Genomic DNA, 455,157 nt, shown 5'->3' with positions numbered 1-455,157 from the left:
CCATAGGCCTGGGCCTCGTCCGCGGTGAGGATCTTGTCACGTTCGATGTCGTTGTTGACCTGCTCCGACGTGCGCCCGGAGTGCTGGGCCAGCGTGTCCTCGAGCCAGGAACGCATCCGCATGACCTCGGCGGCCTGGATCTCCAGGTCGGAGGCCTGGCCGCCCTGGCCGCCGGAGAGAGCCGGCTGGTGGATCAGGACACGGGCGTTGGGGAGAGCGAGGCGTTTGCCCGGAGTACCCGCAGCCAGCAGCACCGCAGCGGCGCTGGCGGCCTGGCCCAGGCAGACTGTCTGGATTTCGGGCCGGATGTACTGCATGGTGTCGTAGATCGCGGTCATCGCGGTGAACGAACCGCCCGGGGAGTTGATGTACAGCGTGATGTCCCGGTCCGGGTCGGTGGACTCGAGGACCAGCAGCTGGGCCATGATGTCGTCGGCTGAGGCGTCGTCCACCTGCACGCCGAGGAAGATGATGCGGTCCTCGAAGAGCTTGGTGTACGGGTCCTGGCGCTTGAAGCCGTAGGGCGTGCGCTCCTCGAACTGCGGCAGGACGTAGCGGCTGGATGGAAGATTGCCGGCGGACCACCCGAAGTTGTAGTTCATTGTGTTTGCTCCTGATCGAAAGGGTTCTGGTTGCCGGTTAGTTCTGGGACGCTGATTCGCCGGAGGACCCGTTGGAGGTTCCGCCGCCGCCCGACACGGAGCCGGCGTGCGCGGCGATCTTGTCGAAGAAGCCGTATTCAAGGGCCTCGGTGGCCGTGAACCACTTGTCACGGTCGTTGTCCTTGAGGATGGTCTCCACGGTCTGTCCGGTCTGCTCTGCCGTCAGCTCCGCCATGACCTTCTTCATGTGCAGGATGAGCTCCGCCTGGATCTTGATGTCGGAGGCGGTACCGCCGATGCCGCCCGAGGGCTGGTGCATCAGGACGCGGGCGTTGGGGGTGGCGTAGCGCTTGCCCTTGGTGCCGGAAGACAGCAGGAACTGGCCCATGGATGCGGCCAGGCCGGTCGCAACGGTCACGACGTCATTGGGAATGAACTGCATGGTGTCGTAGATCGCCATGCCGGCCGTGACTGAGCCGCCGGGAGAGTTGATGTAGAGGTAGATGTCCTTTTCCGGGTTCTCGGCAGAGAGGAGCAGCAGCTGTGAGCAGATCGCGTTGGCGTTGTCGTCCCGCACCTCCGAGCCGAGCCAGATGATCCGCTCCTTGAGGAGGCGGTTGTAAATGTAGTTGTCCTGGGCTGCAGGATCGACAGTCGCCATCCGGGGGGCCTCCTGGTGCTGTGACATGTTTACTTACCTCTCGCTGGTGACGGTGACATCACTGAAAATCACTACTTGGACACTAACCGGTTTCACCGACATTTTGTTCGCGTCCCAGCGGCTGTTCGCTGACGGCGCACGATGATCGGACCCCGCGCCGCCAGGCCCCGCCAAACGGCAACGGCCCCCGGATCACGGGGATCCGGGGGCCGTTGCTCTGGCGTGGTAAGGACTAGGCCTTGGCTGCTGCAGTGTCCTCGGCCTCGGCAGCTTCGGCCTCAGCCTCGACAGCTTCGGGAGCCTCTGCAGCCGGAGCTTCTTCACCGGCGGGGCGGACGAAGTCGCTGAGGTCAACGGCGTTGCCCTCGGAGTCGGTCACCGTGGCCTGGCCCAGCACGACTGCCAGGGCCTTGCGGCGGCGGACCTCGGACACCATCATGGGGACCTGGCCGCTCTGGTCGATGATCTGGGCGAACTGGTTCGGGTCCATGCCGTACTGGCTGGCCGTGCTGACGATGTAGTCGATCAGCTCGTTCTGGCTGACGTTGACTTCTTCCTTCTCCGCGATGGCGTCGAGGATGATTTCGTTCTGGAAGGCGCGGGCCGTGTTGGCACGGACCTCTTCGCGGTGCTCTTCGGTGTCGTGCTCGCCCTCGCCGTGGCCGTTGCCCTCCTGGAAGTGGGCTTCGAGCTGCTCTTCGACGACGGAGTCCGGAACGGGCACCTCAACCAGCTCGACGAGCTTGTCCAGGACCTTGTCGCGGGCTTCAACGCCCTGCTCAACGATCTTGGAGCTGGCTGCCTGCTTGGCCAGGTCTTCGCGCAGTTCGGCGATCGTGTCGAACTCGGAGGCCAGCTGGGCGAAGTCATCGTTCGCTTCGGGCAGTTCGCGTTCCTTGACGGCCTTCACGACGACCTTGACCTGCGCGGCTTCGCCGGCGTGCTCGCCCCCTACGAGGGTGGTGTCGAAGATGGCGTCCTCGTCGGCGCTGAGGCCGGTGACGGCTTCGTCCATGCCTTCGAGCATGGTGCCCGCGCCCACCTGGTAGGAGAGGCCGGAGGCCGAGTCAACTTCTTCGCCGTCGATGCTGGCGGTGATGTCGATGGTGAGGAAGTCACCTTCGGCAGCCGGGCGGTCAACGGACTTCAGGGTGCCGAAGCGGCCACGCAGTTCGTCCAGGGCCTTGTCGACGTCGGCCTCGGAGGACTCGGCGGCGGCCACCTGGACCTCGATGCCGGCGTAGTCCGGAAGTTCGATCTCGGGGCGGACGTCCACCTCGGCGGCGAACTTCAGGCCGCCGTCGGTGGCGGAGGGGTCCGGAACCTCGGTGATCTCCACCTCGGGACGGCTCAGCGGGCGGATGCCGGATTCCTGCACGGCAGCCTGGTACCAGCCGTTGAGGCCGTCGTTGATGGCGGTCTCCAGGACGTAGCCGCGGCCGACGCGCTGGTCGATGAGCTTGGCGGGAACCTTGCCCTTGCGGAACCCGGGAACCTGGATCTGCGACGCAACAGTCTTGTAGGCCGAGTCGATGCTGGGCTTCAGTTCCTCAAAGGGGACCTCAACATTGAGCTTGACCCGCGTGGGGGTGAGGTTCTCGACAGCGCTCTTCACGGTCTAAGTACTCCTGGGTTGTGGGATGGGGTTCTGCAAACGCAATATGTCCGGAACCGAAGGGTCCGGGCCGCAGAGTCGGGGTGACAGGATTTGAACCTGCGACTTCCTGCTCCCAAAGCAGGCGCTCTAGCCAAGCTGAGCTACACCCCGTTAGTGCACAGGCAAGTCTACGGTGATACGCGTCGCGATTGCACATTTGACACGTAGGCCATGGATTAGGTTTAGTTGTATCCGGCTTGGACAGCCAGCCCGAAGTTTCCGCCAAAACGGATCTTCCTTCGGGGACGTAGCTTAATGGTAAAGCCTCAGTCTTCCAAACTGATTACGCGGGTTCGATTCCCGTCGTCCCCTCCAGTTACCCAGAAGGCCCCCTCGATCGAGGGGGCCTTCTGTGCATCCAGCTCAAGTGCAAGCCATCGCGGGGCACATTGAGGGGCGCCACGCGTTGATTCCCGACGGCGGGCGGCGTGTCCGTGTCGAAGTGCCCCGTTTCGGCCTGGGGCCTGGAAGTGGCCGGGCCGCCGCTAATCCGGCGACTGGCAGGCTGGGCACCAGTAGAGGTTGCGTCCGGCAAGGTCCGCCATCAGCAGGATGGTCCGGCAGACGCGGCAAGGCAGCCCGTGCCGCTTGTAGACGAAGTGGGCGTCGTCGCGTCCCGGGAAGCCTGCGTTCCTGGGCGGGACGGGCAGCCCCGCAGCGGCCGCTTTGGCGGCCGTGGTGCCATCGAAGGCCCAGTACTTGGGCGGCGTGGTGATGATGCGCCCGTCCGCTACGCCGTCGTTCATGACGGCAGCAATGTCGCGCCAGAGCCTGCGCGCCACGCCCTCCGGTACCGCGGCGCCGGGCAGCCAGGGATCCAGCCGACGGCGGAACAGGACTTCCGCGCGGTAGACGTTCCCGACGCCGGCAATCACCTTCTGGTCCATCAGCAGTGCGGCCAGCGGGGTCTTCTTGCCTTGGAGATTGGCTGCGAACCGGCCGGCGTCACCGCGCAGGTTGCGCAGCGGGTCCGGCCCCAGACGGGCCAGAACGGCCTCGGCCTCGGCAGTGGTGATGGTTTCGCACGTGGTGGCGCCACGCAGGTCCGCCCAGCCGTGGGTTCCGGCGAGCCTGACCCGCACCGCCCCCACGGGTGCCGGCGGGCTGGCGTAAGGTGCGTTCCCGCCGTCGTCCCCGCCAGCAAAGGACTCCTGCTCCCCCAGCCGGCGCGGGGCGCCGATACTCGAGGCGCCGGTGAAGGTGCTGTCCCCGCCAAAACTCCAGGCGCCGTACAGGCCGAGGTGGACGTGCAGCACCAGCGCGTTGTCGAAGTGCAGGAACAGGTGCTTGCCGTGGGCTTCGGCGGCGAGGAGGGTATGTCCGTCCAGCAGCGCCGCTCCCCCGCTGAACCTGCCCTGCGGGCTGGAAACGGCCAGTGCCTCGCCGGCGAAGACGTCGCCGAACTGCCGGGCGAGCCTGCGGACGGAATGGCCCTCGGGCACTACTCGATGACCTCGCCGGTTGCCTCGAACACCGCGATCTTTTCGATCCTGCGGATGTGGCGCTCGTCATTACTGAACGGCTCGGCAAGGAACGCCTCGACCAGTGCGGTGGCTTCCTCAACGGTGTGCTGGCGGCCGCCCAGGGCGACCACGTTGGCGTCGTTGTGCTCGCGGGCCAGGGTGGCCGTGGAAAGGTTCCACGCGAGGGCCGCGCGGATGCCCTTGACCTTGTTGGCGGCGATCTGCTCACCGTTGCCGGAGCCGCCCAGTACGATGCCGAGGGCGTGGATGCCCGCTTCCCGGTCGGCAACCACGGCAAGCGCGGCGTTGATGCAGAACGACGGGTAGTCGTCCTGGGCGTCGTAAACCTTGGGTCCGTGATCCACCACCTCGTACCCTTTGCCGGTCAGGTGGGACACAAGGTGGGCGCTGAGCTCCATGCCTGCGTGGTCGGTGGCGATGTGGACCCGCGGGGAATCAGGGGCAGTGGTCACGTGCTAAGTCCGTTCATTGGTGGGGCTGGCGGGGGCTGTCGAGGCTGGAACGACACCGATAAGGATACTAGGACTGCCCGGCCTGCGGGTTCGGGCCACCCGGCGCAGGCGGACCTGCAGCGCGGCGGGCCCGTGCGGCCACCCGGGTGAGGACTTCCGCGAGCCGCGCGGCGGAGGCCGGACTGCCGCCGCTGACGGCGAGGCGCTGGCCGTCCGTCTTGCTCACGACGACGGCGGGGCCGCTGCTGACGAGCATGGCGGCGGTACCGCGGTGGTGCCGGTAGCCCCACCCGCCATAGTCGGCCGCCCGCACATCCGCGGCGCTGGCGTCCGAAATTGCGGCGGCGGGGACGTCCATGACAGGCACGACGCCGGCGAGGAGCACCTTCAGCCCGCGCCGGTCCGCCCTGATCCGGGCGCAGAGGAACGCGGCGCCCACGACGACGAGGACCACGAGCAGGATGCCAAGCCACGGCACGGCAACGGTGATGAGTGCCGCCGGGAACAGGACGATGGTGATCATGACAAAGACGGAGCTGCGGGCGTGCACCCAGAGCCGGATGCTGTCCCGGGCAAGATCCGGGTCCAGTTCCCTGGTGATGGCGTCCTGGAGGGCCCGGTCGTCGTCGGGCGACCACTGCCGGTCTGCCTTGTAGACCATGGCCATGGTGACCCCGAGGGAGACGGCAGCGCCGCTGCCGAGCGCCAGTACGGTCATGTCCACCCGCGATTCGTGGGCGTCCGCCAGGCCGGCCTGGCCCACCAGCCCGGCGGCGAGGGCGGAGGTGATGAAAAGGCTCAGGAAGAGCCCGGCGCCCATCATGATCCTGCGCATGAGCACCGGCCTGCTGAGCGGCACAGCCTGCAGCAGGACCAGCCAACCCGCGACGATAACCGCGGCGGCGCCCACCCCCACGTAGGCGCCGAAAGGCGCAAAGGAGGCACCGCCGTCGTCCGTCCACCGGATGGCGAGCGGCTCCGGCAGGTCCTTGCGCAGCAGTGACGCGCAGAAGACGAAGGCCGCGGCGAGCACCACCGGGAAACCGATGGCGAAACGCAGGGCCTTGCCGTCCACCGAATCCAGGAACTTACCCATGCTTTAACGCTACCCCTGTGCGGTACGGCGGGCGGCAGTGGACCAGCCGCCCGCTGTGACCGGCATAACTTGCCAAGCGGTCAGGGAATGGAAGAATGCATCACAGTGCCGGGCACGGGATTCCCGCCGGCAGCCGAACTTCTCTGGAGGCCCCCTTTTGCCAGGCATGAACCTGACGCGCGCCGAAGCCCGTGAGCGCGCCGAACTGATCACCGTCGAGTCCTACGATGTCAGCCTGGACCTGACCCGCGGCACAGAAGTCTTTGGCAGCACCACCACCGTAAGGTTTACCGCGTCGCCGGGGACCGCCAGCTTCATCGACGCCGTGACCCGGACGGTGCACAGCGTCACCCTGAACGGCGCCGCCCTTGATCCGGAGTCCGTGTCCGACGGCGTGCGGATCCAGCTGCCCGGCCTGGCGGAGCACAACGAGCTGACCGTCGTCGCCGACATGCCCTATATGAACACCGGCGAGGGCCTGCACCGCTTCGTCGACCCGGTGGACAACGAGGTGTACCTCTACACGCAGTTCGAGGTTCCCGATTCACGCCGGATGTTCGCCGTCTTCGAGCAGCCCGACCTGAAGGCCACCTTCGCGTTCACGGTCACGGCCCCGTCGCACTGGGATGTCATCTCCAACTCCCCCACGCCTGTCCCGGCAGACGCGGCGCCGGCGGAGGACGGGACCGCCCGGTCCGTATGGACCTTTTCCCCGACTCCGCGGCTGTCCTCCTACGTCACTGCGCTGATTGCCGGGCCGTACCAGGCCGTGCGCAGCGAGGTCACCAGCTCGGATGGCCGCACCATCCCGCTTGGCATCTTCGCGCGGAAGTCCCTGATGCGGTACCTGGATGCGGAGAACATCTTCGAACTCACCCGCCAGGGCTTCGGGTTCTTTGAGGATCAGTTCGGCTGCCCCTACCCGTTCGAGAAGTACGACCAGCTGTTCGTGCCCGAGTTCAACGCCGGCGCGATGGAAAACGCTGGTGCGGTGACCATCCTGGAAGGGTATGTCTTCCGGAGCAAGGTGACCGGCGCGCAGGTCGAGCGGCGTGCCATCACGGTGCTGCACGAGCTGGCGCACATGTGGTTTGGGGACCTGGTGACCATGCGCTGGTGGAACGACCTCTGGCTGAACGAGTCCTTCGCCGAGTACATGTCCCATCTTGCCGCCGTGGAAGCGACGCCCTTCACCAGCGCCTGGACCACCTTCGCCTCCGTGGAGAAGTCCTGGGCCTACCGGCAGGATCAGCTGCCCACCACGCACCCCATCTTCGCGGAGATCAACGACCTGCAGGATGTGGAGGTCAACTTCGACGGCATCACCTACGCGAAGGGGGCCTCGGTCCTCCGGCAGCTGGTGGCCTGGGTGGGCCCCGGGCAGTTTATGGCGGGTGTCCGGGAGTACTTCGCCAAGCACTCCTGGCAGAACACCGAGCTGGGCGACCTGCTGGTGGAGCTGGAGAAGGCCAGCGGCCGCGACCTGGACGCCTGGGGCCGGCAGTGGCTGGAAACCGCGGGCGTGAACACCCTGGCACCGGAGCTGGAGGTGGATGCCGACGGGACTCTGCGGTCCTTCGCCATCGTGCAGTCCGCGGTGCCGGAATGGCCCACCATCCGTCCGCACCGCCTGGCCGTCGGGTTCTACAACCTTGACGGCGCGGGCAAGCTTGAGCGGGTGCACCGCGAAGAGCTGGACGTCGACGGCGAACGCACCGAGGTGCCGTCGCTTGCCGGGCATGCCCAGCCGGACCTCATCCTGCTGAACGATGACGACCTGGCCTACGCCAAGGTACGGCTCGATCCGAAGTCGCTCGCGACGGCGACGGCGCACCTGAAGGACTTCGGGAACAGCCTGCCCCGGACGCTGGTCTGGAATTCCGCCTGGGACGCAGCGCGGGACGGGCAGACCCCGGCGCGCAAGTACGTGGAGCTGGTCCTGGCCAACGTCGCCGCGGAAACCGACTCCTCGGTCATCCTGGTCCAGCTCCGCCAGCTGGCCACCACCCTGAACTTCTATGTGGCGGAGGAACACCGGGAAGCCACCACGGCGGCTGCAGTGGACCGGCTGTGGCAGCTGGCTTCCGAGGTTCCGGGCGGCTCCGACGCCCAGCTGCAGTTCATCAAATCCGTCGCCCTGCTGGCCTGCACTGATCCCCAGCTGGACAACGTGGGCGGCCTGCTGGACGGCTCGGTGGTTTTGGATGGACTGGCCGTGGACCAGGACCTGCGCTGGGAGCTCGTGGCGTCGCTGGTGGCCGGCGGCCGGATGGGGCAAGACGGGATCGACGCCGAACTGGAGCGCGACAACACGTCCACCGGGCAGAATGCGGCCGCCCTGGCGAAGGCCGCGATTCCCACCGCGGAGGCCAAAGCCGCGGCCTGGGAGTCGATCGTGGTCAAGGGCGAGCTGTCCAACGCCCTGCAGGGTTCCGCGGTGACCGGATTCATGCGGATCCTGGACCGGACACTGCTGGAGCCGTACTCGGAAAAGTACTTTGCGGCTGTGCCCGGCATCGTGGCGACGCGCACCCACGCACTTGCCCAGCAAATCGTCGTCGGACTCTACCCTGCGCTGCTGACGACACAGGCCACCATCGACCGCACCGACGGCTTCCTCGCCGCGCTGCCGGCCGAGAGCGCGGCCCTGCGGCGCATGATGCTGGAAAACCGCGACGGCGTTGCCCGGGCGCTGCGGGCCCGCGCCGCCGACATCCTGCCGGGCGGCGATGCCTAGTGGGCCTGGGCGAACACCGGTATTCCCTGTCAGTCCAGTGGACCGGCAACAAGGGTGAGGGGACGTCGTCGTACCGCAGCTACTCGCGGGACCACGACGTCCTTATCCCGGGCCTTCCGGTCCTCAAGGGTTCCGCGGACCCCACCTTCCACGGGGACCGTGGGCGGTACAACCCCGAGCAGCTCCTTTTGGCGGCCCTGGCCCAGTGCCACATGCTGTCCTATCTGCACGTGGCCGTGAAGCACGGCGTGGTGGTCACCGACTACCGGGACGAGGCGTCGGGGCTGATGCGGCTCAACCGGGACGGCAGCGGCCAGTTCGAGCGCGTCACCCTGCACCCCACGGTGACGGTGGCGGACGCCGCACAGCTGGAGCTGGCCGGATCCCTGCACCACGAAGCGAACCGGGTGTGCTTCATCGCCCGCAGCGTGAACTTCCCGGTGGAGCACGCGCCCGTCACGGTGGCCGCCCCCCGGTAGCGCCGCGGAGCCCCTCCGGCGGCGCTAGGGTTAAAGGAGAAGCAAAGCCCAACCCCCCAAGGAGCTATACCCCTTCATGGTCAGCATGTTGTCGATCCTTCCCCCCGCGAGCCAGCCGGACGGCGTCAGCATTCCGGGCATCGTGATCAGCCTGGGCATTGGCGTGGCTGTCTGGCTGGTGGCCACGTTCGTCATTTCCCGCATTACCAAGCGGGTCGCGGCAGGAAGCAACTTCTTCAAGAAGCCCAGGTTCAAATGGGTGGCACCGGCGCTCCGGGCCCTGGACCATGAACGCCGCGTGCAGCGCGCCGAGACCATCGGCTCGCTGCTGAGCAGCGTGGTGGGCGTCCTGGTGGTGATCATCACCGGCATGTACGTGCTGCAGAACCTTGACATCAACATCGCCCCGCTGCTCACCAGCGTCGGTATTCTGGGTGTCGCGATCGGCTTCGGCGCCCAGCAGCTGATCCGCGACTTCCTGGCCGGGATCTTCATCACCATTGAGGACCAGTACGGGATCGGCGATGTCATCGAGACCAGCGAAGTGGTGGGCGTGGTGGAATCCATGGGCCTGCGCATCACCCGCGTCCGCTCCGACGACGGCGCCATCTGGTACCTGCGCAACGGCGAGATCCTGCGTGTGGGCAACCGCTCGCAGGGCAACTATGTGCCGCTGCATGAGGGACCCGACGGCACCACGGACCAGGGATCCGCCCACGGCCCGGAAACGACGAAGACCAACCAGCAGGCCGGAGAGTAGCCATGACCATCCCCATCGAACCGCAGCGGCCCAAGCAGCTGATGCAGAACGACCCTTTCAGCCAGCCCGGCTACACGGACAGCTTTTATGACGCCGTGGGCGGCCATGAGACGTTCGTGAAGCTCATTGACGTCTTTTACGACGGCGTCGCCACAGACCCGCTGCTGCGGCCGATGTACCCGGAAGAGGACCTGGGGCCGGCCAAACGGCGGTTCCTGATGTTCCTGGAACAGTACTGGGGCGGACCCACCACGTACGGTGAAGAGCGCGGCCACCCCCGCCTGCGCATGCGCCACATGCCGTTCAAGGTGACGCCGGAGGCGAAGGACCGCTGGCTGTTCCACATGCGCGCCGCCGTGGACGCCCTGGAGCTGCCCGCGCTGTACGAGGGAACGCTGTGGGACTACATGGAACGGGCAGCCCTGTCCATGATCAACAGCCCGTCCGGAGACTGAAGCGCCGGGCCTTCCGCGTGGCCCGGAAGTCCGGCTTTCGTGCCGTATTTGTCCTGCGCGTTTTTCATTTGTCCTGCGCGTTTTTCCGCGCCGCCGTCCCGTGGTGTGCTGCTATAGCAGGCCGCTGCCGGTCCGGGCGAGGACGTGCCCGCGGGGACCAGTGAGCCGGAACCAGCGTCCGGCGCGGTAGAGCTTTTGGTCGCCGTCGCCCAGGAATCCCAGCGCAAGGGCAGCGAAGGCCGCGCCCAGTGGCAAACCGGTGCTGTCCAGTTCCCGGCCCCAGACGGCAGCACGTGCATTGTTCACGATCAGGGCGCCCGGCTTTTCCGGAACGATCCCCGCCACCTCTGCGATGCCCGCTTCAGCCGCCGTCCGCACGGCGGCGTCGTCCAGGGAACCCACCAGCTCCCATCCGCCCCGGGGGGCGCCCACGCCCGTCCAGGATTCGGTGACGGTGGTGGGCGGAACCGGCAGTTCAACGTCGTCCGCGCCCGCGCGTGCCAGCCGGTCCAGGACCGCTGAGAGCTGGACGGTGACGTCCGTGCCCGACGGTTCGGCGAGGGCCATGGTGCGCAGGCCGAGGATGGTGGGGGTCGATTCGCCCAGCAGCCGGGGCCGCAGCACGCACACGTACGCGGCCAGGACGGAACCGGCGGCCTGAAGCCGGATCGCGCCGTCCTCAATGGCTTTGGCACGGGTGGCGAAGGTCTTCAGGTCGGCCAAATCCCGGGGATCGGCGAAACGGAAGGACGAAGTGAGAAGATCAGACACACCAAGAACACTACCGGCTGTGTCCCGGTTGAGTGGTGCAGGGGCGCCGTCTAGAGTCGGACCATGACTGAAGCCGACGCCGGAATCCTGGCGCCCCCCGCCGGAGACCCCACCTCCTCGTTGATCGAACTGCTTGACCTTGGCCAACTTGAGGGCGCCCGGACCGACGAGGATATCTTCCTCGGTCCTTCCCAGCAGCAGCCCCACCACCGCGTCTTCGGCGGGCAGGTGCTGGCACAGTCACTGGTCGCCGCCACGAGGACAGTGGACCCTGGACGCTTTGTCCACTCCATGCACGGCTACTTCCTGCGGCCGGGCGATGCGAACCAGCCCATCACGTTCGGCGTCCAGCGCCTCCGCGACGGCCGGTCCTTTTCCGCCCGGCGCGTCCATGCCTACCAGGACGGGGTGCCCATCCTGTCCATGATCGCCTCGTTCCAAGGAGTGGACGAAGGGATCGACCACTCCTCCACCATGCCCGCAGGAATGCCGGACCCCGAGTCGCTGCCCAGCACGGCCGACCTTCTGGGAAAATTCGACCATCCCGTGGCGCGGCACTGGGCCTACGAGCGACCCTTCGACATCCGGCACGTTGACCCGGCGCTGTACGTCTCGGCCAGCGGGCCAAGGGAGGCGCGCAACGCGGTGTGGATGAAGACCTTCGGCCCCATGCCTGACGACGCCAACCTGCACCGCGCTGCCCTGGCATACGCGAGCGATTACACGCTGCTGGAATCCATCCTCCGCCGGCACGGCCTGAGCTGGATCACCCCGGGGATGAGTGTGGCGAGCCTGGACCACGCCATGTGGTGGCACCGGCCGCCCCGCGTGGACGAGTGGCTGCTGTACGTCCAGGAGTCCCCCAGCGCGCAGGGTGCCCGCGGACTGGCCACGGGCAGGATCTTCAACCGGGACGGGCAGCATGTTGCCTCCGTGGCGCAGGAGGGCATGATCCGCGTTCCCGGCGCCGCGCCGTCCAGCTAACCCTTCTTTCCGGGCATGCGGCAGGCCGGCACCCGAGGGGTGCCGGCCTGTCGTTGTTTCCTTGCTGCCGCCGCCGGGTAACCGGCGCGGCCCGACCCCTAGTCCCGGGTCAGGCGGCGGTGGGTGACCCGGTGCGGCTTGGCGGCGTCGGGGCCCAGGCGGTCCACCTTGTTCTCCTCGTAGGATTCGAAGTTGCCTTCGAACCAATACCACTTGGAGGGGTTTTCCTCATCACCTTCGTAGGCCAGGATGTGCGTGGCCACCCGGTCCAGGAACCAGCGGTCGTGCGAGACCACCACGGCGCAGCCGGGGAACTCGAGCAGCGCATTCTCCAGGCTGCTGAGCGTTTCGACGTCGAGGTCGTTGGTGGGCTCGTCAAGGAGCAGGAGGTTTCCGCCCTGCTTGAGAGTCAAGGCGAGGTTCAGGCGGTTGCGCTCACCACCGGAGAGCACGCCGGCCTTCTTCTGCTGGTCCGGGCCCTTGAAACCGAACGCTGCCACGTACGCACGGGACGGCATTTCGACATTGCCCACCTGGATGAAGTCGAGCCCGTCGGAAACGACCTCCCACAGGGTCTTGTTGGGGTCGATGCCGCCGCGGCTCTGGTCCGCGTAGGAGATCTTGACGGAGTCACCGATCTTCAGCTCGCCGCCGTCGAGCGGCTCCAGGCCCACGATGGTCTTGAAGAGTGTGGACTTGCCCACGCCGTTGGGACCGATAACGCCGACGATGCCGTTGCGCGGCAGGCTGAAGGAGAGCCCGTCGATGAGGACGCGGTCGTCGAAGCCCTTCTGGAGGTTCTTTGCCTCCAGGACCAGGCCACCCAGGCGGGGTCCCGGCGGGATCTGGATCTCCTCGAAGTCCAGCTTGCGGGTGCGGTCCGCTTCGGCGGCCATCTCCTCGTAGCGGGCCAGGCGGGCCTTGGACTTGGTCTGGCGGCCCTTGGCGTTGGAGCGGACCCATTCGAGTTCCTCAGCGAGGCGCTTGGCCTGCTTGGCGTCCTTCTTGCCCTGGATCTCAAGGCGGGCGCGCTTCTTCTCCAGGTAGGTGGAGTAGTTGCCTTCGTACGGGTACAGGTGACCGCGGTCCACTTCAGCAATCCACTCGGCCACGTGGTCCAGGAAGTAGCGGTCGTGGGTGACGGCGAGGACGGCACCGGGGTAGCTGGAGAGGTGCTGTTCGAGCCACAGAACGCTCTCGGCGTCCAGGTGGTTGGTGGGCTCATCGAGGAGCAGCAGGTCCGGCTTCTGCAGGAGAAGCTTGCACAGCGCCACGCGGCGGCGTTCACCACCGGAAAGGTTGGTCACGTCGGCATCGGCCGGCGGGCAGCGGAGGGCGTCCATAGCCTGCTCCAGCTGGGAATCAAGGTCCCAGGCGTCTGCGGCGTCGATGGCCTCCTGCAGCTTGCCCATTTCCTCGAGGAGCGTGTCATAGTCAGCATCGGGGCTGGCCATTTCCTCGGAGATCTCGTTGAAGCGCTGGATCTTGCCGTAGATCTCACCGACACCCTCCTGGACGTTGCCCAGGACGGTCTTTTCCTCGTTGAGGGGCGGCTCCTGGAGCAGGATGCCCACGCTGTAGCCGGGGCTGAGCCTGGCTTCACCATTGGAGGGCGTATCCAGCCCGGCCATGATCTTCAGGATGGTGGACTTACCGGCACCGTTCGGGCCCACAACACCAATCTTGGCGCCCGGGAAGAAGGACATGCTTACGTCATCAAGAATGAGTTTTTCGCCAACGGCCTTACGGGCCTTGGTCATTGTGTAGATAAATTCCGCCATGGTCTCAAATCTAGTGGGTTGGCGGGCAGATCTCACATTTGCAGCGGGAAAGTCCGTGCGGTCAGGAGCCCACGAAGCACTTGCCGCTCGCCAGGACGGGAAGGACCGTGACGGTCACTGCACCTTCGCGCACCTGGCCGATGACGCAGTCCTTGCCTTGGCGGACGGCTGCTTCGATGGCGTCCGCCTCCAAGCCTGTGGGTGTACGGCTCTGCGAAACCTGGAGCGCGCCGGGGTCGATGCCTGCTCCGGCGAGCGCCTCGCCCACTTGGGCAGTGGCAGGCTTTGGGCTTCCGGCCGCCAGCCTGGTGAGCGCGTCGGTGACTGTCCGCTTCATCGCTTCCGTGGCCGCGGCATCTGCCGCTGAAGGACCGGCAGAGGTGTCCGCGGGTGACCCGCCGCTGCGCCCTTCGCCTGGCGCCGCTGAACGCGAAGCCTGGGCCCGGTCCTGGGCCGTCGCCGCCTCCGTGGCCGCCGCCGGCGTCGAAGCCTTTCCGCCGTTGCCCTCCATGGCGGGTTGGTCCGCGGAAGGACCGGGAACACACCCTGACAAGAGGGCTGCCAGGACGGCGCATGCGAGCGCTGCACCGGCCCGGTTGTTGTGCCAGTGGTGAGGGGTGTGACGCATGAGGTCATTCTGCCATGGCCACACGGGACCCCTGGCCGGTTGGGTGGACGGCCCGGCCTCACGGAGGGCTGCGACACGGGGCGGCCGGAATTGGCGGGCGGACGGGAATTGGCGGGCGGACGGAAGACGGCCGGGGGGTGCCGCCGTTCCGCCCGCCGCGTTTGAGGGGGAACGCCGATGCTGCTGTTTCGTGGACTTTGTTTCCTGGATGTCCGCGCTTGCTGGGCCCGGCGTTTCCTGAACGTCCGCGTTTCCTGAACTTCGGCGTTTCCTGGACGTCCGCGCTTGCTGGACTCCTGCGTCTCAGGGCTTCGGTGTTTCCTAAACTTCGGCGAGCTCGCCCGTTTCGAGGTCAAGGGAGGCGAGGCCGCCGTCGTTGTCCTCGATAACCACCGCAGGATGGCCCTCGTCGTCGGGATGTTCGTCATCCCTGTCCTCCGGCTCGTCCGGGAACTGCTCAGCGCCGGGCTGGATGTCCGCAGACGCAGATGATTGTTCAACGAGCGAAAGAACGGGCTTCGATGCCGTCCGGATGAAGTTGGCCGACCCAAAAGTGAGGTCATGCCCCACGGCGTCGGCGTCAATAATGGTGGAGTGGTACACACGTCCGTCCTTCTCCCAGGTGCGGATCTTCAGCTTGCCAACCACGATGACCGGCTGGCCTTTCCTGATGCTGCAGCCCATGGTTCCCGCGAGCTGGCGGTATCCCTGGACCGTGAACCAGTTGGTGTGCCCGTCCGACCAGGTCTTGGATTCACGGTCGAAGCGGCGGGAGGTGGAGCCGAGGCGGAAAGAGGCCGTGGCCACTCCCCCCGGCGTGGTGGAACTCGTTATCTCGGTGGCCACAAAACCCCGGATGGTGATCGTTTCGCTCATCTCTTCGTCCTGTCTCAATGGTGGCGCCCTTAGCAGGCACGACCAGCATGGCGCTGGCTGGCTGCGGACAGGAGGCACGGATTGGCCTATGTGGATAAAGGGCGTTTCCTGCACCTGTGTGGAGGGGAAGTGGCTCCTTGATGACACCGCCGGCAGCCCGGGCAATGTAGACTTTTTGAGGCGCCGGCCTGCAGGCCGGAAACCGATGCCTCAGTAGCTCAGGGGATAGAGCAGCGGCCTTCTAATCCGCCGGTCGGGGGTTCGATTCCCTCCTGGGGCACCTCACTACGGACGCCCCGGTCTCTGGACCGGGGCGTCGTCCGTCCAGGGCTAGGCATGGAGCCGGTGCGGCGCCTCAACAAGTGAGCGGATGACGCTGCCCGCAGCACCCAGCAGAGCGCCCGACTCACCCACGGCCGACACGGTGACCTGCTCCGGGGTGTACTTGCCGGGCGCGTATTTCTGCAGGCTTTCCAGCAACGGTTGGCGCAGCCAGGGTTCGAGGACCGCAAAGTGTCCGCCCAGGACCACCGAGTGGATATTGACCACCCTCGCCGTGGACGCCAGTGCTATGCCAAGGGCCCGGCCCGCACGCCTGACGGCGGACAGCGCCTTGGTTTCCCCGGCCTCCAGCGCCTGCCGGAGGGCGGACATGCCGGCAGAACGTGATGCGCCTTCCAGGGCCAGACCGGCGGCGGCGAAGATGGCATCCTGCCCGGCGATGGTTTCCAGGCAGCCCGTGCCTCCGCACGAACAGCGGCCGCCGTCGGGGTCCACCACGATATGTCCCACTTCTCCGGCATGTCCTTCCGGGCCAGTGAACAGCTCGGACCCAATGACGATCCCGCCACCGACACCAACTTCACCCGACACAAAGAGGAAGTCGGAGGCGCCGTCCGGCCGGTGGCGAAGTTCAGCCAGTGCTGCAGCATTGGCCTCGTTGAAGAGCGCGACGCCCAAGGGAGTTTCGGGCAGCAGGGCATCGAGGTCGAGGTCTGCGTCCACCCAGCCCAGGTTGGGAGCTGTGAGAACCCGCCCCGCGGCAGGCTCTACGAGTCCCGGCACCGCCAGTCCACCACCGAGCACCTCCACCCCCTGCTCCCCCGCCGTACTGCGCACCCGGCCGGCCAGGGCTGCCAGGGCTGCCAGCACGGGGGCATCTGCGCTGTTGCGGTTATCGCGCTCCCTCACCTCGCGGATGACGACATTTCCGGCCAGGTCCACCGCGGCTGCCGAGATGTAGTCCACGTTGACTTCCATCCCCATGACTGCGCGGCCGGGGTTCAGCTCCAGCCCGACACCGGGCCGCCCGCGCCCCTGCGGGTTCAGGCCTACCTCGCGGATGATTCCGGCGGCCAGGAGATCGAGCACAAGGCTGGAGACGGAGGCTTTGGTCAATCCGGTGGCGGCCGCTATCTGGGCCCGGCTGGGACAGGTGCCGGGGGGAAACTCGGCAATGGCGCCGAGGACCAGGGCAAGATTGCTGCGCCGGACATCCCCCACGCTTCCAGGGGCTGCTCCTCCGGGTCCCGCCACTGCGGGTGCCGGCATCACCATCACAAGCTCCTCGGTTCAACGCTGCGTCAATTTTTCCGGCTGTCGCAAGCTGGACTATTGACCCCACCCTACGTCCCCTCATAAAGTTCAGGCAATGAACTAAAGCTTCGCAACCCTGCGGAGCGACCGATCGCAAGGACGCATCATGACTCTCTCCCCTAGCCCTGCAGACAAGTTCACCTTCGGCCTGTGGACCGTCGGCTGGACCGGTGCCGACCCATTCGGCGTTGCCACCCGCTCCCCCCTTGACCCGGTTGAAGCAGTGCACAAGCTCAGCGAGCTCGGCGCCTACGGCATCACCTTCCATGACAATGACCTGGTTCCCTTCGACGCGAGCGCCTCTGAGCGGGACCTGATCCTGAAGAACTTCCGTGCGGCCCTGGCCGAAACCGGGTTGAAGGTTCCGATGGTCACCACCAACCTGTTCAGCCACCCGGTGTTCAAGGACGGCGGCTTCACCTCCAACGACCGTTCCATCCGCCGCTTCGCCCTGTCCAAGGTCCTGCGCAACATCGATCTGGCTGCCGAGCTCGGCGCCGAAACATTCGTCATGTGGGGCGGCCGCGAAGGCAGTGAATACGACGGCTCCAAGGACCTCGCCGCCGCCCTCGACAGGATGAAGGAAGGCGTGGACACGGCTGCGGGCTACATCAAGGAGAAGGGCTACAACCTCCGCATCGCCCTCGAACCCAAGCCGAACGAACCCCGTGGCGACATCTTCCTCCCCACCGTCGGCCACGGCCTGGCGTTCATCGCCCAGCTGGAGCACGGCGACATCGTGGGCCTGAACCCCGAGACCGGGCACGAGCAGATGGCGGGCCTGAACTTCACCCACGGGATCGCGCAGGCCCTGTGGGCCGGCAAGCTCTTCCACATCGACCTCAACGGCCAGCGCGGCATCAAGTACGACCAGGACCTCGTCTTCGGCCACGGCGACCTCACCAGCGCCTTCTTCACCGTGGACCTGCTCGAGAACGGCTTTCCCGGCGGCGGCCCCAAGTACGACGGCCCCCGCCACTTCGACTACAAGCCCTCCCGCACCGACGGCTACGACGGCGTCTGGGAATCCGCCAAGTCCAACATGGCCATGTACCTTCTCCTCAAGGAACGCGCCCTCGCCTTCCGCGCCGACCCGCAGGTCCAGGAAGCCCTGGCCGCCTCCGGCGTCTTCGAACTCGGCGAGCCCACCCTCGCCGCCGGTGAGAGCACCGCGGACCTGCTCGCAGACGCCGCGGCCTTTGAGGATTTCGACGCCGACAAGGCCGCCGAGCGGTCCTTCGCGTTCGTCCGCCTCAACCAGCTCGCCATCGAGCACCTCCTGGGCGCCCGCTAAGCCATGGCCCTGGTCGCAGGAATCGACAGCTCCACCCAGTCCTGCAAGGTGGTGGTCCGTGACGCGGACACCGGAGCACTGGTCCGCCACGGCAGGTCGTCCCACCCCGAAGGCAGCGAGGTCCACCCGGACCACTGGTGGACTGCGCTGCAGAAGGCCATTGCCGAAGCCGGTGGCCTGGACGACGTCAGCGCCGTTTCCGTTGGCGGGCAGCAGCACGGCATGGTGTGCCTGGACAGCGACGGAGACGTCATCCGGCCGGCGCTGCTGTGGAACGACACCCGCAGCGCCGGCGCGGCCGCCGAGCTTGTCACGACAGCCGGCGGCGGCGATCCCGCCGCCGGCGCGCAGTACTGGGCCGACGCAACCGGAACCGTCCCGGTGGCTTCCCTGACACTGACCAAGCTCCGCTGGCTCGCGGAGAACGAACCGGACAACGCCGCAAAAGTGGCCGCCGTCTGCCTTCCCCATGACTGGCTGACCTGGCGGCTCGCCGGCTACGGCCCTGGCAGCGGAGCTGAGGGACTGGCCGCCCTCGCCACCGACCGCTCCGACGCATCAGGCACGGGGTACTACTCCACCGCGCAGGGACATTACTTGCCGGATGTCCTGGCCGCGTCCCTGGGCCATGTTCCGGCCCTCCCGCGGGTCCTCGGTCCGCTGGAGGCAGCCGGCAGGACCCCGGGCGGCGCACTGCTGGCCGCAGGTGCCGGGGACAATGCCGCGGCTGCCCTGGGTGCAGGGGCGGCGCTCGGGGACGTCGTCATGTCGCTGGGTACGTCCGGCACCGTTTTCGCCGTCTCCAGCAGGCCGGCGGCGGACCCGTCCGGCCTCGTTGCCGGATTCGCAGATGCAGCCGGACACTATCTGCCGCTGGTGTGCACCCTCAATGCCACCCGGATTTTTGACGCAACGGCAGCCCTGCTGGACGTGGACCTGCCCACGTTCAATGAGCTTGCGCTGTCGGCCGGGCACGGCGCCGGAGGACTGACCCTGGTCCCCTATTTCGACGGTGAGCGCACCCCCAACCTGCCGGACGCCACCGGCTCGCTGCACGGCATCACGCGCGCCAACTACACGCCGTCGAACCTGGCCCGGGCCGCCGTCGAGGGTGTGGTCTGTTCGCTGGCCGACGGCCTCGCGGCACTGCAGGAGCAAGGGGTGGAAGCGCGGCGCATCCTCCTCGTTGGCGGTGGAGCGCAATCCACGGCGGTGCAGGCCGCCGCGGCGCGGCTTCTTGGAACCACGGTCTGCGTTCCCCGGCCCGGTGAATACGTCGCGGACGGTGCGGCGCGCCAAGCCGCCGCGGCCCTCACGGGACGATTCCCGGACTGGACGCTGGACGCCGTCGAACTTTCCCCCGGTACGGACGACGGCGGCGTGCTGGCAAGGTACCGCCGGTTCGCCTCGCTGTACACCTAGGAAAGCACCATGCAGAAGGTCCGGACCGCTGGTGAACTGCTCCCCGAAAGTTGGACTGAAAAATCAGTTCTGACTTTCGGGGAGCAGTTTTATGCATGGAAGAAGTTCGTTGTCCGAGGAACAGCGCGAGGCCGCGGTGGCGCTGTTTGAGATCGGGTGGGGCTCCAGAGCTGTAGCAACCAGGCTCGGGGTGCGTCGGAAGCCGATCCTCCGGTTACACGACAGATGGCGCGTTCGTGGGGATACTGCTCTTGTGACCAAACCAGGCAACCGCGTGTATTCATTCGAGCTCAAGCTCAACGCCGTGCAGCGATATATCTCCGGCGAGACCAGGGTCGCACTGGCCAAAGAGCTCGAACTATCCTCGCCACACCTGATAGCCGTGTGGGCAATGCAGTACCGGGCTCAGGGCGAGGAAGGCCTCCGTCCGAAACCTAAAGGCCGCCCAAGGAAGAACCCAGATACCCCGCCGCAGCAGGAACCGGAGCTGCAGCGGCTGCGACGTGAGAACGAACGCCTGCGTGCAGAGGTTGCTTTCCTGGGAAAAGTAAACGCCTTGAGGGGCAGGGAGCAGCGCTAAAGGTTCGCGCTGTCATCGCTCTCAAGGCTGAGCACCGATTAGAGGTTCTGCTGGACGTGGCCGGGTTAGCCCGGTCCACGTTCTTCTACCACCAAGCCAAACTCAATGGCCCCGATCCACGGGCGTCCCTGAAGGCCGCTGTCACTGACATTTTTACGAAGAACCACGGCCGGTACGGGCATCGCCGGATCCATATTGAACTGTTGAAGCAAGGATGGACGGTCGCTAAGAAGACGGTTCTGAAGCTGATGCGTTCCCTCCGGCTGGTCTGCAAGGTCCGAAGCAGGAAGCGATACAACTCCTACCAGGGCGAGCAAGGCATCGTGGCCCCGAACCTGCTGAAACGCCAGTTCGACGCGGACGCCCCAAACCAGAAGTGGGTGACCGATGTGACCGAGTTCAGCGTCGGCGACAGGAAGCTCTACCTCTCACCGATCATGGACCTGTTCGACCGGCAGATCATCTCCTACGCCATTGGGACCTCGCCCAACCTGGAACTGACCAACTCCTCATTGCGCGGCGCCTTGGCCACGCTGGAGAACGGGCAGAAACCCCTCGTCCACTCAGACCAAGGGTTCCAGTATCAGCACAACTCTTGGCGCACACTCTTGGCGAACGCCGGCGCCGTCCAATCGATGTCACGCAAAGCCAACTGCTACGACAACGCCGTCATGGAGAACTTCTTCGGACACCTGAAGGAAGAGCTCTTCCACCGCGTCCGGTTCCTCAACACCGACGCACTCGCATCAGCGCTGCACGCATACATCAGCTGGTACAACACCGAAAGAATTTCCACCAAGCTCAAGGGCTTGAGCCCGGTACAGTACCGTGCTCAGATGCTTGCGGCTTAGGTCCCAATTAGAAGCACAGCTGGACTAGGGTCCCCCCATTAGACCGCAGCCAAACGCGCCCTTGCCTGTCTGCACGACGATAAAAACTCTGGCTTCGGCAGAAGGCTCCTGAGCAAATATCTCGCCCCCTCCGGCTGTCCTACCTTGAGAGGTTAGGGCGGATACATCGTGTTCGGCGGGCTGTGGGTTGGGACCACAGTTATATTCGCGGTCGGCAAACTGCACTCTGGACGGAACTTCCTTGGGCGACAGGACCCAGTCCGATGTCTGTTGATGGACGTTCCATAGCCGGACGCCAGCAAAAATGCCCGCCAGCACCAACACGGAAACCATCAAAGACAAAGCGATTCGCGTCCCCCGGCTCATGGACCAAACGATCCACGAATACGGCATGAAGGTCAATGAACGGGCTAAACCCAGGTGCAGCTCTCGCCCCCCTGGCTTGGCAGGTGGTTCAAACACGCAGAAGTCCCCGTCCCACTTGGGACGGGGACTTCTGCGAACAGCCGATAGCTGGCCGCTAAAGTGGATACATCGCATTTGCGAGTCCAACTTTCGGGGACCAGTTCATGGCGGTCCGGACCTTCTGCATGTGGGGCGCAGGCTTCTGCCGGTCACTTTGGAAACGCGGCAGGAGCCCGCGGTCTTGAATCAGGAGTACGGCAGCACAAGCTCGGCGTAGCGCTCCTTGACCGTCGCCAGGACCGTAGTGCCATCCGTGTCCCAAATCTCTTGATTGAAAATTTCCACCTCGATGTCGCCGGTGTATCCGGCGTCGCGCACCCAGCTGCCGATCGTGGCGAAGTCCACCACGCCGTCGCCCATGTACCCGCGGGACAGCAGCGGGTCGGCGGCGATGGGCATGTTGAAGTCGCACACCTGGTAGGAAGCGATCCTGTTCTCCCGGCCGGCGCGCTCGATCTGCGCCTTCAGTTCCGGGTCCCACCAGACGTGGAAGGTGTCGACGGCGACCCCCACCGTTGCGGCGTCGAAGGGCGCTGCGAGGTCCAGGGCCTGCCCAAGGGTGGAGATCAGGGCACGGTCGGCTGCGTACATGGGGTGCAGCGGTTCCAGCACCAGGCGGATACCGTTCCCTTCCGCGAACGGAACCAGGTCGGCCAGGCGGTCCGCGACGCGCTGCCGGGCCGCCACCACATCCTTCTCCCCCGGCGCGAGGCCGCCGACCACCAGGAACAGCTCCCGGGTGTCCAGGGCTGCCGCTTCGAGGATCGCGGCCCGGTTGTCGGCGAGCGCCGCGGCCTGGCCATCTGCGTCAGCCGCGGTGAGGAACCCGCCGCGGCAGAGCGAGGAGACCCGCAGCCCGGCATCCTTGATCAGGCGTGCCGCCTTGTCCAGGCCTGCTTCCTCGACGCGGTCGCGCCAGGGTCCGATGGCGGGGATTCCGGCGTTGACGCAGCCCTCAACCACCTGGGCAAGGGTCCATTTCTTGGTGGTGGCGCTGTTGATGGACAGGCGGGAAAAGTCGCTCATACTCCCACCCCGTTGATCCGCAGGTAGTCGGACATCCGGAAGGCTGCCAGGGCCGGGTCGCGCAACAGGCCGGCCTGGTCGGCCAGTTCGAAAGTCCTGGCCAGGTGGCAGACCGAACGGCCGGAGTGCAGGCCGCCCACCATCTGGAAGCCGGGCTGTTTGCCGTTGAGCCAGGACATAAACGCGATGCCGGTCTTGTAGTAGAAGGTGGGGGCGCTGAAGATGTGCTTGCCCAGTTCCCTGGTGGAGTCCAGGATTTCGCGTGCTTTGGCGGCGTTGCCGGCGTCGTAGTTCTGCAGGGCCACCGAAGCGGCCGGGTAGATCGCGGCGAAGATGCCCAGCAGGGCGTCCGAGTGGTGGTTGCCGTCGCCGTCGATGAGTTCGGGATAGTTGAAGTCATCACCCGTGTAGAGGCGGACGCCTTCGGGCAGCGCGGACCGCAGGGCTACCTCATGGCTTGCGTCCAGGAGCGAGACCTTGACGCCGTCCACTTTGTCCGCGTTGTCCTTGATGAGGTCCAGGAAGGTTTCCGTGGCGGTGGCGACGTCCTCGGAGCCCCAGTAGCCGGCCAGGGCGGGATCGAACATGGTGCCCAGCCAGTGGAGGATGACCGGCTGGTCCACTTCCTGCAGCAGGGTGGAGTAGACCTTCAGGTAGTCCCCGGGACCAGTGGCAACCTTGGCCAGGGCGCGGGAGGCCATGATGATGACCTTCGGCCCGGCCTCGCTGATGACGGCGATCTGCTCGCGGTAGGCCTCGAGGACGGCCTTGATGCCGGCGTCGCCTGTTGGCAGGGCGTCGATGTCCAGCTGGTCGGTGCCGGCGCCGCAGGAGACGAGGTCCCGGACCGATTTGCCGGCGGTAGCCGGGTTGTTGGCGGAGACGACGGACGCTGCTTCTGCACCGGTGCGCTTGATGAGCTGCTGGGTGGCGACCCAGTCCAGGCCCATCCCGCGCTGGGCGGTGTCCATGGCGTCGGCCACGCCGAGGCCGTAGGACCAGAGCTCGTGCCGGTAGGCCAGGGTGGCGTCCCAGTCCAGCTGGGCGGGAGCGCCTGGGGTGTTGTCGGCCAGGACTTCGGGAATGACGTGGGCCGCGGCGTAGGCGCGGCGTGCGGTCAGCGGCGCGGTGGGACGGGCCCACGTGGTGCCGCCCTGGAGCCGGTATTCCCGGGTACCCCCGTCGGAGGAGGGAAGGATGAGTGATGTCATTAGAGGGTGATCTCCGGGATGTCGATGGTGAGGCGTTCGTCGTTGGAGCGCAGGCCGAGCTCGGCGAGCTGGACACCGCGGGCTGCGGAGAGCAGGCCGAAGCGGTGCTCGCGGCCGGCGACGACGTCGCGGAGGAATTCCTCCCACTGCAGCTTGAAGCCGTTGTCCAGTTCGGCGTTGGCGGGGACTTCCTGCCACTGGTCGCGGAAGGATTCGGTGACGGGCAGGTCCGGGTTCCAGACTGGCTTGGGGGTGTGGGCGCGCTGCTGGGCGACGCACTTGTTCAGGCCGGCGACGGCGGAGCCGTGGGTGCCGTCCACCTGGAATTCGACCAGTTCATCGCGGTAGACGCGCACGGCCCAGGAGGAGTTGATCTGGCCGACGACCTCGTCGCCGGCCGGGGTCTCCAGTTCGAAGATGCCGTAGGAGGCGTCGTCGGCGGTGGCCTTGTATTCCTTGCCGGCTTCGTCCCAGCGGGCGGGGATGTGGGTGGCGGTCTTGGCGTTGACGCTCTTGACCTTGCCGATGATGCCCTCGAGGACGTAGTTCCAGTGGCAGAACATGTCCGTGGTCATTCCGCCGCCGTCCTCCTTGCGGTAGTTCCAGGAGGGGCGCTGGGCGGCCTGGATGTCGCCTTCGAAGACCCAGTAGCCGAACTCGCCCCGGATGGAGAGGATGCGGCCGAAGAAGCCTTCGTCGACCAGCCGGCGGAGCTTGACCAGGCCCGGGAGGTACAGCTTGTCGTGGACAACGCCCGCGGTCACGCCCGCTTCCTTGCCGATCCGCGCCAGCTCGATCGCTTCCTCAAGGGTTTCGGCCGTGGGCTTCTCGGTGAAGATGTGCTTGCCGGCCTGCATGGCCTTCTTCAGCGTTGCGGCGCGGAGGCTGGTCATGGAGGCGTCGAAGACGACGTCGACGGTGGGGTCGTTGATGACGGCGTCGAGGTCGGTGCTCCATTCGGCGACCTTGTGCTTTTCGGCGAGTTCCCGGATCTTGGCTTCGTTGCGGCCCACCAGGATGGGCTCAACCTGGACACGGGTGCCGTCCTCCAGGGTGAAGCCGCCGGCGTCCCGGATGGGGAGGATGGAACGCAGCAGGTGCTGCCGGTATCCCATTCGGCCGGTGATGCCGTTCATGGCGATGCGGATTGTTTTTGTTTCGAAGCCCATGTGTCCTCCACGGTGAGTGAGCGGGTTTGGTAAAGCCGGTCGGGAAAGCGCATTCCCACTGCTTCAATGATGCACGCGCGGCCGCCGCTTGGCAAGCGCTTTCCGAAAAGTGGTGCCGGCTGCCATAATGTGCTTACGTTCGATCCCCTACTGACAACCAGGAGATGGCATGGCCGCAAGTACCCTTACCGAGGTGGCCCGCCTGGCGGGGGTGTCCCCCGCCACGGCGTCGCGCGTGCTGAACGGCTCCGCGCGCAAGCCCGGCCCGGACATCGCGGAGCGGGTCCGGCAGGCGGCGGAGTCCCTGGGCTATGTCCCCAACGCGCAGGCGCAAGGGCTGGCGAAATCCAGTTCGGGGTTGATCGGCTTGATCGTGCACGACATCGCCGACCCCTATTTCTCCGCCATTGCCAGGGGGGTGCAGGAGGCTGCGCGGGAACAGCGCAAAATGGTGCTGCTTGCCACCACCGGAGGAGGCCCGGCCGAGGAGAAGGAGGCGGTGGCGGCATTTGCCGCCCGCCGCGCCGACTCGATCGTGATCGCCGGGTCCCGCTCGCGCCGCCCCGGGGACACGGAGGGCAATGCCGAACTCGCCGCGGAACTGGACCGGTACTGCCGCAACGGGGGCCGCGTGGCCGTGGTGGGCCACCCCGTGGTGGGTGCCACCGCACCGGAGGGGTACCACGTGGTGCAGGTTCCCAACCAGGAACTCGCCGGACAACTGGCGACCGAGTTGGCGAAGGACTGGGACGGAAAGTTTGTCATCATCGGCGGCCCTGAGGGACTTTTCACGTCGGATGACCGGATCCGCGGCTTCCAGGAAGGCCTCGAGCGGGCAGGGCGGCAGCCGGCCGAGGTGCTGCGCAACTCGTTCAACCGGACCGGCGGCTTTGAGGCGGGTCTCCAGTTGGCGGCCCGGATCAAAGCCGAGCAGTCCGAAGGCGGGGAGCATACGAAACTGTGCATCTTTGCCGTCAACGACGTCATGGCGATCGGCGCTGCGGCAGCGCTGCGGGCCGAAGGACTGCGCATCCCCCGCGATGCGGCCATCGCCGGCTTCGACGACATCGAAACACTCCGCGACTTCCGGCCTGCCCTCTCCACCGTCCGCCTGCCGCTGGAAGAGATTGGCCGGATTGCCACCCGTGCCACCGGGCGGCCCGGGGGCCACAGTGCAGACCAGGACAAGGACCATGACCAGGAGTTGGAGCCCGCCGGTACGATCCGTGGCGAGGTGACTCTGCGCCGCAGCACCGAGGTGGCGGCGTGATGGAACCGCGCGGACTGTCTGCCGTTCCGGCACGTACAGCAGCCCCAGGTCCCCGTCCGGCCATCCTTGTCCTGCCTGGCGGCGGATACGCGCGCCAGGCCGGCCACGAGGCTGAGCCGGTAGCGGAATGGCTGGCCTCGCTGGGCCTGCATGCGTTCGTGCTGCGCTACCGCGTTGCCCCGGACCGGCACCCGGCGCCCCTCGAGGACGCCAAAAAGGCCATGCTGCACATCCGCAGCGGCCGGCACGGGCTCGCCGTTGACCAAGGCCGGGTGGGCGTCCTGGGGTTCTCCGCCGGCGGACACCTGGCAGCCACACTGTCTACCGGAGTTGCCACCGGAAGTCCTGGCCTGGATGTCGCCGCCGCCGTCCCGGACCTTTCCGTGCTCTGCTACCCCGTGGTGTCCTTCACCGGAAACGTCCACCCGGGCTCGGTGGACAACCTGCTTGGCGACGCGCCGCCGTCGAACCTTCTCACGGCTCTGTCAGCCGAGCTGCACGTCACGGCCCGCACCCCGCCGGCATTCATCTGGCACACCGCCGATGACGAGGCGGTGCCCGTAAGCCACAGCCTCGCCTACGCCGGAGCCCTGTGCGGGGCCGGGGTGGCAGCTGAGCTGCACGTCTTCCCGGAGGGGCGCCATGGCCTGGGCCTGGCAGGTGGCGAGCCAGGGCCCGGGCAATGGCCGGCGCTGTGCGCGGCCTGGCTGGAGCGGGCGGGGTGGGTGCAAGCCCTTAGTTCATAGCGCCCGAATGGTCCACGCCGCTGAGTGGGACTGGCCGGGCTGCAGGTGGATCAGATCGGTCCCTGAATGCAGTGCGTCCGGCGGGCAGGTCATGGGTTCCACAGCCAACCCCAGCCGGTCGGGTCCCACGGGCTTGTCCCCCGTGTGCACCTGGACCCAGGGCCACTCCGTTCCCCATTCCAGCTCCACGCCTGTACCTGTTGGATCGAGCACCCGCACCCGCGCCAGTCCGTCAGCGTCGCGGGAGATGTCGGTGAAGGCGTGATCGATTTCGACCGGTCCCAGGCGGCGCGGCGAACGGAAGTCGAAAGCGTCCCCCTCCACCTTCCGCAATCCCACCGGGAGCAGCCGGTCCGGCGTGACCTCCAGATACGTATTCGCGGGAAGTTCCAGCGACCAGTCATCGAGGGGGGACGGACCAGCCACCACATAGGGATGCGGGCATACTCCGTACGGCGCGGAAACGGAGCCTGTGTTGACCGCCCGCACCGTCCCATGGAGTCCGTCGTCCGAGAGGGCGTACGTGACCGTGAGGTCAAGGGTGCCAGGGTAATCGGGGCCGGCCGGTATGCGGCAGCGCAGGACCGCCCGGTCAGCGGCCGCCTCCTGGACCTCCCATGGGAGGTGAATCGCCAGGCCGTGGAGGGCGGATCCCCGTTCGGGCTCATTGACGGCGGCGGCATAGGACTTGCCCGCGTAGGTGTAGGTGCCGTCAGCGAGGCGGTTGGGCCACGGCGCGCAGATGACGCCCCGGTAGTCGGGCACTGCACCTTCCGCCCCAAACCCCACAACAAGGTTCCGGTCCCCGAAGCGCAGTTCACGGAGCGCTCCGCCCCGGACGGTGACGACGGCGGAGTAGCGTCCGTGGGTAAGGTGGACTTCAGTTCCGGTCATGGGTTCCCTCTGGCTCAGAATGTGTTAGCGCTCACCAGCGTACCGCACGCCTTGCGCCGATACTGGCTAAAGTGGCCGCATGGAAACGGCCGCCGACCAGGACCTCGTTGACGCGGTCCGGAGTGCGCTGCGGGACCTCGCCGATCCGGAACGGGCCGCCGGCGCGCAGGCCTACATGAAGTCCTCACTTCCCTTTCTCGGTGTCCGGGTTCCCGCCGTGCGCCAGACCGTGGCCCGGGCCTCCCGGCAGTTTCCGCCGGCCTCCGCCGCACAGCTCCGCGCCACTGTGCTGGAACTGTGGCGCACGGCGGCTTTCCGCGAGGAGCGGTACGCGGCCATCGACCTGACGGACCACAGGCTGGCAGCCCGGGACCTGGAGATGCTGCCGGTATACGAGGAGATTATCCGGACCGGCGCGTGGTGGGACCTCGTGGACGGCGTGTCTGGCCGGATCTGCGGCCTGTTGCAGGCACACCCGGCGGAAATGTCCCGGATCCTCCGGCGGTGGAGCCTGGATCCGGATCAGTGGGTCCGAAGGGCGTCCATCACGTCGCAGCTTCGGGCGAAGAAGGCGACGGACCCGTTGCTGCTGGCGGCCGTCATCGAACCGAACCTCCCGGACCGGGGGTTCTTCATCCGGAAGGCGATCGGGTGGGCCCTGCGGGAGTATGCCAAGACGGCAGCGGAGTGGGTTGAGGCATTCGTTGCCCGGCATGCGGCCACCATGAGTCCGCTGTCGCGAAGGGAAGCCCTCCGGCGGCCGGCGGCCACACCTGCAACGGAATAAGGGGGACGCCTAGATGTATTGACCACGGAGGTTAGGAACATGCGGCGTGGTTAGGTGACAAAAAGAAGACCTCCAAGTGGAGTGGGGCTTGTCTAAGAGTCCGGTCCACAAGGAGGTCTTCAATGTCCCATGCTAACGCGCTTCTGACGCCGAAGGGACGGCTCCGGCTGGCCCGGTGCATCGTCGATGACGGGTGGCCGCTGCGCCGTGCTGCTGAGCGGTTCCAGGTGTCGGTGACGACCGCAGCGCGGTGGGCGGCCCGTTACCGGGAGCACGGGGAGCACGGGATGGGTGATCGTTCCAGCCGGCCCATCAACTCCCCGCGTCGGACCTCCACGCGGCGGGAGCGGCGGATCGTCGCGATCAGAGTCAACCGGCGCTGGGGCCCGGCACGGATCGGCTATCTGCTGGGCATTCACCCCTCCACGGTGCACCGGGTGCTGTCCCGGTTTGGGCTGGCGAGGCTGGCGTGGATGGACCGGGCCACGGGCCGGGTGGTTCGCCGGTACGAGCACCACAGCCCCGGGGACCTGGTCCACGTCGACATCAAGAAACTTGGACGGATCCCTGACGGCGGCGGACACCGCAGTGTCGGCAGGGCCGCCGGAAACCGGAACAAGACCGGTACCGCGGCAAACCGGAGACCGGGTCACGCCTTCTTGCACAACGCCGTCGATGATCACTCCAGGCTCGCCTACACGGAGATCCTGACCGATGAGAAAAAGGACACTGCGGCCGGATTCTGGGAACGCGCCAATGCCTACTTCGAGTCCCACGGGATCACTGTCAAACGGGTCCTGACCGATAACGGATCCTGCTACCGCTCCTACGCATTCAAAGACGCTCTGGGCCCGGACATCAAGCACAAACGCACCCGACCCTACAGGCCTCAGACAAACGGCAAAGTCGAGCGCTACAACCGCACCATGCTCGACGAATGGGCCTACGCCCGTCCCTACGCCTCAGAGGCCGAGCGTGTTGCCGCTCTCGCCGACTGGCTCCATCACTACAATCATCATCGAGGCCACACCTCACTCAACGGTCAGCCACCGGCCAGCCGCGTCACCAACCTCTCAGGTCAATACACCTAGATAACGGGACGTTCGACGACGGGCTCGTGCGTCTTGCGGAAAAGCCGGCGGGTGCGGGGGTCCCAGAAGATCAGGTACAGGGCGAACAACAGGGCGGTCACCGCGGCGGCAATCCGCGCCAGGGCAAGCGCGAAGCCCAGGTCCTGGGTCTGCAGGTACGGGAAGACGTCCAGCTGGTCCGAGATGGCGTAGATCATGAAGAAGGACACAATGAAATACAGCGCCTTGACCTGCCAGTCGTTGCGGATGCCCGTGACGGCGAAGAGCGGGATCAGCCACACCACATACCAGGCCTGGATGATAGGGGCCAGCAGGACCACGGCGGCCAGGCCGAGGGCCAGGCGGCGCATCAACCGGTCGTATTCCCCCCTGAACATCTGCCAGGCGACGACGCCCACGGCCAGCAGCTTGCCGGCGTCAAACACCCACCCGGCAGGCACCGACCCGTCCAGTCCGAAGGCGTTGGCCAGCGAGCCCACTACCATGCCGATCAGGCCTACGGGGGCGTACCAGATGGAGATGCTGCCCGGAGCCGACAGCCCGTTGATCCAGCCGAATCCGAATCCGTTGACCAGGCTCAAGGCCGCCAGCACACCGAGGCTCAGGGCGGCAGTCAGGGCCCAAAACACGCCCTTTCGCACCCAGCCGGCGTCCTTTCCGGCCCACAGGAGCCCGATGAACGGCAGGAAGAGGATCGTGATGGGCTTGACCGCAATGGAGAGCGTCACCAGCAGGATGCCACGGATGGGGCGGTGCGTCGCGGAGTAGTACAGCCCGGCCAGCGCGAGTCCGATCATGAGGGAGTCGTTGTGCACGCTGGCAATGAAATTGGTCAGGAAAAGCGGGTTGGCCACCGTCAGCCAGAGGGCCCGGTGCGGGTTGACACCGTGCAGCTCCGCGAGGCGGGGGACGTAGATCACGCAGAGCACCACGCCCGCCAGTGCCACAAGCCGGAACAGCATGATGCTCGCCTCGGGTTGGACATTGGTCAGCCACACCACGAACTGCTCGATCCACAGGAACAGCTGCCCGTACGGCACCGGGGCTTCGGTCCACATCTTGTCCGCACCCAACTGGAAGTAGTTGGAGAGGGCGGAGATGCCGTTTTCGTAGGGATTGAAGCCCTCGACCATCAAACGGCCCTGGCCGATATAGGCGTATACGTCGCGGCTGAACAAGGGCACGCAGAACATCATGGGCAATCCCCAGGCCACCACCGCGGCAAGGGTAGCCCGCCGGGCCTGCAGGCCCCACACCCGGACCTTCTGGCCCAGCCGCAGCCAGGCGCGCACCAGCAGCATGCCCCCCACTGCCAGCAACACGATCGACAAGGCGACGCCGGGCGCTTCAGTGCGCATCCAGATGAAGAGGGGCATGCGGCGCAGTTCCGAAACGGGGGCCAGCCAGCCAACGCCGATGGAACCGAAAAGCATGAAAAGGGAACCGAGGAAGCCGGCAAGCAAGGACGAGCGGGGATTGTCCACTTCGGCACCCCTTGCGCCGGGGATACCGTCCGCCGCCATCTCCCCCGCTGCGGGCACAGGCGCCGTCATCTCAGGATTGTCCAATCTTCTTGCGTTACCGCGTCACGTCCCGTTGTCCGGGGCACGCTCCAGGGCGGAGGGCGACCCGCCGCGTACCCGAAATCCTAGCATCGGCCGGTGGCCGGAGGCTGTAAAGGTAGGCTGGTCCGGTGCCTATAACTAACGAACGAATTGTCTGGATCGACTGCGAAATGACCGGTCTGGACATCAAGAACGACGCCCTCATCGAGGTCGCAGCCTTGGTCACGGACTCGGAACTGAACATCCTGGGTGACGGCGTCGACGTAGTGATCAAACCGGACGACGCGGCAGTGGCCCAGATGTCTGACTTTGTCCGTGACATGCACACCAAGTCCGGCCTGCTTGCCGAACTTCCGCACGGCAAGACCATGGCCGAGGCCGAGGCCGCCGTGATGGAGTACATCTCCGCCTGGGTTCCGGACCCCCGGAAGGCCCCGTTGGGTGGCAACTCCGTTGGCACGGACCGTGTGTTCCTCTCCCGCGACATGCCCGCCGTCGTGGAGCACCTCCACTACCGGGTGATCGATGTCAGCACCATCAAGGAACTCTCCCGCCGCTGGTTCGCGCGCGCCTACTTCCAGTCCCCGGCGAAAAAGGGCGGCCACCGCGCCCTCGGCGATATCAAGGACTCCATCGACGAACTCCGCTACTACCGTGAAGCGGTGTTCGTGCCGGCGCCCGGACCCGACAGTGCTGCCGCCCAGAAGATCGCCAGGCGCATCACCGGCGGGGATGCCGGAGCGTAATCTGCGCCACGTTTGCAGGAAATTTGGTGGAAATCGCCAAAAGTGGACAAAGCACCCCTTTCGAGCAGGTAAGCTATTTGAGTTGCGTTTCCAGGGAGCCGGTTGAACGGCCTTCCTTGAAGCTCATGGTGGGCGTAGCTCAGTTGGCAGAGCGCCTGGTTGTGGTCCAGGAGGTCGCGGGTTCAACCCCCGTCGCTCACCCTCACAGGGCGGCACATGCAGCCGTCAAGAAGGAGGCCGCACCGGATATCCGGTGCGGCCTCCTTTGTCATGCATCACTTTTTGCACTGGATACCGCCGGAGGGCTGCGAGATGACCGTTCTGCCGATCACCATCTGGGGTGAGCCCGTCCTGCACCGGCGGGCCGCCGAGGTGGAGGTTTTCGACGACGAACTCCGCACCCTGATTGCCGACATGTTCGAGACCAACGACGCCGCCAACGGCGTGGGTCTCGCGGCTCCCCAGATTGGGGTGGGCAAACGCATCTTTGTCTACAAATATGCCAATGACGACGGAGCTCCCCCCACGGGCGTGCTGGTCAATCCCGTGCTGACCCTGTCCAAGGTCTCCGGCGCTGCCCCCGACCCGGATGAAGAGGAAGAGGGCTGCCTGTCCTTCCCCGGGGAACAGTTCCCGCTCAAACGCGCCGAGTGGGCACGCGTGGAGGGGTTTGACGGCTTTGGCCGGCCAGTGAAGTTCGAGGCCACCGGCTGGTTTGCCAGGGTCATCCAGCACGAGTACGACCATCTCGACGGCAAGCTGTACGTCAACAGGCTGATTGACCGCTACGCCCGCAAAGCAAAGAAGCAGGCAAAGAAGAACGGCTGGGGCGTGCCGGGGCTGACCTGGCTGCCGGGCGTCGACCCTGACCCGTTCGGCCACTGACCATCCGCGGCGGGGGTCGGCATGTACTGATGGTTGGCGTCAGCGCGTACTGATGGTTGGCTGCTCCGGGCAGGAGGAGAGGACCCGCTTCATGGCGTCCTTTTCCGCTTCCGTGACCCACAGTCCGTAGGCGGCCTTCACCGAAATCTGGCGGGCCACGTAATGGCAGCGGATCGCGGTGTTCTTCGGCAGCCACGTAGCAGCATCGCCCGAGCTTTTTTGCTGGTTCGCCGGACCATCAACGGCAATGAGGTTCAGCGGATCGTTGGCCAGGCTCTGCCGGTCCTTGGCAGCGAGCCCCTGCGCGCCCTTCTGCCAGGCATCGCCCAGGGCCACCACATGGTCGATCTGCACCGCGCGGCTGCTCTCTGAGCCGCGCCGGAAGTCCACCGCCTGGCCTGTATAGGGCTCCCTGAAATGCCCCGCTGTCACCCTGCAGCGCGATCCTTCCGCGAACACCACATCCGCGAGGTCCCGCCGCAGGATGTCATTGCGGGTGTCGCAGCCGTTGCGGTCAACATCCAGCCAGGCCTGGCCGAATGCCTCACGGTCGTAGCCGGTGTTCGCAGCCCGGCCCTTCACGGCCAGCCTGTCCAGCGCGGAGAGTGCCGGACCGGCGGGAACCGCATGCGGTTGCGCCACCGGTTTCATCCAGGCGGGGTCGATGACCGGCGCCTCCGTGGGCGCGTCCGGCGCAGGTCCGGCGGCGGCGAACTGGCCGGCGGTGAAAAACCAGAAGACGGCGGCGAGTACTGCTGCCGCGCACGTTGCGAGGACAGCCCAGGCCTGGCGGGAACGCCGGCGTGCACGGCGGTAGGCGGACCAGCTGATGCTCATGCGGCCAGGGGGCGGGAGTCAGGCATCCCATGAGCCTAGGACACAGGATGTGCCAGGCCGCCGATATCCACACTGTTGAGGACGAGTGATGGATCACACCCTGCCCTGCTATTGCTCGCGCATGACCCTTCGCAGGTCTTCCTCGGCGATGGCCAGGAGCCCCTCAAGCTGGCGGACCCGGTCCTCGGTGACATCGCCGGTCTTCTGCGCGGCCCGGGCACGCTCAAGCAGCCGGACGGCTTCCTTGTGGTTGGCCTTGGCCACGTCGAGTGCGTGTTCCAGGGTGGTCTCGTGCTGAAGCGTCGATTCGTTGTCCATGGGAACAGTGTGGTCCCCTTTCCCGGCTGATTCCAGAGAACCAGCCGGGAATTCGCTGGAACGTGCTAGACGGCGATAGCTGCGAGCGCCGAAGCCGTTTCCTTCGCGGGGAACGACGGCGGGTTCACGCCGGCCATTTCCTCCATGACGCGGACCACCTGGCAGCTGTAGCCGAACTCGTTGTCGTACCAGACGTAGAGGACCAGGTTCTTGTCCGTGGATACGGTGGCGAGGCCATCGACGATGCCGGCGCGGCGGGAGCCCACGAAGTCGGTGGAGACCACCTCGGGAGAGTCGATGTAGTCGATCTGCTTGCGCAGGTCGGAGTGCAGCGACATTTCCCGCAGGTAGTTGTTGACCTCGTCCTTGGTGGTGCCGTTTTCCAGGCTGAGGTTCAGGATGGCCAGGGAGACGTCCGGGGTGGGGACGCGGATGGAGCTGCCGGTCAGCTTGCCCAGGAGTTCGGGGAGGGCCTTGGCCACCGCCTTGGCGGCGCCGGTCTCGGTGATCACCATGTTCAGGGCGGCGGAGCGGCCGCGGCGGTCGCCCTTGTGGAAGTTGTCGATCAGGTTCTGATCGTTGGTGAAGGAGTGGACGGTTTCCACGTGGCCGTGGACCACGCCGAACTTGTCGTTGATGGCCTTCAGGACCGGAGTGATGGCGTTGGTGGTGCAGGACGCAGCGGAGACGATCGTGTCACTGTCCTCGATGTCCCGGTGGTTGATGCCGTGGACGATGTTTTTCAGCTCGCCCTTGCCCGGTGCAGTCAGCAGCACCCGTGCAACACCCTTGCTCTGCAGGTGCTGGGAGAGGCCTTCGGCATCGCGCCAGCGGCCGGTGTTGTCCACCACCAGCGCGTTGTTGATGCCGTAGGCGGTGTAGTCGATCGTGGCGGGATCATTGGAGTAGATGACCTGGATCCGGACGCCGTTGGCCGTGATGGTGTTGGCCGCCTCGTCGATCCGGATGGTGCCCTCGAAGGAACCGTGGACGGAGTCCCGGCGGAGCAGGCTGGCGCGCTTGGAAAGGTCGTTGTCGGATCCGCGGCGTACCACGATGGCGCGCAGGCGCAGGCCGTGCCCACCACCGGCCTTTTCGATGAGGAGGCGCGCCAGCAGGCGGCCGATCCGGCCAAAGCCGTAGAGCACGACGTCGGTGCTGGTGCGCTCGTCTCCGCCGCGCTTGCCGACGATCTCGGCGAGCTCGCCGCGGAGGAACTCTTCGAGGGAGGCGCCGTTGCCTTCCTCCTTGAATTTCTGGTTCAGCCGGGCGATGTCGATGGCGGCCGCACCCAGTTCAAGGCCGGCCAAGGTGTTCAGCAGGGGTGCTGTTTCCTCCAGGAGCAGCTCGTCCTTGCTCATCCGGCGCGCAAAACGGTGCGCCTTGAGGATGTTCATGGTGGACTTGTTGATCAGGCTCCGGCCGTGGATGCTGGTCACCACGTTGTTTTCGCGGTACAGCCTGCCGATCACCGGGATCATGGCCTCGGCGAGGGCCTCCCGGCCCATCCACGTGTCAAGGCAAGAATCAGACGTCTGGCTCACAGAAATACCTTCCTCGGTTCAGCCGTGTACGTCCTCGTACACAGATGTAGGCCACCTGATGATGTCCAGGGGCACCGGCGCCTGCAGGGGTCGGCCCCCAGGCACCTGGATCGCTGCAAAGAAAAACCGCCGGTTGCGAACGCAATTCCCGGCGGAAGAACTCCTGCGTCCTTCCACTATTCTAATTTGGCCCGCACCCCGGAACAGGACCGTATCGCGTGAAATCACTCACACAGCCCCCACCGGATGCGGGCTCTCAGTTGTGGAGTGCCGAATAGAGGTTCAGGCTGGCGGAGAAGACCACCCAGGAGAGATATGGCAGCACCAGGAGCCCGGCGCCGGCACTGGCGGGGCCGAAACGCAGGACCAGGAATGCCAGGGAAACGGCCAGGGCGCAGATCACGGCGAACGCCGCCCATAAAGCGGCCGTTCCCAGGATCGGGAAGAGGCCAAAGAAAGTCGCCGGCCAGGCGGCGTTGAGCAGGAGCTGGGCTGTGTAACCGGCCAGGGTGCCGCCAACCATCGCTCCCCTGCGCCAGACCAGCCACGCGGCGACGGCAACACCGGCATACAGTGCCATCCACATCGAGCGGAACATCCAGCCCGGCGGCATCCAGGGTGCGTTGGCGGCAGCAGCGAACCAGCCGCCAAGATTCAGGATGATGGGGATGGAGGCAAGCGCCCATGCCGCCGCGGAAAGGGCCAGGAAGCCGATGAAGGCGACGGCCTGGAGGCCGTGCGACGGGAGCTGCGGATGGACTTCTGCGGTCACGGTCGGGGGGTCGGTGTTTACGGCCACGGTCCAGCATCCCCAACCCGCAGTGTCAGGTCAAACCGGGATGCCGGCTTGACCCGGGTGTGCGGATGGGACAGCCGGTACGCCGGGTTCTGTTCCCCCGTCCCGTTACCGGAACGGGGGCGACGGCCATCCATCTACGAGTACCGTTGCCGGCACCCTCCAGCGGCCTACCCGGACACTTGGGCGGGCAGCCCTCAAACGTGTCCTGTCTGGCCTTGCTCCGGGTGGGGTTTACCTAGCCTTCCCGGTCACCCGGGAAGCTGGTGGTCTCTTACACCACCGTTTCACCCTTACCCGCGCTCCCCTGTCCGGGGACGGGGAAGGCGGGCGGTCTGTTTTCTGTGGCACTGGCCTGCGGGTTACCCCGAGTGGGCGTTACCCACCACCCTGCCCTGTGGAGCCCGGACGTTCCTCGAGCCACCTGCGTGGCGCGCGGCCGTCTGGCTGTCCCATCCGCCATCCAGTCTACCGGCGCCGGAGGCGATCCCTGTCGCCGGTAGGATCGGACGGTGCTGATTCTGCTTCCCCCTTCCGAAGGCAAGACACCCGCAGTCCGGGGATCCGCCGTCGACTGGCCGTCACTGAGCTTCCCCCAGCTGAACGCGTACCGCGCAAAAGTCCTGGACGCCCTGGGCACGGTGAGTGCGCACGAGGATGCCCTCGCGCTGCTGGGCGTGGGGGCTTCGCTGAAGGACGACGTCGAACGCAACACCCGCCTGCACGCAGAACCGGCCGCCCCGGCACACCGCATCTACTCCGGCGTCCTCTATGACGCCCTGGGCTACCAGTCCCTGACGCAGACCCAGCGGCGCAAGGCGGACGAGTGCGTGCTGGTGGTTTCAGCGCTCTGGGGCGCCATCCGCCTCGGGGACAGCGTGCCCGCGTACAGGCTGTCCATGGGGACCCCGCTGCCCGACGTCGGGCGGCTTGCCACGTTCTGGAAGCCGCAGCTCACCGATGCGCTCAGGGAGGCTGTGTCCGGCCACCTGCTGGTGGACTGCCGGTCCACCACCTATGCGGCGGCGTGGGCTCCGCCGGCGGAGCAGACCGTGACGGTCAACGTCTTCACGGAGGCAGGCGGGGTGCGCAAGGTGGTCAGCCATTTCGCCAAGCACACCCGCGGCGAACTCGCGCGGCACCTGCTGGCGCGCCGCGGAAAGGTGCCCGCAACGCCGTCGGACGTGCTGAAGGCTGCGCGGGAGAAATGGGACGCGGAGCTGGTGCCGGGGTCCGCGCGAAAGCCGCACGCCCTGAACATCATCCTGCCGGGCTGACCTTGCGGCTCAGGACCATTCGTCCGAGCGGACCAGGATAGCGCCGGAGTCAGGGCAAAAGACGACGTCGTCCGCCGCGGCCGTCTTGATCTCCGCCAGGTCGCCGGGGCTCAGTTTCATGCCCGACGCCTCGGAGGTGCCATGGAAGAGCCGGGCCGCACCCACGCCGCGCCTGGCCAGGGTCTTTTCGTAGACGGCCAGCAGGCCGGCGTCCAGGCCCCGGGCGAATTCGTTGCGCCTGTCCTGGACGCCCCGGGCCTCGGCGTCAACCTCTGCCAGCGCGGCGTCAAGCTCCCCGCGGATGCCGGCGAAGGAACCCTGGATGTCATCGACGATCCGCTGCTGGGTGGCCTGCCGCTCCCGCAGCGTGTCCAGCCGCTCCAGGACCTCCAGTTCCACATCCTCCAGGTCCGAGCGCCGCTTGGTCAGCGAGGCGATGTCCTTCTGCAGCGCCACGAGGTCCTTCGACAGGCCGGTGCCGCTGTTCAGCCGCGCCTCGTCGCGTTCGATGCGGGAAGCAACCTGCTCGACGTCGGCCTCCGCCCGCTTCAGTTCGGCCTCGGCATCGTGCACAGCCACCTTCGCCGCGCCCAGTTCGCCGTTGGCGACTGACAGGGCGGCCTCAAGGTCCTTGATCCGGGGGTCGTTTTCCAGCGTGCGGCGGCGGGTGGCGAGGGCTTTCAGGCTGGCGTCCAGGCCCTGCAGTTCGAGCAACTTCAACTGTTCCGCCGGTGCTGCCTTGGCCACTGTTACCTCCGCTTGAGACCTGCCGGCCGGGGCCGGGCGCCTGACCGGCGCTTCCTAGACTCTAGCGCGTGTCCTGTTCCCCTGCCTCGCCGTGCCCCGGGGTTAGCCCGGGGTCAGGATGAAGTCCCAGGGGTCGCTGTTGGTGGTGCTGACCTGGATCTCAACGTCATGGCCCTGGTCCGCCAGCACATTGCCGAGTGCTGCCGCGGCGGCCGGCAGCCAGAGCCATTCGCTGGCGAAGTGCGAGACATCCACCAGGTAGGGCCGGCCGTTGAGGGCAGCTTCGCGTGCCTCGGAAGCGGGATGGTGCCGGAGGTCGGCGGTGACATAGACATCCGCGTTGCTGGCCCGGACCTCGCTGAACAATGAATCGCCGGCCCCGCCGCAGACGGCGATGCGCCGCACGAGGCCGTCCTTGTCGCCCGAGACGCGCACTCCCCCGGCCACGGATGGGAGGATCCCGAACACCCTGGCGGCGAAGTCGCCCAGGCTCATGGCGTCCGCCAGGTCCCCGACGCGCCCGATGCCCTCTTCCGGCAGCCCGTTGGCGGACACGGCCAGCGGTGCAACGTCCTGGAGGCCCAGGGCGTCGGCAAGGACGTCGGAGACGCCCCCGACGGCGGAGTCCCCGTTGGTGTGCACGGTGAGCAGTGCTGTTCCCGACTCGATCAGCCGGTGCACCGCGCGGCCCTTCGCGGTTGTGGCGGCAACGGATGTGACCCCCTTCAACAGCAGCGGGTGGTGGGTGATGAGCAGTTCGGCGCCCCATTCCACCGCTTCCTCGATCACCTCCAGCGTGGGATCGACCGCGAACATGACCTTGGTGACCGGAGCAGCGGGATGGCCTGCCACCAGGCCCACCTCGTCCCAGTTCTCGGCCAGGGACTCGGGCCAGAGTTCCTCCACGGCCAGGAGCAGTTCGCCCAGCGTGGGCGCGCCCATGCCGGCGGCCGGGCCGCCGGAGGAGCCGCCGGCGTCGTGATCTTCGGCGTCGCGATCTGCCGGGCCGGTAACGTCGGTGTCCACAGGTTCCATAGTCTTAGTTTTACCCCATAGCCCTTGCGCCGCCTTATGTTGCCCGGTCCGGCGCCGGCGCCCGGGAATCATCCGGCGCCGCCAACCATTGAAGAGGTCATGAAAACTTTTGTTCTTGGCGGAGGCTGCTTCTGGTGCCTTGACGCCGTCTACCAGAAGACCAGGGGCGTCAGCTCAGTAGTGTCCGGCTACACCGGCGGCCACGATCCCCAGCCTGACTACTACTCCGTCTGCAGCGGAACCACCGGGCACGCGGAAGTGGTGGCGGTGACCTTCGATGAGGAGGTCATTCCGTCCGAGGTCATCCTTGACATGTTCTTCGCCCTGCACGACCCCACGACCCTGAACCGCCAGGGATACGACGTCGGCACGCAGTACCGCTCGTCCATGTTCTACGAGACCACGGAGGAGAAGATCCTGTTCGAGGAGGCCATCGAACGGAACCAGGCGCTGTGGGCGCATCCGATCGTCACGGAAGTCAGCCGGCTGCCCCGGTTCCACGTGGCCGAGGAGTTCCACCAGAACTACTACGCAAAACACCCGGAGCAGGGGTACTGCCAGGTGATCATCAACCCCAAGCTCGCCAAGGCGCGGAAATATTACTCTGCATGGCTTAACGCTTAGCCACCGTTACGCGGCCTCGTTAGGCTGACCTCAGTATTCACCCTTCAGAGATAGGCGTATGTACATGGCACGGATCTATGACGATGTAACGCAGCTGGTAGGCGGAACCCCGCTGGTCAGGCTCAACCGGCTCAGCGAGGGCCTGGGCGCCACCGTCGCCGTCAAGCTGGAGTTCTACAACCCGGCCAACAGCGTCAAGGACCGCATCGGCGTTGCCATCATCGACGCCGCGGAAAAGTCCGGGGCCCTCAAGCCCGGCGGAACCATCGTCGAAGGCACCTCGGGCAACACCGGCATCGCGCTGGCCATGGTGGGTGCTGCCCGCGGCTACAAGGTCATCCTCACCATGCCGGAGACCATGTCCACCGAACGCCGGGTCATGCTGCGCGCCTTTGGTGCCGAAATTGTGCTGACCCCGGGTTCGGAAGGCATGCGCGGCGCGGTCGAAAAGGCCCAGGAGATCGTTGCCAACACGGAGAACTCCATCTGGGCGCAGCAGTTCGCCAACGAGGCCAACCCCGAGATCCACCGCAAGACCACCGCTGAGGAGGTCTGGGCTGACACCGACGGCGAGGTTGACATCTTTGTCTCCGGCATCGGCACCGGCGGGACCATCACCGGCGTCGGGCAGGTGCTGAAGGAGCGCAAGCCGGGCGTCCAGATCGTGGCCGTGGAGCCCAAGGATTCCCCGATCCTCAACGGCGGCGCCCCCGGCCCGCACAAGATCCAGGGCCTGGGTGCCAACTTCATTCCGGAACTGCTCGACACCAACGTCTATGACGAGGTCCTGGATGCCACCCTCGAGGACTCCGTCCGCGTGGCCCGGGAGCTTGGCGTCAAGGAAGGCATCCTGGGCGGCATCTCCTCCGGCGCCATCGTCTGGGGTGCCCTGGAGCTGGCAAAGCGTCCGGAAAACGCCGGCAAGCTGATCGTCGCGGTGGTCTGCGACTTCGGCGAGCGTTACATCTCCACCGTGCTCTATGACGACATCCGCGGCTGATTCCAAGCCGTCCTCCGCCCGTTTCCTGTAGAAAGAACTTTGTGGGCTTTTTCGCAAGACTGAAGGAAGACCTCGACGCCGCCCGGTCCCACGACCCGGCGGCTCGAGGTTCTTTTGAGAACTTTTTCGCCTATTCCGGCCTGCACGCCATCTGGATCCACCGGCTGACGCACCGCATGTGGCAGAACCCGGCGCTCCGGTTCCCGGCACGGCTCCTGTCGCAGCTGGGGCGTTCCTGGACCGGCATCGAGATCCATCCCGGCGCCACCATCGGCAGGCGGTTCTTCATCGACCACGGCATGGGCGTGGTCATCGGCGAGACAGCCGAGATCGGTGAAGACGTCATGATGTATCACGGCGTGACGCTCGGCGGCCGGTCGCTGGCGCGGATCAAGCGCCACCCCACCATCGAAGACCGCGTGACCATCGGCGCGGGTGCCAAAATCCTGGGCCCCATCACCATCGGCCGTGACAGCGCCGTCGGAGCCAATGCCGTAGTGGTCAAGGACGCCCCGCCGGAATCGATCGTCACGGGCGTTCCCGCCAAGTGGCGCCACAGGGATGCGCAGCGGGAGACCAAACCCGCCGTCGACCCGGCCGAGTACGACATCGAATACCGCATCTGACACCTGGCCGCGGGCCGCTTCGCCGCAGCCACCGCCAGCCATGCAAAAGGCGGGCAGTTCCCGGATTTTCCGGGAACTGCCCGCCTTTCGTGCTGCTGCTGCAGGTCCTAGTGGGTGTCCACCGCAGCGATTTCGGACTTGTCCTCGCCCCAGAGGGTGTGGAACGTACCCTCGGCGTCAACGCGGCCGTAGGTGTGGGCGCCGAACAGGTCGCGCTGGCCCTGGATCAGGGCGGCGGCCACGCGCTTGCGGCGCAGGCCGTCGTAGTAGGCCAGGGAGGAAGAGAAAACCGGCACCGGGATGCCGAGCTGCACCGCCGTGGCAACCACGCGGCGCCATGCCGGCAGGGCCTCGGCAATCGCCTTGGTGAAGGCGGGGGCGAACAGCAGGTTGGCCGGCTTTTCGTCCGCGGCGTAAGCCTTGGTGATGTCCTTGAGCAGTTCGGCGCGGATGATGCAGCCCGCACGCCACAGGGAAGCAATCTCGTCCAGCTTCAGGTCCCAGCCGTACTCCTTGGCTGCGGAGGTCAGCATGTCCAGGCCCTGGGCGTAGGAGACGAGCTTTGACGCGTACAGCGCCTGGCGGACGTCCTCCACGAAGGTTTCAGGGATTTCGACGGCGGATTCCCCGCCTTCGAGCAGTTCCTGGCCCAGCTTGCGCTGCGCAGCCTGCGAGGACAGCGCACGGGCGAAGACCGATTCGGCGATGCCGGAGACCGGGGAGCCCAGCTCAAGCGCGGAGATGACGGTCCAGCGGCCGGTGCCCTTCTGGCCCGCGGCGTCCACCACGACGTCGACGAACGGCTTGCCGGTCTTCGCGTCGACGTGGCCGAGGACTTCGGCGGAGATCTCGATCAGGAAGGACGACAGGTCGCCCTTGTTCCACTCGGTGAAGATCTTGGCCTGCTCGGCGGGCTCAATGCCGGCACCGGAGCGGAGCAGGTCGAAGGCCTCGCCGATGACCTGCATGTCGGCGTATTCGATGCCGTTGTGGACCATCTTGACGAAGTGGCCCGCGCCGTCGGTTCCGATCCATGCACAGCAGGGTTCGCCGTCGACCTTGGCGGAGATCTTTTCCAGCAGCGGGCCGAGGGCCTTGTAGGACTCCTTCGATCCGCCGGGCATGATGGACGGACCGTTCAGCGCGCCCTCCTCGCCGCCGGAGACGCCAACGCCGACGAAGTGCAGGTCCTTCTTGGCCAGCGCGGCCTCGCGGCGGCGGGTGTCCTCGTAGTGGGAGTTGCCGGCGTCGATGATGATGTCACCCGGCTCCAGGAGCGGCTCAAGCTGCTCGATGACGGAATCAACCGGCTTGCCGGCCTTGACCATGATGAGCACGCGGCGCGGCTTCTCCAGGGAGTCGACCAGTTCCTGCAGGCTTTCGGTCCGGATGAAGTCGCCCTCGGAGCCGTACTTCTCCAGCAGGGTGTCGGTCTTTTCCACCGACCGGTTGTGCAGGGCAACCGTGAAGCCGTTGCGGGCCAGGTTGCGGGCCAGGTTGGCGCCCATCACTGCGAGGCCGGTGACACCGATGTGTGCAGACATCAATAACTCCAATTCATTGTGTGCGACGGATGCTGCCTTCCACGGGCGGAAGACGCCGAGGCATATCAGGGGGTCGGAATAAAGCATATATATTCCGGCGGCGACTGGAAAGTAACGGCCGCGTAATGGAACTGTTTGTGTCGCGGCCAGTCTACGACCGCTGCCGCCCGGCATCGCCGCCCGCACTAGGCTTAGCAGCATGACCAGCAGCCTGCACCACCGTGCCATCGAGAACCTTGGCACCCGCATCATCTCGGGCGACCTTCCCGCTGGCCACATCATGCTCGCCGAACAGCTGGAGGACGAGCTGAAGGTATCCCGGTCCGTGGTCCGCGAAGCGGTGCGGGTCCTGCAGTCACTGGGGCTGGTGGAGACCACCAAACGGGTGGGCATCCGGGTATTGCCGCCGAGCCGGTGGAACCCCTTCGATCCGCAGGTCATCAGGTGGCGCCTGGCCAGCGACGCCCGAGGTGCCCAGCTGCGCTCCCTCGCGGAGCTGCGCGCCGCCGTCGAACCCGCCGCCGCTGAGCTCGCCGCGCAAAATGCCCCGGCGCCACTGCGGCTCGAGCTCGTCGACGTTGCCCGCGCCATGCGCGAAGCCGGCAACAACGGCGAGACCGCACGCTTCCTGGAACTGGACATCCGGTTCCATTCGCTGCTGCTCTCCGGGTCCGGCAACGAAATGTTCGCCAACCTCATGGGGCAGGTGGCTGAGACCCTGACGGGCCGGACCGTCCATGGCCTGATGCCGGACCACCCGCACCAGGCGGCGCTGCAGTGGCATGTGGACGTGGCAGAGGCGATCGCACGGGGCGACGCCGCGGCTGCACGGGAAGCTTCGGACCGCATCATGCGCCGGACCATGTCCCAGATGTCGGACACCTGGACCGAGCAGCCGCGGGTCTTCATTCCCGTGCACCACTGACCACAAGCCGCACGCCGCTGCCTGTTCAGTACTTTTGCCGCTATTCAGTATGATGAACAGCATGACTCCAATTACTACCGTGGCCATCGCCGTCCCGCTCGAGGCCGAGTTCGTGGACCAAATCCGCGCCGTGGACCCCTCCGTGACTGTCCTGTACGAGCCCGACCTGCTGCCGCCTGAGCGGTACCCCGCCGACCACGCGGGGGACCCCGCCTTCCAGCGGACCGCCGAACAGGAAGAGCGCTACTGGGACATGCTGAACAGCGCCCAGGTGCTGTTCGGCTTCCCGAACGAGAGCCCGTCGGGGCTGGCGCGCGTCGCCGTCGAAAATGGACACCTGCAGTGGGTCCACGCGATGGCCGCCGGAGCAGGCGGAGCCGTGAAGGCCTCCGGACTGGACCAGGAGGTCCTGCAGAAATTCAAGGTCACCACCTCGGCCGGCGTCCACGCCCTGCCGCTGGCGGAGTTCGCGGCCATGGGGATCCTCAACGGCTTCAAGCGCACTGCCGAGCTGGTGCGGGACCAGGAAGCCAAGGCCTGGCCCGCGCTCCGCACCCCGACCCGGCTGGCCAGCGGCTCACGGCTGGTGATTGCCGGCCTCGGAGAAATCGGCCTTGAGACAGCGCGCCTGGCCCGCGCCCTCGGCATGCGGGTCAGTGGAACCAAGCGCACGCTGGAGCCCCTGGAAGGCATCGCGGAAGTGGCCGGCAACGAAGCCCTGCCGCGCCTCCTGGCCACCGCCGACGCCGTGGTTAACACCCTTCCCGGAACGCCCTACACGGAGAACCTCTTCAACCGCGACGTCTTCGCCGCCATGAAGCCCGGCACCGTCTTCGTCAACGTGGGGCGGGGAACCGTGGTGGATGAGGAGGCGCTGCTGGAAGCACTGGACAACGGCCAGGTCTCCTACGCCTGCCTGGACGTCTTTGCCGTGGAGCCGCTCCCCCACGACAGCCCGCTGTGGAGCCACCCCAAGGTCCTGGTTTCTCCGCACACCTCCGCCTTGAGTGCAGCGGAAAACCGGCTGATTGCCGAAAGGTTCTGCAGCAACCTGCGCACCTTCCTGGACGGCGGCGAACTGCCGCACCTGGTGGACACAGTCCACTTCTACTGAGCCCCGCAGCTGACAGGCCCAGCGCCTGCCCAGCAGCAAAACGCCCGGCCGGAGTAAACCGGCCGGGCGTTTTAGTGAAAGCTGTCAGCTGGCGTCCTCGACCAGGACCAGGTCCCGGCCACCTGCTTCCGGAGTGAAGAAGGTGGTGAGGAACGAGATCAGCGCAAGCACCAATGAATACAGCGCGGGCACCAGCCAGGAGTGGTTCGTGGCGGCAAGGAGTGCGACGCCGATCATGGGGGCGAACCCGCCGGCGAGGACGGCGGAGATTTCCCGGCTCAGGGCAACACCGGTAAAGCGGTGCTGGGAACCGAAGAGTTCGGGCAACAGGGCGCACTGCGGACCAAGCATGGACTGTACGCCTAAAGCGATGCCCACCACCATGACCACCCAGACGAGCGCCACGTTGCCAAGCGTTACGAGGTAGAACGCCGGAAGCGCGATGACGGCCTGGAACAGTGCGCCATAACGGTACACGGGGACACGGCCGTAACGGTCGGACAGCGCACCAAAGGTAACCACCATGAGTGCAGCGAAGGCTGCGGCGATGAGGAGGCCGGTGGGGCCGATGAACTTGTCCCCGGCGAAGACGCCGGCAGGCATGCTGATGAACGACACCAGGAGGGCGGAGTAGATCGAGGAGTTACCGTTCTCCCCCATGCGCAGGCCGATGCCCACCAGGACGCTTTTCTTTGAATGCTTCCAGATCTGGCCGACAGGGTTCTTCACCACAGCCTGGTGCTTTTCCAGTTCCTGGAAGACGGGCGTCTCCTTCAGGCGCAGGCGGATGAATACCGCAATCACGATCAGGATAAAGCTGGCCAGGAACGGCACGCGCCACAGCCAGCCCTGCAGGACGGCCTTGTCGGCCAGGGCCATCAGCGCGAACGTTCCGGCCCCGAGCAGGGTACCCAGTTGGATGCCGACGAACGGCAGTGAAGCGAAGAAACCACGACGGCGGCGCGGCGCCACCTCGGAGATCAGGGTGGTTGCGCCTGCCTGCTCAGCACCGGCCCCCAGCCCCTGGATAATCCGCAGGGTCACCAGGAGGACCGCCCCGAGCATGCCGGCCTGTTCAAAAGTTGGCAGCAGGCCGATGGCAAAGCTGGCCATGCCCATCAGGCCGATCGTGAGGATCAGGACCATCTTGCGGCCGAACCGGTCCCCGACATGGCCGAAGACGATGCCGCCGAACGGCCGCGCCGCAAATCCCACACCATAGGTGGCAAAGGAGGCGATGACCGCTCCACTTTCGCCGAGCGGAGCGAAGAAGAGCGGCCCGAAGATCAGCGCCGACGCCAGGCCGTAGATATAAAAGTCGTAGTACTCCAGAGCGGAACCGACAGAGCTGGCAAGAGTTGCCCTTCGCAGCTGGTCCGGATCGACAGCGGTATCGTCGGCGGCCCGCGGTGCATTAGTACGAGTTGTCACAAGAACTCCCTCATCACGCGCCAGGCCCCCGTTGGCCTGGCAGGTCAGCGACAGCATCGACCATGCTGATCACTATGATGAACAGAGTACAGCAAGTTGAACACGTGGCAAGTGGCGGACCCGATATGTTGCCCGCGGCTTCTTCTCCGTTACGAACCCATGGGGTTGCCCAGCGAGTGGGCCAGTTCCCGCAGTTCCTTGACCATCTGCGCTCCCTGCGCCGGGGTGTACGTTGCCTTGAGTGCGGTGACGGACAGGCCCAGGCTGGGCCCGTGGGCGCCCCTGGTGGGAACGGCTACGCCCAGGCAGACCACGCCAGTGGTCGATTCCTCATCCTCGAAGGCGTAGCCCTGCTCCCGGATGACCTGAAGCTGGGCCTTGAGTTCACGACCGGTGCGGAGGGACTTGGGTGTCATTACCGGAAGCTGCGCATCATCGGGGAACATGTCGTCAAGGTCGTGATCCCGCAGCCTGGCGATCAGGGCCTTGCCCACGGCGCACAGGGACACAGGCATCTTGTCCCCGATGTTTGACGTCAGCCGGACGGCAGGATGGCCTTCGTACCGGGCGAGGTAGATGACGTTGGTACCGTCCAGCATGGCGATCCGGACGGTTTCACCTGACAGGGTGGGTGCCTGCTCGCAGTACCGGTAGAACTCCTGGACCTCGTCCAGCCGGCTCAGGTAGGCGGCGCCCAGCTCCACGAGCTTGCGTCCCAGGGTGAATTCGGAACCCTGCCGGCTGATCAGGCGGGCCTCCTCCAGCGCGAGCAGCAGATTGGACGTGGAGGATTTGGGAATGCCAAGTTCGCGGGAGAGGTCGCTGAGGGTGAGCCTTCCGCCCGCCGAGGCGGCAAGGGCATCCAGCACGGCAGCGGCGCGGGTAACGGCCGGCGCCGGCGACGAGCTTCCCAGTCCGTCGGAAGAGCGGGTGGTGCGGGAATCGGCCATGATTCTCCTTCGGTAGGCGCCTGCGCTTGTGGTGCTGTCCATCCAGCTGAACACTAACCATGATAGTGGCGGGGCGAAGGCCTCCTGCGGCCGCGAAAGGCCAAGGGAGGCATGGGCGCGACATGAAACGGCGCGTGACTTTTTGTTTCCGGCGGTTCACGGTATATTCATCCCAGGCCCTCCACCGCGGCATCCCCCAATAGCCGCGGTGGAGGGTTTTCCAATGCCCGAAAGCCCTGGGTCACGCCGCGTTAACAGTCGATTCGCGGAGCCGCCAGCCGCCGCCGAGGCCGTCCCGCTGCAGGTACATCGTGGTGAGGGCGGACCTGCTGTTGCTTCCCAGCCTCACCTGCAACTGAAGGACTTCGACGTCCACCCTGCTGTTGCCCTTGGGCATCCTGCGGCTGGTCTCCCACCAGTTGACCCGCTCGAACCACCTGACCGGCTCGGCGCCCACAGACCATTGCCTGCCTTGGGCCAGTACCGCGGTCGGCATCCCATTGTTGTCAGTGCGCACTATGACGTGTTCCATGCCTGCAATCTAGGACAGGGGTCCGACAATCACGCCGGGCCCCCGGGGGCGACGGCGGACAAGCAAAAAACCCCGCTGTACCCGCGGGCAGCGGGACAACGGGGTGTTTCCTGTGGGTCCTACCGGGATCGAACCGATGACATCCACGGTGTAAACGTGGCGCTCTACCAGCTGAGCTAAAGACCCAAAATCTGTGGTTTCCGGCGATTCCCGCCGCAACCAACGAACATAGACTCTACCCGACGTCCGGCCCCAAACGCGAATCCGCACGAATGCCGGCAGCGGCTAGCGGGGCGGAAGTTCGCCTGCCAGGTAGGCGAGGGCCTGGCTGACCCCGGCTTCAAGCTTGATGGTGGCTTTGTCATCGCCGCGCGTGGCTCCCCTGTTGATGATGACGACGGGCTTGGCTTCCTTGGCGGCATGCCGGACGAACCTCAGCCCGCTCATCACCGTCAGCGACGAGCCTGCCACCACCAGTGCCGCCGCTTCATCCACCATGGCGTAGGACCGTTCCACCCTGTCCTTGGGAACGTTCTCGCCGAAGTAGACGAAATCAGGTTTGAGCGTCCCGCCGCAGGCGGGGCACACTGCAACCACGAAACTGCCGATGAGTTCCTGGTCCTCCACCGTTGAATCGGCATCCGGTGCCATTTCCACCAGGCCGCTGGCTGCTGCCCGCTCCAGGAACCCGGGGTTCAGTTCCTCCAGCATGCCGGCCACCAGGCGGCGCGAATACGTCCGCCCGCAGTCCAGGCACACCACCTGGTCGTACCTGCCATGCAAATCCACCACGTTGGAGCTGCCCGCGTCCTGGTGCAGCCGGTCCACGTTCTGCGTGATGAGGCCGGTCAGATAGCCGCGGCGCTCCAGCTCGGCGGCGGAGTAGTGGCCCTGGTTGGGGTCCGCGTGGCGGAGGTGGGACCAGCCGATGTGGTTCCTTGCCCAGTAGCGCTGCCGGTTGCCGGCCTCCCGCACGAACTCCTGGTAGGTCATGGGTGAGCGGGGCGGCGAGTCCGGGCCGCGGTAATCCGGGATGCCGGAATCCGTGCTGAGGCCGGCCCCGGTCAGCAGGGCAAAACGGGAGCCGGCAAGCAGGTCACGGATCCGGACCAGCACCTCAAGGTCGCTGGCGGACGGCGGGTCCGGCACGACGGGCGGCAGGCTGGCAAACCCCGTAAGGCCTGTCCCCTGCCGCCGCCCAGCCACGGTTCCCTTAGGCCCGTTTCACGCCGGCGAGGGCGGAGCGGTACTCGGCGAAGTCGCGGGCCTGGCCCCGGGGATTCACGACGCTGTAGCGGACCTTGCCCTCGGCATCAATGATGAAGGTGGCACGTTTTGCCATGCCGCTGTCTGCATCGAAGACGCCATAGGCCTCGGCGACACCACCGTGGGGCCAGAAGTCGGCGAGCAGATCAAAGCCGTAGCCCTCCTGTGCCGCGTAGGCCCGCAGGCTGAACTTGCTGTCCACCGACACTGCCAAAACCACGGCGTCGGCATCCTCGAAAGTGGCGAGGTTGTCCCGTATCTCGCAAAGTTCGCCGGTGCAGATGCCGGAAAAGGCAAATGGATAGAAGACCAGTGCCACATTCTGCCCGCGGAAGGACGACAGCCTGACCGGCTCACCGTACTGGTTGGCGAGCTCGAAGTCCGGTGCTGCCGACCCGAGGGCGGGAAGAGCTGCGGTAGCTGCCTCGACCGCTGCCGTCACTTGTTCTTCCTGCTGACCAGGCGGGTTGCGCTCCAGTCCTTGGAGACGCCGGCCGAAGTGGTGACGTGCAGGCCGGCGGTGGGAGCGGCCTCCTGGATGTCCGCGGGCGAGACGTACCCGTCCCTTCCGGACTTGGGGGTAAGAATCCAGACAACGCCCTTTTCACTGAGGGTGGTGAGGGAATCCACCAGGCTGTCCACCAGGTCCCCGTCGCCCTCGCGCCACCATAGGATGACGGCGTCAGCTACTTCGTGATCGTCCTCGTCCAGCATTTCCGAGCCGGTGAAGTCCTCAATATCGTCACGCAAGTCGAAGTCGACATCGTCGTCGTAACCGAACTCCTGAATCAGATCCCCATTCTTGAAACCCAATTTTTCCGCCACATTTACCGAAGTGGCGGCGTCGGCCTCGCTCACGTGTACCTCCAATACCTCATTTATGCGGTGTGCATAGTGATTTCCGTTACTCCCAAGCCAACACCCTTTGTGCCTGCGCTTCAAGCTGCCGCCCCCGGAACTGCGCATATTCTGCGTCACATCCGGTTCCGGAAGCCTTGCCGCAGCGGCTTTTCGTCACACACCAAGTATGACGAACGAAATACAACCGCAGGGTCCGGGCCGCGGCTACGCATCGTGTTGTGGTCAGGGCTAGAGTGGCTGGTGACAACTATGCCTGCGGACGACGACCTTGTGACTCCGCGCGGACATAGGAGCGCTAGGAAGCTGCCCGGCACACATGACCGGGCTGTTGTAACCGATACGTCGCACATGGCGTATGTACGCCGGGCAGTCACCCTGCCTGGCCTGAGTGCGCCGATTCATGCGCGCAAAGAGAGGTTGGACGTGGCTGCAGGAGAAGATACCTCCCATATCCTCAGCGGGTTGACTAACCAGCTGCCTGATCGTGATCCGGAAGAGACTGCCGAGTGGGTTGAGTCCCTGGATGCGTTGATCAGGGAACAGGGCACCGAGCGTGCCCAATACATCATGCGGAGCCTGCTGCAGCGCGCGGGCGCGCAGAGCGTCGGGGTGCCGATGGTGACCACCACGGATTACGTGAACACGATCCCGGTGGACCAGGAAGCCGAATTCCCCGGCAACGAGGAATACGAGCGCCGCTACCGGGCCTACATGCGGTGGAACGCCGCGGTCATGGTGCACCGGGCGCAGCGGCCCGACATCGGCGTTGGCGGGCACATCTCCACCTACGCCGGGGCGGCGACCCTGTACGAGGTCGGCTTCAACCACTTCTTCCGCGGCAAGGACGCCCCCGGCGGCGGGGACCAGGTGTTCTTCCAGGGCCACGCCTCCCCCGGCATGTACGCCCGGGCATTCATGGAAGGCCGGCTTCTCCGAGGAAGACCTGGACGGCTTCCGGCAGGAAAAGTCCAAGGAAGGCCACGCCCTCTCCTCCTACCCGCACCCGCGCCTGATGCCCAAGTTCTGGGAATTCCCCACCGTGTCGATGGGCATCGGGCCGATGAACGCGATTTACCAGGCCCAGTCCAACCGGTACCTGCACAACCGCGGCCTGAAGGACACCTCCGACCAGCAGGTTTGGGCGTTCCTGGGCGACGGCGAAATGGACGAGCCCGAGTCCCGCGGCCTGCTCCAGCTCGCCGCGAACGAGAACCTGGACAACCTGAACTTCGTGATCAACTGCAACCTCCAGCGCCTGGACGGGCCTGTGCGCGGCAACGGCAAGATCATGCAGGAACTCGAAGCGTTCTTCCGCGGCGCGGGCTGGAACGTGATCAAGGTCGTCTGGGGCCGGGAATGGGATGACCTGCTCACCCGCGACACCGACGGCTCGCTCGTGAAAATCATGAACGAAACCCCCGACGGGGACTACCAGACCTACAAGGCCGAATCCGGCGGGTTCGTCCGCGAACACTTCTTCGGCAAGACCCCGCAGACCAAGGACCTCGTCGCGGACCTGACCGATGACCAGATCTGGAACCTCAAGCGCGGCGGCCACGACTACCGCAAGGTCTACGCCGCCTACAAGGCAGCCACCGAATTCAAAGGCAAGCCCACCGTCATCCTCGCCAAAACCGTCAAAGGCTACGGCCTCGGACCGCACTTCGAGGGCCGCAACGCGACCCACCAGATGAAGAAGCTGACCCTGGATGACCTGAAGAAGTTCCGCGACCACCTGCGCATCCCGGTCACCGACGAGCAGCTTGAGAACGACAACTACCGTCCGCCGTACTACCACCCGGGTACTGACGCACCGGAAATCAAGTACATGATGGAGCGCCGCGCCGCCCTGGGCGGGTCGGTGCCGGAGCGCCGGTCCACGCACGCCGAGATCGTGCTGCCGGACGCGAAGTCCTACGAGGTGGCCAAGCGTGGCTCCGGAAAGCAGCAGGCCGCCACCACCATGGCGTTCGTCAGGCTCCTGAAGGACCTGATGCGGGATAAGAACTTCGGCAAGCACATCGCCCCGATCATCCCCGACGAGGCACGCACGTTCGGTATGGATGCGTTCTTCCCGACGGCGAAGATCTACAACCCCAAGGGCCAGAACTACCTGTCCGTGGACCGCGACCTCGTCCTGGCCTACAAGGAATCCCCCGCGGGCCAGCTGATCCACCCCGGCATCAACGAAGCCGGCGCCGTCGCAGCGTTCACCGCCGCAGGCACCGCCTACGCCACCCACGGCGTGCCCCTGGTCCCGGTCTACGTCTTCTACTCCATGTTCGGCTTCCAGCGCACCGGCGACGCCTTCTGGGCCGCCGCCGACCAGATGACCCGCGGATTCATCATCGGCGCCACCGCAGGACGCACCACCCTCACCGGCGAAGGCCTCCAACACGCCGACGGACACTCACCCCTGCTGGCCTCCACCAACCCGGCCGTCATCACCTACGACCCCGCCTACGGCTACGAAATCGGACACATCGTCCGCTCCGGCCTGGAACGGATGTACGGGGAAGGCTCGACGGATAAGAACGTCATGTACTACCTCACCGTGTACAACGAACCCATCGTCCAGCCCGCAGAACCCGAGAGCCTCGACATCGAAGGCGTCATCAAGGGCATCTACCTGCTCGCCCCGGCAAAGATCGACGGTCCCCGCACCCAGATCCTCGCCTCCGGCGTCTCCGTGCCCTGGGCCCTCGACGCCCAACGGATCCTCGCCGACGACTGGAACGTCTCCGCAGACGTCTGGTCCGTCACCTCCTGGAACGAACTGCGCCGCGACGGCCTCGCCGCCGAAGAGGAAGCCTTCCTCAACCCCGGCCAGCCCGCCCGCGTCCCCTTCGTCACCCAGCAACTCGAAGGCGCCACCGGCCCCGTCGTCGCCGTCTCCGACTACATGAAAGCCGTCCCCGACCAAATCCGGCAATTCGTCCCCAACGAATTCGCCACCCTCGGCGCCGACGGCTTCGGCTTCTCCGACACCCGCGCAGCAGCCCGCCGCTTCTTCAAAAACGACACCCACTCCATCGTGGTCCGTGCCTTGGAGATGCTGGCGCGCCGCGGCGAAGTGGACGTCGACGCCCCGGTGAAGGCGATCGAGAAATACAAGCTGCTCAACGTCAACGCCGGCACCACCGGCAACGCGGGCGGCGAGGCCTAGCCTCCCGCCCGGCAGCAGAACCAGCCATGGACGACGGCGGCCCTCACCCACAAGGTGAGGGCCGCCGTCGTTCGTTCCAAAAGGTGCTGCAACCCTGTGACGCAGCCCCTGGCGGATTGTAGCCTTCGCACAAATGGAGGTTGCGGGGCGCTGGCCGTATGCTCAAAGAATGCCAGCACCAGCAAGCCCGTCCGCCAAGCGGAAGCCGTCCCCGCCGAAGGTCACCCCGGAGAAGTCCGAAACCCTCAAGCAGCTGCGGGCCAACGTGGGCCAGCTCTCCACCACCACCATGCGGAAGCTGGAACAGTCGCTGCCCTGGTACAGCAGGCTCAGCGCGGATGAGCGCTCGGCGCTGGGGATGGTGGCGCAAAACGGCATAGCCGCCTTTGTTACCTGGTACGAGCGCCCGAGCTCGCCGTCATGGATCCTGACCGACGTCTTTGGGACGGCTCCCACCGAACTGACCCGCTCGATCAGCCTACAGAAGGCGCTGCAGCTGATCCGGATCGTGGTGGAGGTGGTGGAGGACCAGGTTCCCGTCATTGCGCCCGAGGCCGACCAGCCCTCCCTGCGCGAGGCCGTCCTCCGCTATTCACGGGAGGTGGCCTTCGCCGCCGCCGACGTCTACGCCCGTGCCGCCGAGTCCCGCGGTTCCTGGGACACCCGGCTTGAAGCCCTGATCGTGGACGCCATCCTCCGCGGGGAAAACACCGACGCCCTGCGGTCCCGGATCGCAGCGCTGGGATGGAAGGCGCAGGAGCGCTTCACCGTCATGGTGGGCAATTCGCCGTCGGAACCCAGCGCCAGCTACGTCAGCGAACTGCGCAGGATGGCGGGGCGGTACGCGGAGGACGCGCTCGTGGGCATCCAGGGCGACCGCCTGATCCTCATCCTGGGCGGCGTGCAGGACCGCGAGACCGCCTATGTAAAGCTCAGCGACATGTTCGCCCCGGGGCCCGTGGTCTACGGCCCGGAGGCAGGGTCGCTCCTGGAAGCCAGCGGTTCTGCGCAGTCCGCGTTCGCCGGGCTGACGGCTGCCCGCGCGTGGCCCTCCGCACCCCGTCCCGTCGCGGCGGACGACCTGCTCCCCGAACGGGTGATCTCGGGTGACGACGCGGCCCGCCGCTCCCTGGTCAAAAACATCTACCGGCCCCTCCTGGCGGCATCAAACGGGCTGGTGGAGACCCTCGGCACCTACCTGGAACTGGGGCATTCGCTGGAGGCGACCGCACGGGAACTCTTTGTCCACGCCAACACTGTCCGGTACCGGCTCAAGCGCGTCTGCGACGTCACCGGCTGGGATCCGCTGCTGCCGCGGGAGGCGTTCGTGCTCCAGGCAGCGCTCGTGGTGGGCCGGCTTTCCGCCCCGCCGAAGGCCGCCACGGAACGCCAGGCGTCCCGGAACCAAGGCTGACACGTTGTAGACTTCCTACAACCTGACCCCGTGAGCTTGGTGCGGAGAAACACCGCTGGATCACACAGTAATTTGGAAAGCTGGTTACGTGCTTGCAATAGTCTGCCCTGGACAGGGCTCGCAGACCCCGGGTTTTCTGGCCCCCTGGCTGGAACTGCCCTCGGTGGCAGGCCAACTGGCCTCCCTCAGTGACATCGCAGGCATCGACCTGATCGCTCACGGGACCACCTCCGACGAGGAAACCATCAAGGACACTGCCGTCGCGCAGCCCCTGATCGTTGCCGCCGGCCTCGTCACGGCGGCTTCGCTCTTCGACGTCGAACTCAATTCCCTTCCGGTGATCCTTGCCGGGCACTCCGTGGGTGAAATCACCGCGGCCGCACTCGCCGGCGTGCTGACCGAGCAGGAAGCCATGACGTTCGTCCGCGAACGCGCCAACAGCATGGCTGCAGCCGCTGCGGTTACACCCACAGGCATGAGCGCCGTGGTCGGCGGTAACCCGGCGGAAGTACTTGCGGCCATCGAGGCGGCCGGCGCCGCCCCCGCAAACGTCAACGGGGCCGGCCAGACTGTTGCCGCCGGAACCTTCGAGCAACTGAAGGCACTGGCCGACAACCCGCCGGCGAAGGCCCGCGTCATCCCCCTCAAGGTTGCCGGCGCATTCCACACCAGCCACATGGCGCCCGCAGTCAGCGCGCTGAAGGCACTGGAACCCCAGCTCAACCCGGTAGCCCCGAAGGTGCCCCTGCTGTCGAATTACGACGGCGGCGAAGTCACCGACGGCGGTGCCGCCGTCGAAAGCCTGATCGCCCAGGTTTCCCGTCCCGTGCGCTGGGACCTCTGCATGGAAACCATGGTCAAGCGCGGCGTCACCGGCGTCATCGAACTGGCTCCCGCGGGCACCCTGGCCGGACTGGCAAAACGCGGCATGCCCGGCGTCAAGACGGTAGCGGTCAAGACCCCCGAGGACCTGTCCGCCGCCCTCGCGCTCTTCGCGGAACTGGAAGGCAACGCATGAGCGTCCCCACGCTGAAGCAGGCTCCCCTGCAGGAGCACACCCGGATTCTCGGGCTGGGGGCTTACCGGCCCGATGTCATCGTCACGAATGAGGATGTCTGCCAGTGGATCGACTCCTCCGATGAGTGGATCCGCCAGCGCACCGGCATCGTGACCCGGCACCGCGCCCCCGCCGGCGTCAGCGTGATCGACATGGCAGAAGGCGCTGCGCGTGAAGCCATGCAGAAGGCGGGCATCGAGGCCTCCGAACTCGGCGCCGTCATCGTGTCCACGGTGACCCACCCCTACGCCACTCCTTCTGCAGCTGCCAGCCTGGCTGACCGCCTGGGCGCCACCCCGGCGCCGGCTTTCGATATTTCCGCGGCCTGCGCCGGCTATTGCTACGGCATCGCGCAGGCTGATGCCCTGGTCCGCTCCGGCGCCGCAAAGTACGTCCTGGTAGTAGGCGCCGAGAAGCTCTCGGACGTCATCGACAACCGGGAACGGACCATCTCCTTCCTGCTCGGCGACGGCGCCGGCGCCGTCATCGTCGGACCCTCCGACACGCCGGGCATCGCACCATCGGTGTGGGGCTCGGACGGCAGCAAGTGGAACGCCATCGGCATGACGCGTTCCCTGCTCGATGTCCGCGACCTGGGCCTCGCCGCGCGGCAGTCCGACTCCACCGGCGACCTTGCCCTCCTCGAGGAGGCGCAGGAGCTGTACCCCACGCTCCGCCAGGACGGCCAGACGGTCTTCCGCTGGGCCGTGTGGGAAATGGCCAAGGTTGCCCAGCAGGCACTCGATGCCGCAGGCGTCAAGGCCGAGGACCTGGTGGCGTTCATCCCCCACCAGGCCAACATGCGCATCATCGACGAGATGGTGAAGAAGCTGAAGCTGCCCGAGACGGTTACAGTGGCACGGGACATTGCCGACGCCGGCAACACGTCCGCGGCCTCCATCCCGCTTGCAACGCACCGGCTCCTGCAGGAAAACCCGGCGTTGAGCGGCGGGCTGGCCCTGCAGATCGGCTTCGGCGCCGGACTGGTCTTCGGTGCGCAGGTAATTGTCCTTCCCTAAGTACGCCCAAGGGTCCGCAACCGCGGCCCCGACCGTTTCCGGCAGCCCCTGCCGGCAATACAAGAAAAGGAGCCATCAATGGCTAGCAACGAAGAGATCCTGGCCGGCCTGGCTGAAATCGTCAACGAAGAAACCGGCCTGGCCCCCGAGGCTGTCGAGCTGGACAAGTCCTTCACCGAGGACCTGGACATCGACTCCATCTCCATGATGACCATCGTGGTCAACGCCGAGGAAAAGTTCGGCGTGCGCATCCCGGACGAAGAGGTCAAGAACCTCAAGACCGTTGGCGACGCCGTCAGCTTCATCGCCGGAGCGCAGGCCTAGTCAAGGCTCCCGCCGTTTATTCGGCTTGGCGGGCTGCCGGTCCGGACTGACCGGACCGGCAGCCCGCCGCATTTATCCGGCACAATCCCCCACCGGGAATGGGCCGATCATCAACACGTGCGGGACCCTGCGGACGCAGGCGGATTCCCCACCGACGAAAGAGTGATCCCATGACACGCAAAGTAGTCATTACCGGTCTGGGTGCCACCACGCCCATCGGCGGCGATGTACCCACCATGTGGAACAACGCGCTCAAGGGGGTCTCCGGTGCCCGCACCCTGGAGGACGACTGGGTAGCCAAGTACGAGCTCCCCGTCCACTTCGCTGCCCGGTGCAGCACCCCGGCCCTGGACGTGCTCAGCCGCGTCGAGGCCAAGCGCATGGACCCCTCCACCCAGTTCGGCGTCATCGCAGCCCGCGAAGCGTGGGCAGACTCCGGCATCACTGAAATCGACCAGGACCGGCTGGCTGTCGCATTCGCCACCGGCATCGGCGGCGTCTGGACACTGCTGGATGCCTGGGACACCCTGAAGGAAAAGGGCCCCCGCCGGGTCCTGCCAATGACTGTCCCCATGCTGATGCCCAACGGTGTCGCCGCGGCCGTGAGCCTGGACCTGGGCGCCCGCGCCGGTGCGCACACGCCCGTCTCGGCCTGCGCATCCGGCACGGAAGCCATGCACCTCGGCCTGGAACTCATCCGCTCCGGCAAGGCCGACGTGGTCATGTGCGGCGGCGCCGAAGCAGCCATCCACCCCATGCCGCTGGCAGCATTTGCCTCGATGCAGGCCCTCTCCCGCCGCAATGATGAGCCCGAGCGCGCTTCCCGTCCCTACGACACCGCACGTGACGGGTTCGTCATGGGCGAAGGTGCCGGTGCCCTGGTCCTCGAGGCCGAGGAACACGCCCTGGCCCGCGGTGCACGCATCTACGCCGAGCTCGCCGGCACGTCGGTCACCGCTGACGCCTACCACATCACCGCTCCGGACCCCGAGGGACTCGGTGCAACCCGTGCCCTCAAGGCAGCCATGTTCGATGGCCGGATCCAGGCCGAGGACGTGGTGCACGTCAACGCGCACGCAACCTCCACGCCTGTTGGGGACAAGCCGGAGTACACGGCCCTGCGCGCCGCCCTCGGCACCCACGTGGACAACGTGGCCGTCTCCGCCACCAAGTCCCAGATGGGCCACCTGCTGGGCGCCTCGGGTGCGGTGGAAGCCGTCCTGACCGTGCTGGCCGTCCATGACCGGAAGGCACCGGTCACCATCAACCTCGAGAACCAGGATCCGGAGATCCCGCTGGACGTAGTGACCTCGGCCCGCGACCTGCCTGCGGGAAACATCGTGGCACTGAGCAACTCGTTCGGCTTTGGTGGCCACAACGCCGTGGTGGCCATCCGCAGCGTCTGAGTTTGTTGTCCCGGGGTATGCCCCGGATGCAGGAGGAGGCCCCGCCGGTATGGCGGGGCCTCCTCTTTTTGCTATGGAAGTTTGCGTGTGGTGTTCCTGCTGGAAGCACGGCCGACGGCGGTCAGCCCACCTGGTGGAGCCAGCGGACGGGTGCGCCTTCAGCGGCATGGCGGAACGGTTCCAGCTCCTCGTCCCAGGCTTCGCCCAGCGCGAGGGAGAGCTCGTGGTAGACGGCTGCGGGGTCGCCTGCACCTGACTCATAGGCGTAGCGGATCCGGTCTTCGGAGACCATGATGTTGCCGTGGACGTCCGTAACGGCGTGGAAGATTCCCAGCTCCGGCGTGTGCGACCACCGGCCGCCGTCCACGCCCTGGCTCGGCTCCTCGGTGACCTCGTAGCGGAGGTGCGCCCAGCCGCGGAGGCAGGACGCCAGCTTCGAACCCGTGCCGGGGGCGCCGGTCCAGGACAGCTCGGCCCGGAACATTCCGGGCGCGGCTGGCTGCGGGGTCCACTCAAGGTCCGTCCGTTTGTCCACCACGGCGCCGACTGCCCACTCAACGTGGGGGCACAGCGCCGTAGGGGCCGAGTGAACGAACAACAGACCGCGGGTCATTGCAACAGACATTCCATCCTCCATAGCTCTAGGTACGTCTTCCCCAACGACCTCTGCCTGGATGGAACTGCCGTGCATTGCTTTGCGGCGGTGGTTCCCTGCGCGGTATTCAGATGTGTCCAGCTGTATCGGATTAAACAGTGTCCGGACTTGCCGCGCCGCATTAAGCTCAGGAGCTTCAAGCGGCACTTGAAAGTTGCCGGACGTGACTCTTATTGTGCCGTACCCCGTGGAATTACGCCAGTGCGATTAGCCACACTGATATGAGGGTGAGAGGGCTGCTCAGGCCCGGGGGTGGGCCTGCTGGTAGCTTCGCCGCAGCCGGTCCACGGAGACATGGGTGTAGATCTGGGTGGTGGCCAGGCTGCTGTGGCCCAGGATTTCCTGCACGGCGCGCAGGTCGGCCCCGCCGTCGAGCAGGTGGGTGGCCGCCGAGTGCCGCAGGGCGTGGGGGCCGGACGCCGAGGTGTCCCCCAGCTCACCGAAGAGCCCGTTGACCAGGGCGCGGACCTGTCGCTGGTCAACCCGGCCGCCGCGGGCGCCGAGAAAAAGCGCGGGGCCGCTGGTCTCCTTGGCCAGCAGGGGGCGGCCCCGCCGGAGCCAGTCGTCAACGGCCACGGCTGCAGGAACCCCGAACGGAACCGTGCGTTCCTTGTTGCCTTTGCCGATGACGCGCAGTGTCCTGCGGTCGGGATCGAGGTCATCGATGTCCATTCCGGCCAGTTCGCCAACGCGCACACCGGTGGCATAGAGCAGTTCGACCATTGCCCTGTTGCGCACGGCCAGGGGTTCACCCTCGGCGGCGGCCGCTTCGAGCTTGTCGAGCAACCGGGTGAGCTGGGTTGGCTGCAGGACTCCCGGGAGGGAGCCTTCCCGTTTAGGTGCCTTCAACCGCAGTGCTGGGTCCGCCTCGATCAGTTCCTCCCTCAGGGCCCATGCGGTAAAGGTGCGGGCAGTCGCGGAACGGCGTGCCAGGGTTGCCCTTGAGGCGCCGGCCTGGCTCTGGCTGCCCAGCCAGCGGCGCAGGGTGCCCAGCTCGATGTCCTTGGGCCCGGCGGCGCCTTCGGCGGCTGCATGGGCAAGGAGGCTGTGCAGGTCGCCCAGGTAGGCCCGCTTGGTGTGCTCCGACACCGCCCGCTCACCGGCGAGGTAACCGGAGAAAGCATCATATGCCGCGCCGAGTTCCCGGGGCAGTCCGTCATGTTCCATCCCTCCACTGTCCCAGCCTGCGGCCACGAACGGGCGCTGGACACGGTCATCCTTTGCCCCGTTTCCAGCCGCCGCGCTCCGATACCGCCAGGCCCAGCAGCCCGAGCCGGCCCAGGCCCGCCCGAACGGATTCCTGGCCCAGGCCCGCCACCGAGGTCAGCTTCTCCACCGAGGTGGTGGAGCGCAGCGGCAGCGCATCCAGGAGGATCAGGTCCTCCAGCGTGAGCCCGTCCTGGACGGCCGGCTGCGTGTGCCGCGGTTCAGGCATTGCCGTGCCGCTGGGCCCGGCCAGCTCGGCGACCTCCGCCGCGTCGGTCACGCAGACCGCTCCCCCGTCCCGGAGGAGCCGGTGGCAGCCGGCCGAATTGGCGCTGTGGACGGACCCTGGCACTGCGCCGACGGCGCGGCCCAGCGTTTCGGCGTGATGGGCTGTGTTCAGTGCACCTGAACGCCAGCGCGCCTCCACCACCACTGTCACGGCCGACAGGGCAGCGATGAGGCGGTTTCTTTGCAGGAAGCGGTACCGGGTGGGAGCCGATCCCGGTGGTACCTCGGCGAGGACGGCGCCCTGGTTGGCGACGGCCCGCAGCAGGTCGTCATTGCCGGACGGATAGAACCGGTCAACGCCGCCGGCCATCACGGCGATGGTAGGGACAGTGGAAGAACAACCGGCAAGCGCGGCACGGTGGGCATGGGCGTCGATCCCGTACGCGCCGCCGGAGACCACCGTGAACCCCCGCTGCGCCAGGGAGTACGCGAGGTCGCCCGTTACCGAGGCCCCGTAACTGGTGCTGTCGCGGGATCCGACCAGAGCGATGGCCTTGTCCGCTGCCGGCAGCGGCTGTTCCTGGCCGCGCCACCAGAGGCAGATCGGCTCCTGGATTCCGAGGTCCGCCAATTGCGCCGGCCACAGCTCGTCGGAGGGAACGATCAACCGGCCACCCAAGCGCGCCATGGTGGCGAGGTCCCGCTCGGGCGCCACGTCCGGCAGCCGGGGCTGCCAGCGCTTCAACGCCGACGCCAGGCCTGCCCAGCCGGTGGCTGTGCCGCCGTCCGCCAGCAGTGTGCTGATCTCCTGCTCCAGTCCGGGACCAGCCTTTACCTGGCCGGTGGCGATCCGCAGGGCATCCGTTGCTCCGGTCAGCTGCACGAGCGCCAGTCCCGCTGCGTCCTGGGGCTCCATCAGCCTGGACAGGGCTGCCCGTGCAAGCCGTTCGCCGTCCTGGGGTGCTTTCCGGAATTCCGCAATGTTGCTCTGATCCACCATGTTGTCCTGATCCGCCATGTTGCTCTGATCCACCATGTTGTCCTGATCCACCATGTTGTCCTGTTCGGTCGTAGCTCCTTGTCCCGTCATGCGGCCACCGCCGCTGCCTGGCGGAGGCCCAAAGCCTGCCCGATGTCATCCGAGTCGGGTGTTTGCCGATGTCCCAGGTCGGCCAGCGTCCACGCCAGGCGAAGGACGCGGTCGTAGCCGCGTGCCGTCAGCACGCCCCGTTCAAGCGAAAGGTCGAGGATCCGGGTGGCGGCTGGAGCCAGCCGCAGCTTTCCCCGAAGGATCCGGCCCGGCACCTGTGAGTTGGTCTCCAGCCCAAAGGCGTGCAACCGTTCGGACTGCCGTGAGCGCGCCTCCAGGACGCGGCAGGCTACCGAGGCGGTGTCCTCTTCTTCTGCCCCGGCCTGTCCAAAATCTGCCAGCGATACACGTTCCACCTGCAATTGGATGTCCACCCGGTCCAGGAGGGGCCCGGACATGCGCGCGAGGTACCGGCGGCGCATCATGGGGGTGCAGGTGCAGTCCAGGCCTTTCCCTGCAGCCTTGCCGCACGGACAGGGGTTGGCGGCAAGAACCAGCTGGAACCGCGCCGGATAAGCGGCAGTCCCGGCAGAGCGGTGGATTACCAGTTCCCCGCTTTCGAGCGGCTGCCGCAGGGCATCGAGGACCCGGCGCTCGTATTCCGGTGCCTCGTCGAGGAAGAGTACGCCGCGGTGGGCGCGGGACGCAGCGCCGGGCCGGGGCAGCCCGGAACCGCCACCGATAATGGCCGCGGCAGTTGCGGAATGGTGCGGGTTCTCGAAGGGCGGCCGGCGCAGCAGCTGTACCTGAGACGCCGGCAGCCCACAGAGCGAATGGATTGCCGTCACTTCCATTGATTCGTGGTCCCCGAGGTCCGGCAGGAGTCCGGGCAGCCGTTCTGCCAGCATGGTTTTGCCTGCGCCAGGCGGTCCGGTGAGCAGCAGGTGGTGCGCACCGGCAGCTGCGACTTCCAGCGCCCGCCGGGCGTCGCCCTGGCCGGAGACGTCGGCCATGTCGGGGCAGGGAGCCGGGTCCGACGGGCCGTCGGGCGCGTCCTGGGCGTCATCCGGTTCGAAATCCAGGGCGAGCTCCTGGGGGTCGGCGCCGAAGTCAAGAGCCAGGCGGGCCAGGGTGCGGTATCCGCGCACTTTCGCGCCGGGGACCAGGGAAGCTTCGGCCAGGTTTGCCTGGGCAACCACGATCTCCGGATAGCCTGCCTGCACGGATGCCATCACGGCCGGCAGGATCCCCCGGACCGGGCGCAGGCGGCCGTCGAGCCCTAACTCGGCGATGAAGACCGCGCGTCCGGTGGGCTTGATGTCTCCGGCGGCCCTGAGCACGGCCATGGTCACCGCAAGGTCGAATCCCGAGCCCCGCTTCGGCAGGGAAGCCGGAATGAGGTTGGCCGTGATTTTCCTTCGGCTCAAGGGGATGCCCGAGTTTTTGGCCGCCGACCGGATGCGTTCCTTCGCTTCGTTCAACGAAGCGTCAGGCAGCCCAAGGATCACGAAGGCGGGGAGCGTCTGGCCAATGTCGGATAATTGACACATGAAAGAAGCAACACCCAAACGCGCAATATTGTATCTCCGCCTCAGCGTCACCAAAGACGAAAGCGTCTCCATCGCCAACCAAAACAAGCAGCTTCAAGCCCTCGCCGAGAGGGAAGGCTGGCAAATAGTCGAGACGTTCACCGACGACGGCCTCAGCGGCGGCAAGCCCCGCGCCAACGCCGAGAAGGCCCTCCGGATGCTCCGCGAGAACGCCGCCGACGTAATCGCCGTATACAAGTTCGACCGCTGGAGCCGCATGGGCGCCCGCGCTGTCGCCGACTTGCAGGACGTACTCGACGAACGCGCCGCGTCCGGCTCCCCCGCGTTGTTCCTGGCTCTCGCCGATGGCCTCCGCTCGAACAGCCCCGCATGGGACATTCAGGTGGCACTCATGGCCGCGTTGGGCCGGACGGAGCGCGAACTGATCCGCTCCCGCGTGAAGGCCGCCCGCGACTATCAACGGCAGACACGCCGCCACTCCGGCGTCCCGCCCTACGGCTACCGCCCGATCCCCCACCCTTCCGGCAAGGGCCGCGCCCTCGACGTGGACCCCGACGAAGCGAAGGTGGTCCGCCGCATGGTCGACGAAGTCCTCTCCGGCGCCACCGGCTACGCCGTCGCCAAGGGCCTCAACGCCGACGGCGTCCCGCCGCGCAAGGCCGCAAAGTGGACCGCCGCGACGGTCGCCGACCTGCTCCGCGGCGACGCGATCCTCGGCTACATGACCCACCGCCGCCCCGGCGATTCGTCCCGTGTCAGCCGCCCGCTCCTCGGCGAGGACGGCCTCCCCGAGCAGGTATGGCCCGCAATCATCACGACAGAAGAATCCGCCGAACTGCGGGCGCTCCTGTCCCGGCGTCCCGACTGGAACACTATGCCCGGTGCTGGCCGGAAACGGGCGAGCCGCCTCCTCTCCGGACACGTCGAGTGCGCGACCTGCGGAAGCGTCATGCGCGTGAACTACACCGACAAGCAGAAGGACGGCTCCCGCACGGCTCGTTACGTCTGCTCCGCGTCCGCTGGAGCCTGCCCCCGCAAGGTCAGCGTCCACGCCGGAATGCTGGAGGCCCGCGTCGTGGAGGAGTTCCTCCGCGTCTTCGGCAGCTTCGACGTTTACGAGGTGCGCGAGTCCTCGACCCGCGACGCCGGAGAGCTTGCTCAGGTCCAGCAACTTATCTCCGCAACCGCGGCTGATATGGCCTCCCCCGGCGCTGACATTCCCACCCTGGCCGCACGCCTGACAGAGTTGCACGCCCGCCGTGAGGCGCTGGAGGCGGCTCCCGAAGTGACCACGGCGAACACTGTGGCAACCGGCGAGACCTTCGCCGAAGCATGGGAGGCCCGCGACACGGCAGGACGCCGGAAGCTCCTTGCCTCGGCGCTTGCCGGCCGCATCGTTGTCAGCCCCGCCGTTAGAGGCTCACGGAAACTGGACGAGTCCCGGCTGAGCATCCCGTGGCGCTGGAACGAACCCGACTACCAAGAGGAGAACTACTACGACGACTAACGAACCCAACCACGCCCGCGACCGTATATACGGCAGCGGCCAGCCCTTCGAGCTCAGCTACCAACCCGGCGAGGAAGACTGGAAGCGCTGGCTCCGCGCCGACGCCGAGCGCACCGTCCGCGCCGAGGAGGAGCGTTTACACGACCCGACCAATGACGAGTGACCCCGAGAGAGGCCCCCGGCTACCGCTGGCGGGCCTCTTTTCCATATTCGTGGCCCTCATTCTGAGCAGAAACACTCCTTCTGGCGGACTCCTATGTTGAGGAGAAAACTCATTCGGCGCCGAATGAGCACTCGGGACTGATTGGCGCACTTCTCTTGTGAGAGAAGTTTTTCAGCGCCGACTGAGCAATCGGTCCCGACTGGCCGACCTCTCCCTTGGAACCCCTGCTCTGCGGGTGCCGTGCCAGGCACGCCCGCTCGAAAGCGTGTAAACGCAAGCGCCGGAGGCGGGCGCCGCCCCGTTGCCCTCGCTTCCGGCGTAATCACCGAGGAGAAGCCGGAGAGTGGCTCAAACGTGAAAGGTGACGCTTTTCGTCACTCCTCCTATTACTTCATCGAGAGAGTGAGTGCTCGAAAAAGTAATCAGTAAAAGACGCAGAAACGTCACCTTTCAGGTTTGAGCCACTCCCCATGCTCCCCAAACTTTTCCCTCCATCTGGGCCGTCACCGGCCTGCCCACCAACCGAAAGGAACTCGCAGTCATGAACCCGCAAGAAGCCGCCCTCGCCGCCCTCCGCGACGGACGCCTTTACTCCCACCCCGCCGAAAAGCCCGTAAAACTGAAGACCGAGTCCGGCGTATCGCTGGAGATCCCCGGTCCACGGCTCCTCGCCCAGACCTATGCCCTCCCCTGGCTCCTCGCCCGCGTCGAGGCTTACCGCTCCGGCTCGGCGATCCTTACACGGCCCCTAGGAAGTGCCGAAAAACCCACGCCCATTCACCAGGGCGAACTCTCCGAGAGCCTCCTAGCGGCACTGGAGGCCCTCCCAGCGGAAAGTACTGCGGGCCGCCCCTACAAAGACTTCCGGTTCTTCCTCGCTGAAGCCACACCCGACCGCCGAGCCGCCTACTTCGCCGACGCTGTCACCCACCTTCGGCGCCTCCTCCCGGCATGGCGACCCGCCAAGGAACGCGCCCCGCGAGGCCCCGCCAAGACCGCAGCCGAGCACGTCGCCGCCCACCGCGAGCGCGTCGAGGCCGACGAAATGGCAAGCGCCCGCGAGTGGCTGGAAAACTACCTCGGCTATCCGGACGACCGCCCCGCCCCCGGCTCCCGCATCGTGGCCCACGAGCTCTACGAAGAGTGCGCCGACACCATCGAGTCATTCGTCGACGGCGAGGAAGAGCGCGAAGACGGCGGCAGCTACCGCATCCCGCGCCAGCGGATCTTCTACGCCGCCGCCGACGAGCTCCTCGGGCCTCGGCGCCGAGGCACTAACGGCTCCGCCCGCGTCTATCTCGTCCCCTCAACATGAAAGGCACCCCAGTGTTCCCGACCTACTACCGCTACTCGATCGGCAGCCCCCAGCTACCGAAGGCCCTCAGCGCCGAGAAAGCCGTCGCTCACCTACGAGAGAGCCTCTTCTACCACGCCCACAATCACGCCTTCTGGCGAGCCCGCGCCAAGGCCCTGGAAGCCCGTCTAGAAGCCTTTGAAGAAGTCGCTCCCGGCGCCCGCAAGTAACCACCCCACCCCTCCCCGGCGCACCTGGCGCCACCCCTCACAGATAGGACCAAGCACCTTGACCACCATCGACCGCTCCACCCTCCGCTCCATGATCAGCCGCGACGTTCACGCCGGAGGCGGCGGGGGCGCTTACTTCACCGGAGGCTCCATGCCTGATCCGGCGTTGGCCGAGATTTACCCCGACGTCGCCGAGGCCCTCGAAGCCTTCGAGGCGTTCAAGCCTGAAGCCGCCAAGCTGTCCGCCGAGCTCACCAAAGCCCGCGCACGCCGCACCGAGCACAAGAATCACGAGGACGCCGTTCACACGAACGACCCCAACCTCGGCCTCGTCTTCAGCGACCCGGAAGGCGTTCGCCTTCAGAACCGCGTCAGGGAGATCGAGAAGGCGCTCGAAGTCCTCAGCGCCAAGGCCAAGCGTGCCCTCCTTGACTACCTCGTCGAGGCGTTCACCCGCCTCCCCGAAGCCCGCAGCACCTTCCGCCAACGCGCCAAGGACAAGGACGCGGAAGTGCAAGAGCTCGCCGCCGCGCTGACCGAGGCCCTCGCCAAGCGTGAGCGGTACTGGGCACTCGCCGGTCAGCCCTTCCCCGGCGTCTCCGACGCGGCACTCCCCGCCGTCACGACCCGCCGCGTCGCCGAGCAGGACCAGCTTTCCCGCGACCTGAAGCTCGTCCTCGATCGCATCCTGCCCTTCCCGAAGCTCTAACCAACCACCGCCCCGAAAGGAACCCATGAACTACAACATCGTCGCCGACCTCGTCCGGAAAACCCTCCGGGCTAGCCCCTTGCCGGAGAACTTCCGCGATCTCTCCGACCGCGACCAGCGCCCCTTCATCGACCGGGCCAACGCCGAAGGAAAGCGCCCCGAGGATCTTTACGAGGTCGTCCGCGCTCAACAGGCCGAAGACCTGAAGGACGCTGGCGAAGGCGGCTTCGACCCCGCGGCTATCGCCCGCACCGTTCGCTCCGGCCCCTTCGGCGGCCCCAGCACCTAACCAACGTTCACGCCGGAGAGCCTGCCCCGTACCACAACGAGGCGGGCTCTCGGCGTCCCCGCAACCGAAAGGAAACCCCACCCCCATGAGAGAACGTGACTACAGGCGCGACCATGGACGGATCGTCAAGTCGAAGATGTACGCGGCAGAGCGCTTCATCGAACTGTCACCCGAGGAATGCCCGCGTGGCGTTCGCGGCGACCTCACCGCTGCTCAATGGATCAGGTTGGCGCCGGACGAGCGACGGACCCATGCTCTGAGCAACGCCCGCAAACAGGCAACCGAGGAACTTCGTATGAAGTACGGATATGACCCGCGCCCGTCAATCACTATGGCCGAGCTCGCAGCCCTGACGATCGAGCACGCAGAGCAGAGCGCCGACGACCTGAAGCAGATCCTCAACGGCACGCCCGACCAAGTCGAGAAGATCGTCGCCGCGTCAATGCCGCGTCTTAGGTGCGACGCCTTCGAGCGGCTAACCCATAAGTACAAGATCCTCGCCGAAGCCTGACGCCGAGCTGACCCGGCCTGGGGCGCCCGAACCTTCACGGCGACGGCGCCCACCTACCCCCTGGGCCACCCCTCCCCCTACCCCTTTCTCTCTCACCGAAGGGGCATAGCGTTCGCCACCGCGCGCGGGTCTGGGCCTTTTAGTAAAAACGCACTTCCTCGCGCTTTTAACAAGCTCTAATTCCGGCTGTTTCCCACCGGACTCCGCAATTAAAGCGTCGGCAATCATTTCAGTCGTCTTCAGTGCCAAAGCTGCAAATCCCCCTAGGGAGACGAGTCCCTGGGCCGCCTCCTTAGGGGTACGCAAAGGGGGGGGTACCTCCATTGACGAAGGTAGGCCGACTATAGCAATCTCATCCCACGGGAGACTCAGTCCTTGGTCTTAGCCCTCTGTTTGCAGGAGGAGGCGGCGCTAAGCAAACGCGCCTGAAATTAGCCGCGCCGCTTTGCAGGTGATTCGCAAGCCACCGAGAGGCTCTGCCGTGTCTGGCGGCCAGTGGCTACCCGCGGGGGACGCTCATAGAAAGTTCTCTCAATGCACGAACGAAAGCGCCCGTTTCGCGGGCCTACCCACCTAGAACTTCTCCCGAGGAGCGGTGGGACAATACATAGGCGAGGCCGAATGACAGGGTGGGCCGCCTGCGTTGCAGCTCTTGCCTTCGTCGGCGCGGTCCTGTCCGCCGTTCCGGCGCAAGCGGTCACCGGCTACCACGTTGTAGTTGGCTCCCTTGGCGTCAATGCACGCTCAGGCCCCGGCACGGGATACTCGATCGTGGGCAAGCTCTACAACGGGCAAGCCATTGACATTGCTTGTCAGACCAAGGGGTCACTGGTCGGCGTAGGTCTGCCCGGAACGCCTACAGACGTCTGGGACCAGCTAACCAATGGCTGGTACATCACTGACTACTACACGTCGACAACCGGGCTGAATGGAAGCTACACACCCGGCATCCCGCAGTGCGGCACGGTGGCACCGCCCCCACCAGCACCGGCGCCACCGCCACCAGCACCGGCGCCGCCTGTCGTCAACCAGCCGTCAGACGGGTGCGCCCAGGTACGGGTTATCGCCGCCCGAGGCATGGGCGAGAACCCATTCTCAAACGACAACGGCCTGGGTGGGGAACTCAATAGGTTTGTCACAGATTTGCAAAGATCGCTGCCCGGCGTCGACGTTCGGTATTGGGCAGACCCGTACCCTGCAGACAAGAGCGGGGAAGTTGCAGATCCGCAGAACTACCACGGGTCCGTCTACGCCCAGAGCGTCGAATGGGGAACGCTCTTCGCTGAACATTACCTCTATGATCATTTGCACGGATGCCAATCGGAGCACGTGATCATTGCCGGATACTCTGAAGGCGCCAACGTGATGCACATGGTGTGGAACAACTATGCGGGCAACGGCGGGCTCGACACTTGGCGAGGACGCCTTGATGGTCTTGTGTTGTTCGCAGATCCACTTTTCGATGCTTCGCAGCAAACCCAAGTCCCCGCCTACAGCTTGGACATCGGCACTTTCACTAGGTCAGGTCACGGCGGAATTTTCGGAAGTGTCGCCGTTGTTTGGACTCCTCAACAGGAAACAAAACATTTCATGCATTCCTATTGCCGTGGAGGAGACCCAGTGTGCGATTTTCCTAATACAAATGTGAGCATACACACGTCCTATGTTGCGGCAGGAATTCCCCAATCGGCTGCACAAAGTCTGTCGAGGTGGCTCATCGGGCACTATTTCCACTGACAGAGGCGGGAGCCACGACCCCCGGGGGCACAATCCATAGGGAAAGTGGCAGCCTACACCGTTAAGTTCATCTTTTGTCATAGCAATCAGGAATGAAGAAGGCCCTTCTCCGAGCCCCGATAGTCACACTCGGGCCGCGAGGGAGGCCTTTTTCCATTTCCCAGATAGGGTGCAGAAACAACCTGTCTTTGCAACTGGGGGAACCATGAAAAAGCTTGTCATGAGCGCTGCCGCTCTTTCACTCGTCGCAGTTTTGTCCGGCTGCGGCGGCGCCGCCGAAAGCGCAAACCCAGCAACAACCAGCACGGCCCCGGCGCCGACTCCAACTGTCACGAAGACGGTCACGGTCACGCCGACGCCGACACCCCCTCCCGTCAAGACGACAGGCTCCTATGCCGCAGACCTCGCCGCTCTCGGCGTCGTTCCTGACAGTGTCCAGCGGTTCGCTGATTACATGAAAAAGGAAATTTGCGACCAAACCGGGGACAACCTGGGGGTATCCGTGCGCTCCATCGGCGGCAACAAGACCGGAGGCGGCCCCGACGGCGTCCGGCTCACCGTTGCCTACTTCTGCCCCAACAAATCTCAGGAAGTCGAGTCCTATCTGGCCTACTTCAAGAAATAGTCAAATCGCCCATGAACGAAGATGCCCCTCCCCTAGCACAGAGTAAGGGAGGGGCTTTTCACGATCTGCAGCTATTTAGCAGGGCAGTTCCGCTTGTCGTGCCCGTGGTAGTTACACACGCTGCACGCCCCAGCGAACTGCGATACAGAGCATGACCTCCTGTCGTGCCCCGAAACTCCGCACCACGAACAGGTCCGACTCCCCGCCATTTCTTCCCCTTTGGCTATTTCAAATGCTTGACGGCCCATGTTATCGCGTCCGCCTCGACCACTCACGCGTAACCGAAGCCCTCCGCACTAGCTAAACCTCGTCCTCGCAGCGGCACCGACAGCTTCGGCGTCAGCATACATCCCGTCCCCGAGCATGATGTTGCACCATCGGTGGGCGGTCCTGAGGTTCTCCGGATCGTCGTCTCGTCCGAACACAGCAATGGACGCAATGTGGTCCAGCGTCGGGTACCTGTCGTCGGATAACCTGGCGTTGGGATCGGTAGGGAGCCCGCAAATTTGGCAAACATAGTTGTCCCGTTCCAGTACCAACTTTCTATGCTTGCTGTGACCACTAGATGATCCTCGCTTACGGGCAGAAGGCGGGACTGACAGAACATCTGTGATACCTTTCCGGCGCTTGCACTCGGCGCATCGGCAATTATCTGACCGTCCCCTCTTGTCCAGAAGTGTTCGACGGCAAACCTGGTGTTCCTTTACAAAATCTGCCCGCGACTGGCCCGCCTCAGTGGCCTCTGCCCGGCGATAAACTCCGCATCCGTAGCAGAAACCCAACGAGCTGGCCGCCCCCCGCCTCATGATCCCGCAAAGGTTCGAGCAGTAGTCGCGGCTCCTCTGGTGGGACTCAAACTCGATCCCGCACCCGTTGCAAACCACCTGCTCACGAAAGGGCGGTCTTGGGGGCCGGGGCACTACTCCGCCTTTCCTACCGTCTTGGCAAACGACCTAAGCTTCGGAATGGCAGGAAGGTCCACCCACATGCGGATCGAGTTCGGCGCTGGCGCCGTGCCGCCGACTCGGTAGGCGCCGAATCCGAGCTCGTCAAAGATGGGAGCCAGGGCAGCGGCCTTCGCTTCCGTCAGGTGACCGATTTTGCGCCCCTTGCCGTACACGGCGACGGCATTGGCGTCCCACTTGTTCTTCGGCTCACGGATGAGCAAATACTCAGTCCCCCCATGCTTGTAGCGGCCGGAGTCGGTGACCCAGTACGCCGAGCCGACGATTCGGAAGCGGCTGGACGGTAGCTCGCGGAGGTCAAGTACCGAAAGGTCCGCCTCGTCGAGCATGACTTTCCTTACCCCCGCAGGTCTGGTCTCGACTCCATTTTCTGCCTCGGCCCGTGGCTCGACCACCTGCGGCGGCGCTTGCGGCCCCGGCGACGGGAGCGCCTCGCTGATGGCTTCCTTCGCCGGTGCTGAAACCTCCGGGACCGGCGACGCCGTTTGGCGCACTTCCGTCGCCGTGGTTACCCCACCTTCGCCGCGAAAAGCTGTCATGAACTTCTGAATCATCCCCATGCCGGAAGCCTACATCGCTGATTCTGCCTCCCGGCGCGGCGACGTTCTCATTGGCTCACAGCCGACCGGAACCTAGGTAATCTAAAGTAATGGCCTCACTTCCGGAAAGCGTCACCAAGAGCAAACAATGGCCCATGTGGGCAGGCTCAGCCACAGATTTGGAGAGGATTCTCCGACTCGTGCAAAGGCAGTACGAGCCGCTCCTCGAAGATCACATCGTCACCTCAACAAAATACCCTCGTCAGGCGCTGGCCTCAAAGAAGTCTTTACTAACGGTTCTGGAAACAAAGGCATCCAATTCCATCGACGCCGCGTCTCGATTGGCGGAAGTCGTGGCTGAAGTTGAAGACCGGCAGAAGTCCCTCGAAGACGCCGAAGTGGAGGCGGGCAACGCGGGCCGCATAGACCTAACAGTTACCGGCCGCGAAGATGAGCGCCGGTCTGTAACGGGTACCGCTACGGAACTGGTGGAATATCTAGACGGTCGCCACATAAACGCGCTGGAGTTTTCGGCTCCGAGCGGCAGCATTCCTAACCACACGATTACGATTCGGGCCGACCGCAAGGACGGTATTTACGCACGAGCATCGTCCACTGACTCGCAATGGTCCATCGCCGCTTTTTCGGAACTATCCGACGAGATCAAAAAACAGGTTCCTAGATGGCCCTTCCTTCGGAATGCAATTTTTCTTTACATCACTTACATCATCATGTTTGGCGTGGCCTTGTGGTTCCTGGCGGACACGATAGCCATATGGTCAATGCCATCGCATAAGTTCTCCCCAACGGTCCAAAGCACCATAACTTCTGCTATCGGATGGGTAGCGCCCGCTCTCTCATTTGGCGCTGTCTTTTTAACGCGGAGGCTCATTCCAGCTTTCGAAGTAGTGGAGAGCGGGAAAAGTTCGCGTGGAAAACGAATGTTAGCCGCAATCGGCTCAGTCGTCGTAGCCCTCGTCCTCGCCGTGATTGGCAACGCCGTGTCGAAAGCCGTTCTCGGCTAATAATTTGATGTGTCTTTTACTTGACATCGTCTGGCCAATGTCTGCCTCCACTTCCACCATGTAGCCGTTCAGGCCGACCAGGGCGATGGAATAGGTCCTTCCCAGTGCCATCACCCCACCCCCTTGAGGTGTTCCAGCGTGGGCTCCCCGCCGCCGTCGTCCACCACGGCGATGACGTCCACGCGGCGCAAGGGCATCCGCAGTTCCCGGTCGCGGCACCATGCGGCACCGAGCCTGTGCAGACGGGCGAGTTTCTCCGGGCCCACCGCCTCGAACGGATGGCCGTAGTCCAGCGACCGGCGGGTTTTCACCTCGGCAATGACGAGGGCGTCGCCGTCGAGGGCCACAATGTCGATCTCGCCCTCGCTGCAGCGCCAGTTACGCTCGACGACGAGCATGCCAAGGGCTTCAAGATGGCCGGCTGCGAGGTCTTCCCCGCGGCGGCCCAAAAGGTCCTTCGATTTCATTTCCACCTCCGCAACCAGCCTGCGGGAGCGTGGCAGCGGAGGGCACCCGGATCCTGCCGTATGTGGACAGGACCGGGTGTGGAGGGAGGGTCAGGGCGGGCCTAGTTGCCCAGGTCCACGTCCTTGGGCAGGGCCAGTTCCTCGTTGCGGGGCAACTCCTCGACGTTGACGTCTTTGTACGTCAGGACCCGGACGCTTTTGACGAACCGGGCCGAGCGGTAAACATCCCAGACCCAGGCATCCTGGAGGGTCAGGTCGAAATAGACTTCGCCGTCGGCGCTGCGTGCCTGGAGGTCCACGTGGTTCGCGAGGTAGAAGCGCCGCTCGGTCTCGACAACGTAGCTGAACAGGCCGACGACGTCGCGGTACTCACGATAGAGCTGAAGCTCCATGTCGGTTTCATAGTTCTCAAGATCCTCAGCACTCATGCTTCCATCTTGCACCATGTCCGGCATGGCTGGCGCCGGGCACAGGGACTCAGTCTTCGCCCGGGCTGTCCGCGTCGGGATCGTCTGCGTCCTGCAGTTCCCCGCCGAGCAGCCGCCAGCTGACCCGGTGGTAGGGGGTGGCGCCGGCCGCCCGCAGGACATCCCGGTGCGCCGCGGTGGCGTACCCCTTGTTGATGTCCCAGCCATACTCGGGGTATTCCTGGTGAAGCTCCCGCATGTGGTGGTCGCGCTCCACCTTGGCAATGACACTCGCGGCGGCGACGCTCAGGCACTGCATGTCCGCCTTGATCCTCGTGTGGACCGGAGCATTGCAGTCTGCCTCAGGCGCGGGCTGGTCGAACAAGGACGGCTGCTCCGCCGGGGAGAGCCAGTTGTGGCTCCCGTCCAGGAGCACCAGTTCCGGCAGGACACCAGCGGCCAGGATGCTCCGCCAGGCACGTGTACCGGCAAGCCGGAGGGCTGCGATGATTCCCAGGGCGTCGATCTCCTGGGCGCTGGCATGGCCCACGGCCGAGGCGACGCTCCAGCGGCGTACCAGCGGCTCCAACCGTTCCCGTTCGGCAGGGCTGAGGAGCTTGCTGTCCCGGACGCCGGGCAGCGGTTTTTGGCGTTCGAGGTCCACGACGGCGATGCCCACGCTGACCGGGCCTGCGAGGGCACCCCGGCCCACCTCGTCCACCCCGGCCAGGAAGCGCACGCCCTGGGCCTTGAAGGAGCGCTCGTGCCTCAGCGTGGGCGCCTTCCCGGTGCTTGCGGACGCCCTGGACGAACCGGACCGAGTCTTTGCCGAAGCCCTTGTTGCCGGGGCTTTTTTCGGTGGAACCTGCAGGGCATCGGCCCCTGCAGGTTCCGTCTCTACGGCGGAGGACATGGTCAGCGCGCAGCCGGGACGTTCCTGAACACGTCCGGGTAGTTGTCCAGGGTCTTGATCCTGTTCAAAGGCCAGGCGATGACGGCGGCTTTGCCTTCGAGGTCCTTGAGGTCAACGAATCCGCCGTCGGTCTCCATGTGCGCCCGGGAGTCAGCGGAGTGGTTGCGGTTGTCGCCCATCACCCATACCTTGCCTTCCGGGACGGTGACGTCAAAGTTGCGGACCTGCGGTACTTCGGCGGGATTGATGTAGGCCTCGTCGACTGCCGCGCCATTGATAGTCAGTTTACCGCCGGCATCACAGCACACGACGTGGTCGCCGGGCAGGCCGATAACCCGCTTCACCAGGTGCTGCTCCGAATTGTCGGGCAGGAGCCCGACGAAAGTGAGTCCGTCCTGGACCCACGTAAAGGGTCCCTCCGTCTTCGCCGGGGCGGGCGGCAGCCAGCCCTTGGTGTCCCGGAATACCACCACGTCGCCGCGGCTGAGCGCGAACGGTTCGGGAACCAGCAGGTTGACGAAGATGCGGTCGTCCACGTCCAGGGTGTTCACCATGGACTCGGACGGTATGAAGAAGGCCCGGAACAGGAAGGTCTTGATGAGGAAGGACAGCACCACCGCGATGACCACCACCGTGGCAATCTCCTTCAGCCACCCCAGCAGGGGGTTGCCTGCGGATTTGCCTTCAACCTTGGCGGCGGACCGGCTTTTCGCGTGCACCGGTGCGGCTGGAGCTGCAGCGGGCGCGTCGGGGGCCGGAACGGCCGGGACCTCCGAAGCGCCGTCGTGGCGGGGCTCGGGATTCGGCGCGTGGTTCTCGGGCATTTACCGTCCGTTCTCTGTCGTCGACCCCGCTGCGGGCGGCCGGGATACTGGAGCAAATCTATCAAGGGGCCAGAGGATCTGGACCGGCCGGCCAATCACCCGGTCCAGTGGCACCAGGCCCCCGCCAGGGGCGCCGAGAAGGCTGCGGGAGTCGGCGGAGACAGACCGGTGGTCCCCCATCAGCCACAGCCGGCCCTCCGGCACCACGGCGGTGAACTTTTGCGTGCTGGGGCTGTCTCCGGGGAAGATGTATGGCTCGTCGAGCGGTGCCCCGTTGACGGTCACTTTCCCTCCGGCGTCGCAGCAGGCCACGGTGTCACCTGGAACTCCGATGACGCGTTTGACGTAGGTTGTGTCGCTTCCGGTCAGTCCCAGCCACTGGGTAACGGCGGCGGCAGCGTCCACCAGGGGGCCCTTGCCGCTGTTCAGCGGGGCAAACGTTCCCCGCCCGTCGAAGACAACGATGTCCCCGCGGCGGACCGGTTCACCCTGGAAGCCGGTCCGGGAGACCAGGATCCGGTCGCCCCCTTCCAGGAGCGGCTCCATGGATTCCGACGGAATGAAGTACACGTCCAGCCACAGCGAGCGGACCAGCCCGCTGGCCGCGATGGCCAGGACAAGCGCCAGGAACGCAAAACGCCAGCCCACGCTGCGGGGCTGGCGTTTTGTCTGGTCCATGGTCCGTAATCCTGGCGCTGGTGCATTGCTCCGGCGCTTGCCGGCACGGCCGCGTTCCAGATGTGTGCGGGTCCGAAAGGACTTACTTGGCGGCGGTGAAGTCGCGCTTTTCCTTGATCTTCGCGGCCTTGCCACGCAGTGCGCGCATGTAGTACAGCTTCGCGCGGCGGACGTCGCCCTTGGTGACAACCTCGATCTTTTCGATGATCGGGGAGTGGACCGGGAAGGTACGCTCCACACCCACACCGAAGGAGACCTTGCGGACCGTGAAGGTCTCGCGCACGCCGTCGCCCTGGCGGCCCAGGACGAAGCCCTGGAAGACCTGGACACGGGTGTTCTTGCCTTCGATGATGTTCACGTGCACCTTGAGGGTGTCGCCCGCGCGGAACTCGGGAACATCGTTGCGCAGCGAGGCTGCATCGACAGAGTCGAGAATATGCATGATTGCACTCCTGGTGAACGCCACAGGTCATTCACTTTGGGTCACGGCGGCCAGGCCCGGCTGCTCGAAAGCACACCGGCAACTGCCGCCGAAAGTTGAATGGTCCGGCCGCTTCAATGCTTGACGGGGCCGGTTGCCTTGCTGTTGGCCGCGCTACCCCCTGTGGCGGGTGCGGACCCAGCAGACACAAGGTCTAATTTTGCCACAGTGGTCCGGCAACAGCCAATCCGGCAGCAGTGCGGACCGGGGACGGAGCGGGAGCCGTCAGCCCTGTTCCCGGTTGGCCGTCCCAGGCCGGCGCACCAGCCGGCCGTCCACGATGTCGTAACCCAGGTCCTGCAGTGCGGTGCGGTCGGCACGCGGGAGGCTGCCGGCGTCGAACTCCTGCAGCAGGTCGGGGCGGCGCTCCGCCGTCCGCCGGTACTGTTCGTGGCGTCGCCACTGGGCGATCTTCCCGTGGTTGCCGCTGAGCAGCACGGCCGGCACTTCCCGGTCGCGCCAGACGGAAGGTTTTGTGTATACGGGGTACTCAAGGAGCCCGTCGGAATGCGACTCCTCGACCAGGGACTCGGGGTTGCCCACCACTCCCGGGAGGAGGCGCCCGATGGCCTCCACCATCGCCAGGACAGCCACTTCCCCGCCGTTGAGCACATAGTCACCCAGGCTGACGGGGCGCACGGTGAAGTGCTCCTGCGCCCATTCGATTACCCGCTCGTCGATGCCTTCGTAACGGCCGCAGGCGAATACCAGGTGCTGTTCCTCGGCCAGTTCGTAGGCGAGGGCCTGGGTGAACCGCTCCCCTGCCGGCGACGGCACGATCAGGACGGGTTTGCCCTCCGCGTCCTGCTGCCCCTCCGCCACGGCGGAGAGTGCCTGCGCCCACGGCTCCGGCTTCATGACCATCCCGGCACCACCGCCATAGGGTGTGTCGTCAACGGTGCGGTGCCTGTCCGTGGTGAAGCTGCGGAGGTCGTGCACCTGCAGGTCCAGGATTCCGTCCTGGCGGGCCTTGCCGATCAGCGAGAGTTCAAGGGGCGCCAGGTACTCGGGAAAGATGCTGACGACGTCGATCCGCACCTTAGTCCCTGCCTTCCGTATCGCCGGCGGCGGCTTGCTCGGAATTCAGTTCGAAGAGTCCGTCCGGCGGGGTGAGCAGGACAAAGCCTTCCCCGATGTTCACTTCGGGCACGATCTGTTCCACGAACGGGATGAGGACCTCTTCGCCGCCGGGGGTGGTGACCGTGAGCAGGTCCTGGACCGGCATCGTGTTCAGCGCCGTTACCTTGCCCACCACCTGCGACCCGACCCGGGCCTCCAGTCCGACCAGTTCATGCTCGTACCAGCCCTCGTCGTCGTCCTCGTCAAGCTCCTCGGTTTCGATGAAGAGCTTGGCCCCGCGGAGCGTCTCCGCCCGGTTGCGGTCCGCCACTTCCGCAAAGCCGAGCAGCAGGATGTCCTTGTTCCACCGCGCACTGCTTACCGTCAAGGGACCGGACGCCGCAGGCTCCAGCACCAACTGCGTTCCCGGCACGAAACGGTCCTCAGGGGCGTCGGTCAGGACCTGGACCGTGACTTCCCCGCGAATTCCGTGCGGCTTGCCGATCCGCGCCACCTGAAGCTGCATGTGTTCCCCTGTTCCCGATTGTGGTGTTTGTATAAAAGAACTCCGGCCCCTCCACCTGCAGGTGGAGGGGCCGGAGCAAAAGCTGGTGTTGCCGTGCGCTCAGCGGCGGCGGTCGGTGTCGACGACGTCGACCCGGACCGGTTCGCCGCCGGCCAGCGCTGCCACCACCGTGCGCAGTGCGCGGGCGGTGCGGCCCTGGCGGCCAATCACCCGTCCCAGGTCGTCCTGATGAACACGCACCTCGAGGGTATCCCCGCGGCGGTTGCTCTTCGAACTGACCTTGACGTCATCCGGGGAATCGACGATTCCCCGGACCAGGTGCTCCAGCGCTTCTGCCAGCAATCTACTCAGCCTCGGTGGTCTCAGCTTCGGCGTCGGCCGGGGCCTCGGCAGCGTCAGACTTGGAAGCCTTCTTGGTGATGGCTTCCGGGATGATGACGGAGCCCTTCTCGGGGGCAACGAAGGCTTCCTTCTCGACCTTGGTCTTGAGGGTGCCTTCCTGGCCCGGCAGGCCCTTGAACTTCTGCCAGTCACCGGTGATCTTCAGGATCGCGGCGACCTGCTCGGACGGCTGGGCGCCGACGGACAGCCAGTACTGTGCACGCTCGGAGTTGACCTCGATGTATGAGGGCTCTTCGGTGGGGTGGTACTTGCCGATCTCTTCGATGGCACGGCCGTCACGCTTGGTGCGTGAGTCCGCGACGACGATGCGGTAGTACGGGGCGCGCATCTTGCCGAAGCGCTTAAGGCGAATCTTTACGGCCACTTTTGTGGTCACTCCTGTTTCAGAAAAGGGGTGAACCCGGCTTTCTGCACCCGTGGGGCGGGCCGTACTTGCGGGCTCGAAGGACAGGATCCGGACACGGAGAGAGGGGCCGCGCGGATCGAGTACCTGTCCATTGTGCCAGATCAGTGGCGTTATTTCGACTTGGCCCGGTCACACGGGTCAGGCCGACCAGACGTACAGCCCGGTGCGCTCGGAATCATCGATGCCGGCGGCAAGTTCCGCCAGCTGCTGGACGTAGGTCCGGGCCTGGGCGGCGCCGAAGGGCATGTCCTCCTGGCCCGCCCACTGTTCCGCGACGTCGTCAAGGACGTTGCCCTCACCCTCCGTCTCGTAGGTGAGCAGGTCCGCCAGGGCGCGGACCATGGCGGGCGGCACCGCCAGGAGCGAGTCGCTGGCCACATCCACCATGGTCAGCTCATAGTCGGCCCCGCCGGCATGGACGGCAGTCCCGGCGAGGTCCCCCAGCTGTTCCACTTCGAAATCGCTGATCCCCTGGATCCGCACCGCCCCGCCTGCGGGAGCCGCGGCAGCCCCGGCGCGGCCCTCGTCGAGGACGCCGGCGCGCTTCAGCGCTGCGTCATGGGTGGCGACAAAGATCTCGGTGAAGCCCATGGGTGTGCCCTTCTTCCGTCGGCAAAGCTGCGTTCCGGGCACCTTTGGGGCCCCGGGCGTACGGCATCAGCCTAGTAGCTGCCGGCGGCCGTGCGCACGCGCTGCCCTAGCGGACCGCCACCCGGAGCCTGTTGCGCCACGGATCCTCGAAGCGCAGTTCGGCGCCGGTGTGGTGCGCCGGCACCCCGGCGACCTTGAGGCGGTCGGCCAGCGCCGCGACGTCGTCCCCGGTGGGAACTTCGATGAGAACCTCGCCCAGGCCGAGCGTGTCCTTGCGGGGGCCGGCGCCGCGGCTGTTCCAGACGTTCATGGCCATATGGTGGTGGTACCGGCCCGCGGAGACGAACAAAGCCTGGCCGTGCCAGCCTGCGGTTTTTTCGAACCCGAGGGTTCCGACGTAGAAGTCCCGCGCGGTCTGGACGTCGCCCACCTGCAGGTGCACGTGCCCGACGCCGGCGGCGGCGGTGCGCTGGCCTTCGAGCGACTCCTCGGTGAGGTGCTGTTCTAGGTACCGCTGGGGAGGCAGCGCCAGGCTGTCCATGACGACGTCGGTGCCGTTCCAGGACCAGTTGCTGCGGGGCCTGTCCCAGTAGAGTTCGATGCCGTTGCCCTCGGGGTCGGTGAAGTAGAAGGCCTCGCTGACGAGGTGGTCGGCACTGCCGGTGAAGGCCCGCGGCTCGTACTGGGCGGCTGTGGCGATGGTGGCCGCGAGCGAGGCCTGATCCTCGAACAGCAGAGCGGTGTGGAAGAGGCCGGCTTCACCCCTGCCTGGAAGGTTCAGCCCCGGGGCGGGCGCCAGGTGCACCAGCGGCTTCTGCAGGCGGCCGAGGTAGATGCCCCCGTCCTGCTCGGCGACGACGTCGAGGCCGAGGGCCCGCTGGTAGTAGTCGGTCATGACCTTCATGTCGCCCACTTTGAGCATGACGGTGCCCATGGCAAGGTCGGCGGGAAGAAGGTCCTGGGTGGCGGCTTCTGTGGTCATTGAATGCTCCCTGTGATGGAGGCCCTCCGGATGTGACGGCCACTTATTAAAATTACTTGAAGCTTCAATTTATTCCAAGTGCCGGCCGAAGATTTCCGCTCAGCGGATGACGCGCCCGCCCAGCACCACGTGGGCCAGCACCCTGATCGTCTCCGGAACCATCCGCGGGTCTTCCCGGCACACCACGACGTCGGCCCGGGCACCTTCGGCAATGCTGTCGGCTCCCAGCCAGGCGCGGGCCGACCAGCAGGAGGCGTCCAGGGCGGCGGCCATGGGCAGGCCCGCGGCGTGCAGGGCAAGGATCTCATCCGCGATCCGCCCGTGTCCGATCACGCTGCCGGCGTCAGTCCCGGCGAAGATCCGGACGCCCGCTTCGTAGGCCTCCCCCACCCGTTCGGACCGGCGTTCCCACAGCGCCCGCATATGCGCGGCGTAGCGCGGAAACTTCGGCTCAGCCTGTGCGGCAATGTCGGGGAATGTCGCGATGTTGATGAGGGTGGGCACGATCGGTACGCCCTGCTCGGCGAAGCGCGGCAGGTGGCGGGGCAGGAGCCCTGTGGCGTGCTCGATGCAGTCGATTCCGGCGTCCAGCATCTGGTCCAGGGTGTCCTCGGCAAAACAGTGCGCCGTCACCCTCGCGCCTTCGTCATGGGCCGCCTGCACGGCATCGCGGACGACGGCGGCGGGAAAGCACGGGGCCAGGTCACCGATGCCCCGGTCGATCCAGTCCCCCACCAGTTTGACCCAGCCGTCGCCGTCGCGCGCCTGCTTGCGGACAGCCTCAACGAGTCCGCCCGGCTCAACCTCCTCCGCGAAACCGCGCAGGTAGCGGCGCGTCCGCGCGACGTGCCGGCCGGCACGGATAAGGACCGGAAAGTCCCGGCCGCCCTGCATCCAGCGCGTGTCCGCGGGTGAACCCGCATCCCGGACCAGGAGCGTGCCGGCGTTGAGGTCTGCCCGGGCCTGTTCTTCAGCGGTGGCGGAATCGACCGGCCCGCCTGGACCCAGACCGATATGGCAGTGCGCATCCGCGAATCCCGGCAGGACCCACCCGGCGAGGATCCTGCCCGGCGGTGCTGCAGGGCGGCTGAACGTGAGACGCCCGTCCACCGACCAGAGCCCGTGCTCCATGGTCTCCGGCCTGGTCAGGACGGGACCGCTGAACTCGATTACTTCTGGCATCCGGACTTCCTTTCGCTGCCCGCACAGGCTAGCACCGGCGAATGTTACAGGGCTCGCCGCGTTTGTCCCTGCGGGGCGTGTGGTAGCTTCGTTCCTGACCACACGGGTGCCCCTGCAGGGGCTGAGATCGGGCTGATGCAGCCTGCGACCGTTGAACCTGTCCGGGTAATGCCGGCGAAGGAAGTGAGTATTCCTTGAGTACACAAAACACCCAGTTGAACCCTGCCCCGATTCCGTCCGAAGCAGCGCTGGCGGGAGAAGAATCCGGTCCCCAGGTGACCCAGTCCCTGAAGTCGCATTCGCTGGCGTTCATCGAAGACCCGGGGAACGGGATCCGCGTTCCGGTGACGGAAATTGCGCTGGAGGACTCGCCGAACGGCCAGCCGAACGCGCCCTTCCGGACCTACCGGACAGCAGGACCCGGCAGTGATCCGGTACGCGGCCTGCAGCCCTTCCGGGAGCAGTGGATCGCGGAGCGCGGGGACACCGAGGCCTACAGCGGCAGGGAGCGGAACCTGCTCGACGACGGCCGCTCGGCGATGCGCCGCGGCGCCGCCTCTGCGGAGTGGAAGGGCGCGCAGCCGGTGCCCCGCCGCGCCGTCGAAGGCCGCACGGTGACGCAGATGCACTATGCCCGGAAGGGCATCATCACCCCCGAAATGCGGTTCGTCGCGCTGCGCGAAAACTGCGACGTCGAACTGGTCCGCAGCGAGGTGGCGGCCGGCCGCGCCATCATCCCAAGCAACATCAACCACCCGGAATCCGAACCGATGATCATCGGCAAGGCCTTCCTGGTGAAGATCAACGCCAACATCGGCAACTCGGCAGTCACCAGTTCCATCGCCGAAGAGGTGGACAAGCTGCAGTGGGCCACCCAGTGGGGCGCCGACACCGTCATGGACCTCTCCACCGGTGACGACATCCACACCACGAGGGAGTGGATCATCCGCAACTCCCCCGTACCGATCGGCACCGTGCCCATCTACCAGGCCCTGGAAAAGGTCAATGGCGAAGCCAACGCCCTCACCTGGGAGATCTTCCGCGACACCGTCATCGAACAGTGCGAGCAAGGCGTGGACTACATGACCATCCACGCCGGGGTGCTGCTGCGGTACGTGCCGCTGACCGCCAACCGCGTCACCGGGATCGTCTCGCGCGGCGGCTCCATCATGGCCGGCTGGTGCCTGGCACACCACCAGGAGAACTTCCTGTACACGCACTTTGATGAGCTGTGCGAAATCTTCGCCAAGTACGACGTCGCCTTCTCCCTGGGCGACGGCCTGCGCCCCGGCGCCACCGCCGATGCCAACGACGCCGCCCAGTTCGCGGAACTGGACACCCTGGCGGAGCTGACCCAGCGGGCCTGGGAATACGACGTCCAGGTGATGGTGGAAGGCCCTGGCCACGTTCCGTTCCACCTCGTCCGGGAGAACGTGGAGCGCCAGCAGGAACTCTGCAAGGGGGCCCCGTTCTACACGCTGGGGCCGCTGGTGACCGATGTTGCCCCCGGCTACGACCACATCACCTCGGCCATCGGCGCGACGGAGATCGCGCGGTACGGCACGGCGATGCTCTGCTACGTCACCCCGAAGGAACACCTGGGCCTGCCCAACAAGGACGACGTGAAGACGGGCGTCATCACCTACAAGATCGCGGCCCACGCCGCGGACCTGGCCAAGGGGCACCCCGGCGCGCACGAACGCGATGACGCCTTGTCCAAGGCCCGCTTCGAGTTCCGGTGGCGCGACCAGTTCGCGCTGTCCCTGGACCCGGAGACCGCCGAGGCGTTCCACGATGAGACCCTTCCGGCGGAACCCGCCAAAACGGCCCACTTCTGCTCCATGTGCGGGCCGAAGTTCTGCTCGATGCGGATCAGCCAGGACATCCGGGACGAGTACGGTTCAGCCGACTCGCAGGCCGCGCTGGCGGAAATGGCGTCCGGAATGCGCGAAAAGAGCCAGGAATTCCTGGCGTCCGGCGGAAAGGTCTACCTGCCCGAGCTGCAGGTCCCCGCGGGCAGCTAGGACGCCCGGGCAGTCTGGCTTCGACTGACCTGGCTGATGAACTGCCGGATGGCCCGGTCCCCGTCCGGCGAATCATGGGGCCGGTGCCCGCCCGCTGCAACGCGGTGCAGGGCACCGGTCTCCCGCAGGTAGCCGGCAATCTCTTCGTACAGCGGCTCCCAGCCGCCGGTCAGGACCAGGGTGGGAACGCCCGGGACAATGTGCAGCGGCGCCTCCCAGGACGGCGCCTGGAGCCGGAGCCGGCGGGCAGACCGCTTCTCCTCGGCGGTGGCGGGCTGCTGCAGGTCCGTGGCGTAGACCCGGCGCACGAACTCACGCTGGAAGTCCTCGTCACTGAGCTGGTGCCGGACCTCAAAGAGGGGCTGCATCAGGCTGATGTGCGCGCCCGTGGCCGGCAGTTCGGCGGTCAGGGAGAGGCACGCCGGCTCCACCAGGGTTAAGGAATAGACGAGGTCGGGGCGTTCAACGGCGGCCATCATCGCAGCGATGGCTCCCTGGGCGTGTGCCACGACGTGTCCCCCGGCGGCTCCCCGCCCGTCGTCGGCCAGGGACCGCAGCACGATGGCGGTGTCCTCGGCGAAGGAGGAGGCCAGGGGCTCGGTGGCCGCATCGTAGCCGTGCCGGCGCAGGAACAAGGCGTCGTAGGACAGTGCCATGCCGTGCTGGCGCGGCCAGGCAGCGGCACCGAAGCTTCCGGCGCCGTGCACGAACACTACCCTTTGCTTGAACATGTCCCAACCCTATTCCACGGCGCCGTCATCTTAAGTGAGTAGCGCCAGGTGTCGTTTTGAACCGTCAAAACGACACCTGGCGCTACCTAGCTGGGTCTCGGGGCTACTTGCCGAGGAACTTGTCGAACCCCTTGGGCAGGTTCAGCTGCGAAGGGTCGAAGTCGCCGCCCTGCTGGCCGAAGGCTGCCCCGGTGGGCAGTGCCTTGGCAGCGTTGGCACGCCGGGCTTCCGCTTCCTTGCGCTCCTGCGCGGCCTTCGCCGGGTTGCCGGACTTGGCCTTCTTCTTCGGGGCGTTCTTGGCGTTCTTCCGGGCACCGCCGCCGGCGCCGGGCATGCCTGGCATTCCCGGCATTCCCGGCATGCCGCCCTGCGCCATCTTCTTCATCATCTTCTGGGCCTGGGCGAAGCGTTCCAGCAGGCCGTTGACCTCGGAGACGTGGACGCCGGAGCCGCGGGCGATGCGGGCGCGGCGGGAGCCGTTGATGATCTTCGGTGCCAGCCGCTCATGCGGGGTCATGGAGCGGACGATTGCCTCGACGCGGTCGATTTCGCGTTCATCGAACTGCTCCAGCTGCTGGCGGATGTTCTGCGCACCCGGCATCATCATGAGCATCTTCTTCATCGAGCCCATGTTGCGGATCTGCTGCATCTGGGCCAGGAAGTCCTCGAGGGTGAAGTCCTCCTGGTCGGCGAACTTCTTCGCCATCCGGGCAGCTTCATCCTTGTCCCAGGCCTTCTCCGCCTGCTCGATGAGCGTGAGGATGTCGCCCATGTCCAGGATGCGCGAGGCCATCCGGTCCGGGTGGAAGAGTTCGAAATCATCCAGCCCCTCGCCCGTGGAGGCGAACATGACGGGCTTGCCGGTGACCGATGCGACGGACAGCGCGGCACCGCCGCGGGCGTCGCCGTCGAGCTTGGACAGCACGATGCCGGTGAAGTTGACGCCTTCGTCGAAGGCGAGGGCCGTGTTGACGGCGTCCTGGCCGATCATGGAGTCGATGACGAAGAGGACTTCGTTGGGGACGATGGCGCGGCGGATCTGGCGGGCCTGTTCCATCATGTCCGCATCCACGCCCAGGCGTCCGGCGGTGTCAACGATGACGACGTCGTGCAGCTTCTGGCGGGCTTCCTCGACGCCGGCGCGTGCAACGGCGACCGGGTCGCCGGCGGGCTGGTCCAGCTCCTGGGAGGTGGCTCCGGGGTGCGGGGCGAAGACCGGAACGCCGGCGCGCTGGCCCACCACCTGCAGCTGGGTGACGGCGTTGGGGCGCTGGAGGTCGCAGGCCACCAGCATGGGGCTGTGGCCCTGGGCCTTCAGCCACTTCGACAGCTTGCCCGCAAGGGTGGTCTTGCCCGCGCCCTGGAGGCCGGCGAGCATGATGATGGTGGGGCCGCTCTTGGCCAGGCGGATGCGCCGGGTCTCGCCGCCGAGGATCTCCACGAGTTCCTCATTAACGATCTTGACGATCTGCTGGCTGGGGTTCAGCGCTGCCGAGACCTCGGCGCCGAGCGCGCGTTCGCGCACCCGCGCGGTGAATTCGCGGACGACCGGAACTGCGACGTCGGCGTCCAGGAGGGCACGGCGGATCTCCCGGACGGTGGCATCGACATCGGCCTCCGTGAGGCGGCCCTTGCCGCGGAGATTCTTGAAGGTTGCTGTCAACCGGTCAGAGAGTGAATTGAACACGCGCCGTGAACTTCTTTCAGGAGATGATCGGGACTCGACTATCTAGGGTATCAAGTCGGGCACGGTAGGTGGCATGCTGGCCCAATGACGAGCCAAACAACTGTGAAGACCCTGCTCATCCTGGGCGCCTCAGGCGACCTCACCGGACGGTTGCTGCTGCCCGGCCTGGCACGCCTGGTCGCGGCGGGCCGTGCGGAGGGCCTCAGCCTGGTGGGGGCCGGCTCGGACCCGTGGACGCCGGAACAATGGCGGGAGCGGGTCCAGTCGTCGTCGGCAGCGGCGGCCGGTGGCGCGGACAAGTCCGGTAAAGAAGCCTTGGAAAGGCTGCAGAAGGACACCGTCTACCACCAGGTGGACGTTACGGCCCAGGGGGCGCTGGCGCGGCTGCTCGCGGACCTGCCGGGGCCGGTAGCGGTCTACTTTGCCCTTCCGCCGCGAATTAGCCAGCAGGCCTGCGAGGTGCTCCGGCCGGAGGACGTGCCGGAAGGCACCCGCCTGGTGATGGAGAAGCCGTTCGGCTCGAGCGAGGAATCAGCCCGTTCCCTGAACCAGACCCTGGCGCGACTGGTCCCGGAGGAGCACATCCACCGCGTGGACCATTTCCTGGGCAAGGCCACCGTCCTGAACATCCTGGGGCTGCGGTTCGCAAACAACTTCCTGGAACCGGTGTGGAACCGGCAGCACGTGCAAAAGGTGGAGATCTTCTTCGATGAGGACCTGGCCCTGGAAGGCAGGGCCCGGTACTACGACGACGCCGGTGCCCTCCGCGACATGATCCAAAGCCACCTCCTGCAGGTCATGGCGCTGATGGCCATCGAGCCGCCGGCCACCATCGGCGAGCGCGACCTGCGGGATGCGGTCTCGGCTGTCCTGCGGGCCAGCAGCGTGGGCGCCCCCTTCACGAAGACGACGCGGCGGGCGCGGTACACGGCCGGGACCGTGGGAGGCAAGGACGTGCCCGACTATGCGAAAGAGGAGGGCGTGGATGCCGGCCGGGAGACCGAGACCCTGGCAGAGATCCAGGTGGGCATCGACAACTGGCGGTGGAAGGGCGTGCCGTTCATCCTGCGGTCCGGCAAGGCCCTCGGTGACAAACGCAAGGAAGCGGTGGTCACCTTCCTTCCGGTGCCCCACCTTCCACAAGGCTTCACGGGCGTGGACTCCCCCAACCAGCTGCGGATCGGTTTCGGCCCGGACACCCTGGCGTTCGACGTCGACGTCAACGGCCCGGGGAACATCTTCAGCCTGGGCCGGGTCACCCTGGAAGCGGAATTGAGCGCCTCCGACCTGCTCCCCTACGGCGAGGTTCTGGAAGGTGTGCTGGCCGGCGACCCGCTGCTGTCCGTGCGCGGCGACACCGCCGAGGACTGCTGGCGCATCGTGGAACCGGTGCTAAAGGCGTGGGACCAGGGCGAGGTGCCGTTGGAAGAGTACGACGCCGGCTCTGCCGGGCCCGCATCGTGGCCCACCAACCGGGGCAAGGGCTGAGCCTTCCGGCCAGGGCGGCAAAGGCACCATTTAACGGCAGACAGGACGGGCGGGAACCTTTCGGTTCCCGCCCGTCCTGTCTGTGCCTCGCGGCGCAGGGGCCTGCCTAGATCGCAGCCACTCCGCGTTCGCCGGTGCGGACCCGCACTGCCTCGTGGACATCGATGGTCCAGACCTTGCCGTCGCCCGCCCGGCCGGTGTTGGAACTGGCGATGATGACGTCCAGGATGTCATCCGCCTGTTCGTCGGTGGCCAGGACTTCCACCCGGATCTTGGGCAGCAGGTCCACGTTGTATTCCGCTCCCCGGTAAACCTCGGTGTAGCCTCGCTGCCGTCCGTAGCCGCTGGCTGCGCTGACCGTCAGGCCCTGTACGCCGTAGGCTTCCAGTCCTTCCCGGATGGCTTCGAGCTTTTCCGGCCTGACGATTGCGGTGATCAGTTTCATGCCCCCACGCTTTCCTTACCTGTTGCTGACTGGCTCTTCTGTGCACCGGCTGCCGGGGCGGATTCCGCCTGGGTCTTGCCGGTGATCATGTCGTGCAGCGGCTGGAAGCTTCCGCCGTGGCCGCTGAGGCCGAATTCGTAGGCGGTCTCGGCGTGCAGGCTGAGGTCCACACCCACCGTTTCCTGTTCCTGCGAGACCCGGAAGCCCATGGTCTTGTGGATGGCCAGCGCGATGATGGCCGTCAGGATCGCCGAGTAGGCGATGGCGATGCCTGCTGCTGCGAGCTGGGCCCACAGCTGGGCCAGGCCGCCGCCGTAGAAGAGCCCGCCGCCCACGCCGTCGGTGGGCAGGGCGATGAAGCCCAGGGCAACGGTGCCGATGATGCCGGAGACCAGGTGCACGCCGACGACGTCCAGGGAGTCGTCGAAGCCCCAGCGGAACTTCAGGCCGACAGCCAGTGCGGAGGCCACGCCGGCCACGATGCCGAGGCCAAGGGCACCGACCGGGCTGACGTTGGCGCAGGCCGGGGTGATGGCAACGAGGCCTGCGACGACGCCGGATGCGGCGCCCAGGGAGGTGGGGTGGCCGTCGCGGATGCGTTCGGTAACGAGCCAGCCGAGCATGGCGGCGGCGGGGGCTGCCAGGGTGTTGATCCAGATCAGGCCGCCCTGTTCAGCAGTGGTGGCAGCGCCGCCGTTGAAACCGAACCAGCCAAACCACAGGATGGCCGCGCCGAGCATGACGAACGGGATGTTGTGCGGCCGGTGGTTGGGGTCCTTGCCGAAGCCCTTGCGGTTGCCAATGATGAGGACGAGGATCAGCGCGGCCACACCGGCGTTGATGTGGACAACGGTGCCGCCGGCGAAGTCGATGGCGGGGCCGAGCGCCTTGCCGATGGCACCTTCGGGGCCGAACAAGCCGCCACCCCAGACCATGTAGGCCAGCGGGCAGTACACCAGGGTGACCCATACGGGGACGAACACGGACCAGGCACCGAACTTGGCGCGGTCGGCGATGGCGCCGCTGATCAGTGCCACCGTGATGATGGCGAAGGTGGCGGCGTAGCCGACCTTGATGAGCCCGTCGGGGGTGGTGATTCCTTCAAGGCCGAACGTGGCGAACGGGTTGCCCACGATTTCCAGGAACCCTTCACCGGAGCTCATGGAGGCTCCCCAGAGGACCCACACAACGCCGACCATGCCGATGGAGATGAAGCTCATCATCATCATGTTCAGGGCTGCCTTGGCGCGGGTCATGCCGCCGTAGAAAAATGCCAGACCGGGTGTCATGAACAGCACGAGCGCTGCCGCCACCATGACCCAAACGTGACCTGCGGTAAGTTCCATGGTGCACGTCCTCTCTCATCGAATCTTGCGGATCGCTCCGCCTGCCAACGCCTTTTTGCGTCCTGTAAGAAGTGTGTCGGCGGCGTGTTTCGGCCGCGGAGGATTTAGATTGCCGGCCTGTTACAACAACCTCTAGGAAGTAAATGGTGCATATCCGCCTTGTTACGGTTATGTTTCTGCGTTCGCGCAACCGCCCCGCTTCCTGTTCAGCAAGGACTTTCGCACCATGACGGCAACACCCCGCGGAAGCGGCGCCACTTCAAGGATCCTGGCCCGGCTGCGGCCCCAGCGGGAAAAGCTTCCCCGGGACATCCTGGTGATGCTGGCAGCGGCGTTCCTGATTGCGCTTGGATTCGGGCTTGTTGCGCCCGTATTGCCGCAATTCGCCACAACCTTTGGCGTCGGGAACACCGAGGCCGCGGTGATCGTGGCGATCTTCGCCTTCATGCGCCTCGCTTTCGCCCCCGCCGGCGGCTACCTCATCGGCAGGTTCGGCGAGCGGCCCGTCTACGTGGCGGGGCTGCTGATTGTGGCGCTGTCCACGGCGGCCTGCGCCTTTGCCCAGAGCTACTGGCAGTTGCTGCTGTTCCGCGGCTTCGGCGGCGCCGGTTCAGTGATGTTCACGGTGGCGTCCATGGCGCTGGTGGTCCGGCTGGCGCCGCCCAGGAGCAGGGGCAGGGTCTCGGGCGCCTACGCGTCGGCGTTCCTGATCGGCAACGTGTGCGGACCGATCGTAGGCGGACTGCTGGCCGGGCTGGGCCTTCGGGTTCCGTTCCTGGCCTATGCCGCGGCCCTGGTCGTCGCAGCCCTCGTCGTGCAGACCCAGCTCAGCCACGAGCGCCGCGGGGCGGACGGGGCCCAGAAGCGGGGTCCGGTGATGCGGTTTGGCGAAGCCCTGGCAACCGGGACCTACCGGTCGGCGCTTCTGTCCAGCTTAGCCAACGGCTGGGCCACGTTCGGTGTACGGATGGCAACCGTGCCCTTGTTCGCCGCGGCTGCGTTCGGTGCCGGGCCGCAGGCGGCCGGGCTTGCGCTGGCGGTCTTCGCCGCCGGCAACGCCGCCGCCCTGAGTTTCTCGGGCCGGCTGGCGGATTCGCTGGGCCGGAAGCCCATGATGATTTCCGGGCTGCTGGTGGCCGGCCTGGCAACCGCCGCGATTGGCGCCACCCATGACCTGCCGTGGTTCCTCGCGGCGTCGACGCTGGCGGGCGTCGGTTCGGGCCTGTTCGGTCCCGCCCAGCAGGCCGCCGTGGCGGACGTCATCGGCAGCGAGCGGTCCGGCGGCAAGGTCCTGGCCGTGTACCAGATGACGTCCGACGTCGGGGCGATCGTGGGGCCCGTGGTGGCCGGGCTGCTCGCCGACCGGCTGGGGTTTGGCTGGGCGTTCGGGGTGACCGGCGGCATCATGGTCGTTGCTGCCGCCGGCTGGCTGGCCACCCGGGAACCACTGCGCAATGCCAGCTCCTGACCGGCCTGGTCCGGACGGCCAGGAGCCTGCCCGCTAGTTCAGCAGGGCGTCGACGAACCCTTCGGTGTCGAAGGGGGCGAGGTCGTCGGCGCCTTCGCCCAGGCCGATGAGCTTCACGGGCACACCGAGCGACTTTTGGATGGCGACGACGATGCCGCCCTTGGCGGTGCCGTCCAGCTTGGTCAGGACGATGCCGGTGATGTTGACCACCTCGGAGAAGACCCGCGCCTGGTTCAGGCCGTTCTGGCCGGTGGTGGCGTCCAGCACCAGCAGGACCTCGTCCACCTCGGCCAGTTTCTCCACCACCCGCTTGACCTTGCCGAGCTCGTCCATCAGGCCCACCTTGTTCTGGAGGCGGCCCGCGGTGTCGATCATGACGACGTCGACTTCCTGGTCGATGCCTGCCTTGACGGCTTCGTAGGCAACGGAGGCGGGATCGGCGCCGTCGATGTCGGATTTCACGGTGGGAACGCCGACCCGCTGGCCCCACGTCGCCAGCTGCTCGGCGGCGGCAGCCCGGAAGGTGTCCGCGGCGCCGAGGATGACGTCCTTGTCCTCCGCGACCAGTACGCGGGCCAGCTTGCCCACGGTGGTGGTCTTGCCGACGCCGTTCACGCCCACCACCATCATCACCGCAGGCTTGTCGCCGTGGCGCTGGACGTTGAGGCTCCGGTCCATGGTGGGGTCCACGATCTTGACCAGCTCTTCGCGGAGCATGGCTTTGACGTGCTCGGGGGTCCTGGTTCCCAGCACCTTGACCCGTTCCCGGAGGGCGTCCACGAGCTGCATGGTGGGCTCGGTGCCCAGGTCGGCGAGGAGGAGGGTTTCCTCCACCTCGTCCCAGACGCTCTCGTCGATCTTGTCGCTGGACAACAGGGCCAGCAGCCCCTTGCCCATGATGTTGTTGGAGCGGACCAGCCGCTCCCGAAGGCGCGTAAGCCGCCCGGCGACGGGCAGCGGGGTTTCAACGGGGATGACTTCCAGCCCGGCGGCGTTGTCCGGAACGGTTGTGGTGTCCAGCCCTTCAAGGTCGACGCCGGACGGGGCCGGGCGCTCGATGGTTCCTTCGCGGTCCAGAACTGCCGTGCTTCCGCCGGAGCGGATTTCGGGGTCGTTGGCGTCGCGGGTGCCGGGGTACCGGTTGATGTTCCTCCGCGTCTTGAGCAGGACCGGAATCAGCCCGCCAATAACCACCAGGGCAGCAAGGATGGACAGGATTATGGGAAGGATGTCATTCACTCCCCTAGCTTCTCACAAAGAATCCGCCCGGCTCCGGCGGGGTGCAGGCGCCGGCACCCGTTGTGCTGCCCCGCGCTAGACCCCGGCGCCGAGGCGCTGGCTGATGACGGTGGAAACGCCGTCGCCGCGCATGGTGACGCCGTAGAGTGCGTCGGCCACTTCCATGGTCCGTTTCTGGTGGGTGATGACGATGAGCTGGCTGGATTCCCGGAGCTCTTCGAAGATGGTGATCAGGCGGCCCAGGTTGGTGTCGTCCAGGGCGGCCTCCACTTCGTCCATCACATAGAAGGGTGAGGGCCGCGCCTTGAAGATGGCCACCAGCAGGGCCACGGCGGTCAGGGACCGTTCACCGCCGGACAGCAGGGATAACCGCTTGATCTTCTTGCCGGCGGGCCGGGCCTCCACTTCGATGCCGGTGGTGAGCATGTCGCCGGGGTCGGTGAGGACCAGGCGTCCTTCGCCGCCGGGGAAAAGGCGTTCGAAGACCCGCACAAACTGGGCCTGGGTGTCTTCGAACGCTTCGGTGAACACCCGCTGCACCCTGTCATCAACCTCTTTGATGATGTCCAGCAGGTCCCGACGGCTGGCCTTCAGGTCCTCCAGCTGCGTGCTGAGGAACTGGTGGCGTTCTTCGAGCGCGGCGAACTCCTCAAGCGCCAGGGGGTTCACCTTGCCCAGGCTCGCCAGGTCGCGTTCGGCCTTGCGCAGCCGTTTCTCCTGTTCCTCCCGGACGAAGGGCTTGCCTTCCCGGATCTCGTGGCCGGCATCATCAACCGGGGCACGGAGCGCCGCCCACTTGTCGCCGGACTCCTCCGCCGGCACCGGCACCGGAACGTGCGGCCCGAACTCGCTGACCAGCGCTTCGGGGGCAATGCCCAATTCATCCACGGAACGGGTTTCCACCGCTTCGATCCGCGCCCGCTGCTGGGCGCGGGCCAGTTCGTCGCGGTGCACGTTGCCGGTGAGGTCGGCCAGCTCGCGGGCCAGGGCATCGTTGGCCTGCCGGACATCGCGCAGGCCGCGGTCCCGGAGTTCGCGGTTCTCCTCGGCCTGGTCCCGTTCGTGCCGGGCAAGGTCCACCGATATGTCGACGTAACGGAGGGCAAGGTCGACGGCGGCGGAAACGGCCCCCGCCCGCCGCGCCTGGATGCGCCGGCGCCGGGCGCGTTCGGCCGCCTCCTCCCGGGCACGGCGTTCGGCGGCAGCGGCGCGCTCAAGGGACACCACCCTGTTCCGGGTGGCCGCGAGCTGTTCTTCGGCGCTGCGCAGGGAAAGTCGCGCTTCCACCTCTGCAGCCCGTGCGGTGGACGCGGCGCGGGCCAGGGCGTCGCGCTGGTCGGTGGAGGGTTCCTGCTCCACGGGGACCTCCTGGGCGGCAGCCAACCGTGCGGTGATGGCTGCCAGCGCTTCCTCCTCGGCCGCGACGTTTTCCTCGGCCCGGGCCAGGGACGCGGCGAGCCGGTCGCTCTCCCCGACGGCGCTGCGCAGGACGGAGTTCAGATGGCCCAGCCGTTCCGCCACGGCGGCCAGTCGTGCATCCGATTCATGCAGCTTGTCCAGCGCGGTGTCCGCTGCCTCCTGCGCCGCGGCGCGCCGTGCCTCGGCAGCTGCCAGGGCGAACCGGTTGCGTTCCAGGCCGGCGGTGACGGCGGACAGTGAACGCCCGGCGTCGTCCACGGCTGCCTGGACCTCCAGGAGGGACGGTGCCGTGGCCGATCCACCCGTCACGGTGACGGCAGTGAAGACGTCACCGTCGCGCGTGACTGCCGTCAGGCCGGGCCTGGCTGCCACGAGTGCGGCCGCTGTCTCCACGTCGTCGACGACGGCGGTCGCGGCCAGCAATTGCCTGACCGGCGGGAGGTGGCTGGCCGGGCCCTCCAGCAGGTCCGCTGCCCACCTCGCCCCTTTCGGGAGGGGCCCGCCGCCGGCGTCCCCTTCGTGATCCGCGGCGGCGGACGCGAGGAGCAGCGACGCCCGCCCGGCGTCGTCGTCCTTCAACAGCTGCAGCACCTCCGCCGCGCTGGCCTGGTCCCGCACCAGGACGGCCTCGGACACTTCCCCGAGGGCTGCGGCAATAGCAGTCTCGAAACCTCCTTCGACGGTCAGTGCGGCTGCGAGGCTCCCGTCCACCCCGGCGAGCCCTGCCTCGAGTGCGTGCCGGGCGCCGTCCTTGCGGTCGAGGCCGAGCTTCAGCGCCTCCAGGCGTGCTGCCAGCGCATCGCGCTTGCGGATTCCCTCGTTCACCGCGGCCTTGAGGTCGGCGATTTCCTGCAGTACGGCGTCCAGGACTTCGCTGGCGGCCTCGTACTCGGCGTCGAGGGACTCCTCCCCTTCTTCGACGCCTGCCACCTGGTTTTCCAGCGCGGTAAACTCTGCCTGGGCACGGGCCCGGCGCTCCGTTCCGGCAGCGAGCGATTCCCTCAGCCTCCCCAGTTCGGCCTGCGCGGACTCCACCCGCGACCTGGCTGCGGCGACCTGCCCGGCCAGACGCGCAAGCCCTTCCCTGCGGTCCGCCAGCGCCCGCAGTTCAGCCGTGAGCCGCCGGTCCTCCGCCAGGGACGCCTGCTCAGCGTCAGCCTTCGCAGCAGTAGCTGCTTCCAGGGCGCTCCGCCTGCCGGCGATGTCCTGTTCCAGTTCTGCGAGCTCCTGCCGGACCCTGGCTGCCTGCCGTTCCAGTTGTTCCGGGTCGCGGCCGGAAGCCGGGGCCGCGTCGTCGGATCCCAGCAGGCGGCTGCGTTCGGTGGCCAGGGAACCGAGCGAACGCAGCCGCTCGCGGGCGGTGGACAGCCGGTACCAGGTATCCCTGGCGGCATTCAGCCGGGGGGTTGCCTCGGCGGCGAGTTGTTCCAGGGCGGCCTGTTGCCTGCGGCCGGCCTCGAGTTCCTGCTCGACGGCGGTCCGGCGCGACTTCAGCGCTGCCTCGTCCGCCACGTCTTTCTCCAGCGCCAGCTGCAGCTGGACGAGGTCGTCGGCGAGCAGGCGGGCGCGGGCGTCGCGGACGTCGAACTGGACGCGCTGGGCGCGCCGGGCCACCTCTGCCTGCTTGCCCAGGGGCGTGAGCTGACGGCGGATCTCGCCGGTGAGGTCGGTGAGGCGCTGGAGGTTGGCCTGCATGGCCTCCAGCTTGCGGACAGTGCGTTCCTTGCGCCGGCGGTGCTTGAGGATCCCCGCCGCCTCCTCGATGAAGCCGCGCCGGTCCTCGGGGGTGGCGTGCAGGACCCGGTCCAGCTGGCCCTGGCCGACGATGACGTGCATCTCCCGGCCGAGCCCCGAATCGCTGAGCAGTTCCTGGATGTCCAGCAGCCGGCAGGCGGCGCCGTTGATCGCATACTCCGAGCCGCCGGTGCGGAACAGTGTCCGGGAGATGGTGACTTCGCTGTACTCGATGGGCAGTGCACCGTCGGTGTTGTCGATGGTCAGCGAAACGTGGGCGCGCCCCAGGGGCGGGCGGCCGGACGTGCCCGCGAAGATGACGTCCTCCATCTTGCCGCCGCGAAGGGTTTTGGCGCCCTGCTCCCCCATGACCCAGGCCAGGGCGTCCACGACATTCGACTTGCCGGACCCGTTCGGGCCCACGACGGCGGTGACCCCGGGTTCGAACTCGAACGTGGTGGCGGACGCAAAGGACTTGAACCCCCGGACGGTGAGGCTTTTGAGGTGCAAGGCTTTTCGGATCTCCTGAGTGGCTGAAGCGGCTGCTCGGCTCCCCTCAATCTACTGCCTGGCCGCGGAAATTCGGGGGATATCGCGGGCAAGGGCGCAGCGGCGGGGCTACCAGCGCCCGTTGCGGGGACGCGGCTGGCAGACGGGGCAGGTGTGCGAGGAGCGGTTCATGAACTGCTCGCGGCGGATGGTCGCGTGGATTCCCGCTGCGGCACACCGCTTGCACGGTTCGCCTTCACGGCCGTAGGCATTGAGGGACCGGTCGAAGTATCCGGACGCACCGTTGACGTTCACGTACAGGGAGTCGAAGCTGGTGCCGCCGGCTGCCAGGGCGTCGAGCATTACCTCGCGTGCACTGTCGATGACACGCTGGGCCTCGGCACGGCGGAGCGTGTCCGTGGGGCGGGCGAAATGGAGCCGGGCCCGCCACAGCGCTTCGTCGGCGTAGATGTTTCCGATGCCGGAGACGAGGCCCTGGTCCAGCAAGGCCCGCTTCAGCCCGGTCTTCCGCGTCCTCAGGCGCCGGTAGAAGAGTTCGAACGAGAAAGCGGGATCCAGGGGATCGCGCGCAATGTGCGCCGCTTCCCCGGCAATCAGCGGAAGGGGGGATTCGGCGAGCCCGCCCGGCCCGGCGTCGTCCGTGGGAACCAGCGAGGTGACGAACAGCCCGCCGAAAATGCGCTGGTCGACGAACCTCAACTGCCCGGGCATGCCCTCCTGGGGACTGAGGCGGAACCTGACCTTGAGGTGCTTCTCGTCCGGCACACCGGAGTCCTGCATCAGCAGCTGGCCGCTCATGCCCAGGTGGGCCATGAGTGCCACGTGCGGCAGCGCCACGCGGGTGGCGCCTTCGCCGGCGGCGCCAACACCGTCCAGCAGCGGCAGCCAGAGGAACTTGCCGCGCCGCACGACGTCGGCCACCACGGCGCCTTCGAGGTTGCCGGCGAAATCGTCGGCGCCAAGGGCGTGGCGCCGGATGGAGCGCGGGTCGAGGACCTCGACGGCTTCGATGGTCCTGCCCCGCACCCAGCTCACCAGGCCGCGGCGCACCACTTCCACCTCGGGCAGTTCCGGCATGGCGGTGCTACTTCGCGGCTACGGAGCCTGCGGCTTTGCCGGTGCCGTCCAGGCTTTCCGCCCCAGTGAGCACGCGCCAGCCGTCAGCTGCCGCTTCCTGCTCGGCTTCCTTTTTCGAGTGCCCGGAGCCCTTGCCGTAGGCGGTTCCACCAATGCTCAGCACGGCAGTGAACGTCCTGGCGTGGTCCGGACCGGCACCGTCCACGGCGTAATGGATGGTGCCCAGCTGGCGGCTGGCCGCGAGCTCCTGGATGCTGGTCTTCCAGTCGGTGCCGGCACCCAGGACAGCCGCATCCTTGAGCAACGGGCCGACCAGGCGCATGACCAGCTGGCGTGCCGTCTCGATGTCATTGGAGACATAGGTGGCCCCGATCAGGGCCTCCATGGTGTCCGCGAGGATGGACGCCTTGTTCTTGCCCTGGGTGAGCTTTTCGCCCTGCCCCAGGTAGATGTACTCGCCGATGCCCAGGCTGCGTCCGATGTTGGCCAGCGCCCGGGTGCTGACGACCGCCGAGCGGCGTTTGGCGAGGTCACCTTCGGGCAACTCGGGGTTGTCCCGGTAGAGGGCATCGGTCACGGAGAAGCCCAGGATGGAGTCGCCCAGGAATTCCAGGCGCTCGTTGGTGGGTATGCCGCCGTTTTCATATGCGTACGAGCGGTGGGTGAGCGCAAGACGAAGCGTCCCGGCGTCAATATTGACACCGAGACGCTTCAGAAGCTCTTCAGTTGAAGACATCCTTCCAGCCTGTCGGCCGATTAGACGTCAGCGACCTTGCGGCCCTTGTACTCAAGGAACAGCGCGGTGCCAGCAGAGTCGGTGACGACCTTTGCCTGGTGCGGCAGGCTGTAGGTGACCTGGCCGTTTTCAACGGTCTTCACCAGGTGGGGGGCGGTCGCCTTCCACTGCGAGCGGCGGGCGCGGGTATTCGAGCGAGACATTTTCCGCTTGGGAACAGCCACGGCTAACTCATTTCTCTCTAGACAAACACGTACAAATCAATTTTGCCGGTCAGGCTTAGCCATATCAGCTAGGGCAGCCCAGCGAGGATCCAGGACCTCGTGGTGGTGCCCCGGCTCGTCTTCCAGGCGAACTCCGCATTCGGAGCAAAGGCCCTGGCAGTCTTCCCGGCACACCGGCTGGAACGGCAGATTGGTGACAACCGCGTCCCGCAACACCGGTTCAAGATCGATTACATCGTGCTCGACTCGACGTTGCTCTTCATCATCTTCTCCGTCCGAAAGCTCAGCGCCCTCGTAGAAGAAAAGTTCTTGCACATTGACCTCAAGGTCATACGCAAGGGGATCCAGGCATCGGCCGCATTCGCCGGTTACACCGACGACAACGGTTCCAGATACCAGAATTCCTTCGTGTACGGCCTCAAGCCTCAGGTCGAACTCGACATCCGAGCCTTCCTGAACACCAATGAGCGCCACACCAAGATCACCCGGTGCGGGTACATGTTCCTTCAGCGTCCGCATGCTTCCCGGACTGCGCCCGAGGTCCTTGACGTCGAACGCCAGGGGCGAACCAGCATCTCTTTTAATGAGAACTCCTGTTGAACATATGACCGACGTACCATCTTAGCCCGAAGAGCCATAACGACTCAAACTGGCTGGCGGCGGCGCCGAAGTACCGGACAAGCTTACCGTCTTGGCTGCTGGTCGGCCGAAGACTCGCCGGTCAGCATCCGGCGGTGCACGGACCTCGGCACGTAATCGGTGATGTTCCCGCCCAGGGATGCCACCTCCTTGATCAACGTGGAGGACAGGTGCACGTAGCTTGCCTCGGCCGGAAGGAATACCGTCTCCACTCCGCTCAGCTGACGGTTCATGGTGGCCATGGGGTGCTCGTAGTCGAAGTCCGACGACGACCGGAGCCCCTTGACGATGGCGGACACTCCCCGCTGGCGGCAATACTCGGCCAAAAGCCCCTCGCCCACCGGTTCAACGACGATGCCTTTGAGGGAGGCGAGGGTCTCACGTGCCATCTCGAGCCGCTCGTCGAGGGTGAACATGTACTTCTTCGCGAAGTTCGTGGAAATGGCCACGATGACCTCGTCAAAGAGCCCGGCGGCACGTGCGATGACTTCGAGATGGCCGTTGTGGATGGGGTCGAAGGATCCGGGGCAAACAGCGCGTCTCATGCTCCGAACCTACCCCATGGCAAGGCCGGGATACCATGACTGGATGCATCCTGCACGGGAACTTTCCACGCCCCTGGCACCTGCCCCATGGCAGCGCACCGCACTTGGTGCCAACCTCCTTTCACCCGATGGCAGCCTTGGCGTGACCATCTTCGAGGAGATGACAACCCTGGCCCTGCAGACCGGCGCCATCAACCTCGGCCAGGGCTTTCCGGACGAGGACGGCCCGGCCGATATCCGGGAAGCCGCCCGAGCGGCCATCGCCGCCGGAGCCAACCAGTATGCGCCGGGGAAGGGGATCCCCGAACTCCGGGAAGCCGTTTCCGCACACCAGGAACGCTTCTACGGGCTGTCAGTGGATCCTGCCTCGGAGGTCATCATCACCACGGGCGCCACGGAAGGCATCGCGGCCGCCCTCCTGGCGTACGCCCGGCCGGGCGACGAGGTGCTGACGTTCGAGCCGTTCTACGACTCGTACGGGGCAATCATTGGACTGTCCGGCGCCGCCCACGTGACGGTGCCGCTGGCGGCCCCGGACTTCATGCCCGACCTGGACGCCCTGGAGGCCGCCTTCAACGAGCGGACGCGGGTGGTGCTGCTGAACAACCCGCACAACCCTACGGGGGCGGTGTTCCCCCGGAACGTCCTGCAGCGCGTCGTGGACCTTGCGGCCCGGCACGGCAGCATCATCATCACCGATGAGGTGTACGAGCACCTCACGTTCGGCGTCGCCCACACGCCGGTGGCTTCACTGCCGGGAGCCGGGGAACGCACCATCACCATTTCCTCGGCAGGAAAGACCTTTTCCCTGACAGGTTGGAAGGTGGGTTGGCTCAGCGGGCCCGCGGAACTCGTTTCCGCGGTGCGCACCGTGAAGCAGTTCCTCACCTACAGCTCGGGCACCCCCTTCCAGTTGGCAATCGCCCAGGGCCTGGCCCTGCCGGACACTTTCTATGACGGCGTTGCCACAGCCTTGGAGCAGAAGCGCGACATCCTCAGCCAAGGGCTGCGCGCCGCCGGTTTCGACGTCTTCACCCCGCAGGGCACCTACTTCGTCAACGTAGACACCGCCCCGCTCGGCATCACCGACGCGCTGGACCTCGCCAGGCGGCTGCCGGCGCTGGTGGGCGTGGCCGCCATCCCGGTCCCCGTGTTCTGCCATGAGGAAGGTGCCCAGCGCACCCGAAGCCTGCTCCGGTTCGCCTTCTGCAAAAAGAATGCCGTCCTGGAGGAAGCCGCGGAGCGGCTTGCCACGCTGCGTGGCAAGCTCTGATGTCTTCGCGGTTCCTGCGGACCACCGGCCAGCATGCCACCATCGAACCGGACGCTTTCACCGACGGCGGCTTCGTCCTGAGCATCGGCGGCGCTGAACAGTCGCACGTCAACCTCGAGCGGCCCGCCGAGATCTTCTACGAGTACCTGCGCAGGATCGGGCACCTGGTGGATCTTGCCGCTCCGGAAGGCGCGCCGGTCCGGGCGCTGCACCTGGGAGCGGGCGCCCTGACGCTGGCCCGGTACATCCAGGCCACCCGCCCAGGCTCGGTCCAGTACGCGGTGGAACTCGAGCGTGAGCTGCTGGACTTTGTCCTGAAATACCTGCCCCTTCCCGAGGGCACGGACCTGACCACCATCATCGGCGACGCCAGGGATGCACTCGGCGCGCTGGACCCCGACCTCAGGTTCGACGTCGTAATCCTGGATATTTTCTCCGGACCCGAGGCACCCGCCCACATCGCCTCCAGCGGGTTCTACCGGGAGGCGAAAGCACACTTGGGTCCGGACGGACTGCTGATCGTCAACGTCGGTGACGAACCGGGGCTCACCCTGGTACGGAGCCAGGTAGTGGCGCTGCGTGACGTCATGGGGGACGTGGCCGCCTTCGCGGAGGCCGGGATGTTCGAAGGCCGGTACCCCGGCAACATCATCCTTGCCGGAACCCTGGGAAAGTGGCCGGAGCAGTGGACCGCCGAGCTGCTTGCCCGGGGCCCGCATCCGGCCAGGGTCCTGGCGGGAGTCGACCTGGACGCGCTGGCAGGCTGACCCGCCTTATCCCTCCGTGCCGGGCTCCCGTTCGGGCTCCCCCCGCGCTGTCCCGCGCGCCGTCCTGTGTCACGCGCCGTCCTGGGACAGGGGAACATCCTCGGCGTCGATGGCGTCCGGGACGAACGGCTCTGCGAACCACAGCCTGGTTTCCCCGTATTTCTTCTCCGCGAACCGCGTCATCGCTTCGGGCCAGCCAGGCTCCGGCGAACGGGAGGACCGCTCCACCACGACGACTGCCCCCGGAGACAGGTGGGCGCTCAGCTTTTGCAGCACCGATGTCACTGCCGCCTCCTCCAATGGATACGGCGGATCCAGGAAGACGAGGTCCCACGCCGCGGCTTCGGCGGCACGTTCCAGGAAGGGCTCGACCTTGGAGCGGTGCACGGTGACCGCCTTGCGCCCCAGGACACCATTAATAAGGTCGGCATTGCGCTGGCACACGGCGCTGGCCTTGGCATCCGACTCCACCAGGTCCACGGACGCCGCACCCCTGCTGCCGCTCTCCACGCCCAGGGACCCGGAGCCGGCGTACAGGTCCAGCACCCGGGCGCCGGCGATGGCCTCGAAAGCATCAAGCCGGGAAAACAGTGCTTCCTTGACCCTGTCCGTGGTAGGCCGCGTCAACGATCCCGGGACGGCCGTCAGCGGTGTGCCGCCCGCGGCTCCCGCGATGATCCGGGTCATGCCGCCCACCGCGTCTTCCGGCCGCGAACGGCGCTTTCCTTGCTAGCCGCGTTCAAGGAACGCCTCCTTTTCGGGGTTGAGGTATTTGTCGATGGCATCAGCGAGTTCCGGATGACTGGACAGGAAGGGGTCGTCCCGGACAACGCCCTGCGCGTCTTCCCTCGCCCTGGCAATAATGTCTTCATGGTCCAGGACCCGCAGCAGCTTCAGGGTTGAGCGGCCGCCGGACTGGGAGGCGCCCAGGATGTCCCCCTCACGCCGCAGCTTCAGGTCTTCCTGCGACAGGACGAAGCCATCCGTGGTGGCGGCCACCGCCTCCAGCCGCCGCCGGCTGGGATGTCCGGGCTCGAGGGCAGTGACCAGCAGGCAGGTCCCGGGCAGGCCGCCGCGGCCCACACGGCCGCGGAGCTGGTGAAGCTGGGAGATCCCGAACCTGTCGGCGTCCAGGATGACCATGAGGGTGGCGTTGTGGACGTCCACGCCCACCTCGATCACGGTGGTGGACACGAGCAGTTTGATGCGGTTGGCGGTGAACCCGGCCATGGTGTCGGTCTTCAGGTCCGGGTCCTGGCGCCCGTGCAGCGGAGCCAGCGGCACCCCGGACAAGGATGGCTCCCCCAGCAGATGCTCGACGACGGCTGTTACGGAGGCGGACTCCCGCGCGGTGTCGTCGGCGTCGAGCCCTGGCGGTTCGGCTTCACCCGGGGTGAAGTCGCCGTCGTCGTCGGTACCGATCTTGGGGCAGACCACGTACACCTGGTGGCCCGCGTCGATTTCCTCCCGGGCGCGTGCCCAGATCCGTGCCGCCCAGGCGGGGTTCTCCGCCAGGCCCACCAAATGGGTGGTGATCGGCGCCCTGCCCTGGGGCAGTTCGTCGAGGGTGGAGGTTTCCAGGTCACCGAAGACGGTCATCGCAACGGTGCGGGGAATGGGGGTGGCGGTCATGACCAGCAGGTGCGGGGGCTTGCGGGCCTTGGCCCGGAGCGCGTCGCGCTGCTCCACGCCGAAGCGGTGCTGCTCGTCCACCACAATCAGGCCAAGGTCGTAGAAGGACACGTTGTCGCTGAGCAATGCATGGGTTCCGATGATGATGCCCGCCGTGCCGGAAGCGGCGTCCAGCATGGCCTGTTTCCGTGCGGCCGTGGGCATGGAACCGGTCAGGAGCGTGACCTGGACGGACGGTCCTGCACTTCCGGCCAGCCCGCCCAGCAGCCCGTCCGCCGAAAGCCGGCCAAGGGTGCGGCGGATGGAGTCGTAGTGCTGGGCGGCGAGCACTTCGGTGGGGGCCAGGAGGGCAGCCTGTCCCCCGGCGTCGACCACCTGCAGCATGGCCCGCAGCGCCACGATGGTCTTGCCGGATCCCACTTCGCCCTGCAGCAGCCGGTTCATAGGGGTGTCGCGCGCAAGTTCGGCGGCGAGGGTCTTTCCGATGGCGGCCTGGCCGGCAGTGAGCGTGAAGGGCAGGTTGCTGTCGAAGGCGGACAGGATGCCGTCCTCTGCAGGGCGCCGGGCGGTGGCTTCCTCGGCGGCGAGTTGCGCCCTGCGCCGCGCCAGCGCGGACTGCAGCACGAGGGCTTCCTGGTACCGGAAGCGGTCCCGGGCCCGCTTCCAGTCCGTGGCAGACTGGGGCGCGTGGATGAGCCGGTAGGCATCCGCCAGGGGCAGGAAAGCTTCCCGCGCCGCGACGCCCGCGGGTACCGGATCCGGCAGGGAGCCGAGGTCCACGGTTTCCAGGAGGGCGGCGATGACCTGCTGGATCTTCCAGCTGGGCAGCTTGGCCGTCGCCGGGTACACGGGGATGGGCATGGCGGCGAGATTCTCCGGATCTCCGCTGCCCTGGCCGAAGGGGTCGTCGTCCAGGATGAGGAAGTCAGGGTTTGTCAGGCCCAGTTGGCCCTTGAAACTGCTGACTTTTCCTGAGAAGAGGGCGCGCCCGGCCCTGCAGCAGCTCCGCCTTGGCCTTGTAGCCGTTGAAGAAGCTGATCTTGAGGGTTCCCGGCACTTTGCCGCGGAAGTCGCGGCCGCCCACCAGCCGAAGCCCCTGCTGCCCGTCGTCGTCGGAAACTATGACGTCGGTGATGGTCCCGCGGCGTGCCTGCATGCTCCGGGTGCTGCTGGAGAGCACCCTGGCAATCAGGGTGACTTCCTCATCGAGTGGGAGTTCACTGATGGGCGTCAGCTCACCCCTGGTGAGGTAGCGGCGGGGGAAATAGCTGAGGAGCTCTTCGACGGTGGTGATGCCGAGGTGCTTTTCAATGACCGCCGCGGAGCGTTTCCCGATCCGCCGCTCCAGGGCGAGGTCCAGTTCAGCGTTCATGCCCGCTGGTGTTCACTGCGTCCGCCTCAGGATCCCGCGGCAGCGCCAGTTCGCTGAAACTGATCTGCGACGGTTCGCCCAGGGACTTGATGATCTCCACCGCCGGGTCCGGGTCCGGGACATGGACGTGAACGCGCCAGCGGTAGTTTCCTTCGGCATCCGGGCCGCCGCCAACCTGGCTCATGATCACTGACTCGCCAATTTCGTCGAGCCGCTGCCTGAGCGTGGCCGCGTTCAACGGCGACAGGCTGATGGTGCACATGACTTCCACGCCGTCGTCGTCCGGCATGGAAGCGTGGATGTGGGGATCCGACACGTCGTAGCCATGCAGGCCGTCCAGGAGCTCGCTTTGCAGTTCCTGGCCCATGACCGCGGAGCGGAGGCAGTCCAGGATCAGCAGCATTCCCACGCCGCCGGCGTCCACCACATGGGCGGACTGCAGCGCGTCGAGCTGTTCCTCCGTGTGGATTACCGCCGCCAGGGCGCCCTCAACCGCGGCGTCGAGCGCCAGTCCCAGCGCATGGTTGCTGTCGTCTCCGTTCTGCCCTGCGTCCACCGCGGCCGCGGCGCGGGCCGCCGCTTCCATGACCGACAGCATGGTCCCGGGTACGGGGTCGCTGAGGGCGGACCAGGCGCGGATCTGTGCCCGGTTCAGGGCTGCCGCCAGCAGGGTAGAGGTCAAGCGGGTGTGTCCGGCCAGCGGCTCGGCGGCGGCGCACAGGAAGACTGAAAAGAGTGTTCCGGAGTTCCCCCTGGCTTCCTCCATGGCCGCCTGCCCTGCGGTGGCAAGGATGGCCCCCACATCAACCGGGGCCGGCTGGTCTTCGCTGAGCACGAGGGAGCGGGCGGCGGCGCGCACCGTGAGGTAGAGGTTGGTGCCGGTATCACCGTCAGCCACCGGGAAGATGTTAATGGCATTGAGGCGGTCGCTGTGGTTGCCGAGGGCAGTTTCAGCCTTGCCCAGCCACCTCTTCATCGCCAGCCCGTTGGCGGCAACCTTAGTGTGCAAAGTGATCCCATCCCCCGGTGTCCGCGGCCCGGCCCGCTATCAGGACTCCCGGGCCTTCATCGGTTCCGAGTGCTTGTATCGAGCCTATCGCAGTGAATCCGGGAGGCAGCCGAACGCCGGCCGGGAATGTGGCCAGCAGGCCATGGTCCTCTCCGCCGCCCAGCACCCACTTCGCGGCGTCCGTGGCCAGCAGCGCCGCGGCCGGCTGGAGGAGTCCGGCAAGGTGCTGCAGCACGGCGGGGTCGAGGTGGACGGCGACATTGCTGGCAGCGGCCAAACGCTTGCCGTCGCGCAGCAGGCCGTCGGAGACGTCCAGCATCGCCGTGGCGCCGGCTGCACGGGCGGCCGGCCCTGCCGCCAGCGGCGGCCGGGGGCGGGACTGCAGGTCAAGGAACACGCGTTCGGCAGGGCTGAGGCTGTCCACTGCAACGCTCGACTCCAGCAGGGCCAGGCCAGCCGCGGCGTGGCCGACCGTTCCGGCCAAAGCCAGGACGTCGCCTGGTTGCGCGCCGGAGCGCAGGACTGGCCGGCCGCCGTCGAGCGTGCCCGTGACGGCGACCGTCACGGAGATTTCGCGGCCACGGCCCAGGTCGCCGCCGGCCACTGAGCAGGCGTTGGCGCCCAGGGCGGTAATTCCCGCGGCAAGCCCGTCGGCGAGCTCCTCCACCCAGCTGACCGGGGTATCCACCGGAAGGGTGAGGCTTACCACCATGGCCGTGGCCCGCGCCCCCATGGCATTGATGTCGCTGAGGTTCTGCGCGGCCGCCTTCCAGCCGACGTCGAATCCGGTGGTCCGGTAGCCGTTCGGCCACAAAAGGCGGAAGTCCTGGTCCTGGACCTGCGTGTCGATGCTGATCACGGTCCTGCCGTCCGGGGCGGCCACGATGGCGGCGTCGTCCCCCGGCCCCAGCAGCGTGGCTGCTGCATGGGACTCCCCCATCCGCAGGCGCGGGAAGATCAGGGAAAGCAGGTCGGCTTCGGACAGGCCGGCGACAGTGGGCTGGCAGGCAATGCGGTCAGGGAGGTCTACAGGCACGCCACTACGCTACCGCGCCCCGCCGACATCGTGTCCCGGCGGGGCCAGTGGCGGCGATAGGCTGGAAGGATGCACCGTCTCCAGCCTTCCCTGTACGCCCGCGCCGCCGGGATGGCACTGATCGGGGGAATTGTTGCCCTTCCGCTGGCCGCCTGTGCCCCGGCCGTGGACGTCACGGCGGCCAGGGACGCGGCCAACCCGGCGTGTGCACCCATGATGGTGGCCCTGCCGGACGCGATCGGCGATTCGAAGCTGCGCAAGACCAACAGCCAGGCCACCGCCGCCTGGGGTGATCCCTCGCTGGTGATCCTGCGGTGCGGCGTCAACGTGCCGGGGCCGACGACGGACCGCTGCGTCACGGTCAACGGCGTCGACTGGGTGATCAAGGAGGGCGACCCGGTGTGGACCCTCACCACCTACGGCCGTGAGCCTGCCACGGAGATCCTGATGGACCCGGACAAGATCAGCTCCGCAACAGTACTGGCGGACCTGTCGGCCGCGGCAGCCAAGGTTCCGGCGGTGCGGAACTGCGTAGGCCAGGAGGAACTGCAGAACCTGCCGAAGAGCCAATAGGTTTCGACAGGCTCAATCCCCGTGGGCCCACGCCGGCAGGGTTCCCTGACCGACGCGAAGCGAGGTTAGGGCGCCGGTGGGGATCAGCGAAGGCCGGTCTTGCGGTTCAGGGCCAGGTAGATGAGCTCATCGATCAGGTCCGCGTAGTCCAGGCCGGAGGCGGCCCACATCTGCGGGTACATGCTCTTGGGCGTGAAGCCGGGCATGGTGTTGATCTCGTTGATGATCAGTTCGCCCTCGGGAGTGTAGAAGAAGTCCACGCGGCTCAGGCCTTCGGCACCCACGGCGTCGAACGCGGCAGCGGCCAGTTCGCGGACCCGTGAAATGGCTTCCGCGGGGATGTCCGCCGGGCAGCTCAGCGCTGCGGCATCGTCCTCGACGTACTTGGCGTTGAAGTCATAGAACTCGTGCGTTCCGCCGGCCACGGAGATCTCACCAGGCATGGAAGTCCGAGGCGAGTCGGTACCCCGGCCTTCGAGGACGGCGCATTCGATCTCCCGCCCGACGATTCCGGCCTCGATGACGAGCCGAAGGTCGTGCCGCCGGGCTTCTTCGATGGCCGCGTCCAGTTCCTCCAGTGAATCCACCTTGGAAATACCCATCGACGAACCCGCGCGCGCCGGTTTGACGAAGACGGGGAAGCCAAGCCGGTCCACCTGCTTGCGGACTGACTCCGGGTCCTTGAGCCACTGCCGGTCCGAGACCGACACGTAGGGGCCAACCCTCAGGCCGGCGGCCTCGAAGACCACCTTCATGAAGTGCTTGTCCATGCCGACGGCCGAGGCCAGGACACCGGCGCCGACATAGCGGGTGTCGGACAGTTCCAGGAGGCCCTGGATGGTGCCGTCCTCACCGAACGGTCCGTGGAGCAGCGGAAAGACGACGTCGACGGCGCCGAGCTCCTGCGGTACCTCATTGGGTGCCGCGACGATCAGCTGGTGCTCCCCGCCGATTTCGGCCAGGGTAACCGTCCGGGCGGAGGGCACCACTTCCGGGAGCGACGACGCCGCGAGGGACCACTGGGCGGTATCGGCGGGGGCCAGGACCCACTGTCCCGTCTTGGCGATCCCGATGGGGATCACCTCGTACTTGTCCTTGTTGATGGCGCCCAGCACTCCGGCCGCCGTCACGCAGCTGACGGCGTGCTCGCTGGAGCGGCCGCCGAAAAGCACCGCTACCCGCGGCTTTCGCGTGCTCGCCGTTTCCCCCGTGGTGGATATGTCTTGTGACATGGTCAGTAATCGCCTTCAGGTTTCAATTCCCGGGACAGCAGGACCGGCCCCAGTTGGTCAACGGACAGCTTGCCTGCCAGCACCGCAACGACAGCGGCAGTGATGGGCATTTCGACGCCGAGCTTGCCGGCAAGTTCGTGGACGGCCTGGCCGGATTTGATGCCTTCGGCGGTCTGGGTCATTTTCCGGCCCACCTCGTCCAGCGTCAGCCCCTGGCCCAGGAGCCGGCCGGCGGTGTGGTTCCGGGAGAGCGGGGAGGAACAGGTGGCCACGAGGTCCCCGAGCCCGGCCAACCCCGCCATGGTCTTCGCGTCTCCGCCCAGGGCCAGCGCCAGGCGGGACGTTTCCGCCAGCCCGCGGGTAATGACGGAAGCCTTGGTGTTGTCGCCCATCTCCTTGCCTTCGCAGATCCCGACCGCCAGCGCAATCACGTTCTTTACGATGCCGCCGATTTCGACGCCCACGACGTCGGCCGTGGTGTACGGCCGGAAATAGGGGGCCGTGCAGGTCCTCGCGATCCAGCCCGCGATGGCCGAATCAGTGCAGGCCACCACGGAGGCGGTCGGCTCCTCGCGGGCGATCTCCATGGCGAGGTTGGGTCCGGAAACCACCGCGATGCGCTCCAGCGGCAGGTCCAGCTCCTGGGCAATGACCTCGCTCATCCGGGCGTCGGTTCCCAGTTCCAGGCCCTTCATCAGCGACACGACCACCGCGCCCGGCGCGATCATGTCCTTCCATTCGCGAAGCTGCGGACGCAGGGACTGGGCCGGGACGGCCACCACCACGAGGTCGGCCCCCGCCAGCACCTCCCGTACATCCGTCGAGGCGGTGATGCTGCCGGGCAGGACGATGTCCTTGAGGTACTCGGAGTTGCGGTGGCCGCTATTGATCTCGTCCACGATTTCCGCGCGCCGGCCCCAGATCCTGATGGAACGGGGAGTCCCGGCGGCGGTGGCGGCATCGCCGAGGATTTTCGCGAACGTCGTACCCCAGGAACCCGCGCCCAGGACGGCGACGCTGCGGGCCGAAACCGCGAGCTTTCCTTCAGCGGTCACCGAGCATCCGTTCCGGCCTCGGGCTGCTGTCCGCGCTCCACGAAGCGGCCATGCTTGGACTGCTGCTGCTTGGCCGGATCCCAGCGCTCAGCGGGAGGCTGCTCGCCGCGGAGCCCGGCAAGGAGTTGCGTAATGGCGTCCATGATGGCGTCGGTGGCTTCCGTCAGGGTCGCCTTGTCGAGGGGACGGCCGGCGAAGGCGCTGAGGTCCACCGGGTCTCCCACCACCACCCGCGAAAGCTTGCGGGGGAAGATGTGGAACGTCTTGCCGTACCGGGGGAAGACCTCGTGCGCACCCCAGTGCGCGATGGGAACCACGGGGATGCCGCCCTCCAGGGCCAGCCTCGCCGCGCCGGTGTGTCCCTTCATGGGCCAGAGCCCGGGATCGCGGGTGAGGGTGCCCTCCGGGTAGATGATGATCGCCCCTCCCTCGGCCACGATCTCCTGGGCGACCTGCAGTGAGCGGTTCGCTCCCGCCGTCGAACGTTCCACGGGCACCTGCTTGGTGGCCCGCAGGAGCCAGCCAAGGCCGGGAACCTTGAACAGGGCCGCCTTGGCCAGGAAGTGCGGTGCGCGCTTGTTGTTGTAGAGCATGTGGCCCACCACCAGGGGGTCAATTTCCGTGCAGTGGTTGGGGGCGGCGATGAACCCGCCGGCGGGAAGTTTTTCGGTTCCCTCCCATTTCTTGCTCATCATCGCTGTCATCAGGGGCCGGACAATCCCGGCAATGAAAACGAACGTGGCCTTGCTCTTGGCCGATTCCTTCACGGTCCCGCTCTACTTCGTAGTGGTGATGTCGAAGTCGGCGCCGAGTCCCGCGAGCTTCTCGGTGAAGCGTTCATAGCCGCGGTTAATGATGTCGATGCCGGTGACGCGCGAGGTGCCGGTGGCAGCCAGGGCGGCGATCAGGTGGCTGAACCCGCCGCGGAGGTCTGGGACATCGATATCGGTGCCCTTGAGCTGGGTGGGTCCGGAGATCACAGCGGAGTGCAGGAAGTTGCGCTGGCCGAACCGGCAAGGCACACTGCCCAGGCACTCGCGGTGGACCTGGATGCTGGCACCCATGCGGATCAGGGCGTCGGTGAAGCCGAAGCGGTTCTCGTACACCGTCTCGTGGACGATGGACACGCCTTCAGCCTGCGTCAGCGCGACGACGAGCGGCTGCTGCCAGTCCGTCATGAAGCCGGGGTGGACGTCGGTTTCGAGGACCAGCGGGTTCAGCTTTCCGCCGCGGTGGTAGAAGCGGATGCCGTCCTCGCCGATGTCCATGCCGCCACCCACCTTTCGGTAGGTGTTCAGGAAGGTCATCATGTCGCGCTGGGAGGCACCTTCAACGAAGATGTCGCCGCGGGTCACCAGGGCTGCCGATGCCCAGGAGGCCGATTCGTTGCGGTCCGACAGGGCGCGGTGGTTGTAGCCGCCCAAATCGCGGACGCCCTCGATGCGGATAGTCCGGTCGGTCTGGACGCTGATGATGGCGCCCATCTTCTGCAGCACGGCGATGAGGTCGATGATCTCCGGCTCGGTGGCGGCACCGGAGAGCTCGGTAATGCCTTCGGCCCGGGTGGCGCTGAGAAGGACCTGTTCGGTGGCGCCAACGGACGGGTAGGGCAGGGAGATCTTGGCCCCGTGGAGCCCCTTGGGCGCGGAGATGTGGATGCCGCCCGGGCGCTTTTCCACCACTGCCCCGAACTGGCGCAGCACGTCGAGGTGGTAGTCGATGGGCCGGTCGCCAATCTTGCAGCCGCCGAGGTCGGGAATGAAAGCCTCGCCGATGGCGTGGATCAGGGGTCCGCAGAGCAGGATGGGGATGCGGGAGTCACCTGCGTGGGCGTCGATGGCGGTGCTGGGCGCGGTCTTGGCGGCCTTGGGATCCAGGGTGAGATCACCGTTGACGGGGTCTTTCTCAACCGTCACGCCGTGCAGCTGCAGCAGGGAGGTGACGACCTCCACGTCCTTGATTTCCGGAACGTTCCGCAACACCGAGGGTTCGTTGCCGAGCAGTGCCGCCACCATTGCCTTGGGGACGAGGTTCTTTGCCCCCCGGACGCTGACGCGGCCTGTAAGCGGGACTCCGCCGCGGATTGTCAGAACACTACTCATATACCGGTTTCCTCACGATCACTAGCCCACAAATCCTTGCGAAGGCTCCAACCAAGCATAGGAGGTCGCGTTACCGAACCGAAATAAGGGGCTGCCGAAGGCGGGGCGTGGCGGCCTCCAAACAGCTCCGGCCCCGGCCCCGCGCCTGCGGGAAGGGGGCCGGAGGGAAAGCCCGGCCTAGGAAACCCGGGCCGGCAGCGTTTTCGGCTTGAAGCTGGGGCGGGTGGCTTCATACGCAGTGATGTCCGCCTCGTGCTGAAGCGTCAACCCGATGTCATCCAGGCCTTCCAGCAGCCGCCAGCGGGTGTAGTCGTCGATCTCGAACGGCGCCACGATGTTGCCGCACACCACGGTCTTGGATTCGAGGTCTACGGTGACCTCGGTTCCCGGCGCGTTTTCGAGCTCTTTCCAGATGAGTTCGATGTCGTCCTGCGCCACCTGCGCGGCCAGCAGCCCCTGCTTGCCGGAGTTGCCGCGGAAGATGTCGGCAAAGCGGGAAGACAGCACGGCCTTGAACCCGTAGTCCTTCAGGGCCCAGACGGCGTGTTCGCGGGAGGATCCGGTGCCGAAGTCCGGGCCGGCCACCAGCACCGAACCGGCGCTGTAGGGCTCCTGGTTCAGGATGAAGGAGGGGTCCTTGCGCCAGGCGGAGAACAGGGCGTCCTCGAAGCCGGTGCGGGTGATGCGCTTGAGGTAGACGGCGGGGATGATCTGGTCGGTATCGACGTTGCTCTGGCGCAGCGGGACGCCGATGCCGGTGTGCTTGGTGAACTTTTCCATGGTCTTGTCCTAGGCTGCGTCGATGCGGATGGCGGCGGGTTCGGGGGCCGGTTCAAGGTCCGACGGCGAGCTCAGGGTGCCGCGCACGGCAGTGGCTGCCGCGACCACCGGTGACACCAGGTGGGTGCGCCCACCCTTGCCCTGGCGTCCTTCGAAGTTGCGGTTGGAGGTGGAGGCGCAGCGCTCCCCCGGTTCCAGCTGGTCCGGGTTCATGCCCAGGCACATCGAGCAACCGGCGAAGCGCCATTCGGCGCCGAAGTCCTTGAACACGCGGTCCAGTCCTTCGGCCTCGGCTTCGAGCCGGACGCGGGCGGATCCGGGAACCACCAGCATGCGGACGTTCGGATCCTTCTCGCGGCCGCGGATGATATCGGCAGCCGCCCGAAGGTCCTCGATCCGAGAGTTGGTGCAGGAGCCCAGGAAGACGGTGTCCACGCGGATGTCCTTCATGGGGGTGCCGGCTTCCAGTCCCATGTACTGCAGGGCGCGCTCGGCGGCAGCCTTGGCGTTTTCGTCGCCGAAGTCCGCCGGGGACGGCACGGACTCGGACAGGGACACGCCCTGGCCCGGGTTGGTGCCCCAGGTGACGAACGGCTCCAGCGTGTCGGCGTCCAGGTCCACCTGGGCGTCGAAGGTGGCGTCGTCGTCGGTCTTGAGCGTATTCCAGTACTCGACGGCGGCGTCCCAGTCAGCGCCTTCCGGCGCGTGCGGGCGGCCCTTCATGTACTCATAGGTGGTTTCGTCAGGCGCCACCATTCCGGCACGGGCACCGGCTTCGATGGACATGTTGCAGATGGTCATGCGGGCGTCCATGGACAATGCCCGGATGGCCGAGCCGCGGTATTCCAGGACGTAGCCCTGGCCGCCGCCGGTGCCGATCTTGGCGATGACTGCCAGGATGATGTCCTTGGCGGTGACGCCCGGACGGAGGGTGCCCTCAACGTTGATGGCCATGGTCTTGAATGGCTTCAGGGACAGTGTCTGGGTGGCCATGACGTGCTCCACCTCGGACGTGCCGATGCCCATCGCCAGGGCGCCGAACGCGCCGTGCGTGGAGGTGTGCGAATCGCCGCAGACCACTGTCATACCGGGCTGTGTGAGGCCCAGCTGCGGCCCCACCACGTGCACGATGCCCTGCTCGGCGTCGCCGAGGCTGTGCAGGCGGACGCCGAACTCCGCGCAGTTGTTGCGCAGCGTCTGGATCTGGGTGCGGCTGGTGAGATCGGCAATAGGCTTGTCGATGTCCAGCGTGGGGGTGTTGTGGTCCTCGGTGGCGATGGTCAGGTCCGGGCGGCGCAGTTTCCGGCCGGCCAGGCGGAGGCCTTCGAAGGCCTGCGGGGACGTGACTTCGTGGACCAGGTGGAGGTCGATGAACAGAAGGTCGGGCTGGGCGTTGGCACCGTCGCCGTCACCTTTGCGCACCACATGGGCGTCCCAGACTTTCTCGGCCAATGTCTTTGCCATGGCCATCTCCCTTCACTGCTGTTTGGCTGATTAGTCCAACTGAATCAGGACGGCTCCGCGCTGCGCCAGCCGAAAGATTTGCATCTCAGATATTGAGACGGCAATATCATTACATGGACAATTCTAGTGGAGTCGGTGTCATTGATAAAGCGGCCCAGGTGCTCGACGCACTCGAGGCCGGCCCCACCACCCTGGCCCAGCTCGTGGCTGCTACCGGCCTGGCCCGGCCCACCGTCCACCGCCTCGCTTTGGCGCTCGTCCACCACCGCCTTGTCAGCCGCGACATCCAGGGCCGGTTCGTCCTTGGCAGCCGCCTCGTGGAGCTCGCCTCGGCCGCCGGCGAGGACCGCCTGATCGCCTCCGCGGGGCCCGTGCTGATGCAGCTCCGCGACGCCACGGGCGAAAGCGCCCAGATCTTCCGCCGCCAGGGAGACTGGCGCGTGTGTGTCGCCTCCGCCGAACGTCCCATCGGGCTGCGCGACACCATCCCCGTCGGCACGCAGCTGTCCATGAAGGCAGGCTCCGCCGCCCAGGTGCTGCTTGCCTGGGAGGACCACGACCGGCTCCTTGAGGGCCTGCAGTCAGCCCGTTTCACGCCCACCGTCCTGGCAGGCGTACGACGGCGGGGCTGGGGACAGAGCCTCGGCGAACGCGAGCCGGGGGTCGCCTCCGTCTCGGCCCCGGTACGAGGCCCCTCCGGCAGGGTGATCGCCGCCGTCTCCATTTCCGGCCCGATTGAGCGGCTGACCCGCCAGCCGGGGCGGCTGCATGCGGAAGTAGTCTGCAATGCCGGCCGGATCCTGACCGAGGCCCTCCGCAAGAACAACGACTGAGGCAAGAACAACGCCTGACGCCCGGGACCTGCCGCTAGGCTGTGGCCATGGGCAGCTATGCAGTGTTCCTCCGCGGCATCAACGTGGGCGGCATCAATATCAAAATGGCGGACCTTCGGGAGGCACTGAAGAACTGCGGTTTCGCGGACGCCAAGACCTTGCTGGCGAGTGGAAACGTGGTGCTCTCCAGCAGCCTGGATGCAGCTGGCGTCAAGAGGCAATGCGAAAAGTGCCTCCGTGGGGCGTTCGGCTACGAAGCGTGGGTGGTGGTTCTGGACGCCCGGAGGGTGGCCGGGCTGGTGGCGGCCTGCCCCTACCCCGACGACGACAAGTCCACCCACAGCTACATCACCCTGTCATCGGACACGGCTGTCCTTGATGAGCTGGAAGCGGCCGGGTCAGCGCTGGAGAGCCATGACCAGCACCGCCTGGGTCCAGAGGCCCTGGCCTGGCTCGCTCCAGTCGGCGGAACCCTGGACAGTCCCTTCAGCAAAATCAGCGCCAAGGCCAAATTCAAGGCCGCCACCACCACCCGCAACCTGCGCACCATGATCAAAGTCAGGGACGCAGCCGCCGGTCTCGCGGGCGGCGGCTGACCGGCGCTGCCAACTTCGGGGCCGCCAACTGAGGGACGCCTACGCCGCCGTCTTCAGCGCCGCATTGAACGCGGACAGCCGGGCGATCTCCGCCTCCACCGGATCAACCACCATCTCCTGCGCCACGGCAGCAACAGCAGCGTTGAGCCGCCTCCGTGCCCGCGCGGCCCGGGCCCTGGCCGCAGCGGCAGCGATGAAGCGGCCCGTAATGGCGAGGAAAATCCCTAACACAACACCAAAAGCGATCATGAGGGTGGGCACGGGCCAGCCCTCCACCCGCGGCACCTCCGGGACCGGCATCTGGAAATAGCCCAGGGCGGCCAGGACGCCAAGCCAGCCCAGGCCGCCCAGCACCGTCAGCAGCGCCAGCCACTGCACCACGTTGAAGACGCCCCACCACCACGCCCTGCGGTTGGCGCCGAGGTCCGCGCCGGCAATCGCCTGGTCGAGGGCATCCGGCAGCCGGTCCCTGCCTTCCCTGGCGGCACCCCTGATTGCTGCGCGCCAGGGGCCGGGAGCCCCGGCGCTGGCGGCGTCGGCGAACTCCCTGACGGCTGCGTCCGTCCGGGCCCGTTCCGGCGCTCCGGCCGGCGGCAGCGAGGTCCGGTTGAGGCCGGCCGGCGCGTTGCTGCGGAGGTTGAGCCGCCTCAAGGGGTCCGGCCGGAACCTGGAGAGCCAGCGGGTGACCGGCCAGCCCGTGCAGCGCACCGACTCGAGCCGGTATGACTGGGACACGGCCTGCACCACGGCGGGAACGTTTGCGGCCACGGCGAGTTCCTCGGCGAGCCGGGCTTTTGCCGCTGACCGCACGCCTGCGGCTTCGCCGTCCCCCGAAGCGTTGTGGAGTCCGCCGGCTGCACGGGATACGTCGGCTTCCAGCCGCCGTGACCGGGCCTGGCGCTCGAAGGCCACCTTCCGAATGGCGTCACGCACCCCGCCTACGCCCGCTCCGGTGACGGCGGACGACGCGAGCACGCGCACCTTGCCCAAGCCTTCCCCTGCGAGGATCCCGCGCAGGGAGTCGAGCACGGGCTCCACGTCGCGCTCCGGCAGCCTGTCCACCTGGTTCAGGACCACAAGGGTGACGGCGCCGTGGGAGGCGTGCGGCGCCAGGAAGCCGTTGTGGACCGCCGCGTCTGCATACTTCTGGGGATCGAGCACCCACACGAGGACATCCACCATGCCCACCATCCGCTGCACGATTTCACGGTTGGCGGCACGGGTGGAGTCGAAATCGGGAAGGTCCAGCAAGATCAGGCCGCTTTCCTCGTCGGCAAAGCCCTTCACCGGGGCCGCGTGGTGCCGGCGCCCCACCTCCAGCCAGTCAAGCAGGGCATCGCTGCCCGCTGCTCCCCAGACCCCTGCCAAAGGCTCGGACGTCGTCGGCCGGCGAGCCGCCGCCGTCGCGATTTCCGCCCCGCTGACGGCGTTGAAAAGGGAGGACTTGCCGCTGCCCGTCGCCCCGAAGAACCCCACCACAGTGTGGTCAGCGGACAATGAGCGGCGGGAGCTGGCCCGTTCCAGGACGCGGAGGGCCTCCTGGAGCGGTTCGTCGGGGAGGACTCCCTCGCCGAGGGTGCACGCGTCCTGGAGCGCCTGCAGCTGGCGGTCCAGGGAGGACTGCTTCCTGGCTCCGCTGTGCCGGCTCATGCGTTGTCCGCCAGCCGGGCCAGGGCACGGGACTGCGCCGCGAGCGTCTCCGCTGCGGCCGGGTTCTCCTCCGGCAGGCGTTCGAGGAACTTTTGCTGTTCCTCCTGCAGCAGCCTGCGGCAGCGTCCGGCCAGGTCCGTGCGCGCTTTCTCCGCCATGCGCCGGACGGCGTCCTCGCCGAACACCGCCTCCAGCAGCCGCTGGCCCACGACGGCGGTACCGCCGGCTACCCCGATCTCCAGGCCCGTCAGGCCCGCGGTCATCGAGAAAACCACGATCATCAGCGCGGCCCCCAGGCCGTTTATGCCGAAGGACAGCCAGCGCGCCTGGGTCCGGCGCCCCTGGCCTTCCGTGCGGATCAGCTCCATCAGCCCTTCCTGCCAGGCCCGGATTTCCGCTGCCGCCCGCCCCGCGAAGCCGGCAGACGTTCCTGAGAGGTCATCCGTACCCAGCAGCTGCCGGCCCGCGGGGTCGGAGCGCCACCGCTGGTCGGTATCCTCGGCGGCATTGGCGGCCTCATCGAGGATCACCGCCTGCAACCCGGTTTCGATGGCGGCCTCAACCTTCACTGCCGGCGCCGGCTCGCCCCGGAAGAAGGCACCCAGCCGGTCACGGAAGCGGCCCACGTTCTGCTCAAGCGCGCGGAAGAACTCACCGGTGCCCACAAAGTCCTGCCAGCGCGCCAGCACCTCGCCGCGCAGCAGGGCGCCGTCGCGGGTGGCGTCCAGAATGCGTCCGGCCGCGTCCTCGTAAGCGGCGACGGCGTCCGCTTCGAGGCGGGCCGCTGCGCGCTCCTGCTCCCGCGCAGCCTGCCCGAGCGTTTCGATGCGGGTGGCCAGCATGCGCACAGTTCCGTTCAGGGTACGGCGGGCCACGGCGGAGCGGCCGGCCGCATCGGCAGCCAGCCGGCCAAGCCACTCCCCCAGCTCGGTGACGGCACCCGCCGGCAGCATGCCCTGCGGATCCAGGGCCGTCTCCGGAATGATGAACAGCGGGCTCCCGCCGAGCCCTTCCCGGTCCAGGAGGGCCCGAAGGTCCTGGCTCACCTCGGCCTCCGCGCCGGGAGGCACCCTGTCCAGCACCACGGCCACGGTTATGTCCCGCCCGGCGGCATCCAGGAGCAGCGTCCACGGGACGGCGTCCGCGTAACGGTTTGCGGTGGTGACAAACACCCACAGGTCGGCGGCGGCCAGCAGCTGGCCCGCGAGCAGCCGGTTGTGGTCGGAAATGGAGTCAACGTCAGGTGCGTCCAGGAGTGCGACGCCGGCAGGCACCGCGGCGTCGGCAAGCAGGACAAGGGACGTTGCAGAGTCAGGGTCCGTCCGCGATGTTCCCCCGCCCGGGACGACAGCTCCACCGGCAAGGGCACCGCGGATGCGGCTGAACCCGGGCAGGACGCGCTGCCCTTCGAACCAGGCGGCTTCGTCTGGATGGTGCAGCAGGATGGGCTGGCGGGTAGTGGGACGGATTGCGCCCGCGCGGGTCACCGGATGCCCCACGAGGCCGTTCACCAGCGTAGATTTGCCGGCGCCCGTGGAACCTCCGACGACGGCGAGCAGCGGAGCATCCAGGCTCCGGTACCGCGGAAGGATGTAATCGTCGAGCTGCGCTGCTGCTGCGGCAACTTCGCGGCGGGCCTGCTCAGCGCCCGGCAACGCCAGCGGCAACGTGACCCCGGCCAGGCCCGCACGGATCTCCTCCAGCAGCGCCACCGCCTCTGCGGTGCGTGCTTCCAGCCGTGCGGCGCCTGCATGCTCGTTCCGGGAGGTCACACCAACATCATGCCAGTTCAGGCCCGGCCGGCGGCTGCCGCGGCGCGTCGCCCCCTCCAACCCGCCATCACCTTTCGCCGCTCCCCCGGCAACGCCACGTCATGTTGCAAGGATTCGTGCAGGACGTGATGGGGCGTTCCCTAGGAAAGGATAAACGGGGAAATGAAAAATGGCCCCGGGCGTCTGCCCGGGACCATTTCGGTGGTGACCCCAGCGGGATTCGAACCCGCGTTACCGCCGTGAGAGGGCGGCGTACTAGGCCGCTATACGATGGGGCCGCGTACTTTTTCCAGCGTTTCCGCTGTTCAAGCTCAGTGAGTATTTCACACACTTTGCTTTGGTTTCAAATCGGCGGACCGGCTGGAAACCTTCCGATTTGCGGGCTGGAACAGCCTGCAATCCAGAGCTGGGATACCAGGACTCGAACCTAGAATGACGGTACCAGAAACCGTAGTGTTGCCAATTACACCATATCCCAATGGCACTTTCGGGCCGGTTTTCAGGGCTTTTTCCCTGCTCCGTGCGCCTCAGCACGAGAAATTACTTTACCCGAGACTTTCGGCTCGCACAAATCGACGTCCGCCACACTTTCCGGATGCCGCCCGAACCAATCGGGCAAAACCCTTGCCCACCCTCCCACCCTGTGGTTACTCTCGAGTAAGTTACTCATCAGTAACAATCTCCCTCCCCAGTTTTCAGGGAACCCACGAGGAAACGGGAACCCCTTACCAACAACGGTCCACACCGCAGGGCAGCGTCGTCAGGCGGAGAGTTAGGAAGTGTCAGCGTTGACAACCCGCACAGCAACCATCGCCTCAGCCAGACCCAAGGTCCGTTCGCAGTCCGTCGCCATCATCGCCCTGTCCCTGTTACTGGTTCTGTTCCTTGCCTTCTACACCTACCTCACAGGCCAGATCTCCAACGGCGCTGCGCAGCTGATGGACGGAGCCGTACAGGCCGCGGCCGGAGCCGCCCAGCTCAAGGACGGTTCGGGCCAGCTGGCCACGGGCGCAGGAGCCGCCAACAAGGGCGCGGTCCAGGTGAAGGACGGTGCGGGCAAGGTTAAGGACGGCAGTACGGAACTCAATGCCGGTGCCGCGGCCCTGGAGTCGGGCGCCGGCAGGATCTTCACTGGTGTCCGCGACCAGTTGGCGCCGGGGGTGGACAGGCTTCATGCCGGTACCACCAAGCTCCAGAACGATGTCCTGAACAAACTCGTCCCGGGTGTGTACCAGGTGGATGACGGCGCGCGAAAGCTTAGGGCCGGCGCCGTCGCGCTTTCCGCGGCACTGACCCCCACGGCATCCGGAAACGCGCCAAACAACCTGGCTGACGGCGCGGGGCAGCTGGCAGCGGGGACCAACCAACTAGCGGCGGGAGCCGGACAATTGGATGCCGGGGCTGGCAGCCTCAACGCCGGAACTGCGGCGCTGAAGAACGGAACAGCCCAGCTCAAGGGATACCCGGGGGCGGGAAATGATCCCACCAAGGGCGACGGGCTCGCCGCCCTCAGCCAGGGACTGGACCAACTTGAAGCGGCTGCCAACGGGCCCCAGGGCCTGGTGCCCCTTGCGGTGATAAAGGACCAGATCGCCAAACTGGCCGACGGCGGCCGGCGGGCCTATGCAGGGGCGGGCCAGCTCGACGCGGGCGCCGCAAAGCTGAACGACGGCGCCGGGCAGCTGAAGGCGGGAACGGTCAGGTTGAGCACGGGGGCCAGCCAGTTGGACGACGGCGCGGGGCGGCTGAAGGCAGGCTTCGCCACCTTGGCGGAAAAGCTCAACGCCACGGACCCCCAGAATCCCGGCGTAGTCCTGGGCACTTCGATGCTGGCCGACGGCACGGCCAAAATCAGGGTGGGAATGGACGGCGTTCCCGGTAACCCGGACAGCCCGGGCCTGATTTACGCCGCCAACAACCTGCAGGACGGCACCACCAAACTCAGCGCCGGAATCAACGGGGATGGCGACCCGGCAAACCCCGGGCTGCTGGCTGGAACCCAAGCCCTCTCCGACGGCACAACCACGCTGAGCCGGGGAACAGGCCAGCTGCAGTCGGGCTCAACCCGGCTGGCTGACGGAACCGGACAGCTCGCCGAGGGAAATGGCAAGTTGGACGACGGTTCGGGCAAACTCGCCGAGGGTGCCGGCAAGCTGGCCGACGGCAATTCACGGATCGCGGCCGGAACCCAGGAGCTGCACACGAAGGTTGCCGCTGTCTCGCCATCGTCGTGGCTCAACGACCCTGTAACCGCACTGTTGCTGGCGGCACTCCTGGTGGCTGCCGCCGTCGCCGCCTACCTGGTCCTCCGCAGGCGTGCCCTGCGTTTCAAGGCCGCCTGACGGCCGAGGGCAATTCGCTGGCGCGACGGCCGCGGTCCTTTCGGCCGCGGCCGTCGCATTCTGCGCCTATTGCAGCAGCTGGGGCCTATGGCAGCAGCTGGTTCAGGGAAGCCACCATGCCGCCCTCGAAACCCTCCACGACCTCGCCCGAGCGGTTAAGCCACACACCCAGCAGCCCTGCCGCCGTGGAACCCTCCGCGTCCAGCAGCCGGTTGTCGCCGACATAGAGGGTTTCCCCCGGCGCGGTGCCCAAAAGCCTCACGCCCTCGAGGTACATGGCCGGATCAGGCTTTGCCACGCCCAGGGTGTCTGTGCCCACCAGGTGGGTGACCCGTTCCAGACCGGCGCCGTCCAGTTTGGCCCGCTGGTAGTCATGGACATTGTTGCTGACCGCCCCGTAGGGGATGCCAACACGGTCCAGGACGTCCAGCAGGGGAAGCACATCCGGAAACGGCTTCACGTAGGACGGCTGCTTCTCCATGTACGCCGAGAGCCAGCGGTGCGATTCCTCCCCCTCGGCCAGTTCGACACCGAAGTGCCCCAGCGCGGCGCGGCCCCGGAGCAGGCGCTGTTCGTTGAAGGTCAGCTCACCCGCCAGATACCGGTCGTAGTAATGCGTGGTCTCGTGCGTGAAGATGCGGCCGAACCGCTCCCACCCGGCCTGGTCGAGTCCGGGCAGGAGATGTTCGCTGACTTCCCGCAGCGCCGTGGTCATCGAGTACTCGAGGTCCACCAGGGTGTCATCGATGTCGAAGAGGACGCCCCGGACCGTCCCGAAACGGGTTTCGAGGACGCCCGCGCGAGCCTTGCTGGGAGCCGACATCAGCCGCGGAAAGCCTGGAGCCTGCGCAGGGATGACTCCTTGCCCAGGATCACCATCGACTCGAACAGCGGCGGGGAAATGCGGCGGCCGGAAACAGCCGTGCGCACGGGCCCGAACGCCAGCCGGGGCTTAATGCCCAGGTCCTCCACGAGCGCCTGCTTCAATGCGGTCTGGATGTCCTCCGCCGTCCAGTCATCCACGGCGTCCAGCGCGGCGATGGCGGCGTCCAGCACCTCGGTGAGGTTGGCGGGCAGTCCCTTGCGGGCGTCGTCGGCAATGTCGATGGCGTCGTCCGCCTTGAACAGGAACGCCAGCATGTCCGGCGCCTCGCCCAGCAGGGTGATGCGCTCCTGGATCAGGGGTGCGGCTTCAGTGACGATTTCCTCTTCGCGGTCGGTCAGGATCTCCCCCACCAGGCCCGCTTCGCGCAGGTAGTGCACCACCCGGTCCCGGAACACCCCGGGGGCGAGCATCCGTACATGGGTGCCGTTGATGGCCTCGGCCTTCTTCAGGTCGAAGCGTGCCGGGTTGGCGAGGACGTCGTGGATATCGAAGTGCTCAACGAGCTGTTCGACGGTGAAGATGTCCTCGTCGGCGCTGAGCGACCAGCCCAGCAGGGACAGGTAGTTCAGCAGGCCCTCCGGAATAAAGCCCCGCTCGCGGTGCAGGAAGAGGCTGGACTCGGGGTCCCGCTTGGAGAGCTTCTTGTTGCCCTGCCCCATCACGTAGGGCAGGTGGCCGAATTCCGGCATGTATTCGGCAACGCCGATCGCGTACAGCGCCCGGTACAGGGCGATCTGGCGGGGCGTGGAGCTGAGCAGGTCCTCGCCGCGGAGCACATGGGTGATGCCCATGAGGGCGTCGTCCACGGGGTTTACCAGCGTATACAGGGGCGCTCCATTGGCCCGCACCACCGCGAAGTCGGGGACGGATCCGGCCTTGAAGGTGATGTCGCCGCGGACCAGGTCGGTGAAGGTGATGTCCTCGTCCGGCATGCGCAGGCGGAGGACCGCCTGGCGGCCTTCAGCCTTGTACTGGGCGAGCTGCTCCTCGGTCAGGTGCCGGTCGAAGCCGTCGTAGCCCAGCTTCGGGTCCCGGCCTGCCGCGCGGTGGCGCGCCTCGATTTCTTCCGGGGTGGAAAAGGACTCGTAGATGAATCCGCCGTCGTGCAGCCGCTTGATGACATCCTGGTAGATGTCGCTGCGCTGGGACTGCCTGTAGGGCTCGTGCGGGCCGCCCACCTCAACGCCCTCGTCCCAGTCGATACCCAGCCACTTCAGCGCATCCAGCAGCTGGTGGTAGCTTTCCTCGCTGTCCCGCGCCGAATCCGTGTCCTCGATCCTGAACACCAGGGTGCCCTTGGTGTGCCGGGCGTAGGCCCAGTTGAAGAGGGCGGTCCGGATCAGGCCGACGTGCGGGGTGCCCGTAGGCGAGGGGCAGAACCGGACCCGGACCGGGGTCTCGGCGGTGACAGGCGGGATGGAGGCGGCAGGCGACGAGGAAGCGATAGTCATAGTGGCTTCAACTTTACCGCCTCGGCCAGGGCCCCGTTCTTTGCCCTGCGGGTGGGATCAGCGGCGCACGATCGGGTTGGAAAGCCGGCCGATGCCCTCGATCTCCACTTCGAAGCGGTCGCCCTCCTTGACCAGGCCGACGCCTGCCGGGGTGCCTGTCATGATCACATCGCCGGGCAGCAGGGTGAACGCCTGCGAGACCACGGACACCAGTTCCCGGACGCCGCGGATCATCTGGCTGGTGCTCCCGTCCTGGCGCACCTCACCGTTCAGCCGGCCTACGATCTGGAGGTCTTCGGTGTCGAGGTCGGTCTCGATCCAGGGGCCCAGCGGGGCGGAGGTGTCGAAGCCCTTGGCGCGGGTCCACTGCAGGTCGGTCTTCTGGACGTCGCGGGCGGTGAGGTCGTTGCCGCAGGTGTACCCGAAGATGACGTCGTCCACGCGGTCTTCCGGCACGTCCTTGCAGATCCGCCCGATCACCACGCAGAGTTCGGCCTCGAAGGAGACTTCTTCGGAGAATTCCGGCAGCACCACGGGATCGTTGGGACCCACGACGGCGGTGTTGGGCTTGAGGAAGAGCAGCGGCGAGGCGGGTACCTCGTTGCCCAGTTCATGGGCGTGCTCCACGAAGTTCCGGCCGACGCCGATGACCTTGCTGCGAGGGATGATCGGTGCCAGCAGCCGGACGTCTTCGAGCTTGTGGCGGACGGACGTGCGCTCCACGCCGTTGAAGAAGGGGTCGCCGTGGATGACAGTGATCTCCTCACTGCCGGGCTCACCGTCCACCACGCCGTAGAGGGGATCGGAATCGACAACAAATCGGGCAATACGCATGGCTCCTACCCTACCGTTACGCCGGTGGCCTCCCGCCGCCTGCAGCGCCCGCGCCGCGCAGGTAGGAAAGCTGAGCGGCGACGGACATTTCGGCAGCGCGCCGGACTGAACGGTCGACGTCGGAATAGACCTCGTCGGCCACCTCGCCTACGGATGCGTCCTGCCCCAGCCGTCCCAGCACGGCGCGGATCTGCGCCAGGCGTTCCTCCCGGTGCCGGCGGTAGTCCCGGACGACACCTTCCAGTGAGGGCAGCACCGGGCCATGCGCGGGGAGGACGGTGGCCGGTCCCAGCGCCTCCAGCCGGTCGAGGGACGAAAGATAGTCGCCCAGGGTTCCGTCCGGGTAGTCCAGCATGGTGGTACCCCGGCCCAGGACGGTATCGCCCGTCAGGACCGAACCGTGCGCCCCGTCCCCTGGCAGGTGGAAGCAAACGGAGTCGGAGGTGTGGCCCGGCGTGGCCAGCACCGCGATGTCCAGGCCGGCTGCGTGGATGGTTTCGCCCGGGAGCAGCGGCGCTCCCCCGCCGTGGCAGTGGGCAGGGTCCGCCGCCCGGACCGGCGCCCCGGTGAGTTCGTGCAGGCGGGCGGACCCTGCCGTGTGGTCCGCGTGGCGGTGGGTCACCAGGACGAGTTCGACGGCGCCCGCCCGGGCAAGTGCGTTGAGGTGGCTTTCGTCGTGCGGGCCGGGGTCGACGACCACCACGGTGGGGTGGCCGGGGGCACGCAACAGATAGGAGTTGGTGCCGTCCAGGCTCATGGGCCCCGGATTGGGAGCGAGGACGAACTGCGTAAGGGTGGAGCTGCGCTGCAGGACGGGACCGGAAGGTGGAGTCACCCATCCATCCTTGCATCAACGGCGGGAATGCATTCCAAAAGCAGGGAATCTGGACAACGATTGGCCTCAATGGAATCCCCCCGGGAAAAGGTGCCGGCGCTTTATCAATGCGGTTCATCCTGTCCTTGGGCAGGGCAAAGACCCGTCCTAAGAAAAATGGATGCGAATGAGGGGCGGGGCTGTACGGCATGAGACCATTTAGCGTTCAGTAAACACAGGGGGTTTCCCCTGATTTTGGGGGGCTTCGTGAATAGAACAATTGGTACATTATCCTGGCCCGTAAGCAGGGCATCCTTCCCGCTCAGGGGGCGGCTTCTCTCGGCTTTCGCGTGCGCACTGCTTCTCTTTGTGGCCGGTGCCGGCAGCGCTGTGGCAGCCACTGCACCTCCTGCTCCCACGCCACTCCAATACTCGCAAACGGCCATCGAAAAGGCCTATGCGGAGAATCATGCGGTCCTCGGTGAACCGGCTGGAAACGTCGAATGCCGGACAGGTAGTTACCCGTGCTGGCAAACGTTCACCAATGGCGGGCTCTACGTCGTTGCGGAATTCCAGCAGCCCATCATGGTTTCCGGTGCCATCTACCTGAAATGGAATACCGTCGGGGGCCTGTTGGGTGAAAAGGTTGGTTCGCCTGTCCGGTCGACGGTATGCGATGCAGCCCTCAACTGCCGCCAGACATTCCACAGTGGCACCATCTATGTCCAAGGCGCGGGCCCTGCCATCCTGGTGCCGGGTGATAACCAGGTCTACAACTCTTACGTGAACCAGCTTGGCTGGCCTTTGGCAGATCCCGAGTGTTCCTCCGGCGCCGTGTGCAGCCAGACGTTCGAGCGCGGCCTCACCTACACACGTGGAAATGGACTCACTGCTGTGACCTTCGGTGGTGTCTACACCTACTTCATGGAACATGCAGCAGCACTGGGCGGCCCGTACGGCGCCCCCGAGTGCTCCGAAAAAGGGTGCCGCCAGGCTTTTGACCGCGGCATAGTGTTCGCCTCACCCACGCTCGGGACATTCACCATGACGGGGGCAATCGATGCCTTCTATCGCTTCAGCGCGGGATCCGGGCTTGGGTGGCCCACGTCTGAGGAGCAGTGCGGCCTCGCCGGCGGTGGCTGCGTGCAGCACCTGGAAGCCGGCCGGGCATACTGGGCCCCTGTAGTAGGCCCGTCAACCGTCAGTGGTGGCATCCTGAGTGCCTGGTCTTCGTCAGGGGCAGAGCGGGGCGCCCTTGGCTATCCGATCCGCCAGGAATTCTGTCACTTGGGTCTTTGCTACCAGCGATTCCACAGCGGCGCGTTCCTGGTATGGAGTCCTGCCGCAGGTACTCAGCTAACTGCCGGTGCGATCGGGGCTAAGTTCGAGCGCTACGTCACCTATTTGGGGGCGCCCACGACATCGCAGGAGACCTGTGGGCTGCAATCCGGCGGATGCTTTCAGCAGTTCGCCCTCGGCAGGATGTATTGGGCTCCGGGACTCGGGGCTTGGCCAATCCGCGGAGGAATGGAAACCCGTTGGAGGATGGCCGGAGCAGAAAATGGTTACTTGGGATACCCCGTCAGCCCCGAGTATTGCCGGCTGGACGGCACCGGGTGCGCCCAGTACTTTCAAGGCGGCCAGCTGGTCTGGGGCACCGGCCTGGGCACCGAAGGAGGGTATGCCCCGTAGCCGGTAGCGACCGCGCCGCTGCACGGACAAATGACTACGGCGGGTGCCCGGCTCTCAGCCGGGCACCCGCCGTCGTACTTTTACAGGTGGACTACGCCAGGCGGGTCAGCCAGCCGTGGGTGTCGGGTTCGGCGCCGGTCTGGATGCCAAGGAGCTTTTGGCGGATGGCCATGGTGGTCTCCCCCGCCTTGGCGTCCTCGGAGCCGATGAACTCGGTGGCGTCCTTCAGCACGCCGATCGGGGTGATGACGGCGGCGGTACCGCAGGCGAACACCTCGGTGATCTCGCCGGAGGCAACGCCGTCGCGCCATTCGTCGAGGGTGATCTTGCGCTCGGCCACCTCCCGGCCCATGTCCTTGGCGACCTGGATCACGGACATCCGGGTGACGCCTTCCAGGATGGTGCCGGTGAGCGCGGGCGTAACCAGCGAGCCGTCCTTCATGACGAAGAACACGTTCATGCCGCCCAGTTCTTCCACGGCGTCGTCGTTGAAGTGGTCCAGGAAGAGGACCTGCTTGCAGCCGTTGGCCTCCGCCTCCTGCTGGGCGATAAGCGAGGCAGCGTAGTTGCCGCCGCACTTGGCATCGCCGGTGCCGCCGCGGCCGGCGCGGGCGTACTGGCGGGAGATCCAGATGGAAACGGGCTTGAGCTCGCCGCCGAAGTAGTTCCCGGCCGGCGAGGCGATCACCCGGAAGGACACCTCACGCGCGGCGCGGACGCCGAGGAACGCTTCGGTGGCAATCATGAACGGCCGCAGGTACAGGGCCTCGCCGTCGCCGGTGGGGACCCATTCCTTGTCAGCTGCCACCAGTTCGCGGATGGCGCCAAGGAAGTATTCGGCAGGCAGCTCCGGAAGCGCCAGCCGGCGTGCGGACTTGTTCAGGCGCGCGGCGTTGGCCTCGGGCCGGAAGGTCCAGACGGAGCCGTCGGCGTGGCGGTAGGCCTTGAGCCCTTCGAAGATCTCCTGGCCGTAGTGGAAGACCGCGGCTGAGGGGTCGAGGACGATCGGCCCGTAGGCTTCGATCCGGGCATCGTGCCAGCCGCCGTTGCCGTCCGCGTCGACACTGTAGTCGACAATGGCGGTGTGGTCGGTGAAGTAGTTGCCGAATCCCGGGTTTGCCAGGATGGCTGCACGCTCTTCAGCAGACTTCGGGTTGGCCGAGGGCTGCCGGGTGAATTCGACGCCATGGGCGGTCTGAGTCATGGTTCCTCCACGATCGGCCGCCCGGTGGTTCAGCGCTGAACAACAAGGCGGCATTTGGTGATTCGAGACAAGCTTACGCCCGAAGCCGGCGGCAACCCGCCGGGGCAGTACAGCTACAGGCCGGCAGCGATGGCGTCGCCGATGGCACTAGTGCTGCGTGCGGTGCCGTCGCGCTTTTCGACGTCGGCGGCCACGGCGGCCTCGATCCTGCGGGCTGCTTCCGCGTAGCCCAGGTGGTCCAGCAGGAGGGCGGCGGAGAGGATGGCTGCCGAGGGGTCTGCCTTGCCCTGGCCGGCAATATCCGGAGCGGAGCCGTGGACCGGTTCGAACATGGACGGGGCGGTGCGGTCCATGTTGATGTTGCCTGATGCGGCCAGGCCGATGCCGCCGGTGACGGCAGCGGCGAGGTCGGTGAGGATGTCGCCGAAGAGGTTGTCCGTGACGATCACATCAAAGCGGGAGGGGTCGGTGACCATGAAGATGGTGGCGGCGTCCACGTGCAGGTAGTCGTGGGTGACCTCCGGGAATTCCTGGGCGACGGCCTCGACGGTGCGCTTCCAGAGGTGCCCTGCGTAGACCAGGACGTTGTGCTTGTGGACGAGGGTGACGTGCTTGCGTTCACGGGCGCCGGCACGGCGGAAGGCATCACGGACCACGCGCTCCACGCCGTGGGCGGTGTTCAGCGACACCTCGGTTGCCACCTCGTGCGGGGTTCCTGCCCGCAGCGTACCGCCGTTGCCAACGTAGGGGCCCTCGGTACCTTCGCGGACCACGATGAAGTCGATGGTGCCGGGGTTGGCCAGCGGGCTGCCCACTGTTCCGTACAGCCGGGACGGCCGCAGGTTGACGTAGTGGTCCAGGCTGAACCGCAGCTTCAGCAGCATCTCGCGCTCGATGAGCCCGGACGGGATCCGGGTGTCGCCGGGTGCGGCGCCGACAGCGCCGAACAGGATGGCGTCGCGCGTTTTGAGGTCCTCCAGGACATGGTCCGGCAGGGTCTCCCCCGTGGCCAGCCAGTGCCCGGCGCCGAGGTCGTAGTGTGTCTGCTTGAGTTCGACACCCTCAGCGGCCACTGCCTTTTCCAGGACTTTGACTGCCTCGGCAATGACTTCGGGGCCGATGCCGTCGCCGGGAATTACTGCAAGATCAATGGAGGATGCGCTCATGCTTTCAGGGTAGCCAAGACATCCATATGCTGGTCAAGCCGTCTCAGCTTTTGGACATGGGCGCATCCGCCAGGGTGTGGGGGCTCCTTACGCCGCGGGTTCCTCGAATTTGGGGAACACGGGACTGGGAGCGGGCAGGGCAGTGCCGGCCGCGATGGGCGTTCCAATCGCGGAGAACTGGCGGGCGTCTCCTTCCGGCTGTCCCAGCGCGTCCAGCAGCTTCGCCGTGGCGTTCGGCATCACGGGCTGGGCCAGGATCGCCACGATCCGCAGCACCTCCAGTGTCACGTACAGCACGGTGTTCATGCGTTCGACGTCGGTCTTCCGCAGCACCCACGGGGCCTGCTCGGCGAAGTACGCGTTGGTATCGCCGAGGACGTGCCAGATGGCTTCCAGCGCCCGGCTGAACTCCTGCTTGTCGAAGGCGGCACGTGCGGCGTCGAGCAGTCCGTTGGCCTTGGCCAGGATGGCGTTGTCCGCCTCGGTGAACTCCCCAGGAGTGGGCACTGCCGCCCCGCAGTTCTTGGCCACCATGGACAGGGAGCGCTGGGCGAGGTTGCCGAAGTTGTTCGCCAGGTCGGAGTTCATCCGCCCTACGATCGCCTCGTGGTTGTAGCTGCCGTCCGCACCGAACGGCACCTCGCGCAGGAAGAAGTAGCGCACCTGGTCCAGGCCGTACTGCGCCACGAAGTCCGCGGGGGCCACCACGTTGCCCAGCGACTTGGACATCTTGACCCCGTTGTTGTGCAGGAACCCGTGGATCATGACCCGCTTGGGCAGCTCCAGCCCGGCGCTCATCAGGAAGGCCGGCCAGTAGATCGCGTGGAAGCGGGAGATATCCTTGCCGATGATGTGGACGTCGGCGGGCCAGAACTTCCGGAATTTCTCTGAATCGACGTCCGGGTAGCCAACACCCGTGAGGTAGTTGGTCAGCGCGTCCACCCAGACGTACATCACGTGCTTGTCGTTTCCGGGGACGGGGACACCCCAGTCGAAGGTGGTGCGGCTGATGGACAGGTCCTCGAGGCCGCGCTTGACGAAGCTGATGACCTCGTTGAACCGGTACTGGGGGGCGCCGAATTCCGGCTGCGCCTCGTACAGTGCCAGCAGCTTGTCCTGGTAGGCGGAGAGCCGGAAGAAGTAGCTCTCCTCGGCCGTCCACGTCACCTCCGTGTCCGTCTCCTTCGAGTACCGCACGCCGTCGTCCTTGACCACGGTGTCATCTTCGCTGTAAAAAGCCTCGTCCCGGACGGAATACCAGCCCTCGTACTTGGAGAGGTAGATATCGCCGTTGGCCTCCATCTTCTTCCAGAGCGCCTGCGAGGCCGTGTAGTGGTCCTCGTCGGTGGTCCGGATGAAGCGGTCGTAGCTGATCCCCAGGGCGGAGTGCGCAGCCTTGTAGATGTCCGCGTTCCGGTTGACCAGTTCCTTGGGAGTGATGCCTTCCTTCTCCGCGGTCTGGGCGATCTTCATGCCGTGCTCATCCGTGCCGGTCAGGAACATCACGTCATAGCCGTCCAGGCGCTTGAAGCGGGCCATGGCGTCGGTGGCTATGTACTCATAGGCGTGGCCGATGTGCGGCACGCCGTTGGGGTAGGTGATGGCCGTGGTGATGTAGAACGGCGTTTTCTCTGGAGCAGTCACGGTTGGACGTTTACCTTCGGTGCGGAGGGGCAGGCTAGATCAGTTCTGTCAGCGTATCGCTCAGACGGACCAGTTCGTGGTCGTGCGAGGCGACCAGGACGGCGATACCGTCCGACGTGGTGTCCTTCAGGATGCTGATGATGCGGTTTGCCGAAGCACGGTCCAGGCTGGCGGTGGGTTCATCCACCACGAGGACCCGGGTCCCCAGGATCAGGGCGCGCGCGATGGCCACGCGCTGCCGTTCACCGCCGGAGAGCTGCGCGGGACGGTGCCGCATGCGGCGGCCCAGGCCCACCAGGTCCAGCAGGTCCTTGGCCATGTCCCGCCGCTGCTCCACCTCACCGTCGGGGACGGCGGGCAGCAGGACGTTTTCAAGCGCGCTCATGCCGCCGATCAGGGCACCGCCCTGGTCCACGTAACCGATCAGGGCACGACGGCGGTCGGCGATTTCGTCGTCGCCCATGCTTTCGAGGGAATCGCCTTCCCAGAAGACGCGGCCCGAGGTCGGCAGGGTGAGTCCCGCGCCGACGGTCAGGATGCTCGTCTTGCCGGAGCCGCTCCGGCCGGCGACGCAGTGCATCTCGCCGGCATGCAGGGTCAGATCGAAGCCTTCGACCACGCTCACGGCCTCGGCACCGCCCTTACCGCCGCCGTAGCGGATGGTGATGTCGCGCATTTCCAACGGGGTGGCATGGTCCGCGGACTTGACGATGGTGTTGGCCCGGGTCTGCAGGGGGACCTCGTTGGAGCCGCCCCTGCGGCTCCGCTGGAGGTTCGTCGGGTTTGTCATTGGACCACTTTCGTTGCAATCGGTATCCAGCAAAGTACAGCCACCAGCCCGGCCACGGCAGCCCAGAGGGCCGCGTAGGGGGCCAGCAGCAGGCCGATGCCGAGGGCGCCCAGCACGCCCAGCGGCAGGGCCACGGTTCCCACCAGCGCATTCTCGAACAACCGGACCTGCCGCAGCATGTCAGGGTTCCAGCCCATTGCCTGGAGGATGCCCAAGTACTGGCGCTTGGCGTTGAGCTCAAAGCGCCCGGTGACCAGGGTGAGGACAAGGCCCACGGCTACGCCTGCCAGTGCCAGCAGGATGCTCGGCAGGGTGACGCTGGCCGCGGCCAGCCCGCTCAGCGCGCTGGCACCCGCGGCGCGCGGGATGTCGATCAGCAGTGCGATCAGCCCGCCCACCGCGGCTCCGAAGACACCAACGGCGATGGCAAGGGACAAGGTGTTGAACTTGTTGGTGCTCAGCTGCCGGTTGGCAAAGGTCAGCGGGGAATCGACCGGGATGAGCCGCTCGTCGTGCTGCGGCTCCTGGTCGATCTCATCGCGGTGGCGGAGCTGCTGCGCGGCGAACAGCGCCGCACCCACGTACAGGGCCAGGACGGCGGCGCACACCAGCGCTGTGGCCAGGCTCCAGCTCACCAGGCCCAGCACGATGCCGACGGCGGCGAGCAGCACGGCTCCGACGCCGAATTCCTCCAGCACCCAGCTCCGGATCCGCCGCTGGGTCCAGCCCATGGCGCGCAGGGTTCCCGCCTCACTGCGGCGCTTGCGGATGTAGCTGACCGTTGACGCCCCGGTCAGCAGGGCAGCCCCGCAGAGAGTCAGGAAGAGGAGGGTGACGTTGGTGCCGGACAGCGCTCCGGTCACGGCGTCGGCGGCGTTCTGCCGGACCCAGGACTGCTGGACGGTGCCCAGCGCCGATTCCTTGCCCGCTCCATCCTTGGAGTAACCGGGTACGAAGATGCTGGTGTCCTCACGGGCAGAACCGGCCACCACCGTGGCGTCCAGGCCCATGTCGCGGATCTCGGAAGCAAGCTTTTCCACCTCCGGCTGGGCGTCCTTCCAGCTGCCCGGCGCCTTGGCGCGGACGCGCACGGCGTCGATGACTGCGGCGTTCTGCTTGTAGCCGCGGGCGGCCGCCAGTCCGTAGTAGTCGGTGATGGCGCCGGCAGACTGGCCTGCCAGCCCGGTGGCGCTCAAGGACGGCTTCAGTTCCGCCCCGGGAACGTCCTTGCCTGCGGCGTCCTTGACCAGGGTGAACGGGGTGGGGTCGTAGCCGCCCAGGGGAAGCTTGTTGACGTCGCCGGACGCGGCAGCCACCGTGGCCGGATCGAACGTGCCGTAGACCATGGGCATCGGCGTTGCCGCCTGCTGCTGGCCCGTGGACAGGTTGTCCCGGTAGGAACGCTCATCCACCGGCTCGCGCTGGGTCTGGTCGACGGGTGCGCCGTTGGCAGCCTTCTCCGGGAGCCGGTTGACCGTGACCCACTCACCGGGGACTGCGGTCTTGTCAACGGCGCCGTTGGACGCGGTGTCGCCCTCCGTGTACTTGGGTGCGCCGGCGAAGTTGGTGCTCCACTTGGCGGGCGTGTACAGCCCCTGGTTGAAGTTCCCGTTGCTGCCCAGCAGCGAGGTGTGGTCGGTGGAACCGGGCCAGGACAGCGCGAAGGGGTCCTTGGACACGAAAGGCAGGTAATCCTTGCCCAGCGATTTCGAAACGGTACCGACGTCCTTGACTACCTTGCCGGCGTCGTCAATCTCTTCGATCTTGACGTTGTACTTGAGGTCCAGGGACGTGCCGGAGCGCACGATCAGCGGAACGGCCTGGGAACCCGTGGTCAGCTGTCCTGTGCGCTTGGCCTGCTGGTACTGGGTCATCAGGGGGGCCCAGTACTTGAGCTTGACGCCCAGGAAGTCAGGGCCCTCCTTCAGCTGGTCCATGCTGATGCCGCTGGTGAACAGCCCTTCCAGGTACCGGCCCACCGCACCGGCGTCCCGGGCATCGGCGGGCGGCGCCTTTTCCAGCGGGGCCAGGAAGTCGCCGGCCGAACCCAGCAGCGCGCGCTCGGCGGCGGGGTCCACGGCCACTACCGACTCGGTGACTTCGGGTGCGAGCGGCAGGGCGACGGAGAGATTGAAGAGATTGTGTTCAGAACCGCCGGCGGGGGCGGGGAACTTAATGCCGGTCTCCCCCGCGGGCGGGGCGATGCGGATGCTGCTGCCGCCCTGCGTCTTCTCCTCGACGAGGCGGGCCTTGCCCAGGGTTCCCTCGGCGCTGGTCTTGAACAGGGTCTGCTCCGAGTTGCCGTCCGAGCTCACGGCACTGGCGGTCAGCCGGTACTTCTTGGCCTTATCGCTGAGGACGGATTCGGCGGCCGGCCACTTGTCCGGAGCCGTGGCGCCCGCGGCCTGGTCCGCAGTGGCGGTGCCGGCGAGCCCGGCGTTGTAGCCGAGGTAGTCCATGGCGTCGAGGCGCGGTGTCTCCAGGTTCTGCGTGACCCTTGAGACGAGGCTGATGGGCGCCGCCACGGATGTGCCGGACAGCTTCCTGATGGAGTCCAGCTGGTCGAAGCCGATGCCACCGGCGCCGTTGGCGATCTCCGGCTGCAGGAGGGCCCCGGACGGCGCCTTGGCCTGGACCAGGATGTCGTAGAGCCCCCTCGAGTTTTCATCAACCGTCCGGTTGAGTGCGGCCTGTGACTGGCTTTGGACGAGGACCGACAAGCACATGGCTGCGATCAAGATGGCCGCGGTCAACAGCAGCACCCTGCTTCTGATGAACCTCTGGACGGCGTTCATGGAACTCCCTGAAACCTGGATTGCGTGCGCACACTTCCATCCGCCCGGGCAGACGTGGTCAATGACGGACGGATGTGCAAAAGGTATTGGCCGGTCTGCCGGCTACGGTCCTGAATCAGGACCATGCCATTGTAAGCAGACCGGCCAATCTTATGTATTTCCGCCCGGACACGCCGGGCGAAGGAGCCGCCGCGGTGTTTCCGCCGCGGGTGTCGGGACTAGTCCTCGAGGTCCACTTCCCGGACCATCTCGGCGCCGATTCCGGCCTTGATAGCGTCCAGCACCTGCTGGGGAACGGAGCTGTCGATAGTCAGCAGGGCGAGGACCTGGCCGCCCTCGTTGGAGCGGGCAACCTGCATGCCGGCGATGTTGATGTTGTTCATGCCCAGGATGTGGCCGATGGTTCCGATGACGCCGGGACGGTCGGTGTAGGCAACCACCACCAGGTGTTCGCTGATCGGGATCTCGACTTCGAAGCCGTTGATCCCCACGAGTTTTTCGATCTGCTTGGGACCGGTCAGGGTACCGGCCACGGAGATCTGGCTGCCGTCGCTCAGGGCGCCCCGCAGGGTCAGCACGTTGCGGTAGGACTCCGTCTCGGGCGTGGTGATGAGCCGGACGTTGATCCCGCGCTGTTCGGCGATGACGGGGGCGTTGACGTAGGAGACCTGCTCGGTCACGACGTCGGCGAAGATACCCTTCAGCGCCGCCAGTTCCAGGACCTTGACGTCCAGGGAGGAGATTTCACCGGCCACCTCGACGTCGAACTGGGTCAGCGACGCGTGGGTCAGCGCGGTGAAGATGCGGCCCAGCTTTTCGATCAGCGGGATGCCCGGGCGGACGTCGGGGGCGATGACGCCGCCGGCCACGTTGACGGCGTCGGGCACCAGCTCGCCCGCGAGGGCCAGGCGTACCGACTTGGCGACGGAAACGCCGGCCTTTTCCTGCGCTTCGTCAGTGGAGGCGCCCAGGTGCGGGGTGACCACGACGTTGTCGAGCTTGAAGAACGGGAGGTCCGTGCTGGGCTCCTTGGCGAAGACGTCCACGCCGGCGCCGGCGATTTCGCCGTCCTGCAGGGCGGTAAAGAGGGCTTCCTCGTCCACCAGGCCGCCGCGGGCGACGTTGACGACGTAGGCGGTGCTCTTCATCTTCTTGAAGGCGTCCGCGCCCAGCATGCCCACGGTTTCCGGTGTCTTGGGCATGTGGATCGTGATGAAGTCGGACTGGGCCAGGAGATCGTCCAGGGTGACCAGCTGCACGCCGAGCTGCGCGGCGCGGGCGGAGGTGATGTAGGGGTCGTAGGCGAGGATCTTCGTGTCGAAGCCCTTGAGGCGGGCTGCCACGAGGGCGCCGATCCTGCCCAGGCCAATGATGCCGATCTTCTTCTCGAACAGTTCGATGCCCGTGTACTTGGAGCGCTTCCATTCGCCGTCCTTGAGGGCGGCGCTGGCCTGCGGGATGTGGCGGGCAAGGCTGAGGATGTGCCCCACGGTGAGCTCAGCCGCCGAGACGATGTTGGACGTGGGCGCGTTGACTACCATCACGCCGGCCTGGGTGGCGGCCTTGATGTCCACATTGTCCAGCCCGACGCCGGCACGCGCGATCACCTTCAGGTTCTTGGCGGCGGCGATGGCTTCGGCGTCAACCTGGGTGGCGGAGCGGACCAGGATGGCGTCTACGTCACTGATCGCCGAGAGCAGCTGGGAACGGTCGGCGCCGTCGGTCTGGCGGATTTCAAAGTCCGGGCCGAGGGCCTCGACGGTGGCGGGGGAAAGTTCTTCGGCGAGCAGTACTACGGGTTTTGACACGGCTGATCCTCTGCGTTGCAGTCCTGGGGATGGAACAAGTCTAGGCCGACGGAAAGGCCGGGCTCACATTGTTAAGTGTGAACCCGGCCTCACCGTGGCACGCTATGCGGTTGGGCCTGCGGCCTTAGCGGGCTGCGGAGCCTTCCACGTAGTCAACGTCCTGCTGCTGCCAGGAGAACAGGGAGCGCAGCTCGCGGCCGACAGCCTCGATGGGGTGCTGCTCGGCCTTGGCGCGCAGCTCCTTGAACTCCACGGCGCCGTTGTCCTGGTCCTCGATGAAGCGCTTGGCGAATGCGCCGGACTGGATGTCGGCCAGGACGGCCTTCATGTTTTCCTTCACCTCGGGGGTGATGACGCGCGGACCGGAGACGTAGTCACCGTATTCGGCGGTGTCGGAGACGCTCCAGCGCTGCTTGGCGATGCCGCCCTCCCACATGAGGTCGACGATGAGCTTGAGCTCGTGCAGCACCTCGAAGTAGGCGATCTGCGGCTGGTAGCCGGCCTCGGTCAGGGTTTCGAAGCCGTACTGGATCAGCTGGGACACGCCGCCGCAGAGGACAGCCTGCTCGCCGAACAGGTCGGTTTCGGTCTCTTCCGTGAAGGTGGTCTTGATGACGCCGGCGCGGGTGCCGCCGATGGCCTTGGCGTAGGACTTGGCCAGTTCCCAGGCGGATCCGGAGGCGTCCTGCTCGACGGCGATGATGTCCGGGATGCCGCGGCCGGCTTCGAATTCGCGGCGGACGGTGTGGCCCGGAGCCTTCGGGGCAACCAGGATGACGTCAACGCCCTCCGGTGCCTGGATGTAGCCGAAGCGGATGTTGAAGCCGTGCGCGAAGGCGAGGGCCTTCCCCGGGGTCAGCTTGTCCTTGATGGAGTCGTTGAAGATCGAACGCTGGTGCTGGTCCGGCGCCAGGATCATGATGACGTCGGCCCATTCGGCGGCGTCGGCGACGTTCTTGACGGTGAAGCCCGCGTCCTCGGCCTTGGCCCTGGACTTGGAGCCTTCCTGCAGGGCGATGACGACCTCGACGCCGGAATCGCGCAGGTTCAGCGCGTGGGCGTGGCCCTGGGAGCCGTAGCCAACGATGGCTACCTTGCGGCCCTGGATGATCGCCAGGTCTGCGTCGTCGTCGTAGAACATTTCAGTCACTTGCGTAACTCCTCTTGAGTGGTTTCCAGATAGTGGTCTTGCGGTGCTGCGGTTACGGGCGCCAAGTCCCGCCAGGGCACGTGCGTGTCCTAGGCGGAGCGGAGCGCCCGGTCACTCATGGAGCGGGATCCCCGTCCAACGGCCAGGGTGCCGGACTGCACGATTTCGCGGATGCCGAACGGCTCCAGCACTGAGAGCAGGGCTGTGAGCTTTTCGGGGTGGCCGGTGGCTTCAATGACGACCGAATCGGTGGAGACGTCGACTACTGAGGCACGGAACAGGTCTGCGGCCTGGGTCACCTGCAGACGTGTCGCGGCATCCGCACGTACTTTGACCAGGATGTGGTCGCGCTGTACGGAAGATTCGGGGGTGAGCTCAACGATCTTGATCACGTTGACCAGCTTGTTGAGCTGCTTGGTGACCTGCTCGATGAGGTCGCCATCGGCGTCGACAACCACCGTCATGCGGGAAACACCCGGCACTTCGGTGGGGCCAACGGCCAGGGAATTGATGTTGAAGGCGCGGCGGGCAAAGAGGCTCGCAACACGGGTCAGGACGCCGGGCTTGTCTTCAACCAGAACGGAAAGTGTGTGGCGGCTCATGGTCAGTCTTCCTCTTCCCATTCCGGGGTCATGTTGCGGGCAACCTGGATCTGGTCGTTGCTCACGCCGGCGGGCACCATCGGCCACACCATGGAGTTGGGGCTCACCACGAAGTCGATGACCACGGGGCGGTCGTTGATTTCGAGGGCCTTCTGGATGGTGGCGTCGATGTCTTCTTCGCGTTCAACGCGGAACGAGGCGCAGCCGTAGGCCTCCCCCAGCTTGACGAAGTCCGGGATGCGGACGGTGTCGTGGCCGGTGTTGAGGTCGGTGTTGGAGTAGCGGCCCTCGTAGAAGAGGGTCTGCCACTGCCGCACCATGCCCAGCGACGAGTTGTTGATGACGGCAACCTTGATGGGGATGTTGTTGATGGCGCAGGTAGCCAGTTCCTGGTTGGTCATCTGGAAGCAGCCGTCGCCGTCGATGGCCCAGACCACGCGGTCCGGCTCGCCCACCTTGGCGCCCATGGCCGCCGGAACGGCGTAGCCCATGGTGCCGGCGCCGCCGGAATTCAGCCAGGCGTGCGGGCGCTCGTACTTGATGAACTGCGCAGCCCACATCTGGTGCTGGCCCACGCCCGCCACGTAGACGCCTTCGGGCCCCGTCAGCTCACCGATCCGCTTGATGACCTTCTGGGGTGCGATGAGGCCGTCGTCCGGTTCCGTCCAGCCCAGCGGGTAGGTTTCCTTGAGGTTGTTAAGGAATGCCCACCACGTGGTGAGATCCGGAGTGCCGGAAGCCTCGAACTGGCTGCGCACGGCCTCGGTCAGCTCCGGGATGATCTCCTTGACGGACCCGACGATGGGCACATCAGCGGTACGGTTCTTGGAAATTTCGGCAGGATCGATGTCCGCGTGGATGACCTTGGCGTTGGGTGCGAAGGTCTTCAGTACGCCGGTGACGCGGTCGTCGAAGCGGGCACCGAGGGTGATCAGCAGGTCGGACTGCTGCAGGGCGGTGACAGCGGAGACGCTGCCGTGCATGCCGGGCATGCCCACGTGCTGCGGGTGCGAATCCGGGAAAGCGCCCTTGGCCATCAGGGTGGTCACCACGGGAGCGCCGGTAGCCTCGGCGAGGGCGAACAGCTCTGCCGAGGCGTGCGCCTTCACCACACCGCCGCCCACGTACAGGACGGGTTTGGTGGAAGCGGCAATGAGCTTGGCGGCCTCCCGCACCTGCTTGTTGTGGCCGCGGGTGACCGGCCGGTAGCCGGGCAGGTCGATTTTCGGCGGCCAGGAGAAGGTCATCTGGCCCACCTGGGCGTCCTTGGCGACGTCCACCAGGACGGGGCCAGGGCGGCCGGTGGAGGCCAGGTGGAAGGCCTCGGCCATCACGTGCGGGATATCGTTGGGGTCGGTCACCAGGAAGGAGTGCTTGGTGATGGGCATCGTAATGCCCACGATGTCGGCTTCCTGGAACGCGTCGGTGCCGATGACGCCGCTGGACACCTGGCCGGTGATGGCCACCATCGGCACGGAGTCCATATGTGCATCCATGATCGCGGTAACGAGGTTGGTGGCACCGGGGCCGGAGGTGGCGATGCAGACGCCCACCTTCCCCGTTACCATGGCGTAGCCTTGCGCGGCGTGGCCGGCTCCCTGTTCGTGACGGACCAGCACGTGATTCATGGTGGAGGCCATCAAGGGGTCGTAGGTGGGCAGGATCGCGCCACCGGGCAAACCGAAAATGTCGTCGACGCCGAGTTCTTCGAGCGAGCGGACGATCGCTTGCGAGCCGGTCATCACCGTCGGGGGTACGACGTTGTTCGGCCCAAGGACAGGAGAGACGGCAGCAAGATCGGCGACGACGGCGGCATGGTCAGCCGTCCGGTCGGCACGTTCCGGAGCCTTGGGGGCTCCAGGGGACTTGGTGGCCATCAGCGAGGGGCTGATGGGCGATCCTTTGCTCATCGGACTCTTCCTTGTGGATCTTCTCTGGTTATGGGACTGCGGGAAATAAAAAAACCCCTCAGCCTGGTAGCTCTGTGAGGGGTTCGCGCGTGACGGTTCGTTACCAGGGGGCTGTTATGCCACGCGCTTGGTAAGGACGACGACGGTGCCGACGGTAACGAAAGTCATGCGTTCAGTCTTCCCTCTTGGCAAGATGAGTGTCAACGAGCAACAACCCTATCTCACCATGTGGACCACACTGTCCACGGAATGACCCTACCCCAAACTTCCGGCGCGAGCGCCCTCAGCCCGGGGCCCCTCGGGTCACCCCTTATTAAGCCCTGCCGCCTAAAGTGGGCAAGGTCCCGGGACGGCCCTCCCAGGCGACTCAATATCAGCCGGTCCAGGCTCCCTGGCTCGCGCTGTGCACCAGCTTGGCGTATTTGGCGAGCACTCCCTTGGTGTACCTGGCAGGCAGCGGCTGCCAGCCCACCTTGCGTGCCTCAAGCTCGGCGTCGTCCACCAGCAGGTCGAAGGTGCGGGCGGCGATGTCCACCCGGATCCTGTCCCCGTCCTTCACGAAGGCGATGGGGCCGCCGTCGACCGCTTCCGGGGCAACGTGGCCGATGCACAGGCCGGTAGTGCCGCCGGAGAACCGGCCGTCGGTGAGGAGCAGGACGTCCTTGCCCAGGCCCGCACCCTTGATGGCGCCAGTAATGGCGAGCATTTCGCGCATGCCGGGCCCGCCCTTGGGGCCTTCGTAGCGGATGACGACGACGTCGCCGGCCTTGATCTCACCGTTGTCGAGTGCATCCAGGGCACCCTGCTCACGTTCGAAGACGCGGGCCGAGCCCTCGAAGACGTCGGCATCGAACCCGGCACTCTTGACCACGGCTCCCTCCGGAGCCATGGAACCGTGCAGGATGGTGATGCCGCCGGTCTTGTGGATCGGGTTGTCCAGTGCACGCAGGATCTTGCCGTCGACGTCGGGCGGATTGATGGCCGCAAGGTTTTCCGCAACCGTCTTGCCAGTGACGGTGAGGCAGTCGCCGTGCAGCAGGCCGGCGTCGAGCAGTGCCTTCATGATGACCGGCACGCCGCCGATCCTGTCGACGTCGGTCATGACGTAGCGGCCGAAGGGCTTGAGGTCGCCCAGGTGCGGGATCTTGTCGCCAATGCGGTTGAAGTCGTCGAGGGTAAGCTCAACTCCGGCCTCACGCGCGATGGCCAGCAAGTGCAGCACGGCGTTGGTGGAGCCACCGAACGCCATGGTGACGGCGATGGCGTTCTCGAACGCTTTCTTGGTCATGATGTCGCGGGCGGTGATGCCCAGGCGGAGCAGGTTGACCACCGCCTCGCCGGACTTGCGGGCAAATTCGTCACGACGGCGGTCCGCCGAGGGCGGGGCGGCGGACCCGGGCAGTGACATGCCCAGCGCCTCGCCGATGCAGGCCATGGTGTTGGCGGTATACATGCCGCCGCAGGCTCCTTCGCCCGGGCAGATCGCCTTTTCAATGCGGGTGAGGTCCTCCATGCTCATCTTGCCGGCGGCGCAGGCACCCACGGCCTCGAAGGCGTCGATGAGGGTGACTTCCTTTTCCGAGCCATCCTCGAGCTTGACCCAGCCGGGCATGATGGAGCCGGCGTAGAGGAAGACGCTGGCGAGGTCCAGGCGGGCTGCGGCCATGAGCATGCCCGGCAGGGATTTGTCGCAACCGGCCAGCAGGACCGAGCCGTCGATCCGCTCGGCCTGCATGACGGTCTCGACGGAGTCGGCGATGACTTCGCGGGAAACCAGGGAGAAATGCATGCCTTCGTGGCCCATGGAAATACCGTCCGAGACGGAGATGGTGCCGAACTGCATTGGGAACCCGCCGCCGGCGTGGACGCCTTCCTTGGCGCCCTGGGCCAGACGGTTAAGGGAAAGGTTGCAGGGGGTGATTTCGTTCCACGAGCTCGCGACGCCGATCTGCGGCTTGGCGAAGTCGTCGTCGCCCATGCCGACGGCCCGGAACATGCCGCGCGCAGGGGCTGCGTGGATGCCATCGGTCACCACCCGGCTGCGGGGCTTGATGTCGGGCTTGCTCACAGTCTCGGTCCGGGCGTCGCTCATAGGGGAAAGTCTAGGGCGCGGCACCGCGGCGAAACGACCATCAGCTCCCCTTTTCTGACAAATGCCGGGATTTCTCCGCCAGATAGTGGACTTCCGTCTCATATTCTGAGATCGGGCGCCTCGCTTCAGGGCTGTGCAAGCCTCTCACCTGCGCCTTCTCCTCGCCCTTCCCCGCGCCCGCGTCTCTGGACAGAGGTGGTGACCCGACGTAGCGTCGGGGCAGGACATCAACCCATCCGTAACCGAAGGGCTTGCCATGGACATTGTCTTCTGGATCATTCTTCTCGTCGTCATCGCCGTCGTCGTCTGGTGGCTGCTGAACCGCAACAAGGCCGGCAACCCGCCTGGCCCCGGGCAGTCGCGTGCCGACGGCGCCCTGGGGGGCGGAAGCGCTGCGGCGTCCGCAGAGGCAGCCGGGACCTCCGGAATTCCCTCCGCTGCCGGGTTCGGCAAACCAGCTGAACCCGCCGCACCTGCAGCGGCGGAAGAACCGGTGGACGCAGCCGGCCCGGCTTCCCCGTCTGCCGGCGCCGGTGTGCCGCAGGCTGCGCCAGGTAACGCCGGCACGGGCGAGACCGGCACTGGCGAGGCAAGCACTGGCGAGGCAACGCATGAGGAACGCCGGCGCCAGGACGAGGCCGAATGGGAAACCCAGTGGTCCGAAGCTGCTTCTCCAGCACCCCGTGCTGGATCCTCCGCAACTGGCACCGGCGCCGCATTGCACCCGGTAGCTGCGGACACACCGGAGCCGGCATCGGCGCCAGCGCCAGCGCCGTCGGCGCCTGCGCACCCTGCCGGCGAAGCAGAATCCCCGGCCGCGCCGCCGGTCCACCATGACGAGTACACGGGGCCGCATGCCCCCACCCTGCCGGGTGCGGAAACTGCCGCCGTGGAAGAAACGGACGACGCCGGGACACCACTGGGTGCCGTACAGGAAGCGGGCACTCCGGTACAGCAGGAGCCGGCAGGCACGGCGGCGACCAGTGCCGGCGCCACCGCCGCCCCGTCCACCGCCGCCCCGTCCACCGCTACTCCCCCCACCACTGCACCGTCGGGACCTGCTCCTTCCAGTGCCGAAGGTGCCTCCGGTGATGCCGCCACGGCGGAGACGCTCGACCGTGCGCAGTCTTCGGCCGTCGTTGAAAACGGGGCCGACCATCATGCCAGTGTCCCGGCCGGGCAGGGCGCAGCACTTGCCGAACCCGCGGGGCATCTGGCCGCCGACGAACCCTACGGCGCAGGCTCGGCCGCGCCGGGCCCCGATGGAAGCGGGCCTGCCGAATTCACCGTGAAGGGCGACGCCGGCGCCATGGTGTACTACGAAGAAGGACACCCCGACTATGAGCAGACCCGGGCAGAGGTGTGGTTTGAGTCTGCCGCGCACGCCGAGGCCGCCGGCTTCCGGGCGCCGCGCCGGAAGCGCCTCTAGCGGCCCAGGCGCCCGCCCGGCGACCCGCTCCTGGACGATTGCCTGCCTGGTTTTGTTCCTGGCGGCATGCACCGGAAGCCCCGCGCCCGCGCCAACGGGAAGCGGGGGGACGGCTCCAGGCACCGCTCCGGAGCTGCAGGTGGCGGAACGGCTGGACCTGCAACTGGATATCCCCTGGGCCGCGGTCTTCCTGCCCGACGGCACGGGCATTATTTCTGAGCGGGACAGTGCCCAGCTTAAGGCGGTCCGCGACGGAAAAGCCACGGACCTCGGCAAGGTTCCAGGCGTCGTGCCCGGCGGGGAGGGAGGCCTGCTTGGCCTGGCGCCCTCCCCGCAGTTCGCCGCCGACCGCTACCTTTACGCCTACCTGACAGCCAAGGACGACAACAGGGTGGTGCGGCTGGTTGTCGAGGACAACGGCAGCGGTTCCTTCAGGCTGGGTGAGCCCGAGGCTGTCTTCACCGGAATTCCAAAAGCCGGAACCCACAACGGCGGCAGGATCCGTTTTGGCCCCGACGGATTCCTCTACGTTGGAACCGGCGATGCCCAGCGCCGGGAACAAGCCCAGGACCCGAGCGCCTTGGGCGGCAAGATTCTCCGGCTCACCGCCGACGGCCGCCCGGCGCCGGGCAACCCGTTTGGCAATGCCGTGTACAGCCTCGGCCACCGCAACGTGCAGGGGCTGGCCTGGGACCGTTCCGGAAGGCTGTGGGCGAGCGAGTTCGGGCCGGATGTCAATGATGAGCTGAACCTGATCCAACCAGGGGCCAATTACGGGTGGCCGGCAGTCACGGGCGCTCCGCACCGCGCGGAGTTCCAGGATGCCAAGGTGGTCTGGCCCGCTACGGGCGAGTCATCGCCGAGCGGCCTGGAAATAGTCGGGGACACGGCCTACCTGGGAGCGCTCCGGGGCCAGCGCCTGTGGGCCGTCCCGTTGGCCGGGACGGAGGCGGGCAATCCTGTGGCCTATTTCACAGGCGAGTATGGGCGGATCAGGGACGTAATCCGGGCCCCCACCGGACGCCTTTGGCTCCTGACCAACAACGAAAACCCTGATTTCGTGCTGGTTTTGCGGCTGTTCGAGTGATGGGGAGCCCGCTGTACGAGCCGATTTCACTTGCACCAAAAGTTCGTGTAGAGTTTCATGTCGTTGCGGAGATCAACGGGAAAGAAAAAGCCCGGAGATGAACGCAAAGAAGATGCACCTCTAGCTCAATTGGCAGAGCAATTGACTCTTAATCAATGGGTTCCGGGTTCAAGTCCCGGGGGGTGCACCACTCGGAAAACAGCCTCTGGCCCGCGGAAACGCGGACCGGGGGCTGTTTTGTTTTAGGTTGTTCAAACTGCTGCGGCCCGTCCCGCATATGATTCTCGAATGGGGGAAGAACTCGCAGGGACGGCGCGGGGACGGCGGAAGCCGATCTACGTGGAAATCGGCATTCGGGCCTCCATGGACCGGGTGTGGATGCTCAGCCAGGACCCGGCACTGCATCCGCGCTGGGACCTCCGTTTCTCCCGCATTGTCCCGGATGCCGGCGACGGGCACGATCCTGTTCATTTCCGCTATGAGTTCCGGTTGCCGTTCCACACGATCCGGGGAACCGGGACATCGCTGGGGCATCGGTGCCGCGACGACGGCCAGGCGACCTCGGTCCTCAAGTTCGATACCGCCGACGTTTTGTCTCCCATCGGCGCAGGATCCGGCTACTGGCGCTATATCCCGGCAGAAGAAGGCCTCCGGTTCGTCACGGGTTATAACTACCGCCCCGGCATGGGGCGGGTCGGAGAGGCCCTTGACGCTGCGGTGTTAAGACCCGCGCTGGGTTGGGCCACGGCCCTAAGCTTCGACCGCCTGCGTCTCTGGGCGGAATCGCACGTCGACCCCCGGGACTCGCGCAACAGGTGGATCCTGGATGCCGCCGGAAGAGCAGGCGCTGTGCTGGGCGCGGGGCACGTCCTCGTCCATGCCCTGGCAGGCAAAGGGTCCGGCCGCACCTTCGTCCTGGGCGCGGGCCTGCTGGCGTCCGTATTCCTCCCTTCGCACTGGACGGTCCCCAGGGCGTCGCGCTGCAGCCGGCAGCCATCGGATGCCCGAGCCGGACGTGCCCCATCCGCTTTGGACGGGCTGCCCTCCCCTGCCGCCCGTGTCGAGCAGCAAGCCTGAACGCGGAGACCGGAACATGCCTTCAATCTTTGAATTGGCTCTGGGCGAGGATTTCCAGAAATTGCATCCGATGTTGCAGCAGCGCTTCGGCATAGACGTTGACCGCAGCCATGCCTGCGTCGGCCGTGGAGTCTTTTCAGAGGTACGCCGCGGCGCCTGGTGGACTGTTCCTTTCCTTCACCTGGGGGCCTATCGCAACATCCTCTTCCCGGACCAGGGCCGGGACATCCCGTTCACCATCGAAAACTACCCTTACACAGACGCTTACGACAGGCCCACCGTTACCTTCGTCAGGACGCTTGAACTGGCCCGCTTGGGGAAGTCCAGGCGCTTCGACGCCACCATGGTCTACAGCCGGCAACGGAACTGCATCGTGGACTACCTCGGAACACACCAGCACTTGGCGACTGACCTCAAGGTGGAGGTCCTCGGCGACGGATCCCTGCACCTCCAATCGACGGCCCAGCGCTTCTATGAGGGCTTAGTGGCGTTCACGGTACCCTCAGTGCTCACGGGCACCGCAGAGCTTCACGAGAGCTTCGACGACGAACGCGGGGTCTTCACCATCCAGATGCAGGTAAGGAATCCGCTGCTGGGGTTCCTGTTCGGATACCGGGGCGAATTCACCTGCACCTTCCCTGATCTTGCAGCAGGCGCGCCCTTTCCCGTGCATCTCAAGCCGGTAAGGGAGGAAAGCCGGGAGTAGGAGCCGGGGTGAGGAAAAGCGTCACAGTGCCTTTGATGTGGGGGACAAGACGGCCCGGCGCAGAAAAGTGGCCCCGGTCCTCCCGGGACCAGGGCCACTTCTGCAGTCTGCTGCGGTGTGCTTATTTTGCCGCGTTGTCCATCAGGGCCCCGGCATTGTTGGGTGTGGTGGCGAACTGGCTTGCCAGCTCGCGGACCACGGCCTGGAGTTCCTGGCGCAGGACCTCGGGATCAATGGATGCGGATGCCAGGACCGAGCGTTCCATCTCCACGGCGGCCGCAACGGCTTCCTTGCCCCGCTCGGTGAGAGACACCACGTGGCTCCTGCGGTCCGAGGTGCTCCGGACGCGGGCGATGTGGCCATGGGACTCCAGACGGCTCAGGGTCTTGCCCATGGTCTGCGCCTGAACGCGGACGTACTGGGCAAGCTGGGCCTGGGTCATGGGACCCTGCGCATCCAGCACTTCAATGGCTATGACGCCGGCGTGGGTAAGGCCTATGGCGCCAAGTTTTTCATTCCAGGAATGTTCGACGAGGCGGGCGGCAGTGGACAAGAGCCGCCCCGTGGGCCAGTGATCCATATCAGGCATAGCAGCAAGTATAGCCAAATGCCGATTAGCACTGGGCCCTGGTGCTTACTAGGCTGTTGTGTCCCGCCTGCAACAAGGAGAAAAACAATGGCTGAAAGACTCGTTATCGGCGACAAGGCACCGGCTTTCACGCTGCAGGATTCGACCGGCAAGGACGTCAGCCTCGCCCCCCGGCCCGGCCGCTCCACCATCGTCTACTTCTACCCGGCCGCCTCCACTCCCGGCTGCACCAAGGAAGCGTGCGATTTCCGCGACAGCCTTGCTTCCCTGCAGGCGTCCGGCTACGACGTCCTGGGCATCTCCCCCGACCCGGTGGCGAAACTCGCGAAGTTCGCTGCCAACGAATCGCTGACCTTCCCCCTGCTCTCCGACGCAGACCACGCGGTGGCCGAGGCCTACGGCGCCTGGGGCGAGAAGAAGAATTACGGCAAGACCTACGAGGGCCTGATCCGCTCCACCATTGTGGTGGACCCGGCAGGCAACGTGTCCCTGGCCCAGTACAACGTCAGGGCCACCGGACACGTCGCCAAACTCCGCCGGGACCTGCAGCTGGACGCCTGACCCGCTTCCCTCCTGCCCGCGCCCTGCGGACGCGACGCTACAATGGAACCTGGCATCCGCCGTCGTACGCTTTTGCGTTCACGAACGGAAGCCTTGGCGCGAGTGGTGAAATTGGCAGACACGCAGGATTTAGGTTCCTGTGCCTTCGGGCGTGGGGGTTCAAGTCCCCCCTTGCGCACCAACATCAAGGATCCCCCGGCTCAGGCCGGGGGATCCTTGCGTTAAAGAGGTCGACGGCGGGGGCGCACTTTTCGTGCCGCGCCGAAAAACTTCCCGGGTCCACCCATCCGCCCCGGTCCTCCAACCGAATTGCCAGTGAGACACCGGCCAAGGGTTGGTGCTTACCGAAAAGGCAGACTGCACAGCCCGCACATAAAGTCCGGGCGGCAGGCAAACCATCCAAGGAGAACCGAAAATGCAGACCATCAAGCGCACCACTTTCACCGTCGCAGGCGTTGCAGCGGCCGCTCTGCTCAGCCTCACCGCCTGCGGTGGTTCAGGCAGCACCTCCGGGTCGGCAGCTTCATCGGCGCCGATGTCCCAGGCCCCCAGCTCCAGCATGGCGTCGCCGTCCGCCAGCGCCTCCGCCAGCGCGTCGGCAGGCATGATGGATCCCGCAGCCAACCTGGTGGGCCCGGGCTGCGCAGCCTACGCCCAGCAGGTTCCCACCGGCGCCGGATCGGTGGAAGGCATGGCACTGGATCCCGTAGCCGTCGCAGCCTCCAACAACCCCATCCTGACCACCCTGACCGCGGCCGTCTCCGGCAAGCTGAACCCCAAGGTGGACCTGGTGGACACGCTCAACGGCGGCGAGTTCACGGTCTTCGCGCCCGTGGATGACGCCTTCAAGAAGATCGATCCCGCCACCATCGAAACCCTCAAGACGGACGACGCCCTGCTGAGCAAGATCCTGACCTACCACGTGGTGCCCGGCCAGATCACCCCGGACAAGATCGCCGGTACGCACGCCACCGTCCAGGGCGGCTCCGTCACCGTGACCGGCAGCGGAGACTCCCTCAAGGTGGACAACGCCAACGTGGTCTGCGGCGGCGTCAAGACCAAGAACGCAACTGTCTACCTGATCGACTCGGTCCTGATGCCGAAGTAATCCTTTAATCCTTACCCCCGCCTCCACACCAGGCCGGGTCCGCTGGCAGCCAGCGGACCCGGCCTTGGCGCGTCACGCGCCAGCCTGGGGACCGCCCCAATCCGCGTCCTTTAGACTGGACCCCGGCCCGCAAGAGGCGGAGCCGCCGGGATCCAGGGGTGGTAGACGAGTGTCCAGCAGTACATCGCGGCGGACGGTCATCAAGGCCGGAGCCGTCCTCATGGCGCTGGGCGTAACCTCCTGCACCGGCACGCCAGCGCCATCGCCGACCTCCGGATCCCCCAGCTCCACCCCCGCAGCAGAGCCGGACGCCACCTTCAATTTCGGCACCGCCGCCCAGCCCCTGGGCCTGGACCCGGCCCTGTCCAACGACGTCGAGTCCCAGCGCATCACCCGGCAGATCCTCGAAGGGCTGGTGGGCGTTGACCAGACCACCGGCAAGCCCACACCCCTGCTGGCCACGGAATGGAACGAGTCCAACGAGGGCAGGACCTACACCTTCAAGCTCCGCACCGGCATCTCGTTCCAGGACGGCACCCCGTTCAATGCCGACGCCGTCTGTGCAAACTTCAACCGCTGGTTCGCCTTCCCCGCTGAGCTGCGGCGGCAGGCCCCCGGCAGCTCCTTCAAGAGCGTGTTCAAGGCACACTCGGACGAGCCCGGGCTGTCGATCTTCAAAAGCTGCACCGCTGTCTCTGCCGACACCGTGCAGATCGACCTGACGCAGCGGTTCACCGCCTTCCTCCAGGCACTGACCCTGCCGGCGTTCGCCATTGCGTCCCCCGCGGCCCTTGCCGCCGGCAAGGCCGACGTTCTGGACCAGAACCGCGGCGGCCAGCCCTTGTCGGCCTTCGCCACGAACCCCGTGGGGACGGGCCCCTTCACCCTGTCCGCCTGGGGCACGGACAGCGTCACCCTGACCACCAACAAGGCGTATTGGGGGAACCGCGGCCAAATCGCCACCATCAACTTCCTCGCCTACAACCATCCCCAAACCCGCCTCCAGGCCCTGCTGGACGGCAAGATCGACGGCTATGACTCGGTGACCGTGGGGAATTTCGACCAGCTCGTCAAGCGCGGAAAGCAGATCGTCCAGCGCGATCCCTTCTCGGTGATGTACGTGGGCATGAACCAGGACGTGCCGGTGCTGCAGAACCAAAAAATCCGGCAGGCGGTGGAACTGGCCATCGACAAGGAAACCCTGATCCGGAAATTCTTCATCGACAACACCGCCAAGGCCACGCAGTTCGTCCCGCCAAAGATCAGCGGCTTCAACAACGATGCCCCGGAGCTCGGCCACGACCCGGCCAAGGCCAAGGCCTACCTCAAGGAGGCCGGCTATGCCGGCGAAGAGCTCAAGTTCTACTATCCGCTCAACGTCACCCGGCCCTACCTGCCGACGCCCGAGAAGGTGTACGCCGAGCTCAGCCGGCAGCTGACTGCGGTGGGCTTCAACATCCGGCCGGTCCCGGTGGACTGGTCGGACGGCTACCTCCAAAAGGTCCAGTCCCCCGGCGACCATGCGCTTCACATCCTGGGCTGGAACGGCTCCTACTCCGACGCCGACAACTTCGTTGGCCCGCTCTTCGGGGAGAAGAACGGGGAGTTCGGGTACCAGGACCCCCAGGTATTCTCCAAGATCAACCGCGCCCGGGGTTTGCCCGAGGGCAAGGAACGTGATGAGCAGTATCACACCATCAACGCCCAGATCGCAGCGACGGTACCGGCCGTGCCGATTGCCTTCCCCATCTCCGCGCTGGCCCTATCCGACCGGGTCCTGGGCTACCCGGCGTCACCGGTCTTAAATGAAGTTTTCACGAAGGTCCAACTAAAGCCTTGACGGGCCGGTCCAATTTCAGTATGCGGGCAGGGCGGGGATATTCTGTGACAGCCAGAGCCGCTGCAATCGGAGACTGATCGTGACCTTCATTTCCAAGACCCCACATGCCGACGTCGTCCTGATTGGCGGCGGCATCATGAGCGCAACGCTGGGGGCATTCCTCAAGCAGCTGGAGCCGGACTGGACCATCTCGCTGTTCGAACGGCTGGACCAGCCCGGCCTTGAAAGCTCCGGCCCCTGGAACAACGCCGGCACGGGCCATGCCGCGCTCTGCGAGCTCAACTACTCCCCTGCAGCCAAAGACGGCTCAGTCAACCCGGCAAAGGCGCTGCTCATCAATGAACAGTTCCAGCTGTCCCGCCAGTTCTGGTCCCACCTGGTGGACCGAAACCTGATCGGCTCCCCCAAGGGCTTCATCAACACCGTCCCGCACATGAGCTTTGTCATCGGCGAAGACCACACCCGGTTCCTGAAGACCCGCTACGAGGCGCTGAAGCCCCACACCCTCTTCCGGAGCATGGAATACTCCGAGGACCACGCACAGATCGCCAAGTGGGCGCCGCTGATCGTCAAGGGCCGCGACCCCAAGCAGCGCATCGCCGCCACCCGCGCCGCCGAGGGCACCGACGTCGACTTCGGGGCCCTGACCCGCGAGCTGACCACGTACCTCGGGAACAACGGCGTCGAGATCAACTACGGCCACGACGTCACCGGAATCTCCCGGGCGTCCGACGGCGGCTGGGACCTGTCGCTGAAGTACCCCAAGTCGGGCGAGCACGGCAAGATCCACGCCAAGTTCGTCTTCGTCGGCGCCGGCGGCGGCGCACTGCACCTGCTCCAGGCCTCCGGTATCCCGGAAAGCAAGGGCTACGGCGGGTTCCCCGTCTCCGGGCAGTTCTTCCGCTGCACCGACGAGACCATCGCCGCCCAGCACAGCGCCAAGGTCTACGGCCAGGCGTCCGTGGGCGCTCCCCCCATGTCGGTACCGCACCTGGACACCCGCTACGTCGACGGGAAGCGCTCGCTGCTGTTCGGACCGTACGCCGGCTTCTCCACCAACTTCCTGAAGAACGGTTCCTACCTGGACCTTCCGCTGTCCATCCGCCCGGGCAACATCATCCCGATGCTGGCCGTGGCCAAGGACAACATGGACCTCACCGCCTACTTGGTCAAGGAAGTGGTCAAGAAGCACGACCAGAAGGTCGAGGCGCTGCGCGAGTACTACCCGGAAGCCAAGAGCGGGGACTGGGAACTGATCACCGCCGGCCAGCGTGTACAGATCATCAAGAAAGATCCGCAAAAGGGCGGCATCCTTCAGTTTGGAACCGAAGTGATTGCCGGCCGCGACGGCTCCATCGGCGCGCTCCTGGGCGCGTCCCCCGGGGCCTCCACCGCTGTCCCCATCATGATCGAACTGCTGCAGAAGACGTTCCCCAAGAACTTCAAGGGCTGGCAGTCAAAGCTCAAGGACATGATGCCCGGCTACGGGGTCAAGCTCGACGAAAACCCGGAGCTTGCCGCCGAGCTGGAACGGGCCACGGCCAAATCCCTCCAGCTGGAGAGCGTTTCCGCCAGCCGCTGACCCTGCAGGGGCCACCGGCTGGCACCCCAGGGCCTGTACCAGTCACTTAACCCCTCAGGAGACCAACAATGTTCCGGCTGGCACACCTGTCACTGGGAAACCGGGCCCTCATCGCGCTGATCACCGTTTTCGCTTCGGTCTTTGGCGTGATCACCATGTCCTCGTTGAAGCAGGAGCTCATCCCCTCGATCGAGTTCCCGCAGATCACGGTGCTGACCGCCATGCCGGGCGCCTCGCCCGAGGTGGTGGACAAGCAGGTCAGCGGGCCGCTGGAAAAGGCACTGAACGGCGTGGAGGGGCTGGAATCCACCTCCTCCACGTCGCGCAACGGCGTCTCGCAGATCACGATGGTCTTCACCTACGGCTCCAACCTGGACCGGGCGAGGAACCAGATCGACAGGGCAATTTCCAACGCCAAGAGGACACTTCCCAGTGACGTCCAGCCACAGGCGATCGCCGGGAGCATCAGCGACTTCCCCATCGTGTTCCTCGCGGTATCGTCCGACAAGCCGCTCAGCGACCTCAACGCCGACCTGCAGCGCCTGAGCGTTCCCCGGCTGCAGAAGATCGACGGCGTCCGGAGCGCCGACGTGACGGGCGGCGCCTCCCAGCACATCGAAATCCTCCCCCGCCCAGATGCCATGGCAGCATCGGGCGCCGGCGTGACCGCCATCAGGGACGCCCTCTCCAACAACGGCGCCCTGGTTCCCGCCGGCACACTGGAGGACCAGGGCAGGACGCTGTCCCTGCAGATCGGCAGCCCGGTCGATTCCCTCGACGCCATCAAGGCACTTCCGCTGGCCGGCGCGAAAAACGGCGCCACCATCGGCTCGGTTGCCGACGTTTCGCTTAAGGACGACGAACGCACCTCGATCACCCGCACCAACGGCGCGGAGACCCTGGCCGTCTCTGTCACCAAGAAGCCCGAAGGTGACACAGTGGGAATCTCCCACGCCGTGCGCGACAGCCTTAACGAGCTGGAGGCCGAACTGGGCTCCAACGCCAAGTTCACCCCGGTGTTCGACCAGGCGCCGTTCATCGAGAAGTCCATCAAGGACCTCACCACCGAAGGCCTGCTGGGGCTGGGCTTCGCCGTTGCCGTCATCCTGCTCTTCCTGATGTCCACCCGCTCCACCCTGGTCACGGCGGTGTCCATCCCGCTGTCACTGCTGATCACGTTCATCGGCCTGTCCGCCACCCGCTACTCGCTGAACATCCTGACGCTGGGGGCGCTCACCATCGCCATCGGCCGCGTGGTGGACGACTCGATCGTGGTCATCGAGAACATCAAGCGGCACCTCAGCTACGGCGAGGAGAAGTCCGCCGCCATCCTGGCTGCCATCCGTGAGGTGGCCGGAGCCATCACAGCCTCGACCCTGACTACCGTGGCCGTCTTCCTGCCGATCGCGTTCGTGGGCGAACTCGCCGGCGAACTGTTCCGGCCCTTCGCCCTGACCGTCACCATGGCGCTGCTGGCATCACTGCTGGTCTCCCTGACCATCGTCCCCGTGCTGGCCTACTGGTTCCTCAAGAACCCCGGCGCCGTCCCCGGCGGCCTGCCCGCAGGCTCGCTTGAGGGCCGCCGCATCGCCGCGGAGGCGAAGGCAAAGGCCCACGACGCCGAGCAGCGCAGCCGGCTGCAGCGCGGCTACCTGCCCATCCTCCGGGGCACGCAGAAACACCCCGTCATCACCTTGCTGGCCGCCGTCCTGGTGCTGGGGGCCACCGGCGCCATGACGCCCCTGCTGGCCACGAACCTGCTGGGGAACTCTGGCCAGAACAGCATGACCGTGCGCCAGGTGCTGCCCGCGGGCACCAGCCTGGCGGACACCAGTGCTGCTGCCATCCGCCTCGAGGAAGTCCTTCGCGGCATCGACGGCATCAAGGACGTGCAGGTGACCTCCGGAAATGCCCAGGCCGGCTTCGCCGCGCTCACCTCCACCGGGTCTTCCAACTCCACCTTCACGGTGGTGACCGATGAGAAGGCGAACCAGGAACGCCTGCAGGAGACCGTACGCTCGGAGCTTGCCAAGGTGCCTGACTCCGGCAAAATTTCCGTGGGCACCCAGCAGGGCGGCTTTGGCACCTCGTCCACCGTCGACATCACCCTGAAAGCCGCCACCAGCGCCGACCTGCAGGCAGCCAGCGACGCCATGGTCTCAGCCATGACCGGTGCACCGGGAACCAGCGAGGTAGCCAGCAACCTCGCTGCCAGCAACCCCGTGGTCCAGGTCAAGGTCGACAGGGCCAAGGCGGTGGCCGCGGGGCTGAACGAGCAACAGGTGGCGGGCGTCCTGGCCTCCACCATCAGCCCCATCCCCGCCGGCACGGTGCGGATCGACACCAACGACTTCCCGGTCCGGATCGGCCAGGGCACGAAGTTCACCAGCATCGACGCCGTGCGGAACATCCCGCTGCCGGCGGCTGGGCCGCCTGTCACGCTCGGCAGCATCGCCTCCGTCGAGCAGGTGGACGTCCCCGTCTCCATCACCGCCAGCAACGGCCAGCGCACCGCCAAGGTGTCCGTTACGCCGTCGGGCGCCAACCTGGGTGCGGTCAACAGCGAAGTCCAGCAGCGCCTGGCCGGCGTCCAGCTGCCGCCGGGCGTCACCGCCGAACTGGGCGGCGCCACCACCCAGCAGGCAGAATCCTTCCGGCAGCTCGGCCTGGCCCTGCTGGCGGCCATTGCGATCGTGTACGTCATCATGGTGGCCGCCTTCAAGTCCCTGGTCCAGCCCTTGATCCTGCTGGTCTCGGTTCCTTTCGCAGCCACCGGTGCCGTGGGACTGCTGCTGCTCACCGGCGTCCCGCTGGGCCTTCCGTCGCTCATCGGCATGCTGATGCTGGTGGGGATCGTTGTCACCAACGCCATCGTGCTGATCGACCTCATCAACCAGTACCGGCAACCGCACGACGGCCGTCCCGGCATGAATGTTGCGGATGCCATCACCCACGGTGCGCGGCAGCGCCTGCGGCCCATCCTGATGACCGCCCTTGCCACGGTGTTCGCCCTGACCCCGATGGCGCTGGGCCTCACGGGCGGGGGCGGCTTCATTTCCCAGCCTCTCGCAGTGGTGGTGATCGGCGGCCTGGTGTCCTCCACCGCCCTGACCCTCATCCTGGTTCCGGTGCTGTACCGGCTGGTGGAGGGCCGGCGCGAAAGGAAGGCGCTGCTCCGGGACATGCACGCCCGCCCGGAGTTCGGCCCGGCCGCCGACGTCGACGCCGAGTTCCAGGACTGGACCACCGGCCAGGTTCCCAAGGTCAGCGGCCGCCGTGCCGCCCCCGGCGGAGCCGAATAACCTGCATCTTCCCGTCATGCCCGTGCCGCTCCAGCGGTGCGGGCATGGCTGCTTTAACGCCCGTCCCGCCGCCGGCCAGGGCGGGGAATAATCCCGGCGCCACCACGTTACAGTAGGCGATAGATGCAAATGCATCTAAATTGGTTTAGACTGGAACCAAGCCCAGCAAGTCCAGGAACGGAAAGAGGCACATCATGCAGATCGGTGTTTTCAGCGTCAGCGACATCACCGCGGACCCCACCACGGGCCGCACCCCCACCGAGCACGAACGCATCAAGGCCTCGGTGGCCATCGCCAAAAAGGTCGAGGAAATCGGCATGGATGTCTACGCCCTGGGCGAGCACCACAACCGCCCCTTCTTCTCGTCCTCCCCCACCACCACCCTCGCCTACATCGCCGCCCAGACCGAGCGCATCATCCTGTCCACGGCCACCACGCTGATCACCACGAACGACCCCGTCAAGATCGCGGAGGACTTCGCCATGCTCCAGCACCTGGCGGACGGGCGCGTGGACCTGGTCCTCGGGCGCGGCAACACGGCGCCCGTGTACCCGTGGTTCGGCAAGAACATCCAGGACGGCGTGGAACTGGCCATCGAGAACTACAGCCTGCTGCGCAAGCTCTGGGACGAGGACACCGTGAACTGGTCCGGCAAGTTCCGCACGCCCCTGCAGAACTTCACCTCCACACCGCGCCCGCTCGACGGCGTGGCTCCCTTCGTGTGGCACGGCTCCATCCGCACCCCGCAGATCGCGGAGGTGGCCGCATACTTCGGCGACGGCTTCTTCGCCAACAACATCTTCTGGCCCAAAGAGCACTACCAGCAGCTGATCGGCCTATACCGTGAGCGCTACGAGCACTACGGCCACGGCAAGGCGGACCAGGCGATCGTTGGACTCGGCGGCCAGTTCTTCATGCGGAAGAACTCACAGGACGCCGTGAAGGAGTTCCGCCCCTACTTCGACAATGCCCCCGTCTACGGCCACGGCCCGTCACTGGAGGACTTCACCTCCCAGACCCCACTGACCGTGGGCAGCCCGCAGGAAGTCATCGAGAAGACCCTGACCTTCCGTGAGCACTTCGGCGATTACCAGCGCCAGCTGTTCCTGATCGACCACGCCGGCCTGCCCCTGAAGACCGTGCTGGAGCAGCTGGACCTGTTCGGCGAGGAAGTCCTGCCGGTCCTCCGCAAGGAGTACGCGGCCCTCAAGCCCGCGCACGTTCCGGAGCCGCCCACGCACGCCGGCCGGGTTGCCGCGCTGCTGGCAACGCAGGAAGCCGATACCGCGGCTTCGGAGGCGTGATGGCTGCCGCGGGCTCCGAATCGCCCGTCCGGCTTGCTGCCGAGATGTGGGAGTCGCTCTTCCGGGCGCAGGTGGCGGTGATGCGCAAGCTGCAGTCCGGGCCGGCCTTCCGGAAGCTGGCCGTCAACGAATACGACGTCCTGTTCACGCTTTCGCGCTGCCCGTCCGGCTGGCTGCGGCTCAACGAGCTCAACGACAACGTCCTGCTGAGCCAATCCAGCCTGAGCAGGCTGGTGGAACGGCTGGAGAAGCGCGGACTCATCGCCCGCATGCCCGCGCCGGAGGACGGCCGCGGCGTACTGCTCAAACTGACGGAGGAAGGACGGGAACTCCAGAAGGAGATCGGCCGGGAGCACGTCAGGGACATCTCAGCCTTGGTGGCTCCAGCGCTGACGCCGGCCGAGCAGAAGGAACTGGTCCGGCTGACGGAAAAGCTGCGGAACTCGCTGGGTTCCCTGCCCCGGAAGGCCTAGCTAGCCCAGCGCCACCAGCTGCGTGGGGTCCTCCACGGGAAGGGAACCGTCCACCACTGCTGTCACCCGCAGCTGGTTGAGGGTGAGGCTGCCTCCCACGGTGGAGAGGAAGGCGGTGTCGGACGAGTCCCGGCCGGCGGTGATGCGCAGCATCGACCCCCGCGGGGCAAGCCCCGTGGGGTCGATGACGTGCCAGGCCCCCTCCACGTAGGCTTCTGCCACGGCATGGAAATCCATCGGACTCAGGCCCGGTGCATACACGGCAGCGAGGCGGGCAGGAATGTCCTTCGAACGCAGCAACGCGATGGCCAGGTGGGCGAAGTCCCTGCAGACGCCGCGCCTGCTCAACAGGGTTTCCACCGCGCCGTCGGTACCCCGGGAGGAACCGCTGAGGTACCGCAGTTCCCCATTGACCCAGTTGCGCACGGCGTGCAGCAGGCCGGCGCCCTGCACCCCCTCGAATTCCGCGTAGGCGGTGGGCAGCAGCCGGTCCGATTCGGCGTAGCGGCTCGGGCGGACGTAGCGGATCCGGTCCGCCAGGCTGGCCTCTTCGGGCTCGCCGCGTCCGGCCACGGTGGCGGAATACTCCACGGTGACCTCGGCCGGCTCGGTGAACTCCATGTAGTGGAAGCGGCCACCGTGGTGGTCCGCGATTTCGGTCAGCGGCACTTCGTTGCCGCCGGCTGTGACGGACAGGGTCTCGTCGAAGGATGAATACCCGCTGTTCCTCGCTGCGGCGATGGCCATGGCCACTTTGGTGTGGGGGGCGGTCCTGAAGACCAGGCGTGCGGAAACAGAGCGTTCCATGTCTCTCCGGGGATGTCGGGGGCGGACGGAAAGTCGCGTGCCCCGGCACCTCGTGGGGGCGGGCAGCGGGACTAGTTTTTGACCTTCAGCGACATTAGCATCCGCTGCACGTTGGCGAAGTCGGAGCTTTCGTTCACGTACTGGGCGGCCTGGCCCAGGGTGTCGAATGCCTGCGCGGGAGCTACTTTCTCGTCCGGAGCGAAGGCCTTCAGCGAAACCACGTCGCCGAAGGAGTAGTCCCCCTTGCCGGCCGGACCGCGCACCACGTTGCGCAGCTCGCACGCCTGCCCGTCCGCGCCGCCCACAACGTTGGTGATGCCGTACGAACCGAAGAACCGGTAGCCCTGGATCACCCGGTAGACCATCCGCGGCGGGATGGTCCCCTCCCCGCCGGCGGCCGGGAGTTCCATGGGCACGCTGCTGATCACGGTGTAGGGGCGCCGTGCGGCTTCGGGGCAGTCAGCAGACGACGGTGGCAGTCCCGTCCGCAGGGCTGCCACGAACGTTCCGTCGGGCTTCTTCACTTCCACCTTCAGCGCACCGGCAAGCGCACCGTCCTCCGGGGCCACCGACTGTGCGATCCAGTCCTGCGGCAGGTCGAAGCTGACGGTCTTGCCGGGGTCCGAGAAGGTCTTCCAGGACGGTGCAGTGGGAACAGCCTGCGGCCCTGTGGGTGACGCCTGGCCGGACGGGGACGCAGCGGTGGATGCGGCCGGCCCGGATGTTCCGGGGGCCGGCGCGGCCGTGGACGGGGATTCGGAGCCGGTACCGGCCCCCGTTTGCGCCGTCCAGCCGGGGTCCTTTGGCTGCGGGCCCGCACACCCCGCCAGGAGCAGGCCTGCGAGCAGCAGGGACGCGCCGGAAACAACCCTCGATGCTGCCTTGCCTCTCATGCAAGCCAGCCTAGTGGCGCGGGCGGCCATCACGTGGCCACCACGCTGGCATGTCCCGCCCGGCCGGCACGTGGCCCTGCCGCCCCCGCGGCCCGGCGTGTCGCCGTCGTACGCTTCCTGCCGCGGCCGGGCACTAGGCTGGAGGCTATGGCGGAAGAGCAGCACGGCGCAGCCGAAGAAAACCCCGCGGACATCTCCGCCCTGGATATCGCCGACTGGCGGCTGCGCACCTTCGCGATGTACGACAATGTCCGCAAGATCGCCGCCGACGACCCGGCGGAGGCGCACTCGTACTGGCGGCACCAGCGGGACCTGATGTTCGCCACGCACCCGGCGTCCCCGCTGACGCGGGCAGGACGGGCAAACTTCGCCGGACTGAAGACCGCCTACTACGATCCGATCTACCGCTTCCACGTGCCCCTCACCAAGGAGGGCGCCGGCCGGGAAATGAGCGTGGACACGGGAACCGACGGCGTGGTCAACTTTGTCCGGCTGGGCACCTTCGACCTGCCCGAGATGGGCCAGCTGGCGGTATGGAAGATCCATGGGTATGGCGGCGGAATCTTCGTTCCGTTCCGCGACGCCACCGCCGGCCAGCCCGGCGGCAGCTACGGTGCGGGGCGCTACCTGCTGGACACCATCAAGGGCGCCTTCCACGGCGTCAACGGGACTGGGCCCGACGCCCGGTTCGTCCTTGACTTCAACTTTGCCTACAACCCTTCCTGCGCCTACAACGAGGCCTGGGCATGCCCACTCGCCGGCCCCGCCAACCGGCTGGCCGTCGACATCCCTGTGGGCGAGCTGTACTGACCCATGGCTTCTCCTCCCCGGCGCCTTGCCCGCGTCCGCCCGCTGTCCGCTGCGTGGCCCGGCGAGCAGTTCTTCGTCACCAGCGGCGGCGGGACCACCTGGACCGTCGCCGAGTCCCCCTTCCCGGATTCCCGGGCCAACGCTTCCAGCCCCTGGCGCGACGGCTGGCGGCCCGGAGCTGCGGTGCAGCAGGATGCCTTCGTCTTCCTCGCCCCAAGCGCTCCGGCCAACGTCCTGGGCATGGCCCACAATACCGGCCAGGCAGGCCGGAACCTTCCGCCGCAGGCTTTCCACAAGGCAACCACCAGCGTGATTGGCCCCGGCGAGGAGATTCGGCTGGCACCCGGAATGACGCAGGTGGAGCCCGAGGCCGAACTTGCCGTGGTGATCGGCAGGACGGCCAGGGCACTGACGCCGGCCACGGCCCGGGATGCAGTGTTCGGCTTCACCATCGCGAACGACGTCACCTGCCGGGACCTGCAAAAGACCGACGAACTGTGGTTCGCGGCCAAGAGCCAGGACACGTTCACGCCGGTGGGGCCGTGGATCGCCGTGGGGCTGGATGACTCGGACCTGGAGATCGGCGTGGCGGTGAACGGCACGGCGCTGGCGACGGCCAGCACTGCAGACCTGGGCTGGACGGTGGATGAGATCCTGGTCTACCTGACCTCCGTGCTGACCCTGCATCCCGGCGACCTGGTGCTGACCGGATTCCCCGCCGCCACCGCGCCCCTGTCCCCCGGCGACTCAGTGGCGTGCCGCGTCCAGGGGATCGGTGAGCTGGCCAATCCGGTCGCCGCGTCGGCATGGCCCGGGGTGCCCGGCAGGATCGGGCCCGGCGGGATGCAGGCGTGAGGGAGGGCGCACCTGCCCCGGTTGCGCTGGAGGCGTCCACGCGGCGCCAACCCGCCACCAGGCACTACCGGGGCATCCTGCGCTTCCCGGTGGTCCGGCAACTGATCCGGTTTTCCGGCGTCGGCGTTGTCTGCACCGCGGCATCCCTGGCCCTGTACGCGCTGCTGCGGCCGTGGCTGGGCGCCCAACTGGCCAACGCCGTGGCGCTGGTGGTGACGTCGCTGCTGAACACCGCGTTGAACCGCAGGCTGACGTTCAAGATCACCGGGCAGCAGCGGCGCACCCGCGACCACCTCCACGGGCTGGTGGTGATTGCCGTGGCGCTGGTGATCACCGGCGGCAGCCTGGGCGTACTGCACTGGTTCAACCCCAACGCCACGGTGGGGGACGAACTGACGGCAACGACGCTGTCCGGGTTCCTGGCCACGGCCGTGCGCTTCAGCCTGCTGCGGCACTGGATTTTCCGGCGGGCACGCCACCGCTAGCCCGCGTGGGAGTGCACAGGCTGCAAAGGCTCAGCGCGTTCCCAGCGCTTTCACGCCGGCGACGGCGGTCCGGACGGCCGCGGCAGCCGCCTCCAGGTCGTCCCGGGTCACCGAGGCGTCAAAGCTGAAGCGTACTGCCGTTTGGGCGACCACGGCGGGGATCCCCAAGGCGGTGAGCACGGGCGAGGGCGCATCCGAGCCTGCTGCGCACGCCGAGCCGCTGGAGCACACGATGCCCTGCCGCTCCAGTTCCAGGAGGACCGCTTCGCCGCTGGTTCCCGGGAAGCAGAACGAGGCGATGGACGGCAGCCGTTCCGTGGGGTGCCCGGTAAGGACTGCGTCGGGGACTTCGGAGAGCACGGCGTCGATGAACCCGTCCCGCAGGGCGGCCACCCTCCCCTGCTGCTCCGCCTGGCGGCCCTGCGCCAGCGTCAGTGCGGTGGCCATGCCCACTGCTCCGGCCACGTTTTCGGTGCCCGACCGGCGGCCGCGCTCCTGCCCGCCGCCATGGACCAGCGGTTCCAGCCGCGTGCGGCTGCGGACGAACAGCAGTCCGCAGCCCTTGGGAGCACCGAGCTTGTGGCCCGAAATGCTCATGGCGTCCACCCCCAGCGCCCGCACATCCAGTGGCAGCCAGCCGGCCGCCTGCACGGCATCGGTGTGGAACGGGATACCGTGCGCGTGTGCGAGTTCCGCCAGTGCGGCGATGGGCTGCACGGTGCCCACCTCATTGTTGGCGTACATCACGCTCACCAGTGCCGTTTCCGGCCGCAGCACCGCGGCCAGCGCCTGCGGCGTGACCCGCCCGGTGCTGTCCACCGGCACCACGTCCACCGCGAACCCGTGGAAGCGTTCGAGGTAGCGTGCGGATTCCTCCACCGCGGGGTGTTCGACGGCGCTGATCACCACCCGGTCCAGCTCCGGCCTGGCTGCCTGCCGCGCCAGGGCGATGCCCTTGACGGCGAGGTTGTCCGCTTCCGTCCCGCCGGAGGTGAACACCACTTCCCCCGGCCGGCAGCCGAGGACTGCGGCCACCGATGCGCGGGCGCCTGCGAGCGCGGCTGCCGCCGACCCGCCCAGCGCGTGGTGGCTGGACGGGTTTCCGAATTCGCCCGTGAGGTAGGGCCACATGGCGTCCAGGACCTCGCGGCGGACGGGGGTGGTGGCGGAGGCATCCAGGAAGATCACGGGTCAGCCGGCCGTCAGCTCGACGTCCAGGCCGAGATCCAGGGCGGCCACCGTGTGCGTGAGGGCGCCGACGGAGATCACGTCCACGCCGGTGGCCGCTATGGCCCGGACGGTGCCCAGGTTCACATTCCCGCTGGCTTCCACCCGTGCGCATCCTGCCACGAGGGCGACGCCGGCCTGCAGTTCCTCCAGCGTGAAGTTGTCCAGCATGATGGTGTCCACGCCGGCGGCGAGGACGGGTTCGATCTGGTCCATGCTGTCCACTTCCACTTCGAAGTGCGTGGTGTGGCCCAGCTGCGCCTTGGCGGCCCGCAGGAGTTCCGTCAGCCTGGCGGGGTCGCCGCCGGTCATCACGGCGAGGTGGTTGTCCTTGGCCAGTACGGCGTCGGAGAGGCTGTACCGGTGGTTCATGCCCCCGCCGCAGCGGACGGCGAAGCGTTCAAGGACCCGCAGGCCGGGGGTGGTCTTGCGGGTGTCGGTAATGCGGGCGGCGGTGCCTTCGGTGAGCCGGACGAACTCGGCGGTTTTCGTGGCAATGGCGGACATCCGCTGGACCAGGTTGAGCGCCACCCGTTCTGCCAGGAGCACCGAGCGCGCGGTCCCGCTGACCCGTGCAAGGTGGGTGCCGGCGTCGAACGTTTCTCCATCCGCCACCAGCAGCTCGACCTTCGTGGCGGGGTCCACCAGCTGCATGGCATCACGGAACACGGTGGCCCCGCTGAGGACGCCCGGCACCCGGGCGTTCAGGACTGCGGTGGCCCGCGCCGCGGCCGGGATCAGCAGCTGGGAGGTGATGTCGCCGGAGGGCGCGTCCTCGGCGAAGGCGCGTTCCAGGATCTCCCGTACGGGAGCCACCGGCAGGGTGAGGTCCAGTGCCGGCCGGACGGGCGCAGCCTGGTCGAGTACGGCGGGTTCAGTCATGGAGGAGGCTCGCTTTCGGGCGCAGGGAGTACGTGTTGTCGGGTTCGGCAGCGGCAGGTTCGTCGTTCCGGTAGTGGGCGCCAAGGGATTCGGTCCTGCCCAGGGCTGCCTGGACGAGCAGCTGCGCAGCCAGCAGCAGATTCCGGTCCTCGTGCACCAAGGGGTCGCCGGAGTCCGCAACAGCCAGAGGATGCACGACGCCGGCCCACCGCTCAAGCGTCCGGCCAGCCTCGCGCAACAACTCCCCGGAGCGAAGCACCCCGGCATGCGACGTCATGAGGCGACGAAGGGCATCCCGCGAAAAGGGCTCCCCGGCCCCCTCACCCGCACCGAAGCTGGCCGGCCCACCCTCGCGCTTCGCTTCCAGTCCGCCCGCGGCCGAGACAGCGAGCGGAGGAGCGCCGTCAGGCGCCACCCAAGTACCGCCGTCGAGGTCACCGGAGAGGCAGGATGCAACAGCGCGGCGGCCGAAGACGAGCCCCTCGAGGAGGGAGTTGCTGGCCAGCCGGTTAGCCCCTTGGACCCCTGTGCACGCAGCCTCGCCGGCAGCGTAGAGGCCGGGGACGCTGGTGCGGCCGGAGTGGTCGGTGGCGATCCCGCCCATCCAGTAGTGGGCGGCGGGTGCGACCGGGACCAGTTCGCGGGTCCAGTCGATGCCGGCGTCGAGGGTCTTGCCTGTGAGCGTGGGGAACCGCTGGCGGAGGAAGCCGCTGCCCTTGGCCTGTTCGAGGGCGCGGGCGTCCAGGTAGACATGGCCGGTGGGGTCGCCGAGCTTGGCCAGGTGCAGGGCGATGCTTCGCGAGACGACGTCGCGGGGCGCGAGTTCGGCGTCGGGGTGGTAGGCCTTCATGAAGCGGCGTCCGCCGGCATCCACCAGGACGGCTCCTTCGCCGCGGACGGCTTCGGAGATGAGCAGCGGTCCGCCCGTGCGGGCCTGCCCGGCGGTGTCAACCAGGCAGGTGGGGTGGAACTGGAAGAACTCCAGGTCTGCCACGGCGGCTCCCGCACGGACGGCGAGCGCCAGGCCGTCGGCAGTGGCCACCGCAGGGTTGGTGGTCTGGGCGAACAGTTGGCCGGCTCCCCCTGTGGCCAGCAGGACGGCGTCCGCGTCGAGGCCGGCGGCAGGCCGGCGTGGAGATAGTCCACCCCGGTGACGGTTCCCGCGCTGGTGCGCAGGGCGGTGGCGTGCGCCTCGGAGATGATCGTGAGTTCCCCGGCATCCCGGCGGGCCAGTACCGCCTGGATCAGGGCGGCGGCGACCCGGGCGCCGGTGGCGTCCCCTCCCGCGTGCAGGATCCTTGGGGCACTGTGTGCCGCTTCGAGGCCCAGGGCCGGGCCGCCGTCGTACTTCGTGCCTCCCTGCACGGCGGCACCATGCCCGGCGTCAAAGCTGACCCCGTAATGCTGCAGCCCCGCGATGTCGCCGGCGGCGTCGGTGCACATGAGCTGGACGGCAGCTGCGTCGCAGTGCCCGGCCCCTGCCCGGAGGGTGTCGGCGATGTGCGCGGCAACGGTATCGCCGGGCGCGGGCGCGCCAAGCACTGCGGAGATGCCGCCCTGGGCGTACCAGGTGTTGCTCTGCTCCAGCGCACCTTTGGTCAGCAGCACTACCTCGGCGCCTGCGTCCGCTGCCTGCAGTGCCGCGTACAGGCCCGCGATACCGCTTCCGACGACGGCAAGCCGGCGCGGCGGCAAGGCGGCACGGGGCTGCGGGGTCACTATGGCCTCGCTGCCAGCATGCGCTCGAGCGCAGTCCTGGCGTTCGCCTGCACGTCGTCCTCGACGGTGATGCGGTTGACCACGCGGCCCGCCACCAGTTCCTCGAGCACCCAGGCCAGGTAGCCGGGGTGGATGCGGTACATCGTGGAGCAGGGGCAGATCACCGGGTCCAGGCAGAAGATGGTGTGCTGCGGGTACTCGGCGGCGAGCCGGTTCACCATGTTGATTTCGGTGCCGATGGCGAACGTGGTGGGCTCGGTGGCCGCCGCGATGGCCTTCTTGATGAAGTCCGTGGAGCCTGCGGAATCGGCGGCGTCCACCACCTCCATGGGGCATTCCGGGTGCACGATCACCTGCACGCCCGGGAAGTCGGCGCGGGCCTTCTCGATCTGCGCCACGCTGAAGCGCTTATGCACGGAGCAGAAGCCGTGCCAGAGGATCACGCGGGAGTCCAGCAGGGCCTGTTCCCCATTGCCGCCGAGGTCCTTGCGCGGGTTCCACATGGGCATCTGCTCCAGCGGCACCCCCAGTGCTTTCGCGGTGTTCCGGCCCAGGTGCTGGTCGGGGAAGAACAGGACGCGCTGTGCCCGCTGGAAGGCCCACTCCAGGACAGTCCTGGCATTCGAGGACGTGCAGACGATGCCGCCGTGTTCACCGCAGAACGCCTTCAGCGCGGCGGAGGAGTTCATGTAGGTAACGGGGATCACCGGGACGCGGCCCCCGGCGTCCGGTTCCGTTCCGAAGATCTCCTCCAGCTGTTCCCAGCACTCCGCCACGGAGTCGGCATCAGCCATGTCAGCCATGGAGCAGCCGGCGGCGAGGTTGGGCAGGATGACGGCCTGCTCCGGAGTGGAGAGGATATCGGCCGTTTCCGCCATGAAATGGACGCCGCAGAACACAATGGCTTCCGCATCCGGCCTGGTGAGCGCCGCGTTGGCCAGCTGGAAGGAGTCGCCCACGAAGTCGGCGTGCTGGATCACTTCGTCCCGCTGGTAGAAGTGGCCCAGGATCACTGCGCGGTCGCCCAGCGTGGCCTTGGCCGCGCGGATCCGCTCCGCGAGTTCGGCGTCGCCGGCAAGCTTGTACTCCTCCGGCAGCTGCCCCTGGCGGGGGGTGGCCGCGGGTGCGACGTCGGAGCTGGACGCTCCCGGGCCGTAGGCCGGGATGCCGGCGAGCGCTTCGGCCAGGTCGTAGTCCCACGGCCCCTTGGCGAGGGCAGGGCTGCAGGTGCTGCGGGTGGCGGCAGCGCCCTGTTCGGCCTGTTCGCGCGTGATCAGCTGGATCGCTGTGTTGACGCTGCTCATGGTGTGCTCCTGTTGTCGGGGTCGAGGCCGGGGCGGCCGGTGTAGCGGTAGAGGCGTGGCGGGCGGTGTTTGCCGCCCTGGAGGAATTCGCCGGTTTCTTCGATTTCGGGCGTCGCTTTGAGTTGCCGGCGGAAGTTGGCAGGGTCCAGTTCGCGGTCCAGGACGGCTTCGTAGACTTCCCGGACCTGGGCCAGGGTGAAGTACTCCCCCAGCAGGTGGTAGGCCACCGAACCGTAGGCCAGCTTGTTGCGCAGCCGCCACAGCGCGTAGTCGACGATGGCGTTGTGGTCGAAGGCCAGGCCCCCCAGGCGGTCGGCGCGGAACCAGCGGACATTTTCCGATTCGTCGGCCAGGGCGGCCTCCGTGGGCTGGACCAGTGCCCAGTACACGATCGACACCACCCGCTGGGTCGGGGACCTGTGCAGGCCGCCGAACGCGTACAACTGCTCGAGGTAGCTGGGGGCGAGGCCAGTGGTCTCCCGCAGGTTGCGGGCGGCGGCGTCCTGCAGGGACTCGCTATGGCTCAGCGGGCCGCCCGGCAGTGCCCAGAGGCCTTTGAAGGGTTCCCGGATCCGCCGCACCAAGGGAAGCCAGAGGGTGGGCCGGCCTGAGCTTTCACTGGGCCGGAGGGCAAAGATCACCGTGGAAATCGCGAGCGACGGCGGCGCAGCCTGCCGCTCGGAGACATTCGCCGAGCTGGAGTACACCCCTTCACCGCCCTCCATCGTCCTTGACCGCCGGTCCGGCCGGATCCTTACTTATAGTCACTTTGACCAAAACTAATAATACGTCCGGTAAGGCAGGAAGAGGAAATATTTCCCGCGCTTTAAGCTGCGCGCCTGCCGCAGTCGCGGACCAACGGTCAGCGGGGCGCCACCCGAGGCGGTAAATTCAAGAGGTCCCACAAGGAACGCCCCGCCGAACCACGCCCCAAGAAGGTTTACCGCCCATGACGATGAAGTCCGCCACCGCCACCGCTCCAGGACCGCACCACAGCGGCCCCGCCGCCCACAGCATGAAGCCGCGCCAGCTCACGATGATGGGGCTCGGCAGCGCCATCGGAGCCGGCTTGTTCCTGGGATCCGGCGCCGGCGTGCAGGCGGCGGGACCGGCAGTCCTGGTCTCCTACCTGGTGGCCGGGACGCTGATCATCCTGGTGATGTGGGCGCTGGGCGAGATGGCGGCCGCGAACCCGAACAGCGGTGCTTTTTCGGTCTACGCCGGTCGCGCGCTGGGCCGTACGGCCGGCGCCACCATCGGCTGGCTCTGGTGGCTGCAGCTGGTGGTGGTGATCGCTGCCGAGGCGCTGGGCGCCGCGGGCCTGCTGTCCTCCGTCTGGCCGGTGGTTCCGGTCTGGGCGCTGGCGCTGCTGTTCATGGTGGTGTTCACGGCCATCAACCTCACCGGCGTCCGCAACTTCGGCGAGTTCGAATTCTGGTTCGCCATCCTCAAGGTCGCTGTCATCGTCCTGTTCCTTGCCATAGGTGCCGCCCTGCTCCTCGGCCTGCTGCCCGCCGTCGCGTCGCCCGGCCTGGCAAACCTCAGCGCCGACTTCGCGCCCCAGGGCCTCGGCGGGGTTGCCGCGGCCCTGTTCGTGGTGATCTTCGCGTTCGGGGGGACGGAGATCGTCTCGGTTGCGGCCGCCGAAACCGAGGATCCCGAACGCAGCGTGGGCAAAGCTATCCGGACCGTCGTGTGGCGCATCCTGGTGTTCTACATCGGCTCCGTCTTCGTCATCGCCGCCGTCCTTCCTGCAACGTCCAAGAGCCTTGCCTCGCCCTTCGCGGGGGTCCTCGACGCCGCCCGGATCCCCGGCGCCTCCGCTGCCATCACCCTGGTGGCCGTCGTCGCCCTCCTCTCGGCACTGAACGCCAACCTCTACGGGGCCTCCCGCATGGCGTACTCCCTGGCGCGGCGGGATGAGGCGCCGCGCGCCCTGACCCGGCTCAACGGTGCGGGCGTCCCCCTCCTTGCGGTGGGCGTATCGGTGGCCTTCGGCTTTATCGCCACCGTGCTGGAGCTGTTGTTCCCCGAGCGCATCCTTCCCGCACTGTTCCAGCTGGTGGGCTCGACGTGCCTGGTGGTTTGGGGCAGCGCGCTGGTGTCGCAGGTGATCCTGCGGCGGCGCGCCGACCGGGACGGCATACAGCTTCCCCTGCGGATGAAGGGCTTTCCCGGGCTGACGTACCTGGGCCTTGCACTGCTGGGCCTGATCTTCGCCGTTGGCTTCAGTGCCGAGGGCAGCCGCGTGCAGCTCGTGAGCACCTTTGGACTGGTGGCCGGGATCGGACTGGCCTGCGCTGCCGGTGCCCGGGTGGCCGCCGGACGCCGCGCCTCCGGCGGGTAGAGTGGTGCCCACCTGCGGGGCAGCTGTTGGCGGGCCCCGGCATGAGAGACGCACCGAAGCGCCGGGTCAGCCCAGGCGCAGAACCTGATGAGGACTGAGAGCATGAGCGGCAGGCACACCGGACAGCAGCACCCGCACACCGTGGAAGGCACGGACCCGCAAATGTATGTCGCGGTCCACGAGCCCGCCAACGACGCCGGGCTGCGGCCCGTACTGTTGCTGCACGGGTTCTCCTCATCGTCCAAGCTCAACTGGGAGGACACCGGCTGGGTAACGGCGCTGCTCGACGCCGGCCGGCGTGTCGTCACCGTGGACCTTCCGGGCCACGGCCGCAGCGGCGCACCCGAGGACATGGACTCGTACTCCCCCAGCAGGATCCGGGCGGACCTGCTCCAGGTTGCGTTCGACGCCGGCGCGCGCCCCCTGCACGAGGGCGATCCTTCCAGCGGACTGGACATGGTGGGCTATTCCCTGGGTTCCAGGCTCGCATGGGAGTTCGCCGCAACCCAGCCCGAGCTGGTCCACCGGCTGGTGCTGGGCGGGCCCAACACCTCGGATCCGCTGGCCGAGTTCGACCTCATCGCCGCACAGGACTACCTTGCGGACGGCACGCCCATCAAGGACGAATCCACGGCCCAGCTGCTCAAGATGGCCCTGCTGCTGCCGAGCAACAACATCTTTGCGCTGCTCTCCCTGGTGGAGGCCATCAAGGCCGAACCCTACGACCCCGCCGAAGCAATCCCGCACGTTCCGGTGCTCCTCGTGGCCGGGGACAAGGACGAACGGCTGGCCAGCCTGCCCAAGCTTGCGGAACTGGCCCGGAGCGCCGGCTCCATGGCCGAACAGCTCGTCTTGCCGGGCCGCAACCACACCAATGCCATCACCAGCCGGGCATTCAAACAGGCCGCCATCTCCTTCCTGGCCGTTTGACTGGCACCGGGTGTTTGACCGGCACAGGGTGTTCGACCGGCACCGGGTCCGCCACGCTCCGGCGCGAACATGAAGGGGGGCGGGGAACACATGGGCACGCGTTTTGAAGACCGGACGGAGGCCGGGGAGCGCCTGGCAACGGTCCTGGCGCAGTTCCGGGAGCAGCCCGACGCCCTGGTCCTTGGCCTGGCGCGGGGCGGGATCCCCGTTGCCGCTGCTGTCGCCAAGGCACTTAGGCTGCCCCTTGGCGCCATGCTGGTCCGGAAACTGGGCATCCCCGGCCACGAAGAAACCGCCTACGGCGCCCTTGCCTGGATGCAGGGCCGCACGGTCGAGGTGGTGAACAAACCCCTCCTGGACCGCGTCCTCAAGCACGGCGTGCGGCAGGAGTGGCTTGATGAGGTGGAAAGCCGCGAGCGCGCCGAATTGCTGCGGAGGGCAGGACTCTACCCGGAGGCCGGTGATGATGTTGCTGGCAGGACCGTCCTGTTGGTGGATGACGGTCTTGCCACGGGCGCCACGATGCGGGCCGCCGTCGAAGCCGCCCGGGCGGGAGGCGCTGCCGCCGTCGTCGCCGCCGCTCCCGTGGCGTCCGTTGACGCCGAAGCCTCGCTTGAGCGCGTGTGTGATGCCGTGTTCTGCCTTTACCTTCCGGGCAAGTTCCGTGCGGTGGGCAGCTCCTACCGGCACTTTGGGCAGCTGACGGACGACGACGCCGTCGCCTTCCTCACCCGGTGACGCCGTCCGCACCCGACCGCCGCTGAAAACGCTGCAGGCCCGGACATCGGTCCGGGCCTGCAGTGGTTGGGCAGTCGTTAGTGATGGGCGCTGACCCCGAGCGGGCGGCCCTTGGTTTCCTTGGCGAGCACCACTCCGACGGCGGAAATGACGCACAGCACCATGATGTAGATACCGATCGAACCGGTCCACTTGGTGGACTGCAGCAGCGACTCCGCAATGGTTGCGGCAAAGGCGCCGCCCAGGATGGCACCGAACGCGTAGCCAATGGAGATGCCGGAGTACCTGACGTTGGCCGGGAACATCTCGGCGTACATGGCGGACATGGGGCCGTAGGACAGGCCCAGGCCGATGGTCAGGACGAACAAGGCGACGCCGTACAGCATGATGTCCTTCGTGTCGATCAGGGCGAACATCGGGATCATCCAGGCGAAAACGATGGCGTAGCCCAGGAGGAAGGTCTTGACCCGGCCAATGCGGTCGGACAGCCAGCCGCCCACCAGGGTGAAGATCAGCCAGCCGAAGGACGCCAGCGTGGTGGCCAGCAGGACCTGGGGCGTGGGCATCTTCAGGGTCTTCGTAGCGTACGAGATGAAGAACGCGATCAGCAGGTAGCCTGCTGCGTTGTTGCCGATGAAGATCAGGGTGGAGTAGAGGACCGGCAGTTTGTGGTTCCGGATCAGCTCGCCCAAGGGCGCCTTGCTCTCCTTTTTCCGCAGGGCCATCTCCTGGAAGACCGGGCTCTCGGCCACGGCACGGCGGATCAGGTACCCGACCACGATCAGGACGATGGAGAGCAGGAACGGCACGCGCCAGCCCCAGGCCGCAAAGTCTTCCTTGGACATGCTGGTGTTGAGGAAGAACAACAGGCCGGTGGCCAGGATCATACCCACGGGCACGCCGATCTGCGGATAGGCGCCAAACAGGCCACGGCGGTTCATCGGCGCGTGCTCTACGGCCATGAGGGCAGCACCGCCCCATTCACCGCCGGCCGAGAAGCCCTGGATGACGCGCAGCAGGATCAGCAGCACCGGAGCCCAGGCCCCGATCTGCGCATAGGTGGGGAGCATGCCGATCAGGGCCGTGGCGGCCCCCATCATCACGAGGGTGAAGACCAGCATCGCCTTGCGCCCCAGGCGGTCCCCCAGGTGTCCGGCAATCACGGCTCCGAGGGGGCGGAACAGGAAGCTGATGCCGATAAGGGCGAAGGACAGGATCTGCGCCAGCCCCGGGTTGGACTCGTTCAGCGGTGCCAGGAACAGCGGTGACAGCAGCGTTGCGGTCAGCTGGGCAAAGATGAAGAAGTCGTACCACTCGATCGTGGTGCCGACCAGGGTACCGGCGAGGACCTTGCGCTCCTCGCGCCGGCTGCTGGGGCCGGCGAGCGTATCCACCTTGGAGGGTGTGGTCATTGAAACTCCATTGTTTATTGGGCGGCAGTGCGCCCGGTCGCCTTCAGGATTACCGACAGAACGGTCAGTTAGTTAGTAGGGTACTACGAAAATGTGATGCTGAACACGCGGGCGGCAAATTCAGTTGCTGATGGACGGGAGAGGAGTCGAGTTCTATATTTGAATAGCCAGTTCGCAATGAGGACACTACCGCTATGCGTTTGCCAAAACAAGAGTCGCAGGGCCCCGGCTCCAGCCACCTAGGATGGAGTCCATGACCCCTCCAGCCGCAGCCCGGGCGGGAGCCGCGCCGCAGCAGGCTTCTGCGCCGCCATCCCAGACGCTCTCGCGCGGTATCCGTGCCCTCGAAATCCTTGCAGCGGCCCCGGGGCCGCTCACCATCGCCGAACTCGCCGACGCCATGGGCGTCCACCGCTCCGTGGCCTACCGGATCCTGCGCACCCTGGAGGACCATTCGCTCCTGGTGCGCGACGATGCAGGCAAGGTCCAGCCCGGACCCGGGCTGGCGGTCCTGGCCCGGGGCGTATCCCGGAACCTGCAAAGTGCCGCGCTGCCCGAGCTCACCCACCTCGCCAACCTGCTGGACATGACCGCGTTCGTAGCCGTTTGGGACCATCACGACTGCATCACGCTGGTCACCGTCGAGCCCCGGCACTCCGGGGCGACCGTGGCCCAGCACCCCGGAACGAGGCATCCGATCAACGCCGGCGCTCCCGGGATCGCCATCCAGTCCGCCATGTCCGAGGCCGAGTGGGACCGGCTGGACACGGGCATCGCCTACCGCCCGGAGGCAGCCGAGGCGCGCAGGAAGGGATATTCCGCCAGCCACGACGAAGTCATTGCCGGTGTTTCCTCCCTTGCGGCGCCGGTCCGTGTACCGGGCGGCCGGCCGGCGGCCCTTGCCGTCGTCTACATCCGTTCCGCCCACGACCCCGCGGCCGTGGGCACCGCCCTGGCCGAAAGTGCGGCGCGGATCGAAGGCCAACTGGCCTAGCGCCTGCCCCCCCTGCGCCGGGCTGTCCGGAACGTGGGGGTGCAGCCGTCAGTGACGCCGGCGAAGGACGACGGCGGTTCCCGCACCCAGCAGCGCCAGCGCCCCCGCGGCGCAGACCGGAACAAGGAGCGCGGTGCCGTGGCCGTGGAACTGCGCCAACTGGCCGCCGATGGAGGACCCGAGCGCCGTCCCGGCGACAATGCCGCTGGCCAGTCCGGTCATGACCGTGCCGAGCCGCCGGGCAGGGGCGAGCGCACCGCCCACGGCGAACACGGTGACCATGACCGGCCCCACCGGCAGGCCCAGGACCAGCAGGACCACAGCCATCCCGGCGAGGGAAGCGGGCAGCAGCAACAGGACAGCCAGCGCCGCCATCAGCCCTGCGCACAGCATCCACCGCAGGGCCAGGCCGGCGCGCCGGGGCCAGTAGGCCACCGACAGCGCTGCCACCGCCGAACTCAGGCCCATCACCGCGTACAGCAGCCCTGCGATCTCCGCGCCGGCAAGGCCGGCCGAGAATGCGCTCAGGGCAGCCTGGGTGGAGCCAAAGAACGTTCCCATGCAAACCATCGCGGCAATGGGCAGTGCAACGGCCCAGGGCATCCTTCCGCCGGTTGCCGGGCCGCGGTCCCGCCCGGCCGCGGGCCGCCGTGCCACGGGCACTGCCAGGTGTGTGGGATGCGCGGCAAACGCGGGAACCAGCGTGATGGTCATTGCTGCCGCCAGTGCCAGGGGCAGCCACGGAACGACGGCGCTGGCGAGGACGCCCACCAGCGCCGGGCCCAGGACGAAGGTCACCTCGTCGGCGGTGCTTTCGTAGGACAGTGCGGTGTCCAGGTCGCGGTCCGGGCTCTCAGGCCGGTCCGGGGCAGTGGCCGTCAGGGCCATCCAGCGGACCCGGGCCAGGGGACCCACCTGGGGGCTGCTGGCACCGGCGGCGAAAGCTGCGGCCAGCAGGGCCAGCGGGAAGTCTTCGTCCCGTTCCAGGGCGCAGGCAGCGAGGATCAGGAGCACCACCGCCGCCGCGTTCAGGAGCGCGGACAGCAGCAGCACCGGGCGCTGGCCCCGCCGGTCTGCCAGGGATCCCAGGACGGGGGCACCCAGGGCCGATCCGATGCCTACGGCCCCTGCCGCAGCACCGCCGGTGGCAAAGGAGCTGCTGGTGGAAGTGACCAGCGTCAGTGTTCCCATGGTCAGCATGGCCAGGGGCAGCCGGGCGAAGAGTCCCAATGGCAGGAAGCTCTTCCCGGCCAGCAGGGGAAGCCGGGCGAAGCGTCCTTCGCGTGCAGCTCCCGCCAGGCTCCTGGTGGCAGCTTCCTGCGTGGCTGAAGGTGATGTTTGAGAAGTCAATTCCGGGCTCGTTCAGTCAGCGCGCATCGTCCCTCCTCCCGATGCGCCCAACCCGGTAACGGGTCCAAGTATATCGGCCGCCGGGGCGGACAGCCGGTACTGCCGCCGGCCGGCGCCACGTTCGGCACCATCCCTGCGCCGTCAGACGACGGCGTCCAGGCTTTCCGAGATCCGGAGCGTGGAGCCGTTGCGGCCCTTGAGCACCTGGAGCTGGGTGCCGATCCGCTGCTTCATCTCGGCGACGTGGCTGACAAGTCCCACCACCCTGCCGCCGTCGCGGAGCCCTTCAAGGGCGTCCATGACCTGCTCGAGGGATTGCTCGTCCAGGCTGCCGAACCCTTCGTCCACGAACAGCGTCTCGATCTCTACGCCCCCGGACTCCTGCTGCACCACGTCCGCGAGGCCCAGCGCCAGCGACAGCGATGCCATGAAGGATTCCCCGCCGGAGAGGGTGGAGGTATCCCTCCGGTAACCCGTCCACTGGTCCACCACTTCCAGGCCGAGTCCCGATTTGGCTCCCCGGGCGGCCTTGGCGTCGGTGTGCTGCAGGAGGTACCGGCCGTCGCTCATGGCCACGAGGCGCTCGGATGCCGCGAGGGCCACCTGCTCCAGCCGGGCCGCCAGGACATAGCTGTTGAGGCTCATCCGGTAGGTGTTGTCGCCCCTGCCGGCCGCGGCGTCGGCCAGGGACGCCAGCATGTGTGCCCGCTCTGCCGGTTTCCGGGCTGAACCGGCAAGAACCTCGTACTCTGCGGCGATGGAAGCCAGGGAGGCCAGGCAGCGGCGGGCAAGGCCGGCGGCCAGGTCGGCGGCACGGGCATCCTGCTGAGCGGCGTCCGCTTCCCGGCGCAGTGCCGTCAACCGTTCCCCGTCCACCTCGAAGCCGCCCGCTGCTTCCTCCCGGGCCAGCAGGATGTCCTCGGACGCGAACAGCTCGGCGACCCGGGCGGCCTCATCCTGCGCCGCCCGTATTCCGGCCTCCAGCGAAGCCACCTCGGGTGCGGCAACGAGCTGGCTGCGGACTTCCCCGGCCGTGGCGAAGCCTGCTCCCGGGAGTGCCAGCTCAAGCTGTTCCTGCGCGTCCGCCGCCTGGCTCCGGGCTGCTGCGAGTCGCGCCTGGGCTTCAACGGCCTGGTTCAGTGCTGCGACGGCGCCTTCAAGGGCCCGCAGCCGCCGGGACAGGTTGGGGTGTTCCCCCCGCAGCGCCGCCAGCGCCTGGTCCAGCGATTCCTCCTGTTCCGCCAGGTCGGCGAGGGTCGCAGACGCCTGGGAAAGCCCTGCCTCTGCGTCGGCCACCTTTCCCCGGTTTCCGGCGATGTCGGCGTCGAGGGCTTCCAGCCGCCGGTGGGTCCCAAGGAGTTCCTCGGCGGCTTCCTCGGCATCGGCCGCTGCCGCGAGCGCGCGCTCGGCGCCGGCACGCGCCTCCTCCGCCGAGGTGTTCCCGCCTTGTCCGGCGAGGACGGCAACCAGTTGCCCGGCTTCGGCCAGCTCTGCGGCCACGGCAGCATGGGCCGCCTCTGCGTGCTCATACGCGACGTGGGCGGCTTCCTCGTCCTGGGCCAGGCCGGGCCCTTCACCGCCGGCAGCCGCAGGATGGGGGTGCTCTTTGCTGCCACACACGGGGCACAGGCCGCCGGGGGTCAGTTGCGCGGCCAGCTCGGATGCCGCGTTGGCGAGCCGCTCTTCCCGGAGGTCCAGCCAGCGGCGCTTGGCCTCCAGCAGGTTTTCCCGGGAATCGTCATGGCGCAGCTTGATCCGGTCCCTGGCCTGGCACGCTGTGCCGTACCGGCGGACCACGTCCAGCAGCTCCTCCGCGGCCGCTGCCTCCTTGCGGCGCAACGCGGCGTCGCCGGCACGCAGTTCCAGGTGCTGCATCCCCGCGGCAAGGCGTTCCCGTTCCGCCAGGAGCTGCCCCGCGCGGGCCTCCAGCATCCCGGCGGCGGCATGGAGTTCCGCCTGCCGGTCAAGCAGGCTGCGGCGCCGTTCGCGCAGGGACTGAAGCCTTTCCTCGTCCGGCAGCCGGGCCTCGACAACTGCCAGCAGTGAACGGAGGCGGCCCAGTTCTTCCGCGGCATTCGTCACGGCCGGCCGGGCGCGGGCGGAACCACCGCCGGCAGCACCGGCACCGTGAAGACCCCTTGCAGGATCATCCACGGCCCCGTCATCCGCGGGCGACAGGTCCAACTGGGCCAGCTCACCGTCCTCGGCGGCGGCGAGCCGGAGCAGGGTCATGGCGGACTCGGCTGCGCGCTCGGAACTGCGCACTTTGGCCGCTGCGGCGTCCACGGCCTGCAACTGGCCCGCTAGGACCTCGGCCTGCCGGTGCCGGGCCAGCCGGGCGGAGAGGCCCTCCAGGCGCGGCGCGGCTTCGGCCACCGCAGCTTGCCGCGCCACCGCTGCTTCGAGCTTGCCGTGGCGCTCATGCCGTGCAGCCTCGGCGTCGGCGGCGTCCCGGCGCTCCCGGCTCACGGTTTCCGCGGCCTCCGCCAACCTGCTGAGTTCCTGAAGGCGCAGGTCAACGGCGCCCTGCAGCCACGCGAGCCTGCCCGGAATGTCCTCCACGGGGGGCGCAGCGGCGTCATCGAGCTGCAGCTGGACGGCTTCTGCCTCGGCGCGCGAGGCAAGAAGTCCGAGTTGCGCGGTGAGGGCGGCGACGTCCTCCCGTGCGGCGGCTGCCTGCCGGGACAGCTCCTGCTCCAGGGCTTCAAAGCGCTGGGTGCCGAAAAGCTTCTGCAGCAGGTCCAGCCGGTCAGTGGCCTTGGAACGCAGGAAAGCTGCGAAGTCACCCTGCGGCAGCATCACAACCCGGGTGAACTGGTCGCGGTCCATGCCCAGCAGGGCCATGATCTCAGCACCCGCCTCGTCATTGCGGGCGGACTTCTCCACCCAGGCCCCGCCCACCCGCTCGCGCAGGAGCGTCTTGGCCTGCTGCAGGGTGAAGCCGTTCCTGCCCCTGGCGCTTGGCTTTTCCCATGCCGGTGAGCGCGTCACTTCGAAGCGGCGGCCCTGGGCGGAAAACTCGCAGGTCACCGCGGGTTCCTGCGAAGGCTCGGCGTGGTCGCTGCGCAGCCGCTTGCCGTCCTGCCGCGCTCCGGGCACAGATCCGTACAAGGCAAAGCAGATGGCATCCAGCACGCTTGTCTTGCCGGCACCGGTTGGACCGTTCAGGAGGAACAGGCCGTGGGCGCTGAGCCGGTCGAAGTCGATGTCCTCCGTTCCCGCGAAGGGGCCGAACCCGGATATTTTCAGGTGGTGGATCCTCACCGGGAGACCTCCAGGAGCCGGACGTTTTCCAGCGCCGCGGCGAGCGCAGCCTTTTCGGCGTCATCGGGAACCCGTCCGCGCACGTGCTCCAGGAACCCGCAGCAAACGGAGAGGTCGTCCGGCGCCTCAGCGAGCCTGCTGCTGTAGGACGCCTGGCTGGTGGCCTCGGCCCCCTGGGGGTCAAAGGAAAGGACGAGGGTGTCCGGGAACCGGGAGCGCAACCGCTCCATGGCCCGCGCAGGCCTCTGCGCATCGGTCAGGGTGACCTGGCAGTAGGCGGTCTCCGCCCAGGCGTGGTCCGGCGATTCCAGGAGCGCGGACAGTTGTCCGCGCAGCACGGCCAGGGCGCGCGGCGCTTCCCAGCAGACCTCCTCCACGGCGGTCACTCCGTCGGCGCCAATCTCCACGAGCCAGGCGCCTTTCCGGTGTCCTGCTTCGGAGAAGGAGTAGGCCAGGGGCGATCCGGAATACCTGACCCGGCCCGATAAGGTCTGCCGGCCGTGCAGGTGGCCCAGCGCGGTGTAGCTGAACCCCTCGAAGAGATCCAGCGGCACGGCGCCCACGCCGCCGATGCTGAGGTCCCGTTCGCTGTCCGAGCTGATTCCCCCGCTGGCGAAGGTGTGGGCCAGGACCACCGGATGGACGGCAGCGGCATCCGAGCGTCGCCCGACGTCCTCCCGGATCCGTGCTGTTGCCGCCCGCGTGACTTCGAAGTGGCTTGCCGCCTCCACGCCCAGCTGCTCGGCAGTGAGCCGGGGCTCAAGCCAGGGGATGCCATAGACGGCCACGACGGCTTCCCGTCCCGCGGCGTCCGTCCCCAGGGGCAGCAGCAGCGGTTTGTCGAGGTCCTCCACCCGGGTGCGCAGGTGCACTCCCCCGCGTTCGAGCAGCCGCGAGGCGAAACCCAGGCGGATGGCGGAGTCATGGTTGCCGCTGGTGAGGACCACCTGTGCGCCGGCGGACGTCAGGCGGACCAGGGCGTCGTCGAGCAGGTGGACTACGTCCACCCCCGGCAGCGCGCGGTCGTAGACGTCTCCTGCGATGAGGACCACATCCACGTTGTGCCGGGCAACGGCCGCAACCAGCTGGTCAACGAAGCCGCGTTGGGCTTGCAGCATGCCCACGCCGTGGAAGGAACGGCCCAGGTGCCAGTCCGAAGTATGAAGTAACCGCATATTCCTAAGCTATCGGCAGCCACTGACAGTATTGACACCGGCTCACCGGCCTCATGCCGGCGCCGCAGCCGTCATCGCCGCTTGCCCTCGAAAAACTCCTGCGCCTCACTCACGCCCGCCGCCTTGTCCCGGTCGGTGCGCGCGTCCTGGGCCAGCTCTTCCACGTCCGCATCCAGGCCGTCGTCGTCAATGCTGCCCGCGTGGCCATCCCCGGTGCCGTTCCCGGCGGTTTCCACCCGAACGGCCTGCCCGGAACCTGCCTCCGCGGCCGTTGCGGCACCGCGGAATACCAGCCCTGCCAGCGCTGCCCCCAGCAGGGGCGCCGCAAGGAATACCCACAGCTGCTCCAGGGCCCAGCCGGAGCTGAACACTGCCGACGCCAGGGCGCGCGCGGGGTTGAACGGCAGGTTGCCCACCGACTGGCCCAGCTGCAGGAGCGCCGCAAAGGAGAGTCCGACGGCGACCGGTGCCACGGTGCGCAGGCCGCCGTCCCGTCCGGCCGCGCCAAGGAAGACGGCCACGATGATGGCCGCCCCCAGCACCTCCAGGAGCAGCACTGCGGCCATCGGCGCCTGGATGATGGAGTGTTCGCCAAAACCCGCGGCGACGGTGTCGAAGGCTGTCCTGCTGTCCTGGATGCCGGGAAGCGTGCTGAGGATCCCGAGCAGGGCCAGGGCGCCGAGCAGCGCACCCACGGCCTGGGCAAGGACGTAGGCTGCTGCCGCGCCGGCGCGGATCCTGCCGGCCAGGAGGTGTCCGAGGGTGATGGCCGGGTTGAAGTGGCCGCCCGAGAGATGGCCGAACGCCAGCATCGCGGCGGTCACTGCAAGGCCGGCGGCCAGGGCGGCCGGGACGGGACTGGACTGCGGAATGCTGAACAGCGGCACGCCCAGTCCGGCCACTGCTAGGAAGAGGCTGCCGAACGCCTCGGCCGACAGCCGGGGCAGCAGCGCGGGCCGCGCGGCAGCCGGGGCGCCTGGCTGCTGTGTGTCACGGCCGGGAACAAGGGTGCTCATGGTGGAACCTTCAGTCGGGGGTGGTTTCAGGGCTGCGCCGGGCAGCCCCAGCAGTATTCCATCCCAGGCTGTGCGTTTGCTGGACACCTGCTGGAAAGGGCGGCAAGCCCGGTGCCGCGAAGGGCGGGTGCCGCCGCCACGGTAAATTTACTGCATGAGTACTGATCACCCCGTCCCCGCGCCAACCCTGAAGTCCCGCATCCACGGCTGCCTTCTGGGCGGAGCGCTCGGGGATGCGGCGGGCTACGCGGTGGACGTTCCGGGCGGCCTGTTCTCCGACGACACCCAGCTGACCCTCTACACCGTGGACGGGCTCGTGGAAGCCTTGGAATGGGCCAATGCGGGAGTGGGCGCCGACGTCAACGCGTGCCTGTGGCTGGCGTACCTGCGCTGGCTTGCCACGCAGGGCGAGGATGCGGGGCCTTCCGCGCCGGTCCCCCAGCCCCGTTGGATCGATGGTAACGAGGTCCTGCGCCGGCGCCGGGATCCCGAGCAGGACTGCATCTCCGGCCTCGCCACCGGCGAAATGGGCACTGCAGCCAGGCCCGTCAATCCTTCGTCGAAGGGCCGCGGAACGGTGATGCGTTCGGCGCCGTTCGGCCTGGTGCCGCACATTGCGCCCGACGCCGTCTACAAGTTGAGCGTGGACGCCGCCGCGCTGACGCACGGGCATCCCGCCGCCCGCCAGAGTGCCGGAATCTTCAGCCTCCTGATCCACCGCCTGGTGTCCGGCGAAGAGTTGCGGGCCGCCGCCGAGGCCGTCACGGCGCACGCGGCCGGCCTCCCTGATGTGGCACCGGAACTGCCGGAACGGCTGGAGGCGGCCCTCCGCCTCGCAGGCTCAGCCCCTGCGCCCGGGGAACTGGCTGAGGCGCTGGGCGGGGGTGAGGCAGCCGAAGAAGCCCTCGCCGTCGCGCTTTACTCGGCACTGGCAACCATCCCGCGGGGTGACGGCACCCTGCCGTCACAGCACTTCAGCGAGGCTGTGGCGCTGGCGGTGAGCCACGGCAGCGCACGGGATACGGCCGGCGCCCTGACTGGCGGCATCCTGGGGGCCAGCTACGGGGAGGACTGCCTGCCGGTCCAATGGCTGGAGGTGCTGGAGGCCGCCGACGTGGTCCGGGGCATGGCGGACCAGCTGGTGGGGGTTACGACCGGCGAAGGCTGATGTTGTTGCACGCCTCGCAGACATCCTCCGGGATGACGCCCCGGCGCTGCAGGAATCCGAAGATGGTGCACCCGAGGCAGAAGCCGGCAAACGCTTCCAGGGAGGCCGCAACCACCAGGATCCCCAGCAGGGTCCAGGCTGCCGGGGCCGCACCTGAGGAAAGCAGGAGCAGGGCGGCGGTGGACACCGCGGCGCCGATCCCCTGGGCGAAGCGCTTTGGCGGCCCGGGCACCAGCTTCACCTTTCCCAGGCGCGGTGTGATGACTTTCACCGACAGCAGGGCCAGGGGCGAGATCCGCGGGCCGAAAAGCACGCGCAGCCAGAATCCGGCGGCGATGGCGAGCAGACCCCAAAGGGAGCCGGTGGCGGCGGTAACGACGGCCAGCAGCACGACAAGCCCGGCCGTCACGCGGGCTGCGTACTCGTTGACGGGATTGGGAAAAGCGAACAGGGTGCCCATGAGGCAAGGCTAGGAGGCGGCGGCCGGGACGCAAAGATTTGTTGCGCCGGATGACCCGTCCTGCGGTCCGCCAACCATCTGCAGGAACTCCCCCTCGGACAGCACCTCGATCGCCTGTCCCCGCTCGTGGAGCTCAAGGACGCGCCGCGCTTTGCCGGTCAGGCGGCCGGAGCGCAGGTCGGCGGCGACGAACCCGTCGCCCACCACCAGGACGGTGGTGCGGCCGGTCACGCGGCTTTCCGTCCGGGCGCCGCAGCGCGCCGAACGCTGTTTCGCATCGGGACGGGCAATGGACAACTGACCGGTGAAGACGACGGTCTGGCCGTACAGCGGATGGCCGGGCTCGGCGTCGGGGTCGGGGTCCGGGTTCAGCCCCTCTTCCGGCCAGCCGGACTGGAACCGGCGCACCAGCGCCGCCCCGGTGCCGGCGGCACCGGACATGGCGGCAAGGCTGGGCTTTGAGAGGCTGCCGGTGGCCGGATCGAACGCCTGCTGCCGCGGCATGGCCAAGCCCAGGGACAGGTAGAGTTCGGCGATGCTGTTGGCGCCGTTGCGGGCGGCGATGTCGATCAGGATGCCGGCGCAGGCCCGGGCATCCTCGGCGGCGTCGTGGTGGTTGACCAGCGGCACGCCGGCCTCCTCCGCGGCGAACGGCAGCGAGTTGGACACCAGCGAGTAGCAGCGCCGGGACAGCATGACCGTGCAGACATAGTCGTAGGCGGGACCGGGCAGGTCGGAGACTTCCAGTGCGGAGCGGATCACGCCGAGGTCGAACGCTGCGTTGTGGGCGGCGAGGACGTCATCGCCGATGAAGGCCCCAATCTCCGGGAACAGCTCCCCGAAGCGGGGCTGCCCTGCCACGTCGGCGGGAGTGATCCCGTGGATGCGCACGTTGTGGTGGTCGAAGTGGTCGTAGTTGGCCGGCGGGCGCATCAGCCAGGATGCTTCGGCCACGATCTTCCCGCCCCTGACCTTCGTCAGTCCCACTGAACACGGGGAGCCGCGGAAGCCGTTCGCTGTTTCGAAGTCAATCGCCGTAAAGTCCAAACCCACGGCCCCCACCTTACCGCCGGAAGCGGCGCAGCCCGGGACGCACAGGCCCGTCAAGTACCCTTGAGGGGTGAACTTTCCTGTGATGAACGACCTCGCTGTGTCCATGCTGGGCGGTGCGGGACCGGTCCAGCCGCAGCTGGCCTCCTTCCTGCCCGACTGGCTGAACCCCCAGGTGTTCCTGGCCGATCCCGCCCTTGCACCGTGGGTGGTCCTGCTGGTGTGCGGGATCGTTTTTGCGGAGACCGGCCTGCTGGTGGGGTTCTTCCTGCCGGGCGATTCCATGCTGTTCACCGCGGGCCTGCTGGTGGCTACGGACACCATCAAGTTCAACGTGTGGCTGCTGGCCCTGCTGATCGTGGTCTCGGCCATCATCGGCAACCAGACGGGGTACCTGATCGGTTCCAAGGCCGGACCGGCCATCTTCAACAAACCCAACTCGAGGCTGTTCAAGCGCGAAAACGTTGAGAACGCCCACGCCTTCTTCGAAAAGCACGGCGGCAAGGCCCTGATCCTGGCCCGCTTCGTGCCCATCATCCGCACCTTCGTTCCGGTGATCGTGGGCGTCGCGCAGATGAGCAGGAAAAAGTTCTTCCTCTACAACGTCATCGGGGCAGTGCTCTGGGGCGGCGGCGTCACGCTGCTCGGCTACCTGCTCGGCGACAAGGTCCCGTGGGTCCGCGACAACCTGGACATCATCTTCATCGCCATCGTGCTGGTCTCGGTGATCCCCATCGGCATCGAGGTCCTGCGCGGTCTGTCCGCCAAGCGCCAGGCCCGGGCCTACGGCACCGACGCCGTGGACGAGTACATCGAAGAGCACGAGCCGCAGGAGGAGCGCAAGACTCCGCGCAATATCCACGGCACCCGCCAGGAGTAGCAGCTCCCCAGGAGCAGGCGAAAAGGTGCGCGCCCCGTGACGGGGCGCGCACCTTTTCGTGTTTCTACTCCGCGGCCTGCAGCGCCGCCACAATGGACGGAAGCAACGCACGGAAGGCCTTCCCGCGGTGGCTGATGGCGTTCTTTTCCTCGGCAGACAGTTCCGCGCAGCTGCGGTCCTCGCCGGCCGGCTGGAGCACGGGGTCGTAGCCGAAGCCGCCCTCCCCCCGGGGCTCCCGCAGGAGGAACCCTTCCAGCTGGCCGTACTCCACCACTTCACGCCCCGGGTCGCCGGCGTTCCCGGGCACCGCCAGGGCCGCCGCGCAGACGAACGCTGCCCCGCGGTGCTGGTCCGGCACGTCGGAGAGTTGGTTCAGCAGGAGCTCCAGGTTGGCAGCGTCGTCACCGTGGCGCCCGGCCCAGCGTGCGGAGAAGATTCCGGGGGCGCCACCCATCACGTCCACTGCCAGGCCGGAGTCGTCGGCGATGGCCACCAGGCCCGTGGCACCGGCCACCGCACGCGCCTTCAGCAGCGAGTTCTCGGCGAAGGTGACGCCGGTTTCGGCGACGTCGGGCGCACCCGCCGCCGCTGCATCCACCACCTGGGTGTCGACGTCGAGCCCGGGCACCTGCCCGCGCAGCAGTTCCCTCAGTTCGCGGAGCTTGCCCTTGTTGTGGGTGGCGAGCACCAGCCGCGCAGCAGGGACGCTCACAGGGTGTCCGCCAGGGTTTCGCGCTGGATCGCTGCCAGCTGCGTGGTGCCCAGCAGTGCTAGGTCCAGCAGCTGGTTCAGCTCCTCGCGGTCGAACGGGGCGCCCTCGGCGGTCCCCTGCACCTCGACGAACTTGCCCGAGCCGGTGACCACGACGTTCATGTCCGTCTCGGCCCGGACGTCCTCGACGTACGGCAGGTCCAGCATGGGGACGCCGTCGATGATGCCCACCGAAACGGCGGCAATGGTGTCCAGGAGGGGCTGTGCGTTCTTGGCGATCAGCTTGGTCTCGCGCGCGAAGCGGATGGCGTCGGCCAGCGCCACGTAGGCGCCGGTGATCGCGGCCGTGCGCGTGCCGCCGTCGGCCTGCAGGACATCGCAGTCCAGGACAATCGTGTTTTCGCCCAGGGCCTTGGTGTCGATGATGGAGCGCAGCGACCGGCCGATCAGGCGCGAGATCTCGTGGGTGCGGCCGCCGATCTTTCCCTTGACGGATTCCCGGTCGGAGCGGGTGTTGGTGGCGCGCGGCAGCATGGCATATTCGGCGGTGACCCAGCCGCGGCCTTCGCCCTTGAGCCAGCGCGGAACTCCGGCGGTCAGGGAGGCCGTGCACAGCACCCGGGTGTTGCCGAATTCGATCAGTGCCGATCCCTCAGCCTGGTTGGACCATCCGCGGGTGATGCTGATGGGCCGGAGCTGGTCGGGGGCACGGCCGTCGGCGCGCACGATGGGCACTGCTGTTGCTTCAGGTGTCATGCCTTTAGCTTATCGAGTGGCCGCCCGGACGGCGCGCGGGGCACCCTTCAGGAGGCTGCCCCTAGATCGTGTAGTGCACGCCCGCCACGGCAACGGCCACGTCGCCGGGGAAGACCGGGCGGGCTTCCGCCATGACGGTGGTTTGGGACGTCCAGACGGGGATGTGGGTCAGCAGCAGGCGGCGCGCACCGGCGGCAGCGGCGGCCTCGCCCGCCCGCTTGCCCGTAAGGTGGACGTCCTTGATGTCGCTGTCCCTGCCTTCCTCGAAGGCCGCCTCGCACAGGAACAGGTCGGCGTCCCTGGCCGCTTCCTCAAGCCCGGGACAGGAGTCGGTATCGCCCGAGTACGTCAGCGTCCGGTGGACCGGGGTCCCGTCCCTGCCGGGCTCCGCCACGTCCACGCGCAGCGCGTAGGCCTCCTCGATGGGATGGTTCACCGCGTACGGGGTGACGGTGAAGGGTCCCACGGTGACGGGCTTCCGCTCCGCCCAGTTGGTGAAGTCGAACTCCTCGTGCATCCCGGGGTCCAGGTCCAGGCCGTACGCCGTGGCCATCCTGTCCGCCGTGGCCGCGGGGCCCCAGACGGGAATCCGGCCGCGTCCCCAGCCGCCGGGCTTCCAGCGGATGGCCACATGCAGGCCGCACAGGTCCATGCAGTGGTCCGGGTGCAGGTGGGTGAGGAAGATCGCGTCGATGTCCTCCAGGTCGGTGTAGCGCTGGATGGCGCCCAATGCCCCGCTGCCAAGGTCCATCACCACCTTCCAGGTCCGCTCGCCGTCGGTGGCGGTCAGCAGGTAGCACGACGCCGGGGAGCCGGGCCCGGGGAACGAGCCCGTACACCCCACAATGGTCAGCTTCACAGGGCAGGTCCCCCGGCGCGGCCGGAATTTGCGAGGCCGCCGCCCACGAAGTTCGAGATGCGGGGGCGCTGCCGGGCGCTTTGGGCTGCCGCGATCATCTCGGGGGTGATGCGGGCCAGGCTGCCGGTGGGGTACTGGGCCGCCACGTGGTCGACGTGGCGGACGGACAGCACCTCGGGGCCAAGGAACCGGCGGGCCAGTGCCTCGAACTGCCCGGCGTCGCCGGTGGCCACGAAGTGGTGCTCGGGCGGCGCTTCAGAGGTGCGCTGGAGGTTGTGGGTGGCCAGGGCGCGGTAGACGTCCTTGGCGGTTTCCTCGGCGCTGGAGACGAGCGTGACGTCGGCGCCCATCACGTACGAGATCACGCCGGTCAGCAGGGGGTAGTGGGTGCAGCCCAGGACCACCGTGTCCACGGCGGCGGCCTTCAGCGGTGCCAGGTACTCCTCCGCGACGGCGAGCAAGGCCGGACCGGTGGTGATCCCGGCTTCCACGTAGCTGACGAACTCGGGGCACGCCACGGAGGTGATGTCGAGGTCCGGGGCTGCGGCGAACGTGTCCTCGTAGGCGCGCGAACCCACGGTGGCGGACGTGCCGATGACGCCCACCTTGCCGGTGCGGGTGGCGGCGACCGCACGCCGCACCGCGGGCTGGATCACTTCGATCACCGGGATGCCGTACTTGGCCGTGTACCGCTCACGGGCGTCGCGCAAAACAGCGGCCGACGCCGAGTTGCAGGCGATGGTCAGCAGCTTGACTCCGGAGTCCACCAGTTCGTCCATCACGCCCAGGGCGTTGGCGCGCACCTCCGCGATGGGAAGGGGGCCGTACGGCCCGTGGGCGGTGTCCCCCACGTAGAGGATCGACTCGTTGGGGAGCTGGTCGATGATGGAGCGGGCCACGGTCAGGCCACCAACTCCGGAGTCGAAGACGCCGATCGGCCGGGTTGCCAGGGCGGCGGCCGGAAGGTCGCCGGCCGCGGGCGCCGGTTCAGTTCGCGCTGACGGGTCCATGCTCGAGGCTGTTGTCATGATTATTCGAGGATAGGTGCTCCCCGATGTGTCAGGCATCATCTTGTGGCCTGCAACTCGTGTCTGATCTGTCACAAGGACCCCGGGAACGGCAACTGCCGTTGCTCAACGCCGGGATTCCAGCGACTGCAGCATGGCCTGGACCAGGGACTCCTGCAGCCACGTGGTGAAGTTGTACACCAGCGCCAGGTAGCTTTCCACATCCTCGGCCTGGGACCAATCCTGCATCCGGTGGACGTGCTCCGCGTCGGCCTCATCCCGGATGTCCAGCCGTTCGGCCAGGACCAGCCGCACATCGTTCAGCGCCATGGACCAGTGCCCTGCCCCCTCGGGCGTCAGCACGATCTCGTCCTTGTCCAGGTCCAGGGCGGCTGCGCGCAGGGCCCCGATCTTCGTTTCCCGCAGCGAACGCTCGGTGAGCTGGCGGAACTCAAGGCTGGCCGCGCCGTCGTCCTTCACCGCGTTGGGCAGCAAACGCCGGACGGCACGGTCCGTGGGCTCGGCCACGTCCATGTCCAGGCCGATCAGTGCCGCCAGCGGGTCCTGCCCGGTGCGTTCCTCGGGCTGGAGCATGGAGATGACATCGTCGATCAGGCTGCGCAGCAGGTCCCGTTCGGCCGGTTCCAGGTAGCCGGTGATGCCCTTGAGCCCGTATTTGAATGCCTTAGCCACGTTTCCCCTTGCCCTGGCCCGGACCGCCGGACTTGCCTGAATTGCCGCTGTGGCCGCCGCTTGCCTTCTCCACCGTGGCCCACAGGCCGAAGCCGTGCATCGCCACCGCGTGCCGCTCCACCTGTTCCTTGCTGCCCGAGGCCACGATGGAGCGGCCCTTCTTGTGGACTTCCATCATCAGCTTGTTGGCTTTGCTTTCGGAGTAGCCAAAGTAGCTTTGGAACACGTAGCTGACGTAGCTCATGAGATTGACGGGATCATTCCAGATCACCAGGTTCCAGGGGATGTCCGGCGCGGTCAGCGAGTCGGTGGACTCTGCTGTGCCGGTCCGGATGCCCTCCTGTGTATCAGGGCCGGGCGCAACGCTTATGGTCATCTGTCCATTCTATGGGGACGCCCGATAGAGTGACTTTCGTGAGCACCTCAGCCGGCTGGGACCATCCCCGCACGTCCTTTTACACCGACCACTACGAGCTGACCATGCTCCAGGCGTCCCTCCATTCAGGCGCGGCACACCGCAGGTCCGTGTTCGAGGCGTTCGCCCGGCGGCTGCCCGACGGCCGGCGCTACGGCATCGTGGCAGGCACGGGGCGCCTCCTGGAAGGCATCGCCAACTTCCGCTTCGGTGAGGCTGAACTGGAGTTCCTGGAGCGCACGAAGGTAGTGAACGCGGAAACCCTGGAATACCTGGCCAATTACAGGTTTTCGGGCGATATCTGGGGCTACGCCGAAGGCGAGGCGTACTTCCCCAACTCCCCGATCCTCATTGTCGAGGGCACGTTCGCAGAGGCCTGCATGCTGGAGACGTACATCCTCTCGGTCCTCAACCACGACACCGCCATCGCCTCCGCCGCATCCCGGATGGTCAGTGCCGCGCACGGCCGGCCCTGCATCGAAATGGGGTCACGGCGCACGCACGAGGAAGCCGCCCCCGCATCAGCACGGGCCGCCATCATCGCCGGCTTTGACAGCACCTCCAACCTTGAGGCCGGGATCCGCTACGGTGTGAAAACCGTGGGCACCGCGGCCCACTCGTTCACGCTGCTGCATGACACCGAGCGGGACGCCTTCGAGGCGCAGATAGCCTCGCTTGGCGAGGGCACGTCGCTGCTGGTGGACACATACGACGTCGAAAAAGCTGTCCGCACGGCCGTTGACCTGGCCGGGCACCGGCTGGGCGCGGTCCGGCTGGACTCCGGCGACCTGGTGGACCAGGCGCAGTGGGTGCGCCGGCTGCTGGACGACCTCGGCAACGAAAACACCAAGATCGTTGTCACGTCCGACCTTGACGAGTACGCCATCGCGGCCCTGCAGTCCGCCCCCGTGGACTCCTACGGCGTGGGCACCTCGCTCGTGACAGGTTCGGGGGCCCCCACGGCCAGCATGGTCTACAAGCTCGTCAGCCGCACGGACGACGACGGGAACTTCGTGTCCGTGGCCAAGGCAGCCAAGAACAAGGCGAGCGTTGGCGGGCGCAAGTACGCGCTGCGGAAGCTGGACGAGCGCGGTACCGCCACCGCCGAGGTGGTGGGGGTGGGACATCGGCCCGAGGATGACGGCAACGACCGGCCGCTGCTGCAGCAGTTCATGAAGAACGGCGAGCTGCTGCCGGGATGGACCGGCCACGAGGGAGTAGTCCGGGCCCGCCAGCGGCACGCGGAGTCAATGGCGGAACTGCCGCCGGTGGTCAACCGGCTCCAGCGCGGCGAAGCTGCGATCCCCACTCTCTACGAAGACAACTGAGGAGAACTGATGTCCCGGGCCTTGATCATCGTTGACGTCCAGAACGATTTCTGCGAGGGCGGATCGCTCGCTGTCCCCGGCGGGGCGGCCGTGGCCGGCGCCATCAGCGAATACCTGGACGCCCACCACGGCCAGTTCGACCATGTGGTCGCCACCCAGGACTGGCACATTGATCCCGGCAGCCATTTTTCCGACACCCCCGACTACAAGGACAGCTGGCCGCCGCACTGCGTGGCCGGCACCCGGGGCGCGGAGCTTCATCCCGACCTCGACACCGAATACATCCAGGCCTACTTCCGGAAGGGGCAGTTCGCCGCCGCGTACTCCGGTTTCGAAGGGCTGCTGGCACCCGAGGACGCTGTCCCCACCGGCGAACGGCAGGCCGGCGGCCTGGCCGCCGCCGCTGACGCGGAACGGCTGGCCGAGGGGGACGCCATCGGACTGGATGACTGGCTGCAGAGCCACGACGTCGAGGACGTGGTGGTGGTGGGCATCGCCACCGACTACTGCGTGAAGGCCACGTCGCTTGACGCAGTCCAGGCCGGCTACGGCGTGACCGTCATCAGATCACTGACCGCAGGCATCGCCGAAGACCTCGAAGAGGCCGTTGCAGAAATGGAGCTCGGCGGCGTGGACGTCGCCTAGTTTCGACGTCCACCTACCGCTACTTGCGGCCGACGAACCAGTCCTGGAGCTTGCGCAGCCGGGACTTCAGCTGCTCTTCGTTGGCCTGTGCCACCGGCGGTCCGCCACAGACGGTCCTGAGCTTGGTATGCACCACGCCGTGCGGCGTCCCGGTCCGGGCAGCCCACGCCGCCACGTTCTTGGCCAGTTCGTTCCGCAGGTCCATCAGCATGCGGTGGTCCGGGACGGCGGGGGCAGCGGGCTCCGCCGCCGGCGCCTTCCGGTTCTTCCGGTTCAGTTGCTCGTGCTGGCGCTGGCGCAGGAGCGTGCCCACCTGCTCGGCATCCAAAAGCCCGGGGATCCCCAGGAAGTCCATCTCGTCGTCGGACCCCACCTCGCCGCCGGTGCCGAACTCACCGCCGTCAAACAACACGCGGTCGAAGGAGGCCTGGGAATCCAGGGCCTCGAACTTGCCCTTGGTGAGGCTGTCCGAGGCCTTGTCCTCCCGGTTCGCCTCCGCCATAAGGGAGTCTTCGGGGTTGAAGAGCCCGTCCGGGTCCTCCTTTTCCGGCCGGTCCAGGGCGTGGTCCCGCTCCATCTCCATGGAGTTGGCCAGTGCCATCAGCTGCGGCACGGACGGCAGGAACACCGACGCCGTCTCGCCCCGTTTACGGGCACGCACGAACCGGCCAACGGCCTGGGCGAAGAACAGCGGAGTGGAGGTAGACGTGGCGTAGACACCCACGGACAGCCTCGGCACGTCCACGCCTTCGGATACCATGCGGACCGCAACCATCCAGCGTTTGTCGCCGGCGGAGAACTCCTCGATCTTGCTGGAGGCCTTCGCGTCATCGGAAAGGATGACCGTGGGCGACTCCCCCGTGATCCGCTTCAGCTGGCCGGCGTAGGCGCGGGCGTCCTCGTGGTCGGTGGCAATGACCAGGCCGCCGGCGTCGGGCACGGTGCGCCGTACCTCGCTGAGGCGCTTGTCCGCGCCGGCCAGGACGGCGGGGATCCACTCGCCGGCGGGGTTCAGGGCGGTCCGCCAGGCATGGCTGGTGATGTCCTTGGTGACCGCGGCCTCGCCCAGCGACGCCGCCATCTCCTCGCCGGCGCTGGTGCGCCAGCGCATCTGGCCGGAGTAGGCCATGAACATCACCGGCCGGACCACATGGTCCCGCAGCGCGTTGCCGTAGCCGTACGTGTAGTCCGCCTTGGAGCGCCGGATGCCGTCCCGGTCCTCGGCGTACTCCACGAACGGGATGGGCGAGGTGTCCGAACGGAACGGCGTACCGGTCAGGGACAGCCGGCGCACGGCGGGGTCGAACGCCTCGCGCAGGCCGTCACCCCAGGACAGAGCCTCGCCGCCGTGGTGGATCTCATCCAGGATCACCAGCGTGCGGGCGGCCTCGGTCTTGGCCCGGTGCAGCAGGGGCTTGCTCGCAACCTGCGCATAGGTGACAGCGACGCCGATGAACCCGCGGCCGTGCTGGCCGTCGGAGTTCTTGAAGTTGGGGTCGATGGCGATGCCCACCCTGGCGGCGGCGTCCGCCCACTGCCGCTTCAGGTGGTCGGTGGGTGCCACGATCGTCACCCGGTTCACGGCACCGGAGTCGATGAGCGTTGAGGCAATCCGCAGCGCGAAGGTGGTCTTGCCGGCGCCGGGGGTTGCCACCGCGAGGAAGTCGCGCGGGCTGTTCTTCAGATAGAGGTCAAGGGCTTCCTGCTGCCAGGCACGGAGTTTCGGGGCGGTTCCCCAGGCTGCACGTTCCGGGTAGGCCGGAGGCAGGGTGGGACCGCCAAAGAGCGTCTCCGTCACTACTGGTTGCTGCCCGAGTCCCCTCCGGGACCCTTGCCGCCGTCGTTGCCCGGGCGAAGGCCCTCATAGACCTCTTTGCACGTGGGGCAGACCGGGAACTTCTTCGGGTCCCGGCCCGGCGTCCAGACCTTGCCGCACAGTGCGATGACGGGCTCCCCGGTCATCGCGGACTCCATGATCTTTTCCTTGCGCACGTAGTGCGAAAAGCGCTCCCGGTCCCCCGGTTCCACTTCCTGGCGCAGTTCTTCGCGCTCAATGGTGGCCGTGGACGTTCCAGCCCCGGAAAGCTCGCGCATCGGGTCGTTTTCGAGAGGGTCCGTCATGCTAGTCATGCCAACCATCTTAGCCGTTCCGCCGGCCCGGCGTCCGACGGCGGCGCGTGCCGTGCCGGACGAAACCCACCCTCCTGCGCTGGCCGCCGTCGTCCTCTTCCGGAGGGATGGCGCCGGCCGCGCCCGGGCTACAGCCCCTGCCAGGCCGGCTTGTGGTCGTAGGTGTGCCGGTAGAAATCGGCAAGCCGGAGCGCGGAGGCGGCGGCCTCGTCCAGCAGGATGGTGGCGTGCGGATGGAACTGCAGTATCGAGGCCGGGCAGATGGCTGCCACCGGCCCCTCCACGAAGTCGCGGACCGCCTGCGCCTTCTGCGCGCCGGTGGCGAGCAGGATCACATGCCGGGCATCCATGATGGTGCCCAGGCCCTGTGTCAGGACATGGTGCGGCACCTCTGCCAGGCTGTTGAAGAACCGGGCGTTGTCGCGGCGCGTCTGTTCAATGAGGCTTTTGATCCGCGTGCGCGAGGCGAAGGAGGAGCCCGGTTCGTTGAACGCGATGTGGCCGTCCGTACCCACCCCGAGCAGTTGCAGGTCCACTCCGCCCGCCGCCCGGATCGCCTCCTCGTAGGCAGCGCACGCAGCAGGGATGTCGGCGGCCGCGCCGTCAGGACCGTGGACATTCCCGGGGGCGATGTTCACCCGGTTGGTGAATTCCCTGCGGATCACCTCCCGATAGGATTCCGGATGCCCGGCCGGCAGCCCCACGTATTCATCGAGGGTGAACGCGGACGCCCGGCTGAAGTCCAGGCCCTGGGCGTGCCGGGCTGCAAGTTCGTCGTAAACAGGCAGCGGCGATGAACCCGTCGCCAGGCCCAGGACCGCATCAGGCTTGCGCCGGACCAGGTCCTCGATGGCGTCCGCCGCCAGCCTGCCAAGCTGTTTACTGCCGCCCAGGATCACTACTTCCATGCCATTTCCTTCCGGTGGGTTCTCAGCGATTAATGGAAACCTGCGCCAGGAGGTCCGGCCCCCGGGCATCGAGCCACCTGCCGCCCAGCCGGACTCCGGCCAGGAACAGCGCCAGCCCCAGCACAATGCCGGCCGCAAGGTTCAGCCAGCCGAAGAGGGCGTTGCCCGTGAGCGCCTCGGCGAGCAGCAGCGCAGCTTCCGGCAGCACCAGGACCCCAAGGACCGCCATGCCGAGGAACTGCACAGCAAGGGTCTGGCCAACGTTGCCCGGCGGCTTCTTGAACGGGCTGTCCCCCGGCAGCGGAACCGTCACCGTGTACCGGGCCGAGACCACCGAGGACAGTCCGAGGCCGGTGAACAGTATTCCCAGGCTCAATCCCAGCCGGCCCGGCAAGGCAGCCCATTCGTGGGAGAACGCGGCGTAGCCCACCGCGAAGACCAGCACCACCGGCAGCGCGAACGCCATGCATGCCAGCGCCCTGCCCAACCGGTCTGCCACCCCGGACACGCCGGTGGCCAGGTGCAGGGCGAATGCGGTGTTGTCGTAGGAGACGTCGGCGGAGATCGACCAGGCCAGGATGAAGGCGGACAGCGGTGCCAGGAACGCCAGGCTCCCGTAGTTCCCGGTCTGCGCTCCCTGGAAAGCAAGGACCACCGGGAGCAGCGGGATCACCACCAGGGAGCCCGAATACCGCGGATCGCGGAGCCAGTAAATGAGCGAGCGAGCCATCACGGCACCGGCGGGGGTGGCAGGCAGCACGCCCAGGAGTCCCAGCCGGCTGCCCTTGCGCTTCGCGCCGCCGGCATACGGGGGCGTCACCAGCGCGCGCTCCAGGAGCAGCTTCCAGCACCAGGCGAGCGCGGCGAGGGTGGCCAGGGACACCAGCAGTTTCAGGGCAGCGGCCCCTGCACGGCCCGCCGCCACATCGCCGGCCAGTGCCCACGGAGCCCCGAGCGGGGTCCACGAAAGCGTGCGGGCAAAATCCGGCAGGAAAGCCGCGGAGGCGGAGATGCCGCGGCCCACCGCTGCCACGATGGGGCCCAGCAGGACCAGGGGCACCATGAACGCGATGGAACTGGTGTCCTTGAACCGCCGGGACGCTGCAAGGCTCGCGGTCGCGGTGGTGGTCACCTTGGCCAGCACCACGCAGGTGAGGACGCCCAGGCAGGCACCCAGCAGGGCCGACAGCGCAGGCAGCACCCCGCGGGACCACGTCACCACGGTGGACAGTGCCACCAACAACGTGGCCAGCCCGGGGATCCCGATCAGCCCGCCGAGTGCCAGGCCGGCCAGCAGCTGCGGCATCGGGATCGCGAAGGTGGTGAAGCGCGCCGGGTCAAGGGTCATGTCCGTGGCAGATGCCACCAGCGGAACAACGCCCCAGCCCGCCACGGCGGCCGCGCCGCCCAGGACCACGGCTGTGTAGGCGATTTCCTGGCTGGCGTTGCGCAGCAGGACCAAGGCAAGGATCAGCGTCGCCACCACACCGAGCGCGTACAGCCCGGCAATGGCTATTCCCACCAGCTGCCAGCGGCTGCGGCGTAAACCGTTGCGCAGCAGCGTGAGCTTGAGCCTTAGAAGGTGCGCAACCATTCCAGCCCTTCCGTGTGGGTATGGCCGCCGACCAGCTGCACGAACCGGTCCTCCAGGGAAGCTCCCGCACGGACCTGGTCCACCGTTCCGGCCGCCAGCAGCCGGCCGCGGGCAACAACCGCCACGTGGTCGCACATCCGCTGGACCAGGTCCATCACATGGCTGGACACGATGACGGTGCCGCCGGACGCGACGTAGCGGTCCAGGATGGAGCGGATGTTCGCTGCCGACACGGGATCGACAGCCTCAAAGGGCTCGTCGAGGACCAGCAGCCGGGGCGCATGGATCATGGCCGACGCCAGGGCGATCTTCTTGGTCATGCCCGCGGAGTAGTCCACCACCAGCGTCCCGGCGTCCCCGGTGAGGTCCATGGCCGCCAGCAGCTCCCGCGCCCGGGCGGACACCACGTCCCGTTCCATCCCCCGCAGCAGCCCCGCGTAAGTGATGAGCTGTTCACCGGTGAGCCGGTCAAAGAGCCGTACCCCGTCGGGCAGGATTCCCATGAGGCGCTTGGCCTGCAGCGGATGCTGCCAGACGTCCACGCCGTGCACCAGGGCCGTGCCAAAGTCGGGACGCAGGAGCCCGGTTGCCATGGACAGGGTGGTGGTCTTGCCGGCACCGTTGGGTCCCACAATTCCGAAGAATGATCCGGCAGGGACCTCCAGGCTGAGCCCGTCCACGGCGATCTTCCCGCCGAACCTCTTGGCCAGCCCACGGATGGAAAGGGCGGCGACGGGTGCCGCCTCCGGGGCCTGGGCTGGTATCGGCGTTGTCATACCGCCAGCCTAGCCGCCAGGCCCGCAGTCGGTGCCAGACTAAACAGATGGATATCGCGCTGGGCCTGCTGGCCATCGTTGCGGTGGTCTGCGCCGGAAGTGCCCTCGGCCGCCTGGTCAACGTACCGGTCCCGCTGCTGCTCGTCCTGGCGGGCATTGCCGGCTCATTCCTGCCGTTCATCCCGCCGGTGGACCTGAACCCCGAACTGGTGCTCGTTGGCTTGCTCCCGCCGCTGCTGTATGCGGCCGCGTTCAGGACGTCATTGTTCGACTTCAGTTCAAACCGGCGCTCCATCGGGTTGCTGTCAGTGGGCTACGTCGTCTTCGGCACGCTGGCTGCGGGCCTGGTGGTGTGGTGGATCTTTCCCGAAATTCCCTTGGCCGCGGCGTTCGCGCTTGGGGCTGTGGTTGCGCCGCCTGACGCCGTGGCGGCGACGGCGATCGCGCGCAGGGTGGGCATGCCGCGGCGGATCGTGAACATCCTGGAGGGCGAATCGCTGGTCAACGACGCCACGGCGCTGGTTTGCCTGCGCGCCGCAGTGGCGGCCATCGCCGGCTCCGTCTCTGTCCTCGACGTGGCCGGCGGCTTTGCGCTGGCCACAGGTGGCGGCCTGGTGGTCGGCCTCGCCGCCGCATACCTCCTGACCGAAATCCGGAAGCGGGTCAGCAACGTGGCGATCAATACGTCGACGTCGCTGATGGCGCCCTTTGTGGCCTTCCTCCCGGCCGAGGCCATCCACGCGTCCGGGGTGCTCGCCGTCGTCGTCACCGGCCTTGTGATGGGCACCAAGGCACCGGCCATGCCCAATGGCGCCGCACGGCAAAGCGCCCGGAGCAACTGGGACACCGTGCAGTTCCTGCTGGAGAACTCCGTGTTCCTGCTGATCGGCCTGCAGGTGCGGGCCATCGTGGAAAGCGTCCAGGACGATTCCCTGGGCGTGGGCCGGGTGTGGCTGGGCTGCGCCGCGATCCTGCTGGCGGTGTTGGTGCTGCGCCCCGCCTGGGTTTTTCCCACTACCTACCTGCCCCGCCTGATCCCGGCCGTGCGCCGGAAGGATCCGGCACCGCCGTGGCAGTTCCCCGCCATCGTGTCGTGGGCGGGCATGCGGGGCGTGGTCACGCTGGCCGCCGTCCTGACGCTGCCCGATGACCTTGAGCACCGCAACGTGCTGGTCCTGGCCGCCATGGTGGTGGTGGCGGGCACGCTGGTCCTGCAGGGACTGACGCTGCCGGGCCTGGTCCGGGTGCTGGGGCTGCCGCGGCCGGACAAACGGGAGGACGCGTTGAACCAGGCCTCGTTGATGCAGCTGGCCACCGCCGCGGGCCTGGAGCGGCTCGAGCAGTTGCGGCGGGAGGGCGACCCGCCGGAGGTCATGGACATGCTCCGGCGGCGGACGCAGGAGCGCGGGCTGGCGGCCTGGGAGCGGCTGGGCAGGCCCGGCACCGAGGCGGCCACCCCGAGCCAGCGCTACGCCCAGCTGAGGATGGCGATGCTCGAGGCCGAGCGGGACAAGGTGCTGGAACTGAGGAGCGGCGGGGACTTCGCACATGAAGTCCTGAGCGAGGTGCTGGAACGCCTCGATGTCGAAGAGTCCATGCTGGACGCTACCCTCCACGAACTCGGCTCGGGCGTGGAGGGCGGCGGCGAGGGACTGTCCCAGCCGGGCGGGGCCTGCGACCACCTGGCCACCGCACTGCCGTCGCCGGTTCCCGCCAGTCCTGCCTGCGCGGAGTGTGCCAGGGAAGGAACCACCCCGGTCCACCTGCGGATGTGCCTGGGATGCGGAAATGTGGCCTGCTGCGACTCATCCCCCGGCCGGCACGCGAGCCGGCACTTCAGGGAATCCGGCCACCCCGTCATGCGCAGCATCGAACCCGGCGAGCAGTGGCGCTGGTGCTACGTGGATGACCTGCTGGGCTGAGCCGCAGGCACGAGCCGGCCGGCTTCAGTGGCCGTCAGCGGACCTTGCGGATACGGATCGGCCCCTTGGCAGTGGCGGGATCCACCGCAGAACCGCCCTGCGTGATTTGGACTGCACCGGATTCCACCAGCCGCCGTGCCGCTTGGCGCACCGGCTCCATCAGGGTCCGCCACTCGTCCCCGCCCACCGCGCGGGCAGCATCGGACGGGCAAATGGTGGCCGCCGGGGCGCGCGAGGCCAGAAGGCCCAGGATGGTGGCTTCAAGCTCCTGGTCCGTTGGGCGTGGCGCCCCGTGCGGGGGCTCGCGGGTCATCTGCAGCTCGCAGGCTCAGAAGGTCCGCCGGGGAACGGCGCGCTCGTATTGTGGCGGCCAGGCGAGATCGTGGCCCAGTTCGAAGGCCGCGCGGAGCCACCAGTGCGGGTCCCTCAGTGCCGCCCTTGCGATGAAGACGCCATCAGCCTGTCCGGTGGCGATGGCATGCTCGGCCTGGCCGGGAGTGGTTACCAGTCCCACGGTGCCGGTGGCGACCCCCGCCTCTTCCCGGATGGCGGCGGAGAACCCGGTCTGGTAGCCCAATCCCGGCTTGATCTGCTGGTGGGCCACTGCCCCGCCGCTGGAGACATCCACGAGGTCCACGCCATGTGCGGCCGCCTCGCGGGCAAGCCGGACCGAGGCGCCCTGGTCCACGCCACCCGGCGCCCAGTCCGTGGCCGAGATCCGCAGCAGCAGTGGCATGGAATCGGGAATAACAGCGCGCACGGCGTCAACCACGGCCAGCATCAGCCGGTTCCGGCCCGCTTCGTCCCCGCCCCACTCGTCGTCACGCTGGTTGATCAGCGGACTCTGGAACTGGTGCAGCAGGTAGCCGTGGGCCCCGTGGATCTCCATGGTGTCGAAGCCTGCATCCACCGCACGGACCGCTGCGGCGGCAAAATCGGCGATCACCCCCTGGATTTGGTCCACGGTCATCGCAGCAGGGGCGGCGTAGCCTTCGAAGGAGGTCGTGGACGGGCCCAGCGTGTCCCAGCCGCCCTCGGAGGCCGGAACGCTCCCGTGCTTGCCGGAGAACGGCCAGTACGTGGACGCCTTGCGCCCCGCGTGGGCCAGCTGCACGCCGATCCGGGCGCCGGCAGCACCGTTCTGGTGCACAAAGGTAATGATCCGCTCCCAGGCGGCAGCCTGTTCGTCGTTGTACAGCCCCGCATCACGGGGGCTGATCCGGCCCTCCGCGTTGACGGCCGCCGCCTCGGTCAGGATCATGGCCGCACCGCCCACCGCGAAGCCGCCCAGGTGCACCAGGTGCCAGTCGTTGGGGACGCCGGGGGCGGCGTCGGGATCGCAGCTGTACTGGCACATGGGCGAGACCCAGCCCCTGTGCTGCAACTCCAGCGACCGCAGCGCCAGGGGATCAAACAGGCCGGGCACTAGAAGAGCACCCGGGCCAGCGCCTGCCGGGCTTTGGCGACGCGTTCGTCAGCAGCACCGACGACGTCGAACAGTTCCAGCAGCCTGACCCGTGCGGTCTCGCGCTCCGGGCCGAAGTTCCTGCCGATAAAAGCCACCAGCCGGTTCAGCGCGTCTTCCACGTGCCCGCCGGCGATGTCCAGGTCCGCCACGGCAAGCTGCGCCTCAAGGTTGTCGGGTTCGTTGGCCGCCAGTGAGCGAAGCGCTTCGCTGTCCTGGGCTGACATCGGCTGCAGCCGCCCCATCAGCTCCACCTGCGCCAGCCCGGCCTTGGCCTCGTGGTCTGACGGCATTTCCTTCAGGGCCCGGCGGTACGCCTCGGCAGCGGCCGGGTAGTCGCCGGCCTCGATGGCGTCGAAGGCGGCCTGGTGCAGCGGAGGAAGCGGCGCCGGCTCCTGTTCTGCGGCTGCTCCCGCGCCCAGGCTTCCGGTGACGCCGTTGGCAGCGGCCACCTTGAGCAGTTCATCGAACAGGCCACGCACCTGCTGTTCGTCCGCACCGCCCTGGAACAGCGGCACGGGCTGGCCCTTCAGGACGGCGACGGCCGTGGGCACGGCCTGCACTTGGAAGGCCTGGGCGAGCTGCGGGAACGCTTCGATGTCGGCCGCGCCGAGGACCAGGCGGCCCCCGTAAGCGGCCACCACGCGGTCCAGGGTTTCGAGCATCCTGGCGGACTCCGGCGAATAGGAGGCCCACAGGGCGAAGACCACCGGCACCTGCGCGGAGAGTTCCACCAACTGCTGGAAGTTGGCCTCGGTCACGTTCACCTTCAGCTCCGGCCCGCCGCCCTGTCCACCGGGCTGCGTTGCGGGAGGCGCCTCCCCGCCGGAACCTGGCTGGGCTCCGGAAGGAGCTGCCGGGCGCTTCAGCGAGGAAAGGTCGACGGCGCCACGCAGGTTAAGCGGGTTGGCGGCGGCAGGAGGAACTGGACGGGAAGCTGGCGAACTCATGTTTCCCACTCTAGCCACTCCGGCCGCCGCCGGTGGTAATGCCGCCAGGGGCTACTTGAAGCTGGCCCCCACCAGGCCGCGGGTGGCGGCAACAAGCTTCATCGGGTCGCTGGAACCGGCCGGCGGAACGTACACCGCCATTGACTCTGCGAAGTTCAGGACCATCCCCGTGGTGGTCTCCTTGCCGCCGGCCAGTGCTGCGGCGTCGTCACCGATGGTGAGCTTGTCGCCGGCAGCCTTGGGGGTTCCCTCGAAGCCGAAGTTGATCCTGCCCAGGACCAGCGCGCCGCCGTCCGAGGTCCGGAACACCACGGTGCTCTCCGGGACCACCTTGTGGGTGAAGGTGAAGTTGCCGTTCTGGCCGGCCTTGACCACCTCGGCCTGGTAGGACAGGGTGTCGGCGATGTAGGGCGAGGACTCTCCCTCCACCAGCTTGTCCTTGAAAGGCGAGTCGGCGGATGTGAGCCTGTCGGCGAGCCCGGACATGGCCTCCTCGCCGCTGTACAACAGGCCGGCCTTATCGGCGGGGGCCAGGGTCTGGGTGCCTCCCCGGCTGATGTTCGGGAAGGTGGTTCCGGGCTGGAGCGGGGTGGTCTCCACCAGCTTGTAGTTCTCGCGCGGCGACTGCTGGACCAGCGTGAGGATCTGCGGGACCACGTTGCCCTCGCCTTGGGTGACGGCCAGCACCGAACGCGGCCAGTCCCGGTCGCTGGTGACCACCGTGGTGAGCAGCTTGGTGGAGCGCACCGGCATGCGGGGCTCGTAGGAGCCTACCTGCGAGCGGATCTTGTAGTTCTGCGTGCGGACTTCGAGTTCGGGACCGGCTACGCGGTCTGCAAGCTTGGCCGCGTCTTTGGCGGCGTCGCCCGCGTCGGTTGCGCTGGAGACCTGCTCCAGGATGCGGCGGAACTGCGAATCCAGCAGCACCGGCAGGCCGCCGGAGGTTGCCGGCGCGGAAGCATTCCCGGTGGCCGCCGGGGACGGAGTGGCGGCCTGGGCGGCGGGCGCGGTTCCCGCCAGCACGGCGGCCGTCATGCCGGCGGCCAGCATGGTCAGCCGCGACGGGGAGGACTTCGCCTGGCTGCGGGCACGGGCACGCTGCGCAAAGCTGCTGCTCCCGCCCTCGCCTTCGCCGTCGGCCCCGCCGTCCTTCCGGCGGCCGGAAAGCACGGCCAGGGCGATGCCGCCCAGGATCAGCAGACCGCCGATGACCATCAGGGGGACGGCCCAGGGGGTGGAGGTATCGTTCGGGAACGTCATGGACACCGATGCCGGGGCAGGCTTGGTGCCGTCGGCGGCCAGCAGCAGGGACCAGTCCCCGTCAGCGGGCGGGGTCCAGGTGTACTCCAGTCCGCCGCTGGCGTTTTCGCTGGCGGCCCAGAGGTCCGACCCGGCCGGGTTCGGCGCCGTGGCGTCGCCGTCGGCGTGTTCAACCTGCAGGGACTTCCCGTCCTCGGAAACCCCGGAGATGGTGTTGTGGGCAGTCGGGCCGACCCAGGCCTGGACGTCGTCCGGCCTGCCGGCGGCCAGGATGAAGTTTCCGTCGCCCTGGACGGTCACCTTGACCGGTCCCTCGTGGAGGGTCCGCAGTTTTTGGTCGATGACGGTCAGCGGAGCGGCAGCGGCATCCGCCGGGACGGCAGCAGTGAACGTCTCCGATGGAGCCCAGATGGTCCTCTGGCCGATGCCGGCCAAAAGTGTCAGGAGGCCGAGCAGCACGAGTGCGACTGCAGTCTTTAAACGCAAGGGAAACACCTATCATCAGCGGGGGTTTGCCTTCAATAGTAACCTTTTTGTTACCACGGGCCCGGTTTCCACCGTCCGGGGCGGGACCGCGGCGCCTCCCGGACGGCGCCTTCCGCTCCCGTTGACAAGCCTGCTGATAGTGTTTGCGATGATCATCACACCGGCCCGCCGAGGCGGCGCCTCGCACGGAACAGGCCCCAGAACCAGTGACTGACAAGACGGACCCGTCCTCCGCGGAAGCCGGAAATTCCAGGGACTCCAGGGGCGCGGCCCCGGCCCCGGTGGTCCCGGCAGGCATGGCAGCAGCCCGGCGCAGGGGCACCGCCGCAGCGACCCTGGGCCAGGTGGTGCGCAGGCTCCGGCAGCCCCTGCCCGGCGCCCAGCCCCGGCTCAGGTTCGAAATGCCGCCAGAGTATGCAGGACAGGCGCCCGAAGCGGACCACGACAACGACGAGGAACCGCAGTTCGGGCACCCCGGGCCCCGCATGTCCCCCCAGCATCCGCTGTACATGGGATTCATGGGCACCGTGGGCGTGGGACTGGCGTTGCTCGTCTACTGGATTGGCTCCCACACCACGCAGTTGCTGCTGTGGATCGTGGCGGCGCTGTTTATCGCCCTCGGCCTGGAGCCGGTGGTTGGCTGGCTGGAAAACCGGAAGATTCCCCGCCCGGCCGGAATCCTGGTCTCGGTGGCGGTCCTGATGGGCGCCGTCGTCGGCTTCTTCGCCACCCTGATTCCCACGATCGTGGAACAGGTGTCTGAAATCGTCCAGCAGGCGCCCGACTGGGTGCGCAACTTCATGGACTCGGACTTCTTCCGCGGCCTGGACAACCAGTTCGGCATCAGAGACCGTATCACCGAGGAACTGGACAAGTTCGTCAAGGATCCCGCCGCAATGGGCGGTATTTTCGGCGGCGTGGTGGGCTTCGGGTCCACGGTGGCCAACGCCCTCTTCGGCACACTGATCGTCCTGGTCCTGAGCCTCTACTTCCTGGCGGCACTTCCGGCCATGAAGAAATGGGGCTACCGGCTGGCACCGCGTTCGCGCCGGGAGCGCGTGGCCGCGCTGTCGGAGGAGATCACGCGCTCAGTGGGCAACTACGTCATCGGCCAGGCCTGCGTGGCCCTGCTCAACGCCACATTCGCCTTCATCGTCATGTCCATCGTGGGCGTCCCCTTTGCCCTGCTCCTGGCGTTCGTGGTGGCGCTGCTCGCGTTCATCCCCCTGGTGGGCGGCATGATCGCCGGCATAGTGGTGGTGCTGGTGTCCCTCACGGAGGGCTGGCAGGCGGCCGCGGTCTACGCGGTCTGCTACTTCGCCTACCTGCAGTTCGAGGCCTACTTCATCTCGCCGCGCATCATGCAGAAGGCGGTGGCGGTGCCCGGCGCCGTGGCGGTGATCTCCGTGATCGCCGGCGGCAGCCTGCTGGGCGTGCTGGGCGCCCTGATCGCCATCCCCACCGCCGCCGCCGTCATGCTCCTGGTCCGGGAGATCTACATCGTCCGGCAGGACCAGCACTAGCCTGCCTACGTAGCCGCTGTCGCCGTCGGGCCGTCCCATTCCTGCGGGAGCGAAGCGCCGGCGGCGTCCGGGCTGACCAGTGACACGATGTCATTGAGCACGCGCGCGGCGTACTTCTCCCCCACCCACAGATGCTTGGCGCCGTCCACGCCCACCACCCGGGCCTGGGGCACCAGGGCAAAGCGGGCGGCTGCCTCGGCCGGCTGCAGGAAATCGTCGTGCTCGGGCACCAGCACCGTCAGCGGCTTGCCCGACTCCGCCCACTGCTGCAGGTGCTTGTCCGTGGCACGGTGCAGCGGCGGCGACAGAAGCACGGCGCCCTCGATCTGCGCGGCCACCGGCTCCACAGCCCCGTACATCAGCGCCAGTTCCGTCCCGAAGGACCAGCCCACCAGCCAGCGGTTGGGCAGGCCACGGTCGACGGCGAAGCGGACGGCCGCCTCGACGTCGTACCGCTCGCCGATGCCCTCTTCAAAGCCGCCGGTGCTGGTGCCGCGCGGCGACTCCGTGCCGCGGGTGTTGAACCGCAGCACGGCGATGCCGGCGAGCGCGGGCAGGCGGTAGGAGGCCTTGCGGAAGACGTGCGAGTCCATGAACCCGCCGTGCGTGGGCAGCGGATGGAGTGTGATCAGCGTGGCCTTGACCGGCCCCGATTCCGGAAGTGCCAGCTCGCCCACGAGGGTGTGGCCGTCCTCCGTCTGCAGTTCGATGTTCTCCCGGAGTGCTGGCAGCACAGTGGAGGCACGGATGGGAGCGGGGCCCGCGGACGGAGTGAAGTGGTACGACGCCGGATCAAAAGTCATGCCTGCCAGCTTAGCGAGACCCGGGCGGCGCTGCGGCAGGAGACATCAGCGGTAACGGTAGCTGCGCGACACCCAGCAGTTGGTGTGCCAGTGCCGGCGTTCGGCCAGGCCGGCGGCGGCACCGAAGAGGTGGTCGTCCTTCCAGACCACCAGGTGCGCGACTCCGGGCAGGACGGCCGTGGAGCATTCGGGGCAGATGTAGGTCTTTTCGGCGTTCTTCGCGGTCATGGTGCGGACCCTCCACTCGCCGTCGGGAGCGCTCTCCCGGCGGGCGATGCCGGCCCGTGCCCGCTCAAGGTCCAGTTCGGGTACGTCGGTGCTGTTCCTGCGTCCCGCTCCCCTGCCAGAGGCGGCACCCTTGCCGGAGGCTGGACGGCGGGGACGGTTGGAGCGCGGCATGTATCCATTCTGCCCCAGGCGGCCGGCAGGACAGGGCGCCGGCACGGCCCTCGGGCCCCACGCGGTAGTCTGTACGGCGTGCGACTTGTCATAGCCCATTGCTCCGTTGATTACGTTGGCCGGCTCAAAGCCCACCTCCCGCTCGCTACCAGGCTGCTGCTGGTGAAGGCGGATGGTTCGGTGCTGGTGCACTCGGACGGCGGCTCCTACAAGCCCCTGAACTGGATGAGCCCGCCGGCCACGCTCCGTGTCTTCTCCCCCGACGACATCGACCTGGAGCATGGCGTCGTGGAGCAGTGGACGGTCCAGTCGGCCAAGACCGACGACCGGCTGATCATCAACATCCACGAAAAACTCAGCGAATCCTCGCACGACCTCGGGGTGGATCCGGGCCTGATCAAGGACGGGGTGGAGGCGGACCTGCAGCGGCTCCTGGCCGAACAGATCGAAACGCTGGGCCCGGGGTACTCCCTGATCCGGCGCGAGTACTTCACCGCGATCGGGCCGGTGGACATCCTGGCCCGGGACGCCGACGGCGCCACGGTGGCGATCGAGCTCAAGCGCCGGGGGGACATCGATGGCGTGGAGCAGCTGACGCGGTACCTGGAACTGTTGAACCGGGACCCGCTGCTGGCTCCGGTCCGGGGCATCTTTGCCGCCCAGCAGATCAAGCCGCAGGCCAAGGTCCTCGCCAACGACCGCGGCATTGACTGCGTCACCCTCGACTACGATGCCATGCGCGGCGTGGACGACATCGAATCGCGGCTTTTCTAGTCCCCTTTCCAAGGTTCCTGTTCGCTCTTCCGCGGAACTCAGGGGCTCCCGGAACGCCTTGTTTCGCGTTACCGGCTTTTTACCCAAAATTTATCCCTTTTCCTGTTCGAGCCGTTGACCTGCGGGAACGGGCATGAAATTCTTGTCTCAGTCTTTGTGTAGGTGTTTTTCATGCTCGCAAGACATGTTGCGAGCGCGAAGCTCCTGCAGCGCCGGACCCTTTCAGGCAAGGCAATCCAGGATTCTTCTCGCGGAGTGACCAAGACCGGTACGAAGTGTGCCGATCTTAAATAAGTTCCACAATGAGGAGAAATAAATGGCACAGGGAACCGTCAAGTGGTTCAACGCTGAAAAGGGCTTCGGCTTCATTACCCCGGATGACTCCGACGGCGATGTCTTCGTTCACTACTCGGAGATCCAGACCGGCGGCTTCAAGACCCTCGACGAGAACCAGCGTGTTCAGTTCGAGATCGGCCAGGGCGCCAAGGGTCCCCAGGCTACCGGCGTAACCGTCGTCTAGTCTGACCCCGTCAGCCTTACCCGTCCGGCCGCCGCGTGCGGCCGTCAGCGGAGAAGATGGTCCCCCGGCGAACGCGCCGGGGGACCATTTCCGTTACGAGACCAGCTTCCGCACCAGGCGGGCCCCCTGGGCCAGGGAAAGTCCGGGGAGGTAGGCGCGGGTGAGGGCCCTGCCGATCGCCGGCAGGTGCAGCGGGTCCTGGTAGTACAGGTAGAGCGCACGGTACTCCGGCTTGAACCGGGACTTGAAGGCCGCGAGCGAGCGGAACCCGTAGACAGGTTCCAGGGCATGGCCCACCAGATCCAGGATCCGGACCAGGTTCTCCGCCTCCTCGTCGCGCGCGCCTTCGCCTGCCCCGCCGTCCGCTCCCGCCTCCGCCGGGACCTCCGGCCTGCTGGCCAGCGGTGAACCCGACAGCGAAATCACCTCCACGGAATCACGCAGCTCCAGCACTGCGGAGGCGATCAGGAATTCCATCACGCCGGGGAATCCCTCGGTTCCCCGGCGCATGACGTCAAGTGTCCTGCTGACCAGCCGCCCGCCGTCGTACACGGGAAGCCAGCTGGTCACCCCGTGCACCGTCCCGTTGCCGTCCACGGCCAGGCAGCACAGGACCTCCTCGTCATCGAGCTCGTCCACGCCGCCCAACGTGAAGCCCATCTCGGGAACCGACTTCCCGGCTGCCCATTCCTCGGATACTTCATTCAACCGGGACCGCAGCGCTGCGGGCAGCGAGTGGTACGAGCCCCACACGGCCTCGACCCCCAGCTTGGCCGCGCGGTTCAGCGCGGTGCGGACGTTTTGCCATTCCTTGCCCTTGAACTCGAGCTCGTGCAGGGCAAGCCGCGTCTCCTGTGCCACCGCCACCCGCGAATAGCCCCGCTCACGCAGGACCGGCCACAGGGTGTCGTCGCAGGAGTACAGCGCAGGTATCAGCGCCTGGCTGCGGCAATAGTCCAGGAATCCCTCCGTGACCGCCTGCTCTGCCCGGCGGTCCCCGAACGCCCCGCCCAGGGTCAGCGCCACCGTGCCATGCTGCTGGAACGCCACCGCGCCTTTGCCGTCGGGGCTGAACCAGTAGGTGTTGGGCTCCCACAGCGCCATCCAGGACAGCGGACCACCGCCCTGGTGGAGGAGTTCCCGGGCACGGTCCCTGTCCTGCCCGCCCAAGACGTGCCCGTGGTGGCGGCCGACCAGCACCCACCACACCGCCGCCAGGGTGACGAGCCAGAAGATGGGGCCGGAGTAGGCAAAGAGGAACGCCTCGGCACTGTCCCGGGCCCCGAAGACCCGGCGGAAGTTCTGCGGAATGGGCACCGGGACATACTGCCGGGCCAGTTCGGCCAGCAGTCCCAGCACTCCCCCGTCGCGGGCCAGGCCGCCGGAACCAAGCCAGGCAACGGTGTAGAAACTGGCAAGGGTAAGCCAGGTCCCGCCCACCACCACGCCAAGCGTTCGCCGGGCTCCCGGCTGGGTCTGCACGCGGAACTGCCGGCGGTTGAGCCACAGCACCACCGACAGCAGCAATGGCACCACAACGAGGGGCAGCACATGGGCGAAGGCGGAGGCCAGGGGCGTGGCGTGCGGACCCTGCAGCCGTGACGGGACCAGCGCGAACAGGGTGAGGTACACAGTCGCCAGGGCTGTCACCGCCAGCTGGATGGCAAGCGCGATGTTCAGCGCCAGCCTGCGGCCGCGGCGCATGCCGTCCGCGCAGATCAGCAGCAGGATGACAGGGACAATGGCCAGCGCCAGTCCGAACGGCCCCGCAAACCCGGCACGGCCCGTCTCGAGGCAGGAGGGATCCACGGTGGCGCCGCAGTTGAACACCAGCTGGCTAAGGGTGGGCATCGGGCTAAGCACCACATCGCGCAGCAGGGCCAGAGGACCGGTGGGGGCCCGCGTGATCCCGGTCAGGATCGGCCCTACGGCAAACACGGCCACGGTGAGCGCCAGCAGGTTCCTCGTCTCGCGGCCGGTGGACCGGTGCCGGTGCAGCCGTCCCTGGTCGCCCTGGATCCACCAGCCGGCGAGGAGGCCCAGGAGCGCACCGATCAGGCCGATGACTGTCTCCGCGTGCCCCACGTAGAGGACCAGCAGGATCGAGATCGAGAGTACCGCGGTACGGAGCCGACGCTGCCACAGCAGGGGGATCCGGGCGCTGGCAGCCAAACCCGCCGTAAGAACGGGAGCGTAGGGCCCGATCAGGCGGTCGTTGACCATCCTGTCCAGCCACCCATCACCGCCATAGACTGCCAGCTGGGTGACCAGCAGGAAGAGGGTCACGGCGGCGAACTGGCCACCGAAGAACAGTCCGACGGCGGCGCGCCGGCCCAGCCTGCGCTCGGCCAGTCCCAGCAACAGGACGATCATGAGGGACGCGGTCAGGTACGCGAGCGGATTCGTGGCGAAGAAGATGCTGGTGAACAGCTGCCACCAGTTGCCGGCCCGCAGGTCCGGGCCGCTGACGGAGGCCAGCCACAGGAGCCTCTCGGGCGGCCCGTCCAGGTAACTGCCCGTCACGGCACCGGCTGCGAGGAAGGCGGCAAGGACACCCAGGGTGAGCGGCATCGATCTCAGCGTGACCAGGGCTTGCCGGAGCGCCGGGCGGCCCACGCTGGACCACATCAGGGTGACCGTACGGTCCCTGGTTGGGACATTCACGGCTGCATCCTCCACCGGTCGGCCAGGAACTGCAAGGCATCCGCTATCCGTTTCGACGAGGTATCCCAGGAATGGCCGGTGTGTTCAACCTCGTATGCGCGCACGGTGAAGCCGGCACCCTCCGCGGCGGTGGCCAGGGTGTGGAGGTACCCCACGAATTCGGGGTCGTTCTGGCCCGCGGTCAGGTACATGCCGCTGGCCTCGAACCGTTGGTGTTTCATGATCTCCAGTGGCAGCTGTTGGGTGAATTCCTCCGGATTTCCCGGGAAGGAGGCGTCTATGGTCTTCTGCCGCTCCTTGGCTATGGCGGGCTCCGCTTCACTGGAGAAGGCCAGGACGTCCGCAAAGACGTCAGGATGCCTGGTGCCCATCTGCACGGCACACGTTCCCCCGAAGGAGAATCCGCCCACCGCCCAGTGGCTGTGGTTGGTATCGATGGCCAGGGTGGAGCTGATCCAGCGCGGCACGTCCTGCGACAGGTAGGTGTCCGCCTTGGCGATCTTGCTGTCCATGCACATGGTGTTGGCCGACTGGGAGCCGTTGGGGTCGGGGATCACCACTACCGGTGCCAGCCCGCCGTGGGCCGCCGCAAAGGAATCCAGGTGCCCCCGGATGGCGCCTCCGGTCAGCCAGTCCGCGGGGCCCCCGGGCTGGCCGGCCACCAGGACCAGGACCGGGAGGGCGGGACGGTTGCGCGCGAAGTAGGCGGGGGGCAGGTAAATATAGGCGTCACGGTTGTTCATCCCGGACGAGGTGCCGGGGATCGGGGATTTGCGGAGGACTCCGCCGGCCGGCAGCTCGCCGTCGGGCTTCCATCCCTGCAGCGGCACGCCGTCGGACTCGCCGGAGCGGCGCATGAGGTCCTGCTCCAGGGCCGGGATGCGGGCCAGGGCGGTCCCCATCAGGTCACTGACGGTCCGGTTCAGCCCGAAGTAGGCATTGATCTGGAGGGCCGAAAGCAGCACCACCAGCAGTGCGGCCAGGATTGCTCCCCCGCGTCCAGGCCAATTGGTCCGCGGCAGCCGGAGCAGGGCCAGGAGGAGGGCCGTAACGGCGGGCACCAGCCACATCAGCACGGGATCCGGCAGGTCTTCCGGAAAGACCGTAAAGACATTGATGAGGGCCCAGTGCACGGTTGCCACCAGCGCGAACGCTGCACCGGCCGCAACAACGATCCGGGCGAGCCACAGCCTCGCCGGGGCACACCGGGGCGGCACCAGGAGCAAGGCTGCGGCGCCTGTTCCCAATACCAGGACGGACCAGTACAGTGGCCCGTCCGTGAGCCGGATGTCTGAAAACCAGTCCACGTTGGCTAGCGCCAGGTGCCCACGCCGATGACGGGTCCCGCTTCCAGCCAGGATGACAGGCCGGTGTAGGCATCGAACTTCATGGCCAGGCGCAGGTCCTGTCCCTCGTACCGCAGTTCGACAATCACCACGTTCGGCTGCACCTTCACAGCTTCCGCCTCCGTAGGTTGCCGTCGGCCCAGCAGCTCCAGGGAACTGCGCCTGAACGTGTGTTTGGGCCGCACGCTCAGGGAGATCAGCCGGAACCATTCAAGGCAGTCGTCCTGATAACGACAAACCCCCATCTGCCAGCTGTTTCCAGCCATGCAAATGGAGGCGTCCACGGTGCCGAGGGCACGCCGCAGGTTGAAGCGGCGCACCCCCGAAAGGCACAGTGCAAAAATCAGCAATCCGAAAGTGACTGCCAAGGCGATGAACGGAAAATCTGCTGCGTCCATCAAGGTCGTGCTAGCGGATCCCAGCGGTAGCCGAGCCGCCCAGCTGGGCGTTGTCAGCAACGATAACCACGCGGTTGTTGTCGACGGAGAAGAATCCGCCGTCGACATCTACCGCAATACGGTCCCCGGATACCGGCTGGATTGCCAGCTCACCTTCGGCCAGGATCGCCAGCAGGGGCGAGTGGCCGGGCAGGATTCCGATTTCACCATCGCTGGTGCGGGCCTTGACCATCTTGGCCGCTCCGGACCACACGAAGTGGTCCGCTGCGACAATCTCAACCTCAAGCTCAGCCATATTACTTGGTCTGTTCCTGGATCTTGGCCCACTGGCGCTCAACGTCATCGAGGCCACCGACGTTGAAGAACGCCTGCTCCGCGATGTGGTCGAGATCGCCGTCGCAGATCGCGGCGAAGCCTTCGACGGTGTCCTTGATGGAGACCGTGGAGCCTTCGACACCGGTGAACTGCTTCGCGGTGTAGGTGTTCTGCGACAGGAACTGCTGGATGCGGCGTGCACGCGACACGACGATCTTGTCCTCTTCGGAGAGTTCATCGACACCGAGGATGGCGATGATGTCCTGGAGTTCCTTGTTCTTCTGCAGGATCTGCTTCACACGGACGGCCGTGTTGTAGTGGTCCTTGCCGATGTACTGGGGGTCCAGGATGCGCGAAGTGGACGTCAGCGGGTCAACGGCCGGGTACAGACCACGGGAGGCGATTTCACGGGACAGTTCCGTGGTCGCGTCCAGGTGTGCGAAGGTCGTGGCCGGAGCCGGGTCGGTGTAGTCGTCAGCGGGGACGTAGATGGCCTGCATCGACGTGATGGAGTGGCCCTTGGTCGACGTGATGCGCTCCTGCAGGAGGCCCATCTCGTCAGCCAGGTTGGGCTGGTAGCCCACGGCGGACGGCATGCGGCCCAGCAGGGTGGAAACCTCGGAACCTGCCTGGGTGAAGCGGAAGATGTTGTCGATGAAGAGCAGCACGTCCTGGTTCTGGACATCACGGAAGTATTCCGCCATGGTCAGCGCGGACAGGGCCACCCGCAGACGCGTTCCCGGCGGCTCATCCATCTGGCCGAAGACAAGGGCGGTGTCCTTGAGGACGCCTGCCTCTTCCATTTCAACCCAGAGGTCGTTGCCCTCACGGGTACGCTCGCCGACACCGGCGAAGACGGAAGTACCACCGAAGTTGCGGGCAACACGGGTGATCATTTCCTGGATCAGAACAGTCTTGCCCACGCCGGCGCCGCCGAACAGGCCGATCTTTCCACCCTTGATGTAGGGGGTGAGTAGGTCGATGACCTTGATGCCCGTCTCGAGCATCTCGGTGGAGCCTTCGAGCGAAGCGAAGCTCGGTGCCTTGCGGTGGATGGGCCAGCGTTCGCTGATCTCCAGTTCCGACTCGGCAACGTCGAGGGGCTGGCCCAGGACGTTGAAGATGTGGCCCTTGACGCCGTCGCCGACAGGCACGGAGATCGGGGCACCGCTATCCACTACCGACGTGCCGCGGACGAGTCCGTCGGTGGCCTGCAGGGAGATGGCGCGGACGAGGTTGTCACCCAGGTGCTGGGAGGTCTCGAACGTGATGGTCTTGGTCTCACCGTTGAGAGTGATCTCGGTGGTGAGTGCGTTGTAGATGGACGGGATTGCGTCAGCCGGGAATTCGACGTCGACAACCGGGCCGATTACGCGCGCAATGCGGCCGGTAGCACCGGACGTTGCGGCTACGTGTTCGGTAGCAGTGGCAGTCATCTCTCTCACTTCACTCAGTAGATGGCGTGGGGTTAAGTTTATCTGTGGTGGTGCAGGTCCAGCGGAACCGAGGGCGGCAGACGCTACGACGCGAGGGCGTCAGCGCCGGCAACAATCTCGGAGAGTTCCTGCGTGATTTCGGCCTGGCGGGCCGTGTTGCGCAGACGCGTGTACTTCTTGATCAGGTCCGTTGCGTTGTCGCCTGCCGACTTCATCGCCCGCTGGCGGGCAGCCAGCTCGGATGCGGCGGCCTGCAGCATTGCTGCGAACAGGCGTGCCTCGATGTAGCGCGGCAGCAGCGCGTCAAGGACCTGCTCGGTTTCCGGCTCGAACTCGTAGAGCGGCAGCAGATCCGATTCGGAAGCCTGCTCTTCCACTACTTCCAGCGGCAGGAGGCGGATGACCGTGGGCTCCTGGGTAACCATCGACTTGAAGCGGGTGTAGACAACGTGGATTTCGTCCACGCCGCCGTCTTCGAAGTCAGCCGCGAAGTCGTTCAGCAGCGCTTCGCCGATTTCGCGGGCGGTGCCGAACTCGGGGGCATCGGTTCCTCCGGTCCAGACCCGCGCATACTCACGGCTCCGGAAATCGAAGTAGGCCTGGGCCTTGCGGCCCACGAGGTAGGTCTTGACTTCCTTGCCTTCGGCGTGGAGCAGCTCGTTGAGACCTTCCGCCTGCTTGAGGACGCTGGCCGAGTAGGAACCGGCCAGGCCGCGGTCCGAGGTGATTACCAGGACGGCGGCGCGGCGGATCTGCGCGGGCTCAGTGGTCAGCGGGTGGTCGATTTCGCTTTGGCTGGCGACAGCAGAAACGGCGCGCGTGATCGCGTTCGCGTAAGGCAGTGAAGCTGCTACGCGCGCACGGGCCTTCCCGATGCGCGAGGTAGCGATCAGTTCCATCGCCTTGAAGATCTTGCGCATCGACGTGGTCGAGCTGATCTTCTGGCGGTAGACCCGGATCTGGGCTCCCATACTTATCCTTTCCTAACATTCCGTCGCCGGGTGTGCCGGACCTTGCGGCCCGGCACACCCGGACGATGCGGAACTAGCGCTTCTGCTTGACGATCTTTTCCTGGTCAACGTCGCCCTCGGAGATAGCTTCATGCTCCTCGTGGCCGGCGCCTACCAGCTGGTTGTCGCCCTCGCCGAAGAAGCCCTTCTTGAAGTCGACAATCGAGGACTTCAGAGCGGCAACGGTGTCGTCGTCCAGCACGTTGGTCTGGGCCAGCGTGGTGAGGATCGAGGACTTGTGGCGCAGGTGCTCCAGGAACTCAGCCTCGAAGCGGCTGATGTCCTCGACAGGAACGTCGTCCAGGTAGCCGTTGGTGCCGGCCCAGATGGACACAACCTGGTCCTCGACCGGGAACGGCGAGTACTGGCCCTGCTTGAGCAGTTCCATCAGGCGGGCGCCACGGGTCAGCTGCTGGCGGGATGCGGCGTCCAGGTCGGAGGCGAACATCGCGAACGCCTGCATGTCGCGGTACTGGGCCAGGTCCAGCTTCAAGGTACCGGAGACCTTCTTCATGGACTTCACCTGGGCGGCACCACCCACGCGGGACACGGACACACCCACGTCAACAGCAGGACGCTGGTTGGCGTTGAAGAGGTCCGACTGCAGGAAGATCTGGCCGTCGGTGATGGAGATGACGTTGGTCGGGATGTAGGCGGACACGTCGTTCGCCTTGGTCTCGATCAGCGGCAGGCCCGTCATGGAACCGGCACCAAGGTCATCGGAAAGCTTGGCGCAACGCTCCAGCAGGCGGGAGTGCAGGTAGAAGACGTCGCCCGGGTAGGCTTCGCGTCCCGGCGGGCGGCGGAGCAGCAGCGACACTGCGCGGTAGGCCTCTGCCTGCTTGGACAGGTCATCGAACACGATCAGGACGTGCTTGCCGCCGTACATCCAGTGCTGGCCGATGGCCGAACCGGCGTACGGTGCCAGGTACTTGAAGCCCGCGGGGTCGGAAGCGGGAGACGCCACGATGGTGGTGTATTCCAGCGCGCCGTTGTCCTCGAGGGTCTGCCGGATGGCGGCAATCGTGGACGCCTTCTGGCCGATGGCGACGTAGATGCAGCGGACCTGCTTGGTCACGTCACCGGAGGCCCAGTTGGCCTTCTGGTTGATGATGGTGTCGATCGCGATGGCGGACTTGCCGGTCTGGCGGTCGCCAATGATCAGCTGGCGCTGGCCGCGGCCGATCGGGATCATCGCATCGATGGCCTTCAGGCCGGTCTGCATCGGCTCGTGAACCGACTTGCGCTGGGTCACGCCGGGAGCCTGGAGCTCCAGCGCGCGGGTGGTTTCAGCCTTGATCTCGCCGAGGTCGTCGATGGGCACGCCCAGCGGGTCGACCACGCGGCCGAGAAAGGCGTCGCCGACGGGGACGGACAGAACCTGTCCCGTGCGGTGGACTTCCTGGCCTTCTTCAATGCCGGTGAAGTCACCGAGGACGATGACGCCGATTTCGCGGACGTCAAGGTTCTGGGCCAGGCCCAGGGTGCCGTCCTCGAAGCGCAGCAGCTCGTTCGCCATGACCGAGGGAAGGCCCTCAACACGGGCGATGCCGTCACTAGCGGTGGTTACGCGGCCGACCTCTACGCGCTCTGCGTTTCCGGGTTCGTAGGACGCCGCGAACTCGTTCAGCGCATTACGGACGTCGTCGGCGTTGATGGTCAATTCGGCCATCTGCAGTCCCTGCTCTCCTGTTTTTGTGATCACCGTTAGATGACCGGGGTTTCTATCAGTTTGGTTGTGCTTGTCCGGCTAGCCGGCCAGCTGGCGTTGCAGCTCGTTCAGCCGGGCAATCACCGAAGCGTCGAGCACTTCGTCACCGACCTGGACGCGGATGCCGCCAATGAGTGCCGGGTCAACGTTGACGTTGACCTTCAGTTCCCGCCCGTACAGCGCGTTCAGGCCCGCCTGGAGGCGGGTCAGCTGCGTTGACGTCAGGGGGCGGGTCACGCTGACCGTTGCAATCCAGCGCTGCTGCCGCTTGGCCGCCAGCTCGGCGAACCGTTCCACAAGGCGCGTGGCCTTGATGCCGCGGGGCTGGGTGACCGCCTGGGTGATGAGGACTTTGGCTTCCTCACTGGCCCCGGGCACCAGCTTTTCGGCAAGCGCAGCCTTGGCGGCGGCACTGGCCTGCGGTTCGGACAGAGCACGTTGTACCTCGTGGCTGGAAGCCACAGCCTGGTTGAAGGAGAACAGTTCGTTCTCCAGCTCTTCCAGGCCAGTGATGCCGGAGGCAGAAACGGCCGACTTGTTTTCAGCAACGGAAATGACCACCGTTGCGGCAAGAGTCTCGAGTGCATCGCCGATGTCCCGCGCCGATGCCCAGCGTGAACTGGCCAATCCGCCTGCGATCTCTGCGGCATCAGCGGAGACTTTTCCGCCAACCAGCTTCCTGACCAGCGCTGACTTCTCGTCACCGTTCCGGGACGGATCAGTCAGGGCACGGCGCAAGCCAGCCGAGCTGTCCACCATTTCCAGGATTCCGAAGAGTTCCTTTGCCAGCTGCAGCGACGCGGTAGGAAGCTTGGCCTCCAGCGCGGTCAGCGCTGTTGCCAGCGATTCGCTCGATACGCCTGCCATTACTTAGCTGCACCTGCGTTCTGGGTCTCCAGATCTGCCAGGAAACGGTCAACAACCCGTGCTGCACGCTCGTCGTCGTTGAGCGCTTCGCCCACGATGCGGCCGGCAAGGGTGGTGGCCAGGGTGCCTACCTCGGCGCGCAGGGACACAACGGCCGCCTGGCGCTCGGACTCGATCTGTGCGTGGGCCTGCGCAGTGATGCGGGCAGACTCGGCGGCAGCCTTCTCCTTGAGGTCCGCAAGGATCTGTGCACCTTCGGCGCGGGCTTCCTCACGGATGCGGTTTGCTTCGGCGCGGGCGTCGGTCAGCTGCTGCTTGTACTCTTCGAGTGCAGCAGACGCCTCAGCCTGGGCCTTTTCAGCCTTTGCGATGCCGCCTTCAATGGCCTCGGCACGCTCGGCGAAGGTCTTTTCGAACATCGGGACAACGAACTTGACCACGATGAACAAGAGGATGAGGAAGCCCACGAGGACAACGCCCATTTCCCAGAGATTGGGCATCAGGGGGTTGACTTCGCCCTCAGTGGCGGCTGAGATGATCAGCTGATTCATGTTTCACCCGTCCTTTTCTACTCGGTTCTGAAAGTTCGCTTCGCTCTAGGACTAGAGAACGAAGGCGAAGACCAGGCCGAGGATGGCGAGGGCTTCGGTCAGCGCAAGGCCAAGGAACGCGATCGGCTGCAGCACACGCTGCGCCTCAGGCTGGCGTGCAACGCCGTTGATGTAGGCAGCGAAGACGAGGCCAACACCGATACCACCGCCGATTGCGGACAGACCGTAACCTACGAGGTTGAGATTGCCTTCCATTTTTCTTCCTTTCAAGATGCCACCCATGTGGCAGGTTGTTTGGGTTGCTTCATCCCCGCGAGGGGAATTCTGTAAGTGCCGCCGGAGCCGGGCTCCCGGTGGCGTTGGCCTAGTGGCTGTCGGCGTGCAGGGCACCTTCGATGTAGATCGCGGTGAGCAGCGTGAACACGTAGGCCTGCAGGACCATGATCAGGGCTTCAAGCATGTACATGGCGATGGCCCCGGCCAGCACCAGCACGGAGGTGCCCTTGAGCAGGACGTTCTCCTGCATGACCAGGAACTCGATGCCGGATCCGGCGATCATCACGATGAGGTGGCCTGCGAGCATCGTGGCGAACAGACGGAGGCTGTGCGTCACGGGCCGGACCAGGAAGTTGGAGATGATCTCGATGGGGATCACGATCGGCAGGATGAACCACGGAACACCGGAGGGAACCGTGGCCAGCTTGAAGTAGCGCAGGCCATTCTTCTTGACGCCGATGGCGATCCAGGTGAAGTAGACGAGCCCGGCCAGCACGTAGGCACCGCCAACGTGGGAGAACGTGGGGAGCTGGATGAGCGGGATCGCTCCGTAGATGTTGTTCACCAGGATGAAGAAGAACAGGCTGAACAGCAGGGGGACGTACTTGATGAAGTCCCTGCCGCCGATGATGTCCTTGGCGATGCCGTTGCGGACGAAGCCGTAGGCGGCCTCGCCGGCGAACTGGAGCTTGCCGGGCACCAGCTGCTGCTTGCGTGCGGCAAGCACGAAGAAGGTGGCGATAATTGCGACAGAAAGGAGGACCAGCAGCATCTGCTTGGAGAATCCCTCTGCGGCACCCCACGGCAGGATTGCCGGCAAATGCATTTCGTTAATACCAGGAGGAGTGAACTCTCCTGAATCTTGGGCCGGGAGCGCAAGCGCGATCAACGCGTTTCCTCTCTGCAGTGTCCATCATTGGGCGTTGGGCGGGGACCAACGGCTTGGCGGCCTGCTGTTCCCCCTGTGAAATTATTTGGCATTCGTGTCGCCGTCCTTGGACGGCCCGCTGGCAGCAGGACGCTCACCAGTTTTTTTGCGGGAACTGGTGAGGCCATGCATGTGGGAAAGGTAAAAACCTCCGACGGCTCCAAGCAGAGCGCCTGCGAGCACAATCCAGCGCGTTCCCCACAGATAATCCAGTCCCCACCCTATCAAACTCCAGACGATGATTCCGCCAATGATGTAGCTGAAGACGGCCATGCCGGCGTTGTATCCGCCGTCGGAGTTATCCCCGGAAACGCCGGGAGCGGATGGACCGGAACCCGTGTTGGCGTTTCCGGCGGCACCACCTTTCCGTGCGTTACGCATTGGGGGCCTCCTTCTCCTCTGGATCGTTGTAGATCTGCAGGCGGGCTTTGCTGAAACCATGGATCTCAGCAGCCTGCCACAGGACGACGGCGACGACTGCCCCGATGACGAACCAGCGGCCATCAAGCCAGTCAGGGGTGCCGACGACGAACAGGACGGCGGCGAAGCCGACGACCTTGATGAAGTAGGTGGCCACGAACATCCCGATCGCACCGGACGGGTTGTGCCGTCCCACGAAATGGCCCACCAGCAGGCTGATGCCGAAGAACAGCATCACCAGCAGGCCTCCGAGGAGACTGGATAGGGCGCCGCTGCCTCCGTTGAGGAGGCCAGCAGGGACCGCGCACAGCACGAGTCCGGCCAGGGCGGCGATGGAGCTGCGCCTCAGCAGGTTCAGCCAGAGCGAACGGGTGGGACCGGAAGCGCCAACGGGGTGATGGCCGGACGCAGGTCCGGACTCGGCGTTGGAGGTCATTCGATCCCAATCGTCGGCACCACATGGCACATCGCCAGGAGGCTGGGGGTGGAGTGGCAGCTTGGGCTGCCCTCAAATTCTACACGAGATAGAACACGGCTAGGTCACCGGCAGGCGGGTCACCTTGGACCGGCGCCGGTACCGGCGGATCAGGTCGGGGCTGGCCAGGTAGAGGACGAGCACCAGCAGGCTTGCGCCCACGCACAGGGCCACGACAGGAAGCGGCGCAGTGGCGGATATGAACCCGAGCATGATGACGGCAGCGGTGCAGGCCGTCACGGTGGCAGCGGACTGGAGGTGCGTGAAGCCGACGTCAGTGAGGCGCTGGTAGACGTGTTCGCGGTGCGACGCGTACCACCGCTCCCCCGCCTTAATCCGGCGCAGCAGGGTGTAGCCGGTGTCCGCGGCATAGACCAGGATCGGTGAGAGGACGTATTCGACGTAGACGCCGCCCAGGAAGCCGGCCACTGCAAGGGCCGCCACGGACGCGCCCAGCAGGTAGCTGCCGACGTCGCCCAGGAAGACCGAACCCCGGCCCAGGTTCCACGGCAGGAACCCGAGGAAGGACATGGCCAGTACCGCTCCGCCTGCGGTCAGCCAGGGCTGCTCTGACAGCATCCCTGCCGCCGCGTAAGCGCCGCCGGCCGTGACGCCATGCAACCCCGAGATGCCATTGACGCCGTCCATGAAATTGGCGATATTGACGTACGCAGCGATGGCGACCGCAGCCAGCGGCAGCCACCAGAAAGACTGCCCGGTGAGCAGGATCAGCAGCGCCGAACCCACAGCGCCGATGCCCAGCTGCGCCGCTGCCCGGCCCCGGATGGACATGCCGCGCAGGTCCTCGATCCAGCCCACCACGGCACACGCGGCAATGATCCCCAGCATGACGGCGGACAGTGAGCGGTCCACCGTGACAACACCCAGCAGCACCGCGGCCCCATAGCCGATGGCCGTGGCGAGCGCCGCGGCGACACCCATGCCGCGAATGGTCACTGTGACGTGCGACGAGCGGGCCGACGGGACGTCCACCACCCCCATCCGCACCAGCCATGGTTTCACCGCAAAGGGAAGCAGCAGGCTGGCCAGCAGGGTGATCAGGGCGACGAGGACCAGCGGCGTCATGACGCCACCCGGATCTCGCCCGCTTCGTCGGACTCGTCGTCGGGAATGACCGCGTTGCTGCCTTGCTCAGCCTCGCAGCGGGCCAGCCAGACCTGGAGGTCCAGCTTGTCCGGATCCTGCTCGGTGGCGCGCGTGTGGGAAATCTTCGGATGCAGCGGCCGTTCGTCCAGTTCGCCCGTGCCCACCAGTTCCTCGTGGAGTTTCTCGCCGGGGCGCAGGCCGGTGTAGATGATCTCCACGTCCCGGCCCGACATCGCAATCATGCGTTGCGCAACGTCCAGGATCCGCACCGGCTCGCCCATGTCCAGGATCATCACATCCCCGCCGGCGCCGATCGCACCGGCCTGGATCACCAGCTGGCACGCCTCGGGGATCGTCATGAAGAAGCGGGTGACGTCGGGATCGGTGACAGTGACGGGACCGCCAACCCTTATCTGCTCGGTGAACAGCGGCAGCATCGAGCCCCGGCTGCCCATGACATTGCCGAAGCGCACGGAGACGAACGTCCTGCCGGTCTGGCCCGCCATCCACGCTGTCAGCTTTTCGGCCACCCGCTTGGAGTGGCCCAGGGCTGTGGTGGGGTTCGCGGCCTTGTCGGTGGAGATGTTCACGAAGTGCGAGACACCGGCCTGCTGGGCGGCGCGCAGCACGTTCAGGGTGCCGCAGACATTGGTCTTCCAGGCTTCGACCGGATACTGCTGGAGCAACGGGGCATGCTTTAGGGCTGCGGCATGGAACACCACTTCGGGCCGGCGGTCCTCGAAGATGTCCCGGAGGGCCTCACCGTCACGGATGTTGGCCAGCACGGTGTCGCGGCCGGCCAGCAGGCCGCGGCCGGTGATGGAGATCTGGGTCTGCTGCAGGCCGGTTTCGTCGTGGTCCAGCATGATCAGTTCCGCAGGACTGAACTGCACGATCTGGCGGCAGAGCTCGGAGCCGATCGAGCCACCGGCGCCGGTGACCAGCACGCGCTTGTCCTTGATGTAGCCGGCGATCTCATCCACTTTGATGTCGACGGGGCGGCGGCCGATCAGGTCCTCGACGGCCACGTCGCGGAAGTCGGAGAAACCCGCAGGGGCTCCGCTGCCGAGCATGTCCCGCAGGGGCGGCAGCACGAGCACACGGACGTTCAGCCCGGCCACGGCGTCGGAGATGCGGCGGACCACCGAGGCTTCGACGTTGGCGAAGGCCACAACCAGGACGGTGGCGCGGGTGCGGCGGATGATGGCGGGGAGGTCGTCGCCGCGGCCCTGCACCTGGACACCGGAGAGGCGGAGGTGCTTCTTGGCAGGATCGTCGTCGACCAGGCCCACAGGAAAGTACGGCGAGTCGGGGTCCTGCAGCATCCGGGTCACCAGCGAGTTCCCCAGGAAGCCGGCGCCGTAGATCAGGGTGTTCTGCGCCCCGTCGCCGGGACGGGCCTTGCCCTCCACATAGAGCCGTTTGGCATAGCGTGCCGCGCACATGAACAGGCAGGCAAAGGGGAAAGCGATCAGGCCCACGCTGCGGCCGATGTTGATGGCTTCGTACAGGACCAGCAGGCTGGCGGTAATCGAGGCGGCGGCGATCACGGTGACGAAGACCAGGGCCCTGGCCTCCTGGAAGCTGCCGAACGGGTACCTGCCCCGGTACAGGGCCAGGGAGTAGCCTGCTCCCACCTGCGCGACAATGGCGATGGCGGAGATGACCAGCGCGCCGGCGAACTGTTCGACGCGGATGCCCATTTCGTAACGCAGCAGCAGCGCCAGGACGATGGCCACGACCCAGGACATGGAGTCCAGGAAAAGCTGGATCCAGATCCAGAGGGCGGGCTTTTCGTCCCGTACTGCGGCAGGTGCGCGCGTTTCAGATTTCGTACTCAACGGAAATTGCAACCGACTTCCACTACCACGGCGGCCAGGCGCCTGTTTCAAAATACCCCGCCGCAACACTGTCGGACGGCGCCGGGGCCTAGAACGATACTAATCTCTTCCGGTGCCGCGCCCCGGATATGCGGGCAAGGCAGGCATCGGCGCCCAGCCGGCGTCGGCGAGGATGCTGCGGGATTGGCGCCACCCCTGCCACAGCGCCCCGGCCCCCTTGAGGGTCCGTTCGACGAGGACCAGCCGGACGAGTTCCTTCAGGAAGGTCAGGGCGGTTCCGGCCGCAAAACCGGCACGGTTGTACTTTCCGTGGGCGCGCAGGTACTGCGCCACGAGCCCCCGGTTGCGCATGACGTAGCGGCGGCTCAGGTCCGAGGAATCGTTGAGGTGCCGCAGGCCCAGGTCCACCTGCCGCTGTGCGCGGACTTTCCTGATGACGAAAGCGTTGACGTACACCACCGGGGTCTTTTGCGCTGCGAGCCAGCCGTAGATCAGGTCGTCCCAGGTGATGAAGAACCGGGGGTCGGGCAGGCCGATGGACCGGGCCACGGAGGCACGGATCAGCATTCCCTCGAAATTGCCCACGTTGGTGCGGAACACGTCGGAATGCTTGAACACATCGCGCGATACGGGCAGGAAGATGCCCAGGGCCTCGACGAAGTGGTGCTGCCAGAAGAACGGTTTGCCGTTGGCGTCGTACCGTCGCCCGATCATGCACGAATAGTCCGGGGTGAATCTGTCCAGGGCCTCCACGGCGCCGGGGAGTACCTCGACGTCGTCGTCCATGAGCCACAGCCATTCGGCGCCGGCCTCCAGCGCCAGTTCCACGCCGCGGGAAAACCCTCCCGCGCCGCCGGCGTTCCGCTCCAGCCGTTCGTACTGGATCGGGGGTCCGCCGGCATCCGCCGCACGCGCGACGACTTCGGCCGTATGGTCGGTGCTGGCGTTGTCCACCACGAGGATCCGCGCCGGGGCGGTGCTGAGCCGGGCAAAGGAATCGAGCAGGTTCTGCAGGAAGTCGGCCCGGTTGTAGGTCACGACGACGGCGAACAGGTTCTCCACGGCGGCCTAGCTGTTGGCCGACATCAGTTCCGCGGGCGAGCCGAAGCCCTTGCCGCGGAAACCGGTGGAGTAGGCCCGGAACCATTTCGCCAGGCCTTTGAGGTCCCCGGTCTTCAGGAAGTAGTAGGGGAAACCGACGATGTCGGCGCTGAACCAGCGCAGGTTCCGGTACTTCCGGGTGAGGTATCCCCGGTTCCGGAAGTAGCAGTAACGCTTGAAGTCGCCCTCCGGAATGACGGGGGTGATGAACCCGCCGAACACAGGCTTCATCTCGGTCCAGGTGGCGGGATGCTGCACAGCCACGGTGGCCAGGGTGCCGTACTTCAGCCCTGCTTTTTTCACGCGTGACAGGAAGTCCACTTCATCACCGCGGATGAAGAACTTCACGTCCGGGATCCCGATCTTGTAGAAGACGTCGGTCCGGATCAGCGCGCCGTTGAAAAAGTGCACCATGTCGGGCAGGTAGCCCATGGGCGCCAGGCGGGACCGGTCGTTGGTGAGCAGACCGTTGATGCGGAAGTTGAAGGAGAGCCGGTTGGGATCGGCCGTGGCGGCGACCAGCGGGCTGACGATGTCCAGCTGGTGCTCGGCGGCCGTCCGGAGCAGCTCGGCCAGGCAACTGGCGTCTTCCGGGTGGCCGTCATCGTCCATCAGCCAGACCCATTCCGCGCCGCTGGCCATGGCGGCCAGGATGGCGTAGGCGAAGCCGCCAGCACCACCGAGGTTCGCCTCGGACCGGAGGTAATTGATGTTCTTCGCTCCCCCGGCCTTGATGACGTCCGTGGCCGGAACAGTGCCGGAGTCCACGAGGGCGATCGAGTGGATCGGCGCGGTCTGGGCGGCCAGGCCCTTCAGGAGCAGGCCGAGTTCTTCGTGGCGGTCGAACGTTACGGCCGCGACGGCCACTTTGGGCTGCATATCAGTTCCCCGGAAGGTTGTCGGTATTGACGGCGCTGCTGCCGGCGGCGGTGGTTGCCTCCGCCTCCGGCGCATCGGGTTCTTCCGCCATGGGGATCTCCCCCAGGCCAAGGACACCGGGCACATGTTCGCGGAGCTGGTCCAGGCTGACCGCCCCGTTGCGGACCACGCGCAGGCGCGGGCCGGTGGCGTCCACGATGGTTGACGGCACGCCGGCCTCGCCCTCGACGGGGCGGGGGCCCCCTTCCAGGTACACCTCGACGGAATCCGCAAGCTGCTCACGTGCGGCGGCGGCGGTCTGGGCCGGCGCCTGGCCGGTGCGGTTGGCGGAGGAGACGGCGAGCGGCCCCGTGAGCGTCAGCAGTTCCAGGGCGACGTCGTCCGCCGGCATCCGCAGCGCCACCGTGCCCTTGGTTTCACCGAGGTCCCAGTCCAGCGACGGCTGGGCGTGCAGGATCAGGGTGAGGCCGCCGGGCCAAAAGGCTTCGGCTAGCTTGCGGGCATCAGCGGAGACCTCTGTGGCAAGGCCGTCCAGGGCGTTGATCCGGGGGATCAGCACGGGCGGGGGCATGGTGCGGCTGCGTCCCTTCGATACCAGCAGCATCGTGACGGCCTGCGGCGAGAAGGCATCCGCCCCGATCCCGTACACCGTGTCCGTGGGGAGAACCACGCACTTCTTTTCGCTGATGGCACGCTGTGCATGCTCAAGTCCCTGGGCACGCTGGTCGTCGGTGCTGCAGTCGTAGGTTGTTGTCACAGGCCTATTCTTTCATTCCGTGTGGTCCGGACCGGCAAGGACAGCGCTGGTGGCGCGCTCCTTGCCGTTGAGGTCCAGATGCGTGCTGATACTGGTCCAGGGTCCCCTGCCGAGCATTGTGGCGATCCAGGCGGCCTGGACTTCGGCGTGCTCCATCACGAAGTAGCCCCCGGGACGCAGGAGCCTGGCAGCGGAGGCCGCTGCCGCCGTCGGAAGTTCCATGCCGTCCGCTCCCCCGCCGTACAGCGCTTCCGGCGGGTCATGCAGGGCTACTTCGGGTTCGTTGGGGACGGCTTCAGCCGGTATGTACGGCGGGTTTGACACCACGACGTCGACTGTTCCGTTGAGCTCCGGCAGCGCGTTGCGCAGGTCCCCCAGGACGAGGTTGACGCCCAGGGGCGCGAGGTTCTTCGACGCCCAGGCGTGCGCGAGTGCACTGTATTCCACGGCGTGCACCTCCGCACCCGGCACTTCCGAGGCGATGGAACCGGCGATGGCTCCAGAGCCCGTTCCGAGGTCGACGATCCGCGGCCGGGCCATGCCGCGCACGTGGTCGATGACCAGTTGCACGACGGACTCCGTTTCGGGGCGCGGAATGAAGACACCGGGACCCACCGCAAGTTCGAGGTAGCGGAAGTGGGCCACGCCGGTGATGTGCTGCAGCGGCACCCGCCCGGCCCGTTCGGCGACGAGTTCAGCGTAGCCGTCGGGCACGGGCGTGTCGCCCAGCATCAGCGCGCGGAGCCGGCCGAGCCCCACCTTCAGCAGGTGGTCGGCGAGCAGTTCGGCGTCCACGCGGGGACTGGGAACCCCCGCATCCCGCAGGACTTCGGTTGCCTCGGTGATGGCGTCCGCGAGGGACTGGCCTTGCCCTGTCGTCATGCCGCGGGTGCTAGTCGCCGATGGCGTCCAGCCGCGCCTGTTCGTCCATCTCGATGGCGGACTGGATGACCGGCTCCAGGTCGCCGTTCATGACCTGGTCAAGGTTGTAGGCCTTGTAGCCGGTGCGGTGGTCCGCAATCCGGTTTTCGGGGTAGTTGTAGGTGCGGATGCGCTCGGACCGGTCCATGGTGCGGATCTGGGACTTCCGCTGTTCGGAGTTGGCGGCGTCAATCTGCTCCTGCTGGTGCGCCAGGATGCGTGCGCGGAGGACGCGCATGCCGGCTTCGCGGTTCTGCAGCTGCGATTTCTCGTTCTGCATGGCCACCACGATGCCGGTGGGCAGGTGGGTGATCCGGACGGCGGAGTCGGTGGTGTTCACGGACTGGCCACCCGGACCGGAGGACCGGTAGACGTCGATCTTGAGGTCGTTGGGGCTGATCTCGAGCTCTTCGGGCTCATCCACTTCGGGGAGCACCAGCACGCCTGCGGCGGAGGTGTGGATGCGGCCCTGGGATTCCGTAACCGGGACGCGCTGGACCCGGTGCACGCCGCCTTCGAACTTGAGCCGGGCGTAGACGCCTTCGGCGGGGTCGTTGGAGTTGCCCTTGACGGCCACCTGGACGTCCTTGTAGCCACCCAGGTCCGACTCCGTGGCGGAGATGATCTCGGTCTTCCAGCCGCGGGATTCCGCGTACCGGGTGTACATCCGCAGCAGGTCGCCGGCGAAGAGGGCAGCCTCGTCGCCGCCTTCGCCGCCCTTGACCTCCAGGATCACGTTGCGGGCGTCGTCAGGATCGCGCGGAATGAGCAGCCGGCGCAGCTTGGCCGCAGCCACCTCCAGCGACGCTTCCAGTTCAGGCACTTCGGCGGCGAATTCGGGATCCTCGGCAGCCATCTCCTTGGCGGCAGCGAGATCGTCCCGGAGGCCCTCCCACTTGTGGTAGGCATCAACAATGCCATTGAGCTGAGCCGACCGCCGCCCCAGCTTCCGGGCAAGCCGCTGGTCGGCATAAACAGCAGGATCCCCCAGCTGCGCCTGGATGGCATCATGCTCATCAAGCAGGCCCTGTACGGACTCAAACATTTTTCAAAACCTCTTTCGACTTGTACAAGTCTAGTGACGCACACAGCGGCAGGTGACGTGCGGCCGTCGGCGCATTTTTTGCCGGCCAGGGAGTGGCATCGGGCCTGTCGGAGCGTTGCGGCCGACGTACGCAGTACGTCAGCCGCAACGCGAAGGGGCGGGGCCGGCAAAAAATGCGCCGACCCCACCCCGGGCAAAGCTATTTGTCGTTGTCCGACTTCGCACCAAGCGTCGTCTTCTGGACCTGCATGAGGAACTCGACGTTGCTCTGGGTTTCCCGGATCTTGTTGGTGAGCAGTTCAAGGCTCTGCTGGGTCTCGAGTCCGGAGAGGACGCGGCGCAGCTTCCACATGATCTTGACTTCCTCAGGCGAGAGCAGGTTCTCTTCGCGGCGGGTGCCGGAGGCGTTGACGTCCACGGCCGGGAAGATGCGCTTGTCAGCCAGCTGGCGGGACAGGCGGAGCTCCATGTTGCCGGTGCCCTTGAACTCTTCGAAGATGACCTCGTCCATCTTGGAGCCGGTCTCCACGAGGGCGGTGGCCAGGATGGTGAGCGAGCCGCCATTTTCGATGTTGCGGGCGGCGCCGAAGAAGCGCTTGGGCGGGTAGAGGGCTGCGGAGTCCACACCACCGGACAGGATGCGGCCGGAGGCCGGTGCTGCCAGGTTGTAGGCGCGGCCCAGGCGGGTCATGGAGTCCAGCAGGACCACCACGTCCATGCCCATTTCCACGAGGCGCTTGGCGCGTTCGATGGAGAGTTCGGCCACGGTGGTGTGATCGTCGGCGGGGCGGTCGAAGGTGGAGGCAATGACCTCGCCCTTGACCGTGCGCTGCATGTCCGTGACTTCTTCGGGGCGTTCGTCGACCAGCACCATCATGAGGTGGACCTCAGGGTTGTTCGTGGTGATGGCGTTGGCGATGGACTGCAGGATCAGCGTCTTGCCGGCCTTCGGCGGGGACACGATCAGGCCACGCTGGCCCTTGCCGATCGGGGCCACGAGGTCGATGACGCGGGGACCGATCTTCTTGGGGTCGGTCTCGAGGCGCAGGCGCTCGGACGGGTAGAGCGGAACCAGCTTGGCGAATTCGACGCGGTCCTTGAGTTCTTCGGCGGTCTTGCCGTTCACCGAGGTGACGCGGACCAGGGCGTTGAACTTCTGGCGGTTGGACTGCTGGCTGCGGTCCTCGCCTTCGCGGGGTGCGCGGATGGCGCCGACGACGGCGTCGCCCTTGCGCAGGTTGTACTTCTTGACCTGGGCCAGGGAGACGTAGACGTCGTTGGGGCCGGGCAGGTAGCCGGAGGTGCGGATGAACGCGTAGTTTTCCAGGACGTCCAGGATGCCGGCCACCGGCAGCAGGACGTCGTCCTCGGTGATTTCGACGTCGTCGACGTCCGGTCCCTGCGAACGTCCACGGCGGCGGTCGTTGCGGTCGCGGAAGCGGTCGTTGCGGGAGTTGTCCCGGTCCTGGCCGCCGGAACGGTCATTCCGGTCGCGGCGGTTGCGGCGGTTGCGGCGGCTGCCGCCATCGGAATCCTCGTTGTCGCGGTTGTCTCGGCCCTCGCGGCCGCCTTCACGCTGGCCGGCTTCGCGGCTGCCGGCGTTGTCGCGGCCTCCATCGGAGTCGCGGGAGGCGTTGTCGCGGCCACGGGTGCGGCCGCCTTCGCGGCGCTCGGTGCGCTGTCCGGCGTCGCCGGCTTCAGCGGGTGCGGCTTCAGTGCGCTGCTCGGCGCCGCGCTGGTCCGCCGCGGGCTGCTCGGCGGGCGCTTCTGCCGGTGCTTCCTGCACGGAAGCTGCGGCTGCTTCGCTGCGGCGGCGGTTGCGGGTGCGCGGCTGGCGGCGCTCGGCGGCACCTTCGGCTGCCTCGGGGGCTTCCACGGGAGCAGCCGACGGCGCTTCGGCACCGGCGGCGGCAGGTGCAGCGGCGGTTTCGACGGCGGGAGCTTCGGTTGCGGGAGCAACGACGCCATCGCTGACGGCCCGGCGGCTGCGGCCGCGACCGCGTGCACGGGTGCCTTCCGCGGCGGGGGCCTCAGCTGCTGCAGCCTCCGGAGCGGACGCCGGCGCGGCCGCGGGAGCCACGGGGCTTTCGGCGGCCTTCTCCGCTGCCTTGGCAGGGGCCTTGGTGGTCACGGTGCCTGCACGGTGCGCGGAGATGGCCGAGACCAGGTCCCCCTTGCGCATGCGGGATCCGCCGGAGATGCCGAGCTGGCTGGCAAGGGCCTGCAGCTGGGCGAGCTTGAGGCCGGCGAGGCCGCTGCTCTTGGCGGTCGCAGCCGGCGCACCGGCTGCAGAAGATGATAGTTCCACAGCTGGCGACAGCTCAGTGGTTTCGGTCACGAAGGATCCTTCCCCCTCGACGGCGTCCAGACTGGGAGCTGGACGCGATGATTTGATCTGGGCTGCAGTTCAGATCTGCAGCCGGGATTTCGGCCTTGCCGGTTGGATTTCGGCCAGCAGGGCCGGATACTGATTCACCTTGCGCTGCGCCCGTGGCGCAACACCGGGCTGACGGTTCAGGGGCAGTTGGATGCTGCAGGTTCCTGCGACAGACCAAGCAGGCGGCACCGGAATACATTCACAGTCGTAGATCAAAAAGCAACTGAATGCAGGAGCAGATCAGATAGGCGGAATTACCGCCGGTGCAAGTCCACCTTAGCACCTTCAACGTCCACTGCGAGCTTCAGAACACGCCAGCCGATGTCGGGCGTGTTCGCTGCGGTGAAGGTTTCGATGAAGCCCAGGGCATCGGCGGCCTGGCCGGCGCCGTTTGCGAGCACCAGCACGGTGGGCCCGGCCCCGGAAACCACCGCCGCGTAGCCTGCCTTGCGGAGGGCCCCGATCAGCGCTGCGCTGGGGCGCATTGCCTCGGCGCGGTAGCTCTGGTGCAGATAGTCCTCGGTGCCCGCCAGCAGGAACTCAGGCTTGGCGGTGAGCGCATGGATCAGCAGCGCGGCGCGCCCGGAGTTCATGGCGGCGGCGTGGTGGCCTACCGACGCGGGCAGCAGCGCACGGGCCGCCTCGGTGGACAGTTCGTAGTTCGGAACGGCAACGATGGGAATGACCGATTCAACGACGTTCGCACTGGTGCTGCTGTACTGCTCACTGTCCTGCCATGACAGCGCCAGTCCGCCGAAAATGGCGGGTGCGACGTTGTCCGGATGGCCTTCCAGTTCGCTGGTGAGCTGGAGGATCCAGTCCTTCCCACGCCTGCTTTCGGCCGGAACCATCGCGTTGGCAGCCGAAACAGCGGCAACCACCGCGGAGGCGGAGGAGCCCAGCCCCCGGCCGTGCGGGTTGACGTTCTCGGCAGTCACCTTCAGGCCGCCGTGGCGGTACCCCAGCCGTTCGAGCGCTGTATCCATGGCCCGGACCACCAGGTGGCTGGCGTCGCGCGGCAGGGTTTCGGCGCCTTCCCCACGCAGGTCGAACACCAGTTCGTCGGTGTCCAGGCTCTCGACGGTCAGGGTGTCATGCAGTGCCAGGGCCAGCCCGAGGCTGTCGTAGCCGGGGCCAAGGTTGGCCGTGGTGGCGGGGACGCGCACGGTGACGCGCTGGCCCGGCTCAATGAGTTGCAGTCCGACGGCGGCCTGCGAGGTGGTGTCCAAGGCTATTTTTCTTCCAGTCCCAGTTCGGCTGCCACGGTGACGACGTCGTTGGGGACCTTGACCGGCTGGACGTCGCTGCCGTCTTCGGTGCGCAGGGCCCACTGGGGGTCCTTGAGTCCGTGCCCGGTGACGGTGATGACAATCGTCTTTCCGCTGGGGACCTCGCCTGCGGCATGCTTCTTGAGCAGGCCAGCCACACCTGCCGCGGATCCGGGTTCCACGAAGACGCCTTCCTTGGCGGACAGCCAGCGGTGGGCGTTCAGGATTTCCTCGTCCGTGACGGCGTCGATGAGTCCGCCCGATTCGTCACGCGCGCCCACGGCGCCGTCCCACGAAGCAGGGTTGCCGATGCGGATGGCGGTGGCGATGGTGTCCGGTTCCGTGATCGGGTGGCCGGCGACGAAAGGCGCAGCCCCGGCGGCCTGGAAACCCCACATGGCGGGGGTCTTGGTGGACACGGCGGCGAGGGTGCCTGCGGTTTCCGATTCGAAGGGTGCGGAGTACTCCTTGTAACCCTTCCAGTACGCCGTGATGTTGCCGGCATTACCCACGGGCAGGACATGGATGTCCGGGGCGTCGCCCAGGGCGTCAACCACTTCGAAGGCACCGGTCTTCTGGCCCTGGATGCGCGCGGGGTTGACCGAGTTGACCAGGAACACCGGGTAGGACTCACCCAGCTTGCGGGCGATGTCCAGGCAGTTGTCGAAGTTGCCGTCAACCTGCAGCAGGGTGGCACCGTGGGCAATGGCCTGGCTGAGCTTGCCCATGGAGATTTTGCCTTCGGGCACCAGGACGGCGCACTTGAGGCCGGCAGCGGTTGCGTAAGCGGCGGCGGAGGCGGAAGTGTTTCCGGTGGAGGCGCAAACCACGGCCTTCGCCCCGGAGGCCACCGCGGCCGTCATGGCCATGGTCATGCCCCGGTCCTTGAAGGACCCGGTGGGGTTCATGCCCTCGACCTTGAGGTAGACCTCCGAGCCGGTGAGCTCGGAAAGCTTCTGTGCGTGCACCAGCGGGGTGCCGCCCTCCCCCAGGGTGATGACCCTGGTGGATTCCGTCACGGGCAAACGGTCAGCGTATTCGCGGATGACGCCGCGCCATTGGTGAGCCACTTAGACTCCTTCTACCCGCAGAACGGATGTAACAGAATTGATGACGTCCAGGCCCTTCACGGCCTCGACGGTGGCTGCGAGGGCAGCCTCTGACGCACGGTGGGTGACGATCCGCAGCTCGGCGCTCTCCACGTTGGATTCCGCGTCGCGGTGGATGGTCTGCCGCATAATCTCGATGGAGACGCCGTGTTCGGCGAAGAGCTGGGCGATCTTCGCGAGCACGCCGGGCTGGTCTGCGACGTCAAGGCCGATGTAGTAGCTGGTGGTGGCCGCGTCAATGGGCAGGGCGGGGACGTGGCCGGTGGTGGTCTCGGTGCGTCCGGGGTCGCCCAGGACCAGGCGGCGGGCAGCGGAGACGAGGTCGCCCAGGACGGCGGAAGCCGTGGGGGTTCCGCCGGCGCCCTGGCCGTAGAACATGAGTTCGCCGGCGTTTGCGGCCTCGATGAAGACGGCGTTGAAGGCGCCGTGGACGGCGGCCAGCGGGTGCTCCCTCGGCAGGAGGGTGGGGTGGACGCGGACGGACACGCCTTCCTTGCCCTCCTCATCAACCAGTTTTTCGGCGATGGCCAGCAGCTTGATGACGAAGCCTGCGTCCTTTGCTGCCGCGATGTCCGAGGCGGTGACGGACGTGATGCCTTCGCAGTGGACATTCTCCAGCGCGAACCGGGTGTGGAAGGACAGCGAGGCGAGGATGGCGGCCTTCGCGGCGGCGTCGTGGCCTTCGACGTCTGCCGTGGGGTCCGCTTCCGCGTAGCCAAGGCGCTGGGCTTCGGCGAGGGCATCGGCGAACTGGGCGCCGGTGGTGTCCATCTGGTCAAGGATGAAGTTGGTGGTGCCGTTGACAATGCCCAGCACCCGGGTGATCCGGTCGCCGGAGAGGCTGTCGCGGATGGGGCGCAGGATCGGGATGGCACCGGCCACGGCGGCCTCATAGGAGAGCTGGACGCCGGCTTTGTCTGCCTCTTCGTACAGGGTGGGGCCGTCCTGGGCCAGCAGGGCCTTGTTCCCGGTGACCACGCAGGCGCCGTTGCGCAGCGCGGAAAGGATCAGCGTGCGGGCGGGCTCGATGCCGCCCATCAGCTCGATCACCAGGTCGGCGTCCTTGACCAGGGTTTCGGCGTCGGTGGTGAAGAGTTCCTGGGGAAGTTCCACCTCCCGGTCTGCGTTGACGTTGCGCACCGCAATCCCGCTCAGCTGCAGGCGGGCACCGGTGCGGGCGGCAAGGGCGTCGGCATCCTCAATGAGAATCCGCGCAACCTGGGCCCCAACGTTGCCACAGCCCAGCAGGGCTACTTTCAGGGTTCGCATTTCCGTCATTCAGGCTCCCATGTCGCGGTTCAGCAGATCTTCTTCGGTTTCCCCGCGGACAATCAGCCGGGCAGATCCGTCGCGCACCGCGACAACGCCCGGCCGGGCCAGATAGTTGTAGTTGCTCGAGAGGGCCCAGCAGTAGGCGCCGGTTCCCGGTACAGCAAGCAGATCACCGGCTGCCACGTCCTCGGGCAGATATACATCTCTAACAACTATGTCGCCGCTCTCGCAATGTTTGCCCACCACGCGGGACAGCTGCGGGGCCGCCGCCGACGTGCGGGACGCAAGAATCGCGGAGTAATCCGCGTCGTACAGCACCGGCCGGGCGTTGTCGCTCATGCCGCCGTCCACCGAAACATAGCGGCGCGGATACGTAACGTTGTTGCCCCCGTCACGGTCGCCGGAAGCTGCCGGGGCGTCGACGCGGACGGTCTTGAGCGTGCCCACCTCATACAGGGTGAAGGTGGTGCTGCCCACGATCGCGCGTCCGGGCTCGATGGAGATGCGGGGCGCGGCAATGCCCAGCTCGGCGCAGGTGGAACGCACGACGGCGGCCATCGCCGTCGCGATTTCAGCCGCGGGGCGGGGGGTGTCCACCGGGGTGTAGGCAATGCCGTACCCGCCGCCGAGGTCCAGCTCGGGCATGGTGATGGAGTACTTGTCCTGCATGGCTGCCAGGAACCGCAGCAGCTTTTCGGCGGCCAGCGCGAAGCCGTCCGGCTCGAAGATCTGCGACCCGATGTGGCAATGCAGGCCGAGCAGCTCGATGCCGGAGTGGACCGAGGCGGCGGCCACTGCTTCCTCGGCAGCAGAGACGCCGGCGACGTCGGTGGTGTCGGCTGCCATGGAGAGGCCGAACTTCTGGTCCTCGTGGGCAGTGGCGATGAACTCATGGGTGTGTGCGTGCACACCGGGGGTGAGCCGCAGCATGACCTTTGCCCGTTCACCGCGGCCCTCAGCGATCGCACCGACGCGTTCCAGCTCGGCCAGGCTGTCCACCACGATGCGGCCAAGCTTCATGTCCAGCGCACGGTTGATTTCGGCGTCGGATTTGTTGTTGCCGTGCAGCGCCACCCGCTCCCCCGGGATCCCGGCGCGGGCCGCGACAGCCAGTTCGCCGCCGGAGGCGGTGTCCAGGCGCAGCCCTTCTTCCTCCACCCACTTCACCACGGCAGTGCACAGGAAGGATTTGCCGGCGTAGTAGACGTCCACGCCGCCGCAGATGTCGGCGAAGGCGGCATCGAAGGAGTCCTTGAAGGCGCGGGCCCGGGCGCGGAAGTCGGACTCGTCCATGACGAACAGGGGCGTGCCGAACTGCGCCTTGAGTTCCTGGACGTCCACTCCCCCCACCGTGAGGACGCCGGCGTCGTTACGGACCACGCTGCCGGCCCACAGGGGTTCATGCAGTGCATTGAGGTCGGCCGGGACCTGCAGCCATTCCGGGGCAAGCGGGGACGCAGCGGTGTTCGAAGCTACTGACATGTGCTTACATCCGTTCCGGCGCGGAAACGCCCAGCAGATCCAGGCCGTTGGCCAGCACCTGGCTGGTGGCATCGTTGAGCCATAGCCGGGTGCGGTTGAGGTCGGTCACGGCTTCGTCGCCCATGGGAGCAATCCGGCAGGCGTCGTACCAGCGGTGGTACGCACCGGCGATGGTTTCGAGGTGGCGGGCCACGCGGTGCGGTTCGCGCAGTTCCGCCGCCTTGGCAATGACCGAGGGGTAGCTGCCGAGGTAGGACAGAAGCTCGTTCTCCGTGGCGTGGTCCAGCAGCGAGGCGTCGAAGCTCTCCTGGCCGTCCACATGGCGCTCGACACCTGCAGCTACAGCGTTGCGCGCTGCTCCCCGGGAGCGGGCATGGGCGTACTGCACGTAGAACACGGGGTTCTCGTTGCTGTGCTTCTTGAGCAGCTCCGGGTCCAGCGTCAACGGCGAGTCCGCGGGGAAGCGCGCCAGCGAGTAGCGCACGGCGTCCTTGCCGAGCCAGTCGATCAGGTCCTTGAGCTCGATGATATTGCCGGCCCGCTTGGACAGCTTGGCACCGTTGACGGACACCAGCTGGCCGATAAGGACTTCGATGTTGACCTCGGGGTCGTCGCCGGCGGCGGCCGCGATGGCCTTGAGCCGGTTGATGTACCCGTGGTGGTCGGCGCCCAGGAGGTAAATCTTTTCGGTGAAGCCGCGGTCCTTCTTGGACAGGTAGTAGGCGGCATCGGCGGCGAAGTAGGTCGGCTCGCCGTTGGCGCGGATCAGCACGCGGTCCTTGTCGTCGCCGAAGTCCGTGGTCCGCAGCCAGACTGCGCCGCCGTCATCGAACACGTGGCCCTGCTCGCGAAGGCGCGCTACGGCACTTTCGATCGCGCCGGCGTCGTGCAGTTCCTGCTCGGAGAAGAAAACGTCGAATTCGACGCCGAAGTCCGCCAGGGTGGCCTTGATGTCCTTCATCTGCGCCTCGTAGGCGGCGGTGCGAATGACCGGCAGCGCGGCAACTTCGGTGAGTTCGCGGATGTCCGGGTGGGCGGTGAGGACCTCGTGGCCAAGGTCGGAAATGTACTGCCCCGGGTAGCCGCCGTCGGGCACGGGAAGGCCGTGGAGGCGGGAGTAGACGGACGTGGCGAAGGTGTTCATCTGCGAGCCGGCGTCATTGATGTAGTACTCGGCTGTCACGTCCGCGCCGGAGGCGCGCAGCACCCGGGCAATGGAGTCGCCCAGGGCGGCCCACCGGGTATGCCCGATGTGGAGCGGCCCCGTGGGGTTGGCGGACACGAACTCCATGTTGACGGTTCGTCCGGCGAGCGCGGCGTTGGTCCCGTACTCCTTGCCGGCCTCCACAATGGTCTTGGCCAGGGCACCGGCCACGGCGGCGTCCACGGTGATGTTCAGGAAGCCGGGGCCGGCAATGTCCACTGCGGAGACGCCGTTGATCGACTTCAGCCGGGCGCTGAGCACGTTCGCGAATTCGCGCGGGTTGGTGCCGGCCTGCTTCGCCAGCTGCAGGGCAATGTTGGTGGCCCAGTCGCCGTGGTCCCGGTTCTTGGGTCGCTCCACGCGCACGTCCTCGGGAACTGCTGATGCCGCAAGGGCAATCTCGCCGGCGGCGACGGCGTCCTTGAGGCAGGCGGATATGGCGAGGGAAAGTTCTTCGGGAGTCACCCCTCTAGACTACCGGGGGCCGGTGACAGCAAAGAATTTGGAGCCCGGCCGCTGCCTGCCGGTGCTTTGGCCTGTGAAGCGTGGCACCGGGTGAACCAATCGCGCCCCTCCGGCGTTGACAAGACCGTAGCCACAGGCGCGGGACGTAACCGATGAACGAAACGGGAGCCTTGATGAGACCCTCCATGCCGAAAAGCACAGCCAACAAGGGCGCAACAGCTGCAAGCGCAGTGGGCAAAAGCGTCTTTGTTGGGATTGCCGGCCTGTCCCTGGCAGGAACCGTGGCCGGCTGCGCACCCACCGCCGCCGAAACCACTCCTGCCGCCCCCTCGGGCGGAACGTCCACGCTGGCGGGCAGCGGGGCCCAGTACAAGGACGGGACCTACAGCGCGGACGGAAACTACGTATCGCCCAACGGCACGGAGACCGTGGGCGTGCAGCTGACGCTCGCGGCAGGCAAGGTCACGGACGTCCGGATCACCCAGCATCCGTCCAACCCGAACACCCGCAAGTTCCAGGGCGAATTTGCGGGCGGCATCGCAGCGCAGGTGGTGGGCAGGAACATCGACGAACTCAAGGTGTCCAAGGTCAGCCGGCTCGTCGCTGACCAGCGGCGGGTTCAACCAGGCGCTTGAGAAGATCAAGGCGGAGGCGCAGTAAGGCGTGTCCGCCGGCCGGGAGGACTTTGCGTTTACGGGGATCGGAACCCACTGGGTCATCTCCACTTCCCTGCCGCTGCCGCCGTCCCTGCGGGCGCGGCTGCTGGACAGGATTGAAAGGTTCGACGCCGCGTGGTCCCGCTTCCGGCCCGACTCCCTGGTGGCGGCAATGGCGCGGGAACCCGGCAGCTACAGTTTCCCGGCGGAGGCCGCCGCCCTCGGCGACCTGTACGCAACGCTGTACCGCGTTAGCGCCGGCGCCATGACGCCCCTCATCGGCGGTAGCCTGGAACGCCTGGGCTACGGCGCCGGTTATGCCCTGGAACCCGCCGGGCCTCCGCTGCCGGCCCCTGCCTGGGAATCGGTCCTGGCGTGGGAGGGAACCACCGTTACCGCGGGCGCCCCGGTGGTGCTGGACATCGGCGCCGCGGGCAAGGGCCTGCTGGTTGACCTGCTGGCCGCCGAACTCGCCGCCGCCGGGGTGGAGAACTTCGTGGTTGACGGCAGCGGAGACCTTTTGGTGCGGGGAACGGAGGGCGTCCGGATCGGTCTCGAGCATCCGTACAACCCTGCCCAGGCCATCGGAATCGTTGACCTGGCGGACCGGTCCCTCTGCGCTTCTGCCGCCAACCGGCGCGCCTGGGGGGACGGACTGCACCACGTCCTCGACGGGACCACCGGGCAGCCGGTCCGGACCGCCGTCGCCACCTGGACGCTTGCGGACTCCGCCATGGTGGCCGATGCCCTCGCCACCGCACTGTTCTTCGTCGCCGGCGCAGTGCTTGACGAAGTGTTCGATTTCTCCTGGCTGACCGTATTCTCAGACGGCAGCGCCACCTATTCGCCCGGATTTGAAGGGACGCTGTTCTCATGACCCCCGTGGAAACCCCGGCTGCCGCTGCATCCCTGGCCGGGCGCATGGCCGGCGCCGTTAACCGGTACACGGTGTACCGGCTCATCCTGCTGGTCCTCGCTGCCCTCGCTGCGTACAGCCTGCTGCTCAACGTGCTGGGCTGGCTGACCTTTGGCGTTCCGGAAATGCTGGCGCACCTGGTGCTGTGCCTGGGCCTGACCTACGCCTCCAACCGTGCGCTGGCGGCGCTCTTCCGGGTGAACCCGCATTCGGAGTCCTCCCTGATCACCGGGCTGCTGCTGTATTTCCTGTTCTGGCCGTCCCTGCAGCCAATGGACCTGGCCGGCGTGGCGCTGGCCTGCGTGCTGGCATCGGCGTCGAAATACGCCCTGGCCTGGCGCGGGCGGCACATCTTCAACCCGGCTGCCGCCGGAGCCTTCGTCACCGGACTCACCGGGCTCAACATCGCAACGTGGTGGGCCGCAACGCCTGCCATGCTGTGGGTGCTGGTTCCGGGCATTGCGCTGGTGTTCTACCGGACGCGCAAGTTCCCCATGGGCCTGGTGTTCATCCTGGTTGCCACGTCCATCATCACCGCGGAGCTGATGCGCTCCGGCATGTCAGCCGGCGCGGGTCTGTGGCAGGCACTGGCCCAGCGCCCCGTGCTGTTCTTCGTGGGGTTCATGCTCACCGAGCCCCTGACCCTGCCTCCCCGCCGCTGGCAGCAGCTGGCACTGGCCGCCGTGGTCGGGGTGGTCTTCGCCATCCCCTACAACCTGGGCTTCCTTGCCAATTCGCCGGAGGCTGCCCTGCTGCTCGGCAACCTCCTCGCCTTCATTGCGGGCCAGCGGGGCAGCGTAAAGCTGCAGTTCACGGGCGTCCGTCCGCTGACGCCAAGCACCGCAGAGTTTTCCTTCAGGCCCTCGCGTCCGGTGCGCTTCCTGCCGGGCCAGTACATGGAGCTGGACCTTCCGCACACCGGATCCGACGGAAAAGGCCGACGCCGGGTGTTCAGCCTTGCAGGTTCCCCGCAGGAACGTGCGGTGAAGTTTGGCGTGCGGACAGCCGGGCCGTTGTCCCACGCCAAGAGGGCCCTCCTGGCATTGCAGCCCGGCGATGAGGTGATGGCCACCTCGGTGGGCGGGGACTTTGTCCTCCCCCGCGATCCGCAGCAGCCCGTGCTGCTCATCGCCGCCGGAATCGGCATTACTCCCTTTGTCTCACACTTGTCATCGGGGGGCCTGCAGCAGCGGGACGCCGTACTGCTGTACCTCGCCAGGAGTGCGGACGAAATTGCCTACGCCGAGGAGCTCCGCGGGTCCGGCATCCGGGTGCTGGTGCAGCTGGCCGACGGTTCGGAGCCTCCTGCCGGCTTGACTGCTGCGGGCGGCCGCAGCGGGACTGCGGGCATCAGGCTGGACGGGGATGCACTGCTGGCCCTCGTCCCCGATATCGCCGGTCGCGAGGTCTACGTTTCGGGGTCGCCGGCCAGCGCCGCCTCGCTCCGCCGGGCCGCCAAAAGCGCCGGTGCACGGCGGGTGCATGTCGATTCGTTCTCTGGTTACTGAGGTGCTAAGCTCTAGGACGTCCCGCCGGCAACGGCAGGATATCCGGATTGCCCTCGTAGCTCAGGGGATAGAGCGTCTGCCTCCGGAGCAGAAGGCCGTAGGTTCGAATCCTACCGAGGGCACCACCTGAAACCCCCGCCGTTCAAACGGCGGGGGTTTTTGTTTGCTGCCGCGGCAGCACCGCCGTCGAACGCCGCCGGAAACGGCGCAACTAGAAGCGCAGCGTGGCCTCATCCATCGTCGCCAGGGTCAACACGGCTTCCTCCACGGTGGCGTGGTCCTCCAGGTCCCGTTCGATCCGGCGCAGGGTCCGGGCCACTTCGTGCTCCGGGTGGTCCCCCTCCAGGTCGACTGCGGCAACGAGGTACAGCCGGCGCGGACCCACGAACTCCAGGTGCAGGTAGGTGAGCCGGGCGATCTCCCGGTGCTCCAGCAGCCGCTGCGCCATGGAGCGCTCGATGTCGGGGGTGACGCCCTGACCCACCAGGAAGCGCCGGTTGCGGTCGATGAGGACGACGGCGACGACGGCCAGGAGCACGCCCACGACGATCGAGCCCACGGCATCCGGCAGCGGCGAACCGGTGACCTGGTGCAGGAAGACCCCAAGGAAGGCCACCACCAGTCCAATCAGCGCGGCCGAGTCCTCTGCGAACACGGCACGCAACGTGGGGTCCGAACTGATCAGTACCTGTTCCAAAGTGTGCCGTTCCAGCTCGCGGGCCGCCTTCCGGGTCTGCCGGAAGGCCTGGACGAAAGAAATGCCCTCCAAGACGAACGCCACGCCGAGCACCACGTACGCCACCGTGAAGTCGGCGGCCGGCTCCGGCGAAATGATCTCCTGGATGCCGTGCATGATGGACACCACCGCGCCCGCCGTGAAGAGCCCGAAGGCGGCGAACATCGACCATACATAGGCCTCCCTGCCGTACCCCATGGGGTGTGCCTCGTCCCGCGGACGGGCCGACCGCCGCTCGGCGAGGAACAGGAACACCTGGTTTCCGGTGTCCGCCCAGGAGTGCGCTGCCTCCGCGGCCATGGAGGCCGACCCGGAAAGGACCGCGGCCACCGACTTCGCTGCTGCAACGAGGAAATTCGCCAGGAAGGCGATGATGACGGTCAGCAGGGTGGAACCGGCTTTGTTCCGCTTCTGGGTCTGTGCCATGGGCCTACCGTACCCACGTGGGCTCCCGGCAGGCGGGCGGAAGGCTGCTGAATTTATGCAGGCGGCCTGCCGTTGATTGTCGGTGCCCCCTCATAGGCTGGCACCACCTAGCTGCTGAGGGGGTTACGCCATGCACGCTCCATTTTGTTCCATCGTTCCGCCGTACCTGCTGCGGCGCCTGGCACGGCAGGACTCACCGGGGTTCTCGTCCGCCGCTGCCGCCGCCCGAAAGGCCCTGGGCCACGTCGAATCCTTCCACGTGGCCCGCGCCCGGCCGGTTCCCGCCATCCCGCCCGGCATGCTTCCGAGGAAGCCGGGGCCGGTGAACCGCACCATCTACGACGCCCGCGGCACTGAAACGCTCCCGGGTGACCTGGCCCGGGAGGAGGGAGGCCCGGCAACGCAGGATGCCGCCACCGATGAAGCGTACGACGGGCTCGGCCACACGCACCGGCTCTATGCCGATGCCTTCGGCCGTGACTCCATCGACGGGCTCGGGCTGCACCTCAACGCCACGGTGCATTTCGGCAGGTCTTACGACAATGCTTTTTGGAACGGCAGCCAGATGGTGTTCGGCGATGGAGACGGCGAAGTGTTCGAACGCTTCACCAAGTCCGTGAGCGTGATCGGGCACGAACTTGCCCACGGCGTCACGCAGTTTTCCGCGGGTCTGGCCTACCGGAACCAGGCCGGCGCCCTGAACGAATCCATGTCCGATGTCTTCGGCGCACTCGTGGAGCAGTACGTGAAGAACCAGGCCACGTCCGAGGCCAGCTGGCTGATCGGCGAAGGCCTCTTCACCCCGCAGGTGCAGGGGCGCGCCCTGCGCTCCATGAAGGAACCGGGAACCGCGTACGACGACGACGTGCTGGGCAAGGACCCGCAGCCGGACTCCATGGACTCCTATCTGCGAACCGGCGCGGACAACGGCGGGGTCCACATCAACTCCGGCATCCCCAACCGGGCCTTCTACCTGGTGGCCGAAGCCCTGGGCGGCTACGCCTGGGACTGTCCCGGCCGCATCTGGTACGAGGCCCTGACCGGCGGTTCGCTGCCACCGGCGGCAACGTTCACCGTCTTTGCACGGGCCACGGCGCGGGCAGCCACGGAGCTTTATGGTGCAGGATCGGCAGAGCATGACGCCGTGCGGCAGGCGTGGGAGACTGTGAAGGTCAAGGTTTAGCCACAGCCAGGCTGCCGGAAACCGGCAGCCTGGCTCCACGGAAGCCCGGGGACCAGGCCATGAAAATCAAGGTGGAGCGTACCGGGGGGATCGCGGCGGCCACACGGATATGGACCGTGGAGGCCCGGACGGACACGGACCTCAACCAGTGGCAGCCCATCGTCGAGGCTTGCCCCTGGGATGCGGTTCCGAGGACCCACCGGGCGGCCGCCGCGGCCTTTGAGTCCCCACAGCCGGACCGCTTCTTCTACTCCATCAGTGCCGGGCAGCGCCGGGCAGCCTTGCCGGAGCAGGCTCTCACCGGCCCCTGGCGGACCCTGGTGGACACCGCACGGGCAGCGGCTGAGCAGGACGGGGCGGTGTCACAGGGCGACGGATGAGCGGACCAGTAGCCTAGCCAACGCCGGCCAACTGCCCACGAAAGGCCCGCCGGTAGGACTGCGGGCTGGTGCCCAGAACCTTGGCGAAGTGATGCCGCAGCAGGACGGGGTTCCCGAAGCCCGATTCCCTGGCTACTTCGTCGATACCCAGGTCGGTTGATTCCAACAGTTCCTGTGCGCGCAGCACGCGCTGGGAGTTGAGCCAGGCAGCCGGCGTCGCCCCGGTTTCCGACCTGAACTTCCGCGCGAACGTCCTGGCGGACATGTGCACGCGCCCGGCGAGGTCGTCGACGGTGTGCTCACGGTCCAGGTTCCCGACCATCCACCGCAACAGCGCTTCGATGGGCGCGGAGCCGCACGCGGGTATGGGCCGCTCAACGAACTGGGCCTGGCCACCGTCCCGGTGTGGAGGAACCACCATGTCCCGTGCAATGGCCGTTGCCGCCCGGGCGCCAAGTTCGACCCGGACGAGGTGCAGGCAGGCGTCAATTCCCGCAGCGGTCCCGGCCGAGGAGATGATATTGCCATCCTGGACGTACAGCACGTTCTCATCGACGCGGGCTGCCGGGTACCTTGCCGCAAGTTCCGCGCAGGAGCGCCAGTGGGTGGTGCACCGGCGGCCATCAAGCAGGCCGGCGCGGGCCAGGCCGAAAGCTCCAGAGCAAATCGACATGACCCACGCGCCCCTGGCGTCCGCGGCCCGCAGGGCCTCAAGGACGGAGTCGGGCAACTCCTGGTCCGAACCATACGGACCCATGATGACCAGGTCGGCGTCTTTGGTGGCCTCAAGGCCCAGGCCAACTTTCATCGACAACCCTGACTCCAGCCGGACGTCGCCCGGCGAGGGGGTGCACACGCGGAAATCGAATGCCGGCACTCCCGTGCCCCGCCCGGACCGGTCGATCCCGAAGACCTCGAACGCCGTGCCGAACTCGAACATCGAAAAGTTTGGAACCACGATCACAGCCACGGTTTTAAGCATGCTTAAAGTATGGCAGGAATTAATGCTTTTTGGTCATTCCTGCCACTGTCGGGGCGCCGCTTCCAGGACAAGCATTAATGGCATGGAGATCCTCGCAACCATCATTGTCATCGTCCTCTTCCTCACCGCATCCACCGCAGCGGCCCTCCTCCGTGACAGCCGGGGACACAGGCCCCCTGCCGCCCCTTACGAGGGCTGGTCCGCGCTGGATCCGCCGAGCTCCAGCTACACCCTCCGCATTTTCTAGGCAACCCCCAGCGCCGCAGGCAGTCGAAACGGAAAGGCCTTCCCTTGCCGCAGTAGACTGTCTGCAGCCATGACTTTTCATATTTCCTATCCCGCCGAGCTGCCGGTGTCCGAGCGCCGCGACGATCTGATGGCAGCGATCGCCGCCAACCAGGTGACCATCATCGCCGGCGAGACCGGCTCCGGAAAGACCACGCAGATCCCCAAGATGTGCCTGGAACTGGGCCTTGGGGACAACGGACTGATCGGCCACACCCAGCCGCGGCGCCTGGCGGCACGAACCGTGGCCGAGCGCATCGCCGAGGAACTCGGGGTGGAAATCGGCCAGGAAGTGGGCTTCCAGGTCCGCTTTACCGGTGAGGTCAGCAAGGCGACCAAGGTCAAGCTCATGACCGACGGTATCCTGCTGGCCGAGATCCAGCGCGACAAGCTGCTGCGCAAGTACAACGCGATCATCATCGACGAAGCCCATGAACGCAGCCTCAACATCGACTTCATCCTGGGCTACCTCAAGCGCATCCTCCCCCAGCGGCCGGACCTGAAGGTCGTCATCACCTCGGCCACCATCGATCCCGAGCGTTTTGCCAACCACTTCGGCACTCCGGGGAATCCCGCCCCCATCATCGAAGTCTCGGGCCGGACCTACCCCGTGGAAATCCGCTACCGGCCCCTCTCCCAGCCGAAATCGGACGAGGACGAATCCTCGGACGACGACCTCGAAGAGGACCGGGACCCGCTGGATGCCGTCTGCGACGCCGTCGACGAACTGGCCACGGAGGCGCCCGGCGACATCCTGGTGTTCTTCTCCGGCGAGCGCGAAATCCGTGACGCCGCGGAGGCGCTGCAGGCACGCATCCAGGCCAACCGCCGCCTGGCCAATACCGAGGTGCTCCCCCTCTTCGCACGCCTGAGCCTGCAGGAACAGCACAAGGTGTTCCACCCGGGCAAGAAACGCCGGATCGTGCTGGCCACGAACGTGGCGGAAACGTCACTGACAGTGCCGGGCATCAAATACGTCATCGACACCGGCACCGCCCGCATTTCCCGGTACTCGCACCGCACCAAGGTCCAGCGCCTTCCCATCGAACGGGTATCGCAGGCCTCGGCGAACCAACGGTCGGGACGCTGCGGCCGTGTGTCGGACGGCATCGCCATCCGGCTGTACTCCCAGGAAGATTTCGACTCCCGCCCCCAGTTCACGGATCCCGAGATCCTGCGGACCAACCTGGCCGCCGTCATCCTCCAGATGACCGCCATGGGCGTTGCCCGCGGGCCGAAGGGCGTGGAGGACTTCCCGTTCGTCGAGCCGCCGGAGACACGGGCAATTAACGACGGCGTCACGCTGCTGCGCGAACTCGGCGCCTTGGCCGCGCCGAAGCAGGGCAAGGGCGAAGGTGACGGACGAAAAGGCGGCGGGCTCACCGCCGTCGGGCAGAAACTCGCCCAACTGCCGGTGGACCCCCGGCTTGGCCGGATGATCGTCGAGGCCGGAAAACGCGGCTGCGTGCGGGAGGTCATGATCCTCGCCGCGGCGCTCACCATCCAGGATCCCCGCGAGCGCCCCACGGACAAGCAGCAGCTGGCCGCGGAAAAGCACAACCGCTTCCGCGACGAAAACTCGGACTTCACGGGCTACCTGAACCTGTGGAACTACCTGCAGGAAAAGCAGCAGGAGCTCTCGTCGTCGGCCTTCCGCCGCTTGTGCCGCGCCGAGTTCATCAACTACCTGCGGGTCCGGGAATGGCAGGACCTCTTTGCCCAGCTCCGCCAGCTGGCCCGGCCGCTGGGCATCAGCCTGGACAACAAGCGGCTGGCGGACCCCGTGGGCAACCACGACGGTATCCACATCAGCCTGCTCTCCGGGCTCCTAAGCCATATCGGCATCCTCGATGAGCGCAAGCGCGAATATGCCGGCGCCCGCGGCAGCCGCTTCGCGATCTTCCCCGGATCGGCGCTGTTCAAGAAGTCCCCCACGTTCGTGATGGCAGCCGAACTGGTGGAAACCAGCAGGCTCTGGGCCAGGGTGGCAGCCAGGTTCGATCCGCTGTGGGCCGAGCAGGTGGCACCGGACCTGGTCAAGCGCAGCTACAGCGAGCCACACTGGTCCACCCGGCAGGGCGCCGTCATGGCGTACGAGAAAGTGACCCTTTACGGCGTCCCGATCATCGCGCAGCGCCGGATCAACTACGGCCGGGTCGACCCGGTGGTTGCACGCGAGCTGTTCATCAGGCACGCCCTGGTGGAAGGCGACTGGCGCACCCACCACAAGTTCTTCCACCGCAACAGGGCGCTCCTGAACGAAGTCGAGGAACTCGAAGCGCGCATGCGCCGCCGCGACCTTCTGGTGGACGACGAGACATTGTTCGAGTTCTACGATGCCCGTATCGGTCCGGACGTGGTCTCTGAACGCCACTTCGACAAATGGTGGAAGGACGCCCGCCGGGAGCAGCCGGACCTGCTGGACTTCGACAAATCGCTGCTCCTGAGCGATGACGCCGACGACCTGGACGAGTCCGCCTATCCCAAAACGTGGCTGCACAAGGGTTTCGAACTGCCCCTGACCTACGAATTCCACCCGGTGGCGCCGGGCGCGGCGCCGGATCCGTCCGACGGCGTCACTGCCGAAGTGCCGGTGCTGTTCCTTAACCAGCTGGAGGATGCGCCGTTCCGCTGGCTGATTCCCGGTCAGCGGGTTGAGCTGGTGACCGCCCTGATCAAGTCGCTGCCGAAGCAGGTGCGGAAGAACTTCGTCCCGGCCCCCGATGTCGCCCGGCAAGCGGTCGCCGTCCTGGAATCGGACTTCGATCCGGCCACGGACGCGCTGGAGCCTTCGCTGGAGCTCGCGCTGCGGCGGCTTCGCGGCGCAATCATTCCCCCCGGTTCCTGGAACTGGGACGCGGTGCCCCCGCACCTGCGCGTGAGTTTCAAGGTGGTGGACAGCAAGGGCAAGGTCCTTGGCGAGGGCAAGGACCTTGCGGAACTGCAGGAACAGCTCGCACCCGCCACCCGCCGCGCCATTGCCGAGTCGCTCGGCGCCACCCCGGCATCCACCGCGGCGCGCAACGGCAAGGTACAGAGGGAAGCCGGCGGGACGAACCTTGCCGCGTCCCCGGCAGCCGCGCGGGCCGGCAGCAACCAGGCGGCCGCCGCCACCGGGTTCGTGGAGCAGGACGGCCTGACGGAATGGACGTTCGGCACCATCGAGCGGCAGGTCAGCAGCCTGGTCAAGGGGCACACCGTCACCGGCTATCCGGCGCTGGTGGACCAGGGGACGTCCGTGTCCCTCCGTGTCTTCCAGTCGCAGGAGGAACAGCTCGACGCCATGCGCGGCGGCGTCATCCGGCTGCTGGCGCTGCGCGTCCCGGCACCGGACCGTTACGTCCTGGAACACCTGAGCAACACGGAGAAGCTCACCTTCAGCCAGAATCCGCACGGCTCGGTGGCGGCGCTGATTGCCGACTGCGCGCTTGCCGCCATCGACAAACTCACCCCCGTGGAACTGCCCTGGGACCGCAAGGCTTTCGACGCGCTCTATGAGCTGGTGCGGGCCGAGCTGATCGACACCGTCTTCACCGTGACCGCCGTGGTGGAGCGCATCCTGGCGAGCACCCGGCGAATCGAAAAGCAGTTGAAGGGCACCACCAGCCTCGCCCTGATCAGTGCGCTGAACGACATCAAGAGCCAGCTCGAACAGCTGGTCTATCCGGGTTTTGTGGCACGCACGGGTTACGTCCAGCTCAGCCAGTTGCCCCGCTACCTGGCGGCGATCGAAAAGCGGCTCGAACGCCTGCCGGGCAACGTCCAGCGCGACGCCCTGAGCATGGGGGTGGTGCAGCGGCTCGAGGACGACTACGACGATGCCGTCTCCGCCCTGTCGCCGGGGCGCCGCGCCGGACGCGAATTAACCCAGGTGCGCTGGATGATCGAGGAACTCCGGGTGAGCCTGTTCGCCGTCGAGCTCGGCACCGCCTACTCCGTATCAGAGAAACGTATCCGCACCGTGCTCAACAAGGCACTGGCCCCCGCCTGACCGCGGTCCGCCCCGACGAGAGGAATTCCATGAAGCTCACGCTTGCCCAAGGCCCGGCAGGGACAGAGATCGCCGGGCTCGGCCATGCCCAGCCCGCCCGGGTCATGGACAACCATGAACTCGAAGGCATGATGGACACCAGCGATGAGTGGATCCGCCAGCGGACGGGCATCATCACCCGGAATATCGTCGCCGGGGGCGAGACGGTGGTGGACCTGGCGATCCCTGCGGCCCGGATGGCGCTGGCCGATTCGCGCGTGCCGGCCTCTGACATCGATCTCGTGGTGGTGGCGACGACGACAGCCGCCGAGCGTTCCCCCAACACCGCCGGACGCGTGGCCGAGGCGCTTGGGCTTGGAAGGGAGGGCCGTGGCCCGGGCATCATGGATATCAATACAGCATGTTCGGGTTTCGAGTACGCGCTCGGCGTCGCCGACCAGGCCATCCGCACCGGCAGCGCCACCCACGCCATCGTCGTCGGGGCGGAGACGCTGTCGACCGTCACCGACTGGACGGACCGTGCGACGGCGGTACTCACCGCGGACGGTGCCGGCGCCGCCGTCGTGCGCCCGTCCGAGGCACCGCGGATTGGACCGGTGGTGTGGGGATCCGAAGGCGGCATGGCCGACGCCGTCAGGATCTCACCGCCGTCCGGAAGGTTTTCCCAGAACGGCCGTGAAGTGCTCAGGTGGGCCCTCACCAAGGCACCGGACCGCGCCCGCGAGGTGGTGGCCCGCGCGGGCCTGGCGCTGGACGACATCCAGGTCCTGGCCGCCCACCAGGCCAACCTCCGCATCATCGAACCCTTGGCGGACGCCCTGGGCATGTCGGACCGTGTGGTCATTACCGACGTCACGGAGTCGGGGAACACGTCCGCGGCGAGCGTTCCGCTCGGGCTCTCCAAGTGGTGGCACGCCGGCAGGATCCCGGCGGACGTCCCTGCGCTGTTGTTCGGCTTCGGGGGCGGGTTCACCTATGCCGGCATGGTGGCGATGACCCCGCGGAGGGACTGATCCTGCCTGCGCCCGCCACAGGGCAGCGACACAGGGCAGCGACACAGGGCAGCGGCGGGCGCAGCCCTGTCACGAAGCCGGAACGAATTCTCCGTACCCTGCTGCGCGAAGACCAACCCGCAGCTTCTCCGCGTTGGCGTCCAGGACGTCCGGGTCCGGGTTCTGGTCAGCGGAGCCGAAATCGAAGTCGGCCATGCTTTGCGACGGCCACACGTGCACGTGCAGGTGGTTGATCTCGTAGCCGGCCACGATGAGGCCGGCGCGCCGGGCACCGAAAACGTCCACCTGGACCGCACCGATGCGGCGCGCCACTTCCATGACCCGGGCGAGGGTCTCCGGCGAGGCGTCCGTCCAGCGGTCCACTTCTTCGGTGGGAACCACCAGAGTGTGGCCATCCGCGAGCGGGCCGGTGGTGAGGAACGCGGAGACATCGTGCTCGCGCCACACGAACCGGCCGGGGATCTCGCCGTTCAGGATCCTGGTGAAAAGCGTGCTCATGCGTCTGCCTCCTCGGCGGGTGCCTGCAGGGTGCTGGTGTCCAGCACGAACCGGTATTTTACGTCGCCTGCAACCATCCGGTCGTAGGCCTCATTCAGCTGGCCGGCGCCCACCACCTCGATGTCTGCCACCACGCCATGCTCGGCGCAGAAGTCCAGCATCTCCTGGGTTTCGGCGATCCCGCCGATCAGCGACCCGGCGTACGCGATCCTGCGCCGGATCAGTGCACCGGGGTTGACGGGAGGCATGGCCTCGGACGGGAGCCCGAGCTGGAACAGCGCCCCATCGACGCGCAGGGTGCGGAAGAAGGGGTTCAGGTCGTGCGGGGCGGCCACGGTGTCGATGATCAGGTCGATGGTGCGGTCAGCGGCGGCCATGGCAGCTTCGTCGCGGGAGAGCACCACTTCGTCGGCTCCCAGTTCCAGCGCAGCAGCGACTTTCGAGCCGGACGTGGTGAAGACCACCACCTTCGCTCCCATGGCCTTGGCGAGCTTGACTGCCATGTGGCCCAGGCCGCCAAGGCCCACCACGCCCACCACGTCGCCTTCCGCCACATCAAAGTGCCGCAAGGGCGAAAAAGTGGTGACGCCGGCGCACAGGAGGGGGGCGACGGCGGCCGGGTCCAGCGATTCGGGGACCCGGAGGACGTACCGGCGGTCCACCACTATGGAGGACGAATAGCCGCCCTGGGTGGTGCCGCCGTGGCGCCGGTCCTTCGCACCGTAAGTGCCGGTCATCCCGATTTCGCAGTACTGTTCCAGGCCGTCGAGGCAGCTGTCGCACTCGCGGCAGGAGTCCACCATGCAGCCCACGCCCACCCGCTCGCCCACGGCGAAGTCAGTGACGGCCGAACCCACCCGGCTGACGGTTCCGACAATCTCGTGTCCGGGAACCAGTGGGTACACTTTGCCGCCCCACTCCCCACGGGTCGCGTGCACGTCCGAGTGGCACAGCCCGCAGAATTCGATGGCGATCTCGACGTCGTCCGCTGCGGGTGCCCGGCGCGCAACGGTCAGGGGCACCAGGCCGCTGTCACTGGACACCGCACCGCGGGCTGCGGCCAACACGCCGGCAGCGTCCGTCCCTGCTCCTGCGGACGGGCCGTCGGGGGCGGGGTATACGGGTTTGGCGAGGGGTGGCGGTACGGGTCGTCCTGGAGTCATAGTGCGACGCTACCCTTGCCTCCTGCGAAGTTGCCAGCCGGGGCGGCGCCGTCCCCGGGTTCCGGCCCATCCCCTGGTTCCGGGCCGGTGGCCACCGGCAGCCCCGGGCGGTTGGACCATTCGGAGAACGAGCCCGGAAAGAGCGCTGCGGCGAACCCGGCAATCTCCAGTGCTGCCACCTCATGGGCTGCCGTGACCCCGGAGCCGCAGTAGACGGCGACCTTGCCGCCGTCCTGCACGCCGAGGGCCTCGAACCTCCGGCGCAATTCCGCGGGCGGAAGGAACCTGCCGGCGTCGTCCACGTTTCCTGCTGTCGGCGCGCTGATGGCCCCCGGAATGTGTCCCGCGCGCGGGTCGACGGGCTCAACCTCGCCCCGGTACCTCTCCCCCGCCCTCGCGTCGAGCAAGGTGCCGTGCTGCGGCCAGGCGGCGGCAGCACCGGCGTCGGCCACGGGCATGTGCCCGCTGCCCAGCTGCACGTCACCCGCGCCAGGGTGGACTGGACCCGACTCGAGCGCGAGTCCGGCTGCCCGCCAGGCGGCCACGCCGCCGTCGAGCAGGTAGACCTCGGCGAGGCCGGCGTCACGCAGCATCCACCACAGCCGGGCCGCCGCCATGTTGCCGCTGTCATCGTAGGCGACCACCACGTCGCCGTTCCGGATGCCCCAGCGGCGGGCCGACTCCTGGAACTTCTCCCGCGACGGCAACGGGTGCCGCCCCCGGTCCGGAACTGCCGGATCCGAAAGCTCGGTGGCCAGGTCAACGAAGACCGCGCCCGGAAGGTGTCCTGCAAGGTAATGTTCGTGCCCGTGCGGGTCACCGAGCGCCCACCGCACGTCCAGGAGCACGGTGCGGCGGCCTGCGGCCAGCCGGGCCTGGAGGGTGGAAACGTCCATCAGCGTATTCATCGGACTCCTTATGCAGCGGGCCAGGCCACCGCGCAGCCTCTGCTGGATGCGCGGCCAACGCTTTCCACTCTAGAGGGCCGGCGCCCGCTACCGCCGGTAGGCTGGTCCGGTGATGATCGAGGGCAGCGGAAATGGCGGCGCAAGCCGGAGCGGCGCAAGCCGGAGCGGCGCGGACCGGACGTGGGCGGACAATGCCATCCGCACCATCAGGGCGGAGAACAACCGCTCGGCTGACACCCACCTCTACGCTGTGCCGCTGCCTGAGCACTGGGGAATCCAGCTCTACCTCAAGGACGAGTCAACCCACCGTTCCGGCAGCCTCAAGCACCGGCTGGCCCGCTCTCTGTTCCTGTTCGGCCTCGTCAACGGCTGGATCCGGGCGGACACGACCATCGTGGAGGCCTCCAGCGGCAGCACCGCCGTCTCCGAGGCATACTTCGCCCAGCTGCTGGGGCTGCCCTTCGTGGCCGTGATGGCCCGCACCACCAGCCAGGAAAAGATCGCACTGATCGAACAGTTCGGCGGGTCCTGCCTGCTGGTGGACAATGCATCGGACGTGTATGCAACAGCCGAAGAAGTTGCCGCCACCTGCAACGGCCACTACATGGACCAGTTCACCTACGCCGAACGGGCCACCGACTGGCGCGGCAACAACAACATTGCCGAGTCGATCTTCGGCCAGCTGGCCATGGAACAGCACCCGGTACCGGACTGGATCGTGGTGGGCGCAGGCACCGGTGGGACCAGCGCCACGATCGGCCGGTACCTGCGCTATCACAGCCACCCCACGCGGCTGCTGGTGGTGGACCCGGAGGACTCCGCGTTCTACCCGGGCTGGCTCGCTGCCACGGACAGGGGCGGCGGAACCGTCCAGCCACGGCCAGGCCGGCCCTCCAGGATTGAAGGGATTGGCCGTGCCCGGATGGAGCCGAGCTTCATCCCGTCCGTGATCGACCACATGGTCCAGGTTCCGGACGCGGCGTCTGTTGCCGCCATGCGCCACCTCCGCGCCTACGCCGGCCCGGCCTGCATGCCGGCCCGTCAACCGGCACCAACCTCTGGGGCGTGTGGCAGACAGTGGCACAGATGCTGTCCGAAGGCCGGCAGGGCAGCATCGTTTCACTGATGTGCGACGGCGGCGAACGCTATGCGGGCAACTACTGGAACCCGGAGTGGCTGGCGTCCCAGGGACTGCACCCGGAGCCTTACGAAACAGTGATCAGCCGCTTCCTCGACACAGGCCAGTGGTCCGTTCCCCCGGCGTAGCTGTACTGCCAGCGCCGGTGGACTAAACCTCCACGGACTCCCGCGGGGCCAGGTGCTTGTACTCCGTGCCGTACTTTGCGCCGATCCGCCGGACATGGCCCTCGACGATCCCCAGGCCGTTGTCGTTGAGCAGACCGTCATGGATCTGGAAAGCCCGTGGTGCCCGCACCCCAATGACGAAGTCCACCACTTCGGCCGACTTGCTCCACGGCGCGTGCAGCGGAACCAGCAAGGTCTGGACCTTGATGCCGTCCGGGATGACGAAGGAGTCTCCCGGGTGGTACACATTTGAGTCCACGAGATAGCCGATGTTGGCCACCATGGGGATCTGGGGGTGGATCAGGGCGTGCTGGCCGCCAAAGCTGCGGATGTCGAAGCCTGACACCTGGAAGGTTGAACCCGGCTCCACCGCATGGATGCGGGCTGCCGTGCCCGGCGCTTCCGCGCGCAGCTTGCCGGCCACGCTTTCCGGCGCATAAAGGACCAGGCCCGGATCGCCTTCGAGCGCTTCCACCACCGCCGCCGTGTCGAGGTGGTCCGGGTGTTCATGGGTCACCAGCACGGCCTGGGCCCCCTCCATGGCCTCAGCAGCCTCGGAGAACGTGCCGGGGTCGAGGACAATGACGCCGCCGCCATCCTTTTCGAGCCGGACGCAGGCGTGGGTGTATTTGGTCAGCTTCATGGCGCCAGCCTAGGGTGCGCCGCCGAAGACTGTCCACGAGGCCCCGGCTGGTAATCTTGATGTTTGCCACCCACCCCCACGGAAGCGAGTTCGTCCATGCCGATCGGCGCCAAGGCTGGTCCCCCTCTGCCGTCCCCGGCGAGCGGCGGCAAGGAACAGCGCATCACCAAGCAGCGCCGGGCGGTCAGTGCAGCACTGGATGACCTGGACGACTTCGTCAGCACCCAGGAGCTCTACCGGATCCTGCAGAACCAGGGCGTGTCCGTGTCGCTCGCCACCGCCTACCGGATCCTGCAGTCACTGGCCGACGAGGGCCTGGTGGATGTGCTGCGCAATGGTGACGGCGAGGCGGTCTACCGGCGCTGCGCGGTGACCGGCCACCACCACCACCTGCTGTGCCGGAACTGCGGGAAAGCAGTGGAGGTGGAAGCCCCCGCGGTGGAGACCTGGGCGGCCCGGACAGCCGCCGACCACGGGTTCACCGAAGTGGCGCACACCGTGGAAATCTTTGGCCTGTGCCCGGACTGCAGTTCGCTTAGGGCTGCGGGGAAGCTTTAAGGACCCGGCCGTTGGCTCCCTGCCGGAGCCGCAGGGATCCAATAGCGCGGCACACCACGTAGATCAGGAACGACAACGTGGTGACATAGGGGCTGATGGGGATCCGTCCGCCCAGCGCCAGCAGGATTCCACCGACCGTGGCCGTGACGGCAAAGACCACGCTCAGCACCACGGTGGCCCCCGGCGAGGACGTAACGCGCATGGCCGCGGCCGCGGGCGTGATCAGCAGTGCGAGCACCAGCAGGGCGCCCACCACCTGGATGGACAAGGCCACGCTGACGCCCAGCAGGACCATGAAAACGAGCGCAAGGGTACGCACGGGAACCCCGCGCGCCTCGGCGACCTCGGGATCGAGGCTGGCGAAGTTGAGCGGGCGCCAGATGGCCAGCAGGACGGCGATAACGGCGACGGCGGTGCCGGCAAGGGCCTGGAGCTGAACGGTGTCGACGGACACGATCTGCCCGGTCAGCAGGCCGAACTTGTTTGCGGCGCGGCCTTGGTAGAGCGACAGGAACAAAATCCCGAGTCCCAGCCCGAACGGCATGATGACGCCAATGATCGAATTCTTGTCCCGGGCCCGGACACCCATCAGGCCCAGCAGCAGCGCGGCCGCCACCGAGCCGACGAGAGAGCCGAACACCACGTCCGTGCCCACCAGCAGGGCAAAGGCCGCACCCGCGAAGGACAGCTCGGAAATTCCGTGGACGGCAAAGGCGAGGTCACGCTTCATCACGAAGGTACCCACCAGCCCGCCGAGGAGGCCCAGTATGGCGCCGGCCCAGATCGAGTTCTGGACCAGGACCAGCAACTCGCCGTAATTGTCAAAGCTGAAGATCGCCCCCAGGATGCTGTCGATGTCCATCATGCCACCTCCCGCGCCAACTCGTGGTCGTGGGTGTGGTGGTGCGTAGTGGCGTCCGGCAGGCCAACCACCACGATCCGGCCGTTCGCGCGGATGACCTCGACGTTGCTTTCGTACAAGTCGGAGAGGACCTCGGTGGTCATCACATCCTCCGGCGTACCTACTTTGAACCGGCCGCCGGCCAGGTAGAGGACCCTGTCCACGTAGTCGATAATTGGGTTGATTTCGTGTGTCACGAAGACCACTGCGCTGTCGTGTTCGCGGCACTGCCTGTTGATCAGGGCGCTCACGGCCTGCTGGTGGTGCAGGTCAAGGGAGAGCAATGGTTCATCGCACAGCAGGACCTGTGGGTCCGTGGCCAGCGCCTGGGCCACGCGGAGCCGCTGCTGTTCACCGCCGGAGAGCTGGCCCACCGGCACCTTCGCGTATTCCGTGGCGCCCACCACCTCCAGGAGTTCATCGATCCTGCGGTTCGCCTTCGCCGGGGACAGCCGCAACCCCCAGCGGTGGCCGTCCACGCCGAGGCCCACGATGTCGCGGGCGCGCATGGGCGTGTCAGCGGGAAAAGACTTCTGCTGCGGAATGTAGCCGATCAGGCGGCTGCCGCGCTCCACTGCCCGGCCCCCCAGGGTGGCCTGCCCCGACTGGAGTTTCTGCAGCCCGAGCAGGACTTTCAGGAAACTGGTCTTGCCGCTTCCGTTCGGGCCCAGCACGGCGAAGAACTCGCCCGGCCTGATGTCCAGGTCCAGGTCCTCCCAGAGCGTCCGCTGGCCGAACTTAAGGGACGCCCCGCTGAGGCTGACCACGGAATTCACCTGTTTGTCTCCAGAACCTTGCCGATGTTGTTCACATTGTCCGTCATCCACTGCACGTAGGTCTTGCCCTCGGGGAGGGTTTCGTTGAAGTCCACCACCGGAACGCCGGCAGCTTCGGCCGCCTTCTTCAGCGATTCGGTCTGCGGGCCCTCCGTCTGTTCGTTGTACGCCAGCAGGCGCACCGACCGCGAGGCCACCAGGTCCGTCGCCTGCTTCAGCACGGCGGGCGGGACATCGGCGCCCTCCTCAATCGCAGCAGTGTATTCCTCAGGGGTGGCGTTCACCAGCCCGGCATCCTGGAGGAGGTAGAGCGGAACCGGCTCGGTGACCGCCACCGGGGCATTGGCAGCGCGGGCCTTCAGTCCGTCGAGCTGGCCGTGGAGGCCTTCCAGGGTGGACTTGAAAGCGTCGGCGTTGGAGGTGAACGTCGCGGCCGACGCGGGATCGAGCGCTCCAAGCCTGCCTGCGATGCTGTCCGCCAGCCGTTCCATGGCGGGCAGGCTGTACCAGACGTGCTCGTTGAACTCACCGTGGTCGTGTTCTTCGGCCGGGGCCGTAGCTTCAGCCGTGGCCTCCCCGGGGTGGGCAAGGCCGGAAATTTCGACGGCGCTCAGCACCGCCCCTGCGTCAAGCTTGCTGCTTTCCACCAGGGTATTAAGGAAGTCGTCGTAGCCGCCGCCGTTGCCAATGACGAGTTTGGCCTTGGAGACGGCAAGGCGGTCCTGCGCGGTTGCCTCGTAGGAGTGCGGGTCCTGGCTCGTCTTGTTGATGATGGCGGTGACCTCCACCTTGTCCCCGCCGATGGTCCTGGCGATGTCCCCGTAGACATTCGTGGACGCCACCACGGTGATCCGCCCGGCGCCTTCCGGGGCCTGCGCCGGCTGCGGGCTGCATCCGGCGAGCAGGAGGCCGAGCCCGGCGAGGGCGGCGAGCAAGGACGGGGCAGCGGTTCGACGGCGCACGGAAGGACCTCAGATCTGGGGAGCGGAAGCAATATCTCCAGCCTATACCTAAATAGGAATGATTCCTATTTAGAAAACGGGCAGCTGCCTGCCCTCCAGGGGAGGGCAGGCAGTCAGCTTCCGTTGGGCTGGCCGAGCCTCCTGATCCCGGTGGCCTGGGTGGCGTCGCGGATCTCGCCGACCAATTGTTCGATGACATCCTCCAGGAAGAGCACGCCACGGGTTTTGCCGTCGGGACCGATCACGCGGGCCAGGTGCGAGCCCGTGCGCTGCATCACCGACATTGCCTTTTCGATCTCGTCGCCCAGCGCGAGGTTGGCCAGCGACCTGATCCGGCTTTCCGCGATCGGAAGTTCGTAGGCCGCCTCCGGGATCTGCAGGACGTCCTTGACGTGGAGGTAGCCGTAGAGCATGTCCTCGTCGTCCAGCATGGGGAACCGGGAGAACCCGGTACGGCTTACCGCCTTTTCGAACTCCACGGGAGTGGTGGAGGCCCGCAGCATCACCAAGTCTTCCAGCGGGACCATGATGTCGCCCGCTGTGTGCTCGGAAAACTCCAGCGCACCGGTGATCAGGCCTGCGTCGTCGTCCACGAGTCCATGGCGCGTGGACTCCTGCACGATCGACTGGACCTCCTCCAGCGTGAAGGAGGACGTCACCTCGTCCTTGGGCTCGATCCGCATGAGCTTGAGGATGTGGTTGGCCGACCAGTTCAGGACGGAAATCACCGGGTGGACCAGCCTGGCAATGAACAGCAGCGGCGGGGCCAGGAGCAGGGCGGCCTTGTCCGCCACGGACACCGAGATGTTCTTGGGCACCATCTCGCCGAAGGTGACATGCAGGAAGGTCACCAGCATCAGTGCCACAGCAAAAGCTGCCACACCGGCCGCCTCCGCAGGCAGGCCCACCGACTCGATCGGAACGGCCAGCAGATGGTGGATGGCAGGCTCGGCGACGAGCAGGATCAGCAGCGAGCACACCGTGATGCCCAGCTGCGCGCAGGCGAGCATGAGCGACACGTTTTCCATGGCACGCAGGGTAGTCTGGGCGCGTTTCGATCCGGCATCAGCCAGCGGCTCCACCTGACTGCGCCGGGCCGACATGATGGCAAACTCCGCTGCCACGAAAAAGGCGTTGCCGAGCAGCAGGAGGCCCAGCCACAAAATTCCGGCCCAGTCGCTCATTTCTTGCTCCCGTCGCCGGGTTCGTGCAGCCCCGGTTCAGGCGCGGGCCGGAAACAGATCCGGTCAATCCGGCGTCCGTCCATCCTGGTGACGCTAAGGCTGCCGCCGCCAACGGGCACAGTGTCTCCGACCACCGCGATCCGGCCGAGCTGGCTCATGACATAGCCGCCCACGGTCTCGTACGCCGCTTCGTCCGGCACGCTGAGCCCCGAGATCTGTTCCGACAATTCATCCGGGCGGAGCAGTCCTGGAAAGTACCAGTCGCCGGAGGCGCTTTGCAGGAGTCCGGGCCGAACCTTGTCATGCTCATCGGCTACCTCGCCGACAATCTCTTCCACCAGGTCCTCAAGGGTGGCGATCCCCGCGGTGCCGCCATATTCGTCAAGCACCACAGCCAGCTGCAGGTTTCCTTCCCGGAGTTCGGCCAGGAGCGCATCGAGGTGGATGGTCTCCGGCACCCGGAGCACGTCAGTCATGATGGCTCCGGCTTCAAGGTTTTGCCGGCGTTCCCAGGGAACGGCGACGGCCTTCTTGACGTGCACCAGCCCCCGGATGTCGTCGGCGGAGTCACCGATGACCGGGAACCGGGAGTACCCGGTCCTGCGTGCGGCGTCAACGACGTCGGAGACGGGCTGGTCGGCATCGATAGTCTCAAGCCGGATCCGCGGCGTCATGACGTCGGCCGCCGTGCGGCTGGAGAAGTTCAGCGTCCGCGCGATGAAGTTCGCGGTACCGGCGTCGAGCGTTCCCATCGCCGCCGACCGGCGGACCAGCGACGCGAGTTCGGCCGGGGTGCGCGCACCGGAAATCTCTTCTTTGGCCTCGAGCCCAAAGACGTGCAGCACCTTGTTCGAGAAGCCATTGAGCAGCACGATGGCGGGCTTGAAGATCGTGGTGAACACCAGCTGGGGCCCGGCCAGGGCCCGGCCCACCGGGAATGCAAGGGCAATCGCCATGTTTTTCGGCACCAGCTCCCCCAGGAGCATCGACAGCAGCGTCGCAACCACCATCGCGAGGACCAGGGAGATGGAATCGACGGCCACACCGGGAAGCCCGACGGCGGAGAGCGGGGCCTGGAGGAGATGGCCCAGCGACGGCTCCATCACGTAGCCCGTGAGAAGCGTCGTCAAAGTGATGCCGAGCTGGCAGCTGGACAGCTGGGTGGACAGGGATTTGAGGCAGGTGAGCAAAGGCACTGCGCCCGTATCGCCGTCGTCAATGGCCCGCTGGACGGTGGGCTGGTCCAGGGCAATGAGGGAGAATTCGACGGCAACGAAGAAGCCTGTCCCGGCGATGAGCAGCAGTCCCGCTGCAAGAAGAAGCCATTCCATTCAGCATCCCGCCTTGGCGGCGGCGGTCGCGGGAGAAGGACCCAATGCAGGGGACGGGAAGCTGCTTCGTTCCGGCGGAGGATGGTCGGCTGATACCGATGCCTGGCCCCTGCGGGTGGCGGCAGGCTGGGCCGGGGTCTGGTGATGGGCGCGTTGTCGGGGTTTGCCGGCTCTGGGGGCGGACTGCGCGGCGGCTCTCTTCAAGCTCCGCTGACAGCGCCCAGGCCGGCACCTAGATTTACTGTCCATAAGAATTCCAGTCTACAGGAGCAGCCCCTGCCGGGCGGAGCGCGAACGGCCCCGCCCGGCCGGAATGAAGGGCCACGTACACGCCCCCACGGACTGCCCGCTCAATCGGCGGTGCCGCCACAAACAGGCCTGCCTTCGTCACTTCATGATTTGAGTCACCCTTATTGGCAGTTAACGCAAAATGCTCACTAGACTTGCAAAGGTCTGGGTTCAGGGGACGCAGAGACTGGTTCGAACGTAGTGCTGAAGCACCGGGGGGCCAAAGAGAAATCAAACTCATGGAAGAGGCGTATTTCATTGCCAGAGCAGCCAAGCCACCGTCTACCAGAGGAATTTGGCGGAAACGAGTGGCTCGTTGACGAACTGTACGAGCAGTACCAGCAGGACAAGAACGCCGTGGATGCCAAGTGGTGGCCTTTGTTTGAATCCTTCGACTCGGGTAACGGTTCTTCTTCCAACGGAAATACCGCGCACCCGCCCACCCGCGAACTTCCTGTTGTGAAAGCTGCACCCGCTGCTCCGGCACCGTCGCCGGCCGCAGCCCCTGCCACTCCCCCGGTGCCTCCTGCCGCCCAGGCGCCCGCTCCTGCAGCGGCACCGGCGCCTGCACCCGTCAAGAAGGCCCCCGCAACCGTGGCCCGCGACGGCGGCAAGAAGACCGAAGCCGGCACCGGCTCGCAGCCCATCCCGGCGCAGCTGCCCAAGAACGTCAAGGCCCCCACGGCGCCCGAAGAGGACGTTGTCTCAGTCCTGCGCGGGCCGGCCAAAGCCATTGCCACCAACATGGTCACCAGCCTCGAGGTGCCCACCGCCACCAGCGTGCGGGCCATCCCGGCGAAGCTGCTCATCGACAACCGCGTGGTCATCAATTCCAACCTGGCCCGCGCCCGCGGCGGCAAGGTTTCCTTCACGCACCTCATCGGCTACGCCGTCATCCGCGCCCTCTCCCAGTTCCCCTCCATGAACGTCTACTACGACGAAGTGGATGGCAAGCCGGTCGCTGTCCAGCCGGCGCACGTCAACTTCGGCATTGCCATCGACATGCCGAAGCCCGACGGCACCCGCCTGCTGATGGTCCCGAACATCAAGAAGGCCGAGACCCTCAACTTCGCCGAGTTCTGGCACACCTACGAGGACCTCATCAAGCGCGCCCGCAACGGCAAGCTCACGGCCGAGGACCACCAGGGCACCACCGTGTCGCTGACCAACCCCGGCGGCATCGGCACCGTCCACTCCGTGCCGCGCCTCTCCAAGGGCCAGGCCGCCATCATCGGCGTCGGCGCCCTCGACTACCCTGCCGAGTTCCAGGGCGCCAGCGAGAAGATCATCGCCCAGAACGCCATCAGCAAGGTCCTCACCCTGACCTCGACGTATGACCACCGCGTCATCCAGGGAGCCGGCAGCGGCGAGTTCCTGAAGCTCGTCCACTCACTCCTGCTGGGTGCGCAGAACTTCTACGACGAGATCTTCGAAGCCCTGCGCATCCCCTACGAGCCCGTGCGCTGGAGCGCCGACAAGCAGGTGGATCCGGCCGACGAGATCAACAAGGTGGCCCGGATCCAGCAGCTGATCCACTCCTACCGGGTCCGCGGACACCTGATGGCGGACACCGATCCGCTCGAATACGTCCAGCGCAAGCACCCGGACCTCGACGTCCTGACCTACGGGCTGACCCTGTGGGACCTGGACCGCGAATGGCCCACCGGCGGCTTCGGCGGCAAGCCGATGCTGAAGTTCCGTGACATCCTCGGCGTCCTGCGCGATGCGTACTGCCGTACCACCGGCATCGAATACATGCACATCCAGGAGCCGGCCGAGCGCAAGTGGTTCCAGGACCAGCTCGAGCACCCCTACTCGAAGCCCAGCCGTGAAGAGCAGCTCCGGATCGTCTCCAAGCTGAACGCCGCGGAGGCTTTCGAGACCTTCCTGCAGACCAAGTTCGTGGGCCAGAAGCGCTTCTCGCTTGAGGGCGGCGAATCGCTGATTCCGCTGCTGGACGCCATCATGTCCGACGCAGCCGACGACGGGCTGGACGAAGTTGCCATCGGCATGGCCCACCGCGGCCGCCTCAACGTCCTGACGAACATCGCCGGCAAGACCTACGCCCAGGTGTTCCGCGAGTTCGAGGGCACCCAGGACCCGCGGTCCGTGCAGGGCTCCGGTGACGTCAAGTACCACCTGGGCACCGAAGGCACCTTCACCTCGGACAACGGCAAGGAAACCAAGGTCTACCTTGCCGCCAACCCGTCCCACCTCGAAGCCGTGGACTCCGTCCTCGAGGGCATCGTGCGGGCCAAGCAGGACCGCCTGGACCAGGGCGAAACCTTCCCCGTGCTGCCCATCATGGTGCACGGTGACGCCGCGTTCGCCGGTCAGGGCGTGGTGGCCGAAACCCTCAATCTGTCCCAGCTGCGCGGCTACCGCACCGGTGGCACCATCCACGTTGTGGTCAACAACCAGGTGGGCTTCACCACCGCTCCGTCGTCCTCGCGTTCCTCCACGTACTCCACCGACGTCGCCAAGATGATCCAGGCACCGGTGTTCCACGTGAACGGCGACGACCCCGAAGCCGTCGTCCGCATCGGCCAGCTCGCCTACGAGTTCCGCCAGCGGTTCCACAAGGACGTCGTGATCGACATGGTGTGCTACCGCCGCCGCGGCCACAACGAAGGCGACGACCCGTCGATGACGCAGCCGCTGATGTACAACCTGATCGAAGCCAAGCGCTCCGTCCGCAAGCTGTACACCGAATCCCTCATCGGCCGTGGCGACATCACCGAGGAAGAAGCCGAGCAGCTGCTGCGCGACTACCAGGAGCGGCTGGAGCGCGTCTTCGCCGAGACCCACGCAGCACAGACCTCGCCCATTCCGATCGTCACCGCGGATTCCGCTGCAGTGTCCGACATCGAGCGGCCCATGGCCCAGCAGTCCGACTCCAGCGTCAACGCCCCCGTCTCCACGGCCATCAGCGCCGAGACGCTGGCCCGGATCGGCAAGGCCCACGTTGAAGTCCCCGAGGGCTTCACGGTCCACGCAAAGCTCAGGCAACTGTTGGAAAAGCGCGAGCAGATGTCCCGCGAGGGCGGCATCGACTGGGGCTTCGGCGAGATCGCGGCCTTCGGCTCCCTCATCATGGAGGGCGTCCCCGTGCGCCTGGCCGGCCAGGACTCCCGGCGCGGCACGTTCGTCCAGCGCCACGCCGTCTTCCACGACCGCGCCAACGGCAAGGAATGGCTGCCGCTGGGCAACCTCTCCGACGACCAGGCCAAACTCTGGATCTACGACTCCCTGCTGTCCGAATACGCTGCCATGGGCTTCGAATACGGCTACTCGGTGGAGCGCCCGGACGCCCTGGTCCTGTGGGAGGCCCAGTTCGGCGACTTCGTCAACGGCGCGCAGACCATCATCGATGAGTTCATCTCCTCCGCCGAGCAGAAGTGGGGACAGCGCTCCTCGCTGGTCCTGATGCTTCCGCACGGCTACGAGGGCCAGGGGCCGGACCACTCGTCCGCGAGGATCGAGCGCTTCCTGCAACTGTGCGCGGAAGACAACATGATCGTGGCCAACCCCACCACGGCGGCCTCGCACTTCCACCTGCTGCGCCGCCAGGCGTACAGCCGCCCGCGCAAGCCGCTGATCATCTTCACCCCCAAGCAGCTGCTGCGCCTGAAGGCTGCTGCCTCGGCGGTGGAGGACTTCACCAACGGCGCCTTCCGCCCGGTCATCGGTGAGCATGAGCAGCTGGCCGCCAACGCCGTCGAGCGCGTGCTGCTGGTGTCCGGCCGCCTGTACTACGACCTCCTGTCCACCCGGCAGAAGACCGGCGACAAGACCACTGCCATCATCCGCGTGGAGCAGCTCTACCCGCTGCCGCATGCCGAGATTGCCGCGGAACTCGCCAAGTACCCGAACGCAGAGGTCGTGTGGGCCCAGGACGAGCCCGCCAACCAGGGCCCCTGGCCGTTCATCGGCCTGCACCTGCCGGAAATCCTTGACCGCCGGGTACGGCTGGTCTCGCGTCCGGCGTCGGCCTCGACCGCTGCCGGTTCCATGAAGCGGCACGCCGCGGAGCAGGACGTCCTGCTGAAGCAGGCATTTGCACGGAAGTAACCAGTAAGGCTGCCCGGCCGGACGTCGAAATACCAGACTCCGGCCGGGCAGTTCTGTTTAATGGATGGACAGCGCCGCCCCGGACCGCACCAGCGGCGGCGGTGGCAGCCGCCAGTACCGAAGCAACCCGGACCGAAGTAAAGAGGAACGCGTGGAAGACAGGAAGCTGCGGATCGCAGCTGTGGGAGACGAACTGCTGGCCGGACTGGGTGATCCCCGTGCACTGGGCTGGCTGGGCCGCGTCCTGGCCCGCACTCCCCAGGACGGCATGGTGCTGGAGAGCTACTCCCTTCCCTGCCCGCAGGAAGGCACAGAGGGGCTGGCCGCGCGCTGGCTGGACGAAGCCGGACGGCGTTTCAGCGACCAGGCCGAAAACCGGCTGGTGATCGGCCTCTCGGGCCGCGACATCGAATTCGGCCTGTCAACCGCAAGGAGCAGGCTGAACCTGGCCAACATCCTCGACTCAGCCTCGCAGAACAGGGTCGAGGTCTTCGTCGTTGGCCCGCCGCCCGCCCTGGATCCTGCCCAGAACCGCCGGCTGGACGAGCTGAACACGGCGTTTGCGGATGTCACCACGCGGCGCAAGCATCTGTACGTGGATACCTTCTCGCCCCTGCTGAACCACGAGCAGTGGCGGCAGGACCTTGCAGCGAACGGCGGTACGCCCGGCCAGGCTGGTTACGGGTTGATGGCATGGCTGGTGCTCCACCGCGGCTGGTTCCAGTGGCTGGGGATGGACGCCCCCCAGTAAAGCCCACACGCGATATATCTTGACCATCCGCCAGGGCGGCGGTACCTTGGACTTCACGATATATCGTCTTTCGGAGGTGCCATGCCTGACGCAACCTGGAGTGTCAACAGCCCCCAGACCCTCGACCTGGACGGCGTCACGTCATTGAAGCTGGGCATGGTCCGGGGCAGGTTCGATGTGGTGAGGCATGCCGAGCCGGTGGCCCGGGTGGAAATATCGGATGTACACGGGGATCCGGTAGCGGTGTCCCTCAACGGCGGCAGGCTCGAAATCAGGCACCAGCTGCACGGCGCCCACGGCTGGTTCAAGAACCTGATGGAATCCGTGAACCACAACAGCGACAACTCCGCCACCATCAGCATCGCCCTCCCCGAGGGTGTCGACGTGGAGGCCGGAACGGTCAGCGGTGACGGCCTCGTCTCCGGCATCTCGAGCCACGTCCGCCTGAATACCGTCTCCGGCTCCGTCATGGCTGACGGCACTTCGGGGGAACTGCAGGTCAATACGGTCAGCGGGGAGGTCAGTGTCCGGAACCACACCGGCGTCCTCACCGCGAAAAGTGTTTCCGGCGAGGTGACCGCCTCAGGCTACTTCACCAACGTCCGCACGAACACGGTCAGCGGCAACCTCAGCTTCGACCTGCTCGGCTTCACCCATGACTTCGGGTCGAACTCGGTGTCGGGAGACCTCACCATCAGGCTGCCGCACGACGTGGGCGTGGACATTGTTGCCAAGTCGGCCAGCGGGGCCGTGGTCATCGACGACCAGCAATGCTTCCTGACGAACGGGAAGGTGGAGACCATCGCCGGTCCCGACGGCCAACTGATGCTCGTACGGACCAACTCGGTGTCCGGCCGGACCGCCATCTTCCATTCCCCTTCCTCCGATGGCGGGAACGCGGGGCACTGATGCCGCCGGTCTTTGCGCACGGGGCGTTGCGCCTTTATCTCCTTGCGCTGCTCGAAAGCGGCCCCAAGCACGGCTACGAACTCATCAGGGCACTCAAGGACCGGTTTGGCGGGACCTATTCGCCCAGCGCCGGCACCATCTACCCGCGCCTGGGCAAGCTTGAAGAAGAGGGCCTGGTGGCTACCGAATCGGCAGGACGCCGAACGAACTACCGCATTACTCCCGCCGGCCTGGCGGAGCTGAACCGGCGGCGGGACGAACTCGCCGGCGTGGAGAAGGACATTTCCGCCTCCGTCCAGCGCCTGGCGGACACCCTCCGGGAAGACATCCGCAGCAGCATGCGCGGCCTGCGCGCCGACCTCGCAGCGACTGCTGAAGCGGCCCGCACCGCGGCGGCTTCCGGCGACCTGCGCATCACGGGCGGCCGCCCTTTGGCAGGCCACAGGCAGCTCAAGGAGGCGGAGATGATGCTGCAGACTTTCCGCGACGACGTCCGCTCTGATCTGCGCCAGGGGTCCCGGCTTCAGCCCATCAGCGATGTCACCCTGGAGACCCTGCGGACAGTGCTGGAACAGGCGCGGGCGGCGGTCCGCGGCACGCTCCAACCCTGAGTGGCCGGGCCGGAAAGACCAGGCGCAGGTCACAGGCGTTTCCCGGTTCGCGGGGCGTGGCGATCATGTGGGAGACTGGAGGGCAGCTCTTTTGAGTACCAACAGTAAGGAGGCCAGCTATGAGCAAGCGTGCACGCAAGCGTCGTGACCGTAAGCGTGGCGGCGCGAACCACGGGAAGCGCCCCAACACCTAGGCACATGCCAGGAACTACGGTTCAGGCAAAGGACCCCGGAAGCTATTCGGCTTCCGGGGTCCTTTGCTGTGTGCCGCCCTCGATCACTGTGTCGGCAGGGCACCACGCGTTCGCTACGCCTCCACCGGACGGATGGTGTGGATCCGGTCAAGGATGGCGTTCTTAAGGTTGTCCGGGGCCGATTCGGTGCAGGAGCGCTTGACCATGTTGCGGATGACGCATTCAAGGTCGTACTGCTGCGTGCACTCGGGGCAGTCGTCGAGGTGGCTCTTGATTTCCGAGAGGTCCTCCCGGGTCAGCGCGCCGTCGAGGTACTCGTAGATGCGTTGCATCCGTGTGTCGTCGCAATCGCCCAATCCCTGGCAGTCGCTCATTTCCTGTTCTCCTGTGGTTTGCTTGCTGCCGCGTCCGGTGCATCTGCGGCCGTTTTGAATCCCCGCTCGGCGGCATACTCCGCCAGCATGTCCCGCAACATCCTCCGGCCGCGGTGAAGCCGTGACATGACCGTGCCGATCGGCGTGTTCATGATGTCCGAGATTTCCTTGTAGGCAAAGCCCTCGACGTCGGCGAAGTAAACGGCCAGGCGGAACTCTTCCGGAATGTCCTGCAGGGCGCGCTTGACGTCGGAATCCGGCAGGTGGTCCAGAGCCTCGGCTTCGGCTGAACGAAGGCCGCTCGACGTGTGGGACTCGGCCCGCGCCAACTGCCAGTCCTCGATGGTGTCCGAGTTCGACTGAAGTGGTTCGCGCTGCCGCTTGCGGTACAAGTTGATGTACGTGTTGGTCAGGATCCGGTAGAGCCATGCCTTCAGGTTGGTTCCCGGCTTGTACTGGTGGAAGGCCGAGAAAGCCTTGGTGTAGGCCTCCTGCACCAGGTCCTCGGCGTCCGAAGGGTTCCGCGCCATGCGCATGGCGGCCGAATACAGCTGGTCGACGTACTGCATGGCGTCCCGTTCAAAGCGCAGCCGGCGCTGCTCAACGGTTTCGGCCGATACATCCAGTGTGGCGTCTTCATTCTCCAGTCCGGCCTGTGAAGAGCCGGAACCAGCCTCCCCGGCATGCTCCGGCACGGCCTGCGTGCCCTTCACTTCGCTGGAGGAAGCCTCGTACATGGCCGCGACGGCCGGATCCAGGGTGCTCATTGCCTTCAAGTCTACTGTCAGGCTCCATGCCGGGGGCATGCCATACTGCGGCGCACCGCCGGCGAGGGCCTCCACCGCCACCGGGCCTGGCCGCCTGGTTCCGTCAAACACGGTTCCGTCCAACACGTGCCTCAAGGCCCAACTCCGCTCTGTTTACGTGAATGATGTCGTCAATGATGTGTGGACCCGTCCCGTGGACCCAGTCTCCATAACCCCGTCCCGCAGGCAAATATTCCCCAAAAGTGCAAGACTAGGACGGACTCCGCCGCGTGACGCGGTCCGTCCATCCAGGAGGAAAAGCCATGTCCTTTGTCCGCACTCTCGCACGGCCCATGCTGGCCTCCAGTTTTGTCCTCGCCGGACTGGATAAACTCAAGAACTCCGACGACACCGCCCAGCAGCTTTCGCCCCTGCTGCGCAAAGCTGCAGCCACCCTGCCCTTCCAGGCGGACGAAAAGACCCTGGCCCGCGTCATCGGCGGAACCCAGGTGGGAGCCGGCGTCCTGTTTGGCCTGGGTAAGTTCTCCCGGCTGTCAGCCACGCTGCTGACCGTGGTGTCCCTCCTGAACACCTTCGTTGAATGGCGCAGCGCGGACATCAGCAGCAAGGAAGCGCGGGAGACCCGCCGGAACCAGCTGCTCAAGAATCTTTCGCTGAGCGGTGGCGCCCTGCTCGCCTCCGTTGACACCGCAGGCAGGCCCGGCCTGGCGTGGCGCGCCGAGCACCTCGCCGCCGACGCCCGCCGGAATGCCGCGCACCTGGCCGCAGACGCCCGCAAGACCACCAACAAGAAGCTGCACAAGGCGGACAAGGCTGTGCGCCGCGCCGTCGAGCACGCCACGGGAGCATAAGGACGCATGACCGCAGCAGCTGCCGCCACGGACGGACCCGCCGTGCCTGTTGAGCATTGGGCCGCCCCCTTCGCATCCCGGCCTGTTGACGCCACCGTGACGGTGCCGGGGTCAAAGTCACTGACCAACAGGTACCTCGTGCTGGCTGCGTTGGCCGACGGTCCTTCGCGCCTGCGCGCGCCCCTGCACTCCAGGGACTCCGCGCTGATGATCGACGCACTCCGGCAGCTGGGCGCCACCATCACGGAGGTACCCGGCGACGGCGCCTTCGGCCCGGACCTGGAGGTAGTTCCGCTGCCCGCGGCGGCAGGGGCAGCCCGGACCAGGATCGACTGCGGGCTCGCGGGCACGGTCATGCGGTTCGTGCCGCCGCTCGCGGCGCTCCGCAACGGAGCCAGCGTGTTCGACGGCGACCCGCACGCCCGCAAGCGCCCCATGGGAACCATCATCGAAGCGCTCAAAGCCCTCGGCGTAGCCGTCTCAACCGAAGACGGGAGCGCTCCGGCATCCTTGCCGTTCGTCGTGGAAGGTACTGGCAGGGTGCGCGGCGGCCACCTGGTGATCGATGCCAGCGCCTCCTCACAGTTCGTCTCCGCCCTCCTCCTGGTGGGTGCCCGGTTCGAGGAAGGCCTGCACCTCGAGCACGCCGGCCGGCCCGTGCCGAGCCTGGACCACATCAACATGACCGTCGCCGTCCTCCGCGGCGCCGGCGTGTCCGTGGACGATTCCGTCCCCAACCACTGGGTGGTCTCCCCCGGCCCCATCCGCGCTTTCGACCAAAGGATCGAACAGGACCTGTCCAACGCGGGCCCCTTCCTCGCCGCGGCCCTGGCATCCCGTGGTACCGTCCGGATCCCGAACTGGCCGCTGGAAACCCAGCAGGTGGGAGACCTGTGGCGCAGCATCCTCGCCAAAATGGGCGCCAGCGTCACCCTCGAGGACGGCATCCTCACCGTCACCGGCGGCCCAGAGATCACGGGCGGCGACTTCGCGGACACCAGCGAGCTTGCCCCCACGGTGGCGGCGCTGTGCGCCCTGGCCACAGGACCCTCCCGGCTCACCGGGATCGCGCACCTGCGGGGCCACGAAACGGACCGGCTCGCGGCACTCGTGGCCGAAATCAACAGGCTCGGAGGCGACGCCGAGGAAACCAGCGACGGCCTGGTGATCCGGCCCGCCCGGCTGCACGCCGGCGTCGTCCACAGCTACGCCGACCACCGCATGGCCACCGCCGGGGCAATCCTGGGCCTGGCAGTGGAAGGCGTCCAGGTGGAGGACATAGCCACTACGGCAAAGACCATGCCTGACTTCCCCCGGCTCTGGGCAGAGATGCTGGACCAGGACGCCGCCGGACCCGGGGAGCCCAGCGGTGGCGCGGCGCACTGACTCCTGGGACGAATCCGACGTCCGGATCCGGCCCAACAAGAAGGGCTCCAGGCCGCGCACCAAGGACCGGCCGAGCCACGACGACGCGGTCACCGGACGCATCATTACCGTGGACCGCGGCAGGTACACGGCCGTAGTGGGTGAGGATTCGGACAACGAGCGCGTGGTCATCGCAGCACGTGCCCGGGAGCTGCGCCGCTCGCCGGTCGTTGCCGGCGACTTCGTCTCGCTCGTGGGGGATGTTTCCGGCGCCCCCGACACCCTCGCCCGGCTGGTGAAGATCCAGGATCGGCACACGCTCCTGCGCCGCAGCGCCGACGACACCGACCCCGTGGAGCGGGCCGTGGTGGCCAACGCGGACCAGCTGGTCATTGTGGTGGCCGCCGCCAACCCTGAGCCACGCACCGGCTTTATCGACCGGGCGCTGGTGGCGGCCTACGACGCCGGAATCGAGCCCATCCTGCTCGTCACCAAGGCGGACGTCCGGGATCCCGCTGAGCTGCTGTCCAACTACACGCACCTGGACTTCCCGGTGATCATCAGCCGGACCGCCGATGAGCAGGCCTCCGGCATCGACGCCCGCTCCGACGACGGCCTGTCGGCTCGGCTCGACAGCACCGCAGTGGCGGCGCTGCGGGCCCACCTCGACGGCAAGGTCACGGTAATGCTTGGCCACTCCGGCGTCGGCAAGTCCACCATGGTGAACGCCCTGACAGGTGCCGAGCGGGCCACCGGCGGCGTCAACGCCGTGACCGGACGCGGACGGCACACGTCGTCGTCGGCCCTGGCCCTGCGGCTCGCCGAGGCCCCGCCCGGCAGCTGGATCATCGACACCCCCGGCATCCGGTCCTTCGGCCTGGCGCACGTGGATCCGGACAGGATCCTCCGGTCCTTCCCGGACCTCTCCCCCGGCATCGAAAATTGCGAACGCGGGTGCAAGCACACCGCCTCCGCAGTGGACTGCGGCCTGGATGACTGGGTGAACAACGGGCATGCGGGCCCCACTGGTCCCGCCCGGCTCGCGTCCCTGCGCCGGCTGCTCGGAACGGATCCGAGAATGGAAGCACAGGAAACCAAGGAACTCGGCAGCGTCAACTGACGCAGCCGAAGGTCCCGGAAGATGCCGGGACAGACGGTAGTTTGGAACCATGATCCAACCCGCTTCGAGCTACAACGACGACCTGCGCCTGGCCCATGTCCTGGCCGACTCCGTGGACGACCAGACCATGAGCCGCTTCAAGGCCCTGGACCTCCACGTCGAGACCAAGCCGGACCTGACGCCGGTCACCGATGCGGACAAGGCCGCAGAGGAGGCCATCCGCGGCCAGCTGTCCCGTTCTCGCCCGCGCGACGCCGTCCTGGGCGAGGAATTCGGCAGCACCGGCCATGGCTCGCGGCGCTGGATCATCGATCCCATTGACGGGACCAAGAACTTTGTCCGCGGCGTCCCGGTCTGGGCCACCCTGATTGCCCTGGTGGACGAGGGCGAACCCGTGGTGGGCGTGGTCAGCGCCCCGGCCCTTGGCAAACGCTGGTGGGCGGCAAAAGGCATGGGCGCGTACATGGGCCGGTCCCTCGCTGCCGCCACGCGGCTCCGCGTCTCCAACGTATCGAAACTTTCGGATGCCTCCCTCTCATACTCCAGCCTGACGGGCTGGAAGGAACGCGGGAACCTGGACGAGTTCCTGGGCCTGACGGAAGACGTGTGGCGGACCCGCGCATATGGCGATTTCTGGTCCTACTGCATGGTGGCGGAAGGTTCGGTGGACATCGCCTGCGAGCCGGAGCTGAACCTCTACGACATGGCCGCCCTGGTCCCCATCGTCGTGGAGGCGGGCGGCCGGTTCACGTCCCTGGAAGGCGAGGACGGCCCGTTCGGCGGGAACGCGCTGGCCACCAACTCGATCCTGCACTCGGAGGTTCTGCACCGCCTGAACCCCTACCTGGACGATCTGCTGTAACGGTCGTCGTATCGCCCTGGATCCGAATATTGCGACGCCGGACACCTCCTGAAGGAGGCGTCCGGCGTTCTTTATTCGGCAGGCGTAACAAATGCCTTAACAATTGGCCCGGCTTCAGTCCGGGCCGTTCCATGTTCTACGCTTTTATGCAGGTCACGAGTGCCAGCGCAAAACCCCGGTTTGCTGGCCAGGCAACCCTCCATTCGCGGTGGGGTGCCCCGGGTGACGACCAGGCCGGTCCGGAGCGGATGCGGCAAGCGCGGATTCCTGTGATGTCGGGGTCCTGATTCAAGTGAGGTCTCTGTGACAACTGCCACCGTCTCCCCCAGCACTGCCATCGCCGAAACTGCGGCCGCCTTCGACGCACGCCAGGCCGCCGCCGGCCACCCCCTCGCCGCCGTCACCGGCGCCGAGATCCAGGCGCCCCTGATCACCGGCGGGCATGTCCGCTACGCCAACCTCGACTACGGCGCGTCCGCACCGGCACTGTCCCTGGTCTCCGCGTACCTTAACGAAATCCTGCCGTACTACGCGAGCGTCCACCGCGGCGCCGGCTACGCCTCCCAGATCAGCACCTCCGTGTACGAGAACGCGCGGAGCATCGTCCGCGACTTCGTGGGCGGCCGCGCCGACGACTCGGTGATCTTCACCCGGAACACCACCGATTCGCTCAACCTGCTGGCCGGCTGCCTGCCCGTCACCGACGGCCACCCTGCCGGGGAGGTCCTCTACCTGGACATCGAGCACCACGCTAACCTCCTGCCGTGGCAGGGGGTGCCGCACCGCAGCATCGTGGCCGCGGACACCATCGCGGGAACCATCGAGGCCGTCAGGGCGGAGCTGGAGCAGGGCGGCGTCAGCCTCCTTGCAGTCACCGGCGCCTCCAACGTCACCGGCGAAATCCTCCCCATCCGCGCACTGGCCGCGCTGGCCCACCAGCACGGCGCACGGATCGTGGTGGACGCGGCCCAGCTCGCCCCGCACCGCCGGGTGGACATCAGCGCCGACGACGTCGACTACCTCGCCTTCTCCGGGCACAAGCTCTACGCGCCCTTCGGCGCCGGCGTCCTGGTGGGGCGCCCCGACTGGCTCGACGCCGGCACTCCGCACCTCGCCGGGGGCGGTGCAGTCAAAGAAGCAAGGCTCGACGGCGTCAGCTGGGCCACCGGGCCGGCCCGCCACGAGGGGGGCTCGCCGAACGTGCTCGGCGCCGCCACCCTTGCCCGCGCCACGCAGGTCATTGCCGGGCTGGACCAGGACCGCTGGCACGCGCACGAGTCCGCCATCCGGTCCTTCCTGGTGGAAGGCCTCCAGGACATCGAGGGTGTCACTGTCCACCAGATCTTCAGGGACACCAACCCGGAAACGGACACCATCGGCGTAGTCAACTTCTCCGTGGAGGGTTATGACGCCGGTCTGGTGGCCGCCTACCTCTCGGCCGAACACGGCGTGGGACTGCGTGATGGCCGCTTCTGCGCGCACCCGCTGCTGAAGCGGCTCGGGCTGCCGTCCGGCTCCCTCCGCGCCAGCTTCGGCGTCGGATCCAGGCTGGAGGACGCGGAGCGGCTCCTCGACGGCATCCGCACCCTGCGCAGCAGCGGGCTGGGCTGGGACTATGTCGTGGATGCAGGCCGCTGGGTGCCGGCCAATGACTTCCGCACCTACCCGCACTGGGCGCCCAATACGCCAGGCACCGCTGGCGCCGCGCCCTGCACGGAGGACTGACCGGGCGACGTACCCGGGCCAAGCCCGGCGATTGGCCCCGCACTCGCTCCCCCTTTGCCTGCGCCGCCATGCGGTAAATTCAAAAGGTATCCATCGGCAGCAGGTGAAGGAGGCCACGCGTGGTCCGGGGCGGTCCCAAACTCGATCACGGGCGGCGGCAGGAGCTTGGGCAGAGCTTCCAGGACGGCGGCAGGCACTACCAGCGGGTCCGGCCCGGCTATCCCCCGGAATCGGCCCGGTGGCTGGTTCCCGAGCACGCCCGCGACGTCCTGGACGTCGGCGCCGGTACCGGAAAGTTCACTGCCTTGCTGCTGGAGATGGGCCTGGACGTCACGGCCCTCGACCCCTCTGCGGACATGCTCGCACAGCTGAAGGCCCACTGCCCTGCCGCCACGGCTGTGACGGGGACTGCCGAGGCGACCGGCCTGCCCGGGGCGGGCTTCGACGTCGTTACCGTGGCCCAGGCCTGGCACTGGTGCGACCCCCTGGCCGCGAGCACTGAGCTCGCCCGGGTCCTGCGGCCGCACGGAACCCTCGGCCTGGTCTGGAACCAGCTGGACACGTCCGTGCCCTGGGTGCACCGCCTGTCCAGGATCATGCACGCCGGGGACGTGTACCGGCCGGGCCACAAGCCCGTGGTGGGGCCTGAATTCCACCGGCTCGAAGGGCACGTGACGCATTGGCAGGATACCGTGACCACCACCGACCTGATGGAACTCACCAAGTCCCGCAGCTACTACTTGCGCGCCGGTGAGGCGACGCGGGCCAAGGTCCTGGCCAACCTTGACTGGTACCTGCACGAACACCTCGGCCACACCGCTGACCAGGAGCTGGAGCTTCCGTACCTCACCCTCGCCTGGCGGGCCGTAAAGGCATGACCGGACCCGCTTGGAGGTCGGCCGGGCCGCACCTGCCTGCCGGAAGCCGGTAGGCTTGGACCTGTGAAGACCAGTGCGCCCTCCTCCTCAATCGAGGACTACGTCAAGGTCATCTACTCATTCACCGAATGGCAGGACAAGCCCATCACGTCCTCGCAGCTGGCCCAGCGCCTGGGCGTGGCCAACTCCTCGGTGTCCGAAATGGTCCGCAAACTCAAGGACCAGGGCCTGGTGGACCACAAGCCCTACAGCGCCGTCACCCTGACCGCCCCTGGCCTCCGCCTGGCGCTGGCCATGGTGCGCCCGGCACCGGCTGATCGAGACCTACCTCGTCCAGCAGCTGGGTTACAGCTGGGACGAGGTCCACGATGAGGCCGAACTGCTGGAACACGCCGTCTCGGATACGTTCATCGAACGTGTGGCGGCCAAGCTCGGGAATCCCAGCCGGGATCCGCACGGCGACCCGATCCCCACCGCGGACGGGCAGGTGCTGATGCCCCGCGCCCACCTGCTGGCGGAGCTGGACGAGGGCCACACCGGCAGGATCACCCGGATCAGTGACGACAACCCGGAGCTGCTGCGCTACCTTGCCGCCGAGGACATCGACCTGGATGCCGACGTGGAGGTCATGGGACGCAGGCCGTTTGGCGGTGCCCTGGTGGTGCGGATCAGCGGCTCGCGCGGCGCCCGGGACTTCGACCTCGCGGACGAGATCGCGTCGGCGCTCTGGGTTTCCAGCACCACTCCCCACCCGGGCTGCGTCCTGGACGCAGTCTGACTGCGGCTTCCTGGACACAGCCGCGGGACAGCGATTTGGCCCGTTCCCGTACCGTGGACATTGATGATCAGCAGACGTGACGCGGCAATAGCCCTGGATGTTCCCCTCGAAATGGCGCAGCGCCACGGCCTGCCCAAGTGGATGACGGAAGCGGAACTCCGCACCATCCTTGACAACCCTCCGCCCTGGCTCGTGCAGTCCCGGGCCAACCGGACAGGGAAGCGGCCGGTGTGGGTGCACCTCGAATGCGCCGTCTGCGGGTACGAGGAAGCTGCGCGCCCCAAGAAGTGGTGGCCGGACTTCACCTACGTCGTATGCGGGCATCATGCCCCCTCCGATGTTCCGTCCCTCCGCCCGGGCTTCGTCCGCAGCGAGTACGACGGCGTGGGCACACGTTTCGTGGGCATCGCGGACGTGGCGGCGCCCGCCCCCTAAGCCGGGTTCCGCCGCCGTCCGGTATGCCGGCGCCCCCCTGCACCTACCCGCCGTTGCCGGTCATTTCCTCCGGGACCGCCGTGAGGTGGATTTCGGCGCCGTCGCGGAGGACGGCGATGTCGAGCGGCTCGCCGATGGCGTCGGCGAACAGCAGCCGCTGCAGGCTCTCCGCGTTGCTGACCGACTGGCCTCCCGCTGCCAGCAGGATGTCCCCCGGCGACAGTCCGGCCTTGCCGGCCGGCGAACCGGGCAGCACCTCCACCACCCGCAGGCCTTCCCGGTGCCCCGTGCGCACCACGGCGCTGGCGCTGAGCTGGATCGGCGTACTCACCAGGCCCAGGTAGGCCCGCCGGACCCTGCCATTGGACAGCAGCGCCGAGATGATCCTGCGGGTCGTGGCATTGATCGGGATGGCCAGTCCCAGCCCGGCACCCGCCACGGCAGTGTTGATGCCCACGATCCTGGCGTGGGTGTCCGCAAGTGCGCCACCGGAATTTCCAGGGTTCAATGCCGCGTCCGTCTGGATGACGTCCTCAATGACGCGCCGGTTGCCGCCGGACCAGACGGGAATGGCACGGCCCAGCCCGCTCACCACGCCGGCAGTCACGGACCCGGCCAGGCCCAGGGGGTTTCCGACGGCGACCACCAGCTGTCCCACGCGCAGGGACTCCGCCGCTCCGAACTCCGCGGGCGGAACCTTGGGACGCGACCCGTGGACCACGGCGAGATCGGACAACGGGTCGGCGCCTACAAGTTCCAGCTCCATCCTGCTGCCGTCAGCGAAAACCGCATGCCCGTGGCTGGTGCCCGCCACAACATGGGAGTTCGTGAGCAGGTAGCCATCCTCGGTGAAGAGCACAGCGGATCCGGCGCCCACCCGCACCCTGCCGTTGCGGCGGGCCGCGGACATTTCGATGGCTGCCACATGCGGGGTGACGGCCGCCGCGACCCGCATCACCGTCTGGGAATATGCGTCCAGGACGTCGTCGTTGTCAGGGATGGGTTCCCGCGCCTGTTCCATGGCGCACCTCCAGCTTCATGCCGATCCCGGCGGAGGTGTTTGCCCGCACCGGGTCCTTACGGGGATTAACGCGGGAACGGGGCCTGCAAGTCCCGCTGCCCCTACGCCATCGGTGAACGCCACCACGGGTGAACTCCGGGTCTCCGGTGCGCGGCGGCTGCCCAGCCCCTAGGATCGGTAGCATGAGTGATTCCCCCGCCGGGTCGAGAACAGAAGTCCTGGACCCGGAAGAATGCTGGCGGTACCTTCGGTCCTCCTACGTGGGCCGCCTGGCTGTCATCAACGGCAGCGTTCCGGAGATCTTCCCCGTGAACTTCACCGTTGCCGGGGCAATGCTGCTGTTCCGCACGGCGCCGGGCACGAAGTTGCGGGCCCTGCTCACAGGTGCCGTGGCCGCTTTCGAGGTTGACGGCCTCAACCCCTATGCCACCGAGGCCTGGAGCGTAGTGGCGAAGGGCAGGCCCGAGCCCTTCGATGAAACCCGGATGCAGCTTCCCGCTCCCGACGCCGACCGCGAACCCTGGGCGCCCGGCAGCAAGGAACACCTGATCAGCATCACGCCCACCGAGATCAGCGGGCGAAGGTTCGCGGTCACGCCGCGCACGCGCTGGTGGCCGCCGGTGGATTTTTCGGCAGACTGGCTCTAGTCACTGCCGATCGGACCTGCGTGCCGGAACGCCGGAGGCCGGGCCTTTATGCCCTTCCTGCCGCGACGGCGTCCGCCTACGCTGTGGCCTATGAGCGACACGAAGAACATACCCGAACCAGAGATCCTCGATCCTGAAGAGTGCTGGGCGCTCCTCTCCCAAACCGGGGTGGGGCGCCTGGCCGTGATAGTGGATGGCCATCCCGATGTCTTTCCCGTCAACTACAAGGTTGACGGGCAGAGCCTTGTCTTCCGCACGGGCGGCGGCACCAAGGAGCAGGCAATCCGGTCCGATGCCACTGTCGCCCTGGAGGCAGACACCGTCAGTTCGGAATTCGGCCTCGCATGGAGCGTGGTGGTCAAGGGCAAGGCTGCCGAAACGACTCCCACCGGGCCTGACCCGGACAACATCCGCCGCGCAACGTTCCCCTGGCAGGGCGTTGGGCAGGAGCACTTCATCCGGATCGTCCCGGAGTCCATCACCGGGAGGCGCTTCACCATGAACGCGCCCCTGTTGTGGCGGTCGTCCCTGGACGATGCAACCCGCGCCGGCTTTGAATAGGCGAGGCCGTTAGGAAGCGGCGTGCTTGCCTGGTGGGTGGGTGAACCCGGCCCCATAGCTGCCCGTCCCCTGGTCCTGGGGCAGCGGGGCACCCCGAGGCCGGGTCCCCGTGAAGTGCTGGTGGACGTGGTTGTCTGCGGGGTTTGCCGCACGGACCTCCATTTGGCGGAGGGGGACTTGGCGCCGCATCATCCGCATGTGGTGCCCGGCCATGAAGCGGTGGGCATCGTCGTCGGCATGGGCGCGGACTGCACCCGGTTCCGTCCGGGTGACCGGGTGGGCGTGGCCTGGCTCGGCGGAGTCTGCGGCAGCTGCGCGTATTGCCGCCGAGGTGACGAAAACCTCTGCTCCGCGCCGGTTTTCACCGGCTGGGACAGGGACGGCGGTTATGCAGAGCAGCTAACGGTCGCCGAGGATTTCGCCTACCCGCTGCCTCCCGTGTTCACCGACGAGCAGGCCGCACCTTTGCTGTGCTCGGGGATCATCGGATACCGGGCCCTGAAGCGGGCCGCGCTGCCGGCGGGGGGACGGCTGGGCATCTACGGCTTTGGCAGTTCGGCGCACATCACCGCGCAGCTGGCACTGCACCAGGGTGCCTCCCTCTACGTGATGACGCGTTCCGCGCAGGCCCGTGCCTTGGCGCGGGAATTGGGCGCGGCGTATGTTGGCGATGCCTACGACGTTCCGCCGGCACCGCTTGACTCCGCCATCCTCTTCGCTCCGGCCGGGGACCTCGTCCCGGTCGCACTGCGTTCCCTTGACCGCGGCGGCACCTTGGCTATCGCCGGGATCCACCTCAGTGCCATTCCCCCGCTCAATTACGGCTCCGAGCTCTTCTTCGAGCGCCAGGTGCGGAGCGTGACCGCCAACACCCGGGCGGACGGACACGAATTCCTGGACCTCGCCGCACGGATTCCCGTTTCCCTGACCACCACGGTGTACCCGTTCGACGCCGGGGACAAAGCGCTGGAGGACCTGGCCACGGACAGGATCACCGGATCAGCGGTACTCCGGATCCGTTCCTGACAGGCAGCCGCGAGCGCCAGGGCAGTACCCCACCCCAAGCCGCACCTTACCCAAACAGGACCGCGGCTTCCTGGTAACGGGCCTCCGGCACTGTCTTCAAGGCGCCAAGGGCCTGTTCAAGTCCGACGTTGACGATGTCGGTGCCGCGGAGTGCAACCATGGTGCCCCACCTGCCTGCGGCCGCGGCTTCAACGGCGGCCATGCCCAGCCTGGTGGCGAGGACCCGGTCGAAGGCGGTGGGCTCGCCGCCGCGCTGGATATGGCCGAGGATGGTGGCCCTGGTCTCGATCCCCGTCCGTTTCTGCAGCTCTTCTTCCAGGAACAGGCCAATTCCGCCGAGGCGTGGCCGGCCGAAGGTGTCGAGGCCGCGCGGCGCATAAGGTGCAGCATGGCCAACAGGAGCGAACGCTTCGGCCACCACGACCAGCGGTGCCCGGCCACGGTCGCGGGCCGACAACACCCAGGCGCAGACCTGCTCCAGGGAGACGGGATGTTCCGGTATCAGGATGGCGTGCGCACCCGAAGCCATGCCCGCATGCAGGGCTATCCAGCCGGCGTTCCGGCCCATGACCTCGGCGATCATGCACCGGTGATGTGATTCACCGGTAGTCCGCAGCCGGTCGATGGCCTCCGTGGCCGTTTGCACCGCCGAATCGAAGCCGAAGGTGTAGTCTGTCGCGCCCAGGTCGTTATCGATGGTCTTAGGCACGCCCACGACGTTGATGCCCCGGCTGTTCAGCTCCCGTGCGGCGGCCAGTGTACCTTCGCCACCGATGGCGATCAGGCCCTCCAGCTCGTTGCGGCGGACACTGGCGCGTACCGCTTCCATGCCGTCCCCCGCCAGCGGGTTGGTCCTGGACGTCCCCAGGATAGTGCCGCCAAGGCGGGCAATGCCGCGGACGCTGGTCCTGGGCAGGGGGACAACGTCCTGCTCCAGGACTCCCCGCCACCCGTCGCGGAAACCAAGGAACCCGTACCCGTGCGCCACGGCTCCGCCCAGGACCGCTCCCCGGATCACCGCGTTCACGCCCGGGCAGTCTCCTCCGCTGCTGAGGATCCCAAGCTGCCTCATGATGCTGCCACCCCCGGTGTGCCGGCAGCCAGCGGGACATGCCGGGCCTGTCCCGGCGGCAGGACCAGCAGGCTGCCGTGCACGCGCACGTTAATCGGCCCTGCGTTGCCGGGTGCCGATGCAATATCCAGGTGCCCCTCGGTCAGGTGGATCTTCAGCTTGTGCCCCCTGTACAGCACTTCAAAGCCCACGGCGCGCAGGCCGGTGGGCAGGTTGGGGGCGAACAGGATGGTGTCACCGCTGAACCGCAGGCCCGCGAAACTGCGCTGCACCACGTCGATGGTGCCGGCCATTGCGCCCAGGTGGATCCCGGTACGCGTGGTGCCGTGCTGGGTGTCGTCGAGGTCGGCGTCGAGCGCTTCCCTGAAACTGTCCCACGCACGGTCGGCGTCCACGGCCGCAAGGACGGATGCGTGGGCGACCCGGCTGAGGGTGGAGCCGTGCGCCGTCCGGGCCAGGTAATAATCGATGGTCCTGTTGAGCTGTTCCTGCGAGAACCCGTAACCCAGGCGCTTGAGGATATTGACGAGGCCTTCATGCCCCAGCAGGTAGGGCAGCATCAGCACATCTGCCTGCTTGGCGAGCTTGTAGCTGTTGGTGCCGTCGCCCTCCGCTTCCAGGATCAGGTCCAGCCGTTCAATGCTGCCGTAGGTGTTGCGGTAGCGTTCCCAGTCGAGTTCCCGCAGCTGCTCGTAGCCGTCAAACTGGCTGATGACCCCGTCGGCATGGATGGGGACGTACATCCTGGCGCCCATGTGCTCCCACCCGGCCACTTCCAGCTCCGTAGCTCCCAGGCGCTCCATGAGCCCGGCGCGCTCGCTTCCGTCAAGGAAGGCCATGATGCCTGATGCCTGGTGGCACACCCATGCCGCCATCACGTTGGTGTAGGCGTTGTCGTCGAGGCCCGGAGTGGCCCTGCCCGGATAGCCGGTGTGGTATTCGTCCGGTCCCACAACGCCGCGCAGGTGGTACCGGTCGGCCTTCGGATCGTACTCTGCGAGGGAGAAGAAGAACCGGGCGACGTCGATCACCAGTTCCGCCCCTTTTTGCAGGAGCCACAACTTGTCACCTGTGGCCTGGAAGTACTGCCAGGCGTTGAAGGCCACCGCCAGGCCCGAGTGCACCTGCAGGTGTGAGTGGTCCCGCATCCACCGCCCGGACCTGTCGTTGTACAGCCATTTCGGCGTTTCCTCGGTCCCGTCACTGCCGCTCTGCCAGGGAAACATAGCGCCGGACAGTCCCCTCAGGGCTGCCGCGTAGCGGGCCGCCGGGAGCCTGCGCCAGCGGTACTCGATCAGTGAACGGGCCACGCCTGGAGTCCTGGAGGTGAGCAAGGGCAGGACGAACAGTTCGTCCCAGAAGACGTGGCCGCGGTAACCCTCGCCGTGAAGGCCGCGCGCCGTGACGCCGGCGTCCAGTTCGGCGGTGTGGTGGCTCAGGGTCTGCAGGAGGTGGAAGATGTGCAGGTTCAGGACCAGCCGGACCTGGACGGGCGCGTCGATGTCCACCATGAACGGTTCCAGTTCCCGGCGCCACGCCTCGTGGTGGGCGGACATCAGTTCCTCGAAGTCGTCACCTGTGCGTGCCAGGACGGCCCGCGACGCTGTTTCCGGTGATGAGATGGCACGGTCGCGGGAGGTCACGACGGCGACAGTCTTGGTGATCCGCACGGGCAGCCCGTCGGTCAGCTGGATTTTGAACGTCCGGAAATGGAGCGCCCCCTTTCGCCCGCCCTCCCCCGGGCCTGCGTCTGTGGAGATAAGGGTGCGTGACGCCGCGGCAATGCGGATCAGGCTTTGGGTCGTCTCCGCCTCGACGACGAAAGTCCCATCCGGGCTGGTTCCGGGACTGTCAATCGTCCTGTCGGCGAGGTGCACGTCCGAACCCTGGGCCCGCTCGGGCAGGTTTGCGTTCCGGACCCCGGCGTTAATGCCGCTGCGCACCTCGAGTGTCCCACTCCAGCCGCGGGCTGTGACGGTGGTTTCAAACGCCAGCAGGTGCGGTTCGGCCATCGACACAAACCTGGTCTGCACCACTTCCATGCGTTGCCCATCGGTGCCTTCCAGCAGCAGGCGCCGCTCCAGCACAGCCCTTTTCAGGTCCAGCACGCGCCGCTCCCGGACGGCGGCGAGGCCTCCCTCGGACCACCACCGCTTGCCGGCCAGGCGCATGTCCAGGGACAGGCAGTCAGGGGCGTTGACCATGTGTTCTTCCATCAGCTCCTCGCCGGCCGCTTTCGCCGTGACCCGGTTGTAGACGCCCGCCAGGTACATTCCCGCGTAGCTGGACGCCCCGCCTTCCGGGGCGGCTCCCCGGACGCCCATATAGCCGTTGCCCAGGGTAGTCAGCGCCTCCCGGTGGCCTTCATGGCCGGCGTCGAATCCTTCGTAGACGAGGTGCCAGGCATTGCCGATGACTTGCCCGAGGTCGAGCTCGCCCACATCATTGAGTACCGTCCCCGCACCGGCGGCTTCCAGTTGGCGGCGGCTGCCGCTGCGATCGATTCCGACGACGAGGCCAAAGCCGCCGCGCCGTCCAGCCTCAACGCCCGCGGCGGAATCCTCGATCACCACGGCGTGTGCAGGTGGCACGCCCAGCCTGGACGCGGCTGCCAGGAACACATCCGGAGCGGGCTTCCCTTCCAGGCCCAGCCCGGCTGCCGTCGTGCCGTCCAAAACCTCAGTGAACAACTGCCGGATCCCCGCGGCGTCCAGCACGCGTGCAGCGTTGCGGCTCGAGGTGACCACCGCTGTTGGAACGCCGGCGGCCGAAAGCCTCTGCAGCAGTTGCAGTGTCCCCGGATACGTTTGGACGCCGTCGTGCTTCAAGTGCTGGAGGAACAGGTCGTTCTTCAGGGCACCGAGGCCGAACCCGGTCCATGCCCCGGGCCCGTCCGACTCCGAGCCCCGCTCGACGTGGACTCCCCTGGCGGCCAGGAAGTTCACCACCCCCTGCTCACGCGGCCTGCCGTCGATGAAAGTGAGGTAGTCCGAGCGGGTAAGGGGCGCGCGGTTGGCACCGGCCGGTACCCGTGGGTCCTGGAGGATTTGGTCGAAGGCGTCCTTCCATGCGGCCTGGTGGACCAACGCCGTGTTGGTGACCACCCCGTCCAGATCAAAGATCACGGCATCGAACGGCGGCTTGGCGGCGACTGCGGTGGGCGACCCGATCATAGGTCAGTGCTACCAGCACAAGAGTTGATTTGGACAGGGCCGTAGGGCCTGCACACCCTGGCCGCCATTTCTGCTGTCATGTAGGAGCCGCTGTCACTTGAGCCCGGTGCCAGCAGGATGCTCCACGTGGTTCCACCAGGTCAGCGGCGAGGTCACCGTGAACCGGCGGCCGGTCACCGAGGTGGGAACGACGCGCACAAAGTAGTCTTTGTCCCCGGCCTGCCAGGGAAACAGGGTGAGGCCGACCCCGGCCAGGAGTTCGTCTGAAGCTTCCAGGATGTCGGCCTTGCCCTTGATGAGGACACTCCAGGCCTTGCGGCTGGCATCGTCCAGGCCGTCTGCTTCAAGCGCGACAGCGAGTGGACCTGCTGCGGCCCGGAGCTTCGTTCCTTCGCCCGTGCGGAATACAACAGATTGGTGGTCCACCTTGTAGTTGACCGGGAAAACCTCTGGGTAGCCGTCCACCAATACAGCGAGGTGGCCGACGGAAACCCCCCGAAGGAGGTCCCAGCAGGCCGAGGCGTCCAGTACTTCTGTGGGAGTTTGCGGTGGATCATTGTGCATGGCGTTGAAGCTACCGCCTGCCAGCCGGGCTCCGCTAGGGGATTTAGGCCCGGCCGGGCACGGACCCGGGCCAACACCGGGCAAAGAAAAACACCCCGGTCCGAAGACCGGGGTGTTCCTGGTGACCCGACTCATCCCTGAAGGATGTGCCGACCCACCACAAATGTGGAGATGGGGGGAATTGAACCCCCGTCCGATGTCGTGTTGTCAGGGCTTCTCCGGGCGCAGTTTGCGTCGGATTTTCTCGGCCCCAGCCATGCTGCAAACAGCTGGCTGATCCGGGCCCAGTCACCTAAAAGTCCCGTTCACCCCGATGACGAGGGTAAACAGCAGTGGCTATCTAAATGACGCCAGGAACCGGGGCGATAGCATCCCCGGGCTGACGGACTGTCTTACTGCTTAGGCAGCAAGAGCGAAGTCAGTGCGCGTTTGTTTGGCACTTATTGTTTTGCAGACAGCGTTAACGAGATAATTCTGCATCCTCGGCCCGCTTCACCTGTCGCGACAAACACCGTCGAAACCGATCATCCCCATATTTTGTTACCAAACCGGCTGGCAAGCCTGCCGGACTATCAATACTAACGCACGCCGCACGAAAATAATTCCTAGCGCCGCCGGTTGCGATCGCGCATCTCCCGCTGGGCCTCGCGGTTGTCCTGCTGCTCGCGCAGCGTCTGCCGCTTGTCGTATTCACGCTTGCCCCGGGCCACACCGATCTCCACCTTGGCACGGCCGTCAACGAAGTACAGCTGGAGCGGGACGATGGTGTAGCCGGACTCCCGGACCTTATGGGAGATCTTGATGAGCTCCTCGCGGTGCAGCAGCAGCTTGCGACGCCGGCGGGCGGCGTGATTGGTCCAGCTGCCCTGGTTGTACTCGGGGATGTGGATGGCTTCCATCCACAGTTCGTCGTTGTAGAAAGTGCAGAATCCATCCACCATTGACGCGTGGCCTTCACGCAGGGACTTCACTTCGGTGCCCATGAGCGCGATGCCGGCCTCGTAGGTGTCCAGTATGTGATAGTCATGCCGGGCCTTGCGGTTGGTGGCCACCACTTTACGGCCACTTTCTTTGGGCACGGGGAAACTCCTCGGGTTGAGCCTGGATGTCCTCCGCGCCAGCGGCGCGGAGTCTTACCAGTCTACAGCGGGGCGGTACGGCCTACAGCAGCCTCATGGGGTCGACGGCGGCGCCGTTCAGCCAGGTTTCGAAGTGCGCGTGGCATCCTGTGGAGTTGCCGGTGTTGCCCGAGTAAGCGATCAGCTGGCCCTGGGACACCCTTTGCCCGTTGGAGACCACGATGCTGGAGTTGTGGTAGTAGATCGTGGTCAGGGAGTTGCCCTCCACCACCCCGTGCGAGATCTTGACGCGCCATCCTCCGCCGTCCGCGGAGTTCCAGCCCGAGCTGAAGACTTCCCCTGCCGCTGCCGCGTACACGGGGGTTCCGCAGGCAGCGCCGAAGTCGATACCGGTGTGCAGGTAGCCTCCGGTTCCGTAGAAGTCGATGGTGCCCGGCGGGGTTGCGCGCCAACCGAAGCCGGAGGTAATGGGGATGTTCCCGTCGAACGGGTGGCGCAGACCGAAGGCCGACGGCGATCCGGTGCTGGGTACGAAAGGCTGGACGGGCGGGGCCGGGCGGTTGGCTGCGGCCGCTGCAGCGGCAGCAGCCGCGGCGGCCGCTTCAGCCTGCCGGCGCTGTTCCGCTTCCCAGGCTTCCCGCAGTTTGCGGTCCCGTTCGGCGATTTCGTTGGCAACCTGGTTCTGGCTGGCCTGGACACCGGCGAGTTGTGCCTGGATGCCGGGCTTGGCGGCCTGGAGTTCTGCGTCCAGCCGCGTGGTGTCGGCGATCAGCTGGTCGACCTGCGCCTTCTTGGCGGCCGCTTCGTCGCGGGCAGCCTTTTCCCGCTCGAGCGCTGCGTCCGCTTTGGACTTAAGGTCCTTGATCTCCGCTTCCACGGCCTGCAGCCGGGCTTCAGAGTTGACGTTGGTGGCATTTTGCTGGGACAGCTTGTCCATGGCGGCGTTTTGGCTGCGCATCGCCTGGTCGGCGAGGTCCATGGTCTCGGTCAGGCTGCTGCCGGCATTGGAGCCGAAGAAGAGTGACAGGTTGGAGGGCACGCCGCCCGACTTGTAGGCCTGGGTGGCGATCTGGCCGATCAGCTTCTTGGTGTCCGCGATCTTCTGCTTGTCCGTCTCAAGCTGCTGGGTGATCTTGGCTTTGTTCTGCTGCGCCATGTCCACACGGGCGGCAAGGGCTTCGACTTCCTTGACCGCACTGGCAACGCGCCCCTGCGCTTCGAGGAGTGCCTGCTGGGCCCCGGGCAGCTGGCCTTGGTAGATCACCAGGTCGCCGGCGGCCTTGGCGATCCGGGAATCGACGAACTCCAGGGACTGCTGGACACGGGCGGCCTCGGCTTCGAGGGCAGCCTTGCGGTCCTCGAGGTCGTCGGCGAAGGCCAGCGGCGTAGGCGCGGCAAGCCCCGCGGAAAGCATGACAGTAAGCACGCCGCTGATGATTCCCAGCCGGCGGGCGGCCGCGGGCCCACGGCGGAGTCGGGGCCGCGGGGAAGTGTGATCGGTTAGGTTCATGGGCATTCCTTGGTCGGTTTGCATAGCCTAAACGCGCAAATATCTGCGTAAGGTCAAGAGAGACGAAATTCCTGCCAAGGATGCGCCAAGGATCAGCAGCGCCGGGGCGAGGATGAGGGTCTGGCCAGAGGAGATGAAGGCGGTGTCCGGGTACTGGCGGGACATGTAGTCGCCCAGAAAGAAGTGCGCCACCGCCCACAGGGTCCCGGAGGCCAGGGCCGCGCCGATGACCGCGGCGATGACGCCCTCCAGGATGAAGGGCAGCTGGATGACGGTCTTGGAGGCCCCGACGAGGCGCATGATGCCGGTTTCCCGGCGCCTGCTGAAGGCGGAAAGCCTGATGGTGGTGGCAATCAGCAGGATGGCGCAGACAATCATGACGCCTGCGATGCCGACTGCGACCAGGGAGGCGCCGTTCATCACTGAGAAGAGGCGTTCGAGCAGCTGCCGCTGGTCGATCACTGTTTCGACGCCCGGCTGCGAGGAGAACGTCTCGCTGATGATCTGGTACTTCTCGGGGTCCTTCATGTTGATCCGGAAGGACGCCGGCAACTGGTCGGGGGTTACGGAGTCGACGATCGGCGAGTTCGAGAACTGGTCCTTGAAGTGCTTGTAGGCCTCTTCCTTGGACTCGAACTGGAAGTCATTGATGTACTGCGCCACGGCCGGCGATTCCAACAGTGCGTTGAGGCTCTGTTGCTGCTCCGGCGTGACGGACCCTGTGGCGCAACCCGGCGCCGTCGAACCTTCACTGCAGAGGAAGATGGCTACCTGGACCTTGTCGTACCAGTAGCCCTTCATCTGGTTGATCTGCATCTGGAGCATCCCGGCTGCGCCCACGAAGGTGAGGGACACGAAGGTCACGAGGATGACGGAGACCACCATGGAGACGTTGCGGCGCAGGCCGCTGCCAATCTCGGAAAGGATGAATGCAAGCCTCATCGCTGTGCCTCGCCTTCACGGCCTTCGCCCGGCAGGCCGTCGTCGTGCGCCTCCCTGCCGCTGGCGTCCTTCAGGCGCCGCGACTGGCCGACGACGGGAATCATCGAGGTGTAAAGGGCCCTGGCCTCGTCGCGGATGACCACGCCGTTCTTCAGCTCCACCACGCGTTTGCGCATCTCGTTGACGATGTCGTCATCGTGGGTTGCCATGACGACGGTGGTTCCGTTCTGGTTGATCTTGTCCAGGACACCCATGATTCCCATGGACGTAGTGGGGTCCAGGTTTCCGGTGGGCTCGTCGGCGAGGAGGATTCCGGGGCGGTTCACCACGGCGCGGGCGATAGCCACGCGCTGCTGTTCGCCGCCGGAGAGCTCGTGCGGCATGCGGTGTTCCTTGCCCTCCAGGCCTACAGTCTTCAGGACCTCGGGCACGGTGTCGCGGATGACGCTGCGGCTCTTGCCGATGACCTGCATGGCGAAGGCTACGTTGGCGAACACGTTCTTCTGGGGCAGGAGGCGGAAGTCCTGGAAGACGACGCCGATGCCACGGCGCAGGCGGGGGACGCGCCAGCTGGAGATCTTTGCGACGTTCTGGCCGGCGACGTAGACGGCGCCGGAGGTGGCGCGGTCTTCCTTCAGCACCAGGCGCAGGAAGGTGGACTTTCCGGAGCCGGAGGCGCCCACCAGGAAGGCGAATTCGCCGCGGTCAATCTCAAGGTTGACGGAGTCCAGCGCAGGCCGGGCTGTCTGGTCGTAGACCTTGGTGACATTTTCGAATCGAATCATGGCCCTAAGTACCCTGCAGGGCATGGCTGATTCTTTTTAGATGCAGCCCAGTTCTGCAGCCGGTGCACGGGTGTTCTCTTGGGGGAAGTGGGCCCCGGCCCCTTGACTATACTCAGGACCGCCCTTCGTTTGGCAGGCTATCGGGGGCGTGTCGCGGGATAGGAAGTTGCCGGGCCCGGCACCGGTGCCTGCCCCGGCTTATTTTTCGGCGTTGCGGTTGTCGGTGCGCCAGCGGATGCCGGCGTCGATGAAGTCGTCGATCTCGCCGTCGAACACTGCCGCCGTGTTGCCCACTTCGTGTTCGGTGCGCAGGTCCTTGACCATCTGGTACGGGTTCAGCACGTAGGAGCGCATCTGGTCGCCCCAGGAAGCCTTGACGTCCCCGGCCAGCGCCTTCTTCTCCGCGTCTTCCTGTTCCTTCTTGAGGAGCAGGAGCCGGGACTGAAGCACGCGCATGGCCGCGGCACGGTTCTGCAACTGGGATTTTTCGTTCTGCATCGACACCACGGTGCCGGTGGGAATGTGGGTCAGCCGGACTGCGGAGTCAGTGGTGTTGACCGACTGGCCGCCCGGACCGGACGAGCGGAACACGTCCACCCTGATCTCGTTGTCCGGGATGTCGATGCTGTCCGTCTGTTCGATCAGCGGGATCACTTCCACCGCCGCAAACGAGGTTTGGCGGCGGCCCTGGTTGTCGAAGGGGCTGATCCTGACAAGGCGGTGGGTTCCGGCTTCCACACTCAGGGTGCCATAGGCGTAGGGCGCCTTGACTTCGAAGGTGGCCGACTTGAGTCCGGCTTCCTCCGCGTAGGAGGTGTCCATGACGGTGGTGGGGTATCCATGGCGTTCCGCCCAGCGCAGGTACATGCGCAGGAGCATTTCGGCGAAGTCTGCCGCGTCCACGCCGCCGGCGCCCGCGCGGATGGAGACCACGGCTTCGCGCTCGTCGTACTCGCCGGACAGCAGGGTGACGACTTCCAGGTCCTTGAGGGACTTCCTGATCGACTCGAGTTCGGCGGCGGCCTCCCCCATCGAGTCGGCGTCGTCCTCGTCCTGCCCCAATTCCACCAGGACTTCGAGGTCATCGATCCGTGACGCCAGGTTCGTGAGGCGTTCCAGCTCCGACTGGCGGTGGGAGAGCCGTGAGGTGATCTTCTGGGCGGCTGAGGGATCGTCCCAGAGGTCCGGCTCCCCTGCCCGTTCGCTGAGTTCGGCGATGTCTTCCTTGAGAGCCTCCACGTCGGTAACGCGTTCGATGGACTCGTAGGTGGCGCGGAGCGCGCGGATTTCAGCGGAAAAATCAATATTGGCCATGGTCGTTTAAGCCTACGCTATTGGGGCAGATGGCCTCGCGCGGCCGGTTTCCAAGGTCCTGGGTCCTGATGCAGCGGGTCAGGGGTTCAGCGGGCAGGGGTTCAGCGGGTCAGGCGTGAGCGGGCCGTCGAGGTCGCCTCGATGCGGATGCCATCGGGAACCAGGAAGTTCACCACTGGCGGGTGCACGGACGCCGTCAGGACCACGACGGCGGTTGAGCCGTCCGGTGTGCCCGTCGCCCCTGTCACCGCGAGGTCAGAGAAGCGTTGCGCGGCGGGGCTCTGGGCTACGAAATCGGCAGCCACGTTCCTGACCCGTGCGGGGTTGAGAACGGCCGAGGGCGTTCCACCCCTCGAATCAACTTCGCCGAGCGTGTAGCTGTCCGCTGCAGCAAGGGATGCCCCGTCCGCCAAGGACAGGAGACGCTTGTGCTCGAGGTATACGGCCGAGATTCCCATGACCACCGTGGCCACCAGGAGAGCCAGGGCCACGTAGCCGAGGATCATGACCGTTATCTGTCCGCTTTCGTCGGCCGACCCGGGTCTCACTTGTAGCGTCCCACCAGTTGCGTGGACGCGGCCTCCACCTGCGTGGCAGTGAGTCCATCAGCGAACGGCACGAAGGGAAGGGCTACGCCCAGCCGGACGGTGACGGTCACAGCTGCGCCGGCCGCCTGGCAGTCGGTCTTGCTGCACGTCAAGGCCATGCTGGCTTGCTCTGCGGGGTGACCGAAATCCGCGAGGGCGAGGGCGACCGCCTGTTCGGCAGCTGCCTGGGCCGCGGAGGCATCGGGTTGGGCAACGTAGACCTTGGCTGCCTGGTCGGCTGCTCCGACAACGGCGAACGACGCGCCCTGGATCTGTCCCACGGTGATGATGAAGTACACCACGGGCACCATCAGCAGGAGGGCCAGGAACGTAAACTCCACCACCGCACTCCCCTGTTCATGTGTCTGCGCAGTCAACGGGCCTAAGCGCCTCTGCTGAGGGGTGCCGGCGCACCGTGGGCGCCCAGCGACCCCCGTATGGACCGGACGCCGCCGGAGGCAAAGTGCCTCGTTCAGGCGGGAGTGGAAGCGCCGTACCGGATCACCCTTGAATAGCCGCATGTCCAGTCACCTCCAGCACGCCGCGGGGTCCGATGAGTCCGATCACCGGCAGTGGCGCCCGGACGGTGACTTCCAGGACGCGCATGCCTTGCATATCCGTTTCACTGGTACTCACATCCTCGGCAAAGCTGCTGGTCAGGGCAGTCCCGATGAGGCTGCGGGTCCGCTCTGCCGCGTCGGAAGCATTCCGGTCTGCAAGGGTGCCGTAGCGTGCACCGGAGGCGGCAGCATCGATCAGGGTATTGCGGACGTGCAGGGCCAGGGTCAACTGGATGACCGCGAGGAAGAACATGGTCAGCAGCCCACCTACCAAGACAAAGTCCACCACCGCCGAGCCCCGTTCGCCCGCCCGGCACTGCCCACGGGGTACCGGCGGCGACGCGGCGGGTTTGCCCATGCGTCAGCCTCCCACCTTGTCCATCGCCTGGTTGAACATGGTTTCAAGGGCTGGGCCGGCGAGCGCCAGCAGGGCCGCCACCAGGACCGCTGACATGAGGGTAATCATCACCCAGCCGGGGACGTCACCGCGCTCCGGGTGGTCGTGGGGAGGGCGGCCGCCGCGACGCCGGCAGCCATGCGGGACTCTTTCCTGGCTGGGCCGGCGTTCCGCGGCGAGAGGCCACGCGCCGCTGTTTGAGCGTGCCATCCCCACGTGGAGGAGCGCTGCGAGGCCAACAAGGAGCATCGTGCAGCGGGCTACCATCATTTTCAATTTCCTGACCTCTTCCTTGGTTCCTGCGGTGGGATGGGCACGGATGCGCCTGATTCAAAAGCCCAGGTTGATCGCGGCGATACCGGGGAAGACGGCAAAGACCACGGTCAGCGGGAGTACGCCAAAAACAAGCGGCACCATCATCGCTATTTCTTTCTTGCCCGCAGCCTCCATGAGGTCGCGTTTGGCAGTGTCGCGGACGTCCTGGGCTTGCGCCCGGAGCACGTCGGCAAGCGGCGTGCCCCGTTCCACCGCAACAATGATGCCGTCCACGAACCTGACCAGGGGAGCAAGATCAGTTCGTGCGGAGAATTCCTGGAGCGCGAGAACCAGCGGCTTGCCTGCCCTTGTTTCCGCAAGGATTTTCGAGAACTCCTTGGAGAGCTCTCCCCTGGCGCTCCGGCAAATCCTGTCGAGGGCGCCGGTTGCACTTTCCCCTGCGCTGACGGCCAGCGCCAGCAATTCAGCCAGGCTGGGGAATTCTGCCATCATGCGTGCTTCACGGCGGCGAACCTGGACCCCGAGCCAATAATCCCGCAGGACAAAACCAATGCCCGCGCATCCGACGATCGCCACGGCAGCGAGGAGCGGGTTGAAGCGGCCCCCAGCCGCGCCCATCAGAATCACGCCAAGGGCGGCGACAAAGCCGCCCGATGCCCACAGCAGCTGTTCTGCACGGAAGTCAAGGGCAGACTTGTCGATCCCTGCCTGAACCAGCCGGCGTTCGGTTGCCCCCGGCGACGGGTTCAGCCGGCCCAGGGCGCCTATCCAGTCATGGAGTACCGGCCGAAGAATTTTCCCGAGCGGCCCGAAGGGTGTGACGTTCTGTTCACCTGCGCGCAGTAGCCGCGATTCAAGGTTCTGGGACTTGAGCTGGGGTTCGATGCGTTCAGCCAGCGTTGTTGCCCGCATCGGCGGCGACCTGAAGATAACAAGCCACAAACCAATGCCCAAGGCAACTCCACACACGACCCCTGCCGGGGAGACAGGGGTCATCGGAGCACCCTTTCGTCCTGGGGAAGGGCACCAATCCGCAGCATGATCGTGTAGCAGATCAGCGACACCACCAGGCCGCCCAGCAGGACTGCCGCGCCGAGGGGCGTGTTGTAGGCCTGGATTGCTTCCGGCCGGGTCGCGAGAAGAATCAACACGATCCAGGGAGCCGCGACAGCAAGCCGCGCGGCGTTGATCGTCCATGACTGGCGTGCTTCAAGCTCACTGCGTGTACGGGCGCTTTCACGAAGGAATTCGGCCAAAGTGCCCAGCAGCCGGCCAAGGTCGGAGCCGCCTACCTCCCGTGTCAACCGCAGTGCTTCGATGATGCGGTCCGCAACGGGATCGGCGAGCCTGTGTTTCAGTTTGTTCAGGGAGCCGTCGAACTGGCCACCGGCTCGGTAGTCTCCACCGAACTCCCGGAAGACGGGCCGCAGCTCTTCGGGTCCCTTCTCGCCCAGCTGTATAAGGGCCTCGGGCAGGGGCAGGCCTGCGCGGATGGCCGATCGGAGATGATCGACGACGTCAGGCCACAGCTGTCGAAGCATGGCGCGCCGCTTCTTCGCCCGCCAGCGGAGCAGCGCGATGGGCAGCCAGCCTGCAAAGAGGCCAAAGCAGGCCCCGATGGGCCAAGACCGGCTCAGTGCGAAGAAGACCAGCGCCACGAACAACGCCAGCCCAAGGCAGGTTCCGACCAGGCCCGTGGTTGAGACTCTGTCAACTCCTGCAACCGCCAGTAGGTCGGATAGGCGGCTGGGTCTGCGTTCCCGGTTCCCCCTATGGGGCATTTCCCAGCACGACCACCAGATGAGGAAAAGCCCGGCCCCTGTGGTCGCACCGAGCAGCGCGGATATCAACGCGGATCCAAGAGCGCAGCGACGTCGTACCCGGCTCTGGAGAATTTCCCGGCTGAGGGCATGGAGTTGGCGCGTGGCTGCAGGACGCCGTTGTCCGTGGCGAAGACAAGGGATGACTCGATGATGCCGTTTTCCACCCGGCGGCCCAATGACAGGATTTCCGTGACCTGCCGCCGTCCATCAGACTGCCGGCTGCAATGCACTACAAGATCGATGCAGGAAGCCACGGTGGGGACCACGAAGGCACTGGAAATGTTGTCCCCGGCAAGCAGCGGGAGCGTGCAGATCTTCGTGACAGCATCGTGGGCTGAATTCGCGTGGACCGTGCACATTCCCGGCAGCCCAAACTTTGTTCAGGCACAGCCCTCTCAGGGCTCGGGTGTACCCCTTTGGATCGCCTGTCGAAATGCTTCACGATGATCCTGAAGGGCTGTCTTGTAGGGGCTACAAGGGGCCTTCTGAATGTTCAGCGGCGGCAAGAGGTGGCCGATGATCATCGTCTCAATGGCGTCAACGTCCTCCGGAGCAACCACCGCATGTGTGAACAAGATATGTTCCTTCATCCACCGCGTTAGTTCCTTCTCGGCATCGGCGTGGAGTTTCGTTTTCTCGCCCTGCATCCGAGCGCCAATAGCCAGGTCAAGCTCTCGGTAAAGGAGGGCGGCTAGAGACAGCCGTGGAGAGGACTGACCAATGCGCCTAGAGTGCCGACGGTGGAACCGCTGCGCCAAGTTTGTCCCGGCCATACCCACGTAGAGGGGCTGCTGATAATCCACAGTCGGAAAACCCGGCGGATAGAAGCGCTCCAACTCTCCGCCTAGGTCCCACCAGGCATACACGACTGGTTCCGCAACCTTCAGCAGCGACTCCATTGGCCGGGGCATTTCCTTCAAAATGAAACTCTGAGCCTCAATCCAAGTAATTGGCACAATTGGCACTCTCTACTTCCCGTTCGCATAACCGATTTCGTAGCCTATCTGTAACTAAATCCATCGCGCTGGTGTGCTCTGCAGATCAGATATGTGAGCGGTAATTGTTTTTTCTAGTAGTCGATCAATGGATGTCGAAAGCGCCTCCAGGAAAGCAATTGTTTCGGCGATTTCTCTATAACCAATCGACGGCGATTGACTGGTATGCGCACAGATATTTCTCCACGAAAGAATGGAGTCCAGTTCGCTGGAAGGCGACGGAATGGCCTTGTGCGTAGGTTCGGAGTTCAGATGCGCACTCCATAAGGGACTGAACTCCTGTTCGAGCTTCTGCCAACATTGCTTTACACCTAACAGCCCGAGGATGTCCGCGACCGTTCTCGATCCTGGATTTGATTGTGTGTCAATGGCATGGTCACCCCAAATTGCGTCATTGACAATTCGACGAGCCACGTCTTGAACATCTCGCTTGATTTCCGAGGGACGCCGTTCGGCGCCATGGAGTGACTTCTGCACAGCAGCAGAGATGTTGCGACGCATAATCGTTACCTGAAGTTCTACGTCGAGTTGCGATCTTTGGACTGGGGGCGTAGCCCTGGAGTACATCTGCAGGGCTCTTTCTGCGGCACCTTTGAGATATTCTTCAAACCTAGCCACGCAAAGTACGGTAGCCCCCGATGTGGCCGCCGAAATAATGTCCAGCCCCAACCCAAAGCCAGTAAGTTTTCTGACGTCCATCGAGGCTATTTCGACCACGGCACCGAGCTCCTTGGCCGCTTGTAACGAACGGTGAAAGGCCGCCAGATCCACTACGAGGACGCCACTGCACGTCGGACCATCTCGCTCACCATAGCGATTCGCGTCTTTACAAAACGCGGTGTGTTGGTCTGGGAGGCAATGGCTCTTGCGAACTCCTCCACGGAGAAGAGCGTGAGCATACCCGACTTAATCGCATCCGACGCACGCTCAAGTTCCAATAGCGAGAAGGGCTCTACCGCGATCATCTGAGCGTCAAACAATGTCGCCAAGACCTGGCGTCCCACGCGGCCAGTTTTGGGATCGAACCTCTTAAAAGCGAGCTCCCCAAATCCGGCGGCGACTTTGTCCGTTGCCGCCTCAAACTTCTCAATCCTGTATTCACGCTCCAACTTATCCATGTGCTGATGGACCGCCATAAACTGATTCATGGCACCTCCCAAGGAACCAGCAAAGTGCTCCCAAGTGTCCTTCAGCGTCAGGTATCTCAAGACGAGTTCAACATCCCGCATCTGCTGCCAAATTGCTGCCTTAGCCTTGCCCGCGTCAGTCAGACCAAGGAGTCTCGTGAACTGCTTGTACCCCGAGGCTTCAACAATCGCATCATTCAATGGTCCCGCGAAAGTAACGTTCCGCACTTCCTGAGAATTTAGCCTTACGCCGCCGGTATTCAAGCGCTGGAATACGTGATATTTGATCAGCGGATCTGAAAGCCTTAGAAGTATGATCGCGCGAAGGCTGGCACGCGTCTGCAATACCGATTGAAGCGATGCGTCTAACTCGGAAAACCTAAGGCCATTTGCTTCGCTGAAGATACCGAGTCCGTCAAGTTGAAACTGATCGGTTAGAAACTCAGAAACTGTTGTCAGACGTTGCTTGCCGTCGATAATCGAATATTGGCCATATTCGTCTTCATTAAGAAAGACCGGAGGCAGCGGCACATTCATGAGGAACGACTCGATAAGAAGAGATTTCCGCTTCACATCCCATCTATCCCTGCGCTGGAACGATGGGCTTAGGTCTATGCGACCGTCAGCCACGAGGCCAGCGATTGTCTGAAGGTTGTAATCCAGGGTAGTTGTGATTAGGTCCCGCTGGGCTTGCAGCCAGCGGTCTTTTGTCACGTCTACAGGTTCCTCGGATTCAAATCCGAGCTTGAACAAGGAGTCTTCAGTCATTTGACCAGCATAGGGCTATCGCAAACCAGAGTTTTGCTTCTAGTCAGCGGAGGGCGTGAGTCCCCAATACCATCAGGGCGACCAGACAAGCGCCCTGTCCTAATGCGGCGCTGAACGCAAGTCCTTCGCATCTTGGGCCCGCAGTTCCTCAGTTCCGCCTTGCTGCTCTTGGGCCTGCCCTCAAACCCTCGACTTCCCGTCTTCGGGGAGTGACTGGAACTTTTGCCCCTTGTTGCCTGTGGATTAACGGTGGGGCCATCCAGACAATGGAAAGGTGAAAAGCCCGGACGCTTGACCCGAAGCGGCCCGGCCTTTGGGGCCGGGACCACCCCAACCTCAAGCCTCAGATGAAGGCCGCCTAAAGGGCCGTCTATAAGGAAAGAACGGGAACCAGAACACCGCACTTCCCGTAAGTCGACTTTCCAGCGCCAGTACGCCGAATGGGGCCACTGGATCTAAATGTCGGACAACTCAAAACGCGCATACGAACAAGGAGTTCTTCTGCCCAAAACACCTCTGCGGACATGCACCGTGGTCGGCTGTACCTCACGGCACCACTCGCACGGACTCTGCGCCGCACATGCACGGAAGCGTCTGCACGCGCAGGACAAATGCATCGAACCGGGATGCAACACCAAGGCCATAAAGCTCGACTACTGCCGGCGGCATGAGGGCCGCCTGCTGACAAACCTAGCCCCTGGCGAGCTGGAGCAGTTGCTTGATGACGTGGCGGCTCAGATTGTGGCCGACCCCGCTTCCGGTTGTTGGCTTTGGACCGGAAGCGTCAACTCAGATAACTACGGCAGGTGCAAGGTTGCCGGGAAGGATTGGTCGGTGCACCGACTCATGTATCTGATCTTCATAGGTACGCATCCGCAAACCCGGGAGCTTGACCACTTGTGCGGAGGCCCTTCAGCTGACGGGTCGACCGAATATGAGCGTCGGAGGTGCGTTAACCCCCGTCACCTTGAACCTGTAACTGCCAAGGTGAATGGACGACGACGGGCTAGGCGAGCCCGTCACCCTGGCGCGGACTTCTGGGTTGATGCCGACGATCACGGGAAGACGTCCATTGCGCTCATATTGTGGGCCGCCCGCCACGGCCTCCCGGGCGCAGTTCCGGGTCACTGGCGCGTCAGGGATTACAGCACTACTAGCAAGGCATAGGAGCCTCCATGAATGAATGCAACGATCGCTACGACCACTTCCGCAAGTTGAAGACGGGCGTTGAGCATCTGGCCGAAGCCGAGGCGGCATGGGACCCCACCCCGCCGCCTGACCCGAATACGCTCAACTGGAAGCCTGCCGAAGTTGCCCCCGGTTACTGGAAGGTCCCTGGCATTAGCAAGGTATTTCGCTCCGAGGACGACGCCCGCCGCGCTGGGCTTAGCGCTGACTCGCGGGCTCAGCGGGAATACTTCAACTACATGAACGCCCTGATCCTTCCTCCGAAGACGCCGGGCCAGGAGAAGGCGGAAGAGTACGAAGCGGCGAAGGCTAAGGCGCTTGCCGATGGCGTTACTCCTGACGCCTGGAACAACTCTCCGGATGTCCGCGCCCAGTACCTGCCCGACGGCAGGACCGGCGCGGAACTGTGGGAGGAGCACAAGCGCCAGAAGCGCATGAGGTAGCTCTCCCCTACCACGACAGGCCGGGCCGCTGGGGGCCCGACCCGTCGCCTCCCCGTGCCGGGCTTTCCAACCCGTACAGCAACACAGGCGCTAACACCCCCGGGCAGGACTCCGCCCTCGGCGCGGGTCCTCCCCCACCCCTCCCAAGCACCCTGGCTTGGGGCCCTCCCAGTAAGGAACAGGAACACCCCGAATGCTCTTAGTCTCAAACCGCTTAATCACGCTTGAAGTACACACAAGGCGGGAACGTAAGGCCGCCGCTGCAGCTGCTGCGGCAATGGATGCCAACTGCCGGGCACTCGCCGCTCTGCTGGATCGAGCGGGCATCTCGCATCAGGCGACCGGCCACAGCGGTAAGGTCCGGCGCGTTGTCATCTACTACGCCTCGTCTGACCGCTCCAAAACTGAACGTTTCGCGACCTTAGTTGGAGCTGTCTTGGGATGCACGCCGCCCGCAGTTGGGTTCAGCAGCCCAAAGGTGTTTCAAGTAAAGGTGGCAGGAAGTAAGGCTGAAGCCCTGTTCGCGTTGCTCCGTGATTACGTGCGTCCGGAAACTGCGGAGCAGATGGATAGGGTTGCAGCCTTAGTTAGGGCAACCCGTAGCGCTGGCCCGGCCTAAAAGGGCCGCCCGATTCGAGGGCGCAGGAGGCTCTCAGACCGATTGCGGCTCTGTCTTGAGGTGATTGGTTCGTCCAGGCCAATTTGAGCCCCCAGGGGGCCAGCAAAGCGCGAAGAGACGGGGCTGTTTACGCCGGGAGGTAAAGCGACCAGATATTGGCTGCCAGTCCTGCAAACAACCCAAGGCCGACGAGAGCGACCTGCGGCCCGAGTCCGCTTGCTGCATGTCGATAAATTAGCTCTTTGACCATCTCAGGTGCGTGCTGCAGGTCCCCGTATGTGAACATCGTCTTCCCAGCTTCGCGGTACTCGGCAAACTTCTGCGGAGTGTCCTCTCGACCACCGGGGACAGACCGTGCACCTTCGGCATGTTTTACGTCAATCTCACGAAGCCGCGCAAGCAGCTCCGAGTTTTCTCGTATGTCTTTGCGAACCACGAACCAGGCCCACAAGATCGCACCGAAAGAAGCCGCAAACGACAGGATGTTGAGAAGCACCACGAGAGTCTTCATGCAGCCGAGTATCACACAGCTTCGGAGGATCGTGGTCTGCCCGATTCGGCGACACCCCCGTAGGGCCGCCTCATGGCGCGGCGTAAGTAACCAGTGAGGCCCTTACATTAGGCCAATGGATATTCCCACATTGCTGGCAAGTGCTGGAAGCAGCGCCATCGTAGGCACCATCGTCTCCCTCTTGGCCGTATCACAGGTGACCGTCGGCAAGATGCGTGCCGAACGGGAAGAGGAATCCCGGCGGACTATCCGGGCCTTCGTGAGGAAGCTCAGTAGGGACGTGGTTGCCTACCAGGCCGGGGAGGCGGCGCATCTCCAGCGGGATACGTCGCCAGCCCACTTGCAGGATGCGGAAGATGCGGCCACGATCCTCGCCGCTGCACAGGACTTGCGCTTGTGGCCGCGAATAGTCTTGAGGTTGCGAACTCGCCGAATTTTCGGACGACAACTTACTGCCCTCGCTGAACGCTACCCCTCAGCAGAAGAAAGAACCTTCGGCGCGATGCTCGCGCCCATGCTGAGAAAACAACTCCAGAAGACTCCCGGGAGTAAGCCTGTAACCATGCTCGACGGACTGCTCCATCGCGCCCTTTCATCTGCCCCGAATCATTGGCGCGTGCGGCAGTTGCGCCTTGAGCTTTACCTGCTCGGGTTATGCGGCTGGATCTGACGCTCGCACCCTCGCAGAGGAAGAGATAAGGCGTCTCGCAACGGATCGGTTAGGAGACAGTCGGACGAGACACTTTGCCGCCCGCAGGAATTAAGCCTAGCAACTGTCTTACTACTATGTCTCGCAAGTAAGTGTTAATCTTCTTGTATCCATCCACTCTTACGAGACACATTGGAGGTAGCAATGGGCAAGCTGATCGGATACGCCCGCGTATCCACGAAAGGGCAGGACACGGACCGGCAGGAAGCTGACATTCTTGCGGCGGGCGTCCGTCGGGACGACCTCTACACAGACCGGGGCGTCAGCGGTGCAAGGGCGCACCGCGCGGGGCTGGACCAAGCGATCTCTGCCCTTCAGGACGGCGACACGCTTGTTATTGCCACGCTTGACCGCTTGGGGCGGTCGACGCAAAACATGCTTACTCTCGCTACGGAGCTTAAGGACCGGGGCGTAAATCTCCGCGTGCTCAACCTCGGGGGCGGCGACGTGGATACTGCCACGCCCATGGGCCAGATGATGTTCACAGTCATGGCGGGGCTGGCCGAGATGGAGCTTGCGATCAAACGCGAGCGCATCAACGACAGCGTGAGCAAGCGTCGGGCAAAGGGGCTCGATCTCGGAGGCCGCAAGGCACAGTTCACTGACAGCCAGATTCAGAACGCCAAACACTTGATCGAAGGCGGAAAGCCTGCCGCACAGGTTGCGCGCGACCTCGGCATGTCCAGGGCAACGCTCTACCGCAGGATAGCCGCGCTTCCTTCCTCTTAGTCGTGAGCGTCTACGGAGCCGCTGTCGGCCTCACTATCAGGCGGCCACTGCACGTCTCCGAACTCACTCAAGATCGCGATAGCGTCCTCCCGACTGCGGAAGCCGGGAACAACGTCGAAGCGCATGACACCTTCGGAACGGACCAGCGTCAGCCCCGGAATGTCGATCAGTACCTCAAAGTCTTGGTCACTGCCCTGCATTGCCGTTCCACTCCTCCCCCACCTTGTTGGGCTCAATCATTTCCGCACCTTGCTCTCGGGCGGCAGGATGCCAGCCTCACGCCACGCAGCCATAAGACCCGGCAATTCTTCCTTTGATAGCGGGCCGCGAGCGTCCCACTTCGTTTTCAAAACAACTTGTACCGTGTGGGGATCGAATACCCTCGGTGAGCCCTTCCCGTGGGGCAGTAGGACCACGTTGCAGACCCTCCTCACGTAGTCTCTCCGGTCGTCAATGGCGCTCTTAAGCCACTCCCGCGCCTCGGGGGTCTGCATGTCGGGCACGGCTAGCTGAAGGCTCTCAGCGGGCAAATGTGCGGTTGCCGCCAGGAGTTCGAGTTGCAACTCCATATCTTCCAGAGTGGTCCGTATCGCGGCCGTGGAAGTGACAAGCTGACCAGTAGTAATGCTGCCGTTGGCAGCCAGCAACGCAAGCTCGTTCAGGCGCTCCCGCAGGGCAGCCGCCTCGTTTTCCAACCACTGAGCTTCCCCGGATCTTTCAGCGTCAGCGTTACTGCGCTCACGAGCCGCAATCAGGCGGTAGGCGACCATATGTCGGTTCACCACAGCATCCACCAAGTCGACGCGCTTGCCAACGTGCCCTCGGCCCTTCTCCGGGCAGCGATACACCGTGTACTTATTACCGGCCCGACCAGATACCGTGGCGGAGCGCACCAGTGCTCCGCAGTGGCATTGGGCAATACCTGCGAGCAAGTGCTTTGCCTTGTTGCTCTGGGACCTTCTTCGATTAGGGTCCTTCAAGATCGACACAACAGCCCGCCATACGTCTTCGGAAACCAGCGCGGGGAAAGTGGACGGGCCGACCACTTCGCCTTGCCAGACGGCGAGACCGGCATTACGGGGTCGCAAAAGCATCTGCCGCAACTGCGCGTAACCCCACGGTTTCCCAACGCTCGTAGTGATCCCGGCGGCGTTTAACTCAGCAACGATTGAACCAAGGCTGCGGCCTTGGAGCACCGCTTCAAACACGTCTCGAACAACTGAGGCCTCTAACGGGTCGGGCTCTGGCGTACCGTCAACAAAGCGCCAGCCAAACGGGCGTGCACCGCCCAGCCACTCGCCCTTCATGGCCTTCTGCTGCATGGCCCGCTTGACGCGGTCCGCCTTATGGGCCGACTCGTAGCGCGCAACCTGCCCCAGCAACCCAGCCCTCAGCATCCCCTCCGGGGTACTGAGGTCTACTTCGCCGCCTTTTACGGTGTAGTTCTGGACGCCAAATTCGCGGCAGATTGAGATGTACTCTTCAAGTTCCAGCGGGCTCCGGTGCAACCTGTCTGGATGCCAGTAGATGACAACGGACGCTTCGCCGCGTTTGAGCGCGGCGAGCATCTCGGTATAACCGGGACGCTTCTTGCCTGAGTACGCGCTGACGTCGTTGTCCACGAACACCCTGACGACGGACAGCCCCCGTTCCTCCGCCAGCCTGCGGCAGTCTTCCTCCTGCCGGGCGACACCCAGCCCCGCACCGTCGCGGTCCTGGCTGATACGGCAGTAGATGAAAGCATCGTTGCCCATGCCCGCATCTTAATCTGCACTGTGCCTGAGAAGCCATAGGGAAGCCCCGAGTTGAGGGCAATGAGCATGTCCAGGCTCTCGGCTTCGCGGACCTCCCCCACCACCAACCGGTCGGGGCGCATACGCAAGGCCTCCTTCACCAGGCGGCGAAGCGGGATTTCACCCTCGCCTTCAAGGTTCGGCTGGCGGCATTGCAGGCCCACGACGTCGCGCAAAGGAAACTGCAGTTCAAAGATCTCCTCAACGGTGATGACGCGTTCCCGGCTTCCGATACTGGCAGCAAGGCAGTTCAACATTGTTGTCTTGCCGGCCTGCGTTGCGCCGGAAACGAGGATGTTCAGGCCGCTGGACACTGCCGCACCCAGGAACCGGGCAGCTTGTGGCGTCAGTGTGCCCAGTTCCACAAGGTGCTCGAGCCTGCTCGCCTTGACCACAAACTTTCTGATGTTTACTGCCCAGTGGCGGCGGGTCACGTCAGGGATGACCACGTGGAGTCTGGAGCCGTCGGGCAGTGCAGCGTCGACGAAGGGAGAGGACATGTCCAGGCGTCGGCCGGAGCTCTTGAGCATGCGCTCCACGAGGTCGCGCACCTGTTGTTCGGACAGGCTCAGCGAGGTCAGCTCTGACTCGCCGTTGCGTGCGACATAAATTTCGTTCGGAGCATTGAGCCAGACCTCTTCAATGGAAGGATCATCGAGCAGCGGCTGGAGGACCCCGAAGCCTGCCACTGCATCAAACAGGAAACGGCGCGCGGCGTCCAAGGGGCCGAGGGGCGGCAGCGGACCCAGGAGGGCGCGCTCGTCGTAGTCGGTGACCGCTGCTTCCACCAGGCGACGGACCTCGCCTGCCTGCTTTAACGGATCAAGGCCGCGGCGGCGGATAAGTTCGCGGACCTCATCCTCAACGATTCCCAGCGCATCCATGTTTCCCCCAGACAACTGCCGCCCCAGCGGAGGCAGTACGACTGGCTACAGCCTAGGGAGACTGACCGGCCTTAACAAGTCAATCCAGCGAAGCTGTGGACAAAGCAGGCAAAAACTGGTGCCAGCCGGTTCTGAGTACAAAGACACCGGACCCTAGTAGCCAGCACCAGGCAAGTGAGGTACCCACTACCCGTGCCCGGGCAGTTGCACACGGTGTTAATGGTCAGCGGGGGCACCAGCTTCCTTAGGGGCCTGGATGCGGCAGCGTTTGGGGCTGAGAGTTAAGGAGAATCGTGAAGATACGGACAAGACGCGCTCTGAGCCAAGGACTCACAGCAGTCCTCTTGCTTGCCGGTGTGGGCGTGGGAACCGCGGGGCCGGCCGGCGCAGCCACGGCACCCGATTATGGCACGTTGAGCATCAGCTATACCGGAGCGGCCAATCCTCCCACCGCCGACAAACCGGAAAGCAAGCTGTGGTGGAATGACGGTTCCTGGTGGGCAGATATGTGGACCAGCGGCAGCGGCTGGCACATCTACAAACTGGACCGGGCCAGCAAGAAGTGGGTGGACACCGGCGTCCCCATTGACACCCGGGCAAATACCCTCGCCGACACTCTTTGGGACGGTACACACCTGTACATCGCATCCCACGTTGTCACCGCCTCTTCGGAGACCGTGACGGAACCCTCCCTCCCCAACCAGCCGGCCAAGCTCTACCGGTACAGCTACGCCAACGGAACGTACAAGCTGGACAGCGGATTCCCCGCTACGATCGCTACCAAGAGCAGCGAGTCAATGACCATTGACAAGGACAGCACAGGCGTTGTCTGGGCCACTTGGACGGAGGTCAACGCAACTGCGACAGGCAGCTACACCAGCAGCGTGATGGTGAACAATTCGGGGCCTGATGGAGCAAGCTGGGGAACTCCGTTCGTTCTTCCAGTCAACAACGTCCACCCGGCAGTGGACGACATTTCTGCAGTAGTGGCGTTCAACAAGAAACAGATCGGGGTCATGTGGTCGGACCAGACCACGGGCTCGGTCTGGTGGGCCACCCGCACCGACGGCACGGCAGCCACTTCATGGAAATCCCAGCCGGCAGTGCAGCGCAAGGGCATCGCCGATGACCATCTGAACCTCAAATCGCTGCAGGCAGACACTGCCGGCCGTGTCTACGCGGCCGTGAAGACAAGCCTCGACGAGATCACTACCGACAAGACCCAGCCGCAGCTGCAGTTACTGGTGTTTAAGCCGGGCACGGGAGCGTTTACCAAGTCCACCATCTCAACGCTGGCGGATTGCCAGACACGCCCACAAATCGTGCTGGATCCGGATAACAACAAGATCCACGCATTCCAGACAGGACCGTCCACCAACGTCAGCGGGTGCCCCTTCGCCGGAGTTTCAGGCAGCATCTATGAGAAGACCGCTGACATGGACAACCCCGTGTTCGGGTCTGGCCGCGGAACGCCTATCATCCAGAACGGCTCCTCGGCCACCGTCAACAATCCGACGACCACCAAGCAACCCGTCACCAGCACCAGCGGCATCGTGGTGCTTGCCAGCGACGACGCGGCGAAACGTTACTGGTTCGCTGACCTTGCGGTAAAGAGCTCCCTCCCGTATCCGGTTCAGGGTCCCATTGGCGATAAGTATGCCGAGGTCTCTGATCTCGTTGGGCTTCCCATCGCCAATGAGGTCACGAACCAACGGTTCGGCGGCTCATACCAGAAGTTCGAGCACGGAATCATCGCCTACCTGCCTGGCTCGGGCGCCTTCGCGGTGGTCAACGGGATCAACACGACGTGGACGGGCAGTGGAGCGCAGGACGGCGATCTCGGCTACCCGACGTCTGATGAGTACGCGCCGATGGCCGGCGGTGTGATGCAGGACTTCCAGTTCGGCAAGATCTCCTGGAACGCAGCCACCGGGTCCAGGATCACGAAGGGCGGCATCGGTGCCACCTGGGACAACGCGGGCGGCCCGCTCAGCGGCCTCGGCTACCCCACCACCGACGAGTACGCTCCGATGCCCGGCGGCGTCATGCAGGGCTTCCAGTACGGAAAGATCTCCTGGAACGCCGCGACCGGCTCCCACATCACCAAGGGCGGCATCGGCGCCACCTGGGACAACGCCGGCGGCCCGGCCAGCGGGCTCGGCTATCCCACAACCGACGAGTACGCCACCGCCAACGGAGGAGTGACGCAGGCGTTCCAGTACGGGCAGATTGTTTGGTCACCGGCTACGGGCTCGCACATCATCAAGGGCGGCATCGGCCAGACATGGATCAACGCCGGCGGCCCGAACAGTGGGCTCGGCTACCCGACGTCGGACGAAATTGGGGGGCTTGTCTCCGGAGGTGCCAAGCAGTACTTCCAAGGTGGAGAGGTCGTTTGGTCTCCCACTACGGGCGCACGCATTGTCACTGGTGGTATCAGGTCCACGTGGGTCAGCCTCGGCTCCGAGCGGGGCCGCCTCGGCTACCCGACCACCGGAGAGTACTCGGCCGGCGGAGGTGCCTATGCCCAGGACTTCCAAGGCGGGCGCATCACCTGGCGCTCGGGCAGCGTAAGCGTGGCGTACGCCTAGCGGCACAGATGCAGCAGCCTGAACAGGTTGGCCCCGGACGTTGGCAACGTCCGGGGCCAATTACTGGAAAAGCTCAGTCATAAATCGAGACACTAACCGCAGAATCGGGCAATCCTTAGCGAATAGAAATTCCTTCAGCATAATGAGCTAGGCGTCGAGTCACGACGACTTTAAGCACTATTCTTTTGGGGGAACCAATGGCACGCTTTCGTGCGAAATTATCTGCCTTGGCAGTCACATGTGCACTGTCCTTGTCCGGCGGCTTGGCCGCTGTAGCTTACACGCCCACCAGCTACCCAGTGGCCGGGGCAATTGGTGCGAAATATGAGTCCATGGGCGGCAGGAGTTCAGCGCTGGGAGACTCTACCTGGTACGAGCAAACTGTATCCGGCGGGGCTGAACAAGAATTTCAGTTTGGGCGAATCTTTTGGTCACCGGTGGGTGGCGCGCATCCTCTTTGGGGGGCCATAGACAGCAAGTGGTACAACGGGCACGCTTCAGGCTACCCAATCCGCGACGAAGAGCCTTTGGGCGGGGGCGCAATCGCCCAGCATTTCACGAACGGAACCATGTACTACACGCCGCAGATCGGCCTCCACTACATCGGTGCCGGTATTCGTGAAGCGTGGTGGAACAAAGGCGGTCAGACAGGAGTGGCAGGCTACCCGATATCAGACGAAAGCTACTGGTACGCCGGGGGTGCCGTTCAGGTCTTCCAAGGTGGCACCTTCTACTTCACTCCGCAGTACGGCACGCGTCTGCTGCAGGGGGCTATCCGCTGGGAATATGAAAACAGCGGTGGCTACTTCTATATGGGCCGTCCCGTGACTGATGAATACTCCGTGAACGCGACGACGCGGGCACAGCGCTTTGAGGACGGGATCATTTACTGGTCCAACGGCAGAATCTGGACGCAGCGGTACTGACACGTCCGCCCAGGAGTATGAAGGCCCGGCCACCCTCTAAGGGGGCCGGGCCTTCCCACTCCTGGGAAGGAATCCCCACCGGGGTCCGCGGGAGCTAGCCGCCTGGCACCGGGAATCACGCCAGCAACAACTGAATCACTAGTCCCACATGTAACTGGGGTGCTATGGTAGGCGCACAATTTACCGATCCACCGACTGCCGGATCCTGTTCCTGGGGGAACCGCCCGTGCAGCAACCTAATGAGCGCCTGTGAAGCGCCACATTGTCTCCGGAGCAAAAATGAAGCGGAACCCGTCTCAGTCCCGTCGCCCCGCAATGAAGTCCTTGGGGATAGCGCTGCTGGCAGTCAGCTTGTTTGCAGGACCCGGCGCAGCCCTGGCTGTGGAACCCTCCCCCGCAACCGCAACGGCCCAGCCCACGCAACTGCCCTCCGCCACAGCTGAACCTGCCCCCACGCCGTCGGCCTCTCAGGGCGCTACCGGGGCACCGCAGCCAACCGGAGCCGCAACTCAAACGGCGTTGCCCTCGCCGAGCCCCACGGCGCAAGCGCAACAGTCCATGGCTGAAGCTATCGGGCCCGGAGGGGCAGAGATGGGTCAGCGCTCAGCGCGCGTGGCCGCCCAGGGCCCGACGCCCAAGACCAGTGCCGAGACGCTCACGAGCCAGGGCACCTGGACGCCAACGTTCGGGGTGCAGGGACTTGACGTCAGCGGCCACCAGACGAGCGTCGACTGGCAGCAGCAGTGGAACATGGGTGCCAGGTTTGCTTACGTGAAGGCATCTGAAGGCAACTACTTCACCAACGACCTCTTCAGCTCGCAGTACCAGGGCGCACGCAACGTGGGGATGATCCGGGGCGCCTACCACTTTGCAATCCCGAACTGGTCCTCCGGGGCGGACCAGGCACGGTACTTCGTTCAGAATGGGGGCGGCTGGTCTGCTGACGGCTACACGATGCCGCCCGTTCTCGACTTCGAATTCAACCCCTACGAGGGCAGGACCATCAACGGTTTCTACTTCGGGAACACCTGCTACAACATGTCGCCGGGTCAGCTGTCTTCGTGGGTACAGGACTTCGGCAATACCGTTCGGGCAATGACCGGCCGTCTGCCCGTGATCTACACAAATACAAGCTGGTGGAACCAGTGCCTGGGAAACCCCGCAGGCTTCGGTGATTACCCGTTGTGGATTGCTGCATACCCGAGCTCATCCACGAACAATGCGGGCCCAGTTCCTTCAGGCAGCTGGGGAACCTACAGCATCTGGCAGTACAGCAGCACAGGCCCCTTCGCCGGTGACTCGAACGTGTGGAACGGGGACTACCCATCCCTCCAGCGCTTTGCACTGGCCGGTGACAACATAGAAGCTGCCTTCAACCAGGAATACCAAGCCTCCAAGTCGTGGCTTGGGAACCCCTGGGGCCCAATAGCCTGCGGACTGGTCAATAACGGCTGCTACCAGATCTACCAAGGCGGAACGATCCAGTGGTCTCCAGCTACGGGTGCGCACGCCATCCGCGAAGGCGCAATCCGGGGCACCTACCAGCGGTCCGGATCAGAAAACGGGCTGTTGGGCTACCCGGTCGTGGGGCCTGAAATATGCGGACTGAAGGCCGGCGGTTGCTACCAGATGTTCCAAGGAGGTGCCATCATCTGGAACTCCGGCACCGGCGCCCAGATCAGCCCCGCAGGCCCGATCCGGGACCGCTACGCGGCCATGGGCTTTGAAAACGGCATCCTGGGTTATCCCGCCTCAGGCCAGGTCTGCGGATACGCAGCGTCCGGTTGCGTGCAGATGTTCCAAGGAGGGGACATCTACTCGTCACCGGCGTCTGGTGCCTATGCAGTCACAGCCGGTGCAATCCGTGCAAACTTCCAGCGGCTCGGTTCGGAGAATGGCCAAACAGGATATCCGGTCAGCAATGAAGTATGCGGCTTGAAGGACGGAGGCTGCTACCAGTTCTTCCAGGGGGGATCCATGATCTGGTCATCCGCCACCGGAGCGCACTTCAGCCCGTTCGGGTCCATCCGGTACGTGTGGGCGACCCAAAACTTCGAAAACGGCTGGCTCGGATACCCCTACACTGACGAATACTGCAATGCTTACAGCGAGTGCCGGCAGGACTTCCAAGGCGGCTCGCTGATCTGGACTCCGACTACCGGAGTCAGCGTATACCGCCGCTAACGGCGGGATCACTGACGCCGTTGCGGCGGTGCAGGTGAACTGCTCCCCGGAAATTACGCTGAAACCTCAGAGTAATTTCCGGGGAAGCAGTTTTTTCCGTTTAGGCACCAGCTTCCTACCTCACACCGTCTGGTTTCTTGATCCTTTGGGGTCGGCGTCAAGCGGTCGTTGCAGCACGTGAGCTTTAGCAGTTGCAGTTGGGGCAATGCGAGCACCAACAGAGTCTTCGGGCGCCCTTCCCTGGAACGCTGCCAGAGCTGATCTGAGGTCCGTGGCATACGTGTGTTAGCGGCCATGAAAAACTGCCCATAGGCGGCCTGTAAGCGGCAACTTTAAACTGACCGGAGACGGCAAAACTGGTTGACCGTTCGCGGCAGTGGTTTTGACCAGCGGCGGCAAGCATTTTTGGACAGCAGTAGGCCACGGTGTGTGGCTAGGCGTGCTGGGATTCCTCTTGTCCATCCCTCGTGTCGTTACGGGGAGAGCCCCTTCCTTCCGCGGTGAAATGGCGATGCCAATCGTCTGTGTTTCACCCGTTGTGGGAAGGAAGGGGCTCGTTGTGAAGTCTCCAGGAGAGTTCATGGAAATTTTAGCTGCTTACGATTTAACCCGGTCGTACCGGGATGCCGCGAAGATCTGCGGCGTCTCACACAACACGGTCCGCTCTTATGTGAAAGCCCGCCAGGACGGTGCGCAGGCGCCGGTGGCCCGGCAGCGCGGCCGGATGACTGACCCGTTCCTGCCACAGTTGATCTCCTGGGTCGAGCAGTCCCGCGGGAAGATCCGCGGCGATGTGGTGCATGAGAAACTTGTCGCTTTGGGGTTCACCGGGTGTGAGCGGACGACCAGGACCACGCTGGCTGAACTGAAGGCGAAATACCGGGCCCGGAACGTGCGTGTGCACCGTCCTTGGACTCCTGAGCCGGGTCTGTGGCTTCAGTATGACTACGGCGACGGACCCGTCGTTGACGGGGTGAAGACCGTGCTGTTCGTGGCCTGGCTGGCCTTCTCCCGGTTCCGGATTGTGATTGCTTTGCGGGATAAGACCATGCCGAGCGTGTTCGCCGCCCTGGACAGGGCGTTCCGGCTGATCGGCGGGGTTCCGAGAGGGTGTTTCATTGAGTGTGTAAGGGTCCGGTCTCTAACTAGGGTTTGACCTGCGGTTTTACCCTTGAAAGGACGGGCCCTCTTGGCCGAAATTAGTACGACAACCAACCCCTTGGAAGGCGTTTTGAGCGCCGACCAGATCGACGCTCTTGTCACCGCGGCGGAGGACCTTGGAGAGGGCCGCAATGGTGTTGAGGAGCTCCTCTCCCGGATGACCCGCGCGGTCCTGGAACGGGCCCTGGAAACCGAGATGAGCGACCACCTCGGCTACGAGTCCGGGGACCCTGCCGGGCAGGGCACGGGTAACTCCCGCAACGGCAAAACCACCAAGAGCGTGCAGACCCTTCAGGGGCCGGTGCAGGTCACCGTGCCCCGGGACCGGAACAGTTCCTTCGAGCCGGTGATCGTGCCCAAGCGGGCCCGCCGGCTGGGCAAGGTCGAGGATATGATCCTCTCCCTCTACGCCCGCGGCATGAGCACCAGAGATATCGGCTCCCACCTTGATGAGATCTACGGGACCAAGGTCTCCGCGGCGACGATTTCCAGGGTCACGGACGTGATCGCCGACGAAGTCGCCCAATGGCAGAACAGGCCGCTGGAGTCGGTGTATCCGATTGTCTATATTGACGCTATTTGGCTGAAAATCAGGGACGGCGGGGTTGTGGTGAATAAGGCCTGCCACGTGGCCGTCGGGGTGGATGTGGAGGGCCGCAAGCAGGTCCTGGGTCTGTGGCTGGGCACCAGCGAAGGGGCGAAGTTCTGGGCCAACGTGCTCACCGAAATCCGTAACCGCGGAGCGTCCGACATTCTGATCTTGTGCTGCGACGGGCTCACCGGGCTGCCGGCAGCCGTGAACAGCATCTACCCCCAGACCGTCGTGCAGACCTGCGTCGTGCACCTGCTGCGCTCGGCCATGAAATACGCCTCCTACAACGCACGCAAGGCCATGGCCCGGGACATGCGCCCGATCTACACGGCACCGACCGTACAGGCGGCCGAGCTGGCGATGGAAGCCTTCGCAGAGACCTGGCAGAGCACGGCTCCCGGGGCGGTGCTGGCGTGGCGGAACGCGTGGGAGGACTTCACCCCGTTCCTGGCCTTCACCCCGGAGATCCGCAAGGTCATCTACACCACGAACCAGATCGAATCGATCAACTACCAGCTGCGGAAGATCACCAAAACCAGAGGATCATTTCCCTCCGACGAGGCCGCGATCAAGCTCGTCTATCTGGGAATCCGGAACATCGAAACCACCCGCGGCGGTGAGCTCGGAACCGGCACACTGGGCTGGCACCAGGCACTGAACGCCTTCGCCGTGCAATTCCCCAACCGACTCCCCATCTGACCACCCGGCAGAACGGATAACCGACCGGTCCCTTACACAGAAAACTTGACACCCCCGGTTCCGACCTACATTTTGACGGATAACGAGAAGACCGTCACGGTCGAGCACGTCGCCGGGGTCCCGGTCCGCAACCATCAGATCGTGGCCTTCGCGAGGCACTATTCAACCTCGCTGCAGACGTGTCTGCCGGCGGACCCGGCCTCGAAGGGCGGGGTGGAGAACGCGGTGAAGATCGCCAAAGCCGACCTCGTCCCGAAAGAGACCAATCTGCTGCCCGAGTACCGGTCTTTCGCCGAGCTGGAGGCGGCCTGTGAGGTGTTTATGGAGGAGGTGAATTCGCGGGTGCACCGGGCCACTCTTGAGATCCCGAAGGACATGCTCCGGGTTCTCGAACAGCCCCGGTTGCACCCGGTCCCGGCGACCCCGGTGACGGCGAGTTTCGGCCATACCCGGCAGGTCCCGCCGAACATGCCCATGATCACCTTCCAGCAATCCCGGTACTCCGTCCCGCACACCCTGATGGGTCAGATGGTGTGGGTACGGGGCACCGAAACCGAGGTGATCATCGTCCACGTCGGGGACTCCGGCCCGGTCGAGGTCGCCCGGCATAAGCTCACCCGCCCCGGCATCCCCGCGATCATCGAGACCCACTTCCCGCCCGCCCCTGCAGGGGCCCTGGAACGGGTGATCCGCCCGACGAACAAGGCAGAGGAGGAGTTCCTGGCCCTCGGCGCCGGCGCCGCGCTCTGGCTCAAGGAAGCCGCCGCCGCGGGCACCCAGAAGATCCGGCACAAAATGGAACGCGCCGTCACCCTCGCCAAGGTCCTTGGCGCCGACGAGGTCGACAAGGGCCTGGGAGCGGCAGCGGTGCACCAGCGCTTCACCCACGAGGACCTGATCTCCATCGTCAACACCGGCAACGGGAAAAGCCACACGACCGGGGCCACCCACACCGTCACCGACCAGGGCCGGTGGCTGAGTCAGGGCACCAGCGCCTGGGCCAACTTCGGCACCGCCCCTAACACCACCAGCGATGAAGACTTTGAAGGAGCCATCGATGAGCGCTAACACCATGACCCCGCCCCTGGCTGACGCGGCGGTGGAGAACGTGATCGCGCTGATGCGCACGACCCGGATGCCGCACGCCCGCGCTGTGGTCGCCGAGGTCCTTGCCACCGCGAAAGCCCAACGCTGGGACCCCACCGAAGTCGTCCGCGTCCTGCTCGAAGCCGAAGCCACCGGCCGGAACGCCTCGATGCTGGCCACCCGGCGCAAACGTGCCGGATTCCCCACCGGGAAGACCTTCGATGTCTGGGACGAAGCCCTCTCCACCCTGCCGGCTGCAACAACGTCGTTCCTGCGGACCCTGGAATGGGTGCGGCGGCGGGAGAACCTGATTGCCTGCGGGCCCTCCGGCACCGGCAAGACCCTGCTTCTGGAAGCCCTCGGCCAACTGGCCATCGATCAGGGCATGTCCGTGTCCTGGCTCAGCATGGAAGACCTCGGCGCTCTCGTGCGACGGCACCGCATCGATGACAGCGTCAACAAAGCCATCACCCGCGCCACGAACGTGGATTTGATCTGCATCGACGACATAGGCCTGCTGCCGGTCTCCGCCGACGCAGTCGAGGGCTTCTACCGGGTCGTGGAAGCCTCCTACGAAAAGCGGTCCCTGGCGATCAGCTCGAACATCCACCCCTCCGGGTTCGATGAGCTCATGCCCAAAACCATCGCCACCGCGACCGTGGACCGGCTTCTCCACCACGCCCACCTCTGCCAAACCAGCGGCGAGTCCGTCAGGCTCATGCAAGCCCAAAACGGGAAAGGAACCCGCCCGATGAGCTAACCCAAAACCCCGGTCAGGCGCCCCAAAACCCGGCACGCCCGGGGCGCCTGACCCTGTCCAAAAATACTTGCCGCGACCGGTCAAACACCTGCCGCCAGCGGGCAAACCAACCTGCCGCCACCGGTCATTTCTAAGTTGCCGTTGACAGCGGCCACGAAAGTGCCCACTGACGGCCAGTAAAACTGCCCGATGGTGGCCATGAGATCTGCCCACTTCCTTACTGAACCGACCGCGCCTTAAGCGGCGGGAGCCTCTCCCTGGGGTTTGATGACGGTGTCTAAGCGCACCAAGCGAACCAGGAAGAGGCCCTGTATGAAGTCTGACGGAGAAATCATGGAAATTCTTGCTGCCTACGATCTGACCGGATCGTTGCGCGCCACCGCGGAGCTCACGGGCTGCTCGCACCACACCGTTGCCAAACACGTCGCCGCCCGGGACGCCGGCCGGCCGATCGGGGAACCAACGGCCCGGGGCCGGGTCACCGACCCGTACCTGCCCAAGATCGAAGAATGGGTGGAGGCCTCCAAGGGCCGGATCCGGGCCGATAAGGCCCACGCAAAGCTCCTCGCGCTGGGCTATACGGGTTCGGAACGCTCCACCCGACGGGCGATCGCGCAGGTCAAGGCGGCATGGCGGTTGGGCCATACCCGGGTCCACCGGCCCTGGATCACCGAACCGGGCATGTGGCTGCAGTACGACTTCGGCGACGGGCCCCGGATCGGCGGGGTGAAGACCATCCTGTTCGTGGCGTGGCTGGCGTTCTCCCGCTTCCGCGTCGTGATCCCGCTCAAAGACCGGACGGCGCCGAGCGTCTTCGCGGCGCTGGACCGGTGCTTCCGGATCTTCGGCGGAGCACCAACGTATGTACTCACGGACAACGAGAAGACCGTGACCACCGCTCATGTTGCCGGGGTCCCGGTGCGGAACCATCAGACCCTGGACTTCGCCCGGCACTACGGGGTGACCGTGCTGACCTGCCAGCCCGCGGACCCGGCAACCAAAGGCGGAGTGGAAGCATCGGTGAAGCTCGCCAAGGCTGATCTCGTGCCCAAAGACACCAACCTCCGCGACGAATACGGCACGTTCGCCGAACTCGAGGCCGCCTGCCAGGCGTTCATGGACGAGGTCAATCACCGTGAGCACCGGACGACGCGGCGGAAACCCGCGGCCATGCTCGCCGAGGAAGCCCCGCGGTTGCACCGGATCCCGGATACTGCGCACACGGTCGCGTTCGGCCTTGCCCGCACCGTTCCCGAGAACACCCCGATGGTCACCTTCGAAAACGCCCAGTACTCCGTCCCGGCCCACCTGCTCGGGGCCCGGGTGTTCGTCCGAACCCACGGGACCGGGCCCGGCGAGCAGGTCATCATCGTCCACCATGGCACGACCGGTCCGGTTGAAGTCGCCCGCCACGACCGGGCACGGCCCGGCAGCCCCGCCATCAACGACGAACACTTCCCCGGACCCCGGACCAGGGTCCCCGGCGATTACGAGGTCAGGGCCCGCAACGCGGACGAGGCCGCGTTCCTGGCCATCGGCGAAGGCGCCAGAACCTGGCTGGTCGAGGCCGCCGCGGCCGGAACGGCACGGATAAACATCAAAATGGCCGAAGCCGTCACGCTGGCCAAAATCGCCGGCACTGACCAGGTCGACCGCGCCTTGGGCGACGCCGCCCTGCATGGCCGGTTCGCGCACCAGGACCTCGCCTCGATCCTGAACGCCAACATCCGCCGCACCACCACTCACGCGGCCAACGAAGCGAGCTCGCTGACCCAGGGAACCGGCGCGTGGGCCGCGATCGGCAACGCCGCCCTGAACACCACAACCAACACCACCAAGATCACCCCGGAGGAGGCCCGATGAGCCCCGTCACCACGCCCAACACCGCCTCCCCGCCGCTGCCGGCAGACCTGGAAGCGTTGATGCGGTCCCTGAAAATGCCCCATGCCCGGGCGCTGGCACCGGACCTGATCGCGACCGCCCGCGCCCAGCGCTGGGAACCGGCCGAGGTCATCAGAGCCCTCTTCACCGAGGAAGCCGCTGGCCGGGCCCGGTCCATGCTCGCTTCCCGCCGCAAAGCAGCAGGGTTCCCGACCGGGAAAACCTTCGAGGCGTGGGACCCGGCAGCGTCCTCCATCCCCGCACCGACCCAGCAAGCCCTCCGGACCCTGGAATGGATCACCCGCAGGGAAAACCTGGTCGTCTGCGGGCCCTCGGGAACCGGGAAAACGTTCTTCCTCGAAGCCCTCGGCCAGCAAGCCGTCGAAGCCGGAATGCGGGTCGCCTGGTTCCGGCTTGAGGACCTCGGCGTCCTCATCCGCGCCCACCGCACCGATGACAGCGTCACCCGCGCCGTCGCCCGCATCCTCCGCGCCGAGCTCGTGGTCATCGATGATATTGGTCTGTTACCCGTGGCCACGGACGCCGCCGAAGGCCTCTACCGGGTCGTGGACGCAGCCTACGAAAAACGATCCGTCGCGATCAGCTCCAACCTCCACCCCGCCGGGTTCGATGAGCTCATGCCCAAAACCCTCGCGACCGCCACCGTGGACCGGCTGCTGCACCACGCCCACGTCTGCCAAACCAGCGGCGATTCCGTCCGCCTCACCCAAGCCCTCGCCGGAAAAGGAGTCACCCGACTGAACTGACCAACCCCACGATGGCCAACCCCGCCGAAACCAATCAGTGGGCAGATCCGTTGGCCATAACCGGGTAGTTTTACTGGCCACCAGCGGGCACAATTGATGGCCGCCCGTGGGCAGAAACAACTGGCCATTGACATACGTGCAGAACGTAGTCCAGCGACGTTGCTCCGGCCTCAGAACGGAGCCACACGGCGTAAAAGGCCGTGTACGGCTATCGTGCGGCTAACCGTGCCCGCGGGTCAGAATATTCTGCACCCTTTGTACGATCGCGGGTCCAAGCGTCTTACTGAAAGTCGCCGTAATGTGTGACTCATCGCGATATACAACGATATGGTTCACGACCATGGGGCAACGATCACCCTGGCAGTATGCTTCATCAAAGCGCAAAAGCGGTACCCCTGCTGTTGCGGCGGCATCGACCAGATGGTCCGGCAGCGCAAATGCGCTGGATTTGTCCGTTCCGCACTCCTCGGCCTTTTTAAGGTCATCACGAGCACTTATGAGACACTCCCGGGTACTGGCATCCGGCCTCGGATTATCAGCAATTACCACGACCTGTACGCCAGCATCAATGATGGGCTTCCATGCGGTGACGTAATCCTGCACAGCTTGCCCATACGGCTGTGCTGCGTAGGCATGCCTAGCCGCCGTAGTGATCACGAGGTCGTAGTGTCCATTAAGGAGATGCTCTTGTATGTCCGCTCTGGCCGCCCTGCACTGGTTGTCGACTGAAACCGTCCACTGGCATCCCCACCCAACATACGTGTCAAGCCGCCAATCCACATCATCTAGCTCCGGGACTAGACCTGGAATTAGCATCGCGGCGTGAGAGTCACCCACCAATGCGACATTCAAGTGAGCGTCTTTCGACCCATAGCTGCAGCTTTTCATCCCTTTGTTCTGGTCAATCCAGCAGTCGAAAGCATTACCGGTGTCGGCATCCAATTCTCCACTTTTCGGAAGAATTGCATCACCGGGGACCGAATTTTCACAGCTCCTCCCTGCCGACAGGGCCGGCCCGGCACCGAGGCAGCCCTTGCTGAATGCCTCTTCGATCTGTGTTTTCTGGCCTGAATCCTTAGTAAAAGCACTGGCAGCAACTGCCCCAGTCACAGCAACAACCACAGCCATCGCTGCGGCACCTGAAATATAGGTCCAAGAGGGGTGTCGCTGTACGAGAAGATTATTATTCCGAACGGGATCTTCGATTAATTTCCGGGTTACAACAGCAAGGGCGAAACTGAGGAGCAGTATGACTATTTGCCACTGCCAACCTATTCGCGCGTTAAGCATATGGGGCAGTATGACTATAAGGGGCCAGTGCCAAAGGTAGGCCGAATACGAGTTGTTGCCAATGAACTGCAATGGTTCAGCACTGAAGAGCCGGCCAGCCAGAGTGTTCTTATCAACTGCAACCGCCCAAATCACTGCCGCCGTTCCAGCGACAGGAACCACTGCTGCATAGCCTGGAAACGCCATTGTGTCAGTGAAGAGGACGGCAGAGAACAAAATGAGGAACAACCCGAGCCACGCTATCGGGTTTTTCAGTCGCGCTGGCGCAGCGGACCACTTTGGTGGCAAGCACGCCAGTAGACTGCCCACCCCAAACTCCCAGGCGCGTGTTGTGGTGGCGAAGTAGGCACCTGAAGGATCCTCAGCTGTTTCGAGGATGCAGTATGCCAACGAGCATCCCGTTACGAGGATGAAAATAGAGTTCGTCAGCAGCTGTTTCCGGCTGTGAGAGGCACTAGAAAACCCACGCCATGCCACTATGACAAGCAACGGCCAGACCAGGTAGAACTGCTCTTCCACCGAAAGGGACCAAAAATGTTCGACTGGCGAGGCTATATTGTCCCGCGCAAGGTAGTCGACGGCATCCCAGCGCAGTCGCCAGTTCTGGAAATAGAGCGTAGACGCGACGAACTCGCTGAGGAATTGCTTCCAGAAGTATTCGGGCACAAAGAGGACAGTGGCTGCCAGGGAAGTGGCGATGACAACCAGACTTGCTGGAAGCAACCGCCGCGCGCGCCTGGCCCAAAAGCTACCCAGTCTGACAGAACCCGTCTTGCGCGCTTCACGCAAGAGCTGGGAAGTGATCAGGAACCCCGAGATTACAAAGAAGATGTCTACGCCGACATAACCACCCCTGATACTTGAAGGCCAAAGGTGGTACAAGATAACTGCCATGACCGCGAGTGCACGAAGAGCTTGGATATCCGGTCGAATGCCCAAAGTGAGGCGGGTCTTGCTGGCTACTAGGGTTGACATAGGAGAAGTACGAATCCTGAGCTAATTGTTGTTCTTATTCGGGTGATGCTCCGCAGAGCTGTTGGGCGACAGTTCCAGAAACCAGACCCAAGGCGATTCCGCGGCTGTGTCACTACCTGATGGAGGGGTCGCCAATCAACTGGCCAAGTAAGTCTTGATTTGCGGGGTCAACGATGATGCGAATCTCAGGATCCTCAAGTTTGAGCGCGGCTACAACCGACGGCAATCCTTCCACACCCGACCAAAGTGGTAGCAAGTGCGGCATCAGCTTCGCCGAAGACTTCTCCGTGTAGGTCCCCGTTAATGCGTCGTACCACTGAAAGGCCAGTATCGCGTCAAAGTCTTTCCCGTAGGTTGTGAGATAGGCGGCAGGTGCACCGCCGTTTGATTCGACGGCATTGAGCAGAGCAACGACGTGCGCCGGCACCGGACCTTCCAGTGTCTTACGTTCCCTCTCAAGCTCGAGGGCCGAAGTGGAGCTAGGGGTTAATCCAACATCTCTTGCGTCGAATGTCAGTCCGAAGCATTGAGTCGCCCCAGCTGCCAGGAGTACCGCAGCGACAGGTCTCGACCACGACTGCTTCGGCTGCTCACGAGGCTTCGAATGGAAGTAGGCGACGACGCAAAGCGCCAGCACGACCAACGCTATGAGTTCCAGGGCAAGAATCAACTTGATGGAGTAGTAGGACAACGCGCCTGATTTCGAAATCTGGGCAGCCGCCATAACTACAAGCACAGCGAGTCCGGCCACGAGTGTCCAAATGGAAGCCGCGGACCTGGCAATTTGTCGGACTGAAAGCGTTGAAACCGGACTCGTCACCGTCGAGCGGATCATGAGACTGGTCGCGAGCGCTGCCATAAGGAGCGCACTGACGACACCGAAGTCGGGGAGAGGGACTCCCCCGACAGCATAAAGCACGTCATTTGCAGAGATAGACGACAACTGCTTAATTGCTGGAATAAGGGCAAGTATCCCGAGGAATACGATCAGTGCAGCAGTGACATATTGGAGCCCCGAGGCAATCCACCGCCGACGAGTCAATGGAAAAAGAATGACCAGGCAAGCACCGACGAGAAGAGTCCCCAGAAGAACCCAGTTGTGCACCACACCCACGGCGGCCGCGATCGAGGCCAACATAAGGACAGGCTGGGAAAAAATCCGAACCTGAAGCAGCATCAGCACCAGGAACGCGGCAACAAGGGCCGCTGCAACATAAAAGTTTTGAAAGCCATGCAGAGTAGCGGCAGCTCCGGGTCCGTAGATCCATCCTGCAGCAACGAAAATAACTACAGGGGCAGCCATACTAAACCTGCGTCGGAACATGGGAATGGAGCAGAGTGCTGCAGCCACCAGGCTGGCCACGAGGGTGGAGACAACAGCGCTAATGATGGTGTACGAGACGAGTTCCCCTTCAAGGTCAGCAGCCAGCGGGCCTTTCACCAGTTCGCTCAGTAACGTCACGGCTGCGTGATAGCCCTGCGGATAGTTGTGAAACTGCCAGGCGCTGCCGTCAGGCGAAGCGCCCAAAGCGCCGATAATCCTGCCATGGGTCCTCAGCATGTAATACATGTCAAAGTGAGAGGCATTGTCCCAGTTCATGGTCAGAAGCGTCAGTGCATCGAGGGATGTCCGGGCCCTGAAGAAGTTGATAAGGGATCCGGCGGACAAGACAGCAGCGATCACCGGCAGGGAGTCAATGGCCCGAACCTCGGGAACCATCTGTCGAATTCGTGATCGCTTGTTGGCACCGTATGCAACCCAGGCCCCTAGAGCGCCCGCAACGGACGCCAACAAGGCCGTGCCCCTACCCATGGTGGTGATGGGAAACGGAAGCCACCACAGGACGGGAGCGAGGCCAAAAAGGAAAACTAAAGCCAAAAGGATCCGCCGGGAAAGATAACGAGAGGTTGGTACTGCCAGCACCAACAGCCCCGTACCGATGAGGACAGCAAACCCGCCGGGCCCCACCGCCACACGGCCTGCTACTACAAGCACGAAAATGGCGAGGCCAACGCTGATGGCCGCAATGCCCCTTTGCATCTTCGACGGTCCGGATGGCAAAGGGCCGGATGAACTGGATCGGCGGGCGACTCGCGCGCTGCGTCTCATAGGTCCAACTGCAGTGAGAGTGCCGGCTGTTTCACCCCAACGGCTCACCTCGAGCTCACCGAAGTAGTGGCACCCAACTGGTCCTGCTTCAGGTTCCCATTCGCCTCATTGGGAATTGATTCAGGTTCCGAGGCAGGAAAGCTGATCCTTGCTTTGCGTACCCTGTTCATCACCGGCTGCTCTACGAAAAACCAACTGGCGAATGCTAATAGAGCAGTTATTGCCGTCGAAGCCACCATGTACGGACCCAGACCGAATTTATGCAGGCCAAACACAGCCAGCAATTGCTGAACCGGAAAAGCGTAGATATAAAGACCGTACGAGATATCATTTCGATGGATAAACTCAGGGCTTGGTAGCCATGACGAAATCCAGAGAAAGGCATATGCCACGAAAGCTCCACATGCCTGGCCGCCCCAGCTTGGGAAAGCGGAAACGATGATCAGAGAGGCAGCAATAGCGAGAACGCCCCCGATCCAATGCAGGCCAATTCTGTTGCGCCACAAGAATACCGCCGAGCCCCCAAGAAAAAAGGGCAACAGACGCATGAGGAGGACAAAATCAAAGTTCTGACCCACGTACACTCCGATTTGCTCAATGTTCGCTTGAACAATGACGCTAGCCACGAATGCAACAGTTATGGGCCAGGGAGACTTTCTGAACATTGCAATAAGCCCCAATGCAGCAATAATCAGATAACAAATGAACTCATAATATAGAGACCACAGCGATCCATTCCACGCGCCAGGATAAGGAACGTTATAGGGCCCGCCAGAAATATCCGCCAGCTGCATCTTCAAAAACATGTTCGAGAATAGATAGTTCAAAGGCGTCGTGGCAGTTGAGAAATAGCCCCTCAACGTGCCCTTGGCAGCTAGAAACCCTATTGGAGCAATGACCGCTACCATGAATACTAGGCAGACCAGGAATGCCGGCATAATCCTGGCAATGCGGTGCACCAAATAGTCTCCAAGCCGATTGCTGAACCGACTTCCTGTGATGAGATAACCGCTGATGCTAAAGAAACCAGCAACCGCCCAACCTCCCAGCCATTCTCCTGCGAACGCAGGCCCCCCGCCAAGGCCCATCAGTGGCCAGCAGTGGTGGACGAGGACGGCGAGAGCCAGAACGAGTCTGATGAGATTGAGGCTATTCTTCCGCGGATTGAGCTTGTATCCGAACCACAATCCTTGTCTGTAAATACTGCTCGGCATATAGGCTCCGTGGAATTTGGGGTTTAAGACCTGTCCATCTTACCGGCGGACGTTGGGAGTTCCGTCCAAGCAGCGGACCAGTACAGCGCAGACACTGGGGCTTCCCGCAGCGTAGGCGACAACACGGAGGTAGCAACTTCAGGGCTGCAAGCAACCGAGGTTCCGGCAATGGTCGTTCAGCCAACATCCCGGACGACGCTGTGTCTTTTGCATCGGTGCGCATCCGGACTTGCTCGACAAACCACCTCCCGAAGAAACACGTTCCAGTGTGAAATCAGGAGGCAACGCACAAAGGCGAGGGTGCGAACGTATGTGCGGGATTCAGATTCAGCGCCGGAGACCGCGCACGTACTCTTTCAAAGCGTCCTGCGAATTTCTTGCAGCATACCCCTGGGAGGCGATCTTGCTGAGGTCGAGAGTACTGTTCAGCGGCCTCGGAGCGGCATCCTTACCCTTGAAGTACTCGGCTGAACTGACGCCCGTTACAGCCTCACGGCTTTCACCCACCAGTTCGTAGACGTCTGCTGCAATGTCCGCCCAGGTCTGCGGCTCACCGTCGTTCGTCAAGTTGTAGGTTCCATATGACGCACCGGTTTCCAGAAGGTGCCTGATTCCTGAAGCGATGTCCTCGGTGAAACTCAGGCGGCCGGTCTGATCGTTGACAACAGAAGGTTTGACGCCGCGCAGGGCCAATCCGGCCATGGTGCGCACAAAGTTGTTGCCATCGCCGATGACCCAACTGGTCCGGACGATGTAGTGCCGCGGCACCACACCGACTATTGCGTCGCCTGCGGCCTTTGTCTGGCCATACACCCCTAACGGGGTAAAAGGCTCCATCTCGTCGTGGACGTCGCGTCCGCCGTCGAACACGTAATCAGAGGAAACGTGCACAAGGGTAAGGTCATGCTCGACGGCGGTCCTCGCCAAACGCGACACCGCTGCCACGTTGATGGCCCAGGCAGCGGCGCGGCCTTCCGCGGTCTCCGCAGCGTCCACTGCTGTGTATGCCGCGGCGTTGATGATCGTGGAGTAGTTCTTCCAGTTCCTGGCCCGATATGCGTCCTCGTTGCCGAGGTCGAATTCAGCACGACCAGCAAATTCCACTGATTCGTCACCCTCGTAGAGCGCCCGGAGTGCCTTACCAAGCTGTCCGTCCGCGCCTACCACCAGGATCTTTTTCCCTGGCATGGGGGTCACGTCCGCAAGCCGCGGATGGGCTTTATCCTTATCGGACAGTTCGGCCTTCTCCAAGGAAATGGGCCACTGAATCGCCGCTGTTTCATCAGCCAGATTCAGGAACGTGTACTGGCCCTGGGCCTCGGCAGACCAATGATCATTGACCAGATAGGTGTAGGCGGTGTTGTCCTCAAGGGTCTGGAACGCGTTGCCAACTCCGCGCGGAATGAAGATTGCCTGGCTGGCGTCCATTTCCGCAGTGAAAACCGTGCCAAAGGACGGGCCCTCGCGCAGGTCAACCCACGCACCAAAAATACGTCCCGTGGCTACGGAGATGAACTTGTCCCACGGCTCCGCATGGATCCCCCGGGTGGTGCCGGCTTTCTCGTTGAAGGAGATGTTGTTCTGGACTGGCCGGAAATCGGGCAGGCCAAGGGACACCATCTTCTCCCGCTGCCAGTTCTCCTTGAACCAGCCGCGGTTGTCACCGTGGACCGGGAGATCATAGAGGACAACTCCCGGAATTGGAGTTTCGTGGGCGGTCAGCTTCTTCCCGAATTCGATCGCCATGCCCTACTGGCCCTGTTCCTTGTACTTTGCTTCCGTGACCGCTTTTTGTGGCCTCCACCAGTCCTCGTTGTCCCGGTACCAGGCAATGGTGTCTTCGATGCCGGCGTCGAAATTGGAGAACTGCGGTTCCCACCCGATCTCGGTGCGCAGGCGTGAGGAATCGATGGCGTAGCGCAGGTCATGGCCCGGCCGGTCCACCACGTGGTCATAGGCGTCCGGTGAGTGGCCCATGTGCGTCAGAATGAGCTCCACGACTTCCTTATTGTTCTTCTCGCCGTCAGCGCCGATGAGGTAGGTCTCGCCGATGATGCCCTTATCGATGATTGCCAGCACGGCTGAAGAGTGGTCGTTGGCGTGGATCCAATCCCGCACGTTCTCTCCCTTCCCGTACAGCTTGGGGCGTATTCCGTCGATCACGTTGGTGATCTGGCGCGGAATGAACTTTTCCACGTGCTGGTAAGGCCCGTAGTTGTTGGAGCAGTTGCTAATCGTGGCCTGCAAACCAAAAGACCGCACCCACGCCCGTACCAGCAAGTCGGAGCCTGCCTTGGTGGAGGAGTAGGGGCTGGACGGGTTGTACGGCGTCTGTTCCGTGAACCGCTCCGGATCGTCAAGCTCAAGGTCGCCGTACACCTCGTCGGTGGAGATGTGGTGGAAACGCTTGTCGTGCTTCCGTGCCGCCTCGATGAGCACGTAAGTGCCGATGATGTTGGTGTCGAGGAATGGGCGCGGATCGTGCAGGGAGTTGTCGTTGTGCGATTCCGCGGCATAGTGGACTACTACGTCGGCGTCCGCAACCAGTCCGTCCACGAGGGCAGCGTCGGCAATATCGCCCCGAACAAAACTGAAGCGGTCCTCCGGGAGGTTTTTGAGGGACTCGAGGTTTCCTGCGTAAGTGAGCTTGTCCAGTACCGTTACCGTGTGGTCGGTCTCCCGCAGCACGTAATGGACGAAGTTTGAGCCTATGAATCCGGCACCGCCGGTTACGAGGAGTCGCGACATAGTCCTAGGTTACCGGCTGCACGTTGGTGCAATGTCATCCGTGGCCGGCGCGGGCACGTCCACGGATGTCCCTTAGTAACCCGGTGCTGGCGGGTATCCGTAATACTGCTCCAGAGTGTCAATACCCCGGTTGCGCATATCCATCGCCACGTCCCTTCCGACGTACCGCAAATGCCAGGGTTCGTAGGCGTAGCCGGTCCAGTAGCTCATTCCCGCCGGATAGCGGATCACAAAGCCAAATTCGTGCGCATGAGCCGCCGCGAACCCGCCTGCGGCCGTGGACGCAAAACATTCCTGCAATCCGCAGGCTCCACTGGGATTTCCGATGTCAACGGCCAATCCACTCTGGTGTTCTGAATACCCAGGCCGTGCCGAGATGGAGTCCGCCAGTTCCTGCCCGTACATTGCAACGTAGCTTTCGTACAGGGAGGCCTGGCTGGAGTAACTCCGGAAACCGCTCACCACCGTCGTCGCCACACCCGAGGCATTGGCCGCATCGACAAATTGCCAAAACGCAAGCGCTGCCTGATAACGCAAGGGGTGCCCGCCGACGTTCACCATGTCCGTGGGCGTATAGTCGATGGGCGAGAGCGGATTCCTCTTGTTGATAACACGCTGGTACTCCCCTGGAGGGTAGTAACTGACCGTTACCCCCGTGGTCGGATACCAGGTCAGCGTACCGCCCTGAAATCTTTGGCTGCAGCCGCCGTCTCCGGGGCATACTTCCTCAGTCACCGGGTAGCCCAGGCGCCCGTTCTCCCATCCCAGCGTTCCCCAGACGTAATCAATGGATCCTCCGGTTGCGTAGGCCCCGACGCCCGGCGCCCAGTGGATTTGGCCGCCTTGGAAGGCCTGATAGCAACCACCAGCCAGGAGGCGGCACCTTTCAGCAGCCACCGGATAGCCCAACGGGCCGGACTCAAAGCCGCCGCTTGCCCAACGGTTTCTGATGGCGCCCCACCGCGTTTGTTGGGCGCCGCTCGCCGGCGACCAATGGATTTGCCCGCCCTGGAAAGTCTGATAACAGCCTGAGCGGACGAGGCCGCAAACTTCATCCGACGCAGGGTACCCAAGGCCGCCTTGCTCCCACCCCTGCTGCTGCCAGGCCGTACCGATCGCGCCCCACGTGGCACGGGCACCGGTTCCAGGCGTCCAGTGGATCTGGCCCCGCTGGAAGTCCTGATAGCAGCCACCACCCGCGAGCCCGCACCGTTCAGGTCCAACAGCGGCGCCCAGCGCGCCAGCCGAGCCGCCGAGCATCTGATACTTGTCCTGAATTGGTGTGCCTGCGTCGGCGGGTACGGCAGACAGTAAGCCGGCAAGCAAACAGAAGACGGCGAAAAGGCCCGACAGCGTGGCAACCCGATCACGTTTCATGTGCACCTGACTGGTCGAAGGAAATGAAATCCCTGGTAGTGCTTACACACCGGGCAAGGTGGCCCAGAGCCCGTGCGCTGATTCTAGTGGTCCGGAGGCCGGGAAGCTCCCAAAAGGCTTACCGTAAGATCGAAGGGCACCTGGGAACGACAGGTCTTCGCGCCACCACGGAAAGCCACATGAATTTGCCTTGGAAGAAACCCGCCCTCCAGCCGGCTGAGGCGGACGGCGACGCTGCCGGCAATCGGACTATCAGCACCAAGAGTGCATCGGGAGTGGGAGCAGCGTCCATCATCGCCGCTGCCGCCGGATTCATCATCCTTGTGCTTGCCGGGAACCACCTCCGACCCGAGGAGTACGCCCAGTTCAGCGTATTCTGGGGCGCCCTGTTTGGCATCTTCGGCGTGCTCTCCGGCATTCAGAGTGAAACAACGCGTGCCGTTCGCTCCGGGGACCCAGGGGGTGGGACCGGCGACGCGCCCGGACTCCATCCCCCGGTCCTGGCTAACGGCCTCCTGGTCGGTGGCATCCTTTCTGTACTGATCCTGGCTTCCTCATGGCTCTGGGCACCTTCCGTCCTCGGCAGCAATGCCCCGTGGCTGCTTCCCACCCTGGCTGTCGCCGCCGTCGCCTATTCAGGGCACTCGGCCCTCGCCGGCGCCTCCGCCGGCGCCCAGGAATGGACCCTGTACTCCAGGCTGATGAGCGCTGAGGCGCTGTTCCGCCTGGCGACCGTTGGCGGCGTTGTCCTGCTAGGCGCCGGCCTCCTTGGCCTTGAATTCGCCTGCGCCCTCGCCGCCGCTTTGTGGTTGCTGTTCCTGCTGCTGTCCCCCACCGCGCGCGGCGCCGCTGCGGCCCGTGCCGACGTGCCCCGATCCGTTTACATGAAACAAACCGGGCATGCCATGCTCTCATCCAGCGCCACGGCTGCCCTGATCGTGGGCTTTCCCGTGATCCTCAGCTTCACCAGCACGGCCCAGGAACTTGCCTCCGCCGGCGGCCTGCTACTGGCCATCCAACTCACGCGGGCGCCCATCATGGTGCCGCTCCAGGCTTTCCAGGGTGTTGCCATTGCCGCATTCGTCAACCAGCGGGACCGGGGTATCCGGGCACTGTATAAGCCCACGGCACTGTTCATTGGGGTGGGCGTGGCCGGAGGTATCGCGGCCGGACTGCTGGGGCCCTGGCTGATGGAACTGTTGTTCCCGGGTAAGTACGAGGTTCCCGCCTGGCTGCTGGCCACTCTGACGTTCGACGCAGCCCTGATGGCCATCCTTACGCTGACGGGGACGGCGACCCTTGCTGTGGGACTTCACCGCGCCTACTCCCTGGGCTGGGTAACGGGGACGGGCGTGAGCGTCATCTGCCTCCTGCTTCCCTTGCCGCTGCCCGTCCGGACGGCCCTGGCCCTGGCGGCGGGACCTGCGTTGGGCGCCGCCATCCACGTCGCTTCGATACTCAGGCGCGGAAATGCGGCCACGTCCCCCTGAATACCGTGACGCTCACCGCCGGAACCCCACATACACGAAGGATGGCCTGTGCCCAACAACTCCCAACGTCCCAGGACCAGCGTGATCATGCCCGCCTACAACGCCGCTGACCTGCTTGAGCGAGCGGTCAGAAGCGTCATGGCTCAGACTGATCCGGATTTCGAGCTTCTCGTCGTGGACGACCACTCGACGGACGGGACCCTGGCCTTGGCCCGGCGCCTGGAGGGAGAGTTCGACAACCTGACGGTCATCGCCCTGCCGGCCAACTCTGGGGTGTCGGCCGCGCGCAATGCCGGCCTCGATGCAGCCCGGGGCTCCTGGATCAGCTTCATTGACAGCGACGACCAGTACCTGCCGACCTTCCTTGAAACTATGCACGCCGCTACAGCGCCGGACGTGGATGTGGTGGTCGGTGGGCGGATTGTGGTGCAGCCTGACGGCACGGAAGCACCCAGCGCGTCGCATGCGCTGGGTGAATTCGACGGCGCAGAGGCCTGCAGGCTTGCCATGTGCGACGAACTCACCCCGTTCCCATGGGACAAGCTGATCCGGCGCGATCTCTTCGAAAAGGTCCGCTTCGCCGAAGGCGCCGCCCGGTTCGAGGACATGGCCACCAACATCGTTCTCCACTCGTTGTCCCGCCGTGTCCGGTCTATCAGCACACCGGTGTACCGCTACCACATCATGGCTGGTTCGCTTACTTGGGGCAGGGTCCCCACCGTGGCCGACACGACCGTGGCACTGAACCATCTGGACCAGCATCTGGATCCACAGTTCAAGGAGGGCAAGTATCGCGCCGCATACGATTGCATGCGCACGCTGGTGTTCCTGCTGGTGGCCCAGAGCGCGATCGCCCGCGGCAGCGGTACAGCGGCCGCCGCTGTCACTGTGGCGGAGTGCCGCCACGACATCAGCTGGGACATGCTCGTCCGCACCCTTGCCGTGCACAAGGTTATCGGGGCAGGGGCGGCCCTGCTGAAGCTGGCGCCCGCGGTCTACTCCTATCTGTACCTCCGCCACATCCGCGCCATGTACGGCGTGGGGAAGCCCCAAACGCCTTCGGCAAAGGCGCCCGCAGCCGCGCCGCCAGCCAACCCGGGTACCGGTTCTGGTATAGATTAGTAGCTATGTCAATCCCCCCCTACAGCCGCGCCCTCGTCATTATGCCGGCGTGGAACGAAGAGGAATCCGTTGGCAATACTGTCCGTGAAGTGCTTGCCCTCCGCGAAGGCTATGACGTCCTCGTAGTGAACGACGGCTCCCAGGACAGTACTGCTGCAGTAGCGGCAGAGGCCGGTGCCGTTGTTCTGGACCTTCCTTTCAATCTCGGCGTCGGCGGGGCCATGCGGGCCGGCTTCAAGTACGCAAAACGGAACGGGTACGACGCCGTCATTCAGGTCGATGCAGACGGGCAGCACCATCCCAAAGAGATTTCCCGCGTACTTGCTGCCCTGACTGACGCTGACATCGCCATTGGCGCTCGCTTCGCAGACCGCGGCACCTACAAAGTGTCAGGCCCCAGGCGCTGGGCGATGGTCCTGCTGGCCAAGGTCATTTCAGGTCTGGCCCACACCCGCCTGACTGATGTCACCTCCGGATTCAAGGCAGCCAACCGCCGGGGCATAGACCAGTTCATCGACCACTACCCGGCAGAATACCTTGGCGACACCATCGATTCCCTGGTTGTCGCCATCCGGTCCGGTTGTGTGATCACGCAGGTTCCCGTGGAAATGCGTGTGCGCCAAGGCGGGACGCCCAGCCACAACCCCGTCAAGTCCGCCATCTACCTTGGCCGGTCGGTGTTCGCCCTGCTGTTCGCTCTGACGCGGCGCCGCTCGGAAATCCGAACACCTTCTCCTCAACTCGAAAGAGCATGACTTTGTCCGTTCTGGCCGCTTTCATCCTTGCCCTCGTCATCGTCGTCCTCGTGGTCGAGATGCTCCGCCGGAAGAAGCTCCGGGAAAAGTATGCAGTGCTCTGGCTGGTCGTTGGGCTGGCAACGCTGATCCTTGCGGCCTTCCCGCAACTCCTGGCGCTGACAGCGCGGCTCCTTGGTGTCCAGGTCCCGTCGAACCTCCTGTTCGCGATGACCATCCTGTTGGCCCTTGGCGTCTGCCTGCACTTGTCGTGGGAGATATCCGTTGTGGAAGACGAGACTCGCACACTGGCGGAGGAGGCGGCAATCCTCCGGACCCAGATAGAGCGGTTGGAGGCCCGCTTGGATGCCGAACTGGCCGAGCCCTCCCGGACCCCGACTGCGACCGACCCGGCGCCTTTTGACCGCGGCTGACACCAGCCTTACCCCGACGTATTGGATTTCGCATGCCACTTGATATCTTCATCCCCTACTGGGGCGACCCCGGCTACATGAAAGAGACCGTCCGCAGCGTCCTCAACCAGGACTCGGACGACTGGCTCCTCACGGTCGTGGACGACGCATACCCCGACGATGAGATCCAGCGCTACATGGCCGCCATCGATGATCCCCGCGTCAAGTACATCCGCAAGGAACAGAACGCTGGAATCACCGAAAACTATAAGACCTGCGTCTCCCTCGCTACAGAGGAGGTCATGGTTATCCTCGGGTGTGACGACGTCTTGTTGCCCAACTATGTAACAGTGATCAACCGTGCCCACCAGCGTTTCCCCCAGGCAGCGATCATCCAGCCCGGGGTCCAGGTCATTGACGGTGACGGCACGGTAGTGCGGACCCTGGTGGACAGCACCAAGCAGCACATCGTCCGCCCCCGTTCGCGTGGGCCGCGCCTCCTCTCCGGCGAGCACCTTGCCGCCAACCTGATGCACGGTGACTGGCTTTACTGGCCATCGCTTGCGTTCCGCACTGACAGGATCCGCGCCGTCCAGTTCCGCTCCGGCTTCCCGATCATCCAGGACCTGGCCCTGGTCATGGACATGGTCTACAGCGGCGATCAACTCCTTCTTGAACCGACCGTCTGCTTCTCCTACCGCCGCCACTCGGAAAGTGCGTCTTCCACCAAGCTGGTGGACGGCTCCAGGTTCGCTGGGGAACGTGACTACTTCGCCGTCTCGGCGGAGCAGGCAACTCTTAATGGTTGGACGAAAGCTTCACGGGCAGCGAAGCTTCGGCTCACGTCCCGCGCCCACGCCCTCGCACTTCTGCCCAAAGCCTTGGCCAGCAAGAATTTCCCGGCGGTCAAGGTCCTCCTAAGCCACACCTTTGGTAATTAAATGTCAGCTTCAGAAAGGCCCTTCATGACTACACCCGCCGCGGAAACCCAGGCTCAGGAAACGGTCCTGGTGACTGGTGGTGCCGGTTTCATTGGCTGCGCCATCTCCAGTGACCTGGTTGCGAACTTCCGCCGCGTGGTGGTTGTGGACAACCTGCACCCGCAGATCCATGCCTCCGGTGAGCGTCCCGCTGAGCTGCACGAAGGCGCGGAGCTTGTCGTTGCAGACATCACCGCGGCGCAGACTTGGGACGACGTCCTGGCGGACGTTACTCCTGACGTCGTCATCCACCTCGCCGCCGAGACGGGCACCGGCCAGTCGTTGGAGGAGTCAACCCGCCACGCGCACGTCAATGTGGTGGGCACAACGCAGTTGCTTGACGGCCTGAACCGGCACGGAAAGTTGCCGCGGCGGATTGTGCTGTCCTCCAGCCGCGCAATCTACGGTGAGGGACCGTGGGTCGACGCTGATGGACACCGCTTCTACCCCGGCCAGCGGACCAGCACCACCCTGGACCAGGGCCAGTGGGATTTCCCCAATGCGAGGCCTGCGGCGATGAAGGCTTCGGAGACCTTCCCTGCCCCGGTGAGTGTCTATGGAGCCACCAAGCTCGCCCAGGAAAACATCCTCCAGGCCTGGGCGAAGTCCTACGGCGTGGAGACTGTAATTCTGCGCCTCCAGAACGTCTACGGCCCGGGGCAGTCCCTGATTAACCCTTACACGGGCATTATGAGCCTGTTCTGCCGGATGGCCATGGGTGGAAAGTCCATCCCCCTGTACGAGGACGGGGAAGTACGCCGCGACTTCGTGCTTATCGACGACGTGGCCTCCGCCATCGTGGCCGGCGCCCTGTCCCCCAACGTCCAGGGCGAGCCGATGGACATCGGTTCGGGGGAATTCCAGACCATTGGCACCGCAGCCAGGCTCATCGCTGCCCGTTACGGGGCGCCGGAGCCTCACGTTACCGGGCAGTACCGCCAAGGCGATGTACGGCACGCCTGGGCTGATGTCGAAGCGGCGAAGTCGACTCTCGGATGGAAGCCGCAGTACAACCTCGAACAGGGCATTGAGCGGCTCAGCACATGGATCAACGCACAGCCGGACGTGCAGCCTTACTAGCACGCCAGCAGCGGACGACGGCGGTACCTTACGGTGCCGCCGTCGTCGGGTTTAACCGGGCAATCGTTTTGGGACGTCCGGGATCAGTCTCAGTTGTCCAGCGTCGCGAGAATGTGGTTGAGCGCCGCCTGGTTGTCCGGATCAACAATGATTACGGCTGACGGGTCAGCTTTCATGATTTTGTTGACCACAAGGCGCAGGTTATCCACAGGGCGAATGTCGGTTGGCATGCGGGTTTCCGCCCTAATTCTTGAAGCTGCTTGAGGTCCGGTCTACGCCTATTGCCTCGTCCCAGTTTGCCCCGCGCCGAACCGCCAGCAATGATGGACTAATGCGCGGAATTATCCTTGCCGGAGGCACCGGGTCCAGGCTTCACCCGATCACTCTAGGCATCAGCAAGCAGTTGGTCCCTGTGTACGACAAGCCGATGATTTACTACCCCTTGTCCACTTTGATCCTGGCCGGAATCCGCGACATTCTCATCATCACCACGCCACAGGACGCGGACCAGTTCCAGCGCCTCCTGGGAGACGGTTCGCAGTTTGGAGTGAACCTCTCCTATGTCCAGCAGCCCAGCCCGGACGGCTTGGCGCAGGCATTTATCCTCGGTGCTGACCACATCGGCGACGACACCGTTGCATTGGTCCTCGGCGACAATATTTTTTACGGCCAGGGCATGGGCACCCAGCTGCGGCGCCACGCGAACATCAAAGGCGGCGCGGTGTTCGGCTACTGGGTCAAGGATCCGTCCGCTTATGGCGTCGTGGAGTTCGACGGAGACGGCAAGGCCCTGTCTCTCGAAGAGAAGCCAGAAAAGCCGCGCAGCCACTACGCCGTCCCTGGCCTCTATTTTTACGACAACGACGTTATTGATATCGCAAAGAACCTGAAGCCCTCTCCTCGCGGGGAGTTGGAAATTACGGACGTCAACAAGGTGTACCTCGAGCGCGGGCTCCTCCAGGTAGAGATTCTCCCCCGGGGGACCGCCTGGTTGGATACGGGAACTTTCAACGATCTCAGCGACGCGTCAAACTTCATTCGAACGGTCGAGAACCGGCAGGGCCAGAAGATCGGAGCGCCTGAAGAAATCGCATGGCGCCTGGGCTTCCTGACCGATGACGACCTCCGGCGTCGCGCAGAGCCCCTGATGAAGAGCGGCTACGGCGCCTACCTGCTGGAACTTCTGGAAAACTAACCCGACGAACGGCGGCTCGTCTGTCCAAGCTGGTCTTGTGACATGGCCTTGGCCGGGTACTTCTTCCACCATTTTGTTGGCTGCACTTCACCAAGGAACTTTATGCGCACCCCCCTCAAAGTTGTTCTCTCGGTAGTTGTCGCCACCATGGCCCTCAGCTCCTGCAGCATTACCGACGCGCCCCCCAAGGAATCGCCGACGCCTACGACGCAGCCCACCCAAACGGTGGCGCCGACGTATCCACCGTCGGCCGAGGAACCCAACGTGCGGCTGACTGTAACTACGCTCTCGGGCAATGCTGCCGCTCAGGCAACCCACCACCTCGTCTGTGTGAGGGCTACGGCCGTAGAAGGAACCGACCTGCAGGACGCAGACAAGGCGTGCAGTCTGTTGAACCGCCAACCCAGTCTGCTGGATTACGAGCCTGCGGAAACCACCGACGAATGCGAAGCAGTTAACCAGCCAAACATCGCCGACGTATTCGGGGAGATTGATGGGAAACAGGTCAGGACCAGCTTCAGGCGCAACAACACCTGCAACGTGAAGAACTGGGACAACCTCAGGACGCTGCTGGGGACAGTCACAGAAAAGTAGCCGCATCATCCTCGCCTACGCGGGCCTGCGGGCCGCCGGGCCATCCCCAGGTGCCACCGGGCGTACCCTCCGGTAAGCATGGACTTTCCTCGCCGCCCCTACCCCGCAGACTGCCGGGCACTGGACTTATTGGAATTCCCGCTCTAGCCTTCGAACTAGCTACGTGGTCGAGTGGCCTGATTTTGGTGGGGGCCAGAAGATGCTGAATGCTATTGCCGCTTTGGGAATCGTGGTGCTGGGGCAGCAGGCGGAACCACTACCGTGGCTGCCGCTACGGACACATCCCCTCCCGGCGCACTCATCTGCCACCTCACAGATGCTGGCACCTACGAGCCATTTTTTGTCACCGTTCATGGGCTAATCCATGACCTGAATGGGCATGCCGCCCACGCAGGCGACATCATCCCGTTTCTTGGATTCGGGGGCAATCCGGCCGGGCAAAACATGACCCCGGAAAACGTGGCCATCCTCAACAATGGCTGCATCGGACAACTTGCCCCGCCGGCCGCACCCGCACTCCCCATTGCTCCGCCGGCCCCAGCGAACGTCCCAACAACAGCTGCCAGCAACCCCGGATACAACGTGGATGGTGCTGTGGCAGCCGGGTCTTCACCCGCCACCTCCGGGGACGCAAGCGATATCTGGCCCTCCCTGACCTGGGCGTTGCTGGCGGCCGCTGCAGCCGGGGCAGTGTGGAACGCACGGGTACTTCGGGGGAAGGATGCCTGTTAGCACCGTGCTGCGCGCACACCGCAAGTGCAGACCCGCGTCTTCCCTGCTGGTCATTTACCTTGCAGTTCTGCCCCTCATTGTGAGCGCCGAATCTTCTTCCGGTGGACGTCCCCCACTGGGCTCTTCGGAAACTTTCCGGGAGGTGGCCGAACCGGGATCAGTGCCGCAAGCAGTTGACATCGTCGAAGCAGCACCGCCCAAGCACCTCAAGTATCCCCGCGCCGCGATAAACATCCAGGTCCACCCCCTGGACCCGGACGAGCAAGCAGTTGCCACCCGCAGCCTTATACCGCCGAGGACGCCGGACGGGTACTGGCTGGTTCCCTTTGGTTCCCCTGGAGCCGGTTCCACGAACACCACGTACATTGTGGGCCACACCTGGGTGGGCCAGGACGCGCCCTTCAACCGCCTCAGCAATGCCGCTGCTCCGGGAGACCGGCTCACCGTGCTGACAGCAACAGGCAGCGTCGACTATCAGGTGGACACTGTCACCGCCCATTCAAAGTTGACCCTGCGGAACAGCGATATATGGAAGGTTGTTCCCAACAGGCTCGTCCTGATCAGTTGCCACACCGACGATCCTTGGGGCACAAACATCGTGGTAGTCGCGTCGCCGGTGGGCGCCCGGCCGGCCTCTAAGCCCTAAACCCAGCCTGAACAGGTCCCTGCCGGCTACCAGCAGGCAACAACTTTAAAGAGCCGCGCTCCGGATCCTTCCGAATCGACAAGCTTCAAGCTTTCATTTTCCTTCAGATTCATCACCCCGCCGTAGCCGGGAAGCGTACCTGTGACAGTTCTGGTGCCGAAATCCAGGACATAGTGGACGTTGAGCTTCCGAACAGCTTCACAGACGGCGGGAAACTCAGCTGCGTCTTTGAGGCCGGCATTGACCACATCGACGTCCGACCCATGGGTTGTGAGGATGTGCGGCTGGATCACCGTCCGTCCAGCCAGTGCGTAGGCAAGTGACGTCCCACTGCTTGGCAGGCCGGCAATATTTGTCCCCGGTTCAGTTGTTTCCGGGAGACGTTCCAGCAGGCGCCGTTCCTGCGTCGACAGCAGCGCGGAGTCTTCTCCACTCCGGTAACTCCAGTGCGCGTTAAAGGCGGCAGCGTTAGTCGGCAGCAGCTGGGGCACCAAGGAAACGAAGGCCACTAAATAGACCGCCCCTGCCAGGAGCCTCCGCCGCTCCGGGCCAGGGCGCCCTGGGAAGCGGTTAGTCATGAAGGTGGACCGATCGAGCACCTGCAGTTTTCCATGCAGCCAGTCCATGAGATAGAGCGCCCCGATCACCGCCGGTCCAATCACGACGACCGGGAGCAGCGCGGCCAGCCTGTAGCTGTCGTAGTACCAGACGCCCGTGATGAACTGCCTAATGGAAGCGTCATATCCCGCAGCAAAGAAGAAAAGCCCCGCACCAATAAAGTACGTGCCGATAAGCCAACGGCGCGATTTGGAGACCCAAAGATGGGCCAGCCCCGCGATAAGGCAGATGCTGACGACCTCCTGGGTTGGACGGCCCAGGAACGAATTCAGCATCAGCTCCCCCAGCGCCTGCGCAGGAGTCTCCACCACCCGCCAGTTGGCCGAATCAGCCGGAGGACGAAGGAAGTACCAAAGGGCGGTCAACGCAAGGAGCCCCATGGCCAGTGCGGCGGAAATCACCCATGCCGTCCGTCTTGCATGCGCTGAACCAACGCCCCGCAGGTCCCGCATTTTGCAGTAGTACAGGCCGAGGACCCCGGGCAACGCGAAGGCCAGCAGAGCCATCAGAGTGCTCGGATGTGCCAGGGCCACGCCGGCGGCAGCGAGGGCGGCGCTCAACCACGCAATCGGAGCCGCTGGACGTTCATGGAAACCCAGCCCCAATGCTGTGAACGCCAGTCCCAATGCGGCGGGAAGCACAGAGATCGAGAGCAGGTTCGGGTACAGCACGCCCCAGTCGATCATCAGGATCGGGAAGGTCGCGAAGCCGGCTGAGAAGACAAGGGCAATGACGGCTGCAGCCTTGCGATAACCAGCAACCGTGAAGACCAGGAAGAGTGTGCCGAGAGGCCATGCCACCGCGCCGATGGCGATGCTCGTTGCGTTCACGAGGACAGGGATGGAGGCTCCGGTGAGTTCCCCGACAAGTGCCACTATTCCATGCCACGCTGCCGGGTAGGCGCTGATTCCGGTGAAGGCCCCCAGGTTCAAAGGCGAAGCATTCTGCGACTCCATGGCCCACCGGACGGCATTGAGATGGAAGACGTTGTCATACGTTTGCGAGATGGAGTCCGGCTGAATCATTGCGGTAGCCAGTTGGGCACCAATGACGACGGCTGCGACAAGAGAGCCGATGGCAACCACAGCGGTAAGGTGGCCGCCGAGTCGACGTTCGGGTATATGGAACCTCCTGGAACCCCAAAACTTCGATATGAAGAACGCGATGACAGAAACCACCGCACAGCCCACCAGCACGGGCGCGGGCGTCCAGGACAGTCCCACGAACGGAAAAACCAATGCCAGGAAACCGATGGTTCCTACGCTAAAGGCAGGAGCAATGAGGAGGGCAAGAATTCCGGGCACCCTGATAGCTATCGACGTCGCCAAGCCGGGAAGCAGAATCAAAAGCACGGCGGTAAGGATTACTGGCATGGATTGCCACCAGGACACGGAAACACCACTTTCAGGAACGTCTGAAGAAAAACTGGACGGCAACGACAGGAAACTTGTGGGCGCGTCACGCCCATGCGATCCGGAACTAGGCGGGATCCATTGACCGTCGCCTGAGTTCGGCAACGACGTCGTGCACGGCACCATCCATGATTATTTCGCCGTGTTCCAGCAGCACACCGCGCTCGCACACCGTAGCTACAAGATCAAGGTCATGACTGACCACGAACAGGGTCTTGCCAGGCATCGGAAAGTTCTTTGATCTTCGCAATGCATTTGCGCTGGAACGGTTCGTCGCCGACCGCAAGGATTTCGTCAATGAGGAACACCTCGGGATCCGTGTGCACCGCAATCGAGAAAGCGAGTCGAAGGTACATGCCCGATGAGTAAAACTTGACCTCGGTGTCGATGAACTCGCCGATCTCCGAGAATTCGACAATCGAGTCGAACATGTCATCGATCTGCTTCTCGGTCATCCCCAGGATGGCGCCATTCAGATAGACATTGTCACGCCCGCTGAGATCATGATGGAATCCCGCGCCTACTTCGATCAGTCCAGCCACGCGTCCGCGGGTACGGACGGAGCCTCCGTCCGGTTGCAGTACTCCGGATATGAGCTTCAGCAGCGTCGATTTTCCGGAACCGTTCAGGCCCATGAGTGCCACGGTCTCGCCCTGTTTGACCTCCAGGGAGACGTCCTTGAGTGCCAGGAACTTCTTGGACAGGTCACCCTTGCGTCCCTTGACCAGCCACACAAGGGCTTCCTTCAGGGACCTGGTGTGACGCAGGACGAACTGTTTGCGGACGTCAATGCAGCTGATAGCAACGTGGCCGTGCTTCGTCATGTCAGAGCTCCTGGGCGAAGTGTACGGAAAGCCTGCGGAACATCAACTGGCCAAGGAAGAGAATGGCGAGAGTAGTCAGCAGGGAGACGGGGAGCCAGAAGCCCAGCAAGTCAGGGGGCATGATGTCGCCGACCACTTGGTCAGTTTTCAGAGTCGGCTCCCAGAAAGCCCAGTGGAATACTTCGACGGCGGTTGTGATCGGGTTCAGCTGGTAGAGCCAGTACCAGGGGCCCATGACGCGTTCGACCATCGTCCACACGTAAAGCACCGGTGACGCCCAGGTCACGACCATGACGATCATGTCCACGATGTTCTCGGAGTCGCGGAAGTAGACGTTGGCCGCGCCGAACATGAGGCCAAGGCCGGTGGCAAGCACGGCCATCATGACGAAGATCAGGACGGCGGCGGCCAGTTGCAGGACAGATGGCGCCCAGCCAACAACCAGGCATGCTGCGATCAGCACCACCAACTGCGGCAGGAAGTGCGCGGCCGAAACCCACACTGTCGCGGCGGGGAACAGCTCCCTTGGCAGGTAGATCTTCCGGATCAGATCCCGGTTGTCAACGATGGAACGCGTGGCGTTGGACAGGGATTCGGTGAAGAAGTTAACCAGCACAATGCCCGAAAAGAGGTAAATCGCGTAGTTGGGCGTCCCATGCTCAAGGTTCAGGAAGATCCCCAGCGCAATGAAGTAGATCAGGAACTGCATGAGGGGTTTTACGTAGGACCACATCAGGCCAAGCACTGATCCGCGGTAGCGGATTTTGATTTCCTTGCGTACCAACAGCTTCAGCAGGAAACGGTCGCCGTAGATGTCAAGGAGGCCGCGACCCACCCCCGGTTTGATGAGCTGGTCCGACTGTCGGGCCATCTAGCTGTCGTCCTTCGTCTCGGCGTCGAATGTCTTTTTCCAGGCCGCCATCGATGTTATTTCCGGAACAGCCGCGCGATATTGCTCGGCCAGCTTGTCCCATTCCTTGTAGAGCCGCAGATGCAGGGCCGTGGCTTCAGCAAGCATCGACTTCAGCTTCTTGGGATCGCGCCGGTACCAGGAGGCACCCGTACCCTCTGCGTTGGAGACGATGACGCTGTCGTAGTGGGCAAGCCGGAACCAGCGATTGTCGCGGTGGGCCAGGAAGCCCTGCGGGCGTTCAGAACTTTCCGGCGCAGGAGCCTGGATAAGCTGGCGCGTCACGGTCTTAATGCCCCACGGCACCAGGTCCTTCTTGCGTGGCATGCCAATAGCAGCACCGCCCATCGGGCCGCGGCTCAGCTTCGGCGCCGGGAAGTCGTCGACATCATCCTTCAGTTGGGCGTCCGGGTACTCGGACTTCAGCGCGTTGATCTCCGGAAGTTTGGTGGCAAGGATCTTGTGCAGTCCATCCGGTCCCTTCAGAAGGTCCTTGAGGGCCTCGATCCTGCCGTGCTCCGTGAAGTACTGCATGGAAACAAGGTGCTTGACGTCCGCCTGCACGGATTCCCGCAACACACGGCCGCCTTTGGGGTACGGACTGTGAATCAAGGTAGTGATAAGACGGTTTCGTCCATGGAAGTATGACTGCCACCCGACCATGTCGTCCTTGTCGGCCCATGAGACGTGCCACACCGCCGCACCCGGCATCGACACCGTGGCGTAGCCCGCTTCCCGCGCCCGAAGGCCATACTCCGCGTCATCCCATTTGATGAACACGGGGAGGGAAAGCCCGATTTCCTGGATGACTTTAGTGGGGATCAGGCACATCCACCAACCGTTGTAATCGACATCAACCCGGCGGTGGAGCCAGGCCGTCTGGCGAAGATTAGCAACACTGAAATCGTGGCGCAGTTCCATGTCGGCGTGGGGTTGTGCCGGCACGATGCGGTAGGGGTCGACGACTTCGCCGAACGTGTGGAGGACACTGCGGCTGTAAAGGTCGAACATGTGTCCGCCGACAATAGTGGGTTTGCGGCAGTGGTCTGCAAAGGTCAGCAGCCGGACGATGCTCTCGGGCTCAACAACGATGTCGTCGTCAAGCAGCAGCACGTAGTCGCTGCCGTTTTCGACTGCCTCATACATTCCACGGGCAAAGCCACCTGAACCACCGAGGTTGGCTTGGTTGATCACCCGGAGTTTGCCGCCCAGGGACGCGGCAACCTCGTCGAATCCCGGCTGGTCCTGCACCTTCTGCGTGCCTTGGTCGACGATCAGAATCTCCTTGACGTGGGTCAGGACATCCTGGTTTTCCGCGAGGATACGCGCATTGTTCAGGCAGAAGTCGGGCTTGTTCATCGTCGTGATTTCCAGGGTGACCTGGCCTGCTTCGCGGGCCGCTTCCGCTGTCTCCCACTGCGCGGCTTCGAGAAGCAGCCCCTCAGCGGTGGCCGCAAGGTCGAACCAGTACCAGCCGCCGTCGCCAAAGGGTTTAAGCGTCAGCTCGAAGACGGACGTTGCTTCCCCTTCGACGTGGCAGCCGTCGACGCGTTGAATGGAGCCACGGGCGTTTGACTTGTAGACCGTAACCGTTCCGGCGCCCTTCGTTTTGACTACGAGCCGGATATCCCGCACGGACGTCCAGCGCCGCCAGTAACTTGCGGGGAAGGCGTTGAAGTAGGTGCCGAAGGAGATCTGCTCGCCGGACCGGACCCGCATGGATTCGCGTGAGAGAAGGTCCTCGAAATGCGCCTGGCTCACGCCGGAGCTAAACATCTGCAGTTTGTCTTCGGGCAGCTTCGGGGCGCGTGCCAGTTCGTCATTCTCGCGCAGACGGATGCCGCTGGCGGGGCCCGCGTCCACGTAAAGCGGGATGGTGTCCGTTTGGTCCGCGGATGGCAGGATCACCCGTTGAATCGTGCGCCAGTCAATTACTGCGTCCCCGTCGCTCATGCGGTGACTCCTCCACTTTCAAGTTTTGCGCCGCTCTCGAAATGCGGCCGGATCTTGTTGTCGAACATGCTGAGCGCCGATCCGATGGCCATATGCATGTCCAGGTACTTGTAGGTGCCCAGCCGTCCGCCGAACAGGACATCCTTCTCTGCCTCCGCAAGGTCGCGGTATTTGAGGAGGCGTTCCCTGTCGGCGGAGGTGTTGACCGGGTAGTAGGGCTCGTCGCCCTTCTCCGCGAAACGCGAGAATTCGCGCATGATGACGGTCTTCTCGGTCTGGTAGTCACGCTCAGGATGGAAATGGCGCGGTTCGATGATCCTGGTGAAGGGCACGTCGTCGTCGTTGTAGTTGACGACAGACGTTCCCTGGAAATCACCCACGTCCAGGACTTCTTCCTCGAAGTCGATGGTGCGCCAGGACAGGTCGCCCTCTGCATAGTCAAAGTAGCGGTCCACGGGGCCTGTATAGACGACTGGAATGCTGCCGACTACCTTGTCCTTGCTGTACTCGTGTGACTCGTCGAAGAAATCCGTATTCAGCCGCACCTCAATGTTGGGGTGCTCCGCCATCTTCTCGATCCAGGCGGTGTACCCGTTGGTGGGCAGGCCCTCGTACTTGTCGTTGAAGTAGCGGTTGTCGTAGTTGTAGCGCACCGGCAGCCGCGAAATGATACCCGCCGGCAGGTCCTTGGGGTCCGTTTGCCATTGTTTGCCGGTGTAGTGCTTGATGAAGGCCTCGTACAGCGGGCGGCCAATCAGCTGGATGCCCTTGTCATTGAGATTTTGTGGATCCGTTCCTGCCAGTTCCCCGGCCTGTTCCTGGATGAGCTCCCTGGCCTGGCCGGGTGTGAGGTTGGCCCGGAAGAACTGGTTGATGGTGGCCAGGTTGATGGGCAGGGAGTAGACCTCGCCCTTGTGGACGCCGTAGACCTTGTGCACGTAGTTCGTGAACGTCGTGAACCGGTTGACGTACTCCCACACCCGCTCATTGGACGTGTGGAACAGGTGGGCACCATACCGGTGGACCTCAATACCGGTCAGTTCTTCCTTTTCACTGTAGGCGTTTCCGCCGATGTGGTGGCGGCGGTCGAGGACGACGACCTTCAAGCCCAGCTCGGTGGCGGCCTGTTCTGCGATTGTCAGGCCAAAAAAGCCGGACCCTACGATGACAAGGTCAGCGGTCACAAAATCTCCTGGATAGCATGCGGGCAGCGCAAGGTGGCGCATTGTCTGCTGCTCTAGCCTACCCGAGCGACCGCATGACCCGTCGAATCAGGTGCCCGTCTCTGCTTCGGCGCGCACCGCGCCCGTTTCCCCGGTTATCCACATAGGGACGACGGCGGCCCACAAGTATGGCGCGGATGGCTAGCGTGGGTGGTGCAAACGCACGAAGGATTCGAACCCATGACACTCCACTGCACACTGGTGGCCGGCCCGGGGTCACCCCGGTGCCAGGTGCCGCTGGAATTGTCCATTGATATCCCTGACGGCACCCGGGGCGCCGTCCTTCACGACCAGCTGGTGCGGAAGTTCGGTTCAGGCACGGTCACCGTGGACGGCGAGGACCTGCGTTCACTGGTCGTCGGGACAGCGCCGCTCGTCAACGCGGCTGTTCTGGTCGACGGCGGGGCCGGGCGTGCGGCCCGGCGGTTGCGCGAGCGGACGCCGCGTGATGCCGGGGCTCCGCTCGCCCTCGTGATCCACAGCGGAGCGGCGGCGGGAACTGTGGTGCCCTTGCGGCGGGGCAGCTACAAGGTGGGCCGAAACGGAACGCGGATTGTCATTCCGGACCCCGAACTGTCCCGCGAGCATGCCGAGATCGTCGTCACTGACTCGGAGATCATCCTTCTCGATCTCGACAGCGCGAACGGTACCTACGTTGACGGGGAAAGAGTCCGGAGTACCGCCATCTCGACCGGCTCCACCATCCGCTGCGGGAACTCGCACATGGCGCTGCTTTTCATGGACGTGCCTGAACGGGCGCTGTCGGAGGCCGGGAAATCTGTTGCGGAACCCATCACTGTCCCTGCCCGGGCCGACGCCGGCAACCGGACGCTCCTTGTTTTAGGGGCGCTCCTTCCCTTGGTGATCGGCGTGGGCCTGGCGGTCCTTACGGGTATGTGGATGTTCCTTGCCTTCTCCGCGGCGTCCGCGGTCTCCGTCCTTATCCCCCTCAGCACCGCCAGGCGGCAGCGTCGGGAATTGTCGTCCGTTCTCCAGGCCGCCGTTGAGGAGGACCGGAAGCGACGACGGCGGAGCGCACCTTCCCTGCCGATCGTTGCGCTCGCTGCCAGACCAGGGCCTGAGCCCTCCCTTGCCAGTACCGGTTCGGAAGCCGTCTGGTTGCGGCTGGGCCAGGCCGAACAGTCAGCCAATGTGCGAATCGAGCCGTCCGGCGGGCCCCTGGCAGTCCCCGCGGCCGGCACCCTCCCCGTCATGCTGGATCCGGGCAGGCCGCTGACCAGGATGGCCGGCCCACCCCCTGCCGTCGACGGGTTAATGAGGTCCATGGTCATGCAACTGGCCGGCTACCCTTTGGGCAGGACCACGCGTGTCATCATCCATGGGTCGCCGGAAGATCTCCCCCTGGCCGCCAGATACCTTCGCGGCGTGACACTTACGGCTACGACGCGTGCCGGTCTTGAAGCAGTAAAGGAAGGAACCGCCTCCGGTGATGGGCGGCAGGTCGTGATCATTCGAGGGACGGCCGCCCCGCTGGGGTCCCATGACGCCATTCGTGACGCAGCCATACAGCGCGGATGCCAGGTTATTCAGATGGTGTCGGGGGATGCGGCCCCGATGCAGTCCGATGTGCTGATGTCCGAACGCCGGTGCGTCCTGCGCGAGGCCAACGGGGAAAGATCGTTTGTCCCCGATCTGGCGCCGGGGGACGTGTTCACGGAGTTCTGCCGGCGCATGGCCGTGGCATCAAGGCCGCGGGACCGTCGGGATCACCGCGTGCCCGCATCGTGCGGCCTGGAGGAAATCCTGCCGCTCTCCGCGGCGGACGTCAGAAGCCGCTGGGACTCCAGCCCGCAGGACGCGGGACTGACGGTCCCGATCGGAATCGGTGCGTTCGGCCTGCGGACCTTCGACCTCCAGGCCGACGGCCCGCACCTGCTGGTGGCCGGCACCACCGGTTCCGGCAAATCAGAACTGCTCCGCAGCTTCGCACTGGGCCTCGCCCTGAGCTACCCGCCGGAGCGGGTCAATCTGTTCTTCATCGACTTCAAGGGCGGATCGGGCCTGGCCCCGCTCAGCGAACTGGTCCATTGCGTCGGCCTGCAGACCGACCTTTCCGCACATGATCTGGAGCGAACCCTGACGTCGCTCCGGGCCGAAGTGCGGCTGCGTGAAGAATGCCTTGCGGCGGCGCATGTGCCGGATATCGCCACGTACAGATCGGTGCCCGCCGCCAGGGACTTCACCCTCCCCCACCTCGTGATCATCATTGATGAGTTCCGCATGCTTGTCGATGACGCACCGGAGGTGCTGCGGGAGTTGCTGCGGATTGCTTCGACAGGACGTTCGCTGGGCATCCACCTGGTCATGGCGACCCAGCGGCCGCAGGGGGCCTTGACTGCAGACATCAGGGCAAACGTCACGTCCAGCATCGCCCTTCGTGTGCAATCCGAGATGGAGTCGGTAGACATCGTCAGTTCCAAGGCCGCCGCTTCCATCAGTGTCGATGCCCCCGGCCGGGCATTCATTGCGCGGGGCATGGAACCAGCACAGGAATTCCAGGCCGCATCCCTGGCCCCGGCGCCCGGATCCCGCCGCAGAACCGCAGTCACAGTGCAGCCTACGACGGCTCACCTCACCTCCAGCGGATCCTTCGCGGACAAGGAGAATGCTGTTCAGCAGACACCCGCCCAGGCAGTGGCTCCCCTGGCGGCCATCGTGAAGGAGCTGTGCGCCGAACGCAGGGAGCGGCCGCCACGGCGGCCGGTCGCCACTCCATTGCCGGATGAGTTGGACGAGTTGGACGAGCACGCCGTCGGACAGGCAGATGCCGGTGCTGCGCCTGCGGAGGACGGCTGGTCCGTCCGGCTGGGCTGGAAGGACCTGCCACAGAAGCAGGTAGTCGAGCCACTGGTCTGGATCCCCGCCAGGGACGGCCACACCGCATTCATCGGCACTTCCGCTTCCGGCGCCGGTGAAAGCCTGGAGCAACTTGTCAGAAGGCTGATGGCGACAGACACGGAAGCACATTTCTACTTCCTGGACTCGGCCGGTGCCTTCCTGCCGCTCGCCGCTGCGAAACGGACGGGCGCCCATGCCGGGCCGCATGATCTGCGCCGGGCGGTCCGTGTCCTGGAGCGACTTACCGAGGAAATGGGACAGCGCCTCAGCCATCCCTTCGGAAGCGACATCCCCCTCGTCGTGGTCGTCTCCGGATGGGGATCGTGGGTTTCGGCATTCCGGTCCGGGCAACTGGCCTGGGCAGAAGACCTCGTCCATGATCTTGTGCGTGATGGAACCCGTGCGGGAATCACGGTCCTGATGTCCGGAGAGCGGGAACTTGTTACCTCGAGGTTCTTCGGAGCCCTCCCCACGCGGTTCTACTTTCCTGCCGGTTCCAACGAGGACTCCAGGGCGGCGTGGCCCCGGATGCCCGCAACCCGTGCGGTGCGGGGAAGAGCGGTTGCATATGGCCCTGTCGCAGGGGGCGGACCGGCCGTGTGCCAGTTCTATCGCCCGTCAGCCGCCGGCGCCATCGCCCGGACGGCAGGCAGTGGCGCTGCAGAGGATATGCCGGCAGCGTCGCGTCCGTTCAGGGTGGAACCACTGCCGGACAGGATAGCAACCGGTCTGGTGGCATCGCTCGCGCTGTCTTCGCAGGATCCACTGCTTGCTGGAGCAGGACCACAGACCGGGCAGCGGCGGAACCTGCTCGTGGGAGTGGCGGGCAATGAAGTGGGCGCTGCCTCCTTCCGGATGCCGGACAGCGGCGTCGTGGCCGTGCTCGGCGGACCCGGGAGCGGCAAGAGCAATGTCCTGCGGGCGCTGCAGGCGTTGAACCCCGACACCGCCTGGGCATGCCCTGGGTCCGAAGAAACAGGTGAGGAAGGGTGGAACCGCCTGCTGTCAAAGGCAGAGGCCGGACTCCTGCCGAGGAGGACCGTGATGCTCGCTGACGATGTCGACCTGCTCATGCCCGGCGCCCTGGGACATTTGGGACAACTGCATGCCCTCGGCCATGCGCTCGTAGTCACTGCCGGGTACAGCCCCATGCTCGCCCACCGGATCCCACTGCTCATGAGCGCCCGGGAAGCGGGCACGGCAATCCTGCTGGCCCCGCGTTCCCTGGGCGACGGTGACCTTTTCGGGGTCCGCTTCGAGGTCGAGCCGAACCCGCCCCCGGGAAGGGGCGTCCTCATCTCGGCCGGCCGGTCCTCCCCCGTCCAGGTGGCCTGGGCCGGTGAGGACTAAGGGCGGGCGCCTCGCCGTCCCCGGCCGGCCGGTCGAGGGCTTAGAGCGTGGGCGTACTCCCGGTGCGGGAGGCATAGCTGATCACCTTGCTGGAAAACAGGAGAACGATGGCAATGACCGCGGGCACCACCATCGCCAGTCCTGTGAAAACCAGCCCGCTGGTCAGTGCCGGAACCCCGATGGTCAACACGAACAACTGTGCAACGAGCGCCGCGGCCCTTGTCCAGCGGTAACCCCTGTAAAGGAAGACGGCGACCGCGTACAACCATGCAGAGAATGCCAGCAGGAGTCCCAAGGTGAAAACCGCGCCCCAGAAGGAGAGCACCGGGCTTCCGCTGAACAGTTGAAAGGCGTACCAGGCCGCGGCGGCCAGGAGTGCGGTCGCCTCGGCCCCTGCAACGAGCGCCACCACAACGGCCGCGGGAGGCACGGCGCCCCGGGCATCAGCGGCCTCAGGGGCCTGCCGCGGGTCGTCCGGGGAAGATGGGCCTGCAGGGTTTACCGGGGGTCTTGACACACTGGCACCCTACCGGAGATAGTCGGACACTGGTGAGGGCCCGCGCCGCCAGTGTGATGCATCGCTCAGGATTCACGGGATATCAAGCGCTATTACCCCTTGTTTACACAGCGTTAACATGACAGGCTTTATTCAGATGACCAAGGGGGCCCCGAAGGGCCCTTTTCCTTTGTAGCCACTAGTGAATAATTTCACAAAGGCTCTTCCCAGAAATGGAGCAACTGATCAGCATGGATTGGCGTAACCGCGCAGCGTGCCTCGACAAGGACCCGGAACTGTTCTTCCCCGTGGGAAACACAGGCCCCGCCCTCCTCCAGATCGAGGAAGCAAAAAGCGTCTGCCGCCGGTGCCCCGTGGTGGACACGTGCCTGCAGTGGGCTCTCGAATCCGGCCAGGATGCCGGCGTCTGGGGCGGCATGAGCGAAGACGAGCGGCGCGCACTGAAACGCCGTGCCGCCCGCGCCCGCCGCGCTTCCTAGAGTCCGCGCTTCCCCAGCAGGCACTCGCACCAAGTGGTGTGCACAGAGGCCCCGGCGACTGTCCGCAAGGATCGTCGCCGGGGCCTCTGTCAGTTTGGCCGGGAAGGCCCAGTGGGTTCCGCCGCCCGCACCAGGCTTACTTGCCTGCCAGGCTGAGCCGGATCTGAACCGCTGTTCCGCCGCCCTCCCGCGGCTTCCACTGGATAGTTCCGCCCAGTTCGCTCGTGACCAGGGTGCGGACAATCTGCAGGCCCAGCCCCTCAACGTGCGGGGTCTCGGGAAGTCCCACACCGTCGTCGGCAATCGTCACCATCAACTCTTCGCCGTCTTCGCCTTCGGAGCGGTCAGCCATAAGCCACACCGTGCCGGCCCTTCCCTCAAGGCCGTGCTCGACGGCATTGGTCACGAGTTCGTTGATCACAAGCGCCAGCGGGGTGGCAAGATCGCTGGGCAACTCACCAAACGTGCCGGAACGCTCCGTCCTGACCTGCTGCGACGGCGAGGCAACCTCAGCGGACAGGCGGAACTGGCGCCCGATCAGTTCGTCGAAGTCAACGCTCTGGGTCAGGCCCTGCGAGAGTGTTTCGTGGACCAGGGCAATGGTGGCCACGCGCCGCATCGCCTGCTCCAGTCCCTGCTTTGCCTCGTCGCTCACCATCCGCCGGGACTGCATCCGCAGCAGCGCAGCAACAGTCTGGAGGTTGTTCTTGACGCGGTGGTGGATCTCACGGATGGTGGCGTCCTTGGTCACCAGCTCCATCTCGCGCCGCCGAAGCTCAGAAACGTCCCGGCACAGGACCAGGGCACCAAAGCGCTGCTGCTCGTCCCGCAGGGGAATGGCACGGAGGGAGAGGCTGACGCCGCGGGATTCGATCTCGCTGCGCCACGGCATCCGGCCGGTCACCACGAGCGGCAGGGTCTCGTCGACCATCCGTCGGTCCTTGAGCAGGCCGGCGGTGACTTCGGCGAGCGAACGCCCCTCCAGGGATTCGCCGTCCCCAAGGCGGCGGAATGCCGAAACACCGTTGGGGCTGGCATACTGCACCACGCCATCGGCATCCAGCCTGATCAGCCCGTCCCCCACACGGGGAGCACCGCGGCGCGACCCTGTCGGGGAAGCGAAGTCCGGCCACAGCCCCAGCGTGCCCATCCGCAGAAGGTCATAGGCGCACTGGCGGTAGGTCAGCTCCAGCCGGGACGGCATCCGGGAACTGGACAAGTCCATGTGCGTGGTGACCACCGCAAGGGTCCGCCCGTTCCGTACCATGGGCACGGCCTCGACCCTCAGAGCCATCTCGCTGTTCCAGTTTGTTTCACTGGAGCGCTCGATGGACCTGCTGTTCCAGGCCTTGTCCACGAGCGGCTGCAGGTCCGAGCGGATCCCCTCCCCCACAAAGTCGCTGTGGAAGGCGGTGTGCGTGGTGGAAGGGCGGACGTGGGCCAGCGCAATGTACCCAAGCTCCGGGTGGGGGAACCACAGCGCCAGGTCGGCGAACGCGAGGTCCGCAACCATCTGCCAGTCCCCCACCAGGAGGTGCAGCCATTCGGCATCGCCAGGCCCGAAATCAGCATGCTCCCTGATGGGGTCCGTAAAGATTGCCACTGCACCTCCAGTTGCGACGCCGCGTTGCTAGCGTCGGACGATTGACCTCAAGAGCCTCAATGCTACCGACAGTGAGGCCATGTCGTCGGCCTCGAGCGCGTTCACCTCGTCGAACATGCTCTTTGCCCTGCCCAGCTGCTCCGCATTCTGTGCCTCCCACTCCTTGAGCCGGGACTCCGGTGAGTCGGAAGCGGACGTTGCGTCCAGCACCGCCGTCGTCATATCCGACACGGTCGAGTAAAGGTCGTCGCGCAAAGCTGCGCGGGCGAGCGCCTGCCACCGGTCCTGCCGCGGCAGGCTGCTGATCCGCTCCAGCAGCGAGTCCGCATGGAAACGGTTGAAGACCGTGTAGTACACCGCCGCGATCTGCTCCACGGGTTCCTTCCGCGTCCGGGCGATCTTCGCGATGTCCAGCAGCACGAAGCTTTCGAACAGCTCCGCCCAGCGGAGTGCCAGGCCTTCGGGAAGCTCCCACTCGCGGCCCTTGTCCAGCCACTCGGCCACCCGCTTACGGTCATCGCCGCGCAGGTAGTCCAGCAGCCGCGCCCGCATCGGGTCCATGAGTGGTTTGAACTCAGCCACCACGTCCGCGATGGGGCGTGAAACACTTTCCTGGCTCAGTAGCCAGCGCACGGCCCGGTCCAGCAACCGCCGGATATCCAGGTGCACAGTGCTCCAGTATTCCGTGGGGAAGGACGCCGGGAGGCTGTTCAGCTCGGCCACCATCGCATCCAGCTCGTACACCTCGCGCAGCGCCACAAATGCCTTCGCCACAGCCACCTCGCTGGCCGAGGTCTCCTCCATGACCCGGAAGGCGAAAGTGATGCCCCCGAGATTGATCATGTCGTTCGCCACCACGGTGGCGATGATCTCGCGCCGCAGGGGGTGGGTGTCCAGCTCTGCGTCGAAGCGTTCGCGCAGCTGGCGCGGGAAGTAGGACCGCAGGGTGCTGCGGAACCACGGATCGTCGGCAAGGTCGCTTTCCCGCAGGGCCGTGGCCAGTTCGATCTTGGCATAGGCGGCCAGCACCGAGAGCTCCGGCGACGTGAGGCCCTGTCCCTGCTGGAGCCGTTCCCGCAGGGTCTCGGTGCTGGGCAGCGCCTCGAGATCCCGCTTCAGGTCGGCGGACTTTTCCAGCCAGTCCATGAGCCGCTCGTAGCTCGGGCTCCATTCGGCCACCCGTGTCCGGTCGTTCAGGAGCAGGATGTTCTGGTCGATGTTGTCTTCGAGAACCAGCCGGCCCACTTCATCGGTCATGGCGGCAAGGAAAGCAGCCCGTTCCTCTGCCGGGAGCTTGCCGGCCGCAACCATCCGGTCCACGAAAATCTTGATATTGACCTCGTGGTCGGAGCAGTCCACGCCCGCGGAGTTGTCGATCGCATCGGTATTGAGGATGACCCCCTGCAGGGCCGCCTCGATACGGCCGCGCTGGGTCATGCCCAGGTTTCCGCCTTCACCCACGACCTTGACACGCAGGTCCCGGCCATCCACCCGGATGGCGTCGTTGGCCTTGTCCCCCACGGAGGCATTGGTTTCCGAACTGGCCTTGACGTAGGTGCCGATCCCGCCGTTGTAGAGCAGGTCCGCCGGAGCGAGCAGGATGGCGCGCAGCAGTTCCGGCGGGCTGAGTTCGGCGGTGTCGGCCGGCAGCCCCAGTGCGGCCCGCACCTGGCTGGACACCGAAATGGACTTTGCCTGCCGGGGGTAGACCCCGCCGCCCTCGCTGATCAGCGATTTGTCGTAGTCGTCCCAGGATGACCGGGGCAGTTCGAAGAGCCGCTGCCGCTCGACAAATGAAGTTTCCTCGTCGGGATTCGGGTCGAGGAAGATGTGCCGGTGGTCAAACGCAGCCAGCAGGCGGATGTGCCGGGACAGGAGCATCCCGTTGCCGAAGACATCGCCGGACATGTCCCCGACGCCGACGACGGTGAACGGCTCGGTCTGGGTGTCGAGGTCGAGCTCGCTGAAGTGGCGCTTCACGGATTCCCAGGCGCCGCGGGCGGTGATGCCCATGGCCTTGTGGTCGTAGCCCACGGATCCGCCGGACGCAAAGGCGTCCCCCAGCCAGAACCCGTACTCCGCCGAAAGTCCATTGGCGATGTCGGAGAAAGTAGCCGTCCCCTTGTCCGCCGCGACCACCAGGTAGGAATCGTCGTCGTCGTGCCGTACAACGTCCGACGGCGGCACGAGCCGCTCGCTGTCGCCTTCAGTCAGGAGGTTGTCAGTGAGGTCCAGGAGGCCGCGGATAAAGGTCTTGTAGCTTTCGACACCCTCCGCCATCCATGCAGCCCGGTCGGCGCTGGGATCCGGAAGTTGCTTCGCGAAGAAGCCGCCCTTGGCGCCCGTGGGCACGATGACGGCATTCTTGACCGTCTGGGCCTTGACCAGCCCCAGGATCTCGGTCCGGAAATCCTCCCGCCGGTCGGACCAGCGAAGCCCACCGCGCGCAACCTTGCCGAACCGCAGATGCACGCCCTCCACCCGGGGCGAGTAGACCCAGATCTCGAACATCGGCCGCGGGAACGGCAGGCCTTCGATCTGCGCCGGATCCAGCTTGAAGCTCAGGTGCGGTTTGTCCTGGTAGAAGTTGGTGCGCAGCGTCGCCTCGATGAGGTTGGCGAAGGTGCGCAGCACCCGGTCGGCGTCCAGCGTGGCGACCTTCTCGATCGATGCTGCCAGGTCGCTGCGGACGGATACCTGCGCTTCAGCACGCTCAGCATCGCTCAGTGATGGATCGAACCGGGCTGCAAAAAGAGCGGTCAGCCCCCTGGTCACATCCGGGTTCGCCAGCAAGGTGTCGGCCATGAACCCAAACGAGCTGGAGCTTCCCATCTGCCGCATGTAGCGCGCGTAGGCGCGGAGCACGGTGACCTGCCGCCAGTGCAGCCCTTCCCGCAGCACCAGACGGTCAAAGCTGTCCGACTCGGCTGCCCCGGTGACGGCCGCGCCGAAGGAGTCAGCCAGCAGTCCGCCGGTGGATACCGGATCCACCCGGGCCGGGTACTTTAGCCCGAGGTCGTAGAGGAAGAAATCGCGGCGGTCCGCCGTCTCGATTTCGAACGGCCGTTCATCCAGGACCTCAAGTCCAAGGTTGTGGAAGTACGGCAGGATCTGGCTCAGGCTCTTCGGCTCAAGCATGTAAAGCTTGACCCGCGCATCCTCCTCCAGCGTGGCTCCCGCACCCTCAGGCAGGTAGACGTGGACTCCGGGCCGGTCCTGCGGGGCACCCTCGGTACGCTCGGCGGCTGCACCGTACTTCTCAAAGCGTGCAATGTCCTCGAGGGCGTCTTCAACCTCGTAGTCCACCCGGTAGCTGGCGGGGAACGCCTCGGCCCAAATGGCGGCCAGTTCCTTGGCTTCAGCGGGGTCACGCCCCTCCCGCAGGACTTCGGCAATGCCCTCGCTCCAGGAACGCGCGGCACGGACCAGCCGCTTCTCCAGCTCCTCGCTGTTGACATGGCTGACGTCGGCGTCCTTGGGCAACCGGATGCGGAAGAACAGCCGGGCGAGCGCCGACTCGGTCATGCGGGCTTCGTAGTCGATGGACACTGCCTGGAACGTTTCCCGCAGTTCCTGCTCGATGCGGAGCCGGACGTTGGTGGTGTAACGGTCACGGGGCAGGTAGACGACGGCGGACATGAAGCGGCCGTAGATGTCCGGCCGCAGGAACAGCCGGGTGCGGCGCCGCTCCTGGAGTTTCTGGATCCCGAGTGCGGTGGCGGCGAGGTCGGGGATTTCGATCTGGAAGAGTTCGTCGCGGGGGTAGGTTTCCAGGATTCCCAGCAGGTCCTTCCCGGAGTGTGAGTCCGGCGGGAAGCCCGCGTTCTGCAGCACGGCCTCAACTTTGTCCCGGACAATGGGGATGTCGCGTACCGATCCGGCGTAGGCACTGGTGGCAAAGAGGCCGATGAAACGGCGCTCGCCATTGACGTTGCCTGCCGCGTCGAAGCTCTTGATTCCGATGTAGTCCAGGTAGGCCGAGCGGTGGACCGTGGAACGCGAGTTGGCCTTGGTGATGACGAGGGCCCGCTTTTCCCGGGCCTTCTTCCGGCCAGTATCGGTCAGGTGCTGGATGTGCGGGGAGTCGGCGGCCGCCCGCAGCAGGCCCAGTCCGCTGTCTTCCCGCAGTTCAAGGACGTCTTCGCCGTCAACATTGACGAGGTCGTACTCCCGGTAGCCGAGGAAGGTGAAGTTCCCGTCGTCGAGCCACCGCAGCAGGTCCTTGGCCTGGCGCAGTTCCGCGATCTGGCCCGGGTGGGCCACCTGGTCCAGGCTTTCGGCGATCTGCAGCGCCTTCTGGCGCATTTTGGGCCAGTCCTCGACGGCGGCCCGGACGTCGTTCAGGACACGCGCCAGCCCCGCCTGCAGGGAGGCCTTGGCCTCGTCAGGAACACGCTGGATCTCGACGGCGATCCACGACTCCATGTGGGATGCGTTCTCACCCTCGGCGATGAGGTGCGAAAGGTTGGGCATGGCGGCGGTGTCCCCGCTGGAGATGCCCAGATGCGCCGGGACCTTGTTGACCTTGACCAGTTCGCCCGTTTCACGGTTCCTGGTGGCTACGAAAAGCGGGTGGACCACCAGCTTGATGGCGGCATGCTGCCGGACCAGCTCCGCGTTAACGGAATCAACGAGGAACGGCATGTCATCGGTGACGACGAAGACGACGCTGCTGTCTTCTTCGTCCACGATCGACACCTTCGCCTGCCCGCGCTGACGCACCGACGCTGCCTTCCGGTGCTCCTCCGCACGGGCCACCAGCACGTCCCGGGGGTAACTCCGGGCGTCCTCTTCGGCCAAGTGCTGGTAGTAGTCCCCCATGAAACCCTCAAGGCCTTCAATGGAGAGGGGCTGATCCTCCACACTGGATCCAGACGACATCGACAACGCCTCCATCAAAAGATATTCGCCGCACCATTGCAGCTCTTATGGCGAGCCTAGTCCTTTGCCCTTCGGCGTGGAGTGGAAGAAAATACAGAGGATCTTGGTTTTTGCTGGACGGGTGCACAAACCAGATCGCGGATGGCGTGGCGGAGCGACGTCTCGGGCACGATCTCGAGCAACAGGGCCCCGCCCAGGAGGGCGGCGTCCGCGGCTGCATGATCGTAGGGAAGAAAGGCCGTGAGCTCCGCGGCAGGCCCGAACCTTTCCCAGGCATCACGCAGCTGGCGCTCCGGTCCCCTGCCAACGGCGGACGCACGGACCTTGTTCATCACGATTACCGGCGCGGCCTGGGGCACCGCGACCTCCAGTTCGGCGAGTGCACGCACGAGCCTCGGTACGCCCACGGGATCGGCCGACCCTACGGCATAAACCGTGTCAGCGAGCTCAAGAGGGCGCAGCGTGGCCGCGTTGCGCCGCGGGGCCGAGGTGTCGAAGCTGAGTTCTTCATCGGCTTCGAGGCAGAAGCCCGTGTCCACCACTACTGCGTCGACGACCTGCCGCGCGCGTTCGAGCACCAGCGCCAGGGCAGGGGCCCGCAGCTCAGTCCAGCGGTCAGCCCTGGTAATTCCGGTGAGCACCCTGAACGTCCCGGCAGCGGTGGCGACAGTGCTGGCTATCCTGCGAAGAGCGTCGGAATCGAGCTGGCCCTGGTCGGCCAACCGGCAGGCCTGCGCCAGCCCGGCCGATTCATCCAGCAGCCCCAGGACGGCAGCCACGCTGGGGCCGTAGGTATCGGCATCGACCAGCAGTACTTCCTTCCCATCGGCGGCGAGCTCACCGGCGATGTTTGCCGCCACGGTGGTCCTGCCCGGTGATCCGGCGGGGCCCCAGACGGCGATGATCCTTCCGGCGCCCGGCCCCTCCGCCTCCGCAGGCGGTTCGGCAGGCTCGACGCCCAGGGCTGCAGCTGTATCCGCGGTTGCGCTGAGGTCCGCGGGACGTGCGGCGCCGGCCAGCTGGGCGACGGCATCGGCAATCCGGTCGGACAGCTCCGCCGATTCCACTCCCGTAAGCGCCGATGCCACCCCGATTTTTCGGAGCCTGGCGGCCTCCTCGCCGCTGTCCGTCAGGGCGATGATGGCCACTCCGACCGCCCCCAGCCGGTCCACCAGGGAGGCAGTCAGGCCCTCAGAGCCCTCGGCGACCACAGCAGCCCTTGCCAGCCCGCTTTGGCAGGCGGCCAGCAACTCAGGCAATTCCCCGCACCTTCGCACCACTGTCACCGGGCCATGCAGGCGCTCCAGCCCGCCCACCAGGTCGTCCCTGCTCTGGCCCACCGTGACGACAGGAATACTCATCGGGTCCCGCCAGGATTCCACACGACGGAGATCTTCGCTTCGTTGGCCTGCGCTCCCAGCAGCGCGGGCATCTGACCGTCTTCGACCAGCACCATCAGCACCGTGGTTTTGGATGACCCAAGCGCGGTCGACCCCGTGGTCACCTCGGCGATCTCCGCGCCCGGAAGGACGAGCTTCGGCTCGCTGAATCCGTTCTTTGCATCCGGCTGCGCTACCCATACATCCACCCGGGCACCGGGCACGGCCTGCGAGGGCAGGCTCTGCTCAACCTGGATGGCAACGGGCTTTCGGTTCAGCTGGTCCACTTCGCCGAGGCTCGCACGCGGAACAAGCTGGTCCTTGGCAATTCGCTGGACGGCCACCGTTCCTTGGGGAAGCCCATCCGAGGCAGTGATGTAGTGCTGCTCGGCATCGCCGAGCCGCACCTTGACGCGAACCACGTTTTCGGGAGTCAAAGCCTCCCCCACTGCAATGCCGTCCCGGGCCGCGTAGACCTCGGTGGTGCGGTCGGCGCTGCCCACCAGGAAGACGACGCCGGCCACAGAGGCCAGGACCAGCAAAATTCCCACCATGAGCCGTGGATCTTTCCACGATGGGCGCTTCAGGCGCGCCGCGGTGGCAGCTGATTCAGGAACCATACCGTCTCTCCCCCCAGGTCGCCGGGCCTGTCACCTTGGACCGGACACCTCATTGTTGCGGCAAGGCGGCGGGAACAAAAGTCATTTACCTAAATGCCGCCAAACTGTGGATAACAGCGGCAAACTGCACCTTCCAGTGGCAAAATAGGTTCATGCCCAGGTTCCTTACGCTCGCGGACGTCGCGGAGCAGCTCCAGATCAACTCCCCTGCCGCATACGCGCTGGTCCGCAGCGGCGAGCTGAAGGCCATACAGGTCGGCGGCCGGGGCCAGTGGCGGGTTGAAGAGAAGATGCTGGAGCAGTACATCGAGGAACGCTACGCCGAAGCCTCGCGCATGATCCAGGAGTCGCGCTCCAAGTCGGTATGACGGTCCCGGACAAGCAGACGGCACCGGTGGCCCCTTAGGAGCCGCCCGGTTTGGAGGACCGGAGCATGGCCAGGGCCATGAACGGTATGGTCGAGACCTGGCCGACGTTCCGGCTGCGGCGTACTTCGCCCGGGTTTAGTGTTGCCAGGTCGATGTAGTCCTTGCCCACACGGTCGATCACCCCGTAGAGGGTCACGATTCCGGCTCCGCCGCCCATGGACACCGACAGCTCTGCGCGGTCCCGTGCGAGGCAACGCAAGGAATGCGCAAGTCCTATCGAGCGGCGAACAGGGGACATTTCCGCGTGGATGCGCCTGCCCAGGCCCACATAACGCGCTGCAGCGTTGAAAGGGATCAGCACCTGTTGGTGCTCCTCGTTCAATAGCAGAGCGTCGGCCCCGACGTGCATCACTTCGCCGTGCACCGACTCACCGCAACTGAGGTGTATTCCGATCCTGTAGCCCAAGGCAGCGCGCAGCCGGTCCTCCAGCTGTTGGTTGACCAGCTCGGCACGCGTCCGCTCGTTGACCTCGGCATCCAAGGCCAGCCGGTCCGCTTCCGCGAACTGGCTTTCCATGTCGTCAAACAGGGCTTCCCAGCGCATCCGGCCAGCGTAAAGCGCACCGGGCCGCCGGTCAACGTGCCCACCGAATTGCCTCCAACGTATGGACAAACAGCGGGCAATCCGTTCAAACTGATGCAAGCAGTATCAAACTGCATCAAAATGCATCAAACGAACGGAGAGCATCGTGGACATTCGCAGGCCCAGCCGGGCAGATACCGGTACCGCGCTCGGCCTGCTGGTCCTGGGGATTGTGCTCTGCCTTCTGGGGCGCGGCCTCTTCGAACGGTGGGAGGTATCCGTCTCGCGTCAGCAGGACCCTACCGTCGAGGCCCTCCTGGGGATCGCCGCAGCAGCGTCAGGCGCTGCTCTGCTGCTGTGGTGGACCATCTCGCTGTTATCCGCGGGCGCCAGTGTCCTGCTGGAGCGCCACGGACAACGAAGGGCGGCGGCAACGGCACGGCGGCTCTCTCCAGCTTTCATGCAGCGGCTGGCCATTGCCGCGCTGTCGCTGCAGCTGGCCTCAGGGGTGGCGGCACAAGCAGCTGTCACAACCCCGGAGCCGGCGTGGTCTCCGACAGCGGCGCAGTCCTCGTCCGCGTCTTCGAATCCTGGACCCCACCCAAGCCAGCCAGTCAGTGGGCGCCCCACCGGCCCCGCCTCCGGACCGGAGCGGGGTCCCGCCTTGGGGAGCGCGTTCCTGGAGCGTACCGGGGAGGCTGAGGGGCAGCCGCCCGCGGACGCGCTGTCCCCCGGCTGGCGCCCGGCTTCCCTGCCTGTGGAGCCGGGCCCGCTGGCGGCACAGGAAACCCGGCAAGCCACAACTGTGGAACCAGGCGCCCGGAGGACTGCCGTGACGGTGCTGGCCGGAGACACCTTATGGGACATTGCCGCCGCCCACTTGGGGACGGAAGCGTCCGACGTCCAGATAGCCCTCGAATGGCCCCGCTGGTATGCAGCGAACCGCGGGCTGATCGGTTCCGACCCGGACGTGTTGCTTCCCGGCCAAATACTTCTGGCGCCCGCGCCGGCCTAACCGCAGCCGCACCACCTGCGCCGGCCCATCCAACAAAAAGGGGAAAACGAATGACTGCAGTGAGGCCCGTCAGCGCCGTCCAAAACGGGGTCGGCCAGAACCGCGCCGTCCAGGACAGCTCTGGCCAGAACGGGGCCGGCCAGAACCGCCCCGGCCAGGACAGAAATGCCGGAGTGGGGGAAGACGGCCAGGTGACGGCATCGGTCCCCCCGCCAATCAAGGCCGGCGCTGCCCCTGGTGTCGCCCGGCCGGTGCCTGTAGCGCTTCGACCGGTCAGCGAAGCCGCGGAAGTGCGCGCCATTACCCGGGGCACGGTGCAGGCGTCCATGGAGGTCCTGGCGGGCATCCGTCCGGTCCATCAACTCGCACGGCGGCTTGACCCGCGTTGCCTGGCAGCGTTGCAGCACCGTGCGGCCCTGATCCGGCGCGAAATCAACCGGACCGGAAATCCTGCGCTGGCCCGTCTGCACCGGAACTCCGCTGTCCGGTCCGTCAGGGTGTGCGAGGTGGCTGACGGCATTTATGAAGCCAGCGCGGTGGTGGTGGACGACGCACGCGCCCGCGCCGTTGCCGTCCGCCTTGAGCGGAGCAAGCAGATCTGGCGGGTGGTTGAACTTGTCATCGGGTAGCCACCACGCAAAACGCGTACAGGGCAGGGACGCTCCGCCCCTGCCCTGTACCCGATACCGGTGCCGCGTGCCGGCTAGCGCTTCTTCTTCTTTGCGGGGCGTCTTGCCGCATCCTGGGCTGCCGCCTTGGCGGGATTCCCCGACCGCCCACTTGCGCGGGTCTCAACCCGGGTCTGGGTTTCACCGCTTTCGCTTGGCGCCGTGTACTGCAGCTGGGCCGGCTTGTCCGGTGCTTCGAGGCCTGCGGCCCGTACCTGCGGTTCCACGTGCTCAGTGTGCCCGCCCGCGGCGTCCGGCACCATCACGTCCTGGGCGGGGGTCACTTCCACTTCAAGGTTGAAGAGGAACCCGACGCTTTCCTCGCGGATGGCTTCCATCATGCTTTGGAACATGGCGAAGCCCTCGCGCTGGTACTCCACCAGCGGATCGCGCTGCGCCATGGCGCGCAGGCCGATTCCCTCCTTGAGGTAATCCATTTCATACAGGTGCTCCTGCCATTTCCGTCCGATGACGGAGAGGACCACCCGGCGTTCGAGCTCCCGCATGCTTTCCGAACCAATGGCTTCCTCGCGGGCCTGGTAGACGAGGCGGGCGTCGGAGAGCAGTTCCTCCTTGAGCAGTTCCACGGTCACCCGGGACTTGCCGCCGGCTTCGTCGATGATCTCTTCGGCCGTAACGCTCACGGGGTAGAGCGTCTTGAGGTTTGTCCACAGCTGGTGGAAGTCCCAGTCGTCCCCGTTGCCTTCGGCGGTTGCCGCATCAATCAGGGCAGTGATGGTGTCCTCGACGAAGAACTGCACCTTCTCATGCAGGTCATCGCCTTCCAGGATCCGCCGGCGGTCGCTGTAAATCGCCTCGCGCTGGCGGTTCAGGACGTCGTCGTATTTCAGCACGTTCTTGCGCTGCTCGGCGTTGCGGCCTTCAACCTGTCCTTGCGCCGAGGCAATGGCCCGGGAGACGAGCTTGGATTCCAGCGGGACATCGTCCGGAATGGAACTGTTCATCAGGCGCTCTGCCGCCCCCGAATTGAACAGCCGCATGAGGTCATCGCGCAGGGACAGGTAGAAGCGCGATTCGCCGGGGTCGCCCTGGCGCCCGGACCGGCCCCGGAGCTGGTTGTCGATACGGCGCGACTCGTGGCGTTCCGTCCCGAGCACATACAGGCCTCCGAGGTCCAGGACTTCTTCGTGCTCGTCCTTCACCGCCTGCTTGGCCGCTTCCAGCGCCGCCGGCCATGCTGCTTCGTACTCTTCCGAGTCTTCCTCGGGATCCAGCCCGCGCTTGGCAAGCTCGGCGACGGCCGTGAACTCTGCATTGCCGCCGAGCATGATGTCGGTACCGCGGCCAGCCATGTTCGTAGCCACCGTGACGGCGCCCTTGCGTCCGGCCTGGGCGACGATTGCCGCTTCCCTGGCATGGTTCTTGGCGTTCAGCACCTCATGCCGGATGCCTTCCTTCGCCAGGAGCTTGGAGAGGTACTCGCTCTTTTCCACGCTGGTGGTGCCCACGAGGACGGGCTGTCCCTTTTCGTGCCGTTCGGCGATATCGCGCACCACGGCGTCGAACTTGACCACCTCGTTCTTGAAGACCAGGTCCGGTTGGTCGACGCGCTGCATGTCGCGGTTGGTGGGGATGGCCACCACACCCAGCTTGTAGGTGCTCATGAACTCGGCTGCCTCGGTTTCGGCGGTACCGGTCATGCCAGAAAGCTTGCCGTACATGCGGAAGTAGTTCTGCAGGGTCACGGTGGCGAGCGTCTGGTTCTCGGCCTTGATCTCGACGCCTTCCTTGGCCTCGATCGCCTGGTGCATTCCCTCGTTGTACCGCAGGCCGGCCAGGATGCGCCCCGTGTGCTCGTCAACGATCAGGACTTCACCGTCGAGGATGACGTAGTCCTTGTCCCGCTTGAACAGTTCCTTGGCCTTAAGGGCGTTGTTGAGGAAGCCGATCAGCGGCGTATTGGCGGACTCGTACAGGTTCGAAATGCCGAGGTAATCCTCGACCTTCTCGATCCCGCTCTCCAGCACGCCCACGGTACGCTTCTTTTCGTCGACCTCGTAGTCCTTCTCCGGCTGCAACCGGAGCACCACTTTGGCGAACTCGCTGTACCAGCGGTTGGTGTCCCCCTGCGCCGGACCGGAGATGATCAGTGGTGTACGGGCCTCGTCGATCAGGATGGAGTCCACCTCGTCAACGATGGCGAAGTGGTGGCCGCGCTGGACCAGTTCGCTGCGGTCCCAGGCCATGTTGTCGCGGAGGTAGTCGAAACCGAACTCGTTGTTGGTCCCATAGGTGATGTCCGCCGCGTACTGCTCGCGCCGCACGGCGGGGTCCTGGTTTGCCAGGATGACGCCGCTGGTCAAACCGAGGAAACGGTACACGCGGCCCATAAGTTCGGACTGGTATTCGGCCAGGTAGTCATTCACGGTGACCACGTGCACGCCCTTGCCGGCGAGCGCGTTCAGGTAGGCGGGAGCGGTCGCCACCAGGGTCTTGCCTTCACCGGTCTTCATCTCAGCGATATTGCCCAGGTGCAGGGCGGCGCCGCCCATCAGCTGGACGTCGAAGTGGCGCATGCCCAACGTCCGTGATGAGGCTTCCCGCACTGCAGCAAAGGCTTCGGGGAGCAGGTCGTCGAGCTTTTCGCCATCGTGGTGCCGTTCCCGCAGGCGGTCTGTCTCCTCCCGAAGCTCGGCGTCGGTGAAGGTCTTGAACGAGTCTTCGAGGGCATTGATGGAATCGGCATAATTCCGCAGTTGCCGGAGTGTTTTCTTGTCACCCGTGCGGAGGATTTTTTCGATAAGTGATGCCACGTGAAGATGCTCCCAGTCTCATGCCGCCGAATTCTGGCGTGTTCAGTCTACGGGAGAGACACCGGGGCGGCGCCCGTTTTCCCTAACAGCGATACGGCTCAAAGACGCCGGAGCTCGTGCATCAACGCGGCGGCCAGGTCCCCGGCGGGTGCCACGTCGATCTCCGGCAGGCCGAGCCACCCGGCCATCAACGCCAGCTCGGCGGCAAGTTCGACGGCGGTGTCCGCCGGGGCGTCCGGCTCGGCGTAGGCGGATTTCACCAGCAGCCGGCCCACAGGCCGATCGGCCTTCAGGTCGACGCGTGCCACCAGCTCGTCCCGCAGGAGGAAGGGCAGGACGTAGTAGCCAAAGCGCCGCTTGTGTTCCGGGGTGTAGATCTCAATCCTGTAATGGAAGCCGAACAGTTCCCACAGCCGGCGGCGTTCGAAAACCAGGGAGTCAAAGGGGCTGAGCAGGGCCCGGCCTGCAGCGCGCCGGGGCGTGGCCGCCTCCACGTGTCGGAACACGTCCCTGCCCCAGCCGGACACCGTGACCGGCTCCAGCCTCCCCTGCTTCACCAAATGTTCCACGGACAGCGCCGTCGCTTTGACCGGCGTGCGGAAGTAGTCGGCGAAGCACCGGATGCTTCCAATACCGTGCGCCCTGGCCGCCGCCTCCGTCAACCGGTGCAGCGCCGCCGATGGGTCCGCCTCGCCGGCCGGCAGCATCTGCATCTGCGGGAGGACCTTCGCAGTCAGCGCGTAGCGCCGCTCGAACTGCCCGGTCCTGGAGGCCGCCGAGACCACTCCTTCTTCGAAAAGGTGCTCCAAAACCCTCTTGACCGTGTTCCAGTTCCACCCCCAGTTGTCGGTTTGTCTTTCCTCGACATGGCCAATCCGGGCCGTCAGCTCGGCCGCGGTCATGGGCCGGGAACGGGCAAGCGTGGCCAGGATTTTGGCCGCAACAGCGCTGCGCACCTCTGGGTCCATACGGGAGGCCCCCACCCAGGCCCGCCTCTGCCAGAGGAGCAGGTCCTGGTAGTGCTCCGGTCGGATGTAGCTGGCTTCATGGGCCCAGTACTCCAGCATGCGGCGCGGATGGCTGCCGGACATGCGTTCCAGGATGGTGCGGTCATAGTCGCCAAGCCGGGAGTAGAAGGGCAGGAAGTGGCTTCGGACCAGGACGTTGACGGAGTCGATCTGGACCAACTGGAGCCGGGCAAAGGTACGGCCCACCGTCCGTGCTGTCACGGGGCCGGTGGGCCGTCCCTTATGGAGTCCCTGTGCTGCCAGTGCGATCCGCCGTGCCTGGTTGAGGCTCAGCGATGCCGGCACTTCAGTCCTCTCTGTCGGTCAAACCACCCTAAACCTTGGCGGGCGTGTCGTCGGAGCGGTAGGCAAGGACCTTTTCCTCCACGACGGTGTCGCCGGGCTCGCATTCATGGTCCAGCGTGATCACCCCGTACGTCCACCCGCGGCGCCGGTACACGACCGAGGGCGTGTTGGTCTCCTTGTCTACGAAAAGGTAGAAATCGTGGCCGACGAGCTCCATGTTGTCGACGGCATCATCAAGTGTCATGGACGCCGCGGGAAAGACCTTGCGCCGGATGAGGACAGGAGACTTGCCGGCCGGGATATCGTTTTCGATGTCGTAAGGGGTCTTTTCTTCCGTGGGCGCTGCGGCATCGCTGTGGTGGTTGGCCTCAAGGTAGAGCGGCTCGTGGGCACTGGCTGGTTCCAGCGAGGCGGTAGCTTCGCGGACGGCTTTCGGCGTGTGGCGTCCGTGGTGGACCTTCTTCCGGTCCTTTGCCCGGCGGAGCCGTTCAAGCAGTTTGTTGTATGCGAGGTCAAAGGCGGCAAATTTGTCTGCGGCGCTCGCTTCGGCGCGGATTACAGGCCCACGGCCCAGGACTGTCACCTCAACGGTGAGCTGGTCGCCGGTCTGCCGGGCATTTGTCTCCTTGGAGACCTTCGCGTCGACCCGCTGGACCTTGTCGCCCAGCGATTCGATCTTGGCGATCTTTTCCCCGGCATATTCGCGGAACCGGTCTGAAACTGTCAGATTTCGTCCGCTGATCATAAACTCCATGGTGCCCTCCAAATGACTTCGGTGACACGACGGCGGCACTTCCCTGGGCCGGGCTGTCTGACAGTCGAGCCCCTCTCCGAGCCGCCATCGAAAGGTACATTCTGTCTTGGTACCCACCACCGACGTTAGTTCATAGCCACCCGTTATTCATCCTTTCCCGGTTTATTTTTTTCTAAGTCCTGGGTGCCGGCACGGACGGCACGGCTGCCCCTCCGGACATGCGTGAATCGGGCGCCCGCGTCGCCGCAAGCACGACGGCGCCCCTCACCACTGCCCCTGCCGCGTGCAGTGCGCGGGCCGCTTCCCCGACGGTGGCACCTGTGGTCAGGACGTCGTCGATGATGATGCAGTGGCGGCCCGCCACCCTTGCGCGCGCCCTCGGCCTGACCTTCATGGAGCCCCGGACCCGCTGTGTGCGGGCACCGCGGCCAAGGCCCTTCTGGCCTCCCGGCAGCTGCAGGACCGATGGCCGTGCCTTGCCAAGGCAGTCTGCCACCCGGAGCCCGGGAAGCCGCCGTGCGGTCTCCCTGAGGAGCAGGTGGACAGGACTGAACCCGCGGCTGAGGTAGGCTCCCGTGCTGGTGGGGACAGGGACAAGGAGGAATCCCCCGCTACCCCCGGCCGCAGCCCTTACCGCCTCGGCAAGGGCACGGCCAAGGCTGCATCCCAGCTGGTATTGGCCGTTCCGCTTGAACGACAGCAGGCCCTGGGCCAACTCGTCGCGGTAGACGCCTGCGGCCACGACCGGCAGCAGGACCGTTCCGCTGACGTCCATCAGGGCCGGAGCCCCGCCCTCCGCCCGGAAGGGGTGCCTGGTGGTCTGCCGGATGCGGCCGGCGCAGGTTGCGCACAGGTGCCGGTCCTCGGCTCCGCAGCACACGCAGTCGACGGGAGCAGCGAGGGCGAGGAGGTCCCCGGCAGCCCCGGTGATCCAGTCAACGGCCCGCAGCACCGCAGCCTGCTGGTCCTGGCGATGCTTTGCCGGCGAGGACGGCGGCGGGAGAAGATCGGGATCCAGCCTGGACGGGCCCCTCCGCCGGGCGTCCGCGGTACCGCCGGCCGTTATCCTGTCCACCCCTCCACCTTGGGGCATCACGGGTTTCCGGGAGTAGGCCTGCCCGGCACTATGTGGACAACCCTGGCCTCAGCCGGGGAAGGCGGGATCGATCGGTCCCTTGATTTGCGGCGACCACCCGTTGCCGAGCCGCTGGAAGATGCCTTCGCCGGACTGCGCATAGATGTCATCGGCACCGTTGCCTGCGCTGATGGCCACGAGCCCGGGCCAGGCGGCCAGCTGCTGCGGCTGGCCCGATGCCAGGGACAGCAGTTCCGGCGTGACGTTGGAACCGGCAGAGCCCTTCATCACCACGACTGTGGTGCTGCTGACCCACACCCCTTGGTCGGGGTCAGTGGTGGATGGCAGGGAGACGGGGTTGGTCAGTTCGCGCGGCGTACCGTCTCCGGCCCGGATGATCCCCGCAACCTGGACCTTGGATTTGCCGTTCTGTTCCGAGATGACCAGCGCCCGGACACCGTCGCGGGATACCCGGAATTCCCTGACCGTCCGGCCGGCAAGCCAGGACGGCGCCAAGGTGACGGACGGAACGGCGGACCCTTCGGCTACTCCGGTGGGATGGAAGGCCACCACTTCGGTGGCGCCTGTAGCACCTGGACCGGCCGTCCATACCCAGTCGTTGATGCTGAAGGACGGCCTGCTCAGGGTGCTCCTGGTGGTCAGTGCGCGCGCGGGCTGGCCGGGGGCGATGCTGTAGAGGGTGGTCCTGCCGTCATTGAGGAAGGCCGCGGTCTGGGAGACCGGGGATTCGGCCGGATATCGGGGGCTGAGGGTGGATACCGGCTGCATGTCCGGCAATGGGGAGACACGGTTGTTTTCGTAGCGCACCAGCTCGTTGCCGCTGATGGCGATCTGGCGTGACGGTACGGTCTTGTCAAGCACCGGGGGAAGGACTGCTCCGTTGTCCTCGACGCGGACCAGGTCCTGGTTGGCACGAAGCTCGACGTTCACGACGTCGGGCTGGCTGCGGAAGGTCAGGGTCAACTGCATCTGCATGCGGAGCCGGTCTTCTGCTGATGTCTCCATCAGTTCCTTGGCCGTCAGGTCGACCTGCGCCGCCCCGGAGACCACCGGCACCGATTCACGGGCGAGCTTGATGCCTGACGGAAACGCGCTGGCCACCGCACCACGCAAGTAGGGCGCAGGCCCGGCGAGCAGGGCACTGGTCATTGCCTTGACGGTCTTGTTCTTCAGGAACCACCGGACATCGGGGATGGCGTAGGTGAAGGTGGGGTCGTAGAAGTAGATCGGGTAGGCGCCGTAGATGACCTTGAAGGTTTCTTCCGCGATGGCCGTTCCGTCCGGGATCGCGGAGATCCGCCACTCCCCGTCCACCTGGCTCACGGTCACCGGGATCCGTTCCACGGTTCCCGGGGGCGACTGGGTGGCGATGCCGTCGGCGTCCACCATGTAGGAGACATCGAGTTCGTAGTTGTAGACGTTCTCCTTGTCCGTCGGCACAACCCTCGCTTCCCGATACACCAAAGCCCGCTTGTCCGGTTTCCACGACACCGCCGATGCCTGCGTCAGGTACTGGCGCGCGACGGCGTAGTCATCCTCGTAGCCGCTGCCGGCCCGGTAAAAGTAGTCGATGATGGTCTCCGGCGAGGCACCCGGCTGCGGCGCTGCCGGCAGGAATACCGGGGCGCTGACGTTGCCCGCGCTGCTCTCGCTGCTTTTTCCCACCGGGCCCGACGTCGGGATCCGGGCACAGCCGGCCAGAAGGACCATCAGCAGCGCCAGCAGGGCAGCCGCGGACTTCGCCCGGGGGCTGCCTGTCATGGTGTCTCCTTCGGTGCGGGCGCGGGGCCGGGCCGGGGGCCGCCAGGATCCAGCACCAGCATGTTGCTGTAGTTCTGTTCGGCAGGGATGTTGCCCGGCGTTCCCGGTATCACGGCGTCCCGCGGTTCGAGCTGGACCGGCGACTCCACGATCTCCTCCTCCTGCCGCAGGGGAAGGGTCAGGCGGAAGTTCGCGCCATTGCCTTTCCTGCCCCAGGCCTGCAGCCAGCCGTGGTGCAGCTTGGTGTCTTCCATGGCGATCGAGAGCCCCAGGCCGCTGCCACCGGTAGTGCGGGCGCGGGCAGGGTCCGCGCGCCAGAACCTGTCGAAGACCCGCGCGGCCTCCGCCGGTTCCATCCCTATGCCGTGGTCCCTGACAGCCACTCCCACGGCAGTTTCGTTTGCCGCCACCGTGACGGCAACCGGTTTCCCTTCGCCGTGCTCCACCGCGTTCAGGATCAGGTTCCGCAGGATCCGGTCGATCCGGCGCGCATCCATTTCCACGATGATGGCACCTTCGGGCGCGCTGAGGACGATTTCGGAGCCGTACTCCGCCGCCACCGGCGCAGCACCCTCAATCACATGGGCAACCAGCTGGATGAGGTCCTCGGGCTCGGCGTCGAGCACGGCCACGCCGGCATCGAAGCGGCTGATTTCCAGCAGGTCCGAGAGGAGGGACTGGAACCGTTCAACCTGGTTGTAGAGCAGTTCAGCGGAGCGCCTGTTGATGGGGTCGAAATCGTCCCGGGCGTCGTACAGCACCTCGGCCGCCATCCGGACGGTGGTCAGCGGCGTCCGCAGTTCGTGCGAGACGTCGGACACGAAGCGCTGCTGCATCTGCGAAAGGGTCGCCAGCTGCGTGATCTGCTCCTGGAGGCTGGCCGCCATGTGGTTGAAGGAGGCGCCCAGGCGTGCCACTTCATCCTCACCGCGGACCACCATGCGCTCCTGCAGTTGGCCGGCTGCGAGTTTCTCCGACACCATGGCCGCGTGGCTGACAGGACTGACCACGTTGCGGGTCACGTACCAGGCGACGGCGCCGATCAGCAGGACCAGCACCGCCCCGCCCGCCCAGAGCACGCTCTGGATTTCGTTGAGCGTCTGCTGCGCGGTGTTGAGGTCATAAATGAGGTACAGCTCGTAGACCGTGCCGTTGAAGGTCACCTTGTTCCCCACGGCGATGCCCGGCCGGTCCTCGGTGCCCACGGGAATGACGGTGGAGGCCCAGTACTGGTCCTTTCCGGACTGCTGCACGGCTTTGCGCAGTTCCGGGGGGATGACGCTGACGGTCAGTTGGTCCGAAGCGCGTGACTCCACCCACCTGTTCCGGGGCTTGGTCTGCTCCGGCATCGCCTCGAAGACGTACCGGCGCTGGATCACCGATCCCCGCCCCTCGACGGCGTTCAGCGTGTCATACACCAGGGTGATGACGCTGGACTGGTCGGTGACCTGGGCGCCGTCGAACGTTTCCTGCACCTGCTTGACGTTGTAGCGGGTCTCGGACTCGGCCTGGGTCAGCCGCTCCTGGAACAGGTTGTTGGCAATCTGGTTCGACAGGTAGGCACCCACCACGGCGAATGACGTCACGGCCAGCATCAGCGTGGTCAGGACGGTGCGGAACTGCAGCGAGCGGCGCCAGCGTTTCTGCAGCGCCCGCCCGAGGTACCTCAGGCCGGGAAGGAACCGCCGGACGCCCATCCGGACCAGCCTTGCCACGCGCAAGGACACGATCACGGCCCTGCGCTGCCAGATGCGGGCCCGGAATGCCACCGTGCGCGCTTCCGGTGTCAATGCTTCGTTGCCCTCGCCGGCATCGCGCGTGTCCTGCCGTTCAGCGTCCACGGAAGGCTGCGGCGCGGCATCCGGAGTGCTTGCAGGCGTGGGGGCGGAACGGTCCGCTCCCCCGTCGTGCCCGACGGGCTCAGACCCCTGCTTTGTAGCCGACACCACGCACCGTCAATACGACTTCCGGAGCTTCCGGGTCCTGCTCGATTTTGGAGCGCAGCCGCTGCACATGGACGTTGACCAGCCGGGTGTCGGCAGCATGGCGGTAGCCCCAGACCTGTTCAAGCAACAGTTCCCGGGTGAAGACCTGCCACGGTTTGCGGGCAAGCGCCACAAGGAGGTCGAATTCCAGCGGAGTCAGCGAGATCCGCTCATTGCCCCTGCTGACGGTGTGCCCGGCGACGTCGATGGTGATGTCCGCGATCTTGAGCGTCTCGGGTGCCTTCTGGTCCCCGGGGCGGAGGCGCGCGCGCACCCGCGCCACCAGTTCTGCAGGTTTGAAGGGTTTGGGCACGTAGTCGTCAGCGCCGGATTCCAGGCCGCGGACGACGTCGGAGGTGTCCGACTTGGCAGTCAGCATCACGATGGGAACATCCGACTCGGCGCGGACCTGCCGGCAGACCTCGATGCCGTCCATGCCGGGAAGCATTAGATCGAGCAGCACAAGGTCCGGCCTGGATGACCTGAAGACGTCGAGCGCCTTTGCGCCGTCCGCACAAAACACCGGCTCAAAGCCGTCGTTGCGGAGGACAATTCCAATCATCTCGGCCAGCGCTTCGTCATCATCAACCACCAGAATGCGTGCCTTCATAGTTATATATTCCCTTATCAGGATGGCTTTGTCCTGTTCAGCGGCTTCCGGCATGGCGGGGCACTAGGACGTCCGACGGCGGAACTATAGTCTTGGGGCATGCCTCGCGCGGCCCGCGCCCACCTTTGCAGCGGGAATCGCGGTGCAGCACGCGGACTGGTATGGGGGAGGAATCAGTGTCACCACAGGAGTCCGGCGCCGCGGAGCCCACGCGGGACCAGCCGGCCCGGGAAGAGGACGACGGCGGGGCCGCACCTTCGGGCGGCATCGGCCCGGTACCGCCGGCCTGGCAGCAGCCATGGGCGCCGCCGGCAGGCGGACGGCCGGCAGGCGGACAACCAGCAGGCTGGCAGCAGCCCTCTCCCTGGCAGCAGCCGTCCCCCTGGCAGCAGCCGTCCCCCTGGCAGCAGCCGCCCGGTCGGTACGGGGACCGGGACACTCCCTACCCCGCCCCTTCCGCCAACGGCGGCCCTGCATACAACGGCTACCCGGCCGCCGGCCCCCACTACCCCGGATACCCCCAGCCAGGCTCCCCTTACGAGCGGCCCACGTACGGCGGCTCCCCCTACGGCCAGCCGCGCTACGCCGCCCCGCCCAAACCAGGAATTGTCCCGCTGCGCCCCCTCCTGTTCGGCGAAATCCTGGACGGAGCGTTCCAGGCCATCCGGCGCAACGCCAAGGCAATCCTCGGCGCGGCCCTCCTGGCACAGTCCCTGGCCGCCATCCTCGCGGCAGTCGTTACCACGGCCACGGCGGCCTCGGCCGGTTCCATCGAGGCCCGGGCCGAAACCGCCACTCCCGCGGACGTGGCCTCGGTCGGCATCGGGTTTGTTGCCGCCGTCGTCCTGTTTTCCGTCCTGTCGGTCTTCGTCTCGGTCGTCCTCCAGGGCGCCATGGTGGTGCCCGTGGCCAGGGCGGTCCTGGACCGGCGCACGGGTTTCCGCCTGATGTGGCAGTTGGCGCGCTCAAGGACCGGAGCGCTGGTCCGGCTGGCTGCGCTGCTGATGGCGGCCGGAGTGCTGGCGGTCCTGCTCCTGGCGGTGGCCACCGCCCTCCTGCTCTCCAACGTGCGCGGGATGGGCCTGCTGCTGGCCATCCCGGTGTTTTTCGGCTTCGTGCTGCTGTTCGCCTGGGTGGCGGTCAAATTCATGGTGGCGCCTGCCGCCGTCGTCGTCGAAGAACTCGGCGCCTTCGCCGGACTCCGGCGTTCCTGGGAACTCACCCGGGCCAACTGGTGGCGCATCTTCGGAATCACGGCGGTGGTGAGCGTCCTCGTGGGAGTCATCAGCCAGGTGGTCCTGATCCCGGTGACCTTCCTGGCCAGTTTCCTGACGAGTGTCGTCTCGCCGCATGGCGGCAGTGGACAGGAAGCAACCGTGGCCGTCGCGGCAGGCGTGCTCACAGCCGTGTTTGGGGCACTGGCCGGTGCGGTGGGCTACGCCTTCCAGACGTCCGTCATGGCCTTGCTGTACCTGGACCTGCGGATGCGCAAGGACGGGCTGGACATCGCGCTGCTGCGCCAGCACGAGTCAGGCGCTGATCCGGGCGTTCCGGGCAGGGGTGTCGTGCCGGGCGCGGCCGGGGCCTACCCGGGCTATGGAACTGCGGCACGCGGATGGCCGGATGGGCGCTGAGCCGCCGGTGCTGCCCTCCGCGGATGAAGCCAGGCGGTGGGCCGCGGAGGAACTGGCCAAACCGGAGTACCGGGACGCTGCCCCTTCCTGGCTTGGGACGCTCTGGCGGAACTTCCTGGAGTGGCTGCGGTCCCTGGACGGGGGCTCCACGGGCGACGCCGCGCAGGTGCCCGGCGCCGCCATAGCCATCGTCATTGCCGCCATTATCATCGCCGCCGTGATCCTGGCACGTCCGCGCCTGAACGCCCGGGCCCGCCGCCCCACGGAGGTATTCGAAGGGGACGTTGCCGTCCATGCCGCCGACTACCGGGCGCGCGCGGAAGCCGCAGCGGCCTCCGGAAAGTGGGGGGACGCCGTCGTCGACCGTTTCCGGGCCCTGGTCCGCAACGCTGAAGACCGTGCCATCCTGGACCCGCAACCAGGCCTGACTGCTGACGAAGCGGCACGGGCACTGTCCCTGCCCTTCCCCGCCGAGGCCCGGCGCCTGGAACTGGCGGCGGCGATGTTCGACGTGATCCGGTACGGGAACCGGGCTGCCGGCGCTGCCGACTACCAGGCCATGGCCGACCTGGATGCGGCGCTCGAGGCCAGCAGGCCCGCCCGCTCCCCCGGCGCCAACGCGGTGCGAATGCCATGACCGGCATTCTTTCCACCAGCAACGGCTCCGCCGGCACGGACCCTCGGGACGCGGGCACGGGCCCCCAGGGTGCGCCTGCACCGGGAGGCAGGCGGCGACACTGGGTCCGTCGCCATCGCACCCTCGCTGCGGGCGCGGCCGTGGTGGCTGCCGCCCTGGCGCTGGCCGTCGGGACGCAACTGGCCCCCAAGGGAGACAGCGTTCCCCTCTCCGTCAGCAACGCGGGCCCTGATGGAGCCAAGGCCCTGGGCGTGATCCTGCGGCAGCACGGCGTTGACGTCCACACTCCGGAGAGGCTGGAAGGCGCCCTTGCCGTGCTGCGGCAGGGTTCCACCCTGCTGCTGTATGACCGGAACGGAGTCCTGGACGGCCCGCAGCTGGAGGCGCTGATGGAGCGCGCGGACCGGGTGGTAGTCGTCACGCCCCGGCTGAACACGCTGACCGCGCTGGACTCCGGGATCCGCCAGGCAGGCGTGGTCCCTGAGGCCTTTCCGGTCCTGGAGCCTGGTTGCATCCTGCCGGAGGCGGAGGCTGCCGGGCAGGTCACGGGCGCAGGGGGTTTTGTGTACGACGGCGGCACCACCTGCTACCGGCCGGGTGGCAGTGCCGCCGGGCTTCTTGCTACCAGCGCTGACGGACGCATCACGGTTGTGGGCAGCACGGCCGTCCTGGGCAACGACAAGCTGGATGAGGCGGGAAACGCGGCTCTCGCCCTCAGGCTGCTCGGCAGCTCACCGGACCTCGTCTGGTACCTGCCAACCCTGCAGGACGTGGCGGCGGACGGCGGCGGCACATCGCTGGATGACCTCGCCCCGGACTGGGCCCGGTTCCTTGGCCCCTGGCTCCTCGTGGTCGCGGCTGCGGCCATCGCCTGGCGCGGCCGCCGCAACGGGCCGCTGGTTTTCGAGCCGCTGCCCGTGGTGGTCAAGGCGGTGGAGACGGCCGAGGGACGCGCCCGGCTCTACCACGATTCGCACGCCATCGGCCAGGCCCGCGACAACCTGCGGGCAGGGCTGCTGACGCGGCTTGCCGGCAGCCTCGGGCTTGGCCCTGGTGCCACTGCAGCGGAAACCATCGCGGCGGCAGCGGCGGTGCTGGGCCGCGACGCGGCCGGCATCGCAGCGCTGGTCAATGAACACCCTCAAACCGAGGCCCGGCTGGTCGCTTGGTCCCAGGCCCTGGACAATCTGGAGAAAGAGGTCACCACCCAATGAGCGAACACAGCAGCGGCCCCACGGTCCTCAACCCCTCCGACGACGAGCGCACATTGACTGACGATGCCGCCCGGCAGGCCCTGCTGGACGTCCGCCGCGAGGTGGCAAAAGCGGTTGTGGGGCAGGACGGGACGATCACCGGCCTGCTGATTGCCCTCCTCTCGCAGGGACACGTGCTGCTGGAAGGCGTCCCGGGCGTGGCCAAGACACTCCTGGTCCGGGCGCTGTCCGCGGCGCTGAGCCTCGACACCAAGCGGGTGCAGTTCACCCCGGACCTCATGCCTGGCGACGTCACCGGCTCATTGGTGTACGACTCCCGTACTTCCGATTTCAGCTTCCGGGAAGGACCGGTGTTCACCAACCTCCTGCTGGCAGACGAAATCAACCGCACACCGCCCAAGACACAGGCCTCGCTGCTGGAGGCCATGGAGGAGCGCCAGGTCTCCGTCGACGGACAATCCCTCCGGCTCCCGTCACCGTTCCTCGTGGCGGCGACCCAGAACCCCGTGGAGTACGAGGGAACCTATCCCCTGCCCGAGGCCCAGCTGGACCGGTTCCTGCTCAAGCTCACCATGCCCCTGCCCGGACGCCACGACGAGATCGAGGTCATCCGTCGCCACGCGGCTGGATTCGATCCCCGGGACCTGCAGGCGGCTGGAGTCCGGGCCGTCGCCGGCGCGGAGGACCTGGCGCGTGCACGGGAGGCCGTGGCGGGCGTGGCGGTCGATCCGGAAATCGTGGGCTACATCGTTGACCTTGTCCGCGCCACGCGGGCCGCACCGTCCTTCCTGCTGGGCGTGTCGCCGCGCGGTGCCACCGCCCTCCTGAACACTTCACGGTCCTGGGCATGGCTTTCCGGACGCACTTTCGTCACTCCGGACGACGTCAAGGCCATGGCTTTGCCTTGCCTGCGGCACCGCGTTGCACTCCAGCCCGAGGCTCAGATGGACGGCGTCCGCGTGGATGATGTCCTGGGCAGCATCCTGGCAACCGTCCCCGTCCCGCGCTGATGGCCGTCTCAGGACGCTTCGTGGCGCTGGTGGCGCTCGGACTGCTTCCGGTCCTCCTGTTCCCGGGGTGGCCAACGGTCCTGGCGGTGGGCGCGGTGCTCCTGGTCCTGCTGTGCACGGACGTACTCCTCGCCGGGACTCCCCGGCAAGTCGAGGTGATGCGCGCCGAACCTGCAAACGTGACACTCAACAACATGGCCGAGGCCGTGCTGACCATTCGCAACAACGGCAACCGGAGGCTGCAGGGAACCCTCCGGGACGGCTGGCAGCCCTCCGCCGGAGCGCAGAATCCGGTCCAGGCCATTGACGTCCCGGCGGGCGAAAGCCGGCGGCTGGCGATCCTTCTCCGTCCCGTCCGCCGCGGTGACCTCAAAACACCCCATGTGACGTTCCGCTCCTTCGGACCCCTGGGTGTGGCGGCCCGCCAGCGCACTATCGGGTGCCCCGGCTCGCTGCGGGTACTGCCGCCCTTCCACTCCCGCCGGCACCTGCCCTCGAAGCTCCGTCAACTGCGCGAACTCGACGGAAAGGCCGCCGTCCAGATCCGCGGCGCCGGCACCGAGTTCGATTCGCTGCGGGATTACGTCCGGGGTGACGATGTCCGCTCCATTGACTGGCGGGCCACCGCCCGGCGCTCCGCCGTGGTGGTGCGGACGTGGCGGCCCGAGCGGGACCGCCGGGTGGTGATGGTCCTGGACACGTCCCGTACGTCGGCAGCAAGGATCGGCGACGAAACCCGTCTGGACACCGGGATGGAGGCGGCGCTCCTGCTGGGGGTCCTGGCCGAAAGGGGCGGCGACCGGGTGGACCTCGTGGCCTTTGACCGGCGGGTCCGGGCGCGGGCGGGTTCCGCGGGGCAGGGAAATCTCCTGGGCCGGCTGGTCCAGGCCATGGCGCCGTTGGAACCCGAGCTCATCGAGATGGACTGGCCTGCGCTCCCGGCCCAGGTCCGGGCCGTTTCCCCGCACCGGTCCCTGGTGGTCCTGCTGACAACGCTCGACGGCGGGGCACCCGAGGAAGGTCTGCTGCCAGCGGCGGAGCGCCTCGCCAGCCAGCACAGCGTAGTGGTCGCGGCCGTGCGCGACCCGCAGCTTGGAACCATGCTGCGGGAACGCGACGATGCCACGGGGGTCTACCGCGCGGCCGCCGCCGAGCGCGCCCTTCTCCAACGGGCTGCCGTGACCGCGGAACTGCGGCGGCGCGGCGTGGAGGTGGTGGATGCCGAACCCCACCAGTTGCCGCCCCGTCTGGCAGACATGTACATCAAGCTCAAGGCTGCCGGTAGATTGTGAAACCGGACGCAGCAGCCACGCATCGACACCAGCAGGAGGTCCTCCGTGAACACCCCGATCTACCAGCAGGCACTCGGCACGGAGTTCGCCCGCCTGCAGCCCGAGCTGCAGGAGTACTTCTCCCTCGCGCCGGGCTCGGGGCAGTACGGGGTAGGGGAAGGGACATTCGACGTCGTGGGGTGCCGCCAGCGCTGGCTCCGCCCCCTGCTGCGGCTCACCGGGGGCGAAGAAGCCTTTTTCCCCGAGTACGGTGAAAACGTTCCGTTCCGGATCGAAAACCACGCACACCAGGATCCGTTCGGCCGTTCCAGCCTGACCGCCCGGCGGGAGATCCGTTTCCCCGGACGCACCCGGCTGTTCCAGGACACCACCAGCGCCACGAGCCGCGGCGCCGCCACCCAGCTGGTGGACTACGTTGGCCGGTACCGTCGCCTGGTTACGGACCTGAACCTCAGCGTCACCCCGGAAGGAAGGCTCCGAGGCGTTTCGGAGGCTTCCAGGCTCTTCCTCGGCCCGCTCCGGATTCCCCTTCCGCCGGCACTGGACGCGAAGGCCTACGCCGAACAATGGTGGGATCCGGCCGAGGGCAGCAGTGGAAGGCACCGCATCCAGGTCAAGGTGATCCAGCCCCAGATCGGCCTGGTCCTGGTATACGCCGGGGCCTTCGACTACAGGCTCCGCCCCTACACCGGCGGCAGTTCCGCCCACAGCTTCCTGCCGCGCTACGCCCAGCCGGACCGCTGGGAAAACAGGGTCTGAGCCCCTACCCCAGCGCGCGTTGGTTCAGGGCGTCGGCCACCTGGGTGAGCCTGCCCAGGACTGCGGTGGCCTGCGCCGGGGTGTAGTCGGCCAGCCCCGCCGAAGGTGTCACCCGGACCGCAGCCAGCAAAGAGGCGGGAAGGCCCAGCTGGCGCCAGGGGCGCCACACGGAGTCCACGCACTCGGCCACCTTGGGCAGCGCGCTGCCGGAAATATCCAGGGCGCCGGCCCAAACACGTTTCCCGGCCTCAGCCGCCCCGGCCAGCTGCTCCCACTGGCGGTTGGTCAGGCCCTTGAGCGGCACCGCGATCCCGTCAGCCCCCGCCGCCAGGATCTGCTCGAACGGCGCCTCTATTTCGGGAACCGAAACCACTATTTCCGACGCGCCGGCCGCGCGCAGCGCATCCAGGACCACGCGCCAGGATTCACGCGCCTCCGACGCCGGAACAGCCCTAAGCGTGCGGTAGCCGCTGGCGGTGGGTATGGCCCCGGCCAGCACCGCGGCGATATCCGGTTCGTCCATCTGGACCGCCAGCCGCGCCCCCGGCACCGCCGCCGAAACCCGGGCGAGATAGCTGCCCACCCCTTCTGCGAGGGACGCTGCGAGGTCCCTGCGGGCACCATAATCCACCACCGCGCGCTCACCGTTGTGCAGGTGCAGGGCCGCCGCGAGGCTGAGCGGCCCCACCAACTGGACTTTGAGTTCTGTAGCCGAAGACTCCTCCGCGCCGGCTACGTCGGCCAGGACGTTGATGTCCGTGGCGAGGGCGGAAGCTGCCCTCCGGATGTCCTTGCCGGGGCGGTCGACAAGCCGCCAGCCGTAGGGTTGGACGTCGGCCGCCAGTTCCTCGAGCAGCGAGGCGGTGCGGCCCACGGCGTCGGACCCGACGCCGCGGTCCGGCAACTCGGCGAGGAACGGCAGGTGTGGACTGCCCAGCTCACCCCTGATGATCCGGGCGGCTTCCGACGGGTCCTCGCCGGGCCACGGGCCCAGTCCGGTGGCTGTCACTTCCTTTGGCGGGCGGGCCACCGCCGAAGGCGTCCCGCTGCCGCGCTGTTGCTCTGCCCCGCTCACCTCAGTGCGGAAGCCTGCGGTCCGGACGCAGCCTGGTGGTCCTCGGCGATGGCCTCGTGGTGGCGGATGACCTCGCCGATGATGAAATTCAGGAACTTTTCCGCGAACGCCGGGTCCAGGTGCGCGTCCTCAGCCAGACGCCGCAGGCGGGCGATCTGGGCCGCTTCCCGTCCGGGATCGCCCGCCGGCAACCGGTGGGCAGCCTTGAGGAAGCCCACCTTTTGGGTGGCCTTGAAACGCTCCGCCAGCAGGTAGACCAGCGTGGCGTCGATATTGTCGATGCTCGAACGGATGGACAGCAGTTCAGCCATCACCGAATTGTCCACCTGGCCGGCCAGGGAACTGGCGGAGGGATCGAAATCGTCAGGACCGGGTGAGCTGAGGTTGTGCTGCGTCATGGTCCCAGTCTATGGGAGCGGCCGGAACCGACGCGGGTGTTAAGGGCCAGTGCCGGCGGCCTGCCGGCACCGGCCCCCGCTCAGATGCCCAGCAGGGCGCGGTGCTCTTCGCGCCGCTTTGCCTGCTCAGCCGGATCCGGAACAGGAAGCGAAGCGATCAGGCGGCGCGTGTAGTCATGCTGCGGGTTGCCCATGACCTGGCTGCCGATCCCCTGTTCCACCAGTTTCCCCTTGTACAGCACCCCGACCCAGGACGAAAGAATGTCCACTACGGCAAGGTCGTGGCTGATGAACAGGCAGCCGAACCCGAACTCCTCCTGGATGTCCTTGAACAGCTCCAGGACTTTCGCCTGCACGGAAACGTCGAGGGCCGACGTCGGCTCATCCGCTATCAGCAGGCGCGGATTCAGGCTGAGCGCCCGGGCCAGGGATGCCCGCTGCCGCTGGCCGCCGGACAGTTCGTGCGGGTATCTCCCCGCATACGACGCCGGCAGCTGCACTGATTCGAGCAGCTCACCCACGCGCTTGCGCGCCTGCGCGTCGCTTGGCCGGGTGTGGATCAGCATGGGCTCGGCGATGCACTCCCCGATGGTCAGCTGCGGGTTGAACGACGCTGCCGGGTCCTGGAACACGAACCCGATGTCCTTCCGCAGCGGCTTGAACGTGCGTTCGCGCAGGTTCAGCATCTCGTAGCCAAGCACCTTGAGGCTGCCGCCGGTGGTGCGGTTCAGCCCCGCGATGGCCCGCCCGATGGTGGTCTTGCCGGATCCCGATTCCCCGACCAGGCCAAAGACCTCGCCCCTGGACAACGTGAAGCTGACCCCGTCGACGGCCTTGAACGCGGGCGTTCCCAGCCGGCCGGGGTACTCGATCACCAGGTTGTCCGCCGCCACCAGCACTTCCTCATCCTGGTGGGGCCGTTGGGCCAGGCCCTCCGACGCCGAGTTGCGGCCGAGGTGCGGCACGGCGGCCAGAAGCCGGCGGGTGTAGTCCTGCCTGGGTTCGGCGAAAAGCTTCCGTGCCGGAGCCTCCTCGACGATATCGCCCTGGTACATCACCACCACCCGGTCCGCGAGGTCCGCCACGACGCCCATGTTGTGGGTGATCAGGACGATCGAGGTGCCGTATTTGTCCCGGAGGTCCCGGAGTAGTTCCAGGATCTCTGCCTGGACTGTCACGTCCAGGGCGGTGGTCGGTTCGTCGGCGACGATGAGCCCGGGATTCAGCGCCAGGGCTGCGGCGATCACCACGCGCTGCTTCTGACCGCCGGAGAACTGGTGCGGGTAGTAGTTGACGCGGTGCTCCGGGTCCGGGATGCCCACCTTGCGCAGGGCTTCGACAGCCCGCGCCTTGGCTTCCTTGGCACTCACCCGCCCACCGCCGTCGCGCGCCGCATGGGCACGGATACCCTCGGCGATCTGCCAGCCCACCGTGAACACCGGGTTCAGGGCGGTGGAAGGTTCCTGGAACACCATGGCGACGTCGCGGCCGCGGATCTGGCGCAGGCGCGCGGCGCTGAGGCTGATCACATTGGTGCCGTTGATCAGCACCGCCCCTGAACTGCTGGCGGTTTCCGGCAAGAGGCCCAGGATGGTTTTGGCAGTAACCGTCTTGCCGGAACCCGACTCCCCCACGATGGCCAGCACCTCGCCGGCCTTTACCTCAAGGCTGACGTCCCTGACGGCCCGGACATCGCCGGCATCGGTGGCGAAGGTGACCTGGAGGTGGTTGATATCGAGGACCGTCTTGCGGTCCTGCTCCCGGCGGTCGGACACGGACCCAAGGTTTTCGCTCACGGGTTGCTCGATTCTGTTTCGGTGCCAGGTCCGGCAGCGGCCGGTGCAGCGGACGCTGCCGTCTTGCGGGTGGCCCGCTTGCGGCCGCGGAGGCGGGGATCGTTCAGGTCGTTGATGCTCTCGCCCACCAGTGTCAGCCCGAGGACCGTCCACACGATGGCGAGGCCGGGGAAGAGCCCAGTCCACCAAATGCCGGAGGTGGTGTCTGCGAGCGCCTTGTTGAGGTCGAAGCCCCATTCCGCCGCTGAGCTCGGCTCGATGCCGAAGCCCAGGAAGCCCAGCCCTGCCAGGGTCAGGATGGCTTCGGAGGCGTTGAGGGTGAAGATCAGCGGCAGCGTGCGGGTGGCATTGCGGTAGATATGCCGGGTCATGATGCGCACGTTCGAGGCGCCCACCACTTTGGCGGACTCGACGAATGGTTCCGCCTTCAGCCTGATGGTCTCCGCGCGGATCACCCTGAAGTACTGCGGGATGAACACCACCGTGATGGAAATGGCTGCCGCCAGGATGCCGCCCAGCAGGCTGGACTGGCCGCCGCTGATGACGATGGCCATGACGATTGCCACCAGCAGCGAGGGGAAAGCGTAGATCGCGTCCGCCACCACCACGAGGATGCGGTCCAGCCAGCCGCCGATGTAGCCGCTGACCAGGCCGAGGATGACGCCCGCGAAGATGGACAGGATCACGGCCACGATGATGACCAACAGCGCCGTCTGGGTACCCCAAATGACACGGGAAAGGACGTCATACCCGCCCACCGTGGTGCCGAGGAGGTGCTTGCCGCCCGGCTCCTGCTGGGTGGGGAAATTGCCCTCGGCGTCCGAAAGCTGGGCAAAGCCATAGGGGGCGAGCAGTGGTGCGGCCAACGCCGTCAGCAGGAAGATGCCGGTGAGGACAAGTCCCACGACCAGCATGAAACGCTGCAGGCCGACGCTCTTGTTGAAGTGTGACACAACCGGCAGCCGCCGGAAGAAGGCCGCCCGCGGGTTGGCGACGGGTTCCAGGGTGGTCTCGGCAGTCATGTCAGTACCTCACGCGGGGGTCGATCAGCGCGGCAACGATGTCCACGATGAAGTTGGTGACGGCGACGATGACGGCCAGCAGCACCACGATGCCCTGGACGGCCACGAAGTCGCGCGCCGTGAGGTAATTGGCCAGCTGGAACCCCAGGCCCTTCCACTCAAAAGTGGTTTCGGTGAGTACGGCCCCGCCAAGCATCACAGCGATCTGCAGGCCCATGACCGTGATGATCGGGATCAGCGCCGGCTTGTATGCATGCTTGGTGACCAGCCTGAACTCGCTGACGCCGCGGGAGCGGCCAGCCTCGACGTAGTCCTTGCCAAGGGTGCCGATGACGTTGGTCCGGACCAGCCGAAGGAAGATCCCAGCCGTCAGCAGGCCCAACGCAAGCGCGGGAAGGACCGCGTGCGACATCACGTCGCTGAACGCCGCCATGTTGCCGCTCCGCAGGGCATCCAGCCAGTAGATGCCTGTGGGCGCCTCCAGCGCGGTCAGGGACAGCTCGGTCCTGGTTCCTGCCCGGCCGGCCACCGGGAGCCAGTGCAGCCACACTGAGAACACCAGTTTGAGGAGCATGCCGGCGAAGAAGACCGGGGTGGCGTAGAACAGGATCGCCAGGATCCGCAGCACGGCGTCAGGCAGGTGGTCGCGCCGGTGGGCGGCAACCATGCCCAGCGGAATGCCCACCAGCAAGGCGACGATGAGCGCGTTGATGGACAGTTCCAGCGTGGCCGCTCCGTACGTGGTCAGCATTTCGGTGACCTGGCGGTTGTCGGAGAGTGTTGTGCCGAAGTTGCCCGTTGCCAGTTGGCCCAGGTATTCGAAGTACTGCACCAGGAGCGGCCGGTCGTAACCGGCGGCATGGATGCGCTCCTGCAGTTGGTCAGGTGGCAGGCGTCCGCCCATGGCTGCGGTGATGGGGTCACCGGTGATCCGCATGAGGAAGAACACCATGGTGACGAGGATGAGGATGGTTGGGAAGATCAGCAGGAAGCGGACCAGGATGTACTGGCCCAGCCCTCCCCCCGCCGCTTTCTTCTTGGACGGTAGGAGCGCGTCAGCGTCGCTGGGAGGCGCGTCAATCAAGGTTGTCATCGGTACCTGAATTCGTGGTGACCGGGAGCCAGCAGTCCCCTCGTTGCTGGCCAATGACCGGCAAAAGGCGGGACGCCTCCACGGCGTCCCGCCTCCGGCCGGTCAGAGCCCGATGGGGGGTGGCTGCTTACTTGGACAGGACGCCGAGCCGGGTCTTGAACGACGGATCAAGGGTCTTCTCGACGCCCTTGACGCCCGATCCGGCAACCAGCAGCTGCGCGCCTTGGAGCAGCGGCAGCGTGGAAAGGTCCTTGGCGACGGCGGACTGTACCTCGCCAAGCAGTTTCTCGCGCTCAGTCTTGTCCGGGGTGGTCAGCTGCTTCTGGACCAGTTCCGTCACGGCGGGGTTCTCATAGTGGTTCTTGAGGAAGTTGCCCGGGATGAAGAAGGGTGTGAGGTAGTTGTCCGCGTCAGAGTAGTCCGGGAACCAGCCCAGCTGGTAGACGGGGTAGGCGTCTGCGGTGCGTGCCTTGGAGTACGTCACCCATTCGGTGGACTGCAGGTCCACGGTGAACAGCCCGGACTTCTCCAGCTGTTCCTTGATCATGGCGTATTCGTCACCGGAGGACTTGCCGTAGTGGTCCGGGTTGTACTGCAGTTTCACGTTGACGGGCCCGCTGACCCCGGCGTCGCTGAGGACTTTCTTCGCCTTGTCAAGGCTGGGCTTGCCGGTGCCGTCGCCGTACATTTCCTTCATCGGCTGCGTGGCCCCCGGGAGTCCGTCGGCGACCACGGAGTAGGCCGGGACGTAGGTTCCCTTGTAGACCTGGTCGGAGATGGCCTGCCGGTCCACGATGTCGGCCATGGCCTGGCGGACGGCAAGGGCCTTGGCCGGGTCCGCCTCCGGGGTCTTGGCCCCGAACGGCATGGTGTCGAAGTTGAAGACGATGTACCGCAGCTCACCGCCCGGGCCCTTGTAGACCTTGACCTTCGAGTCTTTGGCAAGGTCCGCGGCGTCCGTGGCCGTGAGGCTCCGGCCGGCAACGTCGATGTTGCCGCCCTGGACGTCAAGCTTCAGGTTGTTGGAGTCGGCGTAGTACTTGATGACGGCGCTGTCGTTGGCGGGCTTGCCCAGCAGGCCGTTGTAGTCCGGGTTGGACTTGAGGCTGACGAGTTCGTTCTTCTTGTAGGAATCGATGGTGTAGGGGCCGGCGAACGGCTTTCCGGCGACGATGTCCTCATCGCTCATCACCTTGTCGGCCGGGAAGACTTCCTCGTCAACGATCGGGCCTGTGTTGGTGCCGAGCACGCTCGGGAACACCTGGTCATTGGCTGCCTTGAGGGTGAACACCACAGTGGTGTCGTCCTTGGCTTCAACCGACGTCAGGTTGGAGAGCAGGGATGCGGGGCCGTTGGGGTCGTTGATCTTCATGACGCGGTCGTAGGAGAACTTCACGTCCGAGGCGGTCAGCGCGTGGCCGTTGGCAAACTTCAGGTTGGGCTTGAGCTTCACCGTGAACTCAGTGGGAGCAGTGAAGGAGGCGGACTCGGCGATGTCCGGGCTTGCCTCGGCCGAGCCCGGCTTGGAGTTCATCAGGAAGGGGTAGACCTGGTTCATTACCAGGAAGGAGCCTGCGTCGTAGGATCCGGCGGGGTCGAGGGTCACGACCTTGTCCGTCGTTCCAAAGGTGATGGCACCGCCGCCGGCACTGCCGGTGGACGTTCCGCCGCCGCCCGAGGGCCCGGTGCAGGCTGTCAGGGCGAGGGCGGATATTCCTGCGAGCGCGATGGCGCGGTGCAGGGGTGTTGTGCTCTTGATCATCTGTGAGCCTTCTGTTCGATGAATACGCGCGCGCCGGCGTGCGGGCGCGTTCGCCCGGCTGTCTGCGCGCAGTGCTGATGCGTAGATTCAATCAGAGAGTCAGCCCTCAGGACGGCCTATTCTGTGAGTTGAAACACAAAATTTATTCCAGGTCCGTCTCCGCCCCGCCTTCGTACGCGGAAGCATGCACGGCAAAGCGCCGCCCCGGTTGCATCCGGGGCGGCGCTGGTGGTTTCATGCCCTACAGTTCGGCGCGCTGCAGCGAGCGTGCGGCGTCGATGGTTGCCTGGCCGAGGACCCGGGTGCCCTGGTACAGGACCACGGTCTGGCCCGGTGCCACTCCCCGCAGCGGGGCTTCCAGCCGGACCACGAGCTGGCCGGAGGCCGGACCGTGCGCGGGCGCCTCCATCCGGGCCGTGGCAGGAACAGGGTCGCCGTGGGCGCGGACCTGGGCGTAGCAGTCGAACTCCGCACCCGTTTCCACCTCAGCGATGGGCAGGCCGGCCCAGGAGACCTTGATGCCCCGGATCTCATCGATGGCCAGGAGCGCCTCGGGGCCCACCACCACCTTGTTTTCCTTGGGGCGGATTTCCAGGACGAACCGCGGCTTGCCGTCGGCTGCCGGGGTGCCCAGCTTGAGGCCGCGCCGCTGGCCCACCGTGAAGGCGTTGGCGCCGGGGTGTTCGCCCACCTTGGCGCCCGTCTCGTCGACAATGTCGCCGGTTGTCATGTCGATCTTTTCGGCGAGCCAGCCTGCCGTGTCGCCGTCGGGAATGAAGCAGATGTCGTGGCTGTCCGGCTTGTTCGCCACGGACAGTCCCCGCCTCTCCGCCTCCGCCCGCACTTCGGCTTTGGAGGGGGTGTCGGCCAGCGGGAACATCGAGTGCTTCAACTGCTCGTGGGTCAGCACACCGAGGACGTAGCTCTGGTCCTTGGCCCAGTCCGCCGCACGGTGCAGTTCCCGGTTGCCGTCGGCGTCTTCAACCACCTTGGCGTAGTGGCCGGTGCAGACGGCGTCGAACCCGAGTGCAATGGCTTTCTCCAGCAGGGCGGCGAACTTGATCCGCTCGTTGCAGCGCATGCACGGGTTCGGCGTTCGGCCGGCCGCGTATTCATCGATGAAGTCCTGGACTACGTCCTCTTTGAAGCGCTCGGAGAAATCCCAGACGTAGTACGGGATACCCAGGACATCGCAGGCCCGCCAGGCGTCGCGGGAGTCCTCGATGGTGCAGCAACCGCGGCTTCCGGTGCGCAGTGTGCCGGGCATCCTGGAGAGCGCCAGGTGGACGCCGACGACGTCATGGCCGGCCTCCACTGCCCGGGCGGCGGCGACGGCGGAGTCCACTCCGCCGCTCATGGCTGCAAGTACTCGCATGCTGGCTTTCTGTTGGGGGATGCTTGCTTTCCGGGGCCGTGTGCTGGAACGCCGGCGGCGGAAACGATCTTCGCCTATCCATTCTACGGCTGCAGGCAAATCGGGCAGTGAAGCAGCGTGCAGTGAGGGTCAGGAGCCGCGCAACCCCTGGCGCGCAACGGTACCCGCGGTCTGGATCGAGGACTCGTGCCCTGCCATGCCTGCCTGGCGTGCCCGGGCATAAGCCCCGGGCAGCGCTGCAAGCAAGGCGTCGACGTCGGCCTCGGTGGACGAGTGCCCCAGGCTGAACCGCTGGGCTCCGCGTGCTGTTTCCTCATCCAAGCCCATGGCCAGCAGTACATGGGAGGGCCGGGGGACGCCGGCGGTGCAAGCAGACCCGGTTGACGATTCGATGCCTGCCAAGTCCAGCAGGAACAGTAGCGAGTCCCCCTCGCAGCCGGGGAACGTGAAGTGCGCGTTGCCGGGGAGCCGCCCGTCGCCGACCGCGCCCCGCAGGACCGCCTCGGGGATGTCCCCGCTGATGCCGTCGATCAGCCTGTCACGCAAGGCGGCGATCCGCGCCGCTTCAGCGGGAAGTGCGGCCGTCACGGTCTCCGCCGCGGCAGCAAAGGCCGCGATGGACGCGGTGTCCAGCGTGCCGGAGCGCACGTCGCGCTCCTGGCCGCCGCCGTGCTGCACCGGCGTGAGCTTGACCGAGCGGCCCAGCAGGAGGGCGCCCACACCCACCGGCCCGCCGATCTTGTGCCCCGAGACGGACATGGCGTCGAGGCCGGAGCCCTTGAAGTCCACGGGGACCGAGCCGAACGCCTGGACGGCGTCGGAGTGGACAGGCACGCCGGCGGCATGTGCCAGTTCAACGATCCGCCGCACGGGCTGGATGGACCCCACCTCGTTGTTGGCCCACATGACGGTGACCAGCGCCACGGTCCCGGGTTCGCGGGAGAGTTCAGCGTCGAGGGCATCGAGGTCCAGCACGCCGTCGCCGTCCACGGGCAGCCAGGTCACTTCAGCTCCCTCATGCCGTTCCAGCCATTCCACGGTGTCCAGCACGGCATGGTGTTCGACGGCGGAGCAGAGGATGCGGCGCCGCGCAGGGTCCTCTGCCACCCGGGACCAGTAGAGGCCCTTCACCGCAAGGTTGTCCGATTCGGTTCCGCCGGACGTGAAGATCACCTCGGAGGGGTGGGCGCCGGCAGCGGCGGCAAGAGCCTCCCGCGCGTCTTCCACCGCCCGGCGGGCGCGGCGGCCGGAGGCGTGCAGCGAGGAAGGATTGCCGGTGCGGGCCAGTTCACGCGTCAGGGCGGCCAGCGCTTCCGGGGAGAGCGGGGTGGTGGCAGCGTGGTCGAGATAGACAGGCACCTTGTAATTCTAGGCCGTTCGGCCCGGGCCGGTGATCCTGGCGCAGCAGTGGCCCGCCTCGTCATCACCTGCCACGCGGTCTTCGGGAGTGCCGCAACCTGCCGCAGCGCCGCGGAGGAACGCGCCGTTCATGCCGCACACCACCGCCGGGTGCTGCTGCGAGAGCCGGTGGAAGGGGCAGTTGGGAAGCAGGAAGCCGCCATCCCCGTCGGGCAGGGGCCGGTAGCCTGCCTGCACCAGGAAATCCTCCAGGGACTCCGCCGCCTCGGCCATCTCCCGGCCTCTTCGGTACGACGCCGACTGGAGGGCGCCGGCCACGGGCTCTCCGCCGGAAAGCGAGGTTTCGATCGCGTCCGCCATAAGCTCGCCGGCCAGATCGTAATTCCGGTCCGGAACGGATGCCCCGACTTCTCCCCCCACCGGCCGGTACATTTTGGCGGGCCGCCCGGATCCGGGACCTACCCTGCCCGGCGGCTTGCGGAACTCGACCGTCAGGAGCCCGTCCTGGACCAGTCGGTCCAGGTGGAATGACACGGTACTCCTGGGAAGGTCCACCGCCTCCGCCACCTCGTCACGGCCCACGGGTTGGGGCGAGGCTGCCACCACCTCGAACAGCTGCAGCCGCTTGTCATCTGTCAGGGAGGCAACTGCTGCAATCCTGTCCGCCCATGGTCGTCGGTTCATGGCCCTCCAATCCAAAGTCAAGATCTCTTGATTATAGACCTTGGGCGTCTCTAAAATTGGCATACCTACTTTTAGAAGGAGCCAGCAATGAAAACAGCATCCGCAGTCCGCGCCCACCACGTGCCCACGGCCGAACCGGCACGGCAGGCGTTCCTGCTGCTGCGCACTGTCTTTACCGTTGCGCCAATCCTGTTCGGGTTGGACAAGTTCACGAACATCCTTACGGACTGGACGGTGTACCTGGCGCCGCAGGCCACGGCCATCGTCCCGCTGGCACCCCAGGTGTTCATGTACGTCGTCGGCGTGGTGGAGATCATCGCCGGCATCGCCGTGGCAGTCCGGCCGAAGTTCGGCTCGCTGCTGGTGGCGGCGTGGCTCGCAGGCATCATCGTCAACCTCCTGCTGCTGGGAAGCTTCTACGATGTGGCACTGCGCGACTTCGGACTGCTGGTGGGCGCCCTTGCCCTCAACCGGCTCTCGATCCGTCCCGGGACGGCCAGGGCCTGAGGGCCAGGAGCGCCCGTCCAACAATCCAAAACCCAAGTCCAGCAACCGCCGGCCGGCTGAGCCCTCCGGCACCGGCGGTTCCTGCCTTGGAGGCCGGAGGCCAGTCAGCCCGACGGCGGCAGTACCGGCAGGAAGCGGTTGACGTCGTCCCGGGCCGCACGCAACGAGGCGGCATCCGGACAGGACACCGAAATATAGACCGACGACCCGGCGGTGCCGAAGACCCGCGCAAGGACGGCGGTTGACCTTCCGCCAGGTGCCGTTTGCTCCAGGGCGAGGACTTCCACGTTCCGGCCGGGTTCTTCCGCGGTCCCGCCCCAGTGCAGCGTGGCAGTCTTCAGGTACGTGGGCTGGATAGTGGCGTCGAGGTATTGGTACAGGGCGACGGTGGATTCCCTGTCATCCCCGCGCACCAACGGAGCCTGGCCTGTGCTGGCGCGGGCAGCCACAAGGCAGCCGTCCGACTTCAGGTACTGGCTAAGGCCGGCCACGTTCTCCTTGACCGGTTTCCACCCCGGCGCACGCTTCAACTCGTCCGAGATTCCTACGGGCACCCCCGGAGCCAGCACGCCGCCGGCTGAAAACGGCAGGTCCTGCGCGGCGACGGCCGCTGCGTCATGCCCCGGCGTGATGGTGGGGGTAGACAATGCGGGCGTGCTTGCCGGAGCGGGGGACACGGAGGGGTCCCGGACGTCCACGCTGCAACCGCCCATCAGCACCGCCGCAAGGCCCGCTGTCATGAGCGGCACTCCCCTGCGCCATCCGCTGCCGGCCTGCCCCGCCGTCGTCGGCATGTCCTTCTCCATTCCGCTGCTTTCCCCCGGCCGTTCTCCAGCCGCGCCATCACGAGTCTAGACTCCGGCCCCGCCGGGAACCCGCAGGCCCTGGACAGACGTTGTCCCAGCAGGCCGGCGGACTGTGCTGGCTAGACTGGGCGGGCACTCCGATTCCCCTTTCGGGTGCGCACAAGGATAAGGAAGATTGCTTGACCGAGAGCAGCAGCTCCCACTACCAGGTCCTGCGCGTGGCAGTCACGGCCACGGAAAAGGAGATCAAGGTGGCGTACCGGCGTGCTGCCAGGAAGGCACATCCTGACCACGGGGGCGACGCCGCCGCCTTCCGCCGTGTGACCGCCGCCTACGAGACGCTGATCGACCCCCAACGCCGGAAAGCTTACGACCGTTCCTATGCTGCCGGTACCGCAGGCGGCGCTTCATCCGGCACCGGACCCCATTTCGATGCCCCTGCCGCCGGAAGCCGTGCCTCCGCCACGGTCCACCGGCCCGGCAACGCAAGGAACACTGCGGGGGACCCGGCCGTCTACATCCCGCCATACGACGAAGCCCATCCCACCGGCGTTCCCCTGATCCCCTTCGCCCAGGCCCGCCAGCAGGTTCACGGGATGCCCCGCAAACGGGGAATCTTCGGCGCAGAAGCCCGCATCCAGCGTGAGATGCGCACTGTCCAGCTGCTGGCGCGGCAGGTCCTGCCGGCCATCCCTGCCGCCCGTCTCATCAACGGCCTCCAGTCCCCCGCTGACAACAGCCACATCGACCATGCAGTGCTGTCCGGGTACCGGCTGGCCCTGATTAACTCGATGCTCCTGCCCAAGGGCGCCTATGCCTGGGACGGCCGGACCCTCAACCATGGTGGCCGGGCGGTGGCGCCCCCACAGCTGGGTGCGGTGGTGCGCGCCATGCAGGACATCTTCCCGGAACTCAATGTCACCGGATGGACCGTGGTGCTCAGCCCGGACGGCAACCTCCATGAACCCGTGATCGACCACCACCGGCGGCCGGCCGGCGCGCTTGAGAGCGTCCGGATCGTAAACGCTGCAGGTCTGGTGCGCGGACTGAAGGAATTCCTGGCCTCCGGGCCGGCACCCAACACAGTCAACGTCCCGGTCCTTGCAAGGCTGCTGCGCGGCATGCACTGAGGCGGTGGCTAGGATAGGGAGGTGTTCCGCATCCTGTTCCATGCTCCCGAAATCCCCGGCAACACCGGCAACGCGATCCGCCTTGCCGCCATCACCGGCGCCGAACTGCACCTCGTGGAACCCCTCGGGTTCGACTTCTCCGATGCCAAGCTGCGCCGGGCCGGTCTTGACTACCACGACCTCGCCGTGGTCACCGTGCACAAGTCCATCGAGGACGCCTGGGCCCACCTGAAGCCCGAGCGCGTCTATGCCTTCACATCGGATGGAACGACAAGCTATACGGACGTTGCCTACCAGCCCGGTGACGTACTGATGTTTGGCCGGGAATCTGTCGGCCTGCCAGAGGAGCTGAAGGTCGATTCCCATGTCACGGCAACCGTGCGGCTGCCGATGCTGCCGGCACTACGCTCGCTGAACCTTGCCAATGCGGCCTCGATTGCCGTTTATGAGGCATGGCGTCAGCAGGGCTTCGCCGGCGCCCGGCTGTAGCACCAGGAATTTTTCAAACACGACCCATCCCCGCGCCCCCCTGCGCCGAATGACTGCTGGAAGCATTCGACGGGACCGAGGAGCGGGCAGGTGACATTACTTGAAGGCGGTCCCGGCACCGGGTACCGCCACCTGTCCGGAACTGCCAATAAACCACCCCGGGGGGACTTATGCTTGGGAGTAATGGAAACTCCCAATGCGCCGAATGCCGAGTCCGCCGCAGCGGTGACCGAACCGCCGGTTGACCCGGGCCAACGGCTGTCGGCCCTGCTGGAACGGATTGCCAGGGGGGACCAGGCAGCGTTTGCCGAGTTCTACCAGCTCACTTCGCGCCGCGTTTTCGGCATGGCGCGGCGCGTCCTGATTGACCCCGAACTCAGCGAAGACACCACCCAGGAGGTCTTCCTCCAGGTGTGGCAAAACGCGGCGAAGTTCGATTCCCAGTCCGGGAGCGCCCTTTCGTGGCTGATGACCATCTCCCACCGGCGCGCCGTGGACAAGGTCAGGTCGTCGCAGTCTTCCACTGACAGGGAGGCGAAGTACGGGGCCAGCACGCAGGACGTTGACCATGACACTGTTTCCGAGGAAGTTGGCAGCCGGCTCGAGGCCGAAGCTGTGGTCCGCTGCCTGGAAACACTGACCGAAACACAACAGGAGTCCGTACGCCTCGCCTACTATGGCGGCCTCACCTACCGGGAGGTCGCAGAGCGGCTGAACGCCGCCGTTCCCACCATCAAGTCCCGCATCCGCGATGGACTGATCCGATTGAAGACCTGTCTGGGGGTGAGTTGAGATGAACGGAATGGAGCACGAACGCAAGGGCCGGCCGGGTTCCTTTGGCGACACCGTTGCCATGGACCTCGCCTCCGGCCGCTTCGTCGACCTCGCCGAACTCTATGCCCTCGACGCCGTCACCGGGGAAGAGCGCGGCGCCATCGACGCCTACTTGGCGGGCGCCCCCGACGCTGAGCGCCAAGCCTTCCTCGAGCGGGTCCGCCAGGCCCGTGAAACACTTGCCCGCACCTTCCGCGCCGAGGAGGAGCCGCCGTCGGACCTGTTTGACCGGATCCTGGCGCAATTGCCGGCGCAACTGCCGGCCAGCCTTCCTGCGCAGGACCACGGGCCGGGCGGGAGCACTCCGGCACCCGCCGCGTCCGTCCCGCCGGTGGCCGGGCTGCATGGAGCCACGGACGACCTCGCCAAAGCGCGCCAGCGCCGGGCAGAACGACGCCGGCCTGCCGGGACGCGCCGCTGGCTCGCCGGGGTGGCCGCCGCGGCAGCCATAGCGATCGGCGGCGTAGGCGTCGGCGCCTACCTGGCGGATCAGAACGACCCCGTGAACCAGGTGGTCCGGGCCACCGACGTGCGGGAAGCTTCGGTCAACGTCGCGGGCGGGGGCAAGGCCACCCTCCTGATTTCGTCGTCGCATGACGCTGCGGTGGTGAAGATGAGCGGAGTCCCCGCGCCGCCGTCGGGGAAGGTCTACCAGATGTGGCTCATCCCCAAGGACGGGTCCGCTCCCGTCTCCCAGGGGCTGATGGACGAAAAGGCACTCTCGAAGCCGGCCGTGGTGCAGGGGATCCACTCCGCCGCAGCCTTGGGAATCACCGTGGAGCCGGTCGGCGGGTCCTCGGCCCCAACACTGCCCACGGTCGCCGCGGCCCCTCTCGGCGCCTAACCAGTCAGCTAAACCACAAGCCCCCCCGTTCCTTCCAAGGAACGGGGGGCTTGTTCACTGCCTTAGAAACCCGCGATGGTGCCCGGTCCGTTGATTGCCACCACATTGAAGGCTTCGGCGCTGCGGCCTTCGGGCAGTCCTGCCCGGGCGGCGTTGGCCTGCATGCCGCGCCGCACGGTGGCCTCCATCGCCTCCACATCCGGGTGCTGGCTGACGTGCACGTGGATGGCTTCCAGCTTCGCCTCGACATGGTCAGTGACATCCACGAAGTGGTTTTCGCGTTCCTCCGGCCCCGCATACAGCCACAGCCAGGGGAGCTTGTAAGCGGCCAGCCCGGCGTCGGCCAGTTCAGGGTAGGCGAAAGGGTTCTCCACGGCCGGGTACACGGCGCGGGTCACGGCTTCCCCCACCGCGAGGTGGTCGGGATGGCTTTTCTGGATCCGGTCCCAGTTCCGTTCCGGGTGCATGGAAAGGACGACGTCGGGGCGGATCTGGCGGATCAGCCGCACCACCCCTTTCATCACCTCGTGCGAGGGTTCGAGGTAACCGTCGCGCTGGTGGAGGTAGTGGATGTCGGAGACACCCACGAGCTCGGCGGCGCGGCGCTGCTCAGCGTCGCGCATCGCGATGATGTCCGGCCGGTGGGCGGGGTCGAAGCCCCCGGCGTCGCCATCGGTCATGATGCAGTAGCTCACCTCGACGCCGGCCGCCGTCCAGGCGGCGATGGTGCCCGCGGCTCCGAAGTCGATGTCGTCCGGGTGGGCCGCAAAACAGAGCACCCGCCCAACCCGGTGCGTGTCCGGGTTGAACGGGCCCTGTGCCTTTGTGGTGGAGGCAGTCAAAGATTCAGCCTTTTCGCTTCTTGATCTCCGCGGCGGCCTGCGGCAGGACATCGAAGACGTCGCCCACGATGCCGAAGTCCGCGATTTCGAAGACGGGCGACTCGGCATCCTTGTTGATGGCCACGATAACCTTGGACGTCTGCATGCCGGCCTTCTGCTGGATGGCACCGGAGATACCGGCCGAGATGTAGAGCTGCGGGGACACGGTCTTGCCGGTCTGGCCAACCTGCGCGTCATGGCTGATCCAGCCGGCATCGGTGGCTGCACGGGAGGCGCCCACGGCAGCACCCAGGGCATCGGCGAGCTCTTCCACGGGACCGAAGTCACCGTCCATGCCGCGTCCGCCGGCCACCACGATGCGGGCGTCCGTCAGGTCCGGCCGCCCGGTGGCAACCTTCTGCTCCCGCGCGGTGATGCGGGCAGCCGCGGTGCTGCTTCCGGCGGGAACCTCCACGGTCAGGGCTTCCGGGGTGGCGGGAGCAGCGGCTGGCTCCGGAGTTACGTTGTTGGCCTTCAGGGTCAGCACCGAGACCGGTGTGGTTGCCTTGCAGGCGGTGTTGTAGGAGCCGGCCAGGACCGACTTGTGCGCAGTGCCGTCCGCGTCCACCGCAACGACGTCCGTGATGACGCCGGCGTTCAGGCGGATGCCCAGGCGCGCCGCGATCTCCTTGCCCTCGGGCGAATTGTCCAGCAGGACGATGCCCGCGCCGGCGGCTTCAGCGGCGGCGGCCAGGTAGGCGGCCTTGGGAGCCACCAGGAAGTCGTCCAGGTCATCGGTGGAGGGACGGATGACAGTGCCCACGCCGTACTCGCCGAAAGCGGCCGCGACGCCGTCGGAAAGTTCTCCGTTGAGCGCCACCGCGCTCTCCCCCAGGGAACGCGCCAGGGTCAGCAGCTCCAGGCTGCTCTTCTTCAGCGATGCGCCGGGGTTGTCAATGAATACAAGTACTTTTGCCATGTCGGGGTTCCCTCTTAGAGCAGCTTCTGGGCGGCCAGGAAGTCAACCAGCTTGATGCCGGCGTCGCCTTCGTCGGTGATGATGGTGCCGGCAGTCCGCGGCGGCCGCTGCTCGGCGTTGGTCACGGTGGTCCAGGAGCCGGAAAAGCCCACCTGTGCGGGGTCCACGCCGATGTCGGCCAGGGACAGCGTGGTGATGCTCTTGCGCTTGGCGGCAATGATGCCCTTGAAGTTGGGGTACCGCGGTTCATTGATCTGGTCGGTAACGGACACGACGGCGGGCAGGGTTGCCTCCACCGTTTCGGAGGATGTGTCGGCGTCGCGCCTTGCGGTCAGCCGGCCGCCGTCGACCTCCAGCGAGGAGGCAAACGTGACCTGGGGCAGGCCGAGCCGCTCTGCCAGCTGCGCCGGCACCAGGGAAGTCTCGCCGTCGGTCGACGCCATGCCGGTGATGACCAGGTCCACGTCGCCCAGGTGCCGCACGGCGGCCGCGAGGGCAAGGGAGGTGGCGGCGGCGTCCGAGCCCGCGAGGGCGTCGTCCGTCAGGTGCACACCCTCGGTGGCACCGATCTGGAGCGACTTCTTGATGGCGTTGACAGCCCCGGCCGGCCCCATGCTCAAGGCGATGACCTGGTTGCCGGCCTTGCTGCCGCCGCGCGCTTCCGCCAACTGCAGTGCGGCTTCCAGCGCGTACTCGTCAAGCTCGGACAGAATGCTCTCGTCACGGTCGGTGGTGAAACCCTCGCCGTTGAGGTGGCGGTCGAATTGGGCGTCCGGTACATGTTTGACCAGGACTACGATCTTCAATGTCTCTTCCACTGTATTTACAGCAGCCTTCCATGCTTGTGGACAGCCAGCCGGGTGGGTCATGGCCTCTTGAATGCCCGGCAAACGGGTAAACCCTAGCTAACCATATCGGCGCACGCCTGCGCCCTCTTCCGTTAACGCCTGTGTCAGGCGCCCAACCATGCGGGCATGACGACGGCGGCGTCCCCGCCAGGGTGGGACGCCGCCGTCGTCATATGGGCCGGGACGTGGGCCGCCTTTCGGCGGCAGACGCCTGCCCGGTCAGCTGGCAGCTGCGCCGAGGGTGACGTCGAACGTCTGCTCCTTGCCGTTGCGCAGCACGGTGATCTTCACCGTGGCTCCTGCAGCCTGTTCCCGGACGGCTGCCGTCAGCTCGTTCGGCTCGCCGATGGTGAGGTCGTTGAACTTGGTGATGACATCGCCGACCTTGATGCCTGCCTTGCCGGCCGCCGAGCTGGCGTCCACCGAGGCAACATCGGCTCCGACCGAGAATTCGGATGCAGCGCCGGAGGACGTCTTGGGCTTCACGCTGACACCGAGCTGGCCATGCGAGACCTTGCCGTTGTCAATGAGCTCCTGCGCCACGCGCTTGGCATGGTTGATGGGGATGCTGAAGCCAACGCCGATGTTGCCGCTCTGCGACGACGTGGTGTTGGATCCGGCCGAAGCAATGGCCACGTTGACGCCGATGATCTCGCCCTTGCTGTTGACCAGCGCGCCACCGGAGTTGCCAGGGTTGATGGCGGCGTCGGTCTGGATGACATTGATCGAGATGGACCCCTCGCTGCTGCTCTGCTGGCTCTGGCCGCCGCCCGGAGGCGCGAACTGGAAGCCCTGGTCGCCGCCCTGGGTATCGTCGCCGCCCTTGGGCGCGGCCGAGGAAGCCACGCTGATGGTGCGGTTCAGGGTGGAGACGATGCCGTCCGTCACGGTGCCAGTGAGTCCAAGCGGGGAACCGATGGCGATCGCGGTGTCGCCGACGTTGAGCTTGGAGGAGTCGCCCAAGCTGGCAGGAGTAAGCCCGGAAGCGTTGTCCACCTTGATGACGGCGAGGTCCGAAAGCGGATCCGTGCCCACCAGCTTGGCAGCCAGGACCTTGCCGTCGCTGGTCCGGATTTCGAGGCTCGCGTTGGCAGTCTGGCCATCAAGGGTTACCACGTGTGTATTGGTCAGGATGTGGCCCTGGTCGTCCAGGACGATGCCCGATCCCGTACCCCCCGAGCCGCCGCTCGTCGCGCTGATGGTGACGACACTCGGTGATGCCTTCACGGCCGCCGCAGTGATGGCGTTGACGTCATCCTTGTTGTTGACGATGACGGTGCCCGGCTGGCTGCTGCCACCGATGGTGGACGTGCTGGAACCGGCGTTTCCGAACAGTTCCCCGGAACCGACCGTGGCCACTCCCCCGCCGACAAGGCCAGCGGCGAGGATGCTGGCCACCAGGGTACCGACGCCGAACGTCGCCTTCCGGCGCGGCGCATCCTTCGGGTTGTGGGCCAGGCCAACGCTGCCATGCTGCGCTCCGTGACCGGGCTGGGTGCCGTAATTTTGCGGGCCATACATGTGCGGACCATTCGCTGGGGCACCGTCCGCGGGCTGCCCGTCCTGCTGCCGGCCCTGGCCGTAGGAAGCCTGCTGGCCGTAGAACGGCTGGCGCTGCGGGTACACGGGGCGGGGGCCGGCGGGGATCTCCTGGGTGTTGCCGGCCCCGGTTCCCGGCTGGTCCAGCCGTTCGGTGGGGTTATGGCCCGCAGGGCTGGCAGTGCCGAGGCCGGTGGGGGCGTCTGCGTCCGCATGCTGAGTCGACCCCCGGTAGTCCCCGGACTGCTCCTGGTCGTGCTGCGGCCAGGGATTCCGGTTGCCCGGGCGGTCGCCCTCGGGGACCGGGCCCGGGGTGTGATTCTCAGTCATGGGACTTCCTTTCATCCTTGTCTGCCATTAACTATGGACTGCCCCGCTGGAACAAGTTCGGATGTTTGCTGAGAGCTTCCTGAACGTACCTGCCGCGCCTGGCGCGGTGCCGGTCCGCGTTTCGCTGGCGGCATATTTGCCCGCATGGACTGGGTGTGGGGTGCACCATAGAATCAAGATGAATTGCCACAGCGACCTGCGGCTTCACACCAAGCGTGGGGGCGCTGCTGGATTCGACGACTGATTCGTCCCGAATCGGTGTCAGGCGTGCTGAAGGGTTGCACATGCGGTCAAAGTTCAAACGTATCCTCGCCGTGATCGGCCTTGCCGGATTGCTGGCGGTACCCGCCGGCGCGGCATGGGCCGAAGACCCCGTCACGCTGGACCCCGTCACGAAGATCGTTGATTCCGCCGGCGTCCTGGGAAACAAGAAGGCTGACGTCGAAGCCGCGATCAAAAAGCTGGGCAGCGACCACGCCACGGTTTTGCACGTCGTCACCGTCAAGAAGTTCGAGAATCCGACAGACCGGGAAGCCTGGAGCGACGAAGTGGCGCAGAAGGCAAACCTCGGACCCAATGCGCTGATCTTTGCCATCGCCACTGAGACACGGCAATACATTCTCAACAAGGGTGGAAGCAAGATCACCACCGCCCAGTTGGACAACATCAAGAGCACTGCCATCGCACCGCAGCTGGCAAATGGTGATTATGCACAGGCGGCCATAGATGCCGCGTCGGCCATTGGTGACGCCGCAAGTGGTGGCAGTGGCAAGCTGCCTTCCGGGGACGGGGCAGGAGCAGCGGTGCTCGTCGGTGCCGGGGTTGTCGTCGCTGGCGGCGGCGCCTACCTCTATTACCGCAACCGGCGGAAGAAGGCTGCCGCCGGACAGGCATCCAGCGGCAGCTACGGCCCCCAGGGTGCCGAGCTGGACCCGTTGGCCTCCCTCAGCGTCGAGGAGCTGCGGCGCAAGAGCGGCTCGCTGCTGATTGAGGCCGATGACGCCATCAAGTCAAGCGAGCAGGAACTTGGCTTCGCCCAGGCACAGTACGGCGACTCCGCCGTCGGCAATTTCACGAAGGCGCTCGAGGACGCCAAGGCGCACATGAGTGAATCCTTCAAGCTGCAGCAGCAGCTTGACGACCACATCCCGGACACCGAGGAGCAGCAGCGCACCTGGCTGGGCGAGATCATCCGGCGTTCCGAAGCCGCCCTTGCCTCGCTTCAGGAGCAGAAGGCGGACTTCGACTCCCTGCGCGAGCTGGAGAAGAACGCCCCGCAGGCCCTCGACGCCGTCAACGACGGCGCCCAGCAGGCGGATGGGAAAATTGCCAGCGCGGAACAGTCCCTGACGGCGATGCGGTCAAAGTACGCCGACAGTGCCCTCGCTCAGGTGGCGGACAACATCGTGCAGGCCAAGGAACGCCTGGCCTTTGTACAGAACGCCTCCGCCACGGCGCAGCAGAAGCTCGGCGAGGGCGAAGGAAGCATGGCTGCGGTAGCTGTCCGTGCTGCCGAAGAGAGCCTGCACCAGACCAACGTCCTGCTCGATGCCATCTCGAAGGTTGCCGGCAACCTCGACGAGGCCCGCAACAGCCTCGAGGGGGCCGTGGTGGACACCTCGCAGGACCTGGCCCAGGCAAAGGCCATGATCCAGTCCGGCGCCCACGCCGAATTGGCCGGGCCGGTGGCAGCCGTGGAGGCGGCACTCGCGCAGGTCAAAACCGAAATCCAGGGCGGAAAGATCGACCCCATAGCCACCCTCCAGCGGGTGGAAGGCGCCCACCAGACGCTGGACCAGGCGCTCACCGGCATCCGCGACCAGCAGGAGCAGGCCCGGCGTGCACAGGCTTCCCTGCAGCAGACCATCATGTCCGCCCAGGCCCAGATCAGTGCCACCTCCGACTACATCACCGCCCGGCGCGGCGGGGTGGGCACCGAGGCCAGGACCCGGCTGGCTGAATCGCAGCGGAACCTCGACTACGCCCTGTCGATTGCACGCACCGATCCCGTCACGGCCCTCACCTACGCACGGCAGGCCCACGCGCTGGCTGCACAGGCTGCCCAGCTGGCCCAGGCCGACGTGGACCACTTCGGTGGCTATGCCAACCAGGGTTACGGCCGTGGCGGCATGTTTGGCGGCGGCGGAGGCGGGGGCCTGGGCGGCGCCATACTCGGCGGCATCCTGATCAACTCCATCCTCAATGGCGGCCACGGCGGCTGGGGCGGCGGAGGTGGCTGGGGCGACGGCGGAGGTGGCGGCGGCTGGGGCGGCGACGGCGGCGGCTTCGGCGGCGATGGAGGCGGCTGGGGCGGCGACTCTGGCGGCGGAGGAGACTTCTGACCAGCGAAAGGCAGGTCGGCCAGGAATAGTCTGGACGATTATAGGCAGTACACCACTGTGCACCGGTTCCCAGTGGTCAACACAGAGCAGGACGAAAGGCAAACACCATGGTTAAGCAGTCCATTTTCGGCCGGATCGCGCAGCTGGCGAAGGCGAACATCAACACCTTGCTGGACAACGCCGAGGATCCGCAGAAGATGCTGGACCAGATGGTCCGCGACTACACCAACAACATCGCTGAGGCAGAGTCCGCCGTCGCGCAGACCATCGGCAATCTTCGGATGCTCGAAGACGACTACAACGAAGACGTCAAGAACGCCCGGGACTGGGGAAACAAGGCCCTGGCAGCGTCCCGCAAGGCCGATGAGTTCCGGTCCGCCGGCGATGTTGCCGACGCCGAGAAGTTCGACAACCTTGCCAAGGTGGCCCTGCAGCGGCAGATCGCTGCCGAGAACGAAGCCAAGGGCGCGGAACCGAGCATCGCTTCCCAGCGCGAAGTGGTGGACAAGCTGAAGACCGGCCTTGAGCAGATGAAGAACAAGCTCAACCAGCTGACCAGCAAGCGCAACGAACTGGTGGCCCGGTCCAAGACGGCCGCTGCGCAGTCCCAGGTCCACGACGCCATCAAGAGCATCGACATCATGGACCCCACCAGCGAGGTGGGCCGCTTCGAGGAGAAGATCCGCCGCGAAGAGGCAAAGGTCCGCGGACAGCAGGAACTTGCCGCGTCCAGCCTCGACGCACAGTTCAACCAGCTGGAGGACCTGGGTGAGCAGACGGAGATCGAAGCCCGCCTGGCCGCCCTGAAGTCCGGCGGCGCCAAGCCGGCTCTCGGTGCGGGCAGCCCGGCAGCAGCCGGCTCCACCGTGGACGAGGCCGACTTCGACAAGCTCTGATCCGCGGGAGACGCTTCCTTGACACATGGCCAAGGGCCGGGACCAACGTCCCGGCCCTTAGCCATGTCCCTGCTCGGTACCGTCCCGCTGTGTACCGTCCCACTGTGTACCGTGGTGGCATGGCTGCTTCTCCCGATGGAACATCCCTGGTCTGGCTGCGCGATGATCTGCGGCTGGACGACAACCCGGCCTTGGCAGAGGCGGCCCGGCTGGGCAATCCCACCACCGTGGTCTACATCCTGGACGAGGAGTCCGAAGGGGTGCGGCCGCTGGGCGCGGCTGCCCGCTGGTGGCTGCACCATTCCCTGGATGCTCTTGCCGCCGGGTTGGCGGCCAGGGGCTCGCGCCTGGTGCTTCGCCGGGGACCCGCGGGCGATGTCATCCGGAAACTTGCCGCCCAGACCAACGCCGGAAACCTTTTTTGGAACCGCAGGTACGGCCTTCCGGAGCGGACCATCGATGCCGGCCTCAAGGACTGGGCCGGAGAGAACGGGATCGAAGCCTCCAGCTTCCAGGCCAACCTCCTGTTCGAACCCTGGACGGTCCGCACCGGCGCCGGCGGGTACTACAAGGTCTACTCCCCCTTTTGGCGGGCCTGCCTCGCGTCGCATGACGTCCGCGATCCCCTGGACGCCCCGGAGGTGCTGCCGGAACCTGCCGCCTCCGGACGGGGCCTCCCGGCCAGCGACGCACTGGGCGGCTGGAAGCTGCTGCCGACCTCGCCCGACTGGAGCGGCGGCTTGGCGGACACGTGGGAACCAGGTGAACAAGGTGCGGCGCACCGGCTCACGGACTTCCTGGACGGCCCCATCGAGGAATACGGCACCGGCCGGAACATCCCGGGTGTCGAAGGAACCAGCCGGCTCTCACCCCATTTGCGCTTCGGCGAGGTCAGCCCCTTCCGCGTATGGCGCGAGATCCGGCGACGCCACCCCCGCAAGGTCCCCTCCGACGTCGGAATCTTCCGTTCGGAGCTGGGCTGGCGGGAGTTCAACTGGCACCTGCTGTACCACAACCCGGACCTTGCCACCCGGAACTTCCGGCCGGCGTTCGACAAGTTCCAGTGGGCCTCCCCGAACCAACAGGAGCTGGAGTCCTGGCAACAAGGGAAGACCGGCTACCCCCTGGTGGACGCCGGCATGCGGCAACTCTGGGAGACCGGGTGGATGCACAACCGGGTGCGCATGGCGGCTGCGTCCTTCCTGGTCAAGAACCTGCTGACGGACTGGCGCGTCGGCGAGGAATGGTTCTGGGACACCCTGGTGGACGCCGACGCCGCCAACAACCCGGCCAACTGGCAGTGGGTGGCGGGGTCGGGTGCAGATGCCTCGCCGTACTACCGCATCTTCAACCCGGTGACGCAGAGCAGGAAGTTCGACCCCGATGGCCGCTACCTGCGCCAGTTCATCCCCGAACTCGCTGGTGTCGAAGGCAGGACCATACACGAACCCTGGACGGCGGAGACGGATGGCTACCCGAAACCGTTGGTGGAGCTGCCGGAATCACGGGAACGGGCCCTGGCGGCCTACCAGAAGCTCAAGGACGACTGACGGGGCAGGTCAGCGGCTGACCTTGCCCATGAGCGAGGCAATGGGCCGCAGGAAGATCGGCCGGGCGAGGAACCAGGCGGCTGCCATCACCACGACGGACGCCAGGAACACCCAGAAGCCGAACCAGGTGTCGTCGTCGCGGACCCCGTACATGTGGTTCAGGTTGCGCAGCGCACCCGTGGCCAGGACGAGGAAGACGTGGACCACGATGAAGGCCACAAAGTAGACCATCACCGGGAAGTGTACGGCGCGGGCCCATTCGATGGGGTACGCCTTGTTCAGGCCCTGGGCCTTCTTCGGCCATGCGGAGGACATCCTGAGGCCCGTGATGAACGCCAGCGGCGCGGCAATGAAGACGGTGGCGCAGTACGTCAGGAGCTGCAGCGCGTTGTAGTTGATCCAGCCGTCTTCAGTGGGCCAGTCCAGCGACGCGTACTGGAGCGCGGCCGACAGCGCATTGGGAAAGATGTCCCAGCTGGTCGGGACGATGCGGGTCCATTGCCCGGTGGCGAACAGCAGGACCGCGAAAACCAGCCCGTTCAATACCCAGAGGGCGTCCAGGGTGAGGTGGAACCACAGCTCCAAGGTGATCTTGGTGGGCGCGTTCTTCGTGCGGATGAGGCCCTTGTTGTTCCGGGTCCAGTGGCCGCTCGGTTTGGTGGTGGTGCGCACCTGCCAGCCGGTGCGGATGATCAGGAGCAGGAAGAACGCATTGAGGAAATGCTGCCAGGCCAGCCACGCAGGGAACCCGACCGGAGCATTGTCCGGCAGTTCGGACTGGCCCGGGTAGGTGGCGAGGAAGGAGGCGACGGCGGGAAGCCCCACGAGCAGCCTGGCGATCAGCACCACCAGGACGAGCCCCACGAGGACGGCGGGAACCGCCCAGTAAAGCCGGTTCCGCTTCCCCGTCGCGGTGCCGGGCTTCTTCGTGGATGTGGCCATGGAACAACATACCTCTCAGGAATGACTGCGGGCCGCCCACAGATTGTGAGGCCCTGCGAAAGAGAATACTAGGAACTGCAGGCATCCAAGGAAAAAGAAGGCCCCGCCCGGCGTAATCGCCGGGCGGGGCCTTCATAAGTTGCGGGGACAGGATTTGAACCTGTGACCTCTGGGTTATGAGCCCAGCGAGCTACCGAACTGCTCCACCCCGCGTCGCTCGAACAACACTACCCTACTTTTGCGGCCGGCGCGTCCACCGCCGCCCCGGTCCCCGGGTGGGATCAGCAGCGTCCCCGGGGATCCCCCCGGGGAGCAAAATGGCAAAGCAAAAGGCCCGGACACTGTTTCCAGTGTCCGGGCCTTTCTCCAGTTGCGGGGACAGGATTTGAACCTGTGACCTCTGGGTTATGAGCCCAGCGAGCTACCGAACTGCTCCACCCCGCGTCGCAAGAACTACTTTACCGGCAGGTGAACCTGGGGCCAAATCCTGGCGGCGTGACGTCCGTTACGCCAGCCCGGCATCCGCTCCCCCTGGGCGCGGACACCGGGCTGCCGCCGTCGAACTGCCTGACGGTGCTACTTGCCTGCGGACGGCGACGGCGATGGAGATGCCGACGGTACAGGGGTGGCCTCCGGAGCGGTCACCGGGATCTTGGCCTCAGCGTCCATGGCTTTCTGCAGGGCTGCGGCGATCCTCTTCTGTGCTTCGCCGTACGCTGCGAAGTCACCGGCCGCCAGCGCCGACTGGCCGGCCTGGATGGCGGAGTTGGCCTCATCGAGGGCCGCCTTCAGCTGCGCCTTGGCGTCCGCTGCAGCGGGCGTTGCGGGCGCGGCGGGGCCTGCCGGAGTCTGGCCGTTGTTGGCCGAGTCGCCGGCCGCGGCACCCGAGTCACCGCCGAAGAGCTGCTTCAGCGCGGCATCGAGCGTCGGCGCGAAGCCCACCTTGTCACCGAAAGCCACCAGCACACGCTGGAGGGTGGGGTACGAGGTCTCACCGGTGGACTTCAGGTACACGGGCTGGACGTAGAGGATGCCACCGCCCACGGGCAGGGTGAGCAGGTTGCCGTTCAGCACGTCCGAGGCACCCTGTCGCAACAGGTTAAGGGCCTGGGAAACAGTGGGATCGGAGTTGAACTTGTTTTGCGCCTGCCCGGGGCCGGGCACCTGGGTTTCCGGCGGGATCTGCAGCAGCCGCAGCTTGCCGTAGCCCTCGGCCTTCACCCCGGCCTGGTTCCCCGCGTCGGAGTCGGCGGCGAGGAAGCCGTAGAGGACGTTGCGGGCGTTTCCGTTCACAATCTGCGGGATGAAGGAGGACGTCAGCTGGAACGCAGGCTTCTCCTGGTCCGGCATCTGCAGCGACATGTAGAACGGCGGCTGCTTGACGTCCGTGTTGGAATTCACCGTGGGGTCGGCAGGCACGCTCCACGCGTCATTGTTCTTGTAGAAGCTGCGCGGATCGGTCACGTGGTACTGGCCCAGCAGTTCGCGCTGGACCTTGAACAGGTCCTCCGGGTACCGGACGTGGCTCATCACGGCGCCGGACATTTCCGTGTACGGCTTCACAGAGGCCGGGAAGACCTTTTGCCACGCCTTCAGCACGGGATCCGTGTCATCCCAGGCGTAGAGGGTGACGGACCCGTCGTAGGCATCCACCGTGGCCTTGACCGAGTTGCGGATGTAGTTCACGGTGCTGTTGGGCAGCGCCACGGCCCTGCCCGTCGTGGTCTGGGTGTCGGCGGTGGCCTCCGACAACTGCTTCTGCTGCGAGTACGGGTAGTACTGGCTGGTGGTGTAGCCGTCCACGATCCATTTCACCCGTCCGTCCACCACGGCCGGGTAGGCATTCCCGTCGACCGTGAGGTAGGGCGCAACCTTCTGGACGCGTTCGCGGGGGCTGCGGTCGTACAGGATCTGCGACTCGGGGTTCACGCCGTCCGAAAGCAGCAGGTCCGAAGACTGGAACTTGATGGCGTAGAGGACTTTATTGAAGAAGGAACCGACGTTCGGCCCGCCGTTGCCCTGGAACGTGTACTGGGTTTCGCCGCCTTCACGGCCCGTCGGCCGGTCCTGTTCGCGCGGCGTTGCGCCTTCCGGGGCGCCGACGATGGAGTATTCCGGGGAGGATTCGCCGAAATAGATTCTGGGCTCGTACGTGGAGTCGTTGCCCAGCACACCCGTGGAGGGGATGCCGGACTGGAGGAAGTCAGGCTTGCCGTCCACTGTGAACTTGTTGCCCTTGGCGGCCACGACACCGTAACCGTGCGTGTACACCACGTGCTGGTTGAGCCAGCCCTGCTGGTTGCTGGCAACGTTGGCCGGGTTCAGTTCACGCACCGCAATCACGGTGTCCTGGATCTTCCCGTCCACTTCGTAGCGGTCAACGTTCAGGGCCTCAGGGAACTGGTAGTACGGGCGGTACTGTTCCAGCTGCGCGAACGCGTCGGAGATCAGGTTCGGGTCGAGGAGCCGGATGTTGGCCGTCGTCTGCGCATCGGGAGCGAGGGCGCCCGTGTTGGCGGTATTCGTGGCTTCGTAACGGGTTTCCTGGATGCCGTCCAGGCCGTAGGCCCTGCGGGTGTTGTCGATGTTGCGTTGGATGAACTCCTTCTCCAGCGTTTCTTCCGACGGACGGACCTGGAACTGCTGGATCACCCAGGGGTAGACGCCGCCGGCCAGGATGGACGTGATGATCAGCATGGCCGTGCCGATGACCGGCAGGCGCCAGCGGCCGATCACCGCAGCAACGATGAACAGGACCGCGACGAGCACGGCGGCCACGGCGAGGATGGCCTTGGTGGGAATGACGGCATTGACGTCCGTGTAGAGGGCACCTGCCCATCGGCCACCGTTGCTTTGCACCGACGAGTAGCGGTCCAGCCAGAAGTTCACGCCCAGGAGCACCAGGAACGCAGCGCCGGTAACGGCGATATGGATCTGGGCGGCACGGCTGGTGAACACGCCGCGCTCCATCAGGCGGATGCTGCCGTACAGGTAGTGGGTCAGGATGCCGGCGATGCCCGCGATGACCACCACGCTGATCAGGAAACCGGTCACAAAGCCCAGGAACGGCAGCGTCATCAGGTAGAAGCTGATGTCCAGGTTGAACTGCGGGTCCGTCTGGTTGAAGCCCACCTGGTTGAAGAAGAGCAGCACCTTCTGCCACTGGCTCGCGGCGGCGCTGCCGGCGAACAGGCCAAAGAGGATCGGAAGGCCGACCATGACCACACGGCGGACCGGCTCAAGCTGCGCCTGGTAGCGGTTGAGGTTGTCCCGGATCTCCGAGTCCGGCGCGTAGACGGGCCGGGAGTTGTAGGCGATGCGGATCGCGAAGAACACGGCCGCGAACATGATCGCGAAGCCCGCCGCGAAGGTGGCGATCTTCGCCAGGTTTTCGGTGAGGAACACCTCGATGAAGCCCAACTGCCGGTACCAGAGGACGTCGGTCCAGACATTGGCGAAGAAGATGAAGCCCACAACCACCAGGGCAACAACGATAAGGGTGGGGGTCAGCGCGCCGCGCCGGGAAGGGGGTCTGCCTGTGGACGTGGTGCTGGCGGGACGGGACAAACTGGGTACCTCATAGCTGGTCGTCAGAATATTCGAAGCGTGCGTGCGGGCGACGTCCGGTACCGGTGAAACCGCTGGTCACGTCCGTCATCTTTGCCACGAGTGGCGGTAAAGCTTAGTTCCTGTCGAGTCTAATTGGGCCCAGTCTAGTTGTGCCCGGACTCGTTGCCCGCGCAGGCGGGCAGCCCGGCGGTGTCCTGCCCGCTGCCGGCGACCTCCACGGCATGCCGTGCCTCGGCCAGGTTTTCCACCCGTACTACCTGGAGGCCGTCGGGGATGCGGCCCGCCACCTCGTCGCAGTTCGACGCCGGCGCGAGGAAAAGGGTGGCGCCTGCAGACCGCGCTCCCCGCATCTTTTGCCCGATGCCCCCGATGGGTCCCACGGCACCGTCCGGCGAGATGGTACCGGTGCCCGCAATGTGCTTGCCGCCGGTCAGGTCTCCCGGCGTGACAGTGTCGATAATGCCCAGCGAAAACATCAGCCCCGCACTGGGTCCGCCCACCTTGTCCAGGGAGATCTGTACGTCGAAGGGGAAACTGAACAGGTACTTGAGCATGACGCCGAGGATGAACCGGCCCTGGCCATTGTCCTTCGGGTTGACCTCCACCGTGACCGGCTGTCCGCCGCGGTCCACCGTGACCGAGGCCGGAGCGCCCTTGCCCGCGGCCAGCTCATCCTGGATGACGGCAAGCGAGGTGATGTCCTTGCCGTTGATGGACTTGAGGATGTCCCCCTTTTCAATCCTGCCGGCGGAGGGCGAATCCTGGGAGAGGCCGGCGGCCTGGAGCTGCTGGCCGAAGGGAACCTTCAGTTCATGCAGCGCGGAGGCCACGGCGTTCTCCTGCGAGGTGGTCATGGCCACCGCGCTCTGCTCCTGGGCTTCCTCCTTGGTGGTGCCTGTCGGGTAAATCAATTCCACCGGGTACACCGATTTGGAGCTGTCCAGCCAGGCTGAGAAAGCGCCGAGGATGCTGACCGTGCCCGTGGGACCGCCGTCGACATACACCGTGGTCAGGTCCAGGCTGCCGGACGCCGGGTAGGTTTCGTGGCCGGTGACGTGGATGACCGGACGCCCCTGGCTCTCGCCAAGGGTGTTGTAGGTGGGGCCTGGCGACTCAATGACGTAGGGCACCGGCAGCGTGCCCACCGCAATACCCAGCCCCAGGGACGCCAGCCCGGCAACCATCATGGTGGAAACGCGCCTGCCCCGGGCACCGCCGTCGGCCGCTCCCGCGGCTCCCCAGCCCTGTCCGCCCAGGAGGCCCTCCGCGCGGACGGGCGGCGTGCCTGCGGGGAAAGAAACGTCGGGAACCTGGTCCTCGGAGGGGTGGCCGCCACGGGTTGTAGTCACCCCATCAACAGTACGCGGTGGCAGCCTGCCGGCGTGCTTTGCCTAGAGCGAACGACGGCGGCGGGCGGCAGACAGCCGACCCCCACCGGGGTACCGTGAAGGTTGATTAACAGTCACACCGACGATCGGCGGGATCATGACCTCCAATCCACTTAATCCGTCCAACGGCGACGACAACCCCAAGGATCCGTTGACCGAGATGCTGCAGAACCTCATGGGGGGCAAGGGGATGGAGAACTTCGACCCCGCCGAGCTCGCCAAGGCCGCCGGCCTGCCGAACGATCCCAACCTGCTGGCGCAGATGTTTTCCCAAGTGCAGGCCATGATGAGCGCACCGACGGAGGGACCCGTCAACTGGACCCTTGCGCATGACAATGCCCGGCGCGTGGCCGCCAGCAGCTCCGACCCCTCGGTGACAGCGCAGCAGTCGCGGGACGTCGACGAGGCGCTGCGCCTCGCGGAGCTCTGGCTCGACCCCGTCACGGACCTGCCCGCCACCGGGCTGATCGGCCGCGCCTGGTCGCGTGCAGAATGGGTGGAAGCCACCCTGGGTACGTGGAAGCGGCTGACCGAGCCCGTGGCAAACAGCATCGCCAATGCGCTGTCCTCCGCCATGACTGAGCAGATGCCCGAGGAAATGAAGTCCATGATGGGCGGCGCCTCCTCGATGCTGCAGAACATGGGCGGCGCCATCTTCGGCATGCAGCTTGGCCAGGCCATTGGGGCCCTGTCCGCCGACGTCGTCAGCTCCACCGACATCGGCGTCCCGCTCGCCGACCTCGAAATGGCCCTGCTGCCTACGAACGTTGCCGCGTTTGGCGAGGGGCTGTCGCTGCCCGAAAACGACATCCGCCTGTTCCTTGCGGTCCGGGAGGCCGCCCACGCCCGCCTCTTCGTGCAGGTTCCGTGGCTGCGCGGCCACCTCCTCGGCGCCATCGAGGCATACGCCCGCGGCATCCACATTGACACCTCCCGTATCGAGGAGCTCGCCCGCGATCTGGATCCCAGCAATCCCGAAGGCATCCAGGAGGCCCTGTCCCAGGGCGTCTTCATGCCGCAGCGGACCCCGGCGCAGGAGCAGGCCCTTGAGAAGCTCGAGACTGCGCTCGCCCTCGTGGAGGGCTGGGTGGATGAGCTCACCGCTGCCGCCACCGAAAAGGTGCTGCCCTCCGCGGGCGCGCTGCGGGAAACGGTGCGCCGCCGCCGGGCGACGGGGGGACCTGCCGAGCACGCCTTCGCTTCCCTGGTGGGCCTGGAACTGCGCCCGCGCAGGCTCCGCGACGCCGCGACCCTGTGGGCCGCGCTGAAGGAAGAGCGGGGCATCGAAGGACGGGACGCCATCTGGCACCACCCCGACCTCCTGCCCACCGCCGAGGACCTGGACGATCCCAAGGGCTTCAGTGCCCGCCGGAAGCTCGCCGAGGCCAGCGACAGCGAGGTGGACGACGCCCTGCAGAAGCTGCTCAGCGGCGGCTTCGACGATGCGCCCGGCACCGATGACGCCGGCGGCACCGACAGGAACAAGGACGACGACGGCGGGCCGGACCAGCCCAAGGGCTGAGGCTGCCTGGGGGCCAGCTTCCCGGCCGGGTTTGGCGTCCTAGTCGGCGTCGGCCGGCCAGGGGCCTTCGTCCGGTCCGTTGCCCTGCCCCTGCCCGGCTGTGCCGGAAGGGGCAGTCCGGTCTGTGCCGAGGCCGCGGGACGTGGCGAAGGCGACGCCCTCCAGGAAGGCTTTGGCCCGCTGGGTTTCGGGGTACGCCTCGAGCAGCTTCCAGAACGCCGCGTTGTGGCCAGCCACCAGGAGGTGGGCGAGTTCGTGCAGCAGGACGTAGTCGACCACCCACTGTGGCATGCTGCGTAGTTTGTCCGACAGGCGGATGGTGCCCTCGGCGGGGGTGGCCGAACCCCACCGGGAGTTCTGGTTGCTGACCCAGCGGACCGACGTCGGCACCGCGCGTCCGCCGAAATACTTGGCGGAAAGCTCCGCTGCGTGGGCCGCCAAGGCTTCATCGCTGGCCGGGCGCCGCCGGCCGGCTGCCGCCCGCCGCTCCCCCTGCCGCTGGAGCTTCGCCAGCATCCGGTGGACCCATTCCTTCTCCTGCGCCGCGGTAAAGCGGGCCGGAATGGCAACCACCGCCGTCCCGTCCTCCCAGAAGGCGGCTACCGTCCGGGTCCGCCGTGCCGACCGGCGCACTTCCACCGGCGCCCCGCCGGACGTCGTCAGCCCGGCAAGTTGCTGCCGGCCCCGCTGGGCCGCGCCGCTCACAGGGCCATGCTCTCGGCGAGGACCCGGAGAACGTCTTCGCCGTACCTTTCCAGCTTTGACGGGCCGACTCCGGCCAGGCCCGCGAGTTCCTCCAGCGATGCCGGCCGTGCTTCGGCGATGGCCGTCAGGGTGGCATCCGTAAAGACTACGAACGCGGGCACTTCCGCGGACAGCGCCACCTCTCGGCGCCAGTTCCGCAGGGCGTCGAACGTTTGTTCCTCATAGCTGGGCGGACAAGCGTTGCAGCGGCCCACCTTGCGTTCCGCCCCAGTGGCCAGCATGCTGCCGCAGACCCTGCACATGGCGGGCGCGGCTGCCTTGCGGCGGGGTGCAGGCCCCTTGCCGCGGGCGCTGGAACTTGCAACCGAATCGGGCCGCAGCCCGTCCAGGAACCGGGAGGGCTTTCGGTTCGCCCGGCCGCCAGGTGTCCGCGCGGTGCTCCAGGACAGGAAGAGGTGCTCGCGGGCACGCGTAATGCCGACGTACAGGAGGCGGCGTTCCTCGTCCACGGACTCAGGCGCATCGGCGAAGGAGATGGGCATCAGTCCTTCGCTGAGCCCCACGAGGAAGACGGCATCCCATTCCAGGCCCTTGGCCGCGTGGAGGGAAGCGAGCGTGACCCCTTGGACGGTGGGTGCGTGCTGCGCGAGCGAGCGTTCCTGGAGTTCGTTGACGAAGTCGGCAAGGCCGAACTGCGGTCCCCGGTTCTGCACGAGTTCATCGGCAAGGGCCACGAGTGCCGCCAGGGACTCCCAGCGCTCCCGCAGGGCTCCGCCGCTGTGGGGTGCTGAGTCCGTGTAGCCCAGGGATGAAACAATGTCCCGGACCAGCTGGCCCAGTGGCTCGGGAGCCTCGGTTTCGGCCACGGCCCGGGTGGCGGCCCGCAGCTGGAGGATGGCGTCGCGGACCTCCTTGCGGGCGAAGAAGCGTTCCCCGCCGCGCAGCTGGTAGCCGATGCCGGCCGCCGCCAGCGCCTGCTCGTACGCCTCGGACTGGCCGTTGGTGCGGAAAAGGACGGCTACCTCGCTGGCCGGTGTGCCGGCGTCGAGCAGTGCCTTGATCTTCTGCGCCACCATGGCGGCCTCCGCCTCATCATCGGAGCATTCCGTGAACTGGGGTGCCGGGCCGGCGGGACGCTGTGCCACGAGCCGCAGGGGCGTGGCCCAGGCGGCGTCGGCGGCCGGACCGCCGCTGCGCCGCCCGGCGAGGAGCTCGTTGGCGAGCTTCACCACCTGCGGCGTGGAACGGTAGTCCCTGATGAGCTTGACCACGCTGGCCTGCGGGTAGCGTGCCTTGAAATCGAGCAGGTGCCGGGGCGAGGCTCCCGTGAAGGAGTAGATGGTCTGGCTGGCGTCCCCCACCACGCACAGTTCGTCGCGGCCGCCCAGCCAGAGCTCCAGGAGCCGCTGCTGCAGCGGGGAGACGTCCTGGTACTCATCAACCACAAAGTGCCTGTACTGTTCCCGGACGGTGGCCGCGACTTTCTCGTCCTCCTGCAGGATGCCCACGGTGATCAACAGGACGTCCTCGAAGTCGATCACGTTGCGGTCGGTCTTGACGTCCTCGTAGGACTGGAAGACGCGGGCGACGGCGGTCAGGTCGAATCCGCCCGGCGCTCCCCTGCCCTGGGCGTTCTCCAGGTAATTGGCGGGGGTCAGCATGGACACCTTGGCCCATTCGATTTCGGATGCGAGGTCACGGATGGAGGCGCGGTCGGTGCTGAGCCGCAGGCGGCGGGCAGCCTCGGCAAGCATCTGGGCCTTGTGGTCCAGGAGGTTGGGCAGTGCGCCGCCCACCGCCTGCGGCCAGAAGAACTGCAGCTGGCGCAAAGCGGCGGCGTGGAAGGTCCGGGCCTGCACGTTTCCCACGCCGAGGTCCCGCAGCCGGCTGCGCATCTCCGCTGCGGCGCGGGCCGTGAACGTCACGGCGAGCAGCCGCTGCGGGCTGTAGACGCCGGAGTGGACCCCGTACGCGATGCGGTGGGTGATGGCCCGGGTCTTGCCGGTCCCCGCGCCCGCCAGTACGCAAAGCGGCCCGTTGAGGGTGCTGGCCACCTCACGCTGTTCCGCGTCCAGCCCGCCGAGGATCCGGTCCTCAAGGGAGGCTGCTCCGTCAAAATTCTCTGTAGTCACTTCTGCTGCTTTGTGTCTCGACTACCGCGTGCTGGAGTCTGGTGGATGAAATTGCTAGGCGCCGGCCAGGTCCCGGATCCGCCCGCCGTACCAGTGCTCAATCAGGGAGCGGGCAATGGAGAGCCTGCTTGAAATGGTGATTTCCCCGCTGAGGACTGCTTCCTGCAGTTCCTCGCGGCTGAACCAGCGGGCCCTGGTGACCTCCACGCCGTCGGGCGTTGCCTGGGCGTCTTCGGTGACGGCGGTAAATCCAAGCATAAGGGAGGCCGGGAACGGCCATGACTGGGAGCCCAGGTACTGGCAGGCTGTGACCCGGACCCCGACCTCCTCCTGGATCTCCCGGACGACGGCCTCTTCAAGGGATTCACCGGGCTCGACAAACCCCGCCAGCGTGGAAAAGTTGCGGGCGTCCACAGGCCCGCCTCCGCCCAGCAGCAGCCGGCCATCCGGCCCCACGACCGTGACGATGATGGCCGGGTCCGTGCGCGGAAAGTGCTCGGAGTTGTCTGCCGGGCAGCGCCGCACCCAGCCACCGGCTTCCACGCGTGTTGGCGTCCCGCAGCGCGGACAGTGGGTATGGCCGGCGTGCCAGTTGGCGATGGCGCTCGCTTCCACGAACAACGCGGTGGACGTGGCGGTCAGGCCCGCGGCAACTTCCCGGAATCCGGCCCAGGAGGCCCCGTGCGGGATACCCGCTGTTCCGGGCTCGAGCGGCTCCGGCAGGACGAAGAGCAGCAGTTCCGTGTTCGTCGGAAGGTCCGAGGCCGGCAGCGCCGATCCCAGGTAGACCACCAGCTCCGGGGCGGTCCCGGCCTTTTCAAGCTCCGCCAGCAGTTCCTTGGCTCCGGTCAGGACCATCCTGCCGTCCTGTACCAGGCCCTGCCTGCCGGACAGGACAGCGGCCAGGGCATCCTGCGTGGCCAGCAGCTCATCCACCATGCCTGGCCTGCTGCGTGCCACGGATCCCCGGTCCACCAACGCAGGCCGCACCGGGAGCAGGGTCTCCACCAGGTGGTTCGCCGGCGGCCCGGCCGGAATGGTTTGGTGGACGGGAACGACAGACTCCGCATGGCTCATGAGACCACCGTACTTACTGGTGCCGACATTCCGCATTTCCTTAGGCGGGTCCCCGGAGCCCGGCGCGGAGGAAATCCAGCTATCTGAGGACTCGCCGCCTGCGGACCGCCTTCCGGGGCGGCACGCAATCTACCGTGGAACGGTGAGAAGAAAACCGATTGAACTGGCGGCCATTGCAACCGCGGCAGTCCCCGGACTGACGCCGACGGCCGTTAGCTCTGCTCCGGATGATCCCGCGGACTTCGATGCGGCACTGCTGCTGGACTCCGAGGGCAAACGGTGGCGGGTCAGGTCGCCGCGCCACGCTGAGGCAAGCGCCCGGCTCGAAACCGAATTCCTGGTCCTGCGTGCCTTCGCCCCGGCGGTGCGGGCCGAGCTGCCGTTCCTGATGCCCACCGTGGCCGGCAGCGTGCGGCTGGGCACCCTGAGCACTTTTGTCTACTCGCATCTGTCCGGGACCACACGCAGCGTCGAGGAACTGACGTCCGGGCCGGAAAGCCTGGCACGGGAAATCGGCTCCGCCCTCGCTGCCATCCACGACCTCCCCCGGTCCCTGGTCAGCAACGCGGACCTGCCCAGTTACACGCCCAACGAGTTCCGCCAGCGGAGGCTGAACGAACTGGACCAGGCTGCCACCACGGGGAAGATTCCCGCGGCACTGCTGCGCCGCTGGGAGCACGCCTTGGAGGATGTGTCGTTGTGGCGGTTCAACCCGAGCGTGGTCCACGGGGACCTGCACGAGGACAACCTGCTGGTGGAGGCCGGGCGGGTGACGGCGGTGACCGGATGGACGGACCTGCGCATCGGCGACCCCGCCGATGACTTTGCCTGGCTGGTGGCTTCCAATGAGCAGGACTTCGTGAACGCCGTCCTCAAGGCCTACACCGCCAGCCGGCGCGACGCCCCGGACCAGCACCTGCTGCGCCGGGCAGCCCTGTCCGCCGAGTTCGCCCTGGCACAGTACCTGGTCAAGGGCCTGGCCGCCGGCGACCAGGCGATGGTCTCCGAAGCCGAGGGCATGCTGGAGAGCCTGGCCAGCGACATCGCCGAATTCGGCGGCCAACCCATCAGCGTTGAGCCCCTCCCGTCGGCCGGGAACCAGGGCGGGTCAGTGCCCACCGCTGCGGCCGGCACTCCCGCAGGCGGCACCGGCCCTGCCCACGGCGGACCGACTGCAAGCGGCAGCAGCGCTGTGACGCCCGCTGTCACCGTGGCTCCCGTGCCCGTCCAGCCTGCGGTCACTGTCGTTCCCGTTCCCGTCCAGCCCGCCGTGCACGTTGCGCCCATCCCCGCTGAGCCTCAGCAGGCCGCCCCCGCGAACGGCGCCGCGGGGGCAGCCGGAGTCCCTGAACTGGACGCCAACGAACCGGAGGCCAAGGGGCCCGACGACACTTCAACTGCGGCGATCTCCATCATCAACGTCAAGCAGGGCTGACCCGGCCCCTGGCTGCCGGCTTTCCTCGGCGAAGGCGACGGCCTTTTCGCGGAAAGCCGGCCCGCAGCTCAGGCCCTTGCCAGCGCTCCCGCTACGATGGCCTCCAACTCGGCGGCCGTTCCCAGATCGTGGGGCCGCACCACAGCGTTGTCGGCCACATAGAAGAACGCAGCCCGCACCTCTTCAAGCGGAACCCCCTTGAGGCGCGCCCAGGCCAGCCGGTACGCGGCAAGCTGGATTGACCGGGTCTTCAGCTGGGCCGCGGAGGGCCTGCGGCCTGTCTTCCAGTCCACCAGGTCCCAGCGTCCGTCAGCGTCGCGGAAGACGGCATCGATTCGCCCGCGAACCACTACTTCCCCTACCCGGGTTTCCACCGGCACCTCCACGAAAGCGGGCGACCTGTCCGCCCACGGAGAGGCGCGGAAGGTGGCCACCATGGCGTCAAGGTCGTAAGCGGCATCAATGTGGTCGTCCGATCCGGGAGCTTCGCCGAGGTCAAGCATCCCCGCCGTCCCGTAGTATTCCTCCACCCAGGCGTGGAATGCCGTTCCCTTGCGCGCCGACATCCCGGGTTCGCGCGGAACGGGACGGCGCAGGCGTCCGAGCACCGCTGCCGGGTCCTCCCCCAGATCCACCAGGGTGGACGCCGAGATATGGCTGGGGAGGTGGACGTCCTGGCCGCCGGACCGTCGGGCCCGGCGGTCCAGCAGCAGGGCTGCCTCCCGCGCCCATCCAGCCGCTGCACCAGTCAGCGGGGGCCGCGGGCCATCAGCCGGCTGCAGCTCCGTCCCTCCGGATTCCATCGCCCGGAGCACGCGCTCCGCGGCCCTTTCCATGGCCTGCCTGCGGCCGGGGGCAAGGCGAAGGCGCTCCCCCGTGCGCGGATCGACGGGCCCCTCCAGCGGATCATAGGGCCATCCGGCCACTTCGGTTTCAAGCGTCAGCGGACTTGACCCGGGCAGCGCAGCTTCCTCCTGGGACAGCGGGTGGACCACGGCGTTGGCAGCGGGCGCACCGCCGTCACCGTGGACAAGGCCTTCCAGCTCGGCAAGGAAAGGGGACATGTCCGCCTTCCCCGCCCGCGAGCCCACCCAGGCTGCGCTGGACACCCAGAGGACATGCTTTGCCCTGGTGTAGGCCACATAGGCCAGGCGCCGCTCCTCCGATTCACTGTGGGCCTGCACGGCCGCCTTGTAGTCCTTCTCGGCATCCAGCCAGCCCTTTTGGTCCGGCTGGTCAAGGTCCCACTGGGGCAGGTCGGCGCGGTCTCCTCGCAAGGGCCAGGGCAACGCCGCGGCGCCGCTGCTCCAGCGGGAGTCCCTGTCGCTGGGAAAGGCACCTGCGTTCAGCCCGGGAACGAAGACGGCGTCCCATTCCAGTCCTTTCGAAGCATGGACCGTCAGAAGCTGTACTGCTTCCCGGTTTACGTCGGTGGCCGGAGCTTCCAGCCCGTTTTCCTCGGCAGAGGCAGCTTCCAGCCAGGACAGGAAGGCAAGGACATCCACCCGCTGGGACGTGCGCAGAAATCCGGCGGCGGCGTCCTGGAAGGCATCGAGGTTCCGCCGGGCCTGGTGGATGCTGATTCCGGGGCGGGCGGCAACCTCGATGTCCAGCAGCATCGCCCTCTCTACTTCCCCCAGAAGGGTGGTGAGGTCATCGCCCAGGTAGCCACGCAGTTGCCTCAGTTCCACCGACAGGCGCGCCAGCCGGCTCCTGGCCTCGGAGCTGAGGGTTCTGCCGTTGGAAGACACCCATCCGTCCCGCGGCAGGAAGTCCACAGCTTCGACAAGGCTCGCGGCGTCGGTCAGGTCACCTTCAAGGATGGTCTCCCCTGCTTCGTCGCCCTCGTCGCCGGCACCGGAGTCATCCGCCTGGTCATTCCCCGGGACCGCCATCCCCCGGCGCCGGGCCAGCTGGCCGGACCAGTCACGCAGCGCCATGAGGTCGGCGGTCCCAATACGCCACCGCGCCCCTGCCAGCAGCCGCATCAACGCGTCGGAGCGGCCGGGATCGGCAAGGACCCGGAGCGTGGCTACGAGGTCCACGACCTCCGGGGTGTCCAGGAGCCCGCCCAGGCCAACGATCTCGTAGGGGATGCCACGGGCTTCGAACTGCCGCCGGACTGCCTCCATCTGCGCACGCCGGCGGCACAGCACGGCGAGGGCCGGGGGGACCACAGAACCGTCCGGCGTGCGTTCGAAATCGGTCATGCGGTACTTCACGGCGTCGTCCGCGAGCGCGGCGGCCTCGTCAACATCACTGGCAAAGCGTCCCAGCACCACCGTCCCGTCCACGGCATTCGGGCTTGGCTGCAGTGGCGGCACGTCCGCGGCAGCGCCCCTCCCTCCCGCGGGTGCCTGCTGCGCCGCCGCCTTGCCGAGCGACTGGGACATGACATTGGCCGCGGCAAGGATGGACCGGCCATTCCGCCAGGCGGTCGTGAGGTAGGACGTGGGCGCAGGTGCCCAGCCCTCAGCTTCGCCCGGCTGGCCGGTGCGAACGGGGAATTCGCGCACGAAGTGGAACAGCTGCCCGGCCGAAGCGCCACGGAAGCCGTAAATGGACTGGTTCGGGTCACCCACGGCCGTCACGGCATGGCCCCCGCCGAAGAGCCGGGAGAACAAAACCAGCTGCGCGTAGGACGTGTCCTGGAATTCGTCGAGCAGAACCACTTTGTACCGCTGCCGTTCGAGGGTGGCAGCCAGCGGGACGTCCTGGGCCACCCGTGCCGCGAGGGCCACCAGGTCGCCGAAATCGAGCGCACCACGGGCGCGTTTGGCCGCTGCGTAGCGGCCAACCATGTCGGCGACGCTGGCCCTGGTCCGGAGCATGCCGGCGAGGTCTGCGGCCGCCTGCGGTGGATTTTTCTTCTTTTCGGCCAGATACGGCAGCGCCTCATACTCGGCGAGCCGTGCCATCAGCCACGCCTCGACGTCCTCCGGTTCCTGGAGGTGCTCCGCGCACTCGCCCGCGAGCTGGATAACGGCCTTGACCAGCGTGGACTTTGCTGCCCTGAAGTGCGAGTATTCGCCGTCATAGGCCTCAACCACCTCGCTGGCGAGTTGCCACGCCTGGGCGCCTCCGAGCAGGACGACGTCCCGTTCGACCCCCAGCCGCAGCCCGTAGTCGGAGACGACGCCGCTGGCGAACGAATGGTAGGTGGACACCTTGGGTTCCAGCGCGTCGCTGCTGAGCAGGCCCTCAGGGAAGACCTGATGGCCGGTGTCCTTCGCGGCCAGCCGCTGCAGTGCCAGCAGCTTTGCCCGGATCCGGCTGGCCAGTTCACCGGCCGCCTTCCGGGTGAAGGTGACACCGAGGACTTCTTCGGGACGTATCCAGCCGTTGGCGACGAGCCACACCACCCGGTCAGCCATGGTGGCTGTCTTGCCGGAACCGGCCCCGGCGATGACCAGGCGCGGGGCCAGCGGAGAGGCGATGATGGCCGACTGCTCGGCGGTGGGCTGGTTTTTCTCGCCGAGCAGCGCAGAGAGTTCTTCGGGGCTGAAGCGCGGCGGCGTGGGCGCCGCCGCGCTTCCCAATGCTTCCACGGCCTCGCTCATTCGGTTACCTGCCTTCCGCGCACGCACAGGGGGCACACCTCGGGGAGGCGGCAGCCATGGCCGGCGTGGCTGCCCTTGGCGGGATCATGCCGCGCCGTGAATTCATTGCCGCCCATGACGGCCGCAGCGTCCATCACCATGTCCAAGGCCCAGTTCTCCTGCGGGTCGATTGGTTCCTGCTGTTGGATGGCCGGACTTTTCGCCCCGGTCCCCAGTTGCGCCAGCACCGCCCCGCCGGACAGGCCGGGCCAGCCCCCGGGCACGGCAGCGAAGCCGTCCGCAAGGACGGCTGCCTGGTACGCGCCAAGCTGCGGGTGCCGGGAGAGCTCAGCCTTGCCTGGCTGCCGCTTCCCCGTCTTGAGGTCCACGATGACCAGCCTGCCCTCGCCGTCGATCTCCAGCCGGTCCACCTGGCCTCGGAGAGTGGCCGGGCGCGGCGACGCATCACCAACGTCCACCCCGCCAAGGGATACCTCGAAGTCCTGTTCCACTCCCAGGAGGCTGCGGCCTTCGCTCCTCATCACCAGCACATACTGCGCCAGCTTCCGCACCATCGCTTCTGCACGCTGGAAGTCCAGCTTTCCCTCCCAGTTGTCCTTCATTCCGAGGGCCGGCCAGCGGCGGACCAGTTCGGCGATGTACTCCGAACCGGAGGCCTCGGGCATGTTCTGGGCGATGGCATGCACCAGCGTGCCCAGACTTCGGGCGAAATCTGTGGCCGCCTCGCCGCCGGCTGCCTGAACGAACCAGTCCAGCGGCGACTTCTGCACCGTCTCGACCTTGGAGGGAGAGACGAAGACAGTGCCTCCGGGAGGAACCACCGGTTCGAGCGACGTCAGCGGCGCCAGCCCCCACCAGCTGTCCGGGTGGGCGCCTGCGGCTGCCGGTTCGGCCGCAGCAAGATGCGCCAGTACCCTGGCAGCTTCTTCGGCCTCCCGCTCCCCGGCCCCGTCCAGCTGCGCGTACTGCCGCAGCTCCGCGACAAGGGCACGCAGGGTCATGGGCCGATCCACCCGCGTGAAACCCCGGGCCTCCTCCCCCGCCTCCAGGGGCGCAACGAAGTCGAGGAAGGATGACGGCTGGTCGTCCTCGGACGAGACGGCGGTGCAGATGAGCAGTTCACCGGCCCTGGACACTGCCGTGGAGAAACTGCGGAGTTCGTCGTAGCGGATGTCACGCAGGCGGCTGAGCGGGTCGCGCTGCAGGGCATACTCCGGCCCGTGCTCAACGGCGTCCGCATACAGCGTGCTGCCGAGCAGTTCACCCCGGAGCCGCGTATTGGGCCACACGCCTTCCTGCAGGCCCGCGATGATAACCATGGGCCATCGCCGGCCTGCCGCACTGGCCGGGGTCATCAGTTCCACGGCGTCGTCCAACTGTGCACGGGCGGCGAGGGTGTCCATGGGGAGCTCCTGGCTCAGGAGGTACTCCAGGAACTGTTCGGGCCCGGCACCGGGCATCTGGTCCACATAGCGTTCCGCGGTGTGGAACAGCGCCATCATCGCGTCCAGGTCCCGGTCCGCGCGCGAGCCGTGTGGCCCTCCGGCGAGCGCTGTTTCTGTCCAGGCCGAGGAGAGGCCGGTTGAATTCCACATCGCCCAGAGCACGGACTCCGCGTTGGCGCCGGGCAGGGCGGCCGCCTCCCGTCCGGCGTGGATCATCCGTGCCGTCCGGCGGGCGGCGCGGCCTTCGATCCCCAGGGCTCCCAGCGCGCCAGGTTCCAGCAGGGCGTCGACAAGCAGTGCGTCGCTGCTGCGGCCGCCGCCGCCGAGCAGTTCCTCACGCCGAAGTGACTGCCGGAGCCTGCGCAGCTCGATGGAGGTTGCTCCGCCAATCCTGGACGTAAGAAGGGATACCGCAGCCTCCGGGGTAAGCAGTGCCGGGTCCAGTGCAATGGCGAAGGCATCCAGTAGCGGACGCACTGCCACCTCGTCCCGGACCGCGGATTCTGCCACCGGCACCCGCACAGGGATTCCCTGGCCGGACAGATACCGCTGCAGCTCGCTGACCTGCCCCCCGTTGCGAACGATCACCGCGATATCCGCAAGGTCCCGCCCCTGGTTGATGTGCTGGTCCAGGATGCGCTGTGCGACATAGCGCAGTTCGTGGACCGGTGTGGGAACCAGGTGGGCTTCGACGGCGCCGGCGGCCCGGGCGGTTCCGGGCTGTTCCAGTTGCCGGGCCAATTGTCCGCCCGCGCGCTGCGAGATGCGTCCGGCAACGTTGAGCCAGGACTCCGCCACAGCGGGCGCCAGCCCGTGGGCGTACCGAAGGGGACGTTCGACGGCGGGCGCCTCGGTTGACAACAGCCGGGGCAGCTCAGCCACCAGGTCAGGCCGCGCCCCCCGGAATCCCTGCACGACGGTGTCCGGGGAGGAGGTCACGAAACAGTCCTTGCCGGCAGCGATATCCGCAAGCAGTTCGACGATGGCGGGGTTCGCCTCCTGGACGTCATCCACCAGGACGAGCTGCAGCCGCGCACGTTCGGCAGCAAGGAAGTCCGGAGCGTCCTGGAAGATCTGCCGGGCGGCCGTGATGATGCCGGCGGGGTCGAAGGCCTCCGGCATCCGCAGGTCAAGGACGTCCCGGTACTCCGCGTAGAGCGCGGCTGCAGCCTTCCAGTCCGGTCTGCCGCACTCGTTCCCCAGCTGCTCAAGGTCCGCGGCCGTCCGGCCCGACTCGATGATGCGGTCGAACAGCTGCCGTACTTCCTGGCGGAAGCCGCGGGTCTCCAACGCCCCGTCAAGGTCCGCGGGCCAGGGCAGCTCAAGTCCCGGCAACCGGTGGCCCTCGAGGAGTTCCTTGATGATCAGGTCCTGCTCCGGCCCGGACAGGAGACGGGGCGGTTTGGACAACGGAATAACGCCTTCGGCTTTGGCCCGCCTGATGACGTCAAAGGCATAGGAGGCCCACGTCCGGGCCGGGGTGGTACTCAGGCTCCTGTCCAGGCGGGCGGTGAAACGGTCCCGCAGGAAATCCGCCGCCAGCCTCGTGGGAGCGAGGATCAGCATGCGCTCAGGGTCGACGCCGTCGCGAAAGACACGCTGGACGGCCGCCTCGATCAGCACCGTGGTCTTCCCGGTCCCCGGCGCTCCGGGAACCAGGACAGGCCCGGCGCCCTGGGGGACGTCAACGGCGGCCTGCTGGTCCGGCGACAGGCTGGCGCCCGCGGCATAAACCCGCCGCGGAGGAAGCAGCCTGAGGGCCGCTGCCGTTGTCCTGGCACCATCCGGCGCAGCCGGGCCGAAGGCCTGGTCCAGGTCCCGGGGACCCGTCAAAGGGAGTGTTACCGTCACAACGCCATTCCATCATCCGGCACCGACAATTGATGAAGCCCGCGCTCCAGCCGGTCGGCTACCGCGTCGATACGGTCAAAATCGCCGTCGGTGGGCGCCCAGCGTGCGGCTGCCAGGTCTACCCGCCAACGGCCTTCCCCCGTCCGGAGAAAGGGTTCATACGCGCCGGCGAGCGGCGTGCCCTCATCAAGGTAGAGGAGGAGAGCCTCGGCCTCGTGCCCTTCGGGCGCATGGCCGCTCGCCTTCAGGACGCGCCACCACGGGACACCGCCGCCATAGTGGCTCATGACGGACCCCACCTGCCGCGGTCCCCCTGATCCCAGCAACTCGGCAACGTCCCCGTACGAGACTGCGGATCCCGGCGGCACCAGCCTCACGATGGCCAGGACCGCCTGCACGTACTCAATCCGCATTGATCTAATGTAGCCGCAGTGGCGTTCCCCGGAATTGTCGGAGCCTCCCCGTAGCGTGGAACCATGAGCACCTGGAACACCCTCCCCCGAGCCGCCTTCGACCTCGAAACCACTGGCCGGAACTCCCGCGCGGCACGGATCGTCACCGCATCGATCACCGTGGTGGACAACAGGGGCGAAGTCATCAAGGAGCATGAGTGGCTGGCGGATCCGGGCGTTGAGATCCCCACCGAGGCAAGCGACGTCCACGGCATCACCACCGAACAGGCAAGGCGGGACGGCCAGGCCTGCCCGCGAGGTTACAGGTGAAGTTGCCGCCGTCCTCCAGGAACTCTTCGACTCGGGCATCCCCGTGATCGCCTTCAACGCCAGCTACGACTTCACCGTCCTTGCCGCGGAGTCCGCCCGCCATGGCGTTCCCCAGCTCACCCGGTTCCCGGTGCTGGATCCCTACATCATGAACAAGCAGGTGGACCGGTACCGGAAGGGCAAGCGCACCCTTACTGCGCTGTGCGAGGAATATGGCGTTGTCCTTGATAATGCCCATACGTCGGCGGCGGATGCCCTGGCCACGCTTCGGGTCCTGGATGCGATGGCGGGGAAGTTTCCCAAGCTGATGATGCCCGCCAGCCAGCTGCACCAGTTGCAGGTGGAATGGGCCATTAGCCAGGCGGCGGATTTCCAGGACTACCTCCGGAAGACGAAGCCGACTGCCGTGATTGAAGGGGACTGGCCCGTCCTCCCGCCGCAGGACGCCACGACCGGAGGGTTTTAGGTCCCTCCGGGGGATCCCGCCAGCCATTGCGATGCATGTCACAGTCACGCCGCTTCACAAATAGTGCTCGAATCAGGCTGCCCAGTTCGCCTCACAGCCGTAGCGCCTGTCTATGCTGCGCCAGCAAGCGCCTTCGGCGGAAGAATGTTCGCTGAACGGGAGCTAATAGCCTCCTATCATTCACAGGCCTGCCGGAATTCACACTAGTGAGAGAATAAAGTTTTGCGGTCGCCCCCTGCCCGGCCAGCTGGACCAGCACCGGACAGGTGCCAGATGCCAGAGCGCAGCACTGCGGCCCGGTCGACTTATGACTCAATGAAAGTGACAACCTGATGAAAATCAAAGCGTTGAAGTGGCTCACGACCGCTCCCGTTGCCCTGGCCCTTGCGGCGTCCCTGGCTGCCTGCGGCGGAGGCTCCTCCCAGCCCAGCGGCACCCCCTCGGACGCCCTCCAGGGCAGCGACCAGCAGACGCTGGACAAGTACACCACCGCCGAGGTCACCCCGATCGACAAGATCGACAAGACCAAGCTCGGCCTCATCACCGACGGCACCCTGCGCGTGGGCACCCTGTCCGACGCCCCGCCGAACATCTTCATCGACCCCTCCGGCAAGTTCACCGGCTACGACAACGAGCTGCTGCGCGCCATCGGTGACAAGCTGGGCCTGAAGGTCGAGTTCGCCTCCACCGATTTCTCCGCACTGCTGTCCCAGGTCGCCAACAAGCAGTTCGACGTCGGTTCCTCCTCCATCTCCACCACGGACGCACGCCGCAAGACCGTTGGCTTCACCAACGGTTACGACTTCGGCTACATGGCGGTTGTCACCAAGAACGACGCCAAGGTCGCCGGCTTCGCCGACCTCAAGGAAGGCGTCCGCATCGGCGTCGTCCAGGGCACCGTCCAGGACGACTACGTCACGAACACCCTCGGCCTGGAGCCCGTGCGTTTCCCGGACTACAACACCGTCTACGGCAACGTGAAGAACGGCCAGATCGATGCCTGGGTTGCCCCGTCGCAGCAGGCCACCGGCCAGGTCAAGGAAGGCGACAACACCAAGATCGCCGAAAAGGTCGTCAACACCCAGAACTTCACCGCCTACGCAGTGAACAAGGACAACCAGGCCCTGATCGATGCCCTGAACTCGGGCCTCGACGCAGTGATCGCGGACGGCACGTGGACCAAGCTGACCGCCGAGTGGTACAAGGACCGGCCCACCGCCGCCGAACAGACCCCGCAGGGCTGGAAGCCGGGCAGCAAGGCCGTCCAGATCCCCGCCAAGTAACCCGGGCGTTCCATGGATATCCTCAAGCAACTTGCTGACACCTTCCTCGACTGGAAGGCGATGGGCGAAGTCATACCCAAGATGTTCGCCGTCGGCTTGCCGAACACCCTGGTGCTCGCCATCATTTCAGGCATCATCGGGACAGCCCTGGGAATGCTGCTCGCCCTGATGGGGATTTCCCGGAACGCAGCAGCCCGGTGGATCGCACGTATCTACACGGACGTCCTGCGCGGCCTTCCGCCGGTACTGACCATCCTGGTCATCGGGTTCGGCTTTGGACCCATCATCCGTGAACTGACCGGCTCCACGAGCCCCTACCCGATGGCTATCGCCGCCCTGTCCCTGATGTCCGGCGCTTACATCGGCGAGATCTTCCGCTCCGGTATCCAGAGCGTGGACAAGGGACAACTCGAGGCGTCGCGTGCACTGGGGTTCGGCTACGGGGCGTCGATGCGCCTGGTCGTCGTCCCCCAGGGCATCCGCCGGGTACTCCCGGCCCTGGTCAACCAGTTCATTGCGCTGATCAAGGAATCCTCCCTGGTGTTCCTTTTGGGCCTGCTGGCCAGCGAACGTGAGATCTTCCAGATCGGCAAGGACGCCGCCGCCACCACGGGCAACCTGTCGCCCTACGTGGCAGCGGCGGTCTTCTACCTGGTCCTCACCATCCCGTTGACGCACTTCGTGAACTGGATCGACGCCCGGCTGCGCACCGGCCGGCCTGAAAAGAAGGAACCGGACGAGGCCGCGGCCGTCGTCGGGAAGGGAGCCCAGGCATGAGCGAGTTCACATCGGGAACGCTGAGTGCAAAGAACATCCACCTTTCCTTCGGCAGCAACCATGTCCTGCGGGGCATCGACCTGCACGTGCCCCAGGGCACCACGGCCTCGGTGATCGGCCCGTCCGGTTCCGGCAAGTCCACCCTGCTGCGGGTCATGAACAGGCTGATCGAACCGGACCAAGGCGACATCCTGCTGGATGGCCGTTCAGTCCTGAAGGACAATCCGGATGAACTCCGGCGCCGGATCGGCATGGTGTTCCAGCAGTTCAACCTGTTCCCGCACAAGACGGTGGAAGAGAACGTTTCCCTGGCCCTGCGGAAGCTGCGCAAGCTCTCCAAGGAGCAGGCGCGCAGTGAAGCGTTGGAGCAGCTGGATCTGGTGGGCCTGAAGCACAAGGCTGATTCCCGCCCGGCGAACCTCTCAGGCGGCCAGCAGCAGCGCGTGGCGATTGCCCGTGCGCTGGCCATGAAACCCGAGGTCATGTTCTTCGACGAGGCCACCTCCGCCTTGGACCCCGAACTGGTCAAGGGCGTGCTGGCACTCATGACGGACCTCGCCAAGGGCGGCATGACCATGGTGGTGGTGACGCACGAGATGGGCTTCTCACGGAACGTGTCCGACGCCGTGACGTTCATGGACGCCGGCGTGGTGGTGGAGTCCGGCCCGCCCGAGCAGATCTTCACCGAGCCCCGGACGGACCGGCTTAAGGGCTTCCTCGCGGACGTCCTGTAGCCGCACGGACCCAAAAGAAATCCCCGCCTGCAGGCTGCAGGCGGGGATTTCTTTTGGGTCCCTGCGGCGATCCCGGCCTTGTTCGCAGGACCGAACCATCAAGGCTCGCGCCTGCGAACAAGCTTAGGAACAGGACGACGGCGGCCCTAGCCCTGGGCGGCAGCGGCAGCCCTGGCGGCGGCCGGCAGGGCGTCGTAGATCCGGTTCATGGCGTCGTCGTCGTGCGCGGCCGAGAGGAACCAGGCCTCGAAGACCGATGGCGGCAGGTACACCCCGGACTCCAGCATGGAGTGGAAGAACGGTGCGTAGCGGAACGCCTCCTGCGCCTGGGCGTCGGCGTAGTTGTGGACACCGTGGGCCGAGGTTCCGAACGCCACCGAGAAGAGGTTTCCGGCGAACTGGATGGAGTGGTCCACCCCTGCAGCGTCCAGCGCGTTGGACAGCGCCGAGGAGAGTTCCAGCGACCGGACATCGATGAAGGAGTAGACGTCGCGGGTGGCATGGGTCAGCGTGGCGACGCCCGCGGCCATGGCCACCGGGTTGCCGGACAGCGTTCCCGCCTGGTACACCGGGCCGGTGGGCGCCAGGTGGTCCATGACGTCGGCACGTCCGCCAAGGGCCGCCGTCGGCATGCCGCCGCCGATGACCTTGCCGAAGGTAAGCAGGTCCGGGGTCCAGGGATCGTCGGAGTCCGGTGCGCCGCCGGTGAGGCCCCAGTAGCCGGAGTAGCCGGTACGGAAGCCGGTGAGCACTTCGTCGACGATGAGCAGGGCGCCGTGCTCGCGGGTGATGCGGGCAAGGCCGGCGTTGAAGCCTTCGGCCGGGGTGACGACACCCATGTTGGCGGGCGCGGCCTCGGTGATGACGGCCGCGATGTTGGGTCCGTGCGAGGCGAAGGCTTCCTTGACGGCCTGCAGGTCGTTGTAGGGCAGCACCAGCGTTTCGGCGGCGGTGGCCTCGGTGACGCCGGCGGAGCCGGGCAGCGCGAGGGTGGCCACGCCCGAGCCGGCGGCGGCGAGCAGCCCGTCCAGGTGTCCGTGGTAGCAGCCGGCGAACTTGATGATGAGGTTTCGCCCGGTGAAGCCGCGGGCCAGCCGGACGGCGGTCATGGTGGCCTCGGTGCCGGTGGAGACCATGCGGAGGCGTTCGACGGCGGGCACGCGCTCCTTGACGATCTCAGCGAGGTTGGCCTCGTCGGGGGTGGAGGCGCCGAAGGACAGGCCGCGGTCGACGGCGGCGTGCACGGCGTCCAGGACAGCGGGGTGGGCGTGACCCAGGAGCGCCGGGCCCCACGAGCAGACGAGGTCGACGTATTCCTTGCCGTCGGCATCCGTCAGGTACGGCCCTTTCGCCGAGACCATGAAGCGCGGTGTTCCGCCCACGGACCCGAAGGCGCGCACCGGCGAGTTGACCCCGCCCGGCATCAGCTGGCGGGCGCGGTCGAAGAGTGCCTCGTTGCGAGGATTGCTGGAAGTCATGGTTCCTATTCTCTCAGGTAGCGGCCGGCACACTTCGCCGGCGAGCAGTTCAGCTACGCGCGGGGCGACGGCGGTGCCGATCAGTTCGATTGAGCGCATCATGGCGGAGTGGGGCAGCGGCCCGTTGCTGTATTTGAGGTCGAAGCGGTCCACCCCGAGGTCGCGCTTGAGCCGGACGATCTTTTGCGCCACCGTTTCGGGCGACCCGACGTACAGGGCGCCTTCCGGGGAGCACAGGGCGTCGAATTCGCCCCGTCCGGCAGGACCCCAGCCGCGCTCGGCCCCGAGCTTGTTCCGCAGCTTCAGCCAGTGCGGGAACAGTTCCTCCCGGGCCTGCTCATCGGTTTCGGCCACGTGGCCCGGCGAGTGGGTGGCCACCTGCGGCATCGGGTGGCCGTACTTGTCCATGGCTTCGCGGTACAGGTCCGCCAGTGGCCGGAACCCGCGCGGCTGGCCGCCAATGATGGCAAAGATGATGGGATAGCCGTACTGGGCGCACCGCAGGACCGACTCGGGTGTTCCGCCCACCCCGATCCACGTGGGCAGCAGGTGGTGCTCGAGCGGCGGAAAGACGTCCAGTCCGTGCAGCGCGGGGCGGGTACGGCCCTCCCAGTGCACGGGCTTCTGCGCCCGCACCTTGTCGAACAGCTCCAGCTTCTCTTCGAACAGGAGCTCGTAGTCCGCCAGGTCGAGGCCGAACAGGGGGAAGGATTCGATGAACGATCCGCGGCCGAGCATGACTTCCGCCCGGCCGTTGGAAAGGGCGTCCACGGTGGAGAAGCGCTGGAACACCCGGATGGGATCGTCCGAGCTCAGCACCGTCACCGCCGAGCCCAGCCGGATGCGGGTGGTGCGCGCCGCGGCCGCGGCCAGGAAAACCTCCGGCGCAGACACGGCGTAGTCCTTGCGGTGGTGCTCGCCCACGCCAAAGGCGTGGAGTCCGACAGCGTCGGCCAGCTGGGCCTGTTCCAGCAGCTGGCGCAGGACTTCAGCGGGCGCCTGGGGGCTCCCGTCCGGTTTTTCGCCGATGTCACCGAAGGTGTTGAGGCCGATCAGGATGCGCCCCTCCCCCACCGGGGCGGTGGGGGACGCCGGCACGGTGGTCACCGAGTTTCCTTCAGCCAGCCGGCAAGCTCGGCGGCCCAGTAGGTCAGCACCGTGTGGGCGCCGGCCCTCCGGATGCCCAGGACCGACTCGGTGATGGCGGCGCGGCGGTCGATCCAGCCGTTCGCTGCGGCCGCCTCGATCATCGCGTATTCACCGGAAATCTGGTACGCGGACACGGGCACCGGGCTCATGGCGGCGACGTCCGCCACGATGTCCAGGTAGCTCATTGCGGGCTTGACCATGACGATGTCGGCGCCCTCCGCCAGGTCCAGTTCCACCTCGCGCAAGGCCTCGGTGCGGTTGCCGGCGTCCATCTGGTATGTTCGGCGGTCGCCCTTGAGCTGTGAGTCCACCGCTTCACGGAAGGGGCCGTAGAAAGCGGACGCGTACTTCGCGGCGTACGCGATGACGGAGGTGTTGACGTGGCCCGCCGCGTCCAGCGCCGCCCGGATGGCGGCGATCTGCCCGTCCATCATGCCGGAGGGGCCCAGCATGTGGGCGCCGGCGTCGGCCTGGGCGACGGCCATCCGGGCGTAGATCTCCACCGTGCGGTCGTTGTCCACGTAGCCGTCGGCGTCGAGCACTCCGCAGTGCCCGTGGTCGGTGAATTCATCGAGGCAGACATCACTCATCACCACCAGGTCGTCCCCCACCTCCGCGCGCACGTCCCGGATGGCCTTGTTCAGCACGCCGTCCGGGTCGAGGGAAGCAGTGCCTTCGGCGTCGCGGGTTTCCGGGATGCCGAACAGCATGATGCCGCCCAGTCCCAGTTCCACGGCCTCGGCCGCGGCCCGTTTGAGGGTGTCGGTGGTGTGCTGGACCACGCCGGGCATCGACGTGATGGGGTTCGGTTCCGTGAGTCCCTCGCGGATGAAGGCCGGGAGGATGAGCTCGGCCGGCGACAGCCGGGTCTCGGAGGTCATCCGGCGCATGGCCGGGGTGGTGCGCAGGCGGCGGGGGCGTTGGCTGGGGAAAGTCATGGTCCTGTCCTTCGTGGTTCAGGGAATCGGGGTGTGTTGCCGTTGGAAACTGCCTGCGCGCCGTCAGGGCGGGTTCAGGGCCCTGGCGACGGCGGCCACCAGCCCTTCCGGCGTGGGCTCAGCCGCCACGGCGGCCACCGGAAGGCCAAGCGCGGTGGCCTGGTCCGCCGTCGAACGTCCTATGGCCACCAGCCTGCAGGCGGACAGCGGGGCGAGGCCGGAGATCCGGCGCACGGCACTCGGCGAAGCGGCAATGACGGCGTTGATGCGGCCGGCCCGGATGTCCGCTGCTGCCGTTTCCGGCGTCAGGAGGGAGTACGACGGCGGCTGGCCGCCGTCGTGGGCGTCCTCCATGGGCACGGCGAGCCGCCGCTCCGCTGCCGCCGGGTAGTCCACCGTCCGGTAGGCGGTCACCGCGGTCACCGCGCTGCCGGCGGCTGACATGCCCTCGGCCAGGGCGGGTGCGGCGATGTCCGCCTGGGGCAGGAGGACTTTGCCCCCGCCCGGCCAGACCGCGAGGAGCCCGGCGGCGGACTGTTCACCGGCCGGGGCCAGCGCCACGGTCAGGCCTTCGGCTTCCAGCAGCCGTCGCGTGGCCGGTCCGATGGCCGCGATCCGGGTGGCGGCGGGAACCAGCTGGCCCAGGCCGAGGCCCCGTTCCTTCGCCTTGCCGGCCAGCACGTGGATGGTGGTGGCGCTGCTGGCCACCAGCCAGTCAAAGGCTCCCGCTGCCAAGGCGTCGCAGGCGACGTCCAGTGCGTGCTGGTCCGGGGCCCGCTCGAAGTCGATGAGCGGCAGCAGGACCGGCTTGGCGCCGGCCGCGGACAGCGCCTCCACCAGCGCTGCCGAACGCTCCGGACTGCGCGTGACCAGGACCCGCGCCCCGCTGAGCGGGGCGCCGGATCCGGGCCTGCGGGAAGGCTCTGCCATCGCCGGGTCAGGACGCCTGGAGGTCCGCGATGCCGGCGGCACCGGCGGCCAGGAGGACTTCTGCAAGTTCAATGCCCAGGAGGGTGGCGCCTACTTCCGTCAGGCCGTCCGTGGCGCGCTTGTCCCGGACCGTGGCAGTGCCGTCGACGGCGCACACCACGGCTTCAAGGTGCAGCATGCTGCCCTTGCGGTAGGCGTAGGCCCCCACCGGAGCGGCGCAGCCCGCTTCGAGCCGCGCCAGCAGGGCGCGCTCCGCCGTGACGGCCAGGCGGGTGTCGGGGTCGTCCAGCGCTGCCAGCGCCTGGGCCAGGACCCCGCGGGATCCTTCGGCGGAACCCGGCCTGGGGGGCGCATCGGCGGTGCGGCATTCAATGGCCAGCGATCCCTGGCCGGCAGCGGGAAGCATCACGTCGGTTTCCAGGTACTCACTCACGGCGTCCAGCCGGCCGATCCGCTCCAGGCCGGCGGCGGCCAGCACCACGGCGTCCAGGTCGCACGACTTGCCGGGGACCACGTCCTCCGTGGTGTTGCCCGGAAGCCCGGGAACACGGCCGAGGCGGGTGTCCACGTTGCCGCGGATGTCCACGATGTCCAGGTCCGCGCGGGCAGCACGCAGCTGGGCAGCCCGGCGCGGGGAACCCGTTCCCACTTTGGCGCCAGCGGGCAGGTCGGCAAGCTTGAGCCCGTCCCGCGCGCACAGGACGTCGCGGACATCCACCCGGCGCGGCGTCGCTGCAAGGCTAAGGCCGACGGCGGCGCCCGTGGGCAGGTCCTTCAGGGAGTGAACGGCGACGTCGCACTCGTCACGCAGCAGTGCGTCGCGCAGGGCGGCGACGAAGACGCCGGTGCCGCCCATCTGGGACAGCGATCCGGTGAGGACGTCGCCGTCGGTCCTGATATGGACCAGCTCAACCGGGAAGCCACCGACGGCACCCAGCTGGTCGGCCGTCTGCTGGGTCTGGGTCAGCGCAAGCTTGCTGGCACGGGTACCAATCCGGACGGTCACGGCTGGACCGTCTCCCCGGCCGCGCAGGAGGAAGCACCCATGCCGGGCGGGTAGGGGTCGTGGCCGGTGCCCACGGTGGTGTCTGCCCCTGCGATGGTGGGCTTCTCGCCCCGGAAGTTGGCGCAGCATCCCGGACGGCAGACGTCATACCAGGGGCCGAGGTCCGTGACGGCAGGCCGGTCGCTGATGTTGTTGGCCACCGTCCGCTCGCAGATCAGGTCCACCAGGCCTTCGACGAACTTCCGGTGGGTGCCGGGCGTGGGGACCCGCGTGGCGGCGAGGCCGAGGTTGGCGCAGGTCTCCATGGCTTCGGTATCCAGGTCCCAGACAACTTCCATGTGGTCGCTGACAAAGCCGAGGGGAACAATGACGATGCCCTTCACGCCCTGGCCGGCCAGTTCCTCGATGGCGTCGTTGATGTCCGGTTCCAGCCACGGCACGTGCGGAGCGCCCGAGCGGGACTGGTACACCAGGGACCAGGGCGCCGTCAGCCCGGATTCCTCCGCGACCCGGTCGATCACGGCGGCGGCGTTGGCGAGGTGCTGCGCCACGTAGGCCGAGCCTTCCTCGAACTCGCGCGGCTCGCCCCCGGACCGGCCTGCAGCTTCTGCGTCCCGGGTGGGGATGGAGTGGGTGGCAAACAGGATGTGCACGGGAGCGTCCGGCGTTCCGGCTTCGGCGAGCTTGGCACGGACATCGGCGAGCCCGGCAGCGGTTCCCTCGACGAACGGCTCCACGAAACCGGGGTGGTCGAAATACTGGCGGACCTTGTCCACCTCCAGCTTGCCGTCCAGGCCGGTTTCCGTCAGCGCCATGCCGATGTCCTCGCGGTACTGGCGGCAGCTGGAGTAACAGGAGTAGGCACTCGTGGTGAGCATGAGCACCCGGCGGTGTCCGGCGTCGTACGCCTCCTGCAGTGTCTGCGGGATGTACGGGGCCCAGTTGCGGTTGCCCCACAGCACCGGAAGGCCGATGCCGCGGGCCGCCAGTTCGGCCTCCAGGGCAGCCTTGAGCTCCCTGTTCTGCTGGTTGATGGGGCTGATGCCGCCATTGGCGCGGTAGTGGTGGGAAACTTCCTCAAGCCGCTCGTCCGGGATGCCCCGGCCGCGGGTGACATTGCGGAGGAACGGGATCACGTCCTCCTGGCCCTCCGGGCCGCCGAAGGAGGCGAGCAGGACGGCGTCGTATTCCTTGGGGGCCATGCGGCCGGCCTCAGTGACGGGGTTGACGGCCGGGGCCTGGGGGTCCAGCGGGCTCATGCGAGGACCTCGGCAACTTCGTCGGCGCTGATCCGGCGGCCGGTGTAGAAGGGGATCTCCTCGCGGACGTGGTTGCGTGCCTCGGTTGAGCGCAGGTGCCGCATCAGGTCCACCAGGTCCACCAGCTCCGGCGCTTCGAGGCCCAGGATCCATTCCCAGTCCCCCAGCGCGAAGGAGGACACGGTGTTGGAGATGACCTGCGGGAAGTCGCGGCCCAGCAGCCCGTGGTCGCGGAGCATCTTGCCGCGCTCCGCCTCCGGCAGGAGGTACCACTCGTAGGAGCGCACGAAGGGGTAGACGCACAGCCACTCGGCGGGAGCCACGCCCCGGGAGTAAGCGGGAGTGTGGTTCTTGGCGAACTCAGCCTCGCGGTGGACGCCCATGGCCGACCAGACGATCTCGGTGCCCGCGAAGAGGCTGCTGCGGCGGATGTCCCGGATGGCCTGCTGCAGCGCCTCCGGCTTGGGTCCGTGGAGCCACACCATGACGTCGGCATCGGCGCGCATGGCGGAAACATCGTAGCTGCCCCGGTGCGTTACCCCGGCCTCGGCGAGGCGCGCGAGCAGCGCTTCGAAATCGGCGGCGGCGTCGGCACTGCGCACCACCGGCTGCGACCGCTTGAATACCGTCCAGAGAGTAAAGAACTGCTCGGCTGATTCTTCGGTTTTAGTGACAGATTCGGCAGAAGTGTGGCTCATGGTTACAAGTTTGCCCCTTCGCTACCCCCAAGTCGAAACCGAAAACTTCTACAACTCGTAGAAGTGATTAAAGTCACCGCACTCCCCGATTCGCCCTGGCGCCGGGACGCCCGTCACCAGGGCCTGCGGAGGCGGAAGAACACCAGGCCGGCGGCGGTCCCAACCCCCACGAGTCCAACGCCCAGCCAGACCATCGCGTCCGGCAGCCCGGCGATCGTGGCCGTGGATGAGACGGCGCTGCGGCCACCAGCCGGCACTCCGGCGGCCTGCGGCGTTTGGGCGGGATGCGGCTGTCGCGCGAACGCCGTCGGCAGGGCCGTGCCTGCAGTGCCCGAAACCACCGGGGAGGCTGGCCCGGCTCCCGCTGCCGTGCCCGCTTCGTCGCCTTCAGACGGCGCGCCGGGGACTGCCGTTGCCGGTCCCGCCTGCGTTCCAGCGCCGGGTGCCGGGGCTGCGGGGGCGGGTACCGCGTCGCCCGGGGACTGGGCCGCGGCGGCAGCCGTCGGGATGGCCTGGGCCGCGGCGGGAGGCGTGGGAGCGGTTGCCGGAGCCGGGGCTGCCGGTGCGGCGGAACCCGGCGACGAGGTGGGCGCCACGGTCGGAGTGCCGGGCGCGGGGGACGTGCTGGAGAGTGAGGGAAGCGGAAGGTCCGGGAGGGGCAGTGTGATCGCCAGGGAGGGCTCGGAGGCCGCTGCGGTGGCCTGGCCCGTCGTCGTACCGGCAGCGAGGGAGGCTTTGACCGCCGGAAGCAGCGGCCCTGGCACGGAGAGACTGGCACGCGGAGCCGGCTGCGGCCTGCCGGAAGCCTGCGCCGCCGGATCGCGGGGCGGAGACGTTGCATCGTCGGCGAAGGACGACGGAACGCCGGTGGAAAGAACCAGTACCGCTCCAACGGCCGCAGCTGCGGTGCCGCGTCGGAGCCCCCCATGGATACCGGTCCGGGACATGGAAAGCTCGGACCTGTGTTGAACCATAGTCATCGACACTATCCAGACCGCAGGCCCGATTGAAAACCGGCGGACCCGCCCCAAGGGTCCTCCGGCACAGCCTGCAGCCGTGCATTTGTCGGGCTGACCTGCAGCGATGCTCAGCCGGCGAGTAAATCCCGGAGTTGTTCCAGCGTGTCGGCCACCACAGCGGCCAGGCCATTGCCGGCAACCCAGCCTCCAACGACGGCCAGGCTGCCGGCCGCAGCGCAGGCCCGCCGGATGTCCGCCACCCGGGCACGGTGTCCGACGGCGGCGAAAGGCAGCGACCCGCGCCACCGCACAACGTCCCAGCCGAGCACGTCGTCGGCCCCGAGGCGGACGTCCAGCAGCGCAGAAGCGTCCCGCAGTGCTGCCGCCTGCAGCTCATCGTCCGTTTCCGGCCCGCCGGCCTGCGCCGCGGCGCCATCCACCCTGCCGTAGGAAAGCCGCACCACGTGGCGACCGGGTCCTGCGGCAGCCGCCAGCCAGTCCCACTTCCCGGTGGCATGCGTCAGCGCCTTCGCTTCGATGCCGGGCGTCTGCGGCGCCACCAGGATTCCGGTTCCACGCGGGCGCCGGTCCAGCTCCGGCTTGTCCAGCACCAGGGTCACAAGCTTGACGTCGGGACCCGGCGAGGGCTTCTTCCCCGCGATGGCGGGAACGGCGCCCTCAAGCAGTCCGACGGCGGCCGGACCGTCGACGGCGACCACCAGCAGGGCGGCGTCGAAGGTCCTTCCCGCGGCGGTGACCTGCCAGCCTGATGGCGTGCGCGTGGCCGACGTGGCCTCGGTTCGCGTCAGCAGCGTGACGTCCCTGCCACGGAGGTCCGCCACCAGGGCGCTGACCAGCGTGTGCATGCCGCCTTCGAGGCCTGCGACGGCGGAGCCGGCTTTGGCCGGCTGGCCCGCCGGGGCTGCGGGAGCGTTGCTTGCGGCACTGGCAGACCGGCGGCGTTGCGCGGAAACGGCGGCAGCGAGGGAGCGGTGTTGCTGCAGCCCTGCGCGCAGGCCCGGGGCCACCATGTCGATGTCGAGCAGGGCCGGGTCGGCGGAATGGACGCCACCCACCACCGGGGAGACCAGCCGTTCCAGCACGCGGGTTCCCATCCTCGCCCTGACCAGGGCGGAGACACTGGTGACCTCGCCGCCCGCTCCCACGGAGGCGGGCAGGATCCTGTCCAGGGAGGCCCGCAATGCTCCCAGCACGCCGAGGGAACGGCGGACCTCGGGGTCCCAGGGGTTGGCGGGGATACCGAGCACTCCGGTCTTGGGGAGTTCGCGCGGGCCTTCGGGAAGCTGCACCCAGGCCCCGCCCGGCCGGGGCGCGACGATCTTGTCCGCAAGGCCCAGTTCGGCGGCAAGGCCGGAGACGGCGTCGGACCGCGTGGCGAAGGATTCGGCACCACTGTCCAGGGTGAGGCCGGCCACCTCGTGGCTTCCCACGCAGCCGCCCCACTCCGTGCCGGCTTCCAGCACCGTCACCGGATGGCCTGCCGCGGCAAGCCCGCGGGCAGACAGCAAGCCGGAGATCCCGCCCCCCACAACGATTGCCGGGCCAGGCCTGGCCGCGGAGGTGCCCACCGGACTACTCCGGCGAGATCGAGTGGATCAGTTCGACCACGCGCGTCAATACGGCGGGGTCCGTTTCCGGCGGCACTCCGTGCCCCAGGTTCAGGACGTGGCCCGGGGCCCCGGATCCGGCGGCGATCACGTCGCGCACATGCGCTTCCAGGATGTCCCAGGGAGCAGCCAGCAAAGCGGGGTCGATGTTGCCCTGCAGCGGCACCGTCCCACCCAGGCGGCGGTTGGCTTCGTCCAGCGGCAGCCGGTAATCCACGCCCACCACGTCCACGCCGACGTCGCGCATGGCAACGAGCAGTTCGGAGGTGCCGGTGCCGAAGTGGACCAGCGGGGCACCGAGGTGCCGGACGTGGTCCAGGGCCCGGGTGGAGGCCGGTGCGACGTATTTCGTGTAGTCCGCCAGGCCGAGCGAGCCGGCCCAGGAGTCAAAGAGCTGGCCGGCTGACGCGCCGGCTTCAAGCTGCGCCTGGAGGAACATGCCGGAAGCGTCCGCGGCCCAGTTGGCCAGGGCGGCCCAGGTCTCCGGGTCTGCATGCATCATGGTGCGGGGGCCAAGGTGGTCGCGGGACGGCTTGCCTTCGACCATGTAGGCCGCAAGGGTGAACGGTGCACCGGCGAAACCGATCAGCGGGGTCTTGCCCAGTTCGGCCACGGTGAGGCGGACCGCTTCGCGGATCGGTTCCAGCGCCTCCCATGTCAGCTGTGGCAGGGCGGCGACGTCAGCCGCGGTGCGCACGGGCTTGTCCAGCACCGGTCCCACGCCCGGCACGATGTCCACCCCGACGCCGGCCAGCTTCAGGGGGATGACGATGTCGGAGAAGAAGATCCCGGCGTCCACATCATGGCGGCGCACGGGCTGGAGCGTGATCTCCGAAGCCAGTTCCGGCCGGAGGCAGGAGTCCAGCATGGCAATGCCTTCGCGCACCTTCAGGTATTCCGGCAGCGACCGGCCGGCCTGGCGCATGAACCAGACGGGACGGCGGGAGGGCTTGCCCCCGCGGTAGGCCGTGATCAGCGGGGAATCCGCGGTGCGGCCATCCAGCAGCGGGTGGTCGGCGGCAAGGGTGCCGGCAGCGGAGACGGCGGGGCTAGGAGTCATGCTTTTGATTGTGCCGAAAAAGAGCCGCAAAAGATAACGACAACGTGTCTGCCCGCGCCCGGCCATGGAACCCGTGGCAGGAATCACAGCCATAACCGGCCGCCGGCGCGGCCGGGGGGTTGTTCTACCAAGGTGCGAAAAAGCTATGATTGGTCTGCTGTGGTTCTTTTCTCATTGGTGGCTACACACGCCGACATCGACCTTGAAACCGTCGCTCAGTTGAGCAACGGTTCCTCCGGCATTGCCGCATCCGCGCTGACGGAATCCCCGGCAGTGGCGGGCGCCGTGGTCCTGGCCACCTGCAACCGCTACGAAATTTACGGGGAAGCCCGCAATGCCGACGACGTCGAGGCCGCACGGGCGGCGCTCGTGGCCCGCATCAGCGAGGCCAGCGGACTGGCCGAGCCCCTCGTATCGCGTTCCTTCAGTACCCGCACCGGGCCGGAAGTGACCCAGCACCTGTTCGCCGTGAGCGCGGGCCTGGATTCCGCCGTCGTGGGTGAACGCGAGATTGCCGGCCAGGTGCGGCGGGCCCTAATCGCCGCCCAGCACGAAGGCACCGCCAGCTCCGGGCTGGTCCGGCTGTTCCAGGCCGCTTCCAAGACGGCCAAGGATGTCGGCGCCCAGACCGCCCTCGGTTCCCGCGGCCTTTCGATTGTTTCCGTGGCGCTGGACCTCGCAACCGACCTGTCCGAGAACGCCGACTGGTCCGCCAAGAAGGTGGTGGTCTTCGGGACCGGCGCCTACGCCGGCGCCACCATGGCGCTGCTGCGCGAACGCGGCTGCACGGACATCTCCGTCTTCTCCTCCTCCGGACGGGCCGAAGGCTTCGTGGCAACCCGGGGCGGCACAGCCCTGGACACCGAGTCGCTGCGGCCCGCCGTCGCAGCGGCGGACGTCATGATCGGCTGCAGCGGTTCCGATACCCGTGTGGAGGCCGACGAACTGGCCCAGGTGCGCGCGAACTCCCAGCAGCCCCTGATAGCCATCGACCTCGCCCTCACCCACGACTTCGACCCCGCGGTGGGCGAACTGGACGGCGTCGAGCTGCTGACCCTCGAGTCCGTGCGACTCGCGGCGCCCCAGGAGCAGGCGGAATCCCTGGCCCAGGCGAGCGGCATCGTCAAGGGCGCTGCAAAGGCGTTCGAGCAGGAGCGCGAAGCCCGGTCCGTGGACTCTGCCATCGTTGCCCTGCGGCGCCACACGATGAACGTGCTGGACGCGGAAATGGAAAAGGTCCGTGCCCGCCACGGCTGCACCGCCGCCGCCGAGGAAGTCGAGTTCGCGCTGCGCCGGATGGTCAAGCAGTTGCTGCACGTGCCCACGGTGCGCGCCCGCGAGCTCGCCGCCAACGGACAGCAGGACGACTACGTGGCCGCCCTCGAGGCCCTGTATGGCATCACGGTGGAGCAGCCCGCTCCCTCCGCCGCCGCAGCGGCCGAATGCCCGGTGGACCACCAAGGCCGCGAAACCGCCTGACCCGCCAAAACCCCCGTTGCTCTATCAGATATGGCTCCTAAACCACCGGTTTGGGAGCCATATCTGATAGAGCAAGCAGGTCAGTAGACGGGCTTTTGCGGTTCTACGTCGCGCACCCAGGCCAGGATGCCGCCGTCGAGATGGCTGACCCTTTCGTAGCCGGCCTGACGCGCGGCTGCCAGCACGTTCGCTGAACGCGTCCCCGCCTTGCAGTGGAAGACGATGTCCCGGTCCTGCGGGAGTTCGTTCCACGCCTCCCCCGCCAGGATCCGTCCCTGCGGGATGAGCTTCGCGCCATCGATCCGGACGATGTCGTATTCGCCGGCTTCCCGAACATCCACCAGCTCGAAGTCCTTCAGCCCGGCCTTCCGGGACGCCAGCATGGTGGCCAGCTGCGTGGCCGTCACGGTGTGTTCCTTGTCTGTGGCGGCTTCCGGTGCGATCCCGCAGAACGCTTCGTAATCGGTCAGCTCGGTGATGGGTTCCGCGGCGGGGTCCTTGGACACGCGGATCTCGCGCCAGCTGCCACCCAGGGCGTCAAAAAGTGCCACCCGGCCCAACAGGGAACGCCCGACGCCGGTGATCAGCTTCACTGCCTCGGTCACCATGAGCGATCCCACGGCGGCGCACAGCATGCCGAACACGCCGCCCTCGCCGCAGGAGGGCACGGAACCGGCAGGCGGGGCCTCCGGGTACAGGTCCCGGTACGTGGGGCCGTGCTTCTCCCAGAAGACGCTGACCTGGCCGTCGAAACGGAAGATGGAACCCCACACGTAGGGCTTGCCCAGGATGGCAGCGGCGTCATTCACCAGATACCTCGTGGCAAAGTTGTCGGCCCCGTCGAGGATCAGGTCGTAGCCGGCGAACAGGTCCAGGGCGTTGGATGCGTCCAGCCGGACGTTGTGCAGCCGGACGTCCACCAGCGGGTTCAGCGCGGCGATCGCGTCGCGGGCGGATTCGATCTTGGGCCGGCCAACGTCGCTGACGCCGTGGATCACCTGGCGCTGCAGGTTGCTGAGGTCAACGGTGTCATCATCGACGATGCCCAGTGTCCCCACGCCGGCTGCAGCCAGGTACAGGAGGGCGGGCGAACCCAGGCCACCGGCACCGATGACGAGCACTTTGGCGTTCTTGAGCCGCCGTTGGCCGAGCGCGCCGATTTCAGGAATGATCAAGTGGCGCGAATACCGTTCGACCTCTTCGGGGCTGAGTTCCCCGGCAGGTTCCACCAGCGGATCCAGGGACAGGGTTGAAACATTTGCGGTGAAAGACGAAGCCATACTTCAATGTATGCCCCAGGATACTGCCGGGTCATATTACCCCGCAGTAAAGTGAAGGTAACTGCAATGGAAAGAAGGATAACTGTGGTCCCTGAAGCACGGGCTGACCGCCCGCCCGCAGCCGAACCGCAAACTCCCTCCCGCCCCGCAGGCCAACGGTCCGCCCGGCTACCCCGGGACGAACGGCGCGCGCAGCTTCTCTCCGCAGCGCAGGAGGTCTTCGTGGCCAACGGTTACCACGGCGCGGCCATGGACGAGATTGCCGAGACGGCCCATGTCAGCAAACCGGTGCTTTACCAGCACTTCCCGTCCAAACGCGAGCTGTACCTTGCCCTGCTGGAAAGCCACCTCGCCTCGCTGACCGAGCTGATGCTTGGCGCCCTGAACTCCACCACCGACAACGACGAGCGCGTGCAGGCCGTGATGCGTGCCTACTTCCGTTTCATCGCCAGTGACGACCAGGCGCACCGTCTGGTGTTCGAATCGGACCTGATCAACGACCCCGATGTCAGCTCGCGGCTGGAAACCTTCAACCGGACATTTGCCGATGCCATTGCACGCGTGATCGCAGAAGACACCAAACTCCCCCACATTGAAGCGGCACTCCTGGGCCGGGGTTTGGCCGGCATGGCGCAGGTCAGTGCACGGTACTGGCTCGAAACGGACGGGAACCTCGACCTCGATGTGGCCAGCGACCTCATCTACCGTTTAGCTTGGCGCGGAATCTCTCGCTTCCCCAAAGAGTCCTAGACTACAAATAAGACATCATCAACCGCATTGACTGGCTGGGAGGCCCCCTTTGGAAATTAAGATCGGCGTTCAGAATGTGGGCCGGGAAATCGTGCTGGAATCAACGCAGGACGCGGAGACCGTGGCCAAGGTTGTCGGCCACGCAATCAGCGAAGGAAACGAACTGCGGCTGAAGGATGACAAGGGACGCCTGATCATTGTTCCGGGAAATGCCTTGGCATACGTGGAGATCGGCGCCGAAGAGGTCCGGCGCGTAGGCTTCGGCCAATTCTAGTCCGGCCGCCGGCACGTTCCTGCAAGGAGATCCATGCTTTCGCTGACCATAGTGGTGCTGGCCACCGTTGCCGCGGGTTTCATTGTCTGGGCCAATGACAGGCGGCATGCCAAGTACGGCGCGGGTGTTGCCGCCGGTGTCGCCGCGGGTGTCGCTGCGTTGACGTGGATCATCCTGGTGGCGGCCGGGTTTGGCTACCTGCCCGGACTGACCTGGCTGCCGTGGGTCCTGCCCGTGGTGCTCGGCACCGCGGCTTCCATCGGCGCCGTCGCCTACCTTGGCCGCACCCGTGCGCGCCACGACATGGAGCGGCTTACTGCCATCCTCCGCCGGTGAACGGGCTTTAACGCGACTGTGGCCACCACCCTTCCCGGGGTGGTGGCCACAGTCGCGTTAAGGCGCGGTTCAGAGGAACTCGGCGCGGCCCTCCATGGCCGACGACGCCAGGGCGTGTTCGCGGCGCGGGATGCGCCCGGCTGCCTTCGCCATACGCCCGGCAATCACCGCATGCTTGAATGCCTCGCCCATCAGTGCGGGGTTCTGGGCCCGCGTCACGGCAGTGGCCAGCAGCACGGCGTCGCAGCCCAGCTCCATGGCAAGGGCGGCATCGGAGGCCGTGCCGATGCCGGCGTCCAGGACCACGGGCACCGAAGCGCGGGAAACGATGAGCTCGATGTTGTGCGGGTTCAGGATCCCCAGCCCGGTACCGATCGGTGCGCCCAGCGGCATCACCGCGGTGGCGCCAAGGTTTTCCAGCCGCAGTGCCAGCACCGGATCATCGTTGGTGTAGGCAAAGACCTTGAAGCCGCGGTTGACCAGCTGCTCCGTGGCGTCCACGAGTTCGACGGCGTCGGGCAGGAGGGTCTGTTCGTCGGCGATGACCTCCAGCTTCACCCAGTCGGTCTCCAGCGCCTCCCGCGCCAGCTCCGCGGTGAGGACCGCGTCCCGGGCCGTGAAGCAGCCGGCGGTGTTGGGCAGCACCCGGATGTTGTGGTCCACCAGCAGCTGGAACAGCGAGCCGGTCTCGGCCGTGGAATAACGGCGCATTGCCACTGTTGTCAGCGCCGTCCCGGAGGCAAGGAGAGCGGCCCCGAGGCCGTCCAGGCTCGGCGCCCCGCCGGTGCCCATGATCAGCCGCGATGCCAGTTCGACGCCGTCGATCACCAGGGCGTCGCCCGGCGCGGCAGCCTGGCCTGCGGGGTTGATGGTGCTGGTTTCGGTCATGGTGTCAGCCTCCCTGTACTGCAGTGACGAGTTCGATGTCGTCGCCGTCGGCGAGCGCCGTGGCGAACCATTGGCTGCGGGGCACCACCTGGGCATTGTGCGCGACGGCGACACCCAGCTTCCTGCCATCAGTCGCCTGGCCGTCGGCCGCGAGCGGACGGCCGGTGACTTGGCTGACGAGCATGGTGATGGACGCGCCGTCCACCACAGTGTGCGGGTTTCCGTTGAGGGTGATGTTCATGCTGTCTCCTTGATGTGGGTGCCGGTGGCCGCCAGTGGCCGCGAGAACCTGTCCGGACTGAACGGGGACCAGCGGGGGTCGGCGGTGCCGTCCAGAAGGTCCCGGCAGATGGCCGCCGCCGCGGGGGTGAGCAGGACGCCGTGGCGGAAGAATCCGGTGGCGATGATGAGGCCGGGAATGTGCGCGCCCGACCCGGCCGGCAAGGGCACCCGGCCCAGCAGCGGGGCGTTGTCCGGCGTTGCGGGACGGGCGCGGGCGGTGCATTCGAGCAGTTCCAGTTCGGCGACGGCCGGCACCAGCGCCTGGGCGTCCCGGAGCAGTTGGTAGACGCCGCCGGCGCTCACCGCATCCGGGAGCGCATCCTCACGCTGGGTGGCTCCGATCACCACGGTTCCGTCCTGGCGGGGAACGATGTACACGGGAAGCCCGTGGACCAGGCCCCGCACCGTTGAGGTCACCAGCGGACGGAGGTGCTGGGGGACGGCGAGGCGGAGGATGTCCCCGTGCACGGGGCGCAGGGGCAGGCGCAGTCCGTCGGGCAGTCCCCCGAGTCCAGGAGCCTGCAGCCCGTTGGCCACCACCGTTTCCGTGGCGTGGATGGTGCCGCCGCCGGCGAGGCGCACACCGGCAACCTTTCCGCCGTCCCACAGCAGCCCGGCGGCCCGGTCCTGCACCGCAAAGCCGTCAGCGGCACCTTCGACCGCAAGTTCGGGGGTCCGCGCGGCGGCACCGGCGAGGGCCAGCCGGATTGCGCCCACCAGCCGGCGCGGATCCACTTGGTGGTCGGCCGGCGTGTCCAGGGCGCAGGCAATGCCGGGGCTGAGCAGGGGCTCGCGCCGGCGGGCCTCCCGCACGGTGAGGGGTTCCACTTCCAGGCCGTTGGCCTGCTGCACCCGGCGCAGGTCCATCAGCGCCGCGCGGTCGGCGGCGTCGGCACCCACGGCGAGGGTCGGCGTCGTCAGGTATCCGGAATCCGAACCCGTTGCGGCGGCGACTCCGGCGGCGAAGCCGGGCCAGAGCGAGGATGACTCGAGCATGAGTTCCAGGAGGTCCTCCTCCTGGTAGTGCAGTTCGCTCACCGGCGCCAGCATGCCCGCGGCGGCCCAGCTGGCGCCGCTTCCCGGTGCGTCATCCACCAGTACCACCGACCGCCCGGAGCGCTGCGCCTCCCAGGCGATGCCGTGCCCCACCACTCCCCCGCCGATGACGGCAACGCCGGCATGGATCCGGGGATCTTCGGGCCCGGATGAAATGTCGAGGGGAATGCCCATCTGTTTCCTTCCCTACGCCGGTATTAACCGGATCAGGTCAAGCGGTCGGCTCTGACGCCCTCTCAGCCCGGCGCTTTATGACAGCTGCCGCAGGCTCCCGCAGTACCTGCCCAGTTTAGAGGAACTAGGCTTGCACGCATGAATCAGTCCCCCTCATTAATTCCTGCCCTCGATACCGCACGCCTGTACCTCTGCACGGATGCGCGCCGGGACCGCGGTGACTTCGCGGAGTTCGTGGATGCCGCCTTCGCCGGCGGTGTCGACATCATCCAGCTGCGCGACAAGGGCATCGAGGCGGCGGAGGAACTGGACCTCCTGGCGGTCCTGAAGGAGGCCGCACTGCGGCACGGCCGGCTGTGGGCAGTGAACGACCGGGCGGACATCGCGGTGCTGTCCGGGGCGCCGGTGTTCCACATCGGCCAAAAGGATCTTCCGCTGGCTGCCGCCCGCACCCTGGTCAACGGCAATGCCGCCATCGGGCTCTCCAGCCACACCCCCGGCCAGGTGGACGCCGCCCTCGCAGCCACTGCCGGCCCTTCCGGCCTGGACTACTTCTGCGTTGGCCCCGTCTGGGCCACACCCACCAAACCCGGCCGGACCGCCGTCGGCCCCGACCTGGTGAAGTACGCTGCCGAAGCCTCCGCCCAGGCCGGGGACCCGGTGCCCTGGTTCGCCATTGGCGGCATCGATCATGGCAACGTGCACCAGGTGGTGGAAGCCGGCGCGCGCAGGATCGTCGTGGTCCGCGCGATCACGGAAGCTGCCGATCCTGCCGCCGCGGCGGCCTCCCTGCTCGACGCGCTGGACAGCGCCAAGTCCTGAGCCTGCGCTATCGGCGTACTTGGAGATACGCTGAGTTTTGTGTCACACCATCGGCTCGCCCCCAACGTCCACGACCACAAGAATGCCCTTGAGGAAGCGCTGGGTGCGCTCCGGACGGAACTGGAGCTGCCCGGCCCGTACCCGGCAGAAGCCGTGGAAGACGCCGAAGCAGCAGTGGCGTCGCTGCAGCTGCCCTCCTACGACTTGACCGGCGTCGAATTCGTGACCATCGACCCGGCCTCGTCCACGGACCTGGACCAGGCGGTGTTCATCGAACAGGAGGGCACCGGCTACCGGGTGCTGTACGCGATCGCGGACGTGCCGGCGTTCGTTGCCCCCGGAGGTCCGCTCGACGCCGAGACGCGCCGCCGGGGCCAGACCTTCTACGCGCCGGACGGGCGCATCCCGCTGCATCCGGAGGTCATCAGCGAGGGGGCCGGCAGCCTGCTGCCCGGGCAGGAATGTTCCGCTTTCGTCTGGCATTTCGTGCTCGACGGCGACGCGGAGGTTTCCTCGGTGGGCGTCAGGCGTGCGAGGGTCCGCAGCCGCGACAAGCTCAGTTACAAAGGTGCGCAGGCGGCCCTCGACGACGGCAGCGCCCACCCCGTGCTGCATCTGCTGCGCGAGGTGGGCCTCAAGCGGGTGCAACTCGAGCGGGCACGCAACGGCGCCAGCCTGAACATGCCGGAGCAGGAGATCGTCCAGTTGCCCGACGGCGGTTTCCGGATCGACGCTGTCCCCCAGCTTCCCGTCGAGGACTGGAATGCGCAGATTTCGCTGATGACCGGCATGGCGGCCGCGCAAATGATGCTGGCCGGCAAGGTGGGCATCCTGCGCACCATGCCCGCGCCGGACGAGCGGTCCCTGCGGCACTTCCGGCTGCAGACCGAGGTGCTGGGCAGGCCGTGGGACGGGGAAGTGAGCTACGGCGAGTACCTGCGGTCCCTGGACCCCAGGGACCCGCGCCAACTGGCCATCATGCATTCGGCCGGCATGCTGTTCCGGGGCGCCTCCTACACCGCCTTTGACGGGACGGTCCCGGAAGACGCCGTGCAGTCCGCGATTGGCGCCGCCTATGCCCACACCACCGCCCCGTTGCGCCGCCTGGTGGACCGGTTTGTGCTGGTGATCTGTGAGGCGTTGAGCAACGGCGGGGATGTGCCGGCCTGGGCCCGTGAGGCCCTTCCATTGTTGCCCGGCATCATGGCAGGTTCAGACCAGCTGGCGTCACGGATGGAGCGGCTGGCACTGGACACAGTGGAGGCTGCGCTCCTGGTGAACCATATCGGGCAGGAGTTCGATGCCATCGTGATCTCCGGCTCAAAGCCGCAAAACGGGAACGGCAACGGGAAGAGCGGGAACGGCAAGAACGGGAACGGCAACGGCAGTTCGGGGATCATCCAGGTTGCCGAGCCGGCAGTAACCGCCCGCTGTGCCGGCGAACTGGAGTCAGGGACCAAGGTCCGGGTCCGGCTGCTGGCGTCGGACATCACGGCCCGCCAGGTCCACTTCGAACTCGTTCCCTAGCAGGTCAACTGCCTCCCTGGTGGTCGGTACTGCGCATGCGCACCGCGACCACGACGCCGGAGGTTGCGGTCAGGAGGGCGACGGCGGCAGTGGCGGCGGGTATCCCGAAGGCGTCCGCGAGCACTCCCGACAGCAAGGCACCCACGGCGAATCCGCCGTCGCGCCATAACCTGTAGATGCCCACCGAGCGTGCCCGCCACGCGGGGTGTGCCACGTCCCCGATGGCGGCGAGCAGGGTGGGGTACACCATGGCCGTACCTGCACCGAGGAGGATGACGGCGCCCAGCCAGGTGGCAAAGTCCGTGCCGATTGCCACCAGCCCCAGTGCCGCGGCCTGGACCAGCATGCCGGCGGTGATCAGGGATTTCCGCCCGTACCTGTCTGACAGTGCGCCGGTGGCGAGCTGGCCGGCGCCCCATACCGCCGGATAGACGGCGGCGAGGATACCGATCTCGCCCAGGCCCAGCCCGGCTGCGGCGAACAGGACCGGAAACAGGCCCCAGGCCAGTCCGTCGTTGAGGTTGTTGACCAGCCCGGCCTGGCTGGCCGCGGAGAGGGAGCGGTCCTTGAAGCTGGTGAGGGTGAACACCTGGCCCGTGGTGAGCCCGGCGCCCGCATGGCGGTGCGGACCGGAATGGCGGGAAGCTTCGGTTCTCGCATGGTCGTGGGTCTCCCGCACAGCCAGCACAGTCAGTCCGAGCCCCATGGCAATGTAGGCGGCACCGAGGAGGAAGGGGGCGGGCCGAAGGCCGTAGGTGGATGCAAGGTAGCCGGTGGCCAGCGCGGTGACGGCGACGCCCAGGTAGCCGGCGGCCTCGTTGAAACCCATGGCGAGGCCGCGTTGCCTGGGACCGGCGAGGTCCATTTTCATGATCACGGCAGTGGACCAGGTAAGGCCCTGGCTGATGCCCAGCAGCACGTTGGCCGCGACGATCCAGCCCCAGGACGGGGCGAGGATGAGCATCAGCGGGACGGGGACCGCTGCGAGCCACCCGGCAACGAGGACGGGTTTGCGGCCGTGCCTATCGGACAGGGTGCCCGCGAAGTAGTTGGTCACGGCCTTGGCCAGGCCGAAGGCGAGGATGTAGGTCAGCGCCCCGGTGTAGAGGTCAAGGTGGAAGGCTTCGGAGGCAAGCAGGGGCAGGACCGTGCGTTCCTGCCCGAGGGTTCCGCCCACCAGGGCGTTGACCGCCACCAGAAGCATGAACTGGGCCAGGTTTTGCCGCAGGCCCAATATGGCTCCGGCGGGTCCCGCAGTATGGCGCTGTGGGTTCCCGTTTGGCATCGGGGTGCTCCGTCCTGGTCAGTGGGCATGAAGGTGGCCCGGGCGCGCGGGGGACGCGCCCGGGCCGGGAGCCCGGGCAGGAGGGGGGCCCTGCCCGGGCGGTCTTTGGCCGGCTGGTTAGGCGGCGGGGACGCTGTTCAGGAAGGCGTTCCAGGCGGCGTAGCTGCCGTCGAGTTCGACGACGTCGTACCCGGCACGGCGCAGGGCGCTGGCGGCTACGGAATTCCGTACGCCTGACTGGCAGTAGGTGACGATGGTGCCGCCGTCGGGGAGTTCGTCGAGGTGCCACATGACGCGGCCGCCGCTGAGCTGGTACGAGCCCGGGACGTGCCCGGCCTTGTGCTCGGTCTTGTTGCGGACGTCCAGGACCATGGCCGCGTCGAAGCCTTCGAGTTCCTCTGGCTGGATCAGCTTGGGGGTGAAGGTGGGCAGCCCGTCGATGCTGGTGAGGTAGCCTGCCACGTTGTCGATGCCCACGCGGACCAGGTGGTCCCACATGTCCTGCGCCTGCTCCTGGTCCTTGGCCAGCAGCACCAGCGGGTTCTTGTCCGTTTCCGGATTCACCACCCAGGCGCCGTAGCTGGCCACGGACTTGCCGGCCGGGACGTTCAGGGACCGGGCCACGGTGCCTTCGTGGACTTCGCTGTTGGAGCGGGTGTCGATGAAGGTCAGGGTGTCTTCCGCCAGGCCTGCGGCGACGATCCCGGCGGAGAGCTCGGGCAGCGGGGTGCGTTCGCCCATGACGGCGGGGCCTTCGCGGTTTTCGCGCTTCATGCGGCCGAAGTAGGCGTGGGCGTCGGGCTGGCCGTCGAGGAGTTCGTCGATGAAGCCCTGCTCGTCGTTGGCCGCGAGGTAGGGGCCCCACCAGGCGTAGAGGCGTTCGTAGCCGACGGTGGAAGACGGTATGGCGCCGAGGGCCTTGCCGCAGGCGCTGCCGGCGCCGTGGGCGGGGTGGACCTGGACGTAGTCGGGCAGGGTGAGGAACTTGTCGCGCAGGCTGGCGAAGAGCTGCTTGGCGCCCTCGAAGCGGGTGTCGATGCCGCCGGCTGCTTCGTCCAGCAGGTCGGGCCGGCCCAGGTCGCCGGAGAAGACGAAGTCCCCGGAGAGCAGGTAGCCGGGCTGGTCGCTGAACGCGCCGTCGGTGACCAGGAAGGACAAGTGCTCGGGGGTGTGGCCAGGGGTGTGTAGGGCCTTGATGCTGATGTTGCCCAGGGTGATGGTGTCGCCGTCGTAGAGCCGCTCGCCCTCGAACGCGTACTGCCAGTCCGGACCGCCCTCGCCGGAGACATAGATCCTGGCGCCGGTGGCGGCTGCCAGCTCGCGGGTGCCGGAAAGGTAGTCGGCGTGGATGTGGGTCTCGGTGACAGCCACGATCTTCATGCCGTTCTTCGCGGCAAGGTCCTGGTAGACGGCGATGTCACGGCGGCCGTCCACCACGATCGCTTCACCCTTGGCCTGGCAGCCAATGACGTAGCTGGCCTGGGCGAGGTCTTCGTCGTAAATGCGCTCAATAAGCATGGGGTGCTCTCCTTCAGTTGAAAGGGGATGGGGGTGTGCTGAATCCAGTATATAGATACCCCGGGGGGTATCTCGCAACGACGGGCGTGCGACCGCCGGAAAGGAGAAAGGGGATCAGGCGTGCTGGTCCGCTGCTTCTGCGCGGGCCTTCTCCACGTCCAGATCCTTCACTGCCTGGATGACCTCTTCCAGGCCGGTGGCATTGAGCGCTCCGGGCTGTGAGAAGACCAGGGTCTTGTCCTTGAATGCCATCAGGGTGGGGATGGCAGTGATGTTGGCTGCGGCGGCCAGTGCCTGCTCGGCTTCGGTATCCACCTTGGCGAACACGATGTCGGGGTGGCGTTCTGCGGCTGCGCTGAAGATCGGTGCGAACATGCGGCAGGGGCCGCACCAGGCTGCCCAGAAGTCGACGAAGACGATGCCGCTCCCCTCCAGGGTCTGGGCGAAGGATTGCTCGGTGATTTCGATGGTTGGCATGGTCTGCGGTGTCCTTTCGGGCGGGGTTTAGGTGGTGGGGAGCCCGGCGCGGGTCCAGGCGGTCATGCCGCCGGCCATGGTGTCGGCTTTGTATCCGGCGCCGTTCAGGGCATCGGCGACGGCGGCGCTGCGGTTTCCGCTGCGGCAGACGGCGATCACGGGCACGGCCGGGTCGAGCTCGCCGAGGCGGGCCTGCAGTTGGCCCATGGGGATGTGCAGAGCGCCGGGGATCATGCCCTCGGCGACCTCGAAGTCCTCGCGGACGTCCAGGATCCGGGCAGTGGAGCGGCGCTGGTCGGTTTCGGTGATGGTGATTTCAGCCATGGGAGGTTCTCCTTCGAAGTGGTATCGGCTGGTAACGGTGGAGCTGGTTCAGCGGACGGGCTCGCCGGCCTGGCGCCAGGCGGCCATGCCGCCGCGCACCGAGTAGGCGTCGTATCCCTTGGCGGCAAGGAGCCTGGCTGCCGAGGCGGAGCGCACGCCGGACGCGCAGACGGTGATCACGGGGCGGCTTTTCTGGATCCCCGCGGTACTGCCCTGCAGCCGGTCCAGGGGGACGTGCCTGGCCTGCGGCGCCCGGCCGGTCCGCCATTCCTGGGCGGACCTGACATCGATGAGCGTGGCGCCCGACCCCAGGAGTTCCTTGGCCTGCGGCACCGATATCGTTTTGTAGGGCTTGCTGAAGGCCTTCTTGAGGGAGTCGAGAAGTCCCATGACGTGTTCTCCTGCTGGGTAGGGGTCAGGCGGTGACGGTGCCGGCGGTGACCCACGCCGCGACGGCGAAGATGAGTACCGCGAATGAGATGCGGATGTGCTTGTCGTGCAGGCGGCGGGCCAGGCGTGCGGCGACGAGGGAGCCGAGGATGGCCGGGACCGCGAATGCGAGGGTGGTGGCCCAGTCGATCGTGTAGCCGGTGGCGTGGGCGCTGAAGCCTGCCGCGGAGTTGACCACGATGATCGCCAGGGAGGTTCCCACGGCCTGCTTCATGCGCAGGCCCAGGAAGATGGTCAGCGCCGGGGTGATGAGGAACCCGCCGCCTACGCCGAGCAGGCCGGTGAGGAACCCCACGAGCAGCCCCACGCCTACCGCCTTGGGGGCGCAGGATCGGAAGGCCCGGTGCGGGCCCGTACTGCAGGAGCCTTCGGATTCGCGTGGCTTCATGAGCATCCGGATGCCGGCTGCGACCATGATCGCGGCGAAGGCGAGCATCAGGATGTTCGGGTCCAGCAGCTTGCCGACGGCGGCGCCGGCCCAGGCCGCCGGTATGCCGGCGCCGCCGACCAGCGCGATGACGGGCCAGTTCAGGCCCTCCCTGGCCCTGGGCAGCAGGGCTGCCAGCGAGGACACGCCCACCACCAGCAGCGACGTCGGGATCGCCTGGGCGGGGCTCATGCCCACCCCGTAGACGAGGGCGGGGACGGCGATGATTGACCCGCCGCCGCCCACTACGCCCAGGACGATGCCGACGACGAGCCCCAGGGCCAGGGCAGGGATCATGCCGCGGCGCCCTCTTCAGCCGTCTGCACGGGAAGCTGCAGGATGGCGCTTTCGCGGGTGGGTTCCGTGGCGGCCTTGTTCCAGGGCATGGCCGAGAGGGCCTTGCCCATGGCGCAGGTGTTGGTCGCGGCCGAGAACGTCAGCCCGGTGCCGATGGCACCGGCGAGCATGCGCACCTTGGGCGAGACGAACTTGCCTCCGGCCAGGCCCAGCATCACCAGGGAGCCGGCAGCCAGGCGGACCTGGCGCTCGAGGTCCCAGCGGTCCTTGCCCTTGACCACGTCGCCGCCGGCGGCAGCGAAGCCGGGAACCCCGCCGGTGAGGACGTAGGCGGTGTCGAGGCCAACGGTTGCCATGCGCTGGCGTGCCTGCTCGGCGCGGACGCCGGACTGGCAGACCAGGACCACGCGTGAGCCCAGCCGGGCGGCGAGCTCGTCGGTGTGCTCGGACAGCAGGGGCAGCGGAACGTTGTAGGAGCCGCGGATGTGCATGGACTCGAACTCGGCGGCGGAACGCACGTCAATCACCATGAGGTCCTGGTGCTCCGTGATCCAGGCCTGCAGGGTCTCGGGAGCCAGTGCGGTGACGGCGGTTGCCTTGGAAGGGGAAGTCATAAGTGGCCTCTCGGAAGGGGTCTGGTGGATACCCCACCGAGTATTGCAGATACCCCCCGGGGTAGTCAAAACACCCACGGGGGTATAGACTGAGGGGCAGGAACTTACCGATGGAGACCCCTCATGGAACTGAACCCCACCGAACTCACCCCCGTGATCAACCGCCTCAAGCGCGCCCAGGGCCAGCTCGCGGCCGTCACCCGGATGCTTGAAGAAGGCCGGGACTGCAAGGACGTCGTCACCCAGTTGGCCGCCGTGTCCAAGGCCCTTGACCGGGCGGGCTTCGCCATCATCGCCACCGGACTGGAGCAGTGCATCGTCCAGAAGGACGAAACCATGGACCGCAAAGACCTGGAAAAGCTCTTCCTCTCCCTCGCCTGACAGGCCGAACCGCCAGGCAACACAGACCGCCAGCGGCCCGAACCGCAGCTCAACCAAGGAGTCTCCATGGGTTACACCAACAGCGTCACCGTCCCCATCGCCTGGGACGAAGCAGTCCAGCGCACCCGCGACGCCCTTGCAGCGGAAGGTTTCGGAATCCTGACGGAAATAAACGTCCGGAACACTTTCGAAGCCAAGCTTGGCGCTGAAGCCGCGGACGCCGTCGGGGATTACATCATCCTCGGCGCCTGCAACCCCGCCCTCGCCAGCCGTGCCCTGGCCGCCGAGCCCGAAATGGGCGCCTTGCTGCCCTGCAATGTGGTGGTCCGGAAGGCCAAAGGCGCGGGCGAAACAACCATCGAGGCCATCGACCCCCAGGCCATGGTCCAGCTCAGCAGCGCCCCTTCCGTCAAGGAAGTGGCGGACGACGCCGACGCCCGCCTCCGCCGGGCCCTGGACGCCCTTGCCGGCTAGCCACGCCGCCCCTCCGTCCCGCTGCCGCGGGCGGGACAGTCGGGCCGCCCGCGTGTGCACTGGCGCCGAAACCGTGTTTTTGGCCCCTTGCGGCTAGACTGAACACGTAGAAAACGGATGCCCGGTCGTTGATTTCCATGTTTTGAAACCAACAAGCCCGCCCCTACGCGATCTTGAGATTCACCCGCTGGTCACCAGTGCCAGCATTTAGATAGCCCGCGATCGGCTTCCACTGGAATTGCGTGTGCGCCCGAGCGTGCTCCGGAACGGCCAGCCCCGGCCGGCCCGTCGAGCAGGCAGCGCCATTGCCCAAATGAATAAGGAAACTCCCCTGTGAGTGAATTGCATACCCACCAGCTTTTGACCGATGAGTCCGGCACGGAGACGATCGAGCCGGAAGAGACCATCATCTCGGACGAGACGCCGCACGAAATCGCGGAAAAGTCCTTCGCCGACTACAACGTCCGCGCGGACATCGTCGAGTCCCTGGCCGACGCCGGCATCACCCACCCCTTCCCCATCCAGGCCATGACCCTCCCCGTGGCGCTGTCCGGCCACGACATCATCGGCCAGGCAAAGACCGGCACCGGCAAGACCCTGGGCTTCGGCATCCCGGCGTTGCAGCGGGTCATCGGGCAGGACGACCCCGGCTACGCGAAGCTGGCCGTTCCCGGCGCCCCGCAGGCCCTGGTGGTGGTACCCACCCGTGAACTCGCGGTCCAGGTGGCCAACGACCTCCAGACCGCATCGACCAAGCGGAACGCGAGGATCGCCACGATCTACGGCGGCCGCGCCTACGAGCCCCAGGTGGAGTCCCTGAAACAGGGCGTTGAGGTGGTCGTGGGCACCCCCGGGCGCCTGATCGACCTCTACAAGCAGAAGCACCTGAGCCTGAAGAACGTCAAGATCGTCGTGCTGGACGAAGCCGACGAAATGCTGGACCTCGGCTTCCTGCCGGACGTGGAGACCCTCATCGCGGCGACTCCCGCCGTCCGCCAGACCCTCCTGTTCTCCGCCACCATGCCCGGCCCCGTCATCGCCATGGCGCGCCGCTACATGACCCAGCCGACGCACATCCGGGCGGCTGACCCCGAGGATGAGGGCCTGACCAAGCGGGACATCCGCCAGCTGATCTACCGTGCGCACAGCATGGACAAGACCGAAGTGGTGGCCCGGATCCTGCAGGCCCGCGGCCGTGGCCGCACCATCATCTTCACCAAGACCAAGCGCACCGCCGCCAAGGTGGCCGAGGAACTGGTGGACCGCGGATTCGCCGCCGCCGCCATCCACGGCGACCTGGGCCAGGGTGCCCGCGAACAGGCGCTGCGGGCGTTCCGCAACAACAAGGTGGACGTCCTGGTGGCCACCGACGTCGCGGCGCGCGGCATCGACGTCGAGGATGTCACCCACGTGATCAACTACCAGTGCGTGGAAGACGAAAAGATCTACCTGCACCGCGTGGGCCGCACCGGGCGCGCCGGCAACAAGGGCACGGCCGTCACCTTCGTCGACTGGGACGATGTTCCCCGCTGGGCGCTGATCAACAAGGCACTGGGGCTCAACGTGCCCGAACCCGTGGAGACCTACTCCTCCTCGCCGCACCTCTACACGGACCTGGACATTCCCGAGGGAACCAAGGGCCGCCTCCCGCGCGATAAGCGGACGCTGGCCGGCGTCGACGCCGAGGTGCTTGAGGACCTGGGCGAGACCGGCAAGAAGAACAGCCGCGGTGGCAGGGACCAGGAGGGCCGGGGCCGCACCCGCAGCAGCGGCAGCCGCGAGAGCGGCCGCAGCAGCGAAGGCGGGCGCAGCAGCGACTCGGCGCCCCGCTCAGGCCAGCGCCGCCGTCGTACGTCCGACTCTGCCGCCACCGCTGCTTCAGGCGAGTCCTCCACCCCCGCCACCGAGGGAGAACAGCCCACGCGTGCCCGGCGAAGCCGCACCCGCACACGCCGCCGCAACGGTGAAGTGGTAGCCGGTGCCGACAAGGGCACCCAGCCTGGCACCTCCGAGGGCTAACTGCCCCGATGACTGACACTGTTTGGGCGCCGGACGGCGGCAGCCTGGTGGTGCACGCAGACAACGCCGCGTACCTCCCGACGCTGCCGGACGGCGCCTTCACACTGATTTACGTGGATCCGCCCTTCAACACCGGCAGGCCGCAGCAGCGCCAGGAAACCAGGATGGTAGCCAACGCCGGGGGCACCGGTGACCGCGTGGGCTTCAAGGGCCGCTCCTATGACACCGTCAAGGGTGCCCTGCACCGGTACGATGACGCGTTCAGCGACTACTGGTCGTTCCTGGAGCCCCGGCTGGTGGAAGCGTGGCGCCTGCTGGCCGAGGACGGCACCCTGTACCTGCACCTGGACTACCGCGAAGTGCACTACGCCAAGGTGATGCTGGATGCCATCTTCGGCCGGGAGTGCTTCCTGAATGAAATCATCTGGGCCTACGACTACGGTGCCCGCGCCAAGAACCGCTGGCCAACCAAGCATGACAACATCCTGGTGTACGTGAAGAACCCCGCGAAGTACCACTTCGACAGCGCCGAGGTGGACCGGGAGCCCTACATGGCGCCGGGGCTGGTCACACCCGCCAAACGGGAGCTGGGCAAGCTGCCCACCGATGTCTGGTGGCACACCATCGTCTCCCCCACCGGCAAGGAAAAAACGGGCTATCCCACGCAAAAGCCGGAAGGCCTGGTCCGCCGGGTAGTTGCGGCGTCAAGCAGGCCGGGCGACTGGTGCCTGGACTTCTTCGCCGGGTCCGGCACCCTCGGTGCGGTCGCCGCCAAGCTCGGCCGGAGATTTGTGTGCGTGGACCAGAACCAGCCGGCCGTCGACATCATGGCCAAGCGGTTGGGTGCGCACGCGACAGTCATCGAGCATCAGCCCAACTAGGTCGCACTAACTGTCGTTTTGGCCATCCTCAACGACAGTTCGCGCTACTTGCTTGGGACGTCAGGGACGGATGACGGCTGAACCGGTGCCCAGCGCCTCAATCCGCGCCAGCACCTCCGGGGACGTGACGTTCTCGCCGAGCAGGTTGGGCTTGCCGGTTCCGTGATAGTCCGAGGAACCCGTCACCAGCAGGTGATGCCGGGCGGCGAGCCGGCGCAGGAAGCTGCGCCCCTCTTCCGGGTTGTCGCGGTGGTCGATCTCCAGGCCCGCGAGGCCGGCGTCGATCATCTCCCGGTAGGTGCGCTCCCCCACGATCCTTCCCCGCGCCGACGCCACCGGATGGGCGAAGACCGGCACGCCGCCGGCAGCACAGACAAGTTCGACGGCGGTGGCCGGGTCGGGTGCGTAGTGGGGGATGAAGTACCGCGAGCGCGAGGTGAGGATGGAGGCGAAGGCCTCCGAACGGTCCTCCACCACGCCCGCCGCCACGAGGGCATCGGCGATGTGCGGACGGCCCAGGGTGGCCCCCGGCGCGACGTGGTGGATCACGTCGTCCCATGTCAGCGGGTAATCCTCGGCCAGCAACATGACCATGTGCTCGGCCCGGGTCAGGCGGGAATCCTTGGCCTTGGTGATCTCTTCGAGGAGTCCGGGGTGGGTGGGGTCATGCAGGTAGCTGAGCAGGTGCACGCTGATGCCCTCGTCCGTCCGGCACGAGACCTCCATCCCCGGCACCAGTGCCACGCCGCATTCCACAGCGGCCGCGGCAGCCTCAGCCCACCCCGCCGTTGAGTCATGGTCGGTCAGCGCCACAGCGTCCAGGCCCGCACGGGCAGCTGACGCCATGACGCCGGCAGGGGTCTCGGTACCGTCGGAGACGTTGGAGTGGGCATGCAGGTCAATCCTCACTTGTCCAGCCTAGTGGACAGCGGATCGGGGACACCGACGGGCTGTTCGCATGACCGCGACGCTGGTGAGACGATGGTCCCGTGAACGATGCCGAAAACACCCCGAACTCTGCTTCCCAGCCGCTGGAGGAGCGCGTCAACAACCGCTCGCAGCGGCCCAGTTCCGACGCCTTCAAGGCTTTCATGGCCAGCAACTGGGCACCCTCGAGCCAGGAGACCCCCGGACGCGATGCCGTGGCCGCCTATGCCGCACGCCGGCGCAAAGCCATCTCCGCCCAATTCACGGGCGAACGCCTGGTCATCCCTGCCGGCCCGCTCAAGGTCCGCTCCAACGACTGCGACTACCGCTTCCGCCCCCATTCCGGGTTCGCCCACCTCACCGGCCTGGGCCTGGACCATGAGCCTGATGCCGTCCTGATCCTGGAACCGGTTGAGGAAGGAAAGGGCGACGACGGCGCGAACCACCGTGCCACGCTCTACTTCCGGCCGCTGGCCGGCAGGGACACGGAACAGTTCTACGCAGATGCCCGGTCAGGCGAATTCTGGATCGGCGCCCGTCCCACCCTGGCGGAGTTCGAGGCCCGGCTTGGCCTGGCCACGGCCCACATCGACCAGCTGGAAACCGCCATCACGAAGGATGTGGGGGCCCCCGAAATCGGCGGCATCTCCATCCGCCTGGTCCGCAAGGTGGACGAAAACATTGACGCCCTGGTGGACACCGCACGCTACAACACTGCCAGGGACCCGGAAAACCTGGACCTCGAGGCCCTCGACGCCCTCGACGAGAAGCTCAGCGAGGCGCTCTCCGAACTGCGCCTGCTCAAGGATGAGTGGGAAATCGAGCAGATGAAACTTGCCGTGGCAGCCACGGTCGAGGGCTTCGAAGAGGTGGTCAAGGCCCTCCCCCGGGCGCTCACCCATGCCCGCGGCGAGCGGGTAGTGGAGGGCGCTTTCTTCGCCCGCGCACGCGAGGTGGGAAACGAACTGGGCTACGACACCATCGCCGCTTCAGGCAACAACGCCACCGTGCTGCACTGGACCCGCAACACCGGCCGGATCCACTCCGGCGACCTGCTGCTGCTCGACGCCGGCGTTGAGGTGGATTCCCTGTACACGGCCGACGTCACCCGGACCCTGCCGGCGGGGGGCGCGTTCAGCGACGTCCAGCGCAAAGTCTATGAAGCGGTCCTCGACGCCGCTGATGCGGGGTTCGCCGCCGCGCAGCCCGGCACCAAATTCCGTGACATCCACACCGCGGCAACCACGGTGCTGGCAGAGCGCCTTGCCGAGTGGGGCCTGCTGCCTGTCAGCGTGGAGGAGGCCATCAGCACCGAGGGCCAGCAGCACCGCCGCTGGATGCCGCACGGCACCAGCCACCACCTGGGCCTCGACGCCCACGACTGCGCCCAGGCAAAGCGGGAGCTTTACCTCGACGGCATCCTCACCGAGGGCATGGTGTTCACCATCGAGCCGGGGCTGTACTTCAAGAAGGAAGACCTGGCGGTCCCGGAGGAGTACCGGGGCATCGGCGTCCGCATCGAGGACGACGTCCTGATGACTGCCGAGGGACCTGTCAACCTCAGTGCGGCCCTGCCGCGGAAGGCAACGGAGGTTGAGGACTGGATGGCCGGAATCTACCGCACCGAAGACGCCTGACACCCACCGTCAACACAGCGGGGCCGCCGGATTCCATCCGGCGGCCCCGCTGTGCGTCTGCCTCCCGGCAGCTTTCGTTTCCTGGCAGTCCTACTGCCGCGGTTCACCCCGGTGCTGGTCATCCTCCACACCGTAGTGTTCCCCGCCGGCCTGCGAAGCGGCATCGTGGCCGGCCTCGTGGCCCGGCACGTGTTCCGGTGCCGCTGGTTCCCGGCCCGGCTCCTGCGGAGCGCCCGCGGCGGGCCCCTGCGGAAGGCGCACGCCGTACTGCGGCCGGCCATCGGGCAGGTCCGGGTAGCGGACGGAACGGACCGGCTGCTGCTGCTGGCCGCCGTCGTACTGCTGGCCATAGGGCTGGGGAGCGTGCTGCGGGGCGCCCTGCTCCGACCCCTGCTGCTGGCCGCTGTCGGGGTAGCCGTGGCCGTCCTGCGCGGAAGATCCTGAGGAGCGCTGGCCGTAGGGATCGTTCCAGCCGGCGGGGCGCGCAGGGCCCTGGCCCTGCTGCTGGTCCTGCTGCTGGTGCTGGTACGGCTGGTTGTAATAGTCGTGCTGGGTGTACGGGCCGTGGCCTGACGCGGCGTCCGACCGCGACATGGGCAACTGCTGCAGGAGGCGCCGTGCCTCGTGGGCCGCTTCCGGTGCCACGATGACGTCATAGTTGGTGGCCACCACCTGGCTGGTGGAGGTGAAGTCCCGCTTGCCGCGCTGCATTGCGTACGTGACGATGCCGAAAAGCATGAAGAAGGCCGCGCCCATGAGCACGGAAGTAAGAATGGAGAAGTACCCCGGCGACGACGCGAAGAAGGAGAGCATGACGCCTACGAAGAGGCCAAACCACATGCCGCTCAGTGCCCCGGAAAGTGCCACCCGGGGGTAGCTCAGGCGCCCGGTGACCCTCTCCACCATCTTCAGTTCGTTGCCCACGATCGACACCATCTGGACCGGGAACTGCTGGTCCGCCAGGTAGTCGACAGCCTTCTGGGCGTCGAGGTAGGAGCTGTAGGAGCCAACGGTGTCGCCGGTGGGAACAGCCCGGGCGTCATCCGGTCCGTTCGCGGCGCCGGCCTTGGGTGCACCAAAAATGTTCGACATAAGTCCATTCTTGCCCATCCAGGTGGGTACTGCCTGTAAATTCAGCTAAAAGTGAGCAGACTCGGTAGCCTGTAGGAGTGAGCACAACACCTACCCGCGTCTTCGTGGCGCGCCTTTTGGGACTCGACGTCTTCGACCCCCTGGGCGACAGGCTGGGCCGCCTGCGCGACGTCGTTGTGCTCTCCCGCGGAACCCAAGGAGCCCCGCACGTGGTGGGCATCGTGGTGGAAGTTCCAGGGAAGAAGCGCGTTTTCGTGCCCATGACGCGCATCACCTCGATCGACCAGACCCAGATCATCTGCACGGGCCTGGTGAACCTCCGCCGCTTTGAACAGCGCGGCGCGGAAACGCTGGTGGTGGCCGAGATGTTCGACCGCCGCGTCACCCTCCGCGACGGCAGCGGCGACGCCACGATCGAGGACATCGCCATGGACCAGCACCGCTCGCGTGACTGGTTCGTCAGCAAACTGTTCGTCCGCCGCGGCCACTCCCTGTCCCCCCTCAGCCTGGCTGCGCCGCAACGAAACCCTGATCATCGACTGGGCCGACGCCCAGCAGGGCCCGCGGACCGAACCCCAGGCCGCCACCCAGTTCGTGGCCAACCACGAGGACCTCAAGCCCGCGGACTTCGCCGAAGCCCTGCAGGAGATGAGCGACAAACGCCGTTTCGAAGTGGCGAGCGAACTGCAGGATGAGCGGCTGGCCGACGTCCTGCAGGAACTGCCCGAGGATGACCAGGTGGAGATCCTCTCTGCCCTGGACGTCCAGCGCGCAGCCGACGTCCTCGAGGAGATGGATCCGGACGACGCCGCCGACCTCCTGGGTGAACTCCCCACCGCGCAGGCCGAGGAACTGCTCCAGCTGATGGAGCCCGAGGGCGCCGAAGACGTCCGCCGCCTGCTGGAATACGACGAGGACACCGCCGGCGGCCTGATGACCCCGGTGCCCGTCATCCTGCCGCCGGAAGCCACCGTCGCCGAAGCCCTGGCCCACGTCCGGCGCGAGGAGCTCTCCCCCGCCCTGGCGTCGTCGATCTTCATTGCCCGGCCCCCGCTGGAGACGCCTACTGGCCGCTTCCTCGGCGTGGTGCACATCCAGCAGCTGCTCCGCTTCCCGCCGTTCGAGGCACTGGGAAACCTGCTGGACAAGAACCTTGAACCGCTGTCGGACCAGGCCCACATCAGCGAAGTCGCACGGACCCTGGCCACCTACAACCTCAACTCCCTCCCGGTAGTCAACGACGCCGGACGCCTGGTGGGGGCGGTGACTGTTGATGACGTATTGGATCATTTGTTGCCGGACGACTGGCGCGCCCACGATGGCGAAGCCCCGATAAGAAGGCTCGGTGGCCGCATTGGCTGATATCAGCGCTCCGAAGAACCCCAACCAGCGGAACCTGGCCAAAGCGGAATCAAAAGGCAGTCTCGACACACCGTTGAGCGGGCGGCAGCGGATCCTGCCCACGTTCCGTCCGGATCCGGACGCCTTCGGACACGCCACCGAGGCCTTCGCCCGGTTCATGGGGACACCCCAGTTCCTGGTCTACATGACGGTCTTCTGCATTTTCTGGCTGGGCTGGAACACCTGGGCCCCGGTGGAATGGCAGTTTGACTCCAGGGACCTCGGGTTCACCCTGCTGACCCTGATGCTGTCCCTGCAGGCCTCCTACGCGGCACCACTGCTGCTGCTGGCGCAGAACCGGCAGGACGACCGCGACCGCGTCTCGCTCCAGCAGGACCGCCAGCGTGCAGAACGCAACCTCTCCGACACCGAGTACCTCACCCGGGAACTGGCCTCCCTGCGGATCGCCCTGCGCGAAGTGGCAACCCGCGACTACGTCCGGGCCGAACTGCGCTCCCTCCTCGAAGACCTGCTCGAAGCCCAGGAAGAACTCCGGACCCACGACGACGCCGGGCCTGGCTCGCACGAATCACCGCGCGAGACGGTCAAGGACAAGCTGCGTGAACAGCGGGACCGGCAACGGAGCCCGCGCACCCAGCAGATCCCACGGGTCAAACCCGGCCACTCCACCCACGACCGCTAGCCCCCAGCACCTGCACGAAAGCCGGTTCCCAGCCCATGAGCTCCCCCCTGGATACTCCGATGCCCTCCGGATCCCCGCTGGCGCAGGCAGTCAATGCTGCCCTGGCCACGGTCATCGACCCCGAGCTCCGCCGCCCGATCACCGAGCTTGGCATGGTGGACTCCGTGCAGGTGTCCGACGACGGCCGGGTCGCCCTGGCTGTGCTGCTCACCATCGCCGGATGCCCGCTGCGGGACACCATCACCGCCGATTCCGAAAAGGCACTGTCCGCCGTCCCTGGCGTGACCGCCGTCGACGTCGAGCTCAAGGTAATGGACCAGGCCCAGCGGGACGCCCTCAAGGAGAAGCTCCGCGGAGCCGGAGCCCAGCGCACCATCCCCTTCAACCAGCCGGGCTCACTGACCAAGGTGTACGCCGTGGCCAGCGGCAAGGGCGGGGTGGGAAAGTCCTCGGTCACCGTCAACCTGGCTTCTGCACTGGCGGCGCAGGGTCTCCGCGTTGGCATAGTGGACGCCGATGTCTACGGATTCTCCGTCCCGGCGCTGATGGGAATCACCCAGGCGCCCACGCAGGTGGACGACATGATCCTTCCGCCCGTTGCTTACGGCGTGAAGGTCATCTCCATCGGCATGTTCGTCACCGGCAACCAGCCCGTGGCGTGGCGCGGTCCCATGCTGCACCGTGCCCTGGAACAGTTCCTGACCGACGTCTACTTCGGCGACCTCGACGCCCTGTTCCTGGACCTGCCGCCGGGTACCGGCGACATTGCCATTTCCGTCGCCCAGCTGCTCCCGGGCGCTGAAATCCTGGTGGTCACCACGCCCCAGGCCGCGGCCGCGGACGTGGCCGAGCGTGCCGGTGCCATCGCCACCCAGACGGGCCAGAAGCTGGCAGGCGTCATTGAGAACATGTCCTACCTGGAGCTGCCCGACGGCGGGCGGATGGAGTTGTTCGGCAGCGGCGGCGGTGAAGTCCTGGCCGAGAGGCTGACCGCCACCGTGGGCACCGACGTGCCGCTGCTGGGCCAGATTCCGCTGGACATCCAGCTCCGGGAAGGCGGGGACGCCGGAGTCCCGATCGTGCTGGGCCAGCCGGGTACGCCCGCAGCAGCGGCACTCGCGGAGATTGCCGGCCGCCTGGCCACGACACCACGCGGGCTCGCCGGCATGAAACTGGGCCTGCAGCCCCGCTGAGCCGTACCCCCGCTGAGCCGTACCCGGGCTGGCCCGCGCCGCGCCGTGGCGCCTGCGGGCATTCCGGTGCGGAGCCCTAGGTGGCTTCGGTGTCGAACGGCGCGGCCTCGCCTGCGGGGAGCCGCTCCACTACTCGTTCGGGCCGGGCGGGGGTGCCGGCGACGGCGGCCGCACCGGAGACTGCTGCCACCGCGGCGGGGGCATTGGCGCTGACGGGCTTGGTGTCGTCGTCGAGCAGCGCTTCCTTGATGATGCGCCGGGGATCGTACTGGCGGGGATCGTACTTCTTCCAGTCGACATCATCGATGTCGATGCCCACTTCTTCTTTGATCTGCTCGCGGGCGCCGGAGGCCATGCGGCGGAGTTCCTTGACCAGGTTCGCCAGCTTTTGGGTATATTCGGGCAGGCGCTGGGGGCCGATCACCAGCACACCGATGATCAGCAGAAGGATAAACTCCGGGCCGTTGATACCAAACACTTTAGGAAGATTACCCTCTCCGGGCTGCCAGCGACGATTCCCGCCCGGACGGCGGGGAAACAGTCTGCGTCACGGGGCGAACAGCCCCGCGATCTTGTTGACGCCGCGTTCCAGCCG

397 protein-coding genes, 12 tRNA genes, 2 other RNA genes, 13 pseudogenes and 3 riboswitches (2 of these 427 only partly in view) are annotated in these 455,157 nt (G+C 66.4%); of the genes and pseudogenes, 164 read left to right on the top strand and 260 right to left on the bottom strand.

Going from position 1 to position 455,157, the window contains the following annotated elements; translation table 11 throughout:
* The 4 genes from AC2JAJ_RS16630 to AC2JAJ_RS16615 all read right to left on the bottom strand — a co-directional run.
* Positions 1-602 carry the 5' portion of an ATP-dependent Clp protease proteolytic subunit gene (locus AC2JAJ_RS16630; RefSeq protein WP_138606612.1) on the bottom strand. It extends 58 nt beyond the left edge of the window, so only the first 602 of its 660 coding nucleotides appear in the window; its start codon is at positions 600-602; its stop codon lies beyond the left edge, outside the window.
* 37 nt (positions 603-639) lie between these two features.
* On the bottom strand, positions 640-1,263 hold the full coding sequence (locus AC2JAJ_RS16625) for an ATP-dependent Clp protease proteolytic subunit (RefSeq protein WP_018761581.1): 624 nt from the start codon (positions 1,261-1,263) through the stop codon (positions 640-642).
* A gap of 232 nt (positions 1,264-1,495) precedes the next feature.
* Positions 1,496-2,878, bottom strand: coding sequence for a trigger factor (tig, locus tag AC2JAJ_RS16620; RefSeq protein WP_486415142.1), 1,383 nt, complete (start codon positions 2,876-2,878; stop codon positions 1,496-1,498).
* A 78-nt stretch (positions 2,879-2,956) separates the two neighbouring features.
* A tRNA-Pro gene (locus AC2JAJ_RS16615) sits at positions 2,957-3,031 on the bottom strand.
* 130 nt (positions 3,032-3,161) lie between these two features.
* Here AC2JAJ_RS16615 and AC2JAJ_RS16610 point away from each other — a divergent pair.
* Positions 3,162-3,235: transfer RNA gene (locus AC2JAJ_RS16610), tRNA-Gly, on the top strand.
* A 170-nt stretch (positions 3,236-3,405) separates the two neighbouring features.
* Here AC2JAJ_RS16610 and AC2JAJ_RS16605 read toward each other — a convergent pair.
* From AC2JAJ_RS16605 to AC2JAJ_RS16595, 3 genes are all read right to left on the bottom strand, one after another.
* Positions 3,406-4,362 carry a DNA-formamidopyrimidine glycosylase family protein gene (locus tag AC2JAJ_RS16605; RefSeq protein WP_501053202.1) on the bottom strand — a complete coding sequence of 319 codons (957 nt, stop codon included), beginning with the start codon at positions 4,360-4,362 and terminating at the stop codon, positions 3,406-3,408.
* Positions 4,362-4,856: a ribose-5-phosphate isomerase gene (locus AC2JAJ_RS16600; protein ID WP_221385825.1), complete on the bottom strand. Its 495-nt coding sequence runs from the start codon at positions 4,854-4,856 to the stop codon at positions 4,362-4,364. Before AC2JAJ_RS16600 ends, AC2JAJ_RS16605 begins: the two co-directional genes overlap by 1 nt.
* A gap of 67 nt (positions 4,857-4,923) precedes the next feature.
* Complete coding sequence (locus AC2JAJ_RS16595) at positions 4,924-5,952, bottom strand: hypothetical protein (protein WP_486415143.1); 1,029 nt, start codon at positions 5,950-5,952, stop codon at positions 4,924-4,926.
* 166 nt (positions 5,953-6,118) lie between these two features.
* Between AC2JAJ_RS16595 and pepN the strand changes: the two genes are divergently transcribed.
* From pepN to AC2JAJ_RS16575, 4 genes are all read left to right on the top strand, one after another.
* Positions 6,119-8,689 (top strand): aminopeptidase N, encoded by a 2,571-nt coding sequence (pepN, locus tag AC2JAJ_RS16590; RefSeq protein WP_501053201.1) that lies wholly within the window; start codon positions 6,119-6,121, stop codon positions 8,687-8,689.
* The gene (locus AC2JAJ_RS16585) at positions 8,689-9,168 is read left to right on the top strand and encodes an OsmC family protein (protein WP_501053200.1); all 480 of its coding nucleotides are present in this window, start codon (positions 8,689-8,691) and stop codon (positions 9,166-9,168) included. The genes pepN and AC2JAJ_RS16585 overlap by 1 nt, the downstream gene beginning before the upstream one ends.
* A 76-nt stretch (positions 9,169-9,244) precedes the next feature.
* The gene (locus tag AC2JAJ_RS16580; protein ID WP_221385821.1) at positions 9,245-9,928 is read left to right on the top strand and encodes a mechanosensitive ion channel family protein; all 684 of its coding nucleotides are present in this window, start codon (positions 9,245-9,247) and stop codon (positions 9,926-9,928) included.
* A 2-nt stretch (positions 9,929-9,930) separates the two neighbouring features.
* Positions 9,931-10,383 carry a globin gene (locus AC2JAJ_RS16575; RefSeq protein ID WP_473697031.1) on the top strand — a complete coding sequence of 151 codons (453 nt, stop codon included), beginning with the start codon at positions 9,931-9,933 and terminating at the stop codon, positions 10,381-10,383.
* A 111-nt stretch (positions 10,384-10,494) separates the two neighbouring features.
* On the opposite strand, the gene AC2JAJ_RS16570 is transcribed toward AC2JAJ_RS16575, so the two are convergent.
* Positions 10,495-11,154 (bottom strand): DUF8185 domain-containing protein, encoded by a 660-nt coding sequence (locus tag AC2JAJ_RS16570; RefSeq protein ID WP_221385820.1) that lies wholly within the window; start codon positions 11,152-11,154, stop codon positions 10,495-10,497.
* A gap of 63 nt (positions 11,155-11,217) precedes the next feature.
* Between AC2JAJ_RS16570 and AC2JAJ_RS16565 the strand changes: the two genes are divergently transcribed.
* Positions 11,218-12,138 carry an acyl-CoA thioesterase gene (locus AC2JAJ_RS16565; RefSeq protein WP_486415144.1) on the top strand — a complete coding sequence of 307 codons (921 nt, stop codon included), beginning with the start codon at positions 11,218-11,220 and terminating at the stop codon, positions 12,136-12,138.
* Between the two features lie 98 nt (positions 12,139-12,236).
* On the opposite strand, the gene ettA is transcribed toward AC2JAJ_RS16565, so the two are convergent.
* From ettA to AC2JAJ_RS16550, 3 genes are all read right to left on the bottom strand, one after another.
* Positions 12,237-13,919 (bottom strand): energy-dependent translational throttle protein EttA, encoded by a 1,683-nt coding sequence (gene ettA, locus AC2JAJ_RS16560; RefSeq protein ID WP_221385818.1) that lies wholly within the window; start codon positions 13,917-13,919, stop codon positions 12,237-12,239.
* A 61-nt stretch (positions 13,920-13,980) separates the two neighbouring features.
* Complete coding sequence (locus AC2JAJ_RS16555) at positions 13,981-14,547, bottom strand: DUF6993 domain-containing protein (RefSeq protein ID WP_221385817.1); 567 nt, start codon at positions 14,545-14,547, stop codon at positions 13,981-13,983.
* A gap of 321 nt (positions 14,548-14,868) precedes the next feature.
* Entirely contained in the window at positions 14,869-15,423 is a 555-nt protein-coding gene (locus tag AC2JAJ_RS16550; protein WP_486415145.1) for a single-stranded DNA-binding protein, read from the bottom strand.
* Positions 15,424-15,630: 207 nt separating this feature from the next.
* Here AC2JAJ_RS16550 and AC2JAJ_RS16545 point away from each other — a divergent pair.
* A tRNA-Arg gene (locus AC2JAJ_RS16545) sits at positions 15,631-15,703 on the top strand.
* Positions 15,704-15,753: 50 nt separating this feature from the next.
* Here AC2JAJ_RS16545 and AC2JAJ_RS16540 read toward each other — a convergent pair.
* On the bottom strand, positions 15,754-16,980 hold the full coding sequence (locus tag AC2JAJ_RS16540; RefSeq protein ID WP_486415146.1) for an ROK family transcriptional regulator: 1,227 nt from the start codon (positions 16,978-16,980) through the stop codon (positions 15,754-15,756).
* Positions 16,981-17,125: 145 nt separating this feature from the next.
* Here AC2JAJ_RS16540 and xylA point away from each other — a divergent pair, with 145 nt between their 5' ends.
* The 4 genes from xylA (at position 17,126) to AC2JAJ_RS16520 (ending at position 21,166) form a co-directional block, all read left to right on the top strand.
* The gene (xylA, locus tag AC2JAJ_RS16535) at positions 17,126-18,313 is read left to right on the top strand and encodes a xylose isomerase (protein ID WP_473697029.1); all 1,188 of its coding nucleotides are present in this window, start codon (positions 17,126-17,128) and stop codon (positions 18,311-18,313) included.
* A 3-nt stretch (positions 18,314-18,316) separates the two neighbouring features.
* Entirely contained in the window at positions 18,317-19,735 is a 1,419-nt protein-coding gene (xylB, locus tag AC2JAJ_RS16530; protein WP_473697028.1) for a xylulokinase, read from the top strand.
* A gap of 109 nt (positions 19,736-19,844) precedes the next feature.
* On the top strand, positions 19,845-20,315 hold the full coding sequence (locus tag AC2JAJ_RS16525; RefSeq protein WP_364275310.1) for a helix-turn-helix domain-containing protein: 471 nt from the start codon (positions 19,845-19,847) through the stop codon (positions 20,313-20,315).
* 14 nt (positions 20,316-20,329) lie between these two features.
* Positions 20,330-21,166 (top strand): IS3 family transposase, encoded by an 837-nt coding sequence (locus tag AC2JAJ_RS16520; protein WP_479775556.1) that lies wholly within the window; start codon positions 20,330-20,332, stop codon positions 21,164-21,166.
* A 651-nt stretch (positions 21,167-21,817) separates the two neighbouring features.
* Here the strand turns inward: AC2JAJ_RS16520 and AC2JAJ_RS16515 are convergent.
* The 3 genes from AC2JAJ_RS16515 to AC2JAJ_RS16505 are packed head-to-tail and all read right to left on the bottom strand — an operon-like array spanning position 21,818 to position 25,037.
* Positions 21,818-22,657, bottom strand: a complete 840-nt coding sequence (locus AC2JAJ_RS16515) for a sugar phosphate isomerase/epimerase family protein (RefSeq protein WP_486415147.1) — start codon at positions 22,655-22,657, stop codon at positions 21,818-21,820.
* Positions 22,654-23,868 (bottom strand): dihydrodipicolinate synthase family protein, encoded by a 1,215-nt coding sequence (locus tag AC2JAJ_RS16510; protein WP_486415148.1) that lies wholly within the window; start codon positions 23,866-23,868, stop codon positions 22,654-22,656. The genes AC2JAJ_RS16515 and AC2JAJ_RS16510 overlap by 4 nt, the downstream gene beginning before the upstream one ends.
* Positions 23,868-25,037, bottom strand: coding sequence for a Gfo/Idh/MocA family protein (locus tag AC2JAJ_RS16505; RefSeq protein WP_501053198.1), 1,170 nt, complete (start codon positions 25,035-25,037; stop codon positions 23,868-23,870). The genes AC2JAJ_RS16510 and AC2JAJ_RS16505 overlap by 1 nt, the downstream gene beginning before the upstream one ends.
* 169 nt (positions 25,038-25,206) lie before the next feature.
* On the opposite strand from AC2JAJ_RS16505, the gene AC2JAJ_RS16500 reads away from it, so the two are divergent.
* Together AC2JAJ_RS16500 and AC2JAJ_RS16495 are read left to right on the top strand one after the other, a co-directional pair.
* A complete protein-coding gene (locus AC2JAJ_RS16500) occupies positions 25,207-26,307 on the top strand; it encodes a LacI family DNA-binding transcriptional regulator (protein WP_221385809.1) in 1,101 nt (366 codons plus the stop codon).
* Complete coding sequence (locus AC2JAJ_RS16495) at positions 26,307-27,053, top strand: alpha/beta hydrolase (RefSeq protein ID WP_221385946.1); 747 nt, start codon at positions 26,307-26,309, stop codon at positions 27,051-27,053. Before AC2JAJ_RS16500 ends, AC2JAJ_RS16495 begins: the two co-directional genes overlap by 1 nt.
* Here AC2JAJ_RS16495 and AC2JAJ_RS16490 read toward each other — a convergent pair.
* Positions 27,048-27,947 carry an aldose 1-epimerase family protein gene (locus tag AC2JAJ_RS16490; protein ID WP_486415150.1) on the bottom strand — a complete coding sequence of 300 codons (900 nt, stop codon included), beginning with the start codon at positions 27,945-27,947 and terminating at the stop codon, positions 27,048-27,050. The genes AC2JAJ_RS16495 and AC2JAJ_RS16490 overlap by 6 nt on opposite strands.
* 79 nt (positions 27,948-28,026) lie before the next feature.
* Between AC2JAJ_RS16490 and AC2JAJ_RS16485 the strand changes: the two genes are divergently transcribed.
* Positions 28,027-28,734: a DNA alkylation repair protein gene (locus AC2JAJ_RS16485; protein ID WP_486415151.1), complete on the top strand. Its 708-nt coding sequence runs from the start codon at positions 28,027-28,029 to the stop codon at positions 28,732-28,734.
* A 122-nt stretch (positions 28,735-28,856) separates the two neighbouring features.
* A complete protein-coding gene (locus tag AC2JAJ_RS16480) occupies positions 28,857-29,825 on the top strand; it encodes an IS481 family transposase (RefSeq protein WP_486415152.1) in 969 nt (322 codons plus the stop codon).
* Here AC2JAJ_RS16480 and mptB read toward each other — a convergent pair.
* Positions 29,822-31,378: a polyprenol phosphomannose-dependent alpha 1,6 mannosyltransferase MptB gene (gene mptB / locus AC2JAJ_RS16475; protein WP_221385806.1), complete on the bottom strand. Its 1,557-nt coding sequence runs from the start codon at positions 31,376-31,378 to the stop codon at positions 29,822-29,824. The genes AC2JAJ_RS16480 and mptB overlap by 4 nt on opposite strands.
* Before the next feature lie 140 nt (positions 31,379-31,518).
* On the opposite strand from mptB, the gene orn reads away from it, so the two are divergent.
* The 3 genes from orn (at position 31,519) to def (ending at position 33,021) form a co-directional block, all read left to right on the top strand.
* Complete coding sequence (orn, locus tag AC2JAJ_RS16470; RefSeq protein ID WP_221385805.1) at positions 31,519-32,136, top strand: oligoribonuclease; 618 nt, start codon at positions 31,519-31,521, stop codon at positions 32,134-32,136.
* Between the two features lie 128 nt (positions 32,137-32,264).
* Positions 32,265-32,337, top strand: a tRNA-His gene (locus AC2JAJ_RS16465).
* Between the two features lie 111 nt (positions 32,338-32,448).
* Positions 32,449-33,021: a peptide deformylase gene (def, locus tag AC2JAJ_RS16460; RefSeq protein ID WP_221385804.1), complete on the top strand. Its 573-nt coding sequence runs from the start codon at positions 32,449-32,451 to the stop codon at positions 33,019-33,021.
* Positions 33,022-33,060: 39 nt separating this feature from the next.
* On the opposite strand, the gene AC2JAJ_RS16455 is transcribed toward def, so the two are convergent.
* The 5 genes from AC2JAJ_RS16455 to rnpB all read right to left on the bottom strand — a co-directional run bounded on the left by AC2JAJ_RS16455 (position 33,061) and on the right by rnpB (position 36,971).
* Entirely contained in the window at positions 33,061-33,858 is a 798-nt protein-coding gene (locus tag AC2JAJ_RS16455) for an HNH endonuclease family protein (protein ID WP_221385803.1), read from the bottom strand.
* Positions 33,859-33,966: 108 nt separating this feature from the next.
* Positions 33,967-34,176: a hypothetical protein gene (locus tag AC2JAJ_RS16450; RefSeq protein WP_221385802.1), complete on the bottom strand. Its 210-nt coding sequence runs from the start codon at positions 34,174-34,176 to the stop codon at positions 33,967-33,969.
* 65 nt (positions 34,177-34,241) lie between these two features.
* Positions 34,242-35,720, bottom strand: a complete 1,479-nt coding sequence (locus AC2JAJ_RS16445) for a glyceraldehyde-3-phosphate dehydrogenase (RefSeq protein WP_473697022.1) — start codon at positions 35,718-35,720, stop codon at positions 34,242-34,244.
* 256 nt (positions 35,721-35,976) lie between these two features.
* On the bottom strand, positions 35,977-36,492 hold the full coding sequence (locus tag AC2JAJ_RS16440) for a TspO/MBR family protein (RefSeq protein WP_308287866.1): 516 nt from the start codon (positions 36,490-36,492) through the stop codon (positions 35,977-35,979).
* A gap of 89 nt (positions 36,493-36,581) precedes the next feature.
* An RNA gene (rnpB, locus tag AC2JAJ_RS16435) (RNase P RNA component class A) lies at positions 36,582-36,971 on the bottom strand.
* Positions 36,972-37,028: 57 nt separating this feature from the next.
* On the opposite strand from rnpB, the gene AC2JAJ_RS16430 reads away from it, so the two are divergent.
* Entirely contained in the window at positions 37,029-37,793 is a 765-nt protein-coding gene (locus tag AC2JAJ_RS16430; protein WP_221385799.1) for a YaaA family protein, read from the top strand.
* 9 nt (positions 37,794-37,802) lie between these two features.
* Here the strand turns inward: AC2JAJ_RS16430 and AC2JAJ_RS16425 are convergent, their stop codons facing one another.
* Together AC2JAJ_RS16425 and AC2JAJ_RS16420 are read right to left on the bottom strand one after the other, a co-directional pair.
* Positions 37,803-38,540: a zinc ribbon domain-containing protein gene (locus AC2JAJ_RS16425; RefSeq protein WP_221385798.1), complete on the bottom strand. Its 738-nt coding sequence runs from the start codon at positions 38,538-38,540 to the stop codon at positions 37,803-37,805.
* A 102-nt stretch (positions 38,541-38,642) separates the two neighbouring features.
* A complete protein-coding gene (locus AC2JAJ_RS16420) occupies positions 38,643-39,575 on the bottom strand; it encodes a Nif3-like dinuclear metal center hexameric protein (protein ID WP_486415153.1) in 933 nt (310 codons plus the stop codon).
* A gap of 99 nt (positions 39,576-39,674) precedes the next feature.
* On the opposite strand from AC2JAJ_RS16420, the gene msrA reads away from it, so the two are divergent.
* From msrA to epsC, 3 genes are all read left to right on the top strand, one after another.
* A complete protein-coding gene (gene msrA, locus AC2JAJ_RS16415) occupies positions 39,675-40,199 on the top strand; it encodes a peptide-methionine (S)-S-oxide reductase MsrA (protein WP_221385796.1) in 525 nt (174 codons plus the stop codon).
* A 64-nt stretch (positions 40,200-40,263) separates the two neighbouring features.
* Positions 40,264-41,199, top strand: a complete 936-nt coding sequence (gene cysK / locus AC2JAJ_RS16410) for a cysteine synthase A (RefSeq protein ID WP_221385795.1) — start codon at positions 40,264-40,266, stop codon at positions 41,197-41,199.
* A gap of 41 nt (positions 41,200-41,240) precedes the next feature.
* Entirely contained in the window at positions 41,241-41,825 is a 585-nt protein-coding gene (epsC, locus tag AC2JAJ_RS16405) for a serine O-acetyltransferase EpsC (RefSeq protein ID WP_221385794.1), read from the top strand.
* Between the two features lie 107 nt (positions 41,826-41,932).
* On the opposite strand, the gene gnd is transcribed toward epsC, so the two are convergent.
* A complete protein-coding gene (gnd, locus tag AC2JAJ_RS16400) occupies positions 41,933-43,369 on the bottom strand; it encodes an NADP-dependent phosphogluconate dehydrogenase (RefSeq protein WP_473697018.1) in 1,437 nt (478 codons plus the stop codon).
* A gap of 199 nt (positions 43,370-43,568) precedes the next feature.
* On the opposite strand from gnd, the gene AC2JAJ_RS16395 reads away from it, so the two are divergent.
* Both AC2JAJ_RS16395 and AC2JAJ_RS16390 read left to right on the top strand, forming a co-directional pair.
* Complete coding sequence (locus tag AC2JAJ_RS16395) at positions 43,569-44,294, top strand: FadR/GntR family transcriptional regulator (RefSeq protein ID WP_221385792.1); 726 nt, start codon at positions 43,569-43,571, stop codon at positions 44,292-44,294.
* A gap of 49 nt (positions 44,295-44,343) precedes the next feature.
* Positions 44,344-45,408: a D-2-hydroxyacid dehydrogenase gene (locus tag AC2JAJ_RS16390; RefSeq protein ID WP_486415154.1), complete on the top strand. Its 1,065-nt coding sequence runs from the start codon at positions 44,344-44,346 to the stop codon at positions 45,406-45,408.
* 84 nt (positions 45,409-45,492) lie between these two features.
* Here the strand turns inward: AC2JAJ_RS16390 and AC2JAJ_RS16385 are convergent, their stop codons facing one another.
* The 7 genes from AC2JAJ_RS16385 to AC2JAJ_RS16355 form a co-directional block, all read right to left on the bottom strand.
* Complete coding sequence (locus AC2JAJ_RS16385) at positions 45,493-46,839, bottom strand: MFS transporter (protein ID WP_221385790.1); 1,347 nt, start codon at positions 46,837-46,839, stop codon at positions 45,493-45,495.
* 149 nt (positions 46,840-46,988) lie between these two features.
* Positions 46,989-47,789, bottom strand: coding sequence for an IclR family transcriptional regulator (locus AC2JAJ_RS16380; RefSeq protein WP_486415155.1), 801 nt, complete (start codon positions 47,787-47,789; stop codon positions 46,989-46,991).
* A gap of 241 nt (positions 47,790-48,030) precedes the next feature.
* Positions 48,031-48,321 carry a hypothetical protein gene (locus AC2JAJ_RS16375; protein WP_486415156.1) on the bottom strand — a complete coding sequence of 97 codons (291 nt, stop codon included), beginning with the start codon at positions 48,319-48,321 and terminating at the stop codon, positions 48,031-48,033.
* Positions 48,322-48,434: 113 nt separating this feature from the next.
* A tRNA-Val gene (locus AC2JAJ_RS16370) sits at positions 48,435-48,507 on the bottom strand.
* A 99-nt stretch (positions 48,508-48,606) separates the two neighbouring features.
* On the bottom strand, positions 48,607-49,527 hold the full coding sequence (locus tag AC2JAJ_RS16365; protein WP_221385787.1) for an NAD-dependent protein deacetylase: 921 nt from the start codon (positions 49,525-49,527) through the stop codon (positions 48,607-48,609).
* Between the two features lie 7 nt (positions 49,528-49,534).
* A complete protein-coding gene (locus AC2JAJ_RS16360) occupies positions 49,535-50,029 on the bottom strand; it encodes a peroxiredoxin (protein WP_486415157.1) in 495 nt (164 codons plus the stop codon).
* Entirely contained in the window at positions 50,026-50,445 is a 420-nt protein-coding gene (locus AC2JAJ_RS16355) for a DUF3052 domain-containing protein (protein WP_221385785.1), read from the bottom strand. The genes AC2JAJ_RS16360 and AC2JAJ_RS16355 overlap by 4 nt, the downstream gene beginning before the upstream one ends.
* 426 nt (positions 50,446-50,871) lie before the next feature.
* Here AC2JAJ_RS16355 and aceE point away from each other — a divergent pair.
* The 6 genes and pseudogenes from aceE to fabF all read left to right on the top strand — a co-directional run bounded on the left by aceE (position 50,872) and on the right by fabF (position 58,834).
* A pseudogene (aceE, locus tag AC2JAJ_RS16350) lies at positions 50,872-53,614 on the top strand (pyruvate dehydrogenase (acetyl-transferring), homodimeric type).
* 169 nt (positions 53,615-53,783) lie between these two features.
* Complete coding sequence (locus tag AC2JAJ_RS16345) at positions 53,784-55,028, top strand: PucR family transcriptional regulator (protein WP_221386892.1); 1,245 nt, start codon at positions 53,784-53,786, stop codon at positions 55,026-55,028.
* Positions 55,029-55,116: 88 nt separating this feature from the next.
* Complete coding sequence (locus AC2JAJ_RS16340) at positions 55,117-56,046, top strand: ACP S-malonyltransferase (protein WP_486415159.1); 930 nt, start codon at positions 55,117-55,119, stop codon at positions 56,044-56,046.
* Positions 56,043-57,104 carry a beta-ketoacyl-ACP synthase III gene (locus AC2JAJ_RS16335; RefSeq protein WP_221386890.1) on the top strand — a complete coding sequence of 354 codons (1,062 nt, stop codon included), beginning with the start codon at positions 56,043-56,045 and terminating at the stop codon, positions 57,102-57,104. Before AC2JAJ_RS16340 ends, AC2JAJ_RS16335 begins: the two co-directional genes overlap by 4 nt.
* Positions 57,105-57,182: 78 nt before the next feature.
* Positions 57,183-57,428 (top strand): acyl carrier protein, encoded by a 246-nt coding sequence (locus AC2JAJ_RS16330; protein WP_009359314.1) that lies wholly within the window; start codon positions 57,183-57,185, stop codon positions 57,426-57,428.
* Positions 57,429-57,598: 170 nt separating this feature from the next.
* Entirely contained in the window at positions 57,599-58,834 is a 1,236-nt protein-coding gene (fabF, locus tag AC2JAJ_RS16325) for a beta-ketoacyl-ACP synthase II (RefSeq protein WP_221386889.1), read from the top strand.
* Between the two features lie 121 nt (positions 58,835-58,955).
* Here fabF and AC2JAJ_RS16320 read toward each other — a convergent pair whose 3' ends face one another.
* The 4 genes from AC2JAJ_RS16320 to AC2JAJ_RS16305 form a co-directional block, all read right to left on the bottom strand.
* Positions 58,956-59,459 (bottom strand): DUF3145 domain-containing protein, encoded by a 504-nt coding sequence (locus AC2JAJ_RS16320; RefSeq protein ID WP_221386888.1) that lies wholly within the window; start codon positions 59,457-59,459, stop codon positions 58,956-58,958.
* Between the two features lie 270 nt (positions 59,460-59,729).
* Positions 59,730-60,656, bottom strand: coding sequence for a tyrosine recombinase XerC (locus tag AC2JAJ_RS16315; RefSeq protein ID WP_486415160.1), 927 nt, complete (start codon positions 60,654-60,656; stop codon positions 59,730-59,732).
* A gap of 46 nt (positions 60,657-60,702) precedes the next feature.
* Positions 60,703-61,923 carry a DNA-processing protein DprA gene (gene dprA / locus AC2JAJ_RS16310; protein ID WP_486416781.1) on the bottom strand — a complete coding sequence of 407 codons (1,221 nt, stop codon included), beginning with the start codon at positions 61,921-61,923 and terminating at the stop codon, positions 60,703-60,705.
* 86 nt (positions 61,924-62,009) lie between these two features.
* A complete protein-coding gene (locus tag AC2JAJ_RS16305; RefSeq protein ID WP_486416782.1) occupies positions 62,010-63,554 on the bottom strand; it encodes a YifB family Mg chelatase-like AAA ATPase in 1,545 nt (514 codons plus the stop codon).
* Here AC2JAJ_RS16305 and AC2JAJ_RS16300 point away from each other — a divergent pair.
* The 8 genes from AC2JAJ_RS16300 (at position 63,502) to AC2JAJ_RS16265 (ending at position 70,568) form a co-directional block, all read left to right on the top strand.
* On the top strand, positions 63,502-65,010 hold the full coding sequence (locus AC2JAJ_RS16300; protein WP_486415161.1) for a recombinase family protein: 1,509 nt from the start codon (positions 63,502-63,504) through the stop codon (positions 65,008-65,010). The genes AC2JAJ_RS16305 and AC2JAJ_RS16300 overlap by 53 nt on opposite strands.
* Before the next feature lie 704 nt (positions 65,011-65,714).
* Positions 65,715-66,488, top strand: a complete 774-nt coding sequence (locus tag AC2JAJ_RS16295) for a hypothetical protein (RefSeq protein WP_486415162.1) — start codon at positions 65,715-65,717, stop codon at positions 66,486-66,488.
* 11 nt (positions 66,489-66,499) lie between these two features.
* The gene (locus AC2JAJ_RS16290) at positions 66,500-66,697 is read left to right on the top strand and encodes a hypothetical protein (protein ID WP_501053197.1); all 198 of its coding nucleotides are present in this window, start codon (positions 66,500-66,502) and stop codon (positions 66,695-66,697) included.
* Positions 66,698-66,755: 58 nt separating this feature from the next.
* Positions 66,756-67,406: a hypothetical protein gene (locus AC2JAJ_RS16285; protein WP_486415164.1), complete on the top strand. Its 651-nt coding sequence runs from the start codon at positions 66,756-66,758 to the stop codon at positions 67,404-67,406.
* A 25-nt stretch (positions 67,407-67,431) separates the two neighbouring features.
* Positions 67,432-67,695 carry a hypothetical protein gene (locus AC2JAJ_RS16280; RefSeq protein WP_486415165.1) on the top strand — a complete coding sequence of 88 codons (264 nt, stop codon included), beginning with the start codon at positions 67,432-67,434 and terminating at the stop codon, positions 67,693-67,695.
* A gap of 85 nt (positions 67,696-67,780) precedes the next feature.
* Positions 67,781-68,206: a hypothetical protein gene (locus AC2JAJ_RS16275; protein ID WP_486415166.1), complete on the top strand. Its 426-nt coding sequence runs from the start codon at positions 67,781-67,783 to the stop codon at positions 68,204-68,206.
* A gap of 771 nt (positions 68,207-68,977) precedes the next feature.
* Positions 68,978-69,943 (top strand): cutinase family protein, encoded by a 966-nt coding sequence (locus tag AC2JAJ_RS16270; RefSeq protein WP_501053196.1) that lies wholly within the window; start codon positions 68,978-68,980, stop codon positions 69,941-69,943.
* Positions 69,944-70,163: 220 nt separating this feature from the next.
* Entirely contained in the window at positions 70,164-70,568 is a 405-nt protein-coding gene (locus AC2JAJ_RS16265; RefSeq protein WP_501053195.1) for a hypothetical protein, read from the top strand.
* A gap of 296 nt (positions 70,569-70,864) precedes the next feature.
* On the opposite strand, the gene AC2JAJ_RS16260 is transcribed toward AC2JAJ_RS16265, so the two are convergent.
* Both AC2JAJ_RS16260 and AC2JAJ_RS16255 read right to left on the bottom strand, forming a co-directional pair.
* On the bottom strand, positions 70,865-71,374 hold the full coding sequence (locus AC2JAJ_RS16260) for an HNH endonuclease (protein ID WP_486416783.1): 510 nt from the start codon (positions 71,372-71,374) through the stop codon (positions 70,865-70,867).
* A gap of 113 nt (positions 71,375-71,487) precedes the next feature.
* Entirely contained in the window at positions 71,488-72,093 is a 606-nt protein-coding gene (locus AC2JAJ_RS16255; protein WP_486415169.1) for an HIRAN domain-containing protein, read from the bottom strand.
* An 89-nt stretch (positions 72,094-72,182) separates the two neighbouring features.
* On the opposite strand from AC2JAJ_RS16255, the gene AC2JAJ_RS16250 reads away from it, so the two are divergent.
* The gene (locus AC2JAJ_RS16250) at positions 72,183-73,097 is read left to right on the top strand and encodes a hypothetical protein (protein ID WP_501053194.1); all 915 of its coding nucleotides are present in this window, start codon (positions 72,183-72,185) and stop codon (positions 73,095-73,097) included.
* 110 nt (positions 73,098-73,207) lie between these two features.
* Here the strand turns inward: AC2JAJ_RS16250 and AC2JAJ_RS16245 are convergent, their stop codons facing one another.
* From AC2JAJ_RS16245 to AC2JAJ_RS16185, 13 genes are all read right to left on the bottom strand, one after another.
* Positions 73,208-73,564, bottom strand: coding sequence for a YraN family protein (locus AC2JAJ_RS16245; RefSeq protein WP_221386885.1), 357 nt, complete (start codon positions 73,562-73,564; stop codon positions 73,208-73,210).
* Positions 73,565-73,665: 101 nt separating this feature from the next.
* Positions 73,666-73,992, bottom strand: a complete 327-nt coding sequence (locus tag AC2JAJ_RS16240; RefSeq protein ID WP_221386884.1) for a DUF2469 domain-containing protein — start codon at positions 73,990-73,992, stop codon at positions 73,666-73,668.
* A 49-nt stretch (positions 73,993-74,041) separates the two neighbouring features.
* Complete coding sequence (gene rnhB / locus AC2JAJ_RS16235) at positions 74,042-74,710, bottom strand: ribonuclease HII (protein ID WP_486415171.1); 669 nt, start codon at positions 74,708-74,710, stop codon at positions 74,042-74,044.
* A 176-nt stretch (positions 74,711-74,886) separates the two neighbouring features.
* Entirely contained in the window at positions 74,887-75,708 is an 822-nt protein-coding gene (lepB, locus tag AC2JAJ_RS16230; protein WP_486415172.1) for a signal peptidase I, read from the bottom strand.
* A complete protein-coding gene (lepB, locus tag AC2JAJ_RS16225) occupies positions 75,709-76,386 on the bottom strand; it encodes a signal peptidase I (protein WP_486415173.1) in 678 nt (225 codons plus the stop codon). It abuts the gene before it with no gap.
* 82 nt (positions 76,387-76,468) lie between these two features.
* Positions 76,469-76,828, bottom strand: coding sequence for a 50S ribosomal protein L19 (gene rplS / locus AC2JAJ_RS16220; protein WP_221386880.1), 360 nt, complete (start codon positions 76,826-76,828; stop codon positions 76,469-76,471).
* A gap of 264 nt (positions 76,829-77,092) precedes the next feature.
* Positions 77,093-77,905 carry a tRNA (guanosine(37)-N1)-methyltransferase TrmD gene (trmD, locus tag AC2JAJ_RS16215; protein ID WP_486415174.1) on the bottom strand — a complete coding sequence of 271 codons (813 nt, stop codon included), beginning with the start codon at positions 77,903-77,905 and terminating at the stop codon, positions 77,093-77,095.
* Between the two features lies 1 nt (position 77,906).
* Positions 77,907-78,452, bottom strand: coding sequence for a ribosome maturation factor RimM (gene rimM, locus AC2JAJ_RS16210; RefSeq protein ID WP_486415175.1), 546 nt, complete (start codon positions 78,450-78,452; stop codon positions 77,907-77,909).
* Between the two features lie 99 nt (positions 78,453-78,551).
* Positions 78,552-78,794: an RNA-binding protein gene (locus AC2JAJ_RS16205; RefSeq protein WP_013601399.1), complete on the bottom strand. Its 243-nt coding sequence runs from the start codon at positions 78,792-78,794 to the stop codon at positions 78,552-78,554.
* A gap of 1 nt (position 78,795) precedes the next feature.
* Complete coding sequence (gene rpsP, locus AC2JAJ_RS16200) at positions 78,796-79,218, bottom strand: 30S ribosomal protein S16 (RefSeq protein ID WP_056335390.1); 423 nt, start codon at positions 79,216-79,218, stop codon at positions 78,796-78,798.
* 180 nt (positions 79,219-79,398) lie between these two features.
* Complete coding sequence (locus AC2JAJ_RS16195; RefSeq protein ID WP_473697007.1) at positions 79,399-79,851, bottom strand: hypothetical protein; 453 nt, start codon at positions 79,849-79,851, stop codon at positions 79,399-79,401.
* A gap of 106 nt (positions 79,852-79,957) precedes the next feature.
* The gene (locus AC2JAJ_RS16190; RefSeq protein WP_486415176.1) at positions 79,958-80,833 is read right to left on the bottom strand and encodes a VOC family protein; all 876 of its coding nucleotides are present in this window, start codon (positions 80,831-80,833) and stop codon (positions 79,958-79,960) included.
* A gap of 99 nt (positions 80,834-80,932) precedes the next feature.
* On the bottom strand, positions 80,933-82,015 hold the full coding sequence (locus AC2JAJ_RS16185; protein WP_486415177.1) for an amidohydrolase family protein: 1,083 nt from the start codon (positions 82,013-82,015) through the stop codon (positions 80,933-80,935).
* 92 nt (positions 82,016-82,107) lie between these two features.
* Positions 82,108-82,215: riboswitch (TPP riboswitch) on the top strand.
* On the opposite strand from AC2JAJ_RS16185, the gene thiC reads away from it, so the two are divergent.
* On the top strand, positions 82,210-84,039 hold the full coding sequence (thiC, locus tag AC2JAJ_RS16180; RefSeq protein ID WP_486415178.1) for a phosphomethylpyrimidine synthase ThiC: 1,830 nt from the start codon (positions 82,210-82,212) through the stop codon (positions 84,037-84,039). It overlaps the preceding riboswitch by 6 nt.
* Here the strand turns inward: thiC and AC2JAJ_RS16175 are convergent.
* Positions 84,036-84,770 carry an alpha/beta fold hydrolase gene (locus AC2JAJ_RS16175; protein WP_501053193.1) on the bottom strand — a complete coding sequence of 245 codons (735 nt, stop codon included), beginning with the start codon at positions 84,768-84,770 and terminating at the stop codon, positions 84,036-84,038. The two genes, thiC and AC2JAJ_RS16175, sit on opposite strands and share 4 nt — an antisense overlap.
* Positions 84,771-84,873: 103 nt before the next feature.
* Positions 84,874-86,457 (bottom strand): signal recognition particle protein, encoded by a 1,584-nt coding sequence (ffh, locus tag AC2JAJ_RS16170; RefSeq protein ID WP_486415179.1) that lies wholly within the window; start codon positions 86,455-86,457, stop codon positions 84,874-84,876.
* Positions 86,458-86,541: 84 nt separating this feature from the next.
* Here ffh and AC2JAJ_RS16165 point away from each other — a divergent pair, with 84 nt between their 5' ends.
* Positions 86,542-87,945 carry a glucose-6-phosphate dehydrogenase gene (locus AC2JAJ_RS16165; protein ID WP_501053192.1) on the top strand — a complete coding sequence of 468 codons (1,404 nt, stop codon included), beginning with the start codon at positions 86,542-86,544 and terminating at the stop codon, positions 87,943-87,945.
* A gap of 106 nt (positions 87,946-88,051) precedes the next feature.
* On the opposite strand, the gene AC2JAJ_RS16160 is transcribed toward AC2JAJ_RS16165, so the two are convergent.
* Positions 88,052-88,390 carry a P-II family nitrogen regulator gene (locus AC2JAJ_RS16160; protein ID WP_043453189.1) on the bottom strand — a complete coding sequence of 113 codons (339 nt, stop codon included), beginning with the start codon at positions 88,388-88,390 and terminating at the stop codon, positions 88,052-88,054.
* A complete protein-coding gene (locus AC2JAJ_RS16155; protein ID WP_486415180.1) occupies positions 88,387-89,736 on the bottom strand; it encodes an ammonium transporter in 1,350 nt (449 codons plus the stop codon). The genes AC2JAJ_RS16160 and AC2JAJ_RS16155 overlap by 4 nt, the downstream gene beginning before the upstream one ends.
* A 226-nt stretch (positions 89,737-89,962) precedes the next feature.
* On the opposite strand from AC2JAJ_RS16155, the gene AC2JAJ_RS16150 reads away from it, so the two are divergent.
* Entirely contained in the window at positions 89,963-91,204 is a 1,242-nt protein-coding gene (locus tag AC2JAJ_RS16150) for an MFS transporter (protein WP_486415181.1), read from the top strand.
* 33 nt (positions 91,205-91,237) lie between these two features.
* On the opposite strand, the gene ftsY is transcribed toward AC2JAJ_RS16150, so the two are convergent.
* The 7 genes from ftsY to coaD all read right to left on the bottom strand — a co-directional run bounded on the left by ftsY (position 91,238) and on the right by coaD (position 99,327).
* Positions 91,238-92,443 carry a signal recognition particle-docking protein FtsY gene (gene ftsY, locus AC2JAJ_RS16145; protein ID WP_486415182.1) on the bottom strand — a complete coding sequence of 402 codons (1,206 nt, stop codon included), beginning with the start codon at positions 92,441-92,443 and terminating at the stop codon, positions 91,238-91,240.
* 75 nt (positions 92,444-92,518) lie between these two features.
* Positions 92,519-96,106 (bottom strand): chromosome segregation protein SMC, encoded by a 3,588-nt coding sequence (gene smc / locus AC2JAJ_RS16140; protein WP_486415183.1) that lies wholly within the window; start codon positions 96,104-96,106, stop codon positions 92,519-92,521.
* 108 nt (positions 96,107-96,214) lie between these two features.
* The gene (gene mutM / locus AC2JAJ_RS16135) at positions 96,215-97,183 is read right to left on the bottom strand and encodes a bifunctional DNA-formamidopyrimidine glycosylase/DNA-(apurinic or apyrimidinic site) lyase (protein ID WP_486415184.1); all 969 of its coding nucleotides are present in this window, start codon (positions 97,181-97,183) and stop codon (positions 96,215-96,217) included.
* A 7-nt stretch (positions 97,184-97,190) separates the two neighbouring features.
* Positions 97,191-97,919: a ribonuclease III gene (rnc, locus tag AC2JAJ_RS16130; protein ID WP_486415185.1), complete on the bottom strand. Its 729-nt coding sequence runs from the start codon at positions 97,917-97,919 to the stop codon at positions 97,191-97,193.
* 20 nt (positions 97,920-97,939) lie between these two features.
* Complete coding sequence (rpmF, locus tag AC2JAJ_RS16125) at positions 97,940-98,143, bottom strand: 50S ribosomal protein L32 (protein ID WP_009356569.1); 204 nt, start codon at positions 98,141-98,143, stop codon at positions 97,940-97,942.
* A gap of 36 nt (positions 98,144-98,179) precedes the next feature.
* Positions 98,180-98,704, bottom strand: a complete 525-nt coding sequence (locus tag AC2JAJ_RS16120; protein WP_486416784.1) for a YceD family protein — start codon at positions 98,702-98,704, stop codon at positions 98,180-98,182.
* A gap of 122 nt (positions 98,705-98,826) precedes the next feature.
* Positions 98,827-99,327 carry a pantetheine-phosphate adenylyltransferase gene (coaD, locus tag AC2JAJ_RS16115; protein ID WP_221386864.1) on the bottom strand — a complete coding sequence of 167 codons (501 nt, stop codon included), beginning with the start codon at positions 99,325-99,327 and terminating at the stop codon, positions 98,827-98,829.
* A gap of 43 nt (positions 99,328-99,370) precedes the next feature.
* On the opposite strand from coaD, the gene AC2JAJ_RS16110 reads away from it, so the two are divergent.
* Together AC2JAJ_RS16110 and AC2JAJ_RS16105 are read left to right on the top strand one after the other, a co-directional pair.
* A complete protein-coding gene (locus AC2JAJ_RS16110) occupies positions 99,371-100,600 on the top strand; it encodes an aminotransferase class I/II-fold pyridoxal phosphate-dependent enzyme (protein ID WP_486415186.1) in 1,230 nt (409 codons plus the stop codon).
* Positions 100,600-101,367: a spermidine synthase gene (locus AC2JAJ_RS16105; RefSeq protein ID WP_486415187.1), complete on the top strand. Its 768-nt coding sequence runs from the start codon at positions 100,600-100,602 to the stop codon at positions 101,365-101,367. Before AC2JAJ_RS16110 ends, AC2JAJ_RS16105 begins: the two co-directional genes overlap by 1 nt.
* A 69-nt stretch (positions 101,368-101,436) precedes the next feature.
* On the opposite strand, the gene rsmD is transcribed toward AC2JAJ_RS16105, so the two are convergent.
* From rsmD to thiL, 4 genes and pseudogenes are all read right to left on the bottom strand, one after another.
* The gene (gene rsmD, locus AC2JAJ_RS16100) at positions 101,437-102,054 is read right to left on the bottom strand and encodes a 16S rRNA (guanine(966)-N(2))-methyltransferase RsmD (RefSeq protein WP_486415188.1); all 618 of its coding nucleotides are present in this window, start codon (positions 102,052-102,054) and stop codon (positions 101,437-101,439) included.
* A gap of 42 nt (positions 102,055-102,096) precedes the next feature.
* A pseudogene (locus AC2JAJ_RS16095) lies at positions 102,097-104,371 on the bottom strand (ATP-dependent DNA helicase RecG).
* Entirely contained in the window at positions 104,361-105,347 is a 987-nt protein-coding gene (locus tag AC2JAJ_RS16090) for a DAK2 domain-containing protein (protein ID WP_221386979.1), read from the bottom strand. The pseudogene AC2JAJ_RS16095 and the gene AC2JAJ_RS16090 overlap by 11 nt, the downstream one beginning before the upstream one ends.
* A gap of 22 nt (positions 105,348-105,369) precedes the next feature.
* The gene (gene thiL / locus AC2JAJ_RS16085; RefSeq protein ID WP_501053191.1) at positions 105,370-106,416 is read right to left on the bottom strand and encodes a thiamine-phosphate kinase; all 1,047 of its coding nucleotides are present in this window, start codon (positions 106,414-106,416) and stop codon (positions 105,370-105,372) included.
* Positions 106,417-106,527: 111 nt separating this feature from the next.
* Here thiL and AC2JAJ_RS16080 point away from each other — a divergent pair, with 111 nt between their 5' ends.
* A complete protein-coding gene (locus AC2JAJ_RS16080) occupies positions 106,528-106,989 on the top strand; it encodes a DUF3515 domain-containing protein (RefSeq protein ID WP_486416786.1) in 462 nt (153 codons plus the stop codon).
* 83 nt (positions 106,990-107,072) lie between these two features.
* Here the strand turns inward: AC2JAJ_RS16080 and AC2JAJ_RS16075 are convergent, their stop codons facing one another.
* The 6 genes from AC2JAJ_RS16075 to leuC all read right to left on the bottom strand — a co-directional run bounded on the left by AC2JAJ_RS16075 (position 107,073) and on the right by leuC (position 113,622).
* A complete protein-coding gene (locus AC2JAJ_RS16075) occupies positions 107,073-108,221 on the bottom strand; it encodes a D-alanine--D-alanine ligase family protein (RefSeq protein ID WP_221386857.1) in 1,149 nt (382 codons plus the stop codon).
* Between the two features lie 2 nt (positions 108,222-108,223).
* Positions 108,224-109,276, bottom strand: coding sequence for an NAD(P)H-dependent glycerol-3-phosphate dehydrogenase (locus tag AC2JAJ_RS16070; protein WP_501053190.1), 1,053 nt, complete (start codon positions 109,274-109,276; stop codon positions 108,224-108,226).
* On the bottom strand, positions 109,273-110,043 hold the full coding sequence (locus AC2JAJ_RS16065; RefSeq protein WP_486415191.1) for a lysophospholipid acyltransferase family protein: 771 nt from the start codon (positions 110,041-110,043) through the stop codon (positions 109,273-109,275). The genes AC2JAJ_RS16070 and AC2JAJ_RS16065 overlap by 4 nt, the downstream gene beginning before the upstream one ends.
* A gap of 9 nt (positions 110,044-110,052) precedes the next feature.
* Positions 110,053-111,378 carry a UDP-N-acetylglucosamine 1-carboxyvinyltransferase gene (murA, locus tag AC2JAJ_RS16060; protein WP_079598938.1) on the bottom strand — a complete coding sequence of 442 codons (1,326 nt, stop codon included), beginning with the start codon at positions 111,376-111,378 and terminating at the stop codon, positions 110,053-110,055.
* Between the two features lie 177 nt (positions 111,379-111,555).
* Entirely contained in the window at positions 111,556-112,158 is a 603-nt protein-coding gene (gene leuD, locus AC2JAJ_RS16055; protein ID WP_221386854.1) for a 3-isopropylmalate dehydratase small subunit, read from the bottom strand.
* A gap of 9 nt (positions 112,159-112,167) precedes the next feature.
* Positions 112,168-113,622 (bottom strand): 3-isopropylmalate dehydratase large subunit, encoded by a 1,455-nt coding sequence (gene leuC / locus AC2JAJ_RS16050; protein ID WP_486415192.1) that lies wholly within the window; start codon positions 113,620-113,622, stop codon positions 112,168-112,170.
* 113 nt (positions 113,623-113,735) lie between these two features.
* Here leuC and AC2JAJ_RS16045 point away from each other — a divergent pair, with 113 nt between their 5' ends.
* The gene (locus AC2JAJ_RS16045; protein WP_009356552.1) at positions 113,736-114,455 is read left to right on the top strand and encodes an IclR family transcriptional regulator; all 720 of its coding nucleotides are present in this window, start codon (positions 113,736-113,738) and stop codon (positions 114,453-114,455) included.
* 47 nt (positions 114,456-114,502) lie between these two features.
* Positions 114,503-115,051 (top strand): DUF1697 domain-containing protein, encoded by a 549-nt coding sequence (locus AC2JAJ_RS16040; protein ID WP_486415193.1) that lies wholly within the window; start codon positions 114,503-114,505, stop codon positions 115,049-115,051.
* A 39-nt stretch (positions 115,052-115,090) separates the two neighbouring features.
* Here AC2JAJ_RS16040 and AC2JAJ_RS16035 read toward each other — a convergent pair whose 3' ends face one another.
* The 4 genes from AC2JAJ_RS16035 to AC2JAJ_RS16020 all read right to left on the bottom strand — a co-directional run bounded on the left by AC2JAJ_RS16035 (position 115,091) and on the right by AC2JAJ_RS16020 (position 118,951).
* On the bottom strand, positions 115,091-116,701 hold the full coding sequence (locus AC2JAJ_RS16035; protein WP_501053189.1) for a GTPase: 1,611 nt from the start codon (positions 116,699-116,701) through the stop codon (positions 115,091-115,093).
* Positions 116,698-118,473 (bottom strand): dynamin family protein, encoded by a 1,776-nt coding sequence (locus AC2JAJ_RS16030; protein ID WP_486415195.1) that lies wholly within the window; start codon positions 118,471-118,473, stop codon positions 116,698-116,700. The genes AC2JAJ_RS16035 and AC2JAJ_RS16030 overlap by 4 nt, the downstream gene beginning before the upstream one ends.
* Before the next feature lie 202 nt (positions 118,474-118,675).
* Positions 118,676-118,751 (bottom strand) — tRNA-Glu (locus AC2JAJ_RS16025).
* Positions 118,752-118,879: 128 nt separating this feature from the next.
* A tRNA-Gln gene (locus tag AC2JAJ_RS16020) sits at positions 118,880-118,951 on the bottom strand.
* Positions 118,952-119,252: 301 nt separating this feature from the next.
* Between AC2JAJ_RS16020 and AC2JAJ_RS16015 the strand changes: the two genes are divergently transcribed.
* Positions 119,253-120,815: a hypothetical protein gene (locus AC2JAJ_RS16015; RefSeq protein ID WP_486415196.1), complete on the top strand. Its 1,563-nt coding sequence runs from the start codon at positions 119,253-119,255 to the stop codon at positions 120,813-120,815.
* An 85-nt stretch (positions 120,816-120,900) separates the two neighbouring features.
* Here the strand turns inward: AC2JAJ_RS16015 and AC2JAJ_RS16010 are convergent, their stop codons facing one another.
* From AC2JAJ_RS16010 to AC2JAJ_RS15995, 4 genes are read right to left on the bottom strand one after another with little or no spacing between them, the layout of a single operon-like run.
* The gene (locus tag AC2JAJ_RS16010; protein WP_473696985.1) at positions 120,901-121,638 is read right to left on the bottom strand and encodes an HAD family hydrolase; all 738 of its coding nucleotides are present in this window, start codon (positions 121,636-121,638) and stop codon (positions 120,901-120,903) included.
* A complete protein-coding gene (gltX, locus tag AC2JAJ_RS16005) occupies positions 121,638-123,152 on the bottom strand; it encodes a glutamate--tRNA ligase (RefSeq protein WP_473696984.1) in 1,515 nt (504 codons plus the stop codon). Before gltX ends, AC2JAJ_RS16010 begins: the two co-directional genes overlap by 1 nt.
* A 57-nt stretch (positions 123,153-123,209) precedes the next feature.
* Positions 123,210-123,986 (bottom strand): fumarylacetoacetate hydrolase family protein, encoded by a 777-nt coding sequence (locus AC2JAJ_RS16000; RefSeq protein ID WP_486415197.1) that lies wholly within the window; start codon positions 123,984-123,986, stop codon positions 123,210-123,212.
* A 16-nt stretch (positions 123,987-124,002) separates the two neighbouring features.
* The gene (locus AC2JAJ_RS15995) at positions 124,003-124,821 is read right to left on the bottom strand and encodes an MBL fold metallo-hydrolase (RefSeq protein WP_486415198.1); all 819 of its coding nucleotides are present in this window, start codon (positions 124,819-124,821) and stop codon (positions 124,003-124,005) included.
* A 369-nt stretch (positions 124,822-125,190) separates the two neighbouring features.
* On the opposite strand from AC2JAJ_RS15995, the gene AC2JAJ_RS15990 reads away from it, so the two are divergent.
* Complete coding sequence (locus AC2JAJ_RS15990) at positions 125,191-126,492, top strand: LGFP repeat-containing protein (RefSeq protein ID WP_486415199.1); 1,302 nt, start codon at positions 125,191-125,193, stop codon at positions 126,490-126,492.
* A gap of 91 nt (positions 126,493-126,583) precedes the next feature.
* On the opposite strand, the gene AC2JAJ_RS15985 is transcribed toward AC2JAJ_RS15990, so the two are convergent.
* The 10 genes from AC2JAJ_RS15985 to ilvD all read right to left on the bottom strand — a co-directional run bounded on the left by AC2JAJ_RS15985 (position 126,584) and on the right by ilvD (position 141,653).
* A complete protein-coding gene (locus AC2JAJ_RS15985; RefSeq protein WP_221386845.1) occupies positions 126,584-127,696 on the bottom strand; it encodes a branched-chain amino acid aminotransferase in 1,113 nt (370 codons plus the stop codon).
* A gap of 113 nt (positions 127,697-127,809) precedes the next feature.
* Positions 127,810-128,862 carry a 3-isopropylmalate dehydrogenase gene (locus tag AC2JAJ_RS15980; protein ID WP_221386844.1) on the bottom strand — a complete coding sequence of 351 codons (1,053 nt, stop codon included), beginning with the start codon at positions 128,860-128,862 and terminating at the stop codon, positions 127,810-127,812.
* Positions 128,863-128,949: 87 nt separating this feature from the next.
* Positions 128,950-130,506 carry a methionine--tRNA ligase gene (metG, locus tag AC2JAJ_RS15975; RefSeq protein ID WP_486415200.1) on the bottom strand — a complete coding sequence of 519 codons (1,557 nt, stop codon included), beginning with the start codon at positions 130,504-130,506 and terminating at the stop codon, positions 128,950-128,952.
* 34 nt (positions 130,507-130,540) lie between these two features.
* Positions 130,541-131,296: an ABC transporter ATP-binding protein gene (locus AC2JAJ_RS15970; RefSeq protein ID WP_486415201.1), complete on the bottom strand. Its 756-nt coding sequence runs from the start codon at positions 131,294-131,296 to the stop codon at positions 130,541-130,543.
* Complete coding sequence (locus AC2JAJ_RS15965; protein WP_221386841.1) at positions 131,293-134,091, bottom strand: ABC transporter permease; 2,799 nt, start codon at positions 134,089-134,091, stop codon at positions 131,293-131,295. Before AC2JAJ_RS15965 ends, AC2JAJ_RS15970 begins: the two co-directional genes overlap by 4 nt.
* Positions 134,092-134,309: 218 nt before the next feature.
* Positions 134,310-135,899, bottom strand: a complete 1,590-nt coding sequence (gene serA, locus AC2JAJ_RS15960) for a phosphoglycerate dehydrogenase (protein ID WP_221386840.1) — start codon at positions 135,897-135,899, stop codon at positions 134,310-134,312.
* 124 nt (positions 135,900-136,023) lie between these two features.
* The gene (gene ilvC, locus AC2JAJ_RS15955) at positions 136,024-137,049 is read right to left on the bottom strand and encodes a ketol-acid reductoisomerase (protein WP_221386839.1); all 1,026 of its coding nucleotides are present in this window, start codon (positions 137,047-137,049) and stop codon (positions 136,024-136,026) included.
* An 89-nt stretch (positions 137,050-137,138) separates the two neighbouring features.
* Positions 137,139-137,651, bottom strand: coding sequence for an acetolactate synthase small subunit (ilvN, locus tag AC2JAJ_RS15950; protein WP_043453275.1), 513 nt, complete (start codon positions 137,649-137,651; stop codon positions 137,139-137,141).
* A gap of 2 nt (positions 137,652-137,653) precedes the next feature.
* Positions 137,654-139,561 carry an acetolactate synthase large subunit gene (locus AC2JAJ_RS15945; protein WP_473696979.1) on the bottom strand — a complete coding sequence of 636 codons (1,908 nt, stop codon included), beginning with the start codon at positions 139,559-139,561 and terminating at the stop codon, positions 137,654-137,656.
* A gap of 373 nt (positions 139,562-139,934) precedes the next feature.
* Entirely contained in the window at positions 139,935-141,653 is a 1,719-nt protein-coding gene (ilvD, locus tag AC2JAJ_RS15940; RefSeq protein WP_486415203.1) for a dihydroxy-acid dehydratase, read from the bottom strand.
* A gap of 256 nt (positions 141,654-141,909) precedes the next feature.
* Here ilvD and AC2JAJ_RS15935 point away from each other — a divergent pair, with 256 nt between their 5' ends.
* The 5 genes from AC2JAJ_RS15935 (at position 141,910) to AC2JAJ_RS15915 (ending at position 145,952) form a co-directional block, all read left to right on the top strand.
* Positions 141,910-143,082, top strand: coding sequence for a sunset domain-containing protein (locus AC2JAJ_RS15935; protein ID WP_486415204.1), 1,173 nt, complete (start codon positions 141,910-141,912; stop codon positions 143,080-143,082).
* Between the two features lie 37 nt (positions 143,083-143,119).
* Positions 143,120-144,169 (top strand): PQQ-dependent sugar dehydrogenase, encoded by a 1,050-nt coding sequence (locus AC2JAJ_RS15930; RefSeq protein WP_486416787.1) that lies wholly within the window; start codon positions 143,120-143,122, stop codon positions 144,167-144,169.
* Positions 144,170-144,283: 114 nt separating this feature from the next.
* Positions 144,284-144,359: transfer RNA gene (locus AC2JAJ_RS15925), tRNA-Lys, on the top strand.
* 98 nt (positions 144,360-144,457) lie between these two features.
* Positions 144,458-145,246, top strand: a complete 789-nt coding sequence (locus AC2JAJ_RS15920) for an SRPBCC family protein (RefSeq protein WP_486415205.1) — start codon at positions 144,458-144,460, stop codon at positions 145,244-145,246.
* Between the two features lie 70 nt (positions 145,247-145,316).
* Complete coding sequence (locus tag AC2JAJ_RS15915; RefSeq protein ID WP_486415206.1) at positions 145,317-145,952, top strand: DUF4166 domain-containing protein; 636 nt, start codon at positions 145,317-145,319, stop codon at positions 145,950-145,952.
* A 121-nt stretch (positions 145,953-146,073) separates the two neighbouring features.
* On the opposite strand, the gene AC2JAJ_RS15910 is transcribed toward AC2JAJ_RS15915, so the two are convergent.
* Positions 146,074-146,532 carry a MarR family winged helix-turn-helix transcriptional regulator gene (locus AC2JAJ_RS15910; protein ID WP_221386977.1) on the bottom strand — a complete coding sequence of 153 codons (459 nt, stop codon included), beginning with the start codon at positions 146,530-146,532 and terminating at the stop codon, positions 146,074-146,076.
* Between the two features lie 96 nt (positions 146,533-146,628).
* On the opposite strand from AC2JAJ_RS15910, the gene bcp reads away from it, so the two are divergent.
* The 8 genes from bcp (at position 146,629) to AC2JAJ_RS15870 (ending at position 156,711) form a co-directional block, all read left to right on the top strand.
* Complete coding sequence (gene bcp, locus AC2JAJ_RS15905) at positions 146,629-147,102, top strand: thioredoxin-dependent thiol peroxidase (protein ID WP_221386834.1); 474 nt, start codon at positions 146,629-146,631, stop codon at positions 147,100-147,102.
* A 96-nt stretch (positions 147,103-147,198) separates the two neighbouring features.
* A tRNA-Leu gene (locus AC2JAJ_RS15900) sits at positions 147,199-147,283 on the top strand.
* Positions 147,284-147,517: 234 nt separating this feature from the next.
* A complete protein-coding gene (locus AC2JAJ_RS15895) occupies positions 147,518-148,210 on the top strand; it encodes a fasciclin domain-containing protein (protein ID WP_221386833.1) in 693 nt (230 codons plus the stop codon).
* 220 nt (positions 148,211-148,430) lie between these two features.
* Complete coding sequence (locus AC2JAJ_RS15890) at positions 148,431-150,050, top strand: ABC transporter substrate-binding protein (RefSeq protein ID WP_486416788.1); 1,620 nt, start codon at positions 148,431-148,433, stop codon at positions 150,048-150,050.
* A gap of 79 nt (positions 150,051-150,129) precedes the next feature.
* Positions 150,130-151,632, top strand: a complete 1,503-nt coding sequence (locus AC2JAJ_RS15885; RefSeq protein ID WP_486415207.1) for a malate:quinone oxidoreductase — start codon at positions 150,130-150,132, stop codon at positions 151,630-151,632.
* A gap of 68 nt (positions 151,633-151,700) precedes the next feature.
* Positions 151,701-154,934, top strand: coding sequence for an efflux RND transporter permease subunit (locus AC2JAJ_RS15880; protein WP_501053188.1), 3,234 nt, complete (start codon positions 151,701-151,703; stop codon positions 154,932-154,934).
* A gap of 194 nt (positions 154,935-155,128) precedes the next feature.
* Positions 155,129-156,238 carry an LLM class flavin-dependent oxidoreductase gene (locus AC2JAJ_RS15875; protein ID WP_221386830.1) on the top strand — a complete coding sequence of 370 codons (1,110 nt, stop codon included), beginning with the start codon at positions 155,129-155,131 and terminating at the stop codon, positions 156,236-156,238.
* Positions 156,238-156,711 (top strand): MarR family winged helix-turn-helix transcriptional regulator, encoded by a 474-nt coding sequence (locus AC2JAJ_RS15870; protein WP_221386829.1) that lies wholly within the window; start codon positions 156,238-156,240, stop codon positions 156,709-156,711. The genes AC2JAJ_RS15875 and AC2JAJ_RS15870 overlap by 1 nt, the downstream gene beginning before the upstream one ends.
* Here AC2JAJ_RS15870 and AC2JAJ_RS15865 read toward each other — a convergent pair whose 3' ends face one another.
* Both AC2JAJ_RS15865 and AC2JAJ_RS15860 read right to left on the bottom strand, forming a co-directional pair.
* Positions 156,712-157,518: a transglutaminase-like domain-containing protein gene (locus AC2JAJ_RS15865; protein WP_486415208.1), complete on the bottom strand. Its 807-nt coding sequence runs from the start codon at positions 157,516-157,518 to the stop codon at positions 156,712-156,714.
* 71 nt (positions 157,519-157,589) lie between these two features.
* Entirely contained in the window at positions 157,590-158,411 is an 822-nt protein-coding gene (locus AC2JAJ_RS15860) for a hypothetical protein (RefSeq protein WP_486415209.1), read from the bottom strand.
* Between the two features lie 147 nt (positions 158,412-158,558).
* Here AC2JAJ_RS15860 and AC2JAJ_RS15855 point away from each other — a divergent pair, with 147 nt between their 5' ends.
* From AC2JAJ_RS15855 to AC2JAJ_RS15845, 3 genes are read left to right on the top strand one after another with little or no spacing between them, the layout of a single operon-like run.
* Positions 158,559-159,221 (top strand): DUF1684 domain-containing protein, encoded by a 663-nt coding sequence (locus tag AC2JAJ_RS15855; RefSeq protein ID WP_221386826.1) that lies wholly within the window; start codon positions 158,559-158,561, stop codon positions 159,219-159,221.
* A 3-nt stretch (positions 159,222-159,224) separates the two neighbouring features.
* Positions 159,225-160,076 (top strand): fumarylacetoacetate hydrolase family protein, encoded by an 852-nt coding sequence (locus tag AC2JAJ_RS15850; protein WP_486415210.1) that lies wholly within the window; start codon positions 159,225-159,227, stop codon positions 160,074-160,076.
* Positions 160,073-160,561, top strand: a complete 489-nt coding sequence (locus AC2JAJ_RS15845; protein ID WP_486415211.1) for a GtrA family protein — start codon at positions 160,073-160,075, stop codon at positions 160,559-160,561. Before AC2JAJ_RS15850 ends, AC2JAJ_RS15845 begins: the two co-directional genes overlap by 4 nt.
* 30 nt (positions 160,562-160,591) lie before the next feature.
* Here AC2JAJ_RS15845 and AC2JAJ_RS15840 read toward each other — a convergent pair whose 3' ends face one another.
* The 5 genes and pseudogenes from AC2JAJ_RS15840 to AC2JAJ_RS15820 form a co-directional block, all read right to left on the bottom strand.
* A complete protein-coding gene (locus AC2JAJ_RS15840) occupies positions 160,592-161,749 on the bottom strand; it encodes a cysteine desulfurase family protein (RefSeq protein WP_486415212.1) in 1,158 nt (385 codons plus the stop codon).
* 3 nt (positions 161,750-161,752) lie between these two features.
* A complete protein-coding gene (gene nadC, locus AC2JAJ_RS15835) occupies positions 161,753-162,670 on the bottom strand; it encodes a carboxylating nicotinate-nucleotide diphosphorylase (protein ID WP_501053187.1) in 918 nt (305 codons plus the stop codon).
* A pseudogene (locus AC2JAJ_RS15830) lies at positions 162,663-164,392 on the bottom strand (L-aspartate oxidase). The gene nadC and the pseudogene AC2JAJ_RS15830 overlap by 8 nt, the downstream one beginning before the upstream one ends.
* A complete protein-coding gene (gene nadA, locus AC2JAJ_RS15825; RefSeq protein ID WP_486415214.1) occupies positions 164,389-165,693 on the bottom strand; it encodes a quinolinate synthase NadA in 1,305 nt (434 codons plus the stop codon). The pseudogene AC2JAJ_RS15830 and the gene nadA overlap by 4 nt, the downstream one beginning before the upstream one ends.
* Complete coding sequence (locus tag AC2JAJ_RS15820; protein ID WP_486415215.1) at positions 165,690-166,418, bottom strand: NUDIX hydrolase; 729 nt, start codon at positions 166,416-166,418, stop codon at positions 165,690-165,692. The genes nadA and AC2JAJ_RS15820 overlap by 4 nt, the downstream gene beginning before the upstream one ends.
* 224 nt (positions 166,419-166,642) lie before the next feature.
* Between AC2JAJ_RS15820 and AC2JAJ_RS15815 the strand changes: the two genes are divergently transcribed.
* The 3 genes from AC2JAJ_RS15815 to AC2JAJ_RS15805 all read left to right on the top strand — a co-directional run bounded on the left by AC2JAJ_RS15815 (position 166,643) and on the right by AC2JAJ_RS15805 (position 169,708).
* Positions 166,643-168,040 carry an amino acid permease gene (locus tag AC2JAJ_RS15815; RefSeq protein ID WP_486415216.1) on the top strand — a complete coding sequence of 466 codons (1,398 nt, stop codon included), beginning with the start codon at positions 166,643-166,645 and terminating at the stop codon, positions 168,038-168,040.
* Positions 168,041-168,142: 102 nt separating this feature from the next.
* Positions 168,143-168,970 (top strand): alpha/beta fold hydrolase, encoded by an 828-nt coding sequence (locus AC2JAJ_RS15810; RefSeq protein ID WP_486415217.1) that lies wholly within the window; start codon positions 168,143-168,145, stop codon positions 168,968-168,970.
* A gap of 90 nt (positions 168,971-169,060) precedes the next feature.
* Positions 169,061-169,708, top strand: coding sequence for a phosphoribosyltransferase (locus AC2JAJ_RS15805; protein WP_486415218.1), 648 nt, complete (start codon positions 169,061-169,063; stop codon positions 169,706-169,708).
* 77 nt (positions 169,709-169,785) lie between these two features.
* Here AC2JAJ_RS15805 and AC2JAJ_RS15800 read toward each other — a convergent pair whose 3' ends face one another.
* The gene (locus AC2JAJ_RS15800) at positions 169,786-171,120 is read right to left on the bottom strand and encodes an MFS transporter (RefSeq protein ID WP_486415219.1); all 1,335 of its coding nucleotides are present in this window, start codon (positions 171,118-171,120) and stop codon (positions 169,786-169,788) included.
* A gap of 253 nt (positions 171,121-171,373) precedes the next feature.
* On the opposite strand from AC2JAJ_RS15800, the gene AC2JAJ_RS15795 reads away from it, so the two are divergent.
* Positions 171,374-172,114, top strand: a complete 741-nt coding sequence (locus AC2JAJ_RS15795; protein WP_486415220.1) for an IclR family transcriptional regulator — start codon at positions 171,374-171,376, stop codon at positions 172,112-172,114.
* 48 nt (positions 172,115-172,162) lie between these two features.
* Here the strand turns inward: AC2JAJ_RS15795 and AC2JAJ_RS15790 are convergent, their stop codons facing one another.
* The 4 genes from AC2JAJ_RS15790 to AC2JAJ_RS15775 all read right to left on the bottom strand — a co-directional run bounded on the left by AC2JAJ_RS15790 (position 172,163) and on the right by AC2JAJ_RS15775 (position 178,919).
* Positions 172,163-173,464, bottom strand: coding sequence for an MFS transporter (locus AC2JAJ_RS15790; RefSeq protein WP_486415221.1), 1,302 nt, complete (start codon positions 173,462-173,464; stop codon positions 172,163-172,165).
* A 141-nt stretch (positions 173,465-173,605) separates the two neighbouring features.
* Positions 173,606-176,728: an AAA family ATPase gene (locus AC2JAJ_RS15785; protein ID WP_486415222.1), complete on the bottom strand. Its 3,123-nt coding sequence runs from the start codon at positions 176,726-176,728 to the stop codon at positions 173,606-173,608.
* Positions 176,725-177,903, bottom strand: a complete 1,179-nt coding sequence (locus AC2JAJ_RS15780) for an exonuclease SbcCD subunit D (protein ID WP_486415223.1) — start codon at positions 177,901-177,903, stop codon at positions 176,725-176,727. Before AC2JAJ_RS15780 ends, AC2JAJ_RS15785 begins: the two co-directional genes overlap by 4 nt.
* A 71-nt stretch (positions 177,904-177,974) precedes the next feature.
* Entirely contained in the window at positions 177,975-178,919 is a 945-nt protein-coding gene (locus AC2JAJ_RS15775) for an aquaporin (protein WP_501053186.1), read from the bottom strand.
* A gap of 154 nt (positions 178,920-179,073) precedes the next feature.
* Here AC2JAJ_RS15775 and AC2JAJ_RS15770 point away from each other — a divergent pair, with 154 nt between their 5' ends.
* Positions 179,074-180,087, top strand: a complete 1,014-nt coding sequence (locus tag AC2JAJ_RS15770) for an ADP-ribosylglycohydrolase family protein (RefSeq protein ID WP_486415225.1) — start codon at positions 179,074-179,076, stop codon at positions 180,085-180,087.
* Here AC2JAJ_RS15770 and AC2JAJ_RS15765 read toward each other — a convergent pair.
* Positions 180,068-180,547: a DUF4395 domain-containing protein gene (locus AC2JAJ_RS15765; protein ID WP_486415226.1), complete on the bottom strand. Its 480-nt coding sequence runs from the start codon at positions 180,545-180,547 to the stop codon at positions 180,068-180,070. The two genes, AC2JAJ_RS15770 and AC2JAJ_RS15765, sit on opposite strands and share 20 nt — an antisense overlap.
* Positions 180,548-180,556: 9 nt before the next feature.
* Positions 180,557-181,600 (bottom strand): 3'-5' exonuclease, encoded by a 1,044-nt coding sequence (locus AC2JAJ_RS15760; RefSeq protein ID WP_486415227.1) that lies wholly within the window; start codon positions 181,598-181,600, stop codon positions 180,557-180,559.
* Between the two features lie 82 nt (positions 181,601-181,682).
* Between AC2JAJ_RS15760 and AC2JAJ_RS15755 the strand changes: the two genes are divergently transcribed.
* Entirely contained in the window at positions 181,683-182,477 is a 795-nt protein-coding gene (locus tag AC2JAJ_RS15755; protein WP_486416789.1) for a DedA family protein, read from the top strand.
* Positions 182,478-182,541: 64 nt separating this feature from the next.
* On the opposite strand, the gene rdgB is transcribed toward AC2JAJ_RS15755, so the two are convergent.
* From rdgB to clpS, 6 genes are all read right to left on the bottom strand, one after another.
* The gene (gene rdgB, locus AC2JAJ_RS15750) at positions 182,542-183,189 is read right to left on the bottom strand and encodes an RdgB/HAM1 family non-canonical purine NTP pyrophosphatase (RefSeq protein ID WP_486415228.1); all 648 of its coding nucleotides are present in this window, start codon (positions 183,187-183,189) and stop codon (positions 182,542-182,544) included.
* On the bottom strand, positions 183,186-183,944 hold the full coding sequence (gene rph / locus AC2JAJ_RS15745) for a ribonuclease PH (protein WP_486415229.1): 759 nt from the start codon (positions 183,942-183,944) through the stop codon (positions 183,186-183,188). Before rph ends, rdgB begins: the two co-directional genes overlap by 4 nt.
* Before the next feature lie 61 nt (positions 183,945-184,005).
* On the bottom strand, positions 184,006-184,803 hold the full coding sequence (locus AC2JAJ_RS15740; protein WP_486415230.1) for an MBL fold metallo-hydrolase: 798 nt from the start codon (positions 184,801-184,803) through the stop codon (positions 184,006-184,008).
* Entirely contained in the window at positions 184,800-185,813 is a 1,014-nt protein-coding gene (gene murI, locus AC2JAJ_RS15735) for a glutamate racemase (RefSeq protein ID WP_221386970.1), read from the bottom strand. Before murI ends, AC2JAJ_RS15740 begins: the two co-directional genes overlap by 4 nt.
* Positions 185,814-185,936: 123 nt before the next feature.
* Positions 185,937-186,503, bottom strand: a complete 567-nt coding sequence (locus tag AC2JAJ_RS15730; RefSeq protein WP_486415231.1) for a DUF2017 domain-containing protein — start codon at positions 186,501-186,503, stop codon at positions 185,937-185,939.
* On the bottom strand, positions 186,496-186,879 hold the full coding sequence (gene clpS / locus AC2JAJ_RS15725; protein ID WP_221386806.1) for an ATP-dependent Clp protease adapter ClpS: 384 nt from the start codon (positions 186,877-186,879) through the stop codon (positions 186,496-186,498). The genes AC2JAJ_RS15730 and clpS overlap by 8 nt, the downstream gene beginning before the upstream one ends.
* Before the next feature lie 38 nt (positions 186,880-186,917).
* Here clpS and AC2JAJ_RS15720 point away from each other — a divergent pair, with 38 nt between their 5' ends.
* Together AC2JAJ_RS15720 and AC2JAJ_RS15715 are read left to right on the top strand one after the other, a co-directional pair.
* The gene (locus AC2JAJ_RS15720) at positions 186,918-188,246 is read left to right on the top strand and encodes a nicotinate phosphoribosyltransferase (RefSeq protein ID WP_221386805.1); all 1,329 of its coding nucleotides are present in this window, start codon (positions 186,918-186,920) and stop codon (positions 188,244-188,246) included.
* A 9-nt stretch (positions 188,247-188,255) separates the two neighbouring features.
* Complete coding sequence (locus AC2JAJ_RS15715; RefSeq protein WP_221386804.1) at positions 188,256-188,891, top strand: isochorismatase family protein; 636 nt, start codon at positions 188,256-188,258, stop codon at positions 188,889-188,891.
* Between the two features lie 19 nt (positions 188,892-188,910).
* On the opposite strand, the gene AC2JAJ_RS15710 is transcribed toward AC2JAJ_RS15715, so the two are convergent.
* The 5 genes from AC2JAJ_RS15710 to AC2JAJ_RS15690 form a co-directional block, all read right to left on the bottom strand.
* Positions 188,911-190,689, bottom strand: coding sequence for a DEAD/DEAH box helicase (locus AC2JAJ_RS15710; RefSeq protein WP_221386803.1), 1,779 nt, complete (start codon positions 190,687-190,689; stop codon positions 188,911-188,913).
* On the bottom strand, positions 190,689-191,030 hold the full coding sequence (locus AC2JAJ_RS15705; protein ID WP_221386802.1) for a DUF3039 domain-containing protein: 342 nt from the start codon (positions 191,028-191,030) through the stop codon (positions 190,689-190,691). The genes AC2JAJ_RS15710 and AC2JAJ_RS15705 overlap by 1 nt, the downstream gene beginning before the upstream one ends.
* Positions 191,031-191,149: 119 nt before the next feature.
* Positions 191,150-191,929, bottom strand: coding sequence for a glucosamine-6-phosphate deaminase (gene nagB, locus AC2JAJ_RS15700; protein ID WP_486415232.1), 780 nt, complete (start codon positions 191,927-191,929; stop codon positions 191,150-191,152).
* A 22-nt stretch (positions 191,930-191,951) separates the two neighbouring features.
* Complete coding sequence (locus AC2JAJ_RS15695) at positions 191,952-193,523, bottom strand: transporter (RefSeq protein ID WP_486415233.1); 1,572 nt, start codon at positions 193,521-193,523, stop codon at positions 191,952-191,954.
* On the bottom strand, positions 193,505-194,299 hold the full coding sequence (locus AC2JAJ_RS15690; RefSeq protein WP_473696955.1) for an ABC transporter ATP-binding protein: 795 nt from the start codon (positions 194,297-194,299) through the stop codon (positions 193,505-193,507). Before AC2JAJ_RS15690 ends, AC2JAJ_RS15695 begins: the two co-directional genes overlap by 19 nt.
* 47 nt (positions 194,300-194,346) lie before the next feature.
* On the opposite strand from AC2JAJ_RS15690, the gene AC2JAJ_RS15685 reads away from it, so the two are divergent.
* Positions 194,347-196,221: a Na+/H+ antiporter gene (locus AC2JAJ_RS15685; RefSeq protein WP_486415234.1), complete on the top strand. Its 1,875-nt coding sequence runs from the start codon at positions 194,347-194,349 to the stop codon at positions 196,219-196,221.
* Positions 196,222-196,255: 34 nt separating this feature from the next.
* On the opposite strand, the gene AC2JAJ_RS15680 is transcribed toward AC2JAJ_RS15685, so the two are convergent.
* From AC2JAJ_RS15680 to AC2JAJ_RS15665, 4 genes are read right to left on the bottom strand one after another with little or no spacing between them, the layout of a single operon-like run.
* Complete coding sequence (locus tag AC2JAJ_RS15680; RefSeq protein ID WP_473696953.1) at positions 196,256-196,534, bottom strand: DUF3253 domain-containing protein; 279 nt, start codon at positions 196,532-196,534, stop codon at positions 196,256-196,258.
* A gap of 15 nt (positions 196,535-196,549) precedes the next feature.
* Positions 196,550-197,647: an NADH:flavin oxidoreductase/NADH oxidase gene (locus tag AC2JAJ_RS15675; protein ID WP_486415235.1), complete on the bottom strand. Its 1,098-nt coding sequence runs from the start codon at positions 197,645-197,647 to the stop codon at positions 196,550-196,552.
* Positions 197,647-198,636, bottom strand: a complete 990-nt coding sequence (locus AC2JAJ_RS15670) for a tetratricopeptide repeat protein (RefSeq protein ID WP_486415236.1) — start codon at positions 198,634-198,636, stop codon at positions 197,647-197,649. Before AC2JAJ_RS15670 ends, AC2JAJ_RS15675 begins: the two co-directional genes overlap by 1 nt.
* A gap of 51 nt (positions 198,637-198,687) precedes the next feature.
* Positions 198,688-200,355, bottom strand: a complete 1,668-nt coding sequence (locus AC2JAJ_RS15665; protein ID WP_486416790.1) for a DUF8094 domain-containing protein — start codon at positions 200,353-200,355, stop codon at positions 198,688-198,690.
* A 233-nt stretch (positions 200,356-200,588) separates the two neighbouring features.
* Between AC2JAJ_RS15665 and AC2JAJ_RS15660 the strand changes: the two genes are divergently transcribed.
* On the top strand, positions 200,589-201,905 hold the full coding sequence (locus tag AC2JAJ_RS15660) for an AI-2E family transporter (protein WP_486415237.1): 1,317 nt from the start codon (positions 200,589-200,591) through the stop codon (positions 201,903-201,905).
* Between the two features lie 5 nt (positions 201,906-201,910).
* Here AC2JAJ_RS15660 and AC2JAJ_RS15655 read toward each other — a convergent pair whose 3' ends face one another.
* Entirely contained in the window at positions 201,911-202,708 is a 798-nt protein-coding gene (locus AC2JAJ_RS15655; protein WP_221386793.1) for an alpha/beta hydrolase, read from the bottom strand.
* 45 nt (positions 202,709-202,753) lie between these two features.
* On the bottom strand, positions 202,754-203,107 hold the full coding sequence (locus tag AC2JAJ_RS15650; protein WP_501053185.1) for an Rv1322 family protein: 354 nt from the start codon (positions 203,105-203,107) through the stop codon (positions 202,754-202,756).
* Between the two features lie 78 nt (positions 203,108-203,185).
* On the opposite strand from AC2JAJ_RS15650, the gene nucS reads away from it, so the two are divergent.
* Together nucS and AC2JAJ_RS15640 are read left to right on the top strand one after the other, a co-directional pair.
* Complete coding sequence (nucS, locus tag AC2JAJ_RS15645) at positions 203,186-203,881, top strand: endonuclease NucS (protein ID WP_486415238.1); 696 nt, start codon at positions 203,186-203,188, stop codon at positions 203,879-203,881.
* A 316-nt stretch (positions 203,882-204,197) separates the two neighbouring features.
* A complete protein-coding gene (locus tag AC2JAJ_RS15640) occupies positions 204,198-204,401 on the top strand; it encodes a cold-shock protein (protein WP_003804766.1) in 204 nt (67 codons plus the stop codon).
* A gap of 93 nt (positions 204,402-204,494) precedes the next feature.
* Here AC2JAJ_RS15640 and AC2JAJ_RS15635 read toward each other — a convergent pair whose 3' ends face one another.
* The 26 genes from AC2JAJ_RS15635 to argS all read right to left on the bottom strand — a co-directional run bounded on the left by AC2JAJ_RS15635 (position 204,495) and on the right by argS (position 233,626).
* Positions 204,495-207,029 (bottom strand): phosphatidylglycerol lysyltransferase domain-containing protein, encoded by a 2,535-nt coding sequence (locus AC2JAJ_RS15635; RefSeq protein WP_501053480.1) that lies wholly within the window; start codon positions 207,027-207,029, stop codon positions 204,495-204,497.
* Between the two features lie 32 nt (positions 207,030-207,061).
* The gene (locus tag AC2JAJ_RS15630) at positions 207,062-208,372 is read right to left on the bottom strand and encodes an alpha/beta hydrolase-fold protein (protein ID WP_501053184.1); all 1,311 of its coding nucleotides are present in this window, start codon (positions 208,370-208,372) and stop codon (positions 207,062-207,064) included.
* A 5-nt stretch (positions 208,373-208,377) separates the two neighbouring features.
* Entirely contained in the window at positions 208,378-208,809 is a 432-nt protein-coding gene (locus tag AC2JAJ_RS15625) for a DUF2550 domain-containing protein (protein ID WP_221386789.1), read from the bottom strand.
* A 10-nt stretch (positions 208,810-208,819) separates the two neighbouring features.
* Positions 208,820-209,104 (bottom strand): F0F1 ATP synthase subunit epsilon, encoded by a 285-nt coding sequence (locus tag AC2JAJ_RS15620; protein ID WP_018760117.1) that lies wholly within the window; start codon positions 209,102-209,104, stop codon positions 208,820-208,822.
* 1 nt (position 209,105) lies between these two features.
* The gene (gene atpD / locus AC2JAJ_RS15615) at positions 209,106-210,560 is read right to left on the bottom strand and encodes a F0F1 ATP synthase subunit beta (protein WP_221386788.1); all 1,455 of its coding nucleotides are present in this window, start codon (positions 210,558-210,560) and stop codon (positions 209,106-209,108) included.
* Positions 210,561-210,643: 83 nt separating this feature from the next.
* On the bottom strand, positions 210,644-211,531 hold the full coding sequence (locus AC2JAJ_RS15610) for a F0F1 ATP synthase subunit gamma (RefSeq protein WP_221386787.1): 888 nt from the start codon (positions 211,529-211,531) through the stop codon (positions 210,644-210,646).
* A 73-nt stretch (positions 211,532-211,604) separates the two neighbouring features.
* Positions 211,605-213,242: a F0F1 ATP synthase subunit alpha gene (atpA, locus tag AC2JAJ_RS15605; RefSeq protein WP_221386786.1), complete on the bottom strand. Its 1,638-nt coding sequence runs from the start codon at positions 213,240-213,242 to the stop codon at positions 211,605-211,607.
* 78 nt (positions 213,243-213,320) lie between these two features.
* Entirely contained in the window at positions 213,321-214,148 is an 828-nt protein-coding gene (locus AC2JAJ_RS15600) for a F0F1 ATP synthase subunit delta (protein WP_221386785.1), read from the bottom strand.
* On the bottom strand, positions 214,148-214,699 hold the full coding sequence (locus AC2JAJ_RS15595; RefSeq protein ID WP_486415240.1) for a F0F1 ATP synthase subunit B: 552 nt from the start codon (positions 214,697-214,699) through the stop codon (positions 214,148-214,150). Before AC2JAJ_RS15595 ends, AC2JAJ_RS15600 begins: the two co-directional genes overlap by 1 nt.
* Before the next feature lie 51 nt (positions 214,700-214,750).
* A complete protein-coding gene (atpE, locus tag AC2JAJ_RS15590; RefSeq protein ID WP_009356484.1) occupies positions 214,751-214,954 on the bottom strand; it encodes an ATP synthase F0 subunit C in 204 nt (67 codons plus the stop codon).
* 109 nt (positions 214,955-215,063) lie between these two features.
* Entirely contained in the window at positions 215,064-215,864 is an 801-nt protein-coding gene (gene atpB, locus AC2JAJ_RS15585; RefSeq protein ID WP_221386783.1) for a F0F1 ATP synthase subunit A, read from the bottom strand.
* Between the two features lie 81 nt (positions 215,865-215,945).
* Positions 215,946-216,284: an AtpZ/AtpI family protein gene (locus tag AC2JAJ_RS15580; RefSeq protein ID WP_221386782.1), complete on the bottom strand. Its 339-nt coding sequence runs from the start codon at positions 216,282-216,284 to the stop codon at positions 215,946-215,948.
* On the bottom strand, positions 216,277-216,759 hold the full coding sequence (locus tag AC2JAJ_RS15575; protein WP_486415241.1) for a Cg1360 family ATP-synthase-associated protein: 483 nt from the start codon (positions 216,757-216,759) through the stop codon (positions 216,277-216,279). Before AC2JAJ_RS15575 ends, AC2JAJ_RS15580 begins: the two co-directional genes overlap by 8 nt.
* A 99-nt stretch (positions 216,760-216,858) precedes the next feature.
* On the bottom strand, positions 216,859-217,884 hold the full coding sequence (locus tag AC2JAJ_RS15570; RefSeq protein WP_486415242.1) for an MraY family glycosyltransferase: 1,026 nt from the start codon (positions 217,882-217,884) through the stop codon (positions 216,859-216,861).
* Positions 217,881-219,746, bottom strand: a complete 1,866-nt coding sequence (locus AC2JAJ_RS15565; protein WP_473696944.1) for a polysaccharide biosynthesis protein — start codon at positions 219,744-219,746, stop codon at positions 217,881-217,883. Before AC2JAJ_RS15565 ends, AC2JAJ_RS15570 begins: the two co-directional genes overlap by 4 nt.
* 99 nt (positions 219,747-219,845) lie before the next feature.
* Positions 219,846-220,808 carry a glycosyltransferase gene (locus tag AC2JAJ_RS15560; protein ID WP_486415243.1) on the bottom strand — a complete coding sequence of 321 codons (963 nt, stop codon included), beginning with the start codon at positions 220,806-220,808 and terminating at the stop codon, positions 219,846-219,848.
* 6 nt (positions 220,809-220,814) lie between these two features.
* Positions 220,815-221,726, bottom strand: a complete 912-nt coding sequence (locus AC2JAJ_RS15555) for a glycosyltransferase (RefSeq protein ID WP_221386777.1) — start codon at positions 221,724-221,726, stop codon at positions 220,815-220,817.
* Position 221,727: 1 nt separating this feature from the next.
* Positions 221,728-222,483, bottom strand: coding sequence for an L-threonylcarbamoyladenylate synthase (locus tag AC2JAJ_RS15550; protein ID WP_473696942.1), 756 nt, complete (start codon positions 222,481-222,483; stop codon positions 221,728-221,730).
* Positions 222,484-222,495: 12 nt separating this feature from the next.
* Entirely contained in the window at positions 222,496-223,365 is an 870-nt protein-coding gene (gene prmC / locus AC2JAJ_RS15545; RefSeq protein WP_501053183.1) for a peptide chain release factor N(5)-glutamine methyltransferase, read from the bottom strand.
* Between the two features lie 10 nt (positions 223,366-223,375).
* On the bottom strand, positions 223,376-224,449 hold the full coding sequence (gene prfA / locus AC2JAJ_RS15540) for a peptide chain release factor 1 (protein WP_486415244.1): 1,074 nt from the start codon (positions 224,447-224,449) through the stop codon (positions 223,376-223,378).
* A gap of 199 nt (positions 224,450-224,648) precedes the next feature.
* Positions 224,649-226,787: a transcription termination factor Rho gene (gene rho / locus AC2JAJ_RS15535; protein ID WP_486415245.1), complete on the bottom strand. Its 2,139-nt coding sequence runs from the start codon at positions 226,785-226,787 to the stop codon at positions 224,649-224,651.
* A gap of 293 nt (positions 226,788-227,080) precedes the next feature.
* The gene (gene thrB / locus AC2JAJ_RS15530; protein WP_486415246.1) at positions 227,081-228,055 is read right to left on the bottom strand and encodes a homoserine kinase; all 975 of its coding nucleotides are present in this window, start codon (positions 228,053-228,055) and stop codon (positions 227,081-227,083) included.
* A 2-nt stretch (positions 228,056-228,057) separates the two neighbouring features.
* Positions 228,058-229,164 carry a threonine synthase gene (thrC, locus tag AC2JAJ_RS15525; protein WP_486415247.1) on the bottom strand — a complete coding sequence of 369 codons (1,107 nt, stop codon included), beginning with the start codon at positions 229,162-229,164 and terminating at the stop codon, positions 228,058-228,060.
* Positions 229,165-230,481 carry a homoserine dehydrogenase gene (locus AC2JAJ_RS15520; protein WP_486415248.1) on the bottom strand — a complete coding sequence of 439 codons (1,317 nt, stop codon included), beginning with the start codon at positions 230,479-230,481 and terminating at the stop codon, positions 229,165-229,167. It abuts the gene before it with no gap.
* Positions 230,482-231,957 carry a diaminopimelate decarboxylase gene (gene lysA / locus AC2JAJ_RS15515; RefSeq protein ID WP_486415249.1) on the bottom strand — a complete coding sequence of 492 codons (1,476 nt, stop codon included), beginning with the start codon at positions 231,955-231,957 and terminating at the stop codon, positions 230,482-230,484.
* A 4-nt stretch (positions 231,958-231,961) separates the two neighbouring features.
* A complete protein-coding gene (argS, locus tag AC2JAJ_RS15510) occupies positions 231,962-233,626 on the bottom strand; it encodes an arginine--tRNA ligase (protein ID WP_221386769.1) in 1,665 nt (554 codons plus the stop codon).
* A 185-nt stretch (positions 233,627-233,811) separates the two neighbouring features.
* Here argS and AC2JAJ_RS15505 point away from each other — a divergent pair.
* From AC2JAJ_RS15505 to AC2JAJ_RS15490, 4 genes and pseudogenes are all read left to right on the top strand, one after another.
* Positions 233,812-234,286 (top strand): annotated as a pseudogene (locus AC2JAJ_RS15505) (FMN-binding protein).
* Positions 234,287-234,289: 3 nt separating this feature from the next.
* Positions 234,290-235,159 (top strand): FAD:protein FMN transferase, encoded by an 870-nt coding sequence (locus AC2JAJ_RS15500; protein WP_486415251.1) that lies wholly within the window; start codon positions 234,290-234,292, stop codon positions 235,157-235,159.
* Positions 235,156-236,706, top strand: a complete 1,551-nt coding sequence (locus AC2JAJ_RS15495) for a ferredoxin--NADP reductase (protein ID WP_486415252.1) — start codon at positions 235,156-235,158, stop codon at positions 236,704-236,706. The genes AC2JAJ_RS15500 and AC2JAJ_RS15495 overlap by 4 nt, the downstream gene beginning before the upstream one ends.
* Before the next feature lie 49 nt (positions 236,707-236,755).
* A tRNA-Arg gene (locus tag AC2JAJ_RS15490) sits at positions 236,756-236,831 on the top strand.
* Between the two features lie 86 nt (positions 236,832-236,917).
* Here the strand turns inward: AC2JAJ_RS15490 and AC2JAJ_RS15485 are convergent.
* Positions 236,918-237,868, bottom strand: coding sequence for a cation diffusion facilitator family transporter (locus AC2JAJ_RS15485; RefSeq protein ID WP_486415253.1), 951 nt, complete (start codon positions 237,866-237,868; stop codon positions 236,918-236,920).
* 130 nt (positions 237,869-237,998) lie between these two features.
* On the opposite strand from AC2JAJ_RS15485, the gene AC2JAJ_RS15480 reads away from it, so the two are divergent.
* Together AC2JAJ_RS15480 and AC2JAJ_RS15475 are read left to right on the top strand one after the other, a co-directional pair.
* The gene (locus AC2JAJ_RS15480) at positions 237,999-239,051 is read left to right on the top strand and encodes a M4 family metallopeptidase (RefSeq protein WP_486415254.1); all 1,053 of its coding nucleotides are present in this window, start codon (positions 237,999-238,001) and stop codon (positions 239,049-239,051) included.
* Between the two features lie 59 nt (positions 239,052-239,110).
* Positions 239,111-239,431 carry a protealysin inhibitor emfourin gene (locus AC2JAJ_RS15475; protein ID WP_486415255.1) on the top strand — a complete coding sequence of 107 codons (321 nt, stop codon included), beginning with the start codon at positions 239,111-239,113 and terminating at the stop codon, positions 239,429-239,431.
* A 13-nt stretch (positions 239,432-239,444) separates the two neighbouring features.
* Here the strand turns inward: AC2JAJ_RS15475 and AC2JAJ_RS15470 are convergent, their stop codons facing one another.
* On the bottom strand, positions 239,445-240,413 hold the full coding sequence (locus tag AC2JAJ_RS15470; RefSeq protein WP_486415256.1) for a GlxA family transcriptional regulator: 969 nt from the start codon (positions 240,411-240,413) through the stop codon (positions 239,445-239,447).
* 82 nt (positions 240,414-240,495) lie between these two features.
* On the opposite strand from AC2JAJ_RS15470, the gene AC2JAJ_RS15465 reads away from it, so the two are divergent.
* From AC2JAJ_RS15465 to AC2JAJ_RS15455, 3 genes are all read left to right on the top strand, one after another.
* On the top strand, positions 240,496-240,660 hold the full coding sequence (locus AC2JAJ_RS15465) for a hypothetical protein (protein WP_486415257.1): 165 nt from the start codon (positions 240,496-240,498) through the stop codon (positions 240,658-240,660).
* A 69-nt stretch (positions 240,661-240,729) separates the two neighbouring features.
* Positions 240,730-244,689 carry an ATP-dependent RNA helicase HrpA gene (gene hrpA / locus AC2JAJ_RS15460; RefSeq protein ID WP_486415258.1) on the top strand — a complete coding sequence of 1,320 codons (3,960 nt, stop codon included), beginning with the start codon at positions 240,730-240,732 and terminating at the stop codon, positions 244,687-244,689.
* A gap of 29 nt (positions 244,690-244,718) precedes the next feature.
* Positions 244,719-245,702: a beta-ketoacyl-ACP synthase III gene (locus AC2JAJ_RS15455; protein WP_486415259.1), complete on the top strand. Its 984-nt coding sequence runs from the start codon at positions 244,719-244,721 to the stop codon at positions 245,700-245,702.
* A 69-nt stretch (positions 245,703-245,771) separates the two neighbouring features.
* Here the strand turns inward: AC2JAJ_RS15455 and AC2JAJ_RS15450 are convergent, their stop codons facing one another.
* Genes AC2JAJ_RS15450 through AC2JAJ_RS15440 form a run of 3 tightly spaced genes read right to left on the bottom strand, consistent with a single transcriptional unit; the run spans position 245,772 to position 248,271 of the window.
* Positions 245,772-246,200, bottom strand: a complete 429-nt coding sequence (locus tag AC2JAJ_RS15450) for an HIT family protein (protein ID WP_486415260.1) — start codon at positions 246,198-246,200, stop codon at positions 245,772-245,774.
* A complete protein-coding gene (locus tag AC2JAJ_RS15445; protein ID WP_486415261.1) occupies positions 246,197-247,363 on the bottom strand; it encodes an NAD(P)-dependent alcohol dehydrogenase in 1,167 nt (388 codons plus the stop codon). Before AC2JAJ_RS15445 ends, AC2JAJ_RS15450 begins: the two co-directional genes overlap by 4 nt.
* Positions 247,360-248,271, bottom strand: a complete 912-nt coding sequence (locus AC2JAJ_RS15440) for a sulfurtransferase (protein ID WP_486415262.1) — start codon at positions 248,269-248,271, stop codon at positions 247,360-247,362. Before AC2JAJ_RS15440 ends, AC2JAJ_RS15445 begins: the two co-directional genes overlap by 4 nt.
* A gap of 112 nt (positions 248,272-248,383) precedes the next feature.
* Between AC2JAJ_RS15440 and AC2JAJ_RS15435 the strand changes: the two are divergent.
* Positions 248,384-249,537: pseudogene (locus AC2JAJ_RS15435) on the top strand (PLP-dependent cysteine synthase family protein).
* Positions 249,538-249,559: 22 nt separating this feature from the next.
* Here the strand turns inward: AC2JAJ_RS15435 and AC2JAJ_RS15430 are convergent.
* Positions 249,560-250,219, bottom strand: a complete 660-nt coding sequence (locus AC2JAJ_RS15430) for an MBL fold metallo-hydrolase (protein ID WP_486415263.1) — start codon at positions 250,217-250,219, stop codon at positions 249,560-249,562.
* A 96-nt stretch (positions 250,220-250,315) separates the two neighbouring features.
* Here AC2JAJ_RS15430 and AC2JAJ_RS15425 point away from each other — a divergent pair, with 96 nt between their 5' ends.
* Positions 250,316-250,777, top strand: a complete 462-nt coding sequence (locus AC2JAJ_RS15425; RefSeq protein WP_486416792.1) for a Fur family transcriptional regulator — start codon at positions 250,316-250,318, stop codon at positions 250,775-250,777.
* Here the strand turns inward: AC2JAJ_RS15425 and AC2JAJ_RS15420 are convergent.
* The 5 genes from AC2JAJ_RS15420 to AC2JAJ_RS15400 all read right to left on the bottom strand — a co-directional run bounded on the left by AC2JAJ_RS15420 (position 250,755) and on the right by AC2JAJ_RS15400 (position 255,931).
* Entirely contained in the window at positions 250,755-251,639 is an 885-nt protein-coding gene (locus tag AC2JAJ_RS15420; RefSeq protein ID WP_486416793.1) for a metal ABC transporter permease, read from the bottom strand. The genes AC2JAJ_RS15425 and AC2JAJ_RS15420 overlap by 23 nt on opposite strands.
* Positions 251,639-252,454 carry a metal ABC transporter ATP-binding protein gene (locus tag AC2JAJ_RS15415; RefSeq protein ID WP_473696921.1) on the bottom strand — a complete coding sequence of 272 codons (816 nt, stop codon included), beginning with the start codon at positions 252,452-252,454 and terminating at the stop codon, positions 251,639-251,641. The genes AC2JAJ_RS15420 and AC2JAJ_RS15415 overlap by 1 nt, the downstream gene beginning before the upstream one ends.
* The gene (locus tag AC2JAJ_RS15410; RefSeq protein ID WP_473696920.1) at positions 252,451-253,416 is read right to left on the bottom strand and encodes a metal ABC transporter solute-binding protein, Zn/Mn family; all 966 of its coding nucleotides are present in this window, start codon (positions 253,414-253,416) and stop codon (positions 252,451-252,453) included. Before AC2JAJ_RS15410 ends, AC2JAJ_RS15415 begins: the two co-directional genes overlap by 4 nt.
* A gap of 113 nt (positions 253,417-253,529) precedes the next feature.
* Positions 253,530-254,600 carry a hemolysin family protein gene (locus tag AC2JAJ_RS15405; RefSeq protein ID WP_473696919.1) on the bottom strand — a complete coding sequence of 357 codons (1,071 nt, stop codon included), beginning with the start codon at positions 254,598-254,600 and terminating at the stop codon, positions 253,530-253,532.
* On the bottom strand, positions 254,597-255,931 hold the full coding sequence (locus tag AC2JAJ_RS15400) for a hemolysin family protein (protein ID WP_486415264.1): 1,335 nt from the start codon (positions 255,929-255,931) through the stop codon (positions 254,597-254,599). Before AC2JAJ_RS15400 ends, AC2JAJ_RS15405 begins: the two co-directional genes overlap by 4 nt.
* 546 nt (positions 255,932-256,477) lie before the next feature.
* On the opposite strand from AC2JAJ_RS15400, the gene AC2JAJ_RS15395 reads away from it, so the two are divergent.
* The 5 genes from AC2JAJ_RS15395 to AC2JAJ_RS15375 all read left to right on the top strand — a co-directional run bounded on the left by AC2JAJ_RS15395 (position 256,478) and on the right by AC2JAJ_RS15375 (position 262,755).
* Positions 256,478-260,290, top strand: coding sequence for a multifunctional oxoglutarate decarboxylase/oxoglutarate dehydrogenase thiamine pyrophosphate-binding subunit/dihydrolipoyllysine-residue succinyltransferase subunit (locus AC2JAJ_RS15395; protein WP_486415265.1), 3,813 nt, complete (start codon positions 256,478-256,480; stop codon positions 260,288-260,290).
* Between the two features lie 151 nt (positions 260,291-260,441).
* Complete coding sequence (locus AC2JAJ_RS15390) at positions 260,442-261,041, top strand: GDSL-type esterase/lipase family protein (RefSeq protein ID WP_221386749.1); 600 nt, start codon at positions 260,442-260,444, stop codon at positions 261,039-261,041.
* Between the two features lie 81 nt (positions 261,042-261,122).
* The gene (locus AC2JAJ_RS15385; RefSeq protein ID WP_473696916.1) at positions 261,123-261,950 is read left to right on the top strand and encodes a DUF4097 family beta strand repeat-containing protein; all 828 of its coding nucleotides are present in this window, start codon (positions 261,123-261,125) and stop codon (positions 261,948-261,950) included.
* A complete protein-coding gene (locus AC2JAJ_RS15380) occupies positions 261,950-262,561 on the top strand; it encodes a PadR family transcriptional regulator (RefSeq protein WP_221386747.1) in 612 nt (203 codons plus the stop codon). Before AC2JAJ_RS15385 ends, AC2JAJ_RS15380 begins: the two co-directional genes overlap by 1 nt.
* 119 nt (positions 262,562-262,680) lie before the next feature.
* A complete protein-coding gene (locus tag AC2JAJ_RS15375) occupies positions 262,681-262,755 on the top strand; it encodes a 50S ribosomal protein bL37 (protein WP_369299106.1) in 75 nt (24 codons plus the stop codon).
* A gap of 113 nt (positions 262,756-262,868) precedes the next feature.
* Here AC2JAJ_RS15375 and rsrA read toward each other — a convergent pair whose 3' ends face one another.
* Both rsrA and AC2JAJ_RS15365 read right to left on the bottom strand, forming a co-directional pair.
* Entirely contained in the window at positions 262,869-263,129 is a 261-nt protein-coding gene (rsrA, locus tag AC2JAJ_RS15370) for a mycothiol system anti-sigma-R factor (protein WP_221386746.1), read from the bottom strand.
* Positions 263,126-263,896: a sigma-70 family RNA polymerase sigma factor gene (locus AC2JAJ_RS15365; protein ID WP_473696915.1), complete on the bottom strand. Its 771-nt coding sequence runs from the start codon at positions 263,894-263,896 to the stop codon at positions 263,126-263,128. Before AC2JAJ_RS15365 ends, rsrA begins: the two co-directional genes overlap by 4 nt.
* Before the next feature lie 302 nt (positions 263,897-264,198).
* Between AC2JAJ_RS15365 and AC2JAJ_RS15360 the strand changes: the two genes are divergently transcribed.
* The 8 genes and pseudogenes from AC2JAJ_RS15360 (at position 264,199) to AC2JAJ_RS15325 (ending at position 271,910) form a co-directional block, all read left to right on the top strand.
* Positions 264,199-264,747: a DoxX family protein gene (locus tag AC2JAJ_RS15360; protein ID WP_221386744.1), complete on the top strand. Its 549-nt coding sequence runs from the start codon at positions 264,199-264,201 to the stop codon at positions 264,745-264,747.
* Between the two features lie 6 nt (positions 264,748-264,753).
* On the top strand, positions 264,754-266,133 hold the full coding sequence (gene aroA / locus AC2JAJ_RS15355; RefSeq protein ID WP_501053182.1) for a 3-phosphoshikimate 1-carboxyvinyltransferase: 1,380 nt from the start codon (positions 264,754-264,756) through the stop codon (positions 266,131-266,133).
* Positions 266,117-267,232, top strand: a complete 1,116-nt coding sequence (gene rsgA, locus AC2JAJ_RS15350) for a ribosome small subunit-dependent GTPase A (protein WP_221386742.1) — start codon at positions 266,117-266,119, stop codon at positions 267,230-267,232. The genes aroA and rsgA overlap by 17 nt, the downstream gene beginning before the upstream one ends.
* A 49-nt stretch (positions 267,233-267,281) precedes the next feature.
* Positions 267,282-268,094 (top strand): histidinol-phosphatase, encoded by an 813-nt coding sequence (hisN, locus tag AC2JAJ_RS15345; RefSeq protein ID WP_221386741.1) that lies wholly within the window; start codon positions 267,282-267,284, stop codon positions 268,092-268,094.
* Between the two features lie 151 nt (positions 268,095-268,245).
* Positions 268,246-268,360: riboswitch (SAM riboswitch) on the top strand.
* Positions 268,361-268,397: 37 nt separating this feature from the next.
* A complete protein-coding gene (locus tag AC2JAJ_RS15340) occupies positions 268,398-269,819 on the top strand; it encodes an aminotransferase class V-fold PLP-dependent enzyme (RefSeq protein ID WP_221386740.1) in 1,422 nt (473 codons plus the stop codon).
* Positions 269,820-269,938: 119 nt separating this feature from the next.
* Positions 269,939-270,697: a class I SAM-dependent methyltransferase gene (locus AC2JAJ_RS15335; protein WP_486415267.1), complete on the top strand. Its 759-nt coding sequence runs from the start codon at positions 269,939-269,941 to the stop codon at positions 270,695-270,697.
* A 63-nt stretch (positions 270,698-270,760) separates the two neighbouring features.
* Positions 270,761-271,475 (top strand): annotated as a pseudogene (locus AC2JAJ_RS15330) (metal-dependent transcriptional regulator).
* Between the two features lie 63 nt (positions 271,476-271,538).
* Positions 271,539-271,910, top strand: a complete 372-nt coding sequence (locus tag AC2JAJ_RS15325; protein WP_486415269.1) for a hypothetical protein — start codon at positions 271,539-271,541, stop codon at positions 271,908-271,910.
* A gap of 43 nt (positions 271,911-271,953) precedes the next feature.
* Here AC2JAJ_RS15325 and AC2JAJ_RS15320 read toward each other — a convergent pair whose 3' ends face one another.
* On the bottom strand, positions 271,954-272,931 hold the full coding sequence (locus tag AC2JAJ_RS15320) for a S1C family serine protease (protein WP_486415270.1): 978 nt from the start codon (positions 272,929-272,931) through the stop codon (positions 271,954-271,956).
* A gap of 182 nt (positions 272,932-273,113) precedes the next feature.
* On the opposite strand from AC2JAJ_RS15320, the gene AC2JAJ_RS15315 reads away from it, so the two are divergent.
* The 3 genes from AC2JAJ_RS15315 to AC2JAJ_RS15305 all read left to right on the top strand — a co-directional run bounded on the left by AC2JAJ_RS15315 (position 273,114) and on the right by AC2JAJ_RS15305 (position 275,165).
* Entirely contained in the window at positions 273,114-273,578 is a 465-nt protein-coding gene (locus tag AC2JAJ_RS15315) for a pyridoxamine 5'-phosphate oxidase family protein (protein WP_486415271.1), read from the top strand.
* Positions 273,579-273,668: 90 nt separating this feature from the next.
* Positions 273,669-274,139 carry a pyridoxamine 5'-phosphate oxidase family protein gene (locus AC2JAJ_RS15310; RefSeq protein ID WP_486415272.1) on the top strand — a complete coding sequence of 157 codons (471 nt, stop codon included), beginning with the start codon at positions 273,669-273,671 and terminating at the stop codon, positions 274,137-274,139.
* 21 nt (positions 274,140-274,160) lie between these two features.
* Complete coding sequence (locus AC2JAJ_RS15305; protein WP_486415273.1) at positions 274,161-275,165, top strand: zinc-dependent alcohol dehydrogenase family protein; 1,005 nt, start codon at positions 274,161-274,163, stop codon at positions 275,163-275,165.
* A 46-nt stretch (positions 275,166-275,211) separates the two neighbouring features.
* Here AC2JAJ_RS15305 and AC2JAJ_RS15300 read toward each other — a convergent pair whose 3' ends face one another.
* The 19 genes and pseudogenes from AC2JAJ_RS15300 to AC2JAJ_RS15210 form a co-directional block, all read right to left on the bottom strand.
* Entirely contained in the window at positions 275,212-276,237 is a 1,026-nt protein-coding gene (locus AC2JAJ_RS15300; protein ID WP_486416794.1) for an ATP-dependent 6-phosphofructokinase, read from the bottom strand.
* Entirely contained in the window at positions 276,234-279,410 is a 3,177-nt protein-coding gene (locus AC2JAJ_RS15295) for an HAD-IA family hydrolase (protein ID WP_501053181.1), read from the bottom strand. The genes AC2JAJ_RS15300 and AC2JAJ_RS15295 overlap by 4 nt, the downstream gene beginning before the upstream one ends.
* 93 nt (positions 279,411-279,503) lie before the next feature.
* Positions 279,504-279,974, bottom strand: coding sequence for a pyridoxamine 5'-phosphate oxidase family protein (locus AC2JAJ_RS15290; RefSeq protein ID WP_486415274.1), 471 nt, complete (start codon positions 279,972-279,974; stop codon positions 279,504-279,506).
* A 163-nt stretch (positions 279,975-280,137) separates the two neighbouring features.
* Positions 280,138-280,506, bottom strand: a transfer-messenger RNA (tmRNA) gene (ssrA, locus tag AC2JAJ_RS15285).
* Positions 280,507-280,579: 73 nt separating this feature from the next.
* Entirely contained in the window at positions 280,580-281,053 is a 474-nt protein-coding gene (gene smpB / locus AC2JAJ_RS15280; protein ID WP_221386729.1) for an SsrA-binding protein SmpB, read from the bottom strand.
* A gap of 82 nt (positions 281,054-281,135) precedes the next feature.
* Positions 281,136-282,563, bottom strand: coding sequence for a peptidoglycan DD-metalloendopeptidase family protein (locus tag AC2JAJ_RS15275; protein WP_501053180.1), 1,428 nt, complete (start codon positions 282,561-282,563; stop codon positions 281,136-281,138).
* 27 nt (positions 282,564-282,590) lie between these two features.
* Positions 282,591-283,505 (bottom strand): permease-like cell division protein FtsX, encoded by a 915-nt coding sequence (gene ftsX, locus AC2JAJ_RS15270; RefSeq protein ID WP_221386727.1) that lies wholly within the window; start codon positions 283,503-283,505, stop codon positions 282,591-282,593.
* Entirely contained in the window at positions 283,502-284,290 is a 789-nt protein-coding gene (gene ftsE / locus AC2JAJ_RS15265) for a cell division ATP-binding protein FtsE (RefSeq protein WP_221386726.1), read from the bottom strand. Before ftsE ends, ftsX begins: the two co-directional genes overlap by 4 nt.
* A gap of 198 nt (positions 284,291-284,488) precedes the next feature.
* Positions 284,489-285,604: a peptide chain release factor 2 gene (gene prfB / locus AC2JAJ_RS15260; protein ID WP_486415275.1), complete on the bottom strand. Its 1,116-nt coding sequence runs from the start codon at positions 285,602-285,604 to the stop codon at positions 284,489-284,491.
* Between the two features lie 101 nt (positions 285,605-285,705).
* The gene (locus AC2JAJ_RS15255) at positions 285,706-286,152 is read right to left on the bottom strand and encodes a pilus assembly protein TadG-related protein (RefSeq protein ID WP_486415276.1); all 447 of its coding nucleotides are present in this window, start codon (positions 286,150-286,152) and stop codon (positions 285,706-285,708) included.
* Complete coding sequence (locus AC2JAJ_RS15250) at positions 286,149-286,568, bottom strand: hypothetical protein (RefSeq protein ID WP_473696901.1); 420 nt, start codon at positions 286,566-286,568, stop codon at positions 286,149-286,151. The genes AC2JAJ_RS15255 and AC2JAJ_RS15250 overlap by 4 nt, the downstream gene beginning before the upstream one ends.
* 124 nt (positions 286,569-286,692) lie before the next feature.
* A complete protein-coding gene (locus tag AC2JAJ_RS15245; protein WP_486415277.1) occupies positions 286,693-287,109 on the bottom strand; it encodes a TadE/TadG family type IV pilus assembly protein in 417 nt (138 codons plus the stop codon).
* 3 nt (positions 287,110-287,112) lie between these two features.
* Entirely contained in the window at positions 287,113-287,358 is a 246-nt protein-coding gene (locus tag AC2JAJ_RS15240; RefSeq protein ID WP_486416795.1) for a hypothetical protein, read from the bottom strand.
* A gap of 120 nt (positions 287,359-287,478) precedes the next feature.
* Positions 287,479-288,420, bottom strand: a complete 942-nt coding sequence (locus tag AC2JAJ_RS15235; protein WP_486415278.1) for a type II secretion system F family protein — start codon at positions 288,418-288,420, stop codon at positions 287,479-287,481.
* A complete protein-coding gene (locus AC2JAJ_RS15230) occupies positions 288,417-289,274 on the bottom strand; it encodes a type II secretion system F family protein (protein WP_486415279.1) in 858 nt (285 codons plus the stop codon). Before AC2JAJ_RS15230 ends, AC2JAJ_RS15235 begins: the two co-directional genes overlap by 4 nt.
* Positions 289,271-289,618, bottom strand: a pseudogene (locus AC2JAJ_RS15225) (CpaF family protein); the annotation flags it as partial. The gene AC2JAJ_RS15230 and the pseudogene AC2JAJ_RS15225, both read right to left, overlap by 4 nt.
* A gap of 24 nt (positions 289,619-289,642) precedes the next feature.
* Positions 289,643-290,146 carry a GIY-YIG nuclease family protein gene (locus AC2JAJ_RS15220; protein ID WP_486415280.1) on the bottom strand — a complete coding sequence of 168 codons (504 nt, stop codon included), beginning with the start codon at positions 290,144-290,146 and terminating at the stop codon, positions 289,643-289,645.
* A 111-nt stretch (positions 290,147-290,257) separates the two neighbouring features.
* Positions 290,258-291,013 carry a HEPN domain-containing protein gene (locus AC2JAJ_RS15215; RefSeq protein ID WP_486415281.1) on the bottom strand — a complete coding sequence of 252 codons (756 nt, stop codon included), beginning with the start codon at positions 291,011-291,013 and terminating at the stop codon, positions 290,258-290,260.
* Entirely contained in the window at positions 291,013-292,137 is a 1,125-nt protein-coding gene (locus AC2JAJ_RS15210; protein ID WP_486415282.1) for a GmrSD restriction endonuclease domain-containing protein, read from the bottom strand. Before AC2JAJ_RS15210 ends, AC2JAJ_RS15215 begins: the two co-directional genes overlap by 1 nt.
* Before the next feature lie 1,175 nt (positions 292,138-293,312).
* Here AC2JAJ_RS15210 and AC2JAJ_RS15205 point away from each other — a divergent pair.
* A complete protein-coding gene (locus tag AC2JAJ_RS15205) occupies positions 293,313-293,768 on the top strand; it encodes a hypothetical protein (RefSeq protein WP_486415283.1) in 456 nt (151 codons plus the stop codon).
* 746 nt (positions 293,769-294,514) lie between these two features.
* Here AC2JAJ_RS15205 and AC2JAJ_RS15200 read toward each other — a convergent pair.
* A complete protein-coding gene (locus tag AC2JAJ_RS15200) occupies positions 294,515-294,898 on the bottom strand; it encodes a hypothetical protein (RefSeq protein WP_486415284.1) in 384 nt (127 codons plus the stop codon).
* Between the two features lie 115 nt (positions 294,899-295,013).
* On the opposite strand from AC2JAJ_RS15200, the gene AC2JAJ_RS15195 reads away from it, so the two are divergent.
* Both AC2JAJ_RS15195 and AC2JAJ_RS15190 read left to right on the top strand, forming a co-directional pair.
* A complete protein-coding gene (locus AC2JAJ_RS15195; RefSeq protein ID WP_486415285.1) occupies positions 295,014-295,568 on the top strand; it encodes a hypothetical protein in 555 nt (184 codons plus the stop codon).
* A gap of 183 nt (positions 295,569-295,751) precedes the next feature.
* Positions 295,752-296,336 (top strand): recombinase family protein, encoded by a 585-nt coding sequence (locus AC2JAJ_RS15190; protein WP_486415286.1) that lies wholly within the window; start codon positions 295,752-295,754, stop codon positions 296,334-296,336.
* Here the strand turns inward: AC2JAJ_RS15190 and AC2JAJ_RS15185 are convergent.
* From AC2JAJ_RS15185 to AC2JAJ_RS15175, 3 genes and pseudogenes are all read right to left on the bottom strand, one after another.
* Complete coding sequence (locus tag AC2JAJ_RS15185) at positions 296,333-296,536, bottom strand: hypothetical protein (RefSeq protein ID WP_486415287.1); 204 nt, start codon at positions 296,534-296,536, stop codon at positions 296,333-296,335. The two genes, AC2JAJ_RS15190 and AC2JAJ_RS15185, sit on opposite strands and share 4 nt — an antisense overlap.
* Positions 296,537-296,572: 36 nt before the next feature.
* Positions 296,573-298,090, bottom strand: coding sequence for a recombinase family protein (locus tag AC2JAJ_RS15180; protein WP_486415288.1), 1,518 nt, complete (start codon positions 298,088-298,090; stop codon positions 296,573-296,575).
* Between the two features lie 38 nt (positions 298,091-298,128).
* A pseudogene (locus AC2JAJ_RS15175) lies at positions 298,129-299,013 on the bottom strand (TadA family conjugal transfer-associated ATPase); the annotation flags it as partial.
* A 413-nt stretch (positions 299,014-299,426) separates the two neighbouring features.
* On the opposite strand from AC2JAJ_RS15175, the gene AC2JAJ_RS15170 reads away from it, so the two are divergent.
* From AC2JAJ_RS15170 to istB, 9 genes and pseudogenes are all read left to right on the top strand, one after another.
* Positions 299,427-301,604 (top strand): hypothetical protein, encoded by a 2,178-nt coding sequence (locus AC2JAJ_RS15170; RefSeq protein ID WP_486415289.1) that lies wholly within the window; start codon positions 299,427-299,429, stop codon positions 301,602-301,604.
* 197 nt (positions 301,605-301,801) lie between these two features.
* On the top strand, positions 301,802-302,530 hold the full coding sequence (locus AC2JAJ_RS15165; protein WP_473696895.1) for an LGFP repeat-containing protein: 729 nt from the start codon (positions 301,802-301,804) through the stop codon (positions 302,528-302,530).
* Positions 302,531-302,809: 279 nt separating this feature from the next.
* Positions 302,810-304,714 carry a GH25 family lysozyme gene (locus AC2JAJ_RS15160; protein ID WP_486416796.1) on the top strand — a complete coding sequence of 635 codons (1,905 nt, stop codon included), beginning with the start codon at positions 302,810-302,812 and terminating at the stop codon, positions 304,712-304,714.
* Between the two features lie 559 nt (positions 304,715-305,273).
* Positions 305,274-305,819 (top strand): annotated as a pseudogene (locus tag AC2JAJ_RS15155) (transposase); the annotation flags it as partial.
* Positions 305,820-305,933: 114 nt separating this feature from the next.
* On the top strand, positions 305,934-307,166 hold the full coding sequence (locus AC2JAJ_RS15150) for an IS256 family transposase (RefSeq protein WP_486416764.1): 1,233 nt from the start codon (positions 305,934-305,936) through the stop codon (positions 307,164-307,166).
* Positions 307,167-307,211: 45 nt separating this feature from the next.
* Positions 307,212-308,234: a Mu transposase domain-containing protein gene (locus AC2JAJ_RS15145; protein ID WP_486414753.1), complete on the top strand. Its 1,023-nt coding sequence runs from the start codon at positions 307,212-307,214 to the stop codon at positions 308,232-308,234.
* Entirely contained in the window at positions 308,224-309,012 is a 789-nt protein-coding gene (locus AC2JAJ_RS15140; protein ID WP_486414752.1) for an ATP-binding protein, read from the top strand. The genes AC2JAJ_RS15145 and AC2JAJ_RS15140 overlap by 11 nt, the downstream gene beginning before the upstream one ends.
* Before the next feature lie 312 nt (positions 309,013-309,324).
* Complete coding sequence (gene istA / locus AC2JAJ_RS15135) at positions 309,325-310,875, top strand: IS21 family transposase (RefSeq protein WP_486415290.1); 1,551 nt, start codon at positions 309,325-309,327, stop codon at positions 310,873-310,875.
* The gene (gene istB / locus AC2JAJ_RS15130; protein WP_237430038.1) at positions 310,872-311,660 is read left to right on the top strand and encodes an IS21-like element helper ATPase IstB; all 789 of its coding nucleotides are present in this window, start codon (positions 310,872-310,874) and stop codon (positions 311,658-311,660) included. The genes istA and istB overlap by 4 nt, the downstream gene beginning before the upstream one ends.
* 219 nt (positions 311,661-311,879) lie before the next feature.
* Here istB and AC2JAJ_RS15125 read toward each other — a convergent pair whose 3' ends face one another.
* The 6 genes from AC2JAJ_RS15125 to AC2JAJ_RS15100 all read right to left on the bottom strand — a co-directional run bounded on the left by AC2JAJ_RS15125 (position 311,880) and on the right by AC2JAJ_RS15100 (position 321,374).
* On the bottom strand, positions 311,880-313,925 hold the full coding sequence (locus AC2JAJ_RS15125) for an acyltransferase family protein (RefSeq protein ID WP_486415291.1): 2,046 nt from the start codon (positions 313,923-313,925) through the stop codon (positions 311,880-311,882).
* Between the two features lie 112 nt (positions 313,926-314,037).
* A complete protein-coding gene (locus tag AC2JAJ_RS15120; protein ID WP_501053179.1) occupies positions 314,038-315,966 on the bottom strand; it encodes a hypothetical protein in 1,929 nt (642 codons plus the stop codon).
* Between the two features lie 113 nt (positions 315,967-316,079).
* Positions 316,080-317,249 carry an acyltransferase family protein gene (locus AC2JAJ_RS15115; protein WP_486415293.1) on the bottom strand — a complete coding sequence of 390 codons (1,170 nt, stop codon included), beginning with the start codon at positions 317,247-317,249 and terminating at the stop codon, positions 316,080-316,082.
* Positions 317,250-317,576: 327 nt separating this feature from the next.
* The gene (locus tag AC2JAJ_RS15110) at positions 317,577-318,995 is read right to left on the bottom strand and encodes a sugar nucleotide-binding protein (RefSeq protein ID WP_473696893.1); all 1,419 of its coding nucleotides are present in this window, start codon (positions 318,993-318,995) and stop codon (positions 317,577-317,579) included.
* A gap of 3 nt (positions 318,996-318,998) precedes the next feature.
* The gene (gene rfbB / locus AC2JAJ_RS15105; RefSeq protein ID WP_486415294.1) at positions 318,999-319,997 is read right to left on the bottom strand and encodes a dTDP-glucose 4,6-dehydratase; all 999 of its coding nucleotides are present in this window, start codon (positions 319,995-319,997) and stop codon (positions 318,999-319,001) included.
* Positions 319,998-320,069: 72 nt separating this feature from the next.
* The gene (locus AC2JAJ_RS15100; RefSeq protein WP_486415295.1) at positions 320,070-321,374 is read right to left on the bottom strand and encodes a D-alanyl-D-alanine carboxypeptidase family protein; all 1,305 of its coding nucleotides are present in this window, start codon (positions 321,372-321,374) and stop codon (positions 320,070-320,072) included.
* A gap of 179 nt (positions 321,375-321,553) precedes the next feature.
* Between AC2JAJ_RS15100 and AC2JAJ_RS15095 the strand changes: the two genes are divergently transcribed.
* Genes AC2JAJ_RS15095 through AC2JAJ_RS15070 form a run of 6 tightly spaced genes read left to right on the top strand, consistent with a single transcriptional unit; the run spans position 321,554 to position 327,193 of the window.
* Positions 321,554-322,864, top strand: a complete 1,311-nt coding sequence (locus AC2JAJ_RS15095) for a polysaccharide biosynthesis protein (protein WP_486415296.1) — start codon at positions 321,554-321,556, stop codon at positions 322,862-322,864.
* A 48-nt stretch (positions 322,865-322,912) separates the two neighbouring features.
* Positions 322,913-323,986: a glycosyltransferase family 2 protein gene (locus tag AC2JAJ_RS15090; RefSeq protein ID WP_486415297.1), complete on the top strand. Its 1,074-nt coding sequence runs from the start codon at positions 322,913-322,915 to the stop codon at positions 323,984-323,986.
* Positions 323,987-323,991: 5 nt separating this feature from the next.
* Positions 323,992-324,741, top strand: coding sequence for a glycosyltransferase family 2 protein (locus AC2JAJ_RS15085; protein ID WP_486415298.1), 750 nt, complete (start codon positions 323,992-323,994; stop codon positions 324,739-324,741).
* On the top strand, positions 324,738-325,154 hold the full coding sequence (locus AC2JAJ_RS15080; protein ID WP_486415299.1) for a DUF2304 domain-containing protein: 417 nt from the start codon (positions 324,738-324,740) through the stop codon (positions 325,152-325,154). Before AC2JAJ_RS15085 ends, AC2JAJ_RS15080 begins: the two co-directional genes overlap by 4 nt.
* Positions 325,155-325,186: 32 nt before the next feature.
* Complete coding sequence (locus tag AC2JAJ_RS15075; RefSeq protein WP_486415300.1) at positions 325,187-326,074, top strand: glycosyltransferase family 2 protein; 888 nt, start codon at positions 325,187-325,189, stop codon at positions 326,072-326,074.
* A gap of 24 nt (positions 326,075-326,098) precedes the next feature.
* Entirely contained in the window at positions 326,099-327,193 is a 1,095-nt protein-coding gene (locus tag AC2JAJ_RS15070) for an NAD-dependent epimerase/dehydratase family protein (protein ID WP_486415301.1), read from the top strand.
* 89 nt (positions 327,194-327,282) lie between these two features.
* Here AC2JAJ_RS15070 and AC2JAJ_RS15065 read toward each other — a convergent pair whose 3' ends face one another.
* Positions 327,283-327,423 (bottom strand): hypothetical protein, encoded by a 141-nt coding sequence (locus AC2JAJ_RS15065; RefSeq protein WP_486415302.1) that lies wholly within the window; start codon positions 327,421-327,423, stop codon positions 327,283-327,285.
* A gap of 101 nt (positions 327,424-327,524) precedes the next feature.
* Here AC2JAJ_RS15065 and rfbA point away from each other — a divergent pair, with 101 nt between their 5' ends.
* From rfbA to AC2JAJ_RS15050, 3 genes are all read left to right on the top strand, one after another.
* Positions 327,525-328,388 carry a glucose-1-phosphate thymidylyltransferase RfbA gene (gene rfbA, locus AC2JAJ_RS15060; protein WP_473696883.1) on the top strand — a complete coding sequence of 288 codons (864 nt, stop codon included), beginning with the start codon at positions 327,525-327,527 and terminating at the stop codon, positions 328,386-328,388.
* 102 nt (positions 328,389-328,490) lie between these two features.
* Entirely contained in the window at positions 328,491-328,982 is a 492-nt protein-coding gene (locus AC2JAJ_RS15055; RefSeq protein WP_486415303.1) for a hypothetical protein, read from the top strand.
* An 892-nt stretch (positions 328,983-329,874) separates the two neighbouring features.
* Entirely contained in the window at positions 329,875-330,360 is a 486-nt protein-coding gene (locus tag AC2JAJ_RS15050) for a class F sortase (protein ID WP_486415304.1), read from the top strand.
* Between the two features lie 26 nt (positions 330,361-330,386).
* On the opposite strand, the gene AC2JAJ_RS15045 is transcribed toward AC2JAJ_RS15050, so the two are convergent.
* The 5 genes and pseudogenes from AC2JAJ_RS15045 to glf form a co-directional block, all read right to left on the bottom strand.
* Positions 330,387-332,351, bottom strand: a complete 1,965-nt coding sequence (locus tag AC2JAJ_RS15045) for a DUF6541 family protein (RefSeq protein WP_486415305.1) — start codon at positions 332,349-332,351, stop codon at positions 330,387-330,389.
* 106 nt (positions 332,352-332,457) lie between these two features.
* Positions 332,458-333,214, bottom strand: a pseudogene (locus AC2JAJ_RS15040) (ABC transporter ATP-binding protein).
* 1 nt (position 333,215) lies between these two features.
* Positions 333,216-334,085, bottom strand: coding sequence for an ABC transporter permease (locus tag AC2JAJ_RS15035; RefSeq protein ID WP_473696878.1), 870 nt, complete (start codon positions 334,083-334,085; stop codon positions 333,216-333,218).
* Positions 334,086-336,077, bottom strand: a complete 1,992-nt coding sequence (locus AC2JAJ_RS15030; protein WP_486415306.1) for a glycosyltransferase — start codon at positions 336,075-336,077, stop codon at positions 334,086-334,088.
* Entirely contained in the window at positions 336,074-337,261 is a 1,188-nt protein-coding gene (gene glf / locus AC2JAJ_RS15025; protein WP_486415307.1) for a UDP-galactopyranose mutase, read from the bottom strand. The genes AC2JAJ_RS15030 and glf overlap by 4 nt, the downstream gene beginning before the upstream one ends.
* A gap of 219 nt (positions 337,262-337,480) precedes the next feature.
* Between glf and AC2JAJ_RS15020 the strand changes: the two genes are divergently transcribed.
* Entirely contained in the window at positions 337,481-341,509 is a 4,029-nt protein-coding gene (locus tag AC2JAJ_RS15020) for an FtsK/SpoIIIE domain-containing protein (protein ID WP_486415308.1), read from the top strand.
* 40 nt (positions 341,510-341,549) lie between these two features.
* Here AC2JAJ_RS15020 and AC2JAJ_RS15015 read toward each other — a convergent pair whose 3' ends face one another.
* Positions 341,550-341,939: a hypothetical protein gene (locus tag AC2JAJ_RS15015; RefSeq protein ID WP_486416797.1), complete on the bottom strand. Its 390-nt coding sequence runs from the start codon at positions 341,937-341,939 to the stop codon at positions 341,550-341,552.
* Positions 341,940-342,256: 317 nt separating this feature from the next.
* On the opposite strand from AC2JAJ_RS15015, the gene AC2JAJ_RS15010 reads away from it, so the two are divergent.
* A complete protein-coding gene (locus tag AC2JAJ_RS15010) occupies positions 342,257-342,505 on the top strand; it encodes a WhiB family transcriptional regulator (protein WP_003804966.1) in 249 nt (82 codons plus the stop codon).
* 136 nt (positions 342,506-342,641) lie between these two features.
* Here AC2JAJ_RS15010 and AC2JAJ_RS15005 read toward each other — a convergent pair whose 3' ends face one another.
* The 4 genes from AC2JAJ_RS15005 to AC2JAJ_RS14990 are packed head-to-tail and all read right to left on the bottom strand — an operon-like array spanning position 342,642 to position 350,988.
* The gene (locus tag AC2JAJ_RS15005; RefSeq protein WP_221386683.1) at positions 342,642-344,108 is read right to left on the bottom strand and encodes a sensor histidine kinase; all 1,467 of its coding nucleotides are present in this window, start codon (positions 344,106-344,108) and stop codon (positions 342,642-342,644) included.
* A 27-nt stretch (positions 344,109-344,135) separates the two neighbouring features.
* Positions 344,136-348,989: an NAD-glutamate dehydrogenase gene (locus AC2JAJ_RS15000; RefSeq protein WP_486415309.1), complete on the bottom strand. Its 4,854-nt coding sequence runs from the start codon at positions 348,987-348,989 to the stop codon at positions 344,136-344,138.
* 56 nt (positions 348,990-349,045) lie between these two features.
* The gene (locus AC2JAJ_RS14995) at positions 349,046-350,350 is read right to left on the bottom strand and encodes a CpaE/TadZ family protein (RefSeq protein ID WP_486415310.1); all 1,305 of its coding nucleotides are present in this window, start codon (positions 350,348-350,350) and stop codon (positions 349,046-349,048) included.
* A complete protein-coding gene (locus AC2JAJ_RS14990) occupies positions 350,347-350,988 on the bottom strand; it encodes a hypothetical protein (RefSeq protein WP_486415311.1) in 642 nt (213 codons plus the stop codon). Before AC2JAJ_RS14990 ends, AC2JAJ_RS14995 begins: the two co-directional genes overlap by 4 nt.
* A 152-nt stretch (positions 350,989-351,140) precedes the next feature.
* Here AC2JAJ_RS14990 and AC2JAJ_RS14985 point away from each other — a divergent pair, with 152 nt between their 5' ends.
* Positions 351,141-351,356 (top strand): helix-turn-helix domain-containing protein, encoded by a 216-nt coding sequence (locus AC2JAJ_RS14985; protein ID WP_018768505.1) that lies wholly within the window; start codon positions 351,141-351,143, stop codon positions 351,354-351,356.
* Positions 351,357-351,390: 34 nt separating this feature from the next.
* Here AC2JAJ_RS14985 and AC2JAJ_RS14980 read toward each other — a convergent pair whose 3' ends face one another.
* Entirely contained in the window at positions 351,391-351,960 is a 570-nt protein-coding gene (locus AC2JAJ_RS14980; protein ID WP_486415312.1) for a M14 family metallopeptidase, read from the bottom strand.
* 145 nt (positions 351,961-352,105) lie between these two features.
* Here AC2JAJ_RS14980 and AC2JAJ_RS14975 point away from each other — a divergent pair, with 145 nt between their 5' ends.
* Both AC2JAJ_RS14975 and AC2JAJ_RS14970 read left to right on the top strand, forming a co-directional pair.
* On the top strand, positions 352,106-352,954 hold the full coding sequence (locus AC2JAJ_RS14975) for a LysM peptidoglycan-binding domain-containing protein (RefSeq protein ID WP_486415313.1): 849 nt from the start codon (positions 352,106-352,108) through the stop codon (positions 352,952-352,954).
* A gap of 50 nt (positions 352,955-353,004) precedes the next feature.
* Entirely contained in the window at positions 353,005-353,583 is a 579-nt protein-coding gene (locus AC2JAJ_RS14970; protein ID WP_486415314.1) for an Rv3235 family protein, read from the top strand.
* A 74-nt stretch (positions 353,584-353,657) separates the two neighbouring features.
* Here AC2JAJ_RS14970 and secA read toward each other — a convergent pair whose 3' ends face one another.
* From secA to mtrA, 7 genes are all read right to left on the bottom strand, one after another.
* On the bottom strand, positions 353,658-356,396 hold the full coding sequence (gene secA / locus AC2JAJ_RS14965) for a preprotein translocase subunit SecA (RefSeq protein ID WP_501053178.1): 2,739 nt from the start codon (positions 356,394-356,396) through the stop codon (positions 353,658-353,660).
* 98 nt (positions 356,397-356,494) lie between these two features.
* Entirely contained in the window at positions 356,495-357,709 is a 1,215-nt protein-coding gene (locus AC2JAJ_RS14960; protein ID WP_486415316.1) for a winged helix-turn-helix domain-containing protein, read from the bottom strand.
* Between the two features lie 28 nt (positions 357,710-357,737).
* The gene (hpf, locus tag AC2JAJ_RS14955) at positions 357,738-358,463 is read right to left on the bottom strand and encodes a ribosome hibernation-promoting factor, HPF/YfiA family (RefSeq protein ID WP_486415317.1); all 726 of its coding nucleotides are present in this window, start codon (positions 358,461-358,463) and stop codon (positions 357,738-357,740) included.
* Between the two features lie 172 nt (positions 358,464-358,635).
* Positions 358,636-359,538 carry a ComF family protein gene (locus AC2JAJ_RS14950; RefSeq protein ID WP_486415318.1) on the bottom strand — a complete coding sequence of 301 codons (903 nt, stop codon included), beginning with the start codon at positions 359,536-359,538 and terminating at the stop codon, positions 358,636-358,638.
* Positions 359,539-359,607: 69 nt separating this feature from the next.
* Positions 359,608-361,320 carry an LpqB family beta-propeller domain-containing protein gene (locus AC2JAJ_RS14945; protein WP_501053177.1) on the bottom strand — a complete coding sequence of 571 codons (1,713 nt, stop codon included), beginning with the start codon at positions 361,318-361,320 and terminating at the stop codon, positions 359,608-359,610.
* Entirely contained in the window at positions 361,317-363,269 is a 1,953-nt protein-coding gene (gene mtrB / locus AC2JAJ_RS14940) for an MtrAB system histidine kinase MtrB (RefSeq protein ID WP_486415319.1), read from the bottom strand. Before mtrB ends, AC2JAJ_RS14945 begins: the two co-directional genes overlap by 4 nt.
* Positions 363,241-363,915: an MtrAB system response regulator MtrA gene (mtrA, locus tag AC2JAJ_RS14935; protein ID WP_454485031.1), complete on the bottom strand. Its 675-nt coding sequence runs from the start codon at positions 363,913-363,915 to the stop codon at positions 363,241-363,243. The genes mtrB and mtrA overlap by 29 nt, the downstream gene beginning before the upstream one ends.
* 176 nt (positions 363,916-364,091) lie before the next feature.
* On the opposite strand from mtrA, the gene AC2JAJ_RS14930 reads away from it, so the two are divergent.
* From AC2JAJ_RS14930 to AC2JAJ_RS14905, 6 genes are read left to right on the top strand one after another with little or no spacing between them, the layout of a single operon-like run.
* Positions 364,092-365,549, top strand: a complete 1,458-nt coding sequence (locus AC2JAJ_RS14930; RefSeq protein WP_486415320.1) for a DUF7847 domain-containing protein — start codon at positions 364,092-364,094, stop codon at positions 365,547-365,549.
* Positions 365,539-366,186: a DUF4129 domain-containing protein gene (locus AC2JAJ_RS14925; RefSeq protein WP_501053176.1), complete on the top strand. Its 648-nt coding sequence runs from the start codon at positions 365,539-365,541 to the stop codon at positions 366,184-366,186. The genes AC2JAJ_RS14930 and AC2JAJ_RS14925 overlap by 11 nt, the downstream gene beginning before the upstream one ends.
* Positions 366,183-367,400 carry a DUF4350 domain-containing protein gene (locus AC2JAJ_RS14920; RefSeq protein WP_486415323.1) on the top strand — a complete coding sequence of 406 codons (1,218 nt, stop codon included), beginning with the start codon at positions 366,183-366,185 and terminating at the stop codon, positions 367,398-367,400. Before AC2JAJ_RS14925 ends, AC2JAJ_RS14920 begins: the two co-directional genes overlap by 4 nt.
* The gene (locus AC2JAJ_RS14915) at positions 367,397-368,410 is read left to right on the top strand and encodes an AAA family ATPase (protein ID WP_486415324.1); all 1,014 of its coding nucleotides are present in this window, start codon (positions 367,397-367,399) and stop codon (positions 368,408-368,410) included. Before AC2JAJ_RS14920 ends, AC2JAJ_RS14915 begins: the two co-directional genes overlap by 4 nt.
* Entirely contained in the window at positions 368,410-369,702 is a 1,293-nt protein-coding gene (locus AC2JAJ_RS14910; RefSeq protein WP_486415325.1) for a DUF58 domain-containing protein, read from the top strand. The genes AC2JAJ_RS14915 and AC2JAJ_RS14910 overlap by 1 nt, the downstream gene beginning before the upstream one ends.
* A 45-nt stretch (positions 369,703-369,747) precedes the next feature.
* Complete coding sequence (locus tag AC2JAJ_RS14905; protein WP_486415326.1) at positions 369,748-370,461, top strand: DUF4166 domain-containing protein; 714 nt, start codon at positions 369,748-369,750, stop codon at positions 370,459-370,461.
* A 4-nt stretch (positions 370,462-370,465) separates the two neighbouring features.
* Here AC2JAJ_RS14905 and AC2JAJ_RS14900 read toward each other — a convergent pair whose 3' ends face one another.
* The 9 genes from AC2JAJ_RS14900 to AC2JAJ_RS14860 form a co-directional block, all read right to left on the bottom strand.
* Entirely contained in the window at positions 370,466-371,470 is a 1,005-nt protein-coding gene (locus AC2JAJ_RS14900) for a uroporphyrinogen decarboxylase/cobalamine-independent methonine synthase family protein (RefSeq protein ID WP_486415327.1), read from the bottom strand.
* Positions 371,471-371,532: 62 nt separating this feature from the next.
* Positions 371,533-371,934, bottom strand: a complete 402-nt coding sequence (locus AC2JAJ_RS14895; protein WP_221386666.1) for a chorismate mutase — start codon at positions 371,932-371,934, stop codon at positions 371,533-371,535.
* Between the two features lie 80 nt (positions 371,935-372,014).
* Positions 372,015-373,730 carry an ABC transporter ATP-binding protein gene (locus AC2JAJ_RS14890; RefSeq protein WP_486415328.1) on the bottom strand — a complete coding sequence of 572 codons (1,716 nt, stop codon included), beginning with the start codon at positions 373,728-373,730 and terminating at the stop codon, positions 372,015-372,017.
* Positions 373,727-374,752: an ABC transporter permease gene (locus AC2JAJ_RS14885; protein ID WP_486415329.1), complete on the bottom strand. Its 1,026-nt coding sequence runs from the start codon at positions 374,750-374,752 to the stop codon at positions 373,727-373,729. The genes AC2JAJ_RS14890 and AC2JAJ_RS14885 overlap by 4 nt, the downstream gene beginning before the upstream one ends.
* Before the next feature lies 1 nt (position 374,753).
* Positions 374,754-375,845, bottom strand: a complete 1,092-nt coding sequence (locus AC2JAJ_RS14880; protein ID WP_221386663.1) for an ABC transporter permease — start codon at positions 375,843-375,845, stop codon at positions 374,754-374,756.
* A 127-nt stretch (positions 375,846-375,972) separates the two neighbouring features.
* On the bottom strand, positions 375,973-377,607 hold the full coding sequence (locus AC2JAJ_RS14875; RefSeq protein WP_221386662.1) for an ABC transporter substrate-binding protein: 1,635 nt from the start codon (positions 377,605-377,607) through the stop codon (positions 375,973-375,975).
* A 241-nt stretch (positions 377,608-377,848) separates the two neighbouring features.
* On the bottom strand, positions 377,849-378,982 hold the full coding sequence (mnmA, locus tag AC2JAJ_RS14870; RefSeq protein WP_486415331.1) for a tRNA 2-thiouridine(34) synthase MnmA: 1,134 nt from the start codon (positions 378,980-378,982) through the stop codon (positions 377,849-377,851).
* 129 nt (positions 378,983-379,111) lie between these two features.
* A complete protein-coding gene (locus AC2JAJ_RS14865) occupies positions 379,112-380,341 on the bottom strand; it encodes a cysteine desulfurase family protein (protein WP_486415332.1) in 1,230 nt (409 codons plus the stop codon).
* Between the two features lie 9 nt (positions 380,342-380,350).
* Positions 380,351-381,025 (bottom strand): helix-turn-helix transcriptional regulator, encoded by a 675-nt coding sequence (locus tag AC2JAJ_RS14860; protein ID WP_486415333.1) that lies wholly within the window; start codon positions 381,023-381,025, stop codon positions 380,351-380,353.
* An 87-nt stretch (positions 381,026-381,112) separates the two neighbouring features.
* Here AC2JAJ_RS14860 and AC2JAJ_RS14855 point away from each other — a divergent pair, with 87 nt between their 5' ends.
* Complete coding sequence (locus AC2JAJ_RS14855; RefSeq protein ID WP_486415334.1) at positions 381,113-381,532, top strand: hypothetical protein; 420 nt, start codon at positions 381,113-381,115, stop codon at positions 381,530-381,532.
* A gap of 104 nt (positions 381,533-381,636) precedes the next feature.
* On the opposite strand, the gene AC2JAJ_RS14850 is transcribed toward AC2JAJ_RS14855, so the two are convergent.
* Positions 381,637-382,338 carry a hypothetical protein gene (locus tag AC2JAJ_RS14850; protein WP_501053175.1) on the bottom strand — a complete coding sequence of 234 codons (702 nt, stop codon included), beginning with the start codon at positions 382,336-382,338 and terminating at the stop codon, positions 381,637-381,639.
* Between the two features lie 179 nt (positions 382,339-382,517).
* Here AC2JAJ_RS14850 and AC2JAJ_RS14845 point away from each other — a divergent pair, with 179 nt between their 5' ends.
* From AC2JAJ_RS14845 to AC2JAJ_RS14830, 4 genes are all read left to right on the top strand, one after another.
* Complete coding sequence (locus AC2JAJ_RS14845; RefSeq protein ID WP_221386657.1) at positions 382,518-383,468, top strand: J domain-containing protein; 951 nt, start codon at positions 382,518-382,520, stop codon at positions 383,466-383,468.
* Positions 383,469-383,489: 21 nt separating this feature from the next.
* Positions 383,490-383,957, top strand: coding sequence for a tRNA (cytidine(34)-2'-O)-methyltransferase (locus AC2JAJ_RS14840; RefSeq protein WP_221386656.1), 468 nt, complete (start codon positions 383,490-383,492; stop codon positions 383,955-383,957).
* 183 nt (positions 383,958-384,140) lie between these two features.
* On the top strand, positions 384,141-384,749 hold the full coding sequence (sigK, locus tag AC2JAJ_RS14835; RefSeq protein ID WP_473696839.1) for an ECF RNA polymerase sigma factor SigK: 609 nt from the start codon (positions 384,141-384,143) through the stop codon (positions 384,747-384,749).
* 10 nt (positions 384,750-384,759) lie between these two features.
* Positions 384,760-385,635 (top strand): anti-sigma factor, encoded by an 876-nt coding sequence (locus AC2JAJ_RS14830; protein ID WP_486416798.1) that lies wholly within the window; start codon positions 384,760-384,762, stop codon positions 385,633-385,635.
* Between the two features lie 62 nt (positions 385,636-385,697).
* Here AC2JAJ_RS14830 and AC2JAJ_RS14825 read toward each other — a convergent pair whose 3' ends face one another.
* From AC2JAJ_RS14825 to AC2JAJ_RS14810, 4 genes are all read right to left on the bottom strand, one after another.
* Positions 385,698-386,477, bottom strand: coding sequence for a PIG-L deacetylase family protein (locus tag AC2JAJ_RS14825; protein ID WP_486415335.1), 780 nt, complete (start codon positions 386,475-386,477; stop codon positions 385,698-385,700).
* Between the two features lie 4 nt (positions 386,478-386,481).
* The gene (locus tag AC2JAJ_RS14820; protein ID WP_486415336.1) at positions 386,482-387,435 is read right to left on the bottom strand and encodes an electron transfer flavoprotein subunit alpha/FixB family protein; all 954 of its coding nucleotides are present in this window, start codon (positions 387,433-387,435) and stop codon (positions 386,482-386,484) included.
* Positions 387,436-387,449: 14 nt separating this feature from the next.
* Entirely contained in the window at positions 387,450-388,241 is a 792-nt protein-coding gene (locus tag AC2JAJ_RS14815; protein ID WP_260323629.1) for an electron transfer flavoprotein subunit beta/FixA family protein, read from the bottom strand.
* 261 nt (positions 388,242-388,502) lie between these two features.
* A complete protein-coding gene (locus AC2JAJ_RS14810; RefSeq protein WP_486415337.1) occupies positions 388,503-390,152 on the bottom strand; it encodes a S1C family serine protease in 1,650 nt (549 codons plus the stop codon).
* Positions 390,153-390,436: 284 nt separating this feature from the next.
* On the opposite strand from AC2JAJ_RS14810, the gene AC2JAJ_RS14805 reads away from it, so the two are divergent.
* The 3 genes from AC2JAJ_RS14805 to AC2JAJ_RS14795 all read left to right on the top strand — a co-directional run bounded on the left by AC2JAJ_RS14805 (position 390,437) and on the right by AC2JAJ_RS14795 (position 394,940).
* Positions 390,437-392,494 carry a TPM domain-containing protein gene (locus AC2JAJ_RS14805; protein WP_486415338.1) on the top strand — a complete coding sequence of 686 codons (2,058 nt, stop codon included), beginning with the start codon at positions 390,437-390,439 and terminating at the stop codon, positions 392,492-392,494.
* Between the two features lie 107 nt (positions 392,495-392,601).
* Positions 392,602-393,390 (top strand): PspA/IM30 family protein, encoded by a 789-nt coding sequence (locus AC2JAJ_RS14800; RefSeq protein WP_221386649.1) that lies wholly within the window; start codon positions 392,602-392,604, stop codon positions 393,388-393,390.
* A gap of 119 nt (positions 393,391-393,509) precedes the next feature.
* A complete protein-coding gene (locus AC2JAJ_RS14795; protein ID WP_486415339.1) occupies positions 393,510-394,940 on the top strand; it encodes a cryptochrome/photolyase family protein in 1,431 nt (476 codons plus the stop codon).
* 9 nt (positions 394,941-394,949) lie between these two features.
* On the opposite strand, the gene AC2JAJ_RS14790 is transcribed toward AC2JAJ_RS14795, so the two are convergent.
* The 5 genes from AC2JAJ_RS14790 to AC2JAJ_RS14770 form a co-directional block, all read right to left on the bottom strand.
* Positions 394,950-395,882 (bottom strand): cytochrome b/b6 domain-containing protein, encoded by a 933-nt coding sequence (locus tag AC2JAJ_RS14790; protein WP_486415340.1) that lies wholly within the window; start codon positions 395,880-395,882, stop codon positions 394,950-394,952.
* Positions 395,883-396,021: 139 nt separating this feature from the next.
* Positions 396,022-396,095, bottom strand: a tRNA-Met gene (locus AC2JAJ_RS14785).
* A gap of 157 nt (positions 396,096-396,252) precedes the next feature.
* Positions 396,253-396,326: transfer RNA gene (locus tag AC2JAJ_RS14780), tRNA-Met, on the bottom strand.
* Between the two features lie 132 nt (positions 396,327-396,458).
* Positions 396,459-399,449: a UPF0182 family membrane protein gene (locus AC2JAJ_RS14775; protein ID WP_486415341.1), complete on the bottom strand. Its 2,991-nt coding sequence runs from the start codon at positions 399,447-399,449 to the stop codon at positions 396,459-396,461.
* 146 nt (positions 399,450-399,595) lie between these two features.
* On the bottom strand, positions 399,596-400,801 hold the full coding sequence (locus AC2JAJ_RS14770; RefSeq protein WP_486415342.1) for a YlbL family protein: 1,206 nt from the start codon (positions 400,799-400,801) through the stop codon (positions 399,596-399,598).
* A gap of 136 nt (positions 400,802-400,937) precedes the next feature.
* Between AC2JAJ_RS14770 and AC2JAJ_RS14765 the strand changes: the two genes are divergently transcribed.
* Positions 400,938-402,362 (top strand): zinc-dependent metalloprotease, encoded by a 1,425-nt coding sequence (locus AC2JAJ_RS14765; RefSeq protein ID WP_486415343.1) that lies wholly within the window; start codon positions 400,938-400,940, stop codon positions 402,360-402,362.
* Between the two features lie 39 nt (positions 402,363-402,401).
* Here the strand turns inward: AC2JAJ_RS14765 and AC2JAJ_RS14760 are convergent, their stop codons facing one another.
* Genes AC2JAJ_RS14760 through nudC form a run of 3 tightly spaced genes read right to left on the bottom strand, consistent with a single transcriptional unit; the run spans position 402,402 to position 406,276 of the window.
* Complete coding sequence (locus tag AC2JAJ_RS14760; RefSeq protein ID WP_486415344.1) at positions 402,402-403,067, bottom strand: M48 metallopeptidase family protein; 666 nt, start codon at positions 403,065-403,067, stop codon at positions 402,402-402,404.
* Positions 403,064-405,199, bottom strand: a complete 2,136-nt coding sequence (locus AC2JAJ_RS14755) for an ATP-dependent DNA helicase UvrD2 (RefSeq protein ID WP_486415345.1) — start codon at positions 405,197-405,199, stop codon at positions 403,064-403,066. The genes AC2JAJ_RS14760 and AC2JAJ_RS14755 overlap by 4 nt, the downstream gene beginning before the upstream one ends.
* 54 nt (positions 405,200-405,253) lie before the next feature.
* Positions 405,254-406,276 (bottom strand): NAD(+) diphosphatase, encoded by a 1,023-nt coding sequence (gene nudC, locus AC2JAJ_RS14750; protein WP_486415346.1) that lies wholly within the window; start codon positions 406,274-406,276, stop codon positions 405,254-405,256.
* A gap of 142 nt (positions 406,277-406,418) precedes the next feature.
* Between nudC and AC2JAJ_RS14745 the strand changes: the two genes are divergently transcribed.
* Positions 406,419-407,711, top strand: a complete 1,293-nt coding sequence (locus AC2JAJ_RS14745) for a macrolide 2'-phosphotransferase (RefSeq protein WP_486415347.1) — start codon at positions 406,419-406,421, stop codon at positions 407,709-407,711.
* A 68-nt stretch (positions 407,712-407,779) separates the two neighbouring features.
* Here AC2JAJ_RS14745 and AC2JAJ_RS14740 read toward each other — a convergent pair whose 3' ends face one another.
* From AC2JAJ_RS14740 to AC2JAJ_RS14730, 3 genes are read right to left on the bottom strand one after another with little or no spacing between them, the layout of a single operon-like run.
* The gene (locus tag AC2JAJ_RS14740; protein ID WP_486415348.1) at positions 407,780-411,271 is read right to left on the bottom strand and encodes an ATP-dependent helicase; all 3,492 of its coding nucleotides are present in this window, start codon (positions 411,269-411,271) and stop codon (positions 407,780-407,782) included.
* On the bottom strand, positions 411,268-414,531 hold the full coding sequence (locus AC2JAJ_RS14735) for an ATP-dependent helicase (protein ID WP_486416799.1): 3,264 nt from the start codon (positions 414,529-414,531) through the stop codon (positions 411,268-411,270). The genes AC2JAJ_RS14740 and AC2JAJ_RS14735 overlap by 4 nt, the downstream gene beginning before the upstream one ends.
* A gap of 32 nt (positions 414,532-414,563) precedes the next feature.
* Complete coding sequence (locus tag AC2JAJ_RS14730; RefSeq protein ID WP_486415349.1) at positions 414,564-414,980, bottom strand: MGMT family protein; 417 nt, start codon at positions 414,978-414,980, stop codon at positions 414,564-414,566.
* 63 nt (positions 414,981-415,043) lie between these two features.
* Between AC2JAJ_RS14730 and AC2JAJ_RS14725 the strand changes: the two are divergent.
* The 4 genes and pseudogenes from AC2JAJ_RS14725 to AC2JAJ_RS14710 all read left to right on the top strand — a co-directional run bounded on the left by AC2JAJ_RS14725 (position 415,044) and on the right by AC2JAJ_RS14710 (position 418,549).
* A pseudogene (locus tag AC2JAJ_RS14725) lies at positions 415,044-415,755 on the top strand (3'-5' exonuclease).
* 332 nt (positions 415,756-416,087) lie between these two features.
* Positions 416,088-417,038, top strand: a complete 951-nt coding sequence (locus AC2JAJ_RS14720; RefSeq protein ID WP_486415350.1) for an ABC transporter substrate-binding protein — start codon at positions 416,088-416,090, stop codon at positions 417,036-417,038.
* A 12-nt stretch (positions 417,039-417,050) separates the two neighbouring features.
* Positions 417,051-417,815, top strand: coding sequence for an amino acid ABC transporter permease (locus AC2JAJ_RS14715; RefSeq protein ID WP_221386635.1), 765 nt, complete (start codon positions 417,051-417,053; stop codon positions 417,813-417,815).
* Complete coding sequence (locus tag AC2JAJ_RS14710) at positions 417,812-418,549, top strand: amino acid ABC transporter ATP-binding protein (RefSeq protein WP_486415351.1); 738 nt, start codon at positions 417,812-417,814, stop codon at positions 418,547-418,549. The genes AC2JAJ_RS14715 and AC2JAJ_RS14710 overlap by 4 nt, the downstream gene beginning before the upstream one ends.
* A 146-nt stretch (positions 418,550-418,695) precedes the next feature.
* On the opposite strand, the gene hemL is transcribed toward AC2JAJ_RS14710, so the two are convergent.
* The 10 genes and pseudogenes from hemL to hemE form a co-directional block, all read right to left on the bottom strand.
* Complete coding sequence (hemL, locus tag AC2JAJ_RS14705; RefSeq protein WP_486415352.1) at positions 418,696-420,027, bottom strand: glutamate-1-semialdehyde 2,1-aminomutase; 1,332 nt, start codon at positions 420,025-420,027, stop codon at positions 418,696-418,698.
* A gap of 39 nt (positions 420,028-420,066) precedes the next feature.
* A pseudogene (locus AC2JAJ_RS14700) lies at positions 420,067-421,134 on the bottom strand (LLM class flavin-dependent oxidoreductase); the annotation flags it as partial.
* A complete protein-coding gene (hemB, locus tag AC2JAJ_RS14695; protein ID WP_486415354.1) occupies positions 421,131-422,114 on the bottom strand; it encodes a porphobilinogen synthase in 984 nt (327 codons plus the stop codon). The pseudogene AC2JAJ_RS14700 and the gene hemB, both read right to left, overlap by 4 nt.
* Positions 422,115-422,177: 63 nt before the next feature.
* The gene (locus AC2JAJ_RS14690) at positions 422,178-423,044 is read right to left on the bottom strand and encodes a uroporphyrinogen-III synthase (protein WP_486415355.1); all 867 of its coding nucleotides are present in this window, start codon (positions 423,042-423,044) and stop codon (positions 422,178-422,180) included.
* A gap of 7 nt (positions 423,045-423,051) precedes the next feature.
* Complete coding sequence (hemC, locus tag AC2JAJ_RS14685; RefSeq protein ID WP_473696809.1) at positions 423,052-424,050, bottom strand: hydroxymethylbilane synthase; 999 nt, start codon at positions 424,048-424,050, stop codon at positions 423,052-423,054.
* A complete protein-coding gene (locus tag AC2JAJ_RS14680) occupies positions 424,047-425,309 on the bottom strand; it encodes a ferrochelatase (protein WP_486415356.1) in 1,263 nt (420 codons plus the stop codon). Before AC2JAJ_RS14680 ends, hemC begins: the two co-directional genes overlap by 4 nt.
* Positions 425,306-426,007: a hydrogen peroxide-dependent heme synthase gene (hemQ, locus tag AC2JAJ_RS14675; protein ID WP_486415357.1), complete on the bottom strand. Its 702-nt coding sequence runs from the start codon at positions 426,005-426,007 to the stop codon at positions 425,306-425,308. The genes AC2JAJ_RS14680 and hemQ overlap by 4 nt, the downstream gene beginning before the upstream one ends.
* Before the next feature lie 113 nt (positions 426,008-426,120).
* Positions 426,121-426,981, bottom strand: coding sequence for a hypothetical protein (locus AC2JAJ_RS14670; RefSeq protein ID WP_501053174.1), 861 nt, complete (start codon positions 426,979-426,981; stop codon positions 426,121-426,123).
* Between the two features lie 113 nt (positions 426,982-427,094).
* Positions 427,095-428,555, bottom strand: a complete 1,461-nt coding sequence (gene hemG, locus AC2JAJ_RS14665) for a protoporphyrinogen oxidase (protein WP_486415359.1) — start codon at positions 428,553-428,555, stop codon at positions 427,095-427,097.
* 4 nt (positions 428,556-428,559) lie between these two features.
* A complete protein-coding gene (hemE, locus tag AC2JAJ_RS14660; RefSeq protein ID WP_486415360.1) occupies positions 428,560-429,654 on the bottom strand; it encodes a uroporphyrinogen decarboxylase in 1,095 nt (364 codons plus the stop codon).
* 159 nt (positions 429,655-429,813) lie between these two features.
* On the opposite strand from hemE, the gene AC2JAJ_RS14655 reads away from it, so the two are divergent.
* Entirely contained in the window at positions 429,814-431,133 is a 1,320-nt protein-coding gene (locus AC2JAJ_RS14655; RefSeq protein ID WP_486415361.1) for a glutamyl-tRNA reductase, read from the top strand.
* An 80-nt stretch (positions 431,134-431,213) separates the two neighbouring features.
* Here AC2JAJ_RS14655 and moeB read toward each other — a convergent pair whose 3' ends face one another.
* A complete protein-coding gene (gene moeB, locus AC2JAJ_RS14650) occupies positions 431,214-432,413 on the bottom strand; it encodes a molybdopterin-synthase adenylyltransferase MoeB (protein ID WP_473696800.1) in 1,200 nt (399 codons plus the stop codon).
* 84 nt (positions 432,414-432,497) lie between these two features.
* On the opposite strand from moeB, the gene AC2JAJ_RS14645 reads away from it, so the two are divergent.
* Genes AC2JAJ_RS14645 through AC2JAJ_RS14635 form a run of 3 tightly spaced genes read left to right on the top strand, consistent with a single transcriptional unit; the run spans position 432,498 to position 433,773 of the window.
* On the top strand, positions 432,498-433,163 hold the full coding sequence (locus tag AC2JAJ_RS14645) for a TetR/AcrR family transcriptional regulator (RefSeq protein WP_221386621.1): 666 nt from the start codon (positions 432,498-432,500) through the stop codon (positions 433,161-433,163).
* A 49-nt stretch (positions 433,164-433,212) separates the two neighbouring features.
* Positions 433,213-433,437, top strand: coding sequence for a DUF3107 domain-containing protein (locus AC2JAJ_RS14640; RefSeq protein WP_221386620.1), 225 nt, complete (start codon positions 433,213-433,215; stop codon positions 433,435-433,437).
* Positions 433,438-433,470: 33 nt separating this feature from the next.
* Complete coding sequence (locus AC2JAJ_RS14635) at positions 433,471-433,773, top strand: hypothetical protein (protein WP_221386619.1); 303 nt, start codon at positions 433,471-433,473, stop codon at positions 433,771-433,773.
* 69 nt (positions 433,774-433,842) lie between these two features.
* Here the strand turns inward: AC2JAJ_RS14635 and AC2JAJ_RS14630 are convergent, their stop codons facing one another.
* The 3 genes from AC2JAJ_RS14630 to thiO all read right to left on the bottom strand — a co-directional run bounded on the left by AC2JAJ_RS14630 (position 433,843) and on the right by thiO (position 436,173).
* Entirely contained in the window at positions 433,843-434,661 is an 819-nt protein-coding gene (locus AC2JAJ_RS14630) for a thiazole synthase (protein ID WP_221386618.1), read from the bottom strand.
* Positions 434,662-434,665: 4 nt separating this feature from the next.
* Positions 434,666-434,902 (bottom strand): sulfur carrier protein ThiS, encoded by a 237-nt coding sequence (gene thiS, locus AC2JAJ_RS14625; RefSeq protein WP_221386617.1) that lies wholly within the window; start codon positions 434,900-434,902, stop codon positions 434,666-434,668.
* The gene (thiO, locus tag AC2JAJ_RS14620) at positions 434,899-436,173 is read right to left on the bottom strand and encodes a glycine oxidase ThiO (protein ID WP_486415362.1); all 1,275 of its coding nucleotides are present in this window, start codon (positions 436,171-436,173) and stop codon (positions 434,899-434,901) included. The genes thiS and thiO overlap by 4 nt, the downstream gene beginning before the upstream one ends.
* Positions 436,166-436,284, bottom strand: a riboswitch (TPP riboswitch). (Overlaps the previous gene by 8 nt.)
* Positions 436,285-436,311: 27 nt before the next feature.
* Here thiO and thiE point away from each other — a divergent pair.
* Both thiE and AC2JAJ_RS14610 read left to right on the top strand, forming a co-directional pair.
* Positions 436,312-436,995, top strand: a complete 684-nt coding sequence (gene thiE, locus AC2JAJ_RS14615) for a thiamine phosphate synthase (protein ID WP_221386615.1) — start codon at positions 436,312-436,314, stop codon at positions 436,993-436,995.
* 39 nt (positions 436,996-437,034) lie between these two features.
* Positions 437,035-438,522 (top strand): RNB domain-containing ribonuclease, encoded by a 1,488-nt coding sequence (locus AC2JAJ_RS14610; RefSeq protein WP_486415363.1) that lies wholly within the window; start codon positions 437,035-437,037, stop codon positions 438,520-438,522.
* 4 nt (positions 438,523-438,526) lie between these two features.
* Here AC2JAJ_RS14610 and AC2JAJ_RS14605 read toward each other — a convergent pair whose 3' ends face one another.
* The 7 genes from AC2JAJ_RS14605 to AC2JAJ_RS14575 form a co-directional block, all read right to left on the bottom strand.
* Positions 438,527-439,807, bottom strand: coding sequence for an MFS transporter (locus tag AC2JAJ_RS14605; RefSeq protein ID WP_486415364.1), 1,281 nt, complete (start codon positions 439,805-439,807; stop codon positions 438,527-438,529).
* A 117-nt stretch (positions 439,808-439,924) separates the two neighbouring features.
* Positions 439,925-441,325, bottom strand: a complete 1,401-nt coding sequence (locus AC2JAJ_RS14600) for an MBL fold metallo-hydrolase (RefSeq protein ID WP_486415365.1) — start codon at positions 441,323-441,325, stop codon at positions 439,925-439,927.
* Positions 441,326-441,439: 114 nt separating this feature from the next.
* On the bottom strand, positions 441,440-441,802 hold the full coding sequence (trxA, locus tag AC2JAJ_RS14595; protein ID WP_486415366.1) for a thioredoxin: 363 nt from the start codon (positions 441,800-441,802) through the stop codon (positions 441,440-441,442).
* 27 nt (positions 441,803-441,829) lie between these two features.
* Positions 441,830-442,126, bottom strand: a complete 297-nt coding sequence (locus tag AC2JAJ_RS14590) for a rhodanese-like domain-containing protein (RefSeq protein ID WP_236820356.1) — start codon at positions 442,124-442,126, stop codon at positions 441,830-441,832.
* Positions 442,127-442,174: 48 nt separating this feature from the next.
* Positions 442,175-442,516 carry a rhodanese-like domain-containing protein gene (locus AC2JAJ_RS14585; protein ID WP_473696790.1) on the bottom strand — a complete coding sequence of 114 codons (342 nt, stop codon included), beginning with the start codon at positions 442,514-442,516 and terminating at the stop codon, positions 442,175-442,177.
* A gap of 25 nt (positions 442,517-442,541) precedes the next feature.
* Complete coding sequence (locus AC2JAJ_RS14580; RefSeq protein ID WP_486415367.1) at positions 442,542-443,300, bottom strand: sulfite exporter TauE/SafE family protein; 759 nt, start codon at positions 443,298-443,300, stop codon at positions 442,542-442,544.
* Positions 443,297-443,914 carry a rhodanese-like domain-containing protein gene (locus AC2JAJ_RS14575; protein WP_486415368.1) on the bottom strand — a complete coding sequence of 206 codons (618 nt, stop codon included), beginning with the start codon at positions 443,912-443,914 and terminating at the stop codon, positions 443,297-443,299. The genes AC2JAJ_RS14580 and AC2JAJ_RS14575 overlap by 4 nt, the downstream gene beginning before the upstream one ends.
* A gap of 123 nt (positions 443,915-444,037) precedes the next feature.
* Here AC2JAJ_RS14575 and AC2JAJ_RS14570 point away from each other — a divergent pair, with 123 nt between their 5' ends.
* The 4 genes from AC2JAJ_RS14570 to AC2JAJ_RS14555 all read left to right on the top strand — a co-directional run bounded on the left by AC2JAJ_RS14570 (position 444,038) and on the right by AC2JAJ_RS14555 (position 447,669).
* Positions 444,038-444,295, top strand: coding sequence for a metal-sensitive transcriptional regulator (locus AC2JAJ_RS14570; protein ID WP_043452296.1), 258 nt, complete (start codon positions 444,038-444,040; stop codon positions 444,293-444,295).
* A 66-nt stretch (positions 444,296-444,361) separates the two neighbouring features.
* Positions 444,362-444,769, top strand: coding sequence for a DUF302 domain-containing protein (locus tag AC2JAJ_RS14565; RefSeq protein WP_486415369.1), 408 nt, complete (start codon positions 444,362-444,364; stop codon positions 444,767-444,769).
* Positions 444,770-445,102: 333 nt separating this feature from the next.
* Positions 445,103-446,788 carry a DEAD/DEAH box helicase gene (locus AC2JAJ_RS14560; RefSeq protein ID WP_486415370.1) on the top strand — a complete coding sequence of 562 codons (1,686 nt, stop codon included), beginning with the start codon at positions 445,103-445,105 and terminating at the stop codon, positions 446,786-446,788.
* Positions 446,789-446,796: 8 nt separating this feature from the next.
* Positions 446,797-447,669, top strand: coding sequence for a DNA-methyltransferase (locus AC2JAJ_RS14555; RefSeq protein WP_221386605.1), 873 nt, complete (start codon positions 446,797-446,799; stop codon positions 447,667-447,669).
* 60 nt (positions 447,670-447,729) lie between these two features.
* Here the strand turns inward: AC2JAJ_RS14555 and AC2JAJ_RS14550 are convergent, their stop codons facing one another.
* Positions 447,730-448,578 (bottom strand): PHP domain-containing protein, encoded by an 849-nt coding sequence (locus AC2JAJ_RS14550; RefSeq protein ID WP_221386604.1) that lies wholly within the window; start codon positions 448,576-448,578, stop codon positions 447,730-447,732.
* A gap of 80 nt (positions 448,579-448,658) precedes the next feature.
* Here AC2JAJ_RS14550 and AC2JAJ_RS14545 point away from each other — a divergent pair, with 80 nt between their 5' ends.
* A complete protein-coding gene (locus tag AC2JAJ_RS14545; RefSeq protein WP_486415371.1) occupies positions 448,659-450,233 on the top strand; it encodes an aminopeptidase P family protein in 1,575 nt (524 codons plus the stop codon).
* Between the two features lie 90 nt (positions 450,234-450,323).
* Here AC2JAJ_RS14545 and AC2JAJ_RS14540 read toward each other — a convergent pair whose 3' ends face one another.
* Positions 450,324-451,325 carry a YflT domain-containing protein gene (locus tag AC2JAJ_RS14540; RefSeq protein WP_486415372.1) on the bottom strand — a complete coding sequence of 334 codons (1,002 nt, stop codon included), beginning with the start codon at positions 451,323-451,325 and terminating at the stop codon, positions 450,324-450,326.
* Positions 451,326-451,402: 77 nt separating this feature from the next.
* On the opposite strand from AC2JAJ_RS14540, the pseudogene AC2JAJ_RS14535 reads away from it, so the two are divergent.
* The 3 genes and pseudogenes from AC2JAJ_RS14535 (at position 451,403) to AC2JAJ_RS14525 (ending at position 454,562) form a co-directional block, all read left to right on the top strand.
* A pseudogene (locus AC2JAJ_RS14535) lies at positions 451,403-452,687 on the top strand (magnesium transporter MgtE N-terminal domain-containing protein).
* Positions 452,671-453,369: a DUF1003 domain-containing protein gene (locus tag AC2JAJ_RS14530; RefSeq protein WP_473696781.1), complete on the top strand. Its 699-nt coding sequence runs from the start codon at positions 452,671-452,673 to the stop codon at positions 453,367-453,369. The pseudogene AC2JAJ_RS14535 and the gene AC2JAJ_RS14530 overlap by 17 nt, the downstream one beginning before the upstream one ends.
* Before the next feature lie 59 nt (positions 453,370-453,428).
* Complete coding sequence (locus AC2JAJ_RS14525; protein ID WP_473696779.1) at positions 453,429-454,562, top strand: Mrp/NBP35 family ATP-binding protein; 1,134 nt, start codon at positions 453,429-453,431, stop codon at positions 454,560-454,562.
* 76 nt (positions 454,563-454,638) lie between these two features.
* On the opposite strand, the gene AC2JAJ_RS14520 is transcribed toward AC2JAJ_RS14525, so the two are convergent.
* Both AC2JAJ_RS14520 and AC2JAJ_RS14515 read right to left on the bottom strand, forming a co-directional pair.
* Positions 454,639-455,040, bottom strand: a complete 402-nt coding sequence (locus AC2JAJ_RS14520) for a twin-arginine translocase TatA/TatE family subunit (protein ID WP_221386598.1) — start codon at positions 455,038-455,040, stop codon at positions 454,639-454,641.
* Between the two features lie 69 nt (positions 455,041-455,109).
* Positions 455,110-455,157, bottom strand: partial view of an anti-sigma factor gene (locus tag AC2JAJ_RS14515; protein WP_486415373.1) — the 3' portion only. The gene runs 819 nt beyond the window's last position; 48 of the gene's 867 nt are visible here — the last part of the coding sequence; its start codon lies beyond the right edge, outside the window — the gene reads right to left on this strand; its stop codon occupies positions 455,110-455,112.

This window comes from Arthrobacter sp. MOO21, assembly GCF_057369995.2.
The sequence above is the reverse complement of the archived record's forward strand: the minus strand, read 5'-3'. Positions and strand labels throughout refer to the sequence as shown.

Bases quoted from the DNA above. Each gene is read 5' to 3' on its own strand.
- AC2JAJ_RS14830 (WP_486416798.1), top strand. From the start codon at position 384,760: ATGGAGCACGAACGCAAGGGCCGGCCGGGTTCCTTTGGCGACACCGTT.
- AC2JAJ_RS16495 (WP_221385946.1), top strand. From the start codon at position 26,307: ATGGAACCGCGCGGACTGTCTGCCGTTCCGGCACGTACAGCAGCCCCA.
- AC2JAJ_RS15400 (WP_486415264.1), bottom strand. From the start codon at position 255,931: ATGGAATGGCTTCTTCTTGCAGCGGGACTGCTGCTCATCGCCGGGACA.
- prfA (WP_486415244.1), bottom strand. From the start codon at position 224,449: ATGTTTGAGTCCGTACAGGGCCTGCTTGATGAGCATGATGCCATCCAG.
- AC2JAJ_RS15315 (WP_486415271.1), top strand. From the start codon at position 273,114: ATGAGTGATTCCCCCGCCGGGTCGAGAACAGAAGTCCTGGACCCGGAA.
- AC2JAJ_RS16515 (WP_486415147.1), bottom strand. From the start codon at position 22,657: ATGAGCGACTTTTCCCGCCTGTCCATCAACAGCGCCACCACCAAGAAA.
- AC2JAJ_RS16335 (WP_221386890.1), top strand. From the start codon at position 56,043: ATGAGCGTCCCCACGCTGAAGCAGGCTCCCCTGCAGGAGCACACCCGG.
- AC2JAJ_RS15455 (WP_486415259.1), top strand. From the start codon at position 244,719: ATGAAGCTCACGCTTGCCCAAGGCCCGGCAGGGACAGAGATCGCCGGG.
- AC2JAJ_RS16010 (WP_473696985.1), bottom strand. From the start codon at position 121,638: ATGTCGGCTCCCAGCAAGGCTCGCGCGGGCGTCCTCGAAACCCGTTTC.
- AC2JAJ_RS14970 (WP_486415314.1), top strand. From the start codon at position 353,005: ATGACTGCAGTGAGGCCCGTCAGCGCCGTCCAAAACGGGGTCGGCCAG.
- AC2JAJ_RS15120 (WP_501053179.1), bottom strand. From the start codon at position 315,966: ATGCAAAGGGGCATTGCGGCCATCAGCGTTGGCCTCGCCATTTTCGTG.
- AC2JAJ_RS16090 (WP_221386979.1), bottom strand. From the start codon at position 105,347: ATGAAGAGGTGGCTGGGCAAGGCTGAAACTGCCCTCGGCAACCACAGC.
- AC2JAJ_RS15780 (WP_486415223.1), bottom strand. From the start codon at position 177,903: ATGCGGTTACTTCATACTTCGGACTGGCACCTGGGCCGTTCCTTCCAC.
- AC2JAJ_RS15290 (WP_486415274.1), bottom strand. From the start codon at position 279,974: ATGCACAATGATCCACCGCAAACTCCCACAGAAGTACTGGACGCCTCG.
- AC2JAJ_RS14670 (WP_501053174.1), bottom strand. From the start codon at position 426,981: ATGGTTCAACACAGGTCCGAGCTTTCCATGTCCCGGACCGGTATCCAT.
- AC2JAJ_RS15440 (WP_486415262.1), bottom strand. From the start codon at position 248,271: ATGAATACGCTGATGGACGTTTCCACCCTCCAGGCCCGGCTGGCCGCA.
- AC2JAJ_RS16165 (WP_501053192.1), top strand. From the start codon at position 86,542: ATGACGAGCCAAACAACTGTGAAGACCCTGCTCATCCTGGGCGCCTCA.
- AC2JAJ_RS14585 (WP_473696790.1), bottom strand. From the start codon at position 442,516: ATGGGACTTCTCGACTCCCTCAAGAAGGCCTTCAGCAAGCCCTACAAA.
- aroA (WP_501053182.1), top strand. From the start codon at position 264,754: ATGACCGCAGCAGCTGCCGCCACGGACGGACCCGCCGTGCCTGTTGAG.
- AC2JAJ_RS15635 (WP_501053480.1), bottom strand. From the start codon at position 207,029: ATGTGGTCCAGCGTGGGCCGCCCGGCGCTCCGGCAAGCCCTGGTCACG.
- AC2JAJ_RS14765 (WP_486415343.1), top strand. From the start codon at position 400,938: ATGACCTCCAATCCACTTAATCCGTCCAACGGCGACGACAACCCCAAG.
- AC2JAJ_RS15205 (WP_486415283.1), top strand. From the start codon at position 293,313: ATGAATGAATGCAACGATCGCTACGACCACTTCCGCAAGTTGAAGACG.
- AC2JAJ_RS15855 (WP_221386826.1), top strand. From the start codon at position 158,559: ATGGCGGAAGAGCAGCACGGCGCAGCCGAAGAAAACCCCGCGGACATC.
- AC2JAJ_RS15795 (WP_486415220.1), top strand. From the start codon at position 171,374: ATGACCCCTCCAGCCGCAGCCCGGGCGGGAGCCGCGCCGCAGCAGGCT.
- leuC (WP_486415192.1), bottom strand. From the start codon at position 113,622: ATGGCAAAGACATTGGCCGAGAAAGTCTGGGACGCCCATGTGGTGCGC.
- fabF (WP_221386889.1), top strand. From the start codon at position 57,599: ATGACACGCAAAGTAGTCATTACCGGTCTGGGTGCCACCACGCCCATC.
- AC2JAJ_RS16555 (WP_221385817.1), bottom strand. From the start codon at position 14,547: ATGCGTCACACCCCTCACCACTGGCACAACAACCGGGCCGGTGCAGCG.
- AC2JAJ_RS15380 (WP_221386747.1), top strand. From the start codon at position 261,950: ATGCCGCCGGTCTTTGCGCACGGGGCGTTGCGCCTTTATCTCCTTGCG.
- AC2JAJ_RS15035 (WP_473696878.1), bottom strand. From the start codon at position 334,085: ATGGCCCGACAGTCGGACCAGCTCATCAAACCGGGGGTGGGTCGCGGC.
- AC2JAJ_RS16260 (WP_486416783.1), bottom strand. From the start codon at position 71,374: ATGAGGCGGGGGGCGGCCAGCTCGTTGGGTTTCTGCTACGGATGCGGA.
- lepB (WP_486415173.1), bottom strand. From the start codon at position 76,386: ATGGACCAGACAAAACGCCAGCCCCGCAGCGTGGGCTGGCGTTTTGCG.
- AC2JAJ_RS15450 (WP_486415260.1), bottom strand. From the start codon at position 246,200: ATGAGCACGCTTTTCACCAGGATCCTGAACGGCGAGATCCCCGGCCGG.
- AC2JAJ_RS16455 (WP_221385803.1), bottom strand. From the start codon at position 33,858: ATGAGCATCAGCTGGTCCGCCTACCGCCGTGCACGCCGGCGTTCCCGC.
- AC2JAJ_RS16490 (WP_486415150.1), bottom strand. From the start codon at position 27,947: ATGACCGGAACTGAAGTCCACCTTACCCACGGACGCTACTCCGCCGTC.
- AC2JAJ_RS14605 (WP_486415364.1), bottom strand. From the start codon at position 439,807: ATGCCAAACGGGAACCCACAGCGCCATACTGCGGGACCCGCCGGAGCC.
- AC2JAJ_RS16045 (WP_009356552.1), top strand. From the start codon at position 113,736: ATGGACAATTCTAGTGGAGTCGGTGTCATTGATAAAGCGGCCCAGGTG.
- AC2JAJ_RS15275 (WP_501053180.1), bottom strand. From the start codon at position 282,563: ATGAACCTAACCGATCACACTTCCCCGCGGCCCCGACTCCGCCGTGGG.
- AC2JAJ_RS15115 (WP_486415293.1), bottom strand. From the start codon at position 317,249: ATGCCGAGCAGTATTTACAGACAAGGATTGTGGTTCGGATACAAGCTC.
- AC2JAJ_RS15755 (WP_486416789.1), top strand. From the start codon at position 181,683: ATGAACGACCTCGCTGTGTCCATGCTGGGCGGTGCGGGACCGGTCCAG.
- AC2JAJ_RS15200 (WP_486415284.1), bottom strand. From the start codon at position 294,898: ATGAAGACTCTCGTGGTGCTTCTCAACATCCTGTCGTTTGCGGCTTCT.
- AC2JAJ_RS14570 (WP_043452296.1), top strand. From the start codon at position 444,038: ATGGAACTGAACCCCACCGAACTCACCCCCGTGATCAACCGCCTCAAG.
- hemL (WP_486415352.1), bottom strand. From the start codon at position 420,027: ATGACTTCCAGCAATCCTCGCAACGAGGCACTCTTCGACCGCGCCCGC.
- AC2JAJ_RS14540 (WP_486415372.1), bottom strand. From the start codon at position 451,325: ATGTCGAACATTTTTGGTGCACCCAAGGCCGGCGCCGCGAACGGACCG.
- nagB (WP_486415232.1), bottom strand. From the start codon at position 191,929: ATGGAAGTAGTGATCCTGGGCGGCAGTAAACAGCTTGGCAGGCTGGCG.
- AC2JAJ_RS16505 (WP_501053198.1), bottom strand. From the start codon at position 25,037: ATGGGCTTCGAAACAAAAACAATCCGCATCGCCATGAACGGCATCACC.
- AC2JAJ_RS15570 (WP_486415242.1), bottom strand. From the start codon at position 217,884: ATGACGCCGCTGGTCCTCGTCGCCCTGATCACCCTGCTGGCCAGCCTG.
- atpE (WP_009356484.1), bottom strand. From the start codon at position 214,954: ATGGAAGGCAATCTCAACCTCGTAGGTTACGGTCTGTCCGCAATCGGC.
- AC2JAJ_RS15425 (WP_486416792.1), top strand. From the start codon at position 250,316: ATGCCGATCGGCGCCAAGGCTGGTCCCCCTCTGCCGTCCCCGGCGAGC.
- AC2JAJ_RS15965 (WP_221386841.1), bottom strand. From the start codon at position 134,091: ATGAACGCCGTCCAGAGGTTCATCAGAAGCAGGGTGCTGCTGTTGACC.
- rfbB (WP_486415294.1), bottom strand. From the start codon at position 319,997: ATGTCGCGACTCCTCGTAACCGGCGGTGCCGGATTCATAGGCTCAAAC.
- dprA (WP_486416781.1), bottom strand. From the start codon at position 61,923: ATGGTGGATCAGAGCAACATTGCGGAATTCCGGAAAGCACCCCAGGAC.
- AC2JAJ_RS16275 (WP_486415166.1), top strand. From the start codon at position 67,781: ATGAGAGAACGTGACTACAGGCGCGACCATGGACGGATCGTCAAGTCG.
- AC2JAJ_RS15325 (WP_486415269.1), top strand. From the start codon at position 271,539: ATGATCAGCAGACGTGACGCGGCAATAGCCCTGGATGTTCCCCTCGAA.
- AC2JAJ_RS16035 (WP_501053189.1), bottom strand. From the start codon at position 116,701: ATGAGCCGGCACAGCGGAGCCAGGAAGCAGTCCTCCCTGGACCGCCAG.
- AC2JAJ_RS15575 (WP_486415241.1), bottom strand. From the start codon at position 216,759: ATGACCTCCAACGCCGAGTCCGGACCTGCGTCCGGCCATCACCCCGTT.
- AC2JAJ_RS16575 (WP_473697031.1), top strand. From the start codon at position 9,931: ATGACCATCCCCATCGAACCGCAGCGGCCCAAGCAGCTGATGCAGAAC.
- AC2JAJ_RS15445 (WP_486415261.1), bottom strand. From the start codon at position 247,363: ATGACTCCAGGACGACCCGTACCGCCACCCCTCGCCAAACCCGTATAC.
- murI (WP_221386970.1), bottom strand. From the start codon at position 185,813: ATGGACCCGTCAGCGCGAACTGAACCGGCGCCCGCGGCCGGCGACCTT.
- AC2JAJ_RS16000 (WP_486415197.1), bottom strand. From the start codon at position 123,986: ATGCGTATTGCCCGATTTGTTGTCGATTCCGATCCCCTCTACGGCGTG.
- AC2JAJ_RS16580 (WP_221385821.1), top strand. From the start codon at position 9,245: ATGGTCAGCATGTTGTCGATCCTTCCCCCCGCGAGCCAGCCGGACGGC.
- AC2JAJ_RS14590 (WP_236820356.1), bottom strand. From the start codon at position 442,126: ATGGCTGAAATCACCATCACCGAAACCGACCAGCGCCGCTCCACTGCC.
- AC2JAJ_RS15405 (WP_473696919.1), bottom strand. From the start codon at position 254,600: ATGAGCGACTGGGCCGGAATTTTGTGGCTGGGCCTCCTGCTGCTCGGC.
- AC2JAJ_RS16375 (WP_486415156.1), bottom strand. From the start codon at position 48,321: ATGGAACACGTCATAGTGCGCACTGACAACAATGGGATGCCGACCGCG.
- xylB (WP_473697028.1), top strand. From the start codon at position 18,317: ATGGCCCTGGTCGCAGGAATCGACAGCTCCACCCAGTCCTGCAAGGTG.
- AC2JAJ_RS15240 (WP_486416795.1), bottom strand. From the start codon at position 287,358: ATGGCACGCTCAAACAGCGGCGCGTGGCCTCTCGCCGCGGAACGCCGG.
- AC2JAJ_RS14820 (WP_486415336.1), bottom strand. From the start codon at position 387,435: ATGGCAAAAGTACTTGTATTCATTGACAACCCCGGCGCATCGCTGAAG.
- AC2JAJ_RS16320 (WP_221386888.1), bottom strand. From the start codon at position 59,459: ATGTCTGTTGCAATGACCCGCGGTCTGTTGTTCGTTCACTCGGCCCCT.
- AC2JAJ_RS15680 (WP_473696953.1), bottom strand. From the start codon at position 196,534: ATGACCCGCGAGCCCCCGCACGGGGCGCCACGCCCAACGGACCAGGAG.
- AC2JAJ_RS15480 (WP_486415254.1), top strand. From the start codon at position 237,999: ATGCACGCTCCATTTTGTTCCATCGTTCCGCCGTACCTGCTGCGGCGC.
- AC2JAJ_RS15705 (WP_221386802.1), bottom strand. From the start codon at position 191,030: ATGGTTGGCATGACTAGCATGACGGACCCTCTCGAAAACGACCCGATG.
- AC2JAJ_RS14885 (WP_486415329.1), bottom strand. From the start codon at position 374,752: ATGACTGCCGAGACCACCCTGGAACCCGTCGCCAACCCGCGGGCGGCC.
- AC2JAJ_RS16395 (WP_221385792.1), top strand. From the start codon at position 43,569: ATGACCAGCAGCCTGCACCACCGTGCCATCGAGAACCTTGGCACCCGC.
- coaD (WP_221386864.1), bottom strand. From the start codon at position 99,327: ATGAGACGCGCTGTTTGCCCCGGATCCTTCGACCCCATCCACAACGGC.
- AC2JAJ_RS14555 (WP_221386605.1), top strand. From the start codon at position 446,797: ATGACTGACACTGTTTGGGCGCCGGACGGCGGCAGCCTGGTGGTGCAC.
- AC2JAJ_RS16380 (WP_486415155.1), bottom strand. From the start codon at position 47,789: ATGGCCGATTCCCGCACCACCCGCTCTTCCGACGGACTGGGAAGCTCG.
- AC2JAJ_RS15075 (WP_486415300.1), top strand. From the start codon at position 325,187: ATGCCACTTGATATCTTCATCCCCTACTGGGGCGACCCCGGCTACATG.
- AC2JAJ_RS15810 (WP_486415217.1), top strand. From the start codon at position 168,143: ATGAGCGGCAGGCACACCGGACAGCAGCACCCGCACACCGTGGAAGGC.
- AC2JAJ_RS15195 (WP_486415285.1), top strand. From the start codon at position 295,014: ATGGATATTCCCACATTGCTGGCAAGTGCTGGAAGCAGCGCCATCGTA.
- AC2JAJ_RS15600 (WP_221386785.1), bottom strand. From the start codon at position 214,148: ATGGCAGGCGTATCGAGCGAATCGCTGGCAACAGCGCTGACCGCGCTG.
- AC2JAJ_RS15310 (WP_486415272.1), top strand. From the start codon at position 273,669: ATGAGCGACACGAAGAACATACCCGAACCAGAGATCCTCGATCCTGAA.
- AC2JAJ_RS15915 (WP_486415206.1), top strand. From the start codon at position 145,317: ATGTTGCAGCAGCGCTTCGGCATAGACGTTGACCGCAGCCATGCCTGC.
- mnmA (WP_486415331.1), bottom strand. From the start codon at position 378,982: ATGCGAGTACTTGCAGCCATGAGCGGCGGAGTGGACTCCGCCGTCGCC.
- rsrA (WP_221386746.1), bottom strand. From the start codon at position 263,129: ATGAGCGACTGCCAGGGATTGGGCGATTGCGACGACACACGGATGCAA.
- AC2JAJ_RS16315 (WP_486415160.1), bottom strand. From the start codon at position 60,656: ATGGAACATGACGGACTGCCCCGGGAACTCGGCGCGGCATATGATGCT.
- def (WP_221385804.1), top strand. From the start codon at position 32,449: ATGACCGTTCTGCCGATCACCATCTGGGGTGAGCCCGTCCTGCACCGG.
- AC2JAJ_RS16110 (WP_486415186.1), top strand. From the start codon at position 99,371: ATGCATCCTGCACGGGAACTTTCCACGCCCCTGGCACCTGCCCCATGG.
- AC2JAJ_RS16185 (WP_486415177.1), bottom strand. From the start codon at position 82,015: ATGCCAGAAGTAATCGAGTTCAGCGGTCCCGTCCTGACCAGGCCGGAG.
- AC2JAJ_RS15365 (WP_473696915.1), bottom strand. From the start codon at position 263,896: ATGAGCACCCTGGATCCGGCCGTCGCGGCCATGTACGAGGCTTCCTCC.
- AC2JAJ_RS14945 (WP_501053177.1), bottom strand. From the start codon at position 361,320: ATGACAGGCAGCCCCCGGGCGAAGTCCGCGGCTGCCCTGCTGGCGCTG.
- AC2JAJ_RS15895 (WP_221386833.1), top strand. From the start codon at position 147,518: ATGCAGACCATCAAGCGCACCACTTTCACCGTCGCAGGCGTTGCAGCG.
- AC2JAJ_RS14850 (WP_501053175.1), bottom strand. From the start codon at position 382,338: ATGGAGAAGGACATGCCGACGACGGCGGGGCAGGCCGGCAGCGGATGG.
- AC2JAJ_RS14575 (WP_486415368.1), bottom strand. From the start codon at position 443,914: ATGACTTCCCCTTCCAAGGCAACCGCCGTCACCGCACTGGCTCCCGAG.
- AC2JAJ_RS16625 (WP_018761581.1), bottom strand. From the start codon at position 1,263: ATGGCGACTGTCGATCCTGCAGCCCAGGACAACTACATTTACAACCGC.
- rsmD (WP_486415188.1), bottom strand. From the start codon at position 102,054: ATGACCCGGATCATCGCGGGAGCCGCGGGCGGCACACCGCTGACGGCC.
- trxA (WP_486415366.1), bottom strand. From the start codon at position 441,802: ATGCCAACCATCGAAATCACCGAGCAATCCTTCGCCCAGACCCTGGAG.
- AC2JAJ_RS15485 (WP_486415253.1), bottom strand. From the start codon at position 237,868: ATGGCACAGACCCAGAAGCGGAACAAAGCCGGTTCCACCCTGCTGACC.
- AC2JAJ_RS15520 (WP_486415248.1), bottom strand. From the start codon at position 230,481: ATGACGGAAATGCGAACCCTGAAAGTAGCCCTGCTGGGCTGTGGCAAC.
- lepB (WP_486415172.1), bottom strand. From the start codon at position 75,708: ATGCCCGAGAACCACGCGCCGAATCCCGAGCCCCGCCACGACGGCGCT.
- AC2JAJ_RS15430 (WP_486415263.1), bottom strand. From the start codon at position 250,219: ATGAAGCTGACCAAATACACCCACGCCTGCGTCCGGCTCGAAAAGGAT.
- AC2JAJ_RS16160 (WP_043453189.1), bottom strand. From the start codon at position 88,390: ATGAAACTGATCACCGCAATCGTCAGGCCGGAAAAGCTCGAAGCCATC.
- AC2JAJ_RS15100 (WP_486415295.1), bottom strand. From the start codon at position 321,374: ATGAAACGTGATCGGGTTGCCACGCTGTCGGGCCTTTTCGCCGTCTTC.
- nudC (WP_486415346.1), bottom strand. From the start codon at position 406,276: ATGAGCCATGCGGAGTCTGTCGTTCCCGTCCACCAAACCATTCCGGCC.
- AC2JAJ_RS15080 (WP_486415299.1), top strand. From the start codon at position 324,738: ATGACTTTGTCCGTTCTGGCCGCTTTCATCCTTGCCCTCGTCATCGTC.
- AC2JAJ_RS15010 (WP_003804966.1), top strand. From the start codon at position 342,257: ATGGATTGGCGTAACCGCGCAGCGTGCCTCGACAAGGACCCGGAACTG.
- AC2JAJ_RS15300 (WP_486416794.1), bottom strand. From the start codon at position 276,237: ATGAGGCAGCTTGGGATCCTCAGCAGCGGAGGAGACTGCCCGGGCGTG.
- AC2JAJ_RS15320 (WP_486415270.1), bottom strand. From the start codon at position 272,931: ATGGAACAGGCGCGGGAACCCATCCCTGACAACGACGACGTCCTGGAC.
- AC2JAJ_RS16450 (WP_221385802.1), bottom strand. From the start codon at position 34,176: ATGGACAACGAATCGACGCTTCAGCACGAGACCACCCTGGAACACGCA.
- AC2JAJ_RS15420 (WP_486416793.1), bottom strand. From the start codon at position 251,639: ATGGACATCGACAGCATCCTGGGGGCGATCTTCAGCTTTGACAATTAC.
- AC2JAJ_RS16080 (WP_486416786.1), top strand. From the start codon at position 106,528: ATGGCACTGATCGGGGGAATTGTTGCCCTTCCGCTGGCCGCCTGTGCC.
- AC2JAJ_RS15475 (WP_486415255.1), top strand. From the start codon at position 239,111: ATGAAAATCAAGGTGGAGCGTACCGGGGGGATCGCGGCGGCCACACGG.
- AC2JAJ_RS14525 (WP_473696779.1), top strand. From the start codon at position 453,429: ATGCCCTCCGGATCCCCGCTGGCGCAGGCAGTCAATGCTGCCCTGGCC.
- atpD (WP_221386788.1), bottom strand. From the start codon at position 210,560: ATGACTGCCACTGCTACCGAACACGTAGCCGCAACGTCCGGTGCTACC.
- AC2JAJ_RS14910 (WP_486415325.1), top strand. From the start codon at position 368,410: ATGGCCGTCTCAGGACGCTTCGTGGCGCTGGTGGCGCTCGGACTGCTT.
- AC2JAJ_RS15595 (WP_486415240.1), bottom strand. From the start codon at position 214,699: ATGAATCAGCTGATCATCTCAGCCGCCACTGAGGGCGAAGTCAACCCC.
- AC2JAJ_RS15980 (WP_221386844.1), bottom strand. From the start codon at position 128,862: ATGAGCGCATCCTCCATTGATCTTGCAGTAATTCCCGGCGACGGCATC.
- AC2JAJ_RS15610 (WP_221386787.1), bottom strand. From the start codon at position 211,531: ATGGGAGCCCAGATCCGGGTCTACCGCCAGAAGATCAGCTCGACCACG.
- AC2JAJ_RS15140 (WP_486414752.1), top strand. From the start codon at position 308,224: ATGAGCGCTAACACCATGACCCCGCCCCTGGCTGACGCGGCGGTGGAG.
- hpf (WP_486415317.1), bottom strand. From the start codon at position 358,463: ATGGAGTTTATGATCAGCGGACGAAATCTGACAGTTTCAGACCGGTTC.
- AC2JAJ_RS16075 (WP_221386857.1), bottom strand. From the start codon at position 108,221: ATGTCACAAGACATATCCACCACGGGGGAAACGGCGAGCACGCGAAAG.
- AC2JAJ_RS15650 (WP_501053185.1), bottom strand. From the start codon at position 203,107: ATGCCGCGCTCCAACCGTCCCCGCCGTCCAGCCTCCGGCAAGGGTGCC.
- gltX (WP_473696984.1), bottom strand. From the start codon at position 123,152: ATGACTATCGCTTCCTCGTCGCCTGCCGCCTCCATCCCGCCTGTCACC.
- AC2JAJ_RS16250 (WP_501053194.1), top strand. From the start codon at position 72,183: ATGGCCTCACTTCCGGAAAGCGTCACCAAGAGCAAACAATGGCCCATG.
- AC2JAJ_RS15655 (WP_221386793.1), bottom strand. From the start codon at position 202,708: ATGACTTTTGATCCGGCGTCGTACCACTTCACTCCGTCCGCGGGCCCC.
- ilvN (WP_043453275.1), bottom strand. From the start codon at position 137,651: ATGAGCCGCCACACACTTTCCGTTCTGGTTGAAGACAAGCCCGGCGTC.
- AC2JAJ_RS16265 (WP_501053195.1), top strand. From the start codon at position 70,164: ATGAGCGCTGCCGCTCTTTCACTCGTCGCAGTTTTGTCCGGCTGCGGC.
- AC2JAJ_RS16280 (WP_486415165.1), top strand. From the start codon at position 67,432: ATGAACTACAACATCGTCGCCGACCTCGTCCGGAAAACCCTCCGGGCT.
- AC2JAJ_RS14565 (WP_486415369.1), top strand. From the start codon at position 444,362: ATGGGTTACACCAACAGCGTCACCGTCCCCATCGCCTGGGACGAAGCA.
- rimM (WP_486415175.1), bottom strand. From the start codon at position 78,452: ATGCAGCTTCAGGTGGCGCGGATCGGCAAGCCGCACGGAATTCGCGGG.
- AC2JAJ_RS15185 (WP_486415287.1), bottom strand. From the start codon at position 296,536: ATGCAGGGCAGTGACCAAGACTTTGAGGTACTGATCGACATTCCGGGG.
- pepN (WP_501053201.1), top strand. From the start codon at position 6,119: ATGAACCTGACGCGCGCCGAAGCCCGTGAGCGCGCCGAACTGATCACC.
- ftsX (WP_221386727.1), bottom strand. From the start codon at position 283,505: ATGAGGCTTGCATTCATCCTTTCCGAGATTGGCAGCGGCCTGCGCCGC.
- AC2JAJ_RS14805 (WP_486415338.1), top strand. From the start codon at position 390,437: ATGCGGTCAAAGTTCAAACGTATCCTCGCCGTGATCGGCCTTGCCGGA.
- AC2JAJ_RS15670 (WP_486415236.1), bottom strand. From the start codon at position 198,636: ATGAGTTCGCCAGCTTCCCGTCCAGTTCCTCCTGCCGCCGCCAACCCG.
- thiS (WP_221386617.1), bottom strand. From the start codon at position 434,902: ATGAACATCACCCTCAACGGAAACCCGCACACTGTGGTGGACGGCGCG.
- AC2JAJ_RS16550 (WP_486415145.1), bottom strand. From the start codon at position 15,423: ATGAGCGAAACGATCACCATCCGGGGTTTTGTGGCCACCGAGATAACG.
- ilvD (WP_486415203.1), bottom strand. From the start codon at position 141,653: ATGAGCGACGCCCGGACCGAGACTGTGAGCAAGCCCGACATCAAGCCC.
- prfB (WP_486415275.1), bottom strand. From the start codon at position 285,604: ATGGCCAATATTGATTTTTCCGCTGAAATCCGCGCGCTCCGCGCCACC.
- AC2JAJ_RS15875 (WP_221386830.1), top strand. From the start codon at position 155,129: ATGCAGATCGGTGTTTTCAGCGTCAGCGACATCACCGCGGACCCCACC.
- AC2JAJ_RS15245 (WP_486415277.1), bottom strand. From the start codon at position 287,109: ATGGGCAAACCCGCCGCGTCGCCGCCGGTACCCCGTGGGCAGTGCCGG.
- AC2JAJ_RS14720 (WP_486415350.1), top strand. From the start codon at position 416,088: ATGAAAATCAAAGCGTTGAAGTGGCTCACGACCGCTCCCGTTGCCCTG.
- AC2JAJ_RS15820 (WP_486415215.1), bottom strand. From the start codon at position 166,418: ATGGAGGGCGGTGAAGGGGTGTACTCCAGCTCGGCGAATGTCTCCGAG.
- AC2JAJ_RS15800 (WP_486415219.1), bottom strand. From the start codon at position 171,120: ATGACCACACCCTCCAAGGTGGATACGCTCGCCGGCCCCAGCAGCCGG.
- AC2JAJ_RS16240 (WP_221386884.1), bottom strand. From the start codon at position 73,992: ATGAGTGCTGAGGATCTTGAGAACTATGAAACCGACATGGAGCTTCAG.
- moeB (WP_473696800.1), bottom strand. From the start codon at position 432,413: ATGGCTTCGTCTTTCACCGCAAATGTTTCAACCCTGTCCCTGGATCCG.
- AC2JAJ_RS16255 (WP_486415169.1), bottom strand. From the start codon at position 72,093: ATGGGGATGATTCAGAAGTTCATGACAGCTTTTCGCGGCGAAGGTGGG.
- AC2JAJ_RS16390 (WP_486415154.1), top strand. From the start codon at position 44,344: ATGATGAACAGCATGACTCCAATTACTACCGTGGCCATCGCCGTCCCG.
- AC2JAJ_RS15935 (WP_486415204.1), top strand. From the start codon at position 141,910: ATGGACATTGTCTTCTGGATCATTCTTCTCGTCGTCATCGCCGTCGTC.
- rplS (WP_221386880.1), bottom strand. From the start codon at position 76,828: ATGCATATTCTCGACTCTGTCGATGCAGCCTCGCTGCGCAACGATGTT.
- gnd (WP_473697018.1), bottom strand. From the start codon at position 43,369: ATGTCTGCACACATCGGTGTCACCGGCCTCGCAGTGATGGGCGCCAAC.
- AC2JAJ_RS14600 (WP_486415365.1), bottom strand. From the start codon at position 441,325: ATGCTTATTGAGCGCATTTACGACGAAGACCTCGCCCAGGCCAGCTAC.
- AC2JAJ_RS14740 (WP_486415348.1), bottom strand. From the start codon at position 411,271: ATGAGCGAGGCCGTGGAAGCATTGGGAAGCGCGGCGGCGCCCACGCCG.
- rph (WP_486415229.1), bottom strand. From the start codon at position 183,944: ATGACACCTGAAGCAACAGCAGTGCCCATCGTGCGCGCCGACGGCCGT.
- AC2JAJ_RS16195 (WP_473697007.1), bottom strand. From the start codon at position 79,851: ATGGGCTTCACCGAGATCTTTGTCGCCACCCATGACGCAGCGCTGAAG.
- bcp (WP_221386834.1), top strand. From the start codon at position 146,629: ATGGCTGAAAGACTCGTTATCGGCGACAAGGCACCGGCTTTCACGCTG.
- leuD (WP_221386854.1), bottom strand. From the start codon at position 112,158: ATGGAAAAGTTCACCAAGCACACCGGCATCGGCGTCCCGCTGCGCCAG.
- AC2JAJ_RS15125 (WP_486415291.1), bottom strand. From the start codon at position 313,925: ATGTCAACCCTAGTAGCCAGCAAGACCCGCCTCACTTTGGGCATTCGA.
- AC2JAJ_RS15945 (WP_473696979.1), bottom strand. From the start codon at position 139,561: ATGAGCAAAGGATCGCCCATCAGCCCCTCGCTGATGGCCACCAAGTCC.
- hemB (WP_486415354.1), bottom strand. From the start codon at position 422,114: ATGACTTTCCCCAGCCAACGCCCCCGCCGCCTGCGCACCACCCCGGCC.
- AC2JAJ_RS16245 (WP_221386885.1), bottom strand. From the start codon at position 73,564: ATGAAATCGAAGGACCTTTTGGGCCGCCGCGGGGAAGACCTCGCAGCC.
- AC2JAJ_RS16420 (WP_486415153.1), bottom strand. From the start codon at position 39,575: ATGGAACCTGTGGACACCGACGTTACCGGCCCGGCAGATCGCGACGCC.
- AC2JAJ_RS15045 (WP_486415305.1), bottom strand. From the start codon at position 332,351: ATGCCAGTAATCCTTACCGCCGTGCTTTTGATTCTGCTTCCCGGCTTG.
- AC2JAJ_RS15180 (WP_486415288.1), bottom strand. From the start codon at position 298,090: ATGGGCAACGATGCTTTCATCTACTGCCGTATCAGCCAGGACCGCGAC.
- AC2JAJ_RS14690 (WP_486415355.1), bottom strand. From the start codon at position 423,044: ATGGCAGAGCCTTCCCGCAGGCCCGGATCCGGCGCCCCGCTCAGCGGG.
- AC2JAJ_RS15890 (WP_486416788.1), top strand. From the start codon at position 148,431: ATGGCGCTGGGCGTAACCTCCTGCACCGGCACGCCAGCGCCATCGCCG.
- AC2JAJ_RS14580 (WP_486415367.1), bottom strand. From the start codon at position 443,300: ATGATCCCTGCCCTGGCCCTGGGGCTCGTCGTCGGCATCGTCCTGGGC.
- hemE (WP_486415360.1), bottom strand. From the start codon at position 429,654: ATGACTCCTAGCCCCGCCGTCTCCGCTGCCGGCACCCTTGCCGCCGAC.
- AC2JAJ_RS14730 (WP_486415349.1), bottom strand. From the start codon at position 414,980: ATGCGGATTGAGTACGTGCAGGCGGTCCTGGCCATCGTGAGGCTGGTG.
- thiE (WP_221386615.1), top strand. From the start codon at position 436,312: ATGAATCAGTCCCCCTCATTAATTCCTGCCCTCGATACCGCACGCCTG.
- hrpA (WP_486415258.1), top strand. From the start codon at position 240,730: ATGACTTTTCATATTTCCTATCCCGCCGAGCTGCCGGTGTCCGAGCGC.
- AC2JAJ_RS16295 (WP_486415162.1), top strand. From the start codon at position 65,715: ATGAACCCGCAAGAAGCCGCCCTCGCCGCCCTCCGCGACGGACGCCTT.
- AC2JAJ_RS15385 (WP_473696916.1), top strand. From the start codon at position 261,123: ATGCCTGACGCAACCTGGAGTGTCAACAGCCCCCAGACCCTCGACCTG.
- AC2JAJ_RS14635 (WP_221386619.1), top strand. From the start codon at position 433,471: ATGCTTTCGCTGACCATAGTGGTGCTGGCCACCGTTGCCGCGGGTTTC.
- AC2JAJ_RS15295 (WP_501053181.1), bottom strand. From the start codon at position 279,410: ATGATCGGGTCGCCCACCGCAGTCGCCGCCAAGCCGCCGTTCGATGCC.
- AC2JAJ_RS14710 (WP_486415351.1), top strand. From the start codon at position 417,812: ATGAGCGAGTTCACATCGGGAACGCTGAGTGCAAAGAACATCCACCTT.
- AC2JAJ_RS15805 (WP_486415218.1), top strand. From the start codon at position 169,061: ATGGGCACGCGTTTTGAAGACCGGACGGAGGCCGGGGAGCGCCTGGCA.
- AC2JAJ_RS16480 (WP_486415152.1), top strand. From the start codon at position 28,857: ATGTCCCATGCTAACGCGCTTCTGACGCCGAAGGGACGGCTCCGGCTG.
- AC2JAJ_RS15620 (WP_018760117.1), bottom strand. From the start codon at position 209,104: ATGGCTGAGCTTGAGGTTGAGATTGTCGCAGCGGACCACTTCGTGTGG.
- sigK (WP_473696839.1), top strand. From the start codon at position 384,141: ATGGAAACTCCCAATGCGCCGAATGCCGAGTCCGCCGCAGCGGTGACC.
- AC2JAJ_RS15865 (WP_486415208.1), bottom strand. From the start codon at position 157,518: ATGGAACGCTCTGTTTCCGCACGCCTGGTCTTCAGGACCGCCCCCCAC.
- xylA (WP_473697029.1), top strand. From the start codon at position 17,126: ATGACTCTCTCCCCTAGCCCTGCAGACAAGTTCACCTTCGGCCTGTGG.
- AC2JAJ_RS15770 (WP_486415225.1), top strand. From the start codon at position 179,074: ATGAGTACTGATCACCCCGTCCCCGCGCCAACCCTGAAGTCCCGCATC.
- AC2JAJ_RS16300 (WP_486415161.1), top strand. From the start codon at position 63,502: ATGAAAGAAGCAACACCCAAACGCGCAATATTGTATCTCCGCCTCAGC.
- AC2JAJ_RS15220 (WP_486415280.1), bottom strand. From the start codon at position 290,146: ATGGAGTCGCTGCTGAAGGTTGCGGAACCAGTCGTGTATGCCTGGTGG.
- AC2JAJ_RS15160 (WP_486416796.1), top strand. From the start codon at position 302,810: ATGAAGCGGAACCCGTCTCAGTCCCGTCGCCCCGCAATGAAGTCCTTG.
- mptB (WP_221385806.1), bottom strand. From the start codon at position 31,378: ATGACGGCGCCTGTGCCCGCAGCGGGGGAGATGGCGGCGGACGGTATC.
- AC2JAJ_RS15030 (WP_486415306.1), bottom strand. From the start codon at position 336,077: ATGAGCGACGGGGACGCAGTAATTGACTGGCGCACGATTCAACGGGTG.
- AC2JAJ_RS15815 (WP_486415216.1), top strand. From the start codon at position 166,643: ATGACGATGAAGTCCGCCACCGCCACCGCTCCAGGACCGCACCACAGC.
- AC2JAJ_RS14795 (WP_486415339.1), top strand. From the start codon at position 393,510: ATGGCTGCTTCTCCCGATGGAACATCCCTGGTCTGGCTGCGCGATGAT.
- AC2JAJ_RS15860 (WP_486415209.1), bottom strand. From the start codon at position 158,411: ATGAGAGGCAAGGCAGCATCGAGGGTTGTTTCCGGCGCGTCCCTGCTG.
- AC2JAJ_RS15465 (WP_486415257.1), top strand. From the start codon at position 240,496: ATGGAGATCCTCGCAACCATCATTGTCATCGTCCTCTTCCTCACCGCA.
- AC2JAJ_RS15190 (WP_486415286.1), top strand. From the start codon at position 295,752: ATGGGCAAGCTGATCGGATACGCCCGCGTATCCACGAAAGGGCAGGAC.
- msrA (WP_221385796.1), top strand. From the start codon at position 39,675: ATGAAAACTTTTGTTCTTGGCGGAGGCTGCTTCTGGTGCCTTGACGCC.
- AC2JAJ_RS16500 (WP_221385809.1), top strand. From the start codon at position 25,207: ATGGCCGCAAGTACCCTTACCGAGGTGGCCCGCCTGGCGGGGGTGTCC.
- AC2JAJ_RS15880 (WP_501053188.1), top strand. From the start codon at position 151,701: ATGTTCCGGCTGGCACACCTGTCACTGGGAAACCGGGCCCTCATCGCG.
- rnc (WP_486415185.1), bottom strand. From the start codon at position 97,919: ATGTCTTCAACTGAAGAGCTTCTGAAGCGTCTCGGTGTCAATATTGAC.
- AC2JAJ_RS15360 (WP_221386744.1), top strand. From the start codon at position 264,199: ATGTCCTTTGTCCGCACTCTCGCACGGCCCATGCTGGCCTCCAGTTTT.
- atpA (WP_221386786.1), bottom strand. From the start codon at position 213,242: ATGGCCGAATTGACCATCAACGCCGACGACGTCCGTAATGCGCTGAAC.
- AC2JAJ_RS15070 (WP_486415301.1), top strand. From the start codon at position 326,099: ATGACTACACCCGCCGCGGAAACCCAGGCTCAGGAAACGGTCCTGGTG.
- hemQ (WP_486415357.1), bottom strand. From the start codon at position 426,007: ATGAGCCACACTTCTGCCGAATCTGTCACTAAAACCGAAGAATCAGCC.
- AC2JAJ_RS15165 (WP_473696895.1), top strand. From the start codon at position 301,802: ATGGCACGCTTTCGTGCGAAATTATCTGCCTTGGCAGTCACATGTGCA.
- nadC (WP_501053187.1), bottom strand. From the start codon at position 162,670: ATGACTGAACCCGCCGTACTCGACCAGGCTGCGCCCGTCCGGCCGGCA.
- AC2JAJ_RS15580 (WP_221386782.1), bottom strand. From the start codon at position 216,284: ATGCGTAACGCACGGAAAGGTGGTGCCGCCGGAAACGCCAACACGGGT.
- AC2JAJ_RS14680 (WP_486415356.1), bottom strand. From the start codon at position 425,309: ATGAGCCCGCTGGACCCCCAGGCCCCGGCCGTCAACCCCGTCACTGAG.
- AC2JAJ_RS15055 (WP_486415303.1), top strand. From the start codon at position 328,491: ATGCGCACCCCCCTCAAAGTTGTTCTCTCGGTAGTTGTCGCCACCATG.
- AC2JAJ_RS16345 (WP_221386892.1), top strand. From the start codon at position 53,784: ATGCCAGCACCAGCAAGCCCGTCCGCCAAGCGGAAGCCGTCCCCGCCG.
- AC2JAJ_RS15920 (WP_486415205.1), top strand. From the start codon at position 144,458: ATGGGGGAAGAACTCGCAGGGACGGCGCGGGGACGGCGGAAGCCGATC.
- AC2JAJ_RS14880 (WP_221386663.1), bottom strand. From the start codon at position 375,845: ATGACAACCTTGATTGACGCGCCTCCCAGCGACGCTGACGCGCTCCTA.
- cysK (WP_221385795.1), top strand. From the start codon at position 40,264: ATGGCACGGATCTATGACGATGTAACGCAGCTGGTAGGCGGAACCCCG.
- AC2JAJ_RS14875 (WP_221386662.1), bottom strand. From the start codon at position 377,607: ATGATCAAGAGCACAACACCCCTGCACCGCGCCATCGCGCTCGCAGGA.
- mtrA (WP_454485031.1), bottom strand. From the start codon at position 363,915: ATGAAGGCACGCATTCTGGTGGTTGATGATGACGAAGCGCTGGCCGAG.
- prmC (WP_501053183.1), bottom strand. From the start codon at position 223,365: ATGACGACAGGGCAAGGCCAGTCCCTCGCGGACGCCATCACCGAGGCA.
- AC2JAJ_RS16485 (WP_486415151.1), top strand. From the start codon at position 28,027: ATGGAAACGGCCGCCGACCAGGACCTCGTTGACGCGGTCCGGAGTGCG.
- AC2JAJ_RS14630 (WP_221386618.1), bottom strand. From the start codon at position 434,661: ATGACCGAAACCAGCACCATCAACCCCGCAGGCCAGGCTGCCGCGCCG.
- AC2JAJ_RS15695 (WP_486415233.1), bottom strand. From the start codon at position 193,523: ATGGTTGCGCACCTTCTAAGGCTCAAGCTCACGCTGCTGCGCAACGGT.
- AC2JAJ_RS15765 (WP_486415226.1), bottom strand. From the start codon at position 180,547: ATGGGCACCCTGTTCGCTTTTCCCAATCCCGTCAACGAGTACGCAGCC.
- AC2JAJ_RS16565 (WP_486415144.1), top strand. From the start codon at position 11,218: ATGACTGAAGCCGACGCCGGAATCCTGGCGCCCCCCGCCGGAGACCCC.
- AC2JAJ_RS16175 (WP_501053193.1), bottom strand. From the start codon at position 84,770: ATGTTCAAGCAAAGGGTAGTGTTCGTGCACGGCGCCGGAAGCTTCGGT.
- AC2JAJ_RS15495 (WP_486415252.1), top strand. From the start codon at position 235,156: ATGACCCCCGTGGAAACCCCGGCTGCCGCTGCATCCCTGGCCGGGCGC.
- clpS (WP_221386806.1), bottom strand. From the start codon at position 186,879: ATGACCATAAGCGTTGCGCCCGGCCCTGATACACAGGAGGGCATCCGG.
- AC2JAJ_RS15775 (WP_501053186.1), bottom strand. From the start codon at position 178,919: ATGAGCACCCTTGTTCCCGGCCGTGACACACAGCAGCCAGGCGCCCCG.
- AC2JAJ_RS14985 (WP_018768505.1), top strand. From the start codon at position 351,141: ATGCCCAGGTTCCTTACGCTCGCGGACGTCGCGGAGCAGCTCCAGATC.
- AC2JAJ_RS16190 (WP_486415176.1), bottom strand. From the start codon at position 80,833: ATGACCACAGAAGCCGCCACCCAGGACCTTCTTCCCGCCGACCTTGCC.
- AC2JAJ_RS15985 (WP_221386845.1), bottom strand. From the start codon at position 127,696: ATGACTCAGACCGCCCATGGCGTCGAATTCACCCGGCAGCCCTCGGCC.
- AC2JAJ_RS15235 (WP_486415278.1), bottom strand. From the start codon at position 288,420: ATGACCCCTGTCTCCCCGGCAGGGGTCGTGTGTGGAGTTGCCTTGGGC.
- AC2JAJ_RS15555 (WP_221386777.1), bottom strand. From the start codon at position 221,726: ATGCAGCCCAAAGTGGCCGTCGCGGCCGTAACGTTCGACCGCCACGAA.
- AC2JAJ_RS16595 (WP_486415143.1), bottom strand. From the start codon at position 5,952: ATGGGTAAGTTCCTGGATTCGGTGGACGGCAAGGCCCTGCGTTTCGCC.
- AC2JAJ_RS14915 (WP_486415324.1), top strand. From the start codon at position 367,397: ATGAGCGAACACAGCAGCGGCCCCACGGTCCTCAACCCCTCCGACGAC.
- AC2JAJ_RS16510 (WP_486415148.1), bottom strand. From the start codon at position 23,868: ATGACATCACTCATCCTTCCCTCCTCCGACGGGGGTACCCGGGAATAC.
- AC2JAJ_RS15910 (WP_221386977.1), bottom strand. From the start codon at position 146,532: ATGGATCACTGGCCCACGGGGCGGCTCTTGTCCACTGCCGCCCGCCTC.
- AC2JAJ_RS15625 (WP_221386789.1), bottom strand. From the start codon at position 208,809: ATGGACGCAGCAGATTTTCCGTTCATCGCCTTGGCAGTCACTTTCGGA.
- AC2JAJ_RS15210 (WP_486415282.1), bottom strand. From the start codon at position 292,137: ATGACTGAAGACTCCTTGTTCAAGCTCGGATTTGAATCCGAGGAACCT.
- AC2JAJ_RS15065 (WP_486415302.1), bottom strand. From the start codon at position 327,423: ATGCCAACCGACATTCGCCCTGTGGATAACCTGCGCCTTGTGGTCAAC.
- AC2JAJ_RS15870 (WP_221386829.1), top strand. From the start codon at position 156,238: ATGGCTGCCGCGGGCTCCGAATCGCCCGTCCGGCTTGCTGCCGAGATG.
- AC2JAJ_RS15970 (WP_486415201.1), bottom strand. From the start codon at position 131,296: ATGACAAACCCGACGAACCTCCAGCGGAGCCGCAGGGGCGGCTCCAAC.
- AC2JAJ_RS15085 (WP_486415298.1), top strand. From the start codon at position 323,992: ATGTCAATCCCCCCCTACAGCCGCGCCCTCGTCATTATGCCGGCGTGG.
- murA (WP_079598938.1), bottom strand. From the start codon at position 111,378: ATGAGTAGTGTTCTGACAATCCGCGGCGGAGTCCCGCTTACAGGCCGC.
- AC2JAJ_RS16540 (WP_486415146.1), bottom strand. From the start codon at position 16,980: ATGGTGATGCCGGCACCCGCAGTGGCGGGACCCGGAGGAGCAGCCCCT.
- AC2JAJ_RS15715 (WP_221386804.1), top strand. From the start codon at position 188,256: ATGTCCCGGGCCTTGATCATCGTTGACGTCCAGAACGATTTCTGCGAG.
- AC2JAJ_RS15095 (WP_486415296.1), top strand. From the start codon at position 321,554: ATGAATTTGCCTTGGAAGAAACCCGCCCTCCAGCCGGCTGAGGCGGAC.
- AC2JAJ_RS16155 (WP_486415180.1), bottom strand. From the start codon at position 89,736: ATGGAACTTACCGCAGGTCACGTTTGGGTCATGGTGGCGGCAGCGCTC.
- AC2JAJ_RS14810 (WP_486415337.1), bottom strand. From the start codon at position 390,152: ATGACTGAGAATCACACCCCGGGCCCGGTCCCCGAGGGCGACCGCCCG.
- istB (WP_237430038.1), top strand. From the start codon at position 310,872: ATGAGCCCCGTCACCACGCCCAACACCGCCTCCCCGCCGCTGCCGGCA.
- AC2JAJ_RS14990 (WP_486415311.1), bottom strand. From the start codon at position 350,988: ATGGTTCCTGAATCAGCTGCCACCGCGGCGCGCCTGAAGCGCCCATCG.
- AC2JAJ_RS16150 (WP_486415181.1), top strand. From the start codon at position 89,963: ATGACGGCAACACCCCGCGGAAGCGGCGCCACTTCAAGGATCCTGGCC.
- AC2JAJ_RS14800 (WP_221386649.1), top strand. From the start codon at position 392,602: ATGGTTAAGCAGTCCATTTTCGGCCGGATCGCGCAGCTGGCGAAGGCG.
- AC2JAJ_RS15000 (WP_486415309.1), bottom strand. From the start codon at position 348,989: ATGTCGTCTGGATCCAGTGTGGAGGATCAGCCCCTCTCCATTGAAGGC.
- AC2JAJ_RS15690 (WP_473696955.1), bottom strand. From the start codon at position 194,299: ATGACAACGCCGATACCAGCCCAGGCCCCGGAGGCGGCACCCGTCGCC.
- istA (WP_486415290.1), top strand. From the start codon at position 309,325: ATGAAGTCTGACGGAGAAATCATGGAAATTCTTGCTGCCTACGATCTG.
- AC2JAJ_RS15685 (WP_486415234.1), top strand. From the start codon at position 194,347: ATGGATATCGCGCTGGGCCTGCTGGCCATCGTTGCGGTGGTCTGCGCC.
- AC2JAJ_RS15640 (WP_003804766.1), top strand. From the start codon at position 204,198: ATGGCACAGGGAACCGTCAAGTGGTTCAACGCTGAAAAGGGCTTCGGC.
- thiO (WP_486415362.1), bottom strand. From the start codon at position 436,173: ATGGGCATTCCCCTCGACATTTCATCCGGGCCCGAAGATCCCCGGATC.
- AC2JAJ_RS15110 (WP_473696893.1), bottom strand. From the start codon at position 318,995: ATGGCGATCGAATTCGGGAAGAAGCTGACCGCCCACGAAACTCCAATT.
- AC2JAJ_RS14860 (WP_486415333.1), bottom strand. From the start codon at position 381,025: ATGAACCGACGACCATGGGCGGACAGGATTGCAGCAGTTGCCTCCCTG.
- ftsE (WP_221386726.1), bottom strand. From the start codon at position 284,290: ATGATTCGATTCGAAAATGTCACCAAGGTCTACGACCAGACAGCCCGG.
- AC2JAJ_RS14995 (WP_486415310.1), bottom strand. From the start codon at position 350,350: ATGAGTATTCCTGTCGTCACGGTGGGCCAGAGCAGGGACGACCTGGTG.
- AC2JAJ_RS14855 (WP_486415334.1), top strand. From the start codon at position 381,113: ATGAAAACAGCATCCGCAGTCCGCGCCCACCACGTGCCCACGGCCGAA.
- AC2JAJ_RS16330 (WP_009359314.1), top strand. From the start codon at position 57,183: ATGGCTAGCAACGAAGAGATCCTGGCCGGCCTGGCTGAAATCGTCAAC.
- AC2JAJ_RS15470 (WP_486415256.1), bottom strand. From the start codon at position 240,413: ATGCTTAAAACCGTGGCTGTGATCGTGGTTCCAAACTTTTCGATGTTC.
- AC2JAJ_RS14790 (WP_486415340.1), bottom strand. From the start codon at position 395,882: ATGGCCACATCCACGAAGAAGCCCGGCACCGCGACGGGGAAGCGGAAC.
- AC2JAJ_RS15850 (WP_486415210.1), top strand. From the start codon at position 159,225: ATGGCTTCTCCTCCCCGGCGCCTTGCCCGCGTCCGCCCGCTGTCCGCT.
- AC2JAJ_RS14715 (WP_221386635.1), top strand. From the start codon at position 417,051: ATGGATATCCTCAAGCAACTTGCTGACACCTTCCTCGACTGGAAGGCG.
- AC2JAJ_RS14980 (WP_486415312.1), bottom strand. From the start codon at position 351,960: ATGCGCTGGGAAGCCCTGTTTGACGACATGGAAAGCCAGTTCGCGGAA.
- AC2JAJ_RS16105 (WP_486415187.1), top strand. From the start codon at position 100,600: ATGTCTTCGCGGTTCCTGCGGACCACCGGCCAGCATGCCACCATCGAA.
- hisN (WP_221386741.1), top strand. From the start codon at position 267,282: ATGATCCAACCCGCTTCGAGCTACAACGACGACCTGCGCCTGGCCCAT.
- lysA (WP_486415249.1), bottom strand. From the start codon at position 231,957: ATGTCAGTAGCTTCGAACACCGCTGCGTCCCCGCTTGCCCCGGAATGG.
- nadA (WP_486415214.1), bottom strand. From the start codon at position 165,693: ATGAGCAGCGTCAACACAGCGATCCAGCTGATCACGCGCGAACAGGCC.
- AC2JAJ_RS15020 (WP_486415308.1), top strand. From the start codon at position 337,481: ATGACACTCCACTGCACACTGGTGGCCGGCCCGGGGTCACCCCGGTGC.
- AC2JAJ_RS16040 (WP_486415193.1), top strand. From the start codon at position 114,503: ATGGGCAGCTATGCAGTGTTCCTCCGCGGCATCAACGTGGGCGGCATC.
- ettA (WP_221385818.1), bottom strand. From the start codon at position 13,919: ATGGCGGAATTTATCTACACAATGACCAAGGCCCGTAAGGCCGTTGGC.
- mutM (WP_486415184.1), bottom strand. From the start codon at position 97,183: ATGCCGGAACTGCCCGAGGTGGAAGTGGTGCGCCGCGGCCTGGTGAGC.
- rfbA (WP_473696883.1), top strand. From the start codon at position 327,525: ATGCGCGGAATTATCCTTGCCGGAGGCACCGGGTCCAGGCTTCACCCG.
- AC2JAJ_RS14925 (WP_501053176.1), top strand. From the start codon at position 365,539: ATGGGCGCTGAGCCGCCGGTGCTGCCCTCCGCGGATGAAGCCAGGCGG.
- AC2JAJ_RS14920 (WP_486415323.1), top strand. From the start codon at position 366,183: ATGACCGGCATTCTTTCCACCAGCAACGGCTCCGCCGGCACGGACCCT.
- AC2JAJ_RS14895 (WP_221386666.1), bottom strand. From the start codon at position 371,934: ATGACGCAGCACAACCTCAGCTCACCCGGTCCTGACGATTTCGATCCC.